At 72.2% G+C, this 461,373-nt stretch carries 391 protein-coding genes, 1 tRNA gene, 2 pseudogenes and 1 riboswitch (1 of these 395 only partly in view); of the genes and pseudogenes, 232 read left to right on the top strand and 162 right to left on the bottom strand.

Annotated elements, in window-relative coordinates; all coding sequences use genetic code 11:
* On the bottom strand, positions 1 to 567 hold the 5' portion of the coding sequence (locus ACQEVU_RS36830; protein WP_433331922.1) for a TetR/AcrR family transcriptional regulator. 6 nt of this gene lie to the left of the window's left edge; the window shows 567 of its 573 coding nt (coding positions 1–567); its start codon is at positions 565 to 567; its stop codon lies off the left edge, out of view.
* 92 nt (positions 568 to 659) lie between these two features.
* Here ACQEVU_RS36830 and ACQEVU_RS36825 point away from each other — a divergent pair, with 92 nt between their 5' ends.
* The 5 genes from ACQEVU_RS36825 (at position 660) to ACQEVU_RS36805 (ending at position 5,525) form a co-directional block, all read left to right on the top strand.
* Positions 660 to 1,097, top strand: a complete 438-nt coding sequence (locus ACQEVU_RS36825) for a MarR family winged helix-turn-helix transcriptional regulator (RefSeq protein WP_433331920.1) — start codon at positions 660 to 662, stop codon at positions 1,095 to 1,097.
* A gap of 38 nt (positions 1,098 to 1,135) precedes the next feature.
* Complete coding sequence (locus tag ACQEVU_RS36820) at positions 1,136 to 2,680, top strand: MDR family MFS transporter (protein WP_433331918.1); 1,545 nt, start codon at positions 1,136 to 1,138, stop codon at positions 2,678 to 2,680.
* A gap of 118 nt (positions 2,681 to 2,798) precedes the next feature.
* Positions 2,799 to 3,563 carry a phosphodiesterase gene (locus ACQEVU_RS36815; RefSeq protein ID WP_433331916.1) on the top strand — a complete coding sequence of 255 codons (765 nt, stop codon included), beginning with the start codon at positions 2,799 to 2,801 and terminating at the stop codon, positions 3,561 to 3,563.
* Positions 3,564 to 3,664: 101 nt separating this feature from the next.
* The gene (locus ACQEVU_RS36810; RefSeq protein WP_433331914.1) at positions 3,665 to 4,159 is read left to right on the top strand and encodes a hypothetical protein; all 495 of its coding nucleotides are present in this window, start codon (positions 3,665 to 3,667) and stop codon (positions 4,157 to 4,159) included.
* 238 nt (positions 4,160 to 4,397) lie between these two features.
* Positions 4,398 to 5,525 (top strand): hypothetical protein, encoded by a 1,128-nt coding sequence (locus ACQEVU_RS36805; protein WP_433331912.1) that lies wholly within the window; start codon positions 4,398 to 4,400, stop codon positions 5,523 to 5,525.
* A gap of 192 nt (positions 5,526 to 5,717) precedes the next feature.
* Here the strand turns inward: ACQEVU_RS36805 and ACQEVU_RS36800 are convergent, their stop codons facing one another.
* Together ACQEVU_RS36800 and ACQEVU_RS36795 are read right to left on the bottom strand one after the other, a co-directional pair.
* Positions 5,718 to 6,980 (bottom strand): hypothetical protein, encoded by a 1,263-nt coding sequence (locus ACQEVU_RS36800; RefSeq protein ID WP_433331910.1) that lies wholly within the window; start codon positions 6,978 to 6,980, stop codon positions 5,718 to 5,720.
* Complete coding sequence (locus ACQEVU_RS36795; RefSeq protein WP_433331908.1) at positions 6,981 to 7,439, bottom strand: hypothetical protein; 459 nt, start codon at positions 7,437 to 7,439, stop codon at positions 6,981 to 6,983.
* A gap of 90 nt (positions 7,440 to 7,529) precedes the next feature.
* Here ACQEVU_RS36795 and ACQEVU_RS36790 point away from each other — a divergent pair, with 90 nt between their 5' ends.
* Positions 7,530 to 8,249 (top strand): copper resistance CopC family protein, encoded by a 720-nt coding sequence (locus ACQEVU_RS36790; protein ID WP_433331906.1) that lies wholly within the window; start codon positions 7,530 to 7,532, stop codon positions 8,247 to 8,249.
* 274 nt (positions 8,250 to 8,523) lie between these two features.
* Here ACQEVU_RS36790 and ACQEVU_RS36785 read toward each other — a convergent pair whose 3' ends face one another.
* From ACQEVU_RS36785 to ACQEVU_RS36775, 3 genes are all read right to left on the bottom strand, one after another.
* Entirely contained in the window at positions 8,524 to 8,907 is a 384-nt protein-coding gene (locus tag ACQEVU_RS36785) for a hypothetical protein (RefSeq protein ID WP_433331904.1), read from the bottom strand.
* 65 nt (positions 8,908 to 8,972) lie between these two features.
* The gene (locus ACQEVU_RS36780; protein WP_433331902.1) at positions 8,973 to 9,761 is read right to left on the bottom strand and encodes a hypothetical protein; all 789 of its coding nucleotides are present in this window, start codon (positions 9,759 to 9,761) and stop codon (positions 8,973 to 8,975) included.
* Positions 9,762 to 9,829: 68 nt separating this feature from the next.
* On the bottom strand, positions 9,830 to 10,705 hold the full coding sequence (locus ACQEVU_RS36775; protein ID WP_433331900.1) for a hypothetical protein: 876 nt from the start codon (positions 10,703 to 10,705) through the stop codon (positions 9,830 to 9,832).
* 100 nt (positions 10,706 to 10,805) lie between these two features.
* Positions 10,806 to 10,950, top strand: a riboswitch (cobalamin riboswitch).
* 58 nt (positions 10,951 to 11,008) lie between these two features.
* Between ACQEVU_RS36775 and ACQEVU_RS36770 the strand changes: the two genes are divergently transcribed.
* Genes ACQEVU_RS36770 through cobM form a run of 5 tightly spaced genes read left to right on the top strand, consistent with a single transcriptional unit; the run spans position 11,009 to position 17,309 of the window.
* Positions 11,009 to 13,054 (top strand): VWA domain-containing protein, encoded by a 2,046-nt coding sequence (locus ACQEVU_RS36770; protein WP_433331898.1) that lies wholly within the window; start codon positions 11,009 to 11,011, stop codon positions 13,052 to 13,054.
* 1 nt (position 13,055) lies between these two features.
* A complete protein-coding gene (gene cobO / locus ACQEVU_RS36765) occupies positions 13,056 to 13,658 on the top strand; it encodes a cob(I)yrinic acid a,c-diamide adenosyltransferase (RefSeq protein WP_433331896.1) in 603 nt (200 codons plus the stop codon).
* The gene (locus ACQEVU_RS36760; protein ID WP_433331894.1) at positions 13,652 to 14,989 is read left to right on the top strand and encodes a cobyrinate a,c-diamide synthase; all 1,338 of its coding nucleotides are present in this window, start codon (positions 13,652 to 13,654) and stop codon (positions 14,987 to 14,989) included. The genes cobO and ACQEVU_RS36760 overlap by 7 nt, the downstream gene beginning before the upstream one ends.
* Positions 14,980 to 16,572 (top strand): precorrin-6y C5,15-methyltransferase (decarboxylating) subunit CbiE, encoded by a 1,593-nt coding sequence (cbiE, locus tag ACQEVU_RS36755; RefSeq protein WP_433331892.1) that lies wholly within the window; start codon positions 14,980 to 14,982, stop codon positions 16,570 to 16,572. Before ACQEVU_RS36760 ends, cbiE begins: the two co-directional genes overlap by 10 nt.
* The gene (gene cobM, locus ACQEVU_RS36750) at positions 16,569 to 17,309 is read left to right on the top strand and encodes a precorrin-4 C(11)-methyltransferase (protein WP_433331890.1); all 741 of its coding nucleotides are present in this window, start codon (positions 16,569 to 16,571) and stop codon (positions 17,307 to 17,309) included. The genes cbiE and cobM overlap by 4 nt, the downstream gene beginning before the upstream one ends.
* Before the next feature lie 24 nt (positions 17,310 to 17,333).
* Here the strand turns inward: cobM and ACQEVU_RS36745 are convergent, their stop codons facing one another.
* Positions 17,334 to 18,122, bottom strand: a complete 789-nt coding sequence (locus tag ACQEVU_RS36745; protein ID WP_433331888.1) for a laminin G domain-containing protein — start codon at positions 18,120 to 18,122, stop codon at positions 17,334 to 17,336.
* Between the two features lie 133 nt (positions 18,123 to 18,255).
* Here ACQEVU_RS36745 and ACQEVU_RS36740 point away from each other — a divergent pair, with 133 nt between their 5' ends.
* The 6 genes from ACQEVU_RS36740 to ACQEVU_RS36715 all read left to right on the top strand — a co-directional run bounded on the left by ACQEVU_RS36740 (position 18,256) and on the right by ACQEVU_RS36715 (position 25,768).
* On the top strand, positions 18,256 to 19,311 hold the full coding sequence (locus ACQEVU_RS36740; protein ID WP_433331886.1) for a hypothetical protein: 1,056 nt from the start codon (positions 18,256 to 18,258) through the stop codon (positions 19,309 to 19,311).
* Positions 19,312 to 19,340: 29 nt separating this feature from the next.
* Complete coding sequence (locus tag ACQEVU_RS36735) at positions 19,341 to 20,597, top strand: ROK family protein (protein WP_433331884.1); 1,257 nt, start codon at positions 19,341 to 19,343, stop codon at positions 20,595 to 20,597.
* Positions 20,594 to 21,772, top strand: coding sequence for a hypothetical protein (locus ACQEVU_RS36730; protein WP_433331882.1), 1,179 nt, complete (start codon positions 20,594 to 20,596; stop codon positions 21,770 to 21,772). Before ACQEVU_RS36735 ends, ACQEVU_RS36730 begins: the two co-directional genes overlap by 4 nt.
* A gap of 313 nt (positions 21,773 to 22,085) precedes the next feature.
* Entirely contained in the window at positions 22,086 to 22,667 is a 582-nt protein-coding gene (locus ACQEVU_RS36725; protein WP_433331880.1) for a hypothetical protein, read from the top strand.
* A gap of 166 nt (positions 22,668 to 22,833) precedes the next feature.
* Positions 22,834 to 25,023 carry a ricin-type beta-trefoil lectin domain protein gene (locus ACQEVU_RS36720; RefSeq protein ID WP_433331878.1) on the top strand — a complete coding sequence of 730 codons (2,190 nt, stop codon included), beginning with the start codon at positions 22,834 to 22,836 and terminating at the stop codon, positions 25,021 to 25,023.
* 16 nt (positions 25,024 to 25,039) lie between these two features.
* Positions 25,040 to 25,768, top strand: coding sequence for a cobalt-precorrin-6A reductase (locus ACQEVU_RS36715; RefSeq protein ID WP_433331876.1), 729 nt, complete (start codon positions 25,040 to 25,042; stop codon positions 25,766 to 25,768).
* Here the strand turns inward: ACQEVU_RS36715 and ACQEVU_RS36710 are convergent.
* Positions 25,759 to 26,472, bottom strand: a complete 714-nt coding sequence (locus ACQEVU_RS36710; protein ID WP_433331874.1) for a hemerythrin domain-containing protein — start codon at positions 26,470 to 26,472, stop codon at positions 25,759 to 25,761. The two genes, ACQEVU_RS36715 and ACQEVU_RS36710, sit on opposite strands and share 10 nt — an antisense overlap.
* 154 nt (positions 26,473 to 26,626) lie before the next feature.
* On the opposite strand from ACQEVU_RS36710, the gene ACQEVU_RS36705 reads away from it, so the two are divergent.
* Positions 26,627 to 27,535, top strand: a complete 909-nt coding sequence (locus ACQEVU_RS36705; RefSeq protein WP_433331872.1) for an SDR family oxidoreductase — start codon at positions 26,627 to 26,629, stop codon at positions 27,533 to 27,535.
* Here ACQEVU_RS36705 and ileS read toward each other — a convergent pair.
* Positions 27,521 to 30,634: an isoleucine--tRNA ligase gene (gene ileS / locus ACQEVU_RS36700; protein WP_433331870.1), complete on the bottom strand. Its 3,114-nt coding sequence runs from the start codon at positions 30,632 to 30,634 to the stop codon at positions 27,521 to 27,523. The genes ACQEVU_RS36705 and ileS overlap by 15 nt on opposite strands.
* A gap of 5 nt (positions 30,635 to 30,639) precedes the next feature.
* Positions 30,640 to 31,437 carry a helix-turn-helix domain-containing protein gene (locus ACQEVU_RS36695; protein WP_433331868.1) on the bottom strand — a complete coding sequence of 266 codons (798 nt, stop codon included), beginning with the start codon at positions 31,435 to 31,437 and terminating at the stop codon, positions 30,640 to 30,642.
* 86 nt (positions 31,438 to 31,523) lie between these two features.
* Here ACQEVU_RS36695 and ACQEVU_RS36690 point away from each other — a divergent pair, with 86 nt between their 5' ends.
* Together ACQEVU_RS36690 and ACQEVU_RS36685 are read left to right on the top strand one after the other, a co-directional pair.
* Complete coding sequence (locus ACQEVU_RS36690; protein WP_433331866.1) at positions 31,524 to 31,940, top strand: hypothetical protein; 417 nt, start codon at positions 31,524 to 31,526, stop codon at positions 31,938 to 31,940.
* A complete protein-coding gene (locus ACQEVU_RS36685) occupies positions 31,940 to 32,995 on the top strand; it encodes a zinc-dependent alcohol dehydrogenase family protein (protein ID WP_433331864.1) in 1,056 nt (351 codons plus the stop codon). Before ACQEVU_RS36690 ends, ACQEVU_RS36685 begins: the two co-directional genes overlap by 1 nt.
* A 69-nt stretch (positions 32,996 to 33,064) precedes the next feature.
* Here ACQEVU_RS36685 and ACQEVU_RS36680 read toward each other — a convergent pair whose 3' ends face one another.
* Positions 33,065 to 34,180: a hypothetical protein gene (locus tag ACQEVU_RS36680; protein WP_433331862.1), complete on the bottom strand. Its 1,116-nt coding sequence runs from the start codon at positions 34,178 to 34,180 to the stop codon at positions 33,065 to 33,067.
* Between the two features lie 92 nt (positions 34,181 to 34,272).
* Here ACQEVU_RS36680 and ACQEVU_RS36675 point away from each other — a divergent pair, with 92 nt between their 5' ends.
* The gene (locus ACQEVU_RS36675; RefSeq protein ID WP_433331860.1) at positions 34,273 to 34,776 is read left to right on the top strand and encodes an Lrp/AsnC family transcriptional regulator; all 504 of its coding nucleotides are present in this window, start codon (positions 34,273 to 34,275) and stop codon (positions 34,774 to 34,776) included.
* Positions 34,777 to 34,864: 88 nt separating this feature from the next.
* Positions 34,865 to 35,539 carry a hypothetical protein gene (locus ACQEVU_RS36670; RefSeq protein ID WP_433331859.1) on the top strand — a complete coding sequence of 225 codons (675 nt, stop codon included), beginning with the start codon at positions 34,865 to 34,867 and terminating at the stop codon, positions 35,537 to 35,539.
* Here ACQEVU_RS36670 and ACQEVU_RS36665 read toward each other — a convergent pair.
* From ACQEVU_RS36665 to ACQEVU_RS36650, 4 genes are read right to left on the bottom strand one after another with little or no spacing between them, the layout of a single operon-like run.
* The gene (locus ACQEVU_RS36665; RefSeq protein WP_433331857.1) at positions 35,488 to 36,195 is read right to left on the bottom strand and encodes a methyltransferase family protein; all 708 of its coding nucleotides are present in this window, start codon (positions 36,193 to 36,195) and stop codon (positions 35,488 to 35,490) included. The genes ACQEVU_RS36670 and ACQEVU_RS36665 overlap by 52 nt on opposite strands.
* A gap of 49 nt (positions 36,196 to 36,244) precedes the next feature.
* Positions 36,245 to 37,270, bottom strand: coding sequence for an alpha/beta fold hydrolase (locus ACQEVU_RS36660; RefSeq protein ID WP_433331855.1), 1,026 nt, complete (start codon positions 37,268 to 37,270; stop codon positions 36,245 to 36,247).
* 10 nt (positions 37,271 to 37,280) lie between these two features.
* The gene (locus tag ACQEVU_RS36655) at positions 37,281 to 38,033 is read right to left on the bottom strand and encodes a siderophore-interacting protein (RefSeq protein ID WP_433331853.1); all 753 of its coding nucleotides are present in this window, start codon (positions 38,031 to 38,033) and stop codon (positions 37,281 to 37,283) included.
* Positions 38,030 to 39,034: an ABC transporter substrate-binding protein gene (locus ACQEVU_RS36650; protein WP_433331851.1), complete on the bottom strand. Its 1,005-nt coding sequence runs from the start codon at positions 39,032 to 39,034 to the stop codon at positions 38,030 to 38,032. The genes ACQEVU_RS36655 and ACQEVU_RS36650 overlap by 4 nt, the downstream gene beginning before the upstream one ends.
* A 72-nt stretch (positions 39,035 to 39,106) precedes the next feature.
* On the opposite strand from ACQEVU_RS36650, the gene ACQEVU_RS36645 reads away from it, so the two are divergent.
* The 4 genes from ACQEVU_RS36645 (at position 39,107) to ACQEVU_RS36630 (ending at position 43,826) form a co-directional block, all read left to right on the top strand.
* A complete protein-coding gene (locus ACQEVU_RS36645) occupies positions 39,107 to 40,078 on the top strand; it encodes a FecCD family ABC transporter permease (protein ID WP_433331849.1) in 972 nt (323 codons plus the stop codon).
* Positions 40,075 to 41,064: a FecCD family ABC transporter permease gene (locus tag ACQEVU_RS36640; protein WP_433331847.1), complete on the top strand. Its 990-nt coding sequence runs from the start codon at positions 40,075 to 40,077 to the stop codon at positions 41,062 to 41,064. Before ACQEVU_RS36645 ends, ACQEVU_RS36640 begins: the two co-directional genes overlap by 4 nt.
* A 19-nt stretch (positions 41,065 to 41,083) precedes the next feature.
* Positions 41,084 to 41,842 (top strand): ABC transporter ATP-binding protein, encoded by a 759-nt coding sequence (locus ACQEVU_RS36635; protein ID WP_433335220.1) that lies wholly within the window; start codon positions 41,084 to 41,086, stop codon positions 41,840 to 41,842.
* Between the two features lie 229 nt (positions 41,843 to 42,071).
* A complete protein-coding gene (locus ACQEVU_RS36630; RefSeq protein ID WP_433331845.1) occupies positions 42,072 to 43,826 on the top strand; it encodes a substrate-binding domain-containing protein in 1,755 nt (584 codons plus the stop codon).
* A 25-nt stretch (positions 43,827 to 43,851) separates the two neighbouring features.
* On the opposite strand, the gene ACQEVU_RS36625 is transcribed toward ACQEVU_RS36630, so the two are convergent.
* The gene (locus ACQEVU_RS36625; protein ID WP_433331843.1) at positions 43,852 to 45,315 is read right to left on the bottom strand and encodes an Hsp70 family protein; all 1,464 of its coding nucleotides are present in this window, start codon (positions 45,313 to 45,315) and stop codon (positions 43,852 to 43,854) included.
* A 298-nt stretch (positions 45,316 to 45,613) separates the two neighbouring features.
* Entirely contained in the window at positions 45,614 to 46,309 is a 696-nt protein-coding gene (locus tag ACQEVU_RS36620; protein ID WP_433331841.1) for a Crp/Fnr family transcriptional regulator, read from the bottom strand.
* Positions 46,310 to 46,433: 124 nt separating this feature from the next.
* On the opposite strand from ACQEVU_RS36620, the gene ACQEVU_RS36615 reads away from it, so the two are divergent.
* Positions 46,434 to 47,102: a TetR/AcrR family transcriptional regulator gene (locus tag ACQEVU_RS36615; RefSeq protein ID WP_433331839.1), complete on the top strand. Its 669-nt coding sequence runs from the start codon at positions 46,434 to 46,436 to the stop codon at positions 47,100 to 47,102.
* A 21-nt stretch (positions 47,103 to 47,123) separates the two neighbouring features.
* Here ACQEVU_RS36615 and ACQEVU_RS36610 read toward each other — a convergent pair whose 3' ends face one another.
* The 3 genes from ACQEVU_RS36610 to ACQEVU_RS36600 are packed head-to-tail and all read right to left on the bottom strand — an operon-like array spanning position 47,124 to position 50,328.
* The gene (locus ACQEVU_RS36610; RefSeq protein WP_433331837.1) at positions 47,124 to 48,638 is read right to left on the bottom strand and encodes a precorrin-2 C(20)-methyltransferase; all 1,515 of its coding nucleotides are present in this window, start codon (positions 48,636 to 48,638) and stop codon (positions 47,124 to 47,126) included.
* The gene (locus ACQEVU_RS36605; RefSeq protein WP_433331835.1) at positions 48,635 to 49,255 is read right to left on the bottom strand and encodes a precorrin-8X methylmutase; all 621 of its coding nucleotides are present in this window, start codon (positions 49,253 to 49,255) and stop codon (positions 48,635 to 48,637) included. The genes ACQEVU_RS36610 and ACQEVU_RS36605 overlap by 4 nt, the downstream gene beginning before the upstream one ends.
* Positions 49,252 to 50,328, bottom strand: coding sequence for a precorrin-3B synthase (locus ACQEVU_RS36600; protein ID WP_433331833.1), 1,077 nt, complete (start codon positions 50,326 to 50,328; stop codon positions 49,252 to 49,254). The genes ACQEVU_RS36605 and ACQEVU_RS36600 overlap by 4 nt, the downstream gene beginning before the upstream one ends.
* Positions 50,329 to 50,384: 56 nt before the next feature.
* Here ACQEVU_RS36600 and cobN point away from each other — a divergent pair, with 56 nt between their 5' ends.
* From cobN to ACQEVU_RS36585, 3 genes are all read left to right on the top strand, one after another.
* A complete protein-coding gene (gene cobN / locus ACQEVU_RS36595; RefSeq protein WP_433331831.1) occupies positions 50,385 to 53,957 on the top strand; it encodes a cobaltochelatase subunit CobN in 3,573 nt (1,190 codons plus the stop codon).
* 134 nt (positions 53,958 to 54,091) lie between these two features.
* Positions 54,092 to 54,850: a PhzF family phenazine biosynthesis protein gene (locus ACQEVU_RS36590; protein WP_433331829.1), complete on the top strand. Its 759-nt coding sequence runs from the start codon at positions 54,092 to 54,094 to the stop codon at positions 54,848 to 54,850.
* A 100-nt stretch (positions 54,851 to 54,950) separates the two neighbouring features.
* Complete coding sequence (locus ACQEVU_RS36585; RefSeq protein ID WP_433331827.1) at positions 54,951 to 56,012, top strand: lytic polysaccharide monooxygenase; 1,062 nt, start codon at positions 54,951 to 54,953, stop codon at positions 56,010 to 56,012.
* Here the strand turns inward: ACQEVU_RS36585 and ACQEVU_RS36580 are convergent.
* Entirely contained in the window at positions 56,009 to 56,839 is an 831-nt protein-coding gene (locus tag ACQEVU_RS36580; RefSeq protein WP_433331825.1) for a PHP domain-containing protein, read from the bottom strand. The genes ACQEVU_RS36585 and ACQEVU_RS36580 overlap by 4 nt on opposite strands.
* 14 nt (positions 56,840 to 56,853) lie before the next feature.
* Positions 56,854 to 57,648, bottom strand: coding sequence for a class I SAM-dependent methyltransferase (locus ACQEVU_RS36575; protein ID WP_433331823.1), 795 nt, complete (start codon positions 57,646 to 57,648; stop codon positions 56,854 to 56,856).
* A gap of 149 nt (positions 57,649 to 57,797) precedes the next feature.
* Here ACQEVU_RS36575 and ACQEVU_RS36570 point away from each other — a divergent pair, with 149 nt between their 5' ends.
* From ACQEVU_RS36570 to ACQEVU_RS36555, 4 genes are all read left to right on the top strand, one after another.
* Positions 57,798 to 58,385 carry a cysteine hydrolase family protein gene (locus ACQEVU_RS36570; RefSeq protein WP_433331821.1) on the top strand — a complete coding sequence of 196 codons (588 nt, stop codon included), beginning with the start codon at positions 57,798 to 57,800 and terminating at the stop codon, positions 58,383 to 58,385.
* A complete protein-coding gene (locus ACQEVU_RS36565; RefSeq protein ID WP_433331819.1) occupies positions 58,382 to 59,284 on the top strand; it encodes a GlxA family transcriptional regulator in 903 nt (300 codons plus the stop codon). Before ACQEVU_RS36570 ends, ACQEVU_RS36565 begins: the two co-directional genes overlap by 4 nt.
* 147 nt (positions 59,285 to 59,431) lie before the next feature.
* Positions 59,432 to 60,187 (top strand): DeoR/GlpR family DNA-binding transcription regulator, encoded by a 756-nt coding sequence (locus ACQEVU_RS36560; RefSeq protein ID WP_433331817.1) that lies wholly within the window; start codon positions 59,432 to 59,434, stop codon positions 60,185 to 60,187.
* Positions 60,188 to 60,192: 5 nt separating this feature from the next.
* Positions 60,193 to 60,858 (top strand): HAD family hydrolase, encoded by a 666-nt coding sequence (locus ACQEVU_RS36555; RefSeq protein ID WP_433331815.1) that lies wholly within the window; start codon positions 60,193 to 60,195, stop codon positions 60,856 to 60,858.
* Positions 60,859 to 61,280: 422 nt separating this feature from the next.
* Here ACQEVU_RS36555 and ACQEVU_RS36550 read toward each other — a convergent pair whose 3' ends face one another.
* The gene (locus ACQEVU_RS36550) at positions 61,281 to 61,910 is read right to left on the bottom strand and encodes an alpha-ketoglutarate-dependent dioxygenase AlkB (protein ID WP_433331813.1); all 630 of its coding nucleotides are present in this window, start codon (positions 61,908 to 61,910) and stop codon (positions 61,281 to 61,283) included.
* A gap of 75 nt (positions 61,911 to 61,985) precedes the next feature.
* On the opposite strand from ACQEVU_RS36550, the gene ACQEVU_RS36545 reads away from it, so the two are divergent.
* Positions 61,986 to 63,170 carry a cytochrome P450 gene (locus tag ACQEVU_RS36545; protein ID WP_433331811.1) on the top strand — a complete coding sequence of 395 codons (1,185 nt, stop codon included), beginning with the start codon at positions 61,986 to 61,988 and terminating at the stop codon, positions 63,168 to 63,170.
* Positions 63,171 to 63,527: 357 nt separating this feature from the next.
* Here ACQEVU_RS36545 and ACQEVU_RS36540 read toward each other — a convergent pair whose 3' ends face one another.
* Complete coding sequence (locus tag ACQEVU_RS36540; protein WP_433331809.1) at positions 63,528 to 65,177, bottom strand: ROK family protein; 1,650 nt, start codon at positions 65,175 to 65,177, stop codon at positions 63,528 to 63,530.
* A 638-nt stretch (positions 65,178 to 65,815) separates the two neighbouring features.
* Here ACQEVU_RS36540 and ACQEVU_RS36535 point away from each other — a divergent pair.
* Complete coding sequence (locus tag ACQEVU_RS36535) at positions 65,816 to 70,114, top strand: discoidin domain-containing protein (protein WP_433331807.1); 4,299 nt, start codon at positions 65,816 to 65,818, stop codon at positions 70,112 to 70,114.
* 62 nt (positions 70,115 to 70,176) lie between these two features.
* Here ACQEVU_RS36535 and ACQEVU_RS36530 read toward each other — a convergent pair whose 3' ends face one another.
* From ACQEVU_RS36530 to ACQEVU_RS36520, 3 genes are read right to left on the bottom strand one after another with little or no spacing between them, the layout of a single operon-like run.
* On the bottom strand, positions 70,177 to 71,031 hold the full coding sequence (locus ACQEVU_RS36530; RefSeq protein ID WP_433331805.1) for a carbohydrate ABC transporter permease: 855 nt from the start codon (positions 71,029 to 71,031) through the stop codon (positions 70,177 to 70,179).
* A gap of 3 nt (positions 71,032 to 71,034) precedes the next feature.
* On the bottom strand, positions 71,035 to 71,988 hold the full coding sequence (locus ACQEVU_RS36525; RefSeq protein WP_433331803.1) for a carbohydrate ABC transporter permease: 954 nt from the start codon (positions 71,986 to 71,988) through the stop codon (positions 71,035 to 71,037).
* 23 nt (positions 71,989 to 72,011) lie between these two features.
* Complete coding sequence (locus ACQEVU_RS36520) at positions 72,012 to 73,325, bottom strand: ABC transporter substrate-binding protein (protein WP_433331801.1); 1,314 nt, start codon at positions 73,323 to 73,325, stop codon at positions 72,012 to 72,014.
* A gap of 276 nt (positions 73,326 to 73,601) precedes the next feature.
* Here ACQEVU_RS36520 and ACQEVU_RS36515 point away from each other — a divergent pair, with 276 nt between their 5' ends.
* The 5 genes from ACQEVU_RS36515 (at position 73,602) to ACQEVU_RS36495 (ending at position 78,972) form a co-directional block, all read left to right on the top strand.
* Positions 73,602 to 74,927 carry an L-fuconate dehydratase gene (locus ACQEVU_RS36515; protein ID WP_433331799.1) on the top strand — a complete coding sequence of 442 codons (1,326 nt, stop codon included), beginning with the start codon at positions 73,602 to 73,604 and terminating at the stop codon, positions 74,925 to 74,927.
* On the top strand, positions 74,927 to 76,453 hold the full coding sequence (locus tag ACQEVU_RS36510; RefSeq protein ID WP_433331797.1) for a sugar ABC transporter ATP-binding protein: 1,527 nt from the start codon (positions 74,927 to 74,929) through the stop codon (positions 76,451 to 76,453). The genes ACQEVU_RS36515 and ACQEVU_RS36510 overlap by 1 nt, the downstream gene beginning before the upstream one ends.
* A complete protein-coding gene (locus ACQEVU_RS36505; RefSeq protein ID WP_433331795.1) occupies positions 76,450 to 77,430 on the top strand; it encodes an ABC transporter permease in 981 nt (326 codons plus the stop codon). Before ACQEVU_RS36510 ends, ACQEVU_RS36505 begins: the two co-directional genes overlap by 4 nt.
* A 40-nt stretch (positions 77,431 to 77,470) precedes the next feature.
* Positions 77,471 to 78,454, top strand: coding sequence for an ABC transporter substrate-binding protein (locus ACQEVU_RS36500; RefSeq protein ID WP_433331793.1), 984 nt, complete (start codon positions 77,471 to 77,473; stop codon positions 78,452 to 78,454).
* Between the two features lie 185 nt (positions 78,455 to 78,639).
* The gene (locus tag ACQEVU_RS36495) at positions 78,640 to 78,972 is read left to right on the top strand and encodes an STAS domain-containing protein (RefSeq protein ID WP_433331791.1); all 333 of its coding nucleotides are present in this window, start codon (positions 78,640 to 78,642) and stop codon (positions 78,970 to 78,972) included.
* 11 nt (positions 78,973 to 78,983) lie between these two features.
* On the opposite strand, the gene ACQEVU_RS36490 is transcribed toward ACQEVU_RS36495, so the two are convergent.
* Positions 78,984 to 80,393, bottom strand: a complete 1,410-nt coding sequence (locus tag ACQEVU_RS36490) for a PLP-dependent aminotransferase family protein (RefSeq protein WP_433331789.1) — start codon at positions 80,391 to 80,393, stop codon at positions 78,984 to 78,986.
* On the opposite strand from ACQEVU_RS36490, the gene ACQEVU_RS36485 reads away from it, so the two are divergent.
* Entirely contained in the window at positions 80,392 to 81,411 is a 1,020-nt protein-coding gene (locus tag ACQEVU_RS36485) for a DMT family transporter (RefSeq protein WP_433331787.1), read from the top strand. The two genes, ACQEVU_RS36490 and ACQEVU_RS36485, sit on opposite strands and share 2 nt — an antisense overlap.
* 44 nt (positions 81,412 to 81,455) lie before the next feature.
* Here the strand turns inward: ACQEVU_RS36485 and ACQEVU_RS36480 are convergent, their stop codons facing one another.
* The gene (locus ACQEVU_RS36480; protein ID WP_433331785.1) at positions 81,456 to 81,842 is read right to left on the bottom strand and encodes a low affinity iron permease family protein; all 387 of its coding nucleotides are present in this window, start codon (positions 81,840 to 81,842) and stop codon (positions 81,456 to 81,458) included.
* Positions 81,843 to 82,034: 192 nt separating this feature from the next.
* Between ACQEVU_RS36480 and ACQEVU_RS36475 the strand changes: the two genes are divergently transcribed.
* The 3 genes from ACQEVU_RS36475 (at position 82,035) to glnII (ending at position 86,077) form a co-directional block, all read left to right on the top strand.
* The gene (locus tag ACQEVU_RS36475) at positions 82,035 to 83,186 is read left to right on the top strand and encodes an AI-2E family transporter (protein ID WP_433331783.1); all 1,152 of its coding nucleotides are present in this window, start codon (positions 82,035 to 82,037) and stop codon (positions 83,184 to 83,186) included.
* A 219-nt stretch (positions 83,187 to 83,405) separates the two neighbouring features.
* Positions 83,406 to 84,728 carry a condensation domain-containing protein gene (locus ACQEVU_RS36470; RefSeq protein ID WP_433331781.1) on the top strand — a complete coding sequence of 441 codons (1,323 nt, stop codon included), beginning with the start codon at positions 83,406 to 83,408 and terminating at the stop codon, positions 84,726 to 84,728.
* A gap of 320 nt (positions 84,729 to 85,048) precedes the next feature.
* Entirely contained in the window at positions 85,049 to 86,077 is a 1,029-nt protein-coding gene (gene glnII / locus ACQEVU_RS36465) for a glutamine synthetase (protein WP_433331779.1), read from the top strand.
* On the opposite strand, the gene ACQEVU_RS36460 is transcribed toward glnII, so the two are convergent.
* Positions 86,078 to 87,166 (bottom strand): hypothetical protein, encoded by a 1,089-nt coding sequence (locus tag ACQEVU_RS36460; protein WP_433331777.1) that lies wholly within the window; start codon positions 87,164 to 87,166, stop codon positions 86,078 to 86,080. It lies immediately after the preceding gene.
* A gap of 64 nt (positions 87,167 to 87,230) precedes the next feature.
* Here ACQEVU_RS36460 and ACQEVU_RS36455 point away from each other — a divergent pair, with 64 nt between their 5' ends.
* Positions 87,231 to 87,920 (top strand): SRPBCC family protein, encoded by a 690-nt coding sequence (locus ACQEVU_RS36455; RefSeq protein ID WP_433331775.1) that lies wholly within the window; start codon positions 87,231 to 87,233, stop codon positions 87,918 to 87,920.
* Positions 87,921 to 88,164: 244 nt separating this feature from the next.
* Here ACQEVU_RS36455 and ACQEVU_RS36450 read toward each other — a convergent pair whose 3' ends face one another.
* Positions 88,165 to 88,734, bottom strand: coding sequence for a TetR/AcrR family transcriptional regulator (locus ACQEVU_RS36450; protein WP_433331773.1), 570 nt, complete (start codon positions 88,732 to 88,734; stop codon positions 88,165 to 88,167).
* 84 nt (positions 88,735 to 88,818) lie between these two features.
* On the opposite strand from ACQEVU_RS36450, the gene ACQEVU_RS36445 reads away from it, so the two are divergent.
* Positions 88,819 to 89,466: an NAD(P)-dependent oxidoreductase gene (locus tag ACQEVU_RS36445; RefSeq protein ID WP_433331771.1), complete on the top strand. Its 648-nt coding sequence runs from the start codon at positions 88,819 to 88,821 to the stop codon at positions 89,464 to 89,466.
* Between the two features lie 137 nt (positions 89,467 to 89,603).
* Here ACQEVU_RS36445 and ACQEVU_RS36440 read toward each other — a convergent pair whose 3' ends face one another.
* The 3 genes from ACQEVU_RS36440 to ACQEVU_RS36430 form a co-directional block, all read right to left on the bottom strand.
* Entirely contained in the window at positions 89,604 to 91,373 is a 1,770-nt protein-coding gene (locus ACQEVU_RS36440) for an ABC transporter substrate-binding protein (RefSeq protein ID WP_433331769.1), read from the bottom strand.
* A 283-nt stretch (positions 91,374 to 91,656) separates the two neighbouring features.
* Positions 91,657 to 92,082: an RpiB/LacA/LacB family sugar-phosphate isomerase gene (locus ACQEVU_RS36435; RefSeq protein ID WP_433331767.1), complete on the bottom strand. Its 426-nt coding sequence runs from the start codon at positions 92,080 to 92,082 to the stop codon at positions 91,657 to 91,659.
* 119 nt (positions 92,083 to 92,201) lie between these two features.
* Entirely contained in the window at positions 92,202 to 92,513 is a 312-nt protein-coding gene (locus ACQEVU_RS36430) for a nuclear transport factor 2 family protein (protein ID WP_433331765.1), read from the bottom strand.
* 44 nt (positions 92,514 to 92,557) lie between these two features.
* On the opposite strand from ACQEVU_RS36430, the gene ACQEVU_RS36425 reads away from it, so the two are divergent.
* From ACQEVU_RS36425 to ACQEVU_RS36405, 5 genes are all read left to right on the top strand, one after another.
* A complete protein-coding gene (locus ACQEVU_RS36425; RefSeq protein WP_433331763.1) occupies positions 92,558 to 93,748 on the top strand; it encodes an RNA polymerase sigma factor in 1,191 nt (396 codons plus the stop codon).
* Positions 93,749 to 93,868: 120 nt separating this feature from the next.
* Positions 93,869 to 95,242, top strand: a complete 1,374-nt coding sequence (locus tag ACQEVU_RS36420) for an FAD-binding oxidoreductase (protein WP_433331761.1) — start codon at positions 93,869 to 93,871, stop codon at positions 95,240 to 95,242.
* On the top strand, positions 95,239 to 96,579 hold the full coding sequence (locus ACQEVU_RS36415) for a class I SAM-dependent methyltransferase (protein WP_433331759.1): 1,341 nt from the start codon (positions 95,239 to 95,241) through the stop codon (positions 96,577 to 96,579). The genes ACQEVU_RS36420 and ACQEVU_RS36415 overlap by 4 nt, the downstream gene beginning before the upstream one ends.
* Before the next feature lie 663 nt (positions 96,580 to 97,242).
* Positions 97,243 to 98,424: a S1C family serine protease gene (locus tag ACQEVU_RS36410; protein WP_433331757.1), complete on the top strand. Its 1,182-nt coding sequence runs from the start codon at positions 97,243 to 97,245 to the stop codon at positions 98,422 to 98,424.
* Between the two features lie 177 nt (positions 98,425 to 98,601).
* Complete coding sequence (locus ACQEVU_RS36405; protein ID WP_433331755.1) at positions 98,602 to 98,955, top strand: hypothetical protein; 354 nt, start codon at positions 98,602 to 98,604, stop codon at positions 98,953 to 98,955.
* 195 nt (positions 98,956 to 99,150) lie between these two features.
* On the opposite strand, the gene ACQEVU_RS36400 is transcribed toward ACQEVU_RS36405, so the two are convergent.
* The 5 genes from ACQEVU_RS36400 to ACQEVU_RS36380 form a co-directional block, all read right to left on the bottom strand.
* Positions 99,151 to 99,903: an alpha/beta fold hydrolase gene (locus tag ACQEVU_RS36400; RefSeq protein WP_433331753.1), complete on the bottom strand. Its 753-nt coding sequence runs from the start codon at positions 99,901 to 99,903 to the stop codon at positions 99,151 to 99,153.
* A gap of 79 nt (positions 99,904 to 99,982) precedes the next feature.
* Complete coding sequence (gene deoC, locus ACQEVU_RS36395) at positions 99,983 to 100,684, bottom strand: deoxyribose-phosphate aldolase (protein ID WP_433331751.1); 702 nt, start codon at positions 100,682 to 100,684, stop codon at positions 99,983 to 99,985.
* Positions 100,681 to 101,412: a GntR family transcriptional regulator gene (locus tag ACQEVU_RS36390; RefSeq protein ID WP_433331749.1), complete on the bottom strand. Its 732-nt coding sequence runs from the start codon at positions 101,410 to 101,412 to the stop codon at positions 100,681 to 100,683. Before ACQEVU_RS36390 ends, deoC begins: the two co-directional genes overlap by 4 nt.
* Before the next feature lie 63 nt (positions 101,413 to 101,475).
* On the bottom strand, positions 101,476 to 102,537 hold the full coding sequence (locus tag ACQEVU_RS36385) for an RNA polymerase subunit sigma-70 (RefSeq protein WP_433331747.1): 1,062 nt from the start codon (positions 102,535 to 102,537) through the stop codon (positions 101,476 to 101,478).
* Positions 102,530 to 103,315 (bottom strand): SAM-dependent methyltransferase, encoded by a 786-nt coding sequence (locus ACQEVU_RS36380; protein WP_433331745.1) that lies wholly within the window; start codon positions 103,313 to 103,315, stop codon positions 102,530 to 102,532. Before ACQEVU_RS36380 ends, ACQEVU_RS36385 begins: the two co-directional genes overlap by 8 nt.
* 122 nt (positions 103,316 to 103,437) lie before the next feature.
* Here ACQEVU_RS36380 and ACQEVU_RS36375 point away from each other — a divergent pair, with 122 nt between their 5' ends.
* Complete coding sequence (locus ACQEVU_RS36375) at positions 103,438 to 105,663, top strand: PAS domain S-box protein (protein ID WP_433331743.1); 2,226 nt, start codon at positions 103,438 to 103,440, stop codon at positions 105,661 to 105,663.
* An 18-nt stretch (positions 105,664 to 105,681) separates the two neighbouring features.
* Here ACQEVU_RS36375 and ACQEVU_RS36370 read toward each other — a convergent pair whose 3' ends face one another.
* Positions 105,682 to 107,007, bottom strand: coding sequence for a condensation domain-containing protein (locus tag ACQEVU_RS36370; RefSeq protein WP_433331741.1), 1,326 nt, complete (start codon positions 107,005 to 107,007; stop codon positions 105,682 to 105,684).
* 153 nt (positions 107,008 to 107,160) lie between these two features.
* On the opposite strand from ACQEVU_RS36370, the gene ACQEVU_RS36365 reads away from it, so the two are divergent.
* The 8 genes from ACQEVU_RS36365 to ACQEVU_RS36330 all read left to right on the top strand — a co-directional run bounded on the left by ACQEVU_RS36365 (position 107,161) and on the right by ACQEVU_RS36330 (position 116,237).
* Complete coding sequence (locus ACQEVU_RS36365) at positions 107,161 to 108,015, top strand: class I SAM-dependent methyltransferase (protein ID WP_433331739.1); 855 nt, start codon at positions 107,161 to 107,163, stop codon at positions 108,013 to 108,015.
* Between the two features lie 30 nt (positions 108,016 to 108,045).
* On the top strand, positions 108,046 to 108,648 hold the full coding sequence (locus tag ACQEVU_RS36360; RefSeq protein ID WP_433331737.1) for a TetR/AcrR family transcriptional regulator: 603 nt from the start codon (positions 108,046 to 108,048) through the stop codon (positions 108,646 to 108,648).
* 1,237 nt (positions 108,649 to 109,885) lie between these two features.
* Positions 109,886 to 110,839: an ABC transporter permease gene (locus tag ACQEVU_RS36355; protein ID WP_433331735.1), complete on the top strand. Its 954-nt coding sequence runs from the start codon at positions 109,886 to 109,888 to the stop codon at positions 110,837 to 110,839.
* A 6-nt stretch (positions 110,840 to 110,845) separates the two neighbouring features.
* Complete coding sequence (locus tag ACQEVU_RS36350) at positions 110,846 to 111,811, top strand: ABC transporter permease (RefSeq protein ID WP_433331733.1); 966 nt, start codon at positions 110,846 to 110,848, stop codon at positions 111,809 to 111,811.
* A 25-nt stretch (positions 111,812 to 111,836) separates the two neighbouring features.
* Positions 111,837 to 113,585, top strand: a complete 1,749-nt coding sequence (locus tag ACQEVU_RS36345) for an ABC transporter substrate-binding protein (protein ID WP_433331730.1) — start codon at positions 111,837 to 111,839, stop codon at positions 113,583 to 113,585.
* The gene (locus tag ACQEVU_RS36340) at positions 113,582 to 114,349 is read left to right on the top strand and encodes a serine hydrolase (protein WP_433331728.1); all 768 of its coding nucleotides are present in this window, start codon (positions 113,582 to 113,584) and stop codon (positions 114,347 to 114,349) included. Before ACQEVU_RS36345 ends, ACQEVU_RS36340 begins: the two co-directional genes overlap by 4 nt.
* Complete coding sequence (locus ACQEVU_RS36335) at positions 114,346 to 115,440, top strand: mandelate racemase/muconate lactonizing enzyme family protein (RefSeq protein WP_433331726.1); 1,095 nt, start codon at positions 114,346 to 114,348, stop codon at positions 115,438 to 115,440. Before ACQEVU_RS36340 ends, ACQEVU_RS36335 begins: the two co-directional genes overlap by 4 nt.
* Positions 115,437 to 116,237 (top strand): NlpC/P60 family protein, encoded by an 801-nt coding sequence (locus ACQEVU_RS36330; protein WP_433331724.1) that lies wholly within the window; start codon positions 115,437 to 115,439, stop codon positions 116,235 to 116,237. Before ACQEVU_RS36335 ends, ACQEVU_RS36330 begins: the two co-directional genes overlap by 4 nt.
* On the opposite strand, the gene ACQEVU_RS36325 is transcribed toward ACQEVU_RS36330, so the two are convergent.
* From ACQEVU_RS36325 to ACQEVU_RS36305, 5 genes are all read right to left on the bottom strand, one after another.
* Positions 116,229 to 117,200, bottom strand: coding sequence for a YihY/virulence factor BrkB family protein (locus ACQEVU_RS36325; RefSeq protein ID WP_433331722.1), 972 nt, complete (start codon positions 117,198 to 117,200; stop codon positions 116,229 to 116,231). The two genes, ACQEVU_RS36330 and ACQEVU_RS36325, sit on opposite strands and share 9 nt — an antisense overlap.
* Before the next feature lie 320 nt (positions 117,201 to 117,520).
* The gene (locus tag ACQEVU_RS36320; protein WP_433331720.1) at positions 117,521 to 119,437 is read right to left on the bottom strand and encodes an N-acetylmuramoyl-L-alanine amidase; all 1,917 of its coding nucleotides are present in this window, start codon (positions 119,435 to 119,437) and stop codon (positions 117,521 to 117,523) included.
* Positions 119,438 to 119,448: 11 nt separating this feature from the next.
* Positions 119,449 to 120,777: a C39 family peptidase gene (locus ACQEVU_RS36315; RefSeq protein WP_433331718.1), complete on the bottom strand. Its 1,329-nt coding sequence runs from the start codon at positions 120,775 to 120,777 to the stop codon at positions 119,449 to 119,451.
* A 296-nt stretch (positions 120,778 to 121,073) separates the two neighbouring features.
* Entirely contained in the window at positions 121,074 to 121,967 is an 894-nt protein-coding gene (locus ACQEVU_RS36310) for an N-acetylmuramic acid 6-phosphate etherase (RefSeq protein WP_433331716.1), read from the bottom strand.
* Positions 121,964 to 122,875, bottom strand: coding sequence for a MurR/RpiR family transcriptional regulator (locus ACQEVU_RS36305; RefSeq protein ID WP_433331714.1), 912 nt, complete (start codon positions 122,873 to 122,875; stop codon positions 121,964 to 121,966). The genes ACQEVU_RS36310 and ACQEVU_RS36305 overlap by 4 nt, the downstream gene beginning before the upstream one ends.
* A gap of 53 nt (positions 122,876 to 122,928) precedes the next feature.
* Between ACQEVU_RS36305 and ACQEVU_RS36300 the strand changes: the two genes are divergently transcribed.
* The 4 genes from ACQEVU_RS36300 (at position 122,929) to ACQEVU_RS36285 (ending at position 127,245) form a co-directional block, all read left to right on the top strand.
* Entirely contained in the window at positions 122,929 to 123,903 is a 975-nt protein-coding gene (locus tag ACQEVU_RS36300) for an N-acetylglucosamine kinase (protein ID WP_433331712.1), read from the top strand.
* 96 nt (positions 123,904 to 123,999) lie between these two features.
* Complete coding sequence (gene ngcE, locus ACQEVU_RS36295) at positions 124,000 to 125,415, top strand: N-acetylglucosamine/diacetylchitobiose ABC transporter substrate-binding protein (protein ID WP_433331710.1); 1,416 nt, start codon at positions 124,000 to 124,002, stop codon at positions 125,413 to 125,415.
* A gap of 4 nt (positions 125,416 to 125,419) precedes the next feature.
* Positions 125,420 to 126,328 (top strand): carbohydrate ABC transporter permease, encoded by a 909-nt coding sequence (locus ACQEVU_RS36290; protein WP_433331708.1) that lies wholly within the window; start codon positions 125,420 to 125,422, stop codon positions 126,326 to 126,328.
* Positions 126,329 to 126,342: 14 nt separating this feature from the next.
* Positions 126,343 to 127,245 (top strand): carbohydrate ABC transporter permease, encoded by a 903-nt coding sequence (locus tag ACQEVU_RS36285; RefSeq protein WP_433331706.1) that lies wholly within the window; start codon positions 126,343 to 126,345, stop codon positions 127,243 to 127,245.
* A 30-nt stretch (positions 127,246 to 127,275) separates the two neighbouring features.
* Here ACQEVU_RS36285 and ACQEVU_RS36280 read toward each other — a convergent pair whose 3' ends face one another.
* Genes ACQEVU_RS36280 through ACQEVU_RS36270 form a run of 3 tightly spaced genes read right to left on the bottom strand, consistent with a single transcriptional unit; the run spans position 127,276 to position 130,683 of the window.
* Complete coding sequence (locus ACQEVU_RS36280) at positions 127,276 to 128,466, bottom strand: NAD(P)/FAD-dependent oxidoreductase (protein ID WP_433331704.1); 1,191 nt, start codon at positions 128,464 to 128,466, stop codon at positions 127,276 to 127,278.
* A gap of 10 nt (positions 128,467 to 128,476) precedes the next feature.
* The gene (locus tag ACQEVU_RS36275) at positions 128,477 to 129,778 is read right to left on the bottom strand and encodes a glycoside hydrolase family 16 protein (RefSeq protein ID WP_433331702.1); all 1,302 of its coding nucleotides are present in this window, start codon (positions 129,776 to 129,778) and stop codon (positions 128,477 to 128,479) included.
* Between the two features lie 11 nt (positions 129,779 to 129,789).
* Positions 129,790 to 130,683: an EamA family transporter gene (locus ACQEVU_RS36270; protein ID WP_433331700.1), complete on the bottom strand. Its 894-nt coding sequence runs from the start codon at positions 130,681 to 130,683 to the stop codon at positions 129,790 to 129,792.
* 55 nt (positions 130,684 to 130,738) lie between these two features.
* On the opposite strand from ACQEVU_RS36270, the gene ACQEVU_RS36265 reads away from it, so the two are divergent.
* Positions 130,739 to 131,227 carry a MarR family winged helix-turn-helix transcriptional regulator gene (locus ACQEVU_RS36265; RefSeq protein WP_433331698.1) on the top strand — a complete coding sequence of 163 codons (489 nt, stop codon included), beginning with the start codon at positions 130,739 to 130,741 and terminating at the stop codon, positions 131,225 to 131,227.
* 20 nt (positions 131,228 to 131,247) lie between these two features.
* On the opposite strand, the gene ACQEVU_RS36260 is transcribed toward ACQEVU_RS36265, so the two are convergent.
* Positions 131,248 to 131,979, bottom strand: a complete 732-nt coding sequence (locus ACQEVU_RS36260) for a methyltransferase domain-containing protein (protein ID WP_433331696.1) — start codon at positions 131,977 to 131,979, stop codon at positions 131,248 to 131,250.
* A 30-nt stretch (positions 131,980 to 132,009) separates the two neighbouring features.
* A complete protein-coding gene (locus ACQEVU_RS36255; RefSeq protein WP_433331694.1) occupies positions 132,010 to 132,351 on the bottom strand; it encodes a hypothetical protein in 342 nt (113 codons plus the stop codon).
* Here ACQEVU_RS36255 and ACQEVU_RS36250 point away from each other — a divergent pair.
* From ACQEVU_RS36250 to ACQEVU_RS36235, 4 genes are read left to right on the top strand one after another with little or no spacing between them, the layout of a single operon-like run.
* A complete protein-coding gene (locus ACQEVU_RS36250; RefSeq protein ID WP_433331692.1) occupies positions 132,350 to 132,976 on the top strand; it encodes a dihydrofolate reductase family protein in 627 nt (208 codons plus the stop codon). The two genes, ACQEVU_RS36255 and ACQEVU_RS36250, sit on opposite strands and share 2 nt — an antisense overlap.
* 12 nt (positions 132,977 to 132,988) lie before the next feature.
* On the top strand, positions 132,989 to 133,324 hold the full coding sequence (locus tag ACQEVU_RS36245) for a YciI family protein (protein ID WP_433331690.1): 336 nt from the start codon (positions 132,989 to 132,991) through the stop codon (positions 133,322 to 133,324).
* Positions 133,321 to 134,541, top strand: coding sequence for an RNA polymerase sigma factor (locus tag ACQEVU_RS36240; RefSeq protein WP_433331688.1), 1,221 nt, complete (start codon positions 133,321 to 133,323; stop codon positions 134,539 to 134,541). The genes ACQEVU_RS36245 and ACQEVU_RS36240 overlap by 4 nt, the downstream gene beginning before the upstream one ends.
* A gap of 27 nt (positions 134,542 to 134,568) precedes the next feature.
* Positions 134,569 to 134,748 (top strand): hypothetical protein, encoded by a 180-nt coding sequence (locus ACQEVU_RS36235; protein ID WP_433331686.1) that lies wholly within the window; start codon positions 134,569 to 134,571, stop codon positions 134,746 to 134,748.
* Between the two features lie 138 nt (positions 134,749 to 134,886).
* Here ACQEVU_RS36235 and ACQEVU_RS36230 read toward each other — a convergent pair whose 3' ends face one another.
* The 5 genes from ACQEVU_RS36230 to ACQEVU_RS36210 form a co-directional block, all read right to left on the bottom strand.
* Positions 134,887 to 135,873, bottom strand: coding sequence for a hypothetical protein (locus ACQEVU_RS36230; protein ID WP_433331684.1), 987 nt, complete (start codon positions 135,871 to 135,873; stop codon positions 134,887 to 134,889).
* A gap of 95 nt (positions 135,874 to 135,968) precedes the next feature.
* Positions 135,969 to 136,781 (bottom strand): polysaccharide deacetylase family protein, encoded by an 813-nt coding sequence (locus ACQEVU_RS36225; RefSeq protein ID WP_433335218.1) that lies wholly within the window; start codon positions 136,779 to 136,781, stop codon positions 135,969 to 135,971.
* Positions 136,782 to 137,143: 362 nt separating this feature from the next.
* Entirely contained in the window at positions 137,144 to 137,776 is a 633-nt protein-coding gene (locus ACQEVU_RS36220; RefSeq protein ID WP_433331682.1) for a PilZ domain-containing protein, read from the bottom strand.
* A gap of 154 nt (positions 137,777 to 137,930) precedes the next feature.
* Complete coding sequence (locus ACQEVU_RS36215) at positions 137,931 to 138,866, bottom strand: alpha/beta hydrolase (RefSeq protein ID WP_433331680.1); 936 nt, start codon at positions 138,864 to 138,866, stop codon at positions 137,931 to 137,933.
* Between the two features lie 3 nt (positions 138,867 to 138,869).
* Positions 138,870 to 139,520, bottom strand: coding sequence for a GDSL-type esterase/lipase family protein (locus tag ACQEVU_RS36210; RefSeq protein WP_433331678.1), 651 nt, complete (start codon positions 139,518 to 139,520; stop codon positions 138,870 to 138,872).
* Between the two features lie 67 nt (positions 139,521 to 139,587).
* Here ACQEVU_RS36210 and ACQEVU_RS36205 point away from each other — a divergent pair, with 67 nt between their 5' ends.
* From ACQEVU_RS36205 to ACQEVU_RS36195, 3 genes are read left to right on the top strand one after another with little or no spacing between them, the layout of a single operon-like run.
* Complete coding sequence (locus ACQEVU_RS36205) at positions 139,588 to 140,709, top strand: alpha-hydroxy acid oxidase (protein WP_433331676.1); 1,122 nt, start codon at positions 139,588 to 139,590, stop codon at positions 140,707 to 140,709.
* Entirely contained in the window at positions 140,702 to 141,982 is a 1,281-nt protein-coding gene (locus tag ACQEVU_RS36200) for a PLP-dependent aminotransferase family protein (RefSeq protein WP_433331674.1), read from the top strand. The genes ACQEVU_RS36205 and ACQEVU_RS36200 overlap by 8 nt, the downstream gene beginning before the upstream one ends.
* Positions 141,979 to 142,599 carry a 4'-phosphopantetheinyl transferase family protein gene (locus ACQEVU_RS36195; RefSeq protein ID WP_433331672.1) on the top strand — a complete coding sequence of 207 codons (621 nt, stop codon included), beginning with the start codon at positions 141,979 to 141,981 and terminating at the stop codon, positions 142,597 to 142,599. The genes ACQEVU_RS36200 and ACQEVU_RS36195 overlap by 4 nt, the downstream gene beginning before the upstream one ends.
* On the opposite strand, the gene ACQEVU_RS36190 is transcribed toward ACQEVU_RS36195, so the two are convergent.
* From ACQEVU_RS36190 to ACQEVU_RS36115, 16 genes are all read right to left on the bottom strand, one after another.
* A complete protein-coding gene (locus tag ACQEVU_RS36190; RefSeq protein WP_433331670.1) occupies positions 142,580 to 143,353 on the bottom strand; it encodes a 2-hydroxy-acid oxidase in 774 nt (257 codons plus the stop codon). The two genes, ACQEVU_RS36195 and ACQEVU_RS36190, sit on opposite strands and share 20 nt — an antisense overlap.
* A gap of 2 nt (positions 143,354 to 143,355) precedes the next feature.
* Complete coding sequence (locus ACQEVU_RS36185) at positions 143,356 to 143,640, bottom strand: acyl carrier protein (protein WP_433331668.1); 285 nt, start codon at positions 143,638 to 143,640, stop codon at positions 143,356 to 143,358.
* Between the two features lie 29 nt (positions 143,641 to 143,669).
* The gene (locus tag ACQEVU_RS36180; protein ID WP_433331666.1) at positions 143,670 to 144,593 is read right to left on the bottom strand and encodes a 3-oxoacyl-[acyl-carrier-protein] synthase III C-terminal domain-containing protein; all 924 of its coding nucleotides are present in this window, start codon (positions 144,591 to 144,593) and stop codon (positions 143,670 to 143,672) included.
* A complete protein-coding gene (locus ACQEVU_RS36175) occupies positions 144,590 to 146,086 on the bottom strand; it encodes a hypothetical protein (protein ID WP_433331664.1) in 1,497 nt (498 codons plus the stop codon). The genes ACQEVU_RS36180 and ACQEVU_RS36175 overlap by 4 nt, the downstream gene beginning before the upstream one ends.
* Positions 146,079 to 147,710, bottom strand: a complete 1,632-nt coding sequence (locus ACQEVU_RS36170) for an AMP-binding protein (RefSeq protein WP_433331662.1) — start codon at positions 147,708 to 147,710, stop codon at positions 146,079 to 146,081. Before ACQEVU_RS36170 ends, ACQEVU_RS36175 begins: the two co-directional genes overlap by 8 nt.
* A gap of 24 nt (positions 147,711 to 147,734) precedes the next feature.
* Positions 147,735 to 148,712, bottom strand: coding sequence for an alpha-ketoacid dehydrogenase subunit beta (locus ACQEVU_RS36165; RefSeq protein ID WP_433331660.1), 978 nt, complete (start codon positions 148,710 to 148,712; stop codon positions 147,735 to 147,737).
* 1 nt (position 148,713) lies between these two features.
* Positions 148,714 to 149,679, bottom strand: coding sequence for a thiamine pyrophosphate-dependent dehydrogenase E1 component subunit alpha (locus ACQEVU_RS36160; RefSeq protein WP_433335216.1), 966 nt, complete (start codon positions 149,677 to 149,679; stop codon positions 148,714 to 148,716).
* 44 nt (positions 149,680 to 149,723) lie between these two features.
* Complete coding sequence (locus tag ACQEVU_RS36155) at positions 149,724 to 150,524, bottom strand: DUF3050 domain-containing protein (RefSeq protein ID WP_433331658.1); 801 nt, start codon at positions 150,522 to 150,524, stop codon at positions 149,724 to 149,726.
* A 19-nt stretch (positions 150,525 to 150,543) separates the two neighbouring features.
* Complete coding sequence (locus ACQEVU_RS36150) at positions 150,544 to 151,455, bottom strand: phytanoyl-CoA dioxygenase family protein (protein WP_433335214.1); 912 nt, start codon at positions 151,453 to 151,455, stop codon at positions 150,544 to 150,546.
* A gap of 2 nt (positions 151,456 to 151,457) precedes the next feature.
* A complete protein-coding gene (hppD, locus tag ACQEVU_RS36145; RefSeq protein WP_433331656.1) occupies positions 151,458 to 152,558 on the bottom strand; it encodes a 4-hydroxyphenylpyruvate dioxygenase in 1,101 nt (366 codons plus the stop codon).
* A 28-nt stretch (positions 152,559 to 152,586) separates the two neighbouring features.
* Complete coding sequence (locus ACQEVU_RS36140) at positions 152,587 to 153,816, bottom strand: beta-ketoacyl-[acyl-carrier-protein] synthase family protein (protein WP_433331654.1); 1,230 nt, start codon at positions 153,814 to 153,816, stop codon at positions 152,587 to 152,589.
* Positions 153,813 to 154,307 (bottom strand): beta-ketoacyl synthase chain length factor, encoded by a 495-nt coding sequence (locus tag ACQEVU_RS36135; RefSeq protein ID WP_433331652.1) that lies wholly within the window; start codon positions 154,305 to 154,307, stop codon positions 153,813 to 153,815. The genes ACQEVU_RS36140 and ACQEVU_RS36135 overlap by 4 nt, the downstream gene beginning before the upstream one ends.
* The gene (locus ACQEVU_RS36130) at positions 154,304 to 155,374 is read right to left on the bottom strand and encodes a beta-ketoacyl-[acyl-carrier-protein] synthase family protein (protein WP_433335212.1); all 1,071 of its coding nucleotides are present in this window, start codon (positions 155,372 to 155,374) and stop codon (positions 154,304 to 154,306) included. Before ACQEVU_RS36130 ends, ACQEVU_RS36135 begins: the two co-directional genes overlap by 4 nt.
* Positions 155,375 to 155,463: 89 nt before the next feature.
* Positions 155,464 to 155,667, bottom strand: a complete 204-nt coding sequence (locus ACQEVU_RS36125) for a hypothetical protein (RefSeq protein ID WP_433335210.1) — start codon at positions 155,665 to 155,667, stop codon at positions 155,464 to 155,466.
* Between the two features lie 44 nt (positions 155,668 to 155,711).
* Complete coding sequence (locus ACQEVU_RS36120) at positions 155,712 to 155,984, bottom strand: acyl carrier protein (RefSeq protein ID WP_433331650.1); 273 nt, start codon at positions 155,982 to 155,984, stop codon at positions 155,712 to 155,714.
* A complete protein-coding gene (locus ACQEVU_RS36115) occupies positions 155,981 to 157,432 on the bottom strand; it encodes a class I adenylate-forming enzyme family protein (RefSeq protein WP_433331648.1) in 1,452 nt (483 codons plus the stop codon). The genes ACQEVU_RS36120 and ACQEVU_RS36115 overlap by 4 nt, the downstream gene beginning before the upstream one ends.
* A 739-nt stretch (positions 157,433 to 158,171) precedes the next feature.
* Between ACQEVU_RS36115 and ACQEVU_RS36110 the strand changes: the two genes are divergently transcribed.
* Genes ACQEVU_RS36110 through ACQEVU_RS36090 form a run of 5 tightly spaced genes read left to right on the top strand, consistent with a single transcriptional unit; the run spans position 158,172 to position 162,271 of the window.
* Entirely contained in the window at positions 158,172 to 159,089 is a 918-nt protein-coding gene (locus ACQEVU_RS36110; RefSeq protein ID WP_433331646.1) for a methyltransferase domain-containing protein, read from the top strand.
* 1 nt (position 159,090) lies between these two features.
* Entirely contained in the window at positions 159,091 to 159,390 is a 300-nt protein-coding gene (locus ACQEVU_RS36105; protein WP_433331644.1) for an acyl carrier protein, read from the top strand.
* Positions 159,387 to 160,541 (top strand): glycosyltransferase, encoded by a 1,155-nt coding sequence (locus tag ACQEVU_RS36100; protein WP_433331642.1) that lies wholly within the window; start codon positions 159,387 to 159,389, stop codon positions 160,539 to 160,541. The genes ACQEVU_RS36105 and ACQEVU_RS36100 overlap by 4 nt, the downstream gene beginning before the upstream one ends.
* Complete coding sequence (locus ACQEVU_RS36095; protein WP_433331640.1) at positions 160,538 to 161,302, top strand: ABC transporter permease; 765 nt, start codon at positions 160,538 to 160,540, stop codon at positions 161,300 to 161,302. The genes ACQEVU_RS36100 and ACQEVU_RS36095 overlap by 4 nt, the downstream gene beginning before the upstream one ends.
* Before the next feature lie 15 nt (positions 161,303 to 161,317).
* On the top strand, positions 161,318 to 162,271 hold the full coding sequence (locus ACQEVU_RS36090; protein ID WP_433331638.1) for an ATP-binding cassette domain-containing protein: 954 nt from the start codon (positions 161,318 to 161,320) through the stop codon (positions 162,269 to 162,271).
* A gap of 620 nt (positions 162,272 to 162,891) precedes the next feature.
* On the opposite strand, the gene ACQEVU_RS36085 is transcribed toward ACQEVU_RS36090, so the two are convergent.
* The 8 genes from ACQEVU_RS36085 to ACQEVU_RS36050 all read right to left on the bottom strand — a co-directional run bounded on the left by ACQEVU_RS36085 (position 162,892) and on the right by ACQEVU_RS36050 (position 172,034).
* Positions 162,892 to 164,292, bottom strand: a complete 1,401-nt coding sequence (locus tag ACQEVU_RS36085; RefSeq protein WP_433331636.1) for an FAD-binding oxidoreductase — start codon at positions 164,290 to 164,292, stop codon at positions 162,892 to 162,894.
* Between the two features lie 12 nt (positions 164,293 to 164,304).
* Positions 164,305 to 164,886 carry an HD domain-containing protein gene (locus ACQEVU_RS36080; protein WP_433331634.1) on the bottom strand — a complete coding sequence of 194 codons (582 nt, stop codon included), beginning with the start codon at positions 164,884 to 164,886 and terminating at the stop codon, positions 164,305 to 164,307.
* Positions 164,887 to 164,899: 13 nt separating this feature from the next.
* A complete protein-coding gene (locus ACQEVU_RS36075; protein WP_433331632.1) occupies positions 164,900 to 165,535 on the bottom strand; it encodes a hypothetical protein in 636 nt (211 codons plus the stop codon).
* Positions 165,536 to 165,635: 100 nt separating this feature from the next.
* The gene (locus tag ACQEVU_RS36070; protein ID WP_433331630.1) at positions 165,636 to 165,986 is read right to left on the bottom strand and encodes a hypothetical protein; all 351 of its coding nucleotides are present in this window, start codon (positions 165,984 to 165,986) and stop codon (positions 165,636 to 165,638) included.
* A 785-nt stretch (positions 165,987 to 166,771) separates the two neighbouring features.
* Positions 166,772 to 168,790 carry an SIR2 family protein gene (locus tag ACQEVU_RS36065; RefSeq protein ID WP_433331628.1) on the bottom strand — a complete coding sequence of 673 codons (2,019 nt, stop codon included), beginning with the start codon at positions 168,788 to 168,790 and terminating at the stop codon, positions 166,772 to 166,774.
* Positions 168,791 to 170,059, bottom strand: a complete 1,269-nt coding sequence (locus ACQEVU_RS36060; protein WP_433331626.1) for a YqgE/AlgH family protein — start codon at positions 170,057 to 170,059, stop codon at positions 168,791 to 168,793. It lies immediately after the preceding gene.
* A gap of 4 nt (positions 170,060 to 170,063) precedes the next feature.
* Positions 170,064 to 170,423: an effector-associated constant component EACC1 gene (locus ACQEVU_RS36055; protein WP_433331624.1), complete on the bottom strand. Its 360-nt coding sequence runs from the start codon at positions 170,421 to 170,423 to the stop codon at positions 170,064 to 170,066.
* Positions 170,424 to 170,507: 84 nt separating this feature from the next.
* Positions 170,508 to 172,034 (bottom strand): CHAD domain-containing protein, encoded by a 1,527-nt coding sequence (locus ACQEVU_RS36050; RefSeq protein WP_433331622.1) that lies wholly within the window; start codon positions 172,032 to 172,034, stop codon positions 170,508 to 170,510.
* A 231-nt stretch (positions 172,035 to 172,265) separates the two neighbouring features.
* On the opposite strand from ACQEVU_RS36050, the gene ACQEVU_RS36045 reads away from it, so the two are divergent.
* Together ACQEVU_RS36045 and ACQEVU_RS36040 are read left to right on the top strand one after the other, a co-directional pair.
* On the top strand, positions 172,266 to 174,434 hold the full coding sequence (locus ACQEVU_RS36045; RefSeq protein WP_433331620.1) for an alkaline phosphatase family protein: 2,169 nt from the start codon (positions 172,266 to 172,268) through the stop codon (positions 174,432 to 174,434).
* A 45-nt stretch (positions 174,435 to 174,479) separates the two neighbouring features.
* On the top strand, positions 174,480 to 175,259 hold the full coding sequence (locus ACQEVU_RS36040) for a class I SAM-dependent methyltransferase (RefSeq protein ID WP_433331618.1): 780 nt from the start codon (positions 174,480 to 174,482) through the stop codon (positions 175,257 to 175,259).
* A gap of 3 nt (positions 175,260 to 175,262) precedes the next feature.
* On the opposite strand, the gene ACQEVU_RS36035 is transcribed toward ACQEVU_RS36040, so the two are convergent.
* Genes ACQEVU_RS36035 through ACQEVU_RS36025 form a run of 3 tightly spaced genes read right to left on the bottom strand, consistent with a single transcriptional unit; the run spans position 175,263 to position 177,961 of the window.
* Positions 175,263 to 175,859, bottom strand: coding sequence for a DedA family protein (locus tag ACQEVU_RS36035; RefSeq protein ID WP_433331616.1), 597 nt, complete (start codon positions 175,857 to 175,859; stop codon positions 175,263 to 175,265).
* Entirely contained in the window at positions 175,859 to 176,605 is a 747-nt protein-coding gene (locus ACQEVU_RS36030) for an MBL fold metallo-hydrolase (RefSeq protein WP_433331614.1), read from the bottom strand. The genes ACQEVU_RS36035 and ACQEVU_RS36030 overlap by 1 nt, the downstream gene beginning before the upstream one ends.
* 36 nt (positions 176,606 to 176,641) lie before the next feature.
* Positions 176,642 to 177,961: a condensation domain-containing protein gene (locus ACQEVU_RS36025; RefSeq protein ID WP_433331612.1), complete on the bottom strand. Its 1,320-nt coding sequence runs from the start codon at positions 177,959 to 177,961 to the stop codon at positions 176,642 to 176,644.
* A 290-nt stretch (positions 177,962 to 178,251) separates the two neighbouring features.
* Between ACQEVU_RS36025 and ACQEVU_RS36020 the strand changes: the two genes are divergently transcribed.
* The 6 genes from ACQEVU_RS36020 to ACQEVU_RS35995 all read left to right on the top strand — a co-directional run bounded on the left by ACQEVU_RS36020 (position 178,252) and on the right by ACQEVU_RS35995 (position 183,421).
* Positions 178,252 to 179,895 carry a response regulator transcription factor gene (locus tag ACQEVU_RS36020; RefSeq protein ID WP_433331610.1) on the top strand — a complete coding sequence of 548 codons (1,644 nt, stop codon included), beginning with the start codon at positions 178,252 to 178,254 and terminating at the stop codon, positions 179,893 to 179,895.
* Positions 179,895 to 181,211, top strand: a complete 1,317-nt coding sequence (locus tag ACQEVU_RS36015; RefSeq protein WP_433331608.1) for a sensor histidine kinase — start codon at positions 179,895 to 179,897, stop codon at positions 181,209 to 181,211. Before ACQEVU_RS36020 ends, ACQEVU_RS36015 begins: the two co-directional genes overlap by 1 nt.
* 70 nt (positions 181,212 to 181,281) lie before the next feature.
* Complete coding sequence (locus ACQEVU_RS36010) at positions 181,282 to 181,617, top strand: hypothetical protein (RefSeq protein ID WP_433331606.1); 336 nt, start codon at positions 181,282 to 181,284, stop codon at positions 181,615 to 181,617.
* Positions 181,614 to 182,621: a hypothetical protein gene (locus ACQEVU_RS36005; protein ID WP_433331604.1), complete on the top strand. Its 1,008-nt coding sequence runs from the start codon at positions 181,614 to 181,616 to the stop codon at positions 182,619 to 182,621. The genes ACQEVU_RS36010 and ACQEVU_RS36005 overlap by 4 nt, the downstream gene beginning before the upstream one ends.
* Positions 182,622 to 182,630: 9 nt before the next feature.
* Positions 182,631 to 183,023, top strand: a complete 393-nt coding sequence (locus tag ACQEVU_RS36000) for a MarR family winged helix-turn-helix transcriptional regulator (RefSeq protein ID WP_433331602.1) — start codon at positions 182,631 to 182,633, stop codon at positions 183,021 to 183,023.
* Entirely contained in the window at positions 183,020 to 183,421 is a 402-nt protein-coding gene (locus ACQEVU_RS35995; protein WP_433331600.1) for a hypothetical protein, read from the top strand. The genes ACQEVU_RS36000 and ACQEVU_RS35995 overlap by 4 nt, the downstream gene beginning before the upstream one ends.
* On the opposite strand, the gene ACQEVU_RS35990 is transcribed toward ACQEVU_RS35995, so the two are convergent.
* Positions 183,393 to 184,349 (bottom strand): Lrp/AsnC family transcriptional regulator, encoded by a 957-nt coding sequence (locus ACQEVU_RS35990; protein WP_433331598.1) that lies wholly within the window; start codon positions 184,347 to 184,349, stop codon positions 183,393 to 183,395. The two genes, ACQEVU_RS35995 and ACQEVU_RS35990, sit on opposite strands and share 29 nt — an antisense overlap.
* An 85-nt stretch (positions 184,350 to 184,434) precedes the next feature.
* On the opposite strand from ACQEVU_RS35990, the gene ACQEVU_RS35985 reads away from it, so the two are divergent.
* Positions 184,435 to 185,853 (top strand): MFS transporter, encoded by a 1,419-nt coding sequence (locus ACQEVU_RS35985; protein WP_433331596.1) that lies wholly within the window; start codon positions 184,435 to 184,437, stop codon positions 185,851 to 185,853.
* Between the two features lie 229 nt (positions 185,854 to 186,082).
* On the opposite strand, the gene ACQEVU_RS35980 is transcribed toward ACQEVU_RS35985, so the two are convergent.
* Positions 186,083 to 186,961 (bottom strand): phosphotransferase, encoded by an 879-nt coding sequence (locus ACQEVU_RS35980; protein WP_433331594.1) that lies wholly within the window; start codon positions 186,959 to 186,961, stop codon positions 186,083 to 186,085.
* The gene (locus tag ACQEVU_RS35975) at positions 186,946 to 187,713 is read right to left on the bottom strand and encodes an alpha/beta hydrolase (protein WP_433331592.1); all 768 of its coding nucleotides are present in this window, start codon (positions 187,711 to 187,713) and stop codon (positions 186,946 to 186,948) included. The genes ACQEVU_RS35980 and ACQEVU_RS35975 overlap by 16 nt, the downstream gene beginning before the upstream one ends.
* Before the next feature lie 46 nt (positions 187,714 to 187,759).
* Here ACQEVU_RS35975 and ACQEVU_RS35970 point away from each other — a divergent pair, with 46 nt between their 5' ends.
* The 4 genes from ACQEVU_RS35970 to ACQEVU_RS35955 all read left to right on the top strand — a co-directional run bounded on the left by ACQEVU_RS35970 (position 187,760) and on the right by ACQEVU_RS35955 (position 194,945).
* The gene (locus ACQEVU_RS35970) at positions 187,760 to 188,980 is read left to right on the top strand and encodes an MFS transporter (RefSeq protein WP_433331590.1); all 1,221 of its coding nucleotides are present in this window, start codon (positions 187,760 to 187,762) and stop codon (positions 188,978 to 188,980) included.
* Positions 188,981 to 189,272: 292 nt separating this feature from the next.
* Positions 189,273 to 191,240, top strand: coding sequence for a glycosyltransferase (locus tag ACQEVU_RS35965; RefSeq protein ID WP_433331588.1), 1,968 nt, complete (start codon positions 189,273 to 189,275; stop codon positions 191,238 to 191,240).
* Positions 191,237 to 192,397 carry a glycoside hydrolase family 26 protein gene (locus ACQEVU_RS35960; protein WP_433331586.1) on the top strand — a complete coding sequence of 387 codons (1,161 nt, stop codon included), beginning with the start codon at positions 191,237 to 191,239 and terminating at the stop codon, positions 192,395 to 192,397. Before ACQEVU_RS35965 ends, ACQEVU_RS35960 begins: the two co-directional genes overlap by 4 nt.
* An 85-nt stretch (positions 192,398 to 192,482) precedes the next feature.
* A complete protein-coding gene (locus ACQEVU_RS35955; protein ID WP_433331584.1) occupies positions 192,483 to 194,945 on the top strand; it encodes an Hsp70 family protein in 2,463 nt (820 codons plus the stop codon).
* A 27-nt stretch (positions 194,946 to 194,972) separates the two neighbouring features.
* Here ACQEVU_RS35955 and ACQEVU_RS35950 read toward each other — a convergent pair whose 3' ends face one another.
* A complete protein-coding gene (locus ACQEVU_RS35950) occupies positions 194,973 to 195,116 on the bottom strand; it encodes a hypothetical protein (RefSeq protein ID WP_433331582.1) in 144 nt (47 codons plus the stop codon).
* A gap of 77 nt (positions 195,117 to 195,193) precedes the next feature.
* On the opposite strand from ACQEVU_RS35950, the gene ACQEVU_RS35945 reads away from it, so the two are divergent.
* Positions 195,194 to 195,781: a mycothiol-dependent nitroreductase Rv2466c family protein gene (locus ACQEVU_RS35945; protein ID WP_433335208.1), complete on the top strand. Its 588-nt coding sequence runs from the start codon at positions 195,194 to 195,196 to the stop codon at positions 195,779 to 195,781.
* Here the strand turns inward: ACQEVU_RS35945 and ACQEVU_RS35940 are convergent.
* A complete protein-coding gene (locus tag ACQEVU_RS35940; RefSeq protein ID WP_433331580.1) occupies positions 195,764 to 196,465 on the bottom strand; it encodes a GNAT family N-acetyltransferase in 702 nt (233 codons plus the stop codon). The genes ACQEVU_RS35945 and ACQEVU_RS35940 overlap by 18 nt on opposite strands.
* A 64-nt stretch (positions 196,466 to 196,529) precedes the next feature.
* Between ACQEVU_RS35940 and tsaA the strand changes: the two genes are divergently transcribed.
* A complete protein-coding gene (gene tsaA, locus ACQEVU_RS35935) occupies positions 196,530 to 196,946 on the top strand; it encodes a tRNA (N6-threonylcarbamoyladenosine(37)-N6)-methyltransferase TrmO (protein WP_433331578.1) in 417 nt (138 codons plus the stop codon).
* Here tsaA and ACQEVU_RS35930 read toward each other — a convergent pair.
* Positions 196,943 to 199,396 (bottom strand): CHAT domain-containing protein, encoded by a 2,454-nt coding sequence (locus tag ACQEVU_RS35930; protein WP_433331576.1) that lies wholly within the window; start codon positions 199,394 to 199,396, stop codon positions 196,943 to 196,945. The two genes, tsaA and ACQEVU_RS35930, sit on opposite strands and share 4 nt — an antisense overlap.
* Before the next feature lie 773 nt (positions 199,397 to 200,169).
* Positions 200,170 to 201,630 carry a hypothetical protein gene (locus ACQEVU_RS35925; protein ID WP_433331574.1) on the bottom strand — a complete coding sequence of 487 codons (1,461 nt, stop codon included), beginning with the start codon at positions 201,628 to 201,630 and terminating at the stop codon, positions 200,170 to 200,172.
* Positions 201,631 to 201,741: 111 nt separating this feature from the next.
* Here ACQEVU_RS35925 and ACQEVU_RS35920 point away from each other — a divergent pair, with 111 nt between their 5' ends.
* The 7 genes from ACQEVU_RS35920 to ACQEVU_RS35890 all read left to right on the top strand — a co-directional run bounded on the left by ACQEVU_RS35920 (position 201,742) and on the right by ACQEVU_RS35890 (position 208,705).
* Positions 201,742 to 202,404, top strand: a complete 663-nt coding sequence (locus ACQEVU_RS35920) for an HAD family hydrolase (RefSeq protein ID WP_433331572.1) — start codon at positions 201,742 to 201,744, stop codon at positions 202,402 to 202,404.
* 410 nt (positions 202,405 to 202,814) lie between these two features.
* Positions 202,815 to 204,848 carry an Hsp70 family protein gene (locus ACQEVU_RS35915; protein ID WP_433331570.1) on the top strand — a complete coding sequence of 678 codons (2,034 nt, stop codon included), beginning with the start codon at positions 202,815 to 202,817 and terminating at the stop codon, positions 204,846 to 204,848.
* Between the two features lie 53 nt (positions 204,849 to 204,901).
* Entirely contained in the window at positions 204,902 to 205,318 is a 417-nt protein-coding gene (locus ACQEVU_RS35910; protein ID WP_433331568.1) for an SRPBCC family protein, read from the top strand.
* 16 nt (positions 205,319 to 205,334) lie between these two features.
* Positions 205,335 to 205,754, top strand: coding sequence for a MarR family winged helix-turn-helix transcriptional regulator (locus ACQEVU_RS35905; protein ID WP_433335206.1), 420 nt, complete (start codon positions 205,335 to 205,337; stop codon positions 205,752 to 205,754).
* Positions 205,755 to 206,074: 320 nt separating this feature from the next.
* Positions 206,075 to 207,115: a hypothetical protein gene (locus tag ACQEVU_RS35900; RefSeq protein ID WP_433331566.1), complete on the top strand. Its 1,041-nt coding sequence runs from the start codon at positions 206,075 to 206,077 to the stop codon at positions 207,113 to 207,115.
* 67 nt (positions 207,116 to 207,182) lie between these two features.
* Positions 207,183 to 207,881 (top strand): B3/B4 domain-containing protein, encoded by a 699-nt coding sequence (locus ACQEVU_RS35895; RefSeq protein ID WP_433331564.1) that lies wholly within the window; start codon positions 207,183 to 207,185, stop codon positions 207,879 to 207,881.
* A gap of 224 nt (positions 207,882 to 208,105) precedes the next feature.
* Positions 208,106 to 208,705 carry a DUF2809 domain-containing protein gene (locus ACQEVU_RS35890; protein WP_433331562.1) on the top strand — a complete coding sequence of 200 codons (600 nt, stop codon included), beginning with the start codon at positions 208,106 to 208,108 and terminating at the stop codon, positions 208,703 to 208,705.
* 48 nt (positions 208,706 to 208,753) lie between these two features.
* Here ACQEVU_RS35890 and ACQEVU_RS35885 read toward each other — a convergent pair whose 3' ends face one another.
* The gene (locus ACQEVU_RS35885) at positions 208,754 to 209,590 is read right to left on the bottom strand and encodes an undecaprenyl-diphosphate phosphatase (protein ID WP_433331560.1); all 837 of its coding nucleotides are present in this window, start codon (positions 209,588 to 209,590) and stop codon (positions 208,754 to 208,756) included.
* Between the two features lie 68 nt (positions 209,591 to 209,658).
* On the bottom strand, positions 209,659 to 210,342 hold the full coding sequence (locus tag ACQEVU_RS35880) for a hypothetical protein (RefSeq protein WP_433331558.1): 684 nt from the start codon (positions 210,340 to 210,342) through the stop codon (positions 209,659 to 209,661).
* Between the two features lie 57 nt (positions 210,343 to 210,399).
* On the opposite strand from ACQEVU_RS35880, the gene ACQEVU_RS35875 reads away from it, so the two are divergent.
* Positions 210,400 to 211,953 (top strand): diguanylate cyclase, encoded by a 1,554-nt coding sequence (locus ACQEVU_RS35875; RefSeq protein WP_433331556.1) that lies wholly within the window; start codon positions 210,400 to 210,402, stop codon positions 211,951 to 211,953.
* 470 nt (positions 211,954 to 212,423) lie between these two features.
* Here the strand turns inward: ACQEVU_RS35875 and ACQEVU_RS35870 are convergent, their stop codons facing one another.
* Positions 212,424 to 213,332: a LysR family transcriptional regulator gene (locus ACQEVU_RS35870; RefSeq protein WP_433335204.1), complete on the bottom strand. Its 909-nt coding sequence runs from the start codon at positions 213,330 to 213,332 to the stop codon at positions 212,424 to 212,426.
* Between the two features lie 108 nt (positions 213,333 to 213,440).
* Here ACQEVU_RS35870 and ACQEVU_RS35865 point away from each other — a divergent pair, with 108 nt between their 5' ends.
* Genes ACQEVU_RS35865 through murD form a run of 4 tightly spaced genes read left to right on the top strand, consistent with a single transcriptional unit; the run spans position 213,441 to position 218,164 of the window.
* Entirely contained in the window at positions 213,441 to 214,115 is a 675-nt protein-coding gene (locus tag ACQEVU_RS35865) for a succinate dehydrogenase cytochrome b subunit (RefSeq protein ID WP_433335202.1), read from the top strand.
* 1 nt (position 214,116) lies between these two features.
* Positions 214,117 to 216,054, top strand: a complete 1,938-nt coding sequence (locus ACQEVU_RS35860) for a fumarate reductase/succinate dehydrogenase flavoprotein subunit (RefSeq protein ID WP_433331554.1) — start codon at positions 214,117 to 214,119, stop codon at positions 216,052 to 216,054.
* Complete coding sequence (locus ACQEVU_RS35855; protein WP_433331552.1) at positions 216,054 to 216,803, top strand: succinate dehydrogenase/fumarate reductase iron-sulfur subunit; 750 nt, start codon at positions 216,054 to 216,056, stop codon at positions 216,801 to 216,803. The genes ACQEVU_RS35860 and ACQEVU_RS35855 overlap by 1 nt, the downstream gene beginning before the upstream one ends.
* An 11-nt stretch (positions 216,804 to 216,814) precedes the next feature.
* Positions 216,815 to 218,164: a UDP-N-acetylmuramoyl-L-alanine--D-glutamate ligase gene (gene murD, locus ACQEVU_RS35850; RefSeq protein WP_433331550.1), complete on the top strand. Its 1,350-nt coding sequence runs from the start codon at positions 216,815 to 216,817 to the stop codon at positions 218,162 to 218,164.
* A gap of 58 nt (positions 218,165 to 218,222) precedes the next feature.
* On the opposite strand, the gene ACQEVU_RS35845 is transcribed toward murD, so the two are convergent.
* The 5 genes from ACQEVU_RS35845 to ACQEVU_RS35825 form a co-directional block, all read right to left on the bottom strand.
* Complete coding sequence (locus tag ACQEVU_RS35845) at positions 218,223 to 220,133, bottom strand: hypothetical protein (RefSeq protein ID WP_433331548.1); 1,911 nt, start codon at positions 220,131 to 220,133, stop codon at positions 218,223 to 218,225.
* Positions 220,130 to 223,603 carry a DUF5682 family protein gene (locus tag ACQEVU_RS35840; RefSeq protein ID WP_433331546.1) on the bottom strand — a complete coding sequence of 1,158 codons (3,474 nt, stop codon included), beginning with the start codon at positions 223,601 to 223,603 and terminating at the stop codon, positions 220,130 to 220,132. Before ACQEVU_RS35840 ends, ACQEVU_RS35845 begins: the two co-directional genes overlap by 4 nt.
* 751 nt (positions 223,604 to 224,354) lie before the next feature.
* Positions 224,355 to 225,515: an ATP-binding protein gene (locus ACQEVU_RS35835; protein ID WP_433331544.1), complete on the bottom strand. Its 1,161-nt coding sequence runs from the start codon at positions 225,513 to 225,515 to the stop codon at positions 224,355 to 224,357.
* A complete protein-coding gene (locus tag ACQEVU_RS35830; RefSeq protein WP_433331542.1) occupies positions 225,512 to 230,338 on the bottom strand; it encodes a hypothetical protein in 4,827 nt (1,608 codons plus the stop codon). Before ACQEVU_RS35830 ends, ACQEVU_RS35835 begins: the two co-directional genes overlap by 4 nt.
* On the bottom strand, positions 230,335 to 231,207 hold the full coding sequence (locus ACQEVU_RS35825) for a DUF4132 domain-containing protein (RefSeq protein WP_433331540.1): 873 nt from the start codon (positions 231,205 to 231,207) through the stop codon (positions 230,335 to 230,337). Before ACQEVU_RS35825 ends, ACQEVU_RS35830 begins: the two co-directional genes overlap by 4 nt.
* Positions 231,208 to 231,304: 97 nt before the next feature.
* On the opposite strand from ACQEVU_RS35825, the gene ACQEVU_RS35820 reads away from it, so the two are divergent.
* From ACQEVU_RS35820 to ACQEVU_RS35810, 3 genes are all read left to right on the top strand, one after another.
* Complete coding sequence (locus tag ACQEVU_RS35820) at positions 231,305 to 231,580, top strand: DUF2277 domain-containing protein (RefSeq protein ID WP_433331538.1); 276 nt, start codon at positions 231,305 to 231,307, stop codon at positions 231,578 to 231,580.
* A gap of 184 nt (positions 231,581 to 231,764) precedes the next feature.
* Complete coding sequence (locus tag ACQEVU_RS35815; protein ID WP_433331536.1) at positions 231,765 to 232,547, top strand: GNAT family N-acetyltransferase; 783 nt, start codon at positions 231,765 to 231,767, stop codon at positions 232,545 to 232,547.
* Entirely contained in the window at positions 232,529 to 234,208 is a 1,680-nt protein-coding gene (locus tag ACQEVU_RS35810; RefSeq protein ID WP_433331534.1) for a hypothetical protein, read from the top strand. Before ACQEVU_RS35815 ends, ACQEVU_RS35810 begins: the two co-directional genes overlap by 19 nt.
* On the opposite strand, the gene ACQEVU_RS35805 is transcribed toward ACQEVU_RS35810, so the two are convergent.
* The 3 genes from ACQEVU_RS35805 to ACQEVU_RS35795 are packed head-to-tail and all read right to left on the bottom strand — an operon-like array spanning position 234,209 to position 235,648.
* Complete coding sequence (locus ACQEVU_RS35805) at positions 234,209 to 235,042, bottom strand: MerR family transcriptional regulator (RefSeq protein ID WP_433331532.1); 834 nt, start codon at positions 235,040 to 235,042, stop codon at positions 234,209 to 234,211. It abuts the gene before it with no gap.
* Positions 235,043 to 235,082: 40 nt separating this feature from the next.
* Entirely contained in the window at positions 235,083 to 235,328 is a 246-nt protein-coding gene (locus ACQEVU_RS35800; RefSeq protein WP_433335200.1) for a zinc ribbon domain-containing protein, read from the bottom strand.
* Positions 235,289 to 235,648, bottom strand: a complete 360-nt coding sequence (locus tag ACQEVU_RS35795) for a hypothetical protein (RefSeq protein WP_433335398.1) — start codon at positions 235,646 to 235,648, stop codon at positions 235,289 to 235,291. The genes ACQEVU_RS35800 and ACQEVU_RS35795 overlap by 40 nt, the downstream gene beginning before the upstream one ends.
* 151 nt (positions 235,649 to 235,799) lie before the next feature.
* On the opposite strand from ACQEVU_RS35795, the gene ACQEVU_RS35790 reads away from it, so the two are divergent.
* The gene (locus ACQEVU_RS35790) at positions 235,800 to 236,363 is read left to right on the top strand and encodes a hypothetical protein (RefSeq protein WP_433331530.1); all 564 of its coding nucleotides are present in this window, start codon (positions 235,800 to 235,802) and stop codon (positions 236,361 to 236,363) included.
* A 197-nt stretch (positions 236,364 to 236,560) separates the two neighbouring features.
* Positions 236,561 to 236,875 (top strand): hypothetical protein, encoded by a 315-nt coding sequence (locus tag ACQEVU_RS35785; RefSeq protein ID WP_433331528.1) that lies wholly within the window; start codon positions 236,561 to 236,563, stop codon positions 236,873 to 236,875.
* 11 nt (positions 236,876 to 236,886) lie between these two features.
* Here the strand turns inward: ACQEVU_RS35785 and ACQEVU_RS35780 are convergent, their stop codons facing one another.
* Positions 236,887 to 237,069 (bottom strand): hypothetical protein, encoded by a 183-nt coding sequence (locus ACQEVU_RS35780; protein WP_433331527.1) that lies wholly within the window; start codon positions 237,067 to 237,069, stop codon positions 236,887 to 236,889.
* Between the two features lie 570 nt (positions 237,070 to 237,639).
* Here ACQEVU_RS35780 and ACQEVU_RS35775 point away from each other — a divergent pair.
* Positions 237,640 to 237,969, top strand: a complete 330-nt coding sequence (locus tag ACQEVU_RS35775; RefSeq protein ID WP_433331525.1) for a CU044_2847 family protein — start codon at positions 237,640 to 237,642, stop codon at positions 237,967 to 237,969.
* Entirely contained in the window at positions 237,966 to 241,808 is a 3,843-nt protein-coding gene (locus tag ACQEVU_RS35770; RefSeq protein WP_433331523.1) for a hypothetical protein, read from the top strand. Before ACQEVU_RS35775 ends, ACQEVU_RS35770 begins: the two co-directional genes overlap by 4 nt.
* Positions 241,809 to 241,839: 31 nt before the next feature.
* On the opposite strand, the gene ACQEVU_RS35765 is transcribed toward ACQEVU_RS35770, so the two are convergent.
* Together ACQEVU_RS35765 and ACQEVU_RS35760 are read right to left on the bottom strand one after the other, a co-directional pair.
* Positions 241,840 to 242,256 (bottom strand): DUF6262 family protein, encoded by a 417-nt coding sequence (locus tag ACQEVU_RS35765; RefSeq protein WP_433331521.1) that lies wholly within the window; start codon positions 242,254 to 242,256, stop codon positions 241,840 to 241,842.
* Positions 242,243 to 243,139, bottom strand: a complete 897-nt coding sequence (locus tag ACQEVU_RS35760; protein WP_433331519.1) for a tyrosine-type recombinase/integrase — start codon at positions 243,137 to 243,139, stop codon at positions 242,243 to 242,245. Before ACQEVU_RS35760 ends, ACQEVU_RS35765 begins: the two co-directional genes overlap by 14 nt.
* A 176-nt stretch (positions 243,140 to 243,315) precedes the next feature.
* Here ACQEVU_RS35760 and ACQEVU_RS35755 point away from each other — a divergent pair, with 176 nt between their 5' ends.
* A complete protein-coding gene (locus ACQEVU_RS35755; protein ID WP_433331517.1) occupies positions 243,316 to 243,633 on the top strand; it encodes a hypothetical protein in 318 nt (105 codons plus the stop codon).
* 889 nt (positions 243,634 to 244,522) lie between these two features.
* Here ACQEVU_RS35755 and ACQEVU_RS35750 read toward each other — a convergent pair.
* Complete coding sequence (locus tag ACQEVU_RS35750) at positions 244,523 to 245,749, bottom strand: tyrosine-type recombinase/integrase (RefSeq protein WP_433331515.1); 1,227 nt, start codon at positions 245,747 to 245,749, stop codon at positions 244,523 to 244,525.
* Here ACQEVU_RS35750 and ACQEVU_RS35745 point away from each other — a divergent pair.
* A complete protein-coding gene (locus ACQEVU_RS35745; RefSeq protein WP_433331513.1) occupies positions 245,748 to 246,065 on the top strand; it encodes a hypothetical protein in 318 nt (105 codons plus the stop codon). The genes ACQEVU_RS35750 and ACQEVU_RS35745 overlap by 2 nt on opposite strands.
* Positions 246,066 to 246,084: 19 nt before the next feature.
* Here ACQEVU_RS35745 and ACQEVU_RS35740 read toward each other — a convergent pair whose 3' ends face one another.
* Positions 246,085 to 246,240 (bottom strand): hypothetical protein, encoded by a 156-nt coding sequence (locus ACQEVU_RS35740; RefSeq protein WP_433331511.1) that lies wholly within the window; start codon positions 246,238 to 246,240, stop codon positions 246,085 to 246,087.
* A gap of 60 nt (positions 246,241 to 246,300) precedes the next feature.
* On the opposite strand from ACQEVU_RS35740, the gene ACQEVU_RS35735 reads away from it, so the two are divergent.
* The 3 genes from ACQEVU_RS35735 (at position 246,301) to ACQEVU_RS35725 (ending at position 247,625) form a co-directional block, all read left to right on the top strand.
* The gene (locus ACQEVU_RS35735) at positions 246,301 to 246,513 is read left to right on the top strand and encodes a hypothetical protein (protein ID WP_433331509.1); all 213 of its coding nucleotides are present in this window, start codon (positions 246,301 to 246,303) and stop codon (positions 246,511 to 246,513) included.
* 32 nt (positions 246,514 to 246,545) lie between these two features.
* The gene (locus tag ACQEVU_RS35730; RefSeq protein ID WP_433331507.1) at positions 246,546 to 246,764 is read left to right on the top strand and encodes a hypothetical protein; all 219 of its coding nucleotides are present in this window, start codon (positions 246,546 to 246,548) and stop codon (positions 246,762 to 246,764) included.
* A gap of 174 nt (positions 246,765 to 246,938) precedes the next feature.
* A complete protein-coding gene (locus ACQEVU_RS35725; RefSeq protein WP_433331505.1) occupies positions 246,939 to 247,625 on the top strand; it encodes a hypothetical protein in 687 nt (228 codons plus the stop codon).
* Between the two features lie 403 nt (positions 247,626 to 248,028).
* On the opposite strand, the gene ACQEVU_RS35720 is transcribed toward ACQEVU_RS35725, so the two are convergent.
* Positions 248,029 to 248,250 carry a tyrosine-type recombinase/integrase gene (locus tag ACQEVU_RS35720; RefSeq protein ID WP_433335198.1) on the bottom strand — a complete coding sequence of 74 codons (222 nt, stop codon included), beginning with the start codon at positions 248,248 to 248,250 and terminating at the stop codon, positions 248,029 to 248,031.
* Between the two features lie 277 nt (positions 248,251 to 248,527).
* Here ACQEVU_RS35720 and ACQEVU_RS35715 point away from each other — a divergent pair, with 277 nt between their 5' ends.
* Together ACQEVU_RS35715 and ACQEVU_RS35710 are read left to right on the top strand one after the other, a co-directional pair.
* Positions 248,528 to 249,301 (top strand): hypothetical protein, encoded by a 774-nt coding sequence (locus ACQEVU_RS35715; RefSeq protein WP_433331503.1) that lies wholly within the window; start codon positions 248,528 to 248,530, stop codon positions 249,299 to 249,301.
* 511 nt (positions 249,302 to 249,812) lie between these two features.
* On the top strand, positions 249,813 to 252,368 hold the full coding sequence (locus tag ACQEVU_RS35710; RefSeq protein ID WP_433331501.1) for a hypothetical protein: 2,556 nt from the start codon (positions 249,813 to 249,815) through the stop codon (positions 252,366 to 252,368).
* Between the two features lie 249 nt (positions 252,369 to 252,617).
* On the opposite strand, the gene ACQEVU_RS35705 is transcribed toward ACQEVU_RS35710, so the two are convergent.
* The gene (locus tag ACQEVU_RS35705; RefSeq protein WP_433331499.1) at positions 252,618 to 252,740 is read right to left on the bottom strand and encodes a hypothetical protein; all 123 of its coding nucleotides are present in this window, start codon (positions 252,738 to 252,740) and stop codon (positions 252,618 to 252,620) included.
* 224 nt (positions 252,741 to 252,964) lie between these two features.
* On the opposite strand from ACQEVU_RS35705, the gene ACQEVU_RS35700 reads away from it, so the two are divergent.
* On the top strand, positions 252,965 to 255,820 hold the full coding sequence (locus ACQEVU_RS35700) for a hypothetical protein (protein WP_433331497.1): 2,856 nt from the start codon (positions 252,965 to 252,967) through the stop codon (positions 255,818 to 255,820).
* A 343-nt stretch (positions 255,821 to 256,163) separates the two neighbouring features.
* Positions 256,164 to 257,570: an MFS transporter gene (locus tag ACQEVU_RS35695; RefSeq protein WP_433331495.1), complete on the top strand. Its 1,407-nt coding sequence runs from the start codon at positions 256,164 to 256,166 to the stop codon at positions 257,568 to 257,570.
* Positions 257,571 to 257,661: 91 nt separating this feature from the next.
* Here the strand turns inward: ACQEVU_RS35695 and ACQEVU_RS35690 are convergent, their stop codons facing one another.
* Positions 257,662 to 258,807 (bottom strand): hypothetical protein, encoded by a 1,146-nt coding sequence (locus tag ACQEVU_RS35690; protein ID WP_433331493.1) that lies wholly within the window; start codon positions 258,805 to 258,807, stop codon positions 257,662 to 257,664.
* 602 nt (positions 258,808 to 259,409) lie between these two features.
* Entirely contained in the window at positions 259,410 to 260,759 is a 1,350-nt protein-coding gene (locus tag ACQEVU_RS35685; RefSeq protein WP_433331491.1) for a helix-turn-helix domain-containing protein, read from the bottom strand.
* Positions 260,760 to 261,317: 558 nt separating this feature from the next.
* Here ACQEVU_RS35685 and ACQEVU_RS35680 point away from each other — a divergent pair.
* The 4 genes from ACQEVU_RS35680 to ACQEVU_RS35665 all read left to right on the top strand — a co-directional run bounded on the left by ACQEVU_RS35680 (position 261,318) and on the right by ACQEVU_RS35665 (position 265,888).
* Complete coding sequence (locus ACQEVU_RS35680; protein ID WP_433331489.1) at positions 261,318 to 262,454, top strand: hypothetical protein; 1,137 nt, start codon at positions 261,318 to 261,320, stop codon at positions 262,452 to 262,454.
* Positions 262,455 to 262,611: 157 nt separating this feature from the next.
* Positions 262,612 to 262,839 (top strand): hypothetical protein, encoded by a 228-nt coding sequence (locus tag ACQEVU_RS35675; protein ID WP_433331487.1) that lies wholly within the window; start codon positions 262,612 to 262,614, stop codon positions 262,837 to 262,839.
* 121 nt (positions 262,840 to 262,960) lie between these two features.
* Positions 262,961 to 264,352 carry an IS1380 family transposase gene (locus ACQEVU_RS35670; RefSeq protein WP_433331485.1) on the top strand — a complete coding sequence of 464 codons (1,392 nt, stop codon included), beginning with the start codon at positions 262,961 to 262,963 and terminating at the stop codon, positions 264,350 to 264,352.
* A gap of 534 nt (positions 264,353 to 264,886) precedes the next feature.
* Entirely contained in the window at positions 264,887 to 265,888 is a 1,002-nt protein-coding gene (locus tag ACQEVU_RS35665; RefSeq protein ID WP_433331483.1) for a hypothetical protein, read from the top strand.
* Here the strand turns inward: ACQEVU_RS35665 and ACQEVU_RS35660 are convergent.
* On the bottom strand, positions 265,825 to 266,706 hold the full coding sequence (locus tag ACQEVU_RS35660; protein ID WP_433331481.1) for a hypothetical protein: 882 nt from the start codon (positions 266,704 to 266,706) through the stop codon (positions 265,825 to 265,827). The genes ACQEVU_RS35665 and ACQEVU_RS35660 overlap by 64 nt on opposite strands.
* 1,716 nt (positions 266,707 to 268,422) lie before the next feature.
* On the opposite strand from ACQEVU_RS35660, the gene ACQEVU_RS35655 reads away from it, so the two are divergent.
* The 16 genes from ACQEVU_RS35655 (at position 268,423) to ACQEVU_RS35580 (ending at position 285,972) form a co-directional block, all read left to right on the top strand.
* Positions 268,423 to 269,217, top strand: coding sequence for a hypothetical protein (locus ACQEVU_RS35655; RefSeq protein WP_433331479.1), 795 nt, complete (start codon positions 268,423 to 268,425; stop codon positions 269,215 to 269,217).
* Positions 269,214 to 269,768: a hypothetical protein gene (locus ACQEVU_RS35650; RefSeq protein ID WP_433331477.1), complete on the top strand. Its 555-nt coding sequence runs from the start codon at positions 269,214 to 269,216 to the stop codon at positions 269,766 to 269,768. Before ACQEVU_RS35655 ends, ACQEVU_RS35650 begins: the two co-directional genes overlap by 4 nt.
* Positions 269,769 to 270,315: 547 nt before the next feature.
* Entirely contained in the window at positions 270,316 to 270,672 is a 357-nt protein-coding gene (locus ACQEVU_RS35645; protein WP_433331475.1) for a pilin, read from the top strand.
* A gap of 13 nt (positions 270,673 to 270,685) precedes the next feature.
* Positions 270,686 to 272,056, top strand: a complete 1,371-nt coding sequence (locus ACQEVU_RS35640; protein WP_433331473.1) for a conjugal transfer protein TrbL family protein — start codon at positions 270,686 to 270,688, stop codon at positions 272,054 to 272,056.
* A 105-nt stretch (positions 272,057 to 272,161) separates the two neighbouring features.
* Complete coding sequence (locus ACQEVU_RS35635) at positions 272,162 to 273,109, top strand: PrgI family protein (RefSeq protein ID WP_433331471.1); 948 nt, start codon at positions 272,162 to 272,164, stop codon at positions 273,107 to 273,109.
* Positions 273,106 to 274,947 (top strand): VirB4 family type IV secretion system protein, encoded by a 1,842-nt coding sequence (locus ACQEVU_RS35630; protein WP_433331469.1) that lies wholly within the window; start codon positions 273,106 to 273,108, stop codon positions 274,945 to 274,947. Before ACQEVU_RS35635 ends, ACQEVU_RS35630 begins: the two co-directional genes overlap by 4 nt.
* A 106-nt stretch (positions 274,948 to 275,053) precedes the next feature.
* The gene (locus ACQEVU_RS35625; RefSeq protein WP_433335196.1) at positions 275,054 to 277,522 is read left to right on the top strand and encodes a type IV secretory system conjugative DNA transfer family protein; all 2,469 of its coding nucleotides are present in this window, start codon (positions 275,054 to 275,056) and stop codon (positions 277,520 to 277,522) included.
* Between the two features lie 288 nt (positions 277,523 to 277,810).
* Positions 277,811 to 278,770, top strand: a complete 960-nt coding sequence (locus tag ACQEVU_RS35620) for a replication-relaxation family protein (protein ID WP_433331467.1) — start codon at positions 277,811 to 277,813, stop codon at positions 278,768 to 278,770.
* A gap of 48 nt (positions 278,771 to 278,818) precedes the next feature.
* Positions 278,819 to 279,094: a DNA methyltransferase gene (locus ACQEVU_RS35615; protein ID WP_433331465.1), complete on the top strand. Its 276-nt coding sequence runs from the start codon at positions 278,819 to 278,821 to the stop codon at positions 279,092 to 279,094.
* A gap of 205 nt (positions 279,095 to 279,299) precedes the next feature.
* Positions 279,300 to 280,109: a GP88 family protein gene (locus ACQEVU_RS35610; protein WP_433331463.1), complete on the top strand. Its 810-nt coding sequence runs from the start codon at positions 279,300 to 279,302 to the stop codon at positions 280,107 to 280,109.
* Between the two features lie 591 nt (positions 280,110 to 280,700).
* A complete protein-coding gene (locus ACQEVU_RS35605) occupies positions 280,701 to 281,414 on the top strand; it encodes a hypothetical protein (RefSeq protein WP_433331461.1) in 714 nt (237 codons plus the stop codon).
* 90 nt (positions 281,415 to 281,504) lie between these two features.
* On the top strand, positions 281,505 to 282,296 hold the full coding sequence (locus ACQEVU_RS35600) for a hypothetical protein (protein WP_433331459.1): 792 nt from the start codon (positions 281,505 to 281,507) through the stop codon (positions 282,294 to 282,296).
* A 64-nt stretch (positions 282,297 to 282,360) separates the two neighbouring features.
* Positions 282,361 to 282,909, top strand: coding sequence for a hypothetical protein (locus tag ACQEVU_RS35595; protein WP_433331457.1), 549 nt, complete (start codon positions 282,361 to 282,363; stop codon positions 282,907 to 282,909).
* A gap of 374 nt (positions 282,910 to 283,283) precedes the next feature.
* Positions 283,284 to 284,642, top strand: a complete 1,359-nt coding sequence (locus ACQEVU_RS35590; protein WP_433331455.1) for a hypothetical protein — start codon at positions 283,284 to 283,286, stop codon at positions 284,640 to 284,642.
* 254 nt (positions 284,643 to 284,896) lie between these two features.
* Entirely contained in the window at positions 284,897 to 285,490 is a 594-nt protein-coding gene (locus tag ACQEVU_RS35585; protein WP_433331453.1) for a hypothetical protein, read from the top strand.
* Between the two features lie 173 nt (positions 285,491 to 285,663).
* The gene (locus tag ACQEVU_RS35580; protein WP_433331451.1) at positions 285,664 to 285,972 is read left to right on the top strand and encodes a hypothetical protein; all 309 of its coding nucleotides are present in this window, start codon (positions 285,664 to 285,666) and stop codon (positions 285,970 to 285,972) included.
* A 142-nt stretch (positions 285,973 to 286,114) separates the two neighbouring features.
* Here ACQEVU_RS35580 and ACQEVU_RS35575 read toward each other — a convergent pair whose 3' ends face one another.
* Entirely contained in the window at positions 286,115 to 286,843 is a 729-nt protein-coding gene (locus tag ACQEVU_RS35575; protein WP_433331449.1) for a hypothetical protein, read from the bottom strand.
* 557 nt (positions 286,844 to 287,400) lie between these two features.
* On the opposite strand from ACQEVU_RS35575, the gene ACQEVU_RS35570 reads away from it, so the two are divergent.
* The 25 genes from ACQEVU_RS35570 to ACQEVU_RS35450 all read left to right on the top strand — a co-directional run bounded on the left by ACQEVU_RS35570 (position 287,401) and on the right by ACQEVU_RS35450 (position 309,320).
* Positions 287,401 to 288,720, top strand: coding sequence for a GGDEF domain-containing protein (locus tag ACQEVU_RS35570; protein WP_433331447.1), 1,320 nt, complete (start codon positions 287,401 to 287,403; stop codon positions 288,718 to 288,720).
* A 30-nt stretch (positions 288,721 to 288,750) separates the two neighbouring features.
* Positions 288,751 to 289,149, top strand: coding sequence for a hypothetical protein (locus ACQEVU_RS35565; protein WP_433331445.1), 399 nt, complete (start codon positions 288,751 to 288,753; stop codon positions 289,147 to 289,149).
* The gene (locus tag ACQEVU_RS35560; protein WP_433331443.1) at positions 289,146 to 289,829 is read left to right on the top strand and encodes a hypothetical protein; all 684 of its coding nucleotides are present in this window, start codon (positions 289,146 to 289,148) and stop codon (positions 289,827 to 289,829) included. Before ACQEVU_RS35565 ends, ACQEVU_RS35560 begins: the two co-directional genes overlap by 4 nt.
* A gap of 160 nt (positions 289,830 to 289,989) precedes the next feature.
* Positions 289,990 to 290,319, top strand: coding sequence for a hypothetical protein (locus ACQEVU_RS35555; protein ID WP_433331441.1), 330 nt, complete (start codon positions 289,990 to 289,992; stop codon positions 290,317 to 290,319).
* A 23-nt stretch (positions 290,320 to 290,342) separates the two neighbouring features.
* Positions 290,343 to 291,662: a hypothetical protein gene (locus tag ACQEVU_RS35550; RefSeq protein ID WP_433331439.1), complete on the top strand. Its 1,320-nt coding sequence runs from the start codon at positions 290,343 to 290,345 to the stop codon at positions 291,660 to 291,662.
* Positions 291,663 to 291,836: 174 nt separating this feature from the next.
* Positions 291,837 to 292,061: a hypothetical protein gene (locus tag ACQEVU_RS35545; RefSeq protein WP_433331437.1), complete on the top strand. Its 225-nt coding sequence runs from the start codon at positions 291,837 to 291,839 to the stop codon at positions 292,059 to 292,061.
* A 409-nt stretch (positions 292,062 to 292,470) separates the two neighbouring features.
* Entirely contained in the window at positions 292,471 to 293,688 is a 1,218-nt protein-coding gene (locus tag ACQEVU_RS35540; protein ID WP_433331435.1) for a DUF932 domain-containing protein, read from the top strand.
* Between the two features lie 112 nt (positions 293,689 to 293,800).
* The gene (locus ACQEVU_RS35535) at positions 293,801 to 293,926 is read left to right on the top strand and encodes a hypothetical protein (protein ID WP_433331433.1); all 126 of its coding nucleotides are present in this window, start codon (positions 293,801 to 293,803) and stop codon (positions 293,924 to 293,926) included.
* A 184-nt stretch (positions 293,927 to 294,110) separates the two neighbouring features.
* The gene (locus tag ACQEVU_RS35530) at positions 294,111 to 294,590 is read left to right on the top strand and encodes a hypothetical protein (protein WP_433331431.1); all 480 of its coding nucleotides are present in this window, start codon (positions 294,111 to 294,113) and stop codon (positions 294,588 to 294,590) included.
* A 250-nt stretch (positions 294,591 to 294,840) separates the two neighbouring features.
* The gene (locus ACQEVU_RS35525) at positions 294,841 to 295,929 is read left to right on the top strand and encodes a DUF4192 domain-containing protein (RefSeq protein WP_433331429.1); all 1,089 of its coding nucleotides are present in this window, start codon (positions 294,841 to 294,843) and stop codon (positions 295,927 to 295,929) included.
* Positions 295,930 to 295,937: 8 nt separating this feature from the next.
* Positions 295,938 to 296,594 carry a hypothetical protein gene (locus tag ACQEVU_RS35520; RefSeq protein ID WP_433331427.1) on the top strand — a complete coding sequence of 219 codons (657 nt, stop codon included), beginning with the start codon at positions 295,938 to 295,940 and terminating at the stop codon, positions 296,592 to 296,594.
* Between the two features lie 331 nt (positions 296,595 to 296,925).
* A complete protein-coding gene (locus tag ACQEVU_RS35515) occupies positions 296,926 to 297,354 on the top strand; it encodes a hypothetical protein (RefSeq protein ID WP_433331425.1) in 429 nt (142 codons plus the stop codon).
* A gap of 87 nt (positions 297,355 to 297,441) precedes the next feature.
* A complete protein-coding gene (locus ACQEVU_RS35510; RefSeq protein WP_433331423.1) occupies positions 297,442 to 297,897 on the top strand; it encodes a hypothetical protein in 456 nt (151 codons plus the stop codon).
* A 77-nt stretch (positions 297,898 to 297,974) separates the two neighbouring features.
* A complete protein-coding gene (locus tag ACQEVU_RS35505; RefSeq protein WP_433331421.1) occupies positions 297,975 to 298,145 on the top strand; it encodes a hypothetical protein in 171 nt (56 codons plus the stop codon).
* Positions 298,145 to 299,074, top strand: a complete 930-nt coding sequence (locus ACQEVU_RS35500) for a DNA-processing protein DprA (protein ID WP_433331419.1) — start codon at positions 298,145 to 298,147, stop codon at positions 299,072 to 299,074. The genes ACQEVU_RS35505 and ACQEVU_RS35500 overlap by 1 nt, the downstream gene beginning before the upstream one ends.
* Before the next feature lie 156 nt (positions 299,075 to 299,230).
* On the top strand, positions 299,231 to 300,115 hold the full coding sequence (locus ACQEVU_RS35495) for a hypothetical protein (RefSeq protein ID WP_433331417.1): 885 nt from the start codon (positions 299,231 to 299,233) through the stop codon (positions 300,113 to 300,115).
* Positions 300,112 to 300,327 carry a hypothetical protein gene (locus ACQEVU_RS35490; protein ID WP_433331415.1) on the top strand — a complete coding sequence of 72 codons (216 nt, stop codon included), beginning with the start codon at positions 300,112 to 300,114 and terminating at the stop codon, positions 300,325 to 300,327. The genes ACQEVU_RS35495 and ACQEVU_RS35490 overlap by 4 nt, the downstream gene beginning before the upstream one ends.
* A gap of 381 nt (positions 300,328 to 300,708) precedes the next feature.
* Positions 300,709 to 301,089 carry a hypothetical protein gene (locus ACQEVU_RS35485; protein WP_433331413.1) on the top strand — a complete coding sequence of 127 codons (381 nt, stop codon included), beginning with the start codon at positions 300,709 to 300,711 and terminating at the stop codon, positions 301,087 to 301,089.
* Positions 301,086 to 301,352 (top strand): hypothetical protein, encoded by a 267-nt coding sequence (locus tag ACQEVU_RS35480; RefSeq protein WP_433331411.1) that lies wholly within the window; start codon positions 301,086 to 301,088, stop codon positions 301,350 to 301,352. Before ACQEVU_RS35485 ends, ACQEVU_RS35480 begins: the two co-directional genes overlap by 4 nt.
* Before the next feature lie 697 nt (positions 301,353 to 302,049).
* Positions 302,050 to 303,141, top strand: a complete 1,092-nt coding sequence (locus tag ACQEVU_RS35475; protein ID WP_433331409.1) for a C40 family peptidase — start codon at positions 302,050 to 302,052, stop codon at positions 303,139 to 303,141.
* 141 nt (positions 303,142 to 303,282) lie between these two features.
* Positions 303,283 to 304,410: a tyrosine-type recombinase/integrase gene (locus ACQEVU_RS35470; RefSeq protein ID WP_433331407.1), complete on the top strand. Its 1,128-nt coding sequence runs from the start codon at positions 303,283 to 303,285 to the stop codon at positions 304,408 to 304,410.
* Positions 304,407 to 304,733, top strand: a complete 327-nt coding sequence (locus tag ACQEVU_RS35465; RefSeq protein ID WP_433331405.1) for a helix-turn-helix domain-containing protein — start codon at positions 304,407 to 304,409, stop codon at positions 304,731 to 304,733. Before ACQEVU_RS35470 ends, ACQEVU_RS35465 begins: the two co-directional genes overlap by 4 nt.
* A gap of 2 nt (positions 304,734 to 304,735) precedes the next feature.
* Complete coding sequence (locus tag ACQEVU_RS35460; protein WP_433331403.1) at positions 304,736 to 307,093, top strand: hypothetical protein; 2,358 nt, start codon at positions 304,736 to 304,738, stop codon at positions 307,091 to 307,093.
* A gap of 141 nt (positions 307,094 to 307,234) precedes the next feature.
* The gene (locus tag ACQEVU_RS35455) at positions 307,235 to 308,569 is read left to right on the top strand and encodes an alpha/beta fold hydrolase (RefSeq protein WP_433331401.1); all 1,335 of its coding nucleotides are present in this window, start codon (positions 307,235 to 307,237) and stop codon (positions 308,567 to 308,569) included.
* A gap of 397 nt (positions 308,570 to 308,966) precedes the next feature.
* Entirely contained in the window at positions 308,967 to 309,320 is a 354-nt protein-coding gene (locus tag ACQEVU_RS35450) for a hypothetical protein (protein ID WP_433331399.1), read from the top strand.
* 49 nt (positions 309,321 to 309,369) lie between these two features.
* Here ACQEVU_RS35450 and ACQEVU_RS35445 read toward each other — a convergent pair whose 3' ends face one another.
* Positions 309,370 to 309,927, bottom strand: a complete 558-nt coding sequence (locus tag ACQEVU_RS35445; RefSeq protein WP_433331397.1) for a hypothetical protein — start codon at positions 309,925 to 309,927, stop codon at positions 309,370 to 309,372.
* A 166-nt stretch (positions 309,928 to 310,093) separates the two neighbouring features.
* Here ACQEVU_RS35445 and ACQEVU_RS35440 point away from each other — a divergent pair, with 166 nt between their 5' ends.
* Both ACQEVU_RS35440 and ACQEVU_RS35435 read left to right on the top strand, forming a co-directional pair.
* Complete coding sequence (locus tag ACQEVU_RS35440) at positions 310,094 to 310,576, top strand: winged helix-turn-helix domain-containing protein (RefSeq protein WP_433331395.1); 483 nt, start codon at positions 310,094 to 310,096, stop codon at positions 310,574 to 310,576.
* Positions 310,461 to 311,159: a transposase gene (locus ACQEVU_RS35435; protein WP_433331393.1), complete on the top strand. Its 699-nt coding sequence runs from the start codon at positions 310,461 to 310,463 to the stop codon at positions 311,157 to 311,159. The genes ACQEVU_RS35440 and ACQEVU_RS35435 overlap by 116 nt, the downstream gene beginning before the upstream one ends.
* Before the next feature lie 297 nt (positions 311,160 to 311,456).
* On the opposite strand, the gene ACQEVU_RS35430 is transcribed toward ACQEVU_RS35435, so the two are convergent.
* The 3 genes and pseudogenes from ACQEVU_RS35430 to ACQEVU_RS35420 all read right to left on the bottom strand — a co-directional run.
* A complete protein-coding gene (locus tag ACQEVU_RS35430; protein WP_433331391.1) occupies positions 311,457 to 312,656 on the bottom strand; it encodes a hypothetical protein in 1,200 nt (399 codons plus the stop codon).
* Positions 312,657 to 312,874: 218 nt separating this feature from the next.
* Positions 312,875 to 315,832 (bottom strand): BTAD domain-containing putative transcriptional regulator, encoded by a 2,958-nt coding sequence (locus ACQEVU_RS35425; protein WP_433331389.1) that lies wholly within the window; start codon positions 315,830 to 315,832, stop codon positions 312,875 to 312,877.
* Positions 315,833 to 316,242: 410 nt separating this feature from the next.
* Positions 316,243 to 316,440: pseudogene (locus ACQEVU_RS35420) on the bottom strand (IS5/IS1182 family transposase); the annotation flags it as partial.
* 222 nt (positions 316,441 to 316,662) lie between these two features.
* Between ACQEVU_RS35420 and ACQEVU_RS35415 the strand changes: the two are divergent.
* On the top strand, positions 316,663 to 317,070 hold the full coding sequence (locus ACQEVU_RS35415) for a hypothetical protein (protein WP_433331387.1): 408 nt from the start codon (positions 316,663 to 316,665) through the stop codon (positions 317,068 to 317,070).
* Positions 317,071 to 317,095: 25 nt separating this feature from the next.
* Here ACQEVU_RS35415 and ACQEVU_RS35410 read toward each other — a convergent pair whose 3' ends face one another.
* On the bottom strand, positions 317,096 to 317,566 hold the full coding sequence (locus tag ACQEVU_RS35410; protein ID WP_433331385.1) for a hypothetical protein: 471 nt from the start codon (positions 317,564 to 317,566) through the stop codon (positions 317,096 to 317,098).
* A gap of 294 nt (positions 317,567 to 317,860) precedes the next feature.
* On the opposite strand from ACQEVU_RS35410, the gene ACQEVU_RS35405 reads away from it, so the two are divergent.
* Both ACQEVU_RS35405 and ACQEVU_RS35400 read left to right on the top strand, forming a co-directional pair.
* A complete protein-coding gene (locus ACQEVU_RS35405; RefSeq protein ID WP_433331383.1) occupies positions 317,861 to 318,565 on the top strand; it encodes a hypothetical protein in 705 nt (234 codons plus the stop codon).
* A gap of 439 nt (positions 318,566 to 319,004) precedes the next feature.
* Complete coding sequence (locus tag ACQEVU_RS35400) at positions 319,005 to 319,448, top strand: hypothetical protein (RefSeq protein WP_433331381.1); 444 nt, start codon at positions 319,005 to 319,007, stop codon at positions 319,446 to 319,448.
* Between the two features lie 736 nt (positions 319,449 to 320,184).
* On the opposite strand, the gene ACQEVU_RS35395 is transcribed toward ACQEVU_RS35400, so the two are convergent.
* Genes ACQEVU_RS35395 through ACQEVU_RS35385 form a run of 3 tightly spaced genes read right to left on the bottom strand, consistent with a single transcriptional unit; the run spans position 320,185 to position 325,387 of the window.
* Positions 320,185 to 321,405 (bottom strand): hypothetical protein, encoded by a 1,221-nt coding sequence (locus tag ACQEVU_RS35395; RefSeq protein ID WP_433331379.1) that lies wholly within the window; start codon positions 321,403 to 321,405, stop codon positions 320,185 to 320,187.
* Positions 321,402 to 323,579 (bottom strand): AfsR/SARP family transcriptional regulator, encoded by a 2,178-nt coding sequence (locus ACQEVU_RS35390; protein WP_433331377.1) that lies wholly within the window; start codon positions 323,577 to 323,579, stop codon positions 321,402 to 321,404. Before ACQEVU_RS35390 ends, ACQEVU_RS35395 begins: the two co-directional genes overlap by 4 nt.
* On the bottom strand, positions 323,576 to 325,387 hold the full coding sequence (locus tag ACQEVU_RS35385; RefSeq protein WP_433331375.1) for a hypothetical protein: 1,812 nt from the start codon (positions 325,385 to 325,387) through the stop codon (positions 323,576 to 323,578). The genes ACQEVU_RS35390 and ACQEVU_RS35385 overlap by 4 nt, the downstream gene beginning before the upstream one ends.
* Before the next feature lie 1,055 nt (positions 325,388 to 326,442).
* Here ACQEVU_RS35385 and ACQEVU_RS35380 point away from each other — a divergent pair.
* From ACQEVU_RS35380 to ACQEVU_RS35355, 6 genes and pseudogenes are all read left to right on the top strand, one after another.
* The gene (locus ACQEVU_RS35380) at positions 326,443 to 327,066 is read left to right on the top strand and encodes a hypothetical protein (RefSeq protein WP_433331373.1); all 624 of its coding nucleotides are present in this window, start codon (positions 326,443 to 326,445) and stop codon (positions 327,064 to 327,066) included.
* A protein-coding gene (locus tag ACQEVU_RS35375; RefSeq protein ID WP_433321780.1) for an IS5 family transposase occupies positions 327,044 to 327,882 on the top strand; the annotation gives its coding sequence in 2 pieces (ribosomal slippage) (positions 327,044 to 327,388 and positions 327,391 to 327,882; 837 coding nt in all). The genes ACQEVU_RS35380 and ACQEVU_RS35375 overlap by 23 nt, the downstream gene beginning before the upstream one ends.
* A gap of 41 nt (positions 327,883 to 327,923) precedes the next feature.
* Positions 327,924 to 328,931 (top strand): hypothetical protein, encoded by a 1,008-nt coding sequence (locus ACQEVU_RS35370; protein WP_433331371.1) that lies wholly within the window; start codon positions 327,924 to 327,926, stop codon positions 328,929 to 328,931.
* Positions 328,932 to 329,180: 249 nt separating this feature from the next.
* Entirely contained in the window at positions 329,181 to 329,651 is a 471-nt protein-coding gene (locus ACQEVU_RS35365; RefSeq protein WP_433331369.1) for a hypothetical protein, read from the top strand.
* A gap of 53 nt (positions 329,652 to 329,704) precedes the next feature.
* On the top strand, positions 329,705 to 331,555 hold the full coding sequence (locus tag ACQEVU_RS35360; RefSeq protein ID WP_433331367.1) for a tetratricopeptide repeat protein: 1,851 nt from the start codon (positions 329,705 to 329,707) through the stop codon (positions 331,553 to 331,555).
* A 21-nt stretch (positions 331,556 to 331,576) separates the two neighbouring features.
* Positions 331,577 to 331,858, top strand: a pseudogene (locus tag ACQEVU_RS35355) (tetratricopeptide repeat protein); the annotation flags it as partial.
* 390 nt (positions 331,859 to 332,248) lie between these two features.
* Here the strand turns inward: ACQEVU_RS35355 and ACQEVU_RS35350 are convergent.
* The 5 genes from ACQEVU_RS35350 to ACQEVU_RS35330 all read right to left on the bottom strand — a co-directional run bounded on the left by ACQEVU_RS35350 (position 332,249) and on the right by ACQEVU_RS35330 (position 335,621).
* Positions 332,249 to 333,082, bottom strand: coding sequence for a MerR family transcriptional regulator (locus ACQEVU_RS35350; protein ID WP_433331365.1), 834 nt, complete (start codon positions 333,080 to 333,082; stop codon positions 332,249 to 332,251).
* A 36-nt stretch (positions 333,083 to 333,118) separates the two neighbouring features.
* Positions 333,119 to 334,006: an alpha/beta fold hydrolase gene (locus ACQEVU_RS35345; protein WP_433331363.1), complete on the bottom strand. Its 888-nt coding sequence runs from the start codon at positions 334,004 to 334,006 to the stop codon at positions 333,119 to 333,121.
* 298 nt (positions 334,007 to 334,304) lie between these two features.
* Positions 334,305 to 335,063 (bottom strand): hypothetical protein, encoded by a 759-nt coding sequence (locus tag ACQEVU_RS35340; protein WP_433331361.1) that lies wholly within the window; start codon positions 335,061 to 335,063, stop codon positions 334,305 to 334,307.
* A 1-nt stretch (position 335,064) separates the two neighbouring features.
* On the bottom strand, positions 335,065 to 335,262 hold the full coding sequence (locus ACQEVU_RS35335; protein WP_433331359.1) for a sigma factor-like helix-turn-helix DNA-binding protein: 198 nt from the start codon (positions 335,260 to 335,262) through the stop codon (positions 335,065 to 335,067).
* A gap of 35 nt (positions 335,263 to 335,297) precedes the next feature.
* On the bottom strand, positions 335,298 to 335,621 hold the full coding sequence (locus tag ACQEVU_RS35330; protein ID WP_433331357.1) for a sigma factor: 324 nt from the start codon (positions 335,619 to 335,621) through the stop codon (positions 335,298 to 335,300).
* A 267-nt stretch (positions 335,622 to 335,888) separates the two neighbouring features.
* Between ACQEVU_RS35330 and ACQEVU_RS35325 the strand changes: the two genes are divergently transcribed.
* Positions 335,889 to 336,671 carry a TniQ family protein gene (locus tag ACQEVU_RS35325; protein ID WP_433331355.1) on the top strand — a complete coding sequence of 261 codons (783 nt, stop codon included), beginning with the start codon at positions 335,889 to 335,891 and terminating at the stop codon, positions 336,669 to 336,671.
* Between the two features lie 82 nt (positions 336,672 to 336,753).
* Here the strand turns inward: ACQEVU_RS35325 and ACQEVU_RS35320 are convergent, their stop codons facing one another.
* Positions 336,754 to 337,176 carry a hypothetical protein gene (locus ACQEVU_RS35320; RefSeq protein ID WP_433331353.1) on the bottom strand — a complete coding sequence of 141 codons (423 nt, stop codon included), beginning with the start codon at positions 337,174 to 337,176 and terminating at the stop codon, positions 336,754 to 336,756.
* A 142-nt stretch (positions 337,177 to 337,318) separates the two neighbouring features.
* Between ACQEVU_RS35320 and istA the strand changes: the two genes are divergently transcribed.
* The 4 genes from istA to ACQEVU_RS35300 all read left to right on the top strand — a co-directional run bounded on the left by istA (position 337,319) and on the right by ACQEVU_RS35300 (position 340,130).
* Positions 337,319 to 338,341 (top strand): IS21 family transposase, encoded by a 1,023-nt coding sequence (gene istA, locus ACQEVU_RS35315; RefSeq protein WP_433331351.1) that lies wholly within the window; start codon positions 337,319 to 337,321, stop codon positions 338,339 to 338,341.
* Positions 338,311 to 339,030 carry a Mu transposase domain-containing protein gene (locus ACQEVU_RS35310; RefSeq protein ID WP_433331349.1) on the top strand — a complete coding sequence of 240 codons (720 nt, stop codon included), beginning with the start codon at positions 338,311 to 338,313 and terminating at the stop codon, positions 339,028 to 339,030. Before istA ends, ACQEVU_RS35310 begins: the two co-directional genes overlap by 31 nt.
* Complete coding sequence (gene istB, locus ACQEVU_RS35305) at positions 338,987 to 339,841, top strand: IS21-like element helper ATPase IstB (protein WP_433331347.1); 855 nt, start codon at positions 338,987 to 338,989, stop codon at positions 339,839 to 339,841. The genes ACQEVU_RS35310 and istB overlap by 44 nt, the downstream gene beginning before the upstream one ends.
* An 85-nt stretch (positions 339,842 to 339,926) precedes the next feature.
* On the top strand, positions 339,927 to 340,130 hold the full coding sequence (locus ACQEVU_RS35300; RefSeq protein WP_433331345.1) for a hypothetical protein: 204 nt from the start codon (positions 339,927 to 339,929) through the stop codon (positions 340,128 to 340,130).
* A gap of 1 nt (position 340,131) precedes the next feature.
* Here the strand turns inward: ACQEVU_RS35300 and ACQEVU_RS35295 are convergent, their stop codons facing one another.
* Both ACQEVU_RS35295 and ACQEVU_RS35290 read right to left on the bottom strand, forming a co-directional pair.
* Positions 340,132 to 340,530, bottom strand: coding sequence for a hypothetical protein (locus tag ACQEVU_RS35295; RefSeq protein ID WP_433331343.1), 399 nt, complete (start codon positions 340,528 to 340,530; stop codon positions 340,132 to 340,134).
* 109 nt (positions 340,531 to 340,639) lie between these two features.
* Positions 340,640 to 342,181 carry an ISL3 family transposase gene (locus tag ACQEVU_RS35290; RefSeq protein WP_433335194.1) on the bottom strand — a complete coding sequence of 514 codons (1,542 nt, stop codon included), beginning with the start codon at positions 342,179 to 342,181 and terminating at the stop codon, positions 340,640 to 340,642.
* A gap of 347 nt (positions 342,182 to 342,528) precedes the next feature.
* On the opposite strand from ACQEVU_RS35290, the gene ACQEVU_RS35285 reads away from it, so the two are divergent.
* Entirely contained in the window at positions 342,529 to 342,951 is a 423-nt protein-coding gene (locus ACQEVU_RS35285) for a hypothetical protein (protein WP_433331341.1), read from the top strand.
* 640 nt (positions 342,952 to 343,591) lie between these two features.
* On the opposite strand, the gene ACQEVU_RS35280 is transcribed toward ACQEVU_RS35285, so the two are convergent.
* Genes ACQEVU_RS35280 through ACQEVU_RS35270 form a run of 3 tightly spaced genes read right to left on the bottom strand, consistent with a single transcriptional unit; the run spans position 343,592 to position 344,446 of the window.
* On the bottom strand, positions 343,592 to 343,792 hold the full coding sequence (locus ACQEVU_RS35280) for a hypothetical protein (RefSeq protein WP_433331339.1): 201 nt from the start codon (positions 343,790 to 343,792) through the stop codon (positions 343,592 to 343,594).
* On the bottom strand, positions 343,792 to 344,175 hold the full coding sequence (locus tag ACQEVU_RS35275) for a CopG family transcriptional regulator (RefSeq protein WP_433331337.1): 384 nt from the start codon (positions 344,173 to 344,175) through the stop codon (positions 343,792 to 343,794). The genes ACQEVU_RS35280 and ACQEVU_RS35275 overlap by 1 nt, the downstream gene beginning before the upstream one ends.
* On the bottom strand, positions 344,168 to 344,446 hold the full coding sequence (locus ACQEVU_RS35270) for a hypothetical protein (RefSeq protein ID WP_433331335.1): 279 nt from the start codon (positions 344,444 to 344,446) through the stop codon (positions 344,168 to 344,170). The genes ACQEVU_RS35275 and ACQEVU_RS35270 overlap by 8 nt, the downstream gene beginning before the upstream one ends.
* Positions 344,447 to 345,029: 583 nt before the next feature.
* Here ACQEVU_RS35270 and ACQEVU_RS35265 point away from each other — a divergent pair.
* From ACQEVU_RS35265 to ACQEVU_RS35255, 3 genes are all read left to right on the top strand, one after another.
* The gene (locus ACQEVU_RS35265; protein ID WP_433331333.1) at positions 345,030 to 345,155 is read left to right on the top strand and encodes a hypothetical protein; all 126 of its coding nucleotides are present in this window, start codon (positions 345,030 to 345,032) and stop codon (positions 345,153 to 345,155) included.
* A 110-nt stretch (positions 345,156 to 345,265) separates the two neighbouring features.
* Positions 345,266 to 346,258 (top strand): ATP-dependent DNA ligase, encoded by a 993-nt coding sequence (locus ACQEVU_RS35260; protein WP_433331331.1) that lies wholly within the window; start codon positions 345,266 to 345,268, stop codon positions 346,256 to 346,258.
* Positions 346,259 to 346,323: 65 nt separating this feature from the next.
* A complete protein-coding gene (locus tag ACQEVU_RS35255) occupies positions 346,324 to 346,749 on the top strand; it encodes a hypothetical protein (RefSeq protein ID WP_433331329.1) in 426 nt (141 codons plus the stop codon).
* 387 nt (positions 346,750 to 347,136) lie between these two features.
* Here the strand turns inward: ACQEVU_RS35255 and ACQEVU_RS35250 are convergent, their stop codons facing one another.
* From ACQEVU_RS35250 to ACQEVU_RS35225, 6 genes are all read right to left on the bottom strand, one after another.
* Positions 347,137 to 348,189 carry a threonine aldolase family protein gene (locus tag ACQEVU_RS35250; RefSeq protein ID WP_433331327.1) on the bottom strand — a complete coding sequence of 351 codons (1,053 nt, stop codon included), beginning with the start codon at positions 348,187 to 348,189 and terminating at the stop codon, positions 347,137 to 347,139.
* A complete protein-coding gene (locus ACQEVU_RS35245; RefSeq protein WP_433331325.1) occupies positions 348,186 to 349,079 on the bottom strand; it encodes an alpha/beta fold hydrolase in 894 nt (297 codons plus the stop codon). The genes ACQEVU_RS35250 and ACQEVU_RS35245 overlap by 4 nt, the downstream gene beginning before the upstream one ends.
* Positions 349,076 to 350,797: a non-ribosomal peptide synthetase gene (locus ACQEVU_RS35240; protein ID WP_433331323.1), complete on the bottom strand. Its 1,722-nt coding sequence runs from the start codon at positions 350,795 to 350,797 to the stop codon at positions 349,076 to 349,078. Before ACQEVU_RS35240 ends, ACQEVU_RS35245 begins: the two co-directional genes overlap by 4 nt.
* Entirely contained in the window at positions 350,794 to 352,065 is a 1,272-nt protein-coding gene (locus ACQEVU_RS35235; RefSeq protein WP_433331321.1) for a cytochrome P450, read from the bottom strand. Before ACQEVU_RS35235 ends, ACQEVU_RS35240 begins: the two co-directional genes overlap by 4 nt.
* A 9-nt stretch (positions 352,066 to 352,074) precedes the next feature.
* The gene (locus ACQEVU_RS35230; protein WP_433331319.1) at positions 352,075 to 353,259 is read right to left on the bottom strand and encodes a hypothetical protein; all 1,185 of its coding nucleotides are present in this window, start codon (positions 353,257 to 353,259) and stop codon (positions 352,075 to 352,077) included.
* A gap of 68 nt (positions 353,260 to 353,327) precedes the next feature.
* Complete coding sequence (locus ACQEVU_RS35225) at positions 353,328 to 353,735, bottom strand: MarR family winged helix-turn-helix transcriptional regulator (protein ID WP_433331317.1); 408 nt, start codon at positions 353,733 to 353,735, stop codon at positions 353,328 to 353,330.
* Positions 353,736 to 354,669: 934 nt separating this feature from the next.
* Here ACQEVU_RS35225 and ACQEVU_RS35220 point away from each other — a divergent pair.
* A complete protein-coding gene (locus ACQEVU_RS35220; protein WP_433331315.1) occupies positions 354,670 to 355,218 on the top strand; it encodes a DUF4262 domain-containing protein in 549 nt (182 codons plus the stop codon).
* A 312-nt stretch (positions 355,219 to 355,530) separates the two neighbouring features.
* On the opposite strand, the gene ACQEVU_RS35215 is transcribed toward ACQEVU_RS35220, so the two are convergent.
* The 4 genes from ACQEVU_RS35215 to ACQEVU_RS35200 form a co-directional block, all read right to left on the bottom strand.
* On the bottom strand, positions 355,531 to 356,133 hold the full coding sequence (locus tag ACQEVU_RS35215) for a hypothetical protein (RefSeq protein ID WP_433331313.1): 603 nt from the start codon (positions 356,131 to 356,133) through the stop codon (positions 355,531 to 355,533).
* A gap of 94 nt (positions 356,134 to 356,227) precedes the next feature.
* Entirely contained in the window at positions 356,228 to 357,478 is a 1,251-nt protein-coding gene (locus ACQEVU_RS35210; protein WP_433331311.1) for a hypothetical protein, read from the bottom strand.
* A gap of 654 nt (positions 357,479 to 358,132) precedes the next feature.
* The gene (locus ACQEVU_RS35205) at positions 358,133 to 359,197 is read right to left on the bottom strand and encodes a tyrosine-type recombinase/integrase (RefSeq protein WP_433331309.1); all 1,065 of its coding nucleotides are present in this window, start codon (positions 359,195 to 359,197) and stop codon (positions 358,133 to 358,135) included.
* Entirely contained in the window at positions 359,194 to 359,661 is a 468-nt protein-coding gene (locus tag ACQEVU_RS35200; protein WP_433331307.1) for a hypothetical protein, read from the bottom strand. Before ACQEVU_RS35200 ends, ACQEVU_RS35205 begins: the two co-directional genes overlap by 4 nt.
* Positions 359,662 to 359,903: 242 nt before the next feature.
* Between ACQEVU_RS35200 and ACQEVU_RS35195 the strand changes: the two genes are divergently transcribed.
* On the top strand, positions 359,904 to 360,194 hold the full coding sequence (locus ACQEVU_RS35195) for a hypothetical protein (protein ID WP_433331305.1): 291 nt from the start codon (positions 359,904 to 359,906) through the stop codon (positions 360,192 to 360,194).
* Positions 360,191 to 360,340, top strand: a complete 150-nt coding sequence (locus tag ACQEVU_RS35190; RefSeq protein WP_433331303.1) for a hypothetical protein — start codon at positions 360,191 to 360,193, stop codon at positions 360,338 to 360,340. Before ACQEVU_RS35195 ends, ACQEVU_RS35190 begins: the two co-directional genes overlap by 4 nt.
* A 321-nt stretch (positions 360,341 to 360,661) precedes the next feature.
* Here the strand turns inward: ACQEVU_RS35190 and ACQEVU_RS35185 are convergent, their stop codons facing one another.
* Genes ACQEVU_RS35185 through ACQEVU_RS35165 form a run of 5 tightly spaced genes read right to left on the bottom strand, consistent with a single transcriptional unit; the run spans position 360,662 to position 365,060 of the window.
* Positions 360,662 to 361,408, bottom strand: a complete 747-nt coding sequence (locus tag ACQEVU_RS35185) for a hypothetical protein (protein ID WP_433331301.1) — start codon at positions 361,406 to 361,408, stop codon at positions 360,662 to 360,664.
* Complete coding sequence (locus ACQEVU_RS35180; protein ID WP_433331299.1) at positions 361,405 to 362,130, bottom strand: 4Fe-4S single cluster domain-containing protein; 726 nt, start codon at positions 362,128 to 362,130, stop codon at positions 361,405 to 361,407. Before ACQEVU_RS35180 ends, ACQEVU_RS35185 begins: the two co-directional genes overlap by 4 nt.
* Positions 362,127 to 363,578: a hypothetical protein gene (locus ACQEVU_RS35175; RefSeq protein ID WP_433331297.1), complete on the bottom strand. Its 1,452-nt coding sequence runs from the start codon at positions 363,576 to 363,578 to the stop codon at positions 362,127 to 362,129. Before ACQEVU_RS35175 ends, ACQEVU_RS35180 begins: the two co-directional genes overlap by 4 nt.
* Before the next feature lie 28 nt (positions 363,579 to 363,606).
* Positions 363,607 to 364,362 carry a hypothetical protein gene (locus ACQEVU_RS35170; protein WP_433331295.1) on the bottom strand — a complete coding sequence of 252 codons (756 nt, stop codon included), beginning with the start codon at positions 364,360 to 364,362 and terminating at the stop codon, positions 363,607 to 363,609.
* Between the two features lie 20 nt (positions 364,363 to 364,382).
* Positions 364,383 to 365,060 (bottom strand): hypothetical protein, encoded by a 678-nt coding sequence (locus ACQEVU_RS35165; protein ID WP_433331293.1) that lies wholly within the window; start codon positions 365,058 to 365,060, stop codon positions 364,383 to 364,385.
* Positions 365,061 to 365,348: 288 nt separating this feature from the next.
* On the opposite strand from ACQEVU_RS35165, the gene ACQEVU_RS35160 reads away from it, so the two are divergent.
* The 7 genes from ACQEVU_RS35160 to ACQEVU_RS35130 are packed head-to-tail and all read left to right on the top strand — an operon-like array spanning position 365,349 to position 376,547.
* A complete protein-coding gene (locus ACQEVU_RS35160) occupies positions 365,349 to 367,781 on the top strand; it encodes a protein kinase domain-containing protein (protein WP_433331291.1) in 2,433 nt (810 codons plus the stop codon).
* Positions 367,778 to 369,241 (top strand): hypothetical protein, encoded by a 1,464-nt coding sequence (locus ACQEVU_RS35155; protein WP_433331289.1) that lies wholly within the window; start codon positions 367,778 to 367,780, stop codon positions 369,239 to 369,241. Before ACQEVU_RS35160 ends, ACQEVU_RS35155 begins: the two co-directional genes overlap by 4 nt.
* Positions 369,228 to 371,165 carry an AAA family ATPase gene (locus ACQEVU_RS35150; RefSeq protein ID WP_433331287.1) on the top strand — a complete coding sequence of 646 codons (1,938 nt, stop codon included), beginning with the start codon at positions 369,228 to 369,230 and terminating at the stop codon, positions 371,163 to 371,165. Before ACQEVU_RS35155 ends, ACQEVU_RS35150 begins: the two co-directional genes overlap by 14 nt.
* Positions 371,166 to 371,167: 2 nt before the next feature.
* Positions 371,168 to 371,743: an FHA domain-containing protein gene (locus ACQEVU_RS35145; RefSeq protein WP_433331285.1), complete on the top strand. Its 576-nt coding sequence runs from the start codon at positions 371,168 to 371,170 to the stop codon at positions 371,741 to 371,743.
* Positions 371,740 to 375,270, top strand: coding sequence for a CHAT domain-containing protein (locus tag ACQEVU_RS35140; RefSeq protein WP_433331283.1), 3,531 nt, complete (start codon positions 371,740 to 371,742; stop codon positions 375,268 to 375,270). The genes ACQEVU_RS35145 and ACQEVU_RS35140 overlap by 4 nt, the downstream gene beginning before the upstream one ends.
* A gap of 1 nt (position 375,271) precedes the next feature.
* Entirely contained in the window at positions 375,272 to 375,901 is a 630-nt protein-coding gene (locus ACQEVU_RS35135; protein ID WP_433331281.1) for a hypothetical protein, read from the top strand.
* Position 375,902: 1 nt separating this feature from the next.
* Positions 375,903 to 376,547 carry an RES family NAD+ phosphorylase gene (locus ACQEVU_RS35130; RefSeq protein ID WP_433331279.1) on the top strand — a complete coding sequence of 215 codons (645 nt, stop codon included), beginning with the start codon at positions 375,903 to 375,905 and terminating at the stop codon, positions 376,545 to 376,547.
* A 12-nt stretch (positions 376,548 to 376,559) separates the two neighbouring features.
* Here the strand turns inward: ACQEVU_RS35130 and ACQEVU_RS35125 are convergent, their stop codons facing one another.
* The 10 genes from ACQEVU_RS35125 to ACQEVU_RS35080 all read right to left on the bottom strand — a co-directional run bounded on the left by ACQEVU_RS35125 (position 376,560) and on the right by ACQEVU_RS35080 (position 392,793).
* Positions 376,560 to 377,435 (bottom strand): hypothetical protein, encoded by an 876-nt coding sequence (locus ACQEVU_RS35125; RefSeq protein WP_433331277.1) that lies wholly within the window; start codon positions 377,433 to 377,435, stop codon positions 376,560 to 376,562.
* Positions 377,428 to 378,246 (bottom strand): hypothetical protein, encoded by an 819-nt coding sequence (locus ACQEVU_RS35120; protein WP_433331275.1) that lies wholly within the window; start codon positions 378,244 to 378,246, stop codon positions 377,428 to 377,430. Before ACQEVU_RS35120 ends, ACQEVU_RS35125 begins: the two co-directional genes overlap by 8 nt.
* A gap of 334 nt (positions 378,247 to 378,580) precedes the next feature.
* Positions 378,581 to 379,543 carry a hypothetical protein gene (locus ACQEVU_RS35115; RefSeq protein ID WP_433331273.1) on the bottom strand — a complete coding sequence of 321 codons (963 nt, stop codon included), beginning with the start codon at positions 379,541 to 379,543 and terminating at the stop codon, positions 378,581 to 378,583.
* A gap of 292 nt (positions 379,544 to 379,835) precedes the next feature.
* The gene (locus tag ACQEVU_RS35110; RefSeq protein ID WP_433331272.1) at positions 379,836 to 381,449 is read right to left on the bottom strand and encodes a macro domain-containing protein; all 1,614 of its coding nucleotides are present in this window, start codon (positions 381,447 to 381,449) and stop codon (positions 379,836 to 379,838) included.
* A gap of 734 nt (positions 381,450 to 382,183) precedes the next feature.
* Positions 382,184 to 383,485 carry a TIGR02679 family protein gene (locus tag ACQEVU_RS35105; protein WP_433331271.1) on the bottom strand — a complete coding sequence of 434 codons (1,302 nt, stop codon included), beginning with the start codon at positions 383,483 to 383,485 and terminating at the stop codon, positions 382,184 to 382,186.
* Positions 383,482 to 387,642 carry a TIGR02680 family protein gene (locus ACQEVU_RS35100; protein WP_433331270.1) on the bottom strand — a complete coding sequence of 1,387 codons (4,161 nt, stop codon included), beginning with the start codon at positions 387,640 to 387,642 and terminating at the stop codon, positions 383,482 to 383,484. Before ACQEVU_RS35100 ends, ACQEVU_RS35105 begins: the two co-directional genes overlap by 4 nt.
* Positions 387,639 to 388,841 (bottom strand): TIGR02678 family protein, encoded by a 1,203-nt coding sequence (locus ACQEVU_RS35095; protein ID WP_433331268.1) that lies wholly within the window; start codon positions 388,839 to 388,841, stop codon positions 387,639 to 387,641. The genes ACQEVU_RS35100 and ACQEVU_RS35095 overlap by 4 nt, the downstream gene beginning before the upstream one ends.
* Entirely contained in the window at positions 388,838 to 390,355 is a 1,518-nt protein-coding gene (locus ACQEVU_RS35090) for a DUF2397 domain-containing protein (RefSeq protein WP_433331266.1), read from the bottom strand. Before ACQEVU_RS35090 ends, ACQEVU_RS35095 begins: the two co-directional genes overlap by 4 nt.
* Before the next feature lie 111 nt (positions 390,356 to 390,466).
* Entirely contained in the window at positions 390,467 to 392,146 is a 1,680-nt protein-coding gene (locus ACQEVU_RS35085) for a hypothetical protein (protein ID WP_433331264.1), read from the bottom strand.
* 122 nt (positions 392,147 to 392,268) lie between these two features.
* Positions 392,269 to 392,793, bottom strand: a complete 525-nt coding sequence (locus tag ACQEVU_RS35080; RefSeq protein ID WP_433331262.1) for a DUF4352 domain-containing protein — start codon at positions 392,791 to 392,793, stop codon at positions 392,269 to 392,271.
* Positions 392,794 to 392,950: 157 nt separating this feature from the next.
* Here ACQEVU_RS35080 and ACQEVU_RS35075 point away from each other — a divergent pair, with 157 nt between their 5' ends.
* The 11 genes from ACQEVU_RS35075 (at position 392,951) to ACQEVU_RS35025 (ending at position 419,783) form a co-directional block, all read left to right on the top strand.
* Positions 392,951 to 394,882, top strand: coding sequence for an N-6 DNA methylase (locus tag ACQEVU_RS35075; protein WP_433331260.1), 1,932 nt, complete (start codon positions 392,951 to 392,953; stop codon positions 394,880 to 394,882).
* A gap of 122 nt (positions 394,883 to 395,004) precedes the next feature.
* Positions 395,005 to 398,160 carry a DISARM system SNF2-like helicase DrmD gene (gene drmD / locus ACQEVU_RS35070; RefSeq protein WP_433331257.1) on the top strand — a complete coding sequence of 1,052 codons (3,156 nt, stop codon included), beginning with the start codon at positions 395,005 to 395,007 and terminating at the stop codon, positions 398,158 to 398,160.
* Positions 398,157 to 402,224 carry an Eco57I restriction-modification methylase domain-containing protein gene (locus tag ACQEVU_RS35065; RefSeq protein ID WP_433331255.1) on the top strand — a complete coding sequence of 1,356 codons (4,068 nt, stop codon included), beginning with the start codon at positions 398,157 to 398,159 and terminating at the stop codon, positions 402,222 to 402,224. The genes drmD and ACQEVU_RS35065 overlap by 4 nt, the downstream gene beginning before the upstream one ends.
* The gene (gene drmA, locus ACQEVU_RS35060) at positions 402,224 to 406,066 is read left to right on the top strand and encodes a DISARM system helicase DrmA (RefSeq protein ID WP_433331253.1); all 3,843 of its coding nucleotides are present in this window, start codon (positions 402,224 to 402,226) and stop codon (positions 406,064 to 406,066) included. Before ACQEVU_RS35065 ends, drmA begins: the two co-directional genes overlap by 1 nt.
* The gene (gene drmB / locus ACQEVU_RS35055; protein ID WP_433331251.1) at positions 406,066 to 407,961 is read left to right on the top strand and encodes a DrmB family protein; all 1,896 of its coding nucleotides are present in this window, start codon (positions 406,066 to 406,068) and stop codon (positions 407,959 to 407,961) included. The genes drmA and drmB overlap by 1 nt, the downstream gene beginning before the upstream one ends.
* Positions 407,958 to 408,731, top strand: coding sequence for a DISARM system phospholipase D-like protein DrmC (drmC, locus tag ACQEVU_RS35050; protein WP_433331249.1), 774 nt, complete (start codon positions 407,958 to 407,960; stop codon positions 408,729 to 408,731). The genes drmB and drmC overlap by 4 nt, the downstream gene beginning before the upstream one ends.
* A 22-nt stretch (positions 408,732 to 408,753) precedes the next feature.
* Positions 408,754 to 410,283 carry a protein kinase domain-containing protein gene (locus tag ACQEVU_RS35045; RefSeq protein WP_433331247.1) on the top strand — a complete coding sequence of 510 codons (1,530 nt, stop codon included), beginning with the start codon at positions 408,754 to 408,756 and terminating at the stop codon, positions 410,281 to 410,283.
* Positions 410,284 to 410,329: 46 nt separating this feature from the next.
* On the top strand, positions 410,330 to 414,046 hold the full coding sequence (locus tag ACQEVU_RS35040; protein ID WP_433331245.1) for an AAA family ATPase: 3,717 nt from the start codon (positions 410,330 to 410,332) through the stop codon (positions 414,044 to 414,046).
* A gap of 4 nt (positions 414,047 to 414,050) precedes the next feature.
* Positions 414,051 to 416,207 carry a UvrD-helicase domain-containing protein gene (locus ACQEVU_RS35035; protein ID WP_433331243.1) on the top strand — a complete coding sequence of 719 codons (2,157 nt, stop codon included), beginning with the start codon at positions 414,051 to 414,053 and terminating at the stop codon, positions 416,205 to 416,207.
* Positions 416,194 to 418,095 (top strand): hypothetical protein, encoded by a 1,902-nt coding sequence (locus ACQEVU_RS35030; RefSeq protein WP_433331241.1) that lies wholly within the window; start codon positions 416,194 to 416,196, stop codon positions 418,093 to 418,095. The genes ACQEVU_RS35035 and ACQEVU_RS35030 overlap by 14 nt, the downstream gene beginning before the upstream one ends.
* A gap of 8 nt (positions 418,096 to 418,103) precedes the next feature.
* Positions 418,104 to 419,783 carry an Hsp70 family protein gene (locus ACQEVU_RS35025; protein WP_433331239.1) on the top strand — a complete coding sequence of 560 codons (1,680 nt, stop codon included), beginning with the start codon at positions 418,104 to 418,106 and terminating at the stop codon, positions 419,781 to 419,783.
* On the opposite strand, the gene ACQEVU_RS35020 is transcribed toward ACQEVU_RS35025, so the two are convergent.
* Positions 419,749 to 423,111, bottom strand: a complete 3,363-nt coding sequence (locus tag ACQEVU_RS35020; protein WP_433331237.1) for a DEAD/DEAH box helicase — start codon at positions 423,109 to 423,111, stop codon at positions 419,749 to 419,751. The genes ACQEVU_RS35025 and ACQEVU_RS35020 overlap by 35 nt on opposite strands.
* Before the next feature lie 186 nt (positions 423,112 to 423,297).
* Between ACQEVU_RS35020 and ACQEVU_RS35015 the strand changes: the two genes are divergently transcribed.
* From ACQEVU_RS35015 to ACQEVU_RS35005, 3 genes are all read left to right on the top strand, one after another.
* Positions 423,298 to 423,373 (top strand) — tRNA-Thr (locus ACQEVU_RS35015).
* A 278-nt stretch (positions 423,374 to 423,651) separates the two neighbouring features.
* Positions 423,652 to 424,020, top strand: a complete 369-nt coding sequence (locus tag ACQEVU_RS35010; RefSeq protein ID WP_433331235.1) for a helix-turn-helix domain-containing protein — start codon at positions 423,652 to 423,654, stop codon at positions 424,018 to 424,020.
* A gap of 939 nt (positions 424,021 to 424,959) precedes the next feature.
* Positions 424,960 to 430,152, top strand: a complete 5,193-nt coding sequence (locus ACQEVU_RS35005) for an NACHT domain-containing protein (protein ID WP_433331233.1) — start codon at positions 424,960 to 424,962, stop codon at positions 430,150 to 430,152.
* Positions 430,153 to 430,193: 41 nt separating this feature from the next.
* On the opposite strand, the gene ACQEVU_RS35000 is transcribed toward ACQEVU_RS35005, so the two are convergent.
* Both ACQEVU_RS35000 and ACQEVU_RS34995 read right to left on the bottom strand, forming a co-directional pair.
* Positions 430,194 to 430,658 (bottom strand): transposase, encoded by a 465-nt coding sequence (locus tag ACQEVU_RS35000; RefSeq protein WP_433335192.1) that lies wholly within the window; start codon positions 430,656 to 430,658, stop codon positions 430,194 to 430,196.
* A 28-nt stretch (positions 430,659 to 430,686) separates the two neighbouring features.
* On the bottom strand, positions 430,687 to 430,902 hold the full coding sequence (locus ACQEVU_RS34995) for a hypothetical protein (protein ID WP_433331231.1): 216 nt from the start codon (positions 430,900 to 430,902) through the stop codon (positions 430,687 to 430,689).
* A 347-nt stretch (positions 430,903 to 431,249) separates the two neighbouring features.
* On the opposite strand from ACQEVU_RS34995, the gene ACQEVU_RS34990 reads away from it, so the two are divergent.
* The 6 genes from ACQEVU_RS34990 (at position 431,250) to ACQEVU_RS34965 (ending at position 438,359) form a co-directional block, all read left to right on the top strand.
* Positions 431,250 to 432,341 carry a hypothetical protein gene (locus ACQEVU_RS34990; RefSeq protein WP_433331229.1) on the top strand — a complete coding sequence of 364 codons (1,092 nt, stop codon included), beginning with the start codon at positions 431,250 to 431,252 and terminating at the stop codon, positions 432,339 to 432,341.
* Between the two features lie 168 nt (positions 432,342 to 432,509).
* The gene (locus ACQEVU_RS34985) at positions 432,510 to 433,013 is read left to right on the top strand and encodes a hypothetical protein (protein WP_433331227.1); all 504 of its coding nucleotides are present in this window, start codon (positions 432,510 to 432,512) and stop codon (positions 433,011 to 433,013) included.
* A gap of 1,187 nt (positions 433,014 to 434,200) precedes the next feature.
* Positions 434,201 to 434,614 (top strand): MarR family winged helix-turn-helix transcriptional regulator, encoded by a 414-nt coding sequence (locus ACQEVU_RS34980; protein WP_433331225.1) that lies wholly within the window; start codon positions 434,201 to 434,203, stop codon positions 434,612 to 434,614.
* On the top strand, positions 434,611 to 435,864 hold the full coding sequence (locus tag ACQEVU_RS34975) for a pyridoxal-dependent decarboxylase (protein WP_433331223.1): 1,254 nt from the start codon (positions 434,611 to 434,613) through the stop codon (positions 435,862 to 435,864). Before ACQEVU_RS34980 ends, ACQEVU_RS34975 begins: the two co-directional genes overlap by 4 nt.
* Positions 435,865 to 435,913: 49 nt before the next feature.
* A complete protein-coding gene (locus ACQEVU_RS34970; protein WP_433331221.1) occupies positions 435,914 to 437,548 on the top strand; it encodes an amidase in 1,635 nt (544 codons plus the stop codon).
* 250 nt (positions 437,549 to 437,798) lie between these two features.
* On the top strand, positions 437,799 to 438,359 hold the full coding sequence (locus ACQEVU_RS34965) for a hypothetical protein (protein ID WP_433331219.1): 561 nt from the start codon (positions 437,799 to 437,801) through the stop codon (positions 438,357 to 438,359).
* A 282-nt stretch (positions 438,360 to 438,641) separates the two neighbouring features.
* Here ACQEVU_RS34965 and ACQEVU_RS34960 read toward each other — a convergent pair whose 3' ends face one another.
* Positions 438,642 to 439,700, bottom strand: a complete 1,059-nt coding sequence (locus tag ACQEVU_RS34960) for a hypothetical protein (RefSeq protein ID WP_433331217.1) — start codon at positions 439,698 to 439,700, stop codon at positions 438,642 to 438,644.
* A gap of 118 nt (positions 439,701 to 439,818) precedes the next feature.
* Between ACQEVU_RS34960 and ACQEVU_RS34955 the strand changes: the two genes are divergently transcribed.
* The 3 genes from ACQEVU_RS34955 (at position 439,819) to ACQEVU_RS34945 (ending at position 442,485) form a co-directional block, all read left to right on the top strand.
* A complete protein-coding gene (locus tag ACQEVU_RS34955) occupies positions 439,819 to 440,181 on the top strand; it encodes a hypothetical protein (RefSeq protein ID WP_433331215.1) in 363 nt (120 codons plus the stop codon).
* A gap of 257 nt (positions 440,182 to 440,438) precedes the next feature.
* Complete coding sequence (locus ACQEVU_RS34950) at positions 440,439 to 440,972, top strand: hypothetical protein (RefSeq protein WP_433331213.1); 534 nt, start codon at positions 440,439 to 440,441, stop codon at positions 440,970 to 440,972.
* A 1,207-nt stretch (positions 440,973 to 442,179) separates the two neighbouring features.
* Entirely contained in the window at positions 442,180 to 442,485 is a 306-nt protein-coding gene (locus ACQEVU_RS34945) for a helix-turn-helix domain-containing protein (protein WP_433331211.1), read from the top strand.
* A 46-nt stretch (positions 442,486 to 442,531) separates the two neighbouring features.
* Here the strand turns inward: ACQEVU_RS34945 and ACQEVU_RS34940 are convergent, their stop codons facing one another.
* Positions 442,532 to 443,167 (bottom strand): hypothetical protein, encoded by a 636-nt coding sequence (locus tag ACQEVU_RS34940; protein WP_433331209.1) that lies wholly within the window; start codon positions 443,165 to 443,167, stop codon positions 442,532 to 442,534.
* A gap of 503 nt (positions 443,168 to 443,670) precedes the next feature.
* Between ACQEVU_RS34940 and ACQEVU_RS34935 the strand changes: the two genes are divergently transcribed.
* From ACQEVU_RS34935 to ACQEVU_RS34900, 8 genes are all read left to right on the top strand, one after another.
* Positions 443,671 to 445,494: a S53 family peptidase gene (locus ACQEVU_RS34935; protein WP_433331207.1), complete on the top strand. Its 1,824-nt coding sequence runs from the start codon at positions 443,671 to 443,673 to the stop codon at positions 445,492 to 445,494.
* Entirely contained in the window at positions 445,491 to 446,393 is a 903-nt protein-coding gene (locus tag ACQEVU_RS34930; protein WP_433331205.1) for a L,D-transpeptidase, read from the top strand. The genes ACQEVU_RS34935 and ACQEVU_RS34930 overlap by 4 nt, the downstream gene beginning before the upstream one ends.
* A 97-nt stretch (positions 446,394 to 446,490) precedes the next feature.
* Complete coding sequence (locus ACQEVU_RS34925; RefSeq protein WP_433331203.1) at positions 446,491 to 447,297, top strand: hypothetical protein; 807 nt, start codon at positions 446,491 to 446,493, stop codon at positions 447,295 to 447,297.
* A 215-nt stretch (positions 447,298 to 447,512) separates the two neighbouring features.
* Entirely contained in the window at positions 447,513 to 448,844 is a 1,332-nt protein-coding gene (locus tag ACQEVU_RS34920; RefSeq protein ID WP_433331201.1) for a cytochrome P450, read from the top strand.
* Positions 448,841 to 450,670, top strand: coding sequence for a non-ribosomal peptide synthetase (locus ACQEVU_RS34915; protein ID WP_433331199.1), 1,830 nt, complete (start codon positions 448,841 to 448,843; stop codon positions 450,668 to 450,670). Before ACQEVU_RS34920 ends, ACQEVU_RS34915 begins: the two co-directional genes overlap by 4 nt.
* A gap of 53 nt (positions 450,671 to 450,723) precedes the next feature.
* Positions 450,724 to 451,521 carry an alpha/beta fold hydrolase gene (locus ACQEVU_RS34910; RefSeq protein ID WP_433331197.1) on the top strand — a complete coding sequence of 266 codons (798 nt, stop codon included), beginning with the start codon at positions 450,724 to 450,726 and terminating at the stop codon, positions 451,519 to 451,521.
* A 2-nt stretch (positions 451,522 to 451,523) separates the two neighbouring features.
* Positions 451,524 to 452,600, top strand: a complete 1,077-nt coding sequence (locus ACQEVU_RS34905; protein WP_433335190.1) for a threonine aldolase family protein — start codon at positions 451,524 to 451,526, stop codon at positions 452,598 to 452,600.
* Positions 452,601 to 452,681: 81 nt separating this feature from the next.
* A complete protein-coding gene (locus ACQEVU_RS34900; RefSeq protein WP_433331195.1) occupies positions 452,682 to 453,386 on the top strand; it encodes a hypothetical protein in 705 nt (234 codons plus the stop codon).
* A 301-nt stretch (positions 453,387 to 453,687) separates the two neighbouring features.
* Here the strand turns inward: ACQEVU_RS34900 and fabG are convergent, their stop codons facing one another.
* On the bottom strand, positions 453,688 to 454,398 hold the full coding sequence (gene fabG, locus ACQEVU_RS34895) for a 3-oxoacyl-ACP reductase FabG (protein WP_433331193.1): 711 nt from the start codon (positions 454,396 to 454,398) through the stop codon (positions 453,688 to 453,690).
* 407 nt (positions 454,399 to 454,805) lie between these two features.
* Between fabG and ACQEVU_RS34890 the strand changes: the two genes are divergently transcribed.
* Positions 454,806 to 455,639 (top strand): helix-turn-helix transcriptional regulator, encoded by an 834-nt coding sequence (locus tag ACQEVU_RS34890; RefSeq protein WP_433331191.1) that lies wholly within the window; start codon positions 454,806 to 454,808, stop codon positions 455,637 to 455,639.
* A gap of 14 nt (positions 455,640 to 455,653) precedes the next feature.
* Here ACQEVU_RS34890 and ACQEVU_RS34885 read toward each other — a convergent pair whose 3' ends face one another.
* Positions 455,654 to 456,598 carry an MBL fold metallo-hydrolase gene (locus ACQEVU_RS34885; protein ID WP_433331189.1) on the bottom strand — a complete coding sequence of 315 codons (945 nt, stop codon included), beginning with the start codon at positions 456,596 to 456,598 and terminating at the stop codon, positions 455,654 to 455,656.
* 200 nt (positions 456,599 to 456,798) lie between these two features.
* On the opposite strand from ACQEVU_RS34885, the gene ACQEVU_RS34880 reads away from it, so the two are divergent.
* From ACQEVU_RS34880 to ACQEVU_RS34865, 4 genes are read left to right on the top strand one after another with little or no spacing between them, the layout of a single operon-like run.
* Entirely contained in the window at positions 456,799 to 457,971 is a 1,173-nt protein-coding gene (locus tag ACQEVU_RS34880; protein ID WP_433331187.1) for an ABC transporter substrate-binding protein, read from the top strand.
* A 31-nt stretch (positions 457,972 to 458,002) separates the two neighbouring features.
* Positions 458,003 to 458,866 (top strand): branched-chain amino acid ABC transporter permease, encoded by an 864-nt coding sequence (locus ACQEVU_RS34875; RefSeq protein WP_433331185.1) that lies wholly within the window; start codon positions 458,003 to 458,005, stop codon positions 458,864 to 458,866.
* Positions 458,863 to 459,858: a branched-chain amino acid ABC transporter permease gene (locus tag ACQEVU_RS34870; protein ID WP_433331183.1), complete on the top strand. Its 996-nt coding sequence runs from the start codon at positions 458,863 to 458,865 to the stop codon at positions 459,856 to 459,858. Before ACQEVU_RS34875 ends, ACQEVU_RS34870 begins: the two co-directional genes overlap by 4 nt.
* Entirely contained in the window at positions 459,855 to 461,237 is a 1,383-nt protein-coding gene (locus ACQEVU_RS34865; protein ID WP_433331181.1) for an ATP-binding cassette domain-containing protein, read from the top strand. Before ACQEVU_RS34870 ends, ACQEVU_RS34865 begins: the two co-directional genes overlap by 4 nt.
* Positions 461,238 to 461,373 lie beyond the last annotated feature (136 nt).

Genomic DNA, 461,373 nt, shown 5'->3' with positions numbered 1-461,373 from the left:
CGCGGCGCCCATCTCGGCCAGGCACTCGCGCATCACGTCGGCCAGCGGTGTGCCCGGCGGGCGGTCGAGCCACTCCTGGACCGCGACCCGCATCGCGACCAGGAACGCCGCGGCCATCAGGCGGGCCCGCACCGGGGCGCACGAGCGGGCGGCGATCTCGGCGGTGATCTCGTCCTCCATCGAGGCGTACGTCGAGACCTGCTGCGCCGCCAGCGCCGGGTGGCGGCGCACCAGGCGGACCTGCGTGACCCAGCGGGGGTCGCGGGCGCCCAGGCGGCGCTCCAGGTCCACCGCGGCGCCGGTGAGCGCGGCCCACGGGGCCTCCGCCGCCGGGCGCTCCCGCACGGCGTCGACGAGCATGCGGATGCGCAGCTCGTCGCCGTACAGCAGCGCCTCCTCCTTGCTCGTGAAGTAGTTGGAGAACGTCCGGCGCGACACCTCGGCCGCGTCGGCGATCGCCTCCACGGTGACGCGGTCGAGGCCGTGCTCGATCGACAGGGACACGGCGGCCTCGTGCAGGGCCTGCCGGGTCGCCATCTTCTTGCGCTCCCGCAGCCCGGCCTTCACGCCCACGATGTTACCTAGTTCTCACCGGGAAAACTTGCGCACTGGGCAAGTTTTTTGAATGCTTGTACCAGGCAAGTATTCGGGAGGGACCGGTGGACCACGTCGACGCGCTGCGCGACGAGGTGCGCGAGCTGACGAAGGTCGTGCGCCTGCTCAAGCAGCAGCACCACGGGCAGTTCGGCGGGGTTGCCATCCTCGCCGCCATCGACCGGCTCGCCGGCGGCTGCCACCTCAAGGAGCTCGCCGCGGCCTGTGGGCTGGACCAGTCCACGACCAGCCGCGCCGTCAGCGCGTTCGTCCAGGACGGCCTGGTGCGCCGGGTCGCCGACCCGCGCGACGGGCGGGCCAGCTTCCTGGAGCTCACCGACGCCGGACGCGACGCCCTGCGCCGGGCCGACGAGCTGTACAACGCCCTGCTCGGCGCCGCCCTGCGCGACTGGAGCGACGCCGACGTCGAGGCGTTCTGCGCCCTGCTGCGCCGATTCGTGCAATCCCTGACCAACCGCACCACCCTGGAGGCAGTCCGATGAGTCAGACGCAAACCGCGTCTTCAACAGATGCCGAGCCGATGACCCATCGGCAAGTGCTGGAGGCGCTGAGCGGCCTGCTGCTCGCCCTCTTCGTGGCGATGGTGAGCTCCACCATCGTCTCGACCGCCCTGCCGAAGATCATCGGCGCGCTCAACGGCACGCAGACGCAGTACACCTGGGTCGTCACCGCCACCCTGCTCGCCGCCACCGCGACCACCCCGATCTGGGGCAAGCTGGCCGACCTCTACAGCAAGAAGGTCCTCGTCCAGATCTCCATCGTGGTGTACGTCGTGGGCTCCATCATCAGCGGCATGGCGCAGAACACCGGTGAGCTCATCGCCGCCCGCGCCTTCCAGGGCATCGGCGTCGGCGGCCTGCAGGCGCTCGTCCAGGTGGTCATCGCCGCGATGATCCCGCCCCGCGAGCGCGGCCGCTACAACGGCTACCTCGGCGGCGTGATGGCCGTGGCCACCGTCGGCGGCCCGCTGCTCGGCGGCGTCATCGTCGACACCTCGTGGCTGGGCTGGCGCTGGTGCTTCTTCGTCGGCGTGCCGGTGGCGCTGCTCGCCCTGATCGTGCTGCAGAAGACCCTGCACCTCGTCACCGTCCGCCGCGACAACGTGAAGATCGACTACGCGGGCGCGACCCTCATCGCCGCCGGCGTCAGCACGCTGCTGATCTGGGTGTCGTTCGTCGACAGCTCGTTCGCGTGGGCGTCGTGGCAGACCGCGGTCATGGTCGGCGCCGGCCTGGTCCTGCTCGCCATCGCCGTGTGGGTGGAGGCCCGCGCCGCCGAGCCGGTCGTGCCGCTGCAGATCGTCCGCCAGCGCACCACGGCCCTGTCGATCCTGGCGAGCCTCGCCGTCGGCATGGCGATGTTCGGCGGCGCGGTGTTCCTCGGCCAGTACTTCCAGATCGGCCGCGGCTACACGCCCACCGAGGCGGGCCTGCTCACCATCCCGCTCATGGCCGGCGTGCTGGTCTCCTCGATCGTGGTCGGCCGGCTCATCACCCGCACCGGGCGCATCAAGCCGTACATCGTGGCCGGCACGATCGTCCTCGTCGCGGGCTTCGCCGCCCTGTCCACGATCGACCACGCGACCTCGCTGGTGTACGTCGGCGGCGGCATGCTGCTGGTCGGCATCGGCGTGGGCATGTCCATGCAGAACCTGGTCCTCGCGGTGCAGAACACCGTGCAGCTCAAGGACATCGGCGCGGCCAGCTCCACGGTGGCGTTCTTCCGCTCGCTCGGCGGCACGATCGGCGTGTCGGTCCTCGGCGCCGTGCTCGCCCGCCGCGTGACGAGCAACATCACCGACTCCCTCGCCGCGCAGGGCATCCAGCCGCCCGCCGGCGCCGCGAACACCAGCAACCTCAACCTGTCGGCGCTGCCCGAGGGGTTCCAGCACATCGTCCGCGCCGCGTACGGCGACGCCACCGGCCACATCTTCCTCATCTCCGCCGCCATCGCGGTGGTGGGCGTGGTCGCGGCCCTGTTCATGCGCCCGGCGATGCTGCGCAGCACGCTGGACCTCTCGGCGGCCAAGCCGGCCGACGACAAGGTCGGTGCCGGGCGCGGGTGAGCCCGGTCCCAGCTCGGGTCGCAACCGGTGCCTGCCGATCGGCAGGCACCGGTTCTTCTTCTGCGCCGCGAACGGACGGCTGACCTCGGCCGGCCCGTTCGGGGCGCAGAATGGCGATATGCCGCTCATCGCGCAGCTCAGTGACCCGCACATCACCGTCGGACCGCTCGCGGCACAGCCGGCGGCCGGGCTGCAGCGGGCGCTCGCCCGGGTCCTCGCGCTCGAGCCGGTGCCGGACTGCGTCATCATCACCGGGGACCTCGTCGACCGGGGCCGGCCGGCCGAGTACGACGTGCTGCGCGAGCGCATCGAGCGCCTCCCGCTGCCCGTCCACCTCGTCGCCGGCAACCACGACGCCAAGGCGGCGCTGCAGGAGGCGTTCGGGCTGGCCGAGACGTCGTACGCGGCGCAGTACCCCGCCTTCACCGTCGTCGTGCTCGACTCGCTCAACCCCGCGCTCGGCGACGCCGGCCTGCTCGGCGACGAGCAGCTCGCCTGGCTCGACCGGACCCTCGGCGCCCGGCCGGAGGTGCCGGCGTTCGTCTGCCTGCACCACCCGCCGGTGCGGGTCGGCATCCCGGGCATGGACGCCATCCGGCTCGTCGACGGGCCCGGCCTCGCCGAGGTCGTGCGCCGGCACCCGCACGTGGCCCGGGTGCTCGCCGGTCACCTGCACCGGGCCGTGACCGCCGGGTTCGCCGGCACCGTGCTCAGCGTCGCCCTGAGCACGTACCGCCAGGTCGACCTGTGCCTGCGCGAGGACCGCCCGGTCGCCTTCGTGCCCGAGCCGGCCGGGTTCCTGCTGCACCGGATCGAGGGCGGCGAGTGCGTGACCCACCTGGTGCACACCAGTCACACGGCGGCCCCTTTCGGCGCATTTTGAGGCCGATCTGCCGATGTGCGCGTGGCACGTTTCCGGGATTTGGCGTCTTGCCGCTCCCCGTACCTTGAATGCATCAACGCGCATCCGAGAGGAACCACCCCATGAGCGAGTACGGCGAGATCGAGACGGGCCAGGAGCACGCCGGCCTTCAGCAGGCGCACGAGGCCTACGGCGCCGAGCAGGACCACCAGGCGCAGTACGGCATCCTCGAGCAGGACCACCACAGCTACGAGCACGAAGAGTTCGAGCACCTCAAGCACATCGAGTACACGGACGCGGCCGGCAACCACTACGAGGTCACCGAGTACACGCACTACGAGCACACCGAGGTCGAGGACGACCACACGTTCATGGCCTACGGCCAGGAGAGCGGCGGCAGCGCCGGCCTGCACCAGGCCGACGCCTACTCGCTCGAGGGCGACTCGGCGGGCGTGTCCGGCCTCGGCGAGGCGCACTTCGGCGCGGCCGACGGCGGCGAGGCGCACTTCGGCGCGGCCTCGGTCGCGTCGGGCCTGGAGAGCATCACCTCCCGGTTCGAGAACTTCCTCGGCTCGGGCTTCCTGAACGACAACGAGATCAACGACGCCAGCGCGTGAGCGGTCCGGAGCGGAGCGGATGGGCCGCTCAGCAGTGGACCCAGGGTGTGAGCCGTCACCGCAGCGAAGCGGAGCTGACGGTGATCATCTCCTCTCGGGGCGGTGAGATTGCGCTCACGGCGCCGGTCGGCGGCATGGCTGCTGACCGGCGCCGTGGCGTGTCTACGCCATGTGTCAAGCCTTTTCACCGGCAGAATTCGGCGGCGCGCCGGCCGGAAACGCCGGAGACTGCATCGTCATGAGCCTCGACGACGACTGGCACTACCTGCCGACCCGCACCCGGGCCGGCGCGCTGCAACGCGGCCTCGGCCGGGGTGCCGTGCGCGCCAGACAGGACCCGGCCGCGCCGGAGCTCGTGTACGCCTGCATCCGCCGCGACCACCGCTGGCTGCCGCTGGACGACCGGGGCGTCTACCTGGCCCGGCTCGTGCGCGACCTCGACCTGCCGACCGGCCCGATCGTGTCACGCCTCTACACCGCCACCGACGAGACCGGCGAGTTCTCCCACGTCCTGCGGGTCGCGGAGGCGCTCGGGCGGGCCGGGTCCGACGGGATCATCGAGAGCCTGCGGCGGTACGTCCACATCGGCCCCTATTGGCGCGAAACCCTCGGCGCCCTCGCCGCCGCCTGGCCCGCGAACTGGTGGGACGACCTCCTGCCGGTCGCCGCCGACCGCCTGGCCAGCGGCGAACGCCCCCGGCACCTGCCGCCCGGCGCCCCGTGGACCGGCTGGGCCGAGCGCGACGAGCGCATCCGCGCCGCCCTCGCCGCCGGCCCGGAGGAGGTCCGCGGCCTCGGCGAGCTGCTCGAGGAGGCCGACGGCCGGCGCGAGGCGGCCTACGAGTGCCTGGCCGGCCCGGCCGCCGAGGCGCTGCCCGCGGCGCGTCGCGTCGCCGCCGACCCCGGCTCCGGCCCGTACTGGGAGAGCCTCTGCGTGCTGGCCGAGCACGGCGACGAGTCCGACGGCCCGGCGCTGCTGGCCGGCCTCGAGTGGCTCGACCGGCGCCCCGACGACATGTGCGGCTACGACCGGATCGTCGACGGCCTCGCCCGCGTCGGCGGGGACGCCGCGCACCAGGCGCTGCCGAAGATCCGTTCGCTGTGGTTCAGCCCGCACTCGTACGAGCGGGCCGCCTACCTGCGCGCCCGCCTCAACCTGGAGCCGGCCGCGTGCGCCGGCGCGCTCACCGAGGGGCTGTGGGACTGCGAGGCCGGCGTGCGCCTGCTGGCCGTGCGCCATGTGCCGCTGGACGCGAAGCTGGAGCGGCGCGTGGAGTACCTGCGCGACGACCCGATCGAGACGGCCGAGGTCCGCCTGGCCGCCGCCGAGCGGCTGGACCTGGAAGCGGCCCTGTCAGGCGGCTGACACATCGGCGCAAGCGAGCGCCAAGTGTCTGCCAAGTTCGATGCGCGATCCTTTCTTCAGCACCACTTGAAGGGATCGCCGAGATCCTTGAACCACGTACCTCGAGAATTGATCTCGATCTACATATAGATGAGCCAGACCGGCGGCACCCCTCCCTCGTGCCGCCGGTCTTCTCGTCTGCGTTCTTCTGCTTCATCCCTCGAAGAGCAGGAACAGCCCCACCACGGTGTACGCCACCATCAGCCCCAGCAGCGGCAGCTGCCCGGTCGTGGCGCGGGCGCGGGGGAACAGCCGCAGCGCGCGGTCGTGCGCGAGGACCGTGCCCAGCAGGTGGCCGAGGACGATCACGGTCACCTGCAGGTTGGCGACCCCGGTGGGCGTGATGATGCCGCTGTACACCCGGAAGTCCCCGTCGCCGAACAGCAGTGCGACGGTCCGCTGGCCCTCCAGGACGAACAGCGACCAGTAGTGCGCCACGACGTAGCCGACCGCGATCGGCACGATCGAGTGCGCGAGCTCGCCCGGCGTGCGCTCGGCCGAGGCGCGGCCCCGGCGCCCGGCCGCGCGGGTGGCGGCCAGGTACGCGGCGGCGACCGCGCCGATCACGACCAGCAGCCCGATCGTGCCGGTCAGCGGCGCCGGCAGCCCGTTCTCCTGCACGAAGCGCAGCCAGAACGGCGCGCCGGACAGGGCGTCGTAGAACGTCGAGCCGAGCAGCACCGCGACGACGGCGGTCAGCCCCGGCGCGCACTTCAGCCCGGCGATGCCGTCGAGCGGGTTGCGCCACGCCAGCGTGCCGTCGCCGCGCCGGCCGATGACGGCGAGCCGCCCGACGAGGTCGCTGAGCGTCTCGAACGCGTCGCCGCGGTCGAACCACGCCGGGCCGTAGACCAGGCCGGCGGCGAGCATGGCGGCGGCGTACACCGCGAGCCACACCCCGAGCACCGGCAGCGTGGCCCGGTCGGGCGCGACGAGCTCCAGCCACGCGAACGCGAACAGGCCGACGGCGGCGGGCCAGTAGCCGACGGCCGGCGCAAGCGCCCGGCCGCCGCCCCGGCGGACCAGCGCGACGATCGTGCGCAGCGGGTTCAGGGCCCGCCAGACCGGCCCGAACAGCAGCGACAGCGGCACGAGCCCGACCCAGAACAGCACGAAGACCAGGCCGGCGGCCGGGTTGTCCTCGTTGTCGGGCTGGAAGAACTGCACCAGCAGTACCGCGGCGAGGCCGAGACCGACGATCCGCAGCGGCCAGGCGAGCGCCGAGTCCGACCGGTCCAGCCACGCCGGCGCCGGTCGTCCGGCGTCGGGGTCGAGGCGCGGCTCGCGCCAGGCCACGCCCAGCACGACGAACGACACGATCAGCGCGAGGCCGGCCCCCACGGCCAGCTGGGCCGGGGTCAGCGGCAGGTCCTGCCGCCCGCCGACCCCGTGGGCGAGCACGATCGGCGCGTCCACCTAGCGCACCACGAGCTGGAAGAGCACGAGGTGCGACTTGTGCGTCTCGACCTCAAACAGCCCGGTCCGGTCGGCGGTCAGCGTGAGCGACGCCGGCTCGCCGGCCTTGAGCGCCAGCTCCTTGTCGTAGCCGTGCACGTGCAGCTCGTCGGCCTCGTCGCTGGTCACGGTGATGCTGATGACCTCGCCCCGGCCCACCTCGACCCGCCCGGTCGGCGGGCTGGCGCGGCGCTTGACGATCATGTAGCTGACCGCCTTGTTCACCGCCTTGCCGGTGGGACTCGGCTCGGCCGTCGGTGACGGCAGCGTCTTCGTCGGCGTCTGGTCCGCGTTCGCCGGCGTCTGGTTCGTGGCGGCCGGGGGAGCGGCGGCGGGCGCCGGCTCGTCACCACAGGCGGCGGCGAGCGCGAGCAGCGCGGCGAGCGCGAGGCCGGCGGCGGTCGGTCGGGCGTTCGGCACGAGGGCGTCTCCCGTTGCGGGCTTGGGGGTTCGTTAGGGCTGTGAATTTAGCGTCTTGAAGCGCACTAAGGAACCCGTCATCATGGGTCGATGCGTTTGCCGGTACGCGTAGCCGCGGCCCTGCTCGTCGTGGCCGCCGCCGTTGTGCTGCCGGCGACCCCCGCCGCGGCCCACGGTCAGCTCGCCATGTCCGACCCGGTCGCCGACAGCACGGTCGCCCAGCCGCGCCCGGAGGTGACGCTGTACTTCACGGAGACCCCGGCGTCGTACGCCTGGTTCACGGTCACGACCCCGTCCGGCCGCCGCGTCGAGTCGGCCTGGCGCACCGGCGAGCCGAAGCGCCTGGACAAGCCGGTCACGGAGTACTACCTGACGGACGGCAAGTTCGAGCCCCGCGTGTTCAACACCGGCTACCCGGCGATCGTCGGCGTCTCACACTGGCCGGAGCAGGGCGCGTACACGGTGCTGTACCAGTCGGTAGCCTCGGACGGCGAGGCGGTCAAGGGCACCCTGAAGTTCACGTACTCGGGCCCGACCACGCCGCCGCCGGCCGGCTGGACCGCCCCGACGGCCGGCCCGCCGGACGCCCTGACCCACCCCCAGGCCACCCAGAGCCAGACCCCGGGCCTGTTCTCGGACGTCGGCAGCGCCCCCGCCGCGGCGCCGCCGCCCCCTTCCTCCCCGCCGACCCCGTTCGTGCTCACGGACTGGCTGATCCCGGCGCTGATCGTGGCGGCGGTCGGCTTCATGGTGGTCGCCGCGGCGCGTCGCACCCCGGTCCCGGTGTCCCGCAAACGCCGCCGCGCCTGACCAGGACGTTCGCGCCCCGCTGCCCCGCTGCTCGGGCCGGACGACGCCGGTCCCGTCGCGTGCCTTTCGGCGCCGACCCGAAAAATCCAGCCACTCCGTGGCCGGATTTTTCGGACATTTCATGATTTAGCGGGGCGCGCGGGCCCTCCACGCATTGAAGATCAGCTCCGAGCGCCTGGCGTGTGACCGTGAAGCGGACTGCGGCGAGCCGGGTGAATTGCGCATATACGAAATATCCGATATGTCGTGGCGCGGAGCGCCCGACATATCGGGGTCAGGGTGTCGGCGAAGCGGACGGGGAGCCGCACGTGGCCTGGATGCGCCGCGTCAGACGGTCGGCGAAAGCCGGGTCGCTCACCACGCGGCGCTGCAACTCGTCCACCTGGGCGTCGGTCAGGTCCGTGTAGATGGGGCGCGAGGCGTACGCGGAGGCCATCGCGTTCGGGTCCGTGTAGACCTGGGACTGCACCGAGCACAGATGCGCCGCCGTCGCGTCCAGGAAGATCGTCTCGCGGCGCTCCTGGGGCGGCGGGCCGGACGACGTGGCGGCGGGGGCCTTGATCTCCTGCGGGGTGGTGTCCGAGGACTTCCCACACGCGGAAGCGCCCGCCAGCAGGGCGAACGCGGTCACCGTGAGCACGGCACGGTTGCGGAACATCGGAAGCATGCCTCTCTGCCGGGCGGGGGCGGACCGGCCGGTGAAGCCGGCCCGCCGGACCCGCGTTACGCGACGACGAGGGTGAGGTCGTTGGTGTCGGTGGTGGTGCCGTACGCGAGCTTGACCGTCAGCCTGTAGGTGCCCGTGGCCACGGCCGAGGCGTCGAACTTCACGGCGGCGTAGTCGTCGGTGCCGACGGCGAGGCCGGCGCCCTTGTTCAGGGCGGTGTAGGCGCGGCCGGCGGGGTACGACACGACCAGGCCGGCGGGGCCACCCGAGACCGTGATGCGCAGGTCGTCGACGCCGGCGCGGCGCGACTGGAAGACGAGCTGCTGCCAGACCGGGGTGGCCTTGGGGACGGTGACGGTGGCCGTCTTCTGCACCACGGCGTCGCCGGTGACCGCCACGACCGGGAGGGTCGCCGTCACGGAGCCGGTGTGTGCGGTACCCGTGCACGACGTCGCGCCGTCGGCCCTGGTCGTGTACGAGTAGTCGAGCTTCAGCGGCACCAGCGCGAGCAGCGTCGAGGAGTTGAGGGCCACGTTGAAGGCGGCGTAGTCCAGGTGGCCGGCCTGGAGGGAGTCGCCCTTCGACAGCGACGAGTAGGCCGCGGTGTTCGTCGGGTACTTCACCGTGACGCCGGGGCCGGTGGCCGTCACCTTGACGTTGCAGATGTCGTCGGTGGCGGCCCACATGGTGCTCACCCAGCCCGTCTGGCCCGGCAGCATCGGGGCGAGGACCGGCACGACCAGGCCGAAGTCCGGGGTCGTCGCCGCGCAGGCCGGTGCCGCCGCGGGGACGATGGCGGCCGCGCCCGCGGCGCACGCGAGGGCGATGGAGGCTGAACGGCGCATCGGAGGGGTCCTTCCCGGGGTGTCTCGGTGTCGGTCTGCCTGATCGGCGGTGCGGCGGCGGTGTTGAGCTAGCCGGTGAGCGTGATCCAGGTGTCGTACTGGTGCACCGCGATTCCCGCGAACGCCGGGTACCGCTGCGCCGCCGTGTCCACCGCGGCCAGCGTCCGGTGCAGCTGGGTGGCTGAGTCGCCGTGGAAGCTGCAGTACCCGCAGTCGCGAAGCGGCTGCGTCTCCGCGCCCAGCCGCACGGGCTTGGCGACCCGCCCGGCCCGGCGCAGCAGGTCGTCGGCGACGCCGAGCATCGAGTTGCTGCCGGTGGCGGTGTTGCGGTAGCTCATCACCGTGATGCCGTCGACCCGGTCGAGGACCGCGTCGGCGAGGTTGCCGCCGCCGGGCGTGGGCACGGTCGGCAGCCAGAACGGGACGTCCAGCTCCACCGGCAGGTCCGTGGCCGCGTTCGTTTCGTCCAGGAGCGCGAGGAACCGGGGTACGAGTGCCGCCTGCTCCTGGGTCCATGAGGGAAGCAGGTACGGCTCCACGTCCAGGTGCAGGCCGCGGAACAGGCCCGTGGCCGCGGCGCCCCGCGCCCAGGCCAGCGCCGTCGCGTGGTCCGTGGTCCAGGCGGGATCGCCGCCGAGCGCGTCGAGCACGATCCCGGCGGCCTCGCACAGCCGTTGCAGCTCCCGCAGGCGGGTGAGCTCGGCCGGGCCGGCCTCGGGGTCGTAGTACGCGAACAGGGCCCGCACGCCGTTGGCCGCCGCCCAGTCCACGACCGGCCGCGGCTCGTCCTGCCGCCACAGCCACATCGCGCGCGTGCCCGGCGGCGCCACCGACGTCTCCGGCGCGAGCGGCGGCAGGCGCAGCGGGGTCGCGGCGATCAGGGCGATCGCCACGAGCACCACGCAGAGCCCGAGCTGCGCGGCCGAGTCCAGCCAACGCCGCATGTCCGGCCCATCGGCAGGCCGTGGACGATCGTGAGGGTCACACCGCGTCACGTTGACGGCCCCGGGGCCGGTGGGACACGATGGCCGGAAGCGGTATGCGGAGGAACCCGGTGCGAAACCGGGACGGTCCCGCCACTGTGACCGGGGAGCCGTCCCTCAGCGCACGGGCCACGGCCAGCTCATTCGATGTGATGGGTCGGCTGGAAGGCCGAGGTGGCGGCGGCGATCCGGGAGTCAGGAGACTCCGGCCGCTGCTGCTCCAGCCGTTTCGCGGGCGCGGACCCGCCGAAGGGAAGTGTGCCCGTGACGCCGCCGTATCCGTTCTCGGCCGTGGTCGGCCTGGCCGACCTGCGCCTGGCCCTGTTGCTCACGGCCGTGTCGCCGGCCATCGGTGGGGTCCTCGTGCGGGGCGAGAAGGGCACCGCCAAGTCCACGGTCGTGCGCGCCCTGGCCGCGCTGCTGCCCGAGGTCGAGGTCGTCTCCGGCTGCCGCTTCGCCTGCGACCCGGCCGCGCCCGACGCCGAATGCCCCGACGGGCCGCACACGCCCGGCGCCGGCTTCGAGCGGCGCCGCTCCGCCCTCGTCGAGCTGCCGGTCGGCGCCACCGAGGACCGCGTCGTCGGCACGCTCGACCTGCAGCGGGCCCTCGGCGACGGGGTCAAGGCCTACGAGCCGGGCCTGCTGGCCGCCGCCCACCGCGGCGTGCTGTACGTCGACGAGGTCAACCTCCTGCCCGACCACCTCGTCGACCTGCTCCTCGACGCCGCCGCGATGGGCCGCGCCCACGTCGAGCGCGACGGCGTGTCGGTCAAGCACGCCGCCCGGTTCCTGCTCGTCGGCACGATGAACCCGGAGGAGGGTGAGCCGCGCCCGCAGCTCGTCGACCGGTTCGGGCTCGTCGTCGGCGTCGCCGCGCCGCAGGAGGCCGCGCCGCGGGCCGAGGTCGTGCGCCGCCGCCTCGCCTACGAGGCCGATCCCGCCGCCTTCGCCGCGCGCTACGTCGAGGCCGACGCCGCGCTCGCGACGCGCATCGCCGCCGCCCGGTCCCGCCTCGGCGGGGTCGCGCTGCCGGACCGGGAGCTGGACCGGATCGCGCGGATCTGCCTGGCGTACCGCGTGGACGGGCTCCGCGCCGACATCGTCGTCGCCCGGACGGCGGTCGCGCTGGCGGCGTGGCACGGGCGGACGGTGGTGACGAAGGACGACGTGCGGGACGCGGCGCGGCTCGCGCTGCCGCACCGCCGGCGCCGCGATCCGCTCGACCCGCCGGGCGCCGACCGCGACCGCCTGGAGGAGGTCCTGGAGCAGGAGGCCGGCCCCGACACCGACGACGACGATCCGAACGACGATGACCCGGACGGCGGCGGCCCCGACGGCGGCGGCCCGGAGGGCGGCGGCCCCGACGGCGGCGGCGACGATGGCGGCCCCGGCCCGGACGATGGCGACGGCGGCCCCGACGCGAACGACGCCGGCCCCGGCCCGGACCGGGGCGCCGACGACAGCACCCCCGGCCCCCGCTCGCCCGACCGTGACGCACGCTTCGAACCACAAAAAGCGGACGAATCCGATGTATCCGACTCATCGGTTATGAGCCAGGAGCTGGCGTTCGCCGGGTTGCCGTACAAACCGAAGCTCCTCAGCATCGCCGGGCGCGCCAACCGGCAGGCGGGCTCGCACGCCGGACGGCGCTCGCCCGCGCTCTCGCGGCACGGCCGCGTCGTGCGCTCCCGCGCCCCGCTCGGCGGCAAGCTCACCAGCCTGCACGTCCCCGACACCGTGCGCGCCGCCGCGCTGCGGGGGGCGCGCCGGGCCGAGGCCCGCGACGTCCGCGAGGCGGTCAAGGTCGGCCGCGAGGCCAACCTGGTCCTGTTCGTCGTGGACGCGTCCGGCTCCATGGCCGCCCGCCAGCGGATGAGCGTGGTGAAGACCGCGATCCTGTCGCTGCTGCGCGACGCGTACCAGCGGCGGGACAAGGTCGGGATGATCGCGTTCCGCGGGCACGATGCCGCGCTCGTCCTGGAGCCCACCGCCAGCCACGAAGTGGGCGTGCTGCGCCTCGCGGAGCTGCGCACCGGGGGCCGCACGCCGCTGGCCGCCGGGCTGCGCCAGGCCGCGCGCACGCTGCACGGCGAGCGCCGCCGCGACGCCCGCCGGCGGCCGCTGCTCGTGGTCGTGACCGACGGGCGGTCCACGAGCGGGCCCGACCCGCTGAGCGTGGTGCCGCTGCTGTCCGGCGTACCGGCCGTGGTCGTCGACTGCGAGTCCGGCCCGATCCGCCTCGGCCTCGCGCGCCGCCTCGCCGCCGCGCTCGAGGCGTCCTGCATTCCGCTGACGAGCCTGGGAGCCTGAGTTGCCGCAGGGAAAAGTCGAGAACGTGCCCGACGACGGGCTCACCACGCGCCAGCGCCGCCGGCAGCACGTGCTTGCCGTACACACCGGGCAGGGCAAGGGAAAGTCGACCGCCGCGTTCGGGATGGCGCTGCGCGCGTGGAGCGCCGGCTGGTCCATCGCCGTGTTCCAGTTCGTGAAGAGCCCGAAGTGGAAGGTCGGCGAGGAGACCGCGCTGCGCGCCCTCGGCGAGACCGGCCAGGGCGGCTCCGTCGTGTGGCACAAGATGGGCGAGGGCTGGTCCTGGATCCAGCGCCCCGGCGCCGAGCGCGACCACGCCGCCGAGGCCGCCGAGGGCTGGGCCCAGATCAAGCGCGACCTGGCCGCCGAGGCGTACCGGTTCTACGTGCTGGACGAGTTCACGTACCCGATCAAGTGGGGCTGGGTCGACATCGCCGACGTCGTGGAGACGCTGCGCGAGCGCCCCGGCAACCAGCACGTCGTCGTCACCGGTCGCGACGCCCACCCCGACCTGCTCGACCTCGCCGACCTCGTCACCGACATGACGAAGATCAAGCATCCGATGGACGCCGGGCGAAAAGGCCAGCAGGGCATCGAGTGGTAGCCCGCATCGTCATCGCGGCGCCCGCCTCCGGCCACGGCAAGACCACCGTCGCGACGGGCCTGCTGGCCGCGTTCGCCGCGCGCGGGGAGCGGGTCGCCCCGTTCAAGGTCGGCCCCGACTACATCGACCCCGGCTACCACGCCCTGGCCGCCGGGCGCCCCGGCCGCAACCTCGACCCGGTGCTCGTGGGCGAGCACCTGATCGCCCCGCTCTTCGCCCACGGCGCGGCCGGCGCGGACCTGGCGGTCATCGAGGGCGTCATGGGCCTGTACGACGGCCGCACCGGCGCCGGCGAGTTCGGCTCCACCGCGCACGTCGCCCGCCTGCTCGACGCCCCGGTGGTCCTGGTCGTCGACGCCACCGCGCAGGCCCGCTCGGTCGCCGCGCTCGTGCACGGCTTCCGGTCGTTCGGCCCCGAGGTACGCATCGCCGGCGTCATCCTCAACCGCGTCGGCTCGCCGCGCCACGAGCAGATCCTGCGCGACGCCTGCGCCGAGGTCGGCACCCCCGTGCTCGGCGTCCTGCGCCGCCACGACGCCGTGTCCGCCCCGTCGCGCCACCTCGGCCTGGTCCCGGTCGTCGAGCGCTCCGCCGACGCGTCCGCGTCGGTCGAGGCGTTGGCCGGGCTCATTGCGACAAGCGTGGACCTGGATGCGGTACGCGCCGTGGCCCGCTCCGCGCCCCCGCTCACGACCACGCCCTGGTCGCCCGCGGTCGCCGAGCCGGTGCCCGGCACCCCGGTCGTCGCCGTGGCCGGCGGCCCCGCATTCTCCTTCGGCTACGCCGAAACGGTCGAGCTGCTCGCCGCCGCCGGCGCTCAGGTGTCCACAGTGGACCCGCTCCGCGACGAGTCGCTGCCCGCCGGCGCCCGCGCGCTCGTCGTCGGTGGCGGTTTCCCCGAGGTGTACGCCGAACAGCTCGCCGCCAACGCCCCCCTCCGCGATGCCGTGGCGCGGCTGGCGCGTTCGGGCGGCGCGATCGCGGCCGAGTGCGCGGGCCTGCTGTGGCTGTGCCGCACGCTGGACACCCACCCCATGTGCGGCATCCTGGACGCGGACGCCACGATGACCCCGAGCCTGTCGCTGGGCTACCGCGACGCCGTGGCGGTCTCCGACAACGTCCTGGCCCCCGCCGGCACCCGCGTGACCGGCCACGAGTTCCACCGCACCCGCGTGACGCCGGCGGCCGGCCCGTCGCCGGCGTGGGCGTGGCACTCCCCGGCGCCCACGATGGACGGCTTCGCCACGGCCCGGCTGCACGCCTCCTACCTGCACCTGCACTGGGCCGGCGCCCCCGACCTCGCGTACCGCCTGGTGTCCGCATGCGCCTGACGGTCGGCATCGGCGCCCGCCCGGCGGCGACGCCCGCGGAAATCCTGGCGCTCCTACAGGAATCCCTCCCGTCCCTGGACGACGTGGTCACGGTGTCTACAGTGGACGCGCGACTGGATCTGGCCCGCGCGGTGGCCGCGGAACGCGGGTGGGCGGTGGTAGGATTCGGGGCAGAGGAACTGGCGGACGTGTCGGTCCCATCTCCTTCGACACGCGTGGCGTCGGCCCTCGGCATTCCCTCCGTCGCGGAAGCAGCGGCCCTTCTGGCGGCGACCCGGGAATCCCACGGCGGCGCCGCCGTCCTCATCGTCGGGAAGCGGGCTTCACCCGTTGCCACCATCGCCGTGGCGGCGCCCGCCCCCGAAGTCACCGTCGTGGGAATCGGCGCTGACGGACACGCCGGCCTGTCCGAAGCGGGCCGCAACGCCATCGACACCGCGGACGTAGTCTTCGGCGGCCCTCGCCAGCTCGCCCTGCTCCCACCGCGACCCGCCGCGGCCGGGCGCGGGGAGATCGGCTTGGACCGCGCGCTGACGCCGAGACCGGATCTGGTTGCGTGGCCCTCGCCGCTTGTGCCGGCGCTGCCTCGGTTGCTGGCCGAGCAGCACGGGCGGCGGGTGTGCGTGCTCGCGAGCGGCGATCCCATGCACTACGGGATCGGCACCACGCTCGTCAGGCTCCTCGGGGCAGGGCACGTGCACGCCGTGCCGCATCCGTCCTCCATGGCGCTCGCCTGTGCGCGGCTCGGGTGGGCGCAGGAGGACGTCGACGTGGTCAGTGCGGTGGGGCGGTCCGTGGATGCCCTGCGACGGCACCTGCATGACGGCCGGCGCATCCTCGTGCTGTCGAGCGGGGCCGACACGCCGGCCGAAGTGTGGCGCATCCTGGAGGAGAGCGGGTTCGAGGCGAGCGACGTCACCGTCCTCGAGGCGCTCGGGGGAGGCGACGAGCGCGTCCACCGCGATCCGGGTGCGGCGCGCGGGCTCAACATCGTCGCGGTCGAGTGCCGGGGTGACGGGGGGCTCAGCGTTGTGCCGGGGCTCGGCGACGAGACGTACGACAGCGACGGGCAGCTCACCAAGCGCGAGATCCGGGCCGTCACCCTCGCCGTGCTCGGGCCGCGGCCGGGGGAGCTGCTCTGGGACGTCGGGGGCGGCTCCGGGAGCATCGGGATCGAGTGGATGCGGGCCCACAGGAGCTGCCGGGCCGTCGCCGTCGAGCGGGATCCGGTCCGGGCCGAGCGGATCCGGGGCAACGCGCGGCGGCTGGGCGTGCCGGAGCTCGGCGTCGTCGTCGGCGCGGCGCCCGAGGCGTGCGACGGGCTCGACGCGCCCGACGCCGTGTTCGTCGGGGGCGGGTTCACCGCGGACGGCGTGTTCGAGCGGTGCTGGGACCGGCTCAAGCCCGGCGGGCGGCTCGTCGTCAACGCCGTCACCGTCGAGTCCGAGCGGCTCGTCGGCGAGCTGCACGCCCGCCACGGCGGGGAGCTGACGCGGCTCGCCGTCAACCGGGCGGCGCCCGTCGGCGGGTTTCTGGGGTGGCGGCCCATGCTGCCGGTGACGCAATGGGTGGTGCGCAAATGACCGTGTACTTCATCGGGGCCGGGCCGGGCGCCGCGGACCTCATCACCGTGCGCGGGCGGGACCGCATCGCGGCGGCGCCCGTGTGCCTCTACGCGGGGAGTCTCGTGCCCGTCGAGCTGCTGCGGTACTGCCCGCCGGGGGCGCGGCTCGTCGACACCGCCAACCTCGACCTCGACCAGATCCTCGGCGAGCTGCTCGACGCGCACCGGCAGGGGCTCGACGTGGCGCGGCTGCACTCCGGGGACCCGTCGGTGTTCAGCGCCATGGCGGAGCAGCTGCGGCGGCTCGACGCGGCCGGCGTGCCGTACGAGATCGTGCCCGGTGTCCCGGCGTTCGCCGCCGCGGCGGCCTCGCTCGGGCGGGAGCTCACCGTCCCGGGGGTGGCGCAGACCGTCATCCTGACGCGGACCGCGGCCCGGGCCACGCCGATGCCGCCGGGGGAGGAGCTCGCGACGGTGGCCGCGAGCCGGGCGACGCTGGTGCTGCACCTCGCCGTCCAGCGGATCGGCGAGCTCGCGGGCGAGCTCGCCGAGTGGTACGGGGCGGACTGCCCGGCCGCCGTCGTCGCCTACGCCAGCCGGGCCGACGAGGTCGTCCTGCGCGGGACGCTCGCCGACATCGCCGGGCAGGTGCGCGACGCCGGGATCAAGCGGACCGCGGTCATCGTCGTCGGCCGGGTGCTGACCGCGGAGGAGTTCCCCGACAGCCACCTGTACTCCACGACCCGCAAACGCTGAGCCGCTGGAGCTCCCCCGGTGTGGCTAGCCCAGGGCGATCCACACGTCGTCGACGGCGCCGTGGAACTGGTCGTTGTCGGCGCCGTCGCCCTTGCCGCCGATGCTGAGCGGTACGGCGTTCGTGATCGTCAGCGTCGCCGGGATCTCCGCCGTGGCGTGCACGGCGCCGTCGACCAGCAGGGTCAGCGCCGGGCCCGAGCGGCGGCACTCCAGCGTGTGCCACCGGCCGTCGGCGATGGAGACGTCGGAGCGGGCCACGTGGATGCCGCGGACCACGTCGTCGCTCATCACGCAGCTCGGGCGGCCGGCCGCGCCGTCGACCTGCAGCTTGTACTGGCTGCCCGAGGCGGAGTACCCCTTCTGCAGGATGTTCTCGCCCGAGCCGGTCTGCCGCCTGGCCAGGCGGACCGTCGCGCCGTAGCGGATCGGGGCCGCGCCGGGGTTCAGCTCGGGGGCGTCCGGCGCCTGCAGGACCGCGTGCGGGCACTTCTTCGCCGCGGTCCTCCTGCCGCACTTGGCCGGGAACGATGCGGCGTGGCCGGCGGCGCGGGCGGCGAGCTTGATCCGGCCGCCGTGGCCGGCCGACGGGGTCAGGGTGTGGCCGTGGCCGGAGTCGTCGGCGACGGCGCCACCGGGCTTGGCCCTGTCGAAGCTGTACCGGGCGATGACGACCGGCGCCGCGTCCGTCGCGCCGGCGGTGCTCGGGCCGGCCGCGTCGCCCGTGGTCGCGGCGGTCACCGGCCCCGCGGCCCCGGCGCCGAGCAGCAGCGCGGCGGCGGCCGAGGCCGCCGTCAGGTTCCCCCATGTCTTCATGTCCGAAATGTGCCATATGTGCGCCACGTTCTAAACATGCTTTCACGGACGTGTCGGTTACGCTATGGAGCCGTTCGGACGACGCTGCGTCATCAAAGCGGGCGGCCGGGCGCCGCTCTGCGAGACTGGAGCCATGCGGTGGGCGGTGATCGTGGCGGTCGTCGCCGCCGTCGTCGCGTGGCCCGCCGCGCCGGCGCTGGCGCGCGCGAGCGACGCGCAGGAGGTCTGCCGCATCACCGACCCGGCCGTCGTCGAGGCGTCGGGGCTGGCCGCGCTGCCGGGCGGCGGATACATCGTGGAGAACGACTCCAACCCCGAGCCGCGCAAGATGCGCGTGTTCTACCTCGGCCCCGACTGCTCCGTCACGAGGAGCGTGGGCTACCCGACGACGGCCCGCGACCCGGAGGACCTGGCCGTGGACTCGAGCGGCGTCGTCTGGGTCGCCGACATCGGCGACAACAGCCCGCTCACCGGGGGCTCCGGCAAGCGCCGCGACACCATCGCGCTGTGGACGCTGCAGCCGGGGGCGAAGACCATGAAGATCCATCGGCTGCGGTACCCGGACGGGGTCCCCCGCGACGCCGAGGCGCTCCTCGTCGACGGCGCCGGCCGGCCCGTGATCGTGACGAAGGACCCGAGCGGGGAGGTGTACCGGCTGGACACCCCGCTGCCGACCGACAACGCCGCGGGTGCCCCGCTGACGCTGGTCGGGCACTTCACGCCCTCGCACAGCGGCACCGACAACCCGTTCGGCTTCTTCGGCAGCGCCCTCATCACCGGGGGCGCCGTCTCGCCCGACGGCACGCGCGCGGTCCTGCGCACCTACTCCGACGCCTACGAGTTCGACGTCACCCGCGGCGACGTGGCCGCGGCCATCACCACCGGCACCCCGCGGGTCACCCCGCTGCCCGGCGAGCCGCAGGGCGAGGCCATCGCCTACACGCCCGACGGAACGGGCTTGCTGACGGTGTCGGACCAGCCGGGGCCGGTGAGCATCCTGCGGTACCGGATCACGAAACCGGCGACGAGTGCTCCGGCGCCGTCGTCCCGGGCCCCGTCCCCGTCCCCGGTCGCGGCCGGCGAGGTCACCGACCGCCGGGCCCGCGTGGCGCTGCTCACCGGCGCGTTCGTCGTGGTGGCGGTGGGCCTGGTGGCCGGCGTGGCGCGGCGGGCCCGCCGGCGGCGATGACCCCTCGGTGTCGACGCGCATCGGTGCGCGTGACAACATCGTCACCCGAGGAGTCGCCAACCAAGGAGCACGGGGAGGACGGGACTGCGGTGGTGCGGATCGAGGCCGAGCGCGCGACGACCCGGGACATGCGCCGGCGCAACCGGTCGACGCTGCTGTCGGAGCTGTTCTTCCGCGGGCCGCTGAGCCGGCACGACCTGAGCCGCATCACCGGGCTGAGCGCCGCCACCGCCTCGAGCGTCACCGCCGAGCTGCTGCACGAGGGCATCATCATCGAGGCCGGCCAGATCGAGTCCGACGGCGGCCGCCCGCGCGTGCTGCTGCGGGTCAACCCCGACTTCGGCCGCCTGGTCGGCGCCGACGTGGGCGAGACCGGCGTCAAGGTCGAGCTGTTCGACCTGGCGATGAGCCGCCTGGCCACGGTCGACGAGCCGCTGCCCTCCTCGCGCCCCGACCCGTCCGCCGTCGCGGGCCAGCTCGAGGCCGGCATCCGCGAGGTCCTCGCCGGCGTCGACCCCGCCGCCGTGCTCGGCATCGGGATCGGCGTGCCCGGCACGGTCGAACAATCCGACCCCCCGCGGGTGTACGCCCCGACGCTCGGCTGGCGCGGCGTCTCCTTCCACGACCTGCTCCGCGAGCGCGGCATCACCGCGCCGCTGTTCGTCGAGAACGGCGCCAAGACGCAGGGCCAGGCCGAGATGTGGTTCGGCGCGGGCCGCGGCGCCGGCAACGCCGTCATCGTGCTGGTCGGCTCGGGCGTCGGCGCCGCCGTCATCACCAACGGCACCGTGTACCGCGGCGCCAGCAGCAGCGCCGGCGAGTGGGGCCACACCACCGTCGTGTACGGCGGCCGCCAGTGCCGCTGCGGCGCCCGCGGCTGCCTGGAGGCGTACGTGGGATCGGACGGGATCCTGTCGCGGTACCGCACCCTGGACCCCGGCGTGCCGACGACGGACGGCGAGATCGCCGACATCGCCGCCCTGGTCGCGGCCGGCACGCCCGCCGCCGAGGAGACCCTGGCCGAGACGGCCGGCATGCTCGGCGCCGGCATCGGCAACCTGGTCAACCTGTTCAACCCGGAGCGCGTCGTCCTCGGCGGCTGGGCCGGCCTGGCGCTGGGCGCCCGCGTGCTGCCCCAGATCCGCGAGGCCGCCCGGGAGCAGGCCCTCGAGCACCCGTTCGGCCAGGTCTCGATCGAGCTGTGCGAGCTGGGCCCGGACGCGGTCGCGTTCGGCGCCGCCACCCTCCCGATGGCCGAGCTGCTGCGGCGCGCCTCCCGCCCGTGACCCCCGCCGGCGCCGGCGGCCGCCTCGGGACGGACGTGGCCGAGGCCCTCCTCGAGCACGGCCATGACGCGATCGTGCGCCGCGAGGCCGGGGCGGGCGACTACAGCTGCGCCGCCGCCCTGCACCGGCACCTGCTCGCGCGCGGCGAGCCGGGCGCGGCGGCCGAGGTGCTCCGCCCGTTCGCCGCGACCGGGTTGCCGGACGCGGTGCGCCGGTTCGCGCACGCCCGCGCCGAGGAAGGCGCGCTCGACGAGGCCCTCGCGCTGCTGCGCCCGCTCGCCGACGCCGGCGACCGGCCCGCGCTGACCCAGCTCGCGCGGCTGCTGGCCCGGTCCGGCCGCCGCGACGAGGCGTTCGCCCTGCTGCGCCCCCACGTCGCCGAGGTGCCCGACGTGCTGGTCGAGATCGGGGCCGACGAGGATCTCGAGCGGGTGCTGCGGCCGCACGCCGACGCCGGCGACGGGGACTGCCAGCAGTTCCTGGCCGACGTCCTGCAGCGGCAGGGCCGCGCGGCGGAGGCGGTGATCCTGCTGCGCGGATGGCTGCGCCCGGACGGTTCGTACGAGGTCGGCCACGCCGAGCGGATCAGCGACATCCTGGCCCGCCACGACCCGTCGGCGCTGGCCGAGTGGGCCGCCGGCGACGGCGGGGCGTTCGGCGCCGTGCGGCTGTCGCGCTGGCACGAGGAGCACGGCCGCGTCGACGAGGCCGTCGCGGCGCTGGAACCGCTCGCCACCGCCGGAAACTGGAGCGTGGTGGCCGACCTGTTGGAGCGGCACGGGCGCACCGAGGAGGCGGTGGCGGTCCTGCGCCCGGCCGCGCGGGCCGAGCCCGAGTACTACCTGCGGCCGCTGTGCGAGATGCTGGTCGACCTGGGCCGCCCCGGCGAGGCCCTCGCGCTGGCCGGCCGGGGCATGGACCGGGCCGAGATCCTCGCGCGGTGCGGGCGCACCGGGGAGGCGATCGCCCTGCTGCGCGCGGAGCCGGACCTGGACGCCGGGTTCGCCCGCGAACGCCTCGGCGAGCTGCTGGCCGCCGCCGGGCGGCTCGACGAGGCGATCGAGGTCCTGTCGGCGTCGCCGGAACGCCGGGTGCGCGCGACGCTCGCCATGCTCCTGATCGAGCACGGCCGCCCCGAGGAGGCCGTCGCCGCCGTGCGGGCGGGACGGGCGTAGCTCAAGCGGACCTTAACGACGACTCTTTTTTCGCGTCTTTTATTGACGTGTGATGGATCTGGTCATAGCCTGCCCTCTATCTGGAAAGCTACTTAACAGATGCGTTGCGACGACGCGCAACGCGTCGCCCTGAAGCAGGGTGCTCTCGGTAAGCGGACGGCCGGGGGCACCCTCAGGGGTGACGTAGCACACGATAGTTGTCGGGTGGCATACATCCGGGATTCAACGGCGGCCGGGCGCGCATAGGTTCGCAGTCGTCCACCGCCTGCATCGCGTGCCTCTACGCGGTACCTCATAAAGGAAACGAATCCCGATGAAGCGTCTGCTGCCCGTGTTCGCCGTCGCCTGCTCCGCCCTGCTGCTGACCGCGGCCTGCGGCGACGACAAGAAGGACGACAAGAAGACCGACGCCCCGGCCGCGGCCCAGTCCGCCGCGCCGTCCGGCGACGCCAAGCCGTCCGGTGACGCGAAGCCGTCCGGCTCGGCCAAGCCCGCCGCGTCCGGCGAGGCCGGCAAGCTCAGCTTCGCCACCGTCGGCAAGCTGACCGGCGAGCTGTTCACCAAGGACGTCGACTGCCCGATCGGCCAGTGGGAGGCCAACTCCACGGGCGTGGACGCGAAGTACCGCGCCGCGGTGGCGAGCTTCAAGCAGTTCGACTGCTACGCCAAGAAGGGCGACGCGATGCCGCACCGCGTGCAGCAGGCGATGTACGTCGAGTTCAAGGCGGCCAACGCGGCGAAGGCGTACGCGCAGGACGAGGCGACGATGTACCCGACGCTCATCGTCGGCAACACCGTGGTCGTGGGCGGCACGGGCCTGACGAGCATCGACATGAAGGCGTGGCTGGAGTCCGTCAACGAGACGGCCGGAGGCGCCGGCCAGATCCTGGCCTGACCTTAAATTCGCAGGCCAGAACCTTAATTTAAGTCTTATATTGACGCGCGGACCGGGGCGGGCATAGCCTCTCGGCAATCTGTAAGGCAACCTCACAGATTCGCCCGCCCCGGACCCAACCCCGACCCGGGTCCGCGAGCGGGCGCCCGCCCAGAAGGGACCCGCAGTGACCCCCACTCGAACCAGGCGGCGGCCCCGCCTCAGGATCGGCCTCGCCGTCGTGGCGACCGTCCTGGCCGCCACCGGCATCGGCATCGCGGCCATGACGACCGCGTCGGCCGCCACGGTCGGCCAGATCACCGGCTACGGCGGCAAGTGCGTCGACGTCGCCGGGGCCAGTTCCGCCAACGGCACCCAGGTACAGCTGTACACCTGCAACGGCACCGGCGCCCAGCAGTGGACCGTCGGCGACGACGGCACGATCCGCGCGCTCGGCAAGTGTCTCGACGTGGCCGCGGCCAGCAGCGCCAACGGCACGAAGGTGCAGATCTACGACTGCAACGGCACCGCGGCCCAGCAGTGGTCGCGCAACAGCGACGGCACCCTGCGCGCGCTCGGCAAGTGCCTCGACGCCACCGGCCCCAGCTCGGCCGACGGCACGCCGCTGCAGATCTGGGACTGCTTCGCCAGCGCCAACCAGAAGTGGGTGCTGCCCGGCGGCACGACGCCGCCGACCAGCAACCCGCCGACGTCCAACCCGCCGAACAACGGCAACCCCGACCTCGGGCCCAACGTGTCGATCTTCGACCCGTCGATGTCGGCCGCGACGATCCAGAGCAAGCTGAACTCGGTCTTCAACTCCCAGCAGAGCAACCAGTTCGGCTCGCAGCGCTACGCCCTGCTGTTCCGGCCGGGCACGTACAACGTCGACGCCAACGTCGGCTTCTACACCCAGGTCGCGGGCCTCGGCCTGTCCCCGGACCAGGTCACCATCAACGGTGCCGTGCACGCCGAGGCGGACTGGTTCCAGGGCAACGCGACGCAGAACTTCTGGCGCTCGGCCGAGAACCTGTCGGTCACGCCCACCGGCGGCAGCGACCGCTGGGCCGTGTCGCAGGCCGCGCCGTACCGGCGCATGCACGTGCGCGGCAACCTGCAGCTCGACGACGGCGGCTGGTCCTCCGGCGGCTGGATCTCCGACAGCAAGATCGACGGTCAGATCCGCTCGGGCTCGCAGCAGCAGTTCATCACCCGCAACTCCGCGATGGGCAGCTGGTCCGGGTCCAACTGGAACATGGTGTTCGTCGGCGACAGCGGCGCGCCGGGCACCAGCTTCCCGTCGCCGCCGTACACGAACGTCGGCAACACGCCGGTCGTGCGGGAGAAGCCGTTCCTGTACGTCGACGGCAACGGCAACTACCAGGTGTTCGTGCCCGCGCTGCGGACCAACTCCAGCGGCAACAGCTGGCAGAGCGGCAGCACCGCCGGCTCCTCGCTGCCGATCAGCCAGTTCTACATCGTCAAGGCCGGCGCCACCGCGGCCTCGATCAACGCGGCCCTCGCGGCCGGGCAGAACCTGCTGTTCACGCCGGGCGTGTACCACGTCAGCGACACGATCCGCATCACCCGCCCCGACACCGTCGTGCTCGGCCTCGGCCTGGCCACGATCGTGCCGGACAACGGCGTGACCGCGATGAGCGTCGCCGACGTCGACGGCGTGAAGCTCGCCGGCATCCTGTTCGACGCCGGCACCGTCAACTCGCCGGTCCTGCTCCAGGTCGGCCCGAACGGCTCGTCGGCCGACCACTCGGGCAACCCGACGTCGCTGCACGACGTGTTCTTCCGCATCGGCGGCGCGACCGTCGGCAAGGCCACCGTGAGCCTGCAGATCAACAGCAACAACGTGATCGGCGACCACGCGTGGATCTGGCGGGCGGATCACGGCAACGGCGGCACCGTCGGCTGGAACACCAACACCGCGGCCAACGGCCTCATCGTCAACGGCGCCAACGTGACGTTCTACGGCCTGTTCGTCGAGCACTACCAGCAGTACCAGGTCATCTGGAACGGCAACGGCGGCCGCACGTACTTCTTCCAGAACGAGATCCCCTACGACGTGCCGAACAACTCGAGCTGGTCGAGCGGCGGCGGGGCGCAGGGCTGGGCGGCGTACAAGGTGGCCGCGAACGTCACCTCGCACGAGGCGTGGGGCCTGGGCAGCTACTGCTACTTCTCCACCAACCCGAGCAACGTGCTGGGCCACTCGTTCGAGGTACCGCAGACCGCGAACGTGCGCTTCCACGACATGGTGACGGTCTCGCTCGGCGGCACCGGCACGATCTCGCACGTCATCAACAGCACCGGGGCCGCGGTGAACAGCGGCCACCAGGTCGAGAACCTGGTCAGCTACCCGTAGCGGATACGCTTCCCCGGTGCCGACCGTGCTCATCCTGGGCGGCACCGGGGAGGCCCGCCGGCTGGCCGCGGTGCTGCCGCCGGTGTACCGCGTGATCTCCTCCCTCGCCGGCCGCGTCGCCGACCCCGCGCGGCCGGCGGGGGAGGTGCGCATCGGGGGCTTCGGCGGGCCGCCGGGCCTGGCCTCGTACCTGCGGGCGGAGCGCGTCGACGTGGTCGTCGACGCCACCCACCCCTTCGCCGCCCGGATGTCCGCCAACGCCGCGCTCGCCTGCCGCGAGACCGGCGTGCCGCTGCTCGTCCTGCGCCGCCCGGGCTTCGCGGAACGGCCCGGCGACGGCTGGCGCCACGTGCCCTCGCTCGAGGCGGCCGCGGCGCTGCTGCCCGGGCTCGCCGAGCGCGTCTTCCTCACCACCGGCCGGCAGGGGCTCGCGCACTTCGCGCACCTGGGCGCCCAGTGGTTTCTCGTGCGCTGCGTCGACCCGCCGCAGCCGCCGGTGCCGCCGCGGCTCGAGGTCGTCCTCGACCGCGGGCCGTTCACGGTCGAGGGCGAGACGGAGCTGATGCTGCGGTACGACATCGGCGTCCTCGTCACGAAGGACTCCGGCGGCTCGATGACGGCGGCGAAGCTCGACGCCGCGCGCGCCCTGCGCATCCCGGTCGTCGTGGTGGACCGGCCCCCCGTGACCCCCGGCGTCGCGTGCGTCGCCACCGTCGAGGCGGTCGTGGCCCACCTTCAGGCGTAGCGGAACGCCGCGGCCTCGCGGCGGGCGAACGGGCGGCGCAGGAAGGCCCGCCAGAGCAGCAGCAGCGGCCCGGACCCGCTCGCGGGGCCCGAGAACAGCCGGGCCGCGGCGTGCGCCGGCAGGTCGTGCAGCACCCAGGCCAGCAGCTCGATCACCGCGCGCGGCGACTTGGACTGCCGGAAGTGCACCCGCTCGATGTGCTCCCACTCGGCGTGGGAGAGGTAGCGCTGCACCAGCTCCAGGGCCTCGCCCTCCTCGTGCGCCAGGTGCCGGGCGAGCAGGTCCCGCGCCGCGACCGCGTGCCCGTGCACCGCCGCCCGCTCCTCGGCGCCGGCCCCGGCGGCCAGCCGCGCGAAGCCCTCGGCAACGGCCGTCAGCGCCGGGTCGATGCCGTGGTGCTCGGCCGTCATCGCGTCCAGCACCGCCCGCTCGGCCGGCGTCCCGGCCCGCTCGACGTGCGCCGCCAGGGCCGGCCACAGCCCCTCGTCCTCGCCGGTGTGGTGGTCGTGCAGCACCCGCTCGAACACGGCCCAGCGCCCGGCCAGGGCCCGCCAGGCCGCGCGGTCGTCGACGGGCGTGCCCGCCGCCGCGGCCGCGAACCGGTCCAGGTCGCGCCGGAACCCCCAGTGCATCGTGAACATGCCGGTCAGGTCGTTCGGGCCCTCGGCCGTCGCCGCCTGGCCCGGCAGCCGGATCTGATCCATCGTCGTGCCTCCTGCGTATGTGTCGGTGCCGTGAGCGTGGGGCCGGCCGCTTGAGCCCCGTTTGACTCCGGGGCTTCTAGACGGTTCCAAGTGGGCGTCAAGGTGGCCGCCGCACGCTGGCCGCGACAACCCGACGAAGCAGGAAGGAACGACGATGGCGGTACTCGTGACCGGCGCGACCGGCAGCATCGGCAAGGAGGTGGTGGCGGGACTGCTGGCCCGGGGCGCGGACGTGCGGGCGCTCGTGCGCAGCGCCGAGCGGGCGGCGCGGCTGCCCGAGGGGGTCGAGGCGGCGATCGGCGACCTGCGCGACCCGGCCTCGGTGGCCGCGGCCCTCGATGGGGTGACGGCGGCGCTGTACGTCTCGCCGCACGACGCGGCCGAGGAGGCGATGGCGGCCGGGTTCATCGCCGCGTGCGAGCGGGCCGGCACGCGCATCGTGTTCGCCGGCGTGTACGCCAACGCGTCCAACGCCGCCACGCGCTTCCTGCTGCGCTCCGCGTTCAGCCTGATGCTGCCGAAGTACCGCGGGAAGCTGCGCCTCAGCCGGGCGATCGAGCGCTCCCGGACCCGCCCGGTGCTGTTCCAGGTCTCGAACTACTACCAGAACGACGAGGTCGTCCGCGAGGACATCCTCGGCGGCGACTACCCGCTGCCGACCCACCCCCGCGGCATCAACCGCGTCGACCTGCGCGACGTGGGCGAGGTCGCGGCGCGGGCGCTGGTCGATCCCGCGTTCCCGGCCGGCGGGCACTCCCTCGTCGGGCCGGCGTCGGTGGCGGGCGCCCGGGCCGCGCAGGTCTGGGCGGACACGCTCGGCCGCCCGGTGCGCTACCACGGCCCCGAGTCCGACTGGCGCGAGCGGCTCGGCCGGCGCCTCGAGGGGCAGAAGCGCACCGACTTCATCGGCTCCTTCAGCACGCTGAGCCGCTTCAGCATGCCGACGTCCCCCGCGCAGGTCGAGGCGATGACCCGCCTGCTCGGCCGGCCGCCACGCAGCTACGAGACCTACGTGGCGGACACGGCCGCGCGCTGGGCCGAGCCGGCCTCAGACCCGGCGTAGCCAGTACGTCAGGCCGGCCGCCTCGTGCGCCACCGGCTCCGGCCAGCCGGGCCCGTCCGGCCCGGCCTCGGCGAACGTCGTGGCCAGGACCTCCTCGGCGATCGCGGGCGCGTGCTCGGCCAGGGCCGCCGCCGTCTCGGCGCCGGCCGGCCGGTAGCGCAGCTCGATGCGGTCGCTGACCTCCAGGCCGGTGGCCTTGCGCGACTCCTGCACCTGGCGGATCACGTCGCGGGCGATGCCGGCCCGGCGCAGCCCCGGCGTGATGTGCAGGTCCAGCGCGACGGTGAGGCCCGCGTCGCCGGCGACCGCCCAGCCCTCGCGCGGCGTCTCGGTCAGGAACACGTCGTCCGGCTCCAGCGGCACCGCCTCGCCGTCCACGGTCACGCTCGCCGCCCCGGTGTCGCGCAGCGCGGCGGCGAGGGCGGCGGCGTCGGCGGCCGCGATCGCCTTCGCGATCGGCTGGACCAGCTTGCCGAAGCGGCGGCCGAGGGTGCGGAAGTTCGCCTTCGCCGAGGTCTGCACGAGCGAGCCGTGCAGCGGCTCGACGGCCTGCACGTTGAGCTCCTCGGCGAGCAGCTCGAGCAGTTGCGGGCCGAGGTCGTCGAGGGCGCCGGCCGACACGAGGACGCGCGCCAGCGGCTGGCGGGTCTTCACCGCCGCCTCCGCGCGGGCCGCCCGGCCGAGCTCGACCAGGCGCCGCACGCTCGCCATCTGCCGGGCCAGGCCGCGGTCGATCAGCGAGCGGTCGATCCGTGGGTAGGCGTCCAGGTGTACCGAATCCGGGGCATCGGGTGTCGTGGGCACCACGAGGTCCTGCCAGACCCGTTCGGTCACGAACGGGGTGATCGGCGCCATCAGCCGGGTCACGGTCACGACCGCCTCGTGCAGCGTGGACAGCGCGGCCGGATCGCCGCGCCAGAAGCGGCGCCGGGCCCGGCGCACGTACCAGTTCGACAGGTCGTCGACGAACGCCGACAGCAGCCGGCCGGCCTTCTGCGTGTCGTATGCCGCCATCGCCGCGTCGACCTCGAAGACGAGCTCGTTGAGCTCGGACAGCAGCCAGCGGTCCAGCGCGGGGCGCCCGGCCGCCGGCACCGTCCGGTCCGGGGTCCAGCCGGCGGCGCGGGCGTAGAGGCTCTGGAACGCCGCCGTGTTCCAGTACGTCAGCAGGACCTTGCGCACGACCTCCTGGATGAGCGTGGGCCCGACCCGCCGCGCCGACCACGGCGAGCCGCCCGCGGCCATGAACCAGCGCACCGCGTCGGCGCCGTGGGTGTCCAGCAGCGCCATCGGCTCCAGGATGTTGCCCAGGTGCTTGGACATCTTGCGGCCGTCCTCGGCCAGGATCAGGCCCAGGCAGACGACGTTGCGGTAGGCGGAGCGGTCGAAGACGAGCGTGCCGACGGCCATGAGCGTGTAGAACCAGCCGCGGGTCTGGTCGATCCCCTCGCAGATGAAGTCGGCCGGGTAGCGCGCCTCGAACGTCTCGGCGTTGTGCCACGGGAAGCCATACTGCGCGAACGGCATCGCCCCGGAGTCGTACCAGCCGTCGATGACCTCCGGCACCCGGCGGGCGGTCGCGCCGCAGTGGCAGGCCCAGGTGACCTCGTCGACGTGGGGCCGGTGCGGGTCGAGGCCGGACAGGTCGCGCCCGGCCCGCTCGCCGAGCTCGGCCAGCGAGCCGACGCACGTGAGGTGGCCCTCGTCGCAGCGCCAGATCGGCAGCGGGGTGCCCCAGTAGCGGCTGCGCGACAGCGCCCAGTCGACGTTGTTGTCCAGCCAGTCGCCGTAGCGGCCGTGCTTGACCGACGCCGGGTGCCAGTTGGTCGCCTCGTTCTCGCGCAGCAGGGCGTCCTTGACCTGCGAGGTGCGGATGTACCACGACGGCTGCGCGTAGTACAGCAGCGGCGTGTGGCAGCGCCAGCAGTGCGGGTACGAGTGCTCGTACTCCTGCCGGCGCAGCAGCAGCCCGCGCGCGGCGAGGTCGGCGACGAGCGCCGCGTCGGCGTCCTTGAAGAACGCGCCGCCGACGAGGTCCAGGCCGTCCTCGAACCGCCCGTCGGGCCGCACCGGGTTGACCAGCGGCAGGTCGTAGGCGCGGCCGACGGCGAAGTCGTCGGGGCCGAACGCGGGCGCCTGGTGGACCAGGCCGGTGCCGTCCTCGGTGGTGACGTACGAGCCGAGGACGACGAAGTGGGCGCCCTCCATCGGCACGAGGCCGAACGGCCGCTCATACGCCCACCGCTGCATCTCCCGCCCGCCGAACGCCTCGCCGGTCGCCGTCCAGCCCTCGCCGAGCGCGGCGCCCAGCAGCGGCTCGGCGACCACGAGGGACTCGGTGCCGTCGGTGGCCACGACGTAGGTGACGTCGGGGTGCACGGCGACGGCGGTGTTGGACACCAGGGTCCACGGGGTCGTCGTCCACACCACCAGCGACGCCCGTCCGGCCAGCGGGCCCGACGCGAGCGGGAACCGCACGTACACCGACGGGTCCCGCACGGTCTCGTAGCCCTGCGCCACCTCGTGGTCGGACAGGCCGGTCTGGTCGCGCGGGCACCACGGCGCGACCCGGAAGTCCTCGACGAGCAGGCCCTTGTCGAAGATCTCCTTGAGCGACCACCAGACGGACTCGATGTACCGCGGATCCATGGTCCGGTAGGCGTCGTCCATGTCGACCCAGTAGCCCATGCGCTCGGTGAGCCGCCCGAACGCGTCGGTGTGCCGGGTCACCGACTCGCGGCACCTCGCGTTGAACTCGGCGACGCCGTAGGCCTCGATGTCCTGCTTGCCGGTGAGCCCGAGCTCCTTCTCCACGGCCAGCTCGACCGGCAGGCCGTGGCAGTCCCACCCCGCCTTCCGGGCGACGTGGAAGCCCTTCATCGTCCGGTACCGCGGGAAGACGTCCTTGAACACCCGCGCCTCGATGTGGTGGGCCCCCGGCATCCCGTTGGCGGTCGGCGGCCCCTCGTAGAACACCCACTCGGGGCGCCCGGCGCTCTGCGCCAGGGTCCGGGCGAACACGTCGCGCTCACGCCACAACCGAAGGACGTCGTGCTCCAGGGCGGCCAGGTCGACCTGGGCCGGTACGGGTCGGTACATGCCGGTCAGCTTCGCACCTCCGGCGCCGCGGCGAGCGCCATTAATGCCGCCGCGCTCGCCTCGTCGGCCGGCAGGAACGCCTCCAGGCGCAGCTCGGCGAGGGTCACGTCGACCGCGGTGCCGAACCGGGTGAGCGTGGTGATGAGCCGCAGCTCCCCGTCGCCGTGGCGCAGCCGCAGCGGCACCGCGAACCCGAGGTGGTGCGGGCCCGGCGCCGCCGGCCGCGGCGGCGCCTGCGCGGCCAGGTCCGCGGCGAGGGCCCGCAGCCGGTCGTCGGGGTTGCGCTCGGCCTCCTCGCGCAGCCGGTCGACGATGTGCCACGCCCACTCGTCGAGGTTGACGATCCGCGGCGCCAGGCCCTCGGGGTGCAGCAGGACCCGCGGCACGCTGACCGGCGGGGCGAGCAGCCGCGGGGCGACGCCGCGGGTGATCGCGTGGAACGCGGCGTTGGCCGAGACGAGGTCGCCGTGGCGGTCGACGACGACGGCCGGGTAGGGCAGGTGCCCGCGCAGCACGTTCTCCAGGGCCGTGCGCACCGGCTCCAGCTCCGGGGCGTCGAGGCGGTTGCGGGTGTACGCCGGCGCGAACCCGGCAGCCAGCAGCAGCTCGTTGCGCTCCCGGATCGGCACGTCGAGCGACTCGGCCAGCCGGATGATCATCGCCCGGCCGGGGGCGGAGCGCCCGCTCTCCAGGAAGCTCACGTGCCGCTGGGTCGTGCCGGCCCGCACCGCGAGCTCCAGCTGGCTGACCCGGCGCCGGGTCCGCCAGCCCCGCAGCGCCCCGCCGAACGTCGCTGTGTCCACCCGTCCTGTCTAGTCCCTTCCGGAGTCGCCCGGCGATTCCCTCGGGGGAATTGCCGGGCCGCGGGCCGCCCCCGCACAGTCGGGCCATGACCACGCTGCAACGCCTCGTCGAGTCCTATGTCGCCGTCTGGAACGAGCCCGACCCGCAGCGGCGCCGCGCCGCGGTCCGCGAACTGTGGGCCCCGGACGCCGTGCACGTGCTGCAGCCGCCGGAGGAGATCCGCCGCGCCGCCGCCGGCATCGGCTTCGACCACCCGGTCCTGGAGGCCCGCGGCCACGACGCGCTCGACGTGCGGGTCGCCCGCGCCCACGACGAGTTCGTCGCGCCCGGCGCCTACGTCTTCCGCGCCCGCGGCGACGCCGACCGGCTGCGCGACGTGGTGAAGTTCCGCTGGGAGATGGTGCCCCGCGCGGGCGGCCCGGCCGCCGGCACCGGCCTCGAGGTGCTGCTGCTCGCCGCCGACGGCCGCATCGCCGCCGACTACCAGTTCATCGAGGCGTGATGGTCCGCTCGTACCGGCTCACCTCCGGCGACGGCATCGACGGCCTGACCCTCGGCGCCGAGCCGCCGCGCGAGCCGGGCCCCGGCGAGGTCGCGGTCGCCGTGCACGCGGTGTCGCTGAGCTACCGCGAGCTGCTCGTGGCCCGCGGCACGTACGTCCTGCCGGTGAAGCCCGGCGTCGTGCCGGTCTCCGACGGGGCCGGCGAGGTCGTCGCGGCCGGGCCCGGCGTGACGGGCGTGCGCCCGGGCGACCGGGTCACCGCGACGCTGTTCCCGCTGTGGCAGGACGGGCCGCTCTCGGCCGAGCTGCTGCCCCAGCTCGGCGGCAGCCTCGACGGGCTGCTCACCGAGCGGGCGGTCGTGCCGGCGGCCGCGCTGGTGCCGGTTCCGGCGCACCTGTCGTACGCCGAGGCGGCCACCCTCCCGTGCGCCGCCGTTACCGCCTGGAACGCGCTCACCGGCGACGGCCGCGGCGTCCGCGCCGGGCAGACGGTGCTCGCCACCGGCTCCGGCGGCGTCTCCCTGTTCGTGCTGCAGCTGGCCCGGCTGCTCGGCGCCCGGGTCATCGTCACCACCGGCCGCCGCGACAAGGAGCCGCGCCTGCGCGAGCTGGGCGCCGACGCGGTCGTGAACTACCGCGACGAGGCGGACTGGCCGGCCGCGGTGCGCGAGCTCACGGGCGGCCGGGGCGCCGACCGGATCGTGGACACCGCCGGCACCCTGGCCGGCTCGCTGCGCGCGGTCGCGGTCGACGGCCACGTCGCGTTCGTCGGCGCGGTGGCGGGGGACTGGCCGCCGCTGGACCCGCGGCTGGTGTTCGGCGCCGCGGCGACGCTGCGCGCGGTGGCGGTCGGCAGCCGCGCCCAGTTCCTGGCCATGAACGAGGCGATCGCCGCACACGGGCTGCGCCCGGTGATCGACCGCGTGTTCCCGTTCGAGCAGGCCCGGGCGGCGTACCACTACTACGAGTCGGCGTCGCCCCTGGGCAAGGTCGTGATCGCCGTGCGCGCACCAGGCGGCCCCGGGCGGGGCCTTCAGTTCCGCCCGGGGCCTTGACCGCGGCGACGGTTGCGCCCACCGTCGCGGCCCATATCGTCCGTTGCCCGGCACGGCGGCGCCTACTCGTCAGCGGAGGGGTATTTGCGTGGCCCCGGCCGCGTTGCGGCCCGCGCGGCGGGCCGGAAGCGTCGCGCCGGCCAGCAGCAGCGGGACGGCCAGCGCGGCGGCGGCGCCGATCCAGCCGAGCGCCGGGTAGCCGGCCCCCGCGGCGAGCGGGCCCGACAGCCCGCCGCCCGCCGCGGCGGCCGCCCCCATGCCGATCTCGCCCCACGCCTCGCGCCGCGGGCGGGCGGTCGCCGGCACGCCGGCGACGAGCAGGGTGCTGCCGGCGACCAGGCACAGGTTCCAGCCGGCGCCGAGCAGGAACAGCCCGGCCCGCAGCGCCGGGCGGTCGGCGGCGGCCACGCCGGCGCCGGCCAGGGCCATCGCGGCGGCGCCCAGCACCGCGGCGCGGGCCGGCCCGGCCGCCGCGACCAGGCGGGCGGACAGCGCCGACGGCGCGAACATGCCGGCGATGTGGGCGCTGATCACCACCCCGATCGCGGCCGGCGGCGCCCCCGTGTGGGCGAGGTGGACGGGGGCCAGGGTCGTGACGCCGACCATGACGAGGTTCGCGACGGTGAGCACGCCCAGGCCGGCTCGGCTCGCGGGTCCCGATGCCGCGGCCGGCGCGGGCGCGGGGCCCGGCCGGGGCCGCCGGACGCGCGCGTAGCAGAGCGCGGTGAGGGCGAAGCCGCCGCCGGCGAGCAGGTACGGTCCGCCGGCCGGCAGGAGCAGCGGCCCGGCGATCGCGCCGCCCGCGGTCGCCGTCAGCACCGCCGTCATGGTGCCGGCGAGGTCGGCGGCGGCGTACCGGGTCAGCATCACCGCCGTGCCGCCGGCGCCGATCAGCAGGGTCCCGGCCAGCACGGCCGGCAGGCTCGCGAAGTGCGCGGCGAGGGCGACCGCGGCGCAGCCGGCGGCGGCCGAGAGCGCGCCGGCGGCCAGCGCCCGCGGGCGGCCCGCGCGGCGGGTGAGGGCGGACAGGGCGAAGGCGGCGACGGCGGAGCCGGCGACGAGCGCGGCCTGCGGCAGGCCGGCGACGGCGGGGCCGCCGATCCGCTCGGCCAGCAGCGCGCCGGCCGCGCCGGCCAGGGACTGCGCGAGGCCGCCGATCGCGGCGGCCATCCACAACCAGGTCATGCCCGCCAACCGTAGGCACGCCGGCCCCGCGGGCACATGGGCGGCGAGGCGCGGTCGGCGGGCGCGACCTTGCGCTCGTAACGTGCTCGGGCATGGGGACTTCACGATCGTACGAACCGGATGCCGTCGACTGGCGGCTGCTCGCGGAGCTGCAGGCCGACGCGCGGCTGTCGTTCAACGAGCTGTCCCGCCGGGTGCACCTGTCGGCGCCGGCGGTGGCCGAGCGGGTGCGGCGCCTGCAGGAGGCCGGCGTCATCACCGGCTACCGCGCCGCCGTGGACCCGGCCGCGGTCGGCCAGGCGGTGCGGGCGTTCGTCCAGCTGCGCTGCCGCCCGAGCGCATGCCTGCTGCGCACCACGTCGGCGGCGGACTACCCGGAGGTCGCGGCGATCCACCGGCTGTCCGGGGAGCACTGCACGCTCATCGAGGTCCGCGCCAAGGACCTGTCGCACTTCGAGGGCGTCGTCGAACGGCTCGGCACGCACGGGGAACTGCGCACGCACATCGTGCTCTCGACGCAGTACGAGGACCGCCCGGTCGGGCCGCTGCCGACCCACCGCCGGGTCACGCCGTCGGCCGGCTGGCCGCCGCCGTGAACGCACCCGACCGGGCGAAAGGGCTGTGTTCGGGCCACCCGGATGGTGGGTAATCACAAGACCACCCCCAATGCCGAGGAGGCCCGCCGTGCACGTCTTCGACCGGGCGAGGTCCGACGCCCACCAGGTGCGCGACGGCCTGCGCGCCGCGGGCCACCACGCGCGGCCCCTGCACGGCGTGCTCGGCTGGTGGGCGGTGACGAGCTTCGGCCTCGTGGGCGTGCTGCTGGCCGCGGCGGCACTGCTGTGGCCCGGCTCGGTGCACGCGCTCGGCCCCGCCGCCGTCGGCGCCTGGCTGCTGTGCGGCGCGCTCGGGCGGGCCGGCGGCGGCCAGGTGCTGCGCGCCCGCTACGGCGGCAGCCTCGCCATGCAGACCGGCCCCGCGCTGCTCGCCGTGGCCGGCGTCATCGTGCTGCGCCGGCCCGACGACACCGCCCCCGGCACCGTCGCCGCCGCGGCCGCCCTGTCGCTCGGCATCGCCGCCGCCGTCGACGCCGCGGCCGGGCAGCAGTACCCGCGCCTGCCCCGCCGGTGCCTGCGGGCGCGCGCCGCGTGCGCCGTCGTCGGCGGGCTCGCGATGGCGGCCGCCCCCGCGCCCGGCCTGATCGTCGCGGCCGCGGTCGTCGGCCTCGGCGAGCTCGTCCTCGCCGTGCTGCTGCTGCCCGAGGTCGAGCGCCTCGCGTCGATGCTCGGCCCCCGCGAGCCGGCGCGCTACCGCGGCGCCGACCTGCTGCCCGCCCTCACCGACCCCGCCGACTCCTGAGGCCGCCGCCACGGGACCAGCGCCGGCACCTGCCGCGCGTACTCCTCGTAGGCGGCGCCGAACCGGGCCCGCATCGAGCGCTCCTCGAAGCGGATGCCGATCCCGATGTACGCCGACGAGGCCACGGCGAAGAACAGGTGCCCGGCGCTCATGTGCGGCGTGGCCCAGAACGCGATCAGCAGGCCGAGCATCATCGGATGGCGGCACCAGTTGTACATCCACCGCCGCGAGACCCCGCCCTCCCTCGGCCGGGTCAGGCCGAAGAACCCGGCGTGGTCGACCATGAACGTCGAACCGGCGACGATGAGCCACCCGGCGGCGTACACCACCCACAACGCCGCCGACCACGGCGCCCCGACCCGCCAGATCGTCGCCGGCACCGGCTCCCACCAGCCGAGCACGGCGAACAGCAGCAGGCTCGCGACGAGCACGTAGGTGCTGCGCTCGATCGCCGGCGGGATGTGCCGCTTGACCGGGTCGCGGGCGGCGATCGAGTGGTGCAGCGCGAAGACGAGCAGCAGCGCCCCGTCGATGGCGAGCGCGGCCGCGGCCGGGCGCCGGGCCGGCGCGTCGATCGTGGCGGCGAGAAACCGGACGGCCCAGGCGGAGCTGAGCACGAAGGCGGCGTAGGCGATGGCGGCGTACAGCAAACGCATCCGCCCATCGTCGGCGCGGCCGCCGGCCCGGGGCAGGCGGGAAAATACCTCAGTTCGGCGCGGCGGTCGCCACGTACCAGGCGGCGATCTGCGAGCGGGAGCGGAAGTCCATGCGGTAGCGGATCCGCTCGACGTGCGCCTCGGCCGAGCGCTCGGTGATGCCGAGCCGCTCGCCGATCTCCCGGTTGGTGCAGCCGTCGGCGATCAGGGCCGCGACCTCGCGCTGCCGGGACGTCAGCGTGGGCGCGGCACCGCGGTGGCGGCCCGGCAGGCCGAGGAACCGCCGGATGGCCCGGGTCAGCGCGCCGGCGTCGCCGATGTACGGCAGGTGCGAGCGCCCCTCGACCGGCGCGAACCGGGCGCCGGGGATCCCGTCGGCGAGCCGCCGGCCCTCGCCGATCGGCGCCGCCCGGTCCCGGTCGCGGTGCACGACCAGCGTCGGCGCCCCGATGCGCGGCAGCACGTCGCGCAGGTCGACCCGGTAGGCCGCGGCGAGCATCGCGCACGCGGTCTCGGCGTCGGCCGACTCCTGCTGGTAGCGCACGAACGCGGCCCGGGTGCCGGCGTCCGCGTCGGGCGCGAAGATGTCGGCGAGCAGGCCGGACGCGAGCCCCCAGTGCTGGCGCACGAGACCGAGCACGTGCGTGCGGATCTCCGGTGCGGCGACGTCGGCGCCGTCGGCCCAGCCGCCGTACAGCACCAGCCGCGCCACCCGCTGCGGATGCTGCGCGGCCCAGGTCGCCGCGACGGCGGCCCCGAGCGAGGCCCCGATGAGCTCGAACCGCTCGGCCCCGGCGGCGTCCACCACCGCCGCCAGCGCGTCGAGCTCCTGCGCCATCGAGTACCGCTCCGGCGGCGTGCGCTCGGACAGCCCGCAGCCGGGCTTGTCGTACCGGATGAGCGTCCGGCCCTGCGCCAGGGCCTGGTAGTAGGCGCGCTCGGCCGGCAGCGCCCAGCTCAGCTCGAGGTGGGAGAGCCAGCCGGCGACGTACACCAGCGGCGGCCCCGATCCGGCCACCGCATACGCGACCCGGGTCCCGTCGCCCGTCTCCGTCGTCGCGACGCGCTGGCCCACGGGGCCGAGTCTAGGCGGCCTCGGCGATCAGGTCGTCCTCGGTGGCGCCGCGCCGCCAGTACCCGGTGAACGTGACCCGGTGCCGGTCGAAGCCGCGCTCCTGCACCAGGTGCCGGCGCAGCGCGCGGATCTGGCCCGACTCGCCGGCGATCCAGGCATACGGCGTGCCGGCCGGCAGGGTCGCCGCCCGCACGGGGGAGACGAGGTCGCCGTCGCAGCGCACGGCGCCGGGCCGGCAGCGCCCCGGCTCGGCCGCGACCCAGGTGTGCACCGGCAGCGCCGGGTCCAGCCACGCGTGGATCGCCGCGAGGGCCGGCACCGCCGTGTCGTCCCCGGCCAGCAGGACCCATTCGGTGTCGGGCGGCGGCCGGAAGTCCACGCCGCCGTTGTCGGGCTCGGTCGGGCCGAGCGCGACCAGCCGGTCCCCGACGCTGACGCCGCTCGCCCAGCGGATGGCCGGGCCGCCGCCCGGGTGCAGCGCGAAGTCGACGTCGAACTCGCCGTCGCGCTGGGCGCCGACCGTGTACGTGCGCATGACCCCGCGGGTGGCGGGGTCCATCGCGCGCCACCGCCCGAACCAGTCCTCGCCCCGCGGCACCAGCGGCGCCGCCTGGCCGGGGCGGGGGAAGAACAGCTTGAAGCGCTGGTCCCGGCCGCCGCCGGCGAACCGGTCCAGGTCCGGGCCGGCGAACGTGACGCGGACCGCGGCGGGGGTCAGCGCCCGGTGGCGTACCACCTGCACGTCGAAGAAGTCGAAGGTCACGACGCGACCTTCTTCGCCCCGCCCAGCGCCTTGGCCAGGGTCTCCAGCGGCGCGGCGCAGCCGGCGTGGCTGAAGCGCGGCTCGGACAGCCACGGCACGATCTGGCCCGCCGTGACCGCGGGCAGGCCGGCCCACGTCGGCTTGGCGGTGAGGTCCCTGGGCTGCAGGGCCGAGGTGCGGCTGTCGAGCAGGATCACGTCGGCCCTGTACTTGTCGGCGTTCTCCCAGCTCAGGTTCTCGAAGTAGCCGCCGGTGACCTGGCCGGGCACGATGACCTCGACGCCCAGCTCCTGGTAGTAGCTCAGGTCGGCGTACACCTTGGGATCCGAGACGTAGAGCAGGTCCGGGCTCGCCGAGGCGGCCAGCACCTTGAGGCCGCCGTTGGCCTGCACGGCGGCGCGCACGGCGTCGCTCGCGGCCTCGAAGCGGGCCCTGGCGTCGGCGACCGGCTTCGCGGCGAGGTCCGCGCCGAGCGAGGCGGCGAGCCCGGCGTACCGCTCGATGACCTTCAGCAGCGTGGTCCGCGCGACGTTGAGCCCGACGCTCGGGGCGAGCGCGAGGATCTTGTCCTTGCTGTCGTCCGGCACGTACCACAGCGCGTCGGGCTCGTACATGTTGGTGATCAGCAGGTCGGGGCGCAGGGCCGCGTACTGCTCGATGTTGAACTCGCCCCAGGCGTTGCCCAGCGACTCGAGCCGGGCCGGGTCGAGGTCGCCGGCGAGCGGGTCCTGGCCGCCGTCGGCCGCCTTGATCGGCCCGAACACGCCGACGAGCGGCTCGTCGACGCCGAAGTCGCGCAGGGCGGCCGCGGAGCCGACGTACGCGACGATCCGCTTCGGCCGCTGCGCGAGGTTCACGTTCGTGCCGCGGTCGTCGGTGAACGCCCACGCGTCGCTCTGCGCCTGGCCGCCGCCGTCGGTCTTGCTGTCGCCGCAGGCCGCGAGGGCGCCGAGGCCGAGTACCCCGGCGAGCAGGCCGCGGCGGGAGACGTTCAGGGACATGGTGGGTTGCCTTTCTCCTAGTCGGCGCTTAGGTTAGCCTTACCTCAGTTGATCGTGTCAAGGGCGGTACCTTTGCGCACATTCGTCCGGCTCGCCGCGGCGGTCGGCGTCCTCGCCGCGGTCGCGGCCGCCAGCCTCGCCATCGGCGCCCGGGCGCTCGGACCGGGCGAGGTCTGGCACGGCCTCACCGACGCCTCGGCCGCCGGCGCCACCGTGGTCCGCCAGCTGCGCCTGCCGCGCACCGTGCTCGGCCTGCTCATCGGCGTCGCGCTGGGCCTGGCCGGCGCCCTGATGCAGGCCCTGACCCGCAACCCGCTCGCCGACCCGGGCCTGCTCGGCGTCAACGCCGGCGCCTCGGCCGCGGTCGTCACCGCCATCGCGTACCTCGGCGTGACCGACCTCGGCGGCTACGTCTGGTTCGCCTTCGGCGGGGCGGCCCTGGTGTCCGTCGTGGTCTGGGCCGTGGCCGGCGGCCGCGGCGCCTCCCCGGGCGGCCTGGCCCTCAGCGGTACCGCGGTGACGGCCGCCCTCTACGCCTACGTCTCGGCCGTGCAGCTGCTGGACACGGCCTCCCTGGACCGGATGCGCTTCTGGACGGCCGGCTCCCTGGCCGCCGCCCGCCCCGGCACGGCGGCGCTGATCGCCCCGTTCGTGGCCGCCGGCGTGCTCATTACCGCCGTGCTGGCCCGCCCGCTCAACGCCCTGTCGCTGGGCGACGACGCCGCCCGCGCCCTCGGCGCCCACCCCGGCCGCATCCGCGTGGCCGCCGCGGTCGCCATCGTCCTGCTGTGCGGCGCCGCGACCGCCGCCTGCGGCCCGATCGTCTTCCTGGGCCTCATGGTGCCCCACCTGGTCCGCCCGATCACGGGCCCCGACGTCCGCCTGCTGCTGGCCTTCAGCGCCGTACTGGCCCCCGCCCTGCTGCTGGCCTCCGACGTTCTCGGCCGGGTCGTGGCCCGCCCCGGCGAGCTGCCGGTCGGCGTGGTCACCGCGGTGGCCGGCGGCTGCTGCTTCCTGGCGATCGTCCGGCGGCGGCGGGCATGACGGCCCGCACCCGTACCGCCGCCGTCTGCGTGACCCTGTCCCTGCTCGCGCTGCTGCTCGCCCTGATCGCGATCGGCGGCGGCGACTACCCGTTGAGCCTCCCGGACGTGGTGCGCACCCTGCTGGGCGGCGGCACCCCCGCGGACGCCTTCATCGTCCGGGAGCTGCGCCTGCCGAGGGTCGTCACCGCGCTGTGCGCCGGCGCGGCCCTGTCCCTGTCCGGCGCGGTCTTCCAGTCCCTGGTCCGCAACCCGCTGGGCAGCCCCGACGTGCTCGGCTTCACCCAGGGCTCGGCCACGGGCGGCCTGCTGGCCGTCGTCCTCGGCGCCGGCGGCACGACCGCGGTGGCGACCGGCTCGGTCCTGGCCGCGCTGGCCACGGGCGTGGCCATCTACCTGCTGGCCTGGCGCGGCGGCGGCCACGGTCACCGCCTGATCCTCGTCGGCATCGGCGTCGCCGGCATCCTGACGGGCGTCAACAGCTACCTGCTGGTCCGCGCCGACATCGTCGACGCCGCCCGGGCGGTCCTGTGGCTGACCGGCAGCCTGGACGGCCGCGGCTGGGGCAACGCCGCCGTGTCCGCCGGCGCCCTGGCGCTGGTCGCCCCGGTGATGCTGGCCTGCGCCCGCCCGCTGGCCATCCTGGAGCTGGGCGACGACCCGGCCACGGCCCTCGGCGTCCCCGTCCGGGCCTTGCGCCGCACCGCCCTCGCCGGCGCGGTACTCCTGGCCGCCGCGGCCTCGGCCGCCACGGGCCCGGTCCTGTTCGTCGCGCTCACGGCCCCTCAGCTGGCCCGCCGCCTGACCCGGGCGTCCGGCCCCAACCTGCTGCCGTCGCTGCTCATGGGCGCCGCACTGCTGCTCGCCGCGGACGTGGTGGCCCAGCGCGCCTTCCCGGACCACCAGCTCCCCGTCGGCGTGGTCACCGGCCTGCTGGGCGGCGGCTACCTCGTCTGGCTGCTCGCAAGGAGAACCCGTGCCCTCTGACCGCCTCCGCGCCGCCGCCCTGACCCTCGCCTACGACGCCCGCACGGTGGCCGAGGACCTGTCCATCACCATCCCCGACGGCTCGTTCACGGTCATCGTCGGCCCCAACGCCTGCGGCAAGTCGACCCTGCTGCGCGCCCTGGCCCGCGTCCTGCGCCCCCGCACCGGCACGGTCCTGCTGGACGGCCACGACATCGCCACCCGCCCGTCCCGCGAGGTGGCCCGCACCTTGGGCCTGCTCGCCCAGACCGCGACCGCCCCGGACGGCATCACGGTCGCCGACCTGGTCTCCCGCGGCCGCTATCCCCACCGCGGCGCCCTGCGTTCCTGGACCCCGCAGGACGAGCGCGCCGTATCGTGGGCGATGGAGGCCACGGAGGTGTCGTCGCTGGCATCGTCCTATGTGGACGAACTCTCCGGCGGCCAGCGCCAGCGCGTGTGGATCGCCATGGTCCTGGCCCAGGAGACGCCGCTGCTCCTGCTGGACGAGCCGACCACCTACCTGGACATCGCCCACCAGATCGACATCCTGGACCTGTGCGCGGACCTGCATCGCGACCACGGCCGCACCCTGGTCGCGGTCCTGCACGACCTGAACCTGGCCGCCCGCTACGCCACCCACCTGGTCGCGATGCGCGACGGCCGCATCCTCGCCGAGGGCCCGCCGTCGGAGGTGGTCACGGCGGAGCTGATGACCGCCGTCTTCGGCCTCCCATGCCGCGTGGTCCCCGACCCGGAAACCGGAACGGCCCTGGTGATCCCCCGCCGCACCCGCTGACTCCAGGCCGGCTGCCGCCGGAAGCGGCCGCGAGGGCCTCGCGCCTGGACTGCGCGGCCGGCGGCCGCTACGAGTCGATGCGTACCCGTAGCGGGCGGTCCAGTCGGCCACGCCCGGCGGATAGCGGCGGTGTTGTGGCCGTCGGTTACGATGCGGGGCTCTCGTGAACAGGAGATCGTCGATGGGTGTTGTCGCGGGGCCACGTACGCGGATGCCGCTGGTGATTGCGGTGATCGTCGGTCTGATATCCGTCGTGGTGACGTACGTGGTGCTCCGTCGCGACCCCGGGGAGGCGGGCGCCGACAAGCGAGCCGGCTGTGAACCCATCGAGGTCAGTTCGTCGACTGAGAAGGCCGACCTGATGATCGAGTTGGCCCACCGGTACAACGGCTCCGACTCGCTGTACGGCGGCAAGCGGTGCGCGTCGGTGACCGTGCACCGGCTCACGTCCGGCGCGGCGGCGGAGGCGCTCGTCGCCGGCTGGGATGAACAGCGCGACGGTGGGCCGGCACCGCAGGTGTGGACGCCCACCGCATCGCTGTGGCTCGAGTTGGCCCGCCACCGGGAGACCACCGGCGGCAAGCAGGTGGTGCCGGCGGCCGGCACGCAGATGCCGTCGATCGCGCAGAGCCCGTTGGTCATCTCGATGCCGAAGCCGATGGCCGAGGCGTTCGGCTGGCCGAACCGCGAGTTCGGGTGGAGCGACGTGCTGGCGCTGGCGTCCGATCCTCAGGGGTGGGGCCGGTACGGCCACCCCGAGTGGGGGCGCTTCACCTTCGGCAAGGACAACCCGCACCGGTCCACGTCCGGCCTGGCCGCGACGGTGGCCACGTACTATGCGGCGACCGGCCTGTCCCGCGAGCTGACGGCGGCCGATCTCACGCAGCCTAATGTGATCAACTTCGTTCGCGGGGTCGAAGCCGGCGTCCTGCACTACACCGACGATGCGGTGAAGTTCCTCCCCAACTTGGCCGAAGCCGATGCCAAGGGCGCCGCGATGTCGTACGTGAGCGCCGTCGTGCATCAGGAGCAGCTCACCTTCCTCTACAACAAGGGCAACACGACCGGCGACCCGAAGGTGCAAGGCAAGGCGCCCACGGTGCCGCTCGTGCCGATGGTGCCGCGCGACGGCACGCTGATGCTCGACCACCCGTACGTGGTGCTGCCTTCGGCCAGTGCCGCACAACGGGAAGCAGCCGCCGACTTCCTCGCGTTCCTGCAGCAACCAGACCAGCAGGCCGCGTTCGCGGCGATGGGCTTCCGCGACCACCAGGGCAACGCCGGCCCCGAATTGGCGAAGACCCTGCAGATCCCGGCCGGGCAGAAGCTCAGCCTGATTCAGTCACCCGTCGGAGAGGTCCTGGACAAGATCCTCGCCGGCTGGGACGACCTGCGGAAGAAGGCGAGGGTGCTGCTCGTCCTCGACGTCTCGGGCTCGATGAAGGAGAAGGCGGCCGGTGGCATCAGCAAGCTGGAAGCCGCGAAGAACGCGGCAATCGCGAGCCTCGACCTGCTGCATCCCGACGACGAGGTGGCACTGTGGACGTTCTCGGGGCAGCGACCGAACGGTGCGCAGCCCTACACCGAGCGGCTGCCCATGTCGCGCATCCGTGACGCGAAGCAGCAGCTCACCGATATCATCCGGGCGCTGAGCGCCGATGGCGGCACGGCCCTGTACCACACGGCCCGGGCCGCCGACATGTACATGCGGGAACGGCTGGACGCCGACCGCATCAACGCGGTCGTGCTGCTCACCGATGGGCGCAACGAGTATCCGGCCGACAACGACCGGGCGAAGCTGCTCCGCGACCTGGACGGGTCCCGCCTGGAGAACTCGGTTCGCATCTTCGGTATCGCCTTCGGCGAGGAGGCCGACCTGGACACGCTCGAACAGATCGCGAAAGTGTCGCGGGCAGCCGCCTACGACGCGCGCGACCCCGCCAGCGTCGACAAAATATTTAGCTCGGTGCTGAGCAATTTCTAGTAGGCAACGTCCGACACCAGCGTCTTCAGCGGTCGAACACGATACCCAGGGCCACCCGCACCGTATGCACGATCACGGTGACCACGGCTCCCGCGGTCAGCACGGCCGCCGCGCTCGCACCGGCGAGGCCGCCGATCATGCCGCTCAGGGCACCGAGCAGCACGGCCGCTGTCACACTCCACGGATCGGTGAGGTGGCGGCGGATCGATCGCCCCCGCCCCGGTTCGACGGCCTCGTCGACGCGCGACGTGCGGCCTGCCGTCGGCGAGGCCGGCGACAGCTGCACGACTCGCTGCGGCGAGCCCTGCGGCACGGATGACGGACCGGCGGCCGTTCCACCCGCCTGCGCAACGGTCTCCTGCGATTCGGCACCGGCGGGCAGCCTCATCGTGACACCGGTCGGCGTGCGTTCCTCGCACGCGTCGAGCAGGATCAGTGAACCCTCCGCCACCACGAGCTCGGGCTGCTCCAGAACGGTCGGCGGCATCCCGAACGCGCGGTGCAGCAGCGTGGCAACGAGTGGGACGCGACTCGACCCACCGACGAGGAAGATGCCGCCGACGTCTGACAACTCGATGCCCGCGCCCCGCATCGCGGCGCGGGTGACCGCGACCGTCCGCGCGATGACCGGTTCGGCGAGCTGCTCGAACTCGTCCCGGCTCACCGGAACGGTGTCGTCCAGGACCGGCAGGTGCACCAGCGTCTGCGAACGCCGGCTCAACGACTCCTTGGCCAGCCGAACGTCCTCCCACAGCTGCCACCGGGCACGACGGTCGGCGACGGTGGCCGGTCGCCGCAACCGGTCCCAAGCGTCCGGGGCCCGCTGCGCGATCAGCCGGCCCAGGTGCTCCACCAGCGCGGCGTCCAGGTCCAGGCCGCCCACCTCGGGCAGCCCTTCACTGGCCAGTACGGTCAGCGCTCCTGCGGGGCCGCGCCGAACCACGCCGGCGTCGAACGTGCCAGCCCCGAAGTCGTACACCACCGCGCACTGACCCGCGCCGACCAGGCCGACCTGGCCGAGGAAGTAGGCGGCGGCAGCGATCGGCTCCGACACGAGAATCGGGTCCGGCAGCCCGGCGCGGACGGCCGCAGCGGTCAACCGGCTCAACCGCGACGTGCCCCAGATCTCCGGATGCGTGACCACGACGCGATCCGGGAGCTGGCCGGCGACCTGCCGCGCCTGCGACGCCACACGTCCCAGCACGGCGGCGACCAGGTCGACCACGTCGGTCTCGTAGCCGCCGAGCAGGACGATCCCGTCTGCCATCCTTCGCTTCGGGTTGGGCTCGTACCGATCCGGATGCACCCGCGCCGACCGCACGGCTTCGGCACCGGACAACACGTCGCCGGGGCCTTCCAGGAGTACCGCCGACGGCAGCAACGGTGACCCATCGAAGAGCAGGGAACGTGCTTCACCGCCGCCGCGACGCACCATGGCCACGGTGTTGAAGGTGCCGAAGTCGATCCCGAGCAGCACGCCGTGAGCCATCGTTGCAGCGTACGCGGCCCCCGCATTTCCGTCCCGCCTTGATCGGAGCGTCCTGGTGGCTCGGGCGCGCTCAGAATGACGCGGGAGTACGTGACGAGCAGGCCAGCTGTATCCGAAGGAGCGCTCCCGATCAGCCGTCCTGCCCGGCGTCTGAGCGTGGCGATGTGGTCCCGAAGTTCGATGAGGCCGCAGCCGTGGCCGGTGTTGGCTCGGCCGATGCCGTTGTCGCGGATGGGTATCCGTAGGCACCTGTCGGCGGCGTCGCCGCCGACGTCGACATCGGCGAGGGGTGGTGGTGCTAGCGGCGGCGCTTGTGCTGGGCGCGGCGAGCCAGCGGGGCGTCGTCCAGGATCACGATGCACTTGTTCTCGAGGCGGACCCAGCCGCGGCTGGCGTACTGCGCCAGGACCTTGTTCACCGACTCGCGCGACGCGCCGACGAACTGGGCCAGCTCCGTCTGGGTCAGGTCGTGCACGACCCGGGTCGTGCCGCCCTCGGCGATGCCGAACTGGTGCGCGAGCTGGATCAGCTGGCCCGCCACCCGGCCGGACACGTCCGTGAAGAGGCGGTCGTGGACCGTTGCGCGGTCGTCGCGGATGCGGCGGGCGACGACGCGGAGGAGTTGTTCGGCGGCCTCGGGGCGGGCGGACAGCCAGCGGTACAGCGCCGTCTTGTGCAGGCGGGCGAGGCGCGCGTCGGCGACCACCGTTGCCGTGGTCACCCGGGGGCCGCCGTCCAGCAGTTCGACGTCGCCGAACTGCTCCGCCGGGCCCAGCAGGGCGAGCAGGCCCTCGCGGCCGTCCCGGGAGCGGCGGCTCAGCTTCACCTTGCCCGACAGCAGGACGTACAGGTAGTCGGCCTGATCGCCCTCGCGGAACAGCGTGGTCCGGCGCGGGCATTCGATCGTCTCGAACTCCTGCGCCAGCGAGTCGGCCTCGTCCGAGTCGGCGTCGTCGAACAGGCCCGTCGTGCGCAGGACGGTGGATGAGTACATCGGTGACATGTCTGACCTCCCGGAAACGCAGTCGACGGCCTGCGGTACCGCGTACCATTCGGACGGTACTAGATCCCACAGGCTCGGGCAACAGTCCCGGGCGGCGATGCGCGAGGATGGCACGGTGAGCGGAACTCCTGTTCGAGAGCGCCTGGTGGATGCGGCGTTCGACCTGTTCGACGAGCGCGGCTTCGAACAGACGACGGCGGACGACATCGCTGACCGGGCGGGCGTCGGGCGCACGACGCTGTTCCGGCATTACCGGTCGAAGGAGGACGTGATCTTCCCCGACCACGACCGGCTGATCGCCGCCGTGCAGGAGCGTCTCAAGACCTCCAGCGCCGAGACCGCGCTGGTGGCGGTCACGGATGCGGTACGCCTCGTGCTCCTGCGCTACGTCGAGGAGGGCGACCGGGCCCGCCGGCGGTACCGGCTCACCAGCCGCGTCGCGGCCCTGCGTGACCGCGAGATCGCGAGCGTGGCCCGCTACCAGCGGCTGTTCCGCGAGTTCATCGCCGACTGGATGGGGCCGGCGCCGGGGGCGGCCCTGCGGGCCGAGCTGATGGCCGCGGCCGTGGTCTCGTCCCACAACCACGTGCTGCGGCGGTGGCTGCGCCGCGACGCCGACGACCCGGCGGCCGAGCTCGACGCCGCGATGGCCCAGGTCGTGTCGCTGTTCACCCGGCCCGACGAGCCGGCCGGCGCGAGCGGCACGACGGTGGTGGTCCTGCGCGACCACCGCGACCCGGACTACGTCGCGGCGACGATCCGCCGCGCCCTGCAGGAGCCGTAGCGGGCGCGGCGGGGGAGTGCCTCAGGACGGGTAGCGGCGGGGGGTCCAGACCACGGGGCGGTCGCCGCCGCGGTCCTGGGTGCGGGTCTGCGACGAGCCGATGATGAGCAGGGTTCGCATGTCCACTTCGGACGGTTCGAGGTCGGCCAGGCGCACCACGCGCACCGACTCCGCGGGGCCGCCGACGTCGCGGCCGAGCACGACCGGGGTCTCCGCGGCGCGGTGGCGCAGCAGCAGCTCCTTGGCCGCCTCGACCTGCCAGGTGCGGGAGCGGGAGCCGGGGTTGTACACCGCGATGACGAGGTCGGCGCGTGCCGCGGCCTCGAGGCGGGCGGCGATGACGTCCCACGGCTTGAGGCGGTCGGACAGCGACAGCACGCAGAAGTCGTGGCCCAGCGGTGCGCCGGCGCGGCTGGCCACGGCCTGGGCCGCGGTCAGGCCCGGCAGGACCCGGACCGGGACGTCCTTCCAGCGCGGCTCGGCGGCGACCTCGAGCACCGCGGCGGCCATCGCGAACACGCCGGGGTCGCCCGAGGAGACCACGGCGACGCGGCGGCCCTCCTTGGCCAGGCAGAGCGCGAACTCGGCGCGCTCGGCCTCGACGCGGTTGTCGGAGGCGTGGCGGCGCTGGCGCGGGTTGCCGGGGACGCGGGCCACGTACGGGGCGTAGCCGACCAGGTCGTCGGCGGCGGCGAGCGCGGCCTGGGCCTCCGGGGTGAGCCAGTCGCGGCCGGCGGGGCCGAGGCCGACGACCACGACCTCCCCGCCGCGGGGCGCCGGCGCGGCCCCGGCCAGGGCCGCCGCGGTGTCCTCGTGCACCCGCGAGGGGAGCAGGGCCAGGGAGAAGTACGGCACCGTCGCCGGGTCCACCTCGGCGAGCGGGGCGACGCGCTCGCCGGCGGTGGTGGCGCGCTCGACGTACCAGGCGTCGGCGAGGCGGCCGGCGCGGTCGAGGGCCTCGCGGACGGGGCCGAACGTGCGGCCCAGCTTGAGGATCGCGGCCGAGTCGGTGGCGGCCAGGCGCTCGGCGAGCTCGTCGGCGGGCAGGGTGCCGGGCAGCACCGTGAGGACCTCGTCGCGCTCGACGAGCGGGCGGCCGAGCACGGCCGACGCGCCGGATACGGACGTGACGCCGGGGACGACCTCGGTGGCGTACCGCCGGGAAAGGCGCTTGTGCATGTGCATGTAGGACCCGTAGAACATCGGGTCGCCCTCGCACAGCACGACCACGTCGCGGCCGGCGTCCAGGTGCGCGGCCAGGCGGGCCGCCCACGCGTCGTAGTGCTCCTCGATGACGGCCCGGTAGTCGGGGGTGTCCTCGGTCGTCACCGGGTAGACGAGGGCCTCCTCGATCTGCTCGCCCTCGCGGAGGTACGGCGCGGCGATCGAGCGGGCGATCGAGCGCCCGTGCCGCGCGCTGTGGTAGGCCACGACCGGCGCCGCGGCGACGAGCCGGGCGGCCTTGACCGTCATCAGCTCCGGGTCGCCCGGGCCGAGGCCGACGCCGAAGAGCCTGCCGCTGTCCACCGTGGTCATTCCTTCTCGTCCGCGATCGCGTTGACGGCGGCGGCCGTCATCGCGCTGCCGCCGCGGCGGCCGTGCACCACCAGGTATTCGAGGCCGGACTCGGCGAGCGCGGCCTTCGACTCGGCGGCGCCGATGAAGCCGACCGGGATGCCGAGCACCGCGGCCGGCGTCCCGGCGCCCTCGCCGACCAGTTCCAGGAGCCGGAACAGCGCGGTCGGGGCGTTGCCGATGGCCACGACGGCGCCGTCGATGCGGCCGCGCCACAGCTCGAGGGCGGCCGCGCTGCGGGTGTTGCCCAGCCGCCGGGCGAGGTCGGGTACCGCCGGATCGCGCAGCGTGCACAACACCTCGTTGTCGCGGGGCAGGCGCGCGCGGGTCACCCCGGCGGCGACCATCTCGGCGTCGCAGAGGATCGGCGCCCCGGCGCGCAGGGCGGCCCGGGCGGCGGCGACGACGCCGGGGGAGTGCCCGACGTCGGCGGGCAGGTCGACCATGCCGCAGGCGTGGATCATGCGCACCGTGACCTGGGCGACGTCGGGCGGCAGCGCGGACAGGTCGGCCTCGGCCCGGATCGTGGCGAAGGAGCGCCGGTAGATCTCGGCCCCGTCGCGGACGTAGTCGCTCATGCGGCGTCGCTCCGGTACCCGCCGGGGGTCGCGACCATCTCCACGTGCCTTCCTCTCGGCGCGCCGCAGCGCCGCTCGCAGCCGGCCCAGTGCAGCGGCGGCGCGCCGGGCTCCCGCGCGCCCCGCGCCACCTCGGCCCGGGCGTCCGCGCGGACGTCGGCGAGCGCCTTGGCGCAGCCGGGCCGTCCGGCGCAGGCCGTCACCCCGGCCCACGGCGAGGCCGGGTCGTCGACGAGCCCGGTCGCCACAGCTTCGTCCATGGAGTGCGCCGGTACCACCACGGTCCGCCACGGCGTGACAATGATCTCCTCCGCCGCGCCGGCCAGCCCCGCCGACTGCTCCGGCGTGAGCAGCCCGAGCGGCACGACGAGCACGGCGGACGGGCCGTGCCGGCCGGCCGGGGGCGGGCCGCCGAGCGCGAGTGCGGCCGGCGCGAGCGTCGTGCCGAGCCGCGCCGCGACCCGCGAGGGCCCGTCGTCCAGCTCGGCCAGGCGCCACGCCTTCGAGTCCTGCGCGGCGCGCTCGGCCAGGAACGCCCCGGCGGCGCGGACGAGCAGCTCGGCGCCGCCGCGGGCCTGTGCGGGTACACCCGCCAGCACCAGACGGTCGCCGTGCAGGCCCACGTCGCCGCCGAGCCCGGTCACGTCGCCGCGGCCGTCGTCGATGGTGGCCAGGAACCGGCCCGGCAGCCCGGCCAGGGCCGGTGTGGCGCACAGCAGCGCGTCGAACTCGCCGACCAGGCGGCGCAGGCGAGCATCGCCGAGCGGGCTGGCAATGATGTTTCGCACACGCTCGTGCGTGGCCGACGGCAGCAGCCCGGCGTCGGTCAGCCGGGCCGCGAGCTCGGTCTCCGCACCCGGCCGCAGGCCCCTGACCTGCACGTTGCCGCGCGAGGTGAGCTCCAGCACCGGGTCGCCCAGCTCCGCCGCGGCCGCGCGCAGGACCAGCAGCTGGGCGGCGGTGACCCGGCCGCCGGGCAGCCGCACGCGCGCCAGGCCGCCGTCCGCGGCCGCGTGCACCTGCACGGCGCCCGGGCATCGATCGGGGGCGTCGCGTCCGCTGGGTGCCTGCACGGGCCGGATACTACCTGCGCTTTGCGGGGCGCAAGCCGCTCCAGCTAAGCTCCGGCGTGATCCTGCTGCTGTCGACGTCCGATACCGACCTGCTCAGCGCCCGCGCGAGCGGCGCCGCCTACCGGCTGGCCAACCCGTCCCGGACCGCGGTCGAGGACCTGCCGGCGCTCGCCGAGGGCGTGGACCTGATCGTGGTGCGGTTCCTCGGGGCGTACCGTGACTGGCAGGACGGCCTCGACACACTGCTGGCCACCGGGCGCCCCGTCGTGATCCTCGGCGGCGAGCAGGCCCCCGACGCCGAGCTCATGAGCCACTCCACGGTCCCGGCCGGCCTCGCCGCGCAGGCCCACGCCTACCTCGCCTTCGGCGGCCCGGCCAACCTCGGCGAGCTGCACCGCTTCCTCTCCGACACCGTGCTGCTGACCGGCCACGGCTTCGCCGCCCCGGTGCAGACGCCGGCGTGGGGCGTGCTGGAGCGCGAGAGCGGCCACGTCGCGCCGGAGGCGCCGACGGTCGCGGTGATCTACTACCGGGCCCACCACGTGGCCGGCAACACCGCGTTCGTCGAGCGGCTGTGCGACGCGATCGAGGCCGAGGGCGCCCACGCGCTGCCCGTCTTCGCCGCATCGCTGCGCACCGCCCCGGCCGAGCTGCTCGGCACGCTGCGGCGGGCCGACGCGCTCGTCGTGACCGTGCTCGCGGCCGGCGGCACCCGCCCGGCCGACGCTCAGGCCGGCGGCGAGGACGAGGCGTGGGACGTCGGCGCCCTGGCCGCCCTCGACGTGCCGATCCTGCAGGGGCTGTGCCTGACGACGAGCCGCGCCAACTGGGACGACAGCGACGACGGCCTGTCGCCGCTGGACACCGCCACCCAGGTGGCGATCCCGGAGTTCGACGGCCGGATCATCACCGTCCCGTTCTCGTTCAAGGAGATCGACGAGGACGGGCTCACCGTCTACGTCGCCGACCCGGAGCGCGCGCGGCGGGTCGCCGGGATCGCCGCCGCCCACGCCCGGCTGCGCGGCCTGGCCAACGCGGACAAGCGGATCGTGATCATGCTCAGCGCGTACCCGACGAAGCACTCCCGCATCGGCAACGCCGTCGGCCTGGACACGCCGGCCAGCGTCGTGAAGCTGCTGGCCGAGCTGGAGGCGCGCGGCTACGACCTGGGCGAGGGCTTCCCGTCCGGCGGCGACGCGCTCATCCACGAGCTCATCGCGGCCGGCGGCCAGGACGTCAACTGGCTCACCGAGGAACAGCTGTCCGGCAACCCGGTGCGGATCTCCGCCCGCCGGTACGGCGAGTGGTTCGCCACCCTGCCCGAGGACCTCCGCGCCGGCATGGAGCGGCACTGGGGCCCGGCGCCGGGCGAGCTGTTCGTGGACCCGAACGACGGCGCGATCGTCCTGGCCGCCCTGCGCCGCGGCAACGTCGTGGTCATGGTCCAGCCGCCGCGCGGCTTCGGCGAGAACCCGGTCGCCATCTACCACGACCCCGACCTGCCGCCGAGCCACCACTACCTGGCGGCGTACCGCTGGCTCGCCGACTCGTCCGAAGCTGGTTTCGGAGCCCACGCGGTCGTCCACGTCGGCAAGCACGGCAACCTCGAGTGGCTGCCCGGCAAGACCGTCGGGATGTCGGCCGGCTGCGGCGCCGACGCGGCCCTGGGCAACCTGCCGCTGATCTACCCGTTCCTGGTCAACGACCCCGGCGAGGGCACCCAGGCCAAGCGCCGCGCCCACGCTACCCTCGTCGATCATCTCGTCCCGCCGATGGCCCGCGCGGACACGTACGGCGACATCGCCCGCCTCGAGCAGCTGCTCGACGAGCACGCCACGATCGCCGCGCTCGACCCGGCGAAGCTGCCGGCGATCCGGGCCCAGATCTGGACCCTGATCCAGGCCGCCCGCCTCGACCACGACCTCGCCGGTGTGCTCGGTGCGGGGCCAGACCGCCCCCACGACGCCGAGTTCGACGACTTCCTGCTGCACGTCGACGGCTGGCTGTGCGAGGTCAAGGACGTGCAGATCCGCGATGGCCTGCACGTCCTGGGCCAGGCCCCGACCGGCCCGGCCCGCGTCGACCTGGTCCTGGCGATGCTGCGGGCCCGCCAGATGTGGGGCGGTCAGGTGGCGGCCCTGCCCGGCCTGCGCGAGGCCCTGGGCCTGGACGAGTCCTCGTCCTCCCGCGTGTCGGTCGACGAGGCGGAGGCGCGCGCCCGGGAGCTCGTCGAGACCGCGGAGGCGCGCGGCTGGGATGTTTCGGGCATCTCCGATGATCCCGATGTCATGCGGGTCATGCGCTTCGCCGCTGAGGAGATCATTCCGAGGCTGGCCAGGACCACGGACGAGATCGACATGGTCCTGCACGCGCTCGACGGCGGGTACGTGCCGGCCGGCCCCAGCGGATCGCCCCTGCGCGGCCTGATCAACGTGCTCCCGACCGGCCGCAACTTCTACTCGGTGGACCCCAAGGCGGTGCCGAGCCGGCTCGCCTGGGAGACCGGCCAGGCGATGGCCGACTCGCTGCTGACCCGCTACCGCGCCGACCACGGCGACTGGCCCCGCTCCGTCGGCCTGTCCATGTGGGGCACCAGCGCGATGCGCACCGCCGGCGACGACATCGCCGAGGCCCTCGCCCTGCTCGGCGTGCGGCCGGTCTGGGACGACGCGTCCCGCCGGGTCACCCGCCTCGAGCTGGTCGACCTCGCCGAGCTCGGCCGCCCCCGCATCGACGTGACCATGCGCATCAGCGGCTTCTTCCGCGACGCCTTCCCGCACGTCGTGGCCCTGCTGGACGACGCGGTCCAGCTGGCCGCGGGCGCGCCGGAGCCGGCCGGGGACAACTACGTGCGCGCCCACGTGCAGGCCGACCTGGAGGCGCACGGCGACGACCGCCGGGCGACGCTGCGCGTGTTCGGGTCCAAGCCCGGCGCGTACGGTGCCGGCATCCTCCCGCTGATCGACAGCCGGAACTGGCGCGACGACCGCGACCTCGCCGAGGTCTACGCCGTGTGGGGCGGCTACGCGTACGGCCGCGGCGTCGACGGGGTCGAGGCCCGCACCGACATGGAGGGCGCGTACCGCAGGATCAGCGTCGCCGTGAAGAACACCGACACCCGCGAGCACGACATCGCCGACTCGGACGACTACTTCCAGTACCACGGCGGCATGGTGGCCACCGTGCGCGCCCTGACCGGCCGGGCGCCCGCCGCCTACGTCGGCGACAGCACCAACCCGGACGCGGTGCGCACCCGCACCCTGAGCGAGGAGACGGCCCGCGTCTTCCGCGCCCGGGTGGTCAACCCGCGCTGGCTGGCCGCCATGCGCCGGCACGGCTACAAGGGCGCGTTCGAGCTGGCCGCGACCGTCGACTACCTGTTCGGCTTCGACGCGACGGCCGGGGTGGTGTCCGACTGGATGTACGAGAAGCTGGCCGAGTCGTACGTGTTCGACCCCGAGAACCAGAAGTTCCTGACGGACTCCAACCCGTGGGCGCTGCACGGCATCGCCGAGCGCCTCCTCGAGGCCGCCGACCGCGGGCTGTGGGAGCACCCCGAACAGTCCACACTGGACGGACTGCGCGAGGTGTACCTCCAGACGGAGGGCGACCTCGAGGACGACGCCTGACGTCTAGCGCTTGGCGGCGACGGACATCCGCGCGTACGCTCCCCGCCCCTGTCCGTCAGGAACAGGCATGACGCCGCTGGACGTGTCGGGGGAGGGGCCAGGGTTGGCGGGCATCGATCGGTAGGCTCGCCCGCATGCGGATCGTGCGGGCCTGCCTGCGCGACGGGCGGGGCGGCAGCCCGACCGCCGTGCTCGACGACGACGGGGCGTTCACCGACGCCGAGCGGCGCGCGGTTCCCGGGCGGGCCGGCACCTCGCACGCGGTGTTCATCGGGGCCGGCAACGTCCTGCGGTTCTTCACCTCGGCGGGGGAGCTGCCGGCCTGCGGGCACGGGACCGTCGCCGCGCTGGCCGTGCTCGCCGGGCAGGGGCGCGAGGTCACGCTGAGGGCGGGCGGGCGGACGTTCGCCGGGTGGGTGGAGGCGGACGGGGAGCTGTACCGGGCGGCGTTCGATCCGGGGCCGGTCTCGCTTCGCGCACCGTCGGCGGAGGAGGCCGGGCCGGTGCTGGCGGCGCTGGGCGTGGGCGAACCGGCCGGGGCGCCGTGCGTGGCCTCGGTCGGCCGCGAGCGCCTCCTGGTCCCGGTTGCCGGCCGGGCGGTCCTCGCCGGGCTTGCGCCCGACCAGGAGCGCCTGCGGGCCGCGTGCGATGCGATCGGGATGCTGGGCTGTTACGTGTACACCATCCCGGAACCCGGTGGGCGGGCGGCCGCGCGCATGTTCGCGCCCTCGATCGGGGTGCCCGAGGACATCGCCAACGCCAACAGCACCGCGTGCCTCGCCGCCCGCCTCGGCCGCGAGGTCGCCGTCGACATGGGGGACGCCCTGGGGGAGCCGGCGACCGTCGTCGCGTCCGCCCGCCGGGTCGGGGGGCTTGCGAAAACGCTTTCCTGAGGTAGTCTGCCCGCCGGGAGCCGCGCGCGTTGACGTCGATCTATTCGTGTCCGCCGCGCTCTTGTGATGCCGGGGCGGGCGCGCACCCGGAGGAGTACCGATGCAACTTTCATCGATCGGACGGCGGATCGCGGCCGGGGCGCTGGCCGTGATGGCCGCGACGCTCGGCCTGCTCGTGCTCGAGCGGCCGACGCCCGCCTCGGCGCACGGGTCGGTCACCGACCCGCCGTCGCGCAACTACGGCTGCTGGGCCCGCTGGGGCTCGGACTTCCAGAACCCGCGCATGGCCGACACCGACCCGATGTGTGCCCAGGCCTGGCAGGCCAACCCCAACACCATGTGGAACTGGAACGGCCTCTACCGCGAGGGCGTCGCCGGCAACCACCAGGCCGCGATCCCCGACGGGCAGCTGTGCAGCGGCGGGCGTACGCAGAACGGCTTCTACGCCTCGCTGGACACCGTCGGGCCGTGGGTCGCCGCCACGAAGCCGGACAAGTTCACGCTCACGCTGACCGACCAGGCCCAGCACGGGGCCGACTATCTGCTGATCTACATCACCAAGCAGGGCTTCGACCCGGCGACGCAGCCGCTGACGTGGAGCAACCTGGAGCTGGTGCAGCGGACCGGGCGGTACGCGCCGGCCGGGCAGTACCAGGCCCAGGTGGACGCCGGCACCCGCACGGGCCGGCACGTCATCTACACCATCTGGCAGGCCAGCCACCTGGACCAGTCGTACTACCTCTGCAGCGACGTCATCTTCACCGGCCAGGGTGGCGGCACTTCGCCGTCGGTGTCGCCGTCGGCCTCGAAGTCGCCCTCGAAGTCACCGTCTCCGTCCGTGCCGCCGTCTGCGTCCGTGCCGGGCGCGGCCTGCACCGCCGCCTACACGAAGTCGTCGGAGTGGAACGGCGGCTTCGGCGGCAACGTGACCGTCACCGCGGGGGCGAGCATCAGCACGTGGACGGTCAAGATGACGTTCGCCAACGGCCAGACGGTGACCAGCTTCTGGAACGCGAACCTGACCACGAGCGGCGCCACGGTCACCGCGACCAACGCGGCGTACAACGGCCGGTTGAGCCCGGGCCAGAGTACGAGCTTCGGGTTCAACGGCACGTGGTCGGGCACGAACAGCCCGCCGGCGCTGACGTGTAGCGCCGCCTAGCGGATCCAGTGGTCGTACGGGTGCCGGCCCGGCCGGAACCCGGCGGCCTCGGCCATGGTGGCGGCCGCGGCGAACTCGGCCGCCACCATGTCGGGCCGGTGTGCGTCGCTGCCGAAGCTGACCGCGGCGCCGCCGGCCTCCCGCCACCAGCGCAGCGGCTCGGGCTCGGGGGTGCGGCGGGTGTTGACCTCCAGCGCGCGGCCGGTGCCGGCGAGGGCCTTGAACACCGCGCGCACCTCCTCCTCGAAGTCGGCGAGGCGGTACTGCTGCCCGGACGGCACGTAGCGCAGCGGGTAGTCGAGGTGGGTCAGCGTCGAGAAGTCGCCGCACTGCTCGATCATCCGGATCGTCTCGGCGAAGTAGTCGCGCAGGACGGCGGGGACGCCGCGCTCGGCGTACTCGTCCTCGACCAGCCGGTGCCGTCCGGCGACGGCGACGGAGTGCAGCGAGCCGATGACGCGCTCGAACGGGTGGCTCGCCAGCAGCGCCGCGGCCGGCCCGGCGAACCAGTGCGGCTCGCCGAGCTCGACGCCGGTGATGATCTTCAGGGTGGGGTACTTCGCGCGGCACCGCTCGATCGCCTCGAGATACCCCTCGACGTCCAGCGGCGGCGGCTCCAGGTGGGTGGCGTCGCGCATGTGCCGGGCCATCCGGTCGGGCAGCAGCGCCGGGTCGACGGTCCAGGTGACGAAGTCGGTGTGCTCCGTGAACGCGATCGCCGGCAGCCCGAGCTCGACGGCCCGGGCGCAGGAGCCGGCCATGTCGCCGGTCGCCGTGTCCCAGGAGAACTCGCTGTGCGTGTGCAGGTCGGGCGGCAGCTGAACCATGCGCCCAATTTAGGTCATGTGGCCGGACGGGCCAGGATCTCCCCGTGCACGATCGAGAACCAGCCGTCCCGGTCGGCCGCCCACCGCCGCCATCCGGCCGCGATCCGCTCCAGATCCTGCAGCGGTACCCCGGAGTCGAGGGCCTGCCGCGCCATCGCCGACGACAGGATGCGGTCGGCCCACAGGCCGCCCCACCACGCCCGGTCCTCCTCGCCGGCGTAGCACCACGTGCTCGACGTCGCCGCGACGTCGTCGAAGCCGGCCTCGTGGGCCCAGGCCAGCAGCCGCCGGCCGGCGTCGGGCTGGCCGTCGTTGGCGCGGGCCATGCGCTGGTACAGCGCCATCCACTCGTCGAGCTCGGGCAGCAGCGGGTACCACACGAAGCCGGCGTAGTCGCTGTCGCGCGCGGCCACGTAGCCGCCGGGCTTGCACACCCGGTGCATCTCGCGCAGCGCCAGGACGGGGTCGGCGACGTGCTGCAGGACCTGGTGGGCGTGCACGACGCAGAACGTGTCGTCGGGGAACGGCAGCGCGTGCACGTCGCCGCTGACGACCTCGGCGTTGCCGACGCCGGCGAGCCCCTCGCGGGCCACGGCGACGGCGTCGGCGGTGACCTCCAGGGCGGTCACGTGGGCGACGCGGGCGGCCAGGTCGCGGGTGATGGTGGCCGGCCCGGCCCCGACGTCGAGGACCTTCATCCTCTCGTTGAGCACCGGCAGCAGGTAGGCGGCGGAGTTCTCGGCGGTGCGCCAGCGGTGTGAGCGCAGTACCGACTCGTGGTGTCCGTGGGTGTAGACGTTGCTCGGCATGTCTCGGACTGTAGGCCCCGCTTCCCAAACTTCGGTATCGCGCTCCCGTATATTGAGATCGTGCGGATGATCTGGCGTGACCGGATCCGTCCGCAGTGGTGCCGGGCCGTGCCTGGTGCGCGCCCCGCGCCGGGCGCACGATCGGTGCCATGCGAAGCGCACTGCTCATCATCGACATCCAGGAGTCCTTCCGCCGCCGCCCGAGCTGGGCGGCCGTGTCCAAGCCGGACATCGCCGCGACCGTCGCCCCGCTGATCGCCGACGCGCGCGAGCGCGGCGACCTCGTGGTGTGGGTCCTGCACGCCGAGCCCGGCACCGGCAACGTCTTCGACCCCGGCGCCGGCCACGACTACGTGCGCTACCTCGACGGCCTCGAGCCGCTGCCGGGCGAGCCGCAGCTGGTCAAGACCTCGGCGAACGCGTTCACCACGACCGGCCTGCAGCAGCTGCTCACCGCCGAGGGCGTCCGGCACCTCATCGTCACCGGCATCCAGACGGAGTGGTGCTGCGAGACGACCACGCGGGTCGGCTGCGACCTTGGCTACGACGTCACGTTCGTCACCGAGGCGACCGCGACGTTCCCGATCCCGCACGTGGACGAGCGCGACCGGCCGTACGAGGAGATCCTCGCCAGCCCGCGCACGCTGCCGGTGGCCGACGTCGTCGCGCGCACCGAATATGCTCTGGCCGGCCGGTTCGCGACCGTCGCCACCGTCAAGGAGGTCCTCGCCCGGTGAGAGTCGTCTTCCTGCTCGTGCCGCAGGTGCACCTGCTCGACCTGGCCGGCCCCGCACAGGTGTACTCCACCGTGCGCGACCTCGGCCTGGGTTACGAGCTGCACTACGTGGCCGAGCGGGAGGAGGTCCCCACCGCGCAGGGCCTGCCGGTGCGCGCATCGGTCGACTGGCCCGAGCTCGACGCCGATGACCTGGTGCTCGTCCCCGGCTGGCGCGGGCACCGGTTCGGCACCCACGGCAGGCTGACCGGATCGACCCGCGCCCGGCTCGCCGCACACCACGCCCGCGGCGGCACCGTGGCCAGCGTCTGCGCCGGCGCCGATGCGCTGGGCCAGGCCGGGCTGCTCGACGGGCGCCGCTGCACCACCCACCACGACCTGCAGGACCACCTCGCCGAGCGGTACCCGGCGGCCCGCGTCGTGCGCGACGTGCTCTACGTCGTCGACGAGCGGGTCGTCACCTCGGCCGGCATCGCCAGCGGCATCGACCTGGCGCTGCACCTGGTGGCGACCCGCCACGGCCCGGCCGTCGCCGCCCGGGTGGCCCGCGAGATGGTCGTGTACGCCCGCCGCAACGGCGACGCACCGCAGCACAGCGTGATGCTGCGCCACCGCGACCACCTCTCCGACGTCGTGCACCGGGTGCAGGACCTCATCGACGGCCGCTTCACGGAGCGCCTGCCGCTGCGCGCCCTGGCCGGCGCCGCGGGTGTGAGCGAGCGCACCCTGACCCGCGCGTTCGGCGACGCGACGGGGCTGACGCCGCTGCGGTACCAGCAGCTGCTGCGCCTGGAGCGGGCCGAGCACCTCATCGGCCACGGCGCCACGGTCGAGGCGGCGGCCCGGGCGGCGGGCTTCGAGGACGCCCGGATGCTGCGCCGGCTGCGCTCCCGCGCTTAGCGCCGCTGCCCCCGGCCGGATGCCGGTGCTTTTCAACCGATCGTGACGTGGCAGTGCGCGGCCGTTTTGAACATGCGGCCGAACGTAGCAAACAAGTATCTCGTGAGAAACGTTGTCTTTACCGATCCAGCCATGTTCAATGACCGGATGACGATCAGCGACCGCCATCGGCGGATCCTCGACGCGGTCCAGCAGGCCGGCCAGCTCGGCGTCACCCGGCTGGCGGAGCTGACCGGCACCTCGGAGATGACCGTGCGCCGGGACCTGGAGCAGCTCGCCGACCAGGGCATGCTGGAGCGTTACCGCGGCGGCGCGCGCAGCCTCACCCTGCGCGGCGAGGAGCCGCCCTTCGCCATGCGGGCGCACGAGGGTCAGCAGGCCAAGCGCCGCATCGCCGAGGCCGTCGCGGACCTCATCGTCGACGGCGAGGCCGTGGTGCTCGACAGCGGCACCACCTGCCTGGAGGTCGCCCACCTCCTCGCCCCGCGCCGGCTCACGGTGATGCCGCTGTCCATGCACGCGGCCAACGCCCTGGCCGGCGGACCCCAGCTGCGGCTGCTGCTGCCCGGCGGTGAACCCCGCCCCGGCGAGCTCGCGCTCACCGGCCCGCTCGCCGAGGCGTCCCTGGCCGCGCTGCGGTTCGACACCGCGGTCCTGGGCTGCTGCGGCCTGACCGCCGCCGGCATGACCGCCTACGACCTCGCCGACGCCGCGATCAAGCGCGCGATCATCGCGTCGGCGCACCGCGTCATCGTGGCCGCCGAACCGGCCAAGCTCTCCCGCACGGCCCTGGCGTTCGTGGCGCCCGTCTCCGCGTTCAGCATGCTCGTCACCACCGACGACGCCGCCGAGGACGACACGACCGCCCTGACCGCCGCCGGCACCATCGTCTACAAGGTGTGATCGACATGCCCGACGTCATCCTGTTCGACCTGTTCGGCGTCATCGCCCGCAACCAGTCCCCGACCGCCGCGCGCGCACTGGCCGAGACCGCCGGCGCCCCGCCCACCGAGTTCCACGACGCCTACTGGCGCCTGCGCGCCCCCTACGACCTCGGCCGGGTGACCGGCGCCGAGTACTGGCAACGGGTCGCCGCCGCGCTGGGCACCACCTTCGCCGACGACCGGATCGCCGCCCTCATCACCGCGGACGTCGCCAGCTGGCATGCCGTCGACGACGACATGGTCGCCCTTGTCGAACAGTCCGCGGCGGCGGGCGTACGGCTGGCCCTGCTCTCCAACATCCCCGAGGAACTCGCGGCCCACTACGAACGCCACCACGGCCGGTGGCTGCGCCACTTCGAGCTCGTCACCTTCTCGTGCCGCATCGGCCTGGCCAAGCCGGACGCCGGCGCCTACCTCTGGTGCTGCCGCGAGCTCGGCCTGGCTCCCGGCCGGGTGCTGTTCATCGACGACCGCTCCGAGAACGTCCACGCCGCCGAACGCGCCGGCCTGCACGCCCACCTGTTCACCGGCCTCGACGCCGCGGCTCGGGCGATCGACGCCGTACGGCCGCAACCCATGCCCGGCGCCCCGCCGGGAACGGCCGCCGCGGCGCTCGGCGGCCCGGCCTGAACCGACGTGTTGCCGGCGGCGGCTCGGCGCGGTCCGCCCAGGTTCCGACATTCGCGGTGCCGCTGGGCCGCTGCGGCGTCCGCGGCCGGGGGTCGCTCGAGCTGATCGGCGGCTGGCCCGGGGCAGTGCGGCAGCAATTGTGCGCGGGCACGGCGTCTCCACTGCGAACGCGTCTGGCGGAGGTGCCGACGGCCGCGCCGGGAATCCGCCCAGAGCGGAGCGCTTCTAGCGTGCGGAGCGAGAACGGCCGGCCGCCCCAGCGCGGTGGCGGTGGAGCGGATGCTGCGGCGGCGCGCTGTCGCGACGCCGGCCCGCGGGGCGTGATCGGCTGCGGCCCGCTGCGGCCGTATTCCCGCTGCGGCCTTACCGACCCCCGCAGCGCCCCGCGAATCGGGCGGGTCGACGTGGTGTGAGGCGGGTCGTCAGGCGACCCCGGACGGGCGGAACTGGACGCTCACCCGCGGCCCGACCGGCCGGGCGGTCTTCGGAATGGCGTGCTCCCACGTGCGCTGGCACGACCCGCCCATCACGATCAGGTCGCCGTGGCCGAGCGGGAAGCGGATGCTGTCGCCGCCGCCGCGCGGGCGCAGCAGCATGGTGCGCGGGGAGCCGAACGAGACGATGGCGACCATCGTGTCGAAGCGGGCGCCGCGCCCGATGGTGTCGCCGTGCCAGGCGACGCTGTCGCGGCCGTCGCGGTACAGGCACATGCCCGCCGTCATGAAGGGCTCGCCGAGCTCCTCGATGTAGTAGGCGGTGAGGCGCCGTCGCGCCTCGGTCAGCAGCGGGTGGGGCAGGGTCTCCTCCGCGGGATACCACCGCAGCAGGCGCGGCACGTCGACCACGTCGTCGTACATCTTCCGGCGCTCCGCCCGCCAATCGACCTCGTGCAGCAGCGTCTGCAGGATCGCGTCGGAGCCGAGGACCCAGCCGGGCAGGTGATCGACCCACGCGCCGCGGCTCAGGTGGTGGCACGTCACCTGGCCGGTGAGCGAACCCAGGGAAGGGCCGGCGACGTCGAACATCGACGGCTGGTACGCAAGGTCAATCATGCCTCGAAGTCTACCCGATTTCGAACAGGCGTACGAGCGAATCGCCGTACCGTGGCCAGGCTTTACCCTAGGTCGATGGAGACGGCACGCAAGGTTGATCGGGGCCCGGCGGAGGTGGGCTGCCCGGTCGAGCGCGGCGCCGACGGCGTGTGGCGCGTGCGCGGGCACGCGGCCGGGCGCGCCGTGCTGCGCAGCACGGACACGGTGCAGGCGGGCCTGGGCGTGGAGACCGTCGAGAACCTGCCGCCCAAGATCCGCCGCCCGGTGCTGTACCGCGACGGGGTTGAGCACCGGGAGTACCGTCGCCGGACCGCGCGCTTCTTCACGCCCCGGCGGGTCGACGAGCACTACCGCGACCTGATGATCGAGATCGCCGAACGCCGGCTCGACGTCCTGCGCCGCGACGGCGAGGCGGACCTGTCCGCGCTGAGCTTCCGCCTCGCGATCGACGTGGCCGCGGCGGTGATCGGGCTGACCGAGAGCCGGCCCGGCATCGACGAGCGGCTGCAGCGGTTCTTCCCCGAGAAGTTCGGCCGGCCCGGGTTCACGAGCATCGACGGCCTGCGCTGGTTCCTGCGCCAGAACGTGCAGTTCCTGACCATCTACCTGAAGGACGTCCGCCCCGCCATCCGCCCCCGCCGCCGGGCCCGCCGCGACGACCTCATCTCGCACCTGCTCGACGAGGGCTGCCGCGACGGCGAGATCCTCGGCGAGGTGATCACGTTCGCCGCCGCGGGCATGGTGACGACTCGGGAGTTCATCAACCTGGCCGCCTGGCATCTCTTCACCGACCGGCAGCTGCAGATCCGGTACCTCGACAGCCCCGAACCTGCCCGCCTCGCCCTCCTGCACGAGCTGCTGCGCCTGGAGCCGGTCGTCGGCAACCTGAAGCGCCGCACCACGGCCCCGCTGCCGGTCCCCGGCCCCGACGGCGACACGGTGACGATCCCGCCCGGCGAGCTGGTCGACGTCGCGGTGAGTACCGCCAACCTCGACCCGGCGGCCGTCGGCGCCGACCCGCTGGCGGTGTGCCCGGGCCGCCCGCTGCCGACGGGCGTCGCCCCGATGGCGCTGTCGTTCGGCGACGGCCCGCACCGCTGCCCCGGCGCCCACGTGGCCATCCAGGAGTCCGACATCTTCCTGACGCGCCTGTTCGCGCTGCCCGGCCTGCGCATGACGACCCCGCCGCGGATCACGATGAAGGAGGACATCTCGTCGTACGAACTCCGCGGCCTGCGGATCGCCATCGACCGTGCGTAAGATGCCGAACACGGCGTGAAGTTTCTCGATGATCAGTTTTTCGGCGGGTGCTAGCGTAGGGAAACCGGAAGCCGCCGCTGAACCCGCCTCATGACACCACGGGGCTTCGTCGTCCGCAGCGGCCCGGTGGCCGGATAAGTGCCCTGAACGAACACGCGCGCGACCCGCGCGAACGCACCACAATGATCGATGATCTTGGCCGCGACGATCGCCGCGAGCCGTGTTTCGCACCGTGCAGCCGTGCTCGGCCCAGCGGATGCCGTCACGTCGAGCGAGGACCGAGCGCGTCGCTGCAGGTCTTGAGGGGGTGTGGGTGGAGCGCAGCTCCCGCACCGCGAGCGGCAGCGAGCCGGAAACTCAGTGCACGCTGGCCAGTGGCGGAGGGGCCGACAACGACACTGCCGTGGGGTCCTCGATCATGCGCTCCACGACCACGCCGGCGCCGCCGCGGGCGGCGGCCGTGAAGCCCAGGTGTGACGCCACGAAGTGGCAGCGGGCGGCCGTCGACGCGACCGCCAGGCGGGCCAGGTTGGCCTGCGCTGACGGGATGAGGTGGTCGGCCAGTTCGGCGAAGTAGCCGCCCAGCACGATCACGCGCGGGTTGAAGAGGTTGACCAGGATCGCGCCGCCGTGGCCCAGCCAGCGGCCGACCTCGGCCACCGCCTCCGTCGCGGCGCGGTCGCCCGCGGACAGGCGGCGCGACACCTCGGCGATGCGCTCCTGCGGGTCGGGGATGGGGCCGTCGAGCAGGCCGTACGCGGCGTCGGGGGTGGCCCGGCGGACCAGCTCGGCCAGGCCGACCTTCGTCTCCCAGCAGCCGACCCGGCCGCAGCCGCAGGGGGTGCCGCCGGGCTCGACCGGCAGGTGGCCGACCTCGCCCGAGAAGCCGTCGGCGCCGCGCAGGAGCCGGCCGTTGACGATCACGCCGCCGCCGACGCCGACCTCGCCGGTGAGGTAGACGAGGTCGTCGGTGCCGGCGGCGACGCCCCAGGTGTACTCGGCCAGGGCGGCCAGGTTGGCGTCGTTGTCGACGCCGATCCACAGGCCGGGGGCCAGGCCGTGGGCCAGGCGCGTGGCCACGGGGACGTCGCGCCAGCCCAGGTTCGGGGCCAGGACCACCACGCCGCGGGCGACGTCCACCAGGCCGGGGACGGCCACGGTCAGGCCGACCGGGGTCACGCCGCGGCGCACCAGCTCGGCCAGCGAGCGGCGTGCGGCCTCGGTCAGGTCGTCCAGGCAGCGCTCGACGTCGCGGTGCATCGCGTCGAAGCTGATCCGCTTCTCGATCACCGTGCGGCCCGTCAGGTCGCTGCCGTGGACGGCGAGGTAGTCGACGTTGATCTCGATGCCGACGGCGCCGACGTCGGGGCTCAGCGCGATGCCGCGGCCGGGGCGGCCGGCGCCGCCCGAGTGTTCCGCGCCGATCTCGCGGACCAGGCGGCGGGTGAGCAGCTCGTCGACGAGGCTGGAGACCGTGGCCTTGTGCAGGCCGGTGGCGGCGGCGATCGCGGCGCGCGAGCGGGGGCCGTTGATGCGGATGTGGCGCAGCGTCCGGGTCAGGTTGGCCCGGCGCAAGGCTAGCTGGTCGGTCGGCTCCTCGGCGGATCCGGCACCGGCACGCTCCTTGCTCACCATCGCAGCTGCCCTCCCTCGGCGCGGGCCGTCTGCAGCGGCCACCTGCGCCATTCCAAGCGAACCGGCGACGACGCCGGGTCCGAGCCGACCGGCCACGACGCCGAAGCCGGGTCCAAGCGAACCGGCGACGACGCCGGGTCCGAGCCGACCGGCCACGACGCCGAAGCCGGGTCCGAGCGAACCGGCGACGACGCCGAGTCCGAGCCGACCGGCCACGACGCCGAAGCCGGGTCCGAGCGAACCGGCGACGACGCCGAGTCCGAATCGACCGGCCACGACGCCGAAGCCGGGTCCGAGCGAACCGGCGACGACGCCGAAGCCGGGTCCGAACCCATCGGCGGCGAAGCCGGAGCCGAGTGATCGCACCGGCATCGACGTGCCTGATTCGTCGGTCCGTCCGACGAATCAACCACGAAACATCCCGGCAACACCAGACCTGCGGGCAACGAATCAGGAACGTTTCGAAAGTGGTCGTACGACTCAACATCAGCCGCCCACGATCGAACGCAAGAACCCCACGCGATGGCACACAACCAAAGAGCCGCGTCCCAGACCGTTGACGAGCCGGTAGCGAGTCTGCAACATTTGGCGCAACGCAGTGCAAGATTCCTACAAGCTCTCGACAGACTTACGCTACTCTCCGCAACTCGATCGCAGCCGCACCGCCAACCGGCCGCTGTCGCCCCCGCCCCGCCTACGGAGAGGCCAGAACCCGTGCAGCGCGGACCACCCCTTCGCGATACTGCCCGAGCCGACCCGGCATCGACCGGGCCGGCTGCGTTGCCCAGCACCGCGCCGTGGCCGCCACCGCACAGGACCGCACCGCCGGACCAAACCGCCAAGCTCCGGCTGTACTGACAACGACCTAACTGACAATGGCCCCAGCCAAAGCTTCGCCCCGATACAGATCCCGGGTCGCAGGTCGAGTCACCGTCCGCGCCGCGTCGCCACGCATCGAAGCACGTAGACACCCCAGCACCGGACGCACGTAGACACGACGAAGGAACCCGATGAGCAGAAGGCTCGTGACGCGAAGGGTGCTCGCGGCGTTCGCCGTGGCCGCCCTTGTCGCGGTGACGGCGCAGGCGCTGCCGGCGGAGGCCGCCGGCGGACCCAACCTCGCCAGTGGCCGCCCCGCCACCTCCAGCAGCACCAATGGCCAGAACGGCATCGGCAACATCAACGACGGCAACCAGGCCAGCTACTGGGAGAGCGCCAACAACTCCTGGCCGCAGTGGGCGCAGATCGACCTGGGCAGCGCCAAGAGCATCGACCAGATCAAGCTGAAGCTGCCCAACGACACCGCCTGGCAGACCCGCACGGAAACGCTGTCGGTGACCGGCAGCAGCGACGGCACGAGCTTCAGCACGATCGTCGGCTCGGCCGGGTACGTGTTCAACCCCGCCTCGCAGAACACGGTCACCATCAACTTCAACGCGACGACCACGCGGTACGTGCGGCTGAACTTCAGCGCCAACACCGGCTGGCCGGCCGCGCAGATCTCCGAGTTCGAGATCTACGGCGTGACCACCACGGGCGGCAACCTCGCCGCCGGCAAGACCTTCACCGCCAGCTCCGCCAACGGGCAGTACGTGGCGAGCAACGGCGGCGACTCGAACCAGGCCACCTACTGGGAGAGCGCCGGCAGCACCTTCCCGCAGTGGCTGCAGGTCGACCTCGGCTCGGCCGTCCCGGTCAACTCGGTGGTGCTCAAGCTGCCGACCGGGTGGGGCGCCCGCACCGAGACGCTGTCCGTGCAGGGCAGCACCACGGGCAGCTCGTTCACCGACATCGTCGCCTCCAACGCGTACAACTTCGCGCCCGGCTCGGCGAACACGGTGACGATCCCGTTCACGCAGACCACGACGCGGTACATCCGGGTCAACATCACGGCGAACACCGGCTGGGCGGCCGCGCAGGTCTCCGAGCTGGAGGTCTACGGCCCGACCACGGGTGACACGCAGGCGCCGACGGCCCCGGGCAACCTCGCCTACACGCAGCCGGCCAGCGGCCAGATCAAGCTCACCTGGACCGCCTCGACCGACAACAGCGGCTCGATCGCCGGGTACGACGTCTACGCCAACGGCACCCTGCGCAGCAGCGTCGCCGGCAACGTGCTGACGTACACCGACAGCCAGCCCGACACCGCGACGGTCGCCTACTACGTGAAGGCCCGCGACGCGGCCGGCAACCAGTCCCCGGCCAGCAACACGGTGACCCGCACCGGGACCAACCCGGACACGCAGGCGCCGACCGCGCCCGGCAACCTGGCCTACACCCAGCCGGCCAGCGGCCAGATCAAGCTCACCTGGACCGCCTCGACCGACAACAGCGGCTCGATCGCCGGGTACGACGTCTACGCGAACAACTCGCTGCGGGGCAGCGTCGCCGGCAACGTCCTGACCTACACGGACAACCAGCCGGACTCGGCCACGGTGTCGTACTACGTGAAGGCCCGCGACGCCGCCGGCAACGCCTCGGCGGCCAGCAACACGGTGACCCGCACCGGCACCGGCAACCCGCCGCCGGGCACCAACGTGGCGCTGGGCAAGCCGATCGACGCCAACGGCTCGGTCTTCACGTTCGTGCCGGCCAACGCCAACGACAACAGCGTCACCACCTACTGGGAGGGCGCGGCCGGCTACCCGGCGACCCTGACCGTCCACCTGGGCGCGAACAACGACATCTCGAAGATCACGCTGAAGCTCGACCCGAGCACGGCGTGGGGCGCGCGCACCCAGAACCTGCAGGTGCTCGGCCGTGAGCAGAGCGCGTCCGGCTTCACCAGCCTGGTGAACGCGGCCGACTACCGCTGGGACCCGGCGACGGGCAACTCGGTCGACATCACGGTCTCGGCCCGCGTGGCCGACGTGCAGCTGAAGTTCAACTCCAACACCGGCGCCCCGTCGGGCCAGGTCGCGGAGTTCCAGGTCTTCGGCGTCGCGGCGCCCAACCCGGACCTGCAGATCACCGGGATCAGCGCCTCGCCCGCCTCGCCGGTGGAGACCGACTCGGTCAGCCTCACCGCGACGGTGAAGAACAACGGCACCGCCGCCTCGGGCGCGACGAACGTCAACTTCTACCTCACCACCCCGCAGGGCACCGTCCTGGCCGGCACGGCGAACGTGTCGAGCCTCGCGGCCGGCGCGCAGGGCAACTTCACCGCGAACATCGGGCCGCGCAGCGCCGCGACCTACACGGTGAGCGCGAAGGTGGACGAGGCCAACTCGGTCGTCGAGACCGACGAGACCAACAACTCCTTCACCAGCGGCACGAACCTCGTGGTCCAGCCGGTGGCCAGCTCCGACCTCGTCGCGGCGCCGGTGGCCTGGTCGCCGGGCAACCCGTCGGCCGGCAACACGGTCACCTTCTCGGTGGTCATCAAGAACCAGGGCACCCAGGCCACCGCGGGCGGCGCGCACGGCGTCACCCTCACCGTGGTCGACGCAGGCGGCGCCACGGTCAAGACCCTCACCGGCTCGTACACCGGCACGCTCGCCGCCGGCGCCAGCTCGCCGGTGGTCAACCTGGGCACGTGGACGGCGGTCAACGGCAAGTACACGGTGCACACCGTGCTGGCCGCGGACACCAACGAGCTGTCCATCAAGCAGGGCAACAACACCAGCGACAACCCGCTGTTCGTCGGCCGCGGCGCGAACATGCCGTACGACATGTACGAGGCCGAGGACGGCACCGTCGGCGGCGGCGCGCAGGTCGTCGGCCCGAACCGCACCATCGGCGACCTCGCCGGCGAGGCGTCCGGCCGCAAGGCCGTCACGCTCAACGGCACCGGGCAGTACGTGCAGTGGACCACCCGGGCCAGCACCAACACGGTCGTCGCGCGGTTCTCGATCCCGGACGGCACCACGTCCTCGATCAACGTCTACGTCAACGGCTCCTTCGCCAAGGCGATCCCATTGACGTCGAAGTTCTCGTGGCTGTACGGCAACGAGGCGAGCCCGACCAACTCCCCCGGCACCGGCCCGCGGCACATCTACGACGAGGCCAACATCATGCTCGACAGCACGGTGTCCGCCGGTAGCACGATCAAGCTGCAGAAGGACGCCGCGAACGGCGGCAACATCGCGATCGACTTCATCAACCTCGAGCAGGTCGCGCCGATCGCCAACCCGAACCCGGCCACGTACATCACCCCGGCCGGCTTCACGCAGCAGGACGTGCAGAACGCGATCAACAGCGCGCAGCAGAGCTCCACGGCCGTCGGCGTCTACCTGCCGGCGGGCACCTACACCACCACCAGCAAGTTCAACATCTCCGGCAAGGCGCTGCAGATCGTGGGCGCCGGGCCGTGGTACACCCGGTTCCAGACCCCGCAGGACCAGCAGAACACCGACGCCGGCTTCGGCGTGCAGACCTCGGCCAACGGCTCGACGTTCAAGAACCTGGCCTTCTTCGGCAACTACGTCGAGCGCATCGACGGGCCGGGCAAGGTCTGGGGCGAGCTCAAGGACAACCAGAACCTGACGATCGACAACGTCTGGGTCGAGCACACGGTCTGCATGTACTGGGGCGTGCACAACAGCGGCGTCAACATCTCCAACAGCCGCATCCGTGACACGTTCGCCGACGGCATCAACTTCACCAACGACACGACCAACACCCACCTGAACAACATCGACGCCCGCAGCACGGGTGACGACTCGTTCGCGCTGTTCTCGGCCACCGACAGCGGCGGTTCCGTGGGCAACCACGACAACCTGTGGGAGAACCTGTCCGCGACGCTCACGTGGCGCGCGGCCGGCTTCGCGGTCTACGGCGGGTACAACAACACGTTCCGCAACATGTACATCGCGGACATGCTGTGCTACTCCGGCATCACCATCAGCTCGCTGGACTTCGGCTACCCCTTCGTCGGCTTCGGCACGCAGCCGACGACGATCCAGAACGTGTCGCTGGTACGAGACGGCGGCCACTTCTGGGGCCAGCAGGCCTTCGGCGCCATCTGGGCGTTCTCGGCCTCGAAGGAGTTCCGCGGCATCCGGGTGTCCGATGTGGACATCGTTGACCCGACGTACTCCGGCATCATGTTCCAGACGAAGTACACGGGCAGCAGCCACGAGAACATCTTCCAGGACACGGTGTTCACGAACATCAGCATCAGCGGCGCCAAGCGCAGCGGTGACGCGTTCGACGCCAAGTCCGGCATCGGCATCTGGGCCAACGAGATGCCTGAGCCCGGTCAGGGCCCGGCGGTCGGGGCGGTGACGTTCAACCACCTGACGTTCTCCAACAACGCGGAGAACATCCGCAACACCACGACCACGTTCACGATCACGATCAACCCGTAAGACGCTCCACACTGGACGGCCGTCGGGGTACACCCCCGGCGGCCGTCCGCCGTTGAAGGCCCTCATCCCTTCAGCGCCCCGAGCATCTGCCCGCGGATGAGGTACCGCTGGGCCAGCACGAACACGGTGAGCACCGGCAGCGCGGTGACCAGGGTGGCCAGCGCCAGCTGGGGCGCGTAGAGGCGCACGTCCAGGCCGCTGGCGTTGGTCGGGTCGTACAGCGGGCTGGAGGCGACCAGCTGCTGCAGCCCGACGGAGACGGTGGCGCTGTCCGACAGCGGCAGCAGCACCAGCGGCAGGAAGAAGTTCGTCCAGTTCGCCACGAAGCTGAAGAAGCCGACGAGGGCGACCGCCTGCTTGGACAGCGGCAGCGCGATGCGCAGCAGGATGTCCGGCTCGCGCAGCCCGTCGAGGCGGGCACCCTCGATCATCTGCATCGGCAGCGTCGTGGAGAAGTGGATGTACGCGAGGTAGACCCCGAACGGGTGGAAGCCCATGAGCAGGGTGACGACCCAGACGTTGTTCACCGCGCCGAACGCGCTCGCCTCGAGGTACAGCGGGATGACCAGCACGGTGTTGGGCACGACCATCACCAGCAGGGTGAGGAAGCGCACCAGCCGGCGGCCGGTGAAGCGCAGCCGGGCCAGGGCGTAGCCGGCCGGCAGCGCGCACAGCACGGCGACGAGCGAGCCGCCGCCGGCCACGATGACCGAGTTGCTCAGCCAGTGCAGGAACGCGCCGTCGTTGAACGCGAGGATGTCGTTCCAGTTGTCGCGGGCGTTGCCGAGCGACAGCGCGCCGAGTCCGCCGCCGTCGTCGTGGCGGAAGCCGACGGTGAGGTACGACAGCAGCGGGTAGCCGAAGGCCACGGCGAACAGCAGCAGGGTCACGAGCCTCGCCGATTTTCCGAGCGACATGCTTCACCGTCCGTCGTCGAAGAGGCGGGTGCGGTAGACGATCACAAGGCCCAGGGCCAGGGTGATGAGCAGCAGGATCACCGACATCGCGGCCGCCGCCGGGGTGTCCAGGATCTGGTACGCGTACGTGAAGCTCAGCTGGTTCGGCGTCCACTGGGGAGAGATCATGCCGTGGGTCACCTGGCTGAGCACCTGCGGCTCGAGGAACAGCTGGAAGCCGTAGGCGACGTTGAGCAGCGTCATGTAGCCCAGCCAGGGCCGGATGAGCGGCAGCTTGATCCGCCACGCGATGTCCCACGCCGAGGCGCCGTCCAGGCGCGCGGACTCCAGCAGCGGCTCGGGGATGCCGTTGAGGCCGCCGCCGAGCACGACGACCCACGTGCCGGCGCCCTGGAAGAACAGCATGCCGGCGAGGATGACGGGCAGGTGGCCGGGCGCGGCGACCTCGCTCAGGTTGTGGTACCCGAACCCGTGCCACAGGAACGAGATCGGGCTCTGCCCGGGGTTGAGCAGGAACAGCCACAGCATGAAGTTGGCGATCCCGGCCAGGGCGCCGGGCAGGTAGTACACGAAGCGCATCCACGAGCCGAAGCGGCCCGGCCGGGCGTCGATGAGCAGCGCGAGCAGCACGACGACGGCGAGCATGAGCGGCAGCCAGACGGCGAGGGTCAGCCCGACGTTGACGAACGTCTCGACGAAGCGGAAGTCGCCGCCGACCCGGGCGTAGGCGCCCAGGCCCCCGAAGCCGGTCTCGGACTCGTTCTGCAGGCTCTTGACGACGGCGTACCCGGTGGGCACGACGCCGGCGACGAGCAGCAGGGCGGCGTACGGCGCGATGAGCAGCACGCCGAAGCGCCGCTCCGGGCGGTGGCCGCGCCCGCGGGGGCGGGGGCGGGAGTGGGCCGCGTGGTGGCGCGGGGCCGGGTCGATCGTGCGCAGCTGGAGCGTGGTGGTCACGGCGGGTCTCGTCTCCGGGGCGGTCAGGGTCCGGCCCGCACCGCGTAGCCGAAGGACCGGGCCTCGCTGGTGAGCCGCTGGCCGAACGTGTCCCAGGCCTTGGTGAAGGGCTGGCCGGACGTGAGGGCGGGCGTGATCGTGTGGGTCCAGACGGTGCCGGTGTTGTACCGCGTGTAGTCCCGCCCGCCGCGCACGATCGTGGAGGCGAGCACGAAGGCCGCGGCGGCGGTGTCGAAGTTGGCCAGGTACTTGCCCTGGCGCTGGCGGTCCAGCCACGGCTGCTGCAGCGGGCCGTAGGCGGGCAGGCCGACGCTGAGCTCGACCTGCCAGCGCGGGTCGGTGGCGACGAACCGGGCGAAGGTGAGCGTGTTCTGCAGTTGTACGCCGGTGATGTGCCGGGAGAAGCCCCACAGCCCGCCGCCCTCGGAGCTGGTGGTCGGGTGGTCGTCGCCGGCCCAGCGCAGCGGGGCGGCCGCGGTGATGCGGCCGGGGTCGACCTTCCACGTGTCGCGGAACAGGAAGTTGCCCCACCACACCGCGCCCGGGCTCATCGCCAGGCGCCGGCCGAGGGTGGCGGCGTCGGGCGAGAAGATGCCGGACGGGGAGACCGCGCCGGCCGCGGCGAGGCGGCCCAGCAGGTCCCGGATGCGGGTGCAGCGGCCGTCGGTGAGCTCGATGCGGACCTGCTTCTCGCTCAGCCGCTCGTTGGTCGGGCAGCCGCTGGCCCACAGGTAGCGGTCGGGGGCGTAGGCGTCGCCGAGGAAGCCGGTGAGGTACCCCGGATGCTCCTTGGCGATGGCGAGGCTCAGCCGCTCGTAGTCCTCCCAGGTGGCCGGCGGCTGGTAGCCCCATTCGCGGAACAGGTCGGCGTCGTACCACAGCACGTCGGGCGCGGCGTCGTTGCGCAGGCAGCGCACCCGCCCGTCGATGCGGCACTGGGCGATGACGCTGGCCGGGTACTCCGGGATGATGTCGCCGAGGTTCTGGCCGATGTCCCGCACGTAGTTGATCTTCGACCCGGCGGCCCAGGCGATGTCGTCGTTGGAGGGGAAGAAGATCGCGTCGGGCCAGCCCTTGCCGGCCTGGTTGAACAGCACGAACTTCTGCTGCAGCTCGGTGCTGCCGACGTTGCCGTTGATGGTGGTGACCTGCACGGGGATGTCCGGGTAGGCCTTGCGGAAGGCGTCGACGGCGGGCACTCGCGGCGGGTCGACCCAGACGGTGATGGGCCCGCCCGAGTCGGTCACATGGCCCTCGGCATTGCCGGCGCAGCCGGCGAGGGAGAGCAGCGCGAGGGCGGTGACGGCCGCCCGTTCCAGATGGTGTCGCGTGCGCACCGGCGCAGTAGACATCCGATGAATGACCGAGGTCAATCAACCTAACGAACAGGTCGCGGAGCGAATTCTCGCCGTGACGTTCAGTGTCTACGACGCGGAAACATCCGACCGCTGGTCACGGATTCATCCGATCAATACTCAACATTTTCGCACAATAGTACGGCCAAATCGCCGCAATATCGGGCGATCTACCGCGGAGACATGGGTTCACAGCTGGGATGGCGCTGCTATGGTTCCGCACCAATAGATCGGATCACTCGCCGACGGAGCGTGCGCATGCCGATGATCACCGCGGTACGGGTCCACGACGTGCGGTTCCCGACCTCGCTCGAACACGACGGGTCCGACGCCATGAACCCGGACGCCGACTACTCGGCGGCGTACGTCGAGCTGCTGACCGACGACCCGGGCCTGGCCGGCTACGGGTTCACGTTCACCATCGGCCGGGGCACCGACCTCGTGGTCGAGGCCGCCCGCCAGCGGGCGTTGCCGCTGCTCGGCCGGGATGTCGACGCCCTGTGCGCCGACCTCGGCGGGGCCTACCGGGAGCTCGGCGCGGACTCGCAGCTGCGCTGGCTGGGCCCGGAGAAGGGCGTGGTCCACCTGGCGCTCGCCGCCGTGGTGAACGCGCTGTGGGACCTCGCGGCCCGCCGGGCCGGCAAGCCGCTGTGGCGGCTGCTGGCCGAGATGACCCCGGAGGAGCTCGTCGCGGCCACCGACTTCCGCTACATCTCCGACGCCGTCACGCCCGAGGAGGCCCTCGCCATGCTGCGCGAGATGGCGCCGACCCGGGCCGCGCGCATCGCCGAGCTGCGCGAACGCGGCGGCTACCCGTGCTACACCACGAGCGCCGGCTGGCTCGGCTACGACGACGACAAGCTGCGCCGGCTGCTCAAGGAGGCCCTCGACGCGGGGTACCGCCACCTGAAGCTCAAGGTCGGGCGCAACGTCGAGGACGACGTGCGCCGGCTGCGCATCGCCCGCGAGGTCATCGGCTGGGACTTCGACCTCATGATCGACGCCAACCAGGTGTGGGACGTGCCGCAGGCCATCGAGTGGGTCGGCCGGCTCGCCGAGTTCCGCCCCCTGTGGATCGAGGAGCCGACCAGCCCCGACGACGTGCTCGGCCACGCCGAGATCCGCCGGGCGGTGGCGCCGATCGGGGTCGCCACCGGCGAGCACGGCATGAACCGGGTGCTGTTCAAGCAGATGTTCCAGGCCGAAGCGATCGACTACTGCCAGCTCGACGCGGCCCGCCTGGCCGGGGTCAGCGAGATCCTCGCCGTGTACCTCATGGCCCGCAAGTTCGGCGTCCCGGTGTGCCCGCACGCCGGCGGGGTCGGGCTGTGCGAGCTGGTGCAGCACCTGTCGATCTTCGACTTCGTGGCCGTGTCGGGCTCGCTGGAGCACCGGGTCACCGAGTACGTCGACCACCTGCACGAGCACTTCACCGACCCCTGCGTCGTGCGCGACGGGCACTACGTGCTGCCCGAGGCGCCCGGCTACAGCGCCCAGATGCACGAGGCGTCCCTCGCCGAGTTCGCGTTCCCCGGCGGCACCTACTGGAACGCCCAGACATCGGATGTTCCGGGGAGCGCGTGATGGCATCCCTCCTCCAGGTGACCGGGGCGAGCAAGAGCTTCCCCGGCGTGAAGGCGCTCGACGGCGTCGACCTCGAGGTGCGCCACGGCGAGGTCCTGGCGCTCGTCGGCGAGAACGGCGCCGGCAAGTCGACGCTCATGAAGCTGCTCGCCGGCATCGACCGGCCCGACGCCGGCGAGTTCTCCCTCGACGGCGAGCAGTACACCCCGAGCAGCCCCCGCCACGCGCAGGAGCTGGGCATCTCGGTCATCCACCAGGAGCTCAACCTCATGCCCGACCTCACGGTCGCGCAGAACATCTTCATCGGCCGGGAGCCGCGCACCGCCGGCTTCCTGCTCTCCGAGCGCGCCCTCAACCGGCGCACCCGGGAGCTGCTGGGCCGGCTCGGCCTGCCGCTGGAGCCGACCGACCTGGTCGGCGACCTGACCGTGGCGCGCCAGCAGATGGTCGAGATCGCCAAGGCGCTGAGCTTCAACGCCCGGGTGCTCGTCATGGACGAGCCGACCGCGGCGCTGAACGAGACCGAGGTGGCCACGCTCTTCGGGCTCATCCGCCGGTTCGTCACCCCGCAGACCGGCGTCATCTACATCTCCCACCGCATGCACGAGCTCGCGCAGATCACCGACCGGATCACGGTGCTGCGCGACGGGCGGTACGTCGACACGCTCGACACCGCCACGACGAGCATCCCGCAGGTCATCTCGCTCATGGTGGGCCGCACGATCACCGGCGAGCAGCGCCCGCGCGGCGCCGTGCGCGACGGCGAGCCGGTGCTGGCGGTGCGCGGGCTGCGCACCAGGTCGCTGCTGCGCGACGTCAGCTTCGAGGTGCGCGGCGGGGAGATCCTCGGCTTCGCCGGCCTCATGGGCGCCGGGCGCACCGAGGTCGCGCGGGCCCTCGTCGGCGCCGACCGCAAGGACGGCGGCACGGTCGTCGTGCACGGCCGGGAGGTCGCGATCGCCAGCCCGGCCGACGCGGCGAAGGCCGGCATCGGCTACCTGTCCGAGGACCGCAAGCGCTACGGCGTGCTGCTCGGCCGCAGCGTGCGCGACAACGTGGTGCTCGCCTCGATGTCGCGCTTCACCGGGCCGGCCGGCATCGTCGCCGACCGGCTCATCGGGCGCACCGCCACCGAGTACGTCGCCAAGCTGCGCATCCGCACCCCGTCGACCGGGCAGCTGGTGCAGAACCTCTCCGGTGGCAACCAGCAGAAGACCGTCGTCGCGAAGTGGCTCGTGCGCGACTGCGACGTGCTCATCTTCGACGAGCCGACCCGGGGCATCGACGTCGGCGCCAAGGACGAGATCTACGCCCTGCTCGACGAACTCGCCGCGGAGGGCAAGGCGATCATCATGATCTCCTCCGAGCTGCCCGAGGTGCTGCGCATGTCCCACCGCATCGCGGTGATGTGCCAGGGGCGCATCACCGCCGTCCTCGACAACGCCGACGCGACCCAGGAAAACATCATGGACTACGCCACGCGCTTCGGCGCAGCTGAGCGCCCAGAAGGGCCGGTGACCCCGTGACCTCGATCCCGGCCAGCAACCCGATCGTCGCCCGCATCCGCGGCTCGGTGCAGCAGGTACTGGCGCTGGCCAGCCTCATCGCGATCCTGGTGTTCTTCTCGTTCGCCAGCCCCTACTTCTTCACCGCGAGCAACCTCGTCGGCATCCTCATGGCCGCCACGGTCACCGGGATCCTGGCGCTGGGCACCACGTTCGTCATCGTCGCCGGCGGCATCGACCTGTCGATCGGCACCGGCATGATCCTGTGCGGGGTGATGACCGGGGTCTTCCTGACGTACTGGGGCTGGCCGGTCTGGCTCGGCGTCACCGCGGCGATCCTCTTCGGCGGCCTCATCGGCTTCGTCAACGGCTTCAACGTGTCGGTGCTCGGCCTGCCCCCGTTCATCGCCACGCTCGGCATGATGCTCGTCACCGCCGGGCTCGCGCTGGTCATCTCCGGCACCAAGCCCATCTACTTCAAGGAACACCCCGACTTCCAGCTGCTCATGAACTACTCGGTGATCCCGGGCGCCCGGTTCCCGCTGGGTGTCGCCATCTTCCTGGTACTCACCGTGGTCGCCGCGGTGCTGCTGGGCAAGACGATCATCGGGCGGTACGCCTTCTCGATCGGCAGCAACGAGGCCGCCACCGCACTGTCCGGCGTCAACATCGCGCGCTGGAAGATCACCATCTACACGCTGTCCGGCCTGTTCGTCGGCCTCGCCGGTGTGCTCGCCGCCTCCCGGCTGAGCTCCGCCCAGCCCGTCGGCGGCCAGGGCCTGGAGCTCGAGGCCATCGCCGCGGTCGTCATCGGCGGCACCTCGCTGCAGGGCGGCCGCGGTTCGATCGCCGGCACGGTGGTCGGCTCGCTCATCGTCGCCGTGCTCACCAACGGCCTGCGGGTCACCGCCGTACCGCAGGAGTGGCAGTCAGTCGTGGTCGGCTGCGTGATCCTCGTGGCCGTCTACGTCGACATGCTGCGCAGGAAACGCGCCTAAGAGAACGAACACCCCCCACGTTGCGAATGGAGACGGTTCCATGCACAGAAAGGCGTTCACCGCGCTGCTCGGCGCGACGGTCCTCACGTTAGCCCTCGGCGCCTGCTCCGACACCGCCGACCAGCCCGGGTCCGGTGCGAGCGGCGGCAGCGGCAAGCAGCCGTACGTCGCGCTCATCTCGAAGGGCTTCCGCCACCAGTTCTGGCAGGCCGTGAAGGCCGGCGCCGAGCAGGCCGGCAAGGAGTTCAACGTCAAGGTGACGTTCGAGGGCGCCCAGGAGGAGGGCAACGTCGAGCAGCAGATCCAGCTGCTGCAGACGGTCATCGACAAGCACCCCGACGCGATCGGCTTCGCCGCCATCGACAGCCAGGCCGCCGGCCCGCTCATGCAGCAGGCCAAGAGCCAGAAGATCCCGGTCATCGCGTTCGACTCCGGTGTGGACAGCGACGTGCCGATCACGACCGCCTCCACCGACAACCTCGCCGCCGCGGCCGAGGCGGCCAAGCACATGGCCGACAAGATCGGCCACGAGGGCAAGATCGCGCTGGTGATCCACGACCAGACGTCGGTCACCGGCGTCCAGCGCCGCGACGGCTTCGTCGACTATATGAAGAAGAACGAGCCGAAGATCCAGATCGTCGACACGCAGTACAGCGGCGACCCGCTCAAGGCGACCGACCTCGCGAAGGCGATGATCACCGCCAACCCGGACCTCAAGGGCATCTACGGCTCCAACGAGGGCGCCGCGATCGGCGTGGTGCACGCGGTGCAGGAGAAGGGGATGAACGGCAAGCTGACGGTCGTCGGCTTCGACTCGGGCAAGGACCAGATCGACGCCATCAAGGCCGGCAACATGGCCGGTGCCATCACCCAGAACCCGGTCGGCATCGGCTACGAGACCGTGAAGGCCGCGGTCGCGGTCATCAAGGGCCAGAAGGTCGAGAAGACGATCGACACCGGCTTCTACTGGTACGACAAGACCAACATCGACGACCCGAAGATCTCGGCGGTGCTGTACCAGTAGGTCCGGCACGAGGCAGACCGGCACCCGGCGCAGGGCGGGTGCCGGTCACCGTGCGTGGTGGTCGATCTCTCCGCGTGACTGGCGAGCGTAATGCCCGTATCGTGAGAGCGGCTCGGATCGTGGAAAGTGAGCCGCCGATGAGTCCCGCCGATCGCTTTGGTGTATTTCCTGGCCTGCATGTCACCGTGGAGCCGTTGCCGGGGCAGGCGCTCCGCGTGCGGGTGGCGGGGGAGGTGACGATGGAGAACGTCGCCGAGCTCAGGACCGTGCTCTTCCGGGCCGTCGACGACGTGCGGGCCAAGGCCGTCGAGGTCGACCTCGCGCTCGTGACCTTCATGGACTCGACCGCGATCGGCAAGCTCGTGTCCGCCCGCGCGCACGCCGTCACCAGCAACAGCGACCTCTGGGTGGTCAACCCGAGCCCGGGCGTGCGCCGCGTCCTGAGCCTCCTCGGGCTGCTCGAGATCCTCAGCACGCCGACCGGCAACGGCGGCTGGGCGCCCCCGAAGTCGGCCTAGCCGGCCCGCGATCAGTATCGCTGATCGCCGACGTCCTGCAGGGCACGGGCGAGGCGGTGCACGCCCTCGTCGATCCGGTCCGGCGGGGCGGCGGCGAACGTCAGGCGCAGGTGCGGGGCGTCGGGCTCGGCGGCGTACCACGGCCGGCCCGGGAAGACGACCACGCCCTGCGCCGCCGCGGCCGTCGTCGCGGCCACGTCGTCGGTGCCGTCGGGCAGCGTGAGCCAGGCGTGCAGGCCGCCGCGCGGCACCGGCGGGGGCGGGCAGGCGGGCAGGTGCCGGCGTACGGCGTCCAGGAGCGTGTCGCGCCGGGCCCGCAGCTCGGCCCGCAGCGCGCGCAGGTGGCGGGGCCAGGCCGGCGAGGTGACGAAGTCGAGGGCGGCCTGCTGCAGCGGCCCGGTGACGAAGAAGTCGTCGAGGACCCGCGCCGCGCGCAGCCGGGCCCCGGCCGGCCCGCGGGCGCCGATCGCGGCGACGCGCAGGCCCGGCGCGGCCGACTTGGTGAGGGAGCGCAGGTAGACGACGTGCCCGTCGGGGTCGTCGGCGACGAGCGGGGGCGGCGGGTCGGCGTCGATGGCGAGGTCGCGGGCGTAGTCGTCCTCGAGCAGGAACGCGCCCGCGGCCCGGATCTCGGCGAGGACCGCCGGCCGGCGGGCGGGGGAGAGGGTCGCGCCGTGCGGGTTGGCGAACAGGGGCTGGCAGTAGAAGAGCCGCGCACCGGTGCGCCGCAGCGCGGCGGCCAGCAGGTCCGGCCGTACGCCTTCCGGATCCGCGGGAACGGGAACGACCCGCAGCCCGGCGGCCCGCGCGGCGGCGAGCGCCCCCACGTACGTCGGCGACTCGACGAGCACGGTGTCGCCCGGCGCGGCGAGGGCCCGGAACGCCGTTGACAGCGCCGACTGCCCGCCCGGGCAGATGACGAGGTCGTCGGCCCGCATCGCGCCGCCGGCGGTGCGGGCGAACCACGCGCGCAGGTCCTCGCGCCCCTCGACCGGCCCGCGCTGCCAGCTCGACGGGTGGCGCGCGGCCCGCGCGAGGGCCGCGCCGAGGGCGGCGACCGGCTGGAGGTCGGCGTCGAGGTACCCGCTGGAGAGCGGGATCGCGCCGGGCCGCGGCATCGCCAGCAGCGCCTGCATCGCGTCCTCGCCGGCCGGGCGGGGCCCGAGCGCGATCGACTGCCAGGACAGGTCGGGCCGGGCCGCCGGCGCCGCCCGCCCGGCCACGTAGGTGCCGCGGCCCGGCTGCGAGTCGAGGACGCCCTCGGCGGCCAGGGCCCGGATCGCCCGGCTCACGGTGATCGGCGAGGCCCGGTGCTCGGCGGTCAGCTCCCGCACGGTCGGCAGCCGCGCCCCCGGCGCCGAGGCGGCCGCCCGCGCCCGCAGATCTTGGATAACGCGAACGGTTGCGTTATCGTCATTCATGAGGAACAAGGATAACGTTACTGGCACGGATGCGATAACGGGGGCCGCCCTCGGCGCGCTCGGGGTCCTCGGCTTCAGCATGTCGCTGCCGGCCACCCGCGTCGCCGTCGAGCACCTCGACCCGTGGTTCGTCGCGTTCGGCCGGGCCGTCGGCGCCGGCCTGCTCGCCATCGCGTACCTCGCCGCCGTGCGGGCGCCCCGCCCGACCCGCGCGCAGTGGCGCCGCCTCGCCGTCGTCGCGCTCGGCGTGGTCGCCGGCTTCCCGATGTTCACGTCGCTGGCGCTGCAGACGAGCACCGCCGCGCACGGCGCCGTCGTCGTCGCGCTGCTGCCCGCGATCACCGCCGGCTTCGCCGTCCTGCGCGCCCGCGAGCGCCCGGCCCCCGCGTTCTGGTTCGCCGGCGCCGCCGGCCTGGTCGCCGTGCTGGCGTTCGTGCTCCTCAGCGGCGCCGTCTCCGGCGCGCTCGGCCCGTCCGACCTGTTCCTGCTGGCCGCCGTCGCGCTGTGCGGCCTCGGCTACGCGGAGGGCGGCGCGCTGTCCCGCGAGCTCGGCGGCGCCCGCACGATCTGCTGGGCCCTCGTGCTGTCGCTGCCGTTCACCGCCGCGATCGCCGGCCTGGCCGCCGCCAGCCACCCGCCGCACGCCCCGGCGCCGGCGTGGGCGGGCTTCGCGTACCTCACCGTGATCTCGATGTTCCTGGGCTTCTTCGCGTGGTACGCCGGCCTCGCCCGCGGCGGCGTTGCCCGCGTCGGCCAGATCCAGCTCGCCCAGCCGATCCTCACCATGGCGTGGTCGGCGCTGCTGCTGCACGAGCACGTCCCGCCGGCCGCGATCGCCGCCGCGGTCGCCGTCCTGGCCTGCGTCGCCGCGACCCAACGCCTCCGCGGCGGAACATCGGACGGGCTACCGCGACGCCCGTCGTGGGCGCGGCCCGTGACTCCCGGGCCTGCGGCGTCCGCGCTGCCTTTTGAAAAGCCAAGACCCGCGGCGGCGCGCGCGGGCGGGGAACAGGACTGATCCCACTCGCCGGCGGCCACCCGGTCTGACGCCGCAAGGGCAGGTCAGGAACTCTCGCGGTCCTCCAGGCCGACCGCGTCGCGGAGCTCGGTGACCGCGTCGTGCAGGCCGCGGCGATCGTGGATGTCGGCGGTGTGGGTCATCAGCACCGCGACCGCCTCGGCCAGTGCGTTGAGCTTGTCCTGGGTGGACTGGTCGTTGCGGGTCTGGGTGTTCTGCAGCAGCGCCACCAGCAGGAAGGTGACGATGGTGGTCGCGGTGTTGATGATGAGCTGCCAGGTGTCGACGTTCTGGATCACCAGGATCGACGGCGCCCAGATCAGCACCAGCAGCAGGCAGGCGGCGAAGAACCAGGCCCGGGACACGAACGTGGCGGCGTGGGTGGCGAACCTGTCGAAGAACGACAGCTTCGGCGTGACATCGCTGGGCATGTGCGGTGCCCGCCGTTGACCGGCCGCGACAGGTTGCCTCGTACTCATGTGCCCGCTGTTACCCGGGTACCGGCCGCGGCGAAACTCCGCCGCGGCGGTGGTCTTGGTGATCGGTCCGCGTGGGTACATGTCGACACGTGGGCGCAGACGGCGCCCGCCGGCGTTGCGCCCTCACACGACTGGACGGGACTCATGGACACCGAGCGGAGCACCGCCGGCGACGGCCCGGCGATCGCCGAGCAGGACACGATGGCGCTGGCCGAGCAGCGCGCGGCCGAGGGCCGCACCGACGACGCGCCGCTCGGGGTGCCCGGCCGGCCGCTGAACCGCCGCTCGCCGTACATGGTGGGGCTGCTCGGCGCGTTCGGCGTGGCCACCACCTACGCCGTCGTGCTGCTCGTCTCGGCGGCGCGGGAGGTGCTGATCCTCATCGGCCTGGCGCTGTTCCTGGCGATCGGGCTCGACCCGTTCGTGCGGCGGCTGGGCCGGGTCATGTCCCGCGGGCTCGCCGTGCTGACCGTCACCGTGGTCATGCTCGGCATCGTCGCCGGGTTCCTCGCCGCCGCCATCCCGCCGCTGGTCACCCAGAGCACCAACCTCGCGCACGACCTGCCCAGCTATATCAGCCAGCTGCGCGACCACAGTTCCTTCGCCGGGCACCTCAACGAGCAGTACCACATCCAGAGCCGCGTCGAGCAGATGATCTCCGGCGACAACGGCGGCAACCTGGTCGGCGGCGTGCTCGGCGCGGGGCAGGTCGTGCTCGGCGCGTTCGGCTCGACCGGCACCGTGCTGGTGCTCACCATCTACTTCCTCGCCGACCTGCCGCGCATCCGCCAGCTCATCTACCGCATGGTCCCCAACTCCCGCCGCCCCCGCGCAATGCTCATCGGCGACGAGATGTTCGCCAAGGTCGGCGCGTTCGTGCTGGGCAACCTCGCCACCTCCCTCATCGCGGGCGTCGGCACGTTCGTCTGGCTGGAGATCTTCGGCGTGCCGTACCCGCTGCTGCTGGCGATCCTGGTCGCGCTGCTCGACCTGGTGCCGATCGTCGGCTCCACGATCGGCGGGATCATCGTGTCGCTGATCGCGTTGAGCGTCTCGGTGCCGGTCGCGATCGCCACCGCCGTGTTCTACGTGGTGTTCCGGCTCGCGGAGGACTATCTGCTGGTACCGAAGATCATGGGGAAGGCGGTGGAGGTACCGGCGACGGTCACCTTCGTCGCGGTCCTGGTCGGCGGCGCGATCCTGGGCATCGTCGGCGCCCTCGTCGCGATCCCGATCGCCGCGGCCGTGCGCCTGCTGCTGCAGGAGACGGTGTTCCCGCGTCTGGACCGCACCTGACGGCGGACGCCGCAGGCCCGGGAGTCACGGACGGCGACCACGGCGGGCATCGCGGTAGCACCCTCCTGCACCGCAACCGCTGGCTGTGAACGCCGCCGCGCCGTGGAAGTTTCCTCGCCGGCCACCCACAACGCGCGGCCGGCGAGGCGCACCCAGACGTATTTACTTCTTTCGTTATACGGTTCACCGCACCATCGCGACATCCAGCCAGGGGGCGGCATGCCGGACCGGATCATGGTCCCGTTCCGCGGCGCCGGCAGCGGCGCCGACGAGCTGAGCTGGGGGCAGCGGGAGCTGTGGGGCGGGATGCTGCGGCAGGAGACCTGGATGCCGATGGGGGTCGTGCGGCCGCTGCCGGAGGGCACGACCCTCGACGACGTGGTCGCCGAGCTGCGGTTCGTGCACGAGCGCTACCCGTCGCTGCGCACCCGGCTGCGGTTGCGCCCGGACGGGCCGCCCCGGCAGGTGCTGTCGGAGTCCGGCGAGGTGTCGCTGGAGGTGATCGACGCCCCCGACGACGGCGATCCGACCGTCACCGCCGAGCAGGTCCGGGCCCGGCTGTACGAGACCGACCACGACGTGGAGCGCGACTGGCCGGTCCGGACCGCGGTGATCCGCCACCGCGGCGTGCCGACCCACCAGGTCACGGTGGTGTGCCACCTCGTCGCCGACGGCTTCGGCTCGCTGGTCCTGGTCGAGGAGGTGGCCCGGTGGCGGCGGGCCGGCCGCCGGCTCGACGACCCGCCGGCCGCGCTGCAGCCGCTGGAGCAGGCCGCATGGCAGCGCTCGCCGGCCGGGCAGCGGCAGTCGGCCGCGGCCCTGCGGTACTGGGAGGGCGTCCTGCGCACCATCCCGGCCCGCCGCTTCCCCGGCCCGGTCGATCCGCGCCGGCCGAGGCACTGGCAGGCCGCCTTCGCCTCCCCGTCGCTGCATCTGGCGGCCCAGGCCGTCGCTCGGCGCGCCGGCACCGACCGCACGACGGTGCTGCTGACCGCGTTTGCGGCCGGGCTGTACGCGGCCGTCGGCATCCACCCGGTGGTGGTGCGGGTGGTGGTCAGCAACCGGTTCCGCCGGCCGCTCGCCGGCACGATGAGCCCGGTCAGCCAGCCCGCGCTGTGCGTCGTCGACGTCGCCGGCCTGCCGTTCGAGGAGGCCGTGGTGCAGACGGGCCGGCGGGCGCTCACGGCGTACAAGCACGCCTACTACGACCCGAACCAGCTCGACGCGCTCATCGATCGGGTCGGCCGGGAACGGGGCGAGGAGCTCGACGTCGCCTGCTACTTCAACGACCGCCGGCCGCTGAGTACCGCCGACGAGGGCCCGCCGCCGACCGTGGACGAGGTGCGGGCGGCGCTGCCCGAGACGAGGTTCCACTGGACGGCCCGGCAGGACCGGCCCAGCGAGCGGCTGTTCGTGACCATCAGCGACACCCCGGACACCGTCGAGCTCGACATCTGCGGCGACACCCACCACGTGCCGCCGGCGGCGCTGGAGGCGTGCGTGCGGGGCATGGAGGCGGTGACCGTCGCCGCGCTCACCTGACCGGCCTCGCCCCGCCGGCCGCCTCGGCGGTGCTGCTCCTCGGCGCGGCGCTGCTGCTCGCCGGAGCGGGACGGCTGGTCTGCCGCGCGGTCCGGACGATGACCCGGCACCGCGGTCACGAAACCCCTCGGGCCGAACAACAGGCAGCGCACGGCCGGTCGTCCCAGCCGGGCGGCGGTGACGCCGGACACAGCCCAGGAAACATGTGCGACACATATAGGCAATGGCCGGGAAACCGCCCGTTGCCAGGCTTTATGTGTCGCCGCGGCGACCCAGTGCCGCAGCGCCGCGCAGTCCGGAACCACCGAAGGATGTGGATCGTGAGCTTCAAGGCTGAGTACATCTGGATCGACGGCACCGAGCCGACGGCCAAGCTCCGATCCAAGACGAAGATCCTCGAGGACGAGGCGAAGGGCGCCGAGCTGCCGATCTGGGGCTTCGACGGGTCCTCCACCAACCAGGCCAAGGGGCACGCCTCCGACCGGGTGCTCAAGCCCGTGTTCACCTGCCCCGACCCGATCCGCGGCGGTGAGCACGTCCTCGTGCTGTGCGAGGTGCTCAACATCGACATGACGCCGCACGAGACCAACACCCGTGCCGCCCTGGCCGAGGTCGCGGAGCGGTTCGCCGCGCAGGAGCCGATCTTCGGCATCGAGCAGGAGTACACCTTCTTCGACGGCGCCCGCCCGCTCGGCTTCCCGGCGAACGGCTTCCCGGCTCCGCAGGGCGGCTACTACTGCGGCGTCGGCGCCGACGAGATTTTCGGCCGCGACATCGTCGAGGCGCACCTGGACAACTGCCTCCGGGCGGGCCTTGGCATCTCCGGCATCAACGCCGAGGTCATGCCCGGCCAGTGGGAGTTCCAGGTCGGGCCCCTCGCCCCGCTGGAGGTTGCCGACCAGCTGTGGGTGGCCCGCTGGCTGCTCTACCGCACGGCCGAGGACTTCAAGGTCTCCGCCACCCTCAACCCGAAGCCGGTGAAGGGCGACTGGAACGGCGCCGGCGCGCACACCAACTTCTCCACCAGGGCGATGCGCTCGGGCTACGACGCGATCATCACCGCGTGCGAGGCGCTCGGTGAGGGTTCCAAGCCGATGGACCACGTCAAGAACTACGGCGCCGGCATCGACGACCGCCTGACCGGCCTGCACGAGACCGCCCCGTGGAACGAGTACAGCTACGGCGTGTCGAACCGCGGTGCCTCGGTCCGCATCCCGTGGCAGGTCGAGAAGGACGGCAAGGGCTACATCGAGGACCGCCGCCCGAACGCCAACGTCGACCCGTACGTCGTGACGCGGCTGCTCACCGAGACCTGCTGCACCGCACTGGAGAAGGCCGGCCAGGTCTGATCAGTACCGGACGATGAGCGCGATCCGCCCGTCCGAGGCGAGGCTCTCGTCGCCGACGAACGTCACGTCGCCGCCCTGGCGGGCCACCGACTCCACCACGTCGTCGACGGCGTCGTCGAGCAGGGTGCCGCCGTCGTCCGCGTGCGGCTGCTGGTCGGGCGGGTGCAGGTGGTCGCCGTGGACCCACGCCGGGCTGTGGTAGCCCTCCTCGACCAGCAGGTGGGCGCCGCGGCCCTGGTGGGCCAGGGCCCACACCTCGGGCAGGCCCGCGGCGAAGCGGTTCGCGCCGCGGGCGGCGTCCAGGGACTCCAGGGCCGCGACCTGCTCCATCGCCGTGTACGCGGCCAGGCGCGGGGCTAGCAGCTGGTACACCTCGTGGGCGCCCGCGTGGTCGTAGTTGCCGGTGACGGTGCCGGCCAGCCGGTGGGGCCAGACCTCGGCGAAGAACGCCAGGTACCGCTCGACGCCGAGCACGAACACCGGGCGCGTGTCGAGGGCGTCGACGTCGGCGAGGGCGGCGGCGATGTCGCGGAAGAACTGGCGGTGGCGCTCGTCGCGGTGGGCGCTCGGGTTCTGGCCGTAGTCGCGCGGCAGGCCCATCGCGCCGCCGGGCCCCTCGTGGGTGAACGGGAAGCCGTGCGAGGTCACCTCGACGAGGTCGGGGCCGTCGCCGCTCCACAGGCGGGTCGGCTGCTCGGAGAGCACGAGCGCCCAGTACCGGTGGCGGCGGGCGGCGTCGGCGACGACGTCGCGGACCTCGTACGTGTCGGCGATGACGACGCGCTCCTGCACCGGGCTCTCCAGCAGCCGCACGTGCACCTGGCCGGGCGAGGCGAACAGGGCGAGCCCCTCGCCGGTGTGCCGCAGGTCGACGTGCTCGGCGGCGGTGGCGATGTCGTCGTACACCTGCGCCGCCACGTCCCGCGGCACCCCTTCGTCGTGCTCGAGCCGCCGCCGGGCCTCCGACAGCAGGTTGCGCAGGCGGATCGGGTCCTGCTGGTTCGCGGGCGCCGTACGATGCGTCGGCATCAGCAGCGAGACCGCCGGATACCCGGTCGGGGTCAGCGTCGCGAGATCCTTCACCGTCATGCGCCCACGGTGCCTCCGGCGGGTCGCGTCCGCCGCCGCCCGCCCGGGATGAGAGGCTCGCACCGTGGGTAAGCGATTCGAGATCGTGCGCGAGGGCACGCTGCCGGTCGGCCAGGTCGAGGTCTTCGACGGCTTCACGAACGGCACGGCCGGCTGGCTGTGGCCGGTCGAGTACGAGCCGCGCGAGGGCGGCGCCGCCGGCTTCGGCGGCACGGTGACGGTCTGGGACCCGCCGCACCGCGTGGTCAGCCGCATGGAGGGCCCCGAGGGCTGGTTCAACGAGCTCGAGCACGTCGTCACCCCGGCCGAGGGCGGCGCACACTTCCGCTACGTGCACAGCGGCATCTTCGTGGACGACTGGGAGCAGCAGTACGACGGCGCCGCCCAGCACACGGACTTCTACCTGCACACGTTCGCGCAGTACCTGCTGCACTTCCGCGGCCGCCGCGCCACGTGGGCCAGCGTCGACGCCCCCGCGTCCCTGGGCTTCGCGCCCCTGCGTCGCGCCCTGACCGGCGACGCCGCCGAGGGCGCGACGGTGTGGCTCGACGCGCCGATCACCGGCCCGGTCGAGGCGGTCGTCGACTACCACCACCCGCACTTCGCCGGCCTGCGCACCGGGGGCGCGCTGATCCGGCTGTTCGGCCGCTCGGCGTTCGGGGGCGCGGACGCGGTCGCCGTCCACGACTTCACCGGCACGGACCCGGCGGCGCTGGAGTCCGCCTGGAGCGAGTGGATGACCAACCAGAAATAGGCCGGGCTCGGGTCCGTGCAACTGACGACCGTTCTTCCCACGAGACACCGGTCGAAGCTGACGCTTCTCCCTGCCAGCTCCGCGCGGCCAAGAGCCGCCGACGACCCGGCGTCGCGGGCCGAGGCGCTCTCGATCGTCGCCATGTGCTGCCGCCGCAACGGACCGCCCTCGCTCGGGGTGGCCGGCCGGGCCGCCTGAAAAAGCTCAGGCCGGAGGCGTTCGAGTACCGGGCGGCTGAAGGGCCTCAGAGGCGCAGCTGCGACACGAAGCCGGCGGCGGCCGTGTGGTCGTCCGGGGCGACCGGGGTGAAGTACGTGATGAAGGCGTGCTGGAAACACGACCCGAGCACCAGGCCGGCCAGGGCCTCCGGGTCGGCGTCCGCGGAGATGTTGCCCAGGGCCTGCTCCGCCCGCAGGTACGCGGCCAGGCCCTCGTTCGCGCGGTGCGGGCCGAGGTTCTGGGTGCGCAGGCGGTCGCGGTGGGCGGCCAGGATCGCCGGGTCGGAGAAGATCGAGGCGAACATCGGTAACCCGTCCCGGTAGAAGACGATGCACACCTCGGCGAGCTCGGTCAGGATGTCGCGGACGGGAGCCGTGCCGGCGCGGGCCGGCAGGGACTGCAGCATCGGGATGAACTGCGGGCCGCGCTCGTGCAGCACGACCACCATCAGCTCGAGCTTGTCGCGGAAGTGCTTGTAGAGCGTGGCCTCCGAGAAACCGGCCTCCCGGGCGATCTCCTTCGTGGTGGCGTTGGCCAGGCCGCGCTCGCGCAGCACGCGGGCGGCGGCGTCCACGATCACGTCACGCGTCGCCACGCGGGGCCTTCCGGAATTGCGTCACGCATGTCATTGTAGTGGTTAGTGAGTACTCACTAACCGTTGTTGGGGGAGCGTTACGCCATGAAAATCACCGTGTTCGGGGCGACCGGCGGGATCGGGACGCAGCTCATCCGGCAGGGGATCGCGCGGGGGCATGCGATGACCGCGGTCGCGCGGCGGCCCGTGGAGCTCGGCTGCGACGTCGTCGTGGCCGAGCTGGGCGACCACGAGGCGATCGCCGGCGCCGTGGCCGGGCGGGACGCGGTGCTGTCCGCGCTCGGGCTGCGGGTGGCCGAGTTGCAGCAGCGGCGCCGGCTGGAGCCCTCGGCCCGCAGCACCGTGCAGGCCGACGGCGCGCGGGCGCAGACCGAGGCGATGCTCGCCACCGGCGTGCGGCGCATCGTCAGCGTCGACGCCGCCGGGCGCGTCGCCGACGACGGCGACGGGCTCGTCACCCGGATCGTGGCCAAGCCGCTGCTGCAGCGGCTGCTGCGCGAGGGCTTCGAGGACCTCGCCGAGGCCGAGAAGATCCTGCGCGCGAGCGGGCTGGACTGGACGCTCATCTCGCCGCCGCGCCTCACCGACGGGCCGCGGCGTCCATATCGGACGGTCGTCGGGCGCAACGTCCGCGGCGGGCGGACGCTGTCGCGGGCCGACGTCGCCGACGCCATGCTGCGCGCGCTCGAGGAGCCGGGCTGGATCCGCGAGCGGGTCAACGTGGCGTACTGAACAACGCGGCCCGGGTCCGTCGGGCCACGGACCCGGGCCGGACGCCTCCCGGCCGCCCCAAGGAGGAAAGGGCGGCCGGTCGCGTCACCGCCGTGCCCCGGGAAGTCCCTCGTCGACCCGGGGCACTCCCGCGGCGGTCAGCTCACGACACCGAGACTGCCGAAGTCGTACATCCCGTAGTACTGCGTCACGAAGACGTTCGTCAGCCGCGGGTTGCGGTAGTTCAGCGCCTTGTCGTAGGTGAACGGCAGGTACGTCGCCGACTCCGAGACCTTCTTGTTGATCTGCTTCCAGATCTCGGCGTTCTTGGCGGGGTCGGGCTCGGCCCGGGCCTGGTCGATCAGCGCGTCGATCGACGGGTCGGACAGCTCGGCGTAGTTGTTGTTGCCGGACGCCGAGATCGCCCGGCTGTCGACCAGCACCTGCAGGAAGCCCGCCGCCGTCGGGTAGTCCGCGCCCCAGCCGGCCATCATCAGGCCGTAGCCCTTGGTGTGGACGTTGGAGGGCGAGCCGATGATCGAGCGGAAGTACAGCGACGCGTCCTGCGGGTCGAGCTTGGCGTTGATGCCCACCGCGGCGAGCGCCTGCTGCAGCGCCTCGGCCGTCTTGGGCTCCTTGCCGGCGTTGCGGGTCGCGAGCACCGTGTCGAAGCCGTTGGGGTGCCCGCACGCGGCAAGCTCCTCCTTGGCCTTGTCGATCTGCGGCTTGCCGGACTTCGTGTTGAACACGTCGTCGGCGTCGTCGTGGCCGGCGATCGTCGGCGGGAGCATGTTGGTGGCGATCTCACCGCCGGCGTCCGGGCCGCCGCGGGCCGTCTGCAGCGTGACCTTGTCCGCCGCGTACTGCACCGCCTTGCGGCAGTGGATGTTGTCCAGCGGCGGCACCTTGGTGCTGATGGCCACGTACCGGATGAAGCCCGTCACCGGGGAGTCCGCGTTCTTCTTCTTGTCCGGGTTGAGCAGGAGCTTCGGCTGGGTGCCCTGCTGCACGCCGGTCTGGGCGATGTCGAGGTCGACCTCCTCGGACAGCAGCTGGTTGTCGATCTCCTCGACCGCCGTGCCGTAGGTGACCTCGACGCGGTCCGGCAGCGCCTTGCGCACCGAGTCGGTCTTCGGGTCCCACTGGTCGTTGCGGACCAGCGTCAGCTTCTTGCCCTGGTCGTACGTCTCGAACTTGTACGGTCCCGAGGAGAACGGGCGGTTGGCGTACTTGTCGCCGGTGTCCTTGCCGGGCGGCACCGGGCTCGCCGCGGGCATCGACAGCAGGTACTCGAAGTCCGCGTTCGGCTCCTTGAGCGTGAAGATGATCGTGGAGTCGTCCGGCGTCTGCACCGACTTCAGGCCGAGGTGGTTCGGGTCGGTGTCCTTGTACGGGCCCGGGTACTTCTGGCCCTCGTCGAGCACGTCGACCAGGTACTTCGGCCCGGCGTTGATGACGTCGGTGGCGAAGATGCGCTCGATGCCGTACTTGATGTCCGTCGACTTGATCGGCGACCCGTCCTCCCACTTGAGGCCGGACTTGAGCTTGAAGGTGTACTTCTTGCCGCCGTCCTCGATCGCCGGCATGTCCGCGGCGAGGTCGGGCACGAGCTTCAGGCCGTCGGCCCCGGGCTTGGCCTGGTTGGTCAGCAGCGAACGGACGTAGAAGCCCTTCATGAAGTTCCAGACCTGCGCGTAGTACGCGATGGCCGGGTCGAGCGAGTCCGGGTTGTCGTGGACGGTGAGCTTGAGCGTGCCGCCCTTCTTGTCGGACGGGTTGAGCACCTTGTCCAGCGCGGCGTTGTAGCCGGAGTCTTTGGTGGAGCCGTTGTTGCTGGTATTATCGCTGCTGGTACCGCCTCCGCAGGCGGACAGCAGGAGTGCCGCCGTGGCCGCACCGGCCATCAGCGCACTTGCTCGCTTATTCACGTGTCGGACCTTTCCAGGTGCCGCGGTTGTGGTGCCGCGGATCGGGCGTGACCGCACTCGGGCAGCACAAATCAGCCGACATCCACTGTGGACCGTCCACTGTGTTCGAGGGCGTGGGCATGCACCACGCCCACCCGTGGCAGGTCGCGAAAACGTCGGTAGATTCGGATGTTCAGTTGGCTACGTCGCGTGCGCGGCGATGTTCGTCGCCGTTCACTGAGCAATGACCTCGGGCTCGGCGACCCGGTTGCAGCGCGGGAACGCTTTGTCGATAACGGATTGGTCACCGAGGCGGGTCGAGGCCCTTCAGCAGGGCAATGTTCTGCGCCTCGTCGGGATCCGGCGACGGTACCTCCAGAAAGGCCCGCAGCACCTCGACCGCCACGTCCGGCGCGAGCCGCTTGAGGCTCATCGCGAGCACGTTCGCGTCGTTCCACAGCCGCGCGCCCCGGGCCACCCACGGGTCCCACGCGACGGCGGCGAGCACCCCCGGCACCTTGTTGGCCGCGATCGCGGTGCCGGTCCCGGTCCAGCACATGACGACCCCGAGGTCGGCGCGCCCGTCCGCGACGGCCCGCCCGACCCCGGCCCCGAGGTCCGGCCACGGTACGCCGTCCACGCGCACCACCTCGTGCCCCGCGGCGGCCAGCTCGGCCAGCACGGCGTCGGTGGTCGCGTTGGCGTCGTCGGCGGCGAAGGCGATGCGCATGCCCTCAATTGTGCCCGCGACGGGTGACTGAGCGCGCACGCCGCAGGCCCGGGAGTCACGGACCGCGCCCACGGCGGGCGTCGCGGTAGCTCGGCCTATGTCATTGCTTATGCCATTGCTTATGCCATGGCCCGGTAGGTGCGAAGCGACGTCAGCCGGTCGCCCTCGGCCGTGAAGACCCAGGCCAGCAGGGTCGGGTCGGCGTCGCCGTCCACGGCCCGGCCCACCGCGACGGGGCCGGCGACCGAGTCCAGCTCGAAGCGCAGGCCGGGGCGGGCCGCGCGGATGCGGGCCACCGCGGCGGCGACGTCGGCCGGGGTCGCGACCTCCGGATGGCCGTGGTCGACCCAGGCCGGGGCGAGGATGCCCGCCGCGGCGGACGCGTCGCCGGAGTTCCACATGTCGAAGTACCGCCGGATCAGAGATTCCACGCCGGACATTGTCGCTTTCCGGCGGCGTCGTTCGTCATGTCGGCATGCGGGACGTGGGGGAGGAGGTCGCGGCGGCCTACCGCGAGGAGTGGGGGCGCGTCGTCGCCGCGGTCATCCGGTTCACCGGCGACTGGGACCTCGCCGAGGAGTGCGCGCAGGACGCGTTCGCGCGGGCGCTGCGGCGCTGGCCCGTCCACGGGGTGCCGCGGCGGCCGGGGGCCTGGCTCACCACGGCCGCGCGCAACCTGGCGCGGGACCGGCTGCGGCGGCGGGCGCTCGAGGCCGGCAAGCTGCGGGAGTTCGCCCTGCGCCGGCCGGCCGAGGCCGGGACCGGGCCGGACGACCGGCTCGAGCTGATGTTCGCCTGCTGCCACCCGGCGCTGGCGCTGCCGGCGCGCGTCGCGCTGACGCTGCGCTGCCTCACCGGGCTGTCGACGGCCGACATCGCCCGGGCGTTCCTGGTGCCGGAGGCGACGATGGCGCAGCGGATCGTGCGGGCCAAGCGCAAGATCCGGCACGGCGGGATCCCGTTCCGGGTGCCGCCCGCGCACCTGCTGCCGGAGCGGCTGGACGCCGTCCTCGCGGTGCTGTACCTGCTGTACAACGCCGGCTACAGCGGCGGCGGGCGGCCCGAGCTCGCGGCCGAGGCGGTGCGGCTGGCGCGGGTGCTGGCCGGGCTCATGCCCGCCGAGCCGGAGGCCCGCGGGCTGCTCGCGCTCATGCTGCTGCACGAGGCGCGCCGGCCTGGGCGCCACGACGCCGGCGGGGACATCGTGCCGCTGGACCGGCAGGACCGCGGCGGCTGGGACCGGGCGGCGATCGCCGAGGGCGTGCGGCTGCTCGCGCCCGCCCCGGCCGGGAAATACCAGGTCCAGGCGGCGATCGCGGCGTGCCACGCGTGCGCGCCGAGCGCCGGGGAGACCGACTGGCCGCGGATTTCGCGGTTGTACGCCCAGCTGGCCCGCCTCGCGCCCGGGCCCGTCGTCGAGCTCAACCGGGCCGTCGCGGTCTCGATGGCGGACGGGCCGGCGGCCGCGCTGCCCCTCCTCGACGCGCTGCGGGCGGCCGGGGCCCTCGACGGCTACCACCTGCTGCCGGCGACCCGGGCCGAGCTGCTGCGGCGGCTCGGGCGGCGGGCCGAGGCGGCGCAGTCCGGCCGCGAGGCCCTGGAACTGGCCGCCGACGAGGCCGAACGACGCTACCTCACCCGGTGGTTGACGTCGCTCACCTCATAGCGTCACCCGGAGCGTGAGTTCAGTCACCAGCGGTTGGCTGATCTTGCCGGATGTGCAAGTTTGGGCTGAGGCGGGCCTCCACTTAACCGGCGGTTCGCCGACCGCCGGAGGTGATCGCGAGTGGGACGTCAGCAACCGGTCGGCTGGGCGGCGCACCGCCGGGCCGTCGAGGCCCTGCAGCGCTCCTACGCCGAGATCCCGCCGGGCGACACGGTGCGCCTGGCCAAGAAGACCTCCAACCTGTTCCGGCCGCGCGACCAGGTCCGCAGCGGGCTGGACGTGAGCGGCCTGGGCGGGGTCATCGAGATCGACCCGGCCGGGCGCACCGCCGACGTGCAGGGCATGTGCACGTACGAGGACCTGGTCGACGTGACCCTGCCGCACGGGCTGATGCCGCTCGTCGTGCCGCAGCTGCGCACGATCACGCTCGGCGGCGCGGTCACCGGCCTGGGCATCGAGGCGACCTCGTTCCGTCACGGGCTGCCGCACGAGTCGGTGCTGGAGCTGGACATCCTCACCGGCACCGGCGAGATCCTCACCGCTCGGCCCGACAACGAGCACGCCGAGCTGTTCGCGACGTTCCCCAACTCGCTGGGCAGCCTGGGGTACGCCACCCGCCTGCGCATCGAGCTCATGCCGATCGCCGCCGGGGTGCGCACCGCCAACCTGCGCTTCGACGACGTCGACGAGTTGCTCGCCGTCGTCGGCGAGGTGATGAAGACCGGCACCCACGACGGGCGCCACGTCGACGTCATGGACGGCGTCCTGTTCCGGCCCGGCGAGAGCTACCTGGTGCTCGGCGAGTTCACCGACGAGCCCGGCCCGGGCAGCGACTACACCGGCCAGGACGTCTACTACCAGTCGCTGCGGTCCAAGGCCGCCGACCGGCTCAGCGCCTACGACTACCTGTGGCGCTGGGACACCGACTGGTTCTGGTGCTCGGCCGCCTTCGGCGCGCAGGTCCCCGCCGTGCGCCGGGTGTGGCCGCGCCGGTACCGCCGCTCGGACGTGTACCACCGCATCGTGCGCCTCGAGAACCGCTACGGGTTCGCCGCGCGCATCGGGCGGTGGCGCGGCGAGCTCGACCGCGAGCGGGTCGTCCAGGACGTCGAGCTGCCGCTCGAGCGCACCGGGGAGTTCCTGCGCTGGTTCGCCGCCGAGGTGCCCATGGCCCCGGTGTGGCTGTGCCCGCTGCGGCTGCGCGAGCGCGAGTGGCCGCTGTATCCGATGCACGCCGGGCAGGCCTACGTGAACGTCGGTTTCTGGGGCACCGTACCCATCGAGCCCGGCGCCGCCGACGGCGACGTCAACCGGGCCATCGAGGCGAAGGTGTTCGAGCTCGGCGGGCACAAGTCCCTGTACTCCGACGCGTACTACGACCGGGAGACCTTCGACCGGCTCTACGGCGGCCCCGCATACCGCGCCGCCAAGGACCGCTACGACCCCGGTCACCGACTGACCGACCTCTACGACAAGGTTGTGGGGCGCAAATGACCAGCACCTATCGTTCCAGCAGTACGCACGGCTCCGTCCCCGGACAGCCCCGCCGGCGCCCGCCCGTACCGACCGTCGCCGACATCGTCCGGGCCGTCACCAACGGCGAGCCCAAGGTCCGCATCACCGCCTACGACGGCAGCGAGATCGGCCCGGCCGACGCCGGCATCGGCCTGCACGTCGCCAACGAGCGCGGCCTGTCATACGTGCTCACCGCCCCCGGCGAGCTCGGCATGGCCCGCGCCTACGTCGCCGGCGACCTCGAGGTCCGCGGGGTGCACCCCGGCGACCCGTACGAGGCGCTCCGTCAGCTCGCCACCGGCCTGCAGCTGCGCCTGCCCGCCCCGGGCGAGGCGCTGCGCCTGGTCCGCGGCCTCGGCTGGGAGCGGCTGCTCCCGCCGTCGCCCCCGCCCCAGGAGGCGGTCCCGGCCTGGCGGCGCGCCCTGGCCGGCCTGCGCCACGCCAAGGGCCGCGACGCGGCCGCGATCCACCACCACTACGACGTGTCCAACCGGTTCTACGAGATGGTCCTCGGCCCGTCGATGACCTACACGTGCGCCTGCTTCCGCAGCGAGACCGACACCCTCGAGCAGGCCCAGGCGAACAAGTACGACCTCGTCGCCGGCAAGCTGGCCCTCAAACCCGGCCAGCGGCTGCTCGACGTCGGCTGCGGCTGGGGCGGGATGGTCCGCCACGCCGCCCGCGAGTACGGGGTGCGCGCCCTCGGCGTCACGCTCTCCAAGGAGCAGGCGGCGTGGGCGCAGGCCGCGATCGAGCGGGAGGGCCTCGGCCACCTGGCCGAGGTGCGCCACCTGGACTACCGCGACGCGCCGCTCGAGCAGTTCGACGCGGTCAGCTCGATCGGCCTGACCGAGCACATCGGGCTGCGCAACTATCCGCGGTACTTCCGCGCGCTGCGCGACCGGCTCAAGCCCGGCGGCCGCCTGCTCAACCACTGCATCACGCGGGCCGACAGCCGCACCTCCCGCAAGCCCGACGCGTTCATCGACCGCTACGTGTTCCCCGACGGCGAGCTCGCCGCGCCCGGGCGGCTGGTCAGCGCCGTGCACGACGCCGCATTCGAGGTGCAGCACGAGGAGAACCTGCGGCTGCACTACGCGCTGACCCTGGCCGGCTGGAACCGCAACCTGGTCGAGCACTGGGACGAGTGCGTGGCCGAGGTCGGCCTGGGCACCGCCCGCGTCTGGGGCCTGTACATGGCCGGCTCGCGCCTCGCCTTCGAGCGCAACGAGATCCAGCTCCACCAGATCCTCGCGACGAAGACGACCAAGGACGGGGTCTCCTCCTACCCGCTGCGCCCCGACTGGACCGCCTGACGCTTTTGTACGGTGTGCGGCCCGTTCGGGCGGGCCGCGCACCGCATGACCGATTTGCGCTTCTCGGCTTTCTCCCAGGGAGAATCCAGTTTGGCGGAAGCTGGGGTGTGCAATCTGGACATCATGAGTGACCAGGACCGCCCGTGGGATTCCCCGCCGCCCGCTGAGACGACGTCCAGCGCCGGCTCCGTCTCCGGCTCCACCGGCTCGAGCGCGACGCCGGATCCCATCGCCGCGCCGCCACCCTCGGCGTCCTGGCCTCCGCCTTCGCCTTCTCCGGCGTCGGCTTCTCCCGCCTCGGCTTCTCCTTCGCCGGGCCCGGCCTGGCCGCCGCCCTCGGGGCACGCGGCCGGGGGACCGACCGCGGCGATGCCCGCGGTGCCGGAGCCCGGCTCTGCTGCTCCCGGTGGGGCGCCGGCGCCGGCTCAGGCCTTCCCCGCGTCCGGCATCCCCGCTTCAGGGGTGCCGGCCTCCGGGGTTCCGGCCTCGGGGGTGCCCGCCTCCGGTGCGCCGGTTACCGGTGCCCCCGGCTTCGCCTACGGCGCTCCCGGGGCGGCCTATCCGGCCTCGGGGGCGCCGGCGCCCGGTTCGCCCTGGAGCCGGCCCGGGGGCGGCGGCACGAACGGCCACACGGCCCACACCGCCTCATTTGCCACGACGCCCGTGCCGCCGCCCGGCGTTCACGGCGCGCCTGGACATTTCGGAAACGTCGGTCAGACGACCTCGTTCGGGCAGCCCGGCTATCCGGCGCCGCCCGGGTTCCCGCCGGGGCCGCCCGCGTACGGGCAGCCCGGCCCCGGCTACGGCCGGCCGGCGCCGAGCGGCCGCGGAGGGCGCATCGCGGTCATCGCCGTGTGCGCGATCGTCCTCGTCGTCGTTTCGGCGTTCGGCGGCGGCCTCATCGCCACGCAGCTCGTCGCGGACAAGCCGGCCGCCGCGCCCAGCGTCGTCACGCGCGACCCGGCGCCCAACCTCGACCGTTCCTCGGTCGGCGGCGTCGCCGAGGCCGTCCTGCCCAGCGTCGTGGACATCAGCACCGGCGAGGCCGAGGGCTCCGGCGTGATCATGACCAAGGACGGGCAGATCATCACGAACAACCACGTGGTACAGGGCGCCCGGCAGCTCACGGTCACGTTCAGCACCGGCAAGACCGCCCCGGCGACCGTGGTCGGCACCGACCCGGCCGGCGACATCGCGGTCATCAAGGTCCAGGGCGTCTCCGACCTCACCCCGGCCAAGTTCGGCGACAGCGACGCGCTGCGCGTCGGCGACACCGTCCTGGCCGTCGGCAGCCCGCTCGGCCTGCAGGGCTCGGTCACGGCCGGCATCGTCAGCGCGCTGCACCGCACGATCTCCGGCGAGCAGGGCGGCAAGTCGATCGCCGACGCCATCCAGACCGACGCCGCGATCAACCCCGGCAACTCCGGCGGCGCCCTGGTGAACCTCAAGGGCGAGGTCGTCGGCATCAACACCGCGATCGCCACCGCCGGCGAGAACAGCAACGGCAACATCGGCGTCGGCTTCGCCATCTCGGCCAACCGCGCCCGCAGCTCCGCCGACCAGCTGGCCAAGGGCGGGAAGGTGTCCCACCCGTACCTCGGCGTGCAGCTCACCGACGGCACCAACGGCGCCCTCATCGGCGGCGTCGTGGCCGGCGGCCCGGCCGACAAGGCGGGCCTGAAGACCGGCGACATCGTCACCAAGTTCGGCACCTCGACGGTCACCGACGCGACCAGCCTCATCAACGCGGTACAGGCGGCCAAGGCCGGCGACCAGGTCCCGGTGGTCGTGAACCGCAACGGCACCGAGCAGACGGTCACCGTCACCTTGGGCGAGGCCCCGTAACCCGAAGACTTGCTCCCCTTTCGCAGCAGCGGCCCGCGTTCGCCACAACGCGGGCCGCTGCTTTTGCTCTTCTCGCCGCGGCCGCCCCGCCCCGTTTCCCCGCCGCGGGTTTTGTCCGGTTCCCGCCGTGGCGCGGGCGGCTGCTTGTCCCCGCTTCCCGCCCGGCACAATGTCGGGATGGACGATCAGCGGCTCTGCCGCCTCCGCGTGCACGGCGACGACCTCGACCTGACCGGCCCCGCCCAGTCCCTGCGCGCCCTGGCGGACGCGCTGCGCGGCGCCGCCGACACCCTGGAGATCCCGATCCGCAACGGCGCCGTGGTCCAGCGTCGCGCCGAGGGCCCGCTGGCGATCGAGCTGCGCGGTTCCCCCACGCTGCACCTCAGCGGCGCCCCCGACGAACTCGCCGCCGTGTGGTCGGCCCTGGACTCGGTGGCCACGGCGACCGACGCCGGCACCGAGGACTCCCCGCACCGCCACGTCGGCCGCCTGGTCGTCACCGGCGAGCGCCCATCCCCGGACGACCTGTGAGGCACTCGTAACGCTGCGCAATTTTTCCAAGGTCGATTTCTTGGGACGTGCTAGCGTTAGGGACATTGTTAGGCAGGAATGCCCGCCGGCCCGGGGCGCAGCATGAGGGCGATCCAACGGTCGCGACCAGGGCGGTAGGGCGAGATCAAAGCCGGGCCACGTTCGCCGGTCGCCCGCGCGGTGGTCCCGGCGCGGTCAGGGCCGTGAGCCGCGGCGTATCGGCATCAGCGTCGTCGGGAACGCGCCGCTCGTGACCTGACCGAGGAAGTCGCGGACCAGCGCCGTCGCCCGGTCCGGGGCCTCCAGCAGGAGCAGGTGTGACGTATCGGGGAGGACCGCCAGACGAGCATTCGGCAGCGCGGCCAGCATCGAGGCCGTGTGCGGCAGCGTCACCAGGTCGTCGTCCGCGCTCACGATCAGCGTCGGGCACGCGACCTTCGCCAGGTCGGCCGCCGTCAGGCCCGGCTCCCTGGCGATCGAGTCGGCGATCTTGGCCTGCACCACCGGCAGGTGGTCGCGGCCGTCGGGGGAGACCTCGGCGTACCGCGCGACGACCGGCTCGGGCAGCGGCGCGTCGGCCGAGGGGGCGAAGAGGAGGCCGTCGATGGCGTACGCGGTGCTGATCAGCACCAGGGCCCGCACCAGGTCCGGGCGGTGCAGCGCCGTGTGCAGCGCCACCGTGCCGCCCGCGCTGTAGCCGCACAGCACCGCGGGGGCGCCGACCTGCGAGGTCAGGAACGACTCCGCGTCCGCCGTCAGGGCCGCCATCGTGATCGGGCCCGGCAGGTCGGGGGAGCGGCCGTGGCCCCGGCGGTCGTAGACGTGGACCCGGTACGCGTCGGCGAGGCCGGCCAGGTTGGTGTCGAAGTCGCGGCTGTCGCTGAAGCCGCCGTGCATGAGCACGATCGGGGCGCCGGTGCCGGATGAGCTGTGCCAGAACGTCGTCATGACCAGTACTACGCGGCGGCGTCCGCAAACTCATCGGCGGCGTCCAGCGGATCACGGCTGGGCTGGCGCCCGGGCCGGTTCAGTAGGCGTCGGAGGGTGCCGGGGGCGGGGTGGGGTGTTCGCCGCGCTCGCGGGCGGCGAAGTCGTCGAGGATGGTCTCGGTGGCGGTCGCGCCGAAGCGGGTGGCGCCGGCCTCGTGCAGGGCCAGCAGGGTGTCCAGGGTGCGGACCCCGCCGGCGGCCTTGACCTCGATGGCGGGGGACACGGCGGCCCGCATGAGCTTGATGTCGGCCAGGGTGGCGCCGCCGGGGGCGAAGCCGGTGCTGGTCTTCACGAAGTGGGCGCCGGCCTCCTCGGCGAGCCGGCAGCCGGCGACCTTCTGCTCGTCGGTGAGGTACGCGTTCTCGAGGATGACCTTCACCAGGCGGCCCTGGGCGGCGGCGACCACGGCGGCGATGTCGTCGCGGACGTAGCCGGCGTCGCCGTCGCGGAGCCGGCCGATGTGCAGCACCATGTCGATCTCGTCGGCGCCGGCCTCGACGAGCGCCCGGGCCTCGGCCGCCTTGACGGCGGTCGGGGTGTCGCCGTGCGGGAAGCCGGCGACCGTGCCGACCAGCACGCCGGTGCCGGCGAGCGCGGTCACGGCGAGCGGGACGTCGGACGGGCGGACGCACACCGAGGCGGTACCGCGGCGCGCCGCGATCTCGAAGCCGCGCACGACGTCGGCGATGGTCAGTTCCGGGCGCAGCAGGGAGTGGTCGATCATCTTGGCGACGTTCATGAGGGTGCTCCGGTCTGTGGCGGCTGCACGTCGAAGGTGACCTGCAGGGCGTAGCGGGAACCGACGTAGCGGCTGACGGTGTACTCCAGGGGCGCCGAGTGCTGGTCGACGATGAGCCGCGTCTCGACCAGCAGCGGCTCGGCGGCGGGCACGCGCAGCCGGTCGCCGTCGGGGCCGGCCGGCTGGGCGGTGAGCGTCGACGAGCCCAGCGTGGGGCGCAGCCCGAGGTCGTGCAGGGCGCGGTGCAGGGAGCCGCCCTCCAGGTCGGCGTCGAGCAGCGCGGTCAGGTGGGGCGGGAAGCACGCGTACTCCACCGCGAGCGGCATCGCGTCGGCCATTCGCACCCGGACGATCGAGACCACGCGGGGCGTCGCCGCGGTCAGCTGCAGCGCGGCCGCCTCGGCCGCCGTCGCGGCCCGGACCTCGCCCTCGACCAGCCGCGACGACGGCGTGCGGCCCCAGCTGCGGACCTGGTCCTGGAAGCTCATCAGGGTGCCGGCGGCGCGGGGCACAGGCCGCCGCCGCACGAACGTGCCGCGGCCCTGGATGCGCTCGATCAGCCCGTCGGCCTCGAGCGCGTTGAGCGCGGCCCGCATGGTCATCCGCGCGACGCCGAACTCCTCCGCGAGCACCGATTCGGCCGGCAGCGCGTCACCGGGCCGCGCCCGGGCCAGGCGCGTCCGGAGCTCCCGCTCGATCCGCACGTACAGCGGCGGCGTCTTGGCCACGCATTCCTCCAGGTCATCTAGACAACCTGGATATTGGCACGGCCGGGCGCGAGCGTCCACGGTTCAGTGCGAGCCAGCGTGGCGGGCAAAGAGCTCCAGCAACGGCGGATTATTGAGAAAAGTCGTGATATGTCCGATACGCCCCATCGGATCGGCCGGCGAAACGAGCGGCGAGCCCGCCGGAGCGAGCGCCGATCCCGACGGAGCGGACAGCGAAGACCGTGGAGCGGGCGGCGAGGACGCCGAGGCGAGCGGCGAAGGCGGCACGAACGCCGCGGAGGGCAGCGGGGAAGGCGAGGACGGCCCGAACCGCGGGGGCGCCGCCTCCAGCACCACCACCGCGAACGGACGCCCACCCCGGTACTGGATGAACGACGACGCCCCGCACCGCACCAGCGACGCGTCCGCGCACGCCCCCGACGCCGACATCGCCGCCAGCAGCGTCGAGCGCCCCCGCAGCCAGAAGGGCAGGGGCGGCATGGACATCGTGGCGTCCTCGTGCAGTACCGACACCAGGGCCGAAATGTCGTTCGCCGTGAACGCCTCGACGTAGCGGCGCAGCAGCGACTCGTCGATCGGCTGGGCCGTCACCGGCTGGGACAGCGTCGAGCGCGCCCGCTGCAGCGCGCTGTTCACCGCCGCCACCGACGTCGACAGCAGCGACGCCGCCTCCGCGGCCGAGAACGCCAGCACGTCGCGCAGGATCAGGACCGAGCGCTGGCGGGGCGGCAGGGCCTGCAGCGCCGCGATGAAGGCCAGCCGGACGGTGTCGCGCCGCACCACCAGGTCCTCCGGTGCCAGGACGAGCCCGTCGGGCGCCGGAAAGACAAGATCAGGATCCGGATACGGTACGCCAAGTGCCGCGCCCGGCGCCGAAGGCCCGGTCAGGTCGACGGGGCGTGCGCGCCGGCGGGCGGTGCGCAGGTGGTCGAGGCAGACGTTGGTGGCGATCGCGAACAGCCAGCCGCGCAGCGGGGCCCGGGCCGGGTCGAACCGGGAGGCGTTGCGCCAGGCGCGCAGCAGCGTCTCCTGCACCGCGTCCTCGGCGTCGAACGGCGAGCCGAGCATCCGGTAGCAGTACCCCAGCAGCTCCCTGCGGTGCGCCTCCAGGTCAAGCTCAGTCACGCCGCTCCCCGACCACGGCCAGCGTGGCGTACGAGGCCGGGTCGTCGACCTCCTCCGAGCCGGGCTCGGGCCGCCACAGCGGGCTGAACACCGGGCCGGGCTCGACGAGGTCCCAGCCGTCGAGGAGGTCGAGCAGCTCGGCGGCGTCGCGCACGACCATGGAGGTGCCCGTGCGGGTGTACAGCTCGGCCAGGCGGGCCATCTCCGAGGGGCGGGCGCTGGCGGTGGCGTGCGAGACGGCCAGCAGGCTGCCGGGCACGAACGCGTCGTGGTAGCGGCGCAGCGCGGCGCGCAGCTCCGGCGTGTCCGGCACGAAGTGCAGCATCGCGATCAACAGTATGCAGACCGGGCGGTCGAAGTCGAGCAGTGCGCGCACGCCCGGGTCGGTCAGGATCTTGTCGGCCTCGTGCAGGTCGGCCTGGACGACGGTGGTGAGCGGATCGTCGCCGAGGATCTGGCGGGCGTGCACGACGGCGGTGGGGTCGATGTCGACGTACACCACCCGGGCCTGTGGATCCTCGGCCCGCGCCACCTCGTGCACGTTGCCCTCGGTCGGGATGCCGGAGCCGATGTCGAGGAACTGGTGCACGCCGCGGCTCGCGGCGTAGCGCACGGCCCGGTGCAGGAACGCGCGGTTGGCCCGGGCGATGCGCGGGATGTCCGGCACCAGCTCGATGGCCCGTTCCGCCACCGCCCGGTCGACGGCGAAGTTGTGCCGCCCGCCGAGGTACCGGTCGTAGATGCGGGCCGCGCTCGGGCGGTTCGGGTCGACGTTCATGGGACTGATGTTCCCGGAAAACGGTGCGAGCAAAACTCTCCGTCATCGAGGTTCTACTGTTCGTGATGGCGGAAATCGCGAAGACTGACACCCTTGGTCACCTTCGTCCTACTCTTGTTGAGATGCGGTGGACGGTTCGGCTGGCCGAGAGCCTGCTCGAAGTACTTCCGGACGCCCTCGTGGTGACCGGCGACGACGGCCGGGTCGTGCTCGCCAACGCCGCCGCCCGTGAGCTGTTCCGCCGCGAGGACATGGCCGGGCTGTCGATCGACGAGCTCGTGCCGCCCGAGACCCACCCGATGCTGCCGCGCCTGCTCGCCTACATGGAGGGCGAGCATCCCCTGCGCCGCGCCGGGCAGCCGCTGCGCATGGTCCGCCGCGACGGGACCCAGTTCCTGGCCGACATCACGCTGTCGGTGGTCGAGGCCGAGGAGGGCCGTTTCCTGTACTCCGCGATCCGCGACACCGCCGCCGAGGGTTTCGACCCGGCCCAGTCGCTGCTCGCGTCCATCGTGCAGTCCTCGCACGACGCGATCGTCACCACCGACCTCGACGGGCTCGTGCTGACCTGGAACCCGGGGGCCGAGCGCCTGTACGGGTACGCCGCCGGCGAGATGGTCGGCCGGCCCAAGGACCTCATCATCCCGCCCGACCGGCGCTGCGACGAGGCCGAGATCCGCGCGATCGTCGCCGCCGGCGGCCGGGTCGACCGCTACCGCACCGTGCGCCGCCGCCGCGACGGCACCGACTTCACCGTGTCGATGCTCGTCTCGCCGCTGACCGGCTCCGACGGGCGCACGGTGGGGGTCACCACCATCACGCGCGACGTGAGCGAGCGCGAGCGGGCCGAGGCGCAGATGCAGGCCGTCCTCGACGCGGCGCCCGACCCGCTGGTCGGCGTCGACGAGAGCGACCGGGTGGTGCTCGTGAACGCCTCGGCGGAGCGGCTGTTCGGGATACCCCGATTCGACATGACCGACCTGCCCGTGCGTCACCTGCTGCCCGGCGGCGTGCGCGGCCCGGCCGAGCCGGACGCGCCGGCCGTGGCCCGCCGCCGCGACGGCGCCGAGGTCCCGGTCGACATCACGCTCAGCACGCTGCACACCGACGACGGCGCGATCGTCCTGGCCAGCGTCCGGGACATGAGCGAGCGGCTGGCCGCCCTGGCCGAGCAGCAGCGGCTGCGGGAGGAGGCCGAGCGGCAGAAGCACGAGGTACGCCAGCAGCGCACCCAGCGCCTGGAGAGCCTCGGCCAGCTCGCCGGCGGCATCGCCCACGACTTCAACAACCTGCTCGCCGTCATCCTCAACTACGCCGAGTTCATCGTCGAGGACGGCGCCGACACCCCGTTCGCCCTCGACGCGGAGCAGATCCTGCGGGCCGGCCGGCGCGGCAGCGAGCTCACCCACCAGCTGCTGGCGTTCGCCCGCCGGGAGGTGATCCGGCCCAAGCCGCTGGACGTCAACCGGGTCGTGGAGGAGGTACAGCAGATGCTGACCCGCTCCATCGGCGAGCACATCTCCCTGGCCACCGACCTCACCGAGCCGCTGCCCGCCGTCGTGGCCGACCCCGGGCAGCTGGAGCAGGTGCTGGTCAACCTGGCGGTCAACGCCCGCGACGCGATGCCGGCCGGCGGGCACCTCACCATCGACACGGGCCTCGTCCAGCTCGGCGACGGGCAGCCGGAGGGGCTGCGACCCGGCCACTACGTGCGGATCCGGGTCTCCGACACCGGCACCGGCATGCCGCGGGAGGTGCTCGAGCAGGCGTTCGAGCCGTTCTTCACGACCAAGCCCAGCGGGGAGGGGACCGGGCTGGGGCTGGCCACGGTGTACGGCATCGTCGTGCAGGCCGGCGGCACCGTGCACATCTACTCCGAGCCCGGCATCGGCACCACGATCTCGATCCTGCTCCCGGCCAGCGACGCCGAGCCGATCGCCGCCGAGGCCGGCCGGGTCGCCCGGCCGCCGGGCCACGGCCAGACGATCCTCGTCGCCGAGGACGAGCCCGCGCTGCGCGAGGTGACGACCCGCATCCTGCGCCGCGGCGGCTACACGGTGCTGGCCGCGGCCGACGGCGTCGCCGCGCTGCAGCTGGCCGCGGAGCACGGCGGCCCGATCGACCTGCTGCTCACCGACGTCGTCATGCCCGGCATGCTGGGCCGGGTCCTGGCCGAGCGCCTGCTGCGCACCCGCCCGTCGACCCGGGTCCTGTTCATGTCCGGCTATGCGCAGCCGGTCCTGACCAGCAACGGCATCCTGGATCCCGGGGTACACCTGCTGGAAAAGCCCTTCACCGGCGCCGACCTGCTGCACGCGGTGGGCGAGCAGCTCGCCGTCGGCCTGTAAAAGGGCCGAGCGGGCCGGTTACGCGAGCGCCGCGTCGACCACGGTCGCCTCCATCCGCCGCAGCAGTGCCGTCAGGCCGTCGCGGCTGATGGCGGTCGTGTCGATCTGCGCCCGCACGCTGAGGGCGTCGACGGCGTCGTTGACATGGACCATCAGGCGCCGGGGGAGGCTCGGGAGCGGGCGCCAGTCGAGCGTGGTGGCACCGGCGGCGCGTATCTCCCCCGCGGCCGGCGCCGTCTCGATGGGCCCGTCCTCGGAGCGCCGGTTGTTGAACAGGCACAGCAGCTCGAAGTCGACGCCGCGCTCCCGGCCGACCCTGTCGATGAGCCGGTCGACGTCGCCCTGCGCGTAGTACGCGTTCTTCTGCGCGGTGAGCAGGCGGCGCCGCGCCCGCAGCACGAGGTCGTCGAACCCGCCGCCGGCGAGGTCGAGCGTGCACAGGCCGTGCTGGCTCATGTGGCCGGCGGCATCGGCCAGGCCGGGGCGGAACCTGTTGTTCACCGTGATCATCGTCGCCACCTGGGTGGCCCCCGTCGCCTGCCCCAGCGCATCCGCGAACGCCGCGTACAGCACGGGTGTCGTGGTCACGCCGAGCCGCGCGGCGATGGCGCGCAGGGCCCGGTACAGGGCGGGTGAGAGCAGGTCCAGCTCCCAGTAGCGGTGCTCCGGCGGCGCGGCACCGGCCGGTCGTGGGAGCCGGGGGGCCGGCACCGTCAGCAGCTGCGTCTCCCAGTACCGCAGCGCCGCCTCGTGCTGGCGCAGCGCCGACGGCGTCAGCTGCAGCCGCGCCTGCTCCAGCGGCTGGAGCCCGGGCGGCCGCGGCGGCTCGCCCGTCGAGGGGTCGCGGTTGCTCAGGTCCTCGAACATGGCCATCGCGGCCGTCGGATCGGCGACGTGGTGCGCGAGCGTCACCACCAGGTGGGTCAGCGCCCCGGCGTGCCGGACGAGCGCCATCCGCATCGGCCATTCCCGTTCGTAGTCGAAGCGGACGGCGTAGTGGTGCGCGCTCACCTCGGCGGCGATGGCGGCCGGGTCGCGGCCGGCCGAGTCGTACACCTCGATCTCGGCCGTCCCCGAGTCCGGCACGACCTGCGAGACGCCGCCGTCGGGCGCGAAGCGCAGCAGCGTGCGCATCGACTGGTACCGGCTCAGGTAGAACCGGTACTCGTCGACGTACCGGTCCGGCGTCGTGCCGGGCTCCAACTCCCTGACGGCGGTCATCGCCAGGGAGCTGCCGGCGGCGGCCATCTCTTTCCAGATGGCCTGCTGGCCCCAGCTCAGCGGGCCCGTCCCGCCGCCGTCACCCGCGAACGGGACGGCGATCCGCTCTACCAGGCCGCTCATCATCTCGGTGGCTCCGTTCGACGGATGACGATTCCCAGCGAGGCACTCTATCGGTCGACGGCCATATATCGACGGTGCTGCCATGGGACGGCATCCGGGCCGTCGCCCGGGGGCGGGTATGAAAATGGACGTTCATTCAGTATTGTCGGAGGCATGGAAGGCAGCAGCCGCTCCGCGGAGCACGTGGCGCTGTTCCGCGCCCTGGAGACCAGCCGCCGGCGCGACCGGCTCTTCGACGATCGCCTCGCGGCGCGCATGCTCCCGCCCGGCTACCGCGCCGTCGTCGCCGCGACGCGGCTGGCGCCGGTGCACCGGTGGGTGGTGCGCTACATCGACACCCGCTACGCCGGCGGCCCGCGCGCCTCGGCCGTGGTGCGCACCCGCCTGATCGACGACCTGGTCCGCGCGGCGGTCGGCGGAGGGGCCGCGCAGCTGGTCCTGCTCGGCGCCGGCTTCGACAACCGCGCCCACCGCATCGGCGCGCCCGTGGCGTTCGAGGTCGACCACCCGGCGACGCAGGCGACCAAGCGCCGCCGGGTGCCGGCCGCGCTCGCGCGGCGGGTCCGGTTCGTGCCCGTGGACCTCACCGCCGACCCGCTCGGCCCGGCGCTGCTCGCCGCCGGCTTCGACCCCGCCGCGCCCGCGGTCGTGGTGTGGGAGGGCGTCACCAACTACCTGACCGCCGAGGCCGTCGACGCGACCCTGCGGGCCCTCGCCGCGCTGCTCGCCCCCGGCAGCCGGATCGTGTTCACCTACGTCGACCGGGCCGCGCTGGACGGCACCGGCGGCTTCGACGGGGTGCAGGAGTGGCACGACGCGGTGCGCCGCGGCGGGGAGCCGTGGACGTTCGGCTTCGACCCGGCCGCCCTGCCGGGCTACCTCGCCGAGCGGGGCCTGCGGCTCGCCGAGGACCTCTCCACCCGCGACGCCGCCGCGCGCTACCTCGCGCCGCTGGGCCGCGACGAGCCGACCGCCGGGTTCTACCGGGTCGCGGTCGCCGATGCCTGAGGTCAAGCCCAATGTCTAAGGTCAAGCCCGATGCCTAAGGTCAACGAGGAGCACTTCGCCGCCCGGCGCCGGCAGATCCTCGACGCCGCCGCGGCCTGCTTCGCCCGGGAGGGCTTCCACCGCACGTCGATGCAGGACATCGTGCAGGAGTCCGGCATCAGCGCCGGCCTCATCTACCGGTACTTCACCGGCAAGGACGACATGATCGCCGCGATCGTCGCCGAGTGGCACGAGCGGCGCACCCTGATGCTCGGCGACGACCCGGCCGCGGGCTACCTGGCGGTGCTGCGCGGCGTCGGCGACCCGGCCGCGGCCGCCGAGCTGCGCCTGGCCGTGCAGGTGTGGGCCGAGACGGTCCGCTCGCCGCGCATCCGCGACCTCGCCCGCGACAACGTCGACCGCCCGCGGGCGCTCGCCGCCGCGGCCCTGGACGGCGTCGTGCCCGATCCCGACGCCCTAGCGCGCGTGCTCATCGCCATCTACCAGGGCCTCGTCGTGCAGACGCTCTGGGACGACACCGTCGACCACGCCGCCTTCGCCCGCGCCGTCGCGGCGCTGCTGGCCCCGCTGGGTCTTGATCCGGCGCAGCCAGGGCGCGACGGCGACGAGCAGGAGCAGCGCGGTGAGCGGTAGCCTCCACAGTGGACCGATGCTCGCGGCCGGGGCGGCCGGCGCGGGCGAGACCCACGGCTGCGCGGTGCGGGACCAGACGAGGAACGCGTCGCCGACCGGCAGCAGGCCCAGCGCGTAGCGGCGGGTGTGCGGGGTGTCGACGGGCAGCCCGGCGAGCTCGCCGTAGTGGGACAGGGCGGCGGCGAGCGCGCCGTCGCCCTCGACCCGGGCCGCCCCGATCGTGACCACCGTCGCCGACAGCGAGACGCCCAGCGGCAGGGGGCCGCTGTCCACGTCGGCCGGTCCGTCCGTCCCCTGTGGATACTCGCGGACCGCGGGGCCGAGGCCGAGCGGGCGCACCACGAACCGCTCGCGGAAGCGCAGGTACTGCTCGCGGGCGAACGCCGGGTCGACGTCGGCCAGGAAGCGCTGGATGACGCTCTGCGAGCTGGCCCGCGCGCCCTGCAGCGGCGTGCCGTCGCGCGGGTCGGTCACGTGCGGCAGCAGCCCGGTCGCCGGGTCGAGCCGCGCCCGGGCCGCCCCGACCCAGCGGGCGACCGTCCCGGCGTACGACGGCGGGAACAGCGTGTCGTGCAGGCGCAGCGCGGCGACGGCGACGGTCGAGTCGACCGGCCACGACTGCCCCGGGTAGGCGGTCAGGAACGGCGTGGGGGAGCCGTCGAACGCCGCGGCGAGCCGGCGGGCGGCGTCGTCGAACCGCGCGACCTCGCCCGGGTCGCGCGCGGCCGGGTCCTGCAGGCTCAGGATGCCGCCCAGGAGCCAGGTGGTCCAGCCGGCGTAGAAGACGCCGTAGCGCGGGGTGAGCTCGGGGCTGAACGGCGCCGTCCCCTGCGGGCCGTCCAGCTGCGACAGCGCCCAGCGCGCCTCGCGCAGCGCCCGGCCCCGGTCGTGGCCCGGGCGGCCCACGTCGACCCAGGCGAGCCCGTAGAGGCAGTGCAGGAAGAAGTACCCCTCCGGGAACATCGCCTGCGCGTCCTCGCCCGCCCCGGCGTCCAGCTCCGCCCGGAGGAACGCCAGCTGCGCCTCCGGGCCCCGCACAGGGGCGTAGAGCCGGACGAGGCCGGCGGCGGCGCCCAGCGTCAGGAGGAACGCGAGGGTCGCTCTCATGATCCGCAGCACGGGCCGAGCGTATCGAAACAAACTCGTTACGAATCTTCACTCATGCGCATCCGTCGCTGTAGCTTATTTTCGTAGCCAAGTTACAAGGTGGCGGTTACCTACGTAGGTGGGAGGGATCATGACCGCTGTGCCGCTGGCCGCGGCCATGAGCACCCGCTCGCCCGGGCGGGCCGCCTGGCTGCGGCTGCGCCGTGACCGCACCGCCCTGGTCAGCGGGGTCGTCTCCGCCCTGCTGGTCGTCGTCGCGCTCGCCGCGCCGCTGATCGAGGCCGGCTACGGCATCGGGCCGCAGGACAAGTTCCAGGACGACCTCGACCAGTTCGGCCTGCCCTACGGCATCGCCGGCGGGATCACCGGGGCGCACTGGTTCGGCCTCGAGCCGGGGCAGGGCCGCGACCTGTTCATCCAGATGGTGTACGGCCTGCGCACCTCGCTCGGCATCGCCTTCGCCGCCGCGCTCATGACCACGATGGTCGGCGTGCTGCTCGGCATCGTCGCCGGCTACCTCGGCGGCTGGGTCGACGGGGTGCTCAACTGGATCACCGACGTGACCCTGGCGCTGCCGTTCCTCATCTTCACCCTCGCCGTCATCCGCCCGATCGAGCTGCACTTCTACGGCCCCCGCGAGGCGGTGCCGGGCTGGTTCCGGGTCGTGCTGCTCATCACGCTGTTCACCGCGTTCGGCTGGACCACCACCGCCCGGCTCGTGCGCGGGCAGGTGCTGTCGCTGCGGGAGCGGGAGTTCGTCGAGGCGGCCCGGGCCAGCGGCGCCCGGCTCGGGCGCATCCTGTTCCGGGAGCTGCTGCCCAACCTCGGCGCGCCGATTCTGGTCGCGTTCTCGCTGGGCATCCCGGCGTACATCACGGGGGAGGCGGCGCTGTCCTTCCTCGGCATCGGCATGCTCGAGCCGACGCCCGACTTCGGGCGCACCATCTTCCGCAGCCTCAACTACCTGCAGACCGACCCGGCCTACGTGCTGTTCCCCGGCGTAACCATCTTCGTGCTGGTGCTCGCGTTCAACCTGTTCGGCGACGCCCTGCGCGACGCGCTCGACCCGAAGTCGCTGCGGTAGGCCGCCATGGGCTCCTTCCTGCTGCGCCGGGTGCTGCTGGGCGCGCTGACGCTGTTCGCGGTCAGCGTCGTCACGTTCGCCATGTTCTTCGCCCTGCCGCGCGACCCGGCCACCGCGATGTGCCCGAAGAACTGCGACGCCGCGCGGCTGGAGCGGGTGCGCACCGAGCTCGGGCTCAACGATCCCAAGCCGAAGCAGTACTGGCGGTACATGAGCGGCATCTTCGCCGGCCGCGAGAACTGCCCGGCGCCCTGCCTCGGCTACTCCTACGTCAACAACGAGCCGGTCAGCCAGACGTTCGGGCGGGTCATCCCGGTGACCCTGAGCATCGTCATCCCGGCGTCCGTGCTGTGGCTCGGCCTGGGCATCGGCCTCGGCATGATCTCGGCGCTGCGCCGCGGCACCGTGTTCGACCGCCTCGCCATCGGCTTCTCCCTCTCCGGCGCCTCCATGCAGCTGTACTTCGTCGGCGGCGTCCTGCTGCTGGTGTTCGTCTACACGCTCAAGGTGCTGCCGTACCCGCACTACACCCCGCTGCTGGACGACCCGCTCGCCTGGGCCACCGCGCTCGTGCTGCCCTGGTGCACCCTGGCGTTCCTGTTCTCCGCCGTGTACGCCCGGCTCTCGCGCGCCCAGATGCTCGAGACGATGTCGGAGGACTTCGTGCGCACCGCGCAGGCGAAGGGCCTGCGCCAGCGCACCGTCGTGCGCCGCCACGTGCTGCGCGCGGCCATCACGCCCCTGGTCACCGCGGCCGGCCTGGACATCGGCACGGCGCTGGGCGGCACGGTGATCACCGAGACCACGTTCGGGTTCCGCGGGCTCGGGCGGACCGCCATCGACGCCGTCCGCGACGGCGACCTGCCGACGATCATGGGCACGGTGCTGCTGGCCGCCGCCTTCATCGTCGTCGCGAACGTCGTCGTCGACGCGCTCTACACCACGATCGATCCGCGTATCCGGTTGCGATGACCGGTCTTGCCCTCCGGAGGACCACATGCGACGCAGGCTTCTGACGGCCGTCGCGCTCGTGCCGCTCGTCGCGGCGCTCGGCGCGTGCACGAACAACAAGAAGGGCGACGACAAGCCCGCGGTGGACACCAACCGGCAGGCGACCGGCGCCATCGCGTCCGACCCCAAGGACTCGATGGGCCCGGCGCCCGAGGTGGCCGGCGCGGCGAAGGGCGGTACCGTCACCATCCTTCGCCAGTCGAAGATCTCCCACCTCGACCCGCAGCGCACGTACAGCTTCGCCGGGCTCAACGCCTCCCAGCTGTTCGCGCGCCGGCTCACCACGTTCAAGGACGACGGCAAGGGCCACGTCACGCTCGTCGGGGACCTCGCCACCACCCCCGGCAAGGACGTCAACAAGGACTGCAAGGTCTGGGAGTACACCGTCAAGGACGGCGTGAAGTTCGAGGACGGCACCCCGATCACGGCCAAGGACATCGCCTACGGCATCGCCCGCTCCTTCGACCTGTCGCTCACCGGCGGGCCCACCTACATCCAGGAGTGGCTGGCCGACTCGCCGCAGTACGACACCAAGTTCGACTTCAAGAACAACAAGACCGCGCTGCCGCCGGGGCTCACCGTCCCCGACGACAAGACGCTGCGCCTGACGTTCAACAAGGCCCACTGCGACCTGCCCTTCGCCGCGTCGCTGCCGGCCACGGCGCCCGTGCCGGCCGCGAAGGACACCGGGACGTCGTACGACCAGAAGCCCGTCGCCTCCGGGCCGTACAAGATCACGAAGAACGAGGCGGGCACCCAGATCACCTTCGAGCGCAACACCGCCTGGGACCCGGCCACCGACGCCGTGCGCCACCAGTACCCGGACTCGTTCGTGTGGCAGTTCGGCGCCGACCCGGTCACCCAGACCAACCGCATCCTCGCCGACAGCGGCGGCGACCAGACCGCCGCCTCCTGGGACGGCGTCGACTCGTCGCTCATCTCGAAGGTGATGAGCGACCCGGCGCTGAAGGACCGCGTGATCCAGGAGCCGACGACGCAGCACTACACGCTCACCATCAACAACCAGCGGGTCACCGACCTCAAGGTGCGCCAGGCGCTCAACTACGCCATCGACCGCGACGGGCTCATCAAGACCCTCGGCGGCTCGTCCCTGGCCGCGCCGGTCACCACGCTCATGCCGCCCTCGACGATCGGCTGGAAGGACTACGACGCCTACCCGGCCGGCAAGACCGGCGACCCGGCCAAGGCCAAGGAGCTGCTCGGCGGGGCCACCAAGGAGCTCGTGCTGGCCTTCCAGGACGACGCCACCAACCAGGCGATGAGCACCCAGCTCAAGGGCAACCTGGAGAAGGCCGGCTTCAAGATCACGCTGAAGGCCATCCCGGCCGACTCCTTCCTCGACGAGACGAAGAAGAAGGACAACCCCTGGGACATGTACATCGGCTCCTGGGGCGCGGACTGGCCCAGCGGCGCGGCGATCCTGCCGGTGCTGTACGACGGGCGCGCCATCAAGGCCGACGGCAGCAACAACGGCGCCTCGTACCTCAACGAGACCGCCCTCAACGCCGAGTTCGACCGGATCCTCGCGATGCCGACCGACCAGCAGGGCGCCGAGTGGGGCAAGCTGGATGAGAAGATCATGCGGGACTACGCGCCCGTGGTGCCCCTGTACGTGCAGGTGACGACCACGGTCCACGGATCGAAGGTGAGCGGCTTGTTCATCGACAGCATCTTCGGCAACCTGGCGTTCGCCAACGCCTACGTCAAGCAGTGACGTTCTCCTGGTGGGTCGGGCCGCCGGGCGGGCCCGCGCGGTCCGCCCGGCACCCCGACGAGCGCTTCGGCGCCGCGAGCACGATGAAGGTGGCCGTGCTCGCGGCGCTGTACCGCTCGGGCCTCGACCTCGACGCGCCGGTCGCCGTCGCCGACGAGCACGACTCGGCCGTCGGCGGCGGGGTGCGGTACCGCAACGACCGCGGCTACGACGACGAGGACCAGGTCTGGACCCGGCTCGGCGACGCGGTCCCGGCCCGCTGGCTGGCCCGCCGGATGATCGTGCGCTCCAGCAACCTCGCCACCAACCTGCTCATCGGCCGGGTCGGGCTGCCGGCCGTCGCCGAGGTGTGGCGGCTGGCCGGCGCGACGAACAGCGTCACCGCCCGCGGCATCGAGGACTACGCGGCCCGCGACGCCGGCCTCGACAACGTCGTCACCGCCGCCGACCTGGCCGCCCTGTTCGGCGCCCTGCACAACGGGCTCCTCGCGGGCCCGGCGGCGACCGCGGAGATGCTCGACCTGCTCGCCGCGCAGGAGTGGCGGGTCGACCTCGCCGCGGGCCTGCCGCCCGGGGTCCGGGTGGCGCACAAGAACGGCTGGATGGACGGCATCCGGCACAGCGCCGGGATCGTGTATCCGCCCGACGCCCCGCCGTACGTCATCGCGGTCTGCTCTGGTTTTTCGGATCCCGTCACCGACGAGGACGCGTGCCGGCGCATCGCGGAGCTGTCGGCGCGGGCCTGGGAAGGGAGGAACGCGTGACGATCGCCGCCGTCCGCGCGCACCCGGTCAGCGTGCCCCTGCACACCCCGTTCGTCACCGCGCTGCGCACCGCCACCACCGTGGAGAGCCTGCTCGTCGAGGTCGTCGACGCCGACGGCCGGTCCGGCCTCGGCGAGGCGCCCCAGGTGTGGATGGTCACCGGCGACTCCGTCGCGGGCGCGCAGGCCTGCGTCGAGCAGGTCCTCGCCCCGCTGCTCGTCGGCCGCGACGCCGACGACGTCGCGGCCAGCACCCGGGCCGTGCACCGCGCGGTCGTGCGCAACACCGGCGCCCGCGCCGCCGCCGACACCGCCCTGCACGACCTGGCCGCCCGTCGCCTGGGCGTGCCGCTGGTCCGGCTGCTCGGCGGCACGCGGCTGCGGGTGCCGACCGACGTCACCCTGCCGGCCGGCGACGCCGAGGCGCTGCACGCCGCCGCGGCCGCCCGGGTCGGCGAGGGCTTCGACGTGCTCAAGGTGAAGGTCGGCAAGGCCGGCCCGGGCGAGCGCGACGCCGCCGCCGCGGACGTGCGCCGCATCCGCCGCATCCGCGAGGCGGCCGGCCCGCAGGCGCGCATCCGCCTCGACGCCAACCAGGGCTGGACGCCGCGGGAGGCGGTGCGGGCCATCCGCGGCATGCAGGACGCCGGCCTGGACATCGAGCTCGTCGAGCAGCCCGTCCCGGCCCACGACCTCGACGGCCTGGCCTGGGTCAGCGAGCGCGTCGACGTGCCGATCCTGGCCGACGAGGCCGTCTTCGGCGTGCGCGACCTGGTCGAGGTGATCCGCCGCCGGGCCGCCGACATGGTCAACGTGAAGCTGGCCAAGTGCGGCGGCCTCGGCCCGGCCCGCACCCTGCTGGAGCTGGCCGCCGCCCACGACGTCGGCACGATGGTCGGCTCGATGATGGAGACGGAGGTGGGCGTGGGCGCCGCGGCGAGCCTCGTGGCCGCGTACGGCACCACGGTCGTCTCCGACCTCGACGCCGTCTGGTGGCTGGCGTCGACGCCGCTGACCGGCGGCCTGCGCTACGAGGGTGCGGAGGTCGTCCTCCCCGACGCCCCCGGGCTGGGCGTGGGGTGGCCGGCATGACCGCGGTACGCGTCGCGCTGTCCACGCTGCGGGCCGCCCCCGACGGCGAGGTGGTGACCCAGCTGCTGCTCGGCGACCCCGTCATCGTCGACGAGGACGGCGCCGGCGGCTGGTCGCGGGTCGTCGCCCTCAACCAGGCGGCCCCGGCCCTCGACCCGCGCGGCTACCCCGGCTGGCTGCCGTCGGCCGACCTCGCCCCCGTGGCAGACGACGCGGGGGAGTCCATTGTGGACGCCCTGCGGACCGATCTGCGCGCCGCGCCCGGCGGCGCGGTGGCGATCCCCGGCGTGCCGCTCGGCACGCTGCTCGCCCCGGCCGGCCCGGCCGACGGCGCCTGGGTGCCGGTGCGGGTCCCCGGCGCGGACGGGCCTCTGTGGGCCGCGTCCGCGGACCTCGCCCCCGTCCCCGCCGCCCCGCCCGACCCGGCCGCCGCCGTCGACGTCGCCCGCCGCCTCATCGGCGTCCCGTACCTCTGGGGCGGCCTGTCCCCGGCCGGCATCGACTGCTCGGGCCTGGTGTACCTGGCCTGGCGCCGCCTCGGCGTGGCCCTGCCCCGGGACGCGCACGAGCAGGCCGAGGCCGTCGACCCGGTCCCGCTCGGCGAGGAGCGCCCCGGCGACCTGTACTTCTTCGCCCGCCCCGGCCGCCGCATCCACCACGTCGGGTTCGTCGTCGCGCCGGGCCGGATGCTGCACGCCTGCGGCGAGGCCGGCCTGGTGGTCGAGGAGTCCCCGTCCCCGTCACGGACCGAAACCCTGATCGCCGCCGGCCGCGTCCCCGCCGCGGTCTCAGCCTGACTTCGCGGCCCGGGCGGCCGTGCGCTCGGGGGCCCACCGGTCCGGCATCACGGGCCCCGGCACCCCGACGCGCCGCGCCTCGAGCTGGGCGGCGAACGCGATGCCGAAGAACAGCACCATCCCCGTGGCGTTCGCCCACAGCAGCAGCGCCATGATGCCGGTCAGCGCGCCGTAGGTGGCCCCGAACGCGGCGCTGTCCCGCACGTACAGGGCGAGCAGGACGCTGATGCCCCACCACAGGGCGGTCGCGAGGGCGGCGCCGAAGAGCAGCCACGAGAACGCCGGCTGCCGGCGGCGCGGGGCGAAGCGGAAGATCGCCGCGACGGCGCTCACCACGAGCAGGACGCTGGCCGGCCACCGGACCACCTGCCAGACCGCGGCGACCGGCCCGCCCCACGCGTAGCGGCCGCGCACGGAGTGGCCCAGCGCGTCGCCGGCGACCAGCATCAGGAACCCGGTCAGCGCCGGCAGCCCCGCCGCGAAGGCGAGGATCGTGGCGCGGGCGTACTTCGCGCGGGCCGGCCGGTCGCGCTCCACCCCGTAGATCCGGTTGGCGCCGCGCTCGATCTGCCCCATCGCGGTGATCAGCGCGAGCAGCCCGGTGGCCAGCCCGAGGATCAGCGCGAGCGGCGCGGCGCGCGAGTCGAGCAGGTCGTGGACGAGCTGCGAGGACGTGCCCGGGGTGAGGGCGAGCACCGTGTCGGCGACCACCTGCCCGCCCTGGGCGACGCCGAGCTTGCCGGCGAGGCCGCTGAGCGCGATGAGGAACGGCACGATCGCGAGGCACAGCTGCAGCCCGAGGGCGCGGGCGTGGCTGAACCCGTCGCCGTACCGCAGCCGCTCGAACGCCTCGCGGAACAGCCGCCAGCCGCCGTGGCGGCGCAGGGCCTGCCACGCGTCGTCGGCCGCGAGTTCCTCGCGCGCCATCTCGCTGGTCTCGGGCACTCGCCGTGTACTGCTCACTCGAGCCGCATTCCCGCCGCGCTGAAACGGCAAACCGGCCGCCTCCGCGAGAGGATCACCTCCAATCCGACCAGCAAAAACAGAGCGGCTCAAAACAGACCAGCGAAAAGCAACGGCGAACCGGCGGTGCCGCGGGTCGGGAGGGCTCGAAACCGTCCACGCGCGCGGGTGTCGTCCAGCCGGCGAAAACAGGCACTTCACGGGCCGGCCCGAGCACCAATTGCGAACGGTGTGGCGGCGGCGCTTCCTGTCTCTGCTCCTGACGGTAGCACCCGCCGCCAAACCGATCTTCTATCGAGTCACCTCGACGCTACACCCCGTCACGGTGCGCCCAGCGGGGACGGCAGGAGCTGCACGTCGGCCAGGTTGACGTACATCAGGCGGTGGCCGAACTGGATCTGGGCGTACCACGTGTCGCCGCGGATCACCGTCCAGTCGCCCGGCGACGAGCCGTCGAACGTCACCGCGCGGTAGTACTCGCCCTGCACGATGTTGCCGACCGCGTACCGCTGGCCCGCCGGGAACGTGTATTGCAGCGGCGTGATCGGCTGGTACGGCACGCCCGCCGGGTACGCCGCCTGTTCCGGGTAGGCGCGGCCGTACACGGGGATGGTGTCGCGCTTCGGCACCGCCACCAGGCCCGTCGCCCACTTCGCCGTGGGGGCCGACGGCGGGTTGTAGAACCAGCCCTTCTGGCCGAGGTACCAGATCGCCGTCCAGTCGCCCCGGCGGTCGGCGACCGCGTAGGTCTGGCCCGTCGCCACCCGCGAACCGTGGTCCGACAGCAGCATCGTCGACGGCGAGCCGTCCGGGTGCAGGCCCGCGTCGAGCAGCAGCGGGGCCGAGGCCGACGGGGCGGTGTGCAGGATCAGCTGCGACGAGCCGTGGTCGGGGCACGGGTCGGTGGCGGCGCCGGTGCAGCCGGTGAACGCCGGGCGGTTCGCGTCGTACACCGGGTCGATGGTGACCAGGCCGGTGTGCGGCGTGCCGGTGGTGTGGATGGGCGCGTGCATCAGGTCCAGGTAGTGGTCCCAGTCCCAGTACGGGCCCGGGTCCCAGTGCATGCCGCGCACCCCGGACGGCACCGTGCCGGGCACGTTGTCGTGGCCGATGATGTGGTTGCGGTCCAGCGGGATGCCGAGGCGGCCGGCCAGGTAGCGCACGAGCTTGGCCGACGAGCGGTACATCGCCTCGGTGTACCAGGCGCCCTCCGCGGCGAAGCCCTCGTGCTCGATGCCGACCGAGGTGGCGTTGACGTACCAGTTGCCGGCGTGCCAGGCCACGTCCTTGGTCTTCACGTGCTGGGCGACGTGGCCGTCGGCGGAGCGGATCGTGTAGTTCCAGCTGACGTACGCCGGGTCCTGCACGAGGCCGATCGTGGTGTCGTACGTCGCCTCCGTGTCGTGGATGACGATGTACTGCACGCGCTGGCGGGCCGGGCGGTCGCTCAGGTCGTGGTTGCCGTAGTCGCCGTTGCCGAGGTCCTGGTACGGCGCCGGGATCCACTCGCAGGGCAGGCCCGGCGGGCACTCGGTGTCCGAAGTGGACGTGGAGCGCAGGCCGAGGCGGGACAGCCACGACTTCTGCGGGCCCACCGACGGGCGGGCGGCGAGGGTCACCCGCTGCCCGTCGTCGGTCACCCGGTCCGCGCCCTCGCGCATGGTGTCGTACACCTCGTCGGCGAACTGCGCGGCCGCGTCGGCGGTGTCGGCGCCGCTGTAGCGGGCCACCGCCCCGTACCAGGCGGCCGGGTCGCTGCCCGCCCCGCCCGGCGCGCCGAGGTCGCGCTGGTACGCGGCCAGCAGCGCGGCCCCCCCGCGGATGTTGGCCCGCGCGTCGCCGCGCAGGACCGCCTTGTCGACGCCGGTCAGCGCCGCGGCCCTGTCCAAAGTCTGCAGTCCAGGTGTGGCCACGACAGTGCCCGCCGCCGCGACAAACGGTCGGGCATCGTCACCGCGACCATCCCCAGTGGACGGACGGGCCGAAGCGACGGAAGCGGCGTCGGCCAGGTGCATCGGGCCGTAGCCCGCGCTGGTGCTGGGGAGGCCGCGGTTGGTGTCCCACCGCGACTCCAGATAGGACACCGCGAGGAGCACGTCCTGCGGTACACCCGCGGCCTTCGCGGCGTCCGCGAAGTCCTGCTGCCGCCCGGAGACGGGCGCACTGGCCGCCGTCCCGGGCACGGCCGCGGCGCCGAGGACGACCGCGGCGATCACCGTTGCTGCTCTGGTACGCACGATGCCTCCATTCACCAGTTGTCGGACCCGGCCACGCGGGGGAGGGGCTTCCACACAGGCGCGATGATGTACGCGACGCCGCCGCTGCCGCCGGCGACCGAGCCGTCGGCGCGGTGCCGCTTGGTGCGCAGCCAGACCTGCTCGAACTCGGTGCGCTTGTACACGTTGCGGACCACGTCGTCGGACGAGGACGCCGGGTCGTTGACGATGACGTCGCCGGTCGCGGTGAAGCCGACGATGACGAACAGGTGCCCGGACGTGGAGTAGTTCGCCCCGGACAGCTCGCTGGCCAGGAACGACTGCGACGTGACGACGGGGATGCCGGCGGCGATGAACCGCTCGGCCTCGTCGAGGGAGTGCAGCCGGGTCACGATGCCGGTCAGCCCGTACGTCGCGGCGTAGGCGGTGTTGAACGGCCAGTTGCCGGCGCCCTCGTACTCGTAGTCGTACGTCTGCCGCGCCGCCTGGTCGACCTGCGGGTCGGCGTAGGAGGGGTCGACCCAGGCGAGGTCGGCCGGCGTCGGCCGGTGCCCCCAGTACTCGACGACCATCTCGGTCGACGTCGGCGAGCACCACGCCTCACCGCCGCCGTCGTACTCCGGGTACTGTCCACTGTGGATGTTCTGGGAGTATCGCGGGACGTTCAGCTCCCTGCCCCACGCGATGTGCCCGGCGCTCGGGGTCACGGTGAAGCGGTCGGGCACGTTGGAGGCCATCGCGCCGGCCTGGAAGACCCGCGGCGCGGCGTGCGATCCCGGCGCCCGGTAGAGCGTCAGCCGCAGCTGGTAGTCGCGCAGCAGCACGCCCTTGCTCACGTCGTCGATGGAGAACGTGTCGGTCCAGATGGTCGAGTACGGGTCGCCCTGGCCGTCCAGCGAGGACCGCTTGATGTCCTGGTCGCCCTCGGCCCAGCGCCCCATCACGTACCAGGGCGTGCGCTCGCCGTTGGTGTACGACCCCTGCATCTCGACCTGGATCCACGTGCCCGCCGGCGCGTCGGCGTTCCAGGACGCGACGAGCTCGCCGGCCCCGAAGCCGATGTTCTCGACCGGCGAGGTCCAGGTGGCGTACTCCCAGGTCCGCGTCGTCCCGGTGTGCGGATCGGTGAAGTCGGTGGTGCCGGCGGGGCGCCCGATGGTCAGGAACGGCCGCTGCCCGGGGACGGCGACGGCGCCGCGCGAGTCGCCCGAGCGCCACTGCGGGAAGCTCTGCCATCGGTGGAAGGTGATCTGCTCGTCGTGCTGGACGGTCGCCGGGTGGGCCGCCGCCGCCGAGGCCGGGGCGAGGGCTGAGAGGCAGGCGAACGCCGCCAGCGACGCGAGGGCCGGAAGTCGTGCCATTGCTCCTCCAGGGGAAACCGATGGCGATGGGATTGACGGCACGCTATCCCCATCGCCCGCCGGATGTCGATACCTTCCGACGGTTTCATCGGTTCTGAAGGTTTTTTACCACCAATCAGGCCGTGAGCGTTTCGGTCGCGGAGGCGCTCAGGCCGCCCCCGGCGGCCGCCACGGCCCCGGCGAGGAGCCCGCGGCGCGTGACCGCGAACGAAGGGAAGTGACGGGAGTCCATGACTCGTGACACTGGTTACCTGGACCGACGACCGGGTGAACGCGGGATGAGGCCCGTGGCGGGCTCAGCTGTGGCGCAGTTCGTCCAGGGCCGCGTGCACGACGCCGCCGGTGCGCTCCAGGACGCGGCGGGCCTGGGCGACCGGGGTCTGCGCGAGCAGGGCCACCAGCGCGACCTTCGACTCGCCGCCGGCGTCGGACAGGGCGGTGGTGCACGCCTGCATCGGCAGGCCGGTCGCCTGGGCCAGCATGCGGACCTGCCGGCCGCGCAGCTTGCTGTTGCTGGCCACCATGTCGGTCATCAGGTTGGAGTACGTGCGGCCGAGGCGGACCATCACCGCCGTCGACAGGGCGTTGAGGACCAGCTTCTGGGCGGTGCCGGCCTTCATGCGGGTCGAGCCGGTGATGGCCTCCGGGCCGGTGTCCACGGCGATGAGCACGTCGGCGAGCGGGGCCAGGGGAGCGCCGGGATTGGCCGACACCAGCACGGTGCTGGCGCCGCCGGCCCGGGCCGCGCGCAGGGCGCCGCCGACGAACGGGGTCGAGCCGCTGGCCGTCGCGCCCAGCGCCACGTCGCCGGGGCCGACCCCGGCGGCGGCCGCCGCGCCGAGGTCCTCGTCGTCCTCGGCGCCCTCGGCCGCGTCGCGCAGCGCCGACGGGCCGCCCGCGATGTGGGCGACCACCTGGTCGTGGCCGACGCCGAACGTCGGGTGCAGCTCGGCGGCGTCGAGCACCGCCATGCGGCCGGACGTGCCGGCGCCGAAGTAGTGCATGCGCCGGCCCGAGCGCAGCGCGGCGACCGCGAGCTCGACCGCCTCGGCCAGGCTCGGCAGCACGGCGGCGACCGCCGGGGCGACCTTGCGGTCCTCGGCGTTGATGAGCCGGAGCATGTCGATGGTGGGCAGCTGGTCGATGTAGACGGTGTGAGGATTGCGTTCCTCGGTGGGCGAGACGCTCACCAGCGGCCCCGATCGGATTTGGTACGGCGGCTTCGCACCGCGTCGCGCGTCGCCTCCAGCGCCGACTTCGTGCGGTCGTACGTGCGCTGGGCGACGCCGACGAAGATGCAGTCCACGACGGTGAGCTGGGCCAGGCGGCTGGCCATCGCCCCGGAGCGGAACGTGGTCTCGCGGGCGGCCGTCGTCAGCACCAGGTTGGCGACCCGGGTGATCGGCGACTTCGGGAAGTTGGTCAGCGCCACCGTCGTGGCGCCCCGGCGGCCGGCCTCGGCGAGGGCGTCGATGGTGTCCATCGTCGTGCCGGTGTGCGAGATGCCGACGGCGACGTCGCCCTCGCGTAACAGTGCGGCGCTGGTCAGCGCCACGTGCAGGTCCGACCACGCGTAGGCGGTCAGGCCGATGCGGTGCAGCTTCTGCTGGAAGTCCTGGGCCACGAACGCGCTCGCCGCGACGCCGTAGACGTCGATGCGGCGGGCCTCGGCGATGGCCGCGATGACCCGGCCGAGCGCGTCGAGGTCGAGCTGGGCGGCGGTGTCCTCGACGGCCCGGGCGTCGGCGTAGGCGATGGTCTTGACGACCTGGCCGAGATCGTCGGAGAGGCTGATGTCGCTGCCGACCGTCTCGGGCGTACCGTCGTCCTGGACCCGTCCGGCCTCCGCGGCCAGGCGCAGGCGCAGCTCCGGATAGCCGGAGACGCCGATCGCCCGGCAGAACCGGATGACCGTCGTCTCCGAGGTGTTCGCGCGCTTGGCGAGCTCGGTGATGGTCATGGCGGCGGCGGTCGCGGCCTGCTCGATGATGATTTTCCCGACCCGCTGCTCGGCGCGCGACAGCGACGGCAGGAGCCCGCGGATCCTCACCGCCGTGGAGATCGTGCGGCTCTCGTCGGGGGTCTCCTTGCCCGTCATGTGGAAAAGTTTCCGAGCTGAAGGCGATTTCGTCAATGGAGTACGGTGATCGGATGCCCGAACCCCTGGTCATCGGCGTGGACGCGGGCGCGACGACGAGCCGCTGTGTCGTCAGCGACCGCAACGGAAACATTCTCGCGCGCGGCACGGCCGGCGGCGCCAACCAGAACTCCAGTGCCGCATCCCCCGGACAGGTCATCGCGGCCGCGCTCGGCGGGGCGCTGGCGGCGGCCGGCGCCGACCCCGCCCGGGTGGCGGGCGGCGTGATCGGCGTGGCCGGCGCCGGGGGCGCGGGCCGGGCGGCGGCGCAGGCGGCGGCCGAGGAGGCGTGGGCGGGCGCCGGGCTGGGCGGCCCGGTGCGCGTCGTGATGGACCTCGAGGTGGCCTTCGCCGCCGGCGCGCCCGCACCGGACGGGCTGCTGCTGCTGTCCGGCACCGGCGCGGTCGGCGCCGCGTTCGCCGGCGGGGCGCTGGTCCGCCGCTGCGACGGCTACGGCTGGCTGCTGGGCGACGAGGGCTCCGCGGTCTGGCTCGGCCGGGAGGCGCTGCGCGCCGTCCTGCGCGCGCTGGACGGCCGGGGCCCGGCCACGGAGCTGGTGGAGGCGGTGGTCGCGGCGCTCGGCATCACCGCGCGGGACCCGGAGGCGCGCGCCCAGGCGGTACTGCGGGCCGCGTTCGACCGGCCGCCCGCCGCGCTCGGCGAGTTCGCCCCCGCGGTGAGCCGGCTCGCCGGCTCGGGCGACGCGGTCGCCGCCGAGATCGCCGGGCGGGCCGTCGCGCACCTGCTGCACACCCTCGACACGGTCGCCGCCGCGGCGGGCCCGCCGGTCGTGCTCGCGGGGTCCGTCCTGCTGACGCCCGGACCCGTCGCCGAGGGCGTCCGGGCGGGCGTTCGGCAACGGTTCGGTGACAACCCGGCCGCCGCCCGGGACGGCGCGGCGGGCGCCGCGTGGCTGGCGATCAAGCAGCTCAGCGGGGGTGGCGGCGACCCCGGGACGCACGCGCGGCTCACCGCCGCCGGCGGCTGATGAACTCGGTAACAATCTTCCGGGTCTTGCAAGTTACGTTGGAAACCTTCATCCTCATCGACGAGCGTAGCGTCCCTCACCGTCGAAGGAGCAGCGATGAAACCGATTACCCGCAGGAGCGTGCTCCGGTCGGCGGCCGGTTCCGGCGTCCTCGCCGCAACCACCGCAGCCCTCGGGGCGTGCGCTCTGGGCGGCGGCGACGACAAGCCGCAGGACTCCGCGCAGGGCGCGAAGAACTCGGCCAACCCGCTGGGCGTCAAGGAGGACGCGCCGCTGGAGGTGGTCATCTTCAACGGCGGCTTCGGCGAGGACTACGCCAAGGCGCACGAGGCGATGTACAAGGAGAAGTACCCCAAGGCCGAGATCAAGCACTCGGCCACCGCGAAGATCGCCACAACCCTGCAGCCGCGCTTCGTCGACGGCAGCCCGCCCGACGTCATCGACAACTCCGGCGCCGAGCAGATCGACTTCAACGGCCTCGTGTCCCAGGGCGCGCTCGCCGACCTGCAGCCGCTGCTGGACGCGCCGAGCATCGACGACCCGGGCAAGAAGGTGCGCGACACGCTGCTGCCGGGCTCGCTGCTGCCGGGCACCTACGACGGCAAGACGATGGCGTTCAACTACACCTACACGGTCTACGGGATCTGGTACTCCCAGAAGCTGCTCACCGACAAGGGCTGGGCCTACCCGAAGACGTGGGACGAGATGATCTCCCTGTGCAAGACCATCAAGGCGGCCGGCATCTCGCCCTGGACCTACCAGGGCAAGCACCCGCGGTACATGAGCTGGCCCATCCTGGCCGCGGCCGCGAAGATGGCGGGCCAGGACGTCCTCGTCGCCATCGACAACCTCGAGCCCAACGCCTGGAAGCACGAGGCGATCCTGGCCGCCGCCGAGGCCTACTCGCAGCTGGCCGTCGACGGCTACATCATGCCCGGCTCCGAGGGCCTGGACCACATCCAGTCCGAGACCGAGTGGTGCCACGGCAAGGCGGTGTTCATCTCCTGCGGCTCCTGGCTGGAGAGCGAGATGAGCAAGGTGACGCCGGAGGGCTTCCAGATGTCCGTCGCGCCGACGCCGAGCCTGACCTCGGGCGACAAGCTGCCGTTCGAGGCGCTGCGCGGCACCACCGGCGAGCCGTTCATCGTGCCGTCCAAGGCGAAGAACCTCAACGGCGGGCTGGAGTACCTGCGCATCATGCTGTCCAAGAAGGGCGCCACCGACTTCATGACCAAGACGGCGAGCCTGACCTGCGTGGCCGGCATCGAGCCGGGCGCCGGTGCCTCGCCGGGCCTCACCTCGGTCACCAAGGCGCTCAAGGCGTCGGGCGACAAGGGCTTCAACTGGGTGTACAACTCCTATTACCGCAAGCTCGAGCGCGAGCTCGTCGACGCGGCCTGCGGCGCGCTGTTCACCAAGCAGATCAACGCGAAGCAGTGGGTCGAGCAGTGCCAGAAGGGCGCCGACTCGATCGCCAAGGACGACACCATCAAGAAGTACAAGCGGAGCTGACCCGATGCGGCACGGCCGGCGCCTGTTCGCCATCACGTTCCTGATACCGGCGGTGGCGGTCTATGCCGTGTTCGTCATCTCGCCGTACCTGCAGGCGTTCCAGGTGTCCGCGACGAACTGGCGGGGGCTGAGCCCGACGTACGAGTACGTCGGGACGGCCAACTTCACCCGCCTGGTGCACGACGAGTACTTCTGGAACGCCCTGAAGCACAACGCCATCCTGCTCGCCGTGCTGCCGCTCGCGACGATCGCGCTCGGGCTGTTCTTCGCCTCGATGCTCAGCGTCGGCGGCCGCGGCGGGCGGGCCGGCGTGCAGGGCATCCGGTTCAGCGGCTTCTACCGCATCGTGTACTTCTTCCCGCAGGTGCTGTCGGTGGCCATCATCGGCGTGCTGTGGCGGGAGATGTACTCGCCCAACAGCGGCCTGGTCAACGGCGCCCTGCGCGCGGTCGGGCTCGGCTCGCTGGCCCGGCCGTGGCTCGGCGACGCCGACCTCGCCTTCTGGGCCGTGCTCGTGGTGATGGTGTGGGCCAACGTCGGCTTCTACGTGGTGCTCTTCGGCGCCGCGATGGCCTCGATCCCGCGCGAGATCTACGAGGCGGCGCTGCTGGACGGCGCCGGCCGGTTCACGACCCTGGTGCGCATCACGGTGCCGCTGCTGTGGGACACGATCCAGGTCGCGTGGGTGTACCTGGCCATCCTCGCGCTGGACGGCTTCGCGGTCGTGCAGATCATGACCAACGGCGGCCCCGAGTTCAGCACCGACGTCGTCGGGCTGCGGCTGTACAACACCGCGTTCGGCGAGTCCAAGTTCGGCTACGCCTCGGCCATCGGCGTCGCGATGTTCTTCGTGACGCTCTCCGTCGCGGTCGCCTCGCTGCGCCTGACCCGGCGCGATCGCATCGAGTTCTGAAACCGGGGGAATCGATGGCAGTGATCGAGCGCGAGGCCGCCGGCATCCAGGGTCCTCGCGAGCGCGCGGCGCCGCGCCGCCCGCGCCTGCAGATCGCGAACGCGTTCTCGCACGTGTTCCTCGCCGGCTGGGCGGTGCTGACCACGTTCCCGCTGCTGTGGGCGGTGGTCAGCTCGTTCAAGAGCGACGACGAGATCCTGTCCGACGCGTGGGGCCTGCCGGCGCGGCTGCGCGTCTCCAACTGGGTGCGGGCCTGGACCGAGGCGCACATCGGCCGGTACTTCCTCAACAGCGTCATCGTGGTGGCCGGCGCGCTGCTGCTGACGATGCTGCTCGGCGCGATGGCCGCCTACGTGCTGGCCCGCTACGACCTGCGCGGGCTGCGGATCGTGTACTTCGCCTTCGCCGGCGGCATGGTCTTCCCCGTCTTCCTGGCCCTCGTCCCGCTGTTCTTCGTGGTGAAGAACCTCGGCCTGCTGGGCACGCTGCCGGGGCTGATCCTGGTGTACACCGCCTATTCGCTGCCGTTCACGGTCTTCTTCCTGACCGCGTTCTTCCGCACGCTGCCCACCGCCGTGGCCGAGGCGGCGATGGTGGACGGCTGCAGCCACTGGAGCCTGTTCTTCCGCATCATGCTGCCGATGGCCCGCCCGGGCCTGATCAGCGTCGCGATCTTCAACTTCCTGATGCAGTGGAACCAGTACATCTTCCCGATCCTGCTCATGCAGGGCGAGGGCAGCGAGAAGCGCTGGGTCCTGGCGCAGGGCCTGACCGCCCTGGCGGTGAACCAGGGCTACGCCGGCGACTTCGGCGGCCTGTTCGCCGGCATGACGATCGCGATGCTGCCGGTGCTGCTGCTGTACATCGTCTTCCAGCGCCAGGTCCAGTCGGGCCTCACCGCCGGCCAGCTCAAGTAGCGCGGTGGCCGGCGAGGTCCTGCTGCGGGGTCAGCCGGTCGCGGACATGATGCGGGCGATGTTGTCCGGGGCGAAGAACTCGGGGATCGGCGAGCTGCCCTGCATCATGCCGAAGAAGCGGCTCGTCTGCTCGGGGCTCGCGGCGATCGCGGCGAACAGCGCCGCCGTCTGCTCGTCCGGCGGCTCCATCGACGCCAGCTGGCGGGTCAGCGCCAGGGCCGGGGCGAAGCGCTCGTCGCGCGCCGCGGCGTAGGCGGCCACCGCGTCGTCGAGGTCGCGCTCGCCGGCCAGTCCACTGTGCACGGCGTCGGCGAGCAGCTGGGCCGAGGCGAAGGCGTCGGTGATGCCGGCGGCCAGGCACGGGTCCTTGTGGTAGCCGGCGTCGCCGACGAGGGCCCAGCCGGGGCCGGCGCAGCGGCGGAAGAAGTTGGGCACGTCGGCGGTGGCCCGGATGCGCTCGGCCCGCTCGGCCGCGCCGATCCGGGCGGCGACCGACGGGATGCGGCCGATCGCCTCGAGGTAGTTGCCCTCGACGTCGGCGCGGAACTCGGGCAGCTGCGCGGCCGGGCAGGCGACGAAGACGCACGTGAGGCCGTCGTTGGTCGGGAAGAGCACCACGGCCCGGTCGCCGCGCTGGTAGATCTCGGCGCCGAGGCCCTCCAGGCCGCGGTAGTAGGCGTAGTAGCAGGCGGTCAGCGACGGGCCGTCGTCGTACTTCTCGGCGCCGGCCTCCCGCGCGACGACCGAGCGCAGCCCGTCGGCGCCGATGACGATGCGGGCCCGCGCCTCGAAGCCCGCGCCGTGCACGCCGGTCACGCGGCCGTCGCCGTCGCGCAGCAGGCCCTCGACGGTCACGCCCTCGCGGACCTCGGCCCCGGCGTCGCGGGCCGCGCCGACGAGGATGGCGTCCAGGACGGTACGGCGCACGCAGTACGGGTGCTCGGCGCCGTCGACGGCGGGCGGCGGCCCGGCGATGACGAACGGGCCGAAGTCCATCGTGAACCGCCGGTGCGGCGGCGCGCCCGCGCTCTCGACGGCCGCGCGCAGGCCCCAGCGCTCCAGCAGGGCCATGCCCGGCACGTGGATGAGGTTGGTCGAGAGCGTGTCGCTGGGGAACGTCGCGCGGTCGAGCACGAGCACCCGGTGGCCCCGGCGGGCGAGCAGCATGGCGGTCGGGGAGCCGGCGACTCGGGCACCGACGACCACGGCATCGAAGGTCATGTTCCAGACCCTAACGCGACCAGCGCACCGACTCGACGTACATCGTCTGCGGGAACGCCGTCGAGGGCGGCGGGCGGCCGGGCCAGCGCCCGCCGACGGCGACGTCGAGCAGCACGTACGCGGGCCGGTCGAACACCCACTCCTGCTTGGCGCCGAGGTCCTCCTGGCGCAGGGTCGCCTGCACCACGCCGTCGACCGTCCACTGCAGGATGCCGGGCCACCACTCCAGGCCGTACCGGTGCATGCCCTTCTCCGGGCCGCCGGCCGGGCGGGCGGTGAAGGCGCGCTCCCAGCCCCGCGCGGAGCCGTCCGGGCCGTGCACGGTGCCGTGCACCAGGCCGGGCTCGGCGGCGCCGAGGGACTCCATGAGGTCGATCTCGCCGGCCTGCGGCCAGCCGACCTTGTCGGTGTCGGCGCCGAGCATCCAGAACGCCGGCAGCAGGCCCCGGCCGGCGGGCACCTGCAGCTCGCCCTCGACGCGGCCGTAGAGGCCCTCGAAGGCGCTGCGGAGCCGGGCCGAGGTGTACGTCCCGCCGTCCGAGCGCGCCGTGACGGCGAGCCGCCCGTCGCCGGTGAGCGCCCCGTTCTCCGGCCGCTGGGTGTACTCCTGCAGCTCCCCGTTGCCCCACCCGCCCCCGCCGGTCTCGTGCCGCCAGTTCGGCAGCAGCGCGGTGCCGGCCGCCCCGTCGAAGCGCTCGTCGAGCTCGGTGCGCAGCGGGTCGGTGCCGGTGCGGGCCATGACGAGCGTGACCGCGCTGACCCCGGCGAGGTGCTCGGTGGCGGCGACCGTGAACTTCGCGGTGTCGCCGGTGACGGGCACGAGCACGATCGCGTGCCGGATCCGGCCGGAGCCGGTGGCGGCAAGGCGGACCTGCTGGGCGGCCCCGCCGTCGGGCCGGACGGTCACGGTGGCCTCGGGCGCCGAGCCGCGCTCGGGGGCGGCGACGGAGAGGATGACCGCGTAGGTGCCGGCCTCGGGGACGGGCAGCGCGTAGGCCGGGTTGCCGGCGCGGGCGAAGCGGTACGGCGCGGCGTTGCCGGACGCGGCGGCCTTCGGCGCGGCGCCGCCCTGCACCACCGCGGCGTCGCTGTCCCACTGGTTGCCGGCGGTGTCGGTGACGGCGGCCGGCGCCGTGGTCCACCGGTGGGTCCAGCCGACGCCGGTGACGACCTGGGTGGAGGACGCGCGGCTCAGCGTCCGCGCCCGCCGCGTGTCCTCGCCCGGGGCCGCCACGACCGCGAGGCCGGCGAGCACCGCGACGACGAGCGCGGCGATCCCGGCCCGGCGGGACCGGGGGCTGAGCGACGCCATGTGGACCAAGGCTACGGCGCGGTGGCGGCCTTCAGCAGTGTCGACTTGCCGACCTTGAGCGACGTTGCCGCGCCGGCCACGACCGCGGCCAGGACCAGGGCCGCCCCGGCGAGCTGGCCGGCCGACAGGGACTGGCCCAGCGCCGCCCAGCCGGCGGCCGCCGCGACCACGGGGCTCAGCAGCCCGAACAGCGTCACCTGGGCCGGCGCCATGGTGGTCACGCCGCGGAACCACAGGAAGTACGCCCCGGCCGTCCCGGCCAGCGACAGGTACGCGAACCCGGCCAGGTTGCCCCAGCCCAGCGCCGGCGGCGGGCCCTCGACGAGCAGCGCGACCGGGGCGAGCAGCAGTCCGCCGAAGGTGAGCTGCCAGCCGGTCAGCGCGAGCAGTGCGGTGCGCCGCGCGGCGAAGCCCTCGGGCACGCCCCAGCGCCTGCCGAGCACGGTGCCCAGCGACATCGACACCATGCCGCCGGCCGCGGCGGCCAGCCCGATCGGGTCGAGCGCCGTGGAGGAGCGCAGCACGAGCAGCGCGACGCCGGCCAGCCCGGCCGCGCCGGCGAGCAGCACCCGGGCCGCCGGGCGCTGCCCGAGCAGGCCGAAGGCGAGCCCGGCGACGACGAACGGCCCGAGCGCGCCGAGCACGGCGGCGACCCCGCCCGGCAGCCGGTAGGCGGCGACGAACAGCAGCGCGAAGAACAGTCCGATGTTGAGCGTGCCGAGCACGGCCGCGCGCCACCACCAGGCGCCCCTGGGCAACGCCCGGCCGGCGGCCATGAGCAGCAGGCCGGCGGGCAGGGCCCGCAGCGTGCCGGCCAGCAGCGGCCGGTCGGGCGGGAGCAGCTCGGTGGTGACGAGATACGTGGTCCCCCACAGCACGGGGGCGATCGCCGTCAGGTTCCTCATGACTAAGTAGCTTACCACTAAGCTACTTACACGCAAGTGAGTGTTAGGATGAGGCGTGGACGACGTCGACCGGATCGTGGCGCAGTGGGCCCGCGAGCGCCCGGAGCTGCAGACCGAGGCGATGGCCGTGTTCGGCCGGATCTACCGGCTGGCCCGGGTGCTCGGCGACCGCCAGGAGAAGGTGTACGGCGCGCTCGGCATCAACCGGGGCGAGTTCGACGTGCTCGCCACCCTGCGCCGGGCGGGGGAGCCGTTCCAGCTCTCGCCGAAGGCGCTCAGCGCGTCGCTCATGCTCACCACGGGCGGGATGACCGGCCGGCTGGACCGCCTCGAGCGGGCCGGGCTGGTGACCCGCTCGCCCGACCCCGACGACCGCCGCGGCCTGGTCATCACGCTGTCCGCGCACGGCCGCGAGGTGGTCGACGAGGCCGTGGTCGCGGGGCTCGACGCCCAGCGCGAGGTGCTCGAGCGCCTGCCCGAGGCGTCCCGGCGCCGCCTGTCGGCGCTGCTGCGCGACCTGCTCGCCGCGGTCGACGGCCCCTGATCGGTCGACGCACCTTACCGTCAGACCGTGGCGGTGGCGACCCACATCGTGAGCGTCGCCAGGAAGTCGCCGCGCTCGCCGGCCTCGCTCAGCGCGCCGAACCACTCGTCGCGCAGCTCCGGCGGGATGAGGCCGGCCTCCGGCGGGACCATGGGGTTGACCATGGGCAGCACCGTCGCGGCGGACAGGGGATCGGCGAAGTACAGCGCCACCGGCACCGCGGTCACCTCGCGCAGCCCCGCGCGCACCAGGCGGCGGCGCAGGGTCCGGCCCATGTCGAGGTGCTGACCCACGACCGTGGCCAGCAGGTGCCGCCGCTCGGCCGCGACCAGGTGCGCCGGCAGCCCGTCGACGGCCACCGACTCCCAGTCCGTGTCGACCAGGCACACCCGCCCGCCCGGCCGCGTGACCCGGGCCAGCTCGGTGACGGCGGCGTCGGGGCGGCGCAGGTGCTGCAGGACGCGCTCGCAGCGCACGGCGTCGAAGTACCCGTCGGGGAAGCCCAGCGCCGTGACGTCGCCCTCGCGGTAGTCCAGCGCGACGATCTCGCCGGTGCCGCCGAGCCGGGCGGCCAGCAGGCGGGCCACCTCGCCCCCGGCCCCGCCGGCGTCGAGGATGCGCTGCCCCGGCTCCAGGCGCAGGGCGGCGAAGGCGACCTCGCGCACGCGCTGGATCTCGGGGTTGGCCGTGACCAGGTCGGCGTAGGGGTTGCCCTCAACATCGTCGGCCATGCCGCCAGTCTCGTGCAGCACGACCGAAAGTGTTGACCCGCGAACGGATCGTCAATCCGACACTGGTCGCTGTATCAACCCCAGGAGCAGTCCGCGGTACCGCGGGAAGCCCGGCACCTCGGCCTGCGGATCCTTGGCCCGCTCGTCCCACCGCCGCAGCGCCACGGCATCGCCGGCGTAGGGCAGCGCGGCGAACCGCCCGGCCTGCTCGGCCGACATGGGCCCGCCCTGCATCGTCAGCGTGAACCGGCTCGCCTCGGAAAGCTGGTCGTAGTACCCGGGCTCGACCGCGCACAGGTACCGCTTGGCCGCGACGTGCAGCCGCACCGGCCCGCTTTCGGCCGCGCCAACCCGGCTGTCGATTTCCGCCCGGCCGGTTCGCCGTACAGGCATGCGAACACTCCTGGTGACCATGTTCCTGTCCCTCGACGGCGTCCTGCAGGCGCCCGGCGGCCCCGACGAGGACCGCGACGGCGGCTTCGAGCACGGCGGGTGGGCCGTGCCGTACTTCGACGAGCCCCTCATCGCCCGCATGGCCGGCCTGGTCGGGCGGGCCGGCGCGCTGCTGCTCGGGCGGCGCACGTACGAGTCCTTCGCCGCCACCTGGCCCCTCGCGGGCGACGACGACCCGATCGGCGCGACGATGAACCGGTTGCCGAAGTACGTCGCCTCGCGCACCCTGGACTCGGTCGGCTGGCGCAACGCCACGTTGCTCGCGGGCGACGCGGCCGCGGCCGTCGCCGCGCTCAAGGCCGGCGACGGCGGCGAGATCCAGGTCCACGGCAGCGGCGACCTGGTGCAGACCCTGCTCGCCCACGACCTCGTCGACGCGTTCCACCTGGTGACGTTCCCGGTGCTGCTCGGGCGCGGCAAGCGGCTCTTCGCCGCCGGGACCGCGCCCGCCGGCCTCGAACTGGTGAACACGGCGGCGTCGGCGACCGGCGTGGTGGTCAGCACCTACGCGCGGGGTGGCAGGCTCGAGTACGGCGCGATGGGACCCGAGACGGGCAACTGGTGAGGTGGGACGGGCATGCCGCAGTACGCAATCCTGATCTATGAAGCCGAGACCCTTGGCGGCGTGGCCGACTTTCCGCCCGAGGTCATGGAGGCCAACCTGCGCGCCGGCGAGGAGATCGCCGCGATGGGCGTGCGCGTCGTGCACGAGCAGGCGCTGCAACCGGTGGCGCAGGCCCGCACGATCCACAAGGGCGGGCTGGTGACCGACGGGCCGTTCCTGGAGAGCAAGGAGGTCATCGCCGGGTTCTTCGTCGTGGAGGCCACCGGCCTGGACCAGGCGGTCGCGGTCGCCAAGCTGCTGCCCATCATGGACGGCGCCGTCGAGGTCCGCCCGCTGCTGGAGCCATGACGCCGGCGGAGCGGGCGGTCGCGGACGCGCACCGTCGCGAGTGGGCCGCCGTGCTCGCCGCGACGGTGCGCGTCACGCGCGACCTCGACCTGGCCGAGGAGTGCGTCCAGGACGCCTACGTCGACGCCCTCGAGGCCTGGGCGCGCGACGGCGTCCCGGACCGGCCGGGCGCGTGGCTGACGACGGCCGCGCGCCACAATGCCCTGGACGCGGTACGCCGCAGCCGCACCCTCCAGTCGAAGCTCCACCTGCTCGTCGAACCGGCGCCGTCCCCGCCGGCCCATGACGACACGCTGCGGCTGGTGTTCCTGTGCTGCCACCCGGCGCTCGCCCCGGACGCCCAGGTCGCGCTGACGCTGCGTCTGGTGTGCGGCGTCGCCACCCCGGACGTCGCCGCCGCCTTCCTGGTCTCCGAGCCGACGATGGCGGCCCGGCTCACGCGCGCCAAGAAGAAGGTCGCCGCCGCACGCATCCCGTTCCGCATGCCCGGCGCCGCCGAGCTGCCGGCCCGCCTGGACGCGGTCCTCGCCGTCATCCACCTCCTCTTCACCACCGGCCACACCGCACCCAGCGGCCCCGCCCTCACCCGCGACGACCTCGCCGGGCGCGCGCTGGACCTGGCCCGCCTGCTGCACCGGCTGCTGCCGCGGGAGCGCGAGGTCCGCGGCCTGCTCGCCCTGCTGCTGGCCGGCCACGCCCGCCGCGCCACCCGCACCGGGCCCGGCGGCCGCCTGCTGCGCCTGGAGGAGCAGGACCGCTCGGCGTGGGACCGCGGCGCCATCGCCGAGGCCGACGCGCTCGTCGTCGGCGCGCTGCGCGGCGGGCGGCCCGGCCGGTTCGCGCTGCAGGCCGCGATCGCGACGCTGCACGCGGCGGCGCCCAGCTACGCCGAGACCGACTGGCCGCAGATCCTGGTGTTGTACGGCGAACTGCACCGCGCCTGGCCGTCCCCGGTCGTCGCGCTCAACCGGGCCGTGGCGGTGTCGATGGTCCACGGCCCGGCCGCCGCGCTCGCGGAGATCGACGCGCTGGAGCGGGCCGGCGGCCTGGAGGGCTACCGCTACCTGCCGGCGATCCGCGCCGACCTGCTGCTCCGCCTCGACCGCCCGGCCGAGGCGGCCGAGTCCTACGACCGCGCGATCGCCCTCGCCGGCAACGACGCCGAACGCGCCTTCCTCACCGCCCGCCGCGCCGGCCTCCCACACCGGTCGCCGTGACCGCCGCCTATGCCAGACTTCCCGATCATGGACACCGCTGACGTGTGGCGCCTGGTCGAGCGGGCGCGGGGCGAGCTCGGCGACGCCGCGGCCGGCCCGGACCTCGTCGCCGAGCAAATGGTGGAGCTGCTCGCCCGGGAGGCACCCGAGCGGATCGTGGCCTTCGCCCAGCCGCTGACCGGCCTGTTCTACGGCCCGGCCGGCTGAGGCGGCCGCGGGTTTGCAGCGGCGGCGGCCGCGGCTGACCGGCCTGTTCTACGGCCCGGCCGGCTGAGGCGGCCGCGGGTTTGGAGCGGCGGCGGACCGGCAACCACGAATATCGAGGTTGCCGGCCCCCGTACCGCCCTATCGACTGCGGAGGTCGGCGAGCGCCTCGCCGGGGTGCGCAGCCTCGGACGCCTTCGGGCGCAGGCTGCGCACCTCGAAGTACAGCAGGAGCAGGGCCAGCGCCGCGAACACCGCGTGGCTGACGGGTGTGATCACCGGGCCGTCGCCCATGAACGGCTTCATGAAGAACGAGTGCCAGGCGTACGTCAGCGTCGCCCCGGCGGCCAGCGCCAGGCGGTGCGCGGCGCCCCAGCCGTCCCGCCGCGACCAGTGCAGCACCGCGCCCGCCAGGCCGCCGAAGACGAGCACCATGAGCCCGACGGTGACCCAGGTCGGCACGGCGTCGGGCAGGCGGAACAGGCCGCCGGCGACCAGCGTCAGCACCAGGACCGCCGACGGCGCGGGAACGCGGCCGGTCCGCCGCTCGACCCGCCGCGGCAGGCGGAACGCGAGGACGATCAGCGCGACCGCGACGACGGCGGCGCCGGCCAGGCGCGGCCACGGCGCGACGAAGTGGTCGTTCGACAGGGTGCCCACGACGTTGAGCAGCGCGCCGAGCACGCACAGCACGCCGGCGACGACGAGGCCGGTCGTGCGCAGCCACGGCGTGGTGCGCGTCGCCGGGGTCAGGTTCTCCACCAGGGCGATCGGCACGCTGATGCTCCAGATCGTGTGGACCGCGAGCACCGTGATCGTCCACGGGACCGAGATGCCCAGCCCCGGCACGAACCAGTGCTGCAGCAGGTGCAGCCCCGCGTAGTCCGGGTTGAACAGCGACTGCGTGACGAGGCCCTCCTCGACGACGCCGTAGGCGAGGGCCAGCGTCAGGATCGTGGGCCAGCCGCGCCCGGTGCGCCGGGCCGCTTCGCGGATGAGGATCGCGCCGCCGCCGTACATCGGCGCGAGGAACAGCAGCGCCGGCAGCGCGTTGAGCCCGAAGTCGCCGAGCAGGAACTCCGCGACCAGCGGCGAGAGGAAGAACAGGGCAACGGCGTTCTTTCGCATACCGGCAGCGTGCGCCGGCCCGCGCCCGCGCAGCAGCGTCGTGTGTACGCGATCGGCCGGTACAAATGTCACCGCGCCGCTCCGCGCGGCCGGCGCTACCCGCCCAGCGCGACGAACTGCAGCCCGCGGGCCTGCAGCGCGGGGATCACGGTTTTCAGGGCGGTGCAGGTCTGCGAGCGGTCGCCGCCCCCGTCGTGGCAGAGCAGGATCTGCCCCGGCCGCGCCGCGAGGAGCCGGTTGGTGATGGCCTGCACGCCCGGCCGCGTCCAGTCGCGGGGGTCGTCGCTCCAGTTCACCGGCACCATCCGGGAATGCGCGGCGGCGGCGAAGACCGCCGGGGAGACGGCCCCGCCGGGCGAGCGGAAGATCGCCGGCGTGTGCCCGGTGGTGTCGTGGATCTTCTCCTGGGCCCGGTCGATCTCCTGCTGCACCCGGTCCGGCGGCATGTTCGCGATCGACGCCGGGTGGCTCCACGTGTGGTTGGCCACCTGGTGCCCGGCGGCGACGATGTCGCGGGCGACCGGCTCGTGCCCGAGGACCTGGTTGCCGATCAGGCAGAACATCGCCGGCACACCGAAGCGCTCCAGCAGGCGCAGCACCTGCGGGGTCCAGGCCGGATGGGGCCCGTCGTCGATGGTCAGCGCGACCGCGTTGTCCGGGAACGCCGGCCCCGGCACGATCTTGCGGTACTCCGACAACGTGAACACCGGCCGCGTCAGCGCATCCATGGGACTCGGCGAAGGACTCGCGCTCGCGCTCGGGCTCGGCCCGGCCGACGGCGCCCCCGGCGGCGGGGGCGGGGCCATCGCCGCGGACACCGGCGGGCGCGCCCCGGCGTCGGAGTCGCCGGCGATGAGGGCGGCCCCCGTCGCGGCGAGCCCGGCCTTGATGAGGTGCCGGCGCGTCACGGTGGTCAATGCGTCCTCCGAAGATGTTCAACGTCCTTATTGCACCATCTCACGTGTCCAGACGCGACGACACGGAGATCCGTTGCTCCGATCCCGCCGTCTCACGCCGCGTGTAGGCCCGGCTGCATCGTGTGCAGCGCGCGGCCCGCCAGATCCGGATATATCGCATTTGTCGCCGGCCGCCGACTGTGACATCACGAACGCAACGCCGCCCGTGAAGGCGCAACGCCCCCAGAGCCGAGCGCAGCCCTCCACCGCGACCAGGGCCGCCCACCGACCCGCGCACCAAGACCGCCCGCCGACGCGCCCAGACCTGGGAGCCCGGCACAACCGGTTGTCTGGACAGGTCGCGGCAGTGCGGCTCATCGGCCGGCGAGGTCGCGTTCGCGGCGGCGCTGCTCGATCTCCCAGGAGTACACGAGCTGGCGGATGAGCTGCGCGACGCGCTCCTCCGGCTCGTAGGTCAGCACGATCTCGGCGAGCCCGTCGTCCGTGTCACGCGTCGCGTGGACGACGCCGATCTGGTCGCAGCGGTCCGCGCCGAGCGGCAGCGACACCGCGACCAGGTCGCCGATCCGGAACATGCGCTCCGGGTCGTGGCAGCGCACGCCGCCCTCGCTGAGGTCCACCACCTCGATCTCCAGCGACCGCGACGAGCCGGCGGCGGCGAGGCGGATCGGCGTGCCGTGCGCGCCGCGCACGAATCGGCGGCGGGTGTTGCGCACGACGTCGCCGACGATCTCCAGCTGCCAGCGCTTCGGGCTCTCCTTGGTGATGCCGACCAGGCGGACGGGCAGGATCGAGCGGTTGCGGGTGGTGTTCGTCCAGAACACCTGGAGCTCGGCGCCCTCTTCCGGCGGCTCGACATCGCCCGCACCGATCGGGGCGGCGATGGTGAGCGCGGTGCCTTCGAGGTCCTCCACCCGGGTCTTGTAGGACGCATCGCCGGAGCCGGCGACGTAGAGGAGACCGTTGACGCTAGGACGATCAGTCATGGCCCGTTCCCTTCGACGGCTCGAAGGTAGCGGGCCGTCGAAGGGAACACCGTTGCCACGGCCGGTGCAGGATCGTTGCAGTAGCCGAGCGACTCAGCCGGCCCCAGAGCGGCCGGCACCCGGGCGCCCCCGGGCCATAACGCAGTTGACGGCGTCAGTCGAAGAACCAGATCCGCAGCTGCTTGGCCGCCTGGGCGAGAGCGACCCGGCCGGCCTCGAGCGTGCCCGACATCGCGAAGAACCCGTGGATCATGCCCTCGTAGCGGGTCACGGCGACCGGCACCCCGTCGTGCGCGAGGCGGGCGGCGTAGCGTTCGCCCTGGTCGCGCAGCGGGTCGTACTCGGCGGTGATGACCAGCGCGGGCGGCAGGCCGGCGAGGGACTCGGCCAGCAGCGGCGAGGCGAGCGGGTTGTAGGCGTCGTCGGCGTCGGGGAAGTAGTGCGAGCGGTACCAGGCGACGGAGTGGTGGTTGAACAGGTACGGGTCGTCGTTCTCGCGCATCGAGTCGTCGTCGGCGGTCTGGTCGGTGTTGGGGTACACCAGCAGCTGGCCGACGAGGGACGGGCCGCCCGCCTCGGCGGCCATCAGGGTCAGCGCGGCGGCCAGGTTGCCGCCGGCGCTGTCGCCGCCGACGGCGACGCGCTCCGGGTCGGCGCCGAGCGCGGCGGCGTTGCGCACGACCCACTCGGTGGCGGCCCAGCAGTCCTCGACCGCGGCCGGGAACGGGTGCTCGGGAGCGAGCCGGTAGCCGGGCACGGCGACGATGCAGCCGGCCGCGTTGGCCAGGTTGCGGGCGATGCCGTCGGCGGTGTCGATCGTGCCGAGGACCCAGCCGCCGCCGAAGAAGTACATGAGCACCGGCAGGCCGGGATCGGCGCTGGGGCGGTAGACGCGCAGCGGCAGCTTGCCGCCGGGGCCGTCGAGCCAGTGCTCGGTGACCTCGTGCACCTTCTCGGGGGTGCCGCCGGCGGCGCGGATCGAGGCGAGGTCGGCCGCGCGGGCCGCGTCGAGGGTCATCGTGTAGAGCGGGGCCACCCCGTCGCGTTCCTTGGCGTCGCGCATCGCTCGCACCTGCGGGTCCAGCGGCATCGATCACTTCCCCCCGTCGGCCGTCGTGAGCTGTCCGGCGAGCGCCTCGATGACGGCCGCCGCTGCGATCCTATGGCTGTGGGCGTTGCCGTGTAACCCGTCCTCGCCGGTGAGGACGTCGCCGCGGGCGATCGCGGGGTGCCCGGACAGGTCGGCGTGGACCGTGCCCAGGGCCGCGGCGAGGGCGTTGGTGCGCCGCGCCAAGCATGCCATGCGAAGCGCGAACCCGGCGGCGAGCCAGGCCGGCATCCGTGGATATTCCCGCATGACGAACACCGAAACCGTGATGACGCGGGCGCCCGCGGCCTGCAGCGGGCGCACGATCGCGGCCATCGCGGCGTCGACCGCCTCGGCGCGGTGCTCGTAGCCGGGCCGCATGGCGTCGTTGGCCCCGCAGACGAGCAGGGCGAGGTCGGGGCGGAACGCGAGGGCCGGTGAAAGTTGCACGGCGAGCACCTCGGCCGCGCGCAGGTTGCGCCGGCCCAGGTTGAGGTAGGCGAGGCCGGGGGCCGTCGCCGCGAGCTCGTCGCGCACGAGATCGGCGAAGCCGCCCGGCTCCTGTACGACGCTGTCGCCGAGCACGGCGAAGCGGCGCCACGGATGGCCGTCCAGCGCGGCCGATTGGGGCGGTCGGGACGCATATTCCGGTGCCATGTAGGCCTTTCGGCTCATGCCGGAGCGGGCGGGGTACCGATAGGCTATCGCCTATGAGGCCCGGGCGGTGACACAGCTGCAGACCGGGCTCCCGCTCACCGCATCGGACTACCGCCGCGACGCGCAGCGGCTCGTGGGCGCCGAGGTGTGGGACTTCATCGAGGGCGGCGCCGAGGACGAGCGCACCGTCGCGGCCAACCTGCGCGCCTTCGACCGGGTCCGGCTGCGCCCGCGCGTGCTTGCCGGCGTCTCGGATGCCGACACGAGCGTCTCACTGTTCGGCACGACCTACGCGACCCCGATCGGCGTCGCGCCGACCGCCTACCACCGGCTGATCGACCCCGAGGGCGAGGTGGCCACGGCCCGGGGCGCGGGCGCGGCCGGCGCCCTGTTCGTCGTGGCCATGTTCGCCAGCCGCACGATCGAGGACATCGCCGCGGCGGCCGCGTCCGGGGTGTGGCTGCAGCTGTACCCGCTGCTGCGCCGCGACGTGATGCGGTCCCTCGCCGAGCGCGCCGAGCAGGCCGGCTACCGCGCGCTGATGCTCACCGTCGACGTGCCGCGGATGGGCCGGCGCTGGCGGGACATGCGAAACGGCTTCGCGATCGGCGGGGACGTCGCGGCCGTCAACATCGACCCGGCCGTGATGGCCGAGTCGCACCGCCGCGACCCGGGCGGCACCTCGGCCATCGCGCGGCACACGGCCGGCTCGTTCGACGCGGCCATGAGCTGGGACGACCTGGCCTGGCTGCGCGGCTGCACCCGGCTGCCGCTGGTGCTCAAGGGCATCCTGACCGCCGAGGACGCCCGGCTCGCCGTCGAGCATGGCGCCGACGCGATCGTGGTCTCCAACCACGGCGGGCGTCAGCTCGACGGCGCCGTGGCCAGCCTCGACGCCCTCGCCGAGGTCGCCGACGCGGTCGGCGGGGCGCGCCCGGTGCTTTTCGACGGCGGGGTGCGCCGCGGCGCCGACGCGCTCGCCGCGCTCGCCCTCGGCGCGCGCATGGTGCTGCTGGGCCGCCCGCCGCTGTGGGGCCTGGCCGCCGGCGGCGCCGACGGGGTCGCCGGCGTGCTGCGCACCGCGACGCAGGAGCTGGCCCACGCCATGGTGCTGGCCGGCCGGGCGGCGCTGCCCGGCCTGGACCGCACCGCGATCCGCCCGACATCGCTGGCTGGAGGCGATGCGTGACATGGTGACGCTGTCGCGCGAGGAGCTGCACACCTCGGTCGTCGACCCGGTGTCGGCGTCGATGAACTTCCTCAACGAGGTCGCCTCGCGGTTCCCGTCCGCGATCTCGCTGGCCGCGGGGCGCCCGTTCGACGAGTTCCACTCGGTCGGCGACATCGACAAGCACATCCAGGCGTACCTCACCCACCTGCGCGAACGCGGCCTGGGCCCGGCGCAGAGCCGGTCGCTGCTCACGCAGTACGGCCGCACCAACGGCCACGTCGGCGACCTCATCGCCCGCATGCTCGACGTCGACGAGAACATCCAGGTCCCGGCGGCCGCGGTCATGGTGACCACCGGCTGCCAGGAGGCGATGGTCATCGCGCTGCGCGGCCTGTGCGCCGGCCCGGACGACGTCGTGCTGGCCGCCGAGCCGTGCTACGTCGGGCTCACCGGCGCCGCGCGCATCCTCGGCGTCGAGGTCGTCGGGGTGCCCGAGTCCGAGGACGGGCTGCGGCCCGAGACCGTCCGCGCGGTCGCGGCCGCCACCCGGTCGCGCGGCAAGCGGCCCCGGGCGCTGTACCTCGTGCCGAACTTCGCCAACCCCTCCGGCGTCTCGCTGCCGGTCACCACGCGCCGGGCCCTGCTGGCCGCCGCGGCCGACGAGGACCTGCTGATCCTCGAGGACGACCCCTACGGCCTGTTCGGCCTGGACGACGAACCGCGGCCCACGCTCAAGTCCCTCGACGCCGACCAGCGGGTCATCTACCTCGGCTCGTTCGCCAAGTCGTACTTCCCCGGCGCCCGCGTCGGTTACCTCGTGGCCGACCAGCCCGTCGTCGACGCCGCCGGCCGGCACACGCTGCTCGCCGAGGAGCTGTCCACGGTCAAGAGCATGCTGACCGTGAACACGTCGGCGCTGTCCCAGGCGGTCGTCGGCGGCATGCTCATCGACTCCGGCTTCAGCCTGCGCACCGCCAACCAGGCGAAGATCGCGTTCTACCGCCACAACCTGGCCACGCTGCTGTCGGCGCTGCAGCGGTACTTCGCCGGCACCCCCGTGCACTGGAACAGCCCCAGCGGCGGCTTCTTCGTCGTCGTCGACGTCCCGGTGGACGCGAGCGAGGAGCTCCTCGAGGTCTCGGCGAGCGAGCACGGCGTGCTGTGGACCCCGATGCGGTTCTTCTACATCAACGGCGGCGGGGAGCGCGCGATCCGCCTGTCGTGCAGCGCCATCGAGCCGGAGCGCATCGACGAGGGCGTGCGCCGCCTGGCCGGCCTGCTCCTGCGATGAGCGCGACCGTCGACGTCTGGCTCGTCGACACCCGCGACCCGTACGACGAAACGCTGCTCACGCCGGCCGACCGCGCCCGCCGCGACGCGCTGCGCGATGCGCGGGACCGCCGCCGGTTCGCCGCCGCGCACGCCGCGCTGCAGCGGATCGTGGCCGGGCGGCTGGGCGGCGCCGCGGTGTGCTGGGTCCGCGGCCCCAACGGCAAGCCGGGCCTGCACGGCGACCCGCTGCGGGTCAGCCTGTCCCACGCCGGCGAGTACGCGCTGATCGCCGTCGCCGCGGACCGCCCCGTCGGCGCCGACCTGCAGGACCTCGTGCCCGGCCTGGACTGGGCGGCGCTGGCCCGACGGTTCTTCCCGCCCGCCGAGGCCGGGCGGGTCGAGGCCGCCGGGGCGGGGGAGTTCGCGCGGCTGTGGGCCCGCAAGGAGGCCGTGGTGAAGGCGGCCGGCGACCGGCTCACCCGCGGCCTGGGCCTGCCGGTGGCCGGCGATCCGGCGCCCGTGGTCGAGCACGCCGGCGTCGCCTACGCGGTCACCGACCTGCCGGCCCCGGACGGGTTCCGGGCCGCCGTCGCGCTGGCCGGCCCGGAACCGTTCGTCATCCGGACGATGAGCTGACGCATCCGAAGGAGCTGACGCAGAGGTACCGCAGCGCCGGGTCGTAGTCGGCGAGCACCACCGGCCCGTCGAGCGCGGCGAGGGCCTCCCACACGCCGGTCATCGGCTGGTCGGGGTCGGCGAGCATCACCGAGTCGGCCTTCACGTCCAGGTCCGCCAGGTGCCCGCCGAGGACCACCGTCGCCGGCCCGAGGTCGCCCAGCAGCGTCGGGACGTCGGCCAGGTCGACGCCGCGCACGATCCGCGGTACCGCGGCCGGCAGTGCGGACGGTCCCAGGTGGACGGCGACCGCGCAGTGCGCCGCCGGCACCTCCACCGCCACCCCCGGGTCGTACGGCAGCGAACGCTGCTCGGCGACGACGAGCAGCGCCCGCTCGTAGGTGCCGCAGCGGGCGTAGTCGAGCAGCAGCCGCAGCGCGGTGTGCGCGCCCGCGCGGCCCTGGTCCGACACCGCGAACGCCATCGGGCCGCCCGGGCACAGGTGGCTCAGGTACGTCGCCGTCGCCCGCCCCGGCGCGATGTCCGGGATGTCGTAGGCGAGCACCAGCGCGTCCACCGGCTCGTCCGGCAGCAGCGCGGCGGCCATCTCCCCGTACGACTGCCCGTCCGCCATGCCGCCGGCGAGTTCCAGCCCGTAGGCCGCGAGCGCGTCGCCGAGGTAGGTGGCGAGCTGCCCCGCGTGGACCGGGTCGGCCGCCTTCTCGGCGGCCAGCGGGAAGCGCCGCGCCACCGCGCGGCACAGCCCCCACGGCACGGTCACTCCTCGTCGAGCAGGTTGCCGGCGACGTACGCGGCGAGCGTGCCGACGGTCTCGAAGTCGTCGCGGCCCAGGTCCTCGACGCTGATCTCGCGCTCGAGCCGGTCCTCCAGCTCCAGCACCAGCTCCAGGCCGGTGGTGGAGCTCATGCCCAGGTCGTCCATGAGCGTGGTCGACTCGGACGCGTCGGGCACCTCCCGCCGCAGCACGCGGGGTAGCAGGGCGCAGATCGTCTCCACCACGTGCTCGCGCAGCGCAGGGTCGACGGTGGCGGTGTCGGACACGGCTATTCCTCCGGAGTGTGTGCGAGAGTTCAGTGCTCGAAGACCATTGCCGAGAACGTGGCGCCGCGCCCGGCGCCGGCGGCGGCGATCACGTAGCGGTCCCCGGGCCGCAGCAGGCCGCGCTCGACCGCGGTGCGGTGGTTGATGAACGCGTCGGCGCAGAACACGTGGCCGTAGTCGGCGACGTGCTCGAGCAGCACCCGGTCGAGCGGGTAACCGATCCGCTTGCAGGTGCGCTGCCACGCGATCTGGTTGACGTTGTGCGGCAGGATCACCGCCACGTCGGCGAGGTCGAGCCCGGCCTTGGCGACGGCGGCGGTGACCGCCTCGCCGAGCGCGTCGTGGTAGATGCGCTGGTACTCCGCGGCCACGTCGGCGTGGTCGCCGTCGAACTCGCCGCGCAGCCGGGCCACGTAGGCCAGCAGCCGGTCGCGCTCGCCGGACGCGGCGACGAGGCAGGCCGCGGCGCCCTCGCCGAACATCGACGTCTCCTCCACGAACTGCGCCTCGCCGGTGAACGCCTTCTCCCCGGCCAGGACCACGGCGAGGGCGTCGTCGCCGTCGGCCTGCAGCAGCCGCCCGGCGAGGTCGATGGCCAGCAGCCCGGACGCGCACGCCTGCTGCCCGACGGCGAACGCCTGCGCGTGGCCGAGACCGGCGGCGGCGAGCGCATCGTGCAGCGGGTTGTGCGGGTAGGGCACGACGACCGGGAACGTGCGCGCGTACAGCACGTACCGCACCCGCGCCGCCCGCTGCGGGCTCAGCGCGAGGTCGTCCAGCGCCAGGCGCAGCAGCCCGGTCAGCGACTGCGGGGAGCGGGCCGCGGTGCCGAGCTTGTGGTAGCGGCGGAACACCCGCACCTGCATCGGGGTCAGGTCGAACGTGTCGGCGTACGACTCGATCGGCACCCGGTCGGCGGGCACGAACGTGCCGACGGCGGCCAGCGCGGTCATCGGTCCTCACTTTCCAGCAGCAGAGCCGCCTCGTGTACCCCCAGTGCCTCCGCCTCGCGCACCAGCGCCTCGGCGCCGGCGGGGGAGAGCCGGCCCGCGTCGGTGAACACGGTGAGCAGGAAGCCGTCGGGTGCGTCGTCGACGTCGACGCTGAGCGGGTCGAACGGGTCGTCCTGCGCGACCGTCCAGCGGAAGCTCGCCGGGGGTGCGGCCCGCAGCTCGTCCGCGGTCGGCACCGCGCCGGCGAAGCCCTGCCGGGTGGCGACCCGGCGGTCGTTGAACCACAGCCCGGCCTCGGGGTCGGCGCCGAGCCGGTCGGCGAGCGCGGCGGCGTCGTCGGGGTCGACGTAGGCGTACTTGTAGGCGGCCATCGCGGCGGCCCCGACCCGGCGCAGCGCCTCGGCGTAGGGCACCCCGGCGACGTCGGCGGCGCAGATGCCGCGCTGCGCGACCATCGCCACGACGCGGTCGAGGCCGCGGCGGAACCGGTTGCTCACCATGGGCCGCAGCACCACCGGCGCGCCGTCGCCGGCAGCCGGGCCCATGCCCAGGGCCGCGCCCGCAGCCAAGCCACGTGCCGCGCCGGTGGCCGTTCCTGCGCTCGCGGTCGCCGCTCGCCGTGTCCCGGCGGCGGCCGCCATGGCCAGCAGCGTCATGAGGACCTGCGACGAGTCGACGTCGGCCCGCTCCGACAGCACGTGCAGGGCGACCGGCAGCGCCCGGGTGCGCAGCTCGCCGCGGTAGTACCGCGGACCGTCCACGGTGGACGGCGGGGGCGGCGCCGGCAGCCGGCGCAGGGTGCGCTCCCAGTGCCGCAGCGCCGAGGCGTTCTGCCGCCGGCCCGCCTCCGAGCCCTGCCAGCGCGCCTGCTCCAGCGGCGGCGTGCCGGTGTCCTCGGGCGCGGCGGCGCGGTCGGCGACCTCGGCCAGCAGGATGCGCCCGCCCAGGCCGTCGGTGACCAGGTGGGTCATCACCGTCGACAGGTGGGTGGGTGCGCCGCGGTGGCGGACCACGGCCATGCGGATCGGCCACTCCTCGACGAAGTCGTAGGGGCGGGCGCGGTCGCGGGCGTCGAGGGCGGCGACGAACGCCTCCGGGTCGCCCTCGTCGGGGCAGTCGTAGACCTCCAGGGCGATCGTGCCGCTCGCCGCCACGCTCTGCAGTGCACGGCCGGGCGGCAGGTCCGGCTCGGAGGATGGCTTCGCGCGGTCCGACCCGGACCCGCCGCCGGGAGCGAAGCGCAGCCGGGTGCGCGTCGTGGGGTACCGCCGCATGATCCAGCGCAGCTCGGACGCGACGTCCTCGACGCTCGTGCCCGGGGCCAGCCGCGACCAGCCGCCGATGGGCAGCCACGAGCGCTGGCGCAGGATGGTGCGCCACATCTCGCGCTGGCCCCACGACAGCTCGCCGAGCCCCGCCCCGGCCCCGGCGAAACGCACCGGGACGCGCAGGGCGGGCTCGGCGACGGGCGAGAGCGCCCGCACGTCAGGCATTCGCCATCTCGGCGAGGTGGCGCTGGCGCATGAGGAACTTGCGGACCTTGCCGGTCGGGCCGACGACGAGGTCGTCGTCGGGGAAGACCACGACCCGGCGCAGCGTCGCCCCGGCGGCCGGGGTGAGCGCGCCGCGGACCTCCTCGGTGTGGTCGAACGACGGGTCGGCGCCGGAGTGCAGGGACAGCAGCACGTCGGTGACGACCCGGCCGTCGGCGGTGCGGGCCGACACCACGGTGCAGTCGCGCACGGCGGGGATGGCCCGCAGGATCCGCTCCTCCGACATCGCGGTGTAGAGCCACTCGCCGCCGCCGAGGTCGATCGAGTCCACGGCCCGGTCGACGTGGTAGTAGTAGCCCTCCTCGTCGCGGTACATGAGGTCGCCGGTCAGGTAGTAGCCGGCCAGCCGGTTGCGGTAGGTGTTCACGTGGTCGTTCCAGTAGCCCGGCGCCAGCGTCGGCGACTTGAGGCCGAAGTGGCCGACCTGCCCGACCGGCACCTCCGCGCCCGTCTCGACGTCCAGCAGCGCCACGTCGGCGAAGACGTGCGGCACGCCGACGCAGCGGCCGTAGCGCTCGGTGTCGCTGCGGTGCGTGATGTGGAAGGCGGAGTGGCCCATCTCGGTCGAGCCGAGCCCGTCGACGAAGCTGCTGCCCTTGACCCGGGTCACGCCCTCGCGGGTGACGACGTTGCGGCTGCCGGCGTTGACCAGGTGCCGGATGTGCGGCTCGTGCGCGCAGTCGCCGGTGTTGAACCACAGCGACACCGACTCGAGCCGGTGCGCGTCGAGGTCGTAGCGGGCCAGCTCGGCCCAGGTGACCGCGAAGCCGAACACGCCGGTCGGCTGCCACCGCTCGATCGCCGACAGCACCGCCGCGCCGTCGTCCTGCCGGGACAGGAACAGCAGCTCCGAGCGGTTGCTCAGGGCGTGGTTGATGGTCATGATGCCGGCCGCGTGCGGCGCCGGCAGGGCGCTGAGGATGCGCTCGGTGCCCTGCGCGCGGGGGCCGCCGAGCCGGATGCGGCGGGTGGCGTGGAAGAGGCTCGCGTGCGAGTGCACGACCGCCGTCGGCATCCGGGTGGTGCCCGAGGAGTGCGTGATGGCGATCGGGTCGTCGGGGTGGTGGCGGAACGCGACCGGCGCCGCGGCCGGGTCGCCCGTGCCGGTCTGCGCGACGTCGTGCACGGCGATGCCGGCGAGGTCCTGACCCGCCAGGCGCTCGCGGTGCTCGGCGTCGGTGAGCAGGGCGACGCCGCGCAGCTTGCGGATGTACTCGGCGGCGATCTCGCCGGGGATGTTCGGGTTCATCAGCGCCGGGATCGCGCCGAGCCAGGTCAGCCCCATCCAGTTGAGGAAGCAGTCGGCGGCCGTCGTCACGTAGATCGCGACCGGGTCGCGGCGGCGGATGCCGGCGGCGCGCAGCCAGGCGGCGCGCGCGGCGGCCCGGGTGTACAGCTCGCCGAGCGTCAGCCCGTGCCACGCCGGGAAGTCGTCGACGGGGGTGTCGAAGGCCATGCCGGGCCCGTCCAGCGGCGCGCCGTGCTCGATCAGCTTGTGCAGCACGTTGCCGGCCCCGACGCTCGGGTCGGCGGCCAGCGCCGCGCGGATGTTCGTGGACGCCATGGTGTCTCCTCGGTTAGCTGCTTCTCAGGTCTCGTTGAGCTTCGCGACGTCCTCGACCGCGGCCCGTATCTGCGCCCGGCTCGGCTGCAGCGCCAGGTCGAGCTCGCGGGCGAACGGCAGCACGGCGCCGTCGGGCCGGGTGACCCGCCGCGGCGGCGCGATCAGGCGCATGCCCTCGGCGGCCGAGGCGATGATCTCCCCGGCGATGCCGCACGAGCGGTTCGAGTCGTCGACGACGACCAGCCGGCCGGTGCGCTCCAGGGATGCGGCCAGGCCCGCCCAGTCGAACGGGTGCAGCGTCCGCGGGTCGAAGACCTCGACCGACACGGTGCCCTCGAGCTCCTCGGCGACGGCGAGGGCGTCGTGGACGAGGTGGCCGACCGCGACCACGGTGACGTCGTCGCCGGGGCGGTGCACGCGGCCGACGCCGAGCGGGACGGGCGCGAGGGCGGCGAGGTCGACGTCGGCGCGCACCCCGACGGCGCCGGCCGGCGCGAACACCACGACCGGGTCGTCGTCGCGGATCGCCGAGACCAGCAGGCCGTACGCGTCGGCCGGGGTCGACGGGACGACGGTCTTCACCCCGACGTGGGCGAAGAGGCTGTACGGGTGGTCGGAGTGCTGCCCGGCCCACCCGCCGCGCGAGCCGGAGCTGGGCAGCAGGTAGGTCACCGGGACGGCCGTCTGCCCGCCGGTCATGAGCGAGAACTTGTGGGCCTGGTTGGCGATCTGCTCGAAGGCGAGGAACAGCAGGGCCGGGATCTGGAACTCGATCAGCGGCCGCTGCCCGCACATGGCGGCGCCGGTGGCGAAGCTCGTGAACGCCTGCTCCGAGATCGGCATGTCCACGACCCGTTCGGGTCCGAACTTCTTGACGAGGCCGGTGGTCACGTTGCTCACGGCGACGCGCACGTCCTCGCCGAAGACGCACACGGCCGGGTCGCGCTCCATCTCCGCGGCGATGGCCCGGTTGAGGGCCTTGAGGTAGCTCAGGTTCGTCACGTCACACCCCCGCCCGGGCGGGCGTGGCGGTGGCGTAGAGGTGATCGAGCGCGCCGGCCGGGTCCGGGTCCGGGCTCTCCCGGGCGAAGCGCACCGCCCGCTCCAGCCGGTCCTCGATCTCCGCGTCGATGCGGGCGCGCTCGCCCGGGTCGAGCCGCGCGCCCTGGATCTCCACCGGGTCCCGGGCCGTGCCCGCGGCCACCTCCTCGTCGGTGCGGTAGCGCGGCCGGGCCGCGTGCTCCCAGGTGTGGTGGGCGTCGAAGCGGTACGCCACGCACTCCAGCAGCGACGGGCCGCCCCCGGACCGGGCGCGCTCGACGGCCGTGCGGGCCTCCCGGAGTACGACTTGCGGGTCCGAAGCGTCCACGGTGGACGCCGGGATGCCGAAGGCCGCCGCCCGGCCCGTGACGGTGCCGGCCTGCGCGTCGGCGAAGCGGGTGGTGGTGGCGAAGCCGTTGTTCTCGCACACGAAGACGACCGGGAGCCGCCACAGCGCGGCCAGGTTGAACGTCTCCAGCACCACGCCCTGGCTGACCGCGCCGTCGCCGAAGTAGGTGACGGCGACGCGGTCGAGGCCGGCGCGGCGGGCGGCCCAGGCGGCGCCGGTGGCGATGGGCACCGCGGCGCCGACGATCGCGTTGGCGCCGAGGATGCCCAGCGAGAAGTCGGCGGCGTGCATGGAGCCGCCGCGGCCGCGGTTGAGCCCGGTGGACCGGCCGGCCAGCTCGGCCATCGTCCGGCTCGGGTCGGCGCCCTTGGCCAGCACGTGCCCGTGCCCGCGGTGGGTGCTCGTGATGACGTCGCCGGGCCGCAGCGCGGCACAGGTGCCGGCCGCGATGGCCTCCTGCCCCAGGTACGGGTGGATGCCGCCGACGATCGTGCCGTCGCGGACGAGCTCGATGGCCCGCTCCTCGAAGCGGCGGATCAGGCGGACGGTGCGATACAGGCGGCTTTCCGTTCCGGCCAGTAGGCCCTGCAGCCCGGCGGCGTCGGTCACGTCTGGTGTACTCCTTAACCGACCGCGACGGATTCGTCGATCTTGGCGAGGATGCCGCTCCAGAGCTTCGCCCGGGCGGCCAGCGCCAGGTTGATGGTCTCGGCGCACTCGTCCCACTTGTTCTCGTCGTCGCCGCACAGGTCGGTGACCATCTGCATGGCCATCGGGGTGTGCTGCTCGCCGTCGACCTCGATGTGCCGGGCCAGGTAGTCCACGAAGGTGTCCAGCGAGCCGTCCTGCTCGTTGACCTTGATGACCTGCTGGAACATGTCCGGGATGAGGTCCTCGCGGCCGAAGGCGAACGCGGCGGCCTGGCAGTGCACCGGCGCGGTGTCGATGAGGTGCCAGGTGAGCGCGACGAACTCGGCCGCCGGGGCCGGCACGCCCGCCCGCTGCATCGCCTCGGGCACCGGCGTGCCGGCGCGCAGCAGGTCGATGAAGCCGTCGATGACGGTGCGGTCGGCGCCGGCCTCGGTCATGCCCTGCAGGTAGAGCTCGAAGTGGCTGATGAACCCGCCGCGCAGCTCGTCGCTCTCCTCGACCAGCACGATGTCGTTGATGAGCCGGCGGCTGCCGGTCGGGCCGGTCGGGATCCACGGCACCTCGACGCAGGTGAGGTTGCGCTGCAGCGACTTCAGCAGCGACATGAAGTCCCACACGGCGAAGACGTGGTGCTCCAGGAACGTGCGGATGGCCGCCAGTCCGTCGAGCCGGGAGTAGATGGGATGGGTGACGACCTCGGTGCGCGCGCCGGCGATCAGCTCCTCGAGCCGGTCGATGCCGGGGTGACGCTGGCCCCAGTCGTAGCGGGACATGTGCCCTCCTTGGGTACTGCTAGGCGTTCCGCCACAGGACGGGGCAGAACTCGGGGTCGGCGTAGTCCGGCCGGCCGTCGGCGGTGCGGCGAACCAGGACGTCGTGGTTGTAGGTCACGATGTCGCCGGTGGAGAGGCGGAAGGGGCGGTACTCGTTCGACCCCGGCTGCAGGTGGAACGAGATCGCCCGGCGGGGGCGGCCGCTCACGTTGGCGCCGCTGCCGTGGTAGGTCCGGCAGTGGTGGAAGCTCATGTGCCCCTTGGGGATCACCATGGGGATCTTGCTGACCTCGGCGCCGTTGTGCTTCGCGTTGCGGGCGAGCATGACCTCGAGGTCGTCGTTGTCGCGGTCGGCGAAGTGCTTCGTGGTCGAGTCGTCGGCGCCGATCTCCTCCCAGCGGTGGCTGCCCTCGACCATGGTGATGGTGCCCATGTCCACGCCGCAGTCGTGGAACGGGATGAACGCGGTGAGCATGTCGTCGGAGGTGCACGACTGCCAGTAGTGGCGGTCGAAGTGCCACGGCACGACGTTGGACGGCTCGCCGGCGATCGGCGGCTTGTAGATGAGCGTCGACTGGAAGATGCGCATCTCGGCCGCCTGCGCCAGCCGCGCCGCGACCGCGCCGATGATGGGCTTGCGCAGGATGCGCGCGATGTCGTCGCTCTCGTAGTGGATGTAGTCGTTGTGCCGCTGCACCGGGCCGCTGGCCGGCTCCCAGTAGGCCAGCCGCGCCGGGCGCACGGGTAAGGTCCGCGACCGCTCGCCGGCGTAGAACCGCTCGCTGGCCGCGGTCAGCTCGTCGACCTCGTCATCGGACAGGAGCTTCCGGGTGAGGTACCACCCGTTGCGCGCGTACGCCTCGACCTCCTCGTCGGTGGGCAGCAGCGCCCGCTCCTCCTCCGACAGGGCGAACTCTTCGGTCACCGAGATGGTCACAGTGCTGATCCCTCCGAAAGCGTGGTGTCGCGCACGGCCGCCAGCTCGCGCTCCTTCGCCGCGTACAGCGCGGGGATGTTGCTCGTGCCGAACGTCCGCGCGCCGTGGCGGTCGATGAGCTCGTTGAAGTACGTGCGCCGGATGTGCGTCGACTTCGCGAAGATCTGGTACATCTGGCCCCAGTGGTCGCGGTCGACGAGAATGCCCAGCGGCCGCAGGTCGGCCACCGGCACGTCCACGTCGCCCAGGCGCGAGGGGAGCATGTCGTAGTAGCTGCCGGGGGTCTGCGCGAACTCGACGCCGCGCGCCCCGAGCGTGCGCACCGCGGCGACGATGTCGTGGGTGCTGAAGGCGATGTGCTGCACGCCGGCGCCCTCGTGCCAGGCCAGGAAGTCGTCGATCTGCCCGGCCCGGCGGCTGATGTCGGGCTGGATCAGCGTAAAGGTCACGCCGCCGGACGGGCTCTGCACCACCTGGGACTGCATGCCCTGCTCGCCGACCTCGATGTACTCCTGGAAGATCATCTCGAAGCCGAAGGCGCGCTCGTAGAAGGCGACGGTCGCGTCAAGCTCCCCGGCCGGCAGGCAGACGGCGGCGTGGTCGATCGTGTGCAGCAGGTCCTCCTCGACCGGCCCCGCGGGCGCCATCGACGTGTCCAGCAGCCCGGGCAGGAACGCCGTGCCGCCGGCCGCGCGCTGCACCAGCCGGTGCGTCACGTCGCCGAAGCCGCCGACCTCCGCGACCACGACTTCGTCCGCGCCGCGCCCGATGCGCCGGGGCGCCTCGACCGGGGCCGCGCCGCCGTCGACCGCGGCGGCGAAGGCCGCCTCCGCGTCGGTGCAGCCGAACGCGACGACCGCGACGCCGTCGCCGTGCTGCGCCACGTACCGGCTGGCCCGGTGCCCGCTGGACAGGCCGGAGGTGAGCAGCACGCGGATGTCGCGCTGGCCCAGCAGGACGCTGCGCTGGCCGGCGAGGCCGGTCTCCGGGCCGCCCTGCCCGTAGACGTGGAAGCCGTAGCCGGCGCACAGCTGTTCCGCGGCGGCGCGGGCGTCGCCGACGTACAGCTCGATGTGGTCGGTGCCGAGGATCTGCATTGCGTACGTCCCTTTCGGGTTGTGTTTCCTACGCGGGCCCGAAGACGAGGCTCACGTTGTGGCCGCCGAAGCCGAAGGAGTTCGACAGGGCATGGGTCACCGGCGCCGGTCGGGGCGAGCGCAGGTGGTCCAGGTCGCAGGCCGGATCGGGCTCGTCGAGGTTGTGCGTCGGCGGGAGGACCCCGCGGCGCAGCGCCTCGACCGTCACCGCGGCCTCGGCCACCCCGGAGGCGCCGAGCATGTGCCCGGTGACGCCCTTGGTGGAGCTGACCGGCGGGCCGCCCGCGCCGAACACGGCGCGGATGGCGATCGACTCCGCGACGTCGCCGAGCTTCGTCGAGGTGCCGTGGGCGTTGACGTAGCCGATGTCGGCCGGGGTCAGGCCGGCGTCGGCGACGGCCCGGCGCATGCACTCGGCGGCCGCCGTGCCGTCGGGCCGCGGCGTCGTAGGGTGGTGCGCGTCGTTGGTGGCGCCCCAGCCGAGCAGTTCGGCGTGGCGCCGCGCGCCGCGGGCGGCGGCGTGCTCGGGCCGCTCCAGGACGAACACGCCGGCCCCCTCGCCCAGCACGAGGCCGTTGCGGCGCCGGTCGAACGGGCGGCTGGCCTGCGCCGGGTCGCTCCAGCCGCGGGCCAGGGCGCGGGCGTTGCCGAACGTGTCGGCCAGGGTGGGGAACAGCGGCGCCTCGCTGCACCCGCACACGACCACGTCGGCCTCGCCGGCCCGCAGCAGCCGCAGGCCCTCGCCGATGGACTGGGCGCCGGCCGCGCAGGCGGTGCCGATCGAGGAGCTGTACCCCTGCAGCCCGTAGCGCATCGCGACGCGGGCCGCGCCCATGTTCGGCAGCATGCCCGGCAGCAGGTACGGGCTGACCCCGGCGCGGCCCCGCTTGTCGCGCTGCACGGCCTGGGCGTCGAGGGTGGCCAGGCCGCCGGTGCCGGACAGGATGACCGCGACGCGGTAGGGGTCGACGTCGCGGCCGGCCACGATGCCGGCGTCGTCGAGCGCCCGCTCGGCGGCCCGCAGCGCCATGACGATGTACCGGTCGACGAGCCGGGCGTCCGGGCCGGGCAGGACCGACAGCGGGTCGATCGGCGGCCCGAACGCGGCCACGTCGACCGAGCCCGCGAGGGGGTGATCCGCGGGCGGGCTGGCCAGCCCGGAGCGGCCCTCGCACATGGCGTCGAAGACCTCGGCCCCGGTCTCGCCGACCGGCGTGACGAGCCCGATGCCGGTGACGGCGGCCGTGCGAGCGTTCATGATGCGCCTCCGTGCGTCAGCAACACTGCCGCGGCGTTGTCGTGGTGGTCCAGTTCGATGAGCAGCACCCGGTCGGCGTCGCCGTCGGCGAGCAGGCCGCGGGCGGCGTCGACCCCGGCGCCGCGGTCGCAGACGCAGCTGACCGGGCCGGTGAGGCCGTGGGCGGCGGCGATGTGGCCGAGGACGGCGTTGGGGACGGACTGGAAGAAGAACAGCGGCCCGATCCGCGTGCCGGCGTCGACGGCCGCGGCCACGTGCGCCGCGCTCTGCACGTCGCCGAGGTCGCTGACCAGCACGATGGCGGTGTCCCCGGCGGTGTCGCCCGGCGGCAGCTGGGCCAGGCACCGCCCGGCGACCGCCGCGATGACCGGGTTGAAGGGGGAGTGGATGAAGCCGGCCAGGCGGGGCGGCTCCTCGTCCCCGGCCGGCCAGGCCGCATCGGCCAGGATCCCGAGCCCGGCGGCGGTGGCGCGTACCCCTAAGCCGCTCATGCTTCGGCGCCCAGTAACAGCGCGGTGTTGGCGCCGCCGAACGCGGCGTTGAGGGTGAGCGCGTAGGCGGGGGAGGCCGGGGCGGCGTCGCCGAGCACCAGGTTGAGCGGGCAGCGCTCGTCGGGGGCGATGAAGCCGGCGTTGACCGGCAGCCGCCCGCCGCGCAGCGCGTGCAGGGTCACCGCGAGCTCGAGGATCCCGGAGGCCTCCAGGGCCTGCCCGTGCAGGGACTTCGTCGACGACACCGGCACCGCGGCCCCGTGCTCGCCGAGCGCGGTGTGCAGCGCCTCGGCCTCGGCGGTGTCGCTCTGCTCGGTGCCGGAGCCGTGCGCGTTGACGTACCCGACGGCCTCGGGCGCCACGCCGGCCCGGCGCAGCGCGTCCCCGATCGCCCGGGCCAGGCCGCGGCCGTGGGGGTGGGGCTGGCACGGGTGGTGGGCGTCGCCGGCGCGGCCCCAGCCGGCCAGCGCGGCCAGCGGCTCGACGCCCCGGTCGCGGGCCGCGGCGGCGGACTCGAGCACGACCGCGCCCGCGCCGTCGCCGAGCAGCAGGCCGCGCCGGCCCGCGCTGAAGGGCCGGACGGCGCCGTCGGCGGCGAGCGCCCGGCCGGCGTCGAAGAGCGCGAACTGGTCGGGCTCGACGAGGTACCCGCCGGCGACCACGACCCGGTCGGCCTCGCCGCGGCTGATGATGCCGGCCGCGTCGGCGATCGCGGTGCTCGCCGCGACGCAGGCGGCGGTGTAGGTGCGGGCGGCGCCGAGCCCGGCCGCGCCGGCGAGGGCCGCGGCGAACGCCGAGCCCCCGTGGCGGGGCCGGTCCACGGCGGCCGCGCGGGCCAGCCGCGGGTCGCCGTGCACCGCCAGGAACAGCGGGGCGCCGGCCCGCTCGGGCGTGCTGAGCTTCGCCTCGTCGCACGCCTCGACCGCCAGGGCGGCCAGCTCCGCGGTGAGGACCGGCGCGCCGGGCATCGCCGCGGCCACGCCGACCCGCCGGCCGGTCACGTCGAAGCGCTCGACGGGCGCGAACGCCGGCCGCCCGGCGTCCAGCCCGGCGGCGAGCGCGCCCATGCCCCGGCCGAACGCGCTGAGCACGGCCACGCCGGTGATCAGCACGCCCGGGGCCGGTCCACGTTGCGCGCCGGCCGCCGATTGCTGCTTCACGGCGTCACCGGGGAATCCTTCAGTCCGGCCAGGACCTCGACGGCGCCGTCCACGGTGGACATCCGCGCCAGGTCCTCGTCGCTGAAGTCGAGCATCTCGCCGTAGTGCTGCTCGAGCTGGTGGACGAGCCAGGCCAGCTCCAGCGAGTCGATCCCGTCGCCGACGTCCTCGGGCCGGCGGTCCCCGTAGGTGGCCAGCATCGCGACGATCTCGGTGCGGCCGGGTGCAGCGGTCACGTCGATGCCTACGCGGTCGCCGCGGCGGCCCGGCGCTCGGCGACGGCGGCGACGAACTCGCCGACCGTCATGCCGGCCAGCTTCTCGGCCTCGTCGTCGTCGAAGCGCACCCCGAACCGGTCCTCCACGCGGACCGCGAGCTCGGCCAGCGACAGCGACTCGAGGTCGGCGCCGGCCGGGCCGAGCGCGGTGTCGTCGTCGATGTCGTCGGTGCTGTAGTTCATCTCGGTCAGCGAGTCCATCAAGAACTGGCGGATCTCGGTCCTGGTCTCGTCGCTCATGCCTGGGTGTTCCCTTCCATAACCGTTCGTGCTGTCGATTCCGCGCCGGCAGCGGACGCCGCGACCAGCAGGGCGCGGTCGCGGACGAGCTTGCCGGTGGCCGTTCGGGGCAGCTGCTCGACGACGCGCAGCACGCGCGGGCGCTTGAACGCCGCGAGCCGCTCGTTCAGCTGGGCCTGTACCTGGGCCGCGGTGGTGTCCTCGCGCAGCATCACGTACGCCTCGATCGCCTTGTCGTGCGTGACGACGGCGGCGGCGACGCCGGGCAGCGCGGCCAGGGTGTGCTCGACCTCGGTGAGGTCGACCTTCAGCCCGCCGACGGACACCTGCGAGTCGTTGCGGCCGAGGATCCGCAACCGCCCGGTGGCGGGGTCGACGGCGCCGGCGTCGCGGGTGTGCAGCCAGCCGTCGGCCCACCGGGTCGGGTCGGACAGGCCCAGGTACGGCGACGCGGGCAGCGACACCAGCAGCTCGCCCTGCTCCTCGCGGACCGTCAGGCCCGGGGCCGGGGTGAGCGCGGGGCGGTGCTCGCCGAAGAGGTCGGTCGCGATGACCCCGACCTCGGTCATGCCGTACATGTTGCCCAGCCGCACGCCGAAGCGGTCCGCGAACGCCTCGTGGACCTGCGCGCGCACCAGCTCGCCGCCGGTCGTCATGCCGGTCAGCTGCGGCAGGTGCGGCGGCCGCGGCCCGGAGGAGAGCAGCTCGATGTGGAAGGGGACGCCGAGCAGCGTGGTCGGCTCGGGCCCGGCCGCGACCGCGGCGAGGATCCCGTCGGCCGTCATCCGCTGTGGTACCACCAGTTGCGCCCCGGCGTGCAGGCCGTACAGCAGCCCGCCGACGAGCCCGAGCACGTGGACCATCGAGGCGAGGCACACGATGCGCTCGCCGGGCTGGGGAACGCCGGGACCGATGGCGACGTAGCGCTCGAGCTCCTCGACCAGGTTCGCCGCCGTGCGGGCGATGACCTTCGAGGGCCCGGTGGAGCCGGAGCTGAGCTGGACGAGGGCGTGCGCGGTGTCGGCCGGGCGGCCGGGGTACGTGGCGACGCGCTCCTGCACGTCCTGGAATCCGCGCAACGGCCCGCCGGTGGCGTGTTTGGCGGACACGACCGCCTGCGGGGCCAGCCGCTGCAGGGCGGCGTCGATCTCGAAGGGGGTGAGGCGGTGGTCCAGCAGCGCGGCGCGGGCGCCGAGCCGCCAGCAGGCCAGCAGGTTGGCGACGAACGCGAGCGAGGGGGCCAGGCACAGCGCGACCGAGTCGCCCGGCCCGGTGCGCCCGATGCCGGCCGCGGCGAGCACGGCCTGCTTCTGCTCGACCAGGCGGCGCAGCTCCGCGCGGGTCACGGGGGCGTCGAAGACGAGCGCCGGGGCGTCGCCGGGGCGGCCGGCGGCGTCCGCCAGCAGGACCTCGTCGACCCAGGACGGGTCGAGCGCCGGTGCGGTCACCGGACAACCCCTTTCCTCGTCAGGGCGCGCCGCATCGGCGGGCCGGGGGCGCCACGACCGCCGCACGGGCGGTCCGGCGCGCCAGGGCCCGCTTGGGGCGAACGCGCGCAGGGTCGTACGCACCGACCGGGCCGGCCAACGATGGCCGTCGATCAGCGTGTACAACCCCCGAATGGACACACTGCGAAGAGGCCGAGGGCACGGTGCCCGGCTCGGTCAACGTCGTCCGAACGCAAGTACCCGGCTGCGTAACGCAGAAAATAGGCACCTCGACTAGGCATAGACCTTACGCAATCGAACCCGTTTTACAAGAGTGCGCAGCACGACCCTGTGACAGGATGTCCGATCTGTCACACGACCTCCCGGGAAAAATCGTTTGGTTCGATACGCTCACCATTTCGGGAAAGACAGAGGTCAGCGCGCCTATCGGCCACATGCGGCCGCCGCGTATTCGGACATTCACCGCAGGTTCGGACGCAGCGGGTCGAGAACAGCGCTACCGGCAGCAACGGGAATATGAACGCACGTTAGGTGTCCGCGTGGCGGATATACGTGCTGACCAGGTATCCGGGTGGGATGCATACGCGGGTGGGCCGGCCGTGAGAGCGCGTTCCGGAACTTTCACGGGTCATTGACAACCTTCGGCGCCGCGTTCATACAATGGCCGGGTTCGCGCCCACCACGAATCGGCGCGGCACGTTCTCATTTCCGGTGCTGCCCTTTCGAAAGATTTGCGACTGTGAAAGCTGATACCGGTTCGGCATACCCGTCCGCGCCCGCCGGCCCGGGGCTCAACGCCGCGGTCGAGCGCTATTACGACACGACCCTCGACCTCTACGAGGACCTCTGGGGCGAGCACGTCCACCACGGGTTCTGGGACGCCGGTGAGCGGCCGGGCAGCGACTCGGAGCGGCACGCCGCGACCGACCGGCTGGTCCGCGAGCTCGTCGCCTTCGCCCGGATCCCGGACGGCGCGCGGGTCCTCGACGTCGGCTGCGGCATCGGCGGCCCGGCGCTGTACCTCGCCGGCGCGCTGGGCTGCACCGTCGAGGGCGTCACCCTCAGCGCGGCGCAGGCCGCGCGGGCCAACGAGAAGGCGGCCGCGGCCGGCCTCGGCGCCCGGGCCCGCTTCCACCAGCGCGACGCGCTCGACAACGGCTACCCGGACGGCTCCTTCGACGCGCTGTGGGCCGTCGAGAGCCTCATGCACATCGCCGACCGCGCGGCGTTCTTCGCCGAGGCGTGGCGGCTGCTGCGCCCGGGCGGGGTGCTGGCCATCGCCACCTGGTCGGTGCGCGACGGCGAGCTGAACGCCGAGGAGCACCGCGTCGTCGACCAGATCCTGCGCCACCAGGTGATGCCGAGCTTCTCCTCGCTCGAGGAGCACGAGCGGCTGGCCCGCGCGGCCGGCTTCGCCGACGTGTCCACAGTGGACTGGAGCGCCAACGTCGCCAACTCCTGGGAGCCGACCTTCGCGCAGGTGCGGGAGCTGGAGAACGGCCGCGCCATGATGCGCGACCTGGCCCGCGACCGCGGCGTCGACGTGCTGGGCTTCTTCTACGCCGGGCCGCTGATGCTCAAGGGCTTCAGCACCGGCGCGATGACCTACGGCGCCGTGCGGGCGGTCAAGGCGGCCCCGTTAGCGGCCGGGGGCTGACGTGCCCCCCGCTCCAGGTCTTGCCCGGGAGGGCGGCACGCCGACGCAGGCCGCGGTCGCCGAGCTGCTGCGCGAGGTCACCGGCGAGGACGCCGAGTGGCTCGCCGGGCTCGGCCCCGCGACCCGGCTGGACGGCGACCTGTACCTGGACAGCCTGGAGGTCGCCGCGCTCGGCGAGCGGCTGGCCGCCCGGTTCGGCCCGGCCGTGGACCTGCCCGCGTTCCTCGCCGGCCTGGAGTTCGAGGCGCTGCTGGAGCTCAGCATCGCCGACGTTGCGTCCTATGTGGACGGCGCGGCATGACGACGTTCCTGTTCGTCTCGCTGCCGCTGGCCGGGCACGTGCACCCGATGGCGGCGATCGCGGCGGCCCTGCGGCGGCGCGGCCACGAGGTCACCTGGGCCGGCTCGGAGTCGTTCCTGCGCCCGATCGTCGGCCCGCAGGACCGCATCCACCCGATCCCGCTGCGGGCGCACCGCGGGCAGTCCGCCCGCGGCCTCGACTCCCACCGCACGCGCTGGGCCGGCTATATCGTCCCGCACGCCCGGACGACCCGGAAGGGCATCGAGGCGGCCATCGCCGAGTTCGCGCCCGACGTCATGGTCGTGGACCAGCTCGCGATCGCCGGCGCCATCGCCGCACACGCGCACGGGCTGCGCTGGGTCACCGTCGCCACCGGCACCATGGAGCTGACCCGCCCGTTCCGCCGCACCCTGCCCACCGTGGAGGCGTGGATCGCGGCGCGCCTGGCCGAGATCTGGACGGCCGCCGGCCAGCCCGGCGAGCCCCCGTACGACCTGCGCTTCTCGCCGCACGGCGTCATCGCGCTCACCGCCGGCGCCCTCGCCGGCGACCCGGCCGACCATCCGTCCAATGTGGCCCTCGTCGGGCCCTCGCTGGCCGTGCGCGCGCCCGACCCGGACTTCCCGTTCGACTGGCTCGACCCGGACCGCCGGCACGTGCTGGTCACCATGGGCACGCTGGCGATGGACATCGCCAAGGACTTCTACCAGCGCGTCGACGAGGCCCTGGCGCCGCTCGGCGACCGGCTGCAGGCCATCGTCATCGCGCCCGACCGGACGCTGACCGACCCCGCCGGGCACGTGCTGGTGCGCCCCCGCGCCCCCGTGCTGGAGCTGCTGCCGCACCTGCACGCCGTCGTGTCGCACGGCGGGCACAACACCGTCGCCGAGGCGCTGGTGCACGGCGTGCCGCTGGTCGTCGCCCCGATCAAGGACGACCAGGCGCTCAACGCCGCCGCGGTCCACGCCGCCGGCGCCGGGTTGCGGGTCTCCTTCGATCACGCCCGCCCGGCCGGCCTGCGCGCCGCGGTGCTCCGCGTGCTCGACGAGCCGTCCTTCGCCGCGTCCGCCCGCGCCGAGGGCGAGCGGCTGCTCGCCGGCGGGGGAGCCGAGGCGGCGGCATCCATCCTTCTCCGTGAGAGGTCCCCGTGAAAGTACTGCGCGACACCTGGCTCATCTTCCAGCGCCACATGCTGCTCATGATTCGCTCGCCGCTGTGGGTCTTCCTCGGCATCGCGCAGCCGGTGGTGTACCTCATCCTGTTCGCCCCGCTGCTCAAGCCGGCCCTGCAGTCGCTCGGCGCCACGTCGATGATCGACGCCTACCGCGTCTACGTCCCGGGCATGCTCGTGGCGCTGGCGATCGGCGGCGGGCTGTACGTCGGCTTCGGCCTGCTCGGCGACCTGGCCAACGGCGTCATCGAGCGCTCCCGTGTGACCACGGTCAGCCGGGTCGCCCTGCTGCTGGGCCGGGCGCTGCGCGACGTGGTGACCGTCGTCGTGCAGTCGATCCTCATCACGGTGCTGTCGCTGCCGTTCGGGCTCATCACGAACATCGGCAACATCCTGCTCGGCTACGCGATCCTGGCGCTGATCAGCCTCGCGGCGGCGTCGATCTCCTACGGCATCGCCATCAAGGTGAACAACCCCAACGTGCTCGGCCAGGTCATCAACAACCTGGCGCAGCCGCTGATGCTGCTGTCCGGCACGCTGCTGCCGCTGGCGCTCGCGCCCCTGTGGCTGCGCACGATCGCCGACTACAACCCGTTCAACTGGGCCGCCACCGGCATGCGCGCCCTCTACGCCGGCCACCCCGGCGACACGCACGTCTGGGGCAGCCTCGTCATCTGCGGCGCGCTGGTCATCGCCGCGGTCACCTGGTCGGCCAGCCTCTTCGCGCGCTCGGTCAAGTAGGTTAGGGGACTTTCGATGATCAAGACCAAGGGGCTCAAGAAGTCCTACAAGACCAAGCAGAAGCGGCAGACCACCACCGTCGACGCGGTCAAGGGCATCGACCTGGACGTCGCCGAGGGCGAGATCTTCGGCTTCCTCGGCCCGAACGGCGCCGGCAAGACCACGACGCTGCGCATGCTCGCCACCCTCATCGCGCCCGACGACGGCGAGGCGACCATCGCCGGGGCGAACCTGCGCACCGAGCAGGCCCAGGTGCGCCGCAGCATCGGCTTCGTGGCCCAGGGCGGCGGCACCACCGACGACGTGACCGCCCGCGAGGAGCTCGTGCTCCAGGCCCGCATGTACGGCATGGGCCGCACCGAGGCCGCCCAGCGCGCCGAGGAGGTCATCGCCGCGTTCGAGCTGACCGACTTCGCCGACCGCAAGTGCAAGACGTACTCCGGCGGCCAGCGCCGCCGCCTCGACATCGCCCTCGGCGTCATCCACCGCCCGCAGGTGCTGTTCCTGGACGAGCCGACGACCGGCCTCGACCCGCAGAGCCGGGCCCACATGTGGGACGAGGTGCGCCGCCTGCGCGAAGAAGGCATGACGGTCTTCATCACCACGCACTACCTCGACGAGGCCGACGCGCTGTGTGACCGCATCGCCATCATCGACCACGGCGAGATCGTCGCCGAGGGCACCCCGGACGCGCTCAAGCGCGAGATCTCCGGCGACGTGGTGAGCGTCGGCGTCGGCGACCTGGCCGAGAAGGCGGCCGAGGTGCTCAAGGACCAGCCCTTCGCCCGCGGCGTCGAGGCCCGCGACGACGGCGAGCTGCGCCTCACGGTCGAGTCCGGCGACACGGCGATCCCGCAGATCATGCGGGCCCTGGAGGGCGCCGGCGTCTCGCTGTCGACGATCGAGCTGCACCGGCCGACCCTCGACGACGTGTTCCTCACGAAGACGGGTCGCTCGCTGCGGGACTGAGATCCTCGTGTGACCGGCGGGCGGCGCGGCTTCGGCCTCGCCGCCCGTTTGCCGCGCGACGGGTTTTCGGGGCGACGGGTTTCGGGGCGACGGGTTTTTTCGGGGGTGACTGTCCGCGGACGCCGCAGGCCCGGGAGTCACGGACCGTGCCCACGACGGACGTCGCGGTAGCGCGCTGCATTTTTTGCATCGGCCGGATTTTCCGGCGGGCGACCGTTTGGGCCCGAACTGTGGGCCGCCCGCCGTCCGTGGCGGTGCACGGGGAGGTGGTCCGCCGCTCGAGGGAGTGCGGCGATCCCGGTGCCGCAGATACGGTCCTCGGTGCCCGGCAGCCGGTCCGAACCGCGCCGGCGTGCGGCCGGACGCGCCCGCCTGCCGGGCATCGAGAACGTTGCCCGCCGGCAGTGTTGAATGCACGGCGGAGCGATCGGCCGCCCATTTCACCGCACCGAATCGGGTGGCCGCCAAAAGCATCGCCCCGCGTCCGCGCGGAAGTCAACGGCCACTATTTCAATTAACTCTGCGGGGCCCCGACCGAGCGCAAGCCGTTGCGGGGCAGGGCTTCCGGCTCGCCGCCAGACCCAAGCTGAATGCGCCGAAAACATTCAGAATAGGCAATGTCAAGGCAGCCGGATCGACTGCGGGGTGTGGAAGACGTCGCCCGGGTCGTAGGCGCGTTTGACCTGTTGCAGCCGCGGATAGTTGGCGCCGTAGTACGCCGCCGGCCAGTTCTCGAGGTCGCGGTCGGCGTAGTTCTGGTACACCTCGCCGGTCAGGTGCGGCCGCAGCGCGGCGGCGAACTCGTCGACCCACGCGACGTTGGCGGCCGTCTCGTCGTCGCCCGGCCACTGCGCGATGACGGACACGTAGTGCAGGGCGTCGCGGTGCGCGAACGCCGTCGCATCGGCCGGGACGCGGGCGATGGCGCCGCCGGCGAGCAGGTCGAAGCGCACCATCGAATAGCCCGACGGGGACCGGGCGAAGCGGTCCGTCATGATCTCGAAGGCGTCCTCGTCGAAGCCGGACTCCGAGAAGTACCCGCCGAGCCACTTCGACTGCAGCCCGTACACGATCTCCTCGCCCATGACCGTCATCATGTCGAGGTAGCTCGTCTCGCCGATGGTGCTGAAGAGGGGCTCGCCGAGCGCGTCGATCGGCGCGAACGCCGCCTCGGCCTCGGCCGGCGGGCCGACGTACATGCCGTACATGGCGATGACGGGCTCGCCGTCGGGGTACGGCTCGGTGGTGAGCAGCAGGCACAGCGCCAGCCGCTCGTCCACGCGGCCGGCGTAGAGGTCGCGGTAGGCGCGGAAGATGTCGCGGGCGCGCTCGTACGGCCAGGCGATGATGCCGCCGACGACGGTCTTCGGCAGCGGGTTGAGCCGGTACTTGAGGCTCGTCACCACCCCGAACCCGGCCCCGCCGGCGCCGCGCAGCGCCCAGAACAGGTCGGGGTGCTCGGTCTCGCTCGCCCGCAGGACCCGGCCCTCGGCGTCGACCATCTCCACCTCGAGGAGGTGGTCGCAGCCGAGGCCGTAGGTGCGCCCGAGCGGGCCGTAGCCGCCGCCGAGGCTGTAGCCGGCGTTGCTGACCGTCGGGCACTCGCCGCCGGGGCCGGCCAGCCCGTACTCCAGGCCGTCCGGGCCGGTGAACGAGTGGTCGCCGTACGTGACCCGGTCGACGTCGCGCCAGCCGACGCCGGGGCCGACGGTCGCCGTGGCGGCGGCGGGATCGAACACGATGTCGCGCATCCCGCCGACGTCGACGACGACGCCACCCTCCACAAGGGACAGGCCGCTGGCGTGGTGCCCGCCGCCGCGCACCGACAGCGGCAGCCCGTTGTCGCGCGCGAACCGGATCGCCGCCGCCACGTCGCCGGCGTCGGCGCAGCGCGCGATGAGCGCCGGCCGGGTGCGCACGCGGGTGTTGAACAGCACGCGCGCGCCCTCGTAGTCCGGGTCGTAGGGTGTGGTCAGGGAACCGCGGAAGGACGACGCCAGCGCCGAGAGGTCAAGCCGCACCGGCTGATCTTGTCATCGCGCGGGATCGACGGCAAGCGCCTCGAACTCGGCCAGGAGCCGCTGCAGCCGTACCACCACGGGCCGCCGCCCCAGCCGCCGCTCGACGACGGCCAGGACCTCCCGGTAGTTCCACAGCAGCTCGTCCGCGGTGCGCGCGCTGCGCTCGAACAGCGACGGCCCGAAGCGGTGCAGGTCGTCCACAAGGGACTGCAGGCTGCACACCTTGTCGGCCGCGATGACCAGCAGCGACTCGGCCCCGGCCAGCTCGCTCATCCGTTGCACATGTGCGCGCTTGCGCTCCCACCAGGTCAGGTTCCGCCGCTGCCCGGCGTCGGCGTCGGTGCAGTCGTCGACGATGCGGTACACGTCCTCGCCGAACGCCGCCTGCAACGCGGCCCGCTCGGTCGGCTGGTCCTCGAGCACGTCGTGCAGCAGCGCCCCGATGGCGGCCGTCTCGCCGCCCCCTTCCTCGAGCACGATCGCGCACGTCGCGAGCAGGTGCGACACGTACGGCGTGCCGGTGTTGTGCCGGGTCTGCGCACCGTGATGCCGCGCCGCGAACGCGAGCGCCTCCTCGAACCGCGGCGACAGCACTGTTGGCCCGCTTTCAGGCGATCATCGCCGCCATGTCCTGGAGCTGGCGGATCACCTCGGCGGGGTCGAGGCGGCGCCCGAGCTGCAGCCCACCGCGCGGCGGCGGCTCGTCCGGCCGGTAGTACACGTGCGAGCGCACCCGTTCGCGCGCCCCGCGCAGCACCAGCGTGGCGCACGCCTGCCGCCGGTCGGTGACGGCCTGGTGCACGATCGTGGACGAGGTGACGTACTGCCCCTGCAGCGGCATCCGCTCGATGCGCCGGACGGGCGTGAGCCCGACATTCCCGGCGCGGGCGACATGGGCGATACGCCCCCCGGCATACGGCCGGTAGGTGAACCGCCGCCAGCCTTCGCCGCCGGCGTCCTCCTCGAGCTCGACGAAGTGCTGCCGCCCCCCGAGCAGGATCGAGCTGAACGGAAACCGATGATCGTGCGGCCGCGACACGTGCTCCCTGGCCCGCGGCTCGGCCGGCCAGTAGTGCAGCGTGAGCCGGCTGCCGTCCGCGTGCTCCTCCGCCACGATCTTGGTGAACCCGTTCACGTGCCGGTACGGCGCCCCGCCCGCCAGCCGCCCGCGTCGCAGGTCGACGACGAGCCGGTCTAAGAGCCCCGCGATGTCCGGTCTTTGGAGCAGCAGCGTGTCACCCACGGCGCGTCCTCGTTGTGGCAGCAGCGGACGTTGGTTCGAACATATACAGCCTCCCGCGCAACCCCTCGCTGCGGGGGTGTTACGCCCGGATGAACGCCCTTCAGGAGCGCGGCCGCCGGGTGAACCGCTCGGCGGCGTCGAGCACCTTCTTCACGGTGTCCTCGGTGGCGTCGCGCAGCATGCGGGCCGGCGACGACCCGGCGATCCCGGCGGCGCCGACCTCCCGCAGCCACCCGGCCGCGGCCCCGAGCCGGTTGGCCCGCGCGAACGCGTCGGCGACCTCGACGGCCCCGCGCAGCCGCCCGCCCATCTCGGCGATGCGCCGCCGATCGCCCCGCCAGCGGTGGAACTCGGTCACGGAGGCAGCGCCGGCGATGTAGGCGGTCAGGTCTTCGCCCAACAGCGCCACGCAGCGGTCGATACCGCTCGTCGACAGGACCCCCACGGTCATGTCACAAACGCTACCTGCCGCGGGCCAGCCCAGCGACCCCCACGAGTGCCACGTCGCCCACTCTCGGGTCGCTTCCGTCCCCTCCCCGCTTCGCACCCCGGCTTTCGCGACAAGTCGGGCGCTCCGCGCCACGACTTGTCGGATTTATCCCTCGCCAGGCGATAAATCCGGACAAGACCGGATTGCCCGCCTCGCGCGGACGTTGACCGCCCGCGCGGGCCTTGGCCGTCTCGCGCGGGCCTTGATCGTCTCGCGCGGACCTTGAGCGCCTCGCGCGGACCTCGACCGTTTCGCGCGGACCTTGAGCGGCTCGCGCGGACGTTGACCGTCTCGCGCGGGCCTCGACCGTCTCGCGCGGACCTCGACCGTTTCCCGCGGACCTCGACCGTTTCGCGCGGACGTTGACCGTCTCGCGCGGACCTTGAGCGCCTCGCGCGGACCTTGAGCGCCTCGCGCGGACCTCGACCGTCTCGCGGACGTTGACCGCCTCGCGCGGACGTCGCGGGCCTCGGCGCGGCGCGGACGAGACGCCGGCCAGTGAGACGACCGCAGGAGTCGGCCGGCGCCCCGCCCGCCGACGACGCCGACTTCGGCCAGGACGACCTGCGCCCCAGCGACCTCGGCCAGACCGATCTCGGCCAGTGGCTTCGGCAGGCGAACTCAGCCCGGCGGCTCGGCGAAGCGCAAACTCCGCCGAACCGGCGCCGTCCAGCACGAAGCGCGCATATACGAAATGTCGGATATGTCGTGGCGCGCCAGCGCCCGACATATCCGGAAAACAACCGTCACGGAAGGTAGAACGCCGAGACGTCCTCGGCCAGGAGGTCCAGCACCGGCACCCCGTGGTCCAGCGCCGCCGCGAACGCCGCCCAGGAGTCCAGCCGAAAACCCGCCGCCTCCGGGAAGTCGGCGCCCGTCAGGTAGCGGGGCAGCAGGAAGGCGTTGTGGACGAGCCAGTGGACGTACCCGCCCTCCTCGCCCCAGCCGGGCAGCCCGCGCGTGGAGGACAGGTAGGCGCGCAGCTCCGACGGCGACGTCCAGCGGACCATGCGGGACTCGTTGGTGAGGTTCTTGATGTAGGGGTTGTAGAGCAGCGTCCCGCCGAGGCCGAAGTGCTCGCGGAACTGCTCCCACAGCAGGCGCTCGTCGCTGCCCGAGTACGCCATCACCTCGGCCGCCGGCTCGGTCTCCAGCAGGTGGTGCAGGTAGGACCAGGTGGTGAGGGGAGTCAGGAGGCGGTTGGCGTCCTTGCTCAGCAGCGTCTGGACGATCGCGCCGGCGTTGCGCTCCAGGTCGTGCAGCGCCAGGTGCGGCACGACCTTGATCGCGGCCAGGACCGAGTACAGTGACGGGTTTCGCTCGCCGTAGAAGATGCGGGCCACCGACCACGGGTCGGTCGGGCGCAGCAGGGCCTCCGGGGAGCGGGCCGGCGCCGCCGCCACGTAGTCCTGCAGCGACGATACCTGCGGCGACGCCGCCGGGTCGACGCGGCGCATCCAGCGGACCAGGTCGGCGGCGAACGCGGCGGCCAGCTCGTCGCGGCCGGCGACGCCGAAGTCGTCCAGGCAGATCACGACGCGCACGCCGCGGGAGGACAGGGCCGCGGCGGTCAGCGACTGCACGGCGTTGATGAGCGAGGCGCGGGCCCGCAGGCGGACCGGCCAGAAGAGCAGGCGCGGCTGCTGGGGCTCGGCGGCCCAGTCCACACCCCAGCCGTAGCGGCGCTCCAGCTGGCGGAGCAGGGGCAGTACGCCTTCCGGGGCGGTGTTGCCGGGCTGCGAGAACAGTTCGCGCTCCCAGTCGAGGTGCCGCACCCGGCGGCGGGGGTCGACCCGCGGGCCGGCGGGCGGGACCTCGAGGCGGTCGGCGAGGGCGGTGAACAGGCGGTCGCCGTCGACGTCGGTGAAGAAGGTGACGAGGCCCTCGAGGCGGCCGGGCAGGCGCAGCGGGGCCGCGTCGTGCAGCGCCCACAGCACGCGGACCGGGCGGGACGCGCCGACCGCCCGCAGGGCGCCGGTGACGACGTCGTCCCAGCCGCTGTACCCCACGACGAGCACGACATCGCCGGTGATCAGCTCGGCGAGGGCGCGCGAGGTGGCCTCGGGGGCGGTGGCGTCGGGGGCCGGGTCGTGCAGCAGCGGCGAGCGGGCCTCGTCGCTGACCGGGCGCCAGAACCCGTGGAGGTGGAACACCTGCACGGCGCCCTCGCCCTCGGGGCGGCGGTCCGGGCGGCCGTCGGGCGCGACCGGGATGCTGACCGCCTGGCGGCCGGTGTGCCGGACGGCGACCTCGAACAGCGGGTCGAAGTTGGTGGTGAGCAGGCCGTTGCCGAACTCGTCGGGGCGCCCGGCGAGCAGGCGGCCGACGGCGCGGACCCCGGCCGGCAGCTCCCACCAGTCGAGGCTGTTCTCGACCCGCTCGCCGAGGCGCAGGTCGACCCGCTGCCAGATGCCGTGCGTGGCGAGCGGGGACGAGGCCAGGTCGGGGGCGCGGTAGCCGGCGAGGACGGCCTGCTGGGCGACGACGTCGAACTCGCCGGGGGAGCGGCGGGCGGTGAAGACCCGGCGGTAGGCGAGATAGACCTCGATCGGCAGGGCGTACGGGCCGGCGGCCTCGCGCGCCTGGTGCAGCGCCTGGGTCAGCTCACCGTCGTCGCCGAGGCCGGCGGCGTAGCGGTCGGCGAGCCCGATGAGCTCGTCCAGGCCGGGCACGGCCGGCATGGTCATGCCGGCGCCGAGGATGAGGGTGACCGTCCCGCCGTGGCGGATGGCGGAGACGACCTCGTCGATCAGGCGAGCCTCCACCTAGTCCTCCTGGGCCCGGGCGTGCAGGGTCGTCCACAGGTCGCGCGGGCGGCTCGACAGCGCCTCGCGCTCCGGTGCGTCGCTGAGCAGCAGCAGGCCGCCGTCGATGTCGGCCTCGAGCTGGTCGGGGCCCCAGCCGAGGTACCCGGAGAACAGCCGCAGCCCGGCGACCACAGGGGCCAGGGGCGCGGGGTCGGCGGACAGGTCGATCACGCCGAGGCGGTCGCGCACGGCCCGGAAGCGCAGCGGCGGCTCGACGTCCGGGCGCAGCCGGGCGACGGCGATGAAGCCCTCGTAGCGGCTGAGCGGGCCGGCGTCGAACAGCACCGCGGGCGTGGTCAGCAGCCGCCGCCAGCCCTGCGGAACGTCGGCCGGCAGCGGGTCGGCGGTGGGCCGGTTGATCCGCACGCCGGCGGCGCCGCGGCCGCGCTCGTGGCGCAGGATGAGCACGGCGGCCTGGCGCAGGTCGCGGTCCTCGACGGCGGCGGTGGCCACGACGATGCGGCCGACGAGGTCGCGGTGGTGGCGGGCGGCGTTGTGCACCAGCGGCAGCTCGTCTCCGGCGGAGCGCAGCTCGGGCAGCTCGAAGCCGCGCTCGCGCAGCCGCCGGGTCACCTCGCGCCAGACGGTGCGCACGTCCAGGACGGCCGGTGCGGCGGCGTCGCCGGCCCGCAGCACGCGCAGCAGCTCGCCGGTGAACGCCGTGTAGGGCTCGCCGGGCGGGGCCTGCGCGGTGCGGTTGCGCGGCGCCGAGACCAGCAGGCAGGTCTCGTCGGTGCCGGCCTGGTCGGCGACGACCTGGGTGCCGGACACGTCGGCGGCGAGGTGGCCGGTGGCACGACCGGCGTAGCAGCAGTCGAGGATCACCAGCCGGCGGCGGGCCCGGCTGCCGGCCACCGCCCGGCGGATGTGTTCAAAGGGCAGACCGGCCTCATACGGTACCGCGGGATCCGTGTCCTTCAGCCCCAGCACCAGGCTGCCGTCGACCGGGTCGACCAGCCCGTGGCCGGCGTAGTACACGACGAGCAGCCCCTCGGGCGCGGTCTCGTCGGCGGCGCGGCGCAGCTCCCGGCTCACGTCCCGGGCGTCGTCGGGGTCGGGCAGCACCGTGCAGTGCTCGGGCGCCAGGCCCCACAGGTCCGGGTCCTGCAGCGCGCCGGCGAGCCCGTTGAGGTTGCGGATGACCGCCGGTACCTCCGGCAGCGACGCATACCGCGCACCGCCCACGAGCACCGCCCGCGACGCGCGCGGGTCCGACAGCTCCGACACCGGCTCAGCCGTCGAGCGCTCGCGCCGCGGCGGCGACGGCGGCCGGGTCGGCGGACTCGATGCGCACCGACACGCCGTCGGGGTCGATCCGGGTGAGGATCACCGCCGGCGCCACCGGCCGGGTGCGGCGCCAGTTGGACACGGCCAGCAGCAGCTGCCCGACCGACAGCCCGGTGCCGAGCACCAGGCTGATGATCTCGACGGCGCCGCCGAGCTCGCCCGGGCGCGGCGCGGCCGTCGACAGCCCGATCTCGGACTGCACGACGTCGGGCTCGCCGACCAGCCAGCGCTGCAGGCTGAGCAGGGTGTCGACGTCCGGGGACGGTTGGTCGCCGACGGCTTCCAGGTGGATCTGCAGTTGCACTGGTCAACCCCGGGTGTGGAGGGCAGCGGACTTCGAACAGTATCGAACCCGCGCACCTCCTGTCACCCGGCGCTCGCGAGTGGCCTACTTGTACAGCTTCCGGCCCGCCTTCCGCGCCTTGCGGCTCGTCGCCGGCAGCTGGTCCAGGGCCTGCCGGCCGTGCTCGTCGGCGCGCGCGTGCAGGACACCGTAGGTGAACCCGTTCTCGCCGGCCACGTGCGCCTCCTGCGCGTACTCCAGCAGCAGGTCGCCGGTGACGAGGGCGTCCTGGTGCGCGCCGAGGACGTCCTGCATCGCGGTGAGCCGGTCGGCCAGCCGCTCCGCGCGGGCGCCGGCCAGCGGGACGACGAGCTCGGCCGCGTACCGGGCCCGCTTGTACGCCTTGCGCGCCTCGTGCAGCCGCTCGTCGACGCTGGGCTTCCCGGCGGCCTTGCGGGCGGCCTTCTTGCCGGTCTTCGGCGGGCGAGTCGCGTCGGCGAGGCGGGCGTCGGCGCGCTCGAGGGCCTTGCGGGCGCGGCGCATGAGCCGCCGGCGGGGGATGCGGTCGGGCTGGGCGGTGCGGAAGACGAGGGCGTCGATGTCGTTGAGCAGGGTGGTGTACCGCGGGCTGTTCAGGCCGGCGACCAGCTCGGTGCGCGCCCGCTCGGCCCGCTGCCCGAGCAGGGTCGTGATCCGGGCGGCGACGGGCCCGACGACCAGGCGCGCCGGCTCGGCGGCGATGAGGCCGGCCAGGCGCTCGGCCATGACGTCGCAGTCGCGGACCGCGCCGAGCAGCCCGGTGACCCACTTGATCTCGTCGTGCAGGGCGTCGAGGTCGCCGGAGAGCACCGGGGCGAACGAGCGCAGGGTCGAGCGCAGCCGCCGGGTCGCGACGCGCATCTTGTGCACCGCGTCGGCGTCGCCGTCGCGCACGTTGGGGTCGTGCTCGACGATCGCGTCGCGCTGGGCGGCGACGTAGGCGGCGAGCGCCTTGCGGGCCTTGGAGCCGCGCAGCCGCAGCGGCTGGGGCTCGGGGAAGTCCTTGCCGAGCGCCTGGGCGAGCTTCGACGGGGCCTTCGCCGGCCGGGCGCCGGCCCGGCGCAGCACGCGGTCGAGCCGCGCGAGGTCGGTGTCGCCGCCGGCGACGAGCTCGATCTCCAGTTCGTGCCAGTGGCGGGCGGCGCCGCCCGCGCGCAGCGACTCGGTGCTGACCCGGTCGTCGGCGAGCAGGGCGACGGTGCTGCCGTCGGCGGCCCGCAGCGCGCGCTCGACGCGGTGGGTGCGGATGCGGGCCACGGGCTGCAGCGCCTCGCCCCGCGACAGCGCGCGCACCTGGTCGGCGACCGCGCTCGGCGGCGTGGTTTTCCGGTTGGTGGCCGGGATCTGCAGCTCGCTGCGCGCCGCGCCGCTGGGGCGCTTGAGGTGCCAGCCGGCGTCGTGGCCGCCGCTGCGGCGGCGCAGCGTGACGCGGCCCCGGGCCAGGCTCAGGCCCTCGGTGTCGTAGTAGACGGCGTCGAGCCGCTGGTCGTCGGGCTCGCCGATGGTGGCGACCCCGCCGATCCCGGTCAGGTCCGGCAGCGCGAAGCCGTCCGGGACCTCGTATTTGCGTTCCACTTCAAGCTTTCCGGCCATGACTGCATTCTCGCAGTGAACCGGCGTGCAAGCGAAGATGAACATGCGATAAACGAAGCGCGCACCACGACCTGCTCTCGCTGCTCGATCGCCACCTGGCCGAGCTGACCGCCCTGCGGGAGCAGGCGCTGCGCTCGGCCGAGCGGTACGCACAGGGCGTGACCGCGCTGCGACCCGGGTCACTCCCAGGACTTATCGGGTGATCGACGCCATCGGCCGTAATGTGGGCTCGTGGGGGTCGTCAGGCAGCGGGTGCGCTTCGCGATCCGGCTGCTGCGGGACTGGCGGCTCTCGGTCGCCTGGGCGAAGTCGCTGCTGCGCTCGGGTCTGACGAGCTTCGTCGTGCTCGCCGTGACCTTCTGGCTGCTGCCCGGCGTGCGGGCCAGCGGCGGCCCGGCGGCCCTGGTCGAGCTCACGATCCTGCTGTCGCTCATCGGCATGGCGATGCGCCTGGTGCTGCTGGGCATCGCGGTCGTCGTCGGCGGCATCGGCGTGCTCGCGCTCGGCGTGGTCATCCAGGCCGTCGTCATGTTCACCGCGCTGCGCCTGGCGGGCGGCGTCTCCGTCGACTCGTTCGCCGACGCCTGGGTCGCCAGCTGGCTCGCCGCCGTGCTCGCCGCGCTCGTCAACTGGCTCGCCGACGCCGGCAGCGAGGACGTGTTCCTGGGCCAGGCGCTGCGGCAGATGGCCCGCCGGCACCGCGGGACACCGGCGACCGAGCCGGGCGTGCTCATCGTCCAGCTCGACGGGCTCTCGGCGCCGCTGCTGTCGTGGGCGGTGAAGGCCGGCAACCTGCCCAACCTCGGCGAGTGGCTGCGCACCGGCACGCACGCGATGGTGCCCTGGCACACCGGGCTGCCGGCGACCACCCCGGCCAGCCAGGCCGGCATCCTGCACGGCGACTTCTCGCAGATCCCGGCCTTCCGGTGGTACGAGAAGGAGACCGGCCGGCTGGTCGTCACCAACCGCCCCCGCGACGCCGCCGACGTCGAGGCCCGCATCTCCACCGGCCGCGGCCTGCTCGCCGACGGTGGCGTCAGCATCAGCAACGTCTTCTCCGGCGACGCCCCGACGAGCCTGCTGACGTTCAGCAACGCCGCCCTGCCGGGCCGCTCGGCCCGCGGCTACCTCGCGTTCGTGGCCAGCCCTTACGGCTTCGCGCGGGCGATCGTGCTGTCGGTCGGCGAGATGCTCAAGGAGATCCAGCAGGCCCGCCGGCAGCGCTTCCGCAACGTGTACCCCAGGGTGCCCCGCACGGCCGCCTATGTGGCCCTGCGGGCGGTCACCAACGTGCTCCTGCGCGACCTCAACGTCTCGCTGATCGCCGAGCAGATGAGCAACGGCGCCCCCGTCGTCTTCTGCGACTTCGTCGACTACGACGAGGTCGCGCACCACGCCGGCCCGCTGCGCCCGGAGGCGATGCAGACCCTGGAGGGCCTCGACCGGGTGCTCGGCACGCTGCACAAGCTGGCCCGCGTGGCCGGGCGCGACTACAGCATCGTCGTGCTCTCCGACCACGGCCAGAGCCAGGGCGCCACGTTCAGCCAGCGCTACGGCGTGACCCTCGAGCGGCTCATCGGCGACCTCGCCGGCGACGGCCACGAGGCGGCCACCGGCGGTCCGGACGAGGAGGACTGGGGCCGCGCCAACACACTGCTGGCCGGGGTGTCGCACCAGACCCGCTCGTGCGGCCCGGTGACCGTCCGCCCCGGCGGCGAGGTCGTCACGGTCGCCTCCGGGAACCTGGCCATGCTGTACCTCACCGGCGTCCCCGGCCGCGCCGACCTCGCCGCCGTCGAGGCGCTGCGCCCCGGCCTGGTCGACGGCCTGGCCAAGCACCCCGGCATCGGCCTGGTCGTGGTGCGCACCGCCGACGGGCCGGTCGCGATCGGCCCGGCCGGCCGGCACCGGCTGCGCGACGGGTCGGTCGAGGGCGAGGATCCGTTGCTGCCGTACGGCCCGTCGGCCGCCGCCGACCTGCTCGCCCACCAGGCGATGGCCCACGTCGGCGACCTCGTGGTGCTCAGCCGGGTCGACCCCGGCACCGACGAGGTGGCCGCGTTCGAGGAGCTCGTCGGCTCGCACGGCGGCATCGGCGGCTGGCAGAGCGAGGCGGTGCTGGTCCACCCGGCCGACTGGCCGGTGCTCTCCAACGAGCCGCGCGGCCCGGTCGCCGTGCACCGCCAGCTCGTCGCCTGGCTCGACGATCTGGGCCTGCGCGAGCCGGGGACGGCGGCCGCCGCCGGCCGTGACCGGGCGGCGAGCGACGGCCGTGACCGGGCGGCGAGCGACGGCCGTGACCGGGCGGCGTCGATCGACGGCCGCGGCCGGGCGGCGGCGAGCGCGAGTGCCGACCGCGATGCGGACGCTCCCTTGTCGGCCAGAGTTCGAGGTGTTTAGATCGGTCGAACTCTCGCCGCCCGCATCCCTTGAGGAGCGCCAATAATGGCTGACGACGCGTTACGGCCCTGGAACTGGGAAGACCCGCTGGAGCTGGCCGCCACCGTGGACGGCTTCACCGAGGACCTGGCCCGCGTCGAGAAGCTGTCGGCGGAGTTTCCCGCCGCGGTGCTGGACCGCTCGCACTTCGACCGGCTCGGCCTGACCGGCATCGAGTTCGCCGCGTTCAAGACGGCGCACCGCGAGGGGCTCGGCACCGACATCGTGTCGCTGACCGCGGCGGACGGCTCGCGGACCGAGGCCGGGCAGGTGTACCGCGTCGACGACGCCGCCTACTTCACCGAGATGGACATCACCGGGGTGCTGCCGGTCGCCGACGACACGGTCGACTGGGTCTACGCCGAGCACCTCATCGAGCACGTGACGCTGAAGGCCGGCATCGCCTGGCTGACCGAGGTCCGCCGCATCCTGCGCCCGGGCGGCCTGCTGCGTATCACCACGCCGGACCTGCGCGTCTACGCCGAGGCGTACGTCAGCGGCAACAGCTTCTTCGGCAAGCACCGCCGGCGCGTCAACCGCGCGCTGCTGGGGGTGGCGCCCGCGATGGCAGAGCGCGGCGCGTTCATGTTCAACCAGCTCTTCTACGTGTACGGCCACCGCTGGATCTTCGACGAGGAGGAGCTGCGCTACGCCCTGACGTCGGCCGGCTTCGCCGACGACGCGATCGCGGTCCGCTCGTTCCGCGAGGGTGCCCGCCCCGACGTGGCCGATCTCGACCAGGTGCTGCGCAACGACGAGACCATCTACATCGAGGCGACGGCGTGACCGCTACGGCTTGACGTCGGTCGGGACGCCGTGCGACTGGCGGCGGCGTTCCACCCAGCCGGCGACCTGGCCGGCGGCGAGCACGATGACGATGGCTGCGACGACGCCCTGCCACGGCTGCGGGAAGACGTTGCGGCTCAGCAGGCCGATCGCCGAGTACGTCGCGGCCCACAGCGCGCACGCCGCCACGTTGGAGACGACGAACGTCCGCCACGACAGCCCGACGATCGCGGCGGTCAGCAGCACCGGGATCCGTCCCCCGGGCACCAGCCGGGACACCAGCAGCGCGGTCACCGGCCGCCGCTGCAGCCGCTCCCGCACCGTCCCGGCCAGCCTCCACGGCTGGCGCAGCAGCCGCAGCCGCCGGGTCAGCGCCTCGCCGCCGGCCCGGCAGATGGCGAACGTGACCGCGTCGCCCACGTAGGCGCCGAGCCCGCCGACGATGATCACGACCGGCAGCGCCAGCGGGCTGTAGTGCGCGGCGAGCACCGCGGTGGCGCTGACCGCGGCGCCGGTCGGCAGCACCGGCAGCGTCGAGCCGACCGCGACGATCCCGAACGTGACCGCGAGCGCGGCCAGCAACCCCCCGAACGTGACCATCACGAAACGGTGAGGCTCTCGCCGGGCGCGAGCACCCGCACATCGGTGGCGGGCGCGGCGCTGCGAGTGCAGGCGGCGAACTCGTCGCCGGGCCGGTGGAAGCGGTCCGGGCGGACCCGCCCGCAGCCGACCGGCCAGAGCGTGCCCCAGTGGATCGGCACCGCGTGGGCCGGCGCGACGAGCCGCATCGCCTCGGCGGCGCCGGCCGGGTCGAGGTGGCCGGGGCCGAGCGTCCAGCCCCAGCCCCAGACGGGCACGAGCGCCAGGTCGACGGGGCCGATCTCCTTCATCTCGTCGAACAGCCCGGTGTCGCCGCCGAACCAGGCCGACCGGTCGCCCGTGACCACGTAGCCGAGGGCCACCGCGCGGATGCGCGACTTCGGGGTGCGGCCGCCGTCGTGCGCGGCCGGCACCGCGCGGACGGTCACGTCGCCGACCGCCGTCTCCTGGCCGGCCCGCAGCTCGGTGTAGTCGCGCTCGCCGAGCCGCCGGCGCAGGAACGCGGCCGCGCCGTGCGGCACGATGAGCCGGGTCGAGCGGGGCAGCATCCGCAGCGACGGCAGGTCGCAGTGGTCGGAGTGCAGGTGCGACACGACGACCGCGTCCGGCCGGTGGGCGAGCACGGGCCGCGGGCCGCGCCGGCGGTGCAGGTGCGCCAGCCGGTTGCGCAGCACCGGATCGGTCAGGACCGTGACCCCGCGGTCGCGGATCGCCACGGTCGCGTGCCCCCACCAGGTGACTTCCATCCACACATTCTGCCCCGCCGGGCGCGGCGGGCCTCCTCAGACCGCCCGGACGGCGGGGTCGAGGGCGGCGGCGACGGTGAAGTCCTCCATCTCCTGCAGCAGCCGGCGGACGTCGGGCGCGCCGATGTACGCCGTGTCGACCTCGGTCGTGAGCTGCACCGTGTCGGGCACGACGTCGACGTTGACCATGAGCTTCTCGTTGAAGAACGGCAGCGGCGTCTCGCGGACCAGCTCGGTGGCGGCCCGCGCGGCCCGGATCGCGTCCGGCGCGGGCGGGTCGGTCGGCGGCCGCAGCGCCAGCCGCCGCTCGTTGTAGAACACGGCGAGGTCCAGCGGCTCGCCGCGCTCCCGGGCGACCCGGTCGATGAGGGCCAGGCGCGGCTCGGGGGCGTAGTAGGCGTACTTCGACGCGCGCATCGACGCCTGCCGGGCCCGGGCGACCGCCTCCGCCGCGCTGGCGCCGCGCGGGTCGAACACGACGAAGCCGTTCTGGGCCAGCGGCGTGACGAGGTCGGCCAGGCCGGGGCGGAAGCGGTTGCTGACGATGACCTGCGTGGCGAAGGGGCCTTCGCGGCCGGTGACCCGCGCGAACGCGACGCCGTAGGCGGCCAGCAGCACGGGGGCGGCGTCGACGGACAGCAGTGCGGCGAGCCGCTCGCTGGCCAGGTGCAGGGCGGGGGAGCGCCACACCAGCTGGCGGAACCGGTCGCCGGCGGGCTCGGTGCGGCCCGCGAACCGCTGCGGCTCGATGGCGTGCAGCTGGGTCTCCCAGTACCGCATCGCCGTGTCGGTGGTGCGCGCCGCGGCCCGCTGCGCCTCGACCAGCTCGAGGTGGCCCGGCGCGCTCTGCGCCCCGATCGCGTCGCGCTGCCCGAGCTCGCGGATCATGACGCCGAGCCCGCCGGCGTCCGCGGCGATGTGGCAGACCATGACGATGACGTGGGTGACGGCGTCCGCGGTGCGCACCACGGCCACCCGGATCGGCCATTCGCGGGTGTACTCGAAGTTGCGCGCCCGCCAGCCCGCGTGCACGTCGGCGGCGAGGGCAGCGGCGGCGTCCGCGGACGGGGCGGAGTACACCTCGAGGAACGCCTCGCCCTCGGCGACCGTCTCCTGGGTCGTGGCCCCGTCCGGCGCGATGCGCAGCAGGGTGCGCATCGACGGGTACCGGCTCATGAAGAAGCGCAGCTCCTGCGCGAAGTCCTCGACGGTGCGCCCGTCGGTGACCGGCACGACGCCGCCCATGCTCATCGACGTGCCGACCTCGACCATGGCCCGCCACACCTGTTGCTGGCCCCAGGTCAGCTCACCGGTGCCGGCGCCGTCGCCCTTGAAGGGCACGATGATGCGCTCCATGGCACTGGATCGTGGCCCTGCCCATCGATAAAGGCAAGACGACGAATGGGTAACCAGACGAACGGCTGGATTGCGTGCGATTTAGACCGAGTGCTGGACTGCCAGTCCGGCGCAGCGGCCGCCGGGTCGCCGCGCTGCTGCTGGGCCTCAACGGCTTCAAGCTGCGCAGGCCGGCACCGCCATGTACGCCGCGAAGCGCCGCAACGCGGGTACGGATCAGGTGCACGCCACCTGAGCCGGCATGCCATCATGGCCGACATGATCGACAGGATCGAGCCGCTCGTCCGCCGGTGAGCGCGGTGTCCCTCTTCGAGCACGCCTTGCGCGTCCATCGGCAGGACCTTGACGCCCCGCTCCCGGACCACGCGAGCCACGAGCCCGGGCGGTTCCCGGTCGCCCCGGATCACCGCCGCGAGGGCGCGGACGTGGCCGCCATCCTCGACGCGTACTTCGCCCGCCCGGACGCCGAGCCGAGCGACCTGACCGACGCGTTCCACGACGTCTACGTCCCGGTCCACCGCAACGCCCACATCGACGCCGCCGCGCTGCGGGCCGACCGGGCCCGTGTGCGCGACACCGGCCGCTGGCTGGTGCGGCGCAGCGCCGACCGCTGCTCGGTCACCGTCGGCCTGGCGCTGCTGGCCAATGATTCGGACAGGTCCGATATTCCCCTCATCCAGACCATCGGGCTCCTGGCCGAGCTTTTCGGGCCGCCGGCCGCGGAGGCCCTGAGCCGGCGGCGGACCGGCAACCGGGCGCTGGAGTGGCTGGCCGAGCGGACCGGCGGCTGGGGCCGGGTGTACTACGTCGAGATGCTCTGCCGGCACTACGGCATGTCGTCGCGCGACTGGCTCCTGCGCAACGCCTGCGACGGCGACCACCTCAACGGCTACTTCGCCTTCGACGTCGCCACGGCCGCCCACCTGCACGCGGCGATCCTCGCCCCCGACCCGGACGACGACCTGGTCGACCACGCCGGCCGGCTGCTGGCGGTCATGACCTTCTGCCGCGGCATGGGCGGCACGCTGGAGGACTACCCGCCCGCGCCCGCCGTCCTCGCCGCGCACGCGGCCCACCTGGCCCGGCAGGCCCCGACGGCGCGGCGCGCGCACCGCCGCCGTCATCGCGGAGCACCTGGCGAAGGGCCTGGCGCCGGAGACGGCGCGGCAGTACGCCGCGGTGCTCGACCGCCCCGGCTGGCGCGAAGCGGCCGGGGCCGGCGGCGGGCCGGGCGAGGCGTGACAGGGGCTGGCAACATTGCGGCCGTGGTGCGTGTGCTGGTCGTCGAGGATGACGAGCCGATCGCCGACTCGCTGCGGCGCGTCCTGGCCTACGAGGGCTACGACGTCGCCGTGGCGCTCGACGGTCCGGGCGCGCTGTCGGCCGTCGACGCGAACGAACCCGACGTCGTCGTGCTCGACCGGATGCTGCCCGGCCTGGACGGCATCGCCGTGTGCCGCCGCCTGCGGTCCCGGCCCGCCGGCGGCCCGCTGATCCTGATGCTGACCGCCCGCGACGCCACGGCCGACCGGGTCGCGGGGCTGGACGCCGGCGCCGACGACTACCTCGTCAAGCCCTTCGACTACGACGAGCTGCTGGCGCGCATCCGCGCCCTGCTGCGCCGCCGTCAGCCCGAAACGTCGCAGACAGCCGAATTCGACGACCTCGTCGTTGATCTGCGCGCCCACGAGGTGCGCCGCGGCGGCCGGCCGATCGAGCTGACGGCGCAGGAGTTCGCGCTGCTGCGGTACTTCCTGGAACACCCCCGCCAGGTCTTCACCCGCGCCCAGCTGCGCGCGGCGGTGTGGGGCATGGACTTCGACAGCGCGAGCAACGTCGTCGACGTGTACGTCGGCTACCTGCGCGCCAAGCTCGGCGACCCGCGCCTGCTGCACACCGTCCGCGGCGTCGGCTACGTCCTGAGGCGGTCCTGATGTCCATCCGCGGGCGCATCACGCTCTACGGCCTGGCCGTCGTCACGCCGGTGCTGGCCCTCTTCTGCGCCGCGGTGTTCCTGCTGCTCGCCGCCGGCGCCGGCAACAGCCAGGACACCGCGCTGGCGGCCCGCGCCGACTCGGCCGCCGGCTCCCTCACCGCGCTGCCCCCGCCCGCCGACGGCGCCGCGCCGGCCGCCGCCGACCTGGGGATCAGCGACGACATCGCGATCGTGGTGTACGACGCGTCCGGCCGGCCGCTGTACGCGACGGGCCGGGTCGGCGCCGAGGTGCCGCACATCGCCCGCGACCGCGACAAGACCACGGTCACCGTGGCCGGCGTGCCGCTGCGCGTCGCGGTCCGCCCCGCCGCCGGCGGTTACGTCGCCGCCGTGCAGAGCACCCGCAAGGTCAGATCGGACCGGGCCGGCCTGTTCGTGCTCGTCGCCGTGTACGCCGTGCTCGGCTTCCTGGCCGCCGCGGGCGCCATCTGGCTGGTGAGCCGCCGCGCCCTGCGCCCCCTGCGCGAGCTCACCGCGCTCGTCAACGCCCAGGACCTGACCCGCCGCCTGCCACCCGCGCGGGCCGATGACGAGCTGGGGAGGCTGACGGCGGCGTACAACGCCATGATGGACCGCCTGCAGTCCAGCGTCACGGCCCAGCGCCGCTTCGTCGCCGACGCCTCCCACGAGCTGCGCACGCCGCTGACGACGATCCGCAACAACGCGGGCTTCCTGCTGCGCCACCCGGACGCCGCCCCGGACGACCGCGCGGCCGCGGTGCGCGACATCGACGGCGAGAGCGCGAGGATGAGCCGCCTGGTCGAGCAGCTCCTCACCTTGGCCCGCGCCGACGCCGGCCGCCCGCTGCACACCGCCCCGGTCGACCTCGGCGCGCTCGTCGAGGACGTGTGCCGCCAGGCCGGCGCCCAGCACCCGGCCAAGCGCGTGCACTGCGCCCTGACCCCGGCCCGCCCGGTCCTCGGCGACGCCGACGCCCTGGCCCAGCTGGTGTGGATCCTGGTCGACAACGCCGTGAAGTACTCCCCGCCGGACGGCAACGTGTGGGTCACCGTGACCCAGCGCGGCCCCCGCACCCAGCTGTCGGTGGCCGACGACGGCCCGGGCATCCCGCCGGGCGAGGAGCGGCGCATCTTCGAGCGCTTCCACCGCGCCGAGGAGTCCCGCACCGGCCGCGGCGCGGGCCTGGGCCTGGCGATCGCGCTGACGATCGCCCTGGAACACCACGGCGCGATCGAGGCCGCGAACAACGCGACGGGCGGCGCCGCCTTCCTCGTCGACCTCCCCTGCGCCTGACTACGGCGGGCTCATCGGGTTCTTAGAAACGGCTCATCGCCGCCTCATCGCGGCGGGCGACGATGCGGGCATGGAACGCGTCGCCCGGTCGCTGCTGGCGCTCCAGGCCGCCCTCGAGCTCACCGCCACCCTGGGGCTGGCGCTGCTCAGCGGCCCCGTCGCCACCATCGGCCCGCTGCTGCACGCCGTGCTCCTGCTGGTGCTGTCCGCGCGGGCGCACAGACCGTGGGCCCAGTGGGCCGTGATCGCCGTCGAAGGGCTCGCGATCGGCGGGTTCGCGCTGCAGCAGACGCTCGGGCTGCTGCCCCAGCTCGACGCCACCGTCAACCTCACCGGCCTGCTGACGACGCTGGCGTTGCCGGGCGTCCTGTGTGCGCTCGCCGTGCGGATGCTGGTGCGGCCGTGAGCGACTTCTGGCTCGGCATCGCGCCCGAGCACCGGATCCCCCTCGCCGCCGCGCTGTTCGCCCCGCTGCTGCTGTGGCAGCTGCGCCGGGCCCTCGCCGCGCACGCCCGCCTGCTCGGCCGCCCGAACCATGCGCCGCCCGATCCACGCGCCCGCTGGGCCGTGCGGCTCCTCGCCCCGGTCGTCGTGTACCACGCGCTGCTCGGGCCGCTCGCCCTCGCCGGGGCGCTCGCCGCGGCCTGGGCGCCCCGGGGGCGGCGGTGGCGCCTGCGCACCGCGCTGGTCGTCGCCGCCCTGCCCGGCTTCGCCCTGGCCGGGCCCGACCAGGCGGCCATGGCGGTCGTCCTGCTCGAGCTCGCCGTCCTCGCCCTCGTCGCACCGCGGACCGTCACCGTCCCCGCGACGGTGGGCTTCGGCGCCGTCACCTGGCTCATCGGGTTCGCCGGCCACGACCACGACGGCGTCGACCGGCTCCAGGCCGGCACGATCCGCCGCGGTACCCCCACCGCGACCGCCGGCATCGACGGCCCCACCCTCGCCGAGCGGACCCGCCGGGCCACCCTGCGCTACCGCGACCCGGCGCAGGCCCGCGCCGACGGCTACACCCCGGCCGGGCGCCCCGAGGGGCTGCAGGTGCACTTCGACAACAAGCGCAACCAGGCCGACGGGCGCACCCTCGACCCCGAGGCGCCCGAGCAGCTCGTGTACGCCATCCGCGACGGCCGCGCGCTCCTGCTCGGCGTCGTGTACCAGATGCCCCGGGCCGGAAGCCGCGGGCCGGCGCTGCCGGGCTCGGCGGCCCATTGGCACGCGCACGACATCTGCGCCGGGCTGCTGCCGCCCGGGTTCGGCGTCGTCTCGCCGTACGGCGGCTGCCCCGGGCTCACCGTCGCCGTCACCGCCGCCGAGATGATCCACGTCTGGGTCGTCGACCCGCCCGGCGGGCCCTACGCCGAGAGTCTCAGCGACACATGGGTTGCCGCCAGACTCTACGGATCCGGATAATACGAAACCGTGGTACTTCTTCTGGAGCTGCAGCGCGCCACGCACGCGACGCTGCACCACCTCACCGCGCACCTCGCCGACCTGGGCCTGTCCCCGTCCGAGCTCAACGCCCTGGCCAACCTCGGCGCGCGGGCGGACGCGGTCGCCACCGTGTCGGAGCTCGGCGCCGCGATCGGCGGCCGGCCCACCACGCTCACCGGCATCCTCGACCGCCTCGAGCAGCGCGGCCTGCTCGCCCGTGAGCCGCATCCGCGCGACCGGCGCACCGTCGTGGTGCGCCCGACGGCCGAGGGGGCGCGGGTCGCCGCCCGAATCCTCGACGCCATGGCGCAGCTCGAGCGGCGCCTGACGCCCGAGGCCGTCGAGGCGGTTTCGGCGGCGCTGCGGGAGCTCTCCCGATGACCACCTTCGACGAGCTGTTCGCCGAGGTCACGGCGGGCGACGCCCGCTTCGGTCACCGCCGGCACGTCCAGCTGACCTGGCTGGCCCTGCGCCGGATGAGCCTCGCCGCGGCGACCGAGCTGGTCAGCGACGGCATCCGGCGCACGGCCCGATACGCGGGGGCGCCCCAGAAGTACCACCACACGATGAGCCGCGCCTGGGTCGAGCTCGTCGCCGCCCGGATGCGGCCCGGCGACGCGGACTTCGAGGCGTTCGCCGCCCGCGCGCCCGAGGTGCTCGACAAGCGCCTGCTGAGCCGCTTCTACCGCTCGTCCACGCTCGCGTCGGCCGAGGCGAAGGCCGGCTGGGTCGAGCCGGACCTCGCCCCGCTCACGTCAGCAGGGCACCCACCTGCTTGACGTGGCGCAGCGACGGCGCCGACTCGAGCCGGTCCACGCCCGGCAGCGGCCCGACCCGGTGCGTCACGTACTCGTACAGCCCCGCCATGTCATGGCAGATCACGGTCGCCACCAGGTTGGTCTCCCCGGTGGTGGCCGCGGCGAACACGACCTCGGGGTGCGCGGCCATCGCCCGCCCGACCGCCTCCAGGTGCGCCGGCGCGACGCTGAGCCACAGCAGGAACCGCGCGTTGTACCCGAACAGCGACGGCTCCACCTCCACGTCGAAGAAGATCGAGCCGCTGGCCCGCAGGTGCTCCAGCCGCCGCCGGACCGTCGACTCCGACCAGCCGGTCGCCGCGGCCAGCTGCGGGTAGCCCAGCCGCCCGTCGCGGTTCAGCGCGGCCAGCAGCGGCCGGTCGGCGTCGGTGATGGCCGGTACTGCGGCCGGGTCCGGCGCCGGCGGGCGCAGCGCGTCCATCTGCTGCGGCGTCAGCCGGGTCATGCGGGTGTCGCCCTCGGCGCCGCCGGCGAACTGGTGCATGAGGCAGTGCGCGCGCACCGACACGACCCGGGGCGTGCGGGGCAGCTTCTGCAGCAGCAGGCTGTCGCGGTCGGCGGTGCCCGGGTTCTGGACGACGCACGTGACCTCGGTGCCGCCGGAGGCCAGCGTCACCCAGGTCGTGTCGGGCCGCCGGGCGAGCGCCTCGGCGATCGCGCCCGCGGCATCCGGCGTGGTCTGCAGCCGGATGAGCCACATGTCGTAGCCGAGCCGGGGCCCGTCGGGCAGCCCGGCCACGCGCAGGCCGGCCTCGGCGCGCATCCGCCGGTACCGCCGGGCGACCGTCTGGTCGGAGACCCCCAGCACGCCGGCCAGCGCGCTGAACGGCACCCGCCCGTCCAGCCGCAGCCCGTCGACGATGCTCAGGTCCAGAATGTCGAGTTCCACCAGCCAACGGTATCCGGCGTCGGAATCCGGCACCGGATGCCGCCGTGAGTACCGGGAACCGCTCGGCCGCCGCACATTCGAGCACATGCGCACATGGTCTGCCCTGATCGCCGTCTCCATCGGCACCTTCATGCTGCTCGTCGACGTCACCATCGTGACCGTCGCCCTGCCCCGCATCGCCCACGACCTCGACGCCACCCTCGGCGGACTGCAGTGGGTCCTCGACGGCTACGCCCTGGCCCTGGCCGCGGTACTGCTGGCCTCCGGCGCCCTCGCCGACCGGCACGGCCGCCGCCGCGTCTACCTCGGCGGCACCGTGGTCTTCGCCCTCGCCTCGCTGCTGTGCGCGGCCGCCCCGAACGCCGCCCTGCTCGTCGCCGCCCGCTTCCTGCAGGGCCTCGGCGGCGCCGCGATGCTGGCCACGACGGTGGCGATCCTCAGCGTCGCGTACACCGGCCGCGACCGGGGCGTCGCCTTCGGCATCTGGGGCGCGGTCAACGGCGCCGCCGCCGCGGCCGGCCCGATCGCCGGCGGCCTGCTCACCGAGCACCTCGGCTGGCGCTGGATCTTCCTGGTCAACCTCCCGGTGAGCCTGCTGGCCCTGTGGTTCACCGCGCGCGGCGTCACCGAGTCCCGCGGCCGCGCCGACGCCCGCCTGGACGTCCCCGGCACGCTGCCGTTCACGATCTCGGCCGCGGCGGTGACGTACGCCCTCATCCGCGGCGGCGACGCCGGCTGGACCGCACCGTCCACGCTCGGCTCCTTCGCCCTCGCCGCCGTCGCCCTGGCCGCGTTCCTGGCCGTCGAGCGGCGCACCGCGCACCCCATGCTGGACCTGCGCCTGTTCGCGAAGCCGTCCTTCTCCGTCCTCATGGCCGCGGCGGTACTCGCACAGGCCTCCGCGTTCGCGTACCTGCCGTTCACCACGGTCTGGCTGCAGCAGTTCCTGGGCAAGGGCCCGGTCGACGCGGGCCTGCTCGGCGCCCTGCCGCTGTCCGCGGCCTCCTTCGCCGGCGGCGCGCTCGGCGGCCGCCTGCTGCAGCGGATCGCCCCGCGCTGGACGATCGGCCTCGGCATGCTGCTCATCGGCGCCGGCGCCCTCCTGCAGTCCCGCCTGACCCCGTCCAGCGCCGGCACGGCCCTCATCCCCGGCCTGATCGTGGCCGGTTTCGGCGTGGCCGCGGTCCTGCCGACGATGGCATCGGCCGCCCTGGCCGCGGTGCCGCACGAGGGCAGCGGCATGGCCGGCGGCGCGGTGAACACGTTCCGCCAGCTGGGCTTCGCGCTGGGCGTGGCCGTGTTCGGCTCGCTGTTCGCCGACCGCCTCTCCTCCCACCACGCCCCGACGGACGCGGTGAACCACGTGACCGCGGTCGCGGGCTGGGTCGCCCTGGCCGGCGGCGCGCTGGTCCTGCTCCTGGTCCGCACGGGCCGCCCGGCCTGGGAGTCCCAGAAGCCGCCCGCGGACCGCGAGCCGACCCCCGTCCCGGCCGACGCCGCGTAGCGCGCAGCGGTGGGGCGCGCCCGGCCGCGCCCCACCCGCCCGCGTGCACCATGTGAAATGCGGTCGTGCCACCGACGGCCCGCCACGTCCGCACGGACAGCGGGTCATCAGTCGGTGGTCCAGACCGTAGACAGTGAAAATTGCTGGGCTTCCTTGCGCCTCGGCGCGGGGGAAGGTGTCAGCCTAGTTTCCTAGGATGTGCAACACGACGTGACGCGGCAAGAGTCGGTCAGAGGCCGGCGAGGCGGGCGCGTTCTTCGGCCTCGGGCCGGCTGAGCAGGTCAAGGCCGTCGAGCGCCCACTTCTTCGCGTTGAACAGCAGGATCCACAGGCCGGCCGCCCACGCTGCCGCCCGTTCGTCCGTGCTCCACGACCGGCCGCTCGCGTGCTCGTAGGCGTCCAGGAACTCGGCGCTCTCCTCAACGGTGGCCGCGTGCCGGTCGGCGCCGGCCGGAAACATTGCGGCGGCGACGCCGACGATCACCGGCTCGGGCTCGGCCACGGCGCTGTCCCAGTCGTGGACCGCGAGGGGCTCGCCGTCGCGCCACCAGATGTTGTGGGACTCGAAGTCGCAGTGGCCGACGACCGGCGGGGCCTCGAAGCGGGACAGGCGGGCGCGGACCGCCTCCGCGGCGTCGTCGTGCCAGCTCTTGTTCGCGTGCAGGTCGGCGTCGCGGTCGTCGGGGCGGGGCCAGATGGGGCCTTCGTCGTGGTACCACCGGATCCAGGGCGGTGACGGGGTCAGTGGCGGCGTGTCGGGCACGCGCGGTGCCGTGGCGATCAGGCGGGCCAGGAGCGCGGCGGACGCCGCGGGCGGCGGCGGGGTGGACGAGGACGGCGGGGGCTCGACGGCGGCCTCGGCGTTCAGGGCCAGGTCGCCGAAGCGGTCGGGGCCGGCGATCGGCTCGGGGCAGGGGAAGCCGGCGCTCCACAGGTGGTGCTGGACGACGGCGCAGCCGGCGAGCCGATCGGCGAACGGGCGCGCCTTCACCACCACGGTCCGGCCGTCGGCGAGGCGCACCACGTACACCCGGGAGAGGTTGCCGGTGACCCGCAGCGTCTCGGCGACCGGGCTTCCCAGCCAGTCGCCGATCAGAGCGGCAGCCATGCCAGCACGTCGCGGATCCGGGCGTCCCAGTAGCCCCACTCGTGCTCGCCGGGGGAGAACTCGGCGGTGACGGGGATGGCCTGGGCGCGGCACTGCTCGACGAAGCGGACGTTGCCGTCGTACAGCGGGTCCTCGGTGCCGCAGGCGACGTACAGCGGCGGGACAGTGGTGGCGCCGGCGAGCAGGTGCATCAGGTCGTCGGGCGTGCCCTCGATCGCCGGTGGGTCGCCGTAGATGCGCTGCCACATGCGCGGGTCCTCGGGGCGGTGCAGGTCGGCGGCGCGGGCGGCGAGGTCGAGGACGCCGGAGAGGCTGGCGGCGGCGCCGAAGCGGTCGGGGTGGCGCAGGGCGAGCTTGAACGCGCCGTAGCCGCCCATGGACAGGCCGGCGACGAAGGTGCGGGCCGGGTCGGCGCTGAGGCGGAAGAAGCCGCGGGCGACGCGGGGGAGCTCCTCGGCGATGAACGTCCAATATGGACGGCCCCACACCTCGTCGGTGTAGAAGCTGCGGTGGACCTGCGGCATCACCACGGCCAGGCCCAGGCCGGCGGCGTAGCGCTCGATCGCGGTGTGCCGGGTCCAGATGGTGTCGTCGTCGCTGAGGCCGTGCAGCAGGTACAGCGTGGGGAAGTCGCCGTCGCTCGCGCGGCCGCTGACGCCGATCTGGCCGGCCGCGGTCTGCGGCAGCAGCACGGTCATCGACGTGCCGAAGCCCAGCGCCTCGGAGAAGAAGTCGCAGCGTACCCGCGCCATTATGTGGTAGCCCCCGTCCGTCGCTGCGTGCGACGCTACCACCGCCATGCTGGGTCACAAACGCGCCAACCTCGCCCTCACCGCCCTTGCGGTCTCGACGTTCTCGTTCGTCACCACGGAGATCCTGCCCGTCGGGCTGCTCACGCTCATGGCCGACGACCTGCAGCGGTCGCGCTCCGCGGTGGGGCTGCTGATGACCGGGTACGCGGTGGTGGTCATGGTCCTGTCGCTGCCGCTGGCCCGGCTCACCCAGCGGGTGCCGCGGCGGCTGCTGCTCAGCGGGACGCTCGGGGTGTTCGCCGCGGCGAACCTCGTCACCGCGCTCGCGCCCGGCTACGGGGTGCTGCTCGGCGCGCGGCTCGTGGTGGGGGCGACGCAGGCGCTGTTCTGGTCGATCGTGGCGTCCACCGCGACGACGCTGTTCCCGCCGCAACGGCGCGGGCGGACCGTGGCCCGGCTCTCGGTCGGCGCCGCGCTCGGCCCGGTGCTCGGCGTGCCGCTGGGCACGTGGCTCGGCCAGCAGGCGGGCTGGCGCGCCGCGTTCCTGGCGATGGCCGCGGTCGGGGCCGTCACCTGCGCCGCGCTCGTCGCGCTGCTGCCGGCCCATGAGCGCGGCACCGAGGCCGTCGTCGTGCGCGGGAGCGCTCCCGACGCGCGCCGCTTCGCGATCCTCGTGGTGGCGGTCGCGATCTGCGTGACCGGGGCGCTGACGCTGCAGACGTACGTGACGCCGTTCCTGCTCGACGTGAGCGGCTTCGCGCCGGACGCGCTGGGCCCGCTGCTGCTCGCGGCCGGCCTGGCGGGGCTGGCCGGGACGGTCGCGGTCGGGCGGTTCCTGGACCGGTACGCGTACCTCGCGCTCGTCGTGCCGCTGGTGCTGCTGTGCGCGGGGCTGCTGGCGATGTACTGGCTGGGCGGGCTCGGGCCGGCCGCGGTCGCCGCCCTGGCGCTGTGCAACCTGAGCTACGGCGCGATGGCGGCGGCCGTGCAGAACCGGGTGCTGATGGTCGCCCCGGGCAGCGCGGACGTGGCGTCGGCCGGGACGAGCTCGGCGTTCAACGTCGGGATCGCCGCCGGCTCGCTCGTCGGCGGCATGATCATCGATGGGCCGGGGGTCCGGTCGACGGCGCTGGTCGGCGGGGCGCTGACGCTGCTCGCGGTGGTCCTGGTGCTCGCCGAGCCGGTGCTGGCCGGCCGCATTTCCATTGTGGAGAGTCGGGAAAACGACAGCATCACGGGCAACACCTCACCAATCCGGCGGACGTGACCCATCGCCACTTGATCGGTTCAAAAAAGAGATCGGAAAAAGGCTGTCGGATCCGCTACATTCACCCTCCCTCCCGGCCCGCCGAATGCCCTGGAGATGGGCGTGAAAACGGGCATCCACCAGCGGAAACGATCACCCGCGAGTGGTCGCGGGATCGGCCGATGGGATGGTCCGCCGAATCGCGGTCTGAGCCTACGATCAGCGGAGCCGGATACGGCGGGGGAACGTCATCGAGCGTGATGTTCCATTTCGGGCTTGAAGATCGGAGGCCGGTTCGTTGCTGGACACCGCCGTGCCCCGATCGGTGACATCCGGGGGCGCCGAGAACGGGTCCGGGTCGCGGCCGACCCGTGCCGAGCGCCGGGCCCGCAAGGCCCGCGACAAGCGCGAGTCGACGCACCTGGCCTACGAGGACGGCAACGAGATCACCGGGCCGCTGACCCGGCCGTCGGCGCCGCACCGGCCGGTGGTGTACCGCAAGGTGGGCGGCCCGTGGCGCCGGGTGATGCTGTCGCTGCTCATCTCGGCCAACTTCCTCACCGGGCTGGTGTTCATCGGCTGGCTGCTGCTGCCGGAGCACATTCCGGGCGCGGGCCCGTCGCGTGACGCCGCCGACTGGCACGTGATCGTCGCGCGGATCGCGTTCTGCTTCGTGGTCCTCGTCGAGGCGGTGCGGCTGCTGCAGAACTTCGCGGTGTGGGTGTTCGCGTGGAAGGCCCGCGACCCGGTGCCGATGCTGCCCGAGCCGGGGCTGCGCATCGCGATGCTGACCACGATCGTGCCGGCGAAGGAGCCGATCGACGTCGTGGAGCGCTCGCTGCGGGCTATGCAGAAGGTCCGCTACGACGGCCGGGTCGACATCTGGATCCTCGACGAGGGCGACGATCCCCGGGTCAAGGCGATGGCCAGGCGCCTGGGCGTGCACCACTTCAGCCGCAAGGGCCGGCCCGAGTTCAACCAGGAGCACGGCGCCTTCCGGGCCAAGACCAAGTCCGGCAACCACAACGCCTGGCGGGCCACCCACGAGCACGTCTACGACGTCGTCGCGCAGATGGACCCCGACCACGTGCCGCTGCCGAGCTTCCTCGAGCGCACGCTGGGCTACTTCCGGGATCCCGACGTCGCCTTCGTCGTGGCGCCGCAGGTGTACGGCAACATGTACGACAACTGGGTCGTGCACGGCGCCTCGGTGCAGCAGTACCTGTTCTCCGGCCTGATCGAGCGCGGCGGCAACGGCCTCGACGCGCCGCTGCTCATCGGGACCAACCACCTGTACCGGCCGATGGCCTGGGCGATGATCGACGGCTACCAGGACTCGATCATCGAGGACCACCTCACGAGCATGGTCGTCATGGGCGCCAAGAACCCGCTCACCGACCGGCGCTGGAAGGGCGTCTACACGCCCGACGTCATCGCGATCGGCGAGGGCCCGACGAGCTGGACGGACTACTTCAACCAGCAGAAGCGGTGGGCGTACGGCGTCTGGGAGATCCTGCTGCGCCGCTCCAAGCCGCACCTCAAGCGCCTCGGCTTCGGGCAGCGGCTGTGCTACGGCCTGGTGCAGTCCTACTACCCGAGCGTCGCCCTCGCCGCGGTGTCCGGGGTCGTGGCCACCGGGACGTACCTGAGCCTGGGCATCAACGCCGCGGACATCCAGTGGCGGATGTGGGCGGCGCTGTGGGGCGCGAGCATGGGCACCTGGGCGGTGCTGTGGCTGTGGCTGCGCCGGTTCAACCTGGCCCGCCACGAGCGGCGCGAGATCGGCGTGCACGGCATGCTGCTGGCGCTGTTCGCGGTGCCCGTCTACGCCGCCGCCGGCATCGCCGCGCTGCTGCGCCGGCCCCTGGCGTACGCGGTGACGGCGAAGGGGCGGCTGCGCAGCGTCGACGGGCCCAAGACGTTCCGCACGCACGCCGTGTGGGCCCTCGTGGGCGCGGCGCTGCTCGGGGCGAGCTTCGTCCTGGGGTACGACTCCATCGCCCTTCGCTTCTGGGCTTCGCTGAGCATCGTCGTGGGCTCGATCCCGCCGCTGATGGCGTGGTGCACGTGGCTGCGCGACCGGGGCGCGGTGGAGCCGGAGGAGGACCCGGTGACGTCGGGCCTGGTCGTCACGATCCGGGCGACGGTGTCCAGCGCGTTCGCGATCGACGACCTGCCGACCGTGCACGGCTTCCCGGCGGTGCCGCACGCCGGCTTCCCGCTGCCGCACCAGGCCCTGCCGCACCAGGCCCAGCCGCAGGCGCAGGGGAGCCCGGCGTGATCACGCTGCCCCGGATCATGCTGGCCGCGCTCGTGGTGATCGGCTCGTACGTGTTCGTGGTGGCGCCGCGCGTGGACGCCTACACCAACCCGAGCGCGCAGTGGTCGCCGCAGGTGGTCGAGCCGCGGCCGACGTTCACGCTCGAGCCGCCGGTGCCCGGGCGGCGCCCGCAGGGGTTCCCCGACGCCGGCACCGCGTTCTTCGGCATCTTCACCGAGAAGGGCCCGGGCGACCTGACGGACTACAACGGGTTCGTGCAGGCCGCGGGGAAGGGCCCGCAGGTGATGATGTTCGCGTCGGGGTGGGGCGCGCAGAAGCACTTCGACCGGCAGCCGTTCGACCGCATCGTCAACCGGGGCATGCTGCCGATGCTCGGCTGGGAGCCGTGGGACTACCGCGCCGAGTCCAAGACCGACAAGGACCGGGGGACGCAGCCACAGTACCGCCTGTCGCGGATCGCCGGCGGCGCGTTCGACGCCTACATCACCGAGTGGGCGAAGGGGATCAAGGACCTCGGGTATCCGGTGGCCATCCGCTTCGCGCACGAGATGAACGGCTACTGGTACCCGTGGTGCGAGTCCGCCAACGGCAACCAGCGCGGCGACTACGTGGCCGCCTGGCGGCACGTGCACGACCTGTTCGCGAAGCTGGGCACGAAGAACGTCATCTGGGTGTGGAGCCCGAACGTCGTGTACGAGAACGCGACGCCGCTGTCGCAGCTGTACCCCGGCGACGACTACGTCGACTGGGTCGGGCTGTCCGGCTACTACGGCACGGCGGGCATGGAGACGTACCAGACGTTCGACCAGATCTACCGGCCGACCCTGGCGGAACTGAAGCGAATCAGCCAGCGCCCGATCGTGGTGACCGAGACGGCGGCGACCGACGCGCAGGGCCGCAAGGCCGAGTGGATCACCGACTTCCTGCGCTCGCTGCCGAAGCACCCGGAGATCATCGGCTTCCTGTGGTACGAGTCGATCAAGGAGACGGACTGGCGCATCGCCGCCACCCCGGCCGCCTCGAGCGCCTTCGCCCAGGGCGTCGCCCAGCCGTACTACACGGCCCGCTGGTCGCCGGACATGGTCCCCCGCACGACGCTGCCCTCGACGGCGTCGGCGTCCGCCACCCCCTCTGCGTCGGCCTCCCGATCGAATTAGTGCCGCTGTCATATCCGGCAACTACTCTGGCCGCCGCGCAACTCGCGAACTTGGTGTTAGGAGCACATATGGGCAGGTCGTCGTGGTGAGCCCGGCGCCGGCCGGCTACGTCGTCGGCATCGACCTCGGCACCTCGAACACGGTCGCGGTGATCCGCTCGCCCGACGGGCGGCGCCGGCCGGTGCTGTTCGACGGCGCGCCCCTCATGCCGTCCGCGGTCTTCCTGCAGGACAACGGGCAGCTCGCGGTGGGACGCGACGCGATCCGGCTGGCCCAGCTCGACCCGGCCCGCTACGAGCCGAACCCGAAGCGGCGCATCGACGAGCCGGCGGTGCTGCTCGGCAGCGCCGAGATCCCGACTGTCAACATGCTGGCCGCGATCCTGCGCACGGTCGCGATCGGCGTCGCCGAGATCACCCGGTTCGCGCCGCCGGTCGTGCTGACGTACCCGGCCTCCTGGGGCCAGACCCGCCGCCGCACGCTGCACGACGCCGCGATCGCCGCCGGCTGGCCGCAGGTCGAGATGATCCCGGAGCCGGTGGCCGCCGCGCGGTACTTCATCAGCGCCCTCAACCACCCGCTGCCCCGCGGCGAGTCGATGGTGGTCTACGACTTCGGCGGCGGCACGATCGACATCGCCGTGGTCCGCAACGAGCCGCAGGGCTTCGTCGTCATCGGCTCCGGCGGCCTCGAGGACGTCGGCGGCCTCGACCTCGACGCCGCGCTCGTCGAGCTGCTCGGCGGCGTGCTGCAGCGCACCGAGCCCGACGTGTGGCGGCGGCTGCAGGACCCGCGCACCGCCCAGGACCGCCGCGACCGCCGGCTGTTCTGGGAGGACGTGCGCGGCGCCAAGGAGATGCTGTCGCGCACCACCGTCGCCCCGGTCAGCATCCCCGGCGTCGAGGCCGCGATGCACCTGACCCGCGAGGAGCTCGAGGGCCGGATCGGCCCGATGATCGCCCGCACGGTGACCGAGACGGCCCGCGTCGTGCGCGAGTCCGGCCTGCAGGCCAGCACCCTGGCCGGCGTCATGCTCGTCGGCGGCTCGTCCCGGGTGCCGCTCGTGGCCCGGATGCTGCACCGCGAGCTGGACGTCGCGCCGACCGTCCTCGAGCAGCCGGAGCTGCCGGTCGCCGAGGGCGCCGTGGTCCACCCGGCCGAGCTGACCACCGACGGCCGCATCGGCACCGCGACCGGCACCGCGTCGGTCGGCGTGCCGACGCCGCGCCCGCCGACCTTCACCGGCCCGCCGTCCGGCACCGTCTACGGCGGCGGCGGTGGCACCGAGGCGATGCCGGTCCCGGTCTCGGGCATGCCGGTCTCCAGCGTGCCCGTCTCCGGCCCGGGCGGGTCGGTCTACCCCGTCTCGGCGGTGCCGGGCTCCGGCGGCGCCGGCGTCTCGCCGGTCTCGGCCATCCCGACGGGCTTCGAGTCCCCGGCCACCCCGGTCTCCCCGGCCGTCGACGTTCCCGTCCGCCCCGGCGTCAAGCCGGAGGAGGAGCCGGCGACGGGCGGCCGCCGCCGGCTGGCGCTCATCGCCGGCTTCGCCGTCGTGCTGCTCCTGCTCATCGGCGGCGCCTTCGCCCTCAAGGCCTACAACGGCAAGGACGACAACCAGGCCGGCGGCAGCGGCCCCTCCTCGGCGCCCCCGGCGTCTGCGTTCGGCAAGTGGGAGAAGCTGCCCGACGTTCCGTCCGACGACGGCTTCGAGGGCGCCGGCGCCGCGGTCGTCAACGGCAAGCTGTACGTCATCGGCGGCTTCACGGCCAACACGCCGCGCACGCAGGTCGCCAACGTCTACGTCTACGACATCAAAGACCGGACGTGGTCCAACGGCCCGCCGCTGCCGGCGGCGACCAGCCACATGTCGGTGGTCGTCGACGGCAACGATGACATCTGGGTGATGGGCGGCTGGGTCAAGAGCGGCGCCACCGACTCCGTCTGGAAGCTCTCGGCCGGCAAGACGCAGTGGGAGGAGGGCCCGAAGCTGCCGGAGGGCCGCATCGGCGGCGCCGCGGTCGCCGACAGCGACGGCATTCTCTTCGGCGGCGGCACCGCGCCGAACAAGCGGGCCACCGACACCGTCTGGCTGCTCGGCCCCGCCGGTTGGAAGGCGCTGTCCCAGCCCCTCTCGGACCGCCGGGAGAAGCTGACGGCGGCGTCCGACGGCGCCGGCACGGTCTACTTCATCGGCGGGGTGCAGCAGTCGGACGGGAACAAGACCAAGGACACCATCGACATTTATGTGCAGCAGCTGAAGAGCCCCAACAACGACGTCAAACTCGACCATCCACGCGAGGGCGCGTCGGCCGTGTATCTCAATCGCATCGGCCTGTGCGTGTTCGGCGGCAACGAGGGCGGCACGGTCTACGACTGGTGGTGCAAGGACGCCTCGATGACGCCGCTGATGCCGAAGCAGGAGGTGCCGCGCTCCGGCATGGCGGTCGCGGTGAGCGGCGGCGTCCTCTACGCCGTCGGCGGCTACAACGGGTCGAAGCAGCTCAACGGCACGAAGACGCTCGAGGCGTTCAAGTACACGAGCAACTGACGCGCGTTGCGGTTCGTGGCCGGGGGCTCAGACCCTTCCGGCCCCGAGCCGTATGCGGTGGCCCAGGCGGCGGGCGGCGGCGACGAAGCCGGCGCGCAGCGGCGGCCAGTTCCAGAACGTCAGGCCGAGGTGCGCGAACGCCCGGAGCGTACCGTCGGCGGCTTGGCCCAATGGAACCGGCCGTGAATTGGAACTTCCGAGGGCCAACCGGGTCGGCTTGACTGTCGGGCGTGACGACCGTTGTTGACATGTGGTTCGACCCGAAGTGCCCCTGGGCCTGGAACGCCTCCCGCTGGCTGCTGGAGGTCGAGCGGGTCCGGCCCGTGCGCACCCGCTTCCACGTGATGAGCCTGTGGCTGCTCAACAAGGACCGGGAGAACCTCGAGGACTGGTACCGCACCTGGCTCACCGACACCCTCGGCCCGGTCCGCGTCTGCATCGCCGCCGAGCAGCAGTACGGCCCCGAGGTGCTGCGCGACCTGTACACCGCGCTCGGTGACCGCATCCACCACGAGCGGATGGCGATCGGGCCGCAGCTGTACCGCTCCGCGCTGTCCGCGCTCGGCCTCGCCGAGGACCTGGCCGGCGCCGCCGACACCGACGCCGGCGACGCCGCCCTCCTCGACAGCCACCGCGCCGGCCTCGACCCCGTCGGCGAGGACCTCGGCACCCCGGCCATCCACATCGACGGCGCCGCGTTCTTCGGCCCGGTCGTGACCCCGGTCCCGCGCGGCGAGGCCGCCGGCCGCCTCTACGACGGCATGGCCCTCATGGCGAGCACGCCCGGCTTCTACGAGCTCAAGCGCGGCAACCGCACCTCACCCCGCGTCGACTGACCCGCCCGGCCCGGCGAAGGAGCGGACCTGGGTGTCGCGGCGCAGCCGGAAGCCGAGCGCCGAGTACAGCCGGATCGCGCCGGCATTGGTCGCCGCGGCGTGCAGGAACGCCCGCTCGCCGCGGGCCCGGATGCCGTGCACGACCGCCCGGACGAGCCGGCCGCCCAAACCCCGGCCACGGTACGCCGGGTCGGTGCACACCGCGCTGACCTCCGTCCACCCGGGCGGCCGCGTGCGCTCGCCCGCCATCGCCACCAGCGCGCCCTCGTGCCGCAGCCCGAGGTAGGTGCCGGTCTCGATGGTCCGGGCCCGGAACGGCCCCGGATCGGTGCGCCGCACCAGGTCCAGCATCTCCGGCACGTCCCGCGGGCCGAGCACGACGGCCTGCGGGTCCGGCCCGGCCTCGACCGACTCCTCGACGAGCTGCACGATGCCGAGGTCGAACGTGGGCGCCCACCCCGGCGGCGCCGGCGGCACCTCGCCGAACAGGGTCACCGGCCCACCGGGGCCGGCCAGCTTCGCCAGGTCGGACCACACCTCGGGCCCGGCGCCCGGCGCGATCGCGCAGAACGGCGCCACGTCGGGCCGGAAGCGGGCGGCCCGGCCGATGATCTCGGCGAGGCCGCGCTGCTGGTGGTGCAGCGCCGCCCAGATCGGCGCGTCGAGCACGTCGTCGTCTGCCATCCCGCCCGATGCTGCCACAGGAAGGGGCCGTGCCACCGCCCCGTTTCCCGTAGTGTCCGGTCCCATGGAGCATGATGGGTTCGTGGTGCGCCCGGTCGGGCGGGTCGAGTCGCCGCTCACCGACCGGGCGGGGGCGCCGCGGCAGGGCGACGAGGGCGCGCCGCCGGCCTGGATCGTGTTCGAGGAGCGGGTCGTCCCGGCCCTCGCCGACCTGCACGAGGGCGACCAGATCCTGCTGCTGACGTGGCTGCACCAGGCCGACCGCGACGTCCTCGCCGTGCATCCGCGCGGCGACGTCACCCGGCCGGAGACCGGCGTGTTCGCCACCCGCGCGCCGGACCGCCCCAACCCGATCGGGCTGCACCGGGCCGAGATCGTCGAGGTCGACGGCCGCCGCGTCCTCGTCGACGGCCTCGAGGCCGTCCACGGCACCCCGATCCTCGACGTCAAGCCCGTCATCGGGGCGGTCGACGAGCGCTAGCCCCGGTCGTACTGCGCGGTGACGGCCGCCCCGCCGTCGCCGACGACCGTGAAGGCGGCCCAGTGCCGGGCCGGCACCCCGGCGTCGCGCGCGGCCAGCATCGCGCGGCGCAGCGCCTCGGCGACCGGGGCGCCGGCGCGCAGGTGCCGGTGCAGGCCGGTCATCAGGTCGGCGGTGGCGGCGTCGTCGACCGGCCACAGCGACACGACCGCCGCCCGCGCCCCGGCCCGCAGGAACGCGCGGGCCAGGCCCAGGCTGCCCTCGTGGGTGCTGCGCCCCCAGCCGGTCTGGCAGGCGCTGAGTACGACGATGCGGCAGCGCTCGAGGTCCAGGGCGGCGACGTCGTCGGCGCGCAGGTACCCGTCGTCGGCGCCGTCCGGGCTCAGGCACAGCGCGCCCGGCGTGACGCCGTCGTCGGAGCCGTACAGCCCGTGGGTGGCGAAGTGGGCCAGGTCGCAGCCGCCGATGCGGGCCAGCACCGCGGCGCGCGTCGCGGCCGCGCCGATGAGCGGCTCGCCGCCGCCGACGGCCCGGACCTCCCGCTCGGCGTGCACGAGCGGCGCCAGGGCCGGCACCGGGAAGCCGGGCGCGATCGGGGTCCTCGGCGGCGCCGGGTTGCCGACCAGCAGGACGTCGCGCAGCGGGGCCGGCCCGCCGCCGTCGAGCACCGGGAACAGCGCGATCGCCGGCAGCACCGCGATCGGGAACCGGTCGGCCAGGCACTCGCCGTCGCCGATGCGCAGCGCGGCGAACGGCACCCGGTCCAGGTCGCCGTCGGGGACGATCACCAGGCGGCGGGCCGGGGTGGCCCGCAGCGCGTGGCGGATCGGCGCGACCAGCGCCCGCGACAGCCCGTCGAGGTCGAGGGCGTCGACGGCGCCGGCCAGGTCGGGCCCGTCGACCTCGCGGGTCAGCCCCAGGAACGCGTCCGGCTCGGCGGGCCGCCCGGCGAGGTCGCGCAGGACGTCCAGGCCGGCGTGGGCGTGCGCGATCCCGGCACCGTCGACGAGCCACGCGTGGACGCCGGCGACGGCGTCGGCGGCGGAGCCCGCCAGCGGGGGGACCATGCTGTACACGAGGAAGGCGACCCCGCGCTCCTTGGCCAGCGCCACCGCCTCCGCCGGGCCGAACTGCCCGCCGCTCGGGTCCGGTGCCGCGCCCGGCCCGCGCCGCCGCCGCAGCTGCCGCAGCAGCCCCCGGCCGCGGGCCCGCTCCGCCGCTTCCAGCCCGCCGTCGGCGTCGCCGGCGGCGAGGCGGCACTGCTGCAGCACCCGATAGACGAGCGCCTGCTTCTCGAGGACGTCGACGTACTGGCGCTCGTCGGTCACGTCGCGGCGGACGGACTCCCAGTCCTCGACGGCACCCTGCAGTACCGTCTCCGCGCCCGTGACGTCCCCGTCGATCAGGGCGAGCCGGGCGACGTTGAACCGCGCCGCGGCGCGGGCCTCGAGGTCGCCGGTGTCCTGCAGGCGCACCGCCCGGCGCGCCCAGGCCCGCGCCCGCGGCAGCCGCCCCGCCTTCATGTCCAGCGCCGCGAGGCTGTTCGCGGCCCGGCCGGCCAGGTGCCGGGTGCCGCGCTCCAGCGTCTCCCGGTAGACGACGCGGATCGCCGCGGCGCCCCGCTCGACCTCGCCGGTGTCGGCCAGGGCCAGCCCCAGCGCCATCTGCGCCTGCAGGTACTGCTCCCGCCGCCCGTAGCGCTCGCACAGCGCCGCCGCCTGCTCCGCCATCGCGACCGCCCCGGCCGGGTCGCCGCCGGCCCGGTGGACCGAGGCCGCCGCGGCGAGCGTGCCGAGGCGCGCCTTGTCGGCCCGGACCGGATCGGCGATCGTCCCGATCACGGCGAGCGCCTCGTCGAGCTCCCCGCGCGCCGCCGCGTGCTGCTCCAGCCCGTACAGCGCGACGGCGTGGTCGGTCAGCGCGGCGGCCAGCATCTCCGGCGCCGCGACGGCGCGGGCGAGCTCGACCAGGCGCCCCAGGACGCCCACCGTCTCCACCGGCCGCCCCAGGCGGTGCAGCACCTGGGCGAGCTCCCCGTACGCGAGCGCGAGCTCGGCCGCCCCGCCGTGCACCTCGGCGGCCGCGATCGCCTCGCGGGCCGCCGCCTCGGCCTCGGCGAGCCGGTCGAGCCAGTACAGCGCCCCCGCCCGCAGCCGCAGGGCCGTCATCCCGTCCTCGCGGGCCAGCGGCGTGTCCCAGCGCGGCCACGGCGGCAGCAGCGCCAGCGCCCGCCGGCTCGCCTCGAGCTGGGCCGGGCGGCGCTCGAGGATCGCCAGCTGCCGCGCGGCCCGGCTCCACAGCGACCCGGCCAGGACCGGGTCCGTCGCCTCCCAGAACGCCGCCGCCTCGGCGAACGCGTCGTGCGCCGCCTCCCATTGCCCGGCCGCCTCCATCGACTCGGCCCGGCGGCGGGCGAGCATCGCCCGGATCGCTTCCAGCGGCGTCGGCATGTGGGTTGGTCCTCTCGGGAGGTCTCACACGCCTTCTGACGGACCGCTTCCCCTTCCCGTCGCGTGGCCCCCTTCGGCGACAGGCGCCTCTTGCGCGACATGTCCGCCACTTCGTGACGGACATGTCGGACTTTTCGGTTATGCGCGGTTCTCGATGTCGTGGGCGGGGTGGCCGCGGCAGGCTGCTTCCCGGGACCGGGCCGCGGCGGGCGGGTTGCGGGGACCGGCCGTGGCGGGCCGCTTTTCAAGATCGGGCGACGAGCGCTTTTCCAGGGATCGCCCGGGCCGCTCTGCGCGGCGGGCCGCGGCGGGCCGCTCTTGCGCGGCGGGCCGCTCTTGCGCGGCGGGCCGCTCTTGCGCGGCGGGCCGCTCTTGCGCGGCGGGCCGCTCTTGCGCGGCGGGCCGCTCTTGCGCGGCGGGCCGCTCTTGCGCGGCGGGCCGCTCTTGCGCGGCGGGCCGCTCTTGCGCGGCGGGCCGCTCTTGCGCGGCGGGCCGCTCTTGCGCGGCGGGCCGCTCTTGCGCGGCGGGCCGCTCTTGCGCGGCGGGCCGCTCTTGTCCGACATGTCCGCCACTTCGTGACGGACATGTCGGACTTTTCGGTTATGCGCGCTCCTCATTGCCGCGGGCGAGGCGGCCGCGGCGCGCTGCTTCCGAGACCTGGCCGCGGCGAGCCGCTTTCCGGGGACCGGCCGCCGCTGCGCGGCGGGCCGCTCTTGCCCGACATGTCCGCCACTTCGTGACGGACATGTCGGACTTTTCGGTTATGCGCGGTTCTACGCGTTACGGACCTGGCCGGCGCAGGTGGATTGGACGCCGGCCCAGTCGGCGCCGAGGTCCTTGGTCGACGCCGACTCCAGCGTCATGTTCTTGCGCACCACGTCGCCCCAGAAGTCGAGCATCTTCGGCTCGGTGAACTTCTTCGACAGGCAGGTGATGGCGATGAGCGCGATGCCGTACCGTGCGTCGATCTCCCACCCGGGCGCGGTCTCCGGCGGCGGCGCGAGCGTGATCTTGCCGTTCCAGCCGTTCTTCACGAACTTGCGTACGTCCGGCAGGCGCCCGCGCATCGTCGTGCCGTCGCGATCGGAGATGTAGTCGGCGATGCCCTCGGTCATCCACCACTGCTCGGCCGTGCCGTAGTCCTCACCGACCGTGACGACGTGCCCGAACTCGTGGGTCAGCAGCACCTGCAGCCACTGCTGGGTGGCGTCGGCGGACTGCATCACGATGCCGCGCGGGCCGGTCGAGTAGCCGTCGTACGACGCGCCGATGTCGCCGTTGTCCCACCACGACTTCCACTCGCCCTCGCCGGCGATGTACACGATGTACCACTTCGGCGGCGCGTCCCAGTGCGCGTAGCGGTCGGCGACGTCCGCGGCCGCGTCGGCCTTGGTCAGCACCCGCTGCAGCTTGCTCGCGCTCGCCGCGGACCCGGCCACGATGACCCGCCGCCCGGACACGGCCTGCAGCGCCGAGGCGTCCCACGGCTCGGAGGTCTGCTCGTACTTGGCGATCGTCGCCTGGTCGCCGGCGATCGTCCACGAGGTCTGCACGACCTGGGGGAACAGCACCGTGCAGCCCTGGCCGAAGCAGTAGTCCCAGCGCACCAGCGTGGAGTACGTCCCGTCGGCGTTCTGTGACGGCCTGTCGACCAGCGTCGGCTTCCACGTCTGCACGCCCATCGCGCGCAACGACCCGAACCGCCGGTTGAACCCGTCCTGCAGCCCCGCCCCGATCCCCGCGCCGTAGCCGGCCTGGTCGCCGGCGAGCAGCGCCTTGGACTGCTTGTTCAGCACCGCGAGGATCTTGTCGGAGACCGAGTCGCCCTTCGGCGCCGAGGCGTTGTCGCCCGTCGCGCCGTGCGTGCCGAGCGGCCGGGCGGCGCCGGCGAGGGCGGCCGGCGCCCCCGATCCGGCCGAGGCGACCAGCACGGCCAGGGTCAGCACGATCGCGGTGCCGACCACGGACGCGGCGATGACGAGCCCGCGCCGCTTCTTCGGCGGTGGCGCAGGGAGATAACCGGTCTGGTACGGCGCCCCGTACATCGGCGGCGGCATGCCGGGCGGTGGCGGTGGCGCGGCCGGCTGTGGCCCGTCCGGCTCCGGCGCTGTGGTGGTCGGCGGCGTCCACATCTCCGGGCCGCGCTGCTGGGGGATCACCACGCCCGTGGTGGGCGGCGGCTCCTCCGTCGCGGCCGGTCCGCTCACCGGCTCCGAATGGTCCCCGTGCATCACGCCCGCACGGTACTGGATGCGAGCCACCCTCGGGAACCGGTGTACCGGCCAGGTCGTGACGCGGGCCATATCCCTTTGTGGCCGGGCGGTCCTGCTTTGTAGCGTCGCGGCATGTTCGACGGCATCGAGGCGCTGGTGTTCGACTTCGACGGCCTGCTCATGCAGACCGAGTCCACGCTGCTGGAATGCTGGCGCACCGAATGGGCGCACCACGGCCTGGACCTGGACGTGAGCACCTTCTTCGCCGACCACGCCGGCGACACGTCGGAGCAGCACTACGCCGACCTGGCCGCGGCCGTCGGCCCCGGCTACGACCGCGCCACCAGCCACGCCCGCCGCATCGCCCACCGCGACGTACTGCACGCCTCGCTGGACCTGGCCCCCGGCATGCGCAGGTGGCTCGACGAGGCCGCCGCCCTGTCCATCCCGCTGGCCGTGGCCAGCAGCTCGCCGCGCGCGTGGGTGGAGGGCCACCTGAACCGCTGCGGTGAGCTGTCGAGGTTCACCGTCCGGGCGTACGGCGACGAGGTCCCCGACCACAAGCCCGACCCGGGCGTGTACCTCCTGGCCCTGCGTCGCCTCGGCGTCCCGGCGTCCCGGGCGGTGGCGTTCGAGGACACGCCGTACGGCGCGGCGGCGGCGAAGGCGGCGGGCCTGCGCTGCGTGGCCATCCCCAACCCGTACATGGACCGCACCCGGTTCACCGCGGCCGACATGGTCCTGCACTCGGCCGAGCAACAGTCGCTGGCGTCGGTCCTGTCGTCGCTCGCCTGACCCGGCGCGGCGTTGGGGCGCGAAATGTCGGGCGGCTCCGCCGCACCGACATTTCGGATTTTTCGCCTGCCGGGACATTTATCCGGATCGCGAGCACCTCGCCCGCCCTCCGCGAGGCGGCGGGACGGCAGGCGAGGCCGGTTGGTGACGGCAGGCCTTTCCGGGCGGCAGCAGTAGTGGTGGTTGGCAGGTCCCGGGGGTGGCAGGCCGGGCGGCGGTAGTGGTTGGCGGTGGCGACGGTGGTGGTTCGCGAAGCCGGCCGTGGCGTCCGTGGTGGTGGCCGTGGCCGGGCGGCGGTCGTCGTAGGCATGGCGGGCGTTGTAGGCATGGGCCGGGCGGCGGTGGTGGTGGCGTAGCCGGGAGGTGGCGGTAGGCCTGGCTGGTCGGCGGCGCGCCGATAGGATGCCGCGATGCCCTTCCGGTTCGCGGTGGACCTCGGCACGTCCAACACGGTCGCGGTCGTGGACCGGGGCGACGGCACGCCCAGGCCGCTGCTGTTCGACGGCAGCCCGCTCCTGCCGTCCGCGGTCTTCGCCGACCCCGGCGGTGCGCTGCTCGTCGGGCGCGACGCCGAGCGGCACATGATGACCGACGCCACGCGGTTCGAGCCCAACCCGAAGGGCCGCATCGACGACGGCGCGATCCTGCTCGGCGACCGTGAGCTGCCGGTCGCCGAACTGCTCGCCGCGGTGCTGCGGAGGGCGGCGGCGGAGGCCGCGCAGACCGGCGTACCGGTGGCCGGTGCGACCGTCCTCACCTGCCCCGTCGACTGGGGCAACACCCGCCGCGCGGTCCTGCTCGAAGCCGCCGGGCGGGCCGGGCTCGGGCGGGTGGCGCTGCTCGACGAGCCGGTGTCCGCCGCCACGTACTGCGCCCGCGCCCTCGGCGGCCGCCTCGCCCCCGGCCGCTGCGCCGCGGTCTTCGACTTCGGCGGCGGCACGCTCGACGTCACCGTGGTCGAGGCCACCCCGCCCGGCGGCGGTGCCGCGTTCGACGGCCGCGGCCCAGTCGTCGGTGCGGATGACGGCGGCATGGGCGGGAACTACGGAGGCGGAGGTGCCGCGGACGGGGGAGCCGGGCTGCGGGTGCTGGCCACGGGCGGGCTGGCGGATCTGGGCGGTACCGACATCGATGCCGCGCTCGTCGGCCACCTCGGCCACCTGATCGCCGCCGCCGACGCGGACCTCTGGCGGCGGCTGGCCGCGCCGCGCACCCCCGCGGAGTTCCGGGATCGGCGCACGTTCTGGTCCGAGGTACGCCAGGCCAAGGAAATGCTCTCCCGCTCCGCATCGGCCCCGATCCACGTCCCGGGCAGCGACCGGGCCACGCACCTGACCCGCGAGGAGCTCGAACGCATCGCCGGTCCCCTCGTCGACCGCGCCGTGGACGAGACCCGCCGGGTGCTGGAACGCTCCGGGGTCACGCCGGCCCGCCTGGACGCGATCGTGCTCGTCGGCGGCTCGAGCCGGCTGCCGCTGGTGGCGAGCCGGCTGCATGCGCGGTTCGGGCTGGCGCCGGTCGTACCGGAGCAGCCCGAGCTGCCGGTGGCCTTCGGCGCCCTGCTCCTGGCGAACGGCCCGTCTACGTCTACGTCTACGTACGCATCCCCACCGACGGGCGACCACCCGGCCACGCCGGCGGGCGGATATCCGAGCGGGCCGGTCAGCGCAATCCCGTCGGCCCCGGTCATTGCGCAACCGGCGGCCGCCTATGCCGCGCCCGTCGCCTTCCAGCCGCCGTATCCACAGCCCGGACCGCAGGGGCACGCCGGGCTGGCGGCCCGGGCGCCGGTGACACAACCGGAACGGCGGGCGCGGCCGTCGGTCATCATCGGGCCGGGGGTGACGATCCAGGGCAACGTCGCCGTGTACGGGGACGCCGACCTCATGCCGCCCGACGAAGACGACGAACCCCGCAGCGCCGCATCGGGCCGGGCCGGCAACGAGCCGGCGCCGGAGCCGAAACGACGGCGGCGGGGCGTACTGCGGCGGCTGCGGTTCGCGGCGCTGCCGATCGTGCCGTGGGTGCTCATCATGGTCCTCACGCCGTGGGGGCGCGGGCTGCTGCACGACGGCAAGGACAAGGTCGACAGCCTGTTCGGGGGTTCGGCGCAGCCGAGCGCGCCGGCGTCCGCCCCGGGAAGCCCGAGCCCGAGCGCGAGCAGGGCCGCGGCCGGGCCGGCGACGCTGCTGCTGGTGCCGGCGAGCGGGAAGGCGGGCGCGCCGGTGAAGCTGACCGCCGGCGGGTTCGGGGCGGGGGAGCGGATCGACGTGAAGGCCGACAACCGGACCGTCACGACGCTCACCGCCGACGACCACGGGGCGGTGGAGGAGAGCGTGACGGTGGCGGCTGGTGGTACCAAAACGGGAAAAATCGTCAATGTCCAGCTTGTCGGGAAGACCAGCCGGCTCTCGGCAACGGCGCAGTACCGGGTTGCGAGTTAGTCTGCGCGGCGATAATCTCTGCGAAGACTAATTCGCCGGAGAGGGGCACGACCATGTGGGCGTACGAGCACTCGGTGGACAGCGGCGCGAGCGCGGCGGCGATCTGGGACGTCTGGGCCGACGTGCCGGGATGGCCGGACTGGAACGCGGGCGTCGAGAAGATCGAGATCGACGGCGAGTTCGCCCCGGGGACGCGGTTCCGGATGACCCCGCCGGGGGAGGAGGCGATCGAGCTGCGGCTGACCGAGGTTGTACGGCATGAGCGCTTCACCGACATCATGGACGCCGGGGACTTCGTGGTGACGACCGTCCACCGGCTCGAACCGCTCCCGGGCGGCGGCACCCGCGTGGTGTACCGCACGGAGATCACCGGCGCGGCCGCCGCCGAGGTGGGCCCGCAGCTCGGCCCGGCGATCACCGGCGACTTCCCCGAGGTCCTGGCGGCGCTGGTCAAGCGGGCGGAAGGATAGGAGCGCAACGTTGGCGATGCAGCCCGAGGAGAGCCCCGGCTTCCTGCTGTGGCACGTGACCCTGCGCTGGCAGCGCGACATCGCCGCGGCGCTGGCCCCGCTGGACCTGACGCACGTCCAGTTCGTCCTGCTGGCCAGCGCCTGGTGGCTCAACCGCGCCGGCGAGGCGCCCCGCCAGCACGCCCTCGCCGCCCACGCGGGCACGGACGTGAAGATGACCTCGCAGGTACTGCAGAAGCTCGAGGACAAGGGCCTGCTCCAACGCCAGGTCGACCCGTCCGACACGCGGGCCAAGCTGCTGCGCGTCACCGACCGCGGCGCCGAGGTGGCCGAGCGCGCGGTCGCCGTGGTCGAGGCGGCCGACGCCGCGTTCTTCGCCGCCACCCCCGACGCGAAGGCCCTGCTGGACCTGCTGCGCCCCCTCGCCGCCCGTTGAGCGGCTTGCGCGGCCGCGCAGCGAAGGGCCCCTGCTGGGTCCTCTCGCCGCTCGCTGAGCGGCTTGCGCGGCGGCGCTATTGTCGATCGAGGCGGCCCGGCACGAACGGCGGACGAAGTCGGGCGATGCGCCGATGGTGTCCGCCATCGATGTACGGTTCGGTCTGGACCATGTGGCAATGTGGGGTTTGCGGGACGAGCAACGCCGCCGACGGCGGGGCCTGCTCGGCGTGCGGTGCTGCCCGCGCGCCGCAGGATCCGGCCGCCGCCGGGTACACGTCATGGCCCCCGGCCGAAGCCCCCGCCGCGAGCGGACCGCCCGTGTCGTGGCCGGCGTCCGCGCCGGCCGACGCCTTCGGGTCGTGGTCGCCGGGCGCCCCGGACGCGCCACCGCCACCCGCGCAGCCCGCCGACGCCGCGAACCCGTGGCCCGCCGCGCAGGCCGCCGCCCCCGCCAACCCGTGGGCGCCCGCGCCCGCACCTCAGCAGCAGTGGCCGCCGACCTCCGGGGCGCCGGCTCCAGGGCAGCAGTGGCCGCCGACCTCCGGCGCGCCGGTCCCCGGGCAGCAGTGGCCGACCTCCGGAGCGCCGGCCCCGGGGCAGGCGCCGTGGGCCGGTGGTCCGCCCGCCGTCGGATCCGCGAGCGCACCACCGCCGCCGTGGCAGGGCCAAGGCGTCACGATCATCGAGCACAACCCCAGCCGCCGCCCGGTCTGGATCTTCCCCGCCGTGGTGGCGATCGTCCTGCTGCTCGCCGGCGGCACGGTCGCCTTTGTGCTCCGCGACCGCTGGCTGCCCGGCGGCACCGCCGAACCGACCGCCGGCCCCACCGGCGCGCCCGCGATCACCGGCGACAACCCGCAGCCGACCGGCACCGGCCCGGCCCAGCCGCCGCCCACCACCGCCGCCACGACCACCGGCCCGCCGACGCTGCCGGCGGCGGTCGGCAGCGTACGGCTCGACCCCAGCCTCGACCCGGCCCAGGCGCCCGCCGTCGCCGCGGTCTTCGACAAGTACTTCAGCGCCGTCAACGCCCGCAACGCGAGCGCCGCCCTCGCCGTCATGGACCCGGGCGGCTCGATCAACCAGGGCGACGCCGGTGCCGTCAAGCGGTTCAGCGACGGCATCAGCACGAGCACCGACGACGACGTCCTGCTGCTCACCCTCGGCCCCGACTCGTCGGGCAAGGGGCTGCTGCAGGCGCGGGTCACGTTCCGCAGCCACCAGGACGCCGGCAAGGGCCCCAAGGGTCGCGAGTCGGAGACGTGCACGCGCTGGGACGTCACGTACTCGATCACCAAGCCCGGCGGCGGCGACTACCGCATCTGGGGCAGCACCAGTGCCGGCAACCGCCCCTGCTGATTGGTCCCGCCCTCCGCCGCGCGAATGGACCTTCCCGCCGCGGCGCACCGGCGCGATGCTGGCCGGCGTGCGCTTCCGACACCGCGACGAGATCTGGCGCGATTTTCCCGATTTGGTACCCGCAGTGCTCTCCCTGCAGGACATCACCCCCGACGCCGACGTGAGCCGGATCGTCGCCGAGCACACCGCGACCGCCCTCAAGCGGCTCGACGGCGGCGGCGAGAGCGCCCTGCCCGAGATCCAGGCCTGGCGGCGGGCGTTCGCCGCGCAGGGCGTACGGCCCACGCAGTACCGCTGCGCCTCGGAGTCCCTGCTGCGCCGCCTGCGCCGCGAGGGCGCCCTGCCGTCCCTGCATCCGCTGGTCGACGTATGCAACGCGGTCTCCGTTGCGTACGCCATCCCCGTCGCCGCCATCGACATCGACCGCGTAGCCGGCGGCCTCGAGGTCGGCTACGCATCCGGCACCGAGACGTACGAAACCTTCGCCGGCACCGTCGAGCACCCCGACCCGCGCGAGGTGATCTTCGCCGACGAGGCCGGATTCGCGCACGCGCGGCGGTGGACGAACCGGCAGAGCGGCCGCTCGGCGATCCGCCCGGAGACGACGCGGGCGCTGATCGTCGCCGAGGGCCTGCACGCCACCGCCGCCGCCGACGTGGCCGAGCTGGCCGGCGCCCTCGCCGAGGCGCTGCGCGAGGCGTGGGGCAAGGCACCCGCCCCGGTCGTCCTCACCGCCGACCACCCGGCGTTTGAACCGGTGTTGTAGCCCGACTTTCGCGGGATGGCAGCGCCTTGGCCGGCCGGCCAGGCGCCGCGCGCCGGGCCGGCCTGGGTGAAATATCTGGGCCCGGCGCAGGCTCACCGCCGACCGCCCGGCGTTTCCTTGGCCGGCCGGCCAGGCGCCGCGCGCCGGGCCGGCCTGGGCGAGGAATCTGGGGGCCCGGCGCAGGCCGGCATGTTCGGCAGGACACGGCCTATTACCATCGCCGGGTGCTGGGGACCACCAGAGCCGTTCGGCTCGCCGCGATCATCACCGCCGTCGCCGCGCTCGCCGTCGCGTTCGGCATCCGGGCCGTCGCCGGGGGTCACCTCGAGAGCAACGGGGTGCTGCAGCAGGACAGCGGCACCGCGCTCTACGCATCCGCCGTCTACGCCGGCGTAGTCTTCCTGCGGCCCCGCCTGAACCCGCTGCTCGCCGGCGCCTGGGCGCTCGGGTTCTGCTGGGCGATGGAGACCTTCCAGATCACGGGCGTGCCGCGCCGGCTCTCCGAGTACAGCATCATCCTGCGGTTGATCTTCGGCAACGCCTTCGACTGGAATGATGTCTGGTGGTACCCGGCCGGGATCGTGCCCCTGGTCCTCGCCCACCTCGCGACGAGGACCAGGGAAGCACCGAGAACCAGCGACGCGGCGGTCACCGGCGAGGCGGCGCGGACCGGCGACGCGGCGCCGACCGGCCAGGCGGCGCGGACCGACGACGCAGCGCGGATCGGCGACGCAGCGCGGATCGGCGACGCAGCGCGGATCGGCGAGGCGGCGCCGACCGGCGACGCGGCGCGGACCAGGGGCGACGGCCGTCAGGAGACGTGAGCGGCGCTCCAGCAGCCCGCCCCCTTGTGGCAGTCGCGTATCGATTGCTCAGGTTGCGTAGACGGCGCCGGTCCAGAGCAGGGCCATGATGATGCCGCCGACCGCGACGCGGTAGTACACGAACGCCGCGAACGAGTTCGTGGCCACGAACTTCAGCAGCCAGGCGATGCTGATGTACGCCACGACGAAGCTGATCACCGTGCCCACCGCGGTCGGCACCCAGCCCACCGTCTCGGCGATCTCGCTCGAGCGCTGCACGCCCTCGAGCAGGCCGGCCGCGGCCAGCGCGGGGATGCCGAGGAAGAACGACAGGCGGGTGGCCGTCACCCGGTCGAAGTTGCGCAGCAGGCCGGCGCTGATCGTCGCGCCCGAGCGGGACACGCCCGGTATCAGCGCGATGCACTGCGCCAGGCCGATGATCAGCGCGTCCTTCCAGGTCACGTCGCCCTCGGCCCGCTTCTGCCGGCCGAGGTACTCCGCGAAGATCATGACCAGGCTCCACAGCACCAGCGCCCCGGCCACGAACCACAGGCTGCGCAGCGCGCCCTCGATGAGGTCCTTGAAGGCCAGGCCGATGATGGCGATCGGGATCGAGCCGATGATGATGCCGATCGCCATCGTGAAGTCCTGGGTGCGCCGCGCTTCGGCGCTGCGCAGCCCGCGGAACAGGCCCGCGACGAACCTGATGATGTCGTTGCGGAAGTAGATGACCGCGGCGATGATCGCGCCGACCTGGATGACCGCGGTGAACGCCGTCACGCCCTTGTCGTCGATCGGGATGCCCATCAGCTTCTCGGTGATGGTCAGGTGCCCGGTCGAGGACACGGGGAGGAACTCCGTGACGCCCTCGACGATGCCCAGCACGATCGCTTCCCAGATCTGCAACGCCGTTTCCTCCTCGCCGTGGCTGATGCGCCGCAGGGGAACATACCGGACGGCGGCTGAGAACCTTCTCAGGCGTCGCGATGGTGCCGGTTGGCGTGCCCCTTCTTTAGCTCTTCGCGCAGCTCGGCCAGGTGCTCGGTGTCATCGGGCAGTTGCAGTGCGTCGAGCAGCTCCAGCGCCGGGCCGATCTCCAGCGAGCCGTACACGTCGTGGTAGCTGTACAGCACGCCGCCGAACACCGCCGGGCGCAGCCGTTCGACCGCCATCGCGGCCTGGTACACCGGGTACTTCAGCGCCCACGGCACCGGCCCGCTGACCTTGAGCACCGCCGCGGCCCGCCGCAGTACCGCCTCATCGGCCTCCGGCAGCGAGGGCACGTCCCGGCCGAGGGTCTCCTCGAACGCGCGCTCGACGGTCGAGATGTCCTCGAACCAGTCCACCCACAGCGAGTACAGCACCGCCTCGCTCGGCACCGGCTGCTCGAGGTGGTCGCGGACGGCCTGCCAGTGCGTCGCCCAGATCGCGTCGTCGTTCGCGGCATTGACGAACCAGCGCAGCTCCACCGTCACCCAGTAGGTGTTGAGCAGCTCGAGCAGGCCGAGGCCGATCTCGAGCTTGTCGGCGTCGGCGAGCTCCGCGTCGCCGCGGATTTCGGGCATGATCGCGCGGGCGGCGTCGTCGGGGTCACCCTCCGTGCTCAGCCCGTGCGCGGCCAGCCATTCGCGGGTGCGTTCAGTTCGTGCGGTCTCCACGATCGACAAGTATCGCCGGTTCTCAGATTTCGCGCGCGTCCGCCGATGGTGCGGGTCATGAGCGGCACACTTGTCGTCAACGCGGACCGGCTCGCGGCCGACGTCCTCGGCATGGAGGTCGACCGGCGCACCGCCGACCACGCCCGGGCGCTGGCCGCCGAGCGGGCCGCGCTGGAGCTCGGCCGCCCCGACCTCGCCGCCCGGGCCCGCCTGATCGCCGCGGACGCGCTGTGCCGCGGCGGAGATCCGGCCGGTGCCGCCCCGCTGCTGCACGAGGTGTACCGCTGGGCGACCCGCGAGAACGACCAGTACGTGCTGGCCAGGGCCTGTTTCCTGCTCTCGATCCTGCACACGTGCCTCGGCGACAACGCCGAGGCCCGCCGGCTCGCCCTGCTCGGCGTCGACCACCTGCCCGACTACGTGCCGCCGCTGATCCGCGGCCACCACCTCGTGCTGCTCGCGCTGTGCGTGGACGTCGTCTCGCGGGCCGACGCGGCGCCGTACCACGCCGAGGCCCTCGACATCGCGGCCGCCGCCGGCGACCACGAGCTCAGTCGTTCGGTGCTGAACAACATGGCGTACGCCGCCTACTGCGACGGCGACGCCGAGGCGGCCGGCGAGCTCGTCGAGCGCATGCGCCGCCTGGCCGAGCGCACCGGTGTCGAGCTGCGCCCGCCCGACCTCGACACCGTGGCCCGCGCGCTCATGCTGCAGGGCCGCCACGACGAGGCCGAGGCCGCCCTGCTGCCGCTCGTCGACCCGGCCGCCCGCCGCCGCGACGTGGAGGGCAACATGCTTCCGGAGGTACTGCTGACCCTGGCCGAGGCGCAGCGGCTCGGCGGCGGCCTCGACCGCGCGAGGGCCACCGTCGAGCGCTGCCTGGCCGTGTGCGCCGAGCGCGGCATGGCCGACACCAGCGCCCGCGCCCGGCGCGAGCTGGCCCGCCTGCACGCCGCGTACGGACGGTGGCGGGAGGCGTACGAGGAGCAGTGCCGCTACGACGACGAGTCGCAGGCGCTGCGCTCGGCGGAGCGGGAGGAGCAGGCCCGCCTGACCCAGCTGGTGTTCGAGAGCCGCGAGGGCCGGCGCGAGGCGGTACGGTTCCGCGAGATGGCCCTGCGGGACGCGCTCACCGGGCTGTACAACCGCCGCTTCGTGGATGCGCAGCTGCCGGCGTTGCTGGCCCGCGCGGCGCACCGCGGCACCGCGATGTCGGCCGCCCTGGTCGACGTCGACTTCTTCAAGCGCGTCAACGACACGTTGTCCCACGAGGTGGGTGACCTGGTCCTGCAGCGCATCGCGACGCTGCTCGCCGGCGCCGTCGACGAGCCGGCCACCGTGGCCCGCCTGGGCGGCGAGGAGTTCGTCGTCGTGCTGCCGGACTCGTCCGCGCCGGACGCGCTGACCCGCTGCGAGCGCCTGCGCCGCGCGGTCCAGGACCACGACTGGTCCGAGCTGACCGGTGCGCTGCCGGTGACGGTGAGCGTCGGCGTGAGCACGGTGGGCGCGGAGGGCGGCCCGACGGCGGCGGCGCTGCTGAGCCAGGCGGACCGCAACCTGTACGCCGCGAAGCGCTCGGGCCGCAACCGGGTCCTCGGCGACCCCTCCTGACGCGCGGCTCTTGGCCGCGGTCGCGCCTGGCGCGTCGGCGTGTGGCGCCGAGGTTGGATTTTGGCGAGCCCGAAGCCGACCCCGGCCTTCGCTGATCTGGCGTGGCCGCGGTGCGCGACCGGCCATCCTGACGCGCGGCTCTTGGCCGCGGTCGCCCTGGCGCGTCGGCGTGTGGCGCCGAGGTTGGATTTTGGCGAGCCCGAAGGCGGCCCCGGCGTGCCCGCGGTGCGCGACTGGCCATCCTGACGCCCCCGCTCTTGGCCGCGGTCGGGCCCGGCGCGTTCGCATGTGGCGCCGAGGTTGGACTTTGGCGAGCCCAAACCCGACCCCGGCGCGCTCGCGGTGCGCGACCGAACCCGCCGGGTGCCCTCGATATGTCGGGCGCTGACGCGCCACGACATATCGGACTTATACCCCGGCAGGCGAAAAATCCGAAAAGTCGTGGCGCGCCAGCGCCCGACTTTTCGTGATCACAACGCCTGCACGCCGACGGGGAGCGGGCCGCGTGACACGTGGTCGAGCAGCGTCGCGCGCATCGCCTGTGCCGCATGGGGCAGGACCGACTCCCGGCGTTGAGCCAGGGCGATCGTCCGGTGCACGCCCGGGGCCACCAGCGGCGTCGCGTGCAGCAGCGGGCGGTTCACCAGCGCCATGCTCGGCACCAGCGCCACGCCCAGCCCGGCCTCGACGAACGCCAGTACCGCATCCATCTCCCCGCCCTCGACGGCGTAACGGGGCGTGAACCCCGCGCGGCGGCAGGCCTCCAGCGTCGTGTCGCGCAGGTCGTACCCCGTGCGGAACATGACGAGCGGCGTGTCGCGCAGTTCCGCCAGGGCGATGCGCGACGACAGCGGGGTGACCGAGGCGACGACCAGGCTCTCCCGCAGCAGCGGCACCGTCTCCAAGGACGGGTCGGTGCCCCGGGCCGGCTCGACGATCAGCGCCAGGTCCAGCCCGTGGGCCACCAGCGCGGCGACGAGGTCCTGCGAGCCGCCCTCGTCGACGTGCAGCTCGATGCCGGGGTGCTCCGCGCGGAAGTCGCGCAGCACCTTGGGTACCAGCGACGTGCAGAGGCTCGGGGTGGCGCCCAGGCGCACGCGGCCGCGGCGCAGGCCGACGACCTCCTGGACCGCGTCGCGGGCGGTGTCGGCCTCGGCGACGATCCGGCGGGCCAGGGGCAGCAGCGTCTCGCCGGCCGTGGTGAGGACGACGGCGCCGCGGGAGCGGTCGAACAGCGGGGCGCCGAGCGCCGCCTCGAGCGTGTGAATTTGTTTACTCAGTGTCGGTTGGCTCACACCGAGTCGCTCGGCCGCTCGGGTGAAATGTCGTACTTCGGCGACGGATACGAAGTACCGAAGCTGCTGCAGCTGCACCGCGATAGCGTATGTCTATTGCCGCTGCGGGACTCATGCATTGGACGAATCGCGACCGCCGAGCTTAGCGTCGGGGGAGTGGCGGTAATAACGGCAGAACGGGCGACTCCGGCGATCCGGCAGAAAAGGACCTCGTCGGTTGCCCTGAAGATGCTCATGGCGGGGACCGGCATCCTGCTGGTGCTGTTCCTGTTCGCGCACATGGCCGGAAACCTGAAGATCTTCGTCGGCGCGACGGCGTTCGACCACTACGCGCACTGGCTGCGCGACATCGGCACCCCGCTGCTGCCGCACACCTGGTACCTGTGGATCCAGCGGGGCGCGCTGACCGTCGCCGTGCTCGGGCACATCTTCGCCGCCGTGGTGCTCGCCCGCCGGGCCCGCGCCGCCCGCCCGGTCCGCTACGCGCACCGGCCCAAGGTGCAGGGCAGCTACGCGGCGCGCACGATGCGCTGGGGCGGCGTCATCATCCTGCTGTTCGTCGTGTTCCACATCCTGGACCTCACGACCGGCACCGCCAACCCGGTCGGCGACCGGCAGCACCCCTACGCCAACATCGTGGCCGACTTCGCGCCCGCGCGCTGGTACGTCACCCTGTTCTACGCCCTCGCGATCATCGCGATCGGCTTCCACCTGCGCCACGGGATCTTCTCCGCGCTGCGCACCCTCGGCCAGCAGAGCCCGCGCGGCGAGCGGATCGGCCGGGCCGCGGCCCTCACGCTCTCGCTCGTGCTGGTCGTGGGCTACCTCAGCGTGCCGTTCGCGGTACTCACCGGATTGGTGAAGTGACATGACGTACTGGACCGAAGGCGACCCGATCGCCGACTCCGCCGCGCCGGACGGGCCCATCGAGACCCGCTGGGAGCGCCGGCAGTTCTCCGCCAAGCTCGTCAACCCGGCCAACCGGCGCAAGCTGAGCATCATCGTGGTCGGCACGGGCCTGGCCGGGGGCTCCGCGGCGGCGACCCTGGCCGAGGCCGGATACAAGGTCCGCTCGTACTGCTACCAGGACAGCCCCCGCCGCGCGCACTCGATCGCCGCGCAGGGCGGGATCAACGCCGCCAAGAACTACCGCAACGACGGCGACTCCGTGTACCGGCTCTTCTACGACACGGTCAAGGGCGGCGACTTCCGCGCCCGCGAGTCCAACGTGTACCGCCTGGCCCAGGTGTCGGTGAACATCATCGACCAGTGCGTGGCCCAGGGCGTGCCCTTCGCCCGGGAGTACGGCGGCCTGCTCGACAACCGCTCGTTCGGCGGCACGCAGGTGTCGCGCACCTTCTACGCCCGCGGCCAGACGGGCCAGCAGCTGCTGCTCGGCGCGTACCAGGCCCTCGAGCGCCAGATCGCCGCCGGCAACGTGGAGATGCACGCCCGGCACGAGATGCTCGAGCTCATCGTCGTCGACGGCCGGGCCCGCGGCATCGTCGCCCGCGACCTCGTCACCGGCGAGATCACCACCGACCTCGCCGACGCCGTCGTGCTCGCCTCCGGCGGGTACGGCAACGTGTTCTTCCTGTCGACCAACGCCAAGGGCTGCAACGTCACCGCGTCGTGGCGCGCGCACCGCCACGGCGCGCTGTTCGCCAACCCCTGCTACACGCAGATCCACCCGACGTGCATCCCCGAGTCCGGCACGCACCAGAGCAAGCTCACGCTCATGAGCGAGTCGCTGCGCAACGACGGCCGGGTGTGGGTGCCGCAGCGGCGCGGCGACGACCGGGCGCCCGCCGACATCCCCGAGGACGAGCGCGACTACTACCTCGAGCGGATCTATCCGTCGTTCGGCAACCTGGTACCGCGGGACATCGCCTCCCGCGCCGCCAAGAACGTCTGCGACGAGGGCCGCGGCGTCGGGCCCGGCGGGCTCGGGGTCTACCTCGACTTCGCCGACGCGATCGCGCGGCTGGGCCGGCCGGCCGTCGAGGCCAAGTACGGCAACCTCTTCGAGATGTACGAGCGGATCACCGGCGACGACCCGTACGTGACCCCGATGCGCATCTACCCGGCCGTGCACTACACGATGGGCGGCCTGTGGGTCGACTACGACCTGCAGTCCAACGTCCCCGGCCTGTTCGTGATCGGCGAGGCCAACTTCTCCGACCACGGCGCCAACCGGCTCGGCGCGTCCGCGCTCATGCAGGGCCTCGCCGACGGGTACTTCGTGCTGCCCAACACCATCAACGACTACCTGGCGGCGGGCCCGTTCCCGGCCGTCGCCGCCACCGACGACGCGGTGCTCGCCGCGCGCTCGGCGGTCGAGGAGCGGCTGGCCAAGCTGCTCGCCGTGAACGGCGACCGGACCGTGGACTCCTTCCACCGCGAGCTCGGGCACATCATGTGGGAGTACTGCGGCATGGAGCGCACCGAGGAGGGCCTGACGAAGGCCGTCTCGCTGATCCGCTCCCTGCGCGAGGAGTTCTGGAGCCGGGTCAAGGTGCCCGGCACCGGCGAGCAGCTCAACCAGAACCTCGAGCGCGCCGGCCGGGTCGCCGACTTCTTCGAGCTCGCCGAGCTCATGTGCGTCGACGCCCTGCACCGCGCCGAGTCGTGCGGCGGGCACTTCCGGGCCGAGAGCCAGACCCCCGACGGCGAGGCGCTGCGCCACGACGACGAGTTCGCCTACGTCGCCGCGTGGGAGTTCGCCGGTACGGGCGAGCCGCCGGTCCTGCACAAGGAAGTCCTCGAGTTCGACTACGTCCACCCGACCCAGCGGAGCTACAAGTAATGGACATCAAGCTGCGCGTGTGGCGCCAGGCCGGCCCGGCCGACAAGGGCCGGATGGTGACGTACGAGGTGAAGGACATCTCGCCGGACGCCTCCTTCCTGGAGATGCTCGACGTGCTCAACGAGCGGCTGATCCTGGCCGGCGACGAGCCGATCGCGTTCGACCACGACTGCCGCGAAGGCATCTGCGGCATGTGTGGAATGATGATCAACGGGGTGGCGCACGGCCCGTTGAAGGCGACCACCACCTGCCAGCTGCACATGCGCCACTTCTCCGACGGCGACACGATCGACGTCGAGCCCTGGCGCGCGGCGGCGTTCCCGGTCGTGCGCGACCTCGTCGTCGACCGCAGCGCCTTCGACTCGATCATCCAGGCCGGCGGGTACATCACCGCCCCCACGGGCGCGGCGCCCGACGCGCACGCGACGCCGGTGCCGAAGGTGGACGCCGACGCCGCGTTCGAGGCCGCCACCTGCATCGGCTGCGGCGCCTGCGTGGCCGCCTGCCCGAACGGCTCGGCGATGCTGTTCACCGCGGCCAAGGTCGGCCACCTCGGCCTGCTGCCGCAGGGCCAGCCCGAGCGCGACTCGCGCGTGCTGGGCATGGTCGCCGCGCAGGACGAGGCCGGCTTCGGCGGCTGCACCAACGCCGGCGAGTGCACCACGGTCTGCCCCAAGGGCATCCCGCTCACCCTGATCGGGAGACTGAACAGCGACTACCGCAGGGCGTCGACCGGCCGGCGCCGATAAAGTACCGACTCATGCAGCTGTCGGAGCTCGCCGGGCGGCGGGTGGCCGTGTGGGGCACGGGCCGGGAGGCGATCGCCGCGATCGAGGCGATCGTCCCGCACGGCCCGGCCTCCCTCGTCGCCGTGCAGGACAAGACCACGTTCCTGGCCACGAAGTGGGAGGGCCGGCTGGCCGAGCTGGCCCCGCTGCACGAGGGCGAGGCCATCGGCCCGGCCCTCGAGGGCATCGACGTGCTCGTGCGCTCACCGATCGTGGGGGAGTCCAACCCCTGGATCCAGGAGCTTCGCCGGCGAGGGGTTTCCATCACGGGGGGTACCGCCCTGTGGATGGCCGATCACGCCAAGCACACGATCGGCGTCACCGGCAGCAAGGGCAAGAGCACCACCACCACGCTGATCGCGCACCTGCTCGCCGCCGCCGGCCGCCCGAACCAGCTCGGCGGCAACATCGGCGTCGCCGTCCTCGCCCTGCCGCCGGCCGAGACGTACGTGCTCGAGCTGTCGATGTACCAGTGCGCCGACCTGCAGGACTCCCCGCGCGTCACGGTCATCACCTCCCTGTTCGAGGAGCACCTGGACTGGACCCGCGACGGGCTGCCGTCGCAGTACTACGCCCACAAGCTCAACATCGCCGAACACGGCCCGGAGGCGGTCGTCTACAACGCCACCGACCCGACCCTCTCGGCCGAGCTGGCCGCCCGCCCCGGACTCCCGCTGGTGCCCGCCGCCACCGAGGCCTCCTTCCACGTCGTCGACGGCTGGGTTCTCTACGGCGGCGAGCGACTGTTCCCGCGCGACGCGTTTCCTCTCCGCGGTACCCACAACGCCGGCAACCTCTGCGTGGCCCTCGCGGCCCTGCAGTCCTACGGCGTGGACGTCGCCGCCGAGCGCGCCGCGGTCGAGGCGGGCCTGCGCTCCTACACGCCGCTGCCGCACCGCCTGACCCCGGTCCCGGACCCCTCGGGCGTCGAGTTCGTCAACGACTCCCTCTCCACCGCCCCGCAGACCACGGTCCACGCCATCGAGGCCTACGCGGGCCGTCCCCTCGCCGTCATCGTCGGCGGCCAGAACCGCGGCATCGACTACACGCCGCTGCGCGACTACCTGCGCGGCCGGGCGGTCGAGCTGACGCTCATCGCGGTCCCCGACAGCGGCGAGCACATCCTGGACGTCGTCGGCGACCTGCCGGGCATCACCCGCGTGGTCGCCGACGACCTCCCGGACGCCGTGCGCCGTTCCCGCGCCCTGATCCCGCCGGGCGGCGTGGTCCTGCTGTCCCCGGCGGCCCCCAGCTACGGCCGCTACGACAACTACGAGGCCCGCGCGAAGGCGTTCATCGAGGCCATCGAGGCCACCCGCTAGGCATCCGCCGCCGGCAGCCACAAGCTCTCGGCGCGGGCCCGCGCGAGGCGTTCACGCGCTACGGATCCGCCGTCGGCAGCCACGACGTCTCGGCGAGGGCCCGGGCGGCCGCGTCGGCGTACGTCGCCGCCGCCAGCCACGCCTGCGCGAACGCCGTCCCGTCGTCGGCCGCGAGCCGCCCGAACGCGTCCCGCGGCCGGTCGGCGGCCGCGGCCACGAGCGCTTCGAGCAGCCCCGCCCCCGTCTCGAGCCGCGCCGCCCGCATCCGGCTCGCGTCGCTCGGCCCCCGCCCGTTGGGGAACGTGAGCATGACCCGCCCCCCGGCCACGGTCCGTTCCAGATGCGCGGTGAGCCGCTGCAGCGTGGGATCGTGCACCGCCGGCCGCCACGTGTCGTCCGGTTCCGGCTTGCCCTCGTCGCCGCCGGTCGCGTCGGCGGCCTCGACCGGCTCGTCCGCCTCCGCCGCGGCCCGGGGGAGCTGGCTGCGGTGAAGGCGGTCGAACGCGAGGTCGACGTGCCCGCCCCCGGGCGCCGGCAGGTGCCAGGCCGGCCCGTCGGGGACCGGCGCGACCGCGAGCGGCAGCACCGTGCCGGGCCGCCCCGGATCGGGCCGCGCGATGACCAGCAGCTCCAGCCCTTCGGCCCGGCCGAGGACGCGCAGGTTCTCGCGGTACCCGAGCGCCGGATGATCCACGGCCACCCGCATGAGCAGCGCCATCCCGTCCGCCGCCCGTGCCAGCACCGCATCCCCGTCGGTGCCGAGCACGCTCACCCGCAGGAACAGCAGGTCGCCGCCCGCCACCCGGTCGGTGATGGGCACCGCCAGGGCCTCGAACGCCCGGTGTACCTGCTGCGCCACCGGCTCCGCCCACAACCCGGCGAGCGGCTCCTCGTGCCACGCCGACCCGGACGCCGTCACCGCCTTGACCCCGCGCCCGGCGCCCAGCTGCCGGCTCCCCGCCGCCGTCGCCCCGGTCACCACCAGCCCGGCCCGGGTCAGCCCGCGGTGCGTCAGCGCCGTCTCGCCCATCGCGATCGTGGCCCCGCCGGCCCGGGCCGCCCGCCGCGCGTCGCCCGGCATGAGGTCGGCGATCATCCACAGCCGGCCGCCCCGGTCCGCCGCGTACGTGACGACGCCCGCGTGTCCGGTCCCCGCGAGGACCGCGGTCGTGCAGAGCCCGTAGAGCCGCAAACTGCCCTGGAGCTGGTACTGCCGCCGGGCGCTGCCCAGCCACCCCTCCGCCACGGCCCCGCCCCGCAGCCGGTGCGTGACGGTCAGCAGCTCCCGCAGCGCCTCGCCGAGGTCCGCGAGCCGGTAGTGCGCGTCACCGGCCCGCGCGGCCTGCAGCAGCGAGGCCACGACGCGCGCGGCGGCCGCCGCCCGGTACACCTTGCACGCCTGCGCCTCGTGCGCCGCCCGCAGCAGCGCCGCCCGCGCGACGGCCCCTGACCCGGTCACCCCGTCGGCGAGCACCCCGGCGGCGGCCCGCCACAGCTGCGCCACGGCCGCCGCCTGCTGCGTCGTGAGCACCTCCGCGCCGTCCTCCGGCACCAGCTCCGCGCACGTCGTATCCGGTGCCTTGGCTTCCTCGCCGGCCGCGACCTCGCCGTTGCCCGCAGCTGGTGCGGGCTCGTTGCCGTCGGTCGTGGGCTCGCTGCCGTCGGTCGTGGGCTCGCTGCCGTCGTGGATCGGGGCGAGCGAGAGTACCGACGCGCGGTGCAGGCAGTTCGGCGCGAGCAGGCACGTGCAGGTGACCGCCTCGGGCGCGCGGACCACGCCGCCGGTCACGGTCAGCGTCACGGTGGTGGCATCGTCGATCGCGACCGCGTACCGGTCGCCGTCGCGCGTCACCGGCCGATCGGCGAACTTCGCCGCGCTGTCGTCGAGCTTCTTGCGCAGCCGGGCGGGCAGCGCGTCGACCGCGGCCACGAGTACCGGCGCCTCGATCGGCGGCAGAGCGTCGCTCATGATCGCACCTTCTCCGCGACCCACCGGGCCAGCTCCAGGGGGCTCAGCGCGGCCACCGGCATCCCGGCCGCCACGAGCTGCGAGGCGACCGACACCGAGTACCGCGGGCGCCCCGCGTCGTCCAGGCTCGCGCAGCCGAGGACCGTCACGCCCGACTCGACGAGCGCGCGCGTCTCGGCGAGGAGGCCGCCCACGGGGTACCCCTCCTCGAAATCGCTGACGAGCACCACCAGGGTCCGCGACGGTACCGTGACCAGGCTCCTCGCGTGGCGCAGCCCCTTGGCGATGTGGGTGCCGCCGCCGACCTGGACCTCCAGCAGGAGCGTCAACGGGTCGCTCACCCGGTCGGTCAGGTCGACGACCTCCGTCGAGAACGCCACGAAGTGGGTCGTCAGCGCCGGTACCCCGGCGAGGATCGCCCCGGTCAGCGCCGACCAGATCACCGACGCCTCCATCGACCCGGACACGTCCACGACGAGCACCAGCCGCCAGTCCACGCCGCGGCGCGCCCGGGTGCGGAACACCGGCCGCTCCGGGATGACCTGCACGCGCCCGTCCGCATCGCGCCGCGTGGTGGCCAGGTTGGCCCGCAGCGTCCGCGCGAGGTCCAGCGCCCCGCCCGGCCGGTACGTCGGCCGCGGCGTCGTGATTCCCGCCAGCGCCGGCCGCAGCCGCGTGGCCAGCCGCCGCGTGAGCTCGTCGACGATGCGCGCCACGAGCGGCCGCAGCCGGGCGACGGCGCTCTCGGGCATCCCGCCGGCCAGCGACAGCACCGTCTGCAGCAGCTCGACCGACGGGTTGACCCTGTCCGGGTCGAGCAGCATGACGGCGTCGCGCCGCCCGGCCTCGGCGGCCCGGGCCAGGACCTCTTCGCGGATCCCGGTCCCGAACAGGGCGGCCAGCTCCTCGGACCACTCCCGCACCCCCGGGAACGGCGCCTCCCGCCCGGCCCGGCCACCCGCGTCGGCGGCCGCCCCTTCCCCCGTCCCGGCCCCGTACAGCTCGTCCAGCGCCGTCGCGTACCGCCGCGCCGCCCCGGCGAGCTGCTGATCCTGCCGCCCGAGCAGCAGCCGCCACCGATCGAGTACACCCAGCTCGCGGGCCTCCTCCGCGGAGGGTTCGGCCACCACGTCCGGTGCGCCCGCGTCGGCGGCCGGTGGCTCGACGCCGGCCGGAGCCGGTGGCAGCAGGCCCAGCGACTCGGCGGCGGCGCGCCCGGCGCGGTCGGCCAGCAGATGGTGCAGCAGCACGGCCGGGTCCGTGTCGTTGAGGGCGTGCGACGCGCCGTCGCCCACGCGGTCCTCGACGACCGCGAGCAGGCGGTCCCGGGCCGCCGGGCTCACCGCCTGGAAGCCGCCGCGCAGGGCCGGCAGGCGGGCCAGGAACGCGGCGTCGGACAGCGACTCCACCCGGTCCAGCAGGCCGTCCAGGGCGTCCGGGCCCGCCTGCAGCAGGGGCTCGGCGGCGGCGAGCAGTCCGCGCAGGTGGCCCAGCAGGCGCCGGCGCGACTCGTCGCTCACCGCGGCGTCGACCCACGACGCGACGCGCGTGCCCAGGGTGGCGGGGGTCGACAGGCCGAGCAGCACCTGTACCGCACCGGCTGCGGCGGCCATCGTCGGAGTCGCCGTGGCCGTCAGGCGGGCCAGGGCATCGGCCAGGCGAAGACCCACACCGGCGGCGTCGGCGCGGCGCCCGAGGGCCACCAGGGCGTGCACGTCGGCGAGGTCGTCGGAGCCGGCGAGGCCGTCGACCTGGCGTACCGCGGCGGACTCCAGAGCCTCGGCCAGCGCCGGAAGGTCGGCCAGCCCCGCGGCGTCCGAGGCCGGCAGCCCGGGGATGTGCCCGTTGCGGAGGCGGTCGAGCAAAGCCAGGGCCCGCATCAGCTCGTCGAGGGTGGCCGCCGCCGGGACCTGCTCGGCCAGCTCGATCAGCCGCTCACCGGCCAGTCCCGGCAGCCCGCACTCGGCCGCCTCGGCCAGGCCGGCGACGATCTGCGCCGCGGTCGGGCCCTCGGCGCCCTCCTCGGCGCGGCGGCGCTCGCGCAGCGCCCCCTCGGCGGCCTGCGCGAGGGTCACCCCGCGTACGCCGGCGACGTCCAGCATCGCCTCCGTCCCCGGCGTCCACTGGATGCTCCACCGGGTCGTCAGCGCGTCCACGCCCGCGGTGCCCTCCACCGCGGTCCCCTCGGCATAGGGAACGTGACAGGCCACGAGCCGCCGCAGCGCGACGTCGCGGCGCCGGTCGAGGTCGGAGCGCAGCGGGTCGAGGCGCAGGTCCTTCTGCGGCTCGCCCGGCCCCGGCAGGCGCAGCCTCGCCAGCTCCGCCTCCGCCGCGGGCCGCAGCCCGGAGCGGGGCGCACCCGGGGCGAGGGCCCCGCGGACGCTGCCGACCAGCACGGACTCCATCGCGGCGGCGACGACGCGGCCGCGGCCGAGCACCTCACCGTGGGCGAGCACGCTCTGCAGCGACTCGATCAGCTCGCCGCGCCCGGGCGCGGGCAGCCCCCGCAGCCGCGCCAGGTCTATGGCGAGGCGGAACACCTCGCGCGCCTCGGCGGGCCCGGCCGGGTGCCCGGCGGCGCGGACCTTCGCGCACACCTCGACGACGCTCGCCAGGGCCGCCGCCTCGACCGCCTCGGGACGGCCGCCCGCGTCGACGACCGCCTGCTGCCAGCGCGGGTCGCGGATGCCGGCCGGGTACCCGGATCGGGAGTCGAGCAGCGCAAAGCTGTACGGCACCAGGGACGTGACCACCGCCGCCTCAGCACCCTTGTCGAGAGGCGCCGCGGGTGCTGCAGCGTTCGACGACGGCACCGGGCCGACCGTTTCGGCGAGCGGTCGTGCTACGCGCCGCAGCTGACGGCCGAGCGCCGCGCCCTGCTCGACGTCACCGATGTCGAGCAGCGCCGCGGCATGGAAGGAGCCGACGACCGCGGCGGCGCGGCGGGGCGCGACCTCGGCCAGGCAGCGGCGCATCCAGGCCTCGCGGGCGAGGTCGAGGGACGCCATGCCGGTGCCCTCGGCGGCGTCTCGCCGCATGGCCCAGCCGACCAGCAGCGCCGCGCGGCGGACCGACTCAGCGGAGGAGCCGGGGGCGCGGGCCTCGACGACGCGGTCCCACATGTCCTCGTCGGCCCGGCCGGTGGCGGAGCGCTTGAGCGCGTCGCCGAGGAAGGACACGGGGGCGCCGGCCGGCCGGTCGGCGGACTGCCAGGCGCGGGCGGACAGCGGCAGGTCGCACGGTACGACCTCGACCCCGTTGCGGGCCGCCCAGCGCACCGCGGCCAGCTCGGGGGAGAAGTCGGCGAACGGGTAGAACGCCGGGGAGCCGTCGCCGCCGACCACGCCGGCGAGCGCCACCGGGGCCGTGGTGGCCGGGTCGGCGAGCCACGGCAGCCAGGAGGCGAACTCCGCGGGGAGCTCCAGCAGCAGTACCTCGGGGCGGAAGCCGTCCAGCAGCTCCCCGATCACCGCGGACAGCGCCGGCGAGTGGTGACGAACACCGATGAGGAACGGCGCGACACTGCCGGCAAGGTCCGCCAGCGCCCCGTCGGGCCCGCCGGCCGTATGGCCCCCAGCGGTTCCCGACGCGAGCGCTCGGTCGGAGCCAGCGGCCGTAGGGCCCTTGATGGCAACGGATGCGAGCGCGTGGTCTGAGCCGACGGCCGTAGGGCGCTCGACGGCAACGGATGCGAGCGCGTGGTCTGAGCCGACGGCCGTAGGGCCCCCGGCGGCGACCGGCACCGGCACGCGATCACGGCCGGCGGCCGTCGCATTGCTGGGGGCTGCCGCGGCGTCCGCCGTGGGCGCGGTCCGTGACTCCCGGGCCTGCGGCGTCCGCGCACAGTCCCCGCCACTGCGACGGCCGGTGGCCATTGCAGTGGCGGGCTGGGCCGAGCGCGCGGCTTCCGACCCAGCAGAGCGCACGGCGCCGGCGGCCGGAAGCGGCCCGGTGCCCGGCGAAGGCAAGGGTGCGACGCCGGAGGACGGCCGCGGTCCGACGCCGGGGGACGGCCGCGGTCCGACGCCGGGGGACGGCCGCGGTCCGGCGCCCCGGGAGGACAGCGGTGCGGCGCCGGGGGAGGGCGGCGGCGCGGTGCCCGGGGAAGGCGGCGGTGCGGCGCCGGGGGAGGGCGGCGGCGCGGTGCCCGGGGAAGGCGGCGGTGCGGCGCCGGGGGAGGGCGGTGGCGCGGCGCTGCCGGTGGGTGGCAGCGCCGGCCGGTCAGGGCTGGAGGTCATCGCGCAGCTCCCAAAGCCGCCGCCACAAGCGGGCGCCGTCCTCGGCGCGGCGGCGCACCGCGCCGTCCCAGTAGCCGAGCAGCTTCGCGCTGTCGGACGGGTCGTCCTTGCACACGACGCCCAGGATGTGGGCGGGCAGCAAGGAGAGGACGTCGCGGTCGCCGGGGAAGTAGGCGGCGGCCAGGCCGAGGGACGTGGCGACCGCGACCGCCTCGGCGGTGCTCATCACGGTCGACGGGCGTTCGACCTCCCAGCCCTCGACCGAGCGGCCGGCGCGCAGGTCGCGGAACGCGGTGACCAGGGCCTCGAGGACCGCCTCGTCGACCTCGAACGGGGTCTGGGCGCGCTGCAGGGCGGCGCGGGCCTGGCGGCCGACGAGTGCGGTCTCGGCGGCCAGGTCGGGGATGGGGCCGACGGTCTCGAAGTTGAAGCGGCGCTTGAGGGCGGCCGACATCTCCGACACGCCGCGGTCGCGCAGGTTGGCGGTGGCGATGAGGGTGAAGCCGGGCGCGGCGTGGACCGTGGCGCCCGGCGTGCCGGCGAGCTCCGGCACGGCGATGCGGCGGTCGGACAGGATCGACACCATCGCGTCCTGCACCTCGGGCAGGCAGCGGGTGATCTCCTCGATACGGGCGACCTGGCCGGCCCGCATCGCGGTCAGCACCGGTGACGGGACGAGGGCCTCCGGGCTGGGGCCGTGTGCGAGCAGGAGGGCGTAGTTCCAGCCGTAGCGCAGCTGGTCCTCGGTCGTGCCCGCCGTGCCCTGCACCACCAGCTCGCTGGTGCCGCACACGGCGGCGGACAGCAGCTCCGACAGCATCGACTTGGCCGTGCCGGGCTCGCCGACGAGCAGCAGGCCGCGCTCGCCGGCGAGGGTGACGACGCAGCGCTCGACGAGGGCACGGTCGCCGACGAACTTGCGCGCGATCTCCAGCTTCGCCGGCACGCCGTCGGGACGGGCGCCCTTGGGCAGGGTCAGCTGCTCGCCGTCGCTGCCGACGATGAACGTGACCACGGCCCGCGGGGTGAGGCGCCAGCCGGGCGGGCGGGCGCCGCCGTCGAACGCGGCCAGGAACGCCAGCTCCGTCGCGTGGGCGTGCTCGGCGGGGTCGACCTGCCGCGGGCTGGTGACGGTGGCGGTCATCGGCGGCCTCTCGTGGTGAGTTCCTCGAAGCGGGGGTGGTCGCCGGCGACGATGCGGTCCCAGGCGAGGTGGAACAGCCGCGGCGCGGGCGCGGCCGGCACGACGGCGCCGAGGTCGCTGCCCTGCTCGCCGGCGCCGATGAGCAGGGCCAGCTTCCACCGCTCCAGCGGCAGCGGGCCCGGCGCCTTCCACGCCAGCCAGCCGCCGGGCAGGAACAGCGAGCGGCCGGCGCGGGGCCGCTTCGCCTCGACGACGAGATCGGTGGCGGCGAGCTCGGCCCGGGCGGCCTTGAGCCGGGCGGGCTTCCACCCGGTCCAGGCCGCGACGTTGCGGTCGCTCGGGTCGGGCAGGGCGAGCAGCTGCAGGTAGAGGGTGGCCGCGTCGGCGCCGAGGCCGTGGTGTGCGGCCACCGCGGCGACGAGGCCGGGGGCCGAGCGCGACGGGTCGTGCGGCGACTCGCTGTCGACCGGCTCGAGCCAGGCGTCGAGCTGGTCGCCGGCGACGGTCCGCAGCGCGACCATCGCCGAGTCGTGGCCGTCGATCGCGTCGAGCAGCGCGTCGACGCGCCGGTCGCCGAGGCCGTCGAGGCGGGCCGGCCAGACCCGGATGCGCCGCCAGTAGCCTTCGGCGTTCGCCGAGAAGGGGCCGGCCTCGATCCGCTCGCCGACCGGCTGGACGGTCAGGCCCAGCGCGGTGAACGCCTTGTTGAGGCTCGTCTCTTCGGTGCCGCCGAGGTCCAGCTCGAACTCGGGCGCGGCGGCCAGGCGCCGGGTGAGCTCCAGCAGGCGCGGCAGGTTGCGCCGGATCGGGTCGTCCTCGGCGAGGCGCCGCGACAGCCACGGCACGCCGCGCGCGACGGACAGCAGCAGGTCGTCGGCGTCGACGCCGGCGTCGAGCGCCTGCAGCCAGCGGCAGGTCTCGACGTTGGCCACGCCGTGCAGGAACTCCGACGGGCTCATCCCGGCGGCGACGTTGGCCCGGCGGCAGTCGACGATGAGGTCGTCGCCCACCGGGGTGCGGGCGCCGACGGCGCCGGCCCGCCACGTACCGAAGCGGGCGGCGTCGGGCCCGTCGGTCCACAGCTTCGCCGGGTCGGCCGGCAGCAGCGCCGCGTGGGCGGCCGGGCCGGAGCCGTGCGCGTCGCGCCGGCGCAGGTGCTCCACCGCCGTCTCGATCGCGGTTTCGGTGACGGTCTCGGCGGCCGGCTCCCAGCCCTGGGGCCGGTTCGCCTTCCACTGCCGGTCGTCGGTCGCGCCGGCCAGCAGCACGGTGGCCTCGGCGAGGCTGATCCCGGCCCCGGCGGAGACGGCCCGCACCGCGTCGGGCCGCAGCAGGTCGGCCGGGCCGGCGTGGGCGCGGCCGGCGGCGACGAACCGGGCCACCGCGGCGGAGTCGAGGCCGTGGCGCTCATACGCCCCCTCGCCGTTGCGCAGGTGGAACCGCACGGTGTGGCCGGGCAGCGGGCCGAAGCGGCCGTCGGCGCTGAACTCGACCCCGACGACCTCACCGTCGGCGGGGTCGACGCGGAACGGCAGCACCCGGTGGCCGCCGCCGAGGTCCACGGGCTCGCCGGCGCTCATCTGCGGGCGCTTGGTGCCGGAGTCCAGCACGACCCGGCGGGCGGAGCCGTCGAGCAGGCCGGAGCCGGCCAGGACGTCGAGCACGTCGAAGAGCACGGCCCGGTCGGCGGCCGGCGTCACCGGCGCGGCCGCCCGGACCATCACCGAAGGCACCGAGCCGAGGACGTCGAACCAGTCGAGGTCGGCGCCGGCGATCCACGGGGCCAGCGGCGCGCGCGGCTCGCGGCCGGTGAGCGCGGCGCCGGCGTCGAGGAAGACCCGCACCCACTCGCGGCCGTGGTCGTAGCAGCCGGGCTTGAGGCCCTCGAGCACGTCGTCGACGACCTCGTCGGTGGGCAGGTGCCCGTCGGGGTCGGCCACCGCGGCGGCCGCGGCCGGCCCGCCGATCGTCTCGGTGAGGGTGGTGAGGCGGGTCAGGCGCACCGCGTTGCGGGCGGCGTGCTTGACCACCCCGGCCACGCCCGCGACGAGGGCGTCGTGACCGAGGCCGGGCAGCGCCGCCCGCACGGCGGCGCGGACGTCACCGTCGGGGAACACGAGCTGGTTGCCGTCGGTGGTGACGAGGTCCGACACGGCCGCGAGGAGCTTGCCGGCCGGGTCGTCGCCGAACGCGCGCAGCGCGGCCGACCCGGCCTCGTCGCGCGGGCGCAGCTGGTGCCAGAACTGCGGCGGCGGCAGCAGCCGGGTGCCCTCCGCCCACGGTGCCACGCCGACCGGGCTGGCCAGCGCGGCGAAGCGCAGGCCGTCGGCGGTCTGCAGGACGATGTCGGTCTGCCGCCAGTTGTGCTCGACGACGACGCCGTGCACCGCGTCGGCGCCCGGGAAGCGGATCGCGCCGCTGAGCAGGCCCATGCGGCCGCGGCGGACCGGGTCGGGCTCGCGCAGGGCGAACGTGCGGCCGTCGACCGACTCGCCGGCGTGCCCGTCGGGGGTCCGGCGGACCCGCCAGCCGACGAGGCCGTCGCGGTGGCCGAGCGGGCTGCCGGCCATGCGGGCCGAGGCCGGGCGCAGCCGGCAGGCGTGCACGATCAGCGGCTGGCCGTCGACCGCGCCGTCCTCGAAGAACGCCGGCATCGACAGCCGGCCCCGCTCGCCGGTCGCCGGGTCGTACTCCTGCCACCGCGTGCTGTGGTCCGGCGCCTGCACCTGCACCCAGTGGTGCAGCCCGTCGGTGGCGACGATGCCGGCCTCCTGGCCGCCCCGGTCGCCGGGGAACAGCGGCCGCCCGCCCGCGCTGCGCCCGCCGCCGGGCAGGGCGACGGACTGCTCGCCCGCGTCGTAGAAGCCGTCCCCGGTGATCGTGAAGACGTCGTCGGGCGCGCCGCTCCAGTAGCCGACCCGCTCGTTGCCACGGTTCCACACCACGAGCAGCTGCCCGTCGACGTAGCGCAGCGCGGTGCGCCACGAGTAGCGCCGCTCCTCCGGCGGGATGCGCAGCATGTGCTCCAGCTCGACGCCGTCGTCGCCCACGACCGCGATCCGCTCGCCGCGCCACAGCACCAGCTGCGGCCACTGGGCCTGCACCTGCAGCTCGTCGTCGAGCGGGAGCCGGGCGTCGGGGTGGATCGCGTCGAGGCCGGCCTCGAGCGCGGGCCAGCCGAACTCGTCGATGACCCCGGCGCGCAGCGTCGCGCCGAGCACCGGGCCGAGGTCGACCCGCATGATGCGGGCGATCGCCTCGGGGTTGATCGCGAGGCCCTCCGGGCAGGCGACGAGGGTGAGCCGGTCGAGCTCCTCGCCGACGGTGGTGAGCCCCTGCGCGGCGATGCGCTCGGCGAGCCGGTCGAGCCACCAGTGCAGCGCGGTGCGCAGGCCGGGCACGGCCGCGGCGCGGGCCACCCGGTCGGGCGCGACGGCCGCGCTGTCGGCGCGATACCACGTGCGCAGATACGACTCAGTGCTGTCGGCGATCCGCGGCCGGAGCCGGTCGTGGGCGGCCACCGCGACCAGGTCGCGCCGCCCGCCGGCGTCGTCGTTCATCCAGTCGCCGACGTCGCAGCGGGTGTCGTCGTGGACCTCGGCCAGCGGCACGCCGAGGGTGAGGACGAGGTCGACGAGGTCGAGGTCGATGCGGTGGTGGGCGCGGGCGAGGTCGACCGGGACGCCGTCGGCGCGCAGCCGCCCGGCCATCCGCTCGACCAGCGCGCAGAACCCGGCGTCGCGTGGGCGCCGCCAGCCGCCGCGGCTGCCGTCGGCGCGGACCAGCCAGCCGGCCGGGCCGTCCGGCGACGCCGCGCCCTCCTCGACGGCGTCGGCCGGGCCGACGAGCGCCGACGTCGCGCCGCTCTCCTCGAGGATGTCCAGCCACGTCGCGAACGGGCAGTCCTGCGGGAACATGCCGAGCAGCTGGCCGCGCACCCGCGGGTCGCGCCGGGCGATGCGGATCAGGGCCGGCCGGTAGGCCTTCCAGAACCCGCCCGGCGCCCGCTGGATCGACGGGGCGCCCAGCAGCTCGGCCAGCAGCCCGTCCTCCTCCTCGACGCCGAGGCCGGCCGCCTTCGCCAGCCGCCCGAGGTCGACGTGCATCTGCGCGTAGGGCGGCATGCCGCCGAGCGTGCGCTCCAGGCACAGCCGCCGGAACCGCTCGTAGGCGACGGCGGGCGCGCACCGGGCCGCGAGGTCGCGGGCGTGCTGGGCGAGGGCCTTGGCGGTCAGCGCGCCGGCGAGCGCGAACTCGAGGAACACCGTGTGCTGCCGGTCCTCGTCGATGTCGAGGGCGTAGAGCCGCTCGGCCTCGCGGGCCTTGCCGAACATGGTCGCCGCGTAGGTCTGGCTGTCGGCGGCGAGGAACGCGCGGGCCGCCTCCTCGTAGAACGTGGGCAGGAAGTGCGGCACCGAGCGGGCCAGCCGCTCGCCGAGCTCGTTGAACCCGTCGCGGGCCGGCCCGATGCGGGACTTGGCCACCCGGACCAGCCGCTCGATGTCCTTGACCAGGGCCAGGGCGTGGTGACCGTTGGCCGGGTCGTGCACCAGGGCCCAGGCCGGAAAGCCCAGCGCCTGCTGGCGCACCACGCCGACCTCGGCGATCGTCTCCGGCGCGGCGAAGCCCAGGAACTCCATGGTGAGGTCCTCGGCCTGGCCCAGCGTGCCGGGCACCAGCCGGACCACGCGGCGCTCGCCGAGCACCGGGTGCACATAGGTGCGGGTGGTGAGCGTGTCGACGGTGTCCTTGGCGGCGTCGGTCCCGGCGGGCAGCACCGCGCCCGCGTCCAGCAACGCCTCGATGTTCAGCTCCGCGCTCATGCCTCCTCCTCGCTCTCCTCGACGACGCGGCCGGCGTAGAGCGCCGCGGCCATGCGCATGCCTTCGGACCAGGCGACCGGCCCGACCTCGGCGAGCGGGATCCCCTTGCCGTCGGCGTGGACGAAGACCAGGTCGCCGGTCTCGGCCTCCGCGTAGGGGTCGTCGGCGCCGACCCAGCTGCGGGCCTCCAGGCCGCGGCCGTCCTCGAAGACCCGGCAGACCGCGTAGCCGCCGCGGACCGGATAGCCCAGCGACGCGGCCCGGGCCATGAGGTGGCGCAGCTCCCCGAACCGGCCGCCGGCGTAGTCGCGGACGCTGCTCGCGCCCGCCTCCAGGTCGTCGGGGCGGGTCCAGGTCTGGCGGAACAGCTGATCGACGGACTGCGTGACGCCCAGGTCGGCGGCGAACTCGCGCAGGTCGGCGAGGTCGGGCAGGCGCACCGGGTGCGGCACCGCGATCCGCTCGGCCGCCAGCCGCACCGTCTCGCCGTCGAGGTTGACCACGCCGATGCCCTCGGCGGTCGCGTCGCGCAGGAACCCGGCCTCATCGGGGTCGAAGCCGCCCTCGTCGTCCAGGACCGCGACCACGAGGTCGGTCAGCGCCGCCCGCCAGGTCTCGTCGGCCCACACCCGGGCCAGCAGCGCCGCCGGGACCGGCAGCGACCGGATCATCCACAGGTCGACCTGCTCGCGAACCTCGGCCTCGTGCCGGGCCAGCCACTCGGTCAGCTGCCGCAGCCCGGTCACCACCGGGTCGTCGCGCAGCGCCGGTGGCAGCGACTTGAGCACCTTGCCCTTCTGGTTGCGGGCGGCTATCCGCCCCGCCTCCAGCGTCACCTCGTAGCCACCGGCCGTAGCCAGCCACGCCATGCGATCCGCCTCCCGCCGCGCCGCGCTTCCCATCGATGCCGGGGAGACTAGCGAGGGGGTGCGACATTTTTTCGTCGGCCCTGGCAGTCTTGGGTACATGTGCAGGAACATTCGCGTGCTGAACAACTTCGAGCCGCCCGCCACCGAGGACGAGATCGAGGCCGCCGCGCTGCAGTACGTGCGCAAGGTCGCCGGCATGACCCGCCCGGCCGCGGTCAACCAGGAGGCGTTCGACGCCGCCGTCCAGGCCGTGGCCGAGGCGACGCGGGTCCTCCTCGACGGCCTCGTGACCCGCACCCCGCCGCGCGACCGCGAGGTCGAGGCGGCCCGCGCCCGCGCGCGGGCGGCCGAACGGTACGGGACGAGAACCTGAGCCGTTCGCGGCGGGCGTGGCAGGCGCCCGGCGACGATAATGGCCTGGCACCTATCCCGCCTGTGCCACCGGGCACGCCGAGGGGGCGGGGCGTGACCGGCCGTGCCTCCACCTGGGCAGCAAATCCGGAGGCACGGCCGGACACGGCGCATACGGCGATCAACTGCCCGCTACACTCCGCCTGATGACCGACGCCGGACAGCTGCTGCGACTGCACGACGAGCAGGTGCGCGGCACCATCGCCGACCGCCTGCCCGACGGCTGGACCCCCTCGTGGGACGGGCCCGTCCTGCGCGTGACGACCCAGGCCCGCGGCATCGTCTTCGGCCGCGACCTCGCCGGCGTCCCCGGCGACGAGCTCGACGCGCTCATCGCCCGGGCGGTGGACTTCTACGCCGGCCAGGGCCTCGCCTTCGAGTGGAAGACGTACGGCCACGACCGCCCCGACCTGCCCGACCGCCTCGCGGACGCCGGCTTCACCGCGGACCCGACGGAGACGGTGGTCGTCGGCGAGGCCGCCGACCTCGTCGACGCCGGGGTCGCGCCCGACGGCATCACCATCCGCACCACCACCGACCCGGCCGACCTGCGGCAGATCGCCGACCTGCAGACCGAGGTGTGGGGCGCCGACTGGTCGTGGCTCGCCGACGACCTCGCCGACCGCATCGCCTCCCGGCCCGAAGACATCGTGGTCCTCGTCGCCGAGGCCGGCGCCACCGTCGTATCGACCGCCTGGCTGGTGATCCTGCCCGGCACCGAGTTCGCCGCGCTGTGGGGCGGCTCCACCCTGCTCGGGCTGCGCGGCCGCGGCATCTACCGCGCCCTCGTCGCGCACCGGGCCCGCATCGCCGTCGAGCGCGGCATCCGCTACCTGTGGGTCGACGCCTCCGACGACAGCAGCCCCATCCTGCAGCGCCTGGGCCTGCGCGCCATCACGACGACGACGCCGTGGGTCTGGACACCCTGACCCGCGGCCGCCGGGCCGACCTGCTCGCGTGCGCCGGCTACCTGCTCGGCGCGCTCCTGCTGTGCGGGCGCCTCCTGGCACACCCCGGACAGCGGCTGCCGTACACCCCGGGCGACCGCATCCAGGCCGAGTACTTCCTGGCGTACTCCGCCCGCGTCCTGCACCACGCCGGCAACCCGCTGCTCATCGACCGCCTCAACGCGCCCGTCGGCGTCAACGCCATGGCCAACACCACCATGTTCGGCCTCGGCATCCCGTTGGCGCCGGTGACCTGGCTGGCCGGCCCCGGCGTCGCGTTCGACGTGCTGATCGTCGCGGCACTATGCGGTACCGCTGCCGCCTGGTTCTGGCTCTTGTCCAGGCACGTCGTGGACTCCCGGCCGGCGGCATGGGTCGGCGGGCTGGTCGGCGGCTTCGCGCCCAGCGTCGTCAGCCATGCCTCGTTCCACCCCAACCTCGCCGCCCAGTTCCTCATCCCGGTCATCGCCTGGCGGGTCGTGCGGCTGTTCGAGTCGCGCCGCCCGGTCCGCGACGGGCTGATCCTGGCCGCGCTCGTCGTGTGGCAGGTCTTCATCAACGAGGAGACGCTGTTCATCGCCGCCCTCGCGATCGGCGTGTTCCTGCTGCTGTGGAAGGGCATCCGGTGGCGGCCGATCCTGCCCGGCCTGGCCGTGGCGGCCGGCGCCTCGCTGGTCGCGCTCGCCTACCCGCTGTGGTTCCAGTTCTTCGGCCCCGCCGCCTACCGCGGCGGCGAGCGGCAGATGACCGGCTTCCACACCGACCTGCTCGGCGTCACGTCGTTCTCGCGCAACTCCCTCGCCGTGCGGCTCAGCGAGACCCCGCCCGCGCCGGGCTTCTCCGCCGAGCAGCACGCGCACCTCGGCTGGCCGCTGCTGCTCGCCGCGGCCGCGTTCGTGGCGTGGCGGTGGCGCGACCGGCTCGTGCGCTCGCTCGCCGTGACCGGCGTCGTGTTCCTCGTGCTGTCGCTGGGCACGCAGCTGACCGTGCGCGGCCGCGCCACCGGCATCCCCGGCCCGTACGCGCTGCTGGCCCACCTGCCGCTGTTCGACACCGTGCTGCCGACCCGGCTCGGCCAGGCCACCACGTGGGCGCTCGCCCCGATCGCGGCGCTGGCCGTGACGGCCGCGGCCCGCCTCCCGTCGCGGATCCTCGCCGCCGGGCTCGTCGCCGCCGTCCTCGTGCCGGCCGCGCCCGCGCCGACGCTGGTGTTCGACCGCCCGCCGGTGCCGGCGTTCATTTCCAGCGGCGCCTGGCGCACCTATGTCGCGGCCGATGATTCGGTACTCGTCGTGCCCCTCGCCGACTTCGAGCACTGGACGGCCCAGTCGTGGTCCACGGCCACCGGCCTCGACCTGCGCCTGTCCCACGGCTACTTCCTGGCCCCCGAGGGCGGCGTCGCCGGCCGGCACGCGGTCGTCGGCCCGCCCCCGCGCTACCTCGACGGCCTGATCCGCACCCCGCCGACCGCCGTCACCGACGCCGACCGCGAGCGCGCGCGGGCCGACCTGCGCTACTGGCACACCGCGCTGATCCTCGTCCCGCCGGACGCCGGCCTCGAACCACAGCGGTCGCTGTTCGGCGCCCTCTTCGGCCCGGGCCGGCTCACCGGCGGCGTCTGGATCTGGGACGTACGCCGGTAGCTACTCGATCGGCTGCGCGACGTCGCAGACCGGGTCGTGCGGGGCGGCGCTGTGGAAGTCGGCGAAGTACACCTCCTGCGGCGACCCGGCCGCCGGCGCGCCCTCCCGCTCGCTCCACACGCGGACCGCGTCGAACGCGGAGAGAATCTGCGGGAAGCCCACCTGCGCCTTGGTGATGCGGGTGTACGCCTCCTTGTGGGCCGGTTCGATCCGGGTCGGCGCGTCGAGGGCGCGGTGCGGGTCGGGCGCGACCGGCAGGCAGATCTCCACCGGCCCGTCGCTCTCCTCGTTGACCTCGCCGTGGTAGATGACGAAGCACGGCCCGACCATGCCGTCGCCGTGCCCGGCCGCCGCCTTCACCAGCCGCCCGAGGGCCGCTGCGATCCACGCCGGCAGCTCCTGCACCCGCACGTGGCGCTGCTGCGTCAGCACCGTCTGCGGTGGCACCTCGCGCGCCTGCACGCTGTACATATCCAAGCTCCCTTCCTCGCCGAGCAGCCGGATCCGCAGGTGCCCGACCAGCTCCCGGCGGGCCGCCACCCGGTACTCCTCGTCCGTCCAGTACGCGTCCAGCAGGGCGATCGCCGCCTGCGGGTCGTGCTCGTTCGCGGCGACGATCTCCACAATGCGGGCCAGCGGCATGTCCAGCCGCCGCAGCCGCGCCACGAGCCGCGCGGCCTCCAGCTGCCCGGGCCGGTACCACCGGTACCCGGTCCGCTCGTCCACGACCGCCGGGACGAGCAGCCCCTGCTGCTCGTACAACCGCAGCGCCCGCGGCGACAGCCACGAGCGCCGGGCGAACGCCCCGATCGTCAGCAACCCGCTGTTGTCCACAGACGCGACCTTGCCGTTGCCGTTGAGTGCTCTTTGGCGCTCATGCGGCTGTCCTGCCTCTCGGCGGAACGGTCCCGGTCTGACCCGTTGACGCGGTGCCGGGTTGACGCTTCGCAGCCTCCTGCCCGCCGCAGCGGGTCTTCTGGTTGGCTCCACGTCCAGCCACCGGGCCACTCCCGGCGGGATTGGGGTCCGCGGCCACGAGGGCGGCGAGGTTGCGTGCGGCGTTGCGATCCCGGTCGAGGGTCAGGCCGCAGATGTGGCATTCGTACGTGCGCTCGGCCAGGGTGAGTTTGGTTTCACCGCACCACAGTTGGCGATGAGTGCGGTGAGCCCGTCGTAGTCGGCGCCGTTGGCGAGGCGCAGCGCGATCTGGTCGAGGTCGAAGACGTTGATTGCGTCGGCGGTGATGAGTTGGGCGAGGCTGAGTCGGGCCCGGATGCCGTGACGGCGCAGTTGCTCGCGGGGTGGTTCGATCCAGTCGTAGTCGTGGCCTTGGGCGAGTGGGCCGGTGTGCGCGTCGATGGCCTGGCGCAAAAGTGCGGCCCGGCTGGTCGGTTCGGTGGTGGTGCTGGCCTGGCGCAGTGCGTCGGTGAGCTGCCACACGTCGAGGTCGACGTGGTTGGGGTTGAGTTGGTAGTGGCCGCCGGTGTTGATGACGGGTCACCCGGCGTAAGGCCAAGGGCAGCGTCGGCGGTCGATCCCATAGTCGACCCTGACGCGTTCCGGACTGCTCGGGAGGGGCCAGGCCGCGACCATGGCGCGGGTGAACAAGACCCTACTCACCGTCGTCGTCACCGTCGGCGGAATCATAATGTTGTGCTGTGGCGCGTACACGGTGGTGGCGTTGCTGTCGAGGGAAGGCGTGTACAGCGACCCGAAGGACATTTGCGCCACCAGCGCCGTCGCGTCGGTGGCGGCGCTTGGCGAGGTGCGGGAGCGGCGCCGCGAGCCGCTCAAGTTCGGCACCCATCCGTACCAGAGCTGCGTGTTGACGCTGGATGCGGGCGGGGTGCAACGGACGCTCACGGTGGCCGTCGATGTGCCGCCCACCATGAACGAGTCGAAGGCGCACTACAACGTCGTGTACGACGGCGCGGTCAACGGCGGTGCGCGCGTGGAGAAGGTGAACGGGTTGGGGGACCGGGCGTTCGCCGCGTACACGCTCACCGACGACCAGCTGGTGTCGCAGCTTGGGCTGTGCGACGACCGGCTGTACCTCAGCTTGCAGCTGGTCACCGGGGCGGGGCCGCGCCCGGCCGACGTGCGGGACTCGCTCAGGACCGTCGCGACGGAGGTGATGCGGGCGCTCAAGGAGTGATCGTTGCGGGTTTGGCTGGACCGCCTCGCCCGCGACGACCGCGACGCCGTCCTGGACGCCTGGCGGTCGGCGCCGTACACCCGGATGTCGCCCTGCGCGACGAGGCCGCGGCGCTGCTCGCCGCCCACGGTGTTACGCGGCGCTGTCGGGCCCTCTGTCGCCAGCCGTGCGTTGTCGTCCAGCATCCACGACATGCTGTGCGCGACACCCGAGCCCATCTGGTAGAGCGCCGGGTGCTCGCCAAATGCTCGCTCGATCAGGTCGGCGGTCTTCTCCAGCGGAATCCCGCGGTAGGTCGGGGCTCCGGCCCCTCGGATCTTCGTCGGCTTGCCGTTGGCCTGCCGGGAGACCTCCAGCCCGGCTTGTTCGGCGACCGTGACGAGCTTGGCGAGCCGCTGCTTGTAGGTCAGCGGCGGCTCGAGGGCGAGCATCGCCTGCAGCGCCCGCAGATGATCGGCTTCACCTCGTCCAATCGCCGGTCCGCCCAGTGCTCCAAGACCCGCTTCCGGTAACTGCCATAGGCTCACCGGCTGCCGTCGCTCACGGCCGCCGACACCACCGGGACGTACTCCGCGAACGTCGGCGCCGGCGGCCGCGCTGGACCCAACTGCAGTAGATCGGCGGGGGAGACCCCGAGCCGGGCCAGCAGCAACCGCGCGGCCTCCAGTTCTGCCTGCCCCGCCGGAGCGTCCGAATTAGCAGTCATGACTCGTCCTCCCCGATCCGGACGGCGTGGAGGAGGGTCACCATCGCGTCGAGTGCCTCGGGCGGGTAGTACGACCAGCAGGTTCCTCGGATCTGGCGATGATCTTGTGGTGGCTGGCGCAGGCGTGTCGCCATTCGTCTGATGTGGACTGTGGTAGCTGACCGCGGTGCGATCTTGAGCGGCTGCTGCCGCACTTGGCGGAGGTCACGATCGACCGGATTCACGAGGCCGAGGGCCGGGTTTTGATCGAGGCTCGGTCTGGGCGCGATCGGGTCGCCTGCCCGGACTGCGGCACGGAGTCGGGGCGGGTGCACGGCCGCTATCGCCGGCGCGGCTGCGTGCTGCTGCCCATCAGCCCGTGGCCCGGCTGCGACCTGACGCTGCATGTACTCGAGCGGCGCTGGTATGGGCTGGGGCAGGGCCGGTGCCGCCTGCGGCTTATCTGGAGTTCGGTGGTGTTGGGATGGTTGGACCTGGGGTGTTGTGTCGTGGACATGTCTTCGACGGGTGGGACGGTGATCACTTTGCGCGGTTAGGATATGCGCGCCGTGTGAGCGATGGGAGTGGTCGATGGCTGAGGTGGTCCGGTACGCGTTGGATGACGGCTCGGTGGTGTTGTTCGAGGTTGAGCCGTTGGACGAGTTCGCGGAGGCGTCGGCGGACCGGGTGGTCGGAAGGGTTCGGGAGGCGGTCGGGCCGGCGGTGCGGGCGGCGCGTGAGGTGCTGGATCAGGTGAAGGCGCACGGGCCACGTGAGGTGGAGGTGAAGTTCGGGATCAAGGTCAGCGGGAAGATGGACTGGTTGGTGGCGAAGGCGGCGACCGAGGGCAGTTTCGAGGTCACGTTGAAGTGGCAGCCGGGGGCGGACGGCTCCGGTGGGGTTGAGGCTGCCGGGTCGTGACGGGGTCGTCGGTCCCGGCCGCGGATCCGTGGACCCTCGCCGTGCACCGCGCGGAGACGGGGTTCGCGCCGGCTGGCACGGCGGTGGCGGTGGCGCCGCGGGTGGCGTTGACGTGCGCGCATGTGGTGCTGGACGGGTTCGACGAGCCTGGTGGCGGCCGGTTGGTGGCGCCGTTGTGGGTGTCGTTTCCGAAGGTGGCCTCGTTGTGGAAGGTCCGCCGGTTGGTGGAGCGGGTGGGGTGGGAGCCGGACTATCCGCAGCTTGCTGACGTTGCGGTGTTGTATCTGGCGGAGGACATGCCGGCGGTGGTGGAGCCGGCCCGGATCAAGCTGCTGGAGCCGGAGGTGTTGGCGCGGCGGCAGGGCCGGGAGGGAGTGCGGTGGTGGGCGTTCGGGTTTCCGGCGTCGAGCCGCCGGACCGGTAGTGAGGCGACCGGGACGGTCGGGGCCGCTCTGGCGCACGGGTGGGTGCGGCTGGACACGCAGTCGCGGTATCTGGTGGAGAAGGGGTTCAGCGGGGGCGGGTTGTGGCTGCCGGAGTATCAGGCGGTGGCCGGGATCGTCGGACAGGCGATACCGGCGGAGAAGCGGCGGGGTGGTGATGCGCAGGCGTTGACGCTGGCGCAGGCGGCGGTGTTCCTGCCGTCGGCGAAGCTGCAGGTCCTCGCCGGCTGGGCGGCGGCGGACGCGGGCGCGGCGGCGATGGCGGCGTGGGGCTGGACCCTCGACGAAGATCCGGAGGCCGGTCGGCACTGGCGGCCGCGGGCCCGGGGGGTGACCTCGGACGCCGAGGCCGGGTACCGGTTCCGTGGTCGCCGGGCGGCGCTGACCCACCTGGTGGAGTGGCTGGACCGGCCGGTGCTGGACCGGCGGGTGCTGGTGGTGACAGGGTCGCCGGGGGTCGGGAAGTCGGCGGTGCTGGGCCGGGTGGTGACCACCGCGGACCGGCGGCTGCGGGCAGCGCTGCCGGGCGGGGACACCGGTGTACTGGCCACGGTCGGGTCGGTGGCATGCGCGGTGCATGTGAAGGGCAAGACGGCATTGGATGTGGCGGGAGAGATTGCGCGGGCGGCGGGGGCGGTGATGCCGGACCGGGTCGAGGATCTGGCCGGCGAGGTGCGGGCGGTGCTGGCCGGGCGGACGGGCCGGTTCAACGTGGTCCTTGACGCGGTGGACGAGGCCGCGAGCGTGCGTGACGCCCGGTTGGTGCTGACTGGGGTGGTGCTGCCGCTGGTGCAGACGTGTGGGGATCTGGGGGTGCAGGTGGTGTGCGGCAGCCGCCGATTCGACGGCGGCGGGCCGCTGCTGGGGGTGCTGGGCGGCGCCGCGGTGGAGATCGATCTGGACGATGAGGCGTACTTCGAGCTCGCCGACCTGGTCGCGTACACGGAGGCGACGCTGCGGCTGGTCGGGTCGGAACGGCCGGGCAACCCGTACGCCGATCCGGCCGTCGCCGCACCGGTCGCGGCCCGGATCGCCGCGTTGACCGAACCGAACTTCCTGGTCGCCGGGCTTGATGCCCGTGGGCGGGGACTGTACGACACGGTGGCGGTCGACCCGGCGACGCTCCGACTGACCGCCGATGTCGACGCCGCCCTGGACGCCTACCTGGACCGGGTGCCGCCGGTCCACGGCACCACGGACGCCCGGGCGGTGCTGGCCGCCCTCGCCTATGCCGAAGCGCCCGGCTGGCCCGCCGAGGTGTGGCAGACCGCGACGGCCGCGTTCGGCAGCCCGGTCGACGACGTGCACCTGGACCGGTTCGCCCGCTCGGCCGCCGCCAGTTTCCTGGTCGAGACGTCGACCGCAGCGGACGGGTCGGCGTTCCGGCTGTTCCACCAGGCGCTGAACGACGCGCTGATCCGCGGCCGCGGCCCGGGCGGCCCCGCCGTCGACGAGCGCCGACTCACCCGCGCGCTGCACGCCCTGGGCCGCGAGCGCGGCTGGGCGTCCGCACCGTGGTACCTGCTGCGCTCCCTGCCAGGCCACGCCGACCGGGCCGGACGCATCGACGACCTGCTGACCGACGACGACTACCTGCTGTACGCAGACCTGCTGCGGCTGCTGCCCGCAGCAGACCGGGCCACCACCGACGCCGGCCGGGACCGGGCCCGGCTGATCAACCTCACCCCGCAGGCCGTCACCGCACCACCACCACAGCGCGCCGCGATGTTCAGCATCACCCAAACCCTCGAGCAGCTCGCACCGCTCCGCACCACCACGACCGGCCCATACCACGGCCGATGGGCCGCAGTCCGGCACCGCAACGAACTGCGCCGGCTCGACGGCCACACCGGCGGGGTGCGGGCGGTGTGCCCGGTCGTTGTGGGCGGCCGCACCCTGCTGGCCACTGCCGGCGACGACGGGTCGGTGCGGCTGTGGGATCCGGCCACCGGCCAGCAGCAGCGCCAGCTCGACGGCCACACCGACTGGGTGCGGGCGGTGTGCCCGGTCGTCGTGGACGGCCGCACCCTGCTGGCCACCGCCAGCAACGACGGGTCGGTGCGGCTGTGGGACCCGGCCACCGGCCAGCAGCAGCGCCAGCTCGACGGCCACACCGGCGCGGTGCGGGCGGTGTGCCCGGTCGTCGTGGACGGCCGCACCCTGCTCGCCACCGCCAGCGACGCGGCGCTGCGGCTGTGGGACCCGGCCACCGGCCAGCAGCAGCGCCAGCTCGACGGCCACACCGGCTGGGTGAACGGGGTGTGCCCGGTCGTCGTGGACGGCCGCACCCTGCTCGCCACTGCCGGCGACGACGGGTCGGTGCGGCTGTGGGATCCGGCCACCGGCCAGCAGCAGCGCCAGCTCGACGGCCACACCGGCGCGGTGCGGGCGGTGTGCCCGGTCGTCGTGGACGGCCGCACCCTGCTGGCCACCGCCAGCGACGCGGCGCTGCGGCTGTGGGACCCGGCCACCGGCCAGCAGCAGCGCCAGCTCGACGGCCACACCGACTGGGTGCGGGCGGCGTGCCCGGTCGTCGTGGACGGCCGCACCCTGCTCGCCACTGCCGGCGACGACGGGTCGGTGCGGCTGTGGGACCCGGCCACCGGCCAGCAGCAGCGCCAGCTCGACGGCCACACCGACTGGGTGCGGGCGGTGTGCCCGGTCGTCGTGGACGGCCGCACCCTGCTCGCCACTGCCAGCGACGACGGGTCGGTGCGGCTGTGGGACCCGGCCACCGGCCAGCAGCAGCGCCAGCTCGACGGCCACACCGGCTGGGTGAACGGGGTGTGCCCGGTCGTCGTGGACGGCCGCACCCTGCTCGCCACTGCCAGCAACGACGGGTCGGTGCGGCTGTGGGACCCGGCCACCGGCCAGCAGCAGCGCCAGCTCGACGGCCACACCGGCTGGGTGAACGGGGTGTGCCCGGTCGTCGTGGACGGCCGCACCCTGCTGGCCACTGCCAGCACCGACGGGTCGGTGCGGCTGTGGGACCCGGCCACCGGCCAGCAGCAGCGCCAGCTCGACGGCCACACCGGCTGGGTGAACGGGGTGTGCCCGGTCGTCGTGGACGGCCGCACCCTGCTGGCCACCGCCAGCAACGACGGGTCGGTGCGGCTGTGGGACCCGGCCACCGGCCAGCAGCAGCGCCAGCTCGACGGCCACACCGGCTGGGTGAACGGGGTGTGCCCGGTCGTCGTGGACGGCCGCACCCTGCTGGCCACCGCCAGCAACGACGGGTCGGTGCGGCTGTGGGACCCGGCCACCGGCCACTGCCTATGGACCATGCCGCTACACCATCCGGCACTGGCCTGCGCTGCCGTACGCGACGGCATCGCGGTCGCGCTCGATGTCGGCATCATCGTCGTGGACCTGCTCGGTGATCACATCAGCGGATGACGTCGCGCCGCCCGGGCCGCAGGCCGGCCGCTCAGCGAGCGGTATCCGCATCGGGGAGCTGGCCCGGCCCGGTGCCTGCGGTGTGTGCCCGCAGCTGCCCGTGCACGGTTTCGAGCCGGTGGGTGAGGTCGGCGTTGTCGGCGCGGAGCTGGCGAATGCGGGCCAGTGCCGTGTCGAGTCTTCGCCGCAGCGAGGCGACGGTGGCCGAGTCTGGACGTGTGGCCGTGCGGCGGGGCTGGTGGCGTAGCGCGTCGACGGCGGTGAGCAGGTCCGGCTGGGTGTACAGCCAGGAGCGTGAGACACCGGCGGCGGTGGCGAACCCGGCGACGGTGACCGGCTGTCCGGCCCGTTGTGCGCGGCGCAGCGCAGCTTCGGCGCGGATTCTGGCCCGTTCGCTGCGCCGACGGGTGGCCTCGGCGAGGGCCTGGGATGGCTCAGCTGGCGGCATCTGCGGCCTCCTGCGGTCGGCCGCCGGCGACGGGCGGGGCGTCCAGGGCGGTGATGATGGCGTCGAGTCTGCTCAGCGTCCGGCGGTTCTTCTCGGCGATGCGGACAAGCCCGGCGTGCTCGGCGTCGGTGATCGCGGTCTGAGTGTCCGCGCGGTGGCGCCGGTGCTGGGCGAGGAAGTCCGGCGTAGTGATGAAGAACCGGCAGTCCAAACACGGGTTGGCGTATTCGCAGTCAGTCTGAACCGGGGCGCCACAGTAGCCGTTGGGCAGGGTGACCTTGGCGCGGACCAGGCTCAGCCGGGTCCAGGACGCGTCGGCCAGCGGATGATCTCCGTCGAGCGTGACCGGCTGGGCATCGGCGTTGATTTTGACCGCTGACTCCCAGTGCCGCCGGACGGTCTTGTTGTGGATCTTGGCGTAGACGGCGGTCATTTCCGGGGACATGTGATCGAGGAGTTGCTGCACGATGTGGTGCGGCACGTTGGCGTTGATCAGCCGGGTCCCGAGGGTGTGCCGGAACTGGTGCGCGGTGACCCGGACCGGGGTGCTCGTCTCGTCGGTCAGGTTCAGGTCGGTCAGCCACCGTTCGCTGTGCGCGCGCCAGTACGTGTCCGACATCGGCGTGGACCCGTCCAGATTCGCCTGATGCGCCGGGAACAGCCAGGGGCAGCCGTGCGGGAACCGGTCGCGGGTGCGCTGCTGCTGCTCGCCGATCGCGTCGGCCAGCGCCTCGGAGATCGGGAAGAACGCCTGCCGTTGCATCTTCCGGTTGATCCACAGCAGGTATGGGGCGCCATCGTTGTCCCGGCTGACGCAGTCCAGCGGCAGCCAGCGGGCGTCTTTGAGCCGAAGTCCGCAGGCGATGAGGATCTGCAGCAGCACCCCGCCCGTCGGGCCGGCCGAACCGGGCCACGTTGTCCGGGTGCTCGAGCTGCCGCATCACGAACTTGGGAATGAACCGCGGCGCGGGACGCTGCCGGCGCGGTGCGTCGTCGCCGAGGATCGCGTTGCGTGGCAGGCCCGGGACCCAGCCGCTGTGGTGCGCGTCGCGCAGGAACATGCCGACCGACCGGATCGTCCGGGCCCGGGAGTGCTCGCTCGGCATGGTGGCGTGCAGCGCGGCGAGCCACTGCTCCAGCCGTTCCCGCGTGAGCTGCGCCGGCGTCGTCGTCGGCAGCCAGGACGCCAGTACCGTCACCGCCTGGACATTGACTTTCACCTGGCCGGGCGAGACGCCCCGGCTGAGCCGGCCCCGTGCCCACCGTTTGACGGCCGTGTTCAACCAGGACTGCGCGATACCGGTGAAGTGCAGATACCGCACCTGCGGGGTGCGGATGTTGACGATGAACAGGTCCCAGGTGTCCCGCGGGTACTGATCGGCCCACGGATCGTCGCTCACCAGCAGCGCATGCAGCCGCAGCCGGGTGTCGAGCAGAAACGCCAGCCGCCCGTCATGGCTGGGGTCATCGACGGTGGTGCCGACGTGCGCCCGCCATCGTTCGGCGTCCCAGTCCAGCAAGCTGGTCACCGCCGCCCGGCGCAGATGGCTCAACGCCGCGGTGACGATGTCCGGCGGTGTCTTCTTCTTGGCCTCGTCGTGGCGGCACTGCAGCCCGAACTGCACCTCCAGCCGCAGCCGCGGTGCCAGGCCGGTGAAGGAGATCCGCGGATCACCGCCCCGGGCGAGCTCGGCCAGCCAGTCCTCCAACGCAGGCTTGCCGCGCCCGCGCCACCGGTTCTCGTGCTTGCGGCACAACCCGCGCAGCTTCCCGTCCGCCCACCGCACGCAGCCCGGGAACCGGCAGTCCCGTTCACCCTCGGCCGGCACCGTGTACGACACCTCGCGCAGGAACTCTGCCACCGTCCGGCCACACCGGCGGAAGTGGCTGTCGAAGGCGTGCTGATGCCGGTGGCACAGCGTGTTCGACGTCGCGCCCCGGTTACAGCCCTCCACCGCGCACGCGTCGATCTGCGTCACCCGCCGGATCCGCTCCCGCGTCCGCAGCTCCTCCCCGCCGTCCCAGGCCGCCAGGTCACAGCCCGACGGCTTGCCCGCCGCCAACCACCGGCTGTAGTGGCCGTTGCACAGCACCTTCACCGGCCGGGAAGGCGCCACCGGGCACGACGGGATCCGGCAGACACCGCTGTAGAACACCGAACTGGACCGCTCCGGCAGGTACACCTCAACCCGGAACTCCGGCCGCACGACCGCCATCAACTTCTCCAGCAGGCGCCGCGCCACCGCCGGGTCACGCACCGGCACCGTCACAACGCCTCCCCAGCCGGCTCGAACACCCCGGCCGCGTACAACGCCCGCCGATGATCCTCCACCGTCAAATGCGCATACGCCTGCGCCGTCGTCTGCGGCGACGAATGCCCGAGCAACTCGGGAACCACCTCGATCGGCACGCCAGCCCGCAGCAACCGCGTCGCGAACCCGTGCCGCAGCACGTGCGGCGAGAACGACGCGACGCCCGCGTCACGTCGCAGCCGCGCCGCCAGCTTCTCCACCGCCGACGCACGCATCGGCGCACCGACCGGCGGCCGGAACAGATTGACGAACACGTAGTCGCTGTCCAACGCCCCGTACTCCACCTCCATGTAGGTGGCATACGCGTCGAACACCACCCCACGCACCGGCACCACCCGGCCGCGCAGCCCCTTCACCCGGGCCCGGTTGGCGTTGTCCAACCGCGGCACCACATGCACCTCACCCTGCCGCAACCGCAGATCACTGTGCCGCAACCCCAGCGCCTCACCCAGGCGCAACCCCGTCTCATGCAACAACACCAGCAGAAACCGATCCCGCCATCGGCAACACGCAGCCAGCAGCCGACGAACCTCCACATCGCTCAACACCAGCGGTGGATCAACGACAACCGGGACCTTGATCGGGCTGCGCTCGCCGCGGGACAGCCGGCCAGGCGGCCGAGTGTGCGCCAGCATCGGCACGAACGGCCCGGTCACGCGACGGCCGTCGATGCCGCCCAGCACCGCGGGAACGGCGCTGTCGCGGCGGGCGTGGAACGCGTAGAACGACGCCAGCGTCGAACGCTTCCGCTGCACCGTTCTGTTGGTAACCCTCGCCGGCGTACCCGGCAGCAGGAGAACGTCCGGCTGCCGTGCCGCGAGCGGCCGGCGCAGCCAGGCGAAGAACTCCGCCACCCCATCGACGTCCATCCGCTGGAAGCAGCGTCCCGTCACCGCCAGCCACTCGACGAAGTCACGCAGATCGTGCGCGTACGCCGCAACAGTGTTCGGCGAGCGACCCGCAGACGTCAACCACCGCAGGAACACCTCAACCGACTCCACCGGCAGCCCGTCGCCGCCAACCACGGTGTACGAGATCGACCCGTCACCGACCTGACGCAGCCGTTGAACCCGAGGAGCACCATCCACGCCCTCAACACCCTTCCGCGCCGTCGAACACATCACCAGCACCGACGTCCACGACGACGCCCGATAGCTCATGAAGTCCAACGACTTGGACATGGAAGACGCTCCGCGCGACTACCGGATAATGCGGCTGCAGGAGGTCGTCCTCGGCGCGAGCGGGCGCGGCCGGGCTGAGCGGCCGCGGCGGGTGGAGGTCACGTTGCCGCCGCCCTCGATCGCCGAGCGGGTCGGTCCGCTGCCTGGTCAGATTCCCGGACTGCCGCGCGAGCGGATCCTGCACCCGGACCGGCCGGTGGCGGCCGGCCCGGTGATGCCGCCGGCACCGCCGGCACCGCCGGCACCGCCGGCACCGCCGGCACCGCCGGCCGCGCCGGCGCCGGAGCCGTGGTGGGAGCAGTATCGGGTGAGCTGATGCCGCGGCATCGGGGCGGTCACCAGTCCTCGTGCAGCGCGGTGTAGTCCTCGTCCCGGCACCGGCGGGGGCGCCGGTCCGCGGTGACGACGCCGTCGAGTTGGTCGTCGATCCAGGCGAGCCCGCAAGCCGCCACCCCAGCGGTCCGGTGCGCATCGTCGATACTTGCCGCCATGGGTGATCTGGCGGACAAGGCGGTCGATGGCTGGGTCGACGCGGTGGCGCACTGCACGACATGGTCGCGGACGACCCCGGCGACGCGCGCGCCGCAGAGCAGGCGATGGCTGGCATCTGGTCGGAGTTCGGCTTCCAGGGCGCCCCGGTGCACGTGCTGCGGATGCTCGCGCAGGCCTCGGAGGTCGGGTACGCGGCCGCGCTGCGCGACCTGCGCGAGGGCGCGCTCGATGAGGAGATCCGGTCGTGGCGGCCGGAGCTGGTGCAGCCCTGAACCGGTTGCGCGGTCCACGCTACGGTCGCGGGGTGACGACGCAGGAGCTCGCCGCGGCGATCGGCGACCGGCCGGGGTGGCGCATGGACGGCGCCGCCGCGGTGTACGCGCCCGGCGCCGGCGACTGGACCGGCCGGGTCCGGGCGGTCGAGCGCCCGGAACGAGCCGACCGCAGCTGGCACATCGCGGTCGTACATCGCGGGGCCGCCCGGCACTCAGGGTTCGGGCGCAGCGCGGCGGACGCGGTCTGATGGGCCGAGCGGCTCGTGCAGACCTGCCTGGCCCCGGCGCCGGCCACGGGCGGCACCGGAACCGAGACGGGTTGAGGCACCGGCCGATCGTCGTGGCGATGCCGACGGACCGGTCCGGGTGATCGATCCCGCCAGCTCCTGCGCAATGGGTGAAGGCGCGACTACGGTCGCGTGATGGTGGTTACTGGTGCCGCAGCGATGCTGTTGGGGCTGTCCGGGCTGCTGTGGTCGACGATGTCCCGCGCCGCGGCCGCCGGACGCTGGCAGAAGTGGCTGCTGACCTGTGGGATCGTCGGCGCGCCGGTGGCGGCAATCGGGTTCGTCCTGGTCGGGCAGTGGACGGCGGCGATGCTGTGCGTGGTCGTCGAGCTGCTGATGTTCGCCCAGTGGAAGAGCCACCGCGCGGCCGACAGCCAGCGGATCTGGCTGCAGCCGTGGCTGGACCGCACCATCGTGCGCCGCATCCCGTTCAGCCGGCGCTACGTCGACCGGACTTACGCGGCCCGAGGCCAGGGCGGCCTCACCCTGACCGACCTGCGGATCGAGTACGCCGACACGATCCTCGAGGACGCTACCCGTGACGTGGAGCTCGACGCCCTGCTCGACAAGGTCGGCGTCGAGCTGCTGGAGAAGGTGCTGCGCGTCGAGGCCACCATGGTTCCGGCCGCCACCTCGTGGCTGATCACGCGGTACATGATCCTGACCGGCATCGCCAACGGCGTGCTGGCCAACGCCACCGACCCGGGCGCGTCGGTCGGGACGAGTCCCTATCGCGGGTACTCCTGGCCGATGCTGACGATCGCGGCTGCGTGCCGGCTGGGCAGCGGCGACGAACTCAAGGCAATCCACCAGCCGGGCTGAGCAGGGGTGCAGCCACTTGCAGGATCTCGGGCCCAGCCAGACGACGTGACATCTGGTCCGGTGCGCGCCACCACCGAGCAGGCCCTCACGCAGCTGGCGAGCCCGGCTGCGGCAGCTGGGCGGCCTGCTGGTGGAGTGCATGTATTTGAGCCTGCGGTATTCCCGACTTGGATGCGTCATGGCCGGCCGGCCCGTGTGAGTCGGGCCGGGCGAACAGAGGCGTTCAGTGCTCGAGGATCCAGTGATGATGGCGCGGATGACGCCGGAGACGGCGCCGCGCACGGCGGCGAGGGTGAGCTTCTCGCGCCAGGTCGAGTTGGTGGGTTCGGTGGTCATCAGTGGCCCCCGGTGGCGCGTCGGGGAGTGCCGGTCTGAACGTGTCACCAGCCGCAAACGGCGGCCATCACATCTGCTCGACGTAGCCGGCGGCGATGTCCTCGGGCGGGTTGGTGTAGCGGTGGATGTAGCGCTGGGACTGGTGGCCGAGCCGGTGCTCGAGTTCGTAGGCGTCGCCGCCGGTGGCCTCGGCCAGCGCGAACGCAACACTGTGACGCAGGTCGTGGGGCCGTAGCGGGCTGATGTGCCGGGCCGGATCGCCGTGTTCGGCGTCGTGCCAGCGGCCGATCTGCTCGCAGATCAGGTTGATCGAGCGCGGGGACAGCCGACCGTCGGGGCGGCGAGAGCCGATCGAGCGGCGGACAGGAATAGCGCGGCCGGCCCGGCGTCGGCCGGGCGCTCGTGTTCGAGTTGATCAGGGACGCCCAGGCTCCGGCACCTCCACGGTGGTGGTGATCCGGATCGGGCGGAGGTCCTGAAACTCACCGGCGAGTGGCTGCTGCGGTAGCCGCCGGCACCGCAGCCGCGGGCCCACGCGACCGCACGGCCATGGCATGATCGTCGCCGTGCGGAGGACGTTGTTGGTGACCCTCGTGGCGGTCGTGCTGGCCACGGCGGCCTGTGATGCGAAGCCGGCCGGCTCGGCTCCGGCGTCGTCGGGGGCCGGCTCGTCGGCGGCGGCGCCGTCGTATGCGAGCGTGCGGGAGGAGTTGGCCGCCGGGCTGGTGCGGACGGCGGCGGTCCCGAGCGCGTACACGGTGGAGACGGCCGAGGAGAGCGGCGCCGTGACCGGCACCATGACCGGCGTCAGCGACCCGACGCGCGGGGCCTCCAGCGGCAAGTCCGAGGTCCGGTCCCCCGTCGCCGGCACGGTCGAGATCACGGTGATCGGCGACGATGTGTACAGCCGTGGCACGGCGAGGGCGCTGACCGCCGACCACTGGACGCACATGAGCCTCGCGCGGGCGCCGCTGGCCGCGGCGATCGGCTTTCCCGGCATCGTGGCGACGGTCGGTTCGGCCACCGGCGCCCTCACCGACGTGGCCAGGACGGGGCCCGGGGCGTTCACGGGGCACCTGGACGCGTCCAAGGTGAGCCGCACCTCGCCGGTGTACCGCGAGCTCGGGCACGAGCGGGTCTCGTTCGAGGCGACGCTGGACGGGCAGGGCCACATCACGAGCCTGGTCCTGCGCACCTCGCCGGCCATGCCCGGCATGGAACCGGAACGGATCACGATCCGCCTGAGCGAGTTCGGCACGCCGATGACGGTCGCCGCCCCGCCGCCGGCCGAGGTCAAGGAGGCCGGCGACGAGGCCTACGCCGTGTACGGCAACGGCTGAGCCACCTGGCCCGCCGGCGCCCGCCGGTGCGTCAAATGGCCGGCACTGGAGCGGCAGTCACACCTTGAGTAGCCGGGGCGTGAGTTGAGGTGCCCAGCCGATCGTCGCTACGGCAACGACGTCGTCGACGGGCTGCGGGCAGTCCCTCACGTGCGCTGAGCAGGTCAGTTGCTGATCACGTTCGGCGGTTCCTGGTGAGCCGTGGCTTTTACTGGGGGAAGGCATGTATTCGAACGTGCGGTATTCCCCCGCGCCCTCGGTTGAGCTGCTGGCGTGGCCCGCAGTGAGCAGGCCACGCCAGCGTCGGGATCAGTGCTCGAGCATCCAGGTGATGATTGCGCGGACGGCGCCAGAAACTGCGCCGCGGACGGCGGCGAGGGCGAGCTTCTCGCGCCAGGTCTGGCTGGTGGACTCAGTGGTCATCGGTGGCTCCCGGTGGCGTTGGGGTGGGGAGCCGGCCGGTCTCCCGCGTTGACGCCTTGAGCGAAGCGCCTGGTCGCGGGGTCCGGCGATGGGTGCGAAGGAAGCCGAAGAGCGCAACTGCTCACCAGGTGCCGTGACCTCGATGTTCGCGTCGAAGGTGGTGGAGGTCTACGGTGGTCCGTCAGTGTTCGGTGCAACCGCCGAACAGCCGGGAGGCGCCCGAATGGCTGACAACGACCCTGCCGCTGATCCGTCTGTGATCGACTTGGATGCGGTGCAGTCCGTGGCGGCGTTCGCTGCAGCGTGTAGCCGTCTGCGAGAGGGCCGTTCCTATGCCGTGCTTGAGCGGGCGGCCCGGCCGCTGTCGTTGCCGAAGGCGACGTTGAGCGATCTCCTCAACGCCAAGTCAATCCCCACCAGGGAGACCGTAATCGCGTTCTTGACGGCGTGCGGTCTCCTCGACGAGGCGCAGCGCCCCTGGTTGGCCGCGTGGGAACGGGTCGCCACCGCTCACCAGCCACGTCCTGACGGTGCGGTCCGGGTGCGGGATGCCCGTCCGAGGCTGCTCGGTGTGCACGCCGCGATCCAGGTCGAGGGCGCTCACGGTGAACTGCCCCCGTACGTGCCCCGAGATCTCGACGCGGACCTGCGCACCGCCATCACCGCCGCCGCGGCGAGCGGTGGTCTGGTCCTGATGGTCGGCGGTTCATCGGTCGGCAAGACCCGCGCACTGTTCGAAGCGGTCCAGGCAGCATTACCGGAGTGGTGGCTGCTGCACCCGGCCGACATCCCGACGATCGGCGCCCACGCCGCTGCGCCGACACCACGCACGGTGCTGTGGCTCGACGAGCTCCAGCGCTACCTCAACCACCCGGCCGGGCTCACCTTCGGTACCCTGCACGGACTCATCGCTGCCGGCACGGTCGTCGTCGCCACCTTGTGGCCCGAGGAATTCAGCCGACGCGCGGCCCGTCCCGCAGCGGACCAGCCCGACCCGCACGCCGACGACCGCGAGATCCTCCGTCTCGCCCACGTCATTCGGGTACCAGACCGATTCACAACCGCGGAGCGCCGCCGGGGCGAGGCCCTCGCGGGTACCGACCGAAGGCTGCGGATCGCGTTGGACACCACCGACGCCGGCTTCACGCAGGTCCTGGCCGCTGGCCCAGCTCTGATCCAACGCTGGGAAACGGCTGAGGACTGCTATGGCCAAGCGGTCATCACCGCCGCTCTCGACGCCCGCCGGGTCGGCGCTCAACACCCCGTGACCCATGACTACTTAACCGCCGCCGCGCCGGCCTACCTCACCCCCACCCAGCAGGCCACCGCTCCACCGGACTGGCTCGCTCAAGCCCTGGCCTACGCCACCACACCCGTCCACGGCGCTGCCGCCTGCCTCGCCCCGGTTCCCGCCGGTATGGGCCGCATTGCCGGATGGATCACCGCCGACTACCTCTACCAACACGCCCAGAACACGCGCCGTACCACTGCCCTGCCCAGCACCGTGTGGCAAGCCCTCGTCACCTACCACCATCCCGACGACACCAGCAGCCTCGCCGACAACGCCTACCGCCGCGACGAACCCGTCCATGCCATCACCCTTTACACCGCCGGCGCCGAACCCAGCGACCTGTCCGCCGCCGTCCGGCTGCTCGGCCTATTGAAGGAGCACGGCCACGCCGCCGACCACGTGCTGCAGCTGCTGCGCACTCGCGCTGAGGCCGGGAACTGGCTCGCCAGCGAACACTTGGATGCGTTGCTGGCGCAACAGGGCCACGTCGAGGAGCTGCGCACCCGCGCCGGCGCCGGCGACTCGTCCGCGGCGCACTACCTAGTCGAGCTGCTGGCGGAGCAGGGCCGCATCGACGACGCGCTGCAGCTGCTGCGCACCCGAGGCGACATGCCCGTGGTTAGCGGGCTAGTCAATCTGCTGGTAAAGCAGGGCCGCATCGACGACGCGCTGCAGCTGCTGCGACCCCGCGCCGACGCCGGGGAATGGCTAGCCAGGGGCCAGCTGGCCGCCCTGCTGGCAAAACAGGGCCACGTCGAGGAGCTGCGCACCCGCGCCGACGCCGGGGACTGGCCCGCCAGCGGCAAGCTGGCCGCCCTGCTGGCAAAACAGGGCCACGTCGAGGAACTGCGCACCCGCGCCGACGCCGGCGACGGAGCCGCAGCCAGCCAGCTGGCCGCCCTGCTGGCAGAACAAGGCCGCATTGACGACGCGCTGCAGCTGCTGCGCCCCCACGCCGACGCCGAGGACTGGCTCGCCAGGCGCAAGTTGGCCGACCTGCTGGCAGAACAGGGCCACGTCGAGGAGCTGCGCACCCGCGCCGACGCCGCAGACTGGCCCGCCAGCGGCAAGCTGGCCGCCCTGCTGGCAAAACAAGGCCACGTCGATGAACTGCGCACCCGCGCCGACGCCGGCGACGGAGCCGCAGCCAGCCAGCTGGCCGCCCTGCTGGCAAAACAAGGCCACGTCGAGGAACTACGCACCCGCGCCGACGCCGGCAGCGGAGCCGCAGCCAGCCAGCTGGCTGCTCTGCTGGCAGAACAACGCGAGATCGCTGCGCTTAGGGACGAGGTGTGTGCCGGGACGGCCGGCGCCGCCGAGGCTCTGCGCCAGCTGCTGGACGACCAGCCCTAATTCCGGTCGAGCAGTGACCTTGTCGCGGCGCAGCTGGGTGAGGGCGGTCATCCGAATGTCGAGGGCAGCAGGCCGATTAGACGAGCGATTAGGGCAGGTCAGAAGGCTGGTGATTAGCGTTTACCTGTTGCATCTGATGCAATAATTCCTGTTTGCTGGTGGAGTGCATGTATTCGAACGTGCGGTATTCCTCGGCTGGCTCGTGCCTCGGGGGCGGCCCGCTTGAAGCGGCCGAGCCGACGTGGGAGTTCAGTGTTCGAGGATCCAGGTGATGAGTGCGTGGACGGCGCCGGAGATGGTGCCGCGGACGGCGGCGAGGGTGAGCTTCTCGCGCCAGGTCGGGTTGGTGGGGTTGGCGGGCTCATTGGGCATCGGTGGCTCCCAGCGGGTTGACGGGTGGGGAGCCGGCCGGTCTCCCGTGTTGACGCCTTGAGAAAAGCGCCTGGTCACGGGGTACGGCCGCGGGTGCGAAGGAAGCCGAAGAGCGCTGCGGGTCGCTGGTCTGGGTGGCCTCGGCGGTGGCGTCGAAGGTGGTGGCGGTCTACGGTGGTCCGTCAGTGTTCGGTGCGACCGCCGAACAGCCGGGAGGCGCCTGAATGGCCGACAATGACCCTGCCGCCGGTCCGTCCGAGGTCCGCTTGGACGCGGTGCAGTCCCTCGACGCGTTCGCCCGGGCATGTGATCGGTTGCGCGCCGGCCGTTCCTACGCCGCGCTCGGGAAGGCGGCCCGGCCGCGGCCGCTGCCACCGGCGACGTTGAGCGATCTGCTCAACGCCAAATCCACGCCGACCCGGGACACGGTGATCACGTTCCTGCTCGCATGCGGCCTCGGCGAGGCGGCGCAGCGGCCATGGCTGGCCACGTGGGAGCGGGTCGCTACCGCCCACCAGCCGCGACCGGCAGGCGCGGTCCGGGTCCAGGAGGCCCGGCCGCGGCTGCTCGGCGTGCACACCGCGATCCAGATCCCCGGCACCACCGAGGAGCTGCCGCCGTACGTGCCACGAGACCTCGACGCCGACCTACGCGCCGCGCTCACCGCCGCCGCCGTGGAGGGCGGGTTCGTGCTGCTCGTCGGCGGTTCATCGGTCGGCAAGACCAGAGCCCTGTACGAGGCTGTCCGCGCCGGGCTGCGGGAATGGTGGCTGCTGCACCCGGCCGACGCCCCAGCGATCACCGCACACGCCGAGAACCCGACGCCACGGACCGTCGTGGTGTGGCTCGACGAGTTGCAGCGCTACCTCAACCACCCCACTGGCCTGCTCGCCGGCACTCTGCGGCAGCTCATCACCGCCGGCACAGTCATCGTCGCGACGATCTGGCCCGACGAGTACAACATCCGCACCGCCCGGCCCCCCGGCGGCCAACCCGACCCGTACGCCAACGACCGTGAGCTGCTCGGTTTCGCCCGGCTCATCGAGGTACCCGAGACATTCAGCCGGGCCGAACGCCGCCGCGGCGAAGCCCTCGCTGGCATCGACCAGCGCATCCGTATCGCGCTGGACACCACCGACGCCGGCTTCAGCCAAGTCCTCGCCGCCGGCCCGGCCCTCATCCATCGCTGGGAACAGGCCCCACCGACCGACTGCTACGGCAAGGCCGTCATCACCGCAGCGCTCGACGCCCACCGCGTCGGCGCCCACCAACCAGCCACCAGCGACTTCCTCAACGACGCCGCACCCGCATACCTGACCCCTGTCCAACAGGCCATCGCACCCCCTGATTGGCTCGACCGCGCCCTCGCCTATGCCACCACCGAAGTCCGCGGGGCTGCCGCCTGTCTTGCCCCGGTTCCCGCGGGCATGGGTCGCACTGCCGGTTACATCACCGCCGACTACCTCCGACAACACGCCCATCGCACCCGCCGCACCACCGTCCTACCCGAACCGGTGTGGCAAGCCCTCATCGCTCACCATCACCCTGACGACACCGCCCGCCTCTTCCAAAACGCCCGACGCCGCGGCCAACCAAACCACGCCGTCGCCCTCTATCTGCGCGCCGACGCCACACCCCGCGATCCGTCCCTGCACGCTCGCGTGGCCGATCTGCTGGCCGAGCAGGGCCGCGTCGACGAACTGCGCGACCTCACCGCCACCGGCAACTCGTATGCCGCCTTCCAGCTGGCCGACCTGCTGGCCGAGCAGGACCGTATCGACGAGGCGCTGCAGGTGCTGCGCGACCTCGCCGCCACCGGCCACCCGTATGCCGCCGACCGGCTGGCCGACCTGCTGGCCAGGCAGGACCGCGTCGACGAACTGCGCGACCTCACCGCCACCGGCAACCCGTATGCCGCCTACCAGCTGGCCGACCTGCTGGCCACGCAGGACCGCGTCGACGAACTGCGCGACCTCACCGCCACCGGCAACCAGAGCGCCGCCTACCATCTGGCGAACCGGCTGGCCGAACAGGGCCACATCGACGAGGCGCTGCAGGAACTGCGCGACCTCGCCGTCACCGGCAACCAGCACGCCGCTAACCGCCTCGCGGACCTGCTGGCCGAGCAGGACCGCGTCGACGAACTGCGAGACCTCACTGCCGCCGGCCACCCGTACGTCGCCGACCGGCTGGTCGACCTGCTGGCCGAGCAGGACCGCGTCGACGAACTGCGCGACCTCGCCGCTACCGGCAACCAGCGCGCCGCTCGCCGACTGGCCGGCCTGCTGGCCGAGCACGGCCGCGTCGACGAACTGCGCGACCTCACTGCCACCGGCAACCAGCACGCCGCCGAACGGCTGGCTGACCTGCTGGCCGAGCAGGACCGCGTCGACGAACTGCGCGACCTCGCCGCCACCGGTAACCCGTACGTCGCCGACCGGCTGGCTGACCTGCTGGCCGAGCAGGACCGCATCGACGAGGCGCTGCAGGTGCTGCGCGACCTCGCCGCCACCGGCGACCCGTACGGCGCCCACCGGCTGGTCAACCTGCTGGCCGAGCAGGGCCGCATCGACGAACTGCGCGACCTCGCCGCCACCGGCGACCTGTACGTCGCCGACCGGCTGGCTGACCTGCTGGCCGAGCAGGACCGCATCGACGAACTGCGCGACCTCGCCGCCACCGGCGACCCGTACGTCGCCGACCGGCTGGCTGACCTGCTGGCCAAGCAGGACCGCATCGACGAACTGCGCGACCTCGCCGCCACCGGCGACCCGTACGTCGCCAACCGGCTGGCCGACCTGCTGGCCAAGCAGGACCGCATCGACGAGGCGCTGCAGGTGCTGCGCGACCTCGCCGCCACCGGCAACCCGTATGCCACCCACTGGCTGGTCGACCTGCTGGCCGAGCAGGATCGCATTGACGAACTGCGCGACCTCGCCGCCACCGGCGACCCGTACGTCCCCGACCGGCTGGTCGGTCTGCTGGCCGAGCAGGGCCGCATCGACGAACTGCGGGATGAGGTGGCTGCTGGCACACCGTCCGCGGTGGAGGGCCTTCGCCGCCTTGAGCAAGCAGGCTGATCAGGACTGTGTCCGGTGCGATAATTCCCGATTTTACTGGTGGCACGCATGCATTCGAGCGTGCAGTATTCCGTGGCTGGCTCCCCTCGACTTGATGCGGTCGTGGCGGGCCAGGCGAGAGCCGGCCCGGGAGAGCAGCAAGCGATCGTTCGTAGCGGGGACCCCGCATGCGTCGTAGTCGAAGAGGGCGTCCGGCACGGTCGCCGAGGCGTAGGCCCGAAGGCGTCCTGTGCCCGCGTCCGTAGTCGTGGTCAGATGGGGCGGGAGTGCGGTCGGGGTCGGAGGCGGAAGGAGCTGCCGTGGTGAGTGGCGCTGGAGCTGGCCTGCGTGGTACGGGGAGCCGGTGACGAACAGGTGGGCGGGCCTGGCAGCGTTGCTGGCGGGGTTCTTCGTCATTTTGCTCGACACGACGATCGTGGCGGTCGCGAGCCCGCGCATCCAGGAAGACTTGCGGGCCAGTGTTTCAGCGCTGTTCTGGGTGACGGCCGGGTATCTGCTGGCATTCTCGGTGCCGTTGCTCGTCGCCGGGCGGCTGGGCGATCGCTACGACCCCAAGCGCGTGTTCCTGGCCGGGATGACGGGTTTCGCGGTGGCTTCGGCGCTGTGCGGTCTGGCGCCGTCGGTCGGCTGGCTGGTGCTGTTCCGCGTTGTCCAGGGGCTGGCGGCGGCCGCAATGGCGCCCCAGCCGCTCACGCTGATCCGCCGGCTGTTCGGCGCCGATGAGCGCGGACGTGCCCTCGGGGTGTGGGGTACGGTCGCATCAGCAGGGGCGCTGCTGGGTCCGCTGCTCGGGGGCTTGCTGACCGCGACCCTCGACTGGCGATGGGTCTTCCTGGTCAACGTCCCGCTGTGCTGTGCAGCGTTACTGATGGGGTTGCGCTGGATTCCCGGCAGCCGCGGGCACACCACGAGCCTCGACCTACCCGGGGCGTTGCTCAGCACTGCGGGTCTCGGTGCGCTCGTCTGGGCGCTGCTGGCATGGCGGGACGTTTCGGCGCCCATGATCGTTGCGGCTTGCGTGCTGGCTGCGCTGCTGCTGGCCGGGTTCGTCGTCCGAGAGCGGCGGATCGGGCCCGCAGCCCTGGCCCCACCGATGGTCTTCCGATCGGCCGGATTCCGCGCGGCCAGCGTCGCGGTGGCCTCGCTGGGGACGGTGGTCATCGCGATGGCACTGCCGACGATGCTGTACCTGCAGGGCGTGCGGGCCCTGGGACCGCTGGAGGCCGCGCTGGTGATGACCCCGGACGCTGTGATCGCGGCGCTGGCGTCGCCAGCAGCCGGTCGGTGGGTCGACCGCGCGGGACCACGCCGACCGGCGATCCTGGGCATGGCGCTGCTCGCCGCGAGCCTGCTGCTCATCGGGCTCGTTGTCCTGCTGGGCGTCGACCCGTGGTGGACAGTGCCCGGAGCGGCTGTGCTCGGGGTCGCGAATGCTGTGGCCTGGTCGCCGTTGTCAGTCGCCGCGATGGCCTCAGTGGACGCGGCCGCCGCGGGCGCGGCGTCCGGCATGTTCAACACGATCCGGCAAGTCGCGGCCGTCACCGGTGTCGCGGTGACCGGCGCGATCCTCGCCGACTGGCGGGCATCGCCGACCGTGTCATTCAGCGTCGTCTTCGCGCTCATGACCCTGATTGCGCTGGCGGGAGTCGCCGCTGCCATACGGTTGCCGGGGACGTCGTCAGAAGGCGAGAGCGACGACACCGAGACGGCGACATCGGTACGCCACGACGGATCACCCGACGCAGCGTAAATCCTGACGGCTGCGAAAGCCTGTCCCGAGCATTGCTGCTGGTGTCGGCCCCTGGTCCGAGGTCCGCGAGAAGCCAGCCGTCATGGGCAGGTCACGCGCGTCTCGCATTGGCGTCAGCCCGGGCGACGAGGTAGGGCGCCCAGTCACGTTGGGCGTGGCGGGCCCAGCGCAGTGCGGTTGTGATGCCGATGCCGACCAGGTCGGCCAGGACCGGGGTGGGCAAGTCCGCGGCGAGTTCGGCGAGGGCGGTTTTGCGGCCGGGTCGAATACCGATGCCGTGGCTGCGCAGCCGCTCGGCGAGGTGCTCTGGGGTGAGGTGGCTGCCCGGTCGTTGTCCTGGGAAGAGCCAGCCGTCGTTGACGCTGTTGACGCGTGCGGTTCGGGCGGTGTGGGTTGCGGTGCGGTCGGCGACGGCGACCAACAGCTGGGCGAGTCGGGGCGGGATGAGCAGTTCGTGCTCGGCCACGGTGAGGTGCGTCCCGGCCGGGCTGAGGGTGACCTGGTCGCGGCGCAGCCGGGCGAGGACGGTGATCCGGATGCCGAATAGCAGTAGCAGGCCGCCGGCGACACGGACATCGGTGGGCAGCGCGATGTCGTGGATACAGGTGCGCAGCTGCTGCCATTGCTGCTCGGCCGCGTGGCGGGATTTCGGGTCACCGACAGGTAGCGGGGGGACGTCGAGGTCGCCGGCGAGGCCGCGGCCGCAGGCCCAGATGATGAAGGGGTGAAGCGCGTACCGGGTGGTCGGCCCGTCCCGGAGCCATCGCTCGACGTGGCCTTGGTCGGCCGTGGCGAGGGTGGCCGAGACGGTGTCGAGCCAGGCCAGGAACCGCAGTGGCTGGACGACGCGTGACTTCAGGCCGTCGACGGCCCCGCGGGTCAGGGGCTGGCGACCGGATTGTCGCCGGGCCCGGCGCAGGATCACCCACTGCACGAACGGTCGGACGAGCGTGACGTGAGCGGCTGGCCGGTCACGCAGGATGGTCCTCGTCCAAGCGATGAGCCGCTCGAGCTCCTCGTCGCGGGGCGGCAGAACCCCGGCTGCGACGAGCAGGCCGCGCAGGTGCTGTGTGTTGCCCTCAAGTTGGTCGATCGCCTCGTGGGTGAGCCGGTTCGGTGAGGTCGCCAGCGCGTGCAGCGCCGCGGCGGTTGCCGGTTTGCCGAGCCAGGTCAATCCGCTGGCCGGGTTGCGGCCGGCCGCGATCGCGTCGGCAAGTGGCTGTAGTTCGGTGGGCACGTCGCCGTCGGGGCCGGTGAGCGCGGAAGTGGCTCGGGCTTGGAGTGCGCACCGGGCGCAGAGGCCGTCGGCGTAGGTGGGCTCGCCGGTGTCGCAGCGCGGGCAGGCGTAGTCCGAGCCGCCGCCACATGGACCGCACAGCCCCTCGCCTCCGACGCCGACCGCGACCAGAATTCGGACCTGCCCGCACCGCGCGCACGCGCCCGGATGGTCCCGGCGGGAGCGGTAGCAGGCCCGGCAGACGGGGCCGAGTGGCCAGAATGCCTGCGCGGGACAGTCCGCACCGCACAGCGCGCACACAGTGGTGGGCCGGGGCAAGCACGCTTGGCAGGTCGGCCTGCCTCCGCGGTGGCTCGGGCACGCTCGCCGTCGTCCGCAGGTGCCGCATGTGTCGATCGGGCCTTGATAACAGCCGTTGCACAGGTCCGGCTGCCCGTCCCGGGCCCGTCGCGCGATCACCCCGACCCGGCTGCAGCGCCCGCAGCGCCGCTGCGGCGGCCGGTAGCAGCGGCGGCAGACCCGCTGCCGGGCCGGGTCGAGCCGGGTCAGCGGGAGGTCCGCGCGGCCGCAGCCCGGGCAGGTCGGCTCGCACCGGTCGGTGCTCATGCGCCCCTCGGCCGGCGGATCTGGGTGCGCTGCACCGGCGGCGGTGCCCCGGCCCCGGCCGCGGGCTTCTCCACGGTCGCGTTGGTGACCTCGATGGCGATGAGGTCGTTCGGGGTGCAGCCGAGGATGTCGCACAGCGCGGCGAGGGTGTCCATCGACAACCGCTGCGGCGGCTGGGTGACGAGGCGGTAGACCTGCTCCCGGGACAGGTCGACGCCCCGCTCGGCCAGCAGCGGCACCAGATCCGAGGTGTTGAACATGTCGCGGGTGGCCATGAGCTGGCGCAGGTTCCAGCGCACGCCCATCTTCTTGATCACTGCTCGGCCTCCCAGAGGTCGCCGTGGCGCTGCGCGAGCGATCGCGTCAGCAGTTGGTTGCGGTAGGCGTCGGACACGCCCTCTGGCGTAGATCGCGGTGGTCGAGGCGTAGGCGTGGCCGACCTGGTCGGACACGAACCGCTCCGGATAGTCGAACTCAACCAGGTGCGTCACATAGGAGTGCCGCAGGCAGTGCAAGTCGAGCTCGCCCGGCAGCCATGCGGCATCCCGAGCTGTGCAGAACGCGTCGTTCGCTGCGCGTTCGGTCAGCCGGCCGCGGCGCTCGGTGACGAAGAGCGCTGGATGCGCTCCTGGCCCGAATCGCGGCCGTACCCCGGAGACCCACTGCTCGAGGACGGGCACTACCCAGTCCATCTCCGGCACCGTCAGCACGGTGCGCCGTTTTGGCGGACCACCATTGCTGGACTTGCCGTGCCGCACGAACAGGCCGCCGTATCGCCCGAACGCCGGGACCTTCGGATTGTGCCGCAGATCGGCCAGGTCCAGACCGGTCGACTCCGCGCGTCGCAGGCCGAATGCGTAAATCGTCTTGAGCAGCACCGCGTCGCGCTGCGCCGCGAGTGCGCCCTTGCGGCCCCGCGCCCGGATGTCCTCGGCGAGACCATCGGCAGCGTCGAAAAGCGCCTGGACCTCGTCGTAGGTCAGCGGCCTTCGATGCGCTCGACCTTCGAACGTGCTCGCGTGGACGATGCTGTTGTCTTCATGCAGGACCTGCGTCGGCGCCTCACCGAAGCGGTCCAGACACACCTGCGGCCAGCCGTACCGGGCATCGGTCACGTAGGCCATGAACAGCCGCAGCACGGTCTGGTAGCCGCGCGCCGTGGACACCACGATCGGCCGTTCACCGCCGCGCAGCGAGTCGAAGAAGGCATCGACCTCGGCCGGGGTCCACTGCCACGGGTACTGGTTGGAGAACTCCGCCAACCGTCGGACCAGCCCCAACCGCGGTCCGATCGTGCCGTCCTTCAAGAACCGGGTGCGTTGCTGCGCCGCCCAGCCCTCCAGCATCGCGTCAAACGCCGCGCGCTGCGGCTCGAGATACCGCACGCCGTCGACCAGGACCAGGCCGGCGGAGCCAGGCACCATCCCGCCGTTGCTCACGCCAATAACGCTAAGGAGTCTGTTGCATCAGACGCAACATTGTTGCATCGAGATTCAGCCGCACGTGGGACTGCCCACCCACTCAGGGTGGACCTAGGATTAGACCAGCTCTGAGGCTTGGCGATCGGGGTTTACCTGTTGCATCTGATGCAATAATTCCTGTTTTCGCCAGTAGGTGGGCGAGTTCGGGCACAGCTGGCAGGCCAGGATCAGTGGCTGTCCCTTGCGGCTCGGGTCGCGCTGCCCGGCGTACCGCTCGCCGCAGCAGGTCCCCGTCTGCACGGTCTCTCGCCTTACGTCCCCGGCACAATCCCCCCACGTGCTGCATCGCACCCGCTCGCGGACGCGACCGTACACCAGTTCGGACCCGGGCTGAGGGAGATGGGCCTCTCGGTCACGCGACGCGAGCACCGCCGGGCCCCGGCCCAGCGGGCCGGCCGGGCGCGCGCGGTTACGGTGAGCCGCATGTCCAACCAGGGGAGACCGTCGCCGGCCGCCGAGACGGCGGACCACCACATCACACGCGTCACCCGCCGGCGCCTGCTCGAAGGCCTGACCTGGCGCAACACGTCGTGGCACGGGGTGCTCGAGGAGCCGGACTTCCTGGCTCGCATCTATGACCTCAACACCTTGGAGAGCACGGACCGGCGCCACCCCACGGCGTACGGAGACATCTTTCAGCACCGGGTCATGAACGACGACTGGGACTACTACTGGATCTTCACCGACGAGCGTTTCGGCCTGGCCGGCAGCGACCGGCTGCTGCTGCGCTTCCTCGCCGAGACGCTGCACCCCGACGTGCGGCACGACCTAGCCGAGGTGCACGAGCTGCTCGCGTTCTTCAACGAACATCTGGCCGCAGACGGCTACGAGCTCGTCCAGGTCGACGCGATCAGCGGTGCCCCGATCTTCGGCTGGCAGCGCATCGGGCAGGGCGTGCGCGGCACGATGAAGAACCTGATCTTCGCCGCAGTCGGGTCCAAACCCGAGATCGTGCTCGCCGACGCGGTGAACAACGACCTGCGCATCGTGCGCCACGAGGAGAACTGCCTCGTCTACGACCGGCCACTCAGCACGGACGGGCTGACCTGGCGCGACCTCACCAGCTGGTGGGCAGCCCGGGAAGGGATCACCGACGCGCCGACGGTCCAGACCGAGCTCGGCCTCTACCGGCGGCTGCAGCAGTCCCTCGACGGCAACGGCGCCGAGCTGCGGGTGCTCAGCACGTACGCCAAGCGCTACGCCCGGCTCGGCCCCGGCATTCCGGCCCTGATCCCGCAGGTGTACCTGCACTACGACCCGTACACCCGAAGTCGTCACCCAGCGCCGGCGCGCGTGCTGCAGCGCCAGCGGATGGACTTCCTCCTGCTGCTGCCCCACCGCGTCCGCGTGGTGATTGAGTGCGACGGCAAGCAGCACTACGCCGACGAGAGCGGCCGCGCGAACTCCTCCCGGTACGCCGCCGTGATGGCCGAGGATCGCGAGCTGCGGCTCAACGGCTACGAGGTCTACCGCTTCGGCGGCGCCGAACTGATCGAGGACCCCGGCACGACCCGGCGGCTCAGCGCCTTCTTCGACCGGCTCGCCACCCGGTACACGTGAGGAAACGGCCCAGCATCACTACCCGCCAGCGGGCGCTTCCGGGCTCACGCTCACCGACATCCGCGCCGAATACGCCGGCCCGATCCTCGACGACGCAACCCGGGATCCGCAGCTGGACGCGCTGACCGAGACCATCCAGGCAAGGCTGCTGGCGGCCGTGCTGCGGATCGAGGCCGACATGGGCCCCGATGGCCCTGTTCCCCCGCTGATCAGCCGGTACGTGGTGCTGACCGGGATCGCCAACGGCGTGCTCGCCAACGCCACCGAGCCCGGCGCGGACATCGGCCCCAGCCCGTACCGCGGATACTCCCCGCCGATGCTCACCCTGGCAGCCGCATGCCGGCTGGGCAGCAGCGCCGAACTGAAGCCGCGCCGGACCCGCTAAGCCTCGATCCACCGACCGACGGTGAAGCTGTGCGATAAGAGGGTATGGGAAATGCCCTCTGACCTGGAAGGATGGGAGTTCTCTACGCTTCCATCACCCCGGTCGAGAGGGCATCTCGTAGGTGCGATTGTTGCATGCTCGCCGCGCGGTCGACGCGGTGTTCGACGAGGCGAATCTGGTGTCGTGTGCCGGCCTGGTCCCGGTGATGGGCCTGGCCGAGCAGGTCGATCTGGCCGGGTTGGTCACATCCCGGGTGCGGCCGGACCTGTCCACGGGGTCGAACCCGGGCGCCAAGGCCGCCGCGGTCGTGGCCGGGATGGCCGCCGGCGCGGACAGCATCGACGACCTGGACGTGTTGCGGCATGGCGGGATGGCCACGCTGTTCGCCGGGGTGTACGCGCCCTCGACGCTGGGGTCGTTCCTGCGGTTCTTCACCTGGGGCCACGCCCTGCAACTGGAGGCCGCGGCCCGGGACCTGCTGGCCGCCCTCGCCGCGGCCACGCCGTTGCTGCCCGGCGCGGGCAGGCAGGCGTACGTCGACGTGGACTCGTTGCTGCGGCGGGTCTACGGCCACGCCAAGCAGGGCGCCGGGTTCGGCCACGCCAAGGTCGGCGGCTACAACGTGCGGCTGCGCGGCCTGTCCCCGCTGGTGGCCACGATCAGCACCGCCACGGCGGCGCCGGTCATCGCGGCGACCCGGCTACGTGGCGGCAACGCCGGCTCCGCCCGCGGCGCGGCGTCCCTCGTCACGCAGGCCGTCCGCACCGCGCGGGCGTGCGGCGCCACCGGCCGGATCCTGGTCCGCGCCGACTCGGCGTTCGGCTCCGGCCCCGTGGCCACCGCCTGCCGCAACGCCGGGGCGAACTTCTCCCTCACCCTGCAGTCCAACCCCAAACTCCGCGCCGCGATCGCCAGCATCGACGAGACCGCGTGGACACCGGTGCGCTACCCCGGCGCGGTGTTCGACGAGGACACCAGAGGCTGGATCTCCGAGGCCGAGGTCGCCGAAACGGTCTATACCGCGTTCGAGTCCACCCGCCACAAGATCACCGCCCGGCTTGTCGTGCGCCGGGTCAAGGAACGCAACCCCGCCCCGCCGGGCCAGGAGGAACTGTTCCCGCTCTGGCGCTACCACGCCTTCCTCACTGACACCGGCGAATCCACAGTGGACGCCGACCTGACCCACCGCGGCCACGCTGTCGTCGAACAGGTCTTCGCCGACCTCATCGACGGACCCCTCGCCCACCTGCCCTCCGGCCGGTTCGCCGCCAACGCCGCCTGGCTCACCCTGACCGCGATGACCCGCAACCTGCTCCGCGCCACCGGCTGCCTGACCAGCCCCCGCTACGCCACCGCCCGGACCGCCACCATCCGCCGACAGCTGGTCACCATCCCAGCACGACTGGCCCGCTGCGCCCGACGCCTCACCCTGCACCTGCCCACCCACTGGCCCTGGCAGCTGCCGTGGCAAACCGTCTTCAACCGAGTCCACGCACCACCCGCCACCACCTGACCCGGACCAGCCGCCCACCCCGGGCCCGACCACCACCACGGAGCACGCCGGAGCGCCCGGCGGGTCCGCCGCACGCCGCCCACACTATCATCTATATCCATCGATGCAGCGATGGACCGCAATCAGAACTCAAGGTCGATCGGCGGATCCAGGCTAAGCGCTCTCCCCATCTCCCGCACCCCCGCTGACATCGTGGTGGCCGATTCGCTGACAACGCCATGACCGTCAGGCGCTGACATATCCGTGGCGCATCGCATCAAGCCGACCATCACGTGCGCTGGTCCTGGTGGCGCCGCCGGCATCAAGCCCGCGCTCAGCTCCGACAGCGCGACGATCACCGTCGGACGGACGGCACCTCACCTCCGCCAGCTTCGACGGGACGGCGCTCCGCACTGGCCGGCGCCGTCGCGTACGCGGCGGTCCGCTAGCCTGCAACAGATCGCGGCATAACCCGGTGGCTCGGCCGCCACGGCCCGCAGCGCGGCCAGGATCTCGGCGTCGGCCAGCTGATGACCTGTGGCTGATCGCGCATGAGTGGTGCTGCTGGTGGTGCTCCCTGCTGCTACGGGTGCGGAGCACTTCTGCGCGTCGCGGCTGTACCTGTCCGGGGTGGACCTCATCGCCCGGCACGTGCGGACCTGGGCGCTCGGCCTGATCGATGGCGGCCCGCGCCGCGTGCCCCGCCGCCAAACCACGTTGCGGGCACAGCTCAGCGCCCTGCAGCCGGTACTGCTGGACTGGTCGACGCGCTACGAGCACCTGCGCGAAATCACCCGGGACGTGGTGCTCGAGCAGATCCGGACGCTGCACGGCCAGCAGCGCCAGAGCACATTGCAGGCCATGCGATCGCTGTTCCGCTGGGCCAAAACCAACGGCATCGTGTTCCGCGACCCGACCAGCCGCATCAAACTCGCCAAGGTTGTGGGGCCAATTCCGCAACCGCTCACACCGGAGCAGATCAAACCCACCCTGCAGGCGGCCCACGCCCCGCACGCGCGACTCGCGATCGCGCTGGCCGCGGTCCACGCCGCCCGGCACGCCGATATCCGGGCCATGCAACTGTCCGATGTGGACCTCGGTAACCGAAGGCTGAGCATTGCCGGACGCATCCGCCCCTTGGACGAGCTGACCTATGCCGCACTGACCGGCTGGCTCAACTACCGCAGCCGACGCTGGCCCAACACCGCCAACCCGCACCTGCTCATCAGCAAGGAGAGCGCCCTGCGGCTCGGCCCGGTCACCCATCCCTGGATCAACCGGATCCTGCGTGGCCTGCCAGCAACTCTCGAGCGTCTCCGCGTCGACCGGCAGCTCGACGAAGCCATCACCAGCGGCGGTGACCCACTGCACCTGGCAGCCGTCTTCGGCATCGCCGACACCACCGCGATCCGCTACGCCAACGCCGCACGTCAACTCCTGACCACCGGCGTCGAACAACCGCTGGTGAATCGCGACGAACGGGCAGCGCCGGTTCACGACGAACCCCCGGATCCGCGATACCGCGGAGGCCGCGACGAACCCTTGGGTTCCGCCTGAGAGTCCTTCAGTTTTCTTGAACTCGCGGAATTTCCAAGTATCACGAATACGAACAGGTCCAGGTGGACCTTGAGGTGGGCGGCGGCACGCAGCATCCCCGGGTCGGCCGGCCGGGCTCGCCAGGTGATGTGCTGACCGACGATCGGTGCGGTGATCGCGACGATGTGCTGCAGCCAGCCCAGGCCGGCTTGCTGCGCTGCTGGGATCAGCGCGGTGCTGTGCTGGACGAAGGTCTGCTGCGGCGGCAGCCCGGCCAGGGCGACGATGGTGCAGCCGCCCGGGCCCATGAGCCGCCGGCAGGCACCGAACACGGCGATCAGGTCCTCACTGTGCATCCCGTTCGGCCGGTCGGCCGGGGGCCAGGGCAGCACGATCAACGCGACGGTGCCGGCGGCGTGGTCGAGGTCGGCGAGCTGGTCCGGGTGCGGCACGCTGCGATAGATGCGTCCGCCGGCGCCGGCCGCGCCTGCCAGGGCGGGGTCGTCGCCGATCGACACGATCGTGTCGCCGGGGCGGGTGTGGACGCCGACGAGCAGCGCGGCCAGTCGCGGGCTCAGCGCGTCGGCGCGGTGGTGGCCCCAGCCGGCGTCGACGTCGGCGACGCGCCACACCGCGATCGGCACCGGCGGGTCACCGGGGACCACGTCGATGTCTCCGCTGGCGATCAGTTCGGACAACGCCAGCGGGTCATCCGCACCGTCGAGGTCGTGTGAGTCGGCGTTGTGCGGGTCGAGGTTGGGCGGCGTGGCGGGGTGGTGCGGGGTGTCCGGGCCGGGATGGTCGGGGTCGTGGTCGGAGTGGTCATGGAAGTCAGTCATGGGCGGGTGCGGTTCCCGCGCCGGGCGGCTCGTGTTCACGCCCACCCATGGCCCAACTGGACCGCTGCCCGCAGCCATCGGTCGGCAGGTCCGCCCAACCGGCACCCAACTGGCGCTCGGCGCTCCCGACTGCGTTGAGTCGCCGTACCCAACTCGGTTGGGTGGGCCCGGCGACCGGACCCAACCGGGTTGGGTGGTAGCCGGCCGGACGGCTGATGGGGTACCCAACGTGGCGGTGCCTCGAGTGGCGGCGGTACCGCGGCGGGCACAAGGGGAGCGGTGCGGGGCGGACCATGCCGGTCGGCGCCCGGTGGCGCCGATCTGCGATGGCAGCGTCCGGACCGGTATCGGCCACGCGCCCGGTCGCGGTAGCGCCCGGTACCGGTGCGGGCGATCACCGCCGGGTACTCGTGCCCGGTACCGGCGGTGATCGGTGATCGGGCAGGCCGCCCGCACCGGTACCGGGGCGTCGGCCGTTCGCGTCAGCCGGTGCCGAACCGGTTGGGCATCGAACGGCTGCCGGATGGAGGCCAGACCAGCACGACGTAGGTCACGGGTAGTAATCGGACGCTGGTACGGCACCTGCCGCTGGACTGGTGGGCTGCCGCCTGACCCAGCGCGGCGAGCGGGTCGGTCACGGCGCTGTCATGCGACCCGTTTCTGGCATGGGACAGGGCGGGCGTTGCGCCGTGGCGCTCACACGTCGGCCATCGATATCGACGTACTACACGGTGCCGGTCACTGCTCTTCGCGGCCCTGCGACCGTTGCGGTGCGTGTCGGACCGAGTGTGTGGGGTCTGCGGCGCTGACGGCCGGTATTGGTTTGCGCCGGCCGGGTCGATGAGCGCGGCGGGCCGGGGTGCCGGTGTCACCGGTACCCGGTGGCACCCGCCCGTCCAGCACCGGGTCACCGAGCGTCGGGACGCCCGTTACCGGTACCGATCGGCCCGCGTACCGGCGGCCCGGTAGCGGTCGTCGGTACCGGCTGGGCATCGCCCGCCCCGCGGGCGGGCGCCGCCGGTACTGCTCGGTGACGCCAACCCGCTGCGCCGACACCGACCCGGGATGATCGGTGACCGGTACCGGCCGCTCGCGGTGTACCGCAGTGACTGGTGGCCGCGCCGTCACGCCGGGATGCTGTGCCGCCTGGCCTGTCCAATGCATGGGCCCCGACGCGCACCTGAGCGTCGCCCAGGAGCTGGCAGCAGCCGTGACGAGGACTGCGTCGGTGCCGATGCCCGCTGGCCGTCGCTGGGCGCATCGCGACCGGTGTCGGCACCGTCCGCCGCGCCCGGTTGACCCAGTTGGGTCGGGGCTGCCCAACGGACCCAACATGCCCCCGCGGAGCTGCGCGGACGTCCATCGCCGGGAGCGGGCGTCGATGCTGGTCCGAGTGCCTGCCGGGCGGTGGTGATCGGCTTGGAAGACCGGGCGTTGAGCTGGCCCAACCGCCCAACGGGCGGCCGGGCGGGCTGGCCGCCGTCGTGATCCGGGTGGGTGTTGCCGGTTGGCCAACGCGTTGGGTGGGCGTGCGCCCATGGACGGCGTCCGCGCCCGACGCGGCCGTTTCCCGGCCGGGGTGGGCGTCTCGCCTGACAGGGGAGCACTCGCATGTCTACGCACACGTCCCGGCCGCAGTCTCGTCCGAGTCGTCGGCCGCTGCGCCGGTCCTGGCCGACCACGCCCCTCGACGCCGCGCAGCGCGCGTTCGACCTGTTGGTCTGCCCGCCCGCGCCGCTTGCCTTCGACGGGCGGGGTTTCGCCGGTCTGCCCAACCGGATCCTGCCGCTGGATGAGTTGAAGAAGCTGCTCATTGACGACGCGACGCCCCGCTCGGTCCGCGACGGGGTGTGGCGGGAGCTGGTCGTGCGGGCTCGCCGTGACGGTCCGGCCTGGGTGATCGCCGCGGTCGGCATTGCCATGCCCGGGCTGCGTCGTACCGCCGGGAGGCTCGGCAAGGGCTGGCCCGGGGATTCCAGCGACCGCGACAGCGAACTGCTGACCGGGTTCGTGGACCGGTTGCGCAGCATTGATCTGCGCGATAGCCGCATCGCCGGGAAGCTCATCGACGCAGGTGCCAGGGCGGTCAAGGCTGCCCGGGAACGGGAAGCGGCATCCGACGCGATCCGGGTGCGGACCACGTGGTCGTTGCCGCCGCAGCAGCCCTGGGACCACCCGGACTGGGTGCTGACCCGGGCGGTGGCCCAGGCGGTCATCGACCCGGACGAGTACCTGCTGATTGCCGCCACCCGCCTGGATCAGGTCGCCCTCGCGACGGTGGCGGACAAGCTCGGTCTCAGCGTCGCCCTGGCCGGGGCGTGGCGGCGCAAGGCCGAACGACGCCTCGCGGACGCGATCCGCGCGGGGGAGCTTGACTGGGTGCCCTTGGTGCCGTTGATGCGCGGCAGCCCGGACCCGCAGGCTCTGGGTGACGTGCCGGGGCGCGGCGGGCCCGGTGGCGACTGCGGGAGGTCGGCCGACGCCGGGCCGGTGCCCGGGGGCGTGTCATGACCTCGACATCCACATCCCCGGCCGGCCCGTCCGCGTCGCGGGCCGGGCAGCCAGGCCCGTTTCCCGTCTTCATCGTGCGGGCGGCGACGGTCACCCTGCCCGGCTACCTGCGCCGGCAGCGGGGCCGCCAACGCGGCGCCAACCAGCTGGCCGCCGCCCTGACCGAACAGTGCCGCGCCGCAGGCAACCCCGGCCACGAGGTCGACCACGGCTGCTGGATCAACCTCGACGACCCGTACGACGAGCTGCGCTCGCTGACGGATCGGCCGGTGGTGGCTGATCTTGTCCGGCAGGCTCGCGTGTTGGCCGAGGCGCCGCCGCCGGGCGCTGTGCGGATCGGCCGGGACCGGCTGGGCCGCCCGGTCGTGGTGGTGCTGCACGGCCGGCACTGGAGTCTGGTCCTGCGTCGCGCACACCCGACTCCGGCGGCGTGGGTGTTCCTGGACGCCAACGGGTACCGCGTCCGTGTTCACGGCGTGCGCGAGCTCAGCGTCGAGTGGGACGAGATGACCCGCGACGTGTACCGCAGCCTGAGCGGCAGCATCGGCTGACGCCGACCAGTACGGCCAGAGTGCCGGCGCTGGTGCCTGGTCGCGCAGGTGCAGTGGGGCGACGACTCCTCCACGAGTCGTCGCCCCGTGTGTTGTGGTTGCGGTTCGGCTGGACACGCGGACCGGGCGGCGGTCCGCCGCCCGCCGCGATCCTCTGCCGCACGTCGGCACCACTCGCTGCACCACCACCGGTCGGTGCCGATCCGGGCGCCGCGCATCGGGCCGGCGCGGGGCCAGTTAGGGCCGGTTGGGCCAGTTGGGTGCCCCGGCCGGTGTGGGTGCTGCGTTGGGTACCCAACTGCAGCCCTTGGTGGGCAAGGAATCGCCACCGACCTCGAACGGCTCGACCGGGGTCCGCGATTCCCGGCGTCACCGCAGGGCGTGCGCGGGCCGGCCGGCCGTGATGGCTGTGTTCACCACCCGTCGGCTGTCACATCCGAGGAGGAGCAAGGCTCCCACGGCCCGCCCCTGCCGCTGCTGCGGTGACGCCTCCCATCCGCTCGATGCGAACGCCCCGGCCTGCTGGGGCGGGAGGTGTGAGGCACCCATGCACCGCAAACCCACCTTGTGTAACACCATCCGGCGCGCCGCGACCATCGTCGCGGCGACCATTCCGGCGCTGGTGGTCGCGGCCACCCCGGCGTCGGCCGCCGACAGCGTCCCCCTCGCGGTCTACGACCTGCCGACGGTCATCAGCAACCTGACCGCCTGGATCACCGGCATCATCGCTGCGGTCGCCACCTTGTTCCTGACGATCGGCGGCGCCCAGTACCTGATGGCGGGCGGCGATCCCGCCCAGGTCGAGCGGGCCAAGGGCTCGCTCAAGAGCGCGGGGATCGGCTACGCCCTGGCCGTCATGGCCCCGATCATCCTGGCCATTCTGCAGAAGATCCTGGGCGGCTGACGTGGTCGCCTGGATGCTCAACGGAGCGATCGCCTGGTTCGCCGAGGCGATCCAGGCGATCCTCACAACGCTGTGGGGGCTGCTGGCCAGCACCGCGTTCACCACGCCGGACGTCAGCACGCTGCCGCAGGTCACCGCGATCACCAGCAAGGCGATGGTGGTCGTCAACGCCTGCTTCATCCTGGCGATCATCACCACCGGGATCATGGTGATGACCAACGGCACCGTGCAGTCCCGCTACGGCGTCGGTGAACTGCTGCCGCGGCTGGTGATCGGCTGGATCGCGGCGAACTTCGCCGCCCCGCTCTGCCAGAACCTCATCCAGATCGCGAACGCGCTGACGGAGGCGCTCACCGGCGACGGCGTGACCTCCCAGGGCTCCCTCGTGCGGCTGCAGCAGGTCACCTTCGACGCGCTGAACAACCCACCCAGCGCGTTCCTCGCCGTCATCATCGGCCTGATCATCGCGGTGCTGACCGGGATGCTGCTGATCACCTGCATCGTGCGCCTGGGTGTGCTGATCATCCTGGTCGGCGTCAGCCCGCTCGCCCTGGCCTGCCACGCCACCCCGTTCACCGACGGCCTCGCGAAGCTGTGGTGGCGCTCCATCCTGGCCACGGTCGCCACCGTCGTGCTGCAGGCCCTCGCGCTGCACACCGCCCTGTCGGTGTTCCTCAACCCGGACGCCAACGCACCGCAGCTGGGGCTGCCGCACGACACGACGGGCACCGTCAACCTGTTCATCGTCATGTGCCTGCTGTGGGCCGTCGTCCGGATCCCGGGCCTGATGCGCCGGTTCGTCACCGGAGGCGGCGGCCGGAACCCGGCCGGGATGATCTTGCGGATGGTGCTGATGCAGCAGCTGACCAGCGTGCTGCGGGTGTCGCGGGGCCGCGGTGGCGGCGGGGGCGGGCGGCCGGGCGGTGGCTTCGGCCGCGGCGGATCCGGCGGCGGGGGGCCCCGCGGCGGCGGTGGCGGCGGCCGGACGCGGCTGCCCTTCACCCTCGGCGGCGGGGCCTCGTCCGGTGGTGGCGGCGCCGGTGGCCGGTCGTCGCCGGCGGGCGCGGGGCCGGGCCGGGTGGGGGTGGCGTGGCCGACCGGCCGGCCGGTCCGGCCGTACACCACGCAGGAAGTCGCCTCCGGTGTCGACGTGGCCTGGCGTGCCGTGCCCAAGCGGCCCACGCCCACACCGGCACGCTCGTCGGCCGCGCCGATCCGGGCGGCCGGTGTGGTGCCCACCCCGCCGGCCGGCCCCCGGCCGGTGGTTCCGGCTGGGGTCAACCCGGCCACGGCGATGCCGCAGACCCAGCCGGTGCGTCAGCCGGTCCGGCCGGTGCCCCGACGCCGGGTCCGCAGCCAATGGCACCGCCCCACCCGCCCCTGACCGAGCAGCCCCGGTGGGGCGCCGGCCGGACGCCGGCGCGCCGCCGGGCTGCTTCCAGCCGCCACGAACGGCGCCAACCGAAACGTCCTCCACGAGGAGTCCACTGTGGATGTTGAAGAAGTCCATGCCCGGGTACCCGCCGATATCGAGGCGCCCGATCGGATCGTCTGGGGTCTGACCGCCCGGCAGGTCGCCATCATCGGCGCTGCCGCGGCGTTGGGCTACCTGATCCTGCGAACCGTCGGCCGGTTCCTGCCGCTGCCCGCGGTGGCGATCATGCTCATCCCGCTCGCCGGTGTCGCCGTCGCGCTCGCGTTGGGCCGCCGCGACGGCCTGCCCCTGGATGCGTGGCTGTGGGCGGCCATCCGCGACCGGCGCACGCCCCGGCGGGCCGCGCCGGCGCCCGCAGGTGTGGCGCCGGTCCCGGCGTGGGCGCCGGCCGTGGACGCGGATGGGCCGGCGCCGGCCGTGCTGCGGCTGCCCGCGCACGGTATCGGCGACGACGGGGTCATCGACCTCGGCGACGGCACCGCGACGGTGCTGGTCGCCGCGACCACCGTCAACGTCGGCCTGCGCACCGGCGCCGAGCAGGCCGCGCTGGTCGGCTCCTATGCCCGCTGGCTCAACGCCCTGACCGGGCCGGTGCAGGTGGTGGTCTCCGCGCAACGCGTGGACCTGACCAGCCACGCCGTGCGGGTCGCCGACGCCGCCGAGGCGCTGCCGCACCCCGCCCTCGCGGATGCCGCGCTGGACTACAGCGACTTCCTGCTCGATGTGGCCGCCCGGCGGGACCCGTTGTGGCGCACCGTCACCGTTGCGCACACCGCCGCCGGGGAGCGTGGCGCCGGCACCGAGGCGATGCGCCGCGCCGAGCACACCGCCGCCACCCTGGCCACCCTCGGCGCCCAGACCCGGGTTCTGGATGGCGGCACCGCCACGGCGGTGCTGACCGCCGCGGTCGACCCGTACCAGGACACCGACGCGTCCTGGCCGCGCACCCCCGCCCACACCGCGGTCACCGCCCCCGGCCTCGACGAGGAGCTCGGCGCATGAAACGCCGCAAGCACACCACAGCAGCTACCTCGACCGGTTCCCGCACACGGGGGCGCGGTGCCTCGTCGGACGGCGACGACGCCGCCGTGCTGGCCGCGACCATCGGCCCGGCCGCGGTGGAGTCCACCCCACGGTGGCTGCGGGTCGGTGACGGCTATACCGCTGTGCTGATCATCACCGGGTACCCGCCCGAGGTCGGCCTGGCCTGGCTGGACGCCCTCCTGGCATGGCCGGGCCGGATCGACGTCGTGCAGCACATCGAACCCGTCCCGGCCGCCACCGCCGCGACCCGGCTGCGGCGGCAGCGGGTCCGGCTGGAATCCAACCGGCGCCTCGACTTCGACAAAGGCCGCCTCGGCGACCCGGTCACCGACGCCGCCGCCGAGGACGCCGCCGACCTCGCCGACCGCCTGGCGCGTGGCGCCGCCCGGCTGTTCCGGGTCGGGCACTACCTGTGCGTCCACGCCCCCACCGAGGACGAGCTGGTGGAGGCGGTCGCTGAAGTCCGCGCTGCCGCCGCCTCGGTGCTGCTGGACACGCAACCGGCGACCTGGCGGCAGCTGCAGGGCTGGATCAGCACCCTGCCGCTCGGGGTGGACTCGCTGCGGATGCGGAGGGTGTTCGACACCGACGCCCTCGCCGCAGCCTTCCCGCTCGCCAGCGCGGACCTGCCGGCTCCGCTGCCGGGGGAGCAGACCCCCTCCGGAGGCGTGCTGTACGGGCTCAACAGCGCCTCCAACGGTGTCGTGTGGTGGGACCGCTGGTCCTGCGACAATCACAACTCGGTCGTCCTGGCCCGCTCCGGGGCCGGCAAGTCCTACCTGGTGAAGCTGGAGACCCTGCGCTCGCTCTATGACGGTGTCCAGGTCGCCATCATCGACCCGGAGGACGAGTACCTGCGGTTGTGCGACGCCGTCGGCGGCACCGCCATCCAGCTCGGCGCCCCGGGTATCCGCGTCAACCCGCTCGACATCCCAGCCGGGGACCGCCGCCCCGACGCCCTGACCCGACGGGCCTTGTTCCTGCATACGCTCGTGTCGGTGCTGCTTGGCCAGCAGCCCCCACCACAGGAACGTGCGGCCCTCGACAAGGCCATCACCGCCACGTACGCGCAGGCCGGGATCAGCAACGACCCGAACACGTGGGCCCGGCCGGCGCCGCTGCTGCGCGACCTGGCCGCCACCCTGCACGACGCCGACATCCCCGCAGCACAGACCCTCGCCGCCCGGCTCTCGCCGTGGACCGAGGGCAGCTTCAAAGCGCTGTTCGACGGCCCGACGACCTTCCACCCGCGCGGCCACCTCGTCGTGTGGTCGACCCGGCAGCTCGCCGACGAACTGCGCGCCCCCGGCATGCTCCTGGCCCTCGACGCGATCTGGCGCGACGTCGACCTCCCCGGGATCGCCGCGGACCGCCGTGTGGGACGCCCGCCGCAGGCGCGGCGGCTCGTCGTCGTCGACGAAGCCTGGACGCTGCTGCGCGAAGGCGAGGGCGCGAAGTTCCTGTACCGCCTGGCCAAGGCGGCCCGCAAACGCCGGGCCGGGGTCGCCGTCGTCACCCAGGACGCCGCCGACCTGCTCGGCTCCGACCTGGGGCAGGCGGTCATCGCCAACGCCGCCACCCAGATCTTGATGCGCCAGGCGCCGCAGGCGATCGACCTGATCGCCGAGACGTTCGCGCTGACCGCCGGCGAGGCCCGCCTGCTCCTCGCCGCCGGCCGCGGCGAGGCGCTGCTCCTCGCAGGCTCGCACCGGGTCGCGTTCACCATCGTCGCCTCCACCCGGGAGCACCAGCTGTGCGCCGGGCTGGCCGACCTCATCGACGACCCTGATCTGTAGCCGCGAGCCGCGATGCGACCCACAACTGTCCACATCGGACGTTCCGTTGGAGTTTCTCATGCCTCCCACACCTGCACCGTCACCGTCGCGGTCGGTGGACCCGACCATGGTGCCCGCCGCACCGCACTCCCACCTGCTCGACCTCATCCAGGCCGCCGCCGGGTGGGCGGCACACCGGCCGTGGCTGGCCGGCGTGGCTGCCGCCCTCGTCGTGGCCGCCGCCGCCACCACCGCACGGGTGCGGACCCTGCGGCATCGGCGCCTCGCCCGGCACGCCCAGCAAGTCCTGATCACCCCACCGCCGCAGGTCGACCCGGCCGGGGCGAGGGCGTGGTGGGCCAACCTGTACGCACTGCTCGCCCCGTCCCGGCGGCTGCTGTACGGCGCGCCGCACGTGGCGATGGAGTACCGGTGGGCCGGACGTGCCCTGACCATCCACGTGTGGCTGCCCGGTACCGTCCCGGCCGGGCCGGTCGCCGCCGCCGTCCGCGCCGCCTGGCCCGGCGCGTCGGCCACCATCGCCGACGCCGCCGACCCGGTCCCCGTACCCACGAAGGACAACCGGGTGCTCGACGTCGGCGGTGCGCTCGCGCCGGCGCTGCCCACCTGGTATCCCCTCGAGACCGACCACGACACCGACCCCACTCGGGCCCTCGTCGCCGCCGGCGCGGGCCTGTCCAGCGGGGAACGGGCCTGCGTGCAGATCCTGGCCCGCCCCGCTGCACCCCGCCGCGTCCAGCAGGCCCGACGGGCCGCCGCGGCACTGCGCACCGGCCGGCCACCCGGCGACCTGCTGGACCCGGCCACGTGGCTGCGCGGCACCCTGCACCTGCTCACCGAACTCACCACCCCCACCCGCGGCGCGCGCACCGGCGGGTACGGGCGGGCGGTCCCGGCGGACCCGATCCGCGACCACGACGCCCGCCCGGCCCTCGAGAAGTCCCTCGCCCCGCAGTGGGAGGTCGGCATCCGCTACGCGGTCGCCGTCCAACCCAGCCGCCGCAGCAGCCCCGGCACCAACCCCGCCCCCAACGCGCAGGCGCAGGCGAACTCCGAGACGGTCCGCCGCCTGGCCACCGTCGCCCACGCCATCGCATCCGCGTACGGGATCTACACCGGCCGCAACCGGCTGCGGCGGCTGAAGCTGGCCCACCCCGCCGCGGCCCTCGCGCAGCGGCGCTTCACCCGCGGCTTCCTGCTCTGCGCCGACGAGCTCACCGCCGTGGCCGCGCTGCCCCTCGACGTCGCCGTCCCCGGCCTCGACCGGGCCCGCGCCAAAGCCGTCCCCGCACCCGTCGCGGTGCCCACCGGCGGCCGGGGCACCAGGGTGCTGGGCCGGGCCGAGGTCGGCGGCCACTCGGTGGCGCTGCGCGTGGCCGACGCGCGGGAACACATCCACATGCTCGGCGCTACCGGATCCGGCAAGTCCACCGAGATGACCCACATGGTCATCGACGACGTCAACGCCCGCCGCGGCGTTGTCGTCATCGACCCCAAAGGCGACCTCGCCCTCGACATCCTGGACCGGCTGCCCGCCTCCGTCGCTGACCGGCTCGTGCTCATCGACCCGGACCAGGAACGCGGCGCGACCCTCAACCCGCTGGCCGGCCTCGACGACGACCTGGTCGTGGACAACATCGTCAGCATCTTCTCCAAGATCTTCCAGCGGCACTGGGGCCCCCGCATCGACGACGTGCTGCGCGTGGCGTGCCTGACCCTGATGCGCAAGGCCAACGCCACCCTCACCCTGGTCCCGCCGCTGCTCAACGACAAGCAGTTCCGGGCCGCGTTCACCGTCGACCTCGCCGATCCCGAAGGCCTGAAAGGGTTCTGGGAGTGGTACGAGGCCACCCCACCACCACTGCGCGCGCAGGTCATCGGCCCGGTCCTGGCCAGGCTCCGGGCCTTTCTGCTGCGCGACTTCGTCCGCGACACCCTCGGCGTCGCGACATCCAGCTTCGACATGCGCAAGGTCCTGGACGGCGGCATCCTCATCGCCCGCCTGCCCAAAGGCCAGCTCGGTGAGGAGACCGCACGGCTGATGGGCAGCTTCGTGCTCGCCTCGGTGTGGCAGGCCGCCACCGCCCGCGCCCGCATCCCGGAAGACCAACGCCGCGACGCCTCCGTCTACATCGACGAAGCGCACAACGTGCTGAATCTGGCGGGCTCGGTCGGGGACATGCTCGCCGAGGCCCGCGGCTATCACCTGTCGCTGGTGCTGGCGCACCAGAACCTGAGCCAGCTGCCGCGCGACACCCAACTGGCCCTGTCCGCGAACGCGCGCAACAAGGTGTACTTCAACTGCAGCCCGGAGGACGCGCATCAACTGGCCCGGCACACCCTGCCGGAGCTCGACGAGCACGACCTGTCCCACCTCGACGCGTACACCACCGCGACCCGGCTCGTCGTGGCCAACCGGGAAACCGCGGCGTTCACCATGCGGACCCGGCCGCCGCTGCCGATCCTCGGCGAGACCACCGCGCTGCGCCAGGCCGTCGCCCGTACCGAGACCGACGAGCCGACCGGGGTGGAACAACTCGCCCGCCGCCCGCGCAGGAGCAGCTCCCGGCGATGACCGAACCCGACGAGACACCACGCTCGGGCGTCCTCCACCGCTGATGCCCGGCACCACCTGACGCACCTGCAGCCACCAGGTCGATCTCCATCACACCGCTGGACGCTGGTGCACAACAGACAGGCGGCAAGGCCGGTACATCGACGGGTGGACCCCCAGGCGAACCCTGCACCGCTACAGCGGTGATCAACCGTGCCCAACGGCACCCAACCACCCTGGTAGGAGCCCGTGACCGTCGACCCACGCCAACCCCGAAATATCCCTGCGGGGGATATCCCCCGACCGGGGGTGACCCGTTCCCGGCCGGCGGCCACCGCCCGCCGGTCCACGCCCGCCGACGACCTGCTCGCCGTCTCCTGGCGTCTCGAACCCCGCGACTACGTCCTCGCCCACCTGCTCGACCAGCACCGCTTCCTCACCACCGACCAGATCGCCGCGGTCCTGTTCACCTCACCGCGCACCTGCCGCAACCGGCTCAACGTGCTGCGCGGCCTCGGGTTCATCGACTGGTTCATGCCGGCGCACCCGGTGGCCGGTCGGCTGCCGGTGCACTGGGTACCCGGCCGACTGTCCGCCCGGTACGTGGCGCTGTACCACGGCTGGCCAGCGCCCAGCAGCCGGGCGCTGCGCGAGGCCCGCGACGGATACCCCTCCGCCGCCACCCGGGTCGGGCACCTGGCCCACGCCGACGGCGTCAACCAGTTCTTCATCGACCTGCTCGCCTACAGCCGCCACCACCCGCGGGCGCGGTTGACCCGCTGGTGGTCGGCCGGGCGCACCTACGCCAAGGTGGACCACAACACCCGCCCGGACGCGCACGGCGTGTGGACCGAGGACGGGCGGGAGGTCGCGTTCTTCCTTGAACACGACACCGGGAGCGAGTCGCATCCGGCCCGGGCCGAGAAGCTGACCGGGTACCGCACCCTGCAGGACAAGGGCCCTGCCTGGCCGGTGCTGTTCTGGCTGCCGACGACGGCCATCGAGACGAACCTGCACCGGTACCTCACCAGCCTGGCCGGCGGCACCCTCGGGGTCCTCATCGCCACAGCCGCCCGCGACCACGCCGGCGAGCACGGCGGGCCGGCCGGGCCGGTGTGGAAGGTGGTCGGTAACGACCGGCGCCGGCTGCGGCTGGCCGAACTGCCCGGCCCACCCGGCCCCGGGGGGCCGTTCCATCCCGGACCGCCCGAGCCCGACGAGGACCCGCTGTACCTGCTGCGCGACGACACACCGCCCGCCGGGGCCTGAACCGCCCGGCGCCGTGCCGGCTGACGCCGCCACGGCACCGAACCGGGCATGCCATCTGCCCGATCCGCCGGCTGGGCGTTCCAGCCAACGACCGGTTGCCGCCGCCCTCCCCGCTCGAGCCCGAGATCCCACGGGCCCGATGCACCGCTGCCGGGCGATCTGCTCATCCGGTACGCCGGCCCCCCAGGCGGCATCGTGGTCGACCCATTCGCCGGGTCCGGCTCCACAAGGATCGCCGCTCGGGCAGCGGGCCGCCGCGCGGCGCTCAACGGGTCCGACGAGCGCTACTGCGACCGCGCTGCGCACTGGCTGGCAATCCGCTGACGGGTTGCCGACCACTGGGCCGGCCACCTCACCCAACCGACCCAACCGGCCCCCACACCGGACGCCCCACTCGGCGCCTGGTGTGGGGGCCTTTTCGCGTTTCCGGCCGGCGATTTGTCGGCCGGTCCGCACGCACGCGGCCAACGCGTCGGGGACGCCGAAACGCCGCACCTGCCGCTCCCGCCGTCCATGCAAGGGGAACTGCATGTCTCCATCTGTGCCACCGCAGGGCGGTGTGCCGCGCCCGAAGCGGCTGCTGACCCAGAACCGTGAGATGAAAGCGATCGGGGTGTGGAACTGGAGCTTGCCGGCCTGGGCCGGCAGGCTCCCCGACGGCCGCACCTACAACACCTGCCCGGCCGCCGGTATCTGCGCTCAGGTCTGCTACGCCCGGAACGGCACCTACCTGTGGCCGGTCGTGCGTGGCCGGCACCAGGCCAACCTGGCGTTCGTCCTGGACGACCTGCCGGGCTGGGAGACGGCGATGACCGCCGAGCTCGGCGCCGCCAGGTTCCGCGGGGCCTGGGTCCGCATCCACGACGCCGGCGACTTCTTCACCGACGACTACCTGCGGGCATGGCTGCGGATCTGCCGGAACCGGCCGGACGTCACCTTCTACGCCTACACCAAGGAAATCAAACGCTTCCGCCACCTCGTCGAGCCCGATCCGCCGGCCAATTTGCTGTGGGTCTACTCCTACGGCGGCACCCAGGACCACCTCCTGCACCCCGACACCGACCGGGTCGCCGACGTCTTCCCCGACGAGGACGCCATCGCCGTGGCCGGCTGGTCCTCTCAGGAAGCCTCGGACCTGCTCGCCGTGCTCGGCCCGCGACTGGTCGGCATCCCCGCCAACCGCATCCCGCACTTCCTGCGCCGGCTCCACGACCGGCGGTTCAGCCAATGGCAGCAGGACGTCGACGCCGAACAGGCCGCCCGCCGTCACCGCCACACGGCGCCTCCGCCGCCGTCCGGGCCCGCTGAGCGCGGCGCCGCGCAGCCACCCGCCGCCTGACCACCTCCCGCGGCCGGGGACGCCCGAACCCGCCACCCAACCCGGCCAACCGACCCAACTGGCCGAGTGCCGGCCGGCACCCAACTGCACCCCGGCGGTACCCAACCGCGCAGCTCAGTGCCGCCGGCCTGGTCCCGGCCGCACGAGCAGGACCAGTTGGGTCGCCGCTCTACGGTGAGAGCTTCTTTTCAAAGAACCCTCAAAGGCACCACTGCACCATCCGGGCGCACGCTCGCCACGGCAGGGACACCGCACCCGCCCACCCGCCCCTCTGGCCGGTCGGCCGCGACCACCCCACCGGGCCCCACGCCCACCCGCGCACTCCAGCACCAACAACCGGCCCAGGCCGGCAGATACCACCCTCGGCTCGGTCGAGGAGCTCCACCGTCGGCCGCCAGCCGACCTGCACCACCTGCGGCCGTTCGCCGCGACCCGACCGCACACTGCGGTCGCCCGGGTCGCCACGACCCGAGGACCGACCCAACCACGGGTCATCTCCGCGCGTCCTGCGCATCCCAGCCCGACCCCGCATCAGGGTTGCGGTGCTGCGCGCCCGCGCACCCACGCCCGCTAGGACAAGGAGGAACCGCCATGCGCGTCTCGCGTACCACGTCCACCGGCACCAGCCGGCTGCACCTGCCCACCCGCACCGTGGGCACCGCCGTCGTCTGCCTGCCCGCAGGCACCCCACCCGCCGACCTTGCGGCACAGGCCACCGCCACCCTGGCGGCTCGCGGCCTGACCACCAGCGGCGTGCTGCCGCACTTCCACACCCACACCCGCCGCACCGGCAGACTCCTCGACTGCTGGAACGGCCTGACCTCCGGCGGCCCGCTCAACCTTCTCGACCTGCACGGCATGCGCACCCGCGCCGCCGCGACCGCCGCCGCCGAGTGGCTGCTGTGGCAGCAGGTCGTCGCCGGCACCCGAGCGGCCCAACCGTTCTGGGCGTTCGCCGACCGGTACACGGCCGACCCGCACCGCTACCCCCTCGCCAAGGCGCACGGCGACTACCTGTCCCAACCGCGGGTCCTGGCGATGGCGGCCCACAACGCCGTGCCGGGCCAGGCTCGCCCGCTGCCGCCTTCGGCGCTGGAAGCTTTCCAGGCCGGCTACGGCACCTACGTCAACCTGGCCTGGCTGGCGGCAGTTCCCGGGGACGGGCTCGCCCCGCAGACCGGCGGCTGGCTGACCACCCGCAGCCGACGCCTGGCCGACCTCCTGGACTACCTCGCCACCGCCAACGCCCACCTGGCCCAGCTGCCCCGCGACGCCCACCTCGTCGCCGTGGCCAGCCCGGCCTGACCACCCATGCCATCCGCGGATGCGCGCCCACGCCGGGCGCGCGTCGACGCGCGCCCATCCCAACCTGAAACCTTCTGGAGGCGCACCACCATGACCATCCGGCTCACGTTCGACCTCGACACCGTCCGCCAACTCGCCGAGCACGCCGCCGCCGCGGCCGCGGCCGCTGGCACCGACCACACCGGCACTGACCGGCCCGGGCCGGCGCTGCTGCTGCGCTCCGGCAGCAACGGCATCTGGCTGACCAGCAACGCGGCGCACCCCCAGCCCGCACCCGCCGGCCAGCCCGGCACGCTGGATCGCCGGGCCGCGTTCGCGACGCAATGCCCACCCGGCACGCCCTCGCGTGCGCAGGCCCGGTTGCTGCGGACCGAGGCCACCCCGCTCATGCACGTCCTGGCCTTGGACGAGCCAGCCGGGCTGCCGTTGCTGCAGCAGCTGCGCGCGGGCGACCTGGCCGGCGCCACCACGGTCACGGTGCTGCTGTCCGGCGCGGCCCCGTCGGTCGCGGTCGGGCGACGCCGCGAACGTGGCCTCGGGCACCACCAGCCGCGCACCGACGCGCAGCGCCCACACTGGCAGAACCTGCTGCACCAATACCGGCCGCTGCCGCACTACGAGCGCATCCGCGTGCTGATGGCCCGCATCGACCGGCTGCGCGAGGACAACGCCCGGCTGCACCACGCCCACCTGACCCTGACCGGCTTCGGGGTCCTCGCGCAACGCGACGACGTCTTCGCCAGGACGGCGGCCTTCCACCAGGAGGCCCGCGGGATCAGCGCCGAGCTGCACACCCTCGGCGCACACGAGGCCGCCCGGCTGGCCGTGGACGGCTGGTACCTGACGCTCACCACCCACCGGGCACCCAACCCGGGCAACTGAACCCGCCACCCCGGCCCGCCTCGGCAGGCCGCACCCCCAATCACCACGTGAAAGGAGCACGACCATGTCCATCACACTGCCCACCGGCGTCACCATCCGCACCGTCACGTTCTGGTACCCGGCCGACCACCTCGGCATCACCGACTGGCGCACCACCTTGGCGTGCCTGTTCGACGAGGACCTGCGCCCCATGCGACGGCTGCTGGCCGACCCGGGCTCCCACCAAACCCGCGCGCTGCTGGCCGCACCCGCCGGCGGGCACCCCACCTGGTGCGCCGGCGGCCCCATGCGGCTGCTGGACATCGCCGCCACCGGGGCGTTCGCCGCGCGGCAGGCCACCGCCCGGTACGACGCGTGGTCGGCGACCGGCCGCATCGGGGCACGGCGCCCCGGCAACGCCGAGGCCGCGCTGCTGCACGCCGGACGCCGCAGCTACGTCACCTATCACAGCCTGCGCAGGCTGGCCGGCGACGCGCTGATCATCATGCGCACCGGCGCCTGCCGTTACCCGCAGGAGCACAGCCCGCACGCCCTGGTCGACCACATGCAGCAGGCCACCCTCCTGCTGGCTGACGCAGCCCCGGACGACGTGCTCGTCACCGTCGCCGCCTGACCTGACCAGGCCACGGCCGGCGGCCGAGCGAGACGCCGGCCAAGACCGGCGCCCGACCGGCTGGCGACACCAGCCACCGCACTCGCCGCGGCCCGGCAGGGACCGATCATCGCCGCCCGGCTCAGGCTGGGCACAAGCCCCGGCCCCGGGCACGACCGTGACCCGGCCACCACCCTCGTGAGCTACCCCCAACCTGCTCGACGCCGACCAGGTCGGCGGCATGTCCACACGCGACTGTCGAACGCCCAGACCTGACCTGACCCGACCCCGGGACACCGCACCGGCCGCGTGCCGTACCCGGGGGACGACCCGGGCGCGGCGTACGCAACCCCGGCGCGGTGACCCGGTGCACTCCCGAGAAAAGGGGAAGCACCATGTCCGACCAACTGTTGGTTGACCCCGCTGAGCCGGCCGCGCCGATCCAGGCCCTGCTGACCGCCCTGCTGCTGCGGGGCGCCTCCGAGGGCATGCAGGCGATGGCCGAACGCGAGACGGAGTTCCCGAACCGGCTGGCCGCCCAGCTCACCGGCATCGCCCTGGACCCCACCGCCCGCGGCCACGCCGACGACATCCTGGACGGCTACTGGTCCGACGAGCAACGCCAGCAACAGATGCTGCGCGCCGACGGCACCGGCCGTGAAGTCATCATCGGCAGCGGATTCCACGCCGCGGTCTACGCCGCGGTCCGGGTCCGAAGCGGACACCCCAGGCCGCTGGTCCTGGAACGCGACGCCCGGGCCGGCGGCACCTTCGCCATGACCGCACGGCCCACGTTCTATCTCAACTCCCGCAACCGGGCCGGTGGCGCGGGTTTGGCCGGCGACCAGCAGGCTGCCCTCAACTACCTGCCGGGCGCCCCCATCCAGGCTGCCAACGTGGGCATGCGCGAGTACCAGACCAACACCGACATCGCGTTCGTCATCCGCCTCGCGCTGGCCCAGTTCGCCGACGTCGTCACCAACGCCACCGTGCGCTCGGCGACGGGGGACCGCACCGGGGTCCGCATCGAGCTCGACGGCCGCAGCCCACTGTCTGCCGGGCGGGTCATCGACGCGCGGGGCCTGGGCGACCCGATCAGCCAGGACGTCGCCGACGGCCGCAGCATCCTCACCTTCGCCCAGTTCATGGCGCGGATGGGTGGCATGTGGCCGCTACGGGGACTCCGCCGCGCCGCGGTCATCGGCGGTGGCGACTCCGGCAAATGCGCCGTCGAGTCGCTGCTGGGCATCGGCCCGCAACCGCTGATGGCCGCCGCCGCGCTGGACAGCGTCGAGCGCATCGACTGGTACGCCGAAGACCTGCCGGACACCTGCGACGAATGGCAGCAGCAGATCCGCGGCCGCTACCAGGCCATCGGCCGCTACCTGCGCCCCGACCGGCTGCTCACCGTCATGCGCCGCAGGGCCCGGCCCATCGCGCTGCCCGGCGCCGCCCTCATCGACGGCCGTACCTACGACCTCGTGATCGTCTGCACCGGCAACCGGGAGACCGACATCGACGGGCTCGGCGACGGCTTCTTCGACGAGTACCGCACCGCCGACCAAGCCGTCGTCGCCCGTGAGCACTACAACCTGCCCGCGTTGCGGGTCGGTCCCCACGCGCGGCTGCCCTTCACCCGCCAGGAGCGCGACGACGGCATCGCGGACATCCCGCAGAACGCGGTCGCGATGTTCCGCACCGCACCCAAGACCGCCGCACTCGCGGCAACGCTTCCCGCCCTGCCACGCGACTAGGCACAGCGACGCCGCCCCGGCCGACCGGCACCCACGCCCGGCCAACCGGCGGCACGAGCGCATCAGCACCTATGTGTCAAACACGAAGGCCCCAACCCGGGGACCGGCGCCGGCCGCGTGCCGTCACCCCGGGCAATCGGCCCCGGGACCGTTACGCGGCCCGGCGTTCCGCCGAACCTGGCACCGACCGGCGCTCGCGTGGGCGGCACGCGAAGCCGGCCGGCCACCTCCACCAAGGACGGAGGACCACCAGCATGGCCGAGCACCCAGACCGCGAACCAGAGCCCACCACCCCGAGGCCCACCGAACCGTCCACCAGCGACGACGACAACCCGCCCGGACTGCTGTTCATCAGCGACGTGCAGGCCCTGCGCCGCGCCGACACGGTGTCGTTCACCGCCGCCGACGGCGCCGGGCTCATCGACGCCACCCTCACCACACTGGCCGGCGACGAGCCGCGCATCTACACCGCCACCCAGCAGCGCCTCTTTCCCGACCCGGTCGGAGCAGACCGGCGCCGACGCATCGCGGTGGCCGCCGACATCGCCGGCTACGATCCGGGCCGCCGCTGGCACGACCACCAGCTGCCCGGCGCGACCGCGACGGCGAGCATCGGCGGCGCACCGTTCCACGACGTCTGGCGCTCGATCGCGGCGTTCCTGCGCGTCGGCGACATCGTGCGGCTGCGCTGGCAAGCCGACACCAGCACCGACCAGCTGACCGCCTACGGGCTGCACCGCGACGACCTGCACATCGAGGTCCGCCGCGGCGCGCGGGTGTGGACGTTCCTGCTGCAGGTGTCCGTCCGCCCACCCGATGACCGCACGGTCACCGCCGCCCGCCCCTAGCCACACCACCCGTCACCGCGCGCCGCCGTGCCTGTCGCACAGGACTGCACGACAGCGCTGATCGGCGCTGCTCCGGCCGTTGCCCGGCCACCACTTCGCATCCACCGCGAACCCCGGCACGGCCGTCGACGGCTGTGCCCGGGTCTTCGCGCACCCGCGAACGGAGCCCTGTCATGAGCCAGCCGCAATCCAGCACCACGCCCGACCCCGACACCTCGACCATGACGCAGACCAGCCAGCTCACCGGCATACCGACCAGGTCGACCCGGCGTGGTGGTGCGCGCCTGCGGGTCGCGGTCGTCGGCGGGTCGCTGACCGGCCCCGCCGCGGCGCTGCTGCTCCTGCACGCCGGATTCGACGACGTCGCCGTCTACGAGGCCGTCCCGGCCAGCGCCCCGCAAGGTCGGCGGACTGATCGGCCTCGAGCACACGTCCCTCGACATCCTCGACCACCTCGGCGTCGGCCAGGACGAGTTCGTTGACGACGACTCTGAGGCCGTCACTCACATCACGTCTGCCGGCGCCGGCCCGGACCGGACCGGCGCCACTTCTACGCCGGGCGCAACACCACCTGGGCGCTGGTCGGCCCCGCCCTGTTACCCGCGTTCGGTCCCCGATAGGGAATCAGCTGGCGATCTGTCCAAGGTTGAGGGTGATCTGGCCGAGGGCGCCGCCCATGTTGGTGACCGGACCGGTAACGGAGTCGGCTTGGTACTGGACCAGGTTGGTCGGTGAGCCGACGAAGGCCGTGAGCACGGGAGCGTTGGCGGCGATCACGGACGTGTTGCCGGCCGGCTGAGCGGGCGTATAGACGTCGCTCACCACGAATTCGACCCGTACCGGGCCCCACTGCTGGCCAGAAAAGTGCACGGCGACGGCCGGCTGCATGGCCCCGTAGGCGTTGCTGCCGTTCAGGTTCGAGCATTGGTTGCCGTTACCGTATGCGGCCCCGAAGGTGAGCGTGGCATCGCCGCCCAGCGTCTGGTTGTAGGTGCCCATCGCGAGGTCGACCCGCGCGTCGAAGCCGGAAACCTCGTTGGTGATGGTGAGGGTGCCGACGAAGACTGCGTCACGTTGCCCGTCAGCGGAACAGGGCACACCTTTGGAGAAGTACCCGGCCACTGACGGGTCGCTGGCTTTCACCGCCGACTGCAAGGCGAACTTGACAGTGACCTTGCTGCCGTCCGAGGCGGAGTAGCGCACGATCAAGTCCGTGGCGGGGCGCGCCGCTGCCTGTGTCTGGACTGGCGCGGCCGGAGTCCCGGATGTGGCCGCCGGGGCCGCCTCTTGCCCTTGATCGTCAGCGCTGGACGGGCGGCTCCCGCAGGCTGTCAACGCCAGCAGCGTGGCCACCACAATCATCGCAGTCGCGCAGCGGCGCGCGGCATGTGCCCCATTGACCACGGCGGAGACCTTCCTGTCGGTGTGGCGAACATCGTCGCAGCCGTGTCGCGGTATGGGGTTCAGCCGAAGTGGCTTGGCCTGGATGCCAACAGGTCGTCCGGGGTTACCGCCCGCGGTTATGGAGATGGCCGTTCATGTTGCGCCTGCTCGCGATCGACTGATGGTTTCCGCGTACAGCGCGGCAGCCGAGCGCCTGGTCAGCCTTCCGATCGGCGGCAACGACCGGTCCGGCGAGCCGTCCGACCAAACGGCGATCCCCAGATGGCGGCGCTGCCCGGCGGCGGGACCTGACCGGCTCCGGCGCCGCCGGAGGTAACCCGACCGGTCCCGGCTGACCGACATACACCGTCGGCAGCGCACGCCCAACACCAATGCTGCCGCCTGAAGTCCCGATGCATGCGGCGCTGCACGCCGAACGCTTCCGCTGGTCCTGCGGGCGGCACCGCCGTCTACAGCCCGGTGCGCAGCGTCGCTGCCCGCACCAGGCGGGCCCTACCCACACAGCAATGGAGGAGATTCTCGTGCCCATCAAGCTCGACAACCCCGCACAGCGGCATCCGACGGCCGTCCGGCATCGTCTGGCGTTCGTCACGCTCGTGCTGACCAGTGCCACCATCCCGGCCGCGTTGACGGGCCACACCGTCCTCACGGTCATCGGTATCCTCGCCCTCGGCCTCGCGTACGTGTCCGGTTGCGCCACCGTCGCGCGCCGCTACGAGCAGCGGCTTGCCCATGCGGTGGCCGAGGCGCGCAACGATCCGCTGACTGGGCTGCCGAACCGGGCCCTCGCCGACGAGATGCTCGAGGCGGCCGGGCGCGGCGGCGCTGCGATCACGGTCGCGCTCATCGACGTCAACGGCCTGCACACCATCAACGGCAACCTCGGCCACGCCGCCGGGGACCAGTACCTGACGCTCATCGCCCGTCGCCTCGCGCAGGCTGTGCCGCCGCACGGTGTGCTGGTCCGCCAGGGCGGCGACGAGTTCACGCTCCTGGCTTGGAACACCGACCCGCAGGACCTCGCCGACCAGATCGGGGCGGCCCTCGCCGGTCCGGCGGTCATCGCCGGCTACCGTATCCAGCCCCGCGCCAGCGTCGGCATCGCCGCCACCGACACCGCCGCAGACGGCACCGTGGACGCCCAGCATGCCCGGGCCCGCGCCGATGCGGCCATGTACACCGCGAAACGCGACGGCGGCAACCAGATCCGCATCTTCGACCCCGACCGCGACCCCGAGCCGTCACCGGACGGCACCCGCCCACTGGTCCGCCGCCGCGACATCAACCCGATCGCCGAAGCCGGAATGGCGTGGCTGCCCACACCCGGCGACGAGCTGATCCCGCTGCTGCTGGCCCCCGCCGAACTGCGCACCGTCGCGCATGCCCTGGCCACCGCGGCCGAGGGATGGAGCCGAGCCGGCGCCGAGGCCACCGCGAACGCCAGCCGGCCTGCATCAGCGCCGAGCAGCGAACCGGGATGGATGAACATCGAACCCACCCCGGCCGGCTACTCCGGCATTGCCCGGCTGGCTGCCCAGCAGCAGGCCCGCTACACCGGGCTGCTGCAGCGGCTCCAGCCGATCATCGCCACGGTCGACGCCCTCGACGAGGCCGGCCACACCACCCCGTCGCCGTCGGTCATGGCGCCCGGGCTGTCGTGCGTGGTCCTCGTCGGCATCAGCGCCGCGTTCCCCCCAGAGGACCTCGACGCCCTCGTCATCACCGCGGCCGAAGCCGTCCACGGCGACCCCGGCGACCTCAGCGGCCGCCAGCTCGAGCTCGCCGCCCGCGCCTACGACCTGTTGCACGCCACTGACCAACCCTGAACACCCGGTGGCAGTGAGGAGAACCCCCTGATGCGTTTCGTTGCCCCACCCACCCACGTGGGCGCAGACCGCTGGCCGGTGCTGTCGTACGTGCGGGTCACCGCCGCCGACCACCCGGCCGAGTTCATCGTCCTCGTCGACTGCGGCGAGGGCACACCCGACAGCCCGGACGGGCACCGCTGGACCTTCCTGGACCACACCTGCCTGCTCGACCAGTCCGGCACCTCCGTGGCGTTCAGCGACCTGTTCGGTCGCCGGCCCGGCGCACCGCGCGCGGCATGCCGCGACTACCTCGCCTCCGACAACGGCCGCCGCGACGACCCATGCCCATGCGAGAGCCGGTCCACCATCTACGGCCCGACCTGCGACCAGCGATGCCGGGTCGAACTGGCCGCCGTACCGACCGACCCCGTCAGGGGACAGCGATGAACGCCGCGACCCGCCGAACGCTGACCGGCGAGCAGATGCGCACCATCCTGGCCGCCATCCGGGCGGTTGACGGGCCAGCCGCGCTGCTACCGGCCGTTCTGACACACGTCTACGACGCGCTGCTGCAGGCCGACGGTCGCCGGCTCGCCGACCTCAAACACGGCGGGCGGATCGCCCCCGACGACTGGCAGATCCCGGTGACGCAATGGGATGCGATCGCGCAGGCTGCCTCCGAGCGGGCCGAGGCCTGGGGGACCGGGCCCCAGTTGCGCGCCGGCCTGCTCGAGCGCATGCCCGGCTGCTTCGACGACCCCACCGCGCCAACCGGCCACCAGCCGGTCGTGGCGGGTCACGGCCTGCGGCTGCTGTGTGTGTCCATCCGCGGCAACCACGGCTACCTGGTCGGCAACCCCAACGTGCATCCCATCGACCTGGAACCGGCCGCGGTACCTGCCGGGGTCGGCACCCGGTTCAGTGACCTTGACGAGATCAAACGCTACGTGCGCACCGAGCTGCGCGGCATGAGCGTCTTGTGGCAGGTCCGCGTCATCGACGACGCGGGCGCGGTACTGATGTACGGCTTCCGGGCCGGGCCCGGCGGCACCGGCGAACGCTGGACCTGGCGACCGCCGACCACCCCGGCCCCCGAGACCGTCACCCGGACCACAGCCGGGCCGTAACACCGGCCCAACGGGCCAGCCGCCCGCTGCCGTTTTCCGAGCCACCCATGACCCGAAGTCGGGACCTCGACGCCTGCCCGGCGGCCCCGGCATCGGCCCGGGGTGACGTGCGTGCAGGCGTCGAGGTTCCCGCGATCATCCACGATTGCGAGGACTACACATGAGCCTGCACAGCGACTGGCCGCTTCCTGGCCAGCAGGTCACCACCGCGTGGGGCGTCACCTTGCTCACCTTCCGCTACGGCGGCCTCGAGTTCCCCGGCCACCTGAGCGCCGCGGACCTCATCCCAGAGTCATACCTGTCGGCGACCGGCACCGCAGCGACCACCGGGCACGACGCTGCCGTCGGGGCCCTCACCACCGTCGCGGCGAGGGTCAACGCGGCCGGCACCGTGTGCATCGCCCTCCTCGGCGACGCCCCCGCCGTAGCGCCTGCCCCGGCCGGTGGCCGCGAGCAGCCGCCGCAGCATGGTCGGCGGCCGGCATGGTGACAAGCCCCGACACTGTCGCGCGGATGGCCTGCCGGACCTGCGGGGTACCGCTGAACCGGTACGTCGACCTGGACACCCGGCAGGTGCGCTACCAGCACCCGGCCCGCGTCATCGCCGGACCAGCCGGCCACCGGCCCGACCCGGCGCCCCTCGATGAGGTCGACGCCCGGCACGTGTGTGACTTCTGCAGCGACGAACGCATCGCCTACACCTTCCACACCACGCCGATCAGCGCGGTCACCGACACCAAGCGTGGCCGGCTGGTGGAACACTACGGCACCGACTGGTCGGCGTGCTTCCTCTGCGCCGGCCTCGTGCAGGCCCAGGATCTGCACGGCCTGCACCAGCGGCTGCGGCAGACCGGGCCACCGCTGGACCCCGTCGCCACCAGCGCGGCGCAGGTCATGCAGCAGGCTGTCCTGCAAAGCCTGCTGCCTGGCATGGCGGTGGCCAATCTTGGTCGGTGGCCGGCCGTGCCGCTGCCGGCTCCCACCCTGCCCAAGGTCCGTGACCGGCTCGCGAACCTGTACGCCTGCCCGCTCAGGCTGCCGCTGGGCCTCGACGACCCGGCCGTGCGCGGCGCCCTCGCCGACAGCGTCACGGCCGCGCGGCTGTTCTGGATCGACCCCGAGTTCACCGAGCTCGCCACCTACGCCGCCGGGTCGCTGCCGGCCACCCACCTCACCGCAACGGACCTGCCCGCCCCGCACGGGCTGCTCGCCTGGGCCCAACCGGTCGGGCCCCGCGCCGACCTGGTCGCCGCGTCGTGGACCAGCGGCCCGCACGGGCTGCGCGTGGTCGGCTACCGCAGCTTCGGCGCCGGCCTCCCCGCCGGGGACCTGCAGCGCTTCCGCGAACAGCTCGGCTGGCTGGGCCCCCGCGTCCACGTACTGCTGCCGCCCGGCGAGCCGGTCGACGCCGGCAGCCCCGTCGCGGTGCTGGCCGCGAGCTGGCTGCTGATCGCTCAACGCCTCACCGAAACCACCCCCGTGCCGGTCGACAAGGCCATCCGCAAGGCGTACCAGCGCAGCGGCCGGCCTGCCCCGGAGGTGCGCCTCGTCCGCATCCGCGGCGCCACCACCGCCCGGCCGACCGGCGAAGCTGCCACCACCCACCTGTCGGAACGTGACGGGCCAGCTCGGCCGCGCGACCACCGGTGGTGGGTGAAAGCCCACTGGCGCCGCCAGCCGTACGGACCCGGCCGGACCCTGCGCCGGCCGCTGCTGGTGCTGCCACAACTGCGCGGCCCGGACGACAAGCCGATCAAGGCGAGCACCGTCGTGCGGATGCTGGCCGCCGCACCACCGCCGCCGGACTCACCACGACCTGGCCCCGGGCAGTAGCCGACCACATCCCAACTGCCGCGTCCCTAGACCGGTTCCACAGTGGACGTGTTCGGTCGGCGGATGCCAACGCGGGGCAACAGTCGCTGCCCGACGCGGGACGACACCGACCGATCGCAACCGCCGCCAGCGCGGCCCGTCCACCATCGCCTGCACCGACAGGAGGACCACCGCATGCCGCCCACCACACCGACCCACGGCGAACACCACCGATATCGGCGTACGTACACGCTCACCACGAAAGTCACCGTCGACGCCGACGCGGACCTGACCGACCCGTTCGCCCGCTTCGCGGTGCTGCGCGCCCTGGCTGGCCAGCTCTGCGCGGCACACCTGGACCTGGACACACCGTTCGGCACCGCCACAGCCCGGATCGGACTGGTCACCGCAGTGGCCTGAACCACGGCTTGAAGTCCCGTCGGCAGCCGACATGTGACGAACGCCAACGCCATGGCGCGGAGCATCTGCCGGACCGCCGCGATACCGCTGGACCGTTACGCACACCTGGACACCGGGCTGGTGCAGCACCCATCCACCCGACCTGCGTCGTCCTGGACCAGCCCGATCCGCCGCGAGCCGCCTGCGCGACGGGCGAGACGCACCACGGATGCGGCACCCATCGCCAGCCCCCTGCACGCGCTCCTGCGCGGCCCCGGGCTGGCAACGCGATAACCACCCGACCGCGCACCAGCGCCTGCGCCCTGGGTGGGTCGCGGGCCGTGCGGTCATCACACCGAAACGCCCCGGGCGTGACACCGCCCGGGCTGCCTGCACGGGTCACCAAACCCTTGGAAGGAGCCAAGACCCGATGACCAACACGCTACCCGCGGCCGACCCCAACGCGGCCTTCACCGCCGAACGGCGCAACCAGCTCGACGCTGCCGCCGGCCGGCGCGCCGACATCGAGGCCCGCATCGCCGCCGGCACCCTCGTACCGGTCGGCAACGGCCGCTACCGGGTCAACGACCCGAACAGCTGGGACAACGGCGAAGTCTGGACCGTGACCAACGGCGAGGTCCTGCCGGAGCACGGCCTGGACACCACCACCGGCACGGTGGCCCTGTACTCCCGGGTGCCGGCCTGGCATGAGGTGGGCACCGTGATCCCCGAGGGCACCGCAGACATCGACACCGTCCTGGACGCCGGCGGCATCGGCTTCGAAGTGGTCCGCCGGCCGGTGCTCTACCAGAACGTCCTGGCCGGACCGACCAAGGTCCTCCCGGACCAGTTCGTCACCGTCCGGCAGGACACCGAAACGGGCCTCGGTGTCGTCGGCGCCCGCTACGAGGTGTTCCAGAACCGCGACATCTTCGAGTTCCTGCAGGATCTCGTGGCCAGCCACGAGGTGATCTGGGAGTCGGCCGGTGCCCTGCGCGACGGGCGGCGGGTGTTCGTGTGCCTGCGGCTGCCCCAGACCGTCACCATCGACGCGGCCGGCATCAGCGACCAGATCGTGCCCTACATCGCCGCGATCAACTCCCACGACGGGTCCAGCCTGGCCCAGGTGGTGGTCACGCCGTGGCGGATCGAGTGCGGCAACACCGAACGGTTCGCGGTCCGCGACGCGTTCACCCGGTGGGGTGTGCGGCACACCCGCAACGCCCGCGACCGCGTCGCCGAGGCCCGCCGGACGCTGGGCCTGTCGGTCAAGTACTTCGACGCGTTCGCCGCGGAAGAAGAAGCCCTGGCCCGCACCGAGCTGACCATCACCGAGTTCCACCAGGTGCTGCAGCAGCTGTGGCCGGCGCCCGAGGACGGCGCACCGAAGCGGACCGTCACCCACCACACCAACCGCCGCGACACTCTCGGTGAATTGTGGACGGCCAACAGCGACCGGCTGGGCTGCACCGCGTACGCGGCAGAGCGGGCCATCACCGAGTACGCCGACTGGAAACAGCCCATCCGGCCCACCGGATCGCTGCGTGGCCGGGACCTCGCCGCCAGGGCGACCGCGGTCCTGGAAGGCAGCAACGACGACATCAAATCCCGGGCCCACCGGCAGCTGCTCACGTTGACCCGCCGCTAACCCGCCCGCCGCCCTGACACGTCACGCCCCGAGCCGTTCGGTCGGGGCGTCTTCGCCGTGCCGGGGCGGCACCACCCCGCAGCAGACCGCGGAACAGGCGTACGGATGCTCGATGCGCTGGCCGGGCCCCTGGGTGCTTGTCTTCCGGGTCGTCAATCAGCACACGGACGCGCGGATCGCGATCGACCTCCTCGAGGACGAGCCGGGCACCGACACCGACGCGGGGAGGCGGCTGTAACGCCGTCGTCCGTCCGGCGCCCCTGCCCGCGGCCGTCGACCAGCGACGGCGGGCACGGTGCGCCCTTGACACCGAAAGGCATCACGCTGTGCCTACCAACAACCTCGCTCCGCCAGACCAAGCTCAGCCCGCCGCAGGCTCCCCGCTGCCGCCGATCCCGCTGTGGCTGGCGCACCGGCCCGTCATGGCCGGCCTGGCAGTGCCGTGGATCACCGCCCGCGGCCTCGACGGCCGCTACCTGTTCGGCGGCCTCGACCCGCAACGCCAGCACGAGGCCATCACCGAACACCGCTGCCAAGTCTGCGGCCGACGGCTCGACTGGCGCAGCATCCTGCTGCTGCGGCTCAGCGACCTGACCCGCCACCGCACCCCGGAACCGGCCCTCGATCCGGTCTGCGCCGCCTATACCGCCGCTGCCTGCCCCATGGTCGCGGGGCGCATGACCCGCCACCGCAGCACCCCGATGACCCTCGGCCACGGCGTCAGCAGCGCCGTCGACCAGCCGGCCCGGCTCGGCGCCCCGGCCGAACCCTGGTTCGCCGTCTGGCTCGACCGCTACACCACGGTCACCGACACCAACAGCGGACTGCTGATCGCCTCCTATGAAGGCATCCGTCCACGCCGCATCCGGCCGATCACCTGGCGGCTTCTGCCGGCCTGGTGACCTGCAGGCCAGCGACACGCTGGCGCACATTCACCGCCACGACGGCGCAGGGTGAGCGTCCGGTCCCGGGCGTAGCCCGTGCAGCGGCCGCGACGTGCTCACACGCCGCACCGCGGCGGCAACCATCAACCCGATGACGAGTACCACACCGCCACGCCGGGAGCCGGCTCCGCCAGCCTCCGCGACGGCGGAGGCGCATGGTCGCGCCGGCCCCCGGGATGGCCAAGGCAATCCTTGGAGGAGACACCAAATGTCTGACACCCAACGCACCACCATCCGCGCCCGCAGCGCCGCGGACGTGGTGGCCCTGATCCCGTTCCTGCTGGGTTTCCATCCTGCGGACAGCCTCGTCCTGCTGGCCATCGAGGACACCAGCGGCCGCATTCGCGTCGCCGCCCGGCTCGATCTGCCGTCCGCCGACACACCCGCCGCCTCGATCGACGCGGCCTTGCAGCGGATCATCGCAGCGCTGGACGAGGTCCGCGGTGCCAGCGTCGTGCTGGCCGGCTACGGTCCGGTCGAGCGGGTCGAGCCGATCCTGACCGTCGCCGGTGAGGCCCTGCACGCCGCCGGCATCACCATCCGAACAGCGCTACGGATCGCCGACGGCCGGTTCTGGTGCCTGCGGTGCACCGACCCGGTCACCTGCCCACCCGACGGTATCCCGTTCGAGGTGGCCACTAACCCGGCCGCCGCCGCGGCCGTCTACGCCGGCCTGGTCGCCCTACCCGACCGCGAGGCGCTCGCCGCCACCCTGGCCCCGGTCACCGGCCCGGCCCGGCAGCGCATGACCGCCGCCACCGTCGCCGCCTGCGGACTCCTGGCCGACGTCCTCGACGCCGCCCACACCGACAGCCCCGGCCGCGCTGGCAGCGCCGTCCACGCCGATGGCGATGGCGCCGACGAGGACCCCGACGCGGTGCTGGACAGCCGGCTGGGCCGTGCGCTGCAGGCCGCCGCCCGCACCTACCTCACCCAGGTGCAGGCACGCTATCGGGCCGGCCGACCGGCCGACGACGAGCACGCCGCGACGCTGACGGTCCTGCTGGACCTGCCGTCGCTGTGGGAGTTCGCGGCCCGCGCCACCAACGGCGAGGCGTGGCAGCTCCAGATGTGGAGCGACCTGGTCCGCCGGGCCGAATCGGCGTTCACTGCACCCGCGGCCACCCTGCTCGCCCTCAGCGCGCTGCAGGCCGGCCACGGCCCCCTGGCCGCCATTGCGGTTGACCGGGCACTGGCCGCCGACCCGCAGGACCGCTTCGCGCAGCTGCTCGACCGGGCGATCGCCGCCGGCATCAACCCCGACACGGTCACCGCGCTGCTGTCCCCGGCGCCGTGAGCAGCACGATGACCCAGCAACCCGAACGCAATCCGCGCAGCAGTACCCGGCCGTACCTGCCGGTGACCGACGACCTTGTGGTGGATGCGCTGCAAGGGCTGCAGCCGTGGCGGGCCGCCGGCGACAGCGTCGACTGGGCCCTCGCCCTGATCGCCTACGAGGTGCCCGCCGACACCATCATCGCGGGTGTGCCGGTACCGGCCGGTCTCTACACCCGCGAGATCACCCGTGGCGGCTACCACGTCATCGCCCACCGCTGGACCGACCGTGCCGCGCTGGCCGACCGGCTCGACGACATCGAGCACCGCCACCACCTGTTCCTGCATATCGCCCACGCCCGGCCCCGGTTCGTCGCCGCCCACACGGCCGCGATCCACGCCTACGCCCACGGCGTCCTGGCGTTGATCGAACGCGACGAACGCGCCGGCGAACCGCTGCACGACGTGACGGTGCGCTGCTGGCACGACCTGAGCCGCCACGTCGAGCAGCACCGCTACTTCGACGAGCTGCGCATGAGCTGGAACTTCGAGGTGCACCACGACGAGGACGAGCTCCTGACCGCCGTGGCGGACCGCACCGACACGCTGCTGCATGAACGCGACCGCCTGCGCAACGAAGCAGCAGCGGCCGGGCTCGACGGCATGTGTGGCGGCGACGGCGAGTAGCAGCCCTGACATCGTCTCGGCGCACCACCAGGCAGCCACCCGCTACGCCGGCCGGCACAGCTCCCAGGCGCCGGCTCCACGCACCTCCAGTGGCCGGTCCCAGCGCCATCGGACGCGTTGGAACCCGCCCGCCCGGACGGCCGTTTCCCGGCCGAGATTCCCGGCGCGGCTCAGGGTCGTGACGACGTGCCTGCCGCACGTCCGGTGGGTTGCCACGGGGGCATGCGCGCCGGGACCGGCACTCCGACAACCGCACGCAACGGAGTGCAATCACCATGCCCGGTAACCATCTTCCGGCTCCGGTGCAGCCCCTGCGGCCCTTCCGGGTCCTGTGCCATCACACCGAGACCCCCGCTTCATCGCGTACAAGACGCGCGAGGCACGGGACACCGCAGCCCAGCGGTGGGCCGACCACGACGGGCACCTGGTCGTCACCGAGCTGTGGGACGCCTCGCATCCCCAAGACGCCGACAACCGCGGCTGGGCGGTCGACGGACTGGTCGCGCCGCGGCAGGTCACCGTCACCCTGCACATCGAAAACGTCTACGAGCTCTACTGCATGGTCGAGACCACCGCGACCGTGACCATCCCGGTCCCGCCCGCCGATGAAGGCAGCGACGCCTACGACGACTGGGCCCAGGAGCACCTCTTCGCCGAGACCGGCACCGGCCGCACCGACGGCGACGCCGGCTACGTCGTGCGCATCACCGCCTCCACCATCCCCGACCTGGTCGGACGGGGGTTCGCGTTCGGCCTGTGACCTGATGCCGCCGGTACGCCGCTTCGGGCGGTGCGGGTTCACGACCCGGTGCCGGCACCCCCAGCGAACTACCTCGGAAGGAAACCCATGCAGCACCACGACCCGCGACGCCTGACCGGCGGCGCCGAACCGATGCGGCACGCCGGCGAGACCGTCGATGACGTGCTCGCCGTGATCGCAGCCCACGTCACCGCCAGCACCCGCTCACCGGCCGCGCCCGATCCGGGAACACCCGTCGGGCTGCCCGGCCACGACGAGCAGCGGCCACCGGCCGAATGGGTAGCCCGCGACCTGCTGGTGCGGCTGACCGCCGCGATCGAGCGCCGCGAGCAGAACCCGATCAAGGTCACCCCCTCGCTGCGCACGGCCATCCAGCGGGCCCGGCACTTCGACCGCACGGCCAGCGCGGAACTGCAACGGCTCAGCGCTCGAGCCGAGTCGACCGGCGACTACCGATACCGCGACGAACGCGCAGCCGACCACGGCGAGCTCGCCTGGGAACACCTGCGCAGCCTCCTGACCCACCTCGACGACGTCCCCTGACCCGGCGAAACCCCTTCGGGGGTCCACCGACCTGGCATGTCGGTGCTGAGAAGCCTGCCGAAAGGAGACACCAACCCATGCATGAGCACACCACAGCAGTACGCTCCCCGGGCTACATCGACGCCCGCCACGGCAGACCGGCCGCGACGAACGTCGAGCACCCACGCGACGTTCGAGCCGCCCTCGCCGCCCTCGCCGGCTGCACGGCGCGGCGCCGCACCAGTCTCGAGCGGGGGCGGGTGCGGTGATGGCCGGCGTCGGCGACGTCCGGGTGGCTCGAGCCACGCTTGCCGGGCTGGCCCATCTCGCCAATCCGTGGCTGGTCGAGATCATCGCCACCCATCAGCCGGTCGACGCGCTCGCCCGTCTCGCCGCGGCGGACCTGCCCGACGTCATGCTCGACGCCCTGCCCGCCGGCGCTGCCGGTCCGCAGCTGCTCGAGCAGGCCGCAGCCATCGCCAGGCAGACCGCCCGCGCCGGTGCCCGGGTGGTCATCCCGGAAGACGACGAATGGCCCCAGCAGCTGCCCGACCTCGCCGCCACGCCAGGACTCGGTCTCGGCGCTGTCCTGTGCCTGTGGGTCCGCAGCGACCTCCCGCAACCGGTGTCGGTGGCGCTGCGGCGTGCCGTGGCCGTGGTCGGGGCGCGCGCCGCGACCAGCTACGGCATGCACGTCGCCGAGCAGCTCGGCACCGGCCTGGCCGACGCCGGCTGGACGATCGTGTCCACCGGCGGCTTCGGCATCGACACCGCCGCGTTGCGCGGGGCGCTCGCCGGCGACGGCATCCCGGTCGCTGTGCTTGCGGCCGGCGTGGACCAGCCCCGTCCCTACGCCAACCGTGACCTGTTCGACCACATCGCCCAGCGCGGCATGCTGCTCAGCCTCTGGCCACCGGGCACGACACCCCAGCGGGCGCGGTACACCGCCACCGCGGCGCTGGTGGCCACCCTCACCACAGCGACCGTGCTCGTGGAAGCCAGCGCCCGCAGCCGGGCCCTCACGATCGTGCAGCACGCCATCGAACGCGACCGCCCGACGATGGTCGTCCCCGGCCCGGTCACCTCCGCCGTGTCCGACGGCGCCCACCACACGCTGCGCACCTACCCGCAGACCCGCCTCGTGCGCGGCAGCACCGACGTGCTCGCCGAGCTGGCCGAACCACCGGCCACCGCATAGGCCGGCGGTCACAGGCCCGCCTGGCGCAGCGCCAACGTCAACCGCGCGGTCACACCGACTGCTCGGCCCAGACCATGCCACGTGCACCGGTTGTCGGGCCGAAACGCGCGGCGCTGCGGCACGCCATTGCACCGACTGCAGACAAGGAAGGACATCGTGCTGTACGCCCTACCGGCCACACCGCCCATCGCCCTCATCGGACCCGACGACATCGCCTGGTGGACCGCGCTCGGCGAAGCACCAGCCGGCCGATCCGCGCTGGTCATCGGCGACCCGGCCGACCCGGCCGCGGCCCTCGTCATCGCCGCGGTGCCGCCGGAACTCGGCGCCTACCTGCCGGTCCTGCACGCCGCGTTGCGGCGCACCGTCCAGGACGGGTCCCAGTCCACCGCTGCGGCACCGCCCCCGCTCCCGCCTACGCCGGAAACGACCCAACGCACCACAGCGTCGACCGCCGAACCCGCCACCACACTGGTCACCCTGCCGCACACCGGCATCCGGGTCCCGGACGCGACGCTGCGGGTCACGACCTACCAGGAGCTGCCCACCCCGGACGGGGTTGCCTACACCGCCACCGTCCACTGGGGCCGCACCCCGGTCGGGACCATCCACAACGAGGGCCGGGGCGGCGCCACCTCCTACCGGCCAACGGCCGGATCTGCTCTCGACCGGAGCGGCCTAGCCGAGCTCATCGTCGCCAGCCGCGGCGCCGACGGCCAACCGCTGAGCGAGGAGGACCTGCTCGAAGCACTCGTCACCGAGTACGAGCACGCCGAGCACGTCGCCCAGGCAATGCGGGCCGGTCGGAGCGCGGTCCAGCTGCGGGCGCCACTCGGCGTCGGCCTGAACGAGGTGTACTGCACCGCTGAACGTCGCATCGTGGCGAAGGTCACCACACCTGCCCAGCGGGCCACCCTCACCGCACAACTGCAGCGCCTCGCCGTCCCTGACGGGGCGTGGTGGCAGCTGTGGACCGGCCAGGCGTGGGACAACCTCACCATCGCATCGCAGCCCGATCCGGACCGGCCGGAGCCGCGGTGAGCGCCCGCCGCCGGTCCGCCAGCAGACCGGACACCACGGTCGGCCGGCTGGCACTGCGCCGTCCCGCGCTGTCCGCCGGGCAGCTGTATGCGATGGTCCTGGCCTACCTGCGCGCGCATCCGACGCTCGCCTTCAGCCCGGCCGAGCTCGCCAACGCCCCGACCGGCGCACCTCCCGCGGCGCGATCATCAAGATCTGCCGGCAGCTCGTGAAGAAGCCCGCGCCATTCGCACCACGCTGCGCCCGGAGCGTTACCAGGCCGCCCCGGTCGCCCAGCCCGGACCAACCGCCGACCCGCCCACACCACTGTCCGTCCACAACGGACGGTGACGTGTCCGGCGTTCGCTGATCGCTGCACGATCGCGGCCGCCCGCCACCGGCCGCGCTCGACCCGGTACCCGCACCTGCGGGCCGCCCACCCCTTGCCAGGCGCAGCGTCCCGTGCAACGGGGCGCTGCGCCTGCACACCTGTGCGGGAGGAAAGACCAGCGCACTCGACTATCGACCGCTCCTGCCGCCGGGCAGGTGGCGCATGAACCGCACCCACACCGCCTCGGGTATCGAGACCGCCAGACAGCCAGGCCGCCGAACGCGTGGCGTGGGTGTTCTACTGCATCGCCGCAGCCGGCTCCACCATCGGCCAGATCTGGGTCGGCGTGCAAACGCCGCCCTGGCCCGCCGACCTCGACTGGTGGTGGCGCGCGGCGATGGTGACCCCGTTCGCGGCGGTCATCGACCTCGGCGGCGTCGTCACGTCCGCGTTCGCCGACGCCCGGCAGCGTGTCGGCGAGGCCGCCTACGGCTGGCGGGTCCTGTCGGCCGGCGCCGTCACCACCGGCGTCGCCATCAACGTCATCGGCCATACCCGGCACGCCGATCCCGTCCGGGCCGCGATTGCCGCCACCACCTTGGACATTGACGCCGTCGCCGCCGCACTGAGTGCCGAAGCCGCGGTAGCCGGCTGGGCCGCGTGATCGGCGCCGAGCTGGTGCCGCCGCCGCTGCCCGTCGCTTCTGACGGCGAGCTGCACGCCGCACTGTCCCCAAGCTCGGCGCTGCCACGCACGGATGTGCTGCGCCGCATCCCGATCAATCAGGCTGCCTACGACGGGTGGCGGCAGCTGTGGAGCGAGCTGGCCGCCGACCCCGACATCGACCTGCAAGCGTTCGCAGAGCAGCACGCATCTCGCTACGGCAGGCCCAGTGGATCCGCAGCGTCGGACCCACCGGACTGCTGAACTCCCCGACCCCGCCCGCCGTCCGGCTGACCGGACTGGCCCGCAGCAACGGCCGCCTGCCCTCTCCCACAACTTCCACGACCTGACCACCACCCATGCGCCGGGCCACCACCCCCCGTGGCCCGGCGCACCGTACCCGCCGACCTCACTACTTGGGCCGCGTCCGGCGCCCCGCCGCCGATGGCGCCATGCGGCGAGCACGCCAGTGCCGTCCCGGCCGGATGAGCGCGCCGCCCCTCACCCTCGCGGCCGGTCATGGGCCGAACGCCCATCCAGTCGCACCGCGCTCGAGCGGCCCCGACCCGCGTCGCACACCAGCCCGCTCAATCCGGCGCGTGCGGACTGGCCACCGTCGCAGGCCGAACACTGACCACCACCGGCACGCGCAGGATGCGACGACCAGCAAGCCGGCCCCAGCCGAACCGTGCGCCTCGCCCGCCCGGCCGCAAGCCCTGCGGCAGCCCGCGGCGCCTCTCGAGGAAACCGTCTCAAACGCCACCCCGAGCCCTCACTTCGCTCCGGTCCAGTTGGCCACACGGCGCGCATATCGCGCCTTTTTCTGTTTCCGGCTGCTTCAACCCTTGTCCGGGCCACGCACAGCCAGCCCTTTTTTGTTTCTGGAGGCTTCCGTGCCTACACACCAACCGCGCCACCCCGCACCACACCTCCGGCCCCGACCCGCGGCGGAGGTGACACCGTGACCTCCAAGGCCATCGCCGCGTTCGTCGCGGCGATCCTCGGCGTCATCGTGGTCTGCGCGCTCGGCGGCGCCGCCCTGTTCGGCGGCGGCTCCACCGGCTGCAGCCTGCCCATACCCGCCACCGGATCGACCCTGAGCGCACCGAAAGGCGGCTGGCCGCGAACCGGCGTGTACAGCGCCGACCAGGTCGCCATGGCCGCCACCATCGTGTCGGTCGGCGCCCAGATGGGCGTCCCGGTCCGTGGCTGGGTCATCGCCGTGGCCACCGCCATCCAGGAATCCAGCCTCAGTAACCCCATCGGCGGCGACCAGGACTCGATCGGCCTGTTCCAGCAACGACCCAGCCAGGGCTGGGGCACACCTGAGCAACTCCACGACCCCGTGTACGCCAGCCAGCAGTTCTTCACCAAACTGCTGACCATCCCGAACTGGCAGAGCATGGCGTTGACCGACGCGGCGCAGGCGGTGCAGCGCAGCGCCACACCGGACGCGTTCGCCACATGGGAATCCGACGCGAGCATGCTGGTCAACACGATCGGCACCGGCACGCTCTGGGACAGCAGCGCCGGCCCGACCCGCCCGGCCGACACTGCCGGGTTCGCCTGCGACGCAGACGGCGGCGACGGCCAAGCCGACGGCGGCGCGATGGCACTGCCGGCCGACTACGCCCTGCCGGCCACGACACCACCGGCGGTGGCCACGGCGATCTTCTGGGCATTGGGCCAGCTGGGCACCCCGTACCACTTCGGCGGTGAATGCACCGCCGCGCACGCCGGCAACCCGGCCCAGCAATGCGACTGCTCCTCACTGGTGCAGCAGGCATACCGGGCGGCTGGCATCAGCATTCCCCGCACCACCTCAGCACAGATCTACGCCGGCACCGCAGTCCAGGACGTCAGCCAAATCCAGCCCGGAGACCTGCTGTTCATCCCCGGCAGCAACGGCACCCCGAGCCGACCCGGCCACGTCGGGTTGTACATCGGCGACGGTCTGCTGGTACAGGCACCCCACACCGGAGACGTCGTCAAAATCTCCAAAATCTCCGGCTGGCTCAATCAGATCTCGATCATCCGCCGCATAGCCGAATGACCTTTATTGCATCAGATGCAACATTGGCGTCTCTCTAAAACTGTTGCACGGCAACGGTTTCAGCGCAACTGACGGTACACGTTCGGTGAGCATGACCTGGTGGGACGTCACCAGTCCCCACATTGTTGCGTTGGATGCAACATGGGTTCGGGAGGCCGTTCGGTCGATCTGCCGGGTGCCGTGCACCTGGTGATGCCGGCCGGCGTAGCGCAGCTCGACCCGGAGCGTGCGGTGTTCGACGGCATGCTGGAGGGCTGGTGGCGGCAGCAGCGTTCGCGGATGTCGCGGGAGTCGACGATCAGGCCGCGGCTGGCGTTGCTGCGTCGCTTCGCGGCCTTCACCGGCTTGTACCCGTGGCAGTGGACGCCGGAGGAGATGGAGGCGTTCACGACAGCGCTGACGTCGGGCAGCAGCCCGTTGGCGCATTCGACGGTGCGGTCGTATCAGATGACGCTGCGGTTGTTCTGCGAGTTCGTGACCGACCGCCGGTACGGCTGGGCGGAGGAGTGCGTCCGCCGGTTCGGGCAGGCGCCGGCGCAGATCTGCCACGAGTGGAACACCGTGCAGCATCTGAGCGACTACGAGGGCCGGCCGGGCCGGCGGGCGTTGACGTACGACGAGGTCCAGGTGCTGTTCGACGCCGCGGACGGACGGGCCGAGGAGATCCGCCGACGCGGCCGCAAGGGCGTGTTGGCGGCCCGGCGGGACGCGGTGCTGCTCAAGACGGTGTACGGATACGGGCTGCGCCGCCAGGAAGCCGCGAGGCTGGATGTGGTGGACTTCCGGCGCAATCCGCGGGCGGAGCGGTACGGCCGGTTCGGGTGCGTGCAGGTCCGCTACGGCAAGGCGTCGCGGGGCGGGCCGCCGAAACGGCGCACGGTGTTGACGGTGCCGGAGATGGACTGGGTCGTCGACATCCTACTCGAGTGGGTGGATGAGCTGCGGCCGTTGTTCGGTCCGGGCGCGCACCCGGCGTTGTTCGTCACCGAGCGGCAGAGCCGGGTGGCGCGGGCGCATCTGGACGTGGCGTTCCGCCGCGCCGCCGACGTCGCGGGGCTGCCGCCGGAGCTGGACCTGCACGCGTTGCGGCACTCGTATGTCACGCACCTGCTGGAGTTCGGGTATCCGCCGCTGATGGTGCAGCAGCAGGTCGGGCACTCCCACGCCTCGACGACGGCGTTGTACACGTCGGTGTCCGACGAGTTCCGCAACCGGCTGCTGGACGCCGCATTGGCCCGGTTCCCGCTGCAGGAAGGCCCGGATTCGTGACGAAACGGATGAGCATCGCGTGGCATCTGCGGATACGGATGGCCGAGAAGGGCCTGTTCCAGACGTCGGACCTGGTCCCGCTGCTCGCCGAACGCGGGGTGCAGCTGTCCCGCGAGCAGGTCTACCGGCTGGTGACCGCCCCGCCGCAGCGGTTGAGCATGGACATCCTGGCGGCGTTGTGCGACATCCTCGCCGTCACCCCGAACGACCTGATCGAGATCACCGCGGTCAACACCCAGGTCCGCAAATCTGTCGGCGGCACCGCAGGTGCGCCGCGGCCGCCGATGAAACGGACCACGATCCGCCGCCCGGACGGCGCCTGACCATGGCCTACGCCGGGCGCAGCACCACGACGATCCTGGCCGAGGTCGCCGAGCTGCTCACGACCCGGATCCCAGGCCTGGCAACCGTCACTGCGTATCAGTTGGCCGAACGGTTCGCTGGCCACGGCCGTGCCGCCGGCCCGTTGCGTGACCACCTGCGCGGCCGGGCGGTCGTGCTGGACACCGCGACATCGGACCTGCCGTTGACGCTGGTGCACATCGCGCACGAACTCCACGATGCCGGCATGGCCGGGATCGTGCTGCCGACCTGTCTGGACTGCTCCGCAGCGGTCAGGCAGCTGCGCAACGTTGTCGACGGCGGCCGGGTCTGCGACGGCTGCCAACGGCTGCGGCAGCGAGCGACGTGCTCCAGTTGCGGCAAGGCCGTGCATCGCACACCGTCGGTGCTGGCCGACGGGTTGTGCAAACCATGCAGGTCCAAAGCCCGCCCGGTCGAGACGTGCGCCGGCTGCAACCGGCAGGCGAAGATCAAGCAGCGGCAGGCCGACGGGACCGGGCTCTGCCAACGGTGCTGGCACGCACCGACCGCAGCCTGCACCCGCTGCGGCACGGTCGCGAGGATCTACCAGCGCGGCGACACCGGGCCGCTCTGCCGCAGTTGCTACACCGCGCCGCACACCGCCTGCACCCGCTGCGGACGGCTCCGCGCGATCCATGCCCGCACCGCCGACGGACCCGTCTGCTCCAGCTGTCACCAACGGCCGCTGCGCGAATGCGGACGCTGCGGCACGCTCGCCGTCTGGCACACCCGGCCCCGCGACGGGCAACCCGGCCACTGCAACGCCTGCCACCGCCGGCCCGTCCAGCCCTGCGCCGCCTGCGGCAAGCCCCGCCCGGTCAGCCGCAGCCGGACCCGCGACGGCGCCTGGACCTGCGACGTCTGCCGAGCCCGCCGCACACCCTGCACCTTCTGCGACCGGCCCCAGATCATCATCGTCCGCTGGCCGATCGGCGCGGCCTGCGCCACCTGCTACCACCGCATCCGCCGCACCCCACGGCCCTGCCCGAACTGCCACGAACCACGGGTGCTGATCGGCCTCGACACCACCGGCACACGGATCTGCGCCGACTGCGCAGACCTCGACTACGACTACACCTGCCGACGATGCGGCACGTCCGGCACGTTCCCGATCCACCGCACCTGCTACCGATGCCTCGCCGCCGTCCGCGTCCAAGACCTGCTCACCGTCAATGGCACCCTCAGCCAACCGCTGCAACGCGTCGCCGACGCGCTGCTCGCCGCGGGCACCGGTGAAGCCGTCTGGCGGTGGCTCGCTCCCGACCATCCGACCGCTGCCCTCGTCACCGCCATCCGCGACGCCGACGCGCCGATCACCCACGACCTGCTCGACACCCTGACCCAACGCCAAGCCCTGCACCGGCTCCGCGCCGTCCTGGTCCAGCACGACGTCCTGCCCGCCAGAGTCGAACACCTCGAACGCATCGAACCCTGGCTGGAGCGACACCTCACCGCCCTCCCCGCCGCGCATGCCCACCTCGTCCGCACCTGGGCCCGCTGGACCCTGCACCGCCGAGCCCGCCACCGCCTCAAACGGCGCCCGTTCACCACCGGCGCAGCGCACTACCAACGCTCCTGCCTCATCGCCGCGATCCGGTTTCTCACCTGGATCGACGCCGAACGGCTCAAACTGACCGAGCTCAACCAGGCCGACATCGACCGGTGGCGCACCGAGCACCCGCACGAATACAGCTACCTCGCCAAAGAGTTCCTGCGGTGGGCCCGGCAACGCCTCATCGTCGGCGACCTCGTCATCGCCGAACGCGGCAACAGCCACAACCCAGACATCCTGCCCGAAGACGGACACTGGCAATACCTACGCCGAGCCCTCACCGACACCGGCCTGCCGCTGGACGTCCGCACCGCCAGCAGCCTCAACCTGCTCTACGGCCTGACCCTGTCCCGGATCTCGCGCCTGCACACCGACGACATCCTGCACGACCCGGCCAGCAGCGACACCAACACCTACCTACTCCTCGGCAGCCACCGCCTCCGCGTCGCCCCCACCATCGCCGCGCTTCTGCACGCCCAGACCGACGCCGCCACCCGCCACCGCAACGCCGCCACCAGCAACCCGCGATGGATCTTCCCCGGCGGGCTGCCCGGCACCCACACCGCCACCCTGCACACCAAACTCGCCCGCCATCACATGCCCCGCGCCGCCCACGGCCGAGCCACCGCACTGATCAACCTCGCCGCTCAGCTACCACCGCCGCTGCTCGTCGACCTGCTCGGCATCAGCATCGACACCGCCAACCACTACGCCCGCCACGCAAGTACCGGCTGGAGCACCTACCTCAACGCCCGAACCACCACCTGAACCAGTAATAGGCCTCCACGGCGCCCAGGCGCATGAAGGGCAACCAACCAATAGGCGCGTTGCTGAATGTCGATATAGTCGGCGACGGTGTGCCGGGAAGTCTGGTCGGCGTTCCGTCCCACGACGACTGGGAGGCACTCCATGACGACCGTTCGGCGACCCACCGAGGTCTGCGCGCTCGAGTCGGGTCCGATCGAGTATCGGCTCGAGCGGCGCGGCGACGACGTGCTTCTGATCATGCACGGCGGACACATGCGTGCCGGCCTGGCCTTGGGCGAGGACTCGTTCGCTGCCGGCGGATTCACTGTCCTGGCGCCGTCCCGGCCCGGGTACGGCCGCACACGGCTCCAGGCCGGACCCACGCCGGCACACTTCGCCGATGCCGTCGCCGAGCTCTGCGCGGCCCTGGGCATCACCTGTGTCACGGCTGTCGTGGGCATCTCCGGCGGTGCACCGACTGCGGTCACCATGGCCGCCCGCCACCCTGGCCTCGTGCAGCGCTTGGTGCTCATCAGCCCGGTCGGGTTCCTGCCATGGCCGGACCTGCGCACCCGGCTCGGCTCCTACGTCGCGTTCCGACCCGGGATTGAGGTGGTCACCTGGACCGGCATGCGGCTGTTCTTGCGGGCCGCTCCGGTCGCCGCCCTGCGCATGGTACTGGCGGGGGTGTCGAATCACCCGACCGCCGCCGTTGCCGACCTCCAGGACGACGACCGGGCCACGCTCCTGGCACTGTTCTCGGCAATGCGGTCCGGGCGAGGGTTCCTCAACGATCTACAGCCCACGCCGAACGTCACCGCCAGGGTGACCCAACCGACCTTGGTGATCGCCACCCGCGCCGACGGTGGCGTGCCCTTCGCGCACGCCGAGTCCCTCGCGGCCGGCATCCACGGCGCCGAACTGGTAGAAAGCCACGCGCGAAGTCACCTGGTCTGGTTCGCACCGGACTGGCCGGCACTCGCCGCCGTCATCACCGCCTTTCTGAAAGCTCCGACCGCCGGGCCGGGGCACGCTCGGGCCTCGAGCGACGCCCCGGTGCAGCCGCCGACACCATCGTTGGTTCACCAGCCGCTGCGCGCCGCCGTCGCTGCGCTCGCCTTGGCCGGTGCAGTGTTGGCGGCAAGCACGGCTGGGCCCGCCTTCACGCGACTCGGCACCGCGGCGGGAGTGACCTTCCTCAGCGTCGCGGCCGCGCTCACCGCACTCGCTGCGGGCGTCCTCCGCCGTGCGGTGTGGGCGACGCGGTTATCGCTCCTCGGTCTCGCCGGACAGCCGATTGTCGCCGCGGGCGCCCTGTGGCAGGTGTCTGCCGGCATGCCGGCAGGCAAGGCCGCCGAACTGCACCAGCTCGGCGTCGCCCCGGTGATCGGAGCATGGATCAACCTCGGATACGGCCTCATCGGCGCGACCTTGTTCGGATGGCTGCTGACCCGATGGTGGCGGGTCCGCGCAGCGCACCGCGACGGCCGTAGCTGAATGCCTGCCGGAGTAACGATGCCGACGATTGCGACACCCAACGATCCATATTCTGCTCAGGTCGTCCCGCGCGGCGAAGGAATCCATCCGCAGCCCGACCGGACGGCGCGGACATGATCATCGCCAACCTAATACGGACTGGTTCGCATACATGCACTTCGCCAGTTAAATAGCCTCAGTGCATCAGAACGCGTTCGATGGCGGCGGTTGTCGATTTATGCGGCCTGGCGGGCGGTGGCGATCGGCCGCGGCTACTCGGCCTGATCGTTCCCCCCGTTACCGGCAGGAGCATTGAGTCGGGTCTGGCGCCACAAGTCATCTCCAAGTGGCCGTGAAGTGGCGGTGCGCATGCTCCCTGTGCTTGCTCGTTCTCGACTACTCAGGGAGACCCATCATCATGAAGGCTCTGCGCATCGGCGTCACAGTGCTGGCCGCGGCCGGCATCACTGCCATTGCCACCCCCGCCCACGCCGCCACCCTGCCGTCCGGTCAGGTCCTGGTCTGGAACGCTGGAGGTACCCCGCCGGGGTTCGGCAACACCGTCAAGGTGAAGTGCCCGTCGACCAATCCGTACGTCCTCGAGGGCTCGCTCCAAACCACCAACGGCCCCGTGGTCGGCCCGATCTCGCTGCGGAGCTACCCGGGCTTGAGCAGCGTGTACTTCTACAACCCGAACTCGCTGCAGTCCAACCTGAACGTCACGGTGAAGCTGTCCGTGATCTGCTCGACCTGGCTGCCGCAGTCGGAGTAATGGTGCGTGGTGGTCACGTCGCGCTCGCGGCGTGACCACCACCGTTTGCTCAGCCGGCGGCGACGGCCCAAGCGTCGAGTCTGTGTCCCAGGTGGACGGACAAGATGGCAAACGTAGTCGCGAGATCGCTGGGGAGTGCCGCGCACGCCGACTCGAACGACCGCGCCACGCTGCGGCTTCCGTCGTCCATGACGGTCAGCAACCGGGTGTCGTCCTCGAACATTACTAGGAGATCGGCGGCCGCGAGCGGCGACTGCCCACGGACGCGTGCCGCCGCGACCCTGATCGCGAGCGGGAGGTGCTGACAGGCGGCAAGTACTCGATCGACGACTGCATCCGGTACGGCGGCCCCGCAGGCCACGTCGATGAACAGGTCGCGGGCGTCCTCCGGCCGCAGGCCGGCAAGGCGGATGTCCAGCGGCTCGTCGAGCGCTCGAAGGGGACATCGCGCGGTAATCAGATTCCGGCTGCGTCGCCCGGCGGTACCAGCGGGACGACCGAGCCGGCGCTGTCGGCGTTGTCCAGCACCAGCAGGATGCGCCGCTCGTGTGTGACGCGGCGGTACGGGAACCCCGACCACGACGCTGGCGCCGTCGGTGTTGGGCATCAGGATTGTAAAAGACCACGAGGGCTTCCACGCTGAGGAGGATCTCATGTTTGACAACGAGAACCTTCTCGCTCCTCCTCCGCTGCGGCGAGTGGCTAAAGACATTGAAGTATTGAGGTCCGGCGTGTCGATGGACTCCATTTAGGACGATCGGCATGATCGATGGGTGCGATATGCGGACGGCGGCGGGGTAAGCCCGCCCGGGCGGGCGAAACGCGAGCAGGTACGCCGGCAGGCGGCGGCGTTGTTCGCGTCGGGTCTGTCGCCGGTCGAGGTGGCGGCGCGGCTGGAGGCGTCGGCCAAGTCGGCGCGCGCCTGGCGTCGGGCCTGGCTGGCCGGTGGGGAGGCGGCGTTGGCGTCGAAGGGTGCCAGCGGTCCGGCGTCGAAGCTGACCGTCGAGCAGGTGCGCCAGCTCGAGCGGCTGCTGGAGGCTGGGCCGGCCGCGGCCGGGTTCACCGAGGACCAGCGGTGGACCCTGGCCCGGGTAGCCGACCTCATCGCCGGCAGGTTCCGGGTCCGGTACAGCCTCAAGGGTGTCTCGCTGCTCATGCGGCGCCTCGGCTGGACCCGCAACTGCCGATCCACCGGGCTGTCGAACGCGACGAAGAGGAGATCGCCCGCTGGCGGCGCCGGCAGTGGCCGGCGGTAAAAGGGTCGCGCGCAGGCTGGGCGCGTGGCTCTGCTTCGCCGACGAGGCCGGACACACGCTGAGACCAGCCAAGGCCCGCACCTGGGCCCCGCGGGGACGCACGCCGGTGGTCAAGGTGACCGGCAAGGGCTCCGGCCGGATCTCCATCGCCGGCCTGGTCGCCTACAAGCCCGGCCACCGCAGCCGGCTGATCTACCGGATGATGATCCACCGTGGCCGCAAAGGCGAGCCGAAAGGCTTCCGCGAACGCGACTTCGCCGCGCTGCTGGACGCCGCGCACCAGCAACTCGGCGGCCCGATCGTGCTGGTCTGGGACAACCTGCACGGCCACCGCTCCACCACCATGCGCGCCCTGATCGCCACCCGGCCCTGGCTGCGCGTCTACCAACTGCCCAGCTACGCCCCGGAACTCAACCCCTCTGAAGGCATCTGGGCCCACCTCAAACGCAGCCTCGCCAACCTCGCCGTCCACAACATCACCAACCTCGCCCACCTCGCGAAGAACCGCCTCAAACGCATGCAGTACAAGCTCGGCCTCGTCGACGGCTTCATGGCCGCGACCGGTTTGTCACCGCCACGGTGACAGACCCTGATGCTTCAAGGTCTTTAGTGACGGGGTTATGACGTGGAGTATTCGCCTGTACCTGTCGGAAGTAGCCCTCTCCAGTTGGAACTCGACACAGCCGTAGGCTTTCTTCGCGCCTCTATATCCAGGCTGCTTCAAGTGGATTTGATCACAACGCACGAGTATGGACAGCTAGTCCGTGGGGCGCACGTGCTCGTCCTAGCTGTTGAGTGATTGGTCGGGTCGCGTGCGTGTCCAATCACGGGTTGGCGACCATGGGAATGTGGCTAACGATTACGGGCGTCCGCTTCCGGTCTACTGGTTGGCGTGGGCATTGCGGTATCGGCGTGCGGCGCGGCGGCCGATGCCGGTGTTGTCGTTGATGCGGCCTCCGGCTCGGGCCAGGTCGGCGCCGGTGGGTTCCTGGCCGCTGGCGATGCCGCGTCGCCATGCCTGGTACATGGCCGCGTCCTCTTGGCTGATCGGCTCGTATGGCGGCGGTTCAGCGGGTGGTGCCGGCACGTTCGTGGGCGGTGGTGGTTCAAGGGTGGGAGCTGGCGCAGCGGGCCGGGTCGTGGCCGAGAGCCCCGGGGCGGCTGCGGCCGGGACGTCGACGGTGTCGGCGGCGAGTAAGCCGTCCGGATCTGGGAGGCTCCTGTTGGCCGTGCCGGCCGCGGCGATGGCTGGCTGGTCGAACTGGGTGCTCATGTCGCAGGTCAGCCGGGCGGGCGCCAGATCCGCGGCGATGAGCGCGGTGAGCCCGTCGTAGTCGGCGCCGTTGGCGAGGCGCATCGCGATCTGGTCGAGGTCGAAGACGTTGATTGCTATGTCGGCGGTGGTGGGGTCGACCGCGGCCCGAATCTTGCGGCGTAGCACCTTGGCGATTGCGTTCGTGCGCAGCTGCTTGCGCATTTCGGCCTTGGCTGTCGCGAGCGAGGTGTAGAGCCCGAGCCGAGGGTCTGCTTTGGCGAGGTTCTTCGCCCGCAGCGTCAGCCAGGGGTGGCGCATCCAGTGCCCGAGCACCTCGTAGGCGGGGGTGGTCGGTGGCAGGTCGCCGGTGGCGCGTAGCCGGTCGCGGCGTTGGTTCTCGGTGTGCATCAGCCAGACGAGATAGCCCAGCGCGGACATGCCGGCGAAGAAGCTGGCGAGCAGCTTGTGGGTGTGGGCCGTCCAGTTGAACGCGACGGCGGACGCGGCGATGACCGCGGACAGCAGCCGCGAGGCGGTCGCCCGTTCGCCGAGGCGTCGGCGCACGTCGGCGTTGGCCAGCACGACGATGCCGCCCAGCTCCAGTGCGCCGACTGCGGGGATTGCCCAGATGAGGGGGATGCCGAGTGCCTCGACCGCGCCGGACACCTGCCCGGCGAGGGCGACGAGCAGCACGACGACGTAGAAGAGCTGCCGCATGACGGCGGTGTGCCTGACCGTGCGTTGCAGGTCGGCATCGAGGTCCACGATGGTGTTGGTGTGGCCGGCCCGCGGATGGGCCAGGTCGTCTGTTGGTGCGCTCGTCATGGCATCCTCCGGATGGCGCGGCGCCGGCTGGCAATTTCGGCTCGGGTGTACGGCAGCATGGCGATGACCACCTCGACTGGCTCGCGCAGCCCATGCGGGCTGTAGGGGAGACAGGGCAAGCCTGAGCGGGGGACCCGCATCGGCCGACAGGTTGCGCGTGAGGCTGCCGTGGACCTGCCAGGCACCGCGGTTGACGACGGCCGGGTGGTCACGCTGGTTCATGGGTTCGGGTCCTGGTGTCCGGTCTCGTTGGCGGGACGGTCGCCGGTAGTTAGGTCGCGTTGCAGCTGGGCGGCGAGGGCGATGGTGTCGGGGGAGGGTTGCTCGTCGATGTCGTCCAGGGCGGCACTGAGGTGTTGCAGCACGCCGTGTACGGCTGGGGCGTCGCCGAGGCGCGCGAATGCGCGCATGGCGTGCCGGGCTAGGTCCTCGTTGATCGGGTCGAGGGCTGCTGCGGCGTGGATGAGGTCGGCGGCGCCGCGGGGGTCGTCGGCGGTGATGACTTCGGCGAGGCTGAGCCGGGCCCGGATGCCGTGCCGGCGGAGTTGCTCGCGGGGTTGTTCGATCCAGTCGTAGTCGTGGCCTTGGGCGAGTGGGCCGGTGTGCACGTCGATGGCCTGGCGCAAAAGTGCGGCCCGGCTGGTCGGTTCGGTGGTGGTGCTGGCCTGGCGTAGTGCGTCGGTGAGCTGCCACACGTCGAGGTCGACGAGGTTGGGGTCGAGGTGGTAGCGGCCGCCGGTGTTGATGACGGGTTGGATGGTGGTGTCGGCGGCGGCGTGCCGGATCTGCCGGCGCAGGTTGCCGACTTCGGTGGAGAGTCGTTCGCCGGCGCGGCGGACGGTGGCGGCGGGCCAGAACGCTTCCATAATGTCGGACAGGTCCGCGCCGCTGCGGTGTACGGCCAGGTAGACCAGCAGCTCCCGGGCGTGGTGACGCAGTCCGGATACCGGGCAGCCGTCGCGGTCGAGGATGGTCGGCTCGCCGAGGAGCCGGATGTGGACCGCACGCCGCGGTGTGGCCGTGGCTGGCGGGCGGGTGGGTGCCGCGGGGGCAGGGATCGGTGCGCGGTCGGGGGTTGGGCGAATGTCAGCGGTGTCCGCGGCGTGTTGCGCCGCGGCGGGCACGTCGGGCGACGCACTGTGGCGGCGGGTTTCGGGAGGGGCGGGTGCAGTCGTCGCCGCGCTGGGCGCGGCCTGTGGCTGGCTGTCTGGGCTTTCCGGGTCTGCGCTGGCGGGCGCGGGTGGGGTCAGATCGATGCCGCTGGCAGTGGGTGCCGGCGGCGAAGCGGGGCTGGGTTGGCCGGTGTGCGCCTCGCGCAGGACCTCGAGCAGGTTCCGGGTGGTGGGGATGTCGAGCACGGCGAGCCGGTCGTTGTCGCGGCCGGTGGTGTGCCCGTCGATGTCGACGGTGAGGGTGTCGCCGGGGGGCCATTCGCCGAGCAGGACCGCGCTGATCTGCAGCGGGGCGCCCAGATGCAGGGTGGTGCTCAGCCGGGCCTGCAGCTGGCTGGGCGGGGTTTCGGCGAGCAGCAGGACCGGTGGCATGGGTGGGTGGTAGGGGTCGGCGGCGCGCAGTTCGGTCAGGTCGGCGGCGTCGTACTCTTCCAGGAGCCGCCGCCGCTCGATGAGCAGCTCGTCGGCGCGTGTCAGCGCTTCGGACAGGTTCCTGGTGACGTGCAGCCGCGGGATCTGCCTGGTGTGGTCGGCGTCGGCGCCCAGCAGGGTGGTCAGCGTGTCGGCGGGTGCGATGATCTGGCCTTTGGCGTCCGGGTCGGCTGGTGTGCCGGAGGCCAGGGCGGCCACGAGGAGGGCGCGGGCGGCCGGTTCGGCGCCGGCTCCGACCAGCCCGAGCCCGCCCGGGGGTACTCGGTCGCCGACGCCGGCCAGGTGCGGGCCGTTGGGCCCGATGGGCGGCAGCGGTGGGCGCTGGTCGGCGCTGGCAGCGGTGTATTCGGCGACGGTCGGCTGCGGTGAGGTCGGCGGGTTGAGCAGGTCCGGGCGCTGCTGGCGGACTGCGCGGCGGATGCGGTTCATGACTGGCGGCAGCGGGCGCAGGTGCGGGTCGTCGGGGTGGTCGCTGGTGGTGCGGGATGTGGCGCCGTAGCGGTGGCGGCGGCGCAGCCACACCATGGCGGCGGCACCGGCCAATGCCGCGGCGAGGGGCAGCGTGATCCAACCGCCGGGCAACGCGACGCCCTCGCCTTGGCGACGGTCGGCGGGTCCGGGCTGCTTGCTGCCGGGTGTGGGGGAGGCCCCGGCGGCATGGCTCGCGCCCGGCGGGGCGGTGGTTGCGGTGCCCGGCGGACTCGTGGCGGGCCCCGCAGGTGTGTTTCCGCTTGGGGCGGTGGCGTCGGTACCGGTCGACGTGGTGGTCCCGGTGGCATGCCGACGCGTCCCACGGTCGCGGGCGTCGGTGGGCAGGACAAGCCGCCAGCCCGCTTCGATGTGGTCCGGGCCGCGCCGGCCTGCCGTGTCGGGGATAAGGCCGGGGTTGAGGCGTTGCAGCTCCGGGTAGCGGTCAAAGGTGCCGAGGTACCGGTCGCTGATCGCGCCCAGCCAGTCACCACGGCGCACCAGGTAGGAGACCTGCGGGCTGCCGAGCGTCGGCGCGGCCGCGTGCACGGCGTCGGCGGGATCGGTCGTGGTCGGATGACTCCAGGTGGTGGGGCTGGGACCGGCGACCGCCGGCGGCGCTGCGGTCGTGGCGCCTGAGGCCACGGCGGGGGTGTGGACGGCAGCGGCCGGTGCCACCGCCGCGTGTGCCGCGCTTGGTCCGGTCGCGGTGACGACGATGCCGGCCATCGACGCCACCGCCGCGTGCAGCGGAGCGGGCAGCAGCATCGGCGCGCCGAGTCGACGGACGGCCCGGGCGACGTCGAGCACGGTCGCGGTGACCAGCCACAGCCACAGCAGCCACCCGCCGGCCACGCCGAGGACCGCCAGCAACCCGGCACTCATCGGCTGGGCCACCACCCCGGCCAGATCGAACCCGTCGAAGATAGGTCGCTGGAGCAGCAGCAACGCGACCGGCAGCCCGGTCACCGCCGTGAGCAGCAGCAGCGTGCCCGCCGCCGCGCGAGCAACGGCCCGCGCCCTGGCGATGCGGTATCGGCGCCAGAGACCGCCATCGCTGTACAGGTCGGACGCCGCCCGGCGTTCCGCCAAAACCCTCCGCATGATCACCACCAGCCATTCACGGTCATGGACATTGGCGACGGTAACGGTGGATCGGTCGCAGTGACCCTGATCGCGGCGTCACAGCGCGACACACCGGATCACACGAGGTAACACCGCAGCCCAACGACGTTATGGCGGCATGTCACCAGCACCGAAGGACGGCGGTAACGCGGCCTACTCGGGTGTCTCGGGGTGCGTCCGAGGCCTTGTCCGCGTGGAGCTTTGCGGGTCGGTGGCGCGGTCGTCCACGCCTGCCCCGCACTGCTGTGAGCGAGTCCAGTATCGGAAACGGCAGCTGCGCGTCCGGCGTGTTCGCGGCGGAGATCAGCACCTGCAGCGGCACGCCGCGCCGGTCGCACAGGACGTGAATCTTCGAGCCCGGTTGCCACGGTCGACCGGGTTTGGACCGGTCAGATCCCCCTTTTCAAGGCCCGGACACTGATCGAGTCGACGATCGCCCGTGACCAGTCGATCTGGCCGGCCACGTGCAGCCGGTGCAGCAGCTCGTGGTGGATCTGTTCCCACAGCCCGCGCCTGGTCCACTCGGTGAACCGGCGGTGCATCGTCGGCCGGGAAACACCGAAGAACACCGCGGGCAACTTCCGCCACGAACAACCGGCTGCACCATGTACGCGATCGCCGCAAGGACCGCCCGGTCGTCAGCACGGCGGCGGCCACCGCCCTGAGGCCGTTTCGCAGCAAACCGAGCGTAAAGGACCGGCTCGTTCCGGTGGAGGACTTGCCCGGCCGTCTTCGACGCGGCTCCCGGCGACAACGGACCGACGTTCACCTACACCTCGGACGGGGAGAGTCGGGACGACGCCGGCGACGTGGCGGAGGTGGTCATCGTCGGTCTCATCGATGACGACTGGTGCTACGTGTCGATGCTGGACGCGGAGGACTGGTCCGATCTATGGGACACCGAGGATGAGACCGACGCAAGCGTGCTGGTGGAGGTCGTGCTGGCCGGCCTTCCGGCTTTCGTCCCGCGGGCCGCGATCGTACCGCGGAGCGTGGGGCTCGCTGCGCTCGTCAGTACCCCGACCTTCTCGCAAGTGCCGCCCACCTACATCTACCGGCTCCCGCTCGCCCGGGATCCGACCGCGGTCCGTGCCGACATCGTGCAAGGGCTATCACAAGAGGCCCGGATCCCACCGGACAGCCGCTGCGGTCAACGGCCACAGATCGATGGAATTGCCGAGTCGTCCGGGGACAGCCGGTTCTGTCACCGATCATGATGTCGAGCTCGGGCCTGGGCTTCGGCTACGGACAGGACCTGATCAACGCGGCGGTTGTATCCCGACTGCGCTGCAGCAGGTCGGCGAGTCCGTCGGCGCCGTTGCCCGCGTTGTAGCGCTTGAGGGCGGCGACAAGGTCATCGAGTGCCTTGCGCAACTCGGGTCCCTGCACCTGAGCGGCCAGCGGCTCAAGTTTGCCGCTCCACTCGACCGCCGTGGCGCGCTCTTCTTTCTCGGCAGCGTCGATGGCCGCGTCGTCGCCCTTCTTGATCGCGGCGGTCGTCTTCTCCACATTCTCGGTAAACTTGACGGAGTACTGCAGATGGACGGCTTTGAGGTCGACGCAGACCTGGCCGTCTGGTGAGGCTGACACCGAGGCAGTTGGTGCGGCTGAGGTCGTGGTAGCGGTATCGGCTTCGGCCGGGCCACTGTCTCCGCAGCCGGCGCCGAGGAACAGCACCGCCGTCGCGACGATGGCGGCCGTGAGGTGACGCATGAAACGAATCTCCTTCGAATCGTGTGACTCCGCGGGAGTCTAGGGATCCGACCGTCCGCCATGTGCCCGTGACCTTGGTCACCGGTGCAAACTGTGCTGTTCGAAATTCCATTCACCGGCTAGCCACCCCAGGGTGACCACGCTCCGGCTCGCGCCGGTAACGAACGGCGCTGCCCGGGCTGACGCGCACTCTCATCGGCCAGATCCGGTAGCCCGGCCCAGATAGAAGGCGCCATCCGGCCACGGGCGTTGATTTCGGTTGATGTAAGGCGGGTCTCAGCCTACGGTGCCTGCGTGGTGGATCGTTCGGCTGCGGCCCGCATGCGGCTGCGCATGTGGGTGCACTACGTCTCCGGCACTGCCCGGCTGCAACGCGTCGTCATGACAGCGGCGCCGCTGCGCCGTACCCATATCACCAGGGTGCTGTGGCAGCACACCGGCGCCTTGACCAGTTCCCGGGCGGATCTGCTGCGGTTGGGTGCGCTGTTCCGGTTGGCCGCCGTAAGTCCACATAGCGCCGTGTTCTTGCCTCTGCGAGCGAATCCGGTCGATGAGTGGGTAGCTGCGTGGGCCGACAGCCATGGGCTGGCGGACCTGGTCATCGTGCGCCGGGACGTGCACCTGCGACCGTCGATCTGGCCGTCGGTCCGGGCACGCTTGGGGTGCGGTGCTGGCCGGGGAAGGTTGTCGACCATGCTGACTCCGGCCGCTCGCCCCCCGGTGGACAACCGGAACTGGGACTGGATGCGGCAACGACTGTCCGTTGCCGAGCATGGCGACACGATGGTGTTGTCGGGCTGGCCCGAGGCCTTGTACTACGCCGGTGACGAGCTAACCCGGTGCGGCAACGAGGTGGCCGTCAACCGCGAGATCCGCCGCTACGGTGGGCTGGCGTTGCTCGGCCAGTTCAACGGTCCCGGGCGCCGTGCGGGGCGCCGCGACGCGAGCTGGGGATGCATGGTCCTCGCCGTGGATGAGATCTTCCACCGCAACCGCTAGCGGCCCACCACGTCCGGGTCGTATCCCGAACACCTGAATCGGGCTGATACGTCCCGGGCGGCCAAGTCCGCAACTTGGCATGAGCGTGCGCTGCCGACCGGCCTAGCCACAACTGCCCTCACCAAAGGTGACGGGCGTGCCGTGACCTGGTCCCACGCCTGGCCTCACCGCGCCCCTAGCTAGCCGACCCGCACGTCGTCCGGCGCCGCAACGGCGAGCTGCTCGTTCAACACCGCCGACCGCTGCCAGTCCTGGGCCGTCCACGCGTCCCGCGCCTCGCGGACAAGGTTGTCCATCCCCCGTTCCCTCCGACCGAACGGCGAGCTTACCTCTCGAGCACCAGAACCTGATCGAGTGCGCGGACATGCCCCAAGATGCTCATCACTATTGCCGCGGCTTCAGTAGTCGTGCAAGGAGCGAAGGTTTGGTCCCCTAGAGCATGGCGCGGTTGCTGTGGGTTTGGTTCAATACCGCGATGGCCGAACGTCCCGCTGCTCCGCCGCCCCTGGTCACGGTGCTGGCGATCTTGCTCTATATCGGCGGTGGACTGGTTGTCGTGTACGCGCTGGTCGGTTTGGGCAGCTCTGCCGGAGCCGTGACCAGCATGTTGCCGGTGTGGGGTCAGGCCCTGTACGGATCGCTATACGTCGGCTTGGCGCGAGCACTCCAAGTCGGTTTGCGCTGGGCCTGGCTGGTCACGATGGCGCTGTGTTGGGTCGGGTTGGCCGTAGCGGTGTTGTACGTGTTTGCCCGCGGCCCGCAGGCGGCTGTCGCCCAGGGCATCTGGCCAGCGGTATATCTGGTGTTGTTGACTCGGTCGAGTGTCCGTGCGTGGTTTGCGGCGAACCTGCCGCCGACCGAAGAAAGACCGGCAGGCGAATGACCGGGTCTGCGCCCGGTTCGGTGTGATGCCATAACGGCGTCGAAGCCGGCCGGTAAATGCGACCGGCACAGCCAATCGCCGGTACACGTGTGTGCCACGTTCCGCAACGGGCGTCACGCGGAGGTGTTCGCCGTTCGTAGGCCGGGTCGGTATCGAGTTCGGTGAGGACCAGCCGGCCGTCGTCAATGCGGTACGAGGCGATGTAGCCGCGGTAGCACGCTGTGCTGGTCGGCCGCGCGCCGGTCGCCTCGAACAGGCCGCTGCCGTCGACGGCGGTCACGTCGAACGGCTCACCCTGCCACTCGACCTGATCGGCGTACTGTCCCGTCACGGCTGCAAGTAGAGCACACCTGGCTGGGTTGGCGGCTGCCGCTGTGGTCAGGTTCCGTTCGGGCCGTACCCGTATCAGCCGAGATCGTCGAATGAGTTGCGTCCGCAGTGTCCTGGCCTGCTGCCGACCGTGCGCTCGTCCCTTGAGCGACAGTAAGGCTCGGTAGGTGACCTTCGGGCCGACCGGTGCCCCGAAGGGCCGATGACCGAATGGAGGGCGGCGGTCGCGGTACGGCGATCTTCAACGATTGTTTCGGGGGCCACGCAGTCGATTTCGTGCCGTAGCAGCGCCACTTCCTCGACGCGGTCGCACAGCTGGAGGACCTTGAGCGGGACGCCCATGCCGTTCGGCTGTCCGAGTGAGCCTGCCTCATGGTGCACGGCGCGGTCGGGGGCGCGTTACCGACTAGGTCGGCTGCCATTCAAGGGTGCCGTTCGGCGCGGTGACCCGTCCGCTGACCGTGATGTCGACGGTGTCGGTGGCGTCGGTCCAGGTGCGTGGTTCGACGATGCCGGTCGTCCACCGGTAGCGGATGACGGCGCGGCCGGGGCTGGTGGTGCTGACCGTGACCGCGCCGTCGGTGGCGGGTTCGGTGTGCAGGGTCGGGTAGCGCTGGATGGTCCAGGTCGGGTTGTCGGTGATGGCGTAGCGCTCGAGGTAGGACATGGGGCAGCCGTGCCAGCCGTTGGTGGTGGTGTCGATGGTTGGGGTGAAGCTGTGTTTGGCGGCGCAGGCGTCGAGGCGGTCGTGGACGAGTGTGTCGACGGTTTCGGCGACGCCGGGCAGGAGGGTGGTGTCGAGGGTGATCGGGATGGGCGGGCCGCTGGTGACGGTGAGCTGCTGCTGCACGCCCTGCAGCAGTGCGGTGGCCGGCCGGGTGAGCGTGTACTGGCCCGGCGGCGCCCACAGGAGGGCCACCGGCGCGGAGCCGGTGATCGGCAGCCTGGCGGCGGCGAGGGTGACGGGGGCGGGTGTCTGCTCGGGCAGGGTGAGCTGGGCGCCGGGCTGGCTGGTGAGGGCCCAGACGCGTCCGCCGAAGGCGCCGCGGCCGATGCCGTGCACGTCGACGGTGTCGGTGACGGTGCGGCCGTCGAGGGTGTAGGTGACGGGGACGTGCCGGTCGTCGCTGGTGCCGCTGTCCGCGCCGACGGTCACGTCCTGCGGCGGCTGGTAGCCCTGGCGCAGCGCGCCGGGTTCGCAGAGCGGGTTGCCGCGGCATTGGCCGGCTGGCATCCGAGTCGGGTCGTGCGCGGCCAGTGCCGCGAAGTAGGCCCGGACCACGTCTGCCGGGCCGGGCTCGGATGACTGGCGGATGACGATGACGGCGGCGACGAACAGCACGGCCACCGCGACGGCGGTGGCGCTGAGCGCGACCCGCCGTCGTGTCGCCGGCCGCGGGCTGCGTGCGCGGGCGCCTGGGGGAGCAGGCGGCCGGAGCTGGTCGGGGACGAGGGGGAGCGGGATGCGGTGCCCTGTGGGCAGGGGCGGATGATGCCCGGCGGACACCGGCACGAGGACGGCGCGATGCCAGGCGCTCGCCGTGCCCGCGGTGAGCGCCGCTGAACGCGCCCGGGACACCGGCCCGGCGGGCGGCTCAGGGATTCCTGGCGGCGTGGGGCTGCTCACGTGCTGCTCCGTTCGGTCGCGGCCGGCCTGCCGGCATCGCTCGGACTGTCCGTGTGGCCGGGGGCGTGCGGTGCCGCTGCGGACGGTCCGGTGGGGTACGGCTCCGGTGGCCGGACCGTGCTGGTGCGGTGCTCGGCCAACGCGGCGGTCGTGCGGCGTAGCCCGTCGGCGTCTCCAGCGTCGGCGTGGCGCTGCAGGATCCGCTGGTAGACCGCGTCGTTGCCGGGCGCCAGGCGCAGCGCCTGGCGCAGCAGGCGCAGCGCGGTGCTGTGGTCGGGTTCGGTGTCGGCGAGTTCGACGACGATGTCGAGCAGATGTCGTGCCAGCCGCTCCCGGTCGGGCAGCAGCCATGGGCGGTCCCAGCCGGCGGCGAGCTCCCCCCGGTTCAGGCCGGCCGCCGCCTGCAGCAACGCCCGGCGGGTGTCGGGGTCGGCGCTCGTCACGGCGGCGGTGACCAGGTCCTGCAGATGCCAGATGTCGACCTGGGCTGCGGCCGGGTCGAGCCGGTACCGGCGTGGGGTGATACCGGCGGCGTCGTCGTGGCGCAGCACCGTCCGGCCCGCGGCCGTGTGCAGGGCGCGGCCGAGCTCGGACATGGTGGTGAGAAAACGCCGATGCGCCGCGGCGGACGGGACGTCGGGCCAGATCGCCTCCTTCAGCACGTCGGCGTTGACGCCGGCGCGGTGCAGCGCCAGCAGGACCAGGATCTGCCGTCCAGCGGTGCGGCGTATCCCGACCGGGCTGTGGGTGCCGTCCGGGTGCGGTCGCAGCACCTGCGGTTCGCCCAGGACCTGGATCAGCAGCCGCCGCTCGGCTGCGGCCTCGGCCGGCGGCGGGTCAGGCCAGGCGGCGGGCACGTCGGCCGCCTCGGCGACGTCACACCCGGCGGCGCCGCTGGCGGCCGCTGCGCCTTCCGTTGCTGTGGCGGGTGGCAGGATCCCGAGGCTGGTCAGCAGGGTTATGGTTGCGGCCTGATCGAGCACCGGTAGGCGCCCGACCCGCGGTGTGCGGCCGGCGGCGGCGCGCGTCGCCCCGTCCTCGCCGACATGCCAGCTGCTGCCCAGGTCGGTTGCGGTGAGCTGGATCGTGCGCCTGGCACTCAAGGCCGTCACCGGACCGACCAGGCGGCCGGACCCGACCTCATGCGCAGCGACGGCGTCCGCTTCGATCCGTCCCGGCCCGACCGCGAACAGGACGGTGTCAGCTGCGGCGCGCGGGCCGGCGCGGTCCGCGGACGGGGCGTGGATCGGCACGTGGCCGGCGCCCAGGACGGTGGCGGCGAACTGGGGCGTGCACACGATGCCGGGGCGCAGGTCCGGTGGCTGGACCAGCAGGGCGATCAGCAGGCCGCGGGCCGCGTCGTAGCGACCCGTGCCGAGCAGCGCCAGCACCCCGCGCGGCAGCCACGCATCGGCGACGCCGTATGGATGGCCAGCATCAGCCTCATGGGGCGGAAGGTTGTCGCTCGGCCGCGGTGTCGTGGCAGCCGCCTCGCCGATCTCCGGTTCATGGTCGACGGCGAGCTGTACGGCGCTGAGCAGCCGCAGCCCGGCGGCGTCTGGTTCGGGCAGATCGGGGTCGTGGCGCTGCCAGCCGGTCGGTGGCCGCGGCTCGTACCGGCGTCGGCGGTATGCCCAGGCGAGGGTCACCGTCGCGGCGATCGCCGCGACGAGGGGCCACGGCAGCCAGCCACCCGGTACCCGCACGCCCGCGTCGGCCCGGACGACAGGGCCCGGCTGTGTGCCGTCGCTGTCCGGCGCTGGCGACGATGTCGTCGCGGCGCCGGCCGTAACGGCTGGTCCGGGGGATGCCGCAGCCGGCGTTGCCACGGTGCCGCCGCGCGCGGCCTGCACCGCCAGCAGCACCCCGCCGACCGTCGCGGTCACCGCCGTGTGCAACGGCACCGGCAGCCGTACCACCCGGGCCGGCCCGGCCCGGACGGCCGCGATCACATCCGCCATCACGGCGCGGAGGGCGGCCAGCCACACCAGCCACCCCGCACCGACCAACGCGGCGAGAGCGCCCGGCGCCGACATCGGCTCCGCGACCAGGCCACGCCAGTCCCAGTCGACCGCCCGCATGATCACCACCAGCAGGGCCGGCAGCACCGCCAACGCGGCCAGCAGCAGCACGCCGCCCATCAGCCCCGCCAGGAGCCGCCCGACGATCCTCACCGCGGCCCGACCCCGTCACCGCCCCATCCGCCGTGCACCGCACCCGACCACGACCCCGGATGGTGACCACGCGGGCCGCCGTACGGCGCACCCGGCAGGCCGTCAGCACTGGCGCCAAGGCCCGGCACGTTCGGCTGCGGGGGGCTGCTCGCCGTTGGGCGCAGCAGGAGCGGGCGCAGCATCGGTACGGCCGCGCGCATCGCCCACCACGCCGCCACCGCGAGCGCGAACCCGACGGCGAGCGCACCGGTCACCCGCCACGACAGCATCGCCGCGACCAGCACCCCGGCCGGCACACCGAACAGCAGACGTAGCAGCGGCCGCCGCACCGCGAGCAGCACCACTGCGACGCCGACCAATGCGCCGCCGAGCCGCCCGACCGGGCCGATGATCGTCGTCTGCCCGTCCGGCATCCACTGGTACAGCCGCCACGCCAACGGCCGCAGCAGCCACGGCAGCCCGGTCTCATCCCAGCCGATCAACGCCGCCCCGACACCCGCTAACACGACCGCCGCCGCGGGGAAGCGCAGCCACTGCGCCCACGACCCGGCCGGCGGCGTCGCCCGCCGCCACACCACCACCGCCAGCACACAGAGCGCGACCACTCCCGGCACCAGCGGCAGCACCGACCAGCGCAAGAACCCACCGATGTCGGCATCGAAGTAGCTCGCCGCCAGCAGCGCATACCCGGCCGCCCACACCAGCCCACCCGCGGCCGCGGCGACCAAGGCCACCGCCTCCACCCGGCCGCGGACCCAGCCCACCCCGCCCGCATCACCCGGATCGGCAGGGCGGTGCTGCGCCGTCACGGCCAGCACCAGCCCACCCGCCACCGCCACCAGGCCGAACACCGCGGCGAACGCCAGCTCGCCCCACGGCGCCAGCACCATCCCCACCGTCAGCTTCTCCCGCGGCCCGTACCGCTGCCCCCCAGCCAGGAACTGCGAGAACAACCCCAGCGACGCCACCACCGCGAGCGCCACCCCCACCAAGTCCCGCCACGGCACCCCGCCGTCCGCCGACACCTCGACGGAACCCGGGACCGGCCCGCGCTGCACGGCACCCAATACGGCCGCCAGTTGCGGCTCGGCTACCAGCATCGGCTCCGCCGCACACACCTGCGTCAACAGGCGACCCACGCCGGCGTCCGCATCCGGGCCGACCGCGCACACCAGATCGAACATGCCCGGCGGCACCTGCGCCCCCACCATCGCCCGCCGCGCCACCTCCCGTATCAGATCGCTTCCCGAGGCTTCCGCGGTGTCGGCGAGCTCGGCCGCGACCGTGGCCCCATCCACCGCCGCCAGCACCTCGAACCCCTCCGCGGAGCGGCGCAACACCGTCGCCGCACAACCGCCGTCCACCCCGCACACCAGCACCGACGCCCCCGGCTCCAACCACACCCCGCCAGCCAGCAGATGCCACCCCACCGCCACCGCCGCCGGCATCACCTCCACCGCACCAAACCCGGCCGCTGCCGCCGCCTGCCGCACCACCGGCAACTGGCGAGCACCCCAGCCAGCCGGCACCACCACCGTCACCGAACCAGGCACCCCATCAGCCGCCCGCTGCGCGGCAAGCCGCACCCGACCGAACAGCTCAACCAGCTGCGGCCCAGCAAGCGGGCCGCCGCGCCCACCCGTATCCCAGGCAGCCGCCAACGCTCCTGCACTGCGCGACGCGATCCCGGCACCATCGACTGGCGCAACGTCCGGCAACACCACAACGGTCGCGTCGGGCCACGCCACCACCGCTCGGGCGCCACCGCCGTGCAGCTCGATCGCGAGCCAACCCCCAGTGATCGACACATATACATTCTGCACTGTCGGATTACCGACAGATAGCCCTCGGGTTGCATTCAGTACGACTTCGGATCCTGCCTCGCGGCACGCAGGACCATGTAAACGGCATCGATGGGGTCGCCGGCGTCCCTCCAAGGTGCCAGCTTGCGTCGCTTCGCCATGCGCCCGCCAGTTGTTGTCATCGCGCACTGGCGCGACCGCTCCGCTGCCGAGGGCCGGTCCGACCGGGCAGCCGTTGTGGAGCGCTTACGGCGTCGGCCGTCCGCGGACGGCGACCATTGAGATCACCGACTGGCACAGCAGCGCCCGTCCAGGTGTGGCCCTGGTGACCGCGCAAACTGGTAACCCCGCTGCGCCGCGCCAACCCCGTCGCCGACGTCATAGGGCGCATCGGTCCCAGCGAGGCGACGGCCTCGTGGGTCCTCGTCTAGTGCGACCAGCTCACTCGGCACGGCCACCGGGGCGCCCGTGGTCAGTACCGACTTGGAACGAATCGTGCCCGTTGCGGTGATTGCCCGCCGATGGTCTCCGCGCACGCCTCAAGGCTGCCACGGGTCCAGGTGACGATTGGCCCCACGATGAACGACGTCACGTTGCGCCGCCGGTGACCACACCTCGCGGCGCGGCCCGTCGAGGGCCCGTTGCACCGGTACGGATGCGGGCCAAGACCGGCGGTGTATCGTGCGCCGTGATCGGTGTGCTGATGCCGACCTTGCCCGGCGGTCAGCCGGACCAGTTGCCGGTCGAGCCGCGCACGCACGCGACGGGCATCGGCCCAGTTGACGGCGGCTTCGGACGCTCCCAGTCGTCGTTTACGACGCGGTGTTGGACGAGGTCCCGGAACACAGTGATGTACCGAGAGCCGTGCCTCGGCAGAGCCTCAAGTAGAGCAGAGCCAGGGAATTGGGCTCCCGCAACGTGCTGCTCCAGAACGTGTGCAACGGAGTGAGCAATAACCGTCGGCCGCTCGTCGGTCGACCGCAGACCTGCGGCAAGCCGTCGAGCAGCCTGCGCCGGTGTTACGTCGGTGATGGCGTTATCCGCGGCGATGGGCGGGCAGCTTGGAGCAGGCCTGGCCGTCGGCGAGGCTTGTCGACGTCGCCACCATCACCGACACCAATGTCGGCCTCGCCACTGCCGTCTATAGCCACACTGTCCCGGCCGACCCTGTCTACGACAAGTGCACCACCACCACCTATGCGGCACCGAACACGGCCAAGAACCTCGTCGGCCTGATCGCCCGGGTCGAGACCGACAGCGTCGCCTGCAACCATTTCACCGAGGGCAGCCCACCGTCGGTACCCGCCGCGGTCAACACCCTCACCGCACCCGCCTCGGTGACCCGCCCGGCCCAGGTCATCAGCGACACCTTGACGTTCTTCGACGACCAGACGAACTTCGCCACCACGTTCCCGCAGGCCACCACGCCGAGCAAGGGTGACGTCACCATGGTGCGCCAGGCCGTCGACGCCACCACCTACCAAACGAAGAACCGCGCCGCCTTCGACAGCTACGGCCGGCCGGTCACCGTCTGGGACGCCAACGACCACACCACTACGACCGCCTACACCATGGCGGCCGGACTGACCGTCGGCACGACCGTGACCAACGCCCTTAGACCGCGTCTCATTTGGGTTGCAGGCCGGGTAAGGTGTTCGGTCGATGGCTGTGACCGATGTAGATAAATATTGTCCGGAATCGTTGTGGCTGCTGGCTCGTGAGTTGCTGCCGGCTGCGCCGCAAAGGCACCAGGGCGGTGGACGCCGCCGGGGTGATGACCGGGCGTTGCTGGCGGCAATGTTGTATGTGCTGCAGAGCGGGTGTTCCTGGCGTGCGTTGCCGGCGTCGTTCGGGGTGTCGCGGGCGACCACGCACCGGCGGTTCACCGAGTGGGTCGAGGCGGGGGTGTTCGTCGCGCTGCACCGGGCGGTGCTGGACATCCTCGGCGCTGCCGGGCGGATCGACTGGTCACGGGCGTCGGTTGACGCGATGCACGTACGGGCGTTGAAAAGGGGGATCTGACCGGTCCCAGCCCGGTGGACCGCGGCAAGCCGGGTTCCAAGATCCATGCGTGCAGCGACCGGGCCGGGATACCGCTGACCGTGTGCGTATCGGCGGCCAACGTCAACGACCACCGGATGCTCGAAGCGGTGGTCGATTCGATCGCCCCGATCCGTCAGCCGGTCGGCCGGCCTCGCCGCCGCCCACGCAAACTGCATGGCGACAAAGGCTACGACTACTCCTCCTGCCGCAGGGCCCTGGCCAAGCGGGGCATCATCGCCCGGATCGCCCGCAAGGGCATCGAATCCTCCACCCGCCTCGGCCGGCACCGCTACGTCATCGAACGCACCCTCGAGTGGGTTTCCCGGTTCCGGCGCCTGACCCGCCGCTACGAACGCAAAGCCGCCCACTTCACTGCTTTCCTGCACCTCGCCTGCGCCGTCATCTGCTTTCGCCGCGCCACACGACTCCACCTTATTGCGACAAACAACCCCAAATGAGACGCGGTCTAAACCAGTCCGTCGCCACAACCCTCGACCCAGTGCGCGCCCTGACTCGGACCGTCACCGACCCGAACACGGTCGTGACCACCCAGACCTACGACACGCTCGGCCGCTCCAACGCCGTCTGGCTCAACTCCCGCTCCACAAGCCTGTCGGCCAACTACACCTACACGGTGTCCAACACCGACACCACCACAGCCACCACCACCCGACTGCTCGAGAACGGCTACCGCGTCACGTCCATCTCCATCTACGACGCACAGCTACGTGTCCGGCAAACCCAGACCAGCGCCGCGAACGGCAACGGCCGCGTCGTCACCGACGCCTTCTACGACTCGCGCGGCTGGACCCGGGCCACGTACAACGCCTGGTGGGACGGCGCCAACACCCCGAGCACCCGTACCGCCTCGGCCACGAATCTGGGCGTCCAGGTCACCAACCAGGACCAGTACACCTACGACGGGCTCGGCCGCGCCGTCGTCGACACCAAGCTCGACAAGGGCGTCGCCATCTTCAACACCACCAAGGTGTACAACGGCGACAAAACCACCGTCATCCCACCCACCGGCGGCATCGCCCACACCACCGTCACCGACAAGGCCGGCCGGATCGCCGATCTCGACCAGTACATCACCGCACCGACCCTGCACACCCCCGGCAACACGTTCACCGGCATCTGGACCGTCACCGGCGGCACCACCACCGCCACCACCTACGGCTACGACAACCGCGACCACCAGAACAGCACCAAGGACGCCTCCGGCAACACCTGGACGTCGACGTTCAACCTGCTCGGCCAGCGCACCGACAGCACCGACCCCGACGCCGGCACGGTCAGCATGCAGTACGACAAGAACGGAAACCTCACCCAGGTCACCGACAGCCGCCAGAAAACGACGTCGTACACGTACGACTGGCTCAACCGCAGGATCGGCCAGTACGACGCCCCGTCGAGCAGCCAGTCCACCGCCAACCAGACCGCCGGCTGGTTCTACGACAACTCCAACAATGTCGCCGGCACGGGTTGCTGGTCGAAACCCTGGTAGAGGCCGGTTTCACCGTCATCCCGGTCAACCCGGACCTGGTGGCTCGCCGCCGCGGGCCGGCGCGGAAGAAGGACGATGCCGATGACGCCCGGATCTGCTGCCTGCTCGCGGGTGTTTCCCGCGGCCGTCGAGATTGCCGACGGCGATCTGAGCGCCGCGGTGTTCCTCAAACTCGTGGAACGCTGGCCATCCGCTCCATTTCCGGGCGGTGACACAATCGGCCGGTGTTATCGACGGAAGGTGATCTTCGTGTCTGAGGATGAGCTCATCCTGACCGCGTTGATGGCCGGTGCGGCTGCGGGCACGACTGCTGGGGTGACCTCGGCCGCGCAGTCCGCGGTGCTGGACGCCTATACCGGGCTGCGGGACCTGCTGCGCAGGGCGCTGACCCGGCAGGGCCGCTCGGACACGGTGCTGGACGCGGTCGAGGCGGAGCCCGGCACCTGGCAGACCGAACTCGGCGATGCACTCACGGAAGCTCACGCCGACCAGAACGCGCAGGTGCTCGATGCGGCCCAGGCGTTGCTGGCCGCGGCCGACCCGGCCGGCACCGCCTCCGGCAAGTACACCGTCGACGCCTCCAACGCGACCGAGGTGCAGGTCGGGGACCACACTGTGCACGTCGACACCAACTACGGGGCCACCGCCGGGACCATGACCGGGCCAGTGAGCATCTCCTACGGGCAGGTCCCGAACCCCCCAGCCTGGCCGGGGGCGTAACCAGGTCACCCGCCCCCGGCAGCAGCACCGACCATGCGACCAGTGCCCGTGACGTGTACGGCGTCGTCGTCGGCGCCATGTACGGCGACGTCACGATCGGCGGCCGTGCGGTGGTGTCGTTGCCGCACCGGGTCGGTGTGCCCCCGGCGTTGGCCGACCAGCGGGTGGACCGTCCCGCCGACGAAAACCTTGTCGCCGCGCTCACCGGCGTCGGGGACGGTGTGGTGGTGTTGTCCCAGGTCCTGGCCGGGCTCGGTGGTGTCGGCAAGACTCAGGTGGCGGCGAACCTGGCGCACCGGTGGTGGCGACAGCGCCAAGTCGATCTGCTGGTGTGGGTAGCGGCGACCTCTCGCACCGAGGTGGTGACCCGCTTCGCTCGGGCAGCCGCTGACCTGACCGGGATTGAGGACTCCGACCCGACGGACAGCGCCGAACGGTTCCTCGCCTGGCTCGCCAGCACCGATCGGCGGTGGCTGGTGGTCCTGGACGATGTGACCGACCCCGACGACCTGACCGGGCTGTGGCCGCCGGCTTCATCGACCGGACGGACGATCCTCACCACCCGCCGCCGGGACCACGCGCTGACCGCTGGCCGGCACGTCATCGACGTTGACGTCTTCACCCCCGACCAGGCCCACACCTATCTGCACGACAAACTCCGCGCACAGCCCCGGCGGCTGGTCGAGGCAGCCGAACTCGCCGCCGACCTGGGCCACCTCCCCCTCGCGCTGGCGCAGGCCGCCGCGTACATCGATGACCAGATCGGCACCACCTGCGCCGACTATCGCCAGCAGTTGCACCGTTCCGGTCTGGCCGCGGTCATCCCAGCTGCGCTGCCCTACGAGCACTGCAACCCGGTCACGGTCACCTGGAAGCTGTCCGTCGACCTCGCCGACCGGTACACCGACGGCCTCGCCGGACCTGTCCTCGAACTCGCCGCGTTGCTGGACCCGAACGCGATGCCGGTGGAACTGTTCACCACCCCGGCCGTCCTGTACGCCTGCGAGGCCCGTGTGGGGCGGCCTGTCGCGGATGGCGCTGTCCTCGACACGCTGCGGGTCCTGCACCGGCTCAGCCTCGCCACCCTCAACGACACCGCCACCGTCCTGCGGGTCCACGGCGTCATCCAACGCGCCGTCCGGGAAACCACCGGCCCGGAACATCAACGCTCCCTGGCTACCGCAGCCGCCGACGCGCTCGTGTCGCTGTGGCCGACCGTCGAATCCGACCTCGCGCACGCCCAGGTCCTGCGGGCCAACGCCGCCACCCTACACGCCACGACCGGTACCGCGTTGTGGACCATCCCGACCGCCACCACACCCTGGCGCCGAATCATCACGCAGCTGGCCCGCCGTCCCCGATACCAAGCCCACCCGCTGCTCTTCCGGGCCGGCAACAGCCTCGGCGAGGCCGGCCTGGTCGTCGCCGCCATTACCTACTACGAACACTTGCGCACCACCGCCATCCAACACCTCGGCCCGGATCACCCCGGCACCCTCACCACCGGCAATAACCTCGCCCTCTGGCGGGGGCAGGCCGGGGACCCGGCCGGCGCCGCCACCGCCTTCGAACAGTTGCTCGCCGACGTCCTGCGGGTTCTCGGCCCGAACCACCCCGGCACCCTCACCACCCGCCACAACCTCGCCCTCTGGCGGGGGGAGGCCGGGGACCCGGCGGGCGCCGCCACCGCCCTCGAACAGTTGCTCGCCGACCGTCTGCGGGTCCTCGGCCCCGATCACCCCGACACCCTCACCACCCGCGGTAACCTCGCCCGGTACCGGGGGGAGGCCGGGGACTCGGCGGGCGCCGCCACCGCCTTCGAACAGTCGCTCGCCGACTGTCTGCGGGTCCTCGGCCCCGATCACCCCGACACCCTCACCACCCGCCACAACCTCGCCCTCTGACGGGGGGAGGCCGGGGACCCGGCGGGCGCCGCCACCGCCCTCGAACAGTTGCTCGCCGACCGTCTGCGGGTCCTCGGCCCCGATCACCCTGGCACCCTCGGCACCCGCAGCGACCTCGCCCTGTGGCGGGGGGAGGCCGGGGACTCGGCGGGCGCCGCCACCGCCCTCGAACAGTTGCTCGCCGACCGTCTGCGAGTCCTCGGCCCCGATCACCCCGACAGCCTCGGCACCCGTCACGACCTCGCCCACTGGCGGGGGCAGGCCGGCGCAGGTCAGTCGGTATCCGAAGAAAGTGCCAAGTAGATCCGGACGGTCTTCGCCTGACCGTCCGGATCTACCTGTCCTATCCCTGGTCAGCGCTTCACCGAGTGCCACCTTTACGCGGACTGGACAGTGGGTGTGCGTTCTCGGCGAAGTTGATCCGTTCTCACGGAACCTGATCCGTACCTGATCCGTTCTCACGGAACTTGATCCGCTCGACTGTGCGCCGCCATCCGGGCCGTCGCTAGCCTCGGATAGGGCCGTGCCGAATTCCGAGCGCTTACACGAGGGTGGTCAGCCTCAAGTAGTGGATCCCGTCAGGACCCCCGCCCTTGCGGCGTGCCGTGGTTCTCGGGAGTCCTGGGCCGTCTCGGTCAACAACACTGCCGAAGCCGTTGCGGGTGGCCTCGCCCGGCAGGACCTTGCCCGCCGTCACCGGTAGTGCCCGGAACGCTGCGCTGCGGTGTCTTTTTGCCATGTTCCGGCCGCAGCCGGTGCGGGGTCCACTCGTTTGAGTTCGGTCCAGCCGGCCCAGCCTCGCTCCTTGAGAAACTCGATCAGCCGACGGGCCGGCGGCAGGGTGTCGAACGCCAGTGTGTCCATCAGCTTGACCAGCGGTGGCTCGATGTCTGTGTCATCGACGTAGTTCTCGCCCCGTTCGTCGGCCATCCGGGTAATGTAGGCGGCCAGTTTGTCGGCCAGCTCGACCAGCCGCGGGTCGTCGTCGGCGCGGTCGAGTGCCTGGCCGAGGGTGAGATAGAAGTCGACGAGCTGCGGGTCGGCGAGCTGCTCACGCTTGCGTGCCATCCACTCCGGGACTCGCTCGGGTGAGCGCGCGGCCAGCGGGATCCAGCCGTCGCGCTCAACCTGAACGATCCGCTCGTCGACCCCGAGCGCCCGCAGCCGGTCGAGATACTCGACCACCACCGGGGGCAGTACCAGGTTGTCCCCGGAAGTCAGGCGGGCGATTTGCTCCCGATGCCGCTGCCGCTGCCAGATCTCCGCCCGTAGCCGCTTGTCGATGTCTGCGACCGCCGCGGCGAACTCCTCCTCGTCGGCCTGCAGCAGCTCCCGTACCCGAGCGAGCGGGATCCCCGCCTCGGCGAGGGTCCGAATCTTGATGATCTCGACCATGGCGGTGGCGTCGTATCTGCGGTAGCCGGAGTGGTCCCGCTCCGGCTCCGGCAGCAGGCCCTTGGCGTGATAGTGCCGCACCGCGCGCACTGTCACTCCGGCATATGACGCCAGTTCACCGATGGTCAGCATCGCCTTAGTCTCCTACGGCGCGTTCGAGGAGTCGGCCTAGCCGGCTGCGTCGTGTGTCCCGCGGATGATCTGGGCGATCTCCGGGGCGTGGGTGAAGGCCAGCCGGTGGTCGGCGTCGAGCCAGAACGTGGCGATGTGCGGCTGCTCGCGGACAAGCCGCTCGACGCCGGCACGCCAGTTCTGATTGAGGAGCGGCGCCGGCCCTTCGCCGCTATCGCCGGCCATCGAGGTCGACATGATCATGCTGATAGGCCGGTCGGTCCTCCTGTATCGGTCCAGGATCCCGGACCGAACCACATCGACCTCGACGTTCAGGTCAAAAATCTCCTGGGCGGTGAGCAACACCTGACGGGCGGTGTCCCGCAAGGATTCCTGCTGCGTTGCCAGCTCCTCCCATATCGCGAGAAACGCCGCCGCGTCCGCCTCGGTGATGAACGGTTCGGGCACCGGGTTCGCCCCGTCGATGAGAACGAGCTCTGCGACGGTGCCAGGATGCTCGGAGGCGTAGTGCACGGCTAGGTCCGCACCCAGTGAATAGCCCACAAGCACAGGCGTCGCGGGCAGGTCGAGGCGTTCCAGCTCCGCCATCACGGCACCGAGGTCGCTGAGGAAAGCCTCGAAGGAGTACCGGTCGGCGGCGGAGGCGCGGCCATGGCCGCGCAGGTCGAAGGTCACCACGTCGTGGTCGTGCCGCAGCAACTCGGTCAGCTCGCGCAGGTCTGCCTGTGTCGAGTTCAACCCGGGACACAGGACCAGCAGCCGTCCCCGGCCGCCGCGAGACACCGGGATTGTGACGCCGTCGTGGTGGATCGTGAAATGCCGTACCGCCCGGTCGCCTCTCTTTCCCCGCTCTCCATCATCACCGTGATCGCGGCGCGGCTCGCGCGATCCGGCTGCCTCCACAGCACTGGTTTCCTTGGTCATGCCCCCATGCTGAAAGGTTGACCCTGCGTCAGGGTCAAACCGCCACAGCGACAAGACCTCACACACACCCGCGACCGCCAGGCTGTGCCCCACACCGGCTGCGACCGGCCGTCGTGATGAACGCGCATTCGCGGCCTGCAAGTCACCCCTTGTCCAGCGTTAACCATCAATTGTGCGGCATATGCAGAAACCCAGCCTCCATCAACGCACCCTGAAGATCGTGTCCGTGTCTACCGGCATCGCGCAAACCGTCACCACGCCCGCGACGCCAACCGCCCACTGGCCTGCTCGGCACCACCTAACGAGTTTGCTGCGGCCCTGGGCTGCCATTCGCCGTTGCGCCGTACGGTATGTCCGGGCCGCGTCGCACAATGACGATCGGCGTGTCGGACCCGTACCGATCGGGGAATAGTTGCTTCGCCTTGTCGACGTCGAGTGTGCCCACCTCCAGCGTGCCCGACAGCGTTATCATCAGGCCGTAGACGGTAACACCTTGCGATTTCCAGAATTCGCGGTCAGCGATGATCCGCTGCTGTAGCGCGAGGAGCTCGGCCCGGGCGTGTGCCGTGTCGATCAGCACCACGCACGTCGACGGATATGTGTCGAACAGCCACCGGTCGAGGCTCGGGTCGGGGACTCGATACACCCGGACGAGGTCGGCTGCGGTGTCGATCTCCACTCCCGTGTAGGAGTGAGGGAACCGCGCGCCCGCATCGGCCTCGATCTGCAGCGCAAGGTCGTTGAGGCGCTGCTGATTGGCTGGGATTGGCGTGCCGCCCGGTGTCGGCGCCGCAAGGGTGCGCGTCGTGGCGCAGGCCGGCGTGGCTGCAGTGGGGGCGCCCGGAACGTTGCGGTGAGGGCGGTCGAGCTGGGCGATCCCGGTGCCGGTAACGGCCACGAGCGCCGCGAGTCCGACTGCCAGGGATCCGGCGCGAGCCCGGCGAAGACGGCGGGTGTGCACGGCCCGGGCCTGGACCAGCGTGTATGGATCGCCGTTGGGAATGACGTCGTCGGCCAGGTTCTGTAGCGCCGCCTGGACCCTATGGACATCGGCCACGTTACTTTCCTTTCCTCGGTGGCGGTGTGACGGATTGATCGGGCGGTAGCGCGGCGCGCAGCTGACCGAGGCCTCGCGCCGTCAGGCTCTTCACCGTGCCGACCGAGCAGCCGAGGATCTCTGCGGTCTGGGCCTCGCTCAGGTCCTCGTAATGGCGCAGGACGACTGCCGCTCGCTGACGGGCGGGTAGCGTCCGCATCGCATGGAACAGGGCTTCCCGGTCGTGTACGGGCGCTACTCCGTGGACGTGCAGGCGACACGGCGCACGTCGTCGACGTCAGGTGGCCGCGCTCGATCGGTCACCTGTTCGGCCGGGGTCTCCCGCCACCAATGGCGGCGGCGTTCGCTCACGTAGTCGTTGTGGAGGATGCGCCGCACATATGGATCAACCGAACCCCGCCGAATGCGAGGCCAGGCCAGGTACGTCTTGGCCAATGCGTTCTGGACCAGATCCTCGGCATGCGCCTGGTCGCCGCACAGCAGGTACGCCGCTCGCACCAGGGACGGATACCGAGACACGACGAAGTCCCGAAAGTCGTTCCCCGCCTCTGCGTCCACGCTTCACCTCTCGCCGGGGGCCGCTGCAACCTCCTACCTATACGTGGTGAACCCCCTCCGAGGTTGCCGGCACCGGCAGAGTCGCCTGGTCGACGTCTAACACAGCGTTCCGAACCCCGAGCCGGGACGCGGGGTGTCGACGGCGCCCTGAGACCAGTTCTAATCCGCCGTTGACACCGACCCAACCATGCGCAGGCACTCGAGCCGGACAGCACCCCGCAGGTCCCAGCCCAGGCAACCCGCCCGGTCGCATCCACGCACAGCCCCGTGCTGCCCCGCCGAGTCAGCCCCGTCAGCGGAGAAACGCTGACCGCCTACCTGGCTCGCCTCGCCACCGTCAACCACCTCACCGTCAGCGAGATTCTCACCGTCCTGCCGACCTGGTTCACCACGAAGGCCAACAACCCGGACGAACGCTCCCAGCACCATATGCTCGCCCCCGCGACCACCGAAGCGCTGCACGCCCTCGCCCACGTCACCCGCACGGACCACGCCGGCCTTGCCCGCGCGCTTCCCGCATTCGGATCCACCGGCACACGCGGCCCGATCCGGGTTGCCACCGCCTGCCCTCGATGCGCCGCCCGCCGCGGCATCCACCAGACTGTTCCGATCTCCCTGCCCGTCCATGACAGGGTCTGCACCCGTCACGGCGTCTGGCGCAGCGACTCCGACCAGCCTTACCTCGACGTCTCCGCCACCCCTCGTCAACCACGAACAGCTGTCCGCACCTTTTACGGCGTCAGCCTGGGCGTGGGCTGCATCTTTTTCACGGTCAGCAACGGCCTGGCCGTCTGGCGCATCACGAACCACCCCGATCCGCTGTTCGCTGCCGCCTTCGCCGTCATCCTCACTGGCGGCGCCTACTGCATCGGCCACCTTGCCCGAGGCCGCTGGGCGATGGACTGGGCGCTGTGGCTCATGAGCCTGGCCCTCATCACCTGTCTTGCGTGGCTGGGCATCACCGGCGGCGCATGGCACAGCGAACATCTAGGTCTGAACGCCTGGGGAGCCGGCATCACCTTGGCAGTGTGGGGGCGATGGCGCCGATGATCGCCTTCATGGACGGCTGGGAGGATGCAGGCAAGGTGCTGGAAAAGCGTGAGGCGCCGTCCGCGTGATCAGCGGCAGACGGCTACGCCGACAGCGGCCGGGACCACCGCCAGCCCGGCTCGCGCCGCACCTGCTCATCGTGGCCGGTGCACAGCCTGGTGTATCCCGACGCAGGCTCGAACTCGCCCATCGTGACCATGCCCGTGCCGTAGTCGTCGCGGCAGACGTACGACGCAGCCTCCTCGGGGCAGCGCGGCGCCGTCGACGACCATGTGTCGGCGAGCACGGCGCTGCACAGGTGCTGTTCGGGGCGGGAGGCGGTGACCAGCTGCTGGGCGGCGATGGCGAGGCGGGCGGCGTCGGCGGCGTCGGTGTAGTCCACGGCGATCTCCTCAGGATTCGGCGGCGAGTCGGTTGAGCAGGGCGGCGACCGCTTCGACGACCGCAGCGGCGTCGGGCCGAGTGCCGTCGAGCAGCGGACCTGCGTGTGTCTGTCGGCGCTCACGGAATGTTCCTGTCGAGGGCTGATTCGCTCACGTAATTGACCTAGTCGTCGCTCGTCGTGCCTGGTCAGGCGCTCGTGATGTTCGTCGAGGATGTGACGAGCGTTCGGCTGTAGTTTTCAAGATCCTCTCTCTTCCTCGTTGATGATCTCCGCTCGACGGCCCCTGGTGGCTGGGGAGCGGATGGCGAGGAGGACGTTCCACGTGATCGATATAACCGAGATCCTGGCGCACTGGTACGCGGGCCGGTCTCAGTACGACGTCGCGGGCTCGCTGGGTGTGGCTCGCGGAACGATCCGGCGGTATGTCGAGCCGGCGATCGCGGCGGCGTTCGTGCCGGGCGGGACGCCGCCGATGAGTCAGGAGGACTGGGCGCCGCTGGTCAAGCAGTGGTTCCCGCATCTGAGCGATACCCGGCTGCGGCAGGTGACCTGGCCGGACTTCGACAAGCACCGCGAGTACGTCGTCGAGATGCTGCGGGCCGGGGTGACCAAGGCGACGATCCATCAGCGGCTGCGTGATGAGCATCAGGTGACCGGTTCGCTGGCCTCGTTCAAGCGGTATGTCACGGCGAACCTGGCCGAGGACGCGGCCCGGGAGAAAGTGACGGTGCTGCGCGCCGACCCGGAGCCGGGGCTGGAAGGGCAGATCGACTACGGGCTGCTGGGTTCCTGGACGGACCCGCGGACCGGCCGTTCGCAGCGGATCTGGGCGTTCGTCATGGTCTTGTCGCACTCGCGGCACATGTTCGTGCGGCCGGTGGTCAGCATGGACCAGGCTTCATGGACGGCCAGTCATGTCGAGGCGTTCGCGTTCTTCGGCGGCTGCCCGGCAAGGTTGATCCCGGACAATCTGAAGACCGGGGTGGACAAGCCCGTCCTCTACGACCCGCAACTGAACCGGGCTTATGCCGAGCTCGCCGCGCACTACGGTGTGCTGGTCGACCCGGCGCGGGCCCGGAAACCCAAGGACAAGCCGCGGGTCGAGCGGCAGATGCCCTATATCCGGGACTCCTGGTGGGGAAGGGCCGGGAGTTCACGTCCCTGGTCGAGATGCAAGCCTCGGCGCTGCACTGGTGCCGCGAGGTCGCCGGGCAACGCAAGCACCGCAGCCTGGACGGGCGCACCCCGACGGAGGTGTTCGACCAGGCCGAGGCGGGGACGCTGACCCCGCTGCCGGCGGCGGCGTTCACTCTGGCGGAGTGGTCACGGGCGAAGGTCGCCTCGGATGTCCACGTCAAGTGCGGCAAGGTCCTCTACTCGGTGCCCTGGCGCCTGATCGGGCAGCTGGTCGACATCCGCGCCACCGCGACGATGGTGCAGATCTTCCACCACGGCGAGCTGGTCAAAACCCACGTCAGCAAGGACAAAGGCAAAGTCACCGACGTCGACGACTACCCGCCGGAGAAGATCGCGTTCCATCTGCGCACCCCGCAGTGGTGCCGCGAGCGGGCCGAGCAGACCGGACCCGCGACCGCCGCCGTTGTCGCCGAACTGCTGGACGGGCCGGCGCTGCATCGACTGCGGTCGGCGCAGGCGATCCTCAATCCGGCTGGCAAGTACTCCGACGCCCGTTTGGAAGCGGCCTGCCGCAAAGCCACCACGGCCGGCGACCCGTCCTACCGCACCATCCGCAACATCTTGGCTGCTGGGCTCGAGGGCATCGAGCACGACCGGCCCACCGGCGACGCCGGCGCGCCCGCGTTCCTGCACGGCCCGGCCGGCCTGTTCGCCGACGTCATCCCGTTCCCCGTCCCGGCCGCGTCCGCCGCGACCATGGCCGGCACGGCGAGCGCGACCGGGCCCGACCGCCGTGACCACGACGGGGACGACGAGCCGCAAGACGCCGTGTCATGACCCGCGCCCCGCTAACCCCCGCCATGCCGACAAAAGGCGAGACGAACCGATGACGATCCTGCGCCCCGCGCTGGCCGACAGCCTCCGCGCGCTGAAGCTGTCCGGGATGCTGGAGACCCTCGACGCCCGGCTCGCCCGGGCCCAAGGCGGCGACCTCGGCTACCTGGAGTTCCTGCAGATCCTCTGCGACGACGAGATCACCCGGCGCGAGCAGGTGGCCATGGGCCGCCGGCTGCGCCGCGCCCGGTTCGACACCGAGACCACCCTCGAGGGCTTTGACTTCTCCGCTAACTCGAAACTGCCCGCCGCGCAGATCCGCGACCTCGCCGCGCTGCGCTGGCTGCAAGCCGGGGAATCGATCATCCTTTACGGCGCTGTCGGGGTCGGGAAGACCCACGTCGCGCAGGCCATGGGCCACCTGGCCATCCGGGCTGGCGCCGAGGTCCGCTTCCACAAGACCAGCCGCATCCTGGCCGATCTGGCCGGCGGGCACGCTGACCGCACCTTCGACAAACGTCTGGCCGCCCACGTCAAAGCCGACCTGCTCATCCTCGACGACTTCGCCATGCGAGAGTTCACCCCCGGCCAGGCCGACGACCTCTACGAACTGATCTCCCAGCGGATCGCCGAAGGCCGCTCCATCGCGATCACCGCGAACCGGGCGCCGCAGGACTGGTATCCGCTGTTCCCGAATCCCGTCGTCGCCGAGTCGCTGCTCGACCGGCTGATCAACAACAGCCACCAGGTCTTCATGAACGGACCCTCCTACCGACCGAACAAACGGCCCAGGGCGCAAGCCACCACCCAATAACGCCGCGATCAAGACCTCGACGCCGAGGATCCCGGCTCGACCCACGCCCCCGGCCGCCCGGCCGGCCCGCCCGGAGAGACCCAGCATGACAGCCCACATCACCGGCGAACCCGCCATCCCCGACCCAGAAGAACGCGCCGCACGCAACGCCGCCCTGTTCGCCCACAACATCGAAACCGGCTTCTGGGACGACCAAGGCCGCGTCGCTGCCTGGCCCGACGACATCGACGAATGGGAGCCCGAAGCCACCCGACCCAGCCCCCGCCAGCGCGGAGAACCACCGTTCTGATCTAAAGCTCGAACGGATGCAACTGGACATCCTCGTGAGGGACATAGATTTGCACCCAGCTGGCGTCGGCCTCTGCCGGCGGACGCTCATCGAAATGAAGCAAGATCATCGACCCGTTCAGATCAAGCACGCCAGCACCGTCGGGACTCAACCGCAGACGCCCGCGCAGGACGACGCAATGCCCACCCGCCAGGATCGCCGGCCCAGGATCAGTTGCGGGTTTCGCGTTCACGCCCCAGCTAATCTCGGTGTTGATCGTCCACTCGACATGGTGGCGCCCAAGGGCAGCATCCGGCGCGCCACGCCACGGCACCGCGGTCCGACCCACAGGGGTCTCGACCTGAACCACCGGGAAAGGGCTCCACGCGAACCTGCAGACCTTCTCAACCTCGACCAGCACCCTGCAATCATGCCCGCCAGCGGCCGCCCGGAGCCGGACCAATAACGTGAGCCGACCCCAGGTCAATTACGGGCTCTGGCACTCATCCGGTGATCGACGGATAGAGATGTCAGTTCTTGGCGAGGATGCGTTTGCGGAGCAGGTCGAGGTTGGCGCGGCCGTACATGGCGCGTTTGACGGCCTTGGCTCTGGTGACGGCGCCTTCGACTGCTCCTGAGCTGTGGGGCAGGGTGAGGCCGTTGGTGATGGCGTCCTGGTCGCGGCGCATGCCGACGGCGAGGGACCGCAGCGCGGGAAGGTCGTCGCCCTCGATCGTGGTGAGCCAGCGCTCGAGGTCGCGGCCTTGCCGTCCGGTCATCATCACGGCGAAGGCGCGCACGTACTCGGCGGTGCGGTCGAGTTCGGGGCAGCGGTCCCGGATCTGGCGAAGACAGGCTCGGTCGGCATCCTTGAGCCGGTCAGGCCTGGTCATGATCCATCGGGTGGCGTGACGAGGCTTGATCGGACGCGGCCCGGGTCGCGGGACGTGTTGGTGGCCGCGGAATTGGTGCAGGAAGCGGCGGACGGTCAGCTTGCCGCCGCGATAGCCCTGCTCGAACAGTTCCCGGAACAGGGCCGCGGCGTCGGTCTGGCCGTGGTTCCAGCGTTCGATCAGGTAGGCCTTGAACGGGTCGAGTTTGGTCACCCGGTGCGTGGCCTTGAACAGCAGCTCGTCGAGGCTTTCGGCGCGGGCGAACCGTCTGACCGTTCCCCGCTCCAGGTTGAGCTCACCGCAGATCGTGCTCAAGGATTTGCCCTGGGCCAGCAGGGTTTGCACCGCGGCGTAGCGTTCTTGGGTCCGGGTGACCAGGCGTCGGTCGCGCCCGTGGACGTCACGGACTCCGTCGGGCGGCGGTGCGGTCTGGTCCGGTGCTGGTTCGGGTTGCTCTTCGGTGGTGGGGTCGGGCGGGTGCAGGCAGGCTCGGTGGGCCAGTACCGTCTTCTCGACGGCTTCGCCGAGGTTGGCCCACAGGTGGTAGCGGTCGGCGACCTGGATCGCATGCGGGGCGCCGGCTCGGCCGCCGATGGCGTAGTTGCCGCCGCGGTCGCGGCAGATGACACGCACGCCAGGATGTTGGCGCAGCCAGTCGGCGAACGTGTCGGCGCTGCGGTCGGGCAGGACATCGATCGGCCGCCGCGTGGCCATATCGAGCAGGATCGTCGCATAGTTCTGGCCTTTCTTGATCGCGAAGTCGTCGACACCGAGCACTTCCGGTGCCTGGACGGGATTGTCCGGGACACGGCGGATGATGCGGAGCAACGTCATCCGGTTGACCGGGACCTCGAGCGCGCCGGCCATCCGCGCGCCCGGCCGTCCGCCCAGCGCCAACGCGACCGTCTCCAGGACGCCGCCGGCCAACTGGGTCCGGCGCGCATACCGGGAGGCCAGACCGGTCTCCTCGGCGAAGATCTTCCGGTCGCAGCTGGCATCGGTGCAGAAGAACCTGCGCACCATCAACCGGATCAGCACCCGCCGCCCAGCGATCGCCAGGTCGGCCAACCGACGCCGATACCGGCTATGCACCCTCACGGACGCCCCGCGGCAGCTCGGACACGATGCCGCCGGCGCGACGCAACGCGCCTCGACATGAACGCTCGACTCGGCCAGCACAACCCGGTCCACCACGACGCCATGCAGATGTGGGAACAACGCGCCAACAAGCTCCACAAGGGACGATCAAACCATCAAGATCAGTCGATCACCGGATGAGTGCCAGAGCCCAATTACGTGAGCGCCCACATGTCCACTGCATCGGGTATGCGATGTACTTCCAGCCGGTCCCGTCCCAGATGAGGTGCGGGTGCCAGCGCGGCGGCTGCCGTGCTGCGGAAGGCGGTGTTGCCCGGCGGAAGGTGCCTGCCGCCACGCCGACCAGACCCCTGACCCTTGATGATCGGCGGCCTGTGGCGTCCGGTCTGCTGATCCCTTCCGGGCGTCGCGGCGAGCAGGATTCGGCGGTGACCATTCGCCGACTCGCCGCCGTGACCCTCGCCGTCCTCGCCCTGGCCGGCTGCGGCCCCGACACGACGACGCCGGCCAAACCGAACAACCTGATCGGCGACGCCCCGTCGGCCAGTGCCAGCGCCAGCCCCAGCGACTCGCCGAGCCCAACGCCGGCGGTCACCGACACGGTCGTCCCGACGACTGTGCCCCCGGTGCCGACGCCGGCCGTGACGACGAAGAAGCCGGCGCCGGTGAACACCACGACGAAACCGCCGGCGCCGCCGAAGACAACGAAACCGGCAGGGAACCCAGGCCCGATCGTGCATCCGGGCGCGTTCTGCTCCCCGGAAGGGGCGATCGGGTACACGTCGGCGGGGACGCGGATGCGGTGCACGTTGAAGGCCGGGGAGAAACAACCGCGCTGGCGGGCGGCGTGACGGTACTGTCGCCGTGGACGGACGGTCGTCTGGCGCGGGGGACCGCGTCACCCGCCGCGGCGGCATAGCCGGCCGGCGTCCACCGCAGTTGCGGGACTAACCGGCAGTCGCGCGCGAGCGTGCCACCTGCCCAAGGGCGGCAGATGTCGGCCCGAGCCGCTTCAGTGCCGGACGGATGGGCCGGTTCTATCGCAAGCCCGGCAGCTTCGGTTGCCGGGCTTTGCGCTGTCCAGGTGGTCGGCGCGGCGACTGCCGTGCTGCTGTGGGCGGTGCCACCCGGCGGGTGGCCCCTGTCGCCGCGCCTGGTGCAGGTCTATCGACAGCGGGCGATCGCCGCGCGTTGAGGTTGGTATTCTCCGGATGGTGCACGATGAGCAGCCGGGCGCGGCCGCGCGGCGCTGAACGGCCGAAACGTTCCGGCCCGATTCCCTGGATGGCCGACCGCGTGTACGCCTGCCGGTCGACGACCGCGGCGCTGTGACCTGCGTCAATCGGTGGGACGGTTCTTGACGGGTAGCTGGTGGGAGCGCTGTGACGCGGACCCCTGCCGCAGTCCCTGACGTCGCGGGTCGAGGCGTGCGCGCGTGGAGGCGGGAGCTGCCAGTCTGGCAGCAGATTGGCAGTTCGGCGCGCAACGACCTCATTCAGGCATTTGCGCATATGCCCGCGACAGGTATCGCCACACCACGATGACCGCGAACATGCTGACCACGCCCATGAACAGCATCAGCCCGGGCCGGAACCAGCCGCCATCGAGGACGTGCAGGCCGATCGACGCCGGAACCGCCAGGGCACCGAGGATGAACAGCGTGATCAGCGCCCGGCGGCCCTGTCTCGGCATCAGGCTGCCTCGTCGCGCCGGTGAGCGGTGAGCTCCCGGGCGGCCCGCTGGGCGGCGTCGAGGGAGCGTCGCAGTTCGGTGACCGGGTCGGGCGCGGCGCCGGTGGTGACCTCGAGCCCGGAGGCGATCAGGTCTCGCAGCATGGCCGAGATGGACACGCCGCGACGCGCGGCCAGGGCGCGGACGTCAGCGTCGAGGTCGAGCGGCAGCCGGACGGGACGGATCACGTTGTGGGGTGCGTCCGGTGGTGGCAGTTGGGCGGCGATGGCTGCGGCCTCGCCTGGGTCGTCGACCGGTGTTAGTTCGATCTCGCCGGCGGCGAACGCCTGGATGTCGCGTTCGGCTTCGGCGAGTTCCTGCAGGTTGATGTCGTCGTCATTCATGGTCTTGCTCCCATTGCTCGAGGTGGGCAGTCTCGGCGGGCGTCATGGGCCTTGCTCCGATGATCGTGGCGTCGAATCCGCCGGTGAGGCGGACGGTGACGACGATCGGCCGTCCCGCGTCGGTGCGGGTGTGGATGGCGAGGTACCGGTTGCCGAACTGGTCGTGCATGGGTTGTGGCCGGCGCCGTGGCCGCTGGAGTCCTTGCATGACCTCGTACGGTTCGAGGTCGGTGAGGATTGCCAGCAGCTTCGGGAGCCAGTTGTAACCCACACCCATACTGTATACGCCTGCTTATACGCAGGTCACGGCTGAACAGGTTGAATCCGCCCGTCGCGCCACGGTTGGCGAACGGATCTCGACGCATCGGCGCGGCTTACGGTTCGACTGGCCTGTCTGTCGGTTCGGCCCGACTGAACCCCGGACTCTGAGGCCCCGGCGGAAGACGCGGCCGGTGAAGCCGCTTGGACCGGACTTCGACTATGCGTCGATCGGTCGTATCGCGACTCGCCATATGGCAGGAAGCTGTACGGCCGACTGGCCGTGATGGTCATGAGTCAGTGACACGCCCGGGCCGCACGTGGAATGCCTAACTGGCCGCAAAGGACGTCCGCAACGCCAAGGGAGACACGCAGACCCAGGTGGCCGAGGCCATGGAGTGTCGCTCTCCAAGGTGATGTGCATCTAGTCCGGATGCGGGCCGCGCTACTAGCCGTTAAGGAGTCTTCCGAAAATGTCCACAGCACAAGAGGGTAAGCACCCCCAGCGGACGCTTGTCCGCAGGCGGAACGGGGGCGCAATCAGGTTCACTCACGGGCCGTGGTTCCCGCTGGTGTGCGTCCTTGCCGTGGTGGTCGTGATCGCGCTCGTGCTGCTCACCTCGGGCGCGATCACTGGCTTGGCTGGCGTGTTGACCGCTCTTGCGGCCGTATTGGCTGCCCTGGGCGGGTTGATGGCTGCTGCGGCGAAGTACCGCCGCTGACCAGCCGATGGGCCGGTGTGGATTGTCGCGCCGGCCCATCGTTCTTAGCGTCACGCAGACCTCGGCCGGGTAGCGTGATCAGTGTTCCCGCTGCTCAACGGGGGTGCCACATGCGGCCACCGGTCGAGCCGATGCATGCCGTCCCGGCGCGCGAACTCCCACCCTGCGCCGTCTACGAGCCGAAATGGGACGGCTGGCGCTGCCTCGCATTCGTCCAACCCGACCGGGTCGTCCTCCAGTCGAGACACCTCAAAATCCTTACGCCGTACTTCCCGGACGTCACCCGGCTCCTGCGCACGCTGCCGCCCGGCGTCGTCCTCGACGGCGAACTCGTCATCTGGGACCCCGAACATGGCCGCACCAACTTCGTCGCCCTGCAGAAGCGGATCATCGCCGGCCGCTGGCTCCTCGCCGAAACAACAGCCCGGCCAGCGCACTACGTCGTCTTCGACGCACTCCACGACGGCGCCGTCGACCTGACCGGACTGCCGCTCGTTGAGCGCCGCGCCAAGCTCGAGTTCCTTCTGACCGGGGCGCCGCCCCACCTGCAGCTGTGCCCGCAAACCACCGACCCGGACGAGGCCCGCGCCTGGATGGCCGACTGGCAGCACGCCGGCGTCGAAGGCGTCGTCTGCAAGGACCCGACTGGGCGGTACGTGCCCGGCGGTCGCGGCTGGGTGAAGGTCAAAACGCGGTCGACGACGGAGGCGATCATCGGCGGTGTCACCGGCAGCCTGTCCGCCCCCGGCGTGCTGCTCCTCGGCCGGTACGACGCCGCCGGCCGGCTCCGCTACGTCGGTCAGACGATGCCGGTCGGCGACGTCGGCCGGGAGCTCGGGCCGGGCCTCGCCCGGTACGTCGTCCAACGCCAGGGCGGGGAGATCCGCACACCGTGGCCGCAGCCGCTGCCGGCGGCCTGGTCGGGGCAGTTGGAGGAGCGGCGTCCGCTGCCGTACATCCCGGTACAGCCGACCGTGGTCGTCGAGGTGGAGGTTGATGTCGCGTACGACGAGGACGTCGGTCGGTGGCGGCACCGGGCCCGGTATGTGCGGGTCCGGGCCGACCTCAGCGTGTACGACGTGCCGAGGGCCGCCGGGTTCTAGAGACCGCGGCGATGTGGGTTGCTGGTTGTTCGAATGGCGCGCACCGCTGTGGTGACCTGCCTAACGTGATGATCATGGGAAGTCACGCCAAGCGGGACAACGGCATCGAAGACGAGGCGGACGCCGCAGCGGAACCTCAGCCGATGCTCAACGTGCGACCGCCCGGGCCGCCTGGGTCCGCGGCGTCATACACCTTGCACAGCGTCGCTGTTTGCTGGGTGCTGGCGGGGATTGTCGTCGCCCTCGGTCGCAGTACGGGCAGCGGTGACAGCGGTAGCGGGAGCTATTCGACGTCTACGCAGACCGCCCTCGACGATGCGGTGGATGCGGCCAAGACCGCTCAGACACTTCAACTGGTGCTGTTGTGTCTTCTCGCAGCAACGTCTGTTTTGCCGCTGGGCAGGTCGTCCGTGCGCTCCGCCGGCCGCAGTAAGCGCGGTCTTGAGCACGGTCACCGGCTGCCGAGATTCTTGCTGGCATCGGGCTGGTAGAACGCGAGTCCGTGCCACTCGCGGCGACCTCGCCAGCCGCGACTGGGCGCGGCTCAGGTTCAGGCGGGCCTGGGCCGACCTTGTCCGTGTACGACATGCGACCGGCAGCCGGGTTCTAGCCAGTAGCAGGGGGCTGATCTGATCGTTTCTCCGCCGGTTCCTGCTGCCACAGCTGGAGAAATCCGGCACTTAGGTAGTCGCCGGCCGCGGTGCGCCACAGCCCGGCACCTTGCTTGTCTGGCCCGGTCCACGACGCGGCGACGACGATCCGGGCGAGGACGCATGCGGCAAGACCGACGCAGCCTTTGATCACGAACGACCACCCGAGCCGCTCCTTCCAGGATCGCGTTGGTCGGTGGCGGCGAACCGCTGCCGCCACGTGTTCCACTACCGCTGCCGGTGCAGCAGTCGTAGCAGCACGTCACCGGCGTAGCGGATCTGGTCGGCGGTGACCTCGTGGTGGGTTACGGCCCGGACGGTGCGGGGGCCGACGTCGACGAGGAGCACGCCGTGCGTGGCGGCGGCCGCGGTGAACGCGGCGCCGGTCCAGCGGGTGCCGGTGAGGTCGAGCAGCACCATGTTGGTGTGCACCCGGGTGGGGGTGACGGTGCCGGTGCCGGTGAGCGTGTCGGCGAGGCATCGCGCGTGGTGGTGGTTCTCGGCCAGGCGCTGCAGGTGATGGTCGAGGGCGTAGAGGCCGGCGGCGGCCAGGATGCCGGTCTGTCGCATTGCTCCGCCCGCGCGTTGCCGCAGCCGTCGGGCGTCTGCGACGACGTCGGCAGGGCCGGCCAGGACCGATCCGGCGGGGGCGCCGAGTCCTTTGGACAGGCAGACGCAGACCGTGTCGAACAGGCCCCCGTACACCTGGAGGGGGGTGCCGGTGGTGATGTGGGCGTGCCAGAGGCGGGCGCCGTCGCAGTGCAGCGCGACGCCGGCGCGGCGGGTGATGGTGTGCAGGGCGGTGAGCCGGTCGAGGGGGTGGATGAGGCCGCCGGGGAGGTTGGCGGTCTGCTCGACGGCGATTGCTGTGGTGGGCATGGCGTAGCCACCGCCGGTTCGGATCATAGCGGCGATGACGCCGGGGTCGATGATGCCGTCGGGGCTGTGCCAGGTGCGGGTGGTGATGCCGCCGTGGACGGCGGTGGCGCCGGCTTCGTAGCTGACGATGTGCGCGTCGTCGGCGCAGAGGAGTTCCCCGCCGGGCGGGACGAGGGCCTGGATGGCGACCTGGTTGGCCATCGTCCCGGTGGGCAGGAACAGTCCGGCGTCGTGGCCGAGCAGGCTCGCGATGCGGGTCTCGAGGGCGTGGACGGTGGGGTCTTCGCCGTAGACGTCGTCGCCGACTTCGGCTGCGGCCATCGCGGCGCGCATGCCTGCGGGCGGTTTGGTGACGGTGTCGCTGCGCAGATCCACCCTCGTGCGCCGGCGGTCGGCGGTCATGCGGCCGCTGCCCGATTGGTGTGCGCCGTGGTGGCGTGGGCGGCGAGGTGGGTGATGGCGGCGGTGATGTCGCCGGGTCGTTCGAGGGGCAGGTCGTGGCCCCCGTCCACCCATCGCACTGGCACGGCGCGTCCGGCACGGTCGAAGGTCTGCAGGAGCGTCTTCAGGCGGAAGGCGGCGGTGGCGGGGTCGGCGGGCCGGGCCAGGACCGCAACCGCAGGGCAGGCGAGCTGGGCGAGGAGGGCGGCCGGTTCGTGGCACCAGAGGCTGCGCGCGGCGGTGATCTCGTGCTGCACCGCGAGCCGTAGCCGCACCGGCCCAGCCTCCTGCGGGCCGGTGGCGGGTTGGTAGTTGGCCAGCAGGGCGGGGACGGCGGCGTCGGGCAGGCCGGTGCCGCGGGCCCACGCGGTGAGCATGGCGGGCGTCGGGGCGATGCGCCGGTCGAGCAGCATCCGGTGCCGCGCCTGCCACCAGTTCGTCCCGAACTGGCTGCGCGGGTGGTAGACGCCGCCGTCGACCAGGCACACGCCGTCGACCTGATCCGGTCTGCGGACGGCGAGCTCGAGGGCGACGGCTGCGCCGAGGCTGTGCCCGGCGACAACGCACGGGCCGACGTCCATGGCGTCGAGGACGCGGGCCGCGTCGGCGGCGAACCGGGTGATGGTGTACCCGATGGGCGGTGTGCTGGACTGGCCGTGCCCACGGTGGTCGAAGCGCACCACCCGCCGGTCGGGGAATTGTTCGGCGACGAGATCCCACCAGCGGTGGGTGCTGGCCAGCCCGTGCAGCAGCAGCACCGGCCGCTGGCCGCTGGCGTGGTGTCCTGGCGTGTCGTGGACGGCGAGGTCGACGCCCGCCGTCACGGTGACCATCTGCGGCAGGCCGGTCATGCGGCGTTCCCGGCGGCGTGGCGGGTGAGGTTGTCGATGGCGGCGGCGATGCCGGCCGGGGTGCGGTTGAGGGCCACGGTGACGTAGGGGACTTCGACGCCGAGGGCCTCGCTGAGCGCGACGGACAGCTGCGCGACGAGCAGTGAGTGCCCGCCCGCGTCGATGACATCGGTGTCGGCGTGGACCGGCTGGTCGAGCACGGCGGCGACCACCGCGAGGGTCACCGGCAGCGACCCGTCCGCGGAGTGCCGGTCGCTGGTGGGGTCCTGGTCGGCGGCGTGTGCGCGCAGCGTCTCGTGGTCGGTTTTCCCGCCGGCAGTGAGCGGCAGTGCGGTGACGAGCCGGACGTGCGGTGTCGCGAATGGGGGCAGCAGCGCTGCGGCGTGTCCGCGCACCGCGGCGGCCAGATCCGTCTCGGCCAGTCCGGTGTCGTGGTCCGGATCGGCGACGACGAAGGCGGTGAGCCGGTCGGCCACGGCGACGACTGCGCATCCGCGCACCGCGGGGTGGGCGGCGACGACGTGTTCGACTTCGCCGAGCGTGAGGCGGTGGCCGCGGAGCTTGATCTGGTCGTCGGTGCGGCCGAGGTAGGTGAGGGTGCCGTCCGGTCGCCAGGCGGCGAGGTCGCCGGTGTGGTACCAGCGGTGCCCGGCCTTGTCGGTGCTGAAGCGGGCCTCGGTCGCGGCCGGGCTGCCGGTGTATCCGCGGGCGACGCCGAGGCCGCCGACGAGGATCTCGCCGGTGGCACCGGCCGGGCGGGGGCGGCCGTGTTCGTCGACGATTCGGACGGTTACGCCCGGCAGTGGCGTCCCGATGTGTACCTCCTCGCCGGGGTGCAGCTCTGCGATGGTGACAGCCACGGTCGCCTCGGTCGGCCCGTATCCGTTGAGGAGCTGGCGGTTCGGGCCGGCCCAGCGGGTGACGAGATGTGGGTGGACTGGCTCGCCGACGGCGACCACCGTCCGAAGGTCCGGCAGGTCATCGGCGGGGGTGGCGGCGAGGACGGACGGGGTGAGGGTGACGACGTCGACCCGGTGCTCGCGCAGCAGTCCGGCCAGGGCCGGGCCGCCGTGCCGGGTCATGGCGGGGGCGAGGACGAGGGTCGCGCCGGCGGTGAGGGTCATCAGGATCTCGGCCATCGCGGCGTCCCACGACCAGGCCGCGAACTGCAGGACCCGCGTGCCGGCGATGACGTCCAGCCGCTCGGCGAGGGCGGTCGCCATCGCGGTGACGCCCGGTTGCTCGATCAGGACGCCCTTGGGGATGCCGGTCGAGCCCGAGGTGAACACCACGTAGCACAGCGCACCCGTGACCGGCGGCGGGAGCACCGCAACGGACTGCGGGGCCGGGAGGTGCAGCGTGGGTTCGGGTTGGAGAATCTGGCGGACGGCGCAGGCGGCGGCCATGTACTGCAGCCGGGCGACCGGCCAGTCGGGGTCGAGGTAGAGCACGGCGGCGCCGGCCCGCCACACGCCGAGGAACCGGACCAGGCCGTCGACCGACCGCGGCCAGCACACCCCGACGACCTCGTCGGCCCCGGCGGCGGCCAGCTCACCGGCGATGGTGTCGGCCTGGCGGGTGAGCTCGCGGTAGGTCGTCGCGGCGCCGGTGCCGTCGATGACGGCGACCGCGTCGGGCGTGTCGGCGGCACGCTGCCAGATCAGGTCGGCGATGCTGCCGCGGGCTGCGGCGCGGCGGGAGCGTGGCTGCTGGTTCATCGGGTAGCCGCCGTGCGGTCGAGGTCGAGCTGGACGGGCAGGCGTTCGAGGCCGCGCAGGTTGGCGTTGTGCCGCCAGGCCCGGCCGGGCCGGGGCCGCAGCCGCTCGGTGCGGGCGGCGAGCTCGCGTACGGCGGTCTCGACTTCGAACCGGGCCAGCGGCGCACCGAAGCAGGCGTGCGCGCCATACCCGAACGTGACCGGGTGAGCGGCCCGGCCGTCCGGCCGGTCGGTGGTCCGGTCGAGCAGGATGCGGCCCGGGTCGGGGAAGGCGAGGGGGTCGCGGCCGGCGGCGGCGAGCATCAGCACGACGCTCGCCCCGGCTGCCAAGGTCTCGCCGGTCGACAGCGTGACCGGCTCGGTCAGCCGCCGGGCGGTGTACTGGGTCGGCGGGTGGAGCCGGCCGAGTTCGGTCACGACGTCAGCGACCTGGTCCGGGTCGTCGCGCACGATCGCCCACAGCGCCGGTTCATCGGCCAGGACCATGAGCACGGCGGAGAGCAGGTTCGTGGTGGTCTCGTTCCCGGCGGTGAGCAACATCATCAGGTTGGCGACCAGCGCTTCGCGGCTGATCTGCCCGCGGTGCATGCTCGCGACCAACGCGTCGATCACCGCGGTACCAGGTGCGCGCTCGCGGTCGGCGACGTGGCCGCGGAGGAACGCGGCGAGCTCCGCCGCGGTGGCAAGGGTTGCCGCGCGGCCGGTGGTCGGCACGTGGCCCGGGGCGGCGACCACGTCACCCCACGCCAGGGACCAGCGGCGGACGGTGGCCGTGTCGATGTCGGCGGGAAGGGCGAGGAGGTGGCGGGTGACGTCGATCGGGATCCGGGCGGCGAACCCGCCGACCAGGTCGACCGCGGGCTGGCCTGCGAGGTCGTCGACGGCCGCGCCGACCGCGCGCCGGACGGGTTCGGCGAGCCGGGTCCGGACCTGCCGGACCTGGATGGGTTCGGCCAGGACGCGCCGCACCCGGCGATGGCAGTCACCGTCGACGAACGACACGTGCAGATCGAGCGCCGCGAACACCTCGTCCAGGCCCGCGCCCGGGAACCGGTCGAGGGCGCCGGCGTGGTCCATCCGCACCGTCGTGCTGCGACTGGCCAGCAGCGCCTGCACGTCGGCGTGCCGGGACACCAACCAGGCGCCGACCAGCGGGTCGAACACCGGACCGGCGTCCAGGAGCCGGCGGTAGAAGCCGGTCGGATCGGCGATGGTGTCCGGCAGCTGCAGCTGCATCAGGCTCAGCCGGTCAGGGGCGATGGCGACCATGGTGCTCCTTCAATCAAGGGGGGATGGGTGCGATGCAGCAACAGACGGCCGCCGGCCCGGGCGCCCGGTTGCGGGCGCGGGCTTGTCCACGTTGCCGACGTGGCGGGCGAGCGCGGCGAGCAGCCGGTGCCCGGCCAGCCGGGCCAGGGTCATCCCGGCGCCGTTCGCAGCGGCCGGGGCCAGCCAGCGCACGGCGGCCACCGCGGCCGGCTGGACGTCGCCGCCCGGCATCGGGTCGACGAGCAACAGGCAGGACGCGCCGGCCGGGATCGTCACGCCGTGCAACAGCACCGGCTGGGTGGTGCGCCGCAACCACCCCGCCGCCGAAGGCAGCGGCGGGACGGCGGCGGCGACCAGGACGTTTCGGTGGGCGACGTCGGCGCCGAGTCCCGCGAGCGCGGCCGTGGCGCCGGACTCGGCGCGCACGGTGTCGACGAGGCGAGCCAGCAGCGCAGCGGTCGCGTCCCAGGCCGCGGCGAACAGCGCGCAGCACAACGCGGTGACGTCACCGAGCGGCGTCCGTTCGGGTCCGAGACCCCGGAACGCGAGCAGGTCGTCTACCACCGCATCGGGCCGGCCCGGGTCCAGCGCATCGGCCGGTTCCGTGACGTGCTGGCGCACGATGTGGTCGACAACCTCGCGCAGCGCCGCGAGCGGCAACCCTGCCTGCGCCGCCGGCGTGGCCGCGACCCTCGGGGCGAGCTGGTCGCGTAGGCCGCGCACCAGCCGGATCGTGCCGCCGCAGATCCCGAACGCCGAGCAGACGACCGCCTCCGCCAGCCGCTGGACGGGCACGCCGCCGCGGGCGGGCCAGTCGGCGGGATCGCGGGCGATGCCGGCCAGCGCGGCGGCGGCCCGGTCGGCGTGCGCACTGATCGAGCACCCCCACGTCAGACCGGCCTGTGCCACCGTTGCCGGCCACACCGTGCGCAGCAGCGCCAGCGCCTGCCGGTTCACCGGCACCGCCGGCACGCGTAGCGGCGAGCGGCTCAACGCCTCGCGCCATGCCGGAGCGTCGGCGGCGAGCGCGAGCTCCACCGGAAATCCGGCGAACGTCGTCGGGTCGCTGCACGCCTGGCCGACAACGCCGGCGCCCTTGACGATCCACAGCCCGGACGACCGGTCGAAGCCGACGAACTCGCCCTGGTGTGCACGCCACGGCGCCGCTGCGGCGCCGGCGACGAGTGTGTTCACCGGATCGAACCGCAGCCGGGCCGAGGCAGGTCCGATACTGCGGTCGCCGGGATGCTGCGTGGTCATCGTCAAGCCCCCCGGCCCTGACGATGACCACGCCGCGGATAGGGCCGGACCCGATTGGCCACGACATACAGCACGTGCCGCGTCCGCGGGTCCGGGATCAGCCTGGCCTCGACCACGGCGACCGCGCTGCGCAACTGCTCGGCCCGCTGCAGCCCCGGCTCGGTGGCGGCCAGCTCAACCTGACGGTGGTCACGGCTCGGCGTGCTCCGGCTGATCAGTCCGAGCCGCTCCAGCCGGGTGACCGCGCTGCGGGTCGTGCCAAGCGGCGTTCCCATCGCATCGGCCACCACGTGCATCCGGATCGGGTGCGGGCCGTCGGTGATCGCGGTGAGCGCCGCGTACGTCGTCCAGCTCACCCCGGCCGGCTCGAGAACCGTCCGTTCCACCTCGCCGCGCAGGTACGCCGCCATCCGCGCAGCCCCAAGAACCGCTGCACCGGGCGACGGCGACGCAGGCGCTGCCGGGGACGTCACCGGCCACGGCCCCGCAGCGCGCGGGCGACCGCCGAGCCCGCAGGCCGGTGCCGACCGCGATAGCGGAAGGTGAACAGCCGCAACCAGCCCGGGGCCGAACGATGCCGGCCAGCGGAACCCTGCACCTGGTGACTCGTCATCGATCGACCCCCGTCAGCGTCAACCCGGACACGCGCAGCACGCGAACGTGCACCTGAGCTCCCGCAACCCTTGCGGGGCCGCCGGCATGCAGGCCGCACACATCGACCCTGCCGGTCTCCACAGCGCGCCGGTAGTTGGCCAGGGTTAACCAGTTTTCGCGGGAGGCGGTGTGACCCCCGGCGCGACGGGGAGCCGAAGTCACGACGTACCGGCGCCCCGCACGCAGTCAGCACCAGCACGGGCGACGCTCGCCCGGCTTTGTCGCCACCGCGCGACGGCGGCCGCAAAGCCCGCGACCGCAACTCCAGACCAAGACGCCCTCAACACCGACAACAGCGTGCACATCGCCCGCCGCCGGATACATCCAGGAAATACTGCGGAACCGGACGGTGGCGCGCGGTGTGCGATGCGCGGCTGAGGGCTGGCTTCGACGGGAGCGGCGCTGACAGCACCGGGCCGCCCCCGCGTCGTGCACCGAGCGGGCGGTCGCTGCTAGTGCCGTGAACGTTTGAGGGATTGAGGGTCTGACTGCCCGGGGCGCCGCCTTGCCAGCGATCGAGTCTGCTGGGCGTTGCCGTCTCTGGTCGCAAGCTGTCGGGGCGGAGCCGGCAGCGCCGTCGCGACGCCGGCGATCGCGCCGAATCCCGGCGGGCCGACGATTCCGCGCGGCCCGAGGTCAAGCCATCTTGGTTGGTGTGATCATGCCCCAGCGATGATCTACCCTGCCGGAGTGACCGATAGCCAGCCAACGTGTCCCTGCATCATCTGCCACGACTACGGCGACCGGGATGAGCTCGACGCTATTGACCGCAACACCATCGGTCACGTCGAGGAGCATGGCTGGAGCGTCGTGCAGATTCCCGAGGACAATCTTGGACCTGGCTGGGCCTTCACCGTCGGCATCTGGCACAGCCACCGCCAACCCGAACTGGCGATCTTCGGGCTGGAAATCGACACCATGAAAGCCTGCCTGAACGTGTTGGGTGGACAGACCGCAGACGGATGGCCGCCGGAGCTCGACTACGAGCGCAGCCACGTCATCGACGGCGATCCCGTCTTGTTCAAGACCATCGACCCGCGTTGGTACAAGGCGTTCTTCGGCACCGCGATTGCCTTCTACCGTCGTCCGCCGATTCCCTTCATCCAAGTTCTGTGGGCCGACAGCCACGAGCGATTCCCGACCGACCCCGAATGCGAGCTGGCGGTCCGTAACCGGCAGCCCAGCCTCTGGCTCCGACCCGACCGGCATCCTCGAGGCGCCTGGACCCAAGACCTCTGATTCTCGGTTCGGCGGGCTGCCGGAGTAAAGGACGCCGCGCCCTTCGGCTATGACGCACCACGTTGAGCTTCACGCCGCAGGAGGGCCTGAAAAGTTTACGGAGTTGGGTCACGCTGCCCGGGTGGCGGGTTGGCCCCAAGCGGCGTTGTCGTTCGCTGCGGGTGATTCTCAGCAGCTGCTGACCTTCCTGGTCACTGAGCCGCCGCACGCGTATAGGATCTGCCACCGTCCCAGCCTGGACGCAACGACGCCACCCGGCCGACAGGCCGGACGGCGCGTCATCCAACACCGTGAACGTGCGTGGTCAGGGCACTAATCGTGGGCTAGATCAGCCTTGGCCCGGCGCAGCAGCACCTGCCCGAGCACCCGGTCCGTTTCGACCATACGGCGATCGCCGGACACGAACGACGCGCCACACTGCCCGCAGAACCTCGCCTGCCGCCACGCAGCTGCAGCCGCTGCATGCGCGGCCCCAACATGCTCCTGCGCACGGCGCCTACTCCACGCCGTCAGCCCGGCCACGGCCGCCACGGTGAGGGCCACCGTGCCGAACAGCTGGAGCGCGGCCACGTCCTGCCCGGATGCGGAGCTGGCAGCGCCGAGCACCAACAGCGCCAAGACGGCCCCGGCAGCGACAGCCACCCCGATGGGACGACGCCACGACGGCAACGCCGGCGGGGGCGCCAACGCTGCCGCCAGCGGCGTCTGGGCCTGCGCCTGGCCGACAGATCGGCCCTGCACACCACCGGGCCCGTGCCGTACCTCGAACCCGATCTGCACAAGACCGGACCGCAACAGCGCCGGGACCGCAACCACCGTATGCCCCGCATCCACCGGGCATCGATCCGCGGCCGGTCGCGGCCGCTCCCCACGGCCACGCCCTGCCGCTCCGCGGCTCGTCATGTCACTGCTCATCCCGCGCTCCCTACCCCCGCAACCAACGCGATCGACTCCTTCATCGTGATTCGACCTGTGCCGACTCTCCATCCCGTTCGTCCTGGATTGCCGCTCACAGGTGAGCTGTGACGCGGCCAGCACGTGCGTCGTCCCGATCCTGCTCGGTGATACGACCCTCCTCGATCCAGCGGGCAACGACCCGGCGTGCGTAGTTGTTCGTGCCCGCCGCCCGGTCAAGATCTGCCGCACTGACTGGAACCCCGGCATCGCGGCACGCGATGAAGTGCGCCCACATCTGACGCTGAACATCACCATCCGGCCCACGACGGAGACTTGATGCCGCCGCACCCTCAGTTGGGAGGTCGCGGCCGCCCGCCCCGTCGACTTGTCTCGCTGGCCTGAATCTCGTCTCGTTCGCTCCGCGTCCGTCTCGCCGCGGCCGGGGTCTCGGCTCCGTCGGGCCGGTCTCGTCTCGCGCGGGTGTCTCGTCGCCGCTCGGCCCGCCCTTCGGCGCGGCATCGGTGCGGCTGGGTCGCCCGTCCGGCGTCTCGTCTCGTCGAGTTCCGCCTTCCGCGAGACCGACAGCCGACCCGGAGTCTCGGCCGGCAGCCCGGCCGCGCCGCATCCCGGAGATGGCTGCCGCGTTCGTCTCCTTGAGGCGGTCGTCGCCAACGAGACCGGTCACCGCCGAGACCTCTGCACGGCGATCCTCGTCTCGCGCGTCGCGGAACTGCTGCACCTGATCCGAGACGAGGCGGCCGCCTTCCGACGGCATTGGGTGCGCGCTGGGAAGGACGGTGCCGGAAGCCTGGGCGGATTCGGCAATGATGCCACCGCGCTGCCGCTCGATCTCTGCCTGCAACTCGGCCACGATCTCCGCGAACAGCCGCTGGAACGAGCCGGCCGCTTCGGCGACGACCAGGATCAGCAGCGGCCCGCAAGCGTGGATACCGAGCCCAACCCAGTCCAAGCCCAGCACCGGCCCGGCGACGTTGAGCGCGAGCGTCATGGTGGCCGTGACCCACCGCAGCGCCGTCACGGAACCGGACCTACGACCGTACTGGTGCATGATCCGGTCGCCCCAGAGGCCGATGCACATGGCGAGGTCAACCATCAGCGGCAGGCCCGGAGCCGTCCACCTGAGCACGCCGTACTCGATGAGCAACGGCGTGACGTTGATCGCGCCGTACACCATCACCCCGAAGGCGATGCCCCACACGGCGCGGTTGATCCATCCGCCGGTCCGCTCCACCACGGCGACGTCGCGCTCCAGCCTGCCGACCCGGCGCTCACGCCAGCCCGGATCGCCACGCTCTTGATCACCGTCCGGGCCGAAGCGCGCGCGTACGCTACTGCGTGCCATCTCTCTTGCACTCCAAGACACATAAGAGGGGTGGACGGCCTCAGCGGGTTGCCGCCCGCTGAGGCCACCTTGAACACTCGATTCCTCGCCCGCTCGCCACGCCGGCCGACGACAGCTCGAGCCGAACTGGCCAACTTCCGCCGACCGGCTCGAACCGGCATCGTGGAGCCGACGTCTGGACACGTTGACGGGGGCCTGCCGATGGACAGAACACTTCGCACGATGGCCACATACGGGGCGGTAGCTGTCGCCGGGTTCGGCGCCGGGCTGGCGCTCGCGCGACGTACCGGCAAACGCGGCCTGATGCACCGACCTCGGGCTGGTTTCCCGGTGGCGGAGCCGACCACTGGCGTGGCCTACCTCACGGGCTACATCCGCGGCTACGAAGACGGCGGCTCGCGAGCAGCAGCCGCGTAGCCGCCCTACGGGCCTGACCAACCTCCGACGATCCACTCCTCGGCCCCTCGCCGGCGCAAGCCGGTGAGGGGCCAAGGCGCATTCACGCCAGGACGAGAACGGCCGTCACCAGTCACGGCGAACGCCGCTGTTCCACCGCGTCGCGGGCCAAACCGGTAGCAGGATTGGTAGCACGCAACCGGAAGGTTGGGGGTTCGATCAGTGAAGCCGGTGCCCTGTGCTCGGTTAGCGCCATCGTTAGTCTCGCTCGCAGATGGTGTCGGCCTGGGCTACTGCGACCGGGCCTGATATCGCTGATGGGGCCAGGGGATGAGGTTCGCCGGTGAGCGCTGCGAGCGCAGTGGCCACTTCGTGGAGTGTCGCCCGGACGTAGGTCGCGGTGGCGCTGGCGTCGCCGCTCATGTGACCGGCGTATGCCTGCGCGACTGCGTAACCGAATTGGCGTTCGACCCATGTCAGCGTCGTGTGCCGCAGCCAGTGGGTGCTGATCTGTTGTGTGGTCACCCAGGGGAGTACGCGTCCGACGCGGTCCCAGAGATGGTCGTATCGGCGCCGGGAGATCGGTCGTCCGTCGCGGTAGCGGAGAATGGGAGTGCCCGGTGCAGCCTCGCGTTCCTCGATGTGTCGGAGCAGGTGACGCATCAGCGTGGGGGAGACCGGTTGCCACCGTACTGTCTCGCCCTTCTCCTTCAACAAGATGAGGCACTGCTCCGGGTCAAGGTCCGCTGGCAACAGCGCAAGCGCACCACCTCGGCGGCACGCGGTCTCGGTGTGCAGACGCAACAGCAGCGTGTCCAGGTTCGGATCATCTCCGGTGGTACTCGCGACCTGGTTGATCTCTGCCAGACGCGTATCGGCGATGGCTCGGCGGGTGCTGGGCAGCCGACGAGGTTTCTCCACCTTCTGGGCGGGGTCGTCCGCGGCGGTCAGGTACCCGTCGGCGACGGCACGCTTGTAGAGGCAGCGCAATGCGGCGATCAACAGCTCCGCAGCGCTGCGCCCTCCGCGTGCATTGCGCCGTGCCACGACGTTCGCCTTGACCTGCTGAGCCAGGCGTTCGATCTCGGATGGGGTCACTTCGTCCAGCCGACGATCTCCCCAATGCTCCACCAGCCGCTTCCAGTACGAGCTGTAGGCGCGACGGCTGCCGCTGCCCACGGCGTCAGTTACGACGGGGACGTACTCGGTGAATGTGGGTGTCTGCCGACGGTCGCGTGCGGCGTGGTGCAGGTCGGCGGGGGAGACGCCGAGACGGTCCAGCAACAGCAGGGCGGCGTCGATGTCCGCACGTGCGGCAGTCATGGGGCGTCACCGCCGAGCACAGCGCGGTGACGGTCGGCGATCATTGCGTCGATGGCGGCTGGCGGATGGATCACCAGGCGCCGCTCGGCCGGCTCTGCGGCGATGAGGAGCCGATCGGCCGGCGAGATTACGCAACGGTGCCGGACGACGGCTGGAATGTACAGGTGACCCTGCCGGGTGACCGCGAAGACGCCCCGAGGGCTGGCGTCGACGAGCAGCAGGCCACCATGCTCCTGGATGGTGTACCGAGTGCCGGGCTTCCAGCCCATCACCCGGACGATGGCCTGATCGGCGAGCCTGCCGTTGCAGTCGATCGCGGGCAGCGCGTAGACCGTCTGACGGGTCCGCTGGTCGGCGAAGGCCGGCAGTGGTAGCGGACCGCGGACGGGGCGTCTCGTCGCTGCCGGACCGCTCGCCGCGTTGGCAAGGGAGGCCGGGACGACTGCGGGCACGATGCTGGTCATGGACGGCACCGCCGTCCACCTGAATCCAGCACAGATGCTTGGCTGGCGTGTCCGAACACGCTCGAACACTGGTGCGTCAAATGACGCAGGGATGCTATGGGTTGGTGTCGAAGGGGGGACCCCGGCCCACGCTTTGTGGCAACCTGCGCAACGCAGGTGTCCATACGAGAATCTTATAGTGTTGACCACTGCCGCTTCAATGTGTCCGGTCGCCGCGGCCACGTGATGATCTACTTTCGGCCTTGTGGGACGATTCGGCGGCGAGCTCGCTCGACGTTTCGGTGGATGGCGAGGTCTCCCGGCTGCGCCGGGAACTGCAGTGGTTGCGCGCTGAGAATGCCCGGCTGGCTCGTCTGCTTCAGTTGTGCGGTTTGGATACTACGCCGGCGCCGGAGCAGCTCGCGGTGCCGGCGGCGGCGCCGGGTCTGGTGACGATGTCGTCGGCGGTCAGGGACAAGCTTGCAATGTTCGCCGACCGGTTTCACGCTTACTCGTCCTGCGGCGCTGGCTGCGGCACAGGATCAGCCGCATGATCGAGCAGGCCGAGGCGAAGGCCGGTGACGGTGTTCTCGTCATCGGTACGACACCGTTCATCGGTGAAGGCTTCGACGCTCCGGCTCTGGATACGGTGTTTCTTGCCGCGCTGATTTCCTTCGATGGTCTGCTTATCCGTCCTTAGACGAAGCCGCCGGCGCCCACGCCGCCCTCCTGGGTGAGTAGCGATTCGCATCAGGTAGCCGCTGTGCTCGAGGGTGTGTCGGCTCGGGTGGCTGGCGAGCAGAGCAAGTGCGTCGGCACGAGGACGTTTGAGCAGCGTTGCCTCAGTGCCTGTGTAGATGCCGGGCTTGACCCCGGCTGCCTTCACCACGTGAGCCACGGCGTGGTCGCGGCTACCGGTCCGCGAAAGGCCCGCGACATCCCCGTTGCGCCCATGAAGGTGCTGGCAACCGGGTGAGCGTCGGCTCGGCCGCTCACCGGCCGGCGATCCGGGGCCGTCCGGTCAGGGGCAGCGGGACTGTTGCCAGATTGCCTCGAATTGATCGAGCCAGTAGGCGTACCAGTGCGGATCGGTCGTCGCGGTGAACCGGAGATGCATCCGCGTCGTCGTCGAGCGGTTCTTGAACCCGTGAAATTCGACGATCACCTCGCCGTCGCGCTGCTGCGGGTTGACCACCACTAGACTGAATCCGGTGTCGTGCGCGAAGTACCGGTATGCGAATTCGCCCGGCAGCGGCCAGTGCGTAATGTTGTACAGCGTCATGGTCGACCTGTTGAGAGACGCGGTAAGGCCGACGAACGGAAACTCGACGCCAGCCCGCATTCGGTCGTCGGCAAGCGCGACGGCGTTGTGTGCCAACGGGTCCAGCACTGCAACCCGGACCCGGCCGTCCGGGCGGGTCAGCACGCCGTCACGCAGGATTCGACAGGTCTCGGCATTCAGCACGTTGCCGGCTGTCAAGCCGAAGATCCAGATCTCGCGTGCGTCGGCGAGCCGGCCGGTGAGCGGATGGTCGCGGAATCGCGAACGGTCGCCGATCACGGTCTCCGTCGGCGGCCCTGCACCTTGGGCACGGGCCGCGTGCAGGGCGAGCAGCCCGATCCCGGTCAGTGCTGTGGCCCAGCGCAGGTTGTCGGACAGCACGTCGCTGACCGTCGAAACCGCGGCGAGCACGAACGCCGACGCCGCAAACGCGTAGACCTCGACGGCTCGCGTACGTGAGGCGAGGCGATTGCGCCGGCCGCTCATGTCTCCGGCTCCTTGTCGTTCGAACGATCGCGCTGCGGGCGCCGCCGCGACGGCGGCCGACGACGCCAGGTGGTTGACTCGATCGTCATCCCGGCGACTCGCAGCGCCCGTTCGAGTCGTGCCAGGTCGCCCGGGCCAGGAATGCCGACGAGCACCAGCTGCCCGTCGTGGCGCAGGTAGACCTGCATCTCGGGCCGCTCGGCCGGCGTGCCGATACGTTCGGCGTAGCGCTCTTCAGCCTCCGCGGTGCGCAGGTGGGGCGCCTGGTTCGCCGATCCGCGCCAGGGCAGCCGGGTCGGCTTGTCCGCCTCGTACCTCCCCGCGATGAGGACGTCGACGTGTTCGAGGGCGGCCAGCTGCGTCTCGTCGAGTTCGTGGAGCTCGTAACCGGTGTACACGAGGATGTCCGCGTAGTGGCCGGGCCGGCGCCGACGGGCGACGTCGACCTCGTCCAGCAGCGCGCGGAGCGCGACGGGCTGGGTCAGCGGCTCTCCACCGCTGACTGTCAGCCCATCAGCGCCGTCGTCCAGGCAGCCCTGCCAGAACGCCGAGAGGTCGGCGATGCGATGCTCCTCGCCCTCGTCCGGTTCCCACGTGTCGACGGACATGCAGCCCTTACACGCGAGCGGACAGCCCTGCGTCCACAGCGCAAGCCGCCGCCCGTGCCCGAGCACCTCGACCGGGTAGCGCGTCCGGTTCAGGCGGATCGTCGCCGGGTTCACGCGGCACCGCCGGTCGGCTCCTCGAAGGGCTCCGCGGTCGGCTGCCGGGGAATCCGCTGGAATCCGTCCTCGCGCTCGTTGGCGAGGCGGTCCGACATCCGGGCGATGGCCTCGGTCACCGCCGGGTCGCTCATCGCCCGGGCGATGCCGTCGAGGTAGGCGTGCTCCGCGGCGACGAACGCGGCCCGCACCGAGCGAGCGATGTCGGCATCCCGCTCGATGCGCTGCTCCGGCGTCAGCGTCGGCGCCGGACGTACGATCGGCCGGAAGGCGGCCAGGCGGCGCTCCAGGCGCAGCCGCGCCCGCTCCGCCCGGCGGTGCGCGGTCCGGACCGGGTGGTCGTGTGCCAGGCCGAGCAGCATGCCGATGCCACCCGTCAGGATCATCACGCAGATGAACACGACGACGATCGTGCGGGGCTCGACGTGGAGCTGGTCGGCGAGCGTGGGCAGGGGTTGGTGCGTCCTCGGGTCGTCGAACGGCCGCCCGGTATCAGGGTCGATGGCCGGCTGGAGCAGGACCTTGGCCCGCAGCGAGCCGAGCTCGTAGGCCAGGTACCCCCATGGCGAGATCAACAGCGACGCGATGATCGGCCACAGCCACTCGCGGCCGGTCGCGTGTCGGTAGCGCACCAACACGCCGGCGAGGTGCGGGAACATCACCATGACGAACGCGACGGGCACCGCGAATACCCACGTCATGAACTGCTCGAACTGGTCGGTGCCGTGGAAGTAGGCGAACACGAAGTAGGTGACCGGCAGCTCGACGGCGACCAGCCCGAGCAGCGTCAGCCAGCGAACCACCGGGCTGATCGGCGGCGGCGTAGGCCCCTCCCACGGGCTGATCTCGGTCATCGGCGCGACGCCCAACTGCTGCTGCAGCCGCTCGATGTCGGCGCGTCGCTGCGCGATCTCCGCCTCCGTCTCGTTGGGCTGACGGCGGCGGGTGAAGACCCGGAACAGTCGGCGCCGGCGAGCCTCGCGGGTCGCAATCCGGTCCATCCGCGCCAGGGCGCGCCGCGACATCTGCTGGGCCTCTTCGTAGAGCCGCTCCAGGAACGCGAGCCGGCGCTCGAGGACCTCGACATCGGCGTCGGCGCGGTTGTCGGCGAGCGACTCCCGCCGGGCGGTGTCGGCGAGGGCCTGCCGGGTCTCGGCGATCTCCCGCTCGCCCTGCGCCCGCAGTGTGCGCAGGTACGGCAGGAGCGTCCGGTCGTCGAACGACCACTGGTCGAACATCCCGCCGACGGCGTCGGCGTACCCGCGCCGCTCGGCCGCCGCGGCGAGGTGCTGCCTGCCGCGCACGCCGGGCCGGGCTGGCGGCGTCGCCCGGCGCCGCGGCAGCAGTCGGGCGATCCGGCGCCACAGCCGGCCCCATCGACCGCCCGCCCGGGCCATCTGCCGGCCGGGCGCCCGCTGCGTCCCGGGCGGTCCCATCACGTCGGTCATCGGTGTCTCCTCTCGATTCCCGTGCCCGTCAGGCGGGCGCGATCGTCGCGGTCGCGTTGAACAGGTGCACGGACGCGCAGTGCGCCCGGTTCCTCAGCAGCTCGTTCCAGAAGGCGTTGAAGTCGGGGTACTTGCGGGCGTCCGCGCTCAGCAGCTTGCCGAAGCCGACCACCGCCATGTCGGCGCCGGTGAGGTCGGGGATGCGCGTGCCCATCTGGTCCATGACCTTCTTGCGGTCGGCCTCCGTGTGCAGGTCCTTCTTGGCGAGCACGCCGTTCGGCCCTTCCTCGAGAAAGTCGCTGATCACCAGGAGCTTGTACTGGCCCGCGCCCTCCGGGTGCCGCGTAGCGAGCAGGCTCAGCCCGCCGAGAACGTCCGTGCCCTTCGGCTTGTCGGCGCGGATGCACTTCAACAGCTCGGTCGCGGCCGCCAGCACATCCTGGCGGCGCTTGCCGCGGGCGAGCCGCACGTCGACGTTGCCGCCGAGGTCTGGGTCGATGTCGATCGTGGGCGGCTGGCACTTCGAACCCTGCGAAGCGTCGGTGATGGGCGCGAAGGCGACCCGGCGGCAGTCCTCCTTGTTCAGGAACGGCACCACCGTCTGCTCGATGCTCTGGTCGGCGTTGAACCCGTTGGTGCTCGACGACGAGCCGGAGCCGTCGATCGCGATGCCACACGCGGTGGTCAGCTTCGACACCGCCTTGATGCAGCCCGCGACGCCGAGCGTCATCCCGACGCCGCAGAGCACCGACAGGCCCAACACGCAGAAACGGCGCAGCTTCACTTCTTCTCCGTCCTCCTCGTTCAGAGATCGATGGCCCGGTTGAGCAGGCGGCCTGCCCGCGCGGTCGCCTCGTTGTCCGTGCCCTCGGCGCCGAACTGCAGCAACAGGAACGGGTCGGCCTTCGCCCAAATCGGGTCGAGCACGGCGCGGACGGGCCGCAGTCCGGCGCAGCGGTAGGCGTCGCGGTAACGGCGGTAGTGCGCCCGCTGCAGCGCGTCCCAGTAGGTGTCGATGAGCAGATTGGCGTAGATCACCGCGGTGTCGGCCCGGCTGCGGTACGCGGCGAGCTGGGCGAGCCACCGCTCGACCTGAACCTGGAAGCGACCGCGGGCGGCGGCCAACTCGGAGCTTCCACGCGCTTCATGTGCGTGGGCCTCGTGGATGTGTACGAGGTTCGCGGCGTACCGGTAGATCGACACGATCAGCTGCTGATTGTCATCCACCAGGGCGGCCGCCATCGCGTTCGACGCCGCGCTCGCCCGGTCGTGGGCCAGTTGAACGAAAGGGGTCCAGACCTCGCCCGGCGACAGCCGTCCGCCGGAGTCCGGCTGCTGAAGCCCGTCGACCGGCAGGCAGTGGCCCGCGATCGGGCAGTGCAGGCCGAGATTGCCGTCGACACGGCCCTTCCTGCGCGCGCTGGACCGTTCGAGACGCTTGCGCAACCGCGATTGACCGTTGTTGTTCTCGCTCGGCGCCATCGGTTTTCCGATCTGTCGGGGCGATCCTTCTGCGGCAGTTATAACGCAGAAATTGACATCCAGCGAGAGCCTTAAACGCGTTTCAAAAATTCTCGCCGTTCCTTGAAATGAGTAACCCGACCAGGAACTCTGGCTTTCTCCAACTGAGTCGTTACGCTGTGTTGGCGGATCAGCACGAGTCCTGCTAAATACGCTTGACAAGCCTTGAAGAATGTCCGAAATCGCGACGACCAGTCATTTCAAGAAATGGCGGAAAAACATGAAATCAGATCTTGCGCCGGTGGCGACATGACGTATCCGCCGGGACCGGGGCCCACGTCGCCCGACCCACCTCCACCGACCACCGTCGACCCCTGGTCCGCCGGGCCGCCGCCCACCACCGTCGACCGGCCGCCCGCCGGGCCGCCGCCCAACACGCTCGACGACCTGCTGCGGGACCGCCTGCGCCAGACCGTGCCGGACGGCCCCGGCCCGGCACCGGACGGGCTTTCGGCCGCGTGGCTGCGGGAGGCGCTCGGCGAGAACTACGACTACGTCGGCGCCTTCCGGCCCGACGACGGCGTCGGCCAGAACGAGGCCGACCTCTTTACGGTCCGGCGCGCCGGCACCACCGAGCACCTCGTCGCCAAGATCTACCGACCCGGCATCGAGCCGGACCGGCAGATCCTGGAGACGCTGCGCAGCATGAACACGTCGCAGGTCGTCAGGATCATCGACATCGGCCGCTACCAGGGCCGCACGTACGAGATCATGGAATACGCGGCCGGCGGGAGCCTCTACAGCCTCCTACGCCGGTCGCACCCCAAGGGAATGCCACGCGAACTGATCCGTCAGGTCGCGCTGCAGGTCAGCAAGGGGCTCGCCGCACTTCACCGAGCGGGCATACTGCACCGCGACGTCAAGCCCCCCAACATCCTGGTCCGCGCCGAGGCGCCGCTCGACCTCGCGCTCAGCGACTTCGGCATCAGCATCGCCGAGGAGGCCGAGGCGTTCCGGGAGACGCGGCGCGGCTCGTTCGGGTACAAGTCGCCGGAGCAGCATCAGCAGCTGAGCCTCAACCACCCCCCGAACGACTGGTGGGCGCTCGGCATCACGATCGCCGAACTCGCCACCGGGGCGCACCCGTTCCACAACATCAGCGAGGCGCTGATCGCCTTCCACCTGAGCCAGCAGCGAGCGGTGCCCCTGGACGGGATCACCGATCCGGACGTCCTGCAGGTTTGCCGGGGGCTGCTCACGCGCGACTCGGCGAACCGTTGGGGCGCGGATGAGATCCAGCAGTGGTTTGACGGCGAGCCGCCAGCCGTTGTCGAGGACGTGGAGCTCGGCCCGGACGGCGAGCCCGCACCGCCGATCGCGCCGCTGCTCTTTCGCGGCGTCGAGTACCGCGACCGCGCGGTCCTCGCCCGCGCCTTCGCCCACAGCTGGGGCCCCTCCGCGACGCGCCTGTTCGAGTCGGCCGATCCGGCCTGGCGGCGGCTGCGCGAATGGCTGCCGCAGTTCGACCGGGGCCACATCGACCAGGATCGCCAGGACGACATCGACGCCCGCGAGGCCGAGCTGGACGACATCGCCGCCAGCACCGCACCGCCGACCGTCCGTTTGGTCCGCGTGATCCGGCTGCTCGACCCGCTGTTGCCGCCGATGTATCTGCGCCCGGACCGGCCCCTCACGCTCTCGACGCTGCCGAGCGTCGCGGCCGACGTCGTGCGCCATGACGATGCCGCCGACCGGCCGATCGTCGCCGATCTCTTCCACTTCGGATTACTCACCGAGCTGGCGCACGCCCGGGAGGGCGAGGGCCTGGCCGAGCTCGACGGGCAGTGGCACATGTTGTACCGCGAGTGGGACGCCCTCATGCAGCGGCTCGTCGACCGGCAGCCCCAGCTCGCGGCACGCCACAGCGAGCTGCGCGACGACCCGATGACGTACGCGGCGCTGCTGTGGCTGGCGCTGAGCCCGCAGGGTGCCGGCGCGTTCTTCCGCGCCGAGGCGGAGTCGATCCGGCGCCGCCTGCCCATCGAGCCGGACTGGTTCGGGCCGCTCCTGGCTCAGGACAGCGGCCCGGTCGACGCCGCGTGCGCGTGGCTGCTCGGCGCGGCGGCCCAGGCAGAGGCACAGCGCGTCCTCGCCGAGGAGGAGCTCGCCGTCGCTGAGTACGCCACCCGCGCCGAGCTCGAAGACCGCTACGAGTTCGACCGGAACGACCATCGCTGGATCGCGATCGGATGGGCCTGCGTGCCGCTCACCATCGTGATGGTCGTCTGGATCGCAGCGATCGTCGGCGCCGACCTTCTGCCGTTCGCCACCGATCGCGCGGTGCAGGCCGCCTGGGCCACGGCGGTGGTCGCGCTGCTGGTCATGGCCTGCATCGAGGTACTGCTCGCCGGTGTCATCGGCGGCCCGTACCACCCGCAGTTCTCCATGCTCGCCGGAATCGTCGACCGGGTCGCGCGGGCGGCCAACCCGGTTCGCCGGCACGGCCTGCTAGGCATCCTGATGCTCGCCGCCGGCGCCGCCGTGCTGCTCGCGCTCACCACCTGGTTTCCGGCCGCGCTGCCGGTCGCGGTGATCGCCGCACATGCGTTCTGGGCGTACCGGCGTTTGCAGGACTGGAACCGCACCGAGGCCGACCGCGCCGAACGCGAGCGGCAGCTGGCCGCCCGGCACCGCGAAGCGGAGCGGGCGGGCGAACGAGCAGAGGAGCCGATGCCGTCATGAGTACCGGAATGCTGGCCGCCGGGGCCGTCTCGCACGCCACGGTGGCGCCGGCGGTGACGACGACCGCCGCCGTGCACACGGCCGCCGTGGGCGCACACGCGGTTGCGGCGGCCGCAACGGCCGCGGTCACCGTCGTGGCGGCCGCCGCCGCAGCGGTCATCCTCGCCAAGGCGGCCATCTCGGCGACCGAGGCCGGGGCCGAGGCGATGATCCGCCTCGACGCGGTGATGAAACGCCAGGCGCAGGACTTCATCACGGCGACGGAGATGGCCGAGGACTGGCGCGCGGCCGCGGCGGCCGTCGGCGCCCGCAACGCCGCCCTGCGGTCGCTCGGCGGCTCGGCCGAGCGGCTCGGCGTCGACCTTCCGCTGCCGCCGCCGCTGGGCCTGGCTGGCAGGAACCTCTGCCAGATCCGCGACTGGTGCGTCGCGGCCGACAAGGAGATCGAACTGGCGAAGGGCCGGCTCGCCACGGCCACGGTCGAATCCGCCGTGCGGGAAATCCGGGCCGCCGTGCCCGCGCTGCCGGCAGAGTCGGCAAGCGCGTTCGCCGAGCGGTACGCCGCGGCGCTCGACGTCGCGCCGGCCGCCGTCTACGGCAGGCCGACCGGGCCGACGAAGGCGGACGCCGCATCGAGCGGCATGGCCGCCGTCGAGGTCGCGGTCGGCGAGGTGCTCAACGGTCTGCCCGAGAAGCTCGACACGGAGCAGTACCGCACCATCATGGCGCTCGCCGCGCGGGCGACCTCCCAGCGCGACCTCGGATTGGCCCGCACGCTGCTGACCGAGCTGCGCCAGACGGTCCGCGTGGCCCGGGAGACGGCCGGGCGCCGCGCCGCCGACCGGCTTTACGCGAGTCGGATGCTCGACCTGTTCGAGAGCCCTGCGATCGAGCCCGTGCTCGGCGGGGGCGACCACGGGGTGGTGGCCGCGCTGCGCCGGGTGGCCGGCGGCGACACTCTCGACAAACGGACGCGCGACGAGGCCGAGCGGGTCTATGTGAAGGCATCCGAGGCCGCGCGCCGGGCCTTCCTACTCGAGCGCACCACCGAGGTGCTGACCGAATTCGGCTACGACGTCCGCCTCGACAACGAGGGCGTCCCCACCGGCCGCGACCGGCTCAAGCTCACCGGCGGGCGGCTCGAGGACGCGACCGCCAACCTCATCGTCTCGGCCGACTCGATCGCGTATCACATGCTGCGCGTCGGCGAGCACGAGGACGACCAAAGCGCGTCGGCGGAGGTCGAGCGGTGCGCCGGCCTGACCGACCACATGCGCCAGCTGCCCGAGGTGCTGCGCAACCTGGGGCTCCCTGTCAGCACGACCTTTCACCATGGCGCCGACACGATTCAACGCGCCCCGGACACCATCCGACGCGACTCGGACATTGGCGACGAGCGCGACGGCCGCGTAGGCCGCACCCCCAAGCAGCAGGAGAGGAAGATCGATGGCAGCCGTTGACGCTCCGCGACCATGGCCGGCGTTCGCCCGCGAGATCGAGGGCACGCTGAGCGTCCACGCCCAGTACGTGGTGTACGGCAACATCCGCGACAAGTTCGTGCTGCCAGGGCCGGACCAGAGGGACCCTGTACGGCTGGAGTCCCTGCCGCAGCTGCTGTGGGAGCGGCTGGCGGCGCACGGGTACCCGGAGCTGATCACCTTCGACCAGGTCCACGGCTTCAGCAGGTTCAGCGGTGGCCGGGACCCTGGCCAGCGCGCATGGCTGGGCCGGTCCCTGGCCTCCCTCGGTCATCTACCGACCCTCCGCGACCTGCGCGACAGCCTGGCCCGGGTGACGGGCGCCCCGCCGCCGCTGCGCGCGGAGAGCGCGAAGCCGCCGGAGCCGGCCGCCCGTGAGGCTCGGGCGCCCCGCGCGGCGCTCGTCGTCGACTACGCGTCCCGGATCGCGCACCGACAGAACGAGCTCGACGCAAGCGAGCGCGACTTCTTCCTGTACTGCCTCAAGATGGCCGAGACCGCGGGCCAGCGCATCGGCGACCTCCCGGAGCACACGGAGGCGCTGTTCAACCCGGTCATCTGGCTGGTGGAGCACGAGCGGGACCTGCCGAGCTGGTTCACGGCCGGCAGCGAGCGCATCCGCACCGTCGCCGTGCCGGAGCCCGGCCTGGACGACCGGACCGCCATCGCGCGGTACCTGGCCGCCCGCATGTTCGACATCGCCCGCTACACGGACCCGGACAAAGAGCAACTACGGATGATCGGCACCTTCGCCGACCGCACGGGCGGGCTCACGCTGCGGGCCATGGAGGAGATCGCGCTGCTGGCCCGCAACCGGGAGATCCCTTTCGAGCGGATCGAGGATGCCGTGCGCATCTTCAAGCTCGGCATCGAGGACAACCCCTGGGGCAAGGACAGCATCCGCGTGCGGATCAAGAAGGGCGAGGACGCCGTTCGCGAGGCTGTGCGTGGGCAGGAGCGTGCTGTGACCAAGACCCTGGACATCCTCAAGCGGGCCGCCCTCGGTCTGTCGGCAGCGCAGGCCGCCACCAGCGGCACCCGGCCCCGGGGCGTGCTGTTCTTCGCGGGCCCGACCGGCGTCGGCAAGACGGAACTGGCCAAGAAGGTGGCAGACCTGCTGTTCGGCGATGCGCACGCATACCTGCGGTTCGACATGAGCGAGTTCGCCGCCGACCACGCCGCCGATCGGCTGACCGGCGCCCCGCCCGGGTACGTGGGCTACGAGGCGGGCGGCGAGCTGACCGGCGCGGTCCGCCGCAAGCCGTTCCAGGTAGTGCTGTTCGACGAGATCGATAAGGCGCACCCGCGGGTCATGGACAAGTTCCTGCAGATCATCGACGAGGGGCGACTCACCGACGGGCAGGGCGTCACCACGTACTTCAGCGAGTGCGTGCTCATCTTCACGTCCAACCTCGGCGTCGTGGTCAAGGACGAGCGCGGTGTTCCGAAGCTCACGGTGCATCCGGACGATCCGTACGAGGAGCTGGAACGCAAGATCCGCGAGGCGATCACGGATCACTTCACGATGGCGATCGGGCGGCCCGAGTTGCTGAACCGCTTCGGCGACAACGTCGTGGTGTTCGGCTTCATCTCCAAGCAGACCGCGGAGGAGATCTTCGACCTGCAGGTCGGCAACATCCGGCGGAAGCTGCAACGGGAGCTCGGCGTGACCCTGGAGCTGGGCGGCAAGGCGCGAGAGGAGCTGCTGCGGCGGTGTACCGCGGATCCGCTCAACGGCGGCCGGGGCGTCGGCAACAAGCTCGAGACCAACCTGATCAACCCGCTCGCGCGGTACATCTTCGACGAGGAGATCGCCGGGCACACGGTCCTGACCGTCGACGACGTGCGCGACGATCGGGCCCTGCAGCGGGTGGAGCTGTCGATCCGGACCGGGGCGGCGGTGTAGTCATGGCCCGGTTGATCTGTCCGGCCTCGAGGCTGGAGGAGCTCAACGACGGCACGTTCTGCGAGCCGCACCGGCTACGCATGGAGCCGGCGCCCGACGACGCCGTGCCCGCGGACGACGCCATCCCCGCCTGCTCGGACACCGCGCCGCATGACGCCGAGCGCAGGTGCCCGGACTGCGGCGAGCCCGCGTACGCCGACAACACCTACTGCCTGATGTGCGGCAGCTACCTCGTCGTCTCGCGCCTGGCGGCGACCGTTGAGCCACGCGACGGCGCGCCGTTCACGGTGACCGCGGGCAAGTCGGTCGGGCTGGGCCGGGACCCGGAGTTCTCGCCGTACGCCGACCGGTTCACCGGGTTCGACAACGTGTCCCGTAGGCACGCGACCCTCGTCGTGGACCCGAAGCACGGCGTCGATCTCGTACCGGTCAAGACCACGAACCCAACCTTCATCAACGGCCGGATCGTCGCGCCGATGGTGGCGCACCGGTTGCACGACCGCGACGAGATCAGGTTCGGCTCGCGGTTCACCGCCGTCGTGCGGATCACGCCGTCCGAACACGAGGAGCACCAATGATGGACGACAGGGAACGGGCCAGGCGGCTGGCCCACGAAGGCGCACGGCTACTCGCCGAGGCGCACGAGGCGAGTCCGGATCAGGCCACCCGGCTGCGCGTCGAGGCGTACCAGCCGCTGAGCGCCGCATGGACCGGGTTGCCCGCCGATGATCCGGAGCGGCCGCGGCTCGCGTGGCAGCTCGGCAACCTCACCGCGATCCGGTACCTCCAGGAGACCCACGACGAAGCCGACCGGCGCCGGGCGATCGCGATCCTGGGCGAGGTCGCGCAGGGCGACGACGAGGAGCACCGGTCCGTGGCCCGGATGTGGCTCGGCATGCTCAACCTGCTCGGCGCCTTCCCGCAGGGCGCGCTCGGCCCGTTGAGCGATCTGGCCACCCACGTCCGCGGCGGGGGGATCGCCGACTTCGACGCCGTTCGGACGCTGATTGAGGCGATGGACGCGCCGGCGCGGCCGGAGACCGCGCAGACCCTGGACGAGGCCATCCGCAATCTCGCTGCCGCGCAGCCGGAGCTCCCTGGGCCCCTCGCCGGGCTCAACGCCGGCCTGAGCGGCCTGGCGGAGATGATGGCCGGCACTGCGGGTGCCGGGCAGCAGATGCGGGCGGCTGCCGAGCAGTGGAGCGACCTGCCGGACGTACAGCGCCTGCTCGGGCTCACCGTGCTGGCCGAGGCGAACGACGACCCGGACGCCGAGGACCTGCCGGAGCGGCTGAGCGAGGCCGCCGACGCACTGCCGCCGGGCGACGTCCTGCGCACGCTGATCCTGGCCGAGCTCGGCCTCGGCCTGGCCCGCCGCGCCGAGCGCACGGGCACCGAGGCGCAGGTGAGCGGGCTGCCCGCCGTGACGACGAAGGCGCTCGGCGAGATCGACAGGGGCCATCTCCTCCACGATCACCTGCTGCGCCTAGCCGCCGGCTCGCTTATGAGCGACGCCGCGCTACGGCCCTCACAGGAGTCGGTCGAACGGGCGGTCCAGATGGCGGAGCAGGTGTACGCCGACCGGCCGCAGGGCACCAACGCCGCCGCGCACGACGAGTTCCTCTACGGCATGGCGCTGACCATGAAAGCGGCGGCCGGTGGCCGGCCCGAGGACCTGTCTCAGGGCATCGACCACCTCCGCAACGCTGCGGCCGGCCTCGCCGCGGGCGACGCACTCGCCTCCGCCGTCCTCGGCACGCTGGGCTCGGTGCTGCTCGACCGATACCAGCTGCACGGCAGCCTACGCGACCTCGACGACGGCATCCGCTACCTCGGCGATGCACAGCGGCATGTCCCCGCCGCCGCGGAACCGATGCCGGCCGCCAACCTGCGCGCGATCCTCGGCATGGCCAAGTCGCTGCGCGCTGTGCGGACTCTGAACCACGCCGAGCTCGACGACGCGGTCGGGCTCATCGAGACGGCCGTCGCCGCGTTGCCGCCGGGCAACGTCGGCCTCGCGCGGGCCACCTCGGCGCTCGGCATGGCGCAGTTCGCGATCGGCGGGTTCGAGAACGACCGCGACCTGCTGGCCAAAGGGGCCGGGCTCCTCTTCGCCGCCTCCGACCTGCCCAGTGACCACGGCGAACGACCATCGCTGATGGTCCGCGGCGGGCTGGCCCAGGTGGTCCTCGGCCTGCTCGCCGAGACACCGGCCGGGCGGGTCGAGGCGGTCGACCGGGGCATCGAGCGACTACGCCGCGCAGCCGAGTTCAAGGGGTTCGGCGCCTGGGAGGCCGGCCGCCTGCGCATGGGCCTCGGCATGGGCTACCAGATCCGCGCCGAGGTCAGCGGGTCGGCCGCGGATCTGAACGAGGCCGTCAACCAGTACGAGGTCGCATACCTGCTGACCGGCGAGGAGACCGGGCTCGGCCACGCCGCGACCGTGTTCCGGCAACTCGCCGATGCGTACTGGCGACGCAACGGCCGCGACGGGGCGGACCGGCTGCGGTCGGTCGACGTCGGCCTCGAGGAGCTGCGGACGCTGATGGACGATGTCCGCTTGCAGGCCCGCCTGCCCGACGGTCTGATCGCCGCGCGCGGCGCCGCCGACCGGGCCAGGCTGCTGGCCGACCGGTGCCTGACCCTCGGGCCGGACGCGAGGCCCCGGGCGGTCGAGGCGCTCGAGCTCGGCCGAGGCCTGCTGCTCTGGGCGGCGACCAGCACCGCCGACGTCGCGACCCAGCTCCGGGCCTCCGGGCACGCCGAACTCGCCGACGCCTGGGCGAGCAAGCCGTACGCCGAGGCGGCGGTCGATGTCTACGGGCCGGCGGCGTCGATCCTGTCCTGGGAGCCGCCGGACGACACCCGCCATCAGGTCCTGATGCGGCTGCGCGCCGCCCAGGAATCGGTCGCCGAGCCGCCGACGATGGCCGAGCTGACCGCGGCGCTGCGTCGCGCCGGCTCCGCCGCCCTGGTCTACCTGTTGCCCGGCGGCGCCGGTGTGGGACCCGGCCGCGCCCTGATCGTGCGGGCCGACGGCGAGCTGGTGGACGTCGAGCTGCCGAACCTGTTGCTCGGGCCCGGCACCGCCGTCGAGGCCTTCCAGGCCGCGCTGCGCGCCCGGGCGAACGACTCCAACGGCGACGGCGACGACCTCGAGGCAGAGCTCCAACGCATCTGTACGTGGGCCGGGGAGAGCATCGCGCCGCTGCTGCGGGCCGTGGACGACTGGGGGCTGCCGGGGCTACCGCGGCTCACCCTGGTGCCGTGCGGCGCCCTGAGCGTCGTGCCTTGGCACGCCGCGCGACACCACGGCACGGTCGCCGGCGCCTCGGTGCTGATGACGTACGCGGCGTCCGGCCGGCAGCTGATGGACGCCACCCGGCGGTACCGGCCCGCGCTGCACGACAGCCCGGTGCTGCTGGGCAATCCCGGCGGCGAGGAGCTGCTGTTCACGCCGGTCTGCGTCAGCGGGCTGCGGGCGGCGTTGTACCCCACCGCGGAGACGTTCGGCCATCTCGTCGACGAGACGGCGGGGACCGGCACGGCGGCCGAGGTCGAGGGCCTGCTGACCGATCCGCACCGGTTGCCGTCGCTGCTGCACCTGCAGTGCCACGCGCAGGTGTCGGAGCAGGTCGTCGACTCGCACCTGTTGCTGGCGCGGGACGGTGACGACGGCCGGCTCTCGCTCGCCCGAGTGCTGCGGCAGGTCGGCCACAACCCGGACCGCGCGGGCAGGCTGTTCGTGCTGACGGCGTGCGGCTCGGACCTGACATCGGGGGCGCCGGACGAGGCGCTCACGCTGTCGACGGTGTTCCGGGCGGTCGGCGCGGTAGGCGTGCTCGGCTGCAAATGGCCGGTCCGCGAGCTACAGGCGTCGATCTTCGTCTCCGTCTTCCACCACTACCTGCAGCAGACGCCGGACGACCCTCCGGTCGCCCTGCACGCCACCCAGCGGTGGATGCTGGACCCGCGGCGCGAACCGCTCGCCACGATGCCGCCACTGCTGCGCGACGAGGTCCTGCGGCAAGCCGCCGGCCGTTCGGCCAACCGGGACCTCGCGGCCGCAGAGGGCTGGGCTGCCTTCACCTATCAAGGATGTTGACATGTCGATCTACTCGGCCATTCGTGTGCTGGGGGAGCGCTGGCCCGACGTAGTCAGGCGGCTCACCGCCGATCAGCGCCTGCGGCTGCGGGAGCTGCTCGCGGACGCGCAGGCCGGCCCGTCGTTACGCCTGGCCATGTTCCTGAACGACGTCCTGCCCGAAGAGCACCCCGTGCGCGCGGCCCTGCTCCAGGACGACACCACCCTCGGCGCCGGCGTCCTGATGAGTCCCGAGCAGCGATCGGCCTGGATCGACGAGATCCTCCGCGGCTTGGACGACGACCGGAACGAGCGCCTCGAGCACGTCGACGTCGAGGCGCGGTCCCGGATCCGGCGCACCCTCACGACGGTCCCCCGGGATCGGGTGCTCGACCTCGGTATCGATCCGAAGGCACCGTACGTAATCGACCTGGACGGCGACTATCCCGAGTTCCAGTTCGCCTCCGGCGCCGTGGCCGAGACCGTCCGCCGCGTCAACATCCTGCTGACGGCGGACCTCGATCCCTGGGGGGCGGCCGACTGGTGGATCAGCCGGAACGCCTGGATCGGGGAGACGCCGCTGGAACTGCTGCGGACCGGACGCGACGACGATGTGGTCGCGTTGGCCGCAGCCGTGGGCGAGGAGGGCTGAAATGCCGTTCCAGCCCCCGCCGAAGGGCCGGGTCGTGCTGCGGCACCGCACGCTGCCCGCCGGCGCGCGCCTGTATCGGGTCCACGCAACCAGGTACGACCCGTCGTCGTTCAACCCGAAGCCGGCGCTCTCGCCGTTCGGGGGCGGCCGGTTCGACGCCACGTCGGAGGACCCGTTCTCGTACCTCTACCTCGCGGAAAAGCCGGCGACAGCGCTCGCGGAGGTGCTGCTGCGCGACCTCGCGGCGAACGAACGGGGGGCGCGCCGCGTGCCGTACGCTGCGGTCCGGCAACGGTCGTTCACGCCGGTCACGCTCCGGGCGCCGGCCGAGGTGGTGACGCTGGTCAGCGCGACCGATCTCGCCACGATCGGGCAGGATGGCTGGCTGGTCGACGCCGATGCGCGGTTCTACCCGCAGACCCGGCACTATGCGGCGTGGCTGCGCCGGCGCAGCGACGCCGCCGGGATCGTCTGGCAGTCGCACCGGGACCGGCCCCACCTGGCGATCGTGCTGTTCGGCGACCGCTACAAGGCAGACGATCTGGCGTTCGACCCGGCCGAGACGATCGACCTCGGCTCACCGGCCGGGGTCGGCTGGGTCAACAGCCAACTGGTCGACTACAACGCCGTTGTCGGCCGACGCTAGCGACCGCGCGGATCACTGCTCGAGCCGCGCGGTCAGCTCCGCCAGCCAGTCCTGCTCCACTGGCACCCGGCGGCCCTCGACGACGGCCGCGACGAACTTGAGCTCGGTGCGCGCGTCGTCGCGGCGGTCCAGCAGCAGCAATGCGTGTGCCCGCAGCAGGTGCGCGTTGGAGGTGAACGCGTCGGTGCGCCCGTTGCGCCGGTCGCGGATGCTGATCTGCTCGGTGGCGATTGCGAGCGCCCGGTGCAATGACCCGGTGTCGGGCTCCGCCACACCGTCGTGCACGTCCCGCTCGTAGCGGCGCACGAGCGCGCGCCCGAGGTTGCCCGCCGCCCGGCAGGCGAACTCGCTCTCTGGGCCGTACTCCGTCGTGCGATAGGACACCTCGGCCTCGAGGATCGCCAGCGCCTCGTCCAGGTAGGCCGGCTCGCCGCTGTCGAGCAGCGCGAACGCGAGATTGCCCCGGGTCATGTGCGTGTCATACGTGTTCTCGCCCAGCGCCTCGCTGCGCTTGGCGAGCGCGTCGCGGTACAGCTGGATCCCACCCTCGATGTCGCCTCTGCGCCGGGTGTACTGAGCATGGAACGACTCGATGCGCATGAGGACGCGATCGAGGCGGTTCAGGTGGGCCGAGGCGCGAAGGTAGAGGTCGTCCCAAGCGTCGGCGGACGCCGCCGCGGCGCGGCGCCGGCTGCGGACCTCCTCGAGGCCGCACTCGATGCGGAAGGTCAGGTAGTCGGTCGGACCGAGATGGCGTTTCGCCTTTGTCACCAGCGATTCGAGCGGGGTCAGTTCGCCGGTCTGCTCGGCGTGATGCTGGTCGACCTCGAACCGTGCCGCGAAGCGGATGCGGGTGAGGTCGCCAGTGTCGTCCTGGACGTCAAGCATCGGCTTCTCCGAGCAGATCGAGCACGTGGGCGATGAGAGGGCGCAGTTCGTCCGCCACCATCTTGCGGTCCTTCTCCGGCAGCCTCGGCAGGTTGTACTCAAGGTCGATCAGGGCGGCGCCGACCGAGTCGGTCAGCTCGCGCGGCAGCGACCCTGGCAGGTCGCGGGACTCGTTGTTCACGAGGGCTGTGAGTTCGTCGCGGACGAGGTCCAGCACCGCGTTACTCGACGGCTGGTCCGAGCGCAGCGCCGTTCGCACGACCCGGGTGAGCAGCCTGTTGACCCGGCCGGCCAGGGCCAACACGTCCTCGCCGGTGCCACAGATCTTGAGCAGGTCCTCGATCACCGACAGCGGCGGCGAATGGTGCAAAAGCTTCGCGAGGTCCGGGTTCGCCACCGCCCAGGTCACCAGCACCCGGACCAAGGTCTCCGACGCGAACCCGCGATCGTCGGGCCGGGTGCTCGACAGCTCGGCGAGCCACGCCTCGCGATAGCGCCAGTGGTTGTAGACCTTGGTCTCGATCACCAGGCTCTGGACCACATCGCCGGGCGTCCCGAAACGCATTTCCTCGCTGTGCTGGTTGATCAACGCTGTCTGCGCGCTCGGGCCGAAGTTCGAGTAGAGCGTGGACGGCGTCCGGACGCCGGCCAACGTGCTGATCCGGTTTCGGTCGGGCAGTTCGGGCGACCGACGCAGGGAGTGGTCGAGGACTCGCAGGTACTGCCGGCGACGACCCTTACCGACATCGAGCTGAGCGGCGTACCACCTTGCGGTGGTGGTGCTGTTCAGATTGAAGGCTACGCTTTCCATGATCACTTCCAGTTGGCAACGATCGATGGGTAAAACGGTCCGGACGGATCACGGCGCCAGCGATGTTAGCACCGGCGGCAAGCGCCGAAGAATAACCGACAGGCCACGGCGTGGCCGCCTTTTCGGGTCACGCATGTCAGGTTTCCGGTTGCGGTGCCAACTTATTGTCCGACCCCACTCCGGTTGTCAGGTTTTTCATGTGATATTCGCCGACCAGCCCGCCGAGCATATTCATCGACGACCATCCAATGATTGGAGTTTCGATGACGCTCGGCGAATCGACCGCGATGATCAGCTCGATCCCCGGCGAGGGAGAGGGTGGGACTCCCTTGCCCTACCGCGGCTGAGGGGTCCACCGCGCACCATAGGCCAGGCCCTCCCGGAGATCGTCGAACCCCAAGGCGAGCTCGCCCAGGCGGTTCGGCCCGATCGGCTCACCGATCGGCGCATCGTCGGCGAGGACCTGGCCCGGTGCGCCGTCCAGCCGGCGCAACCCGGGCGGCGGTACTCCCGGCGGAAACCGGATCACCGTACGGAAACGCCGGCACGGATGGTGCGGAACGAACACGTAGTACGGCGGCGTCCGCAGGCCCGGTGGGAATACGAAGCGGGCCAGGACGTCGACCTGACCGCCGACCGGCAGGGGCTCGGCAAGCTCAACGTACCAGCGGAAATACTGGCTTCCGACGACCTCCAGCCGCTCCGTAACGCCGCCGCAGAGCAGGTCCATCGTCACCAGCGGCGGCTCGGTGCGCGGATCTGCGGGCTGTGGCAGGCTGATCGCCATCTCGAAACGCTCGAGCGGCGCCTCGACCGCGACGATTCGGCGTCGCTCGTATGACACCACGGTCGGGCCATCGAGCCGATGGAGGGTCGACAAAGCATCGACGTACCAGCCGCGGCGGGCCTGCTGCGCCGGACGATCGTCGACGTCGATGGTCATTTGCTCCGCCATCGCCGCGATCGCCTTGTCCGACCACCGTCGAACCGTCCGCGACTCCCGCTGTAGCCGGTCGGCGGCGAGCTCGAAACGGCGCTCCAAAAACCGGTGAGCGGTGGCGGGGTCGAGTGCGAAGGCCGCACTTGCCGCCATTCTCAGATCTTCGGGCACGCGCCGGATGTGCATTTCCAGACAGTCGATCAAGCGATGGCGGACCTCGGCGGCCAGCATATCGTCGGATATCCCGGCGATCCGCCTCAGGAGCGGTCCGACCCGATTGCGCAACGCGGGATCCTGTGCGCCCCGGCCCTTACGCAGCGCGATCAGCTCCCCTTGAAGAGACTCGGCCTCCACCATTCCTCCTTCCAATGGCGGTTCCTGTATTGCCGAATCAAGTCAAACATGGGCCAGAGGCGGATTGCCTTCTTCCGATGTCGATGCCCCGCAGTCGCCCAAGATGCGCCCAGAGTTCTCCCTATTCTTGCCCGAGTCTCCGGACAACTGGACCGATTGGCTGGAGCCCGCGGCGGAAGGGAGGTGAACCCGATGGTGACGCACCTGATCCGGCTCCGGCTCGACGGCTGATCAGCCGACGTGGCAAGGCGCGGCGGACTGCCGCCCCGCCTTGTCCATCTACTCGCTCGTCCGTCTACTGCGGAGGTTCGGCCAGCACCTGCCGGACGACTTCGGCGTCGGCCTCGGTCAGCACGACCATGTGTACGGCCAGCGCCGAAGGCTGCGAGCCGCCGGTCAGTTCGGCGCGTACCGCCCGCCACAGGTTGCTGGCGCTCGTCCACGCATCCAGGCCACCCCGGCCCGCCCCTAGCAGCGGGAAGCAAATCGACCGGGGCGCGGCCTCGGAGCCGCCGGCCCGTGCGGCCGCAAACACATTGCGTACCGCACGGGCGATGGCGGAGGGTTCGACGAAGTAGTCATTGGTCCCGGCGCGCGGCGTCGCGACCGCGGCGTGGTAGATCCAGCGAAAACCCAGCCCGCTGCCCGGCTCGACCGGCGTCGGCGCGACCGTGCCCGGGGCCACGGGAAGGCCGACACGCATGTTCGCCCGCCGCCAGACGTCCAGGTCGCGGGCGACCGCGTCGACCACGATTTCACCGACCGCGGACTTCAGGGCGCCAGCCGAGCGCAGGCAGGCTGCGATCGATACCTTGTAGACGCTGGCCAGCTCGAAGAACGTGTTAGTGGGCGAGACGACGATGTCGACGCCGGTGATCGTGTCGACCGAACAACAATGCACGACGACTGGGATCGAGTCATGCCTCGAGCGCGCGTCGACGGTAGCGGCCACCAGGCGACCTTCGCGCTTGGTGCTCGGCGCCTCCCTAGGCACATCCACCCTGTCATGGAGCAGGCTCAGGATCGCCTCGGCCGTCTGGGCGCAAACGATCTCCTCGTAATGCTTGCGGAACCGGTCGACGGAGACGCGGTACGTCTCGGCCGCTTGCCGTCGCCGATCCTGGGCCGGCCAGTCTCGAGTCCCGTGGACGAGCCCGAACGTGTACTCGGCGGCGTCACCCAGCCGCCCGCCGCCGAGCCGCTGGATCGCGCTGCGCAGCAGGCTTTCGACAGCCGCTGGATTGGCGCCGCCCTCCTCCTTGGCGAGCCCAGCCAGCATCGCCGCCTGCGTCAATGCCGTGAAGGTCGACCCCCGCAACCGAACTAAGCCCGTCCGTCGCAGCTGCCGTAGCTCCGCTGTTAGGGCATCATGGCTCGGCAGCCACGCAATGAAGCGCATAGGACGAGCATGCCCATCTACCCGACGTGTGGCAATCGATCGCCGGGCTTCATACGTTCGATCGGCATATTGATGGTAGTACCGCGCGGCTTCGCATTCTCTCACGGAAAGGTGCGGCGTGGAACTGACAACAAGAGGTGATCGATCATGAAAGCTTCCGATAGATTCACAGGTTCCTGTTAGTCTCGCGGCCGCTCGGTCATGGCCGTTCAGACGTTCAGCAGTCCGTGAAGTGCCGGCTATGACCCCGTCTTCGAGCTCGGCGATGCGGGCCTTGCTGGCCAGGAAGGCGGTCTGGCGATCCGCGGCGTAGCGATTGCCTTCCGCCATGCGGCGCCAGTAGGTGCCGTAGGTCCGGCGGGCGCCCGGCCCGGCGGCGATGACCTCCGGCAGGTAGGCGTCGAAGGCCGGTCGTCGGGGCCTGGGGTCGCGCTGCAGGTCGGCGAGGGCCGCCCCAAGCGCCGCGACGGCGGCCCAGGCCGCAGCGAGCCGTTCCTGGTCAGGGTCCACGACGGTCGCCCGGTCGGGCGGAGTGGTGCCCGGCGAGAATCAGCGACGGTCGCGACCGGGTAGAAGAGGAGGCGGTGGCGGCCCGTGTCTGCGGCGAGGACGACCCGGTCGCCGAGCGCGATCCCGCACAGGTCGCGAGGTGCGGCGGGGATCGTGAGCGCACACCGGCCACCGATCAGGCGTCGGCCGGTCGGGGGAGGCGTTCAAGGATGACCGTCCCGTCGGCGGTGTCGTCCCGCAGTCGGTGCTCGGGTCGCCAGCCGAGGTGGCGCAGCAGGGTGGTGGCGCGGCATCGCCCCGACCGGTCGAGGCGGGCCGCGCCGATCTCGAGAACGGCTGGCCCGGTGCTGCCCGGTTGGCGTGGTGGCAGCGTGGGCAGCGGCGCCGGTGCCGGCTCGGGCCGGGGGATCGGGAGCGGGATTAGCGCACCGATCGGCCGTTCGACTACCGGACGGGAGGATCGCATGCCAGTCATCGTGACGGCGCCGGGTACATGGGGATGCGACGCGTGCCGGGTGATCACCGGTCGGGTGCAACATGGTAGCCGGGAACCCGGCCGCTAGGGCAACGGTGGTGGGATTCGCGGAGAGTTGTGTCGAAAGAGATCCCAGCTCACGCTCTGTGTCAACCCGCGCTATGCAGGTGTCCATACGAGACTCGTTCAGCGTTGACCGCTGCGCCTTCAATGTGTCTGGTCGCCGCCGCTTCGCGATTGTGCTTTCCGGCATCGCGGTTCATAAGCCGTCCCTCGTAGCGCGATCGCCGATAAGGTCCGTGAGGAGCTCGGGGAGTACCGCTTCCTCGTGTACGGCCAGCCCCCGAGCCTGCATCGTGACACCGAGCGCCTGGTCCCATGCCGTGCCGACTGGCTTCCCGGTGAGGGCGATGGCGTGGTCGGCGTCGAGCGCGGAGACCGCGGCTCGGTAGTCGGCGGCCGACATGCGCCAGGGCGATGCCCCGAGGCTCACGATGCGGCCGGCGATGGCGACGCCGGGCCAGTCGAAGTCTCCGTGGTACCGGACGGGATTGCCGGCGGCGATCAATGCTTGCAGCAGGCGGGTGCCGGCTGCGGCCGGGTTGCCGGACAGGCACACCATCGGTGTGTCGACGTCGGCGCGTGCGGCAGCCTGGAGCACTTGCGGGTTCTCGCAGGCGAACACGGCTTGACCGGGCCGGGCGAAGGGCACGGCGCCGGCATGGTCAAGTTCGTGCAAGGTGAGGTGGGTGATGAGGCCAAGGTGGGCGCGGTCCCGCATCATGCTCGACCATCGGTCGGGGCCTGGCGGCTGGAGCCGCCAGGTCAGGACCGTGCCGGATATCGCATCGGTGGCGACGCCGAGCATTTGCCAGAGGTCCCGCCGCTGGGCTGCCGTTTCGGGGACCGGCCGGTCGTGTGCCTGGGCGGCGGCTCGCAGCACGACCAGTGATGCCAGGGTTGTGTCGTCGAGCCCGTGTGCGTCACCGGTCACCCGGCTGGCCAGGGCCGCGAGCTCGACTGGCGGCCCGTCCTCGGGCGGAAGCAGGACCGCGAGGGCGGTGACCGCGTGCTCAAGGGCGCGACCGGCAGCGTCGATTCCGGCTCGGGTTAGGACACCGGTGCGTTGCAGGCCGGCAATCCAGCCGGGCACCCATGCCGCGTCGGCCAGTCCGGCGCCGGCCAGCGCGGTGTCGAGCCGTTGCCATACTTCGGTCCATTGCGTCTGGCGCTGCCGGCGTGCTGCGCCGCGATCGGTCAGTGGCCGGCCGTGGATGACCTGGAGCGCCGACACGAGGCCGAGTTGGGCGGCCGAGCGGCGCAGTGCCTCGTCGAGGTCGGCAAGCTTGACGGGTCGCCCGACCCCAGGTTGCAGCGGCCGGCCGAGCAGGCCAGAGAGGCGGTCGGCGGCGGCGTCGTCGAGGTCAACGGGGAGCGAGCCGGTGATACGCAGGCCGTTGCGCTCCAGCCGGGCGCGGGCGGCGGACCACACCGCCGCGAGTTCCGGGCTGGCCAGGTAGGCGCGCAGGTGCGGCGGTAGCGGTGGCGTGTGACCGGTCATGTGGTGCGCAGGAAGTGTCGGTTGCGGCCGTCCCAGCGGACGTGGGCGGTCGCGGCGGGCGTGCCCTCCTCGCGGCAGATCTCGTAGATGTCGAGGGCTGGCACCTGGGGTACGCAACCCCATAGCGCGTGGCCGGTCATCGCGAAGTCGACGTCCAGGCGGACCAGCAGGCCGAGGAGTTCGGCGATGGTGGGCTCGTCGACTTTGGCGAATGCGTCGTCGAGGAGGATGAGCCGCAGCGACGTCGCCGGGTTCTCGAGACCGGACAGGTAGGCGTCGATGGCGGCGAACAACGTCACGTACGACACGAAGCGTGTTTCACCCTGTGACAGCTTCGCCCGGCGGCTGATCCGTCGTTCGCGACCTGGCTCGGGGCCGGTGATGAACACTTCGACGGTGTGCCAGGCTCGGTAGTCCAGCGCGCCGCGCAGGTGGATTGCGTACCCCGCGGTCGGATCCTGCACCGCTTCGGCGGCGACCCGGGCGGACAGCAGCGCTGTCAGCTCCCGGTCCTGCATCGGTGTGCGGACCGCCGCGGCGGTCGTGATCAGTTCCTTGATCCGCGCGATGTCGCCGCTCGCGCCGTCGGACAGCTTCCAGGTCAGGCGCACCCCGATGCCCTGACTGGTGCGGATCGACCGGAGGCTGGCATTCATGGCCGCGATGAGGTTCGTCGCCTGTCCGAGCCGGCGCCGCAGTTCCTCACCGACTTCGCCGAGGACGAAGTCGGTGAACACCTGCTGTTCCCGTGCCGTGAGCGCGGCTCGGCCGGCCTCGCATTGCTGTTCGACCTCGATAGCGGCCTGGGCGAGCGGACGCCGGCCGTCGGTGTCGATCAGTTCGAACAGCCTGATGCCTGCCGAGACGGTGGCGGACACGTCGTAGCTGCCGGAGATGGCCTGCTCGAACACCTGTTGGGCGCGCAGCAGTGCGTTTTCGTCTGTCTTCGCCCGGCGCAGGCCGGCCAGCAGCGTCGTTGCGCTCGTTTCGACGGACTCGGGTGCCGGATCTGCGAACACGGACTCGGGCCGGTCCGCGAAGGCCGTTGCACTGACGCCGGGCTGGCCGAGTTGTTGCAGTACTGCCGAGGTGTGTTCGGCCAGCTCGGCTCGGAGTTCGCCGACGCGGGCGAGCGCGTTCGCTGCGTTCGCGGTGGCGGTGGCAGCCTCGCGGGCCAGTCGCTGCGATGTCTCGGATGCGGCGCGAAAGCCGGCCATGGCGTGCTGCAAGGCTGCTTCGGTCTGCGCCTCCTGCCGTTGGATAGAGTCGGCCTCGGCGCCGACCGCCGCACGAAGGACGTCAAGCCTCGTTGCCTTCTCCCGCCATCTCTGCCATTCCTCACCGGCGTCCTGCTCGGCGACGGCACGGCGGGCGGCCACGCCGTCGACAGCCTTGGCGGCCGATGCGTACCGATCCAGGGCTCGACGCAATGCGCCGACGCCGCTCATCACACTGCTACATTGCTCGACTGCCCTGTCTGCCTGGCGCTTCAGGTCCAGCAGCGTTTCCTCGTCGGGCGGTAGGCCGAACTCGTTGCAGATGCGCCGGTGCTCGCGGTCGTGTTCGGTCCAAGCGCGCGCCAGCTGATCAGCCTCGGTCCGTCGCGCTTTCGCCGTGGACGCCGATCGGCCGGCCTGCGCGACCGCCGCCGCGAAGCGGGTCCTGGCCTGGGCGAGCGCCATCGACTGCGGCGCGGACCGGCGCAGGTCGCGCAGCGCCTGCCGTCGGTGGTGCAGGTGCTGACGATGCTGTTCGCGCCCGGTCCTGGCGACCTCCAACCCATCAAGCTCGGCGGTGATCTCGGTCAGGCGGGCAGTTCGTGCGGCGGCTCGTGCTGCGGCGCCGATGTGGCGGGCGGCCGGGACGGTGTGGCGGCCACGGAGCGGACCGTTGCCCCAACGGCCGTCGTCGCTGACCCAGATTGCCGCGCTCGGGTCGTTGAACGCGATCCGTTCGAGGAGCGCGGAGACGGCGGCGGCCGCCACCGGGCTGCTCTGCTCGGCCGTCAGCACCGTCGAGAGCGGCCTCGCTGCCGGCGCGCCGGAGGGCGATACGAGGAGCTGCCCGTCGACAGCGGTGAGCCGGCCGCCGTCGTCCACCTCGGCGACCAGGAGCCCGGACGCGAGCAGCGCCGCCTCGATACCGGCGCGGTGTTGTTCGTCGACACCGTCGGCGAAGTCCAGGCACCGCCACAGCGGAGCACCGCCGGACGTCCTCACCCAGCTCGGCAGCTGAGGCTCAGGATCCTGTGCGTCCAGGAGGTCCTGCCGTTCCCCGGTGAGTCGTGCGGCAATCTCGGCGTCCGCCCGGTCGGCGTCGTCGAGCCGGGACAGCGCGGCCACCACGACCGCCTCGGACTCCGATACGGAATCGTCGGCCGCGCGGTCCAGGTCCGGCAGGGTGACGGCTGATGGCCCTTCACCGCACAGCGCGGTCCGGTCGATGAGCACCACTCCGAGCATCGGATGCGCCGCCCAGTCGGTGGTGCCGATGAGGTCCATCGTCTCAGGTGCGGTGGTCCACGCGCGCCACGCGTCGACCAGCTCGATCGCGATGTCATCACGCTGATCCCCGGCCTGCTCTGCGGCCTGTGCGTCCTCCTCAGCCCGCTGCTCGGCTTCGCGGGCCTTTCCGGCGGCGGTTTCCACCTGCCGGCGTTCCTGGGCGAGTACTCGGGCGTCGGCCGCGCGGTTGCCAGCCTGGGCTGAACGCGCGTGCGCGGCGGTTTCGACCTGCCGAGCGGCCTCGACAACGGCGCCGACATCCTCCGGTACGAGCGTGAGAAGGTCGGCGACGGGACGAACCAGATGCTCCGGGTCCTGCTCGCGGGAGGTCCGGACCACGTCGGTCGTCTGTGGTCCGGGCCGGCGACCCACCTGGACGGCGGCGGGCAGGCCGTGGGTTGCGATGCCGATGCCGGGCAGGACTGTCTGCAGCCGCTGGACAGTGTCCGACAGCGCCGCGACGGCCGAGGCGACGTCGTCAGCAGCCGGACCGGCTTCCTCCACGCGCTTGGATTCGTCGGCGCGGAGCTGCGCGGCATGCCGCAACGCGTTGTCCGCGGACGAGGCCAGCGTCCGCACGATCTCTGTCAGCTGCAGAAGGTCGGATGCGTTGCGATAGGCATCTGACTCGCGCAGCGCGGCCAGCGTCGCATCCAGCTGCTGGACCTTCTCGTCGAGTTCTGCGGCGCGCCCCCGCTCAGCTGTAGTGTCGCGTTCGAGCTGTTCCGCGTCGGCGGCGACTCGCGCTGCCGCCTCCGCGGACTTTCGCACACCGGCTGCGCGCTCCTTGACCGTCAGCAGCGAGGCGCTGAGCACTCCGGTGACGTACTTGCGATACACCTCGAGGAAGACCGTGATCTGCTCGCGAGCAGCCTCGAGGCGTTCCTGGTCCTCGCGGGTGCTCGTCAACCCGTCAAGTTGCTGGCCGGCGTCGGTCAGCGCGTCCTCGGACAGCGGCGGAAGTGCGTCGGCGAGGATCGCCGGCAGCCGCCCCTCCTCGATCCGGTTGCCGACGTCGGGTGACCGGAGCGTGTGCAGGAGTTTGAGCAGCCCGTCGAAGCGTTCCTTGCCGAGCTGACCGGTGAGTCCGAACACCTCGCCACGGACCCGCTCGCGGTGCTTCTCGGGAACGTCGGTGATGCGGTCCTCGGTGACGAGCTCCGCCAGGTCGCGTCGGGACAGTGGCTGCCGGTCCCGGCCGAGCAGCGGAAGTTCGGCACCGACCCGCAGGGTTGTCGTGAAGTACCAGACCTTGGCTTCTTTGGTACTGAGGGCGAAGCGGACCAACGCTCCGAGTGTGAGGTACTGCCGCTCGTCTTGGTCGTTGTCGGCCGGGTCGGGGTCGCGACGCAGCTCGAGCCACATGTAGCCGAGCCGGTTGCCCTGCTCACCCGCCCCGGCGCTCATCAGGTCTTCCATCCGGACGGACGATCCGGTGCCCATGTTGCGACGGTCGGCGTCGAGGAGGAAAGGCAGCAGCATCTCGAGCGCTCGCGACTTGCCTGAGCCGTTGGTGCCGCGGAGGATGAGCCGTCCGCCGGAGATGTCGAACGTGGTCTCGTAGTAGTGCCAGACGTTGACGAAACCGGCCCGGGACAGCCGCCATCGGTGCGGGTGGTGGCGCAGCGGTGTGCCATCGAACGTATCGGTCATCCGAACTCCAGCTCGTCCTGGCCGGCGAGGCGCCTGGCGGCCCGGGTCGCCGGCGCCGCCACCGGCTGCGGTCGGTAGCGGGCGGCCGCTGGATGTACTACCAGTCCGGTGTCGTCGGCGGTGGCCAGGCTCATGTCCACAAGCAGCGCAACCACCCCGTCACGCAGCCGAAGTGGCTGTTCGACCAGTGCCGAGCCCCAGGCCCGTCGATGCCGATCGGTGAGCTTCTCCAACGCGTCGTCAACCTCGCCCCACTCCGCGGCGATTCCGAGATCGGCCTTCGTTTTGCGACCCGGCAGCTGTCCTGAGTCGATCAGCTCGGCCAGCAGCAGCAGGGCGGCCTGCTTCACGGTGCCTGTGCCGGGAAAGGCGATGTCGGTGAGGCTGCCGCCGGGGTCGTAGGCAAGGACGCCCTCGGCGCGGACCTCGACGGTGAGGCCGAAATGCTCGTCGAGCATTCGGGTCAATTCGCTCCGTTCGCGGGAGAGGACGTCGCGTTCACCATCGGTCAGATCCTCTCGCCGCACGAGCGGGTTCTCGACCAGCTTGCGACGCAGCGACCGGCGGGGCTGGTCGGCGAGAGCCGGGTCCCCGGCCAGTAGGTCGTCGGAGTGCGCCAGGCCTGACAGCGGTCGTGCAAGGAGGTGCGGCAGAACCGCTCGGTGGATCGTGAGGAGTGCCTCGTCCTGCCGCTCGCTCCAGCCCGTGGCAGTGCCGTCGGTTTCGGTCAGCACGCCCCAGTCGATGAGGTGGCCGACGGCGGTCACCAACGCGCGGCGCTCCGGAAGCGTGTCGCCGATGTCGACCCCGATCGTTGCCGCGTCGGAGCGGACCTGGTCGATGAGGGCCGAGATGAGCGTCTGTTCGCCGGTCCCGGGAGCCAGCAGCGCGGCGCAGAGCAGCGCCAGGTGGGTGTATGTGACGGGTGTCCATGCGCTGCTGTCCGAGCGGCGAGCCGGTCGCGCTGGCCCGTCTGGGCTGATCGGCCCTTTGACCAGTCTGGCGAACGACGACTCGATGATCAGGTTGTAGCCCAGCAGGGTCTTGAACGTGCCGCGGAGGGCCGGCGCGTGCAGCCGGACGAGGGCCAGTTCCTCTGATTGCGCCGCGGTGAGCAAGGGGTTGGCCAGCAAGGCGCGTGCCGCGTCGACCCGCTCCCTGGCCGACTGGTTCGCGGTGGCGAGGTTGCGGCTGCTCATCCGGCAGCCGCCAGACGGCGCCCGGCACTGGCAAGGGGCACCGCAACAAGTTGGACGTCGTGCACGGTGATGGTGCCGTCGTCGCTGGTCACGATAGTGGCGTCGCCCTTCGCTGGTGTGGCCCGCAGGACCAGCCCGAGGTCGGTGTCTCGCTGTTCGATCGGAGTCGCCGCGGTGGACACGAGGGCGAAGACGGCGGAGAGCTTCTCCAGCAGCAGGTCTCTGGCCGCCCTGCTGAGCCGGCTGCGATGCAGTGGACCGGCGGCCAGCAGTTCCGACGCGGCCGCCCGCCTGGCCTCGTCGCGCTGGTGCGCCAAGGCCAGCAGACGCTGTGCCTCGGCGCCCGGGTCGGGTACCCGCGAACTGCGTCCGCGTGCGGTACGGTCGCCGCGCTCACGTAGCGACACCGGTACGCTCACCGGGGCCGATTCCCACCAGGACGTTCCGGGACCGGTCGCCGTGTCCGGCTCGTCGGGCCCGAACAGTAGGTGTCGCGAGGGGTAACAGCCGAATGCCGCGTCGTAGAGGCGGTGGGCGGTTTCGCTGTCGGCGCTGTGGAACCATGCCGCGAGCTTGAGCAGATCGGCACGCCGGGACAGTCCGGTGCCGGTTGCGGTGAGCATGCGCCGCGCGTTGGTGATCAACTGACCCAGCGCCTGTCGCGCAGCGGCCCGCAGCTGGTCGGGGCCTGACCGGTTGTCGGAGGCTCCGTACCAGGCGGCGAGCTGCTCCCAGTCGGACAGCGTCCTGCCCGGCAGCCGCTCGATCGTGAACGCCTCACCCGCTATGGCGGGGACCGCAGGTAGGTGGTCGAGCACCCGGTCGATGAGTTGGAGCAGAATCCGTAGCCGCTCCAGGATCTCCGGTGCGTTCCGATTGACATCCGCGCCGATCAGGTCGACATAGTCCAGCAGTAGGCCTTTGAACTGGGTGTACTCCTCGCCGCCGAGGTCGTAGCGGGTCAGCACGCCGGATAGGTAAGCGTAGAAGTCGGTGACCGACTCGTGGAACATCTGGTGGTCGTTGAACACGCCGGTCACCGCGCCGGCGAGTGTCTCCACGTCGATTGGCCTGTTGACGTGCCCCACTTGCAGCAGGATCTGATCGAGGCTGTCGACGGTACGGGCGAGCAGCTCCCGGGCCACCTCGCGGGCGCCGTCGACGGCCCGGAAGATCTCCTCGGCCTCCCGGTGGAGCCGACCGCCGAGCTTCGAAACCTGGTACCGGGACCGTGATCGGTGGTACGCCGCCACAGTCGGTACCCGAGTCTCGCGAACCGAGCGCACCAGATTGCCCCAGTCCACCAGCTGCCGGCAGCGACTCTCGACCGTGTCCGGGTCCATGACGACGCCCCGCTCACTGAGCTGACTGCCGACCTCCTCGGCCGACAGGTCGGCAAGCAGGGTGCCGGCGAAGAGTCGCATGATCGCGATGTAGTCGTCCGCTGCATCTGCGGTCAGATACGAGAACAGTGCGCGGTGGTCCGGAGCGGGGGAGCGCTGGTCTGCAGACAATCGACCTCCTGTAGTGGATCCAGCTCGGAGGGTAATTGACGATCGATGCCGAACGCACCTCTCGTCGACCAGGAGACTGACCCGGATTTTGCTGGACCATAGGTTCCGCCGTCAGTGCACGGCTGCACTGACGTCCTGCGTGCCGGCTTCGATGGCGGCGTGGCCCCGGCGCAGCAGTTCGTCGCGCTCGGCGTCGGGGAGCGTCATCGACTCCGCGAGCACGGCGGCGAGCGCACCGAAGTGTGCGTGGTCGACGTCGGCGGGGAAGACCCACCGGATGTTCTCGTCGCGCGTGATGAGGTCGACCGCCGGGCGGGGCGTCTTGTCCGGTGTGGTCGCCGCCCGGACGTATCGCACCCGATCGATCGGGACGTCGAGACGGAGCTCTCCCTGTTGCAGGAACGCGGTGGCCTTGGCCGTGATGATGCGCCGGTCGGTGACGGCGACCAGCGTCCGGGTGTTGTCCATCGCCGCGGCCAGCTTCTCCATCGCCCCACCGAGGACCGTAGCGATGGAGCCGACTGCATCGACCTGGTCGGGCAAGCCGACGGCCCGCACGGACTCACCGTCATCGAGGAACCAGCGCAGGACGCGAAGGTACGGCTGGAGATCCACCGATGCGGGTGCGCAGATGACACCCGGCGCCTTCACGGCGGGGACCGGCGGGCGGAGCGCGTCAGCAAGCGGCTCGATCGCGGCAAGCAGACGGGCGGAGGCTTGGCGGGCCGCCTTCGCGTCCCCACCCAGCCCCGGCAGCGACCACGTCAGACTGTCGCGCCCGGGGAGCTCGGCGAGGATGCGCAGCTCCCTCGTCAGCGAGCTGACGAGGGTCACTGTCTCGGCGAGTGCGGTGTCGAACTCCCGCTGGGTGTCCCGTGCGATGACCTCGACGAGCCGGGCCTCATCGTCGTCCTCGCGTCCTGAGGTCCTCGCCCGGGCGGCGTGCAGTGCCTGGTATCCGATCCATGCCTTGACGGACGTCAGCAGTGCGTTCGCGTCGAACACGATCGCCTCGGCGTTCGTCTCGAGATACTCGCGGCGGGCACGTGCGTCGAGCCGCTGGACCTGCCGGATGTGATCGCCGACGTTCAGCTTGTACAGGTCCAGTTGCGTCTGGAGATCCGCCCGCTTGCCCGCGATGGTGTCCCACAGGCTCGTCGGGACCGACCCGATCTCCTGCGCCTGATCGATGACGCGGTCGACGGTGGCGACGAGCGCCGTCAGCTCGGCCCACTGCGCGTGGCGGGCGGCCGTGAGGACCTGGCTCGTCAACGCGACGTTGGTCCTGACCAGGCCGGTCACTTCCGTCAGCTGCATCTGCATGGCGATCTGGGCCAGCGCCGGCCCGAGCGCGGCCGCGGTCCGCGCCACGCTGAACGCCTTCACCGGGATGAAGCGTGCCTGCCCGAGGATGCGGCCAGGCACCATCACGGTTCCCAGATTCGCTCCGTCTTTGACGGCGAGTGACGCGCCGCTCATCAGTAGGGCTCGGGTCTGGTCACTGATCCGATAGAGCCCTTGGACGCTGGCGAACGTTGTGCCGAGGTTGCCGGCCGTGGTCGCCGTGGCCCCGACGGAGGCCAGGACTGCGGAGATCTGCTCCCGATGGACGGTCGACACGAGACCGAAGTCGATCAGATTGGCCCTGAGTTCGGCCGGAACATCACCGAAGACGACAGCGACCCCCGGAAGCACCTCCGCCAGCATCGTTGATGTGGTCGACGAGTCGGCGGTGGTGTGGCTGTTCTCCGCGGGCTCGGCGATCTCCGTCGAGTCCAAAGGGTCTTGCATGCGATTTCCTCCTCGTGAGGGCGCGTCAAGTTCGGCCGCCGTCGGTGTTCGCCGCCGAAGTGTACGGCTGGTCGGGGGCCGCCCGCCGAGAGTGCGGCGGAGCCGCGAACCGGGCTGGTCAGTTACGGGTTGACCCAGTAGGCGAGGGTCTCGAAGGACGGCGCGAACTGCACCTGCGCGCCCTTCAACTGAGCCGCGGCGCCTTCGAAGACGATGTTGCCGGTGACGGTCTGGCCGGCGCCGATGGTGCCGGAGTGCAGCTGGTTCTTGACGTCGATGTCGAACCCGGAGTCGAGCTTGGTGCCGTCCCCGGCGAGCATCGACCAGTGGAACGGGTTGTATTCGATCGAGCCGGCCTTGCAGGTGATCGAGACCGACACGACGATCACCTTGCCCTGCATCTTCACGCTCTTGACGACGACCTCACCCATCGAGCCGCTGGACAAGGACAGCGCGCCGACCTCGCCGACGGCGAACTTCTTCGGCCCCTGCGGCGCGGCGGCCTGGGTGTCAGCCGCCCCGGCGGCGGATGCGCCCGTGCCGCTCGCGGCCGGCGCCTTGCTGATGGTGTCGTCCTTCGGGGCGGCGCCGCAAGCGATGACGAACAGGCTAAGCCCGGCGGCAGTCCCGGCAATGATCTTGCGCATGGTGTCGTTGCTCCTTCGCGGATGAACCCACCGGGTTGGGCGGGATCGGTAATGCAGCTGAACGCCCGCATCGTCGTGCTGTGTCGGAGTCAGTGAGAGCAGCGTCTGTTAACTATGTCAACAGACATAACGCTTGACACGTGTGTATGCTGTGTTCGTGCCTGACTCGCCGAAGGTCACCGCAGCTGATATCGCCCGCCTTGCCGGCGTCGGACGTGCCGCCGTCAGCAACTGGCGAAAGCGTCACGCCGACTTCCCCGGACCCGTGAGCGGCACCGCGGCGAGCCCGGAGTTCGATCTGGCCGTTGTCGAGGAGTGGCTGCGCCGTCAGGGCAAACTGCCCGAACTGTCGGATGAGGACCGTTTGTGGTCGCGGCTGGCGGCGGCCGACGACAACATCGCCGCGACGCTCGGTGCTGTCGGCGGTCTGCTCCTGGCCCACCATCGCGGTGAAGCGATGCAGAGCCCGTCGATAGCGCCGCAGGTGCTCGGTGCCGTTGTGAAGCTGGCCGACGACCGCGGGGCAGGCGCGGTGTTCGACGGGCTGTGGCAGCGATTCGTGCAGGTGCAGGCATGGCGTGTGGGTGTGACGCCGGAGCCGCTGACTGACCTGATGATCGGCCTGTCGAACGCCTCCGGCGGCACGGTGCTCGATCCCGCCTGCGGCACCGGCAACATCCTGCGCGCCGCGGTCCGCGCCGGTTGCACCGCGGCCTACGGTCAGGAGATCGAGCCGCACACCGCCCGCCTGATCGAGCTCTGGCTGGCGCTGCGGGGCGTGCCCGGCGGCATCCGGATCGGCGACTCCCTGCGGGCCGACGCATTCGCCGGCCTGACCGTCGACGCCGTCGTGTCGAACCTCCCGTTCGGCGACACCAACTGGGGCCACGACGAGCTCGGCTACGACCCCCGCTGGGAGTACGGCATGCCGCCACGCACCGAGCCGGAGCTGGCGTGGGTCCAGCACGCCCTGGCGCATCTGCGGGCGGGCGGCACTGCCGTGCTCCTCATGCCGCCGTCTGCGGCGAGCCGCCGGGCCGGTCGGCGCATCCGCTCCGAGTTGCTGCGTCGAGGTTCGTTGCAGGCGGTAATCGCCCTGCCGGCGAAAGCTGCCGCGCCGCACAGCGTGTCGCTGCACCTGTGGGTGCTGCGCCGTCCCGACGGGCAGCCGGCGCCGTCCGCGCAGGTGTTGATGGTCGATGCGGTCGACGGCGACACCGAGGGCGGGTATGCGCGGATTCTGAACGTCTTCCAGGCGTTCGTCCGCTCGCCGGGGGGGCCGGCGGATGAGGCTGGGTTCGCCCGGGCCGTGCCCGTCATCGAGCTGCTGGACGAGGACGTCGACCTGACTCCCACCCGTCGGCAACCGTCGCCCGCGACGGAGGTCTCCGCGGACACGTTCGTCAGGGTCCGTGAGCAGGTCGCGCCGATGCTCGAACAGTTGCCTGCGCTGCTGCCGGGGCTGTCCGCGACCACCGCCCCGGCGACGGCCCCGACCGTGTCGGTGGCCGACCTGGTGAAGTCGGGCGCGCTGCAGGTGCTGGGCCCGGTGCGACAAGCGGCTAAGCCCCACGACGCCGATGTGGACCGACTCGTGCTGACCGTCAACGACGTGCTCCACAACCGCGCCGCCTCCAGCCGCGCCGGTGACCCGTCGACCCCCGAGATTTGTCTCGCGGCCGGTGACGTTGTGGTGCCCACCGTCGCCCGGCCGCTGACCGCCCGCGTCGTGACCGAGGACGGCCCACTGCTCGGACCGAATCTCTACGTGTTACGGCCCAACCCGGCCGCCTTGGACCCATGGTTCCTGGCCGGCCAGATCCGCACGGCGGCCAACGAACGGCACGCGGCCAGCACGTCAGGCGCATTCAGGTTCGACGTTCGTCGCGCACAGGTGCTCAGACTGCCGCCGGCCGACCAGCGGCGTATCGGCGAGGCGTTCCGCGCGCTGGGCGTTTTCGACGAGGCTCTGCACCGCAGCGCGTCGCTTGGCGCCGAACTCATCCGAGCCGCCACCGAGGGACTGGCTCGAGGCATGCTGCTGCCGCGTTCGGCGGGCGCCGAGGGGCCGGCCGAATCGCCGAGATGACCCGTTAGGGGGAGACATTCCGGCTGGCAGGCATGATGGGGTTTGCCAACCAAGACACACCGAATGGGACATTTGTTTCTCCGCGGGGCTAACCGCGAGTACATGCATTGGAGCACGGCGTGGTGAGCGCGACGACGGACACCCCCAGCATCGGCTCGCTGGTCGCGGTCCGTGGGCAACGTTGGGTCGTCAGCGACGTCAACGTCGGGGACCGCAGCAGCCTCGTTAGCCTGCAGAGCGTCGAGGACGGGCGGTACGGCCACACGCTCGACGTGATCTGGGAGGTCGAGCCAGGGCGGCAGGTGCTGCCGACTGGCGCCCTTCCGGCGGTCGCCGAGGGCGGCTTCGACCCGCCGCAGCGGCTGGCCGCGTTCCTCGACGCGGTCCGCTGGTCCGCGGTCACCTCGGCGGACGCCAAGACCCTGCAGGCGCCGTTCCGCTCCGGAGTGGCGATCGAGGACTACCAGCTCGAGCCGGTCGCCCGGGCGGTCGACGCGCCACGGGTCAACCTCCTGCTCGCCGATGACGTCGGCCTGGGCAAGACCATCGAGGCTGGCCTGGTCGCCCAGGAGCTGCTGCTGCGGCACCGCGCCCGCCGCATCATGATCGTCTGCCCTGCCGGCCTGACCGTGAAGTGGCGCGACGAGATGGCGGAGAAGTTCGGTCTCGACTTCACCGTCATCGACACCGAGCGTTGTGCGCTCGTGCGGCGCACGCACGGTTCAGCAGCCAACCCGTTCGAGGTGTACCCGCTGAGCATCGTCAGCCTGCCTTGGCTGCGCGGACCGAAGGCGCAGCGGCTGCTGGACGAGGTGCTGCCCGCCGACGGACCCAGCTATCCGCGCACATTCGACCTGCTCATCCTCGACGAGGCGCACCACGTCGCTCCCGCCGCCCCCAAGCAGGTCTATGCCGTCGACTCGCAGCAGACCAAGCTCATCCGCCGGCTGGCCCCGCACTTCACGCACCGGCTGTTCCTATCGGCGACCCCGCACAACGGCTACCAGGCGTCCTTCACCGCCCTGCTGGAGATCCTCGACAACCAGCGGTTCGCGCGCGGCATGGAGCCCGACGCGACGGCGGTCAAGGAGACCGTCGTGCGCCGCCTCAAGCGCGACATCGTCAACGCCGACGGCACGCCCCGCTTCGCCCAGCGCCACACCCGCGCCATGCCGGTGGAGTACCCGCCGAGCGAGCGGGCGGTACACGCCCTGCTCAAGGAGTTCGCCGAGCTGCGGCGGCAGCGGCTCAACACCCGGCGCGGGCGCAAAGCCACCGACCTGGTGACCCTGCTGTTGAAGAAGCGCCTGTTCTCCAGCCCCGCGGCGTTCGCGCACACCGTCGGCGTCTACCTGGAGACGCTGCGCTCGCGCAAGGCGCCCGCCGCCCAGCCGGTCGACGACGACATCCCGCAGTGGTTGGACGGGTTCATCGAGGACACCGCCACCCTCGACGACGAGGAGCTCGCCGACGCCGAGGACGACGTGCTGAGCCGCACCCGCCCGATGCAGCCGGACGCCACCGACCGCGAGATCGCGCTGCTCGAGGAGATGGAGACCTGGGCCCTGGCGCACGAGGCCAAGCCCGACGCCAAGGCCCGCGAACTCATCAACTACCTCAAAGGTGTGTGCCAACCCGACGGCACGCACTGGATGAACGAACGCGTGCTCGTCTTCACCGAGTACCGCGACACCCAGCTCTGGCTCACCGGGCTGCTCCGGCAGGAAGGGCTCGCCGGCGCCGCCCTGGCGGAGCTGCACGGCGCGGTCTCCACCGACGACCGGGAACAGCTGCGCCTCGCCTTCCAGGCCGACCCGACCGAGCACCCGGTGCGGATCCTCCTCGCCACCGACGCCGCCAGCGAGGGCATCGACCTGCAGCGGTACTGCCACCGCCTCGTCAACTACGACATCCCCTTCAACCCGAACAAACTCGAGCAGCGCATCGGCCGCATCGACCGGTACGGGCAGCGCACCACCCCCGACATCCGGCACTTCGTCGGCACGGGCTGGGGACACCAGGTCGACGGGTTCGAGGCCGACCTGGAGTTCCTGTCCCGCGTCGCGACCAAGATCGCACGGATGGAGTCCGACCTCGGCTCCGTCAACGCCGTCCTCGCCGATGCCGTCCAGCGCCGCATGCTCGGCGAGACCGTCGACTACGACGTCGACAAGGCCGGCAGCGGCCCGAAGGACACCGTTCCCGTCGAGTCCAACGTCGGCGAGCAGGTCCGCAGGCTGCGCACCAACCTCGACGACACCGTGCACGAACTCGGCATCACACCCGCCGCGGTCAAGCGAGTCGTCGACACCGCGCTCGAACTGGCCCGCCAGCAGCCGCTGCAGCCGCACCTCGACGACAAGTCCCCGGTCGACGGGCTCTTCGCCGTACCGCCGCTGACCGGATCCTGGCAGCGCGCGGCGGCCGGCCTGACCGACAAGCTGCAGCGCGACGGCGAACCCCCGCGGCAGCTCCCGGTCGCCTTCGACACGCGCGCGATCCGGGAACTGGCCGAGCACGGCGGTACGGCCGTCCTCGCCCACCTCGGCCACCCACTCGTCGCGATGTCCACCCGCCTGCTCCGGGCCGCCGTGTCGAACGGCGACATCGGCCTGCACCGGGTCGCCGCCGTGGTCAGCGATGACCCCGCGCTGGACGACGTGCTGGTCGGCGCCTACTCCCGCTTCGTCCTCGTCGGCGCCGACGGCATCCGGCTGCACGAGGAAGTCCTGTACGCCGGCGGCTGGGCGCCCGACAACGGCAGATTCCGCCGCATCGAGAACCTCACCACCCTCGGCGGCATCCTCGACCGGGCCCTCACCAGCGGTACCCCCGCCTCGCCGATCGTCCAGGCCAGACTCGCCGCCCGCTGGCCCCGGATCGCCGACGGCCTCCTCGCCGCGATCGACTGGCGCACCGCGACCAGGTGGGACGCCCTAAAACGCAAGCTGCACCAGCGGGAGCAGGCCGAACAGCAACGCGTCATCGCCAACCTCGACCAATTCGAGGCCTCACTACGCGAAGCCCTCGTCGTCGACGAGGAAGAAGCGGAGAACACGTTGTTCAGCCGGGCCGAGGCCGCCGACTGGCAGCGCACCAAGGAGGAGCGCGCACAGTTCCGCCGCGACCGCCAGTCCTGGGACGAGCGTCTGCGCGAGCTGGAGGGCGAACGCGACCGAGAGCTGCAGGCGATCGCGAACCGCTACCGCGACCCGCAGCCCCACCGGTTCCCGGTCGCGGTGATCTTCGTCGTACCGAGGAAGGAAGCCACCCGATGAGCCGGACGTTCAAGGGACGCCCCGCCGCACCCGACAGCGCGCAGCAGCACCGCGACTGGCTCAGCCTGGTCGAGGTGAGCGGCCCGTTCCTCAGCCTCCCCGTCCTGCGCGCCACCTGGCCGACCCTCGACCCGCTCGACAAGAAGATCCGCGAACGGCTCCGGGCCGAACACGCCGCCTGGCTCGACGACCCCGACGCCGGGCAGGCAGCGTGGATCGATTACGTCCTCGGCGACCTCCTCGGGTGGGGTGACGCGCTGCACCGCGACGGCCTTGAAGACCTGACCGCGCACATCGCCGAGCACGACGCCGACATCGCCCCGTCGTTCGTGCTCGCCGAGCCGGACGAAGAGGTCAAGCCCGACACCGTACGGCTGCTCGGCCTGGTCTGCCCGCCCGCGAACCGGCCCACCGCCCGCGTCGCCGGCTCCACCTGGAGCGCGACCCCGGTCGACCGCCTGGCGCACCTGTGCCGGCACCACGACGTCGAGCTCGGCCTGGCCACCGACGGCCGCTGGTGGGTTCTGATCTGGGCGCCCCGCGGCGGGGTCACCACGACGGCGGTGTTCGACGCCGTCGCCTGGCCCGAGGCCGCCGAGCGCGACGTCGTGCGCGCGTTCGTGTCGCTGCTGAGCCGGCGCCGGTTCTTCGGCGTCCCCGAGGCCGAGCGGCTCGTACCCCTGCTGCGCGACAGCAAGGACAACCAGGAGGAGATCACCGAGGCCCTCGGCGTCCAGGTCCGCCGGGCGGTTGAGCTCCTCGTCGCCGCCATCGGCCGCGCCGACATCCGCGAACGCGAACGCGGCGGCTCCGGCCTGGAACAGGTCACGGCCCACGACGTGTACCGCGGCGCCGTCGCCGTCATGATGCGCATCGTCTTCCTGCTCTTCGCCGAGGAACGCAAGCTGCTACCCTCCGACAACGACCTCTACGCCACCGCCTACTCCGCTGGCCGGCTCCGCGCCGAGCTAGAGGACCGGGTCACCGAGGGCAGCGAGGAGGACCTCGAACACACCTCCGCCGCGTGGCACCGGCTGCTGGCCCTGTTCAACGCCGTGTACCACGGCATCACCCACCCGCGCCTCACCATGCACGCGCACGACGGCTCGCTGTTCGACCCGACGACGTACCCGTGGCTGCCGCTGTCCATCGACGACCGGACGGTGCTCTACATGCTGCGCGCCGTCCAGCGCGTCGAGATCGGCACCGGCCGCTCGCGCGAGGTACGCACGCTGAGCTTCCGCACCCTTGATGTGGAGCAGATCGGGTACGTCTACGAGGGCCTGCTGTCCTTCGAGGGCTTCCGCGCCGACGACGTGGTCGTCGGCCTCATCGGCAAGGAAGGCCAGGAGGAAGAGGTACCGCTGACCGCTCTTGAGATGCTGCCGTCCGCACCGGCGGAACTGGCCGCGGCTCTCGCGGAGCGGTACAAGGACTCGAAGATCGGCTCAGTCGCGGCGCTCACCAAGCGACTCGCCCCGCTCGGCCGGGTCGAGCGCGAGGAGGCTCGCAAGAAGCTGCTCGCGGTGACCGGCGGCGCCTACCCACTGGCGGAGCGGCTGCTTCCGTACTTCGGCGTCATCCGCGAAGACCTCCGCGGCCTGCCGACGGTCATCCTGCCCGGCGCGCTGTTCGTGACCGAATCGGCGCTGCGCAAGAACACCGGCACCCACTACACGCCGCGATTCCTCGCCGAGGAGGTCGTGGAGGGCGCGCTTGAACCGCTAGTCTACTCGCCCGGCCCGCTGCAGACCGCCGACAAGACCCACTGGAAGCGCAGAACGAGCGCGGACATCCTCGCGCTGAACGTGGCCGACATCGCGATGGGCTCGGCGGCGTTCCTGGTCGCCGCGGCGCGTTACCTTGCCGAACATCTCATCGAGGCGTGGTCCGCCGAGGGCGACGAGCGCGCGGCGGCGTTCCTGGGAGCAGCCGCGGGCCGGCATACCGGCGCCGACGAGGATCCGCTCGTGATCGAGGCCCGCCGCCAGATCATTGAACATTGCCTGTACGGCGTGGACATTAACCCGATGGCCGTCGAGATGGCGAAGCTGTCGCTGTGGCTGGTGTCGATGGATCCGCAGCGCCCTTTCACGTTCCTCGACGACCGCCTAGTCGCGGGTGACTCCCTGCTCGGCATCACCAGCCTCGAGCAGTTGGAGTACATGCACCTGGACCCGAAACGCGGCCGCGACGTCCACGACGACTTGTTCGAGTGGGCGGCCGGCGTGCGGCCGCTGGTCCACGAGGCGGCGGAGCGCCGCCGCCTAATCGCCACGAACGATCCGGGCGAAGATCCGATGAAGGCTCTGGCCCGCAAACGCGAACTGCTCGACGAGGTCGAGGACCAGACCCGGCAGTTGCGGCTGTTCTCGGACCTGGTGGTCGGTGCAGCGCTCGCGTACGGCGGCAAGGAGGGCGGATATGCCGCGGCGGCCAAGTACGCCAGCGAGGCATCGCAGTCCGGCGACTACGCCGAGGCCCGCCGGCAGCGGAAGCAGTGGCTCGCGACGGACCAAGTGGCAGGCTCCTTCGACCGCCAGCCGTTGCACTGGCCACTCCAGTTTCCGGAGGTCTTTGAACAAGGCGGTTTCGACGCGGTCATCGGCAACCCCCCATTCCTCGGCGGCACCAAGATCAGCGCGCCACTGGGAGCTGCTTATCGTGATCTCATAGTGCTGGATATTGCTAACGGCATTCGTGCCGGGGGCCGAGGTGATTTAGTGGCCTATTTTGCCCTTCGCTCGCACGAATTGCTTAGCCGTACGGGGCATGCTGGTCTTGTCGCCACCAATACCCTCGCTCAGGGCGACACTCGTGAAATCGGCCTGGACCAGATCGTTGCATCAGGTATAACTATCGTACGTGCGGTGAAAAGCAGGCCTTGGCCGTCAAGAAGCGCGGCTTTGGAGTACTGTGCGGTATGGACTTCTCGGAGTGTTCCCGCTTCAGGGGTGCCGTGCATTGCAGATGGCCAAGCGGTTTCCGGTATCACGGCTGCACTCGAGCCTAAGACGCGGATTAGCGGAAAGCCTGCGGGTTTAGCCGCAAATAAAGGTGTTGCTTCGCAGGGTTCGAAGCTCGATGGTATTGGATTCACCATTGCCCCAGATCATGCCGCCGAATTAATCTCTTCGGACTCACGCAATAGGGAAGTATTGTCGCCTTATCTCAGCGGTCAGGATTTAAACTCTCGCCCGGACTGCTCTGCGAGTAGATGGGTAATTAACTTCTACGATTGGCCGCTTCAGCGGGCCAGAGGTTATCCCGAAGTTGTTCAGATCGTGGAATCCGCTGTTAGGCCGGAGAGGCAGCGTCGTCGCCCGGACGGCTCTTATGCTCTGCGCAGGCCGCTCCCTGAGCGATATTGGCAATATGGGGATAAGCGAACTGTGCTATATCGGTTAATTGGTCGGTTGAGTCGAGTTCTTGTTCAAACAATCCACTCAAAAATAGTAATGCCAGTAATGGTTCCTGCTAATCAGGTGTTCTCGCACGGGCTTACTGTATTTGCCACGGATAGCCTCGGAATGTTGGCGTTGTTGTCGAGTTCGCCGCATTATTGGTGGGCCGTTAGTAACGGTTCGACGATGAAGACGGACCTCCGATACACGCCTTCAGACGTGTTTGAGACGTTGCCAATGCCTGACCTTGTGGACGCGATGCATGCGTTGGGCGATCGGCTCGACCGGCGGCGGCGGGAGATCATGCTCTCGCGGAACGCGGGGCTGACGGCGACCTACAGCCTGGTGTTCGACGCCGGGTGCGCCGATGACGACATCGTCGAGCTGCGGCAGATCCACCGGGACATCGACGTGGCTGTGTGCGAGGCGTACGGCTGGGATGACCTGCTGCGGCAAGGACTCGACCATGGGTTCCACAAGACCGGGCCGTACACGCGGTACACCGTCGGCCCGGCTGCTCAGCGTGAAATGGTCGATCTCCTGCTGGAGCTGAACCAGCAGCGGTACGCCGAAGAAGAGGCGAAAGGTCTGCACGACAGGAAGAAGGCCGCGAACCGCATGCCGAGCGCGACCTCGCCGGACGAGGAGGCGTTGTTCTGATGGCTGGCGAGCAGGAGAGCCTTTTCCCGCACCCGCGCGGCGAGCAGGAGGCGCTGCCGCTGCAGCCGGAGGCCGGGCCGGAGCAGCCACCGATCATCCCGCCGCTCGACGTGCCACAGGCGTTCGGCAACGTCAGTTCGTACCAGGTGCGCGATGAGCTCGAAGACCTGGTCCGCCGGGACCTGCTGGGCCCCTGGGACGGCGAGACGGAGCAGTTCCGGCCGCGCGCCATGGGTCCGCGCGAACGCTACCTGGTCGGCATGCTCGGCCCCCGGTCCCGGTCCAACGCGGACGGGGGCACCCAGGCCGACCCGGCCCAGGATGTGGAAGCCTCGTCAGCGCAGGGCGACGGCAGCGAGGGAGAGCTGCCCGAGGTGCTGACGCCCCAGTCGCTCGGCAAGCTGTGGGCCTCGTCGATGGGCATGATGTTCGCCGTGCCCGACGACGTCGACGCGCTGCACGTGGCCGGGCAATGGGGCAAGTACGACAAGCGCGAGGCTGAGGAGGACGGCAAGAAGCGCAGCGTCTGGGCGCGGGAACCGGTGCCGTACGAGAAAACGGTACGACTCGACGCCGAAACGTCGCAGCGCTTACCGCTGACGGGCACGGACCCGGATGCGCCGGGTGTGCTTCTCGCCGTGGACGTCCGGCCGCGAAAAGGTCGGCGCGTCGTACAACTGGTGCTCATCAACGCGCAGGTCGAGCCGGCCGTCAACGGCGACACGGCGTGGCTGTTCCAGCCCGATCTGCGGGTGACGGCGCTGGACGGCGCGGCGGCCGTGTTCCTGCCGATCGACGATCCGCTCGACGACCTCCAGACGGTTGGTGACGACCTCGAGGAGGCGCACCTGCGGCTGCTTTACCGGTCACAGCGACGCTACGCGGCCGGCCGCAACGTGGCCGTCCACCCGTCGGTGCGCGACGGCGAGCGGTGCGCGCACAAGCTGGAGACGACCTGGCTGCCGGTCTACAACGTGCCCGCCACGGTCGCGCCGGTGGGGGAGGGGACGCCCCTCGCCGCCGTCGAGCTGTCGATGGACGCGCTGGCGACCGCCGAAACGGATGCGTTGCGGGTCGGCCTGCTGCCTCTCGCGGACGGCTACACGGCCTGGCTGGCCGAGCAGAAGGCCGGCATCCCGGAGTTGCCGGCGCCGCTGCAGGCCGCCGCCGAGTCGGCCGTGTTCGTGGCGGAGCGGGCGGCCGCGCGGATCAGGGCCGGCATCGAGCTGCTCACCGATCCGCGGCAGCAGGGCCACGAGGATGCTCTGGCCGCGTTCCGGTTCGCGAACGAGGCGATGGCACTGCAGCGCCGGCACACCGAGATCGGCCGGCTCCGCGACGAGCTCGGACTGTCCTATGCGGAGGCCGAGGCGAAGGTGAAAGAGAAAGGAGCCGATGCCGCGTCGTGGCGGCCGTTCCAGCTCGCCTTCGTCCTGCTGAACATCCCGTCGCTGACCGATCCGGCCCACCCGGAGCGGGCCGCTGCCCACACCGCCACCGTCGACCTGCTGTTCTTCCCGACCGGTGGCGGCAAGACGGAAGCGTACCTCGGCCTCACCGCGTTCACGTTCGCGATCCGGCGGCTGCAGCGCACGATCGGCACCGGTGTGGACGCGCGCAGTGGCATGGCGGGCGTTGCGGTCTTGATGCGGTACACGCTGCGGTTGCTCACCGCCCAGCAGTTCCAGCGGGCGGCGGCGCTAGTGTGTGCCGCCGAACTGCTGCGGCGCCGGGATGAGATCCGGTGGGGGAGCGAGCCTTTCCGGATCGGGCTGTGGGTCGGCGGTGGCGTGTCACCGAACTGGTTCGATGAAGCGGCCGATCAGATCGCGGAGGCCCGCGAGGCCGGCGACGCGAAACGTACGAACGTCCTGCAGACGCTGTCGTGCCCGTGGTGCGGCTCGAAGCTCCGCGGCCACCACGATCTGCGCGTCGACAAGGACCTGCGCCGGGTGCTGCTGCACTGCCCGCAGGCCGAAGGCCCCGACGCGTGCCCGTTCTCCGCGACCCGCTCGGCCGAAGGGTTGCCGATCCTCACGATCGATGAGGAGATCTACCGGTTCCTGCCGAGCCTGGTCATCGCGACGGTCGACAAGCTGGCCCAGCTGCCGTGGCGGGGGTTCGCCGGCATGCTGTTCGGCCGGACGCACTCGTTGTGCCCGCGCCACGGGTACCGCCACGACGACCTGGATGTGAAGACGGGCTGCACCAGCCGCCACAACGCCAAGGGTGCGCTGCCCGCGGTGGCCAGCCAGCCGGTGGTGCGGCTGCGACCCCCGGACCTCATCGTGCAAGACGAGATGCACCTGATCTCGGGCGCGCTGGGCACCGTGGTCGGGCTGTTCGAGGCGGCCGTCGACGAGCTGTGCACGTGGCCGCTGCCGGGCGGCGGCGCGGCCGGGCCGAAGATCGTCGCGTCGACGGCGACGACGAAGCGCGCCCGGGAGCAGGTCCGCGGCGTCTTCGGCCGGGAGCTGGCGGTGTTCCCGCCACCGGTCATCGACATCACCGACACGTTCTTCAGCGAGCAGGTGCCGCTCAGCCAGGAGCATCCGGGCCGCCGGTACCTCGGCGTCTGTGCGCACGGGGTGCGGCTCAAGTCGGCCGAGATTCGCCTGGCCGAGATCCTGCTGCTCGCCGGGCAGACGCTGTTCGATCGGTACGGCGAGCCGGCCGACCCGTACCTGACCCTCGTCGGCTACTTCAACGCCACCCGTGAGCTGGCGGGCATGCGCCGCTACCTGGACGATGACGTCGCGACCCGGGTCCGTTCGCACGGCCGGCGCAAGGGCCTGTCGGACCGGCTCATCACCGGCACGCAGATGCTCACGATCCAGGAGTTGACGTCGCGGATCTCCTCGGCCGACATCAGCGACGTGCTGAAGCGGCTGGAGGTCGGGTTCGACCCGGAACTGGACACGTCGGCGCGGCGCCGCGCCATCGCCGACGACATCCGGGCGGCCATGAGCGCCAAGACAACTTCGAACCCGCGGGTCCCGTTCCACCCGCTGGCCGAGCGGTTCTCGCATCGGAGCCGACAGGACCAGCTGCCGGTCGACGTGGTCCTGGCCACCTCGATGCTGCAGGTCGGAGTGGACGTGTCCCGGTTCGGGCTGATGGTGGTGACCGGCCAGCCGAAGAACACCGCTGAGTACATCCAGGCCTCCTCCCGGGTCGGCCGTGACGCGAAACGGCCCGGGCTGGTGGTGACGCTGTACAACTGGACGCGGCCCCGGGACTTGGCCCACTTCGAGGATTTCGAGTACTACCATGCGACGTTTTACCGCCAGGTCGAGGCGCTCTCGGTCACCCCGTACACCCGCCGGGCGCTCGACCGGGGCGTCACCGCGACGGTCGTCGCGGCCGTACGCAACGCCCACGAGCAGTTCTCCCGCAACCTCGACGCCCACGACGTGCCGCTCGGCGGGCCCGAGGTCGGCCGGATCGTCGAGCGGCTGCTGGCCCGGGCCGAGACGATCGGCGGTCCGCGCGGCCGCGACTACCTCGAGGAGCGGCTCAAGGTCCTCGTCGAGAAGTGGACGAAGCGCAAAACCGGGTCGACGCGGCTGGGCTACCAGGCCGGAGCGTTCAAGCAGCAGCAACTGGCGGGACTGCTCAACCAGGCCGGCAGCGGTAAGTGGGACGACCTGACGGTCGGCATGTCGATGCGCGAGACCGAGAACGAGATCAACCTGCTGGTGCCGGCCGGGTCCGAGGTCTTCAACGAGCTCTACGGCGCCCCGGCGTGGGCGTTCGCGGGCGTCGACGCGCCGGCGACGGAGGAGGACCTGCCCGACGGTGACGAGATGGGCGAGTCCACGCTGACCGGGAAGAGTGTCTGATGGCGACGGCGAACCACTTCCGGCGGGTCGGCGCGGTGCGGCCCAGCCACCTCATGTTCACCACGGGCGTCGGCGCGCTCGTCGACCTGCCGAACTTCTCCGTGCTCGTGCGCGGCCTGGACGACTGGAACTACAACCACCCGGGCTGGGAGCCGATCGCCGAGCCGCGGCTGCTCGCCGCCGTGCGGGCCCTGGGCAACCGCAGCGTCGACCAGCTGCGGCCGGCGCCGTGGATGGAGGGCACCGACCAGGACCCGAAGGGACCGGCCGGCAAGGTCGGCGTCCCCACGGTGCCGTTTCCGGGCTGGCTGCGGTGCACGGTCTGCGACGAGCTGGCGCCGCTGGACTCGGGCGTCTTCGGCTTCGAGAACCTCAAGGCCCGCAAGCCGCACGAGGCGCGGTTCTACCACGGCAGCTGCACCCGCAAGAAGAGCGGGCGCAAGCCGCTCGCCGTCGGCGCCCGGTTCGTCCTCGCCTGCACCAGCGGCCACCTTGACGACTTCCCCTACGCGCACTTCGTCCACCACGGCGGCAACTGCCCGAAGGCGAGCCACCCGCGCCTGCGGATGGACGACCGCGGCGGCAACCTCGGCGCCAACGTCGAGATCCGCTGCCTGAACTGCGGCGACCGGCGCAACATGCGCGAGGTGCTGGGCCAGCGCGGCGCCGACAAACTGCCGAAGTGCCGGGGGCGGCGCGCCCACCTGGCCGACTTCGACCCCCTGGGCTGCCCGAAGGCGGAGGTCAAGCTGCTGGTCGTCGGCGCGTCGAACCAGTGGTTCGCGCAGACCCTGTCGGCGCTCGCGGTGCCCAAGACCGGCGCGAGCGAGCTGCAGACCAAGGTGGAGCAGTTCTGGGGAGTGCTCGAGGGCATCCCGATCATCGGGATGCTGCCGTATGTCCGCGACAACGTTCCCCAGCTGCGCGAGTTCGAGAACTGGTCCGACGACGAGTTGTGGGCCGCGATGGAGCGGCACCGCGCCGGACCGAAGCCCGCCGACGACGGCAACGCCTACCCCGATCTGCTGACCCCCGAGTGGGAGATCTTCACGGCCACCGGTCCGCTGCCGAAGACCGACGACTTCACCCTTCGGCGCGACCCAGACGGCGTACCGGCCCAGCTCAAGGAGTGCTTCTCCGACGTCGTGCAGGCCGAGCGGCTCCGGGAGGTCCGCGCCCTCATCGGCTTCACCCGGCTGGACGCTCCCGACCCGGACGACCCCGGCCTCGTGACCCGGGCACCGCTGTCCCGATCGGCGCCCACCTGGGTGCCGGCCAGCGAGGTGCGCGGCGAGGGGATCTTCCTGCGGGTGCCCGACGACCTGCTCGGCGGCTGGGTGCAGCGGGTCACGGCGACCGACGCCATGCAGGCGCACCGGGCCGCCTACGGGCGGTTCCGCCGCAACCGGTACTCGGACCGGATCACCGGCCCGTTCGACGAGATGCGGCTGTGGCCGGGGGAGCGGTACATCGCCCTGCACACGCTGTCGCACCTGCTGATCCGCACGATCGCCCTGGAGTGCGGCTACAGCTCGGCGAGCCTGTCGGAGCGGATCTACGCCGGCACCGAAACCGACCCGCGCGGCGGCATCCTCATCTACACCGCCGTCCCCGACGCCGAGGGCACGCTCGGCGGGCTGGTGTCGCTGGCCGAGCCCGACGCCCTCATCCGGCTGACCCGCCGCGCATTGGCCGACGCGATGCACTGCTCGTCCGATCCGCTGTGCGCCGAACGGCTGCCGCGCTTCCCGGAGGAGTTCCTGCACGGCGCCGCCTGCCACGTGTGCCTGTTCGTCTCCGAAACCACCTGCGAGCGCGGCAACCGGTTCCTCGACCGGCGCTTCGTGGTGCCCATCGACGACCCCGACTTGGCTCTCTTCCGCGAGCTGCCGTGACCACGACCGAGGCGTTCGAGTCAGCGGCGCTCGTGGCCGTGACCCAACTCGGGGCGGTGCAGCTGCGGGCGCTCGCGGACCGCATCGCGGCCGGCTGGCCCGACCACGCGGCGTTGCACACCGTGGGCGTTGCGGGATTCGCCGACGCCGCGAAGGCAGTACTCCGCGCGCAGCATGACGCCGGCCTCACGGACGTGGAGGCCGCCGCCTACCTGCGCGGGGTGGCGGCCGGACACGCCCAGCAGGCCGCCGCCGTGCGGGTCGAGTCGGTGTGGAGCGGCCCGGGCACCTACCGGGTGCCGGTCCGTTCGACCGCCCAGGTGCTGGTCGAGATCGCCGGCGAGGCAGACCACGAACTGCTGCTCATGACGTACTCGGCGAAGCCGTACCCGCCGCTGCTCGACGCCCTGTCCGCCGCCGTCGGCCGAGGTGTGGCCGTCACCGTTGTCGTCGAGACGCTCCAGGGTGCGGGCAGCGCGCTCGCCGGCGCGGAGCCGGCCGCCGCGTTCGCCTCCGTGGCCGGCGTCCGACTCTGGCACTGGCCGGGGGACCGGCGGGCCGAGCCGGGCGCGAAGATGCACGCGAAAATCGCCGTCGCCGACCGGCGGGTGCTGCTGGTGTCCAGCGCCAACCTCACGCAGTCGGGCATCGGCAAGAACATCGAGGCGGGCCTGCTGGTCCGCGGCGGCGCCGCCCCGGTGCGGGCCGCCGAGCACATCGCCGAGCTGCGCGCGCAGGGCGCTCTGGCGCCCCTGCGGCACGGCAGCTGACGTCACCGACCCTGGAGAAACTGTGTCCGCGCGTACCGTGATCAACGGCCGGTATGAGCTCGAAGCGCTGCCGGTTGCCAAGGGCGGCATGGGTGAGGTGTGGTTCGGGCACGACACGCGCCTGGACCGCCAGGTGGCACTCAAGTTTGTCCGCTTCCCGGAGGGCACGCCTGATGAGGAGCTGACCCGGCGGTTCGTCCGGGAGTCCCGCATCGCCGCCCGGCTGGAGCATCCCGGGGTGCCCGCTGTCTACGACGCCGGTGTCCACGATGGACGGCCGTACCTGGTGATGCAGCGGATCAACGGCATCAGCATGTCCGACCTGATCGCCGAGCAGGGCCCGCTGCCGGTCGGCTGGGCGGCCGCGATCGCCGCGCAGACCTGTGCCGTGCTGTCGGTTGCGCACGCCGCGTCGCTCGTCCACCGCGACCTCAAGCCGGGCAACCTGATGCTGGAGCGCGACGGCAGCGTGAAGGTCCTGGACTTCGGGCTGGCGATGGCGGTGGACCTGACGGACTTCTCGAAGATCACCAGCACCGGCCAGGTGATCGGCACGCCCGCCTACATGGCGCCGGAGCAGATCCTGGCCGGGCTGAGCGGCCCGTCGAGCGACCTCTACGCGCTGGGCTGCACCCTGCACGAGATGCTCTGCGGCCAGCCGGTCTTCGCCGGTTCGACCTCGTACACGCTGATGAACAAGCAGGTCGACGAGCGGCCGGTGGCAGTGCGGACGCTGCGGCCTGAAGTGCCACCGCAGATCGACGAGCTGGTGCTGGCCCTGTTGGAGAAGAAGCCCGAGGACCGTCCGGGCGGTGCCGACGAGGTCTTCCTGCGGCTGCTGCCGTTCGCCGTGGACCTGCGGCCGTTGCCCGGCATCCTCAACCCGCCCGCCGCGCCGAGCCCGGCCCGGATGTACGCGACGGTGCTCGGCCGCGTCTTCGCCACGACGCCCCCGACGGCGCCGACCCCACCCGCCACCGAGCGCCCGGCGGCGCCCGCAGGCGGCGACCTCGCCGAGGTCCGTGCCGAGGCCGGCCGGCTGATGGAGCAGTCCCGGTACAACCAGGCCGCCGACGTGCTCGCCGGCGCCGTGGCGCGGGCCGGGGACGCCGGTGACGACGCACTGCGGCTGCGGCAGGAGTACGCCGATGCGCTCTTCCAGAGCGGCGACTACCACGGTGCGGCGCCGGTCTACCGGCAACTGGTCGACGACTTGACCGCCCGGCACGGCCCCGACACGGCGGCGGTACTGACGTGCCGGCTGCGGGACGCCACGTGCCAGGCGTTGCTCGGCAACACCACCCAGGCTCTGCGCCAGCTGCAGGACCTGCTCGAGGACGAACGCGCCGTCTTCGGCGCCGACGACGCCCGGGTGCTGGACCTGCGCCGACAGATCGGGCTCCTGCAGCTCGGCGCCGGCCAGCGCCAGACGGCCGAACGGACCCTGACCAGCCTGCTGGACGATCTGCGGCGCCTGCACAGCGCCGACCACCCAGCCGTTGCCAGCACCGCCGACCTGCTCACCGGGCTTCGCCTGCCCGGCCGCCGCTGACGACGACGTTTACATCCACCGCACATCGACCTTGCAGGAGTGCCTCATGGACGAGCCGCGCCGCCCGATCGAACACATCTCCATCCGCGTGCCCTGGCACGACGGCGGCTGGAACGGGACCGTGTGCCACGACCCAGGCGGCAACGGCACGTGCGTGCTGCTGAAGAACATCGGCCAGCGCCGCCGCGATGGGCAGGAGCAGCGGTACGCCGGCCGGGAGATCCGCGAGCTGCCGCTGGCCGAGGCGCCGCCGTGCGTGGCCGAGCGGGCCACGTTCATGTCACCGCACCCGATCCAGTACGAGCGGACCCATCCGTTCGCGGAGAAGTCCAAGGCGTTCGCGATGTTCCAGTCGACACCGCAACCGCTGCCGCCGTACTCCGCGCAGGCCGTTCCCTTCCGGTGGATGTCCCGCGACGACGCCAAAGAACTCGCGCAGGAGCGCCAGCTCGGAGTACACCTGGATCTTGAGGAGCACGTCGACGCCATCACCGGATGGTCCGATTCCGCGTGGATGATGCACGGCGACAACCAGCGCGCCCTGCTCGACACCTTCTTCTCGACGGTACGCCCGCAGCGGAGCCTCGTGTTCTTCTACGCCAAGCACAGCCCGCTCAGCGACGATCCCCGCCGCCTGCTCGTCGGCGCGGCAACCGTCACCGGGACCACCCCCACCGGCGCCTACCGCAGCAGCGGCGGCGAGCAGTTCCCCGCGCAGATGTGGGAGACGACGGTCGAGCACTCGCTGCGGCCGGATCAGCAGGCCGGGTTCCTCCTGCCGTACCAGCGGCTGCTGGCCGCGAAGGACGCAGGCCAGGACATCGACGCGGCGCTGGCCTTCGCACCGGAGTCCGGCTGGACCGCGTTCTCCTACGTGACCGAGCACGTCAGCCACGACCTGGCGATCGACGCCCTGCTCGCGCTGGCCGCCGCCGGCCGCCAGGCCAAGCGGATCCTCGGCGACGACACGGGACCGCTTGGCTTCGAGTGGCTCGAAACGCAGCTCAACCGTTTGTGGAAGCTCCGCGGCCCGTGCCCGGGACTGGGCAGCGCGCTCGCCGCGTTCGGGGTGCCGCAGGCCGTGACATTCGCCCATGTCGTCGGCGCGGCCGTCGGCGAAGGCGCCGACCCGTGGCCCGCGATCGACCGCGCCATGACCGACCCCGCCTCGCTGAGCCTCACCGCGCAGGAGCACCTCAGCCCGAGCCTGCGGACCACCTGGAAGGCCCAGCGCCCCGAACGGCGACAGCTGCTGCAGCTGCTCAGCCGGTTCGCGATCACCGCCGAGCAGGCCAAGCGCTTCTACGTCGCCGAGGAACGCGACCCGGCCCTCACCGACGCCGACATCATCGCCAACCCGTACCGGCTGTTCGAGATCGACCGGGTCCAGCCGGACGCAGTGGCGTTCACCGTCATCGACCGTGGCTGCTTCCCGGACGACAAGACCGCCGCGACGCACCCGGTGCCCCGGCCGAGCGCAATGAGCGACGCCCTCGACGCGCGGCGGGTGCGGGCCCTGCTCGTGGACGAGCTGCACCGCGCCACGGCCGCCGGCCACACGGTCCGCCCCCAGGCCGACCTGGTCACCGCCATCCGGGACCGTGAGCTCAGCCAGCCGTGCCCGGTCAACGGCGACCTGCTCGACGCACACGGCCTGTCCGCCGGCACCCTGCCCGACGGCGGCCCGCTCGCCGGCCTCAAGCTCGGCAACGGCGCCCCCGCACTGCAATTGGCCGAACTCGCGACCGTGGGCCAGGTGATCCGCGACGCCGTCGAACGAAGGATCAAGGCCCGGCCGATCGCCGGGGAACCGGACTTCACCGCGATGCTCGACGAGGCACTCAAAGAACAGCAGCTCCCGGCAGACGCCCCGCCGGACGAGCAACTGGCCGAGCAGCGCGCCCGTCAGGAGAAGGTGGCCGCACTGCAGACCCTCTACGCGTCGAAAATGAGCGTGCTGGTCGGGTCCGCCGGAACCGGCAAGACGACACTGCTGAAGGTGCTGCGGAACACCCCGGCGGTGCAGGCCGGCGGCGTCCTGCTGGTCGCCCCGACCGGCAAGGCACGGGTCCAGCTCACCCAGCGGGTCGGCGCCGAAGCGGTCACCGTCGCGCAGTTCCTCGTCGCGACGAAACGCTACGACCCGACGACCGAACGGTACCTGGTGACCGGCGACGCGCAGACCCGGGTCAACCAGTTCAAGACCGTCGTCATCGACGAGGCGTCCATGCTCACCGAGGAGCAGCTCGCCGCGATGCTCGACGCCATCGTCGGCGTCGAGCGCCTGGTCCTCGTCGGAGACCCCCGGCAGCTGCCCCCGATCGGTGCCGGACGGCCCTTCGTCGACATCGTGCGGCGCATCGCCCCCGACGACATCGAGACCCGCGTGCCACGGTGCGCACCCGGGTACGCCGAACTCACCATTCCGCGTCGGCAGGCGGGGCAGGAGCGCGACGACCTCGTCCTGGCGAGCTGGTTCGCCGATGGTGCCCTGTCGCCCACCGCCGACCTGGTCTGGGAGCGCCTGCGGCGGGGCGAGGCGATGGACACCTTGCGGGCGGTACCGTTCCAGCGCGCCGACCTCGTCGCGACCCTGCTGGCCGTGCTGCGGGAGGAGGTGGAGGAACTCCGCAACGTCTCCGACGAGGAACTGACGCACGCGTTCGGCCGCAGCTACGGCGGCGAGGTCTCCGGGAAGGGGAACCTGTACTTCCCATCGGGGGCCGCGAAGCAGGTAGACGGCTGGCAGGTGCTGTCACCGGTGCGAGGCCGCGCCTGGGGCACCGTGGAGATCAACCGCGCGCTCAAGGACACCTTCGGCACCCGAGCGCTCGAACAGGCGGTCGGGCCGCGGCGGTACAACGCCAGACCGATCGGGCCCGAACGGATCGTGGTCGGCGACAAGGTCATCAACATTCGCAACCACCGGTTCAAGGAACGCCGGGTCTACCCGCCAGACGCGGACCGCTTCGTCGCCAACGGCGAGCTCGGCGTCGTGGTCGGCCAGACCCGGTCAGGTCGCGTCAAGTGGGCCCCGAACAAGACCGAAATCGAGTTCAACGGGCGCGAGGGCGCCAAGTACGAGTACTTCGACTGGACCGACAACGACCGCGCGCCGATGCTGGAACTGGCCTGGGCCATCACCGTGCACAAGGCTCAGGGCAGCGAGTTCCAGCTCACCGTGGTGATTCTGCCCAAGGACATCGGAGGGCTGAACCGGGAACTGCTGTACACAGCCCTCACCCGGCAGCGGGCCAAGGTGGTCCTGCTGCACGAGGGGAGCCTGGACGACGTCGCGAAGCTCGGCTCGCCTGTCCACTCCGACACCGCGGGACGGTTCACTAACCTGTTCACGCCGTCCGATCCCGTGCCCGTCAGTGACGCGCTGGTCGACCGAGGACTGGTGCACCGCACCGAGCGGGGCGAACTTGTCCGCAGCAAGAGCGAGCTGCTCATCGCCAACCTGCTGCACCAGCTCAACGCGGTCTACGTCTATGAGGCCCCGTTCACCGGCGCCGACGGCCGAACCGTCAAGCCGGACTTCACCATCACCACGGATCTGGGCGAGACGCTGCTGTGGGAGCACCTCGGCATGCTCAACGACCCGCGGTACGCCGAGAAGTGGCGGCGCAAGCAGGCCTGGTACGCCGACAACGGCGTGCTCCCGTTCGAGGAGGGCGGCACGCTGATCATCACCAACGACCGCAACGGCGTGGACTACCCCGGCTGGCGTGACCTCGCCGGCAAGGCGCTGGGGCTGTGATCGCGTGCCTCAGCTAGCCTTCGCGAAGTCCTTCTGGGAGGACTACGACGCCCTCGACAAGCAGGTCAAGGCCGGCGTGCGCCGGGCGATGGAGAAGTTCCAGCAGCTCACCATTGCCGAGCTGTATGCCGACAAGGGCCTGCACCTCGAGTCGGTGCACAACGCCCGCGACACCCGGATGCGCACGATCCGCGTCAACGACTTCTGGCGGGGCGTCGTCCTCGCCCCGGACGACGGCAGCGACATGTTCCTGTTGGTCAAGGTCGTCCCGCACGACGACGCCTACACCTGGGCGACCCGGCAGCTGTTCACCGTCAACACCGCCACGCGTGCCCTCGAGGTGCGCAACGTGGTCGCCATCGAACAGCTGACCCCGGCGCTGGAGCAGGCGGCCGCCGCGGCGCCGTCGCTGCTCTTCGCCCGGCACTCCGACACCGTCCTGCGCGACCTCGGCATCGACGATCAGGTGCTGCGCGCGGTGCGGACCATCGCCGACAAGCCGCAGCTCGACGCCTTCGGGTCCCTGCTGCCCGAGGACCAGTTCGAGGTGCTGCAGTACCTGGCCGAAGGCTTCACGCCCGACGAGGTGTACCGCGACGTGGTCGCCGAGCGGCGGCCGGCCGCCACCACTGCGGCCGGTGACACGCTGGCCACGGCGATTGCCAACACCGCGAGCCGGATCACGCTGGTCACGGACGCCGACGAGCTGCGCGACATGCTGGAGAAGCCGTTCGCCGCCTGGCGGGTGTTCCTGCACCCGTCGCAGCGGCGCATTGCCTACCGGCCGTCCTACAACGGGCCCGCGCAAGTGACCGGCGGCCCCGGCACCGGCAAGACCGTGGTCGCGCTCCATCGGGTCAAGCACCTGCTGTCCCGCGCACCGGGCCGGCGCGTGCTGGTGACCACCTACACCAACGCGCTGGCCCGGACGCTGCGCGAGCACCTTGCGCTCCTGCTCGACGACGACGAACAGCTGTCGCGGGTCGAGGTCACCACCGTCAACGCCTTCGCCCACCGCACCTTGAAGAACCTGGCCGGACGCGTACCGGCCGCGATCGGCGACCTCGACGAGCGGCAGGTGTGGCGGCGGGTCCAGCGCCGGCTGGACCTGCCGTGGACGGAGCAGTTCCTGGCCCAGGAGTACCGCCATGTCGTCCTCGCGCACCGGATCACCAGCCGGGACGAGTACCAGGCCGCAAGCAGGCGCGGCCGCGGCACCGCCCTCGCCCCGCGGCAGCGCGACCGCGTCTGGCAGGCGATCGAGGCGTTCGCCGGGGACCTGCGCACGAGCGGTCGCGCCACCCACCTGCAGGTGTGCATGCGCGCCGCCGACCTCCTGCGCGACGCGGACCTCGCCGTCCACGGCTTCGACCACGTCGTGGTCGACGAGGCCCAGGACCTCCATCCGGCCCAGTGGCGGGTGCTGCGCGCCGCCATACCCGCCGGACCGGACGACATGTTCATCACCGGCGACCCTCATCAGCGGATCTACGACGCGCGGGTCTCCCTCGGCGCGCTCGGCATCCAGATCGCCGGGCGCACCAGCCGCCTGCGGATCAACTACCGCAGCACGGCCGAGATCCTCGCCTGGTCGACCGGCATCCTGGACGGGTCATCGATCGAGGACCTCGCCGGGGACGGCAGCGACAACCTGACCGGCTACCGGTCACTGCTGCACGGCAAGCGTCCGCACGCAACCGGCTGCCACACCGAGCAGGCCGAGGTGACCGCGGTGGTCCGGCAGGTGCGGGAGTGGATGGAGCACGACGTGCAACCGAGCGACATCGCGGTCTGCACCCGCTTCAACGTCCTGCTGGACAAGATCGGCGACGAGCTGGCCGAGGCAAACGTTCCGGTTGTCCGCCTGAAAGACGGCCCAGCCGGCGACGCCGACGGCGTGCGGCTGGCAACCATGCACGCCATGAAAGGACTCGAGTTCCGATGCGTCGCGGTCGCCGGTGTGAACGCCTCAGCGGTACCGTTCGCGAAGGAGATCACCCCCGCGGACGTCGACAAGATCCAGCACGACAGCGACATGCTCAGGGAACGCTGCCTGCTCTTCGTGGCCTGCACCCGAGCGCGCGAATCGCTGCATGTGTCATGGAGCGGCGCCGCCAGCCCCTTCCTCGACGGCTACAGTCGCAGCCGTGGAACGATCTGACGTGGTGATCCGCCTGCCGCAACCGGGCCAGGAACGGCCCCGGATCGCGGTGATACTGGTCGGCGGCCGGAGTCCGCTGCGTGTGCGCTGGGAGGATGACGGCGTCGAGGAGGACGTCGTCCTCGACAGCCGGCACAAGCTCGCGGCTCGCGGCTCCTTGCGGTATTCCTGGCTGCTCGACCCGGCCACGGTCGGTGACAAGATCCGCTCCGATCCGGCCTGGGCGATCATCCGGTCGATCGAGGATGGCTTGCGGCTGGATGCGCGGGGGCACCAGGAACTTCTCGGCACCTACGGCATCGGCCTCGCCGTGGCCAACGCCGCCTGGCTGGAAGCCAGGAAACGGCTCATGAAGCGCGACGACATCGTGATGGACCGCAAGCGGCGGTACATCTGGAAGCCGCCCACGTCGGCTGTGCCGCTCGCCGAGCCCGCTGAGCCAGAACCGATCATCCCGCCGGAAGCGCAATCGGAAGACTCGTCGGCGGGGGCGCGGGTCGCGGACACGCAGTCGGCCGAGGCCGTCCAGGCGGTGCCGGAGGGCGGTGGGCTGCCCGACCTGGCCGATCTGTTGCGCGGAGCGGCGCAGACCCCGCTGCGCAGTGGTATGACACTCGGGCGGCTCTCGGATACTGATCTCGGCAACCTCCTCGGTGAGCTGGGCGAAGACCAGCTTGCCGGAGGCGCGGCGCTGCTTGTTGCGGTGCCGCGGCATCTGCCGGAGCTCCACCCTCTGGGGCCGGAGCACGTGACGGTTGCCGCCGACGACGCACTGCTGCGTGCAGCGGCCGGGGAGGTGGAGGCGGTAGCCGGAGATGCCGACCTGCATGCCGCCGCGGTCTGGATGTTGCGGCGCCTGTCCGCAGAGGTGCTGACGCCGGTAGCCGTCGGGCCGCTCGGCCGAGTCCTGCGGGTGGTGGCGCCGGGCGCCGAGCCGACGGATCTGCACGCCGGGCTCCAACTGCTGGCCAAACTGCTGTCGATGGCGAACCTGGCCGAAGCGAGCACAGCACCGTCGGAGGCTATTGCAGATGCGGCGTCCGCGTTGCCGCTGCGTCCCGGCAACGGGCGGGCGGCGGTGATCGCAGCCGTTGCCCGGCTGTGGCCCGATCGCGTCGCCGAAGCGATGTGGTGGCGCGGCGCTTCGCTGACGGACGTCGTGGCATGTGCTGACGGCGGTCTCGGCAGCGTGACCAGCCTGAAGGCGGTGGGAGAGCGAGTGATCCGGCCGTTGGTGAAGGCCGAGCTCGATGCTGCCGGCACTCGCCGGGGGCTGAGTCTCCTGCTCGGTCTTCCGGCAGAGTTCGCCCGGCAGCTGCCCGATGACGCCGTCGCCGCGATGTTCCGGCGCATCGGCCGCGACGATCCGACGGTCCGTGGGTGGGTGGACGCACTGGCGGACACCGAGGGTGCTGATGCGCTCCGCCGCGAACTCGACGAGGCGAGAACGGCGGTCGAGGCGGCGATGGTGCGGGCCGACGCTGGGGAGCGGGAGGCGGCCGACCTGCGCGGCAGGGCGGAGCGGCTGGAGGAGATGCTGCGGGGGCAGCACGAGGAGGCCGTCGGGTTGCGAGCAGCCCAGGAGCGGCAGGTTCGCATCGACGTTGTTCGGGCCATGGCCGATCTCGCCGCCGAGGTCGAGGAGCTTGCCGCCGACCATGCCGGCTCGGACGTGCTGGTCGACCGGGTTCGGGCCATTGCGGCGGGAAGCGGCCTGGAGCCGATCGGCGTGGCCGGTGCCGATACTGCGTTCGATCCAGCCGTGCACAAGCCGATCGCCGGGCGTCCGGCGCCGGGCAGCCAGGTGAGTGTCATCCGTCCGGGCTACCGATGGCGGACCGCCGATGACGTGGTGCTCATGAGCAAGGCCTCAGTTCTAGGGCAGTAGGAGGGCATATGGCCGGTCGCCACAGTCATGCCGTCGGCATCGACTTCGGCACGTCGACGTCGCTTGTCGCGGAGCGGAAGGGCCGGTTGCCGGCAGCAATCGTTCCGCTCGGCGTGGGCACGCAGTGGTTCCCCTCCATCGCGGGATATGACAACGGCGATCTCCTGGTCGGCGAGGACGCCGACGAACTGCCGAGCGACCAGGTCATCCGCTCGGTGAAGCGGGCCATCACCCGTCATCAGGATGCGGTTGTCATCGGCAGCGCGGCGGATCGGCACGAGGTCGCCGCGGACGACGTCATGACCGCGATTCTCGCCGAGATCGGCCGGCGGGCCGAGGCGGCCGGGCGACCGATCAGCGACAGCCTCGATCTGCGGCTGGGCTGCCCGGCGATGTGGGACGGCCAGCAACGTGGCCGGCTGCTCTCGCTCGCCACGAAAGCCGGTCTGCCGGTGGACAGCTCGACCCTTATTGACGAGCCGATCGCCGCCGGCGTGGCCTGGGTGACGCATCGTTTCCTGCGGTTCGGCGAACGCCCGAAGGGTCGACTGCTCGTGTTCGACATGGGAGGGGGCACACTGGACATCGCGGTGCTCGATGTCGTCGGCGGCGAGCAGCCGGAAATCTCGGTGCTGTCCGCGCTCGGAGTCGACCAGGCCGGCGACGCGCTCGACCGTGCCATTGCCGATGACTTCATCGGGCTGTACGCCGAGCGTGGCGTCGACGTCTGGGACCGCGCGCCCGGAGAGTACGTGGACGCGGTACTCCTCCGGGCGGCCCGGGCCGCCAAGGAACACCTCTCGCAGATGTCGGAGCAGCGGATCCTGGTGCCGCGCCGGCCGATGGGCGACATGCCCGTGCTCACCTACCGCAAGGAACAGCTGGAGGAGGCGTTCCGGCCGCAGATGGACCGCGTGCTCATGCTAGTGTGGGCAGCGATCCGGGCTGCCCGGCTGACGGAGCGGGGCGGTCGGTCGCCGGCGCAGCTGCGGGCGGTGAACCCGGCCGAGCTGGCCAAAGATGTCGACTACGTCCTCCTCGCCGGGGGCATGAGCCGCATTCCCTACGTGGAGCAGCGGATCGGTCAGGAGTTCCCCCAGGCGCAAGTGTTCGACAATGCCGGGGTGGCCGCGGATGAGGCGATCGTGGCCGGGCTTGCCGACACGGGCAGCTACGACCGGCTCAACTTGCACCGCCCCGGATTCGACTTCGTCGTCGAGTGGGAGGAAGGCGGCCGACGGCGCCAAGAGGTGCTGTACGAGGCGTACACCCCGCTCTACACGGCGCAGCAGGTGCTCAGCGGCATGTTCGACCTCGGCTACGCCCGGCACGGCCGAGCGTTTCCCGGACCCTCCCAAGGCACCGCTGTGCTGCGGGTCAGGTCCACCTCCGGCGAGTACCTGAGTCTGGCCTACATCGACGGCGGCGGAGGAGACGGCCACCGGCCAATGGACGGCATCGCGCTGAAGTTCGGGACGGACAAGATGGCGTTCAAGCTCTACTGCGACGGGCGGGTCCACATCCGCGACGCGAAGGGCTGGGACATGCAGATGCGGGTCGAGCGGTGGCCCGTCATCCGCGGCCGCGACCACGCCCAGCTGGTGCTCCGGCGGGTCGAAGGCGAGAGCACGATCGAGCCGACGGCGTGGTACCTCAACAAGGACTGGGCTCCGCCGCACTCGCGATGACAACGGCGACGGAGGTCAGGGACAGGCTCAGCTCCGAGTGACCGATCAGCTTGTCCCGCACGTCCCGCCGGTTCTCACGCAGGCGCCGCAACCATCCCTCGTTCAACCGGATGATGCTGCGGCTGCGGCCCTGCGCCCGCAACTGGCCGATGAGCTCGGTGGTCTTGCGGATCTGCAGATCCAGGGAGCCCTCGCGGGCCCGGATCCGGCCGGCCACCAGGGCCGCGTTCTCCTGGGCACGGAACCGTTCGGTCTGGCGCCGGCGGGTGGCGAGTTCGTCCTTGGCCAGCCGCAGCAGGCGCTGCGTGTCGGCGGGGGCGATGGGTGGCCCATCGCCGAGGTTGCCCTCGGCCAGGGCCTGCAGCAACGCGTCACCGACGCCGGCCGAGACGCGCTGGGTGTCGACGTCGATCGCCGTGGCCCACAGCTCGCACAGCGGACGCAGTCCCGTCGTCACCGCGAGGTCGAGACTGACCAGGAAGCTCCGGCCATTCGGCAGGCCGCTCGCCTGGACCGATCCGAATCGGGGCAGTGACAGCGTCTCTGCGTCCAGCACGTCCAGCGCGACCCGCACCAGGGGGTGCCGAGCCGATACCAGCTCGACGTTGCGCCTGCTGGCCACCTCGGGCTGGAAGGTGCACTCCAGCGGCGTGCCGTCCTGCATGAGGGCGGCCAGCTTGGAACGGCTGTGCCGGCTGCCGTCGTCCGTCGAGCGGTGCTGGCGTAACTTCGTCGCGAGCGCCGGCGATCCGACGATCCGGAACACGCCGTCGGCGTCCACGTCGCCCCGACGACCCCCGACCCGCACGAGGAGTTCGTCGATCATCCGGCGGATCTCGGCCGGCCCGATGAACCGGCCGTTGCCGGGTCCGTCGGCGGTCATGCCTTCGACGAGCAGGTCGTCGAGGCCGGAAAGGTACGCCCGCGAGTTCTTCAGGTCGTCGGCGTCGTGCCGGCGTTGCTCCAGGGCCACGACGATCCGATCGACTTCGCGCCGGCGTCCGGCGTCATCGAGCTTCGGGTCGAGCACCCGTTTGGAGATGTCGCCGATGCTGTCGCGCAGGATCGGCTCCAGCTCCCCGATCGAGTTCTGGAACACGCCGATGCGGTCGTAGAGCCGCTGGAAGATGTCGGTCTCGATGGTTCCCGGCACGCGCATGTTGTAGATGAAGATCTTCTCGTGCTGTTGCCCGAACCGGTCGAGGCGACCAATCCGCTGCTCCACCCGCATGGGGTTCCACGGAAGGTCGTAGTTGACCAGCACATTGCAGAACTCGAAATCCAGACCCTCGGAACCGACCTCGCTCAGCAGCAGGATCTCGAACCGGCCCTCGCGGAACTGGCGCATGATCTCCTCGCGCCGCGGCAGCGGCACGCCGCCGTCCATGACCGCGACGGTGAAGTGCTCCTTGAGCCGCTCGGCGAGGTATGCGAGCGTGCCGCGGAAGAACGAGAAGATCATCATCTGGCGCAGGCCAGCCTGCCGAATCCGCAGCAGCTCCTCCTGGAGCCGCTCGTACTTGCTGTCGACCGGGACGGGCCGGCTCAGAACGCCGGCGACCGGGAGGCCGGTCGGCACCTCGCCCGGTTCCTCATCGAAGTCGTCGAACGCCTCGGCGAACAGGTGCGGATCGCGTCGCTGGATGAGCCGCTGCGACGCGGGAATACAACTGGCCGCCTGCCGCAGCGGCATCTGCATCACAAAGCCGGGCGGGCTGCCGGACTCGAGTGCCTTCGCCGTGTACCACGCCACCACGGCCTCGTAGTACCGCCGCTCGGCATCGGTCCACTCGACATCGATATTGCGGGGCTCCCGGACCGCTTTCGCATCGGGGACCTCGGCCTTTCGAGTCCTGGTCAGAACGCCGCCAAGGACATTCAGATCAGCCAGCAGCCGGCGAGCCCGGGCGATCTCGTCCGGTCGCAGCGGACGTTCCACGTCGAGCAGACTACGAAGAATCCCGAAGTCCGGGCGGTCCGTCACGGACGCTCCGAAGTCCAGGCCGGCGAGGCGATCCAGCTCGGCGACGAGCTTTCGTGGGGTGTGCCGCCCGTCCTGCAGCAGCGATCGCGCCACGGTGTTCAACAGTTCGTTGGGCCACAGCTGGATATCGAAGATCGCTTTGTCGCCGAAGTTCTCGGGGTCGAGGAGGTGCATCAAGTTAAACAGGTCGTCGTTGCCGAGGTTCAGCGGCGTGGCTGACAGGAACACGAGGTAATCGGCCAGTGAGGCGAGCAACCGGCCGAGCGCGTGGGTCTTGCTTTCCCGGTTACGCAGGTAGTGCGCCTCATCCACGATGATCAGGTCGAATCGGGGCTGCAGCTGGTCGAGCACCTCGAGGACGTCGGCGTTGCGCAACGACTCCAGCGACATCACACCCCGGATCTCCGGTTCCGCGCCTTCTCGCAGCCGGTCGAGCAGCTCACCGAGCTCCCGCGGTTTCAGCACCGGGAGGCTGCGGTCGAACCGCCGCTCCATCTCGGCCTTCCACTTGAGCGTCAACGCCGCCGGGGCCACCACCAGCACTCGCTCGAGCCGCGAACGCTGCTCTAGCTCGCTCCAGATCAGCCCCGCCTCGATCGTCTTGCCGAGGCCGACCTCGTCGGCGATCAGGATCCGTCCGGAGGAGCCGGTCAACATCTTCAGGACCGGCTTGAACTGGTACGGCCGGAAGACCGTCTTGCTCGACGCGAACGAATACAGGACGTCGGTCAACGGATGGTGCAGCTTCGTCCAGGTCAGCGTCAGTGAGATGTCGGCCGCCTTCGCCGGCGGCTGCTGCAGCCAGAACGAGGGATCCCGTGGGTCGCCGGCGACCGGGACCAGCGCCTCCTCGCTGAAGGAGCTGACCGTCCCCTGGATGTCGACTTCGTACTCGTATCCGCCCGGGATCGCGATGACCCGCCTGATCCGGCCGAATGCGTCGGTGCCCTTGGGGCGGACCGTCGCACCGACGCTCAAGCCCGGCCGACCGGCGAACGGTGCCGCCTCGTCCCAGCTGTCCTCGTAAAAGATTCGCGCGAAACTGAGATGGCCGTCTTCGACGTACCGTGATCGCGCACCCTCTGACAACCGTGGTTCGCGGCCGAGGGCGATGAGCACGACGTGCCACACCCCTCCTACCTCGAACGCATACGTGCCCTGATGCAGCAGGCGCCTGGCCATTCCAGATGGGGTGGCTGCCCGCACACTGGGGGCGATCTGCACAATGGAGTCGCGCTCGTGCTCCGGTACGTCGCCCATGACGAGGCATGACGTCGGCCGAAGCGGATCTAACCAGCCCAGGCCGTGGTGCGGCGGTTCGTAGCGAAGATCATCGGCTGCCATGTCGTTCCCATCCCAATTGATCTGGGTAGCATATTGACGACAGTGGTGGCAGCAGTACGGCCGATCGGTCTGGACGGCATCACCTGACGTGCCTTGCCCACGGGTGCCGCTGCGTTCATCCGGTACAGCAACGATCAGGTGCGGGTACCTGCCGCTCGCGGTGCCAGGTTAGGCTCGGCGATCGCCGCAGCTTGAGGCAGGTAGGGCCATGACCTATTCACTCGTAATGAATAGGTCGACGGTTCGATTCCGTCAGGCGGCTCTGCAGCCCTACCAGGGCGAACGCCCTCTGGGCGATGATCTTCAAGACCCGGATCATCGCCCATGGGCACACCATGGGAACACCGGCCGATCTTGAGGGCCTCGTTCCCACCCGCTCCACCCCTGATCAAGGGGCCAAGGGGCGGGTTTTGCTGTGCCTCTTACGTGATCCCGGTCACACTGGCGTGTCGAGCGGCGCTCGGCGCTCCTCGCCTCTCCGGTGACACCCCCGCACACGCACCGACACCTGTTATCTGACCTTGCCGCCAGGCACGCTGAATGGCGTCGATACGGCATGATCCGGCTACTCGCGGAACCGCTGGCGAGCGTGTTGACGTTCCGGGCGCCGGAACACGCTCAGATCGACATGGCAGGGCGTACACGAGAGCGGGGGCGGGCATGCCAGAGGAAATCCGGTACTACGACATCCCAGAAGTCGCCAAGCTCATCCGAGTCTCTGCCCGGTGGCTGGCTGACGAATGCCGAGCGGGACGCGTCGAGCATGTTCACATCGCTCGCAAACGCCGGTTCACCGCCGCCCAGGTAGAAACGCTCATGGCCGCCAACACGGTAAAGGCAGCGCCTACGTCGGTAGAGACCGCACGGACCCGAGCGGAGAAGAATCTGCGCCGGAGGATGCTCCCGTAAGCCATTCTTGAGCGGGCGACCGAACCGTACCTTTCAGGCTTCAACGGTTATGAATAGGTCGTCAACGCCTGGCTGCCGGTCGGTGCGTGGCTGAGGCGGTCGCGAAGCACTCCATCACCCTACCCCGCTTAGCGCGCTTGGATAAGCCGGGCGAGGCCGAGTAGTTCACGGTCGTTGGCGTCCGGGGCCGGCCAGCCGGCAATGGGGCGGACTGTTCGGTTGCTCTACTCGGCGGGCCACAGTGTCGCGACCACGATTGTGCGGCGGTGACGAGCCGTCGCAGGTCCCAGCGAGAGGTTCAGTAGGGTGGTCGACATGCGTACTGTCCACAGCCTTGCGCTGGTGAAGGATTACGGGAACGCGCATCGGCGCGAGTGCTCACCATTCATGGCTGCGTCCATTATGAAATGCCGCCACCATGCCTAGCGCGCACACGGCAGCTCAGTTCTGGACCTCCCGTCAGTCGCCACATCTTCGGATGTGACCCTTAACTGATTGTCGGCGGCGGTGAGCGGGGCGAGCGCGCCGGCAATCAGGAACCTGCGGTCGGCGGCGAGCGCGAGGACCAGGTGTAGGGAGTCGGTGCCCTGCAGGACGGGGATGAGGGCCGAGGAGCCGAACTCGCCGACACCGGCGACGGCCAGCAGCGCCAGTGCGGTGGGCCAGGGCGGGTTCGGTGGAGAAGTGCCAGAGGAAGACGGTCCCGGCTAGCAGGACGGTGGCCATGTCTAGGCCGAGCCGCAAGCGGCTCGGTGACCACGCAGTGCGTGCCGGGAGGCCGAGTACAGCGGTGAGCGCGAAAGTCGCCATAAGCAGGTTGGCGAGCTGGACGACGGCCGCCGAGCTTGGGCCGTCGCCACCACTCCGGTGGTGCCGTGCCTACCCAGCGTCGCTGGGTTGCATAAAGTGAGTGCGTCGGGCGGTCGCGGAGGTACGACGGTGGGGATCACAAGCGAGTCCGAGGTTCATGATCAGGCCGAAGCGGTCCTCTGGGCTGCGCCGGCCGGACCGCTGCCCGAGCCACCAGTCGAGACCAACCTCCAGGTGCTGCCTCTCAGCCAGTTGACCTGGCCTGACGCCGAGAAGCTCTTCCTGCGTCTTCTGCAGACTGTTCGGCCGGTCACGTACGCGAAGTTGTTCGGCACGCCCGGCCAGGGACAGCAGGGCATCGACGCGTATGCACGCTTGCCCCTGGATCTGACAGCTGCCGACGCCACCGGCCGGGATTACATCACGCTTCAGTCGCGTCGGGTGCAGGCGTTGACCGCTGCCAAGATCAAGAAGGCGGTGGACGACTTCCTGAAGGGCGACTGGTCGGACAAGACCCGCATCTTTTACTACGCGACGTCATACGACCTGCAAGACACCAAGCTCGACGAAGAGCTCCGGACGCAAGGCGATCGTCTGGCCGGGCTCGGGGTGACTTTTGTCCCTTGGGGCGTGCAAGAGGTATCAGCGCTGCTGAAGGACCATCCGCGCATCGTCGATGACTTCTTCGGCAGGAGCTGGGTCGAGGCCTTCTGCGGTCCTGAAGCAGCCCGGGCGTTGGCGAATAACCTGCCCGCTTTGGAGAGCAGGGAGCTGCGCACGCGGTTGCGGCAGCTCTATCAGGCGGTGTTCTCCGCCCAAGGCGGCATACAGCAGACGGAGGACCCTGCCTCCGAGCAGCAGTTCGTAATTGTGAATGTTGACCCGCGGCCCCAGCAGCGCGGCGTCGTGGACGTTGAGCAGCCGAACACCGAAAGCTCGATCAGATCGGAGCATCCGGAGGACGGCTTCACCTACGTCGCCTCGCGCCTGGGCGCTCGCCGCCAGTCGTTCCGGTCCGCCCAGCAGCTCATCGCCGCTGCCACGGCGGACGGGCCGAGTACGCAGGGTGCCATGCCGGCCGACGAATGGCTGGCCGCAGGCAAGTATCGGCTCGTCATCGGCGGCCCGGGCGTGGGCAAATCGAGCCTGCTGCGGTTCGCGGCGGCCGACCTACTCGCCGAACGGCCGCAGTCGATTACGCTGCAGCGCGAGCACGGCGGTGACCTTCCCGTCTGGCTTCCCTTCGGGTTCCTTTGCCGGCACCTCGACGCCTCGACGGAGAATTCGCTGGTCTCCGCCGTCGAAGCGTGGCTGTCGTCGCAAAGCGCCGCCGATCTCTGGCCGCTGGCCCAGCGGGCGCTGCACGACGACCGGCTGATGCTGTTCGTCGACGGCATCGACGAGTGGAGCGACGTCAGCTCAGCCGAACATGCCCTCGGCGTCCTCGAGGCGTTCCTAGGCCGCTCGAACGCCGCCGCGGTCCTCTCCACCCGCCCCTACGCCGTCGACCGGCTCAATTGGCAGCGTCCCTGGGCCCACGCCCAGATCACGCCGCTGACCGATGGGCAACGCCGCAGCATCGCTGCGGGGATTCTGCAGGGAGGCACTGCTTCTGCTGTTGACCCAGAACCACGGCTGCACTGGGGCGCCGGCGTGGAGGCATTCCTAGCCCAGCTCGAAATTTCCGCCGACCTCGCTCAGCTGTCACGGTCGCCGCTGTTCCTCACGCTGCTCGCGACGACCTGGCAGGGCGAGCCGTTACCCCGCCAAAGATTCAAGATCTATACCCGTCTCGTCGAGCTGCTGATCGAGAAGCATCCACAGATGCGACAGCGGGCCTCGCACGCTCGCGGCGGCCCGCTCCCCGCCGCCGACGCCAGCACGCTGTTCGCCGCGGTCGCCTACCGGCTACGCCTCAAGGACGCAGCCGGCGTCGCCACCAAACAGGACATGCGGAAGCTCATCGTCGAGTCGATGATCGATGACGAAGTCCTCGGATACCAGCCAGCCGAAGCCCGACGGCTGGCCGACGCGGTCCTCGCGATGGCCGAAGAAGAATTCGGCCTGATCGTCTCGCACGGCGCCGGCTCCTACGGATTCCTGCACCGCGTCGTGCTCGACCACCTGGCCGGCCAGCACCTGGCGATGCTGGCGCCTGACGAACAGCTCGACGCTGTCCGGCGGTTCGTTCACGATCCTGCCTGGCGCGACGTGTTGCTCGCCCTGCTCAGCGCTCAGGTCAGCCCGCACACCACCGAACCCTTGCTCGCGGCGGCACTGAACGTCGGTGATCACGTCTGGGCGGACCTCGACGGATACGAGCTGCTGGCCGACGCGCTGGCCGCCGGCGTCAGACTCACCCCCCGCGTTCAGGCCGCCCACACCAAGGACCTCGTGGAGCGGGTGGAGAATCATCCCTACGCCCGGCACCGAGCCAACCTGATCACCGCGCTGGTCGCAACGCTCGCGAGCCCTACCGCCAGCAGCCAGCTGTTGCCCATCATGAAACGGTGGCTCACCGCGCCGCGTCCCGACCCATCCGCGACCATGTGGGCGCTGCGCGATCTGCCCATAGCCGACGAAGAAGCCGCCAAACATCTTCTCTGGGGCTTACGGCATCCCAGCGACGAAGTGAAGATCAACGCGGCTGGAGCTCTCGCCCGACGGCTCAGTGGACAGCCACACCTCGTCCCGCCGCTGGTAGCACTCACCGAGACCGGGCCCAGCTCGTCCACCCAGGCGGCCGCAATCCATGCTCTTGGCGAAGGATGGCCGGATGCTCCAGACACCGAGCGCCTGATCGACTGGGGCCGCCACCAACCGTCCACTGCACTGCGGCTCGTGGCGCTGAACCTGGTTTTCAAGGCCGCTGAGCCACGAGACAGCTCCGCGTTCCGGACGGAGGAACGTGACTGGCTGCTCTCCATGCTCTACCACGAGGCCTACAGTTCGGGGCCTTGGCCAGCCGCAGATCTGGTCGCCGCCTGCGCCGCTGGGAACACCGAGGCCGCCGACTTCGCGCTGGAAACCCTCAAGACTAATGGGCGGACCGGGGGTGATCGAGGTCTAGCGTGGCATCTGGCCTGCACGGTCTTCGCCGATGATGCCCGCTTCAAAGGCTGGGTCGCCGAACAGCTGGCCAGCGAGGACAAGCACAGCCTGATCCTCTACAACCTCGGCGCGATCCCCAAGCAGTGGCGTGACGACCCGGTCTTCGCCCAAGCCCTACGTCCGCGCGTCCAAGACGATCTGGCGAAACTTGCTTCTTTCGGCAGCGCCGGTCTGGCCACCGCGCTTCCGCCCGAGCAGGCCACGGCGGTGCTGCTGCGAGGCTTGGATGGTCTGCGCCCGTACGGGGCAGCCCGCGTCCTGGCCGACAAGTACGGCGACGACGAGACCGTCCGCGAGGCGCTGACCGGTAGGCTACGCGGCTCCTACAAGCAGGCGGCGCCCCTGGCCGGCGTAGCCGTTGATGTGCTCGGCCCCGAAGAAGGATTCGCTGTCCTCGTCTCGCTGCTGCGCCAGTCGGCCGAGGACGGACGCCGCGAAGAACGCGTCGTGGTCGCCGAAGCCGTCGCCGAGGCATGGATCCGTCTGACGGCGGCCGAGGATGAACCCGGCTCCGGAGCGGCACCGCCTACCCTCGCCGACTACGACCCGGCCGAACTGGCCACCCTGTGCACAGCTGGCGGAGCCCACTCGCTGACCTGGCATGTTAACGCTGTCATCAACGCCTGGCCGTCCCAGCCCGCCGTACAGGACTTCGCCGAACAGCTCATCGCCGATATCCGAACGCTCACCTCCGGCATCCCGGACACCATCCCGGTCGCCATTCTCCGCAGCTACTGCACCAGAGACGACGCAAGGTCATGGGACCTCTGCGCCAAGGTATGGGCCCAGCTCGGGCACGTGGAACCGGAACTACGCGAAGTGCTGACGTTCGAGCTGACCCGCAGCGCGCTCACCCTTGACGAGCTCGTCGAGGTGCTATCCGAGTGGGAGAAGGAACCCGACTCCGAAGTCCGCCGCATTGCCTTCATCGGTCTGGTTCAAGCGATCAAGCGCCACCAAAAGGCGCACGACCAGACGGCCGGCACGGACGTGATCACCGACCACATGCAGTGGTTGGTGCAGAAGATCAAAGATAACCTCTGCGCCTACGGCCCAGACCTCGACGACCTGCGGCAGCTGGCATGGACCGGCGTGCTGATGCTCGGTGACATCACACTCATCGACGGCATCACCGAGTGGATCGGCGAATCCCGCCCGGTCGCCGTCACCCTCACCAAACTCCCTGAAGGCGCCATCGACCAGATCTTGGTCGACCTCATCGCCGAGCATTGGGACCGTCTACGCGAGTACTTCGGCGACGACCTGTACCAACGCCTCGACCGAAGCTCCGGCGACCGCACCAGGAGCGTTGCGGACAGCCGGCACGACGTCATGGCGGCCTTGGCGACGACAGCTGCCCGGTTCCCGGTCATCGCCGAGATCCTGCGCCACGAGGCCGATACCGATCCGAAACTCCGTGAAGACCCGCACTTCCTGCTCTGGGCCAAGCAGGAGAATCGCGGCGACGAAACCGTTCTCCGCGCCCTGGCCGGCAAGCTTGGCGCCACCAGGCACAGCTGGGCGAACCAGGTCCTTGAAGCGGTGCTCGACAGAGACAGCTGGGCCGTGCCCGACGACACCTTCAAAGCAGTGCTCACCGACGACGCGCACACCGACCCATCCGGCGCTCGGTGGTACAACAGGGCTAAGCTCGCCGCCTACGTGGAACTCTTCCCCAACGACGCCGTATCCGGCACCGCATTCCGCAACCTCGAAGCATGGTTCCGGGACGACGAGGCCCACCGCGCGCCTCGAGAGTGGGACGACACGTTGGCGATGGCGCTCGCGCTCGCTCCTTCGCAGGACCTTCCTGTGATCTTCCTCCGTGTTCATGAACGCTTCCGCCACTCCAGGATGACGCATCTCCTGCCCACCCTGCTCAACCCCCTAATGCGGCGCCTGCGCCGGGACGCAATCGCAGTCGACGCCTTCAAGACCGCCGTCCGCGAACCGATGGGTATCGCGCAGCAAACTCCTCTGTTCGAGATCGAGGCGGATCCCATCGCCCAGCAATGGCCAGACATAGTGCCGGCGCAACGGGCCTATCTCTTCGCCCTCGCCCTACGGCAAGCAGGAGCGCTGCCACACCACGAAGCCGCCGCCGTGGTGCAAACTCTGACGTCCATCTCACCGGACATCGTCGTGGACAATCCATTCACCGAATGGGAAGGGCCGCTGCGTCTGGCGGTCCTAGATCTTCTGCACGGCTAGGGTCTGTCCTGCCGATTATGGGAGCCACATGACTGCGGCGATCAGGACCAGGCTGGTGTGGTAGATCTGTCCGCGCGTTTGGCGAACCGGGTCGCGAGATCACGCCACTGCTTGAACCGGTTGAAGCAACGTTCCACCACGTTGCGCCGATGTAGAGCACCTTGTCGAACGATGGTGGTCGCCGCTCCTGCTGCCCTTGGCTGCACGGCGGGCGCCCTGATCGGACACCGTTCCGGGATGGTGTGCCGGATCCCGCGTTGCCGCAACACCCGTCGCGTCGAGTCGTGGGCGTAGCCCTTGTCCGCGATCAGCATGTCCGGCCGCTTCCGCGGCGCGCCCGACCCCGCCGGACGGATCCGGATCCGGTCCAGCAACGCCAGCAGCTGCGGTGATGTGTGATCAGCGGGTTGTTGCCGGCCTGACCCGGCGTCAACAGAATCGACAGTGGGCGGCCACGACCATCGACCGCGAGATGGATTCGACGAGCATGAACGCCTCGTAAGCATGCCGGTGCCGGACGGATGAGTTCGGCTGTCAGTCGTCGTCGAGTTCACCCGCGTGGAAGCGACGGAGCACTTCGGCGACCGTATCGGCGCGGAACTTGCGGTGGCCTCCTACGCGCCTGACGACAAGGCCGTAGCGACCGGCGTCTCCCCAGGCGCGAACGGTCTGGTCAGAGATTCCCATAACCCGCAGCTGCTCATGCGCCTCTCCCAGCTTTAGCCATTGGGGCTTGTCGGCCTCGGTCACGTTGCACCCCTGAGTCGTCGCATGAACACGCTGGTGCAGCCATCTTTGCAGGTGGACTTCTGCTGTTCTCCGAGCGCTGGCAACCCGTCACGCTCCCCGTCCCGGCGCGAAGTGCCGGGCACGGCCTGAGGCTATGAAAACTATAAAAACTATGAAACCTATGACTACTGTGCGATAGTGCGTGCATGACGACCACCCACGCCACTGTGGCGTCCGGCGGACGGCCGCTCGCCACCTGGCCTCAGCAGCACGGCGGCGGCCCACCACGGACGGTGGCTCGGCGCCCTGGTGAGGCCGTTGCGGGCGACCTGGACGCGGACCTCGCCAACGCGATGCGGAACAGCGTCATGATGCGCCAGCTGTTCTACGTCGTGGTGCTGCTCGTCGCCCTCGCCGGGCAGGTGTCCGGCGCGGTCGAAGCGCTCGGCATCCCGCTGCTGTGGGCCATCCCGGCAGTCGGCGCGCTGGAGCTCGGCGGCATCGTGGTGCTCGCCAACGCCGACGTGCGGCGCCGACTTGGCGAACGGGCGACGGCCTCGCGGGTACTGTCGGCCGTCATCGCTGGCTTCGCGGTCGCGTTCAACTGGATGGCGCACGACAACAAGCTCCTTGCCGGCTTCTTCGCGGGCATGTCCGCGCTGGGTTACCTGGTGTGGCTGATGCATACCGAGAACCAGCGCCGCGACCGGCTGCGGGCCACCGGCGACCTGCCGCCCACCACACCGGCGTACGAGGTGATCGGCCACTGGATCCGGCACCCCTGGATCACCCTGCGCGCGAAGAACCTCGCGAAGGCCGACGACCGGCTCGGGCTCTACACATCCCTGGCCGCGGCCCGCGCGGAGAAGTGCAAGGAGGTGCGCACGAAGGCGATCGCCAAGGTGCTGCACCGCAAGATCCGCGCCACGGTCGACCCGACGACGGCCGACATCGCGGTCGCCGTCTACGACCTTGACGAGATCGCGGTGCGGCTGGCCGACGGCGCCGACTACGACGGCCTGACCGAGCTCATCGCGGTCGACCTCGTCCCATCGCGTCTGGCGGCTGCGGCACCTGCGGTTGGCACAAGCCAGCGTTCAGGCCCCGGCTACGAGGCCGGTCCAGCTGAGCCAGGCAGCGGCGAGAGCAGCGGTGCAAGCACGTCCACCAGCGATGACACGGAGAACGTGCACAATGCCCATGATGCGCACGATGCGTCGGCGCAGACGAAGCGTCAGACACAGGCCGCGCTGATGTGGGCGATAGTGCAGGAGCGGCGGGATCGTGGTCAGGCACTGCCCTCGGCGGCGGAGCTTGATCGGCTCGTGGGTTCCGTCCGGTACGCCGCCACCGTCGCTGGCAGGTGGCTACAGGCTGGCGCCCTCTCCGAGGAGGAGTACCTGACGGTGGTCAAGCCGCGCCGGCGGCACGCCGTTTCCGCAGGAACATCGAGCGGCTGATCGCAGCGGCTCGCCACGGGCGGCAGTCGCGATGTCGGCGCCTGCGGGTGGACATCGCCAGCTACTTGGATCAATATCAGGGGTGGAACGGGGGTTCGCATGGATCAGAGGTCAGCACCACAGCCAGCCGGTCGGACGACATCGGCCGCCCGGCCGAAGGCCCCGCCTGTGCACCTGGACGTGCGGTGTCCGCAGTGCGGGAGTCTCGATCAGGTCGGGAAGGTCAGCACCCTCCACGCTGCCAGCACAACCCGGACGACCGTGCGGGTGCCGCAGCAGTCGTTGACCGGCGAGTGGCACATGGCCCGCGGCACCGCCATTACCCGGACCCATCTCGCCCGCCGGCTCGCGCCGCCGCGGCTGCCCGCCCGGTACATGCTCCCGGCGGTGGCCGCCGTGGTCCTCGCCGTGATGGCGGTGTGCAGCCTCGGGGCGCTCGCCGATGACCCCAGCAGGCTTACCCCGTCTGGGCTGCTTGGCGTGATCATGGTGGTGCTGATCCTGGCGGGTCTGCTCGTCGGCGCCGTTGTGTTGACCGTCATCGAATGGCGAAAGCACCAGGCGAAACTGCCCGGCTTCCGCCTCCGGCTCCAGCAGTGGCAGGGCCTGTTCTACTGCACGCGATGCGATAAGACGTTCGTGCCGGCAACCCGTAGGGTGCCCGCACGTTGACGCATGCCCCCGCCCCCGCACCCGTCCAACGGGAGCAGGGGGCGGGGCGTCTCCGCGTGCCAAACCCAACACCGGACCGTCGCATGCACCAATCAGGGCACTGAGGCGGATCGACATCGGCTGCGACGACGCCGCACCGCACCTGTCCAACGTCGCGGTCCGTCGCAGTAGATGCCGCCCGCGCACAGCTCGGCATCTCGTCCACGTCGCCGCGCCCGCAGCGGCTGCGTAGCCTCGTTCCGCGTTGCGGTAGTGGTCCATCGCGTCCGTAGGCGACAGATATGACGCTCGCTGAACACGGCGGGCAAGCCTGTTACGTGCGACACAGGACCTGTGCTGTGATCCGCAGCATCGGCGGTGCGGCAGTCTCGCACGATGGCGAACGGCCGTCTGGAGTGCTGGGCCGCTGCACCGTTGCCACTCGACCGACCGCTTCCACGGTCCGTTGGTCCATCGCTGCGCATGAATCAAATCTGCGAATCCAGCGAGCGGTCGCATGGGTGCGAACAGGCTTGACGGCGGTGGCCACGTCTGGGCCGGGCGAGGCCAGCTTCTTGTGTAGACCATGCTGCCGCCTGTTTGGACGCCTGCTGATGTGACACGGCCGCGACGTCGCCGTCGCCGCGATGTTGATTGATGTTCATGGGCGTCGCGGTGCGCGAGCCTTAGCCGAGACCGTGCCGCGTCGTCCGGCTCGTTGCGCTGGCTTTCGCAACCGGTCGCAACGCCGGTGAGGTCGGCTGTGTCCGCCTGCGACGGTGTCGCAACGGTCACCGCGCTGCCGCAGCACGTCGCACGCATCGACTCCCAGCGCGGCAACCCCACACGTGCCCACACGTCCCCACTCGTTCCGGCGGCAGGGCGTTGCGGGCAGGGTCAGATTCGTGCTCATCACGGTGATCGCCCCCGCCGCCGATGCGGCCCGGGCCTGGTGGTGTGCCGGTGCTCGACCGACACGGGGGAAACATGGACAGCGATGATCGCAGTGCTGCGACGCCAGCGTCGCAACCGTCGCAAACGGCCGCGACGGGTGAGAACGCCGACCGTCATGGCGGTCGTGGCAGGCATCGCCGGAGCAGCTGGTCGGACTGGTGGCGCACCTGGCTGCGTCGGCTGAACCGGCATGGCGGCAGGCACCGCCAATGACTGGCGCCGAACCCGCGAACCCAAGTAGCGGCAGTGTCGCGGTGCCGCTGGTCGTGGCGGCCTGGCATCTCGCCCGTCGAGCCCGGGCCAACGCTGAACGCGCGGTCCTGGCTGGATCGGGCCTGACGGTGCCGGACTACGTCGTGCTGCACCTGGTCCACTCGCAGCCGCAGGTGCGGGTGCTGGACCTGTGCCGGCAGATCGCGGTCGCGAAGGCGACGTTGAGCGACATCCTGACCAGGCTGTCGCGGCGCGGGCTCATCAGTCGCGAGCGGCCGTTGTCCGACAGGCGGACGGTCGTGCTGTCCTGCACCCCGGCCGGTCGTGACCTGCTCACCGAGACAGCCGCGGCCATGCGCACCGCCGACGCCGCCTACGTGCACGCCAACGACGACCTCATCGCGTTGTGTGCCGCACTCGGCGTGCGGATCGCCGAACTGGACGCGGCGGCGTGAACGTCCGGCATCCGCTCCCGGGCCCGGTGGCGTCGCTGCTCGCCGACCGGGACACCCGCCGCGCGACGGCGATCGGTGAGCCGTTTGCGACCGACCTGGACCGTGCCGTCGCCGTCGCGCCGCTGCTGCGACATGCGTTGCGGGCCGAACAGGACATCGGCGTGGGGCCGACGGTCGGCTGGTTCGCCGACCAGGTCGTCGGGCAGGTCGCCGAGCTGCTGCAGGCGCCCCCGCGAGGGTGGCAGGGCGCGGTGTGCGACAGCCTGACCGCTGCGACGATCAGGACGTTGCTGCCGCTACGGCAGGCCGACGCAGCGGTAGTGCTGTACCTGTCGGCGGCCGGGCACGCCCATGTGGCCGCAGCAGCGCACATTCTTGGCCTGGACACCGTCGTTGTCGCGGCGGACCGGCGCGGGATCCTCAACCCCGTACGGCTCGCCGCGCAGATCCGGCAGCGTCGGCCGTCGGCGGCGGCTGTTGTGGCCACCCTCGGCACACCGGCGACCGGCGCCCTCGACGACGTGGCGGCGATCCGGGCCGCGATCGACGCGCTGCCGATCCGGGCGCATCTACATGTGGATGCACCACTGGAAGGGTTGCCGCTGGCCGCGCGAGCGGTGCCGCAGACGCCGGTCGGGTTCGCCGCCGGTGCGGACAGCGTCGTCGTGGCCGGCGACCAGTTCCTGCCGGTGCCGCTGCCCTGCGCCGTGGCGGTGCGCCGGATCGCCAGCCCAGCCGCAGCTGCATCGCCGGCGCTGCCGGTGCTCTCGCCCGCAGACCCGTCCGATGCCGGCGATGCCGCGGACAGGTACGGGTGCGGGTCGGGGCACGCCGTGCTGCTGCTGTGGCAGGCCCTGCACGAGTACGGCGTTGACGGCCTGGCCCGGCGGGCTCGGCGCAGCGACGCGCTCGCCGGCTACGCCCTGCGCCGGCTGCGCGAGCTCGGCTGGCCTGGCTTGCGGCATCCGGGGTCGATGACCGTCCTGCTGCAGCCACCGTCCGAGCTGCTGCGGCGGCGGTGGTCGCTCCCGGTCGCAGCGGGCTGGGCCCGGATCGTGTGCGTGCCCGGGGTAACCGAGGCCCACATCGACCGGTTCGTCGCCGAACTCCGCCACGAACCGCCGCCCGCACCCGCCGCCGCCAGCGTGACGGCCAGCCTGAGCACCCATCCGGACTCCGGCACCGGCCACAGCCCGGCGTCGGCTGCGGCGACCGGCCGCCCCGCGTCACCCACCGTCGGCCTGCGCTAGTCGCGGGCAGCGTGACATCCACCGCTCGACCAACTCTTGGAGTGATCGCATGCACGTGTCCCGACGCACCCTGCTCACGGCCGCCGCGGGGGCGGCCGTGCTGATGCCTGCCCGCCCGGCGCTGGCCGTGCCGCCGCCGCCCGGACCGCCGCTGCCGTACACCGGCACCGCCCCGGCCGGCGAGGAACCGTGTTTCCTGCCCGCGACCGTGCAGCTGGAACTGCTGCGCCACCGGAAGATCTCCGCCGTCGAACTGACCCGGGCACATCTGACCCGGATCCGGCGGATCAACCCGGCGATCAACACCTTCGTCTACCTGCTGCCGGACGAGCAGGTCTACGCCGCGGCCAGGGAGGCCGACCGCCGATACCGGGCCCGGACGAACCGGCCGCTGGAAGGGCTGTTGCTGGCGGTGAAAGACCTCTTCGACTACGTCAAGGACGTCCCCAATACCTTCGGGTCCCGGCCCTTTCACCAGCTCGGGTTCACCGCCCCGTTCACATCGATCTACATCCAGCGACTCATCGACGCCGGCGCGATCGTCGTCGGCAAGACCAACACCGCTGAGCTCGGGCACAAAGGCACCACCGACAATCTCGTGTTCGGGCCGACCCGAACCCCGTTCGACCTCGACTACAACGCCGGGGGGTCCAGCGGCGGCGCGGCGGCCGCGGTGGCGGCGTTCCTGGTGCCGCTCGCCCAGGGCTCCGACGCCGGCGGCAGCGTCCGCATCCCCGCCGCGCTGTGCGGGGTCGTCGGGCTGAAACCGACCCAAGGACGTATCCCGCAGGACGCGCCGCCGCTGCCGCACACCCCGATGCTGACCCCGGGCCCGATCACCCGCACCATCACCGACACCGCGCTGCTGATGAACGTCATGGGCGGCCCGTCCCCGGTCGACATGTTCTCCCTGCTCGACACCCCGCCCAGCTACACCGGCGGCCTGGCCGGGCGGCTGCGCGGCGTCAAGGTCGCCTACAGCCCCGACCTGGACCTGTTCCCCGTCGACCCGGCCGTTGCCGCCGCCGTCCCGGCCGGTCTTGCAGCGCTGCGCGCCGCCGGGGCCACGGTCACCACCGTGCGCCTCGGCCTGGACCAGATCCAGATCCACCCGCTACGGTCCCCGGCCGGGCGGCCGGTCACCCAGGACGACCTGTCAGCCCTGTGGGTCATGCTGCAGTCCGCGCTGTACGCGCACGGCCGCGACCTGTTCCTCGTCGAAGGCGCCCCCGTCGACCTGCTCGACCCCGGCGTCACCGACCAGCTGTCCCCGGATCTCGTCGACATGCTCCACCGCGGCGAGGCAACCAGCGCCGTGGAATACCAGCACGCCGCGTTCCTGCGGGTCGCGGTCAACACCGCGCTCGAGCGGATCTTCGCCGGCTATGACCTGATCGCCTGTCCGACGCTCGCGGTCCCGGCCGTGCCGAACGGCCACACCGGCTACACCGTCGGACCAGCGTCGATCAACGGGGTCGGCGTCAACCCGCTCATCGGCTGGGCGATGACGTACCTGACAAACTTCACCGGCCACCCGAGCCTCACCGTTCCAGCCGGGATGGCCGGCCGGTTCCCAGTCGGGATGCAGCTCATCGGCCGCCGAGGCGCTGATGCGGCGCTGCTCAACGCCGGCTACGCCATCGAGCGGCACCGCCCCTGGTACACCGACCTTCCCCGCCACTGACCACCGGCCCCGCCCGGTTGCCGGGGTTGCACACCGACCCGGGTGTGCACCCCGGCCGCGACAGGTCAACCTTCTCCGCTGGCCCTGCGGACCGCTGGCTTCTACGGGTCCGCCGTTCAGCGGCCTTCGTCTCGTCCGTGAACGCGCCCGGATGGGTCGTGCCCTGCACCAACTAGTCGGGTAGGGCCGGCCGACCGCCACCCCCCACCCCATCAACCGCATCCGCTCTCCAGACCCGCGAGGAACAACGATGGCCGTCAAAATCGTCGACCAGGTCGACGGCGAACACCGCGAAACCGCCTGGACGCTGTACAGTGCAGCGTTCGCCGAGCTCAACGCCCTGGCCGTGCAGCGCCATCTCATGTACCGCCACGAGTTCGACGACGTGATGAGCGACCCGCGGGTCGCGAAGTACCTGTGCCTGGACGACGCCGACACCATCCGCGGGCTGTCGACGTACACCAACGACCTGGACGCGGTACCGCTGATCTCACCGCCGTACTTCGAGCGGCGCTGGCCGCAGCACTACGCCGAACGGCGCATCTGGTACTGCGGGTTCGTCGCCACCCAGGCCGACGCCCGGGCGGCCACCGCATTCGGTGAGCTCGTCACCGCGATGTACCACACCGCCGCGGCGCAGGGCGCACTCATCGCGCTGGACTTCTGCACCCGCACCGACGAGGTGCGGCGCATGTCCCGCGTGGTCCGGCTCATGCTGCACCGCCTCTCCGGCGACGTGCACGCGCAGCGCATCGACGAACAGCAGTACTGGCTGTACGAGTTCCCGACCAACGCAAGCACGGCCGGATGAAGCGCCGTGCCGGAAGCTATACACAGCTATGGATAGCCGCCAGCTGAACTGCCGGCCACGCGGTGGCACGCGGTTGATCTGTCAACGTATGCCACGGCCGGTTCACGCCCTGTCGCCCGCTACCCCGTTGTGTAGGCCTGCGGGCGTCCGGGCCAGCGGCCGGCACGGACCATGACACGGCCGCTGGCGGTGTTGAACCATCACCCGGCGAGCCCCGGACCGTCGGGCGCTGCCCGGGAGAAAACAGCGAGGAAGGGAGTGAGGGGTACCGGCAGTCTGTAGTCAGGTGCTCGCCGCGTCGACCGGCTGTGGATGGATCGCTGCGACCAGGCGGTTCCGGTACGCCTCCATCGCTTCGACCTGTCCTGGGGCGAGCAGACCCAACGCCATCAGGACCAGATCGCGAACCCGCTGTTTCGGTTTGACGCCGAGCCGGTACCTGCATGCCACCGCCCACATCGGGTCGGCTTGGAGCTGGCGCACGACCGCGCCGTCGATCCGGATATGGTCACCGAAGTCGAACGGCTGCCCGGCCAGGGCGAGCGTGCCAGCCATGGCGACCCACATCTGATACCAGGTGACGATCGCGAGGACGGACAGTGCGCGTTGCCAGCGTTCGAGGGCGGTCGTGGCGGCCAGCTGCCGCAGGCGGTGGATCGACATGTCCTCGGCGATCCGGTCCCAGACGTCGTCGCCGCGCAGCTCGGCCTCCTGGAGCGCTTGCCGCAGCTGTTCCAGCTGGTCGTCCGGCAGATCGCCGAAGAGACCGAGATACTCGATCAGGTCCTGGCTGAGCACCTCACTGCCACCGCCCAGGGCGTGGATGACTCCGGCGAGCGCGCTGCGGAGGCGGAGGCGGGGCGGCTCGGCACGGTCTGGCGATCCATCGACCGCGTCGAGCAGGTCCTGCCAGCTGAACGGCACCGCCTGCGCGTAGGGGATGCGCGCCACGAGGTCGTGGCGAGCCTGCCAGCCGGCATCGGCGTCGGTGACGTCGGCGGCGAGCATCCGGGCCGTCTCGGCCAAGGCGTCGTCAATGGCGCCGCGGACGACGTCGTCGGGTACCGGCAGGCCGGCTGCGAACCGTTCGATGGGGTGCACGCCGTAGCGGCGCGAGCCACGTTTTGACACCTTGGCCAACATCATCGCGCGCTGCACGGTGCGCTCGTCCGGCGGCTCCGAGGTCACCCCGCGCCCTCGGCCCCGCCCGTGGCGGATTGGCCTGGGCAGGTCACCGCTGGCCCGCCACCGTTCGATCTGGTAGGGCGACACCCGCACGCCCTGGTCGGCCAGGGCCTGGACCAGGGCAGCCGTTGCGCCACCGACCGGCCCGCGCGGCATCCGACCCCTCCTGTTACAACCCCGCAAACTTCTTCTGTTCTCGCAAAAATACGTCGTGGGGTAATCGATGCGAACCCCCGGGGCAGGCCCGGGCGCAACGAGAGGAACGGACCCCGACGTGTCGAACATTGAAGCGGCCGCCGTGACGGTCTCGAGCGTGATGCTGGGCCTGTGCTGCCTGGTCACCGTTGCCCTGCGCGGCACCTCGCCGCGGCAGCGCCCGGCGATCCTGCGCGCGCTGGGCGACATGCTACGCGGCGTCTGGCCGTCGAACCGGCCGCCGAGCGGTGTGCCGGGAGACCCGTCGATATTGCCGCCAGACCGGCGTAGCAGGCACCGTCATACGCCCGGCAGCGGTCAGCGACCACGCAACCGACCGCTCCCCGCCGCCAAGCGGGATCGTGACGGTCGTCTCCGGGACGCGCAGCAGCACACCGACAGCCGGGATGGGCGCCAGCGGCGACGACATCCAGATCCGTAAGGGTGTGTCTTCGGGGAATCTGTGGCGGCGGCATCTGAAGACGACAGCACGACCGGCAGCGTGCAGTCCAGGACTGCGCGGGTCTGCGCAGCGTGCAGATGTCCGTCGAGCAGGGCCAGACGCAGCGACAGAAATGCCTCGCCGTCACAGCCACCGGCCCGTTCGGCGCAGTGTCAACGGCCCGGCGAGGGCCACAGTCTCCAGCCATCCCAGATAAACCCTTTGCATGATATTTGCAGAGGATTTAGCCTGGCATAATGAAGGTCTCCGCTGCTGAAGCTGCCCGCGCCCTCGATCTGAACAATCACACCATCGCCAAGCTGCTCGACGCCCATATTCTCGTCGGCCCCACCTCCGCGAGCGGGCGCCGACAGGGTGTTTACGTCACCTCGTTGGAGACGGCCCAGTCGGTTCCCCCCACCACCCTCGCCCGTGGTGACGTCGCGTTCCATGTTGGTGCCGCCGAAAGCGACACCAATCCCGCTCACCGTCGGACCTACGCGGGATGGCACGCCATGAAAAGCCTGGCCGTATCGCAAGGAGACCGGCGTAGGGCATGGGGCGGCGTGTGGAACATGACCGAGGACAACGCCGACGGCCTCGGCGGGCACGCGGTGTGCTCCGTCGGCGGCTTCATCGTCGACGTCGCCAAGGTTGAGGGAACCCGCCGGTGCCCCTGCTGCGATCTGGCTGTCTTCGACTTAGCCGACCCCGACGACCTGGCCGTAAGCCGCTACCGCGGACGCCGCTTCTCCGGGGTCGGGCAAGGCTCCCTGTTCACATTTGGCTGAGACGCCGCACCGGGACTGTCCGACGATCGCCGACGAACGAGTGGCCGGAGCGCGCTGAGCTTGCCGCTCACCCCGACGGCAGTGGCGGTTCCACCGTTTCGGACGGTCCCGTTTGTCGCTCAACAAGCGGGCGTGCCGGGCCACTGAAGAACCCGCCGGTCGTCGAGCCGGCCGGCCCGCAGCTGCAGCCTAGGCTGCTGGGCGGACTCAACAAGATCATCCGCAAGGTAGCAGGTCCGGACTTCGCAAGGTTCGAGCGGACGCGACGACGACTCCCGTGTGGCGGGAGCGGGTGACGGGGGTGACAGGTGTTCCGGTCATCTCCTACGCATGTAGCACGTCTTCCCGGGATGCAGCAATAGCGAATGTGACATGGGACTGGACGCGCGTGAACCCGCAGGGGCGAAGGGGAGACCCGGAGAACGTGTCACCCTTGTCACCCATCCCGTGGAGACGGAGCGTCGACAGTCGTCCGCAGATCGCTTGGTTTGGCAGTGGCCGCGGTTCGTCTGCTGCTCACAGTCCTTATCGTTCGGGGTCGTGCCGTGTTTGGCCTCGAACACAAGATTCCTGAGATTTTTTGCGGTGTACGTCGCGTTCTTGATCCCACTGCTGCCGTGGCGGCGCATCCCTCGGTACAGCCGCCACCACGCCGCATGATCAACATATTTCGCCTGGTAGCGGCACCGTCGGCCAGGTGTCGCTGAGTAGGGACAACGCGTGACGTGAGTAGCCGTCGTAAGGTGGCGGCGCCCTGTCAGCGCAGCTCAATGTCCGTCTACGAGTTCGTATCCGATCTTGACGAGCTGGAGCGAGCCGTGGTTACGTCCCCGACGTGCGCGGCCGGTGCACGTTCTTGCAGGTAGATACGTTGACCGGCTCGTGTTCGCGGTCAATGTCGAGCGATGGGCGTGTATCGCGTCGGCGCGGCCGAGAGTCTGGAAGTGCCGTCACGTAGCAGTTCTGCTGCGGCGACGGCTTCCGATGGCTGTCGCGCCTGCGCCGGCGTCGAAGGACGCGCCTCCATGGGGGAGGAAGACGACGTGCGTACGGCGACGGGGGATCAACACCAGATCGGGGAGGTCGGCAGCGTCGGCGCCCGCGTTGCACCAGCAGTTCGCGGCGCCGGAAGCGGGCCGAACGGCGGCAACGCTGTGGGACGGTGCCAGGCACGCCCTGGCCGACCGGCAGTGCCGGGGAGGCGGCGATGAACGCCGACCGGCCCGGGCTGCCGTCCGATGCGGACGTCGCGGCGATGACTGTCGGGCAGCGCATCCGCCACTACCGCAAGCTCCGCGGGTGGGACCAGCCCCAGCTCATGGCTCGCATGGTGCTGACGGCTGAGGGCCACGGCGGTACAGCGGCAACGTTTGATGGGCGGCGGTCGAGCCTGTCGAAGTGGGAGAACGACCGCGTGACGCCGAATCAGCACAATCGGCGGCTGCTGGCGGAGACGCTTGGCGTCACGGTCGCGGATCTCGGTCTGGATCAGGACCCGTACTTCCAGTGGTGATTCCTGCGGCGCCGGCTTCCTCCGGGAGGCCGGCGCCGCATCTCTGTCAGACGCCGACGTTCCTGCCGGCGTGCACCAGCAGCACCGCATAGGTGTGCGCCGCCACGGCCAGGTTGGCGGTCAGACCGGCTTCAGCGGCTGAGGGGTCGTCGTACTGGTCGAAGCCGTCGCCGCGACAGCGCCACGCATGTTCGAGGACCTGCTGGTAGGCGGCGTCGAGCGCCTCGAGATCGACATCCTCCAAACCTGACACCCGTTCCGCGACGGGTGGCAGGACGGCTTCGGGCTGCCGCAGGAAGTCCGACGGGGCAGGCGTCGCCGGAGTATCACCGGCATCGCCGGCCTGCATCAACCGCATCGCGGCTGCACTCGCCTGGGCTGCGAAGATGACAGCCGTCCGAGTGAAGTGCGCGGTCAACTCGGCAGCGGCACGCAGTGACGCCTTACACGCGGCGTCCTCAGCGAGCAGCAGGTATGGGGTCTTCGGCGGTCCGTCGTCGTCTCCGGCGAGTTGACTGAACCGCATCTCCGCGGCTTCACCTGCCGCGGTGACGCCAGCCACGGCCATCGCGAGAGCGTTGCATGCCTGGCTGAGATCTGTGAGCCGGGCCGCTGTCACCGGGTCGTATCGCTCCAGCGTCGAGCTCGGCGCCGGCGGATGCCAACTGTAGGGCGATGTCATCGCGGTGAGCTCCCCCTTTTCCCGACGCCGCTCGCGGTGCGGCGTCGCACGCCCGAGCGGGGCGCGTCGTGTGGTCACCGGCCGATGTCCGCGGCCGGCCTGTCCCCATAGGCCACACCCCATGACACGTTCCGCTGGCGAGCGCGAGCGGCCATTGTCGTTGGCGTGACCGATTCCGTTCGAACGTGGTGCGTGCGCTCGAAGCTGGTGCAGCTGCGATCGAGCCGTCGGTCCGTGGGGATTGCACGCAAGGGCCTGTCGAGCGGCGGTTGTGCTCGGCCGGATGCTGCGCCGTCCATGGCGGCTCCGGTGGCCGGTGCGAGCAGGTTGCCCCACATCCCTCCTGCGCGGTTCGTCCGTGAACTGCGCAGCACCGTAGGCGTGGCCGGTCGCCCGGCTGCCTGATCCACACCGTATCAGCCCAATTCGTCGCTCGCACCGCCACCAGTGGGCGGTGCCGATCACTGCCGCCCACCACCCGGCGGTAAGGAAGGAACCCCTCTATGCACCTTGCACGCGTCGTCATCTCCGTGACTGCCGGGGCGGCTGTCGCGCTCGTCGCGATGACCGGCCCGGCCCACGCCACCCCCGTCCAACCCGGCGGCGGTGCCGTGCCCGCCGCCCAGCAGGTCACCGTCACCCTCGACCTGACCGGCGCCGACCCGGCCGGGCTGCAGTCCCTCGCCGCGGCAGTGTCCACACCGGACAGCCCGCAGCACGGCAAGCGGCTCAGCCGGGCCCAGCTGCGCGACCGGTTCGGCGCACCCCAGGCGCGGGTCGCCCGCGTCACGGCCTGGGCGCAACGGTCCGGGCTGACCGTCGCCGGTCTGGACGAGACCGGCTCCCGGCTCACCGTCACCGGCACCGCCCGCGCCACCAGCGCCGCGTTCGGCGTCGGGCTGCGCACCGACACCAGCCACGGCGTGCGGGCGCTGTCCGCGATCGGCGCACCGCGGGTGCCTGCGAAGATCGCCAGCGACGTGCAGGCGGTCACCGGCCTCACCCCGCGGGTCGCGAAGCCGCTGTCGGTCCGACCGGCCGCCGGTGTGCAGCCGCTCGCCGACGGGCAGTACTGCTCCACCTACTGGGCCGAGTGGAACAAGGGCTCGGTGCCGCAGAAGTACACCGGCGGCCGGCAGTCGAACATGCTGTGCGGCTACAACGGCGCCCAACTGCGCAGCATGTACGGTCTCGGCGCGAACGACCGCGGGCAGGGCCAGACGATCGTCATCGTCGGCGCCTACCACCAGACGTCCGCGCTCGCCGACGCCAACAAGACCTTCGCCACCAACGGCGTCCCGCAGCTGCCCGCGAACCGGTTCATCGTCAAGCAGTACGCACCACAGTCCACCGTGGAGGGCTGCGATGTCGGCGCCTGGAACATGGAGCAGGCCCTCGACATCCAGGCGGCGCACACCATCGCACCCGACGCGACGATCGTGTACGCGGCCGCGCCGGACTGCACAAAGCTGCCGGACACCCTCGCCAAGGTTGTCGCGGACGCGTCGATCGACACCACGATCATTTCCAACTCGTGGGGCATCAGCGCCGGTGAGCCGAACGACCAGCCGTACCTGACCGCGGTCAACAACATCCTCGCCCGGGCGGCCCTGCTGGGTATCGGCACCTACGTCTCCTCCGGCGACGCCGGCGACAACTCCAACCTGCCCGGCGCGAACGGCACCAGCGTCCTGTTCCCCGCCTCATCGCCGTGGGTCACCGCAGTCGGTGGCACCTCCACCGCCGTCGGCGGGCAGAACCAGGTGCTGTTCACCACTGGCTGGTCCGACGCGGCGAACCGGCTCAACGGCGGTGCCTGGCAGCGGGTCAACCCGCCGTTCATCGGCGGCGCCGGCGGCGGGAACAGCGCCTACTTCGCCAAGCCCTCCTGGCAGAGCAACACGCCGGGCACGCGCCGGTCGGTGCCGGACATCGCCGCCCTCGCCGACCCGTACACCGGCTTCTACGTCGGCTGGACGGCCGGCGGCCAGTATCGGGCCGGGCCGGTCGGTGGCACCTCCCTCGCCGCGCCGATCATCGCGTCGCTCGCCGCGGTCGCGCAGGGCCGGGCCGGCAACGGCGTCACCATCGGGCTGGCAGCGCCGGTCCTGTACGGCAAGGCCGCGGCCGGGGTGCCAATCGTCACCGACGTCACCCACGTCGGTGCCGGGGTGTGGACCACCGCGATCAGCGCCGACAGCCCGCAGGGCGACTACCTCATCGACCTGGACGCCGGCACCCAGTCGCTGCGCACCGGGCCCGGCTACGACCAGATCACCGGCCTGGGCGTGCCCGGCCCGGCGTTCCTCACGGCGATCACGTCATGAGCCACGGCGACGGCGGCGACGTCCGCACCCACACCAGGCGCCGGGAGTACGCCGCCGTCGCCGCCAGCCTGCTGTTCCTAGCCGTCATGCTCACCCTCGCCTGGCGCACCATCCACCGCGACCCGGACCCGCGGATCGACGCACCCGCACCCAGCGAGACGAGCACCTCGACCAGCACGTCAGCCAGTACACCGGCGTGGCAGTACGACCCAGTCGCCGTGCCGCCGGTCACCGCCGGGCAGCTCGCCGCCCTGCCGGAAGCCAGCACCGACACAACGATTCCCGCCGCGCCGGTCGACACCGACCGAGCCGCAGGCACTGACGGCGCCGTCGTGCACAACGCCACCACCGTGGCCGTGTACGACGCGCCGGGCGGGACCGCGTTCGCGCGGCTCCCGCCGACCCAGGCCAGCAGCGCCACCTGGCTGCCGGTCATCGCCCAGCAGCCCGGCTGGGTCCAGGTCCTGCTGCCGAACCGGCCCAACGGGGCCAGCGGCTGGCTCGACGCCGCACGCGTCGAGCTCGCCCGCACCCCGTACGAGATCCGCGCCAGCGTCACCGCCCGCCAGATCACCCTGTGGCACGACGGGCGACCGGCCGGACAGTGGACGGTCGCCGTCGGCGCCGCTGCGACGCCGACCCCGACCGGCCGCACGTTCGTCCTGGCCTCGATCACCGATCCGGCACAGCCGTACTCACCGGTGATTCTGCCCTTGGGCACGCACAGCACCACGCTGGCCAGCTACCACGGCGGCCCGGCCACCACCGCACTGCACACCTGGCCCGACGACAGCGTCTACGGCCACGCCGTCAGCAACGGCTGCCTGCGGATCCCCGCCGACGCGCTCACCGCGCTGCGCCGGGTCCCGCTCGGCACCCTCGTGCGGATCGACCCCTGACCCGCACAGCACAGCCCACGCCGGACCAGCCCGAGCCCGGCTCGAGTCCGCCCGGCGCGGCCAACCCAGATGTCCAGCCATCGTTCTAGGGAGCACAATGAGCGCAAGTACCGCACGGCGCGTCGTCGCCGCCACCGCAACCCTGACCGCCGGCGCGCTCGGCATCATGCTGTACGCCACCGCCGCCGGAGCGGCACCGACCTACCACGACGCCGCCTACGGCATCTCGGCCAGCGGCGCCGCACCGATCGGCGCGACCCCGTCGGTGTCCTCCACCGACGGCACCACCCGCACCGGCAGCGGCGGCGCCCGATCCTCCGACGGCAGCATCACCGTCGGCGGCGCCACGGTTAGCGCCGGCGGCGGCAAGGCCAAGGCCACCGTCACCGGCTTCTCCGCCTTCGACGGCCTCGTGTCCGCGTCCAGCGCGACGGCGACGTGCACCAACGGCGTCACGTCCAGCAGCGTCTCCGGCACCCCGGCCGGCTCGCTCGGCAAGCGGGGCTCGGTCGCTCACAACGTGAAGGTCAAGAACGGCAACGGGTCCGTGACCGTCATCGCGATGCAGGTCAAACTCACCGCCGGTGCCAGCACCGAAGCCGCGACGATCAACATCGCCGTCGCGACCTGCGCGGCGCCCGGCGGAGACGCGAGCCCGACCGCGACGGGCAACCCGACAACCAGCCCGACCAGCGGCCCGACGGGAAGTCCCACGGCCAGCCCGACAGTGACGGCCAGCCCGACGAAGAGCCCGACCGGCAACCCGACGAGCAGCCCGACCGGGAACCCGACGGTGGCACCGCCGACCGGGAACCCGACCACGCCGCCCGGCACCGGCGGGCCGGGGACGCCTCCGGCGCCGGTCCCCACACCGGGGCAGACGAAGGCCCCGGTCACCGGCTGACCTGCCGCACCGCCGCGCATCCGCGGCAGGGCCGGGCGGCCCGGCACGACATCCCGCGACCGCCCGGCCAGCTGCCCTGACCGGCAGCCGTTGCAGCGGACAGCCGGGCAGCACCCGGCTTACGCCACAACCTGCGCGCCGTACGCCACCGCAGTCGCGGACGGCGCGCAGGGGGCGCACCGACACGCTCATCCTCACACGGGGGAACGACCCACATGGCGATCACCGAGACCGACCAGCACCTGGCCCTGCACAACCTGCACGCCCCGGACGTCATCGCAGACCCGGTCCCGTACTACACGCGGCTGCGCAGCAACGCCCCGGTGTACTTCGACCCGTTCATCTCCACCTGGCTGCTGTCCCGGCACGCTGACGTCCAGCACGTCCTGGCCAGCCCCGACACGACGGTGCAGATGCGGCACACCGACAGCCTCGCCCGGTTCGGCGGCGCCGGCCTCGAGGCGGCGTTCCGCATGCTCGACCTGCACGTGTCGTTCGTCGACGATCCCGAGCACCGGCGGCTGCGCCGGGCCCTCGCCGAACCCGTCGGAGTGCGGCGGGTCCGCACCGATCTGACCGGCCCGATCGACGCCGCGATCGACGCCGCGTTCGATGGGATCACCGACAGCGTGCAGCGGCGGGAGCCGGTCGATGTGGCGACCGCTCTCGCCGCCCAGATCCCGATCCGCGTCACCCAGCACCTGCTCGGCATCCACGACGTCGACATCGCCACCGTCCAGCGGTGGTCCCACGCGTGGGGCGACATCGTCGCCGCGCCCGGACATGTGCCCACTGGTGACCGCGACGCGCTGCTGTCGACGACCGCCGACCTGATCGCTTACCTGGAGGCGCTGGTCGACCGGCGCACCGCCGCCATCGTGGCGGACCGGCTCGCAGCGGCCGAGGCGACGGCGGACTCGGCAGGCGACGCTCCCGCAGACACGGCCGGGTCAATGATCACAGCCCTGGTGTCGGCGATGCTCGACGGAACGATCAGCCGCGACGAACTCGTCGCCAACTTGCTGATGCTGGTGACCGCCGGCAACGAGACCACCGCCAACCTGATCTCCAACAGTGTCATGGCTCTCGCCGACGACCCGACGCTGTGGCGGCTGGTCACCAACGAACCGGACCGGGTCCCGCACGTCGTCGATGAGGTCGGCCGGCTGTACCCGCCGACCCAGTTCACCGCCCGCCGCGCCACCGCACCGTTGACGCTGCCGTCCGGCGACGTCATCCCATCCGGGGCCAGCGTCGTGCTCATGCTCGGCGCCGCCAACCGCGACCCGGACGCCTTTCCCGACCCCGACCGGTTCCAGCCCGGCCGGCCGGGCCCGCAGCCGGTCACCTACGGCCACGGCCCGCACCTATGCTTCGGCGCGCCGCTGGCCCGGCAGGAGACCCGCCGGACCCTGGAACGCCTCACCAGCACGTTCCTACACATCACGCCGCTGCCCGGACGAGCATGGCGCCGCAACGGCAACCTCCGCAGCCTGCAAACACTGCCCGTCCGGCTGCACCCGACCATCCCCGCGAGCACCCGATGACGCCATCGACGCAGCTCATCCACAACCGCATCTGGGACCACGCCCACCGCAGCCCGGACGCCGCCGCCGTCCTCGACGACGATACGACGTGCACCTACCGGGAACTCACCACCGCCGCTGACACGGTCGCGCGCAAGCTGCTCGCGGTCGGCGCAGGACCCGACCGGGTCGTCGGCCTGGCCTACCCCCGCACGATCGACGGGCTCGTGCACCTGCTCGGCATCCTGCGCGCCGGAGCCGCCCTGCTCTACCTCGACCCGGCTTGGCCCCGGCAGCGCATCGAGCACATGGCCGACGCGTGCGACTTGGCCCTCATCGCCGACGCCGCTGGCGGCATCCAAGATCGGCGGATCATGCCTGGCCAGCCAGCCGGAACGGCGGTGTACGGCGCGGACGCGCCGCGGTTCGGCGCCGACCGGCTCTGCTACGTCGTGTTCACGTCCGGGTCCACCGGCACACCCAGCGGTGTCCTCGTGGAACACCGCGGCGTCCGCAACACCGTCACCGCCCTCGCCGACGTGTTCGACATCGGCCCCGGCACCCGGGTGTTGCAATTCGCCGCGTGGAGCTGGGACGCCGCGATGTGCGAGATCCTCACCACCCTCACCGCCGGCGGTACCCTCGTCCTCTGCCCGGAGCCGGCGAGGTCCGGCGGGCCCGTCCTGGCCGACGTGCTGCGCCGCCACGCCGTGGAGGTCGTCACCCTCACCCCGTCCGTCCTGGACGCTGTCCCGGCCCGCGACCTGCCCGCGCTGCGCACCGTGGTCTCGGTCGGCGAACCCTGCCACCCCGGCCTCGTCCACCGCTGGACCGCCCCGCGCCGGCAGGTCCTCAACGGCTACGGACCGACAGAGGCATCGATCGCGGTCAGCGTCGGCGTCATGACCCCCGGCACCCCAATCCACATCGGCGCCCCGCTGCCCAACGTCACCGTCAAGGTCGTCGACGACCGCGACCGCGACGTACCGCTGGGCACGGTCGGAGAACTGTGGGTCGGCGGTCCGGGGCTCGCCCGCGGCTACGCCGCCGACCCCGGCCGGACCGCAGCCCGGTTCACCACCGACCCCGACGGGCGCCGCTGGTACCGCACCGGCGACCTTGTCTCCCACCGCGCTGACGGCACCCTCGTGTACGCCGGCCGCGTCGACGACCAGGTCAAGATCCGCGGACACCGGGTCGAGCTCGGCGAGATCGAACAGATGCTGTGCACCCACCCCGCCGTCCGGTCCTGCGCAGTCGTGGTCGCCGGCAGCCGGCTCGTCGCGTACGTGGTCGGCACTGACCCGACCACCGACCCGGCCACGGTCCACGAGGCCGCCGCCAGCCAGGCCATGTTCTGGCTGCCCGACTTCATGAAGCCCGACGCGATCCACGCCGTGCCGGACCTGCCGCTGACCAGCAACGGCAAGGTCGACCGAGCCGCGCTCACCGAGCGGGCCATGAGTGCCGCGGCTGCGACCACCGCCCTGAACGCCAGCCCGGATGGCGTATCCACAGACGCGGCGTCGGCGCCTCCCACAACGGGAGCCGATGCACCGTCCGCAGGCATGCCGGGCGCTGAACGGCCGACGAACGGTGTAATCGACGCGGTCGTAGAGGTTGCGTCGCGAGTGCTGAAAGTGCCGGTCCGCGCCGACGACAACATCTTCGATATCGGCGGGCACTCCCTGCTGGCTGCGGAACTGTCGGTCGCGCTCAGCGACGTGTTCGGCGTCGATCTCGCCTTCGACGACGTCATGCACCATCCGACCGCCGCAGCGCTTGCCAGCCGGATCGCCGCGCTGACCTCGGGTCACCCGGGAGGTGTGCTATCCACGCCGCGCTAGACACCCAGCCGCCAGCCGCAACGACGGCCAGCACCGGCGGGAGCGGCGTTGCGGTGCACGATCGGCGCGGTTCCGGGCCGCCGGTGGTCCTGCTGCACGGTTTGGCCTCCACGCATCGGTGGTGGGACCTCGTCATCCGCCGTCTGCCCCGCCGACGTGTCCTGTGCTGGGATCATCGTGGCCACGGCCAGTCCGCCGTGACCGGTGGCTATCGCGTCGAGGCGCTCGCCGAAGACGCTGCCGCCGTCCTCGACCAGCGCGGGTTGCACGGCTGTGTCGTGGCGGGGCACAGCATGGGCGCCGCCGTCGCGCTGCAGCTCGCCGTTCGACGCCCCGACCTCGTCTCCGGCGTGTGCTGCGTCGAGGGCGGCCTGCCCGACCCACGGATCCTGTTCGGGGACCACTGGAACACCGCCCACGCCGTGATGCGCAACGACCGGCGGACCGAACCGACCGCGTCGACCCTCGCCGCCTGGGCTCGCGGCGCCGGGCTGCCCGAGGCTGCGCTGCCCGCTGTGCTCGCCAACTACCAGCCTGCCCGTGAACCCGGTCGGCTCCGGCTACGCCTGGACCGAGGCGCCGAGACCGGCCTCGCCTACAGCCTGTGGTGCCAGCAACCGGCGACCCTGTTGGCCGCAATCAACGCGCCGGTGACCGCGGTCATGGCAAGGCCCAAGCACTCGGGACAGCTGCACCGGCTCCAGGCGGCGTTGTGCAGCACCATGACTCGATCCGGTCGACAGGTACGTGTCGTGTGGCTCGACGGAGGGCACCACCTGCCGCTGCAGCACCCGGCGCGGATCGCCGGCATCATCAAAGACCTCGCCGACCGGGCTCAGAGCGGGTCGTGACCATGCGCGTCGACCTGCGCAGCGACACCGTGACCCGCCCGACCGCCGGCATGCGCCGCGCCATCGCCGCCGCGGAAGTCGGCGATGACGGCTACGGCGAAGACCCGACCGTGCAGCGGCTGCAGACCAAGGTCGCCGACCTGTTCGGCCACGAGGCCGCGCTGTTGCTGCCGACCGGCACGATGAGCAACCAGGTGGCCATCCAGGCGCTCGTCGGGCCGGGCGAGGAACTGCTCACCGACACCGACGCGCACCTCGTCACCTACGAGGCCGGTGCCGCAGCAGCCGTCGGCGGGATATCCACTCGCACGTTCACCTCACCAGGCGGCGTCCTTGACCCGGCGACCGTCGCGGCGCAGATCCGCAGCGCCACCTATTTCACTGTGCCGACCATGGCGATCGGTGTCGAGCAGACCGCCAACCGGGCCGGCGGCCTCGTCCATTCGATCGGCGTTCTGACCGAGCTACGGGCACTGGCAGACACAGCTGGCGTCGCCGTCCACTGCGACGGGGCACGGATCTGGAACGCGCACATCGCCACCGGCGTGGCACTGCACGAGTATGGGCGGCTGTTCACCACCATGTCCGTATGCCTGTCCAAGGGACTCGGTAGCCCAGCAGGATCGCTCATGCTCGGCCCGGCCGAGCTTGTCGACCGTGCCCGGCAGCTGCGGAAACGCCTCGGCGGCACGATGCGGCAGGCCGGGTTCCTCGCGGCAGCCGGCATCTACGCCATCGACCACCACCTGGCCCGCCTTGCCGACGATCACCACCGCGCCGCAACGATCGCCGCAGCGCTCCAGGCGCACGGTGTCGTCGATCCGGCGGACGTACACACCAACATCGTCATGCTCGACGTGGATCGCGCCGGCTGGACCGCGGACGCGTACACCGCTGCTGCCACGGCCCGCGGCGTCCTCTGCTGCGCGTTGTCTGCGAAACAGGTGCGACTCGTCTGCCACATGGATGTCACCGACCGGCAGCTGCAGTACGCCGTCGCAACCCTGACCGAGCTCCTGGCTGATGCTCGACGTTCGCGAGCGGCGCGGCCGGCACCGATACAACCGGGTGGCCGGTGACCGGGGCCATCCCTGGCCGCCGAGAGCTGGCCAACCTTGGCCAACTACCGGAGACCTTGGCCGTGCAGCAGGATCGAACGCATGAACCTGTTGCCACGGGAGTTCCCGACCGGTCGGTGGGGAGAACAGTTCGACATCGGTGTCGTGGACGGCCTGCTCGAAGCGGCGATGACCGCCAACGACTGCGTGCAGGCGTTCGCCGCGGCGTACCTTGCCGAGTCCGTCAGCAACCAGCAGATCCGCGACGCGGAGTTGGTCGGCGAACGCAGCGGCTCCTTCGGTGTGCGAGCGGCGAGCGCCAGCGAACGGTACAGCGCGAGTACTGATCACTTCGACGCTCTGCTGCGTCAGTGGGCCCGGCACGCACTGCATCTGGCGCGGATCAGCACAGCTGTGCTGCACCGTCTGTGCACGCAACGCGGAGCGCGAATCAGCGCCGAGCACCTTCGGCTCGCCGACGTCGTTGCCGTCTCAACCTTGTACGTCACGCCGCAGATGCTGGCCGCTCCACCACTCGCAACGGCCATGACCGGCATCGACGAGGTGTCCCGCGCGTTGCTCGCCTCCGCCTACAACCGGGCGTTTGCTGCGCTCCGGGTCGCCCGCGATCACCAGGCTCCGCCCGAGGTGTTCGATCAGGACCTGCCCGAGGTCGAGGAGAGCATCACCGCGTTCGGCCTGCTGGAACTGGCAGAGGCATTGCACGACTACGGCGCGAACACCCTTTGGGAGATCTTCGTCCTCACCAGCTCAGACACCACGACGAAGTCCACTCTCGGCGGATGATCGCCGTCGGAGGAAGTCACCTCGGACGGCTCGTCGAAGTCGAGTGTCGGCCGGTCGGGTCGCGTGCGGCGAGCCCTGCCCCACCGGCCGTCGCGTCGCGGTCGGCATCGCCCCGCCCTGGCTTGCGTTCGGTTGGCCAGCGGGTGCGCCCTGCGCCGGGCCGGCGTGCCGGTGCCGTACGGCACAGAGCCGCACGGCCCGACGTTGACCGGCCAAGCGCTACCTGCCGCCCAGCTCGTCAATGCGCCACTACTGTCGAAAAGCGCCCAGTGACCGAGCACCGCAGGTCATGGCCGAGGGGTTAGTGACCCATGCCGGCGCCGCCGTCGATCGGAAGGATGGCTCCGGTGATGTACGCCGCGTCGTCGGAGGCGAGGAAGGCGATCGCTGCAGCAACCTCATCTGGGGTCCCGACGCGTGGAATGGGTAGCTCGGCAGCCATTTGAGCTGCCTTTTCCGGGCCGATCGTCGATTGCAGCATGTCGGTGTCGGTGAGGCCAGGGCTGACGACATTGACGGTGATGCCGCGGTTGCCCAATTCGCGCGACATCGATCGTACCGCGCCGATGAGCCCAGCTTTCGAAGCGGCGTAGTTGACCTGGCCTGCTTCACCCCGCATGCCGACGACCGAACCGACGACGATGATCCGGCCGAAGCGTTTGAGGATCATCTTCCGGGCGGCGAGGCGCGCAGCCAGGATCGGAGCGACCAGGTTTGTGCTCAGCACATGGTCAAGCAGATCGGGCGTCATCCGCAGGAGAAGCTGGTCAGCAGTGGTCCCGGCGCTACAGACCAGCACTTCGACGGGGCCCTGCGCAGCCTCGACCTCCTTGAACGCCGCTTCCAATGACGCCGGATCGGTGACGTCGCATTTAACCGCCAGGACCCCATCGGGGGGCTGGCTTGTGCGGAAGGTCACAGCGACCCGGTGTCCCTGACCGGCGAGCCGTAGCGCGGTAGCGCGCCCGATACCAGAACTTCCGCCGGTGATCAAGACCGATCGTTGGCTCATCGTGCTCCTTTTCAAGAGTGGCCTTTCGGCCGATTCCTTCCGGTTGCGCTGCCCGATTTACGTACGTCATCGGCCATTCGTCCTATGTCGTCCGCCCCCGTATCGGGCCTTGCAGAGCCTGCGCGATCACCCGAAGGAGTGCCAGGACGCACCTGGTTCATGAAGTGCCCACTTCCGGAACTGCCAGTTCCTGCGCGTCGGATTTGCTCCTTTTGTGCCCGCGTGATTGTGGATCTTGATTGACAACCTGGAATGGGACGACTACAACCGTTCACCTGGAGGTGATCGATCATTAGATTCGTCGACGGGGGCTATCGCGGAATACAAGTGGCGTATTCGCGGTCACGGTCCAAGTGAATCCGAGTCGCGACATGGCGCTGTGGTGACCTGCACAAACGGGGGAATGTGTGGAACCGACAATCCTGATTCCGGCGAATTCCGCGCCGGGTGAGCAGCTGCACGAGTTGCTTCCGAAATGGCGGTTGAGACTGGACCCGAATTCGGTCCCGGGTCTCGTTCATGGCCGCAATGGCAAGAACCGAAAGTATGTGACGCAGGAGGATGTTGCGCACCGCGTGGGCTTCTCGACGCGGTGGTACGCCAACCTCGAACGCGGCGTCAAGGGTGCGTACTCGTTGAGCTTCCTCGACGAGGTCGCCTCGATTCTGCAGCTGTCAGCCGAAGAGCGGGCCGTGCTGTACATGTTGGCCGCCGGGCACGAGCCGGAGCCGCCGCGAGCGGTGCCGGTCGGGCCGCAGTTCGAAGCGTTGCGGGCGATCGTCGACGCCCAGCCGTGGCCCGCGTACGTCTCCGACGACGCGTGGGACTGCCTGTTCAGTAACGAGGATCATCTGCGCTGGTTCCCGCATCTGCGGTACGAACCGAACATCATGCTGTGGCCGTTCCTGTACAAGGAGAGCCGCATCCAGCTGATCAATTGGGAGCGGGACTGGGCGCGGCCGATGCTGGCGCAGTTGCGAGCGGCCAGTGCCCGGCACCCGGACAATGCGCGGCTGCAGGAGATCATCCAGCGGATCCTGACCGGCAGCCCGGACGCCCGCCGGATTTGGGACGAGAAGGCCGAAGTGCACCTGCATCCGGACGGCGACCGCCGGTTGATGCATGTGCCCTACTTCAGCGGGCCGCGTGAGATCGAGATCGTCGCGCTGACCACGCTGCGGGCACTCGGATTCCGCGTCATGATGCTGATCCCGGTCGATGAGATGCGGGCACGCAGCTGATGGCGTGGGTCACATCACGACGCATCGGGCGAGGCTTGTGCCATGCGGTCGAGGACTTCCGCGGGCGGGACCTTGGGTGCGCCGAGGTGGTGGTAGGTCGCTGCGGCCGTGGCGACGAGCCGCTCGCGCAGCGGCAGGTGCTCGTAGGGCCCGAGCGGGATGTCCATGGCCGCGGCCCAGTACGGCATGCCGCGGTGGAAGCGTTCGGTGAGCGCGGCCAGCACGTGCTGCAGGTAGCTGCGAAAATAGTGCACGCCGTCCGGTCCGACGACCGGGCCGTGACCAGGCACGATCCGGCTCGCTCCGGTGGCAAGAATCTGGTCGCAGGCGGCGATCCAGTTCTCCAGGGGGCCGGCCCACATGACCGGGTGGTCGGCGAACAGGATGTCCCCGGCGAACACGACATTCGCGTCGGGCACGTGGACGAAGACGTCACCCTCGGAGTGCGCAGGCCCCACTTCGTGCAGCACGACCCGCCGGCTGCCGACGGGCACGCTGGTGACGCCGGTGAACGTCCTCGTCGGCGGGGTGATGACCACGCTAGTGAAGTCGAACGCGCCGAAATGCCGCCGCGTGTACTGCCCAGCCGGTGTGCCAGCAAGTTCGTCGCTGAGCAGCTTGCGCATCATGCCGGGCGGGAAGTCGTGCGGCATCGCCTCGGCCGTCGCCTTCGAGGCGATGATCTCAGCACCGGAGAATTCTTGGTTGCCCCAGCAGTGATCGCCGTTCGCGTGGGTGTTGACCACGGTCGTCACGGCCGGGAGGCCGGCATCGCGCATCGCAGCGGCCATGCGCCGGGTCATTGCCGGTGTGTACTGGGTGTCGATGAGCAGCGCGGCGTCGCCGCCGCACACCAGGCCGGCGTTGCTGTGACCCCAGCCACTGTCGGCGTGCAGATATGCCCAGACCCCCGGCGCGAGCTCCTGCAGCGACGTGCAGGCCCCGTTGCTCAACCCCATGACGGCATTTTTGCATTCGCGCCACAGAGTGACAACAGCCAATCAGATACATACGTCGGCCACGCGGACGCCAAATCGGCCCGTCCGATGACGCTTTCCGCTTAGCGCGCAACCACTGCCGTGGTCCGCAATTTGCAACTTGCAGTTTCTGCAGAACCTCACGGGGAGGAATGGCCATGCGATTTCACACAAAAGCCCTGGTGGCAGCCGCGGTAGTTGCCGTGACGGCGCTCAGCGGGTGCTCCGGATCGAGCCTGGGCGAGCCGGGCGTCAGCGGCAGCAACGAGGAACTGGTCATCGGCGTGGTGGTGCCGAAGTCCGGTCCGTACCAGGCAATCGGCAAGGACATGCTCAACGGCTGGACCACCTACCTGCGCGAGCACGGCGGCAAACTCGGCGGCCGGACCGTCCGGTCCGTTGAGGCCGACGAGGGCGACGGCGGCCCGACCGCCCGAGCTGCTGCCGACCGGCTCATCACCGCAGAGCACGTCGACGTGATCGTCGGCGTCGCCAACGCCGACGCGGTCGTCAACGTCGCCGCCCCGGCGACCGCGGGTCGCGTGCCGTTCGTCGGCACCGGCGGCCGCCCCACCTCGTTGCAGGACGTGTCCTACACCTGGCACACCTCATTCGCATCGACCGACTACGGCAAGGCGGCCGGCCCGTACGTCAAGGCGAGTGTCGACGGGCCCGTCTACGTCGTCGGGCCCGACTACCAGGGCGGCAAGGACCAGATCGGCGGGTTCGTCGCAGCGTTTACCGCCGCTGGCGGCACGCTCGCGAACCCGGGCGGTCAGCCCACCTACACGCCATGGCCGGGTGACGGCAACTTCGGGCCCTGGCTGTCCAAGATCAAGGATTCGGGTGCCCGGGCCGTGTACGCCTTCTACGCCGGAGCGCCAGCGGTCGCCTTCGTCAAGCAGTACCGACAGTTCGGCGTCGACCTGCCGCTGTACGCGCCGGCATTCCTGACCGAAGGCGCCGCGCTCGCCGCAGCGGGTCCGGCGGCGACCGGCATCACCACCATCGGCACGTACGACCCGACGCTTACCAGCCCCGGCAACGCCGAGTTCGTCGCGGCCTACAAGGCGGCCAACGGCGGCGCCACACCGAACTTGTACGTCGAGACGATGTACGCCGCAGGGGCGCTGCTGGACAAGGCCGTCGCGGGCACCGGCGCCAACGCCACCTCGGAGGCGATCAATGCGGCGATCGGCAAGCTCGGCGCTGTCTCCAGCCCTCGCGGCACCTGGAAGCTCGATCCGGACGCACACACGCCCATCCAGCAGTGGTGCGTCCGCCAAGTCCAGGCAACCGGCGACACCGTCGCCAACACCGTCATCAACCCCAACCTGACCACGCTCGGCGGCTGACCCGGAACCCGGCGACCAGGGAGGCGACGGCATGGCCGGTCACGTCGTTGTGGCGCTCGACGGGATCGCGATCGGGCTCCTGCTGTACAGCGTCGCGACCGGCCTGAGCCTCGCCCTCGGCGTTGCCGAGATCTTCCAGCTGACGCACGGCGCCCTCTACCTCGGTGGCGCCTGCCTGGCCTGGTGGTTCGCCGCCGAGGGCACCTGGGCAGGCTTCATCGCAGCGCTGCTGATCGGGCTCGCCACCGGCGCGACCGCCGGTGGCGGGCTCGGCGTTCTGCTGCGCCGCCTGCCTGACCACCTCGATCAGGCCATGGCCACCATCGGCGTTGGCCTGATCGTCGTGGACCTGCTCACCACCGGCTACGGTGCGCAACCCAGATCCGTGGCGGCGCCACCAGGGCTGGACGGCTCGATCGCTATCCTCGGCCGGGCCTACCCTGCCTACCGGCTCGCCGTGATCGCCGTGGCCGCATTGCTGGCCGTCGCCCTGTATCTGGCTGTCGAACGCAGCCGGCCCGGCGTGCTCATCCGCGCGGTCGCCGCCGATCCGCACTACGTCACCACCCTCGGTCTCAGCCCAGCGGGAGTCCAGCGCACTGTGATGGTGGCCAGCGGCGCGCTCGCGGTCACCGCCGGGGTCCTCGGCGCTCCCATCCTCGGACCCTCACCGGGCCTAGATTCGACCGTCCTGACCCTCTCGTTGATCATCGTCGTCGCTGGCGGCTCCCAGTCGATGCGCGGCACCCTGTTGCCCGCGCTCCTCGTAGGGCAGCTGCAGACGACCGCCGCCGTCGCCTGGCCAACCTCGGCGCCGTTCCTGCTGGCCGGTCTCCTGCTGGCTGGGCTTGCCTGGCGCGCCCAACGCCAACGTCTCGGAGCTCGCGTTACATGACCAGCCAGCAGAACCTGACCGCCTTCGTCACGGAGTCCGCGGCAGCCCGTCACCGGGGGGCGGTGCTGGTCGCGGCCGCCGCGATCGCCGCTCCGTGGGTCCTGGACGCCTACACCATCTCGCTCGGCTCGTACGCGATCGTGCTCGGCCTCGTCGCCGTGTCCGTCCATCTGCTCACGGTCAACGCCGGCCTGCCGACCCTCGGCCAAGGCGCATACCTGATCATCGGCGGCTACACCGCCGCGACGGTCAGCACCGACCTCACCAGCAACGGCCTGATCCAGCTGCTTGCAGGCACGGTAGCCGCGGCGCTCGCCGCCGCCCTCGTCGGCATCTTCGCCACCCGAACCCGCGCGACGACTTTCCTGATCAGCACCCTCGCCGTCGGCGTGCTGACTCAAACCCTGGCCAGCCGGGCAGTCCCGGTCACCGGCGGGGACGCCGGCCGCACCGTCGAACCGATCACCCTCTGGCCCGGCACGCTGGCCGTGACCAGCATCGGCTACCTGTACCTGTATGCGCTGGCGTGCGCGTTCACTCTCATGGGCGTTGTCGCGCTGCTGCTGCGATCCCGGTTCGGGCTGGCCCTGCGTGCCATCTCCGGCCACGAGCTGCGTACCCGGGCCAGCGGACACCCCGCTGACCGGCTGCTCTGGCTCGCCTACATCGTGGCCGGCGGGGTCGCGGGCGCCGCGGGTGCGATCCTGGTCGCGGTCCGCCACACCATTGCCCCGGCCGACGGCGGATTCGTTGTCTCAGCCCTCGCCCTACTCGCCGCCTTACTCACTACCCGCACGCCCGCCGGAGCCATGCTCGGCGCCGTCATTATCGTCGCTGTCCGCGACCTGCTGGCACCCGCCGTCCTTGCTGGGCACGCGGCCGCGCTGCTCGGGGCCGTCTTTCTGGCCGCCGCCGGGCGCGGCGTCGCCGTCCAGGTCATCCGACGGTGGCAGCGATGCCTGACCGCCGTGCTCCAGTGGGGCCGCCGATGAGCGGCATTGCCGTCGACATCCACGCCCTGACGCACCGATACGGCGCCAACACCGTGCTCAGTAACGTCACGCTCCATGTTGCGAGGGGGGCGCGGCACGCCATCATAGGACCGAACGGAGCCGGCAAGACCACGCTGCTGGGCCTCATCGCCGGCTCCACCAGACCAACCAGCGGAACCATCACCTTCGACGGCAAGTCGGTTACCCGGCTGCCGATGCACCGGCGCGCCCGGCTCGGTATGAGCCGCACCTGGCAGCACCCGGCCATCATCGGCACCCTTCCTGCCATCGACAATGTCGCGCTGGCGATCCGTTCGCCCCGGCTGCGGACCGCGCGGGCCGCCGCTATGGAGTGCTTGGAACGGGCCGGACTGGGCGGCCTCGCTGCTGTACCCGCCGGTGGGCTGCCGTATGCACAACGCCGCGTGCTGGAACTCGTCACCGCACTCGCGGGCTGCCCACGCCTGCTCATCCTCGATGAGCCAAGCGCCGGCCTCGACGAACACGCCGCCGCCGACCTCCTCAAACGTCTGTTGGCCGTCTCGCCAGAGGTCACCGTCGTCCTGGCCGACCACAGCCATTCCCTGGTGGCCACGCTGGCTGACACCGCAACGGTGCTCGACGGTGGACGTAGCACGTTCACCGGTCCACCAGGCCGAGCGCTGCGGCATCCATCCCTCGGCACGTCCAACTCGGACAGGACACCCACGCCGGCCAGCGTGGCGAACGTTCGGCACTCGGCGCGCCCCATTCTGCAGGCGTCCAACCTGGACAGTGGCTACTTCGGCCATCCCGTCTTGCGCCGGCTGCATCTCGAGATAGCGCCAGGTGAGATCGTCGCCATTGCCGGCACCGACGGATCAGGTCGCACCACACTGGTTAACACGCTGGCGGGCCTGCATGCCGTTGGTCCGAGCAGCCGAATCACGCTCGACGGAGCTGACATCACGAACATCGGGCCGGCAGGCCGCGCTCAGCGCGGCATCAGCACCGTTCTGCAGGGACGGCCTCCCATCCCGTCTATCACCGTCGACGACCAGCTCCGCCTCGTCATGAATCCCAGCGCCGCGCTCGCCAACGCCTTCGAGCTGGCGCCCTGGCTGGCCGGCCGCGGCCACCAACTGGTCCGGACATTGTCGGGCGGCGAGCGCCAACTGCTCGCGATTGCGTGCGCTGTGGCGCGCACTCCCAAGTTGCTCATCCTCGATGAGCCAGCAGAGGGCCTGGCCGCAACAGCAGTCGAGCAACTCGGAAGGCTGTTCGAACGACTTGCCGCACAGCAGATCGCGATCGTCTTCACGGAACCGCCGGTCGGCCGGCTCCGTGACTGGTCTACTCGCCGGATGTTCTTGCGCGAGGGGCGCGCAGCAGCGGCGTAGGCCACACCGGCTCGCGCCATTTCCCGCGGGAGCAGAGACGTAGAAGCGCACCGCTGTCGTCTGTCTGCCCACAAAGAGCTACGAGTCCGCGGCCGCCCGACGGACCGTTTCGTGTCAACATACGCCAAGCCCGTAC

Origin of the sequence: Dactylosporangium sp. CA-139066 (genome assembly GCF_050936175.1) — a bacterium.
Taxonomy (GTDB): domain Bacteria; phylum Actinomycetota; class Actinomycetes; order Mycobacteriales; family Micromonosporaceae; genus Dactylosporangium.
The sequence above is the reverse complement of the archived record's forward strand: the minus strand, read 5'-3'. Positions and strand labels throughout refer to the sequence as shown.

What these genes read in the sequence shown, in the direction of transcription:
- cobM (WP_433331890.1), top strand. Translation starts at nt 16,569, where the DNA reads ATGACCGTGTACTTCATCGGGGCCGGGCCGGGCGCCGCGGACCTCATC.
- ACQEVU_RS36650 (WP_433331851.1), bottom strand. Translation starts at nt 39,034, where the DNA reads ATGTCCCTGAACGTCTCCCGCCGCGGCCTGCTCGCCGGGGTACTCGGC.
- ACQEVU_RS36425 (WP_433331763.1), top strand. Translation starts at nt 92,558, where the DNA reads ATGCGGGACGTGGGGGAGGAGGTCGCGGCGGCCTACCGCGAGGAGTGG.
- ACQEVU_RS35975 (WP_433331592.1), bottom strand. Translation starts at nt 187,713, where the DNA reads ATGGCGCGGGTACGCTGCGACTTCTTCTCCGAGGCGCTGGGCTTCGGC.
- ACQEVU_RS35940 (WP_433331580.1), bottom strand. Translation starts at nt 196,465, where the DNA reads ATGGCAGACGACGACGTGCTCGACGCGCCGATCTGGGCGGCGCTGCAC.
- ACQEVU_RS36070 (WP_433331630.1), bottom strand. Translation starts at nt 165,986, where the DNA reads ATGACCGTGGGGGTCCTGTCGACGAGCGGTATCGACCGCTGCGTGGCG.
- ACQEVU_RS34970 (WP_433331221.1), top strand. Translation starts at nt 435,914, where the DNA reads ATGCACGTGTCCCGACGCACCCTGCTCACGGCCGCCGCGGGGGCGGCC.
- ACQEVU_RS34875 (WP_433331185.1), top strand. Translation starts at nt 458,003, where the DNA reads ATGGCCGGTCACGTCGTTGTGGCGCTCGACGGGATCGCGATCGGGCTC.
- ACQEVU_RS34920 (WP_433331201.1), top strand. Translation starts at nt 447,513, where the DNA reads ATGGCGATCACCGAGACCGACCAGCACCTGGCCCTGCACAACCTGCAC.
- ACQEVU_RS35300 (WP_433331345.1), top strand. Translation starts at nt 339,927, where the DNA reads ATGACAGCCCACATCACCGGCGAACCCGCCATCCCCGACCCAGAAGAA.
- ACQEVU_RS35660 (WP_433331481.1), bottom strand. Translation starts at nt 266,706, where the DNA reads ATGACTGACTTCCATGACCACTCCGACCACGACCCCGACCATCCCGGC.
- ACQEVU_RS36790 (WP_433331906.1), top strand. Translation starts at nt 7,530, where the DNA reads ATGCGTTTGCCGGTACGCGTAGCCGCGGCCCTGCTCGTCGTGGCCGCC.
- ACQEVU_RS35000 (WP_433335192.1), bottom strand. Translation starts at nt 430,658, where the DNA reads ATGCTTACGAGGCGTTCATGCTCGTCGAATCCATCTCGCGGTCGATGG.
- ACQEVU_RS36255 (WP_433331694.1), bottom strand. Translation starts at nt 132,351, where the DNA reads ATGCCTGTACGGCGAACCGGCCGGGCGGAAATCGACAGCCGGGTTGGC.
- ACQEVU_RS35130 (WP_433331279.1), top strand. Translation starts at nt 375,903, where the DNA reads ATGCCGTTCCAGCCCCCGCCGAAGGGCCGGGTCGTGCTGCGGCACCGC.
- ACQEVU_RS36130 (WP_433335212.1), bottom strand. Translation starts at nt 155,374, where the DNA reads ATGGGCGCGCTCGCCGCCGGGCTGGACGCCGGGCGGCCGGCGTTCGCG.
- ACQEVU_RS36485 (WP_433331787.1), top strand. Translation starts at nt 80,392, where the DNA reads ATGAGGAACAAGGATAACGTTACTGGCACGGATGCGATAACGGGGGCC.
- ACQEVU_RS35645 (WP_433331475.1), top strand. Translation starts at nt 270,316, where the DNA reads ATGCACCGCAAACCCACCTTGTGTAACACCATCCGGCGCGCCGCGACC.
- ACQEVU_RS35705 (WP_433331499.1), bottom strand. Translation starts at nt 252,740, where the DNA reads ATGCCCAATGAGCCCGCCAACCCCACCAACCCGACCTGGCGCGAGAAG.
- ACQEVU_RS35010 (WP_433331235.1), top strand. Translation starts at nt 423,652, where the DNA reads ATGGCGTCGATACGGCATGATCCGGCTACTCGCGGAACCGCTGGCGAG.
- ACQEVU_RS35145 (WP_433331285.1), top strand. Translation starts at nt 371,168, where the DNA reads ATGGCCCGGTTGATCTGTCCGGCCTCGAGGCTGGAGGAGCTCAACGAC.
- ACQEVU_RS35625 (WP_433335196.1), top strand. Translation starts at nt 275,054, where the DNA reads ATGGTGCCCGCCGCACCGCACTCCCACCTGCTCGACCTCATCCAGGCC.
- ACQEVU_RS36365 (WP_433331739.1), top strand. Translation starts at nt 107,161, where the DNA reads ATGGAAGGCAGCAGCCGCTCCGCGGAGCACGTGGCGCTGTTCCGCGCC.
- ACQEVU_RS35175 (WP_433331297.1), bottom strand. Translation starts at nt 363,578, where the DNA reads ATGACCGACGTGATGGGACCGCCCGGGACGCAGCGGGCGCCCGGCCGG.
- ACQEVU_RS35240 (WP_433331323.1), bottom strand. Translation starts at nt 350,797, where the DNA reads ATGAACCAGCAGCCACGCTCCCGCCGCGCCGCAGCCCGCGGCAGCATC.
- ACQEVU_RS35040 (WP_433331245.1), top strand. Translation starts at nt 410,330, where the DNA reads ATGGACGAGCCGCGCCGCCCGATCGAACACATCTCCATCCGCGTGCCC.
- ACQEVU_RS35630 (WP_433331469.1), top strand. Translation starts at nt 273,106, where the DNA reads ATGAAACGCCGCAAGCACACCACAGCAGCTACCTCGACCGGTTCCCGC.
- ACQEVU_RS36500 (WP_433331793.1), top strand. Translation starts at nt 77,471, where the DNA reads ATGCACAGAAAGGCGTTCACCGCGCTGCTCGGCGCGACGGTCCTCACG.
- ACQEVU_RS35335 (WP_433331359.1), bottom strand. Translation starts at nt 335,262, where the DNA reads ATGCGGACGCTACCCGCCCGTCAGCGAGCGGCAGTCGTCCTGCGCCAT.
- ACQEVU_RS35140 (WP_433331283.1), top strand. Translation starts at nt 371,740, where the DNA reads ATGATGGACGACAGGGAACGGGCCAGGCGGCTGGCCCACGAAGGCGCA.
- ACQEVU_RS35610 (WP_433331463.1), top strand. Translation starts at nt 279,300, where the DNA reads ATGTCTCCATCTGTGCCACCGCAGGGCGGTGTGCCGCGCCCGAAGCGG.
- ACQEVU_RS35590 (WP_433331455.1), top strand. Translation starts at nt 283,284, where the DNA reads ATGTCCGACCAACTGTTGGTTGACCCCGCTGAGCCGGCCGCGCCGATC.
- ACQEVU_RS36230 (WP_433331684.1), bottom strand. Translation starts at nt 135,873, where the DNA reads ATGCGAAAGAACGCCGTTGCCCTGTTCTTCCTCTCGCCGCTGGTCGCG.
- ACQEVU_RS35755 (WP_433331517.1), top strand. Translation starts at nt 243,316, where the DNA reads ATGCCGACCGACCGGATCGTCCGGGCCCGGGAGTGCTCGCTCGGCATG.
- ACQEVU_RS36620 (WP_433331841.1), bottom strand. Translation starts at nt 46,309, where the DNA reads ATGTACTCATCCACCGTCCTGCGCACGACGGGCCTGTTCGACGACGCC.
- ACQEVU_RS34905 (WP_433335190.1), top strand. Translation starts at nt 451,524, where the DNA reads ATGCGCGTCGACCTGCGCAGCGACACCGTGACCCGCCCGACCGCCGGC.
- ACQEVU_RS34870 (WP_433331183.1), top strand. Translation starts at nt 458,863, where the DNA reads ATGACCAGCCAGCAGAACCTGACCGCCTTCGTCACGGAGTCCGCGGCA.
- ACQEVU_RS36305 (WP_433331714.1), bottom strand. Translation starts at nt 122,875, where the DNA reads ATGACGGGCAAGGAGACCCCCGACGAGAGCCGCACGATCTCCACGGCG.
- ACQEVU_RS36540 (WP_433331809.1), bottom strand. Translation starts at nt 65,177, where the DNA reads ATGCCGGTGCGATCACTCGGCTCCGGCTTCGCCGCCGATGGGTTCGGA.
- ACQEVU_RS35020 (WP_433331237.1), bottom strand. Translation starts at nt 423,111, where the DNA reads ATGGCAGCCGATGATCTTCGCTACGAACCGCCGCACCACGGCCTGGGC.
- ACQEVU_RS35650 (WP_433331477.1), top strand. Translation starts at nt 269,214, where the DNA reads ATGACCTCGACATCCACATCCCCGGCCGGCCCGTCCGCGTCGCGGGCC.
- ACQEVU_RS36575 (WP_433331823.1), bottom strand. Translation starts at nt 57,648, where the DNA reads ATGCCGAGCAACGTCTACACCCACGGACACCACGAGTCGGTACTGCGC.
- deoC (WP_433331751.1), bottom strand. Translation starts at nt 100,684, where the DNA reads ATGAACGTCGCCAAGATGATCGACCACTCCCTGCTGCGCCCGGAACTG.
- ACQEVU_RS35510 (WP_433331423.1), top strand. Translation starts at nt 297,442, where the DNA reads ATGCAGCACCACGACCCGCGACGCCTGACCGGCGGCGCCGAACCGATG.
- ACQEVU_RS35765 (WP_433331521.1), bottom strand. Translation starts at nt 242,256, where the DNA reads ATGCCGCCAGCTGAGCCATCCCAGGCCCTCGCCGAGGCCACCCGTCGG.
- ACQEVU_RS35125 (WP_433331277.1), bottom strand. Translation starts at nt 377,435, where the DNA reads ATGCTTGACGTCCAGGACGACACTGGCGACCTCACCCGCATCCGCTTC.
- ACQEVU_RS35860 (WP_433331554.1), top strand. Translation starts at nt 214,117, where the DNA reads ATGACGTACTGGACCGAAGGCGACCCGATCGCCGACTCCGCCGCGCCG.
- ACQEVU_RS35600 (WP_433331459.1), top strand. Translation starts at nt 281,505, where the DNA reads ATGACCATCCGGCTCACGTTCGACCTCGACACCGTCCGCCAACTCGCC.
- istA (WP_433331351.1), top strand. Translation starts at nt 337,319, where the DNA reads ATGATCTCCGCTCGACGGCCCCTGGTGGCTGGGGAGCGGATGGCGAGG.
- ACQEVU_RS35750 (WP_433331515.1), bottom strand. Translation starts at nt 245,749, where the DNA reads ATGTCCAAGTCGTTGGACTTCATGAGCTATCGGGCGTCGTCGTGGACG.
- ACQEVU_RS35640 (WP_433331473.1), top strand. Translation starts at nt 270,686, where the DNA reads ATGCTCAACGGAGCGATCGCCTGGTTCGCCGAGGCGATCCAGGCGATC.
- ACQEVU_RS35120 (WP_433331275.1), bottom strand. Translation starts at nt 378,246, where the DNA reads ATGGAAAGCGTAGCCTTCAATCTGAACAGCACCACCACCGCAAGGTGG.
- ACQEVU_RS36100 (WP_433331642.1), top strand. Translation starts at nt 159,387, where the DNA reads ATGACGACGTTCCTGTTCGTCTCGCTGCCGCTGGCCGGGCACGTGCAC.
- ACQEVU_RS34915 (WP_433331199.1), top strand. Translation starts at nt 448,841, where the DNA reads ATGACGCCATCGACGCAGCTCATCCACAACCGCATCTGGGACCACGCC.
- ACQEVU_RS36135 (WP_433331652.1), bottom strand. Translation starts at nt 154,307, where the DNA reads ATGAGCGGCTTAGGGGTACGCGCCACCGCCGCCGGGCTCGGGATCCTG.
- ACQEVU_RS35250 (WP_433331327.1), bottom strand. Translation starts at nt 348,189, where the DNA reads ATGACCGCCGACCGCCGGCGCACGAGGGTGGATCTGCGCAGCGACACC.
- ACQEVU_RS36155 (WP_433331658.1), bottom strand. Translation starts at nt 150,524, where the DNA reads ATGTCCCGCTACGACTGGGGCCAGCGTCACCCCGGCATCGACCGGCTC.
- ACQEVU_RS36415 (WP_433331759.1), top strand. Translation starts at nt 95,239, where the DNA reads ATGACCAGCACCTATCGTTCCAGCAGTACGCACGGCTCCGTCCCCGGA.
- ACQEVU_RS35985 (WP_433331596.1), top strand. Translation starts at nt 184,435, where the DNA reads ATGCGCACATGGTCTGCCCTGATCGCCGTCTCCATCGGCACCTTCATG.
- ACQEVU_RS35280 (WP_433331339.1), bottom strand. Translation starts at nt 343,792, where the DNA reads ATGCCGAGACAGGGCCGCCGGGCGCTGATCACGCTGTTCATCCTCGGT.
- ACQEVU_RS36285 (WP_433331706.1), top strand. Translation starts at nt 126,343, where the DNA reads ATGGCAGTGATCGAGCGCGAGGCCGCCGGCATCCAGGGTCCTCGCGAG.
- ACQEVU_RS35210 (WP_433331311.1), bottom strand. Translation starts at nt 357,478, where the DNA reads ATGGCACGCAGTAGCGTACGCGCGCGCTTCGGCCCGGACGGTGATCAA.
- ACQEVU_RS35725 (WP_433331505.1), top strand. Translation starts at nt 246,939, where the DNA reads ATGGTGGTTACTGGTGCCGCAGCGATGCTGTTGGGGCTGTCCGGGCTG.
- ACQEVU_RS35450 (WP_433331399.1), top strand. Translation starts at nt 308,967, where the DNA reads ATGAAGGCTCTGCGCATCGGCGTCACAGTGCTGGCCGCGGCCGGCATC.
- ACQEVU_RS36780 (WP_433331902.1), bottom strand. Translation starts at nt 9,761, where the DNA reads ATGCGCCGTTCAGCCTCCATCGCCCTCGCGTGCGCCGCGGGCGCGGCC.
- ACQEVU_RS36250 (WP_433331692.1), top strand. Translation starts at nt 132,350, where the DNA reads ATGCGAACACTCCTGGTGACCATGTTCCTGTCCCTCGACGGCGTCCTG.
- ACQEVU_RS36180 (WP_433331666.1), bottom strand. Translation starts at nt 144,593, where the DNA reads ATGACCGCGCTGGCCGCCGTCGGCACGTTCGTGCCCGCCGACCGGGTG.
- ACQEVU_RS35615 (WP_433331465.1), top strand. Translation starts at nt 278,819, where the DNA reads ATGCCATCTGCCCGATCCGCCGGCTGGGCGTTCCAGCCAACGACCGGT.
- tsaA (WP_433331578.1), top strand. Translation starts at nt 196,530, where the DNA reads ATGGAGCATGATGGGTTCGTGGTGCGCCCGGTCGGGCGGGTCGAGTCG.
- ACQEVU_RS35970 (WP_433331590.1), top strand. Translation starts at nt 187,760, where the DNA reads ATGCTGGGTCACAAACGCGCCAACCTCGCCCTCACCGCCCTTGCGGTC.
- fabG (WP_433331193.1), bottom strand. Translation starts at nt 454,398, where the DNA reads ATGAGCCAACGATCGGTCTTGATCACCGGCGGAAGTTCTGGTATCGGG.
- ACQEVU_RS36400 (WP_433331753.1), bottom strand. Translation starts at nt 99,903, where the DNA reads ATGACGACGTTCTGGCACAGCTCATCCGGCACCGGCGCCCCGATCGTG.
- ACQEVU_RS34990 (WP_433331229.1), top strand. Translation starts at nt 431,250, where the DNA reads ATGATGCGCCAGCTGTTCTACGTCGTGGTGCTGCTCGTCGCCCTCGCC.
- ACQEVU_RS35345 (WP_433331363.1), bottom strand. Translation starts at nt 334,006, where the DNA reads ATGACCAAGGAAACCAGTGCTGTGGAGGCAGCCGGATCGCGCGAGCCG.
- ACQEVU_RS35945 (WP_433335208.1), top strand. Translation starts at nt 195,194, where the DNA reads ATGTGGTTCGACCCGAAGTGCCCCTGGGCCTGGAACGCCTCCCGCTGG.
- ACQEVU_RS36745 (WP_433331888.1), bottom strand. Translation starts at nt 18,122, where the DNA reads ATGAAGACATGGGGGAACCTGACGGCGGCCTCGGCCGCCGCCGCGCTG.
- ACQEVU_RS35400 (WP_433331381.1), top strand. Translation starts at nt 319,005, where the DNA reads ATGGCGCGGTTGCTGTGGGTTTGGTTCAATACCGCGATGGCCGAACGT.
- ACQEVU_RS36175 (WP_433331664.1), bottom strand. Translation starts at nt 146,086, where the DNA reads ATGCCTGACGTGCGGGCGCTCTCGCCCGTCGCCGAGCCCGCCCTGCGC.
- ACQEVU_RS36480 (WP_433331785.1), bottom strand. Translation starts at nt 81,842, where the DNA reads ATGCCCAGCGATGTCACGCCGAAGCTGTCGTTCTTCGACAGGTTCGCC.
- ACQEVU_RS36280 (WP_433331704.1), bottom strand. Translation starts at nt 128,466, where the DNA reads ATGACCTTCGATGCCGTGGTCGTCGGTGCCCGAGTCGCCGGCTCCCCG.
- ACQEVU_RS35245 (WP_433331325.1), bottom strand. Translation starts at nt 349,079, where the DNA reads ATGACCGGCCTGCCGCAGATGGTCACCGTGACGGCGGGCGTCGACCTC.
- ACQEVU_RS36820 (WP_433331918.1), top strand. Translation starts at nt 1,136, where the DNA reads ATGACCCATCGGCAAGTGCTGGAGGCGCTGAGCGGCCTGCTGCTCGCC.
- ACQEVU_RS35875 (WP_433331556.1), top strand. Translation starts at nt 210,400, where the DNA reads ATGAGCGGCACACTTGTCGTCAACGCGGACCGGCTCGCGGCCGACGTC.
- ACQEVU_RS35085 (WP_433331264.1), bottom strand. Translation starts at nt 392,146, where the DNA reads ATGCAAGACCCTTTGGACTCGACGGAGATCGCCGAGCCCGCGGAGAAC.
- ACQEVU_RS36490 (WP_433331789.1), bottom strand. Translation starts at nt 80,393, where the DNA reads ATGAATGACGATAACGCAACCGTTCGCGTTATCCAAGATCTGCGGGCG.
- ACQEVU_RS35155 (WP_433331289.1), top strand. Translation starts at nt 367,778, where the DNA reads ATGAGTACCGGAATGCTGGCCGCCGGGGCCGTCTCGCACGCCACGGTG.
- ACQEVU_RS34925 (WP_433331203.1), top strand. Translation starts at nt 446,491, where the DNA reads ATGAGCGCAAGTACCGCACGGCGCGTCGTCGCCGCCACCGCAACCCTG.
- ACQEVU_RS36015 (WP_433331608.1), top strand. Translation starts at nt 179,895, where the DNA reads ATGTCCATCCGCGGGCGCATCACGCTCTACGGCCTGGCCGTCGTCACG.
- ACQEVU_RS35425 (WP_433331389.1), bottom strand. Translation starts at nt 315,832, where the DNA reads ATGCGGAGGGTTTTGGCGGAACGCCGGGCGGCGTCCGACCTGTACAGC.
- ACQEVU_RS35115 (WP_433331273.1), bottom strand. Translation starts at nt 379,543, where the DNA reads ATGGTGGAGGCCGAGTCTCTTCAAGGGGAGCTGATCGCGCTGCGTAAG.
- ACQEVU_RS36590 (WP_433331829.1), top strand. Translation starts at nt 54,092, where the DNA reads ATGCGGATCGTGCGGGCCTGCCTGCGCGACGGGCGGGGCGGCAGCCCG.
- ACQEVU_RS35470 (WP_433331407.1), top strand. Translation starts at nt 303,283, where the DNA reads ATGGGTTCGGGAGGCCGTTCGGTCGATCTGCCGGGTGCCGTGCACCTG.
- ACQEVU_RS35165 (WP_433331293.1), bottom strand. Translation starts at nt 365,060, where the DNA reads ATGGCGCCGAGCGAGAACAACAACGGTCAATCGCGGTTGCGCAAGCGT.
- ACQEVU_RS35550 (WP_433331439.1), top strand. Translation starts at nt 290,343, where the DNA reads ATGGCCTGCCGGACCTGCGGGGTACCGCTGAACCGGTACGTCGACCTG.
- ACQEVU_RS35905 (WP_433335206.1), top strand. Translation starts at nt 205,335, where the DNA reads ATGCAGCCCGAGGAGAGCCCCGGCTTCCTGCTGTGGCACGTGACCCTG.
- ACQEVU_RS35790 (WP_433331530.1), top strand. Translation starts at nt 235,800, where the DNA reads ATGGCGCGGGTGAACAAGACCCTACTCACCGTCGTCGTCACCGTCGGC.
- ACQEVU_RS36545 (WP_433331811.1), top strand. Translation starts at nt 61,986, where the DNA reads ATGGAGACGGCACGCAAGGTTGATCGGGGCCCGGCGGAGGTGGGCTGC.
- ACQEVU_RS35585 (WP_433331453.1), top strand. Translation starts at nt 284,897, where the DNA reads ATGGCCGAGCACCCAGACCGCGAACCAGAGCCCACCACCCCGAGGCCC.
- ACQEVU_RS34885 (WP_433331189.1), bottom strand. Translation starts at nt 456,598, where the DNA reads ATGGGGTTGAGCAACGGGGCCTGCACGTCGCTGCAGGAGCTCGCGCCG.
- ACQEVU_RS35930 (WP_433331576.1), bottom strand. Translation starts at nt 199,396, where the DNA reads ATGCCGACGCCGCTGGAAGCGATCCGGGCGATGCTCGCCCGCCGCCGG.
- ACQEVU_RS36375 (WP_433331743.1), top strand. Translation starts at nt 103,438, where the DNA reads ATGCGGTGGACGGTTCGGCTGGCCGAGAGCCTGCTCGAAGTACTTCCG.
- ACQEVU_RS35275 (WP_433331337.1), bottom strand. Translation starts at nt 344,175, where the DNA reads ATGAATGACGACGACATCAACCTGCAGGAACTCGCCGAAGCCGAACGC.
- ACQEVU_RS36680 (WP_433331862.1), bottom strand. Translation starts at nt 34,180, where the DNA reads ATGACCTGGTTGTGGATGGCCGCCGCGATCGGCGGCCTCGCGCAGTCC.
- ACQEVU_RS35205 (WP_433331309.1), bottom strand. Translation starts at nt 359,197, where the DNA reads ATGACTGCCGCACGTGCGGACATCGACGCCGCCCTGCTGTTGCTGGAC.
- ACQEVU_RS36355 (WP_433331735.1), top strand. Translation starts at nt 109,886, where the DNA reads ATGACCGCTGTGCCGCTGGCCGCGGCCATGAGCACCCGCTCGCCCGGG.
- ACQEVU_RS36125 (WP_433335210.1), bottom strand. Translation starts at nt 155,667, where the DNA reads ATGCTGGCCACCTACGGGGACCGCCGGCCCGAGGACGTCGGCGACGGG.
- ACQEVU_RS36240 (WP_433331688.1), top strand. Translation starts at nt 133,321, where the DNA reads ATGACGCCGGCGGAGCGGGCGGTCGCGGACGCGCACCGTCGCGAGTGG.
- ACQEVU_RS36220 (WP_433331682.1), bottom strand. Translation starts at nt 137,776, where the DNA reads ATGACTGATCGTCCTAGCGTCAACGGTCTCCTCTACGTCGCCGGCTCC.
- ACQEVU_RS35100 (WP_433331270.1), bottom strand. Translation starts at nt 387,642, where the DNA reads ATGACCGATACGTTCGATGGCACACCGCTGCGCCACCACCCGCACCGA.
- ACQEVU_RS36475 (WP_433331783.1), top strand. Translation starts at nt 82,035, where the DNA reads ATGGACACCGAGCGGAGCACCGCCGGCGACGGCCCGGCGATCGCCGAG.
- ACQEVU_RS36605 (WP_433331835.1), bottom strand. Translation starts at nt 49,255, where the DNA reads ATGAGCGACTACGTCCGCGACGGGGCCGAGATCTACCGGCGCTCCTTC.
- ACQEVU_RS35915 (WP_433331570.1), top strand. Translation starts at nt 202,815, where the DNA reads ATGCCCTTCCGGTTCGCGGTGGACCTCGGCACGTCCAACACGGTCGCG.
- ACQEVU_RS36040 (WP_433331618.1), top strand. Translation starts at nt 174,480, where the DNA reads ATGGCTGACGACGCGTTACGGCCCTGGAACTGGGAAGACCCGCTGGAG.
- ACQEVU_RS35520 (WP_433331427.1), top strand. Translation starts at nt 295,938, where the DNA reads ATGACCCAGCAACCCGAACGCAATCCGCGCAGCAGTACCCGGCCGTAC.
- ileS (WP_433331870.1), bottom strand. Translation starts at nt 30,634, where the DNA reads ATGTACCGACCCGTACCGGCCCAGGTCGACCTGGCCGCCCTGGAGCAC.
- ACQEVU_RS35530 (WP_433331431.1), top strand. Translation starts at nt 294,111, where the DNA reads ATGGCCGGCCTGGCAGTGCCGTGGATCACCGCCCGCGGCCTCGACGGC.
- ACQEVU_RS35025 (WP_433331239.1), top strand. Translation starts at nt 418,104, where the DNA reads ATGGCCGGTCGCCACAGTCATGCCGTCGGCATCGACTTCGGCACGTCG.
- ACQEVU_RS35215 (WP_433331313.1), bottom strand. Translation starts at nt 356,133, where the DNA reads ATGAGCAGTGACATGACGAGCCGCGGAGCGGCAGGGCGTGGCCGTGGG.
- ACQEVU_RS35455 (WP_433331401.1), top strand. Translation starts at nt 307,235, where the DNA reads ATGACGACCGTTCGGCGACCCACCGAGGTCTGCGCGCTCGAGTCGGGT.
- ACQEVU_RS36510 (WP_433331797.1), top strand. Translation starts at nt 74,927, where the DNA reads ATGGCATCCCTCCTCCAGGTGACCGGGGCGAGCAAGAGCTTCCCCGGC.
- ACQEVU_RS36775 (WP_433331900.1), bottom strand. Translation starts at nt 10,705, where the DNA reads ATGCGGCGTTGGCTGGACTCGGCCGCGCAGCTCGGGCTCTGCGTGGTG.
- ACQEVU_RS35995 (WP_433331600.1), top strand. Translation starts at nt 183,020, where the DNA reads ATGACCACCTTCGACGAGCTGTTCGCCGAGGTCACGGCGGGCGACGCC.
- ACQEVU_RS36805 (WP_433331912.1), top strand. Translation starts at nt 4,398, where the DNA reads ATGAGCCTCGACGACGACTGGCACTACCTGCCGACCCGCACCCGGGCC.
- murD (WP_433331550.1), top strand. Translation starts at nt 216,815, where the DNA reads ATGCAGCTGTCGGAGCTCGCCGGGCGGCGGGTGGCCGTGTGGGGCACG.
- ACQEVU_RS36640 (WP_433331847.1), top strand. Translation starts at nt 40,075, where the DNA reads ATGACGGCCCGCACCCGTACCGCCGCCGTCTGCGTGACCCTGTCCCTG.
- ACQEVU_RS36725 (WP_433331880.1), top strand. Translation starts at nt 22,086, where the DNA reads ATGAAGCGTCTGCTGCCCGTGTTCGCCGTCGCCTGCTCCGCCCTGCTG.
- ACQEVU_RS35150 (WP_433331287.1), top strand. Translation starts at nt 369,228, where the DNA reads ATGGCAGCCGTTGACGCTCCGCGACCATGGCCGGCGTTCGCCCGCGAG.
- ACQEVU_RS35445 (WP_433331397.1), bottom strand. Translation starts at nt 309,927, where the DNA reads ATGCCCAACACCGACGGCGCCAGCGTCGTGGTCGGGGTTCCCGTACCG.
- ACQEVU_RS36610 (WP_433331837.1), bottom strand. Translation starts at nt 48,638, where the DNA reads ATGACCACGGTGGACAGCGGCAGGCTCTTCGGCGTCGGCCTCGGCCCG.
- ACQEVU_RS36140 (WP_433331654.1), bottom strand. Translation starts at nt 153,816, where the DNA reads ATGAACGCTCGCACGGCCGCCGTCACCGGCATCGGGCTCGTCACGCCG.
- ACQEVU_RS34965 (WP_433331219.1), top strand. Translation starts at nt 437,799, where the DNA reads ATGGCCGTCAAAATCGTCGACCAGGTCGACGGCGAACACCGCGAAACC.
- ACQEVU_RS35820 (WP_433331538.1), top strand. Translation starts at nt 231,305, where the DNA reads ATGTGCAGGAACATTCGCGTGCTGAACAACTTCGAGCCGCCCGCCACC.
- ACQEVU_RS34945 (WP_433331211.1), top strand. Translation starts at nt 442,180, where the DNA reads ATGAACGCCGACCGGCCCGGGCTGCCGTCCGATGCGGACGTCGCGGCG.
- ACQEVU_RS36350 (WP_433331733.1), top strand. Translation starts at nt 110,846, where the DNA reads ATGGGCTCCTTCCTGCTGCGCCGGGTGCTGCTGGGCGCGCTGACGCTG.
- ACQEVU_RS35105 (WP_433331271.1), bottom strand. Translation starts at nt 383,485, where the DNA reads ATGACCGGTCACACGCCACCGCTACCGCCGCACCTGCGCGCCTACCTG.
- ACQEVU_RS36380 (WP_433331745.1), bottom strand. Translation starts at nt 103,315, where the DNA reads ATGAACGTCGACCCGAACCGCCCGAGCGCGGCCCGCATCTACGACCGG.
- ACQEVU_RS35920 (WP_433331572.1), top strand. Translation starts at nt 201,742, where the DNA reads ATGTTCGACGGCATCGAGGCGCTGGTGTTCGACTTCGACGGCCTGCTC.
- ACQEVU_RS36570 (WP_433331821.1), top strand. Translation starts at nt 57,798, where the DNA reads ATGCGAAGCGCACTGCTCATCATCGACATCCAGGAGTCCTTCCGCCGC.
- ACQEVU_RS35560 (WP_433331443.1), top strand. Translation starts at nt 289,146, where the DNA reads ATGAACGCCGCGACCCGCCGAACGCTGACCGGCGAGCAGATGCGCACC.
- ACQEVU_RS36740 (WP_433331886.1), top strand. Translation starts at nt 18,256, where the DNA reads ATGCGGTGGGCGGTGATCGTGGCGGTCGTCGCCGCCGTCGTCGCGTGG.
- ACQEVU_RS36035 (WP_433331616.1), bottom strand. Translation starts at nt 175,859, where the DNA reads ATGGTCACGTTCGGGGGGTTGCTGGCCGCGCTCGCGGTCACGTTCGGG.
- ACQEVU_RS35815 (WP_433331536.1), top strand. Translation starts at nt 231,765, where the DNA reads ATGACCGACGCCGGACAGCTGCTGCGACTGCACGACGAGCAGGTGCGC.
- ACQEVU_RS35350 (WP_433331365.1), bottom strand. Translation starts at nt 333,082, where the DNA reads ATGCTGACCATCGGTGAACTGGCGTCATATGCCGGAGTGACAGTGCGC.
- ACQEVU_RS35535 (WP_433331433.1), top strand. Translation starts at nt 293,801, where the DNA reads ATGCGCTGGCCGGGCCCCTGGGTGCTTGTCTTCCGGGTCGTCAATCAG.
- ACQEVU_RS36050 (WP_433331622.1), bottom strand. Translation starts at nt 172,034, where the DNA reads ATGGCCGGAAAGCTTGAAGTGGAACGCAAATACGAGGTCCCGGACGGC.
- ACQEVU_RS36470 (WP_433331781.1), top strand. Translation starts at nt 83,406, where the DNA reads ATGCCGGACCGGATCATGGTCCCGTTCCGCGGCGCCGGCAGCGGCGCC.
- ACQEVU_RS35500 (WP_433331419.1), top strand. Translation starts at nt 298,145, where the DNA reads ATGGCCGGCGTCGGCGACGTCCGGGTGGCTCGAGCCACGCTTGCCGGG.
- ACQEVU_RS36530 (WP_433331805.1), bottom strand. Translation starts at nt 71,031, where the DNA reads ATGTCGCTCGGAAAATCGGCGAGGCTCGTGACCCTGCTGCTGTTCGCC.
- ACQEVU_RS34865 (WP_433331181.1), top strand. Translation starts at nt 459,855, where the DNA reads ATGAGCGGCATTGCCGTCGACATCCACGCCCTGACGCACCGATACGGC.
- ACQEVU_RS36215 (WP_433331680.1), bottom strand. Translation starts at nt 138,866, where the DNA reads ATGCCGCTGGACCCGCAGGTGCGAGCGATGCGCGACGCCAAGGAACGC.
- ACQEVU_RS35080 (WP_433331262.1), bottom strand. Translation starts at nt 392,793, where the DNA reads ATGCGCAAGATCATTGCCGGGACTGCCGCCGGGCTTAGCCTGTTCGTC.
- ACQEVU_RS35505 (WP_433331421.1), top strand. Translation starts at nt 297,975, where the DNA reads ATGCATGAGCACACCACAGCAGTACGCTCCCCGGGCTACATCGACGCC.
- ACQEVU_RS35565 (WP_433331445.1), top strand. Translation starts at nt 288,751, where the DNA reads ATGCGTTTCGTTGCCCCACCCACCCACGTGGGCGCAGACCGCTGGCCG.
- ACQEVU_RS34950 (WP_433331213.1), top strand. Translation starts at nt 440,439, where the DNA reads ATGAAGGTCTCCGCTGCTGAAGCTGCCCGCGCCCTCGATCTGAACAAT.
- ACQEVU_RS35190 (WP_433331303.1), top strand. Translation starts at nt 360,191, where the DNA reads ATGATCGAGCAGGCCGAGGCGAAGGCCGGTGACGGTGTTCTCGTCATC.
- ACQEVU_RS36625 (WP_433331843.1), bottom strand. Translation starts at nt 45,315, where the DNA reads ATGGCTCACGGCGTGCTGCTCGGGATCGACTTCGGCACCTTCAACACC.
- ACQEVU_RS35835 (WP_433331544.1), bottom strand. Translation starts at nt 225,515, where the DNA reads ATGACCGCCACCGTCACCAGCCCGCGGCAGGTCGACCCCGCCGAGCAC.
- ACQEVU_RS35235 (WP_433331321.1), bottom strand. Translation starts at nt 352,065, where the DNA reads ATGGTCGCCATCGCCCCTGACCGGCTGAGCCTGATGCAGCTGCAGCTG.
- ACQEVU_RS35545 (WP_433331437.1), top strand. Translation starts at nt 291,837, where the DNA reads ATGCCGCCCACCACACCGACCCACGGCGAACACCACCGATATCGGCGT.
- ACQEVU_RS34930 (WP_433331205.1), top strand. Translation starts at nt 445,491, where the DNA reads ATGAGCCACGGCGACGGCGGCGACGTCCGCACCCACACCAGGCGCCGG.
- ACQEVU_RS36555 (WP_433331815.1), top strand. Translation starts at nt 60,193, where the DNA reads ATGCCCGACGTCATCCTGTTCGACCTGTTCGGCGTCATCGCCCGCAAC.
- ACQEVU_RS35685 (WP_433331491.1), bottom strand. Translation starts at nt 260,759, where the DNA reads ATGCTGGAGGGCTGGGCGGCGCAGCAACGCACCCGGTTCTTGAAGGAC.
- ACQEVU_RS36245 (WP_433331690.1), top strand. Translation starts at nt 132,989, where the DNA reads ATGCCGCAGTACGCAATCCTGATCTATGAAGCCGAGACCCTTGGCGGC.
- ACQEVU_RS35555 (WP_433331441.1), top strand. Translation starts at nt 289,990, where the DNA reads ATGAGCCTGCACAGCGACTGGCCGCTTCCTGGCCAGCAGGTCACCACC.
- ACQEVU_RS36170 (WP_433331662.1), bottom strand. Translation starts at nt 147,710, where the DNA reads ATGGCGTCCACGAACATCCGCGCGGCGCTGGCCGCCGACCCGAGCGTC.
- ACQEVU_RS34900 (WP_433331195.1), top strand. Translation starts at nt 452,682, where the DNA reads ATGAACCTGTTGCCACGGGAGTTCCCGACCGGTCGGTGGGGAGAACAG.
- ACQEVU_RS36300 (WP_433331712.1), top strand. Translation starts at nt 122,929, where the DNA reads ATGCCCGAACCCCTGGTCATCGGCGTGGACGCGGGCGCGACGACGAGC.
- ACQEVU_RS36345 (WP_433331730.1), top strand. Translation starts at nt 111,837, where the DNA reads ATGCGACGCAGGCTTCTGACGGCCGTCGCGCTCGTGCCGCTCGTCGCG.
- ACQEVU_RS35160 (WP_433331291.1), top strand. Translation starts at nt 365,349, where the DNA reads ATGACGTATCCGCCGGGACCGGGGCCCACGTCGCCCGACCCACCTCCA.
- hppD (WP_433331656.1), bottom strand. Translation starts at nt 152,558, where the DNA reads ATGCAGATCCTCGGCACCGACCACATCGAGCTGTACGTCGGCGACGCC.
- drmB (WP_433331251.1), top strand. Translation starts at nt 406,066, where the DNA reads ATGGCGACGGCGAACCACTTCCGGCGGGTCGGCGCGGTGCGGCCCAGC.
- ACQEVU_RS36270 (WP_433331700.1), bottom strand. Translation starts at nt 130,683, where the DNA reads ATGAGGAACCTGACGGCGATCGCCCCCGTGCTGTGGGGGACCACGTAT.
- ACQEVU_RS35525 (WP_433331429.1), top strand. Translation starts at nt 294,841, where the DNA reads ATGTCTGACACCCAACGCACCACCATCCGCGCCCGCAGCGCCGCGGAC.
- ACQEVU_RS34960 (WP_433331217.1), bottom strand. Translation starts at nt 439,700, where the DNA reads ATGCCGCGCGGGCCGGTCGGTGGCGCAACGGCTGCCCTGGTCCAGGCC.
- ACQEVU_RS35855 (WP_433331552.1), top strand. Translation starts at nt 216,054, where the DNA reads ATGGACATCAAGCTGCGCGTGTGGCGCCAGGCCGGCCCGGCCGACAAG.
- ACQEVU_RS36705 (WP_433331872.1), top strand. Translation starts at nt 26,627, where the DNA reads ATGGCGGTACTCGTGACCGGCGCGACCGGCAGCATCGGCAAGGAGGTG.
- ACQEVU_RS35780 (WP_433331527.1), bottom strand. Translation starts at nt 237,069, where the DNA reads ATGACTGCTAATTCGGACGCTCCGGCGGGGCAGGCAGAACTGGAGGCC.
- ACQEVU_RS36275 (WP_433331702.1), bottom strand. Translation starts at nt 129,778, where the DNA reads ATGGCGTCGCTCAGCCCCCGGTCCCGCCGGGCCGGGATCGCCGCGCTC.
- ACQEVU_RS35570 (WP_433331447.1), top strand. Translation starts at nt 287,401, where the DNA reads ATGGAGGAGATTCTCGTGCCCATCAAGCTCGACAACCCCGCACAGCGG.
- ngcE (WP_433331710.1), top strand. Translation starts at nt 124,000, where the DNA reads ATGAAACCGATTACCCGCAGGAGCGTGCTCCGGTCGGCGGCCGGTTCC.
- ACQEVU_RS35185 (WP_433331301.1), bottom strand. Translation starts at nt 361,408, where the DNA reads ATGAGCGGCCGGCGCAATCGCCTCGCCTCACGTACGCGAGCCGTCGAG.
- ACQEVU_RS36370 (WP_433331741.1), bottom strand. Translation starts at nt 107,007, where the DNA reads ATGAGCGGCCTGGTAGAGCGGATCGCCGTCCCGTTCGCGGGTGACGGC.
- ACQEVU_RS35460 (WP_433331403.1), top strand. Translation starts at nt 304,736, where the DNA reads ATGGCCTACGCCGGGCGCAGCACCACGACGATCCTGGCCGAGGTCGCC.
- ACQEVU_RS36810 (WP_433331914.1), top strand. Translation starts at nt 3,665, where the DNA reads ATGAGCGAGTACGGCGAGATCGAGACGGGCCAGGAGCACGCCGGCCTT.
- ACQEVU_RS36560 (WP_433331817.1), top strand. Translation starts at nt 59,432, where the DNA reads ATGACGATCAGCGACCGCCATCGGCGGATCCTCGACGCGGTCCAGCAG.
- ACQEVU_RS35200 (WP_433331307.1), bottom strand. Translation starts at nt 359,661, where the DNA reads ATGACCAGCATCGTGCCCGCAGTCGTCCCGGCCTCCCTTGCCAACGCG.
- ACQEVU_RS35745 (WP_433331513.1), top strand. Translation starts at nt 245,748, where the DNA reads ATGGAAGACGCTCCGCGCGACTACCGGATAATGCGGCTGCAGGAGGTC.
- ACQEVU_RS36120 (WP_433331650.1), bottom strand. Translation starts at nt 155,984, where the DNA reads ATGAGCGACGAGACCAGGACCGAGATCCGCCAGTTCTTGATGGACTCG.
- ACQEVU_RS36290 (WP_433331708.1), top strand. Translation starts at nt 125,420, where the DNA reads ATGCGGCACGGCCGGCGCCTGTTCGCCATCACGTTCCTGATACCGGCG.
- ACQEVU_RS35595 (WP_433331457.1), top strand. Translation starts at nt 282,361, where the DNA reads ATGTCCATCACACTGCCCACCGGCGTCACCATCCGCACCGTCACGTTC.
- ACQEVU_RS36025 (WP_433331612.1), bottom strand. Translation starts at nt 177,961, where the DNA reads ATGGAGCGCATCATCGTGCCCTTCAAGGGCGACGGCGCCGGCACCGGT.
- ACQEVU_RS35845 (WP_433331548.1), bottom strand. Translation starts at nt 220,133, where the DNA reads ATGAGCGACGCTCTGCCGCCGATCGAGGCGCCGGTACTCGTGGCCGCG.
- ACQEVU_RS35260 (WP_433331331.1), top strand. Translation starts at nt 345,266, where the DNA reads ATGCGGCCACCGGTCGAGCCGATGCATGCCGTCCCGGCGCGCGAACTC.
- ACQEVU_RS36090 (WP_433331638.1), top strand. Translation starts at nt 161,318, where the DNA reads ATGATCAAGACCAAGGGGCTCAAGAAGTCCTACAAGACCAAGCAGAAG.
- ACQEVU_RS36585 (WP_433331827.1), top strand. Translation starts at nt 54,951, where the DNA reads ATGCAACTTTCATCGATCGGACGGCGGATCGCGGCCGGGGCGCTGGCC.
- ACQEVU_RS35065 (WP_433331255.1), top strand. Translation starts at nt 398,157, where the DNA reads ATGAGCCGGACGTTCAAGGGACGCCCCGCCGCACCCGACAGCGCGCAG.
- ACQEVU_RS36315 (WP_433331718.1), bottom strand. Translation starts at nt 120,777, where the DNA reads ATGGCACGACTTCCGGCCCTCGCGTCGCTGGCGGCGTTCGCCTGCCTC.
- ACQEVU_RS36210 (WP_433331678.1), bottom strand. Translation starts at nt 139,520, where the DNA reads ATGGCACCGGAATATGCGTCCCGACCGCCCCAATCGGCCGCGCTGGAC.
- ACQEVU_RS36200 (WP_433331674.1), top strand. Translation starts at nt 140,702, where the DNA reads ATGCGTGACATGGTGACGCTGTCGCGCGAGGAGCTGCACACCTCGGTC.
- ACQEVU_RS36405 (WP_433331755.1), top strand. Translation starts at nt 98,602, where the DNA reads ATGGACGATCAGCGGCTCTGCCGCCTCCGCGTGCACGGCGACGACCTC.
- ACQEVU_RS35095 (WP_433331268.1), bottom strand. Translation starts at nt 388,841, where the DNA reads ATGAGCAGCCGCAACCTCGCCACCGCGAACCAGTCGGCCAGGGAGCGG.
- ACQEVU_RS35605 (WP_433331461.1), top strand. Translation starts at nt 280,701, where the DNA reads ATGCGCGTCTCGCGTACCACGTCCACCGGCACCAGCCGGCTGCACCTG.
- ACQEVU_RS36195 (WP_433331672.1), top strand. Translation starts at nt 141,979, where the DNA reads ATGAGCGCGACCGTCGACGTCTGGCTCGTCGACACCCGCGACCCGTAC.
- ACQEVU_RS35700 (WP_433331497.1), top strand. Translation starts at nt 252,965, where the DNA reads ATGGCCGACAATGACCCTGCCGCCGGTCCGTCCGAGGTCCGCTTGGAC.
- ACQEVU_RS36360 (WP_433331737.1), top strand. Translation starts at nt 108,046, where the DNA reads ATGCCTAAGGTCAACGAGGAGCACTTCGCCGCCCGGCGCCGGCAGATC.
- ACQEVU_RS36460 (WP_433331777.1), bottom strand. Translation starts at nt 87,166, where the DNA reads ATGACGGTGAAGGATCTCGCGACGCTGACCCCGACCGGGTATCCGGCG.
- ACQEVU_RS36515 (WP_433331799.1), top strand. Translation starts at nt 73,602, where the DNA reads ATGCCGATGATCACCGCGGTACGGGTCCACGACGTGCGGTTCCCGACC.
- ACQEVU_RS35910 (WP_433331568.1), top strand. Translation starts at nt 204,902, where the DNA reads ATGTGGGCGTACGAGCACTCGGTGGACAGCGGCGCGAGCGCGGCGGCG.
- ACQEVU_RS35710 (WP_433331501.1), top strand. Translation starts at nt 249,813, where the DNA reads ATGGGTGCGAAGGAAGCCGAAGAGCGCAACTGCTCACCAGGTGCCGTG.
- ACQEVU_RS35775 (WP_433331525.1), top strand. Translation starts at nt 237,640, where the DNA reads ATGGCTGAGGTGGTCCGGTACGCGTTGGATGACGGCTCGGTGGTGTTG.
- ACQEVU_RS34940 (WP_433331209.1), bottom strand. Translation starts at nt 443,167, where the DNA reads ATGACATCGCCCTACAGTTGGCATCCGCCGGCGCCGAGCTCGACGCTG.
- ACQEVU_RS35410 (WP_433331385.1), bottom strand. Translation starts at nt 317,566, where the DNA reads ATGCGTCACCTCACGGCCGCCATCGTCGCGACGGCGGTGCTGTTCCTC.
- ACQEVU_RS35980 (WP_433331594.1), bottom strand. Translation starts at nt 186,961, where the DNA reads ATGGCTGCCGCTCTGATCGGCGACTGGCTGGGAAGCCCGGTCGCCGAG.
- ACQEVU_RS36010 (WP_433331606.1), top strand. Translation starts at nt 181,282, where the DNA reads ATGGAACGCGTCGCCCGGTCGCTGCTGGCGCTCCAGGCCGCCCTCGAG.
- ACQEVU_RS34935 (WP_433331207.1), top strand. Translation starts at nt 443,671, where the DNA reads ATGCACCTTGCACGCGTCGTCATCTCCGTGACTGCCGGGGCGGCTGTC.
- ACQEVU_RS36785 (WP_433331904.1), bottom strand. Translation starts at nt 8,907, where the DNA reads ATGTTCCGCAACCGTGCCGTGCTCACGGTGACCGCGTTCGCCCTGCTG.
- ACQEVU_RS36685 (WP_433331864.1), top strand. Translation starts at nt 31,940, where the DNA reads ATGGTCCGCTCGTACCGGCTCACCTCCGGCGACGGCATCGACGGCCTG.
- ACQEVU_RS36550 (WP_433331813.1), bottom strand. Translation starts at nt 61,910, where the DNA reads ATGATTGACCTTGCGTACCAGCCGTCGATGTTCGACGTCGCCGGCCCT.
- ACQEVU_RS36675 (WP_433331860.1), top strand. Translation starts at nt 34,273, where the DNA reads ATGGGGACTTCACGATCGTACGAACCGGATGCCGTCGACTGGCGGCTG.
- ACQEVU_RS35735 (WP_433331509.1), top strand. Translation starts at nt 246,301, where the DNA reads ATGGTCGCGGACGACCCCGGCGACGCGCGCGCCGCAGAGCAGGCGATG.
- ACQEVU_RS36690 (WP_433331866.1), top strand. Translation starts at nt 31,524, where the DNA reads ATGACCACGCTGCAACGCCTCGTCGAGTCCTATGTCGCCGTCTGGAAC.
- ACQEVU_RS35225 (WP_433331317.1), bottom strand. Translation starts at nt 353,735, where the DNA reads ATGGCGGCGTACCTGCGCGGCGAGGTGGAACGGACGGTTCTCGAGCCG.
- ACQEVU_RS36235 (WP_433331686.1), top strand. Translation starts at nt 134,569, where the DNA reads ATGGACACCGCTGACGTGTGGCGCCTGGTCGAGCGGGCGCGGGGCGAG.
- ACQEVU_RS36435 (WP_433331767.1), bottom strand. Translation starts at nt 92,082, where the DNA reads ATGCGCATCGCCTTCGCCGCCGACGACGCCAACGCGACCACCGACGCC.
- ACQEVU_RS36815 (WP_433331916.1), top strand. Translation starts at nt 2,799, where the DNA reads ATGCCGCTCATCGCGCAGCTCAGTGACCCGCACATCACCGTCGGACCG.
- ACQEVU_RS35825 (WP_433331540.1), bottom strand. Translation starts at nt 231,207, where the DNA reads ATGGCGTGGCTGGCTACGGCCGGTGGCTACGAGGTGACGCTGGAGGCG.
- ACQEVU_RS35540 (WP_433331435.1), top strand. Translation starts at nt 292,471, where the DNA reads ATGACCAACACGCTACCCGCGGCCGACCCCAACGCGGCCTTCACCGCC.
- ACQEVU_RS36330 (WP_433331724.1), top strand. Translation starts at nt 115,437, where the DNA reads ATGACCGCGGTACGCGTCGCGCTGTCCACGCTGCGGGCCGCCCCCGAC.
- ACQEVU_RS36710 (WP_433331874.1), bottom strand. Translation starts at nt 26,472, where the DNA reads ATGGATCAGATCCGGCTGCCGGGCCAGGCGGCGACGGCCGAGGGCCCG.
- ACQEVU_RS35680 (WP_433331489.1), top strand. Translation starts at nt 261,318, where the DNA reads ATGTCCAACCAGGGGAGACCGTCGCCGGCCGCCGAGACGGCGGACCAC.
- ACQEVU_RS36580 (WP_433331825.1), bottom strand. Translation starts at nt 56,839, where the DNA reads ATGGTTCAGCTGCCGCCCGACCTGCACACGCACAGCGAGTTCTCCTGG.
- ACQEVU_RS36030 (WP_433331614.1), bottom strand. Translation starts at nt 176,605, where the DNA reads ATGGAAGTCACCTGGTGGGGGCACGCGACCGTGGCGATCCGCGACCGC.
- cbiE (WP_433331892.1), top strand. Translation starts at nt 14,980, where the DNA reads ATGCGCCTGACGGTCGGCATCGGCGCCCGCCCGGCGGCGACGCCCGCG.
- ACQEVU_RS35430 (WP_433331391.1), bottom strand. Translation starts at nt 312,656, where the DNA reads ATGACGAGCGCACCAACAGACGACCTGGCCCATCCGCGGGCCGGCCAC.
- drmA (WP_433331253.1), top strand. Translation starts at nt 402,224, where the DNA reads ATGGCTGGCGAGCAGGAGAGCCTTTTCCCGCACCCGCGCGGCGAGCAG.
- ACQEVU_RS36445 (WP_433331771.1), top strand. Translation starts at nt 88,819, where the DNA reads ATGAAAATCACCGTGTTCGGGGCGACCGGCGGGATCGGGACGCAGCTC.
- ACQEVU_RS35135 (WP_433331281.1), top strand. Translation starts at nt 375,272, where the DNA reads ATGTCGATCTACTCGGCCATTCGTGTGCTGGGGGAGCGCTGGCCCGAC.
- ACQEVU_RS35580 (WP_433331451.1), top strand. Translation starts at nt 285,664, where the DNA reads ATGAGCCAGCCGCAATCCAGCACCACGCCCGACCCCGACACCTCGACC.
- ACQEVU_RS36535 (WP_433331807.1), top strand. Translation starts at nt 65,816, where the DNA reads ATGAGCAGAAGGCTCGTGACGCGAAGGGTGCTCGCGGCGTTCGCCGTG.
- ACQEVU_RS35830 (WP_433331542.1), bottom strand. Translation starts at nt 230,338, where the DNA reads ATGAGCGCGGAGCTGAACATCGAGGCGTTGCTGGACGCGGGCGCGGTG.
- ACQEVU_RS36665 (WP_433331857.1), bottom strand. Translation starts at nt 36,195, where the DNA reads ATGCGTTTGCTGTACGCCGCCATCGCCTACGCCGCCTTCGTGCTCAGC.
- ACQEVU_RS35740 (WP_433331511.1), bottom strand. Translation starts at nt 246,240, where the DNA reads ATGGCGGCAAGTATCGACGATGCGCACCGGACCGCTGGGGTGGCGGCT.